Raw genomic sequence first — 461373 nt, 5'->3', positions numbered from 1 at the left:
GATGACGAGCGTTGGTCAGGCATTCGTGGGGTTCGCGCCGTTCTTCGCGGTGATCGGCGGGTTGCTGCTGGTGATCTGGGCGGTGCTGATCGTGTCGGTCTTCCGGAACGCCCACCGGGGTGAGGCCTTTCTGCGGGACCACCCGGATCTGAGCGGACGCTAGCTGCAAGCCGGTCCCACTCATCGCGAGATTTCGATCCCGGGTACCCGGATCTCAGGCCGGTACGGCAGGCTGTCCGTCGTGCAGCGTGATCAGTTGCTCGCGGGCCGCTACCGGCTCCTGGAGCGCCTCGGCAGTGGCGGCATGTCGGAGGTGTATCGGGCGTACGACGAGGTGCTCGAACGGGACGTGGCGGTGAAGGTGCTGATCGCCTCGGACACCAACGCCCGACAGCGGATCCGAGGCGAGGCCAAGGCTGCGGCCCGGCTGTCGCATCCCCACGTCACGAGCGTCTACGACTACGGCGAGTCGGCGCTGGACGGAGCGCAGGTCCCGTTCGTGGTGATGGAGTTGCTCGGCGGTCACACCCTCGAACACCGGTTGGTGGCCGGGCCGTTGCCGCCGCGCGCCGGTCTGCGGGTGTGCGCCGAGGTGGCCTCGGCCCTCACCGCCGCGCACGAGCAGGGGTTGGTGCACCGCGACATCAAGCCGGGCAACGTGATGCTCACACCGACCGGCGCGAAGGTGCTCGACTTCGGCATCGCGGCTGCCGCCGGCGCGCCGGAGATCGACTTCGAGGGCCGGCTGCTGGGTACGCCGGCGTACCTGGCGCCGGAGCGGTTGCAGGCCGGCGAGGTGCTGCCGGCCAGCGACGTGTACGCCCTCGGCCTGCTGCTGTACCGGGTGCTCACCGGCCGATTGCCCTGGCCCGCCGAGGCGCAGACCGGGATGCTCCGCGCGCACACGCCCGTCGAGCCGGACCCGCTGCCCCCGATCGACTGTGTGCCGCCCGAGGTGCACCGGCTCTTTCGCTGGTGCCTGGCCGGCGACCCCGCCGACCGGCCGTCGGCCGCCGACGCCGCCCGCATATTGCTCGCCGCCGCCAGCGGGGCGGCCCCCGAGGCGGCTGCCGTTGCCGCTGCCTCCGCCGCGAATGTCGCCGAGGCGACCGGCCCCGAGCCGACCGGCACCGGGTCGACCGGCACCGCGCCGACCGGGGCCGGGCCGACCGGCACCGCGCAGACCGGGGCCGCGCAGACCGGGGCCGCGCCGACCGGGGCCGCGCCGACCGGCGATTCGGCGGCGCGGATGAGGCGCGGGCCGTGGCGTCGGGGGCGGGCCATCCTGACTGTCGGCGGAGCCGTGATCGCCGCGGTGGCGCTCGCCGGGTCGCTCGGCGACTTCAGCAATCGTCGACAGGGGCAGAGCGCCGCGCCGGCCGGCAGTGGCCCGGGCACCACCACTGTGGGGATGCCCAGCACGGAGGAGCCGACCGGCGCGGCCGAGGCCAGACCGTCCGTCGTACCGCCGACCAGGAACACCGCGCCGGCTACCCGGATCAGCCCCCCGTCCGGTCCGGGCGGGCCGGTGGTCCCGGGCCCGACGCCCGCCACTTCTGGCCCGAGCCCGACCACTGCCGCGCCGACTCCCACCGCCGCCGCCGGTGTACCCGTCCACGCGCGTGGCGGGACGGTCACCGCTCGCTGCGTGGGGAAGTCGGTCGAGGTGCTCACTGTGGTGCTCGCGCCCGATTTCCGGGTCGAGGACTACGACAGGGGGCCCGCCAAGCAGATCGTTGTCGAGCTGACCTCCGCGGCGCACAGCAGTGAGATCCGGGTGCACTGCCCCAGTGGCCAGCTGAAGTCGAAGGTCAAGGAACGCGCCGCCTGATCGGGGGCCGGCGGGTGCCGCGCCCGGGACGTACCCGGGACGCGGCCCCCCGTTCCCGCCGGCCGGTCCGTCACCGCCCGGCCAGCGCCGCCCAGCCCGGGTTACCCGGCTCCCGGCGCAGCGGCATGCCCGCCTCCGCCGGCGTCCGATCCCCCTTGCGCTGGTTGCAGGCGTAGCAGGCGGCGGTGGTGTTCCGCCAGGTGTTCCGGCCACCGCGCGAGCGCGGCAGGATGTGGTCGATGGTGGAGGCCGGGCCGCCGCAGTACGCGCAGCACCTGTCGTCGCGGCGCAGCACACCGGCGCGCGACCAGGCCGGCCCGGAGTTGAACCTCCACCGGGTGACCACGAAGCGGACCAGCCGCACCACCCGGGGCATCGGGAAGACCCCGATCACCCGGTCCGGCTCGGCCTCGTGGATCTCGGCCACCCGACGGCAGAGCATGCGGACGGCGTGTTGGACGGTGACCCGGTGCAGCGGGCCGAGATCGGCGTTGATGACGAGGACGGCGTCCACCGGGACTCCTTTCCAGAGGTGACGGACAGCAAGAAGCCGCCCGGTCCGGCTGTCGGACGGGGCGGCTCAGCGCGTACGGCTACGCGTCAGTCGGGCCGGCCCGCCCGGGGACCTTCCGCTCGGTAACCGTCGCCGGGCAGCGTCGACGGCACGGTGGTGACGTGCGACATCGTCATGAGCTGCTCCCGCGGTGGTGGTTGACCTTGCGCGCTCACGGTAGGTCGACGGGGGACACAGGAGCAACGTATTTCGATCGGCCGGGCTCGTCGGGACGCCGCTGGCGGCGGGTGCGGGGAGCCGCCTTGGCCGAGACCTGGGCTGTGGTCAGCGGTCGATTCAGCCGCAGCGCCATCCGGGCGGTGAGTTCGCTGTCCAGCAGCGGCCGGTTCACCTCACCGGCGACTGCTAGCGCGGGCCCGGATACCGACCGCCAGATCGCCGCCAGCCCGGCGCCGAGGCCCACCAGGGCCACTGTTGCCCTGGTGGTCGGTGAGCCGGCGGCCGCGGCGGCACTCACGCCGACGACCGCGAAGAGCACCAACAGCAGGGGTACGAGCACCGGCCAGAAGATGCCGCGCGCCGCCTGGGCCACCAGTCGGCGGTCCCGGATGATCAAGTTTCTGGCGACCACCGCGTAGTCCTCCTCGTCGAGCAGGTCGCGCGGGTGCAGGCCGCCGGTGAGCACGTCGCGCCAGAGGTCGCCCTGGCCGCGTAGCGCCCGGCTCAGGGTGGCGGGCGTCGGCTCGGTCGGGTCCCCGTGGCCGGCACGGTCGACAGCGCTCGCCCAGGCGGCCAGCGAGCGGCGCACCACCGCTGCCGAGTACGGCGGCAGCACGCTGGCCAACTCGTCCAGCCACCTGCTGATCTGGACCTGCCGGCCGCCGAACTGCCGCAGCAACTGCGTGACGTCGCCGGCTCGGACGGTGTCGGCCACCGAACGGCCCAGTCGGTAGGCCAGCCCGACCCGGTGGTTGGCGGCCATCGCCCAGCGCAGCACCTCCACGTTGAGGTCGTCGAGGGCGAGCAGCAGCGGCACCGGGTCGGCGGAGTCGGGCTGGCCCAGGTCGGGGAGCAGGGCTCTGGCGGCCGACGTGTCGGGTACCGGCCCGGTGTGCCGGGTGAGGTCGGCGATCTGAGCGAGGGCGACGTCCACCCCGTCGAGGTACATCCGCATCCGACGGTGGACGGACATCTCGGTGAGGTTGGAGAGTTTGGCCGGCGGTACTGCAGGGCGAGCCTCGACGAAGGCGCGGGGCTCCGCGTGCTGCCCGTGGTGGTAGGCGTCCGCCATCCACCAGCCCAGCCGGAGCGCGGTGACGATGCACGCGCGCTCGTCGCGGATCAGCGGGTACGCGTCGTCGTGGCCGATCTCGTCGATCGGCGACTCGTTCTCCGCGCCGGCGCGGTGCAGTGGTGACATCTCCCGCTGCCCTCCCGCCCGGCCGATCGACGGTTGATCATTCGAGCGTACGGCAGCGTACGGTGGCTTATGTTGTGTTTTGTCGATTTGGCCTGCCGGCCAGCAGCCCACGCGGCCGGATCGAGCGCACCGGCTCGGCCGCGCCACCCTCGGCGCGCAGGATGTGGTTCGCGGCGATGATCCCGGTCGCGGCCGAGCGTTCCATCAACGCGCTCGGGAAGTCCGTGGCGATGCCGTCGCCGGCCAGGTAGAGGCCGTTCGCGTCGGTGCGTACCCCCGGTCGCCACGCGTGGCTGCCCGGCGTGAACGCCGGCGCCTGCGCCTCCACCCGGGCCCGCAGCTCGCGGACCCGCAGGTCGCCCGCCTCCGGCCAGAGCGCGACCAGTTCGCGGCGCATCCGCTCGGCCAACTCCTCGGCCGGCACGCCGGGCTCGCAGGCGTACGCGTGCAGCTCGACGACCGACCCACCGGTCTGCTGCGCCCATCGCCGCGGCTCGTTCTCCAGCCGGTGGTAGAGCGTCACCGAGTCCAGAGTGGGCTGGCGGGACACGCCGCTGAACACCGCCCGCTCGGCGGCCACGTCCCCGTCACACCAGTAGCGCGCCACCGCGTACGGCGGGCCGGGGACACCGAAGGCCGGCATAGATGCCGCCAGCTCGGGTGCCTGCTCGACCACGTCCGGGGAGGCCGCCACCAGCGCGGCGAGCGCCGGCGGGTCGACGGCGAGCACGACATGACCCGCCGGATGGCTGCCGCCGTCGGTGGTCGTCACCCGCCAGCCCTCGGCGTCGCGGTGCACCCCGGTGGCGGCGCAGTTGGTGAGGACCCGGCCGCCGTGCTTCTCCACGTGCCGGGTCAGCGGCTCCCAGATCGCCGTGGCGTAGTCCTCGTCGGGGCAGTCGAAGGCCAGACCCTCCGGGTTGCCGAGCAGATAGAAGTGGAACTGGGCGACCATCTCGGCGGCCGACATCTCCGCCTCGTGGTTGAAGAACGAGTGCGAGAAGACCTCGAACAGCATCGCCCGCGCCCGGTCCGGCAGTCGCAGCGACGCCAGCAACTCGTCGGCGGTGCTGTCGTCCAGGTCGGCGTAGGTGCGCACCGGGTCGTAGCTGAGCAGCGGCAGCGCCGCGTCCCGGTCCATCAGCCGCAGGTCGGCCAGGCGCAGGCTGGGGCTGCGCAGCAGCAGCGCCAGCAGGTTCGCCGGCGGCGCGGGCGGCAACTTGCCGAACTCCTCGGTCGGCCACTGCTCGCTGAGAATCGGGTAGCCCGGAATCGGCTTGAGAAAGCCGAGGTCAGGATCGATCCGGCGGAGGATGGACCGCCAGTTGTAGTACTGCCGGAAGAACGCGTGGAAGCCGTGCTCGTTCTGCTGGTGGCCGTCGGCGAGCGCCTCCGGCCAGGCGCCCAGTCGACCGCCGAGGGTCGGTGCCGCCTCCAGCACCGTGACCGCCACACCCCGCTCGGCCAACACCACAGCCGCCGACATCCCGGCGATGCCGCCACCCACCACCAGCGCCGTCGTCGGTCGCGGCACCCGGTCGGCGCCACCGCCGCCCGGGTCCACCTGGTGCTGCCGTACGCCGATCAGCCGACCTACCACTTGCGACAGCGCCATGGGCCCAGTCTGCCCCACCGTGGATCAGTCGGCTGGTAAGCAACGGCGGGGACGGTCGGAGGCCGGCCAGACGTACTCCAGATCCTCCGGCACGTCGTGGCCGAACTGCGGGCGGTAGTGCGTCGGGTCCTTGCGCAGCAGCGACGAGCGGTGACTCAGGTGCAGGTCGTCGCGGCCCAGCCACGGTGGCAGCTCACCGGCTCGGGCCAGCTCGTCCTGGCTCCGAACGACGCCGGCCCCGCAGGCTGCCGCGAGGTCGACGGTCATCGTGGTGGCGCAGGTGTCGGCCCGCCCCGGTTCGGTCCAGACCGCGCACATGTCCAGCCCGTACCGGACGAGCGCCTCCTCGTACCCGGCCCACATCTTCACCGCCGGGTGGTTGCGCCAGCCGTACCCGGGCCGGGTGAGTCCACGCAGCACCTGGATGGCCTCCACCCGCTGCTTGCCGAGCCGCTTCTGATCCAGCGTGCGGGCGCTGGCCAGAAAGCCCGGGTACGGGAGGAACGTCTGCATGTCGCTGCTCTACCCGTCGCCGGGACGGACATACCTGCCCGCGGGATGATCCGGACGGGGTCGCCCACCGTGGCCGTGCTGATTACGATCCGGGCATGGCGGAGCCGTGGCGGGACCGGGCGCGACGGGCGGTCGAGTGGAACTGGCGGCTGCGGTCCGTCGGTGATCCGCGCCCGCACTACGTGATCTGTGGCAAGGACGCGCTCGCCTACTACGTGGCCCGGGCGATGCTCGAATCCGAGCTGCCGGCGGGCGGGGCCCGGGTGACAGTCGTGGTGCCGGAGCGTTACCGCAGCAACGGGCCGGACGTGGCCGGGCTGCGCGGCGTCCGGGTGGTCCGCTCGGACCGGCTGGACGTGGCCACCTTCGAGGCCGCCGGTCTGGCCGGCGCGACCGGGCTGGCCCTCTTGCACCAGGACGACGTGGGCAACCTGCACGCCGCGCTCTGCGCCCAGGCTGTCGACCAGCGGGTCCGCCAGGTGCTGCGGATGTTCAACGGCACCCTCGCCGACGGCGTACGCAAGCTGCTCAAGGCCCCGGTCGAGGTGCTCTCCGACGCCGAGATGGCCGCGCCGGCGTTCGTGGCCGCCGCGCTGAACGAGGTCGACCCGAGTTCCTTCCAACACCGGGACAAGACGCTGCGGGTGGCGCGTCGGGCCGACGTCCGACAGCAGGACGTGGTCTGCGCGTTGGCGCACCTCAGCGAGGCGCAGGGGGTGGAGCTGCTGCCGGCCGAGCAGGCCGGCGCCGACCTGGTGCTCGCCGAGGCGACCGGTCAGCCACCGGCCACCGAGGTCGCCGCCCGCCGGTTGGTCCGGGCGCGTCGGCGGCGTCGTCCGGTAGCTGTGGTGCTGGGGGCGGTACGTGGCTTCGCCACTCGCAAGATCGGCATCGCGGTGATGGCGGTGCTCGCGCTGATCGCGGTGCTGGGGGCGCTGATCTCCCGGGCCGAGGACGTCTCTCCGCTGGAGGCGCTGTACCTGACGCTGGTCACCACGCTCAGCGGCGCCGACCCGGACACCACGAAGGCGGCGGACGCCCAGATCATGCAGGTGGTGCTCAACCTGGCCGGGTTGGCGCTGATCCCACTGATCACCGCCGTCGTGGTGGACGGCATCGTCAACGCCCGGCTGGCCCTGCACACCGGCCGCCTGCAACCCGCGCGGGTCGGGCATGTGGTGGTGATCGGCCTGGGCAACGTCGGCACCCGGGTGATGGCGCAGCTGCGCGAGTACGACGTCGAGGTGGTGGCGATCGACAAGGATCCGGAGCCACGCGGCGCCGCCCTGGCCCGCCAACTGGAGGTGCCGCTGATCGTCGGCGACGCCGCGTTGCCGGAGACACTCGTCGCCGCTTCGGTGGCCGACTGTCAGGCGCTGGTGGTGGCGTCCACCGACGACGTGGCCAACCTGGAGGCGGCGCTCGCTGCCCGCGACCTCCGCGCCGACCTGCGCGTGGTGCTTCGGCTCTTCGACGGTGACTTCGCCGAACGGGTGGAGGAGACCTTCGCGCTCGGCGTGTCCCGTTCGGTCTCCTACCTGGCCGCCCCGGCCTTCATCGGGGCGCTCACCGAACGCGCCGTGATCACCACCATCCCCGTCGACCGGCACGCGTTGCCGGTCGCCGAGGTGCCGGTCGCCGCCGGCTCCGAGCTGGACGGCCGACCGCTGGGTGTGGTCAACCGGGACGGGCAGGTCCGGCTGATCGCCCGCACCCCGGCCGGTGGTGCCAAGACCATCTGGTGGAAGGACCTGGACCCCCGGCAGGTGATCTTCGCCGGCGACCGGCTGACAGTCGTCGCCCGGCGACGCGGGTTGGACTGGCTGACGCGCCAATGCGCACCGCCGGCCCACCCCGTCCCGGTCCCCCGACCGGCCGGGGCGGTCCACGGCGGGGTGCACACCCCGGCGGCGGCGTCTCCCGCGGTGCCGGGCCAGACGGACCCCGGGGTCGGCGTGGCGCACCCCGTTGCGCCAGCCGGGGGCGCTTCCTCGACAATCGCTGGCGGCCCGCCGGACGACTTCGAGCCGACCCGCCGTCATGACGAGGCCGGTGAGGTGAGCTGACACCCCCGGCGCAGCCGACCATTCGACGCGGAGGTGTTCCTTGGGCAAGGAGACTGAGCCCACTCGTCGTACTGAAGCTGGAGCAGCGTCTACCGAGAGCTTCGACGGTCAGCGGCTGCGCACGGTCCTTACCGCACTGGAACCGTGGCAGCGTGTTGCGTTCGCGGTTAGTTGCGTCGAGGTTCTGGTGCCGTCCTACACAAAGTTCAGCGAACCGGACCAGGTCGGTGACGCTGACCTCGTCCGGGCCAGCGTCGATGCTGTCTGGTCGGCCTTGGCGGGTAATCAGCCGGCCGTGCACCATTCCGAGTTGCCGGCAGGCCGAGGCTCTCACAATTCTCGGACACCCGGCCGGCGACCGGACAGCAGTCGCTGAGCTTCGCGCCGCTGCTCGACGAACTCCAGTTGGTGGTGTCCTGTAACTGCGGTGGGACGACGATGTGTTAGCGGCGATCCGACTTTGTCGGGGCGTACGTTGTGCGTACACTCGGGTGGTGAGTGCGAAGGCGGAGCGGCTGCACCTGCGGGTGGATGAGCAGCAGAAGGCGTTGCTGGAGGCGGCCAGTCAAGCCGCCGGGGACAGCGTCTCGACGTTCGTGTTGAAGGCGGCGACCGAGGCCGCGGCGGATGTGCTCGCCGACCGGCGGGCGTTCCTGCTCGACGAGGATGCCTGGCGGGTCTTCGACGAGGCGTTGCAGGGGCCGGCCCAGGACGTCGCCGGGCTGCGGGAACTGTTGACCGGCCCGACGGTGCTCGACCCGCCGACTGATGGTGCGCCACTGTGAGTTCCCGCTTCTCGGCGGTCGAGCCGCTGTCGGCCGAGTTCGCGGTGACCGGGTTCGACTGCGGATCCCGCGCGCAATCGGTGTGGCTGGTCGAGCATGCCCTGCAAGCCCATCGGGCGGGCTTGTCCCGGGTGTACGCGGTGCGGGACAACGAGCACCCCGACCAGCGAGTGGCCGGCTACTACGCCCTGGCTGCCGGCAGCGTCGCCCCCGCCGATGCCTCGCCTCGCCTGCAGCAGGGGGCCGGCCGCTACCACCAACCGGTGGTGATCCTGACTCGGCTCGGGGTCGACCGCAGCGCCCAGGGCGTCGGACTGGGCCGAGCCCTGGTGGTCGACGTACTGCGGCGGATAGCCGCCGCCTCCGAGGTCATCGGCGTACGTGCGGTGCTCATTCACTGTGAGACGGAAGCCGCCCGCGACTTCTATCAGGGGCTGGCGAAGTTTGAGGCCAGCCCTACCGACCCCATGCACCTGTTGCTGCTGATGAAGGACCTTCGCCGCGCGGTCAACGGCTGATCGGTCAGCCGGAACCGGCCGGAGCTGAGCGACAATCGACGGCATGCGTTTCCGCATCCTGGGGCCGACCCAGGTCGTGCTGGCCGACGGGCGAGAGGTCCCCGTGGGCGGTCCGCGGCTGCGCGCCCTGCTGGCGCTCCTCCTGCTCGACGCGGGTCGGGTGGTCTCCGCGGAGCGCCTGATCGACGGCCTGTACGGGGAGCATCCGCCCCGGGGTGCTGCCAACGCGCTCCAGTCCCAGGTGTCGCGGCTGCGTCAGGCCCTGCCCGCCGGGCACGACCCGGTCGAGTTCCACCCGGCCGGTTACCGCCTGGCCGTGGACCCCGACGATGTCGACGCGTACCGGTTCGAACGGCTCGCCGGGGCGGGACGCCGCGCGCTCGTCGACGGCGACTGGCCCCGGGCGGCGACGGTGTTGCGCGAGGCGCTGGAGCTGTGGCGTGGTCCCGCCCTGGCCGATGCCATCGGCGCAGCCGGCGTGCCCGCCCAGGCGGCCCGGCTGGACGAACTGCGGTTGGCCGCCATCGAGGATCGGGTCGAGGCGGACCTGGCGTTGGGCGCACAGAGCGCGCTGATCGCGGAGTTGCGGGAGTTGGTCGTCGCGCATCCCCTGCGGGAGCGCTCGCGGAGCCAGCTCATGCGTGCCCTGGCGGCACTGGGTAGGCCGGCGGAGGCGCTGGCAGAGTTCGAGGACGCTCGGCACACGCTGGCCGATCAGCTCGGCGTCGACCCATCGGCGGAACTGGCTGCCGTTCACCTGGCGGTGCTGCGTGGGCAGGAACGCCTGTCGGCCGAATCGGTGCTGCCGAGTCAACTCACCACCTTCGTCGGACGCGAGGAGGAGCTCAAGCGCATCGGCGACCTGCTCGGCGAGCGACGGCTCGTCACCCTCACCGGCCCCGGGGGCGCGGGCAAGACGCGCCTGGCGATCGAGGCCGCGGGCCGGGTCGACGGGGAGGTCCGCTTCGTCGAGCTGGCCGGCCTGGCCGACGGGTCGGACGTTCCGCAGGCGGTGCTGAGCGCGCTCGGCCTGCGCGACGCCGGCCTGCGCGGTCCGGCCGAGCCGGGCTGGCAGACCGTCGACCGGTTGGTCGAGGCGCTCGTCGAGCGGCGACTGCTGCTGGTGCTCGACAACTGTGAGCACGTCCTCGTTGACGCGGCCCGGCTGGCGGCCCGGTTGCTGAGCGCGTGCCCGGCGTTGCGCGTCCTGGCCACCAGTCGGGAGCCGCTCGGGCTGGCCGGTGAGGCGCTGTGCCCGCTGTCCGGGCTCACAGTGCCACCGCTCGGCGCGTCCGCGTTGGACGCCGACGACTACGCGGCGGTCGGTCTCTTCGCCCAACGGGCCGCCGACGTCGCCCCCGACTTCACCGTCACGCCGGCCAACGTCGAGATGGTGCTGCGGATCTGTCGCGGCCTGGACGGCCTGCCGTTGGCGATCGAATTGGCCGCCGCGCGGCTGCGCGCGTTGTCCGTCGCCGAGGTGGCCGCCCGTCTCGACGATCGGTTCCGGCTGTTGTCGACGGGCAACCGGGCCGTGTCGCCGCGACACCGCACCCTGCGGGCGGTGGTCGAGTGGAGTTGGGATCTGCTCGACGACGCCGAACGGGAAGTGGCCCGACGACTGACCGTCTTCGCCGGTGGGGCCACGCTGGAGGCGGCCGAGCGGGTCTGCGGCCTGTCCACCGCCGAGTTCGTCGACGCGCTCACCGGTCTGGTCGACAAGTCCTTCGTGGAGATGACCGGCGGCCGGTACCGGATGCTCGAAACGGTGCGGGCCTTCTGCGCCGAGCGTCTCGCCGAGGCCGGCGAGGCCGACCAACTCCGTCGCGCACACACCGCGTACTTCCTGGAGTTCGCCTGGACCGCCAGCGACCACCTCCGGTGTGTCGAACAGCTGCACTGGCTGCGACTGCTGGACGCGGAGCGGGACAACCTGCACGCGGCGTTGCGCCGGGCCACCGCGGCCGGTGACGCGTCCGACGCGGCCGGGATGGTCGCGGCCCTGTCGTTCTACTGGTGGCTGCGCGGCATGCGCGGGGAAGGGGCGCGGCTCGCCGGCGACGTTCTCGAACTGCTCGGCACCGAGGCGCCGCCGGGGCTGGGTGAGGAATTCGCCCTCTGCGTCTACAACGCCTCGCTGACCGGCTCCGGCCCTCTGCCGTCCCTCGGGACGCAGCGGTCCGTGATCCGCAGCCTCGACCGGCCGCCCCGCCAGCCCTTCCTGCTGTACCTGTCGGGAATCTCGACCGGACCGCCGTCCGGCGGTGCCGAGGATGTCGACGAGCTGATGGGGGAGCTGCGCCGGCTGGTCGGCCCGGACCCGTGGATCAACGCGCTCGGCGCGATGGGCAGCGGCTCGGCGCTGATGTGGAGCGACCAACGGGACCGGGCCAGGGCCGCGCTGGCCACCGCGCTCGACGGCTTCCGCGGCACCGGGGACCGGTGGGGCACCATGATCACGCTCGGTGCGCTCGGCGAACTGGCCGCTTGGCAGGGCGATGCGGAGACCGCGGGCGCCCACATGGACGAGGCCATGGGATTGGTCGAGGCGCTCGGGTCGGCCGTCGACCAGGCCGACATGCTGCGTACCCGGGGCGAGACAAGGCTGCGCGCCGGTGACCTCGCGGCGGCGCACGACGACTTCGCCGGTGCCCTGCTCCTCGCGCAGCGCAGCGGCGCGCCCGAGTTCGTGGCCAGCGCCCGGCTCGGTCTCGCCCAGGTGGCCCGGGTGCGCGGGGACCTGGCCGCGGCGAGGCTGTACTGCGAGGAGGCGTTGGCCGGTGGCCTCACCGGCTGGTACGTCGGCGAGGCCGCCCGTGCGGAGATCATTCTCGTCCTGAAGGAGATCACCGAGGCGGAGAAGGCCGGTGCGCCGCCGTCAGCGGACGGTGCGTGATCCGTCAGCGCCCGGCGGCATCGTGGGGGCATGACGACATTCGAGGTGGTCGCCGAGGGTCTGGGCAAGCGGTACGGCCCGACCCGCGCGCTCGACACGTTCGACCTGACGGTGCCGCCCGGCACGGTCCACGGACTGCTGGGACCGAACGGCGCTGGCAAGACGACTGCCGTACGGATCCTCACCACGCTGCTGCGCTTCGACACGGGACGGGCCACAGTGGCCGGGTACGACGTGGCGCGCCGGCCGGACGAGGTGCGCGCCCGGATCGGGCTGACCGGGCAGTACGCAGCGGTCGACGAGATCCTCAGCGGCCGGCAGAACCTGGAGCTGTTCGGCCGGTTGTTCCGGCTCGGCCGACGGGAGGCCCGCCGACGCGCCGGTGATCTGCTGGAACGGTTCGGGCTCGACGAGGCGGCGAGTCGCTCCGCCGGTGAGTACTCGGGTGGGATGCGTCGCCGACTGGACCTTGCCGCGAGCCTGATCCGTACGCCGCGGGTGCTGTTCCTGGACGAGCCGACGACCGGCCTGGACCCGCGCAGCCGCAACCAGGTGTGGGACCTGGTCCGCGGTCTCGTGGCGGACGGGACGACGGTGCTGCTCACCACGCAGTACCTGGAGGAGGCCGATCAGCTCGCCGACCGGATCTCGGTGATCGACGCCGGCCGGGTGGTGGCCGAGGGTTCGCCCGACCAGCTGAAGGCGATGACCGGTGGCGACCGGATCGAGGTGGTGGTCCGCGACGCGGCCGAGCTGAGCCAGGCGGCCCGCCTCGTCGCGCCGATCTGCGGTGCGGAGCCCGAACTCGACACGGAGGTCCGACGGCTCAGCGTGCCGGTGCTCGATCGCGTCGCCGGCCTGGTCGACGTGGTTCGGGCGCTGGACGACGCCGGGATCGCTGTCGAGGACATCGGTCTGCGGCGCGCGACGTTGGACGAGGCGTTCCTGCACCTGACCGGGCACCGGCCGGACGACACCCGCGAGCCCGTGGCGGCCGGACGAACTGGGGAGAGGGCATGACCACCGCGATCGCTGACGGCTGGACGATGACCAGGCGGAACATGACTCACGTGGTCCGCGCTCCGGAGGAGTTGATCCTCTACTTCTCGCTGCCGATCATGTTCGTGCTGGTCTTCGGGTACGTGTTCGGCAGCGGCATGCAGGTGGCGGGTGGCGGCGACTACCGCGAGTTCCTGTTGCCCGGGGTCTTCGTGATGACGATGCTCTACGGGCTGGGGGCCACCGCGACCGGCGTGGCGCTCGACCTCAGCCGGGGCGTGGTCGACCGGTTCCGGTCGATGCCGATGGCACGGTCCGCCCTGATGACCGGTCGCAGCGCCGCCGACCTGCTGCGCGCCCTGCTGGAGATGTCCACCCTCCTGGTGTGTGGCCTGCTCGTCGGGTGGCAGTGGCGGCAGGGTGTCGGCAAGGCGATGCTCGCCGTCGGCCTCCTCCTGCTGCTGCGAATCGCGATCACCTGGGTCGGGATCTACCTGGCGTTGCTGGTCCGCAACCCGGACACGGTCGGTGTGATCGTCTTCCCGGCGGCGTTCCCGTTGAGCGCGATCTCCAACGTCTTCGTGTCGCCCGAGCTGATGCCCCCGGTCATCGGGACGATCTCGGAGTGGAATCCGTTGTCGGCCACCGTCGCGGCGATCCGTGAACTGTTCGGCAACCCGGGCCTGGGTGGCGACTCCTGGCCGGCGGAGCACGCGATGCTGTTGGCGGTGCTGTGGCCGGTGCTGCTGATCGCGACGTTCGCCCCGCTGGCCGTGCGCCGCTACCAGCGGTTGAGCCGTTGACTCCGGCCGTCGGCCTCGGTCAGCGGCGGGCCCGCAGCGCGTAGAAGGCGGCACCGACGGCGAGCACACCGAAGCCGGCGAGAACGCTGCCCAGCGGCAGGTTGACCGCCAGCAGCAGACAACCGAAGAGCCCCAGACCGGCCAGCACCCGGACCGGCAACCGTCGGTCCGGGTCGCGGCCCAGTGTGAGCGCAGCGGCGTTGGTGATCGCGTAGTAGACCAGCACCGTGCAGCTGGAGAAGCCGATCGCGTCGCGTACGTCGCCGAGCAGCACCACCACGATCACCACGGCGGCGACCGCCAGTTCGGCGCGGTGCGGCACCTGGTGCACCGGGTGCACGGCGGCCAGCGCGCCGGGCAGGTCACGGCGGCGGGCCATGGCGAGGGTGGTCCGACCGACCCCGGCGACCAGGGACAGCAGCACCCCGACGACCGCGACGGTGGCACCGGCGCGGACCACCCACGCCAGGTCGGGCAGCCCGGCGGCGGTCACCACGTCGACCAGGGGCGCTGCGGAGTCGGCCAGCCGGTCGGCGCCGAGCACGCCGAGGGCGACCACGGCCAGCACCAGGTAGATCACGAGCACCACCCCGAGCGCCAGCGGCACCGCGCGCGGGATGGTCCGCTGCGGGTCGCGGACCTCCTCGCCCAGCGTGGCGATCCGGGCGTACCCGGCGAAGGCGAAGAACAGCAACCCGGCAGCGGTGAGCACGCCCCGGGGGGAGCCTCCGGGCTCGCCGAGCCGGTCCAGATGCACAGGCCCACCGACCAGGCCGACGACGGCGACCAACGCCAGCACCGCCAGCACCAGCGCGACCAACGCCCTGGTCACTGTGGCGGTCTTGCCAATGCCGCGCAGGTTCACGGCGGTCACCGCGAGCACCGCGCCGGCGGCGACCAGCCGGGCCTGGCCCGGCCAGAGGTACGCCCCGACGGTCAACGCCATCGCGGCGCAACTCGCCGTCTTGCCGACCACGAAGCTCCAGCCGGCCACGAATCCGGCGAACGGCCCGAGGCGCTCCCGGCCGTAGACGTAGGTGCCGCCGGACTCCGGGTAACGGGCCGCGAGCCGCGCCGAACTTGTCGCGTTGCAGAAGGCGACGAAGCCGGCCAGCACCAGCGCGGGCAGCAGACCGGCACCGCCGGCCGCCGCAGCGGCCGGCCCGAAGACCACGAAGACGCCCGCACCCAGCATCGAGCCCAGCCCGATGACAACCGCATCGGGTACGCCCAGCCGTCGCGCCAGTTGATCCACGAACCAGAACCTAGGGATACGAGGTGAACGGGCGATCCCACTCGCGTAACCGGCCGGGGAGCGGCACGCCGTCCCAGGGTGCCCGGTGCAGCAGCCGGTCCAGGAGCAGGCCCAGCAGCAGCCCGGCCACCGAGTCGGTCAGCCAGTGCCAGCCGAGGTAGGTGGTGGTGGTGAGGACGACCAGCGGCGGCACGACGCGGATCACTGTGACGAGACGGGTCGGCAGGTGGCGGCCGAAGCTGCGGGCCAGCGGGGCGAGCAGCAGCGCGATGACCCCGTACCAGACGATCGCGTTGGCGACGTGCCCCGACGGGTAGGACTGGGCGAACCGCACCGGCAGGTCGTCGTGGAACAGCGGCAGGGTCTGCTCGGGTGTCAGGAACGGCTCCTTGACGCTGGCGCTCGGTGCCGCCCGCGCGGTCCAGATCTTGAGTGGGCCGATCGTCAGGTTGGTCAGCACGAACGCGACCACCGGAGGCAGGATCGGTCGCACCGACCGCAGCCGGACGGCCAGCAGCACGCCCAGCCCGGCGGCGATCAACGTCAGTGGGGTGCCCTGGCCGAGGAAGTTCAGCACCCGGGCGACCCAGTACGCGGCGGCCGGCCGGTGCCCGTCGGCCCAGTCGGCGACCGCCCGGTCCAATCCCAAGAGCTGGTCTGCGGCGAGCGCCACCGTCAACCCGACCAGACCGACAAGCAGGAGCGCGTCGAACCACCAGCCGGCCGGGCGGACGGGCCGTAGCCGCAGGTCACGTCGTACCGCTGTGGGTTTGAGCACGCGACCACGCTACCGGCCCGGCGCGAGGCCGGGGTGTGCGGCGCTGTGGGCCCAACCACGATCAGGGGCGGATGCGGGGGGCGACCAGTCATGCTTGTGCCCGTGCGGATCACGTCTGCCCTCGTGGACCCGGCGCTGCTCGACCTGCCCTGGTCGACACCGCTGGAGGAGTGGCCTGCCCAACACCTGGTGGCGCTGCCGCAGGGCATCTCCCGGCACATCGTCCGTTTTGTCCGCTTGGGCGACTACGTGTACGCGTTCAAGGAGACCCGCGAGCGGATCGCCGAGCGGGAGTACGACCTGCTCCGGGCCCTGGAGCGGATCGACTTTCCCTCGGTCGAGGCGGTGGCTGTCGTCGCCGACCGGCAGACCGAGGACGGGGAGCCGCTCGAATCGGTGCTGATCACCCGGCATCTGCAGTTCTCACTGCCGTACCGGGCGCTCTTCTCACACACCCTTCGACCGGAGACGATGAGCCGGCTGCTCGACGCGCTCGCCGCCCTGATCGTGCGGATGCACCTGACCGGCTTCTTCTGGGGCGACTGCTCGCTGTCGAACACGCTGTTCCGGCGGGACGCTGGCGCCTTCGCCGCCTACCTGGTGGACGCGGAGACGGGTGCCCTGCACAACAAGCTCTCCAACGGTCAGCGCGGCGAGGACCTGGAGATCGCCCGGGTGAACATCTTCGGTGAGGCGCTGGACCTGCAGGCCGCCGGTCTGCTGCACGAGTCCATCGACCCGGAGGTGGTCTGCGAGGAGGTCGTGCAGCGCTACGAGCGGCTCTGGCACGAGATCACCTACGAGCAGGCGATCGAGCGGGAGGCCCGGCACGACATCGAGGGCCGGATCCGCCGCCTCAACGAGTTGGGTTTCGACGTCGCCGAGGTGGCCATGTCGTCAATCGACGACGGGCGGTTCCTGGTTCGGCCGAAGGTCGTCGACGCCGGCTACCACACCCGACGGCTGCTGCGGCTGACCGGCCTGGACGCCGAGGAGAACCAGGCCCGCAAGCTGCTCAACGACCTGGACGCCTACCGCGCGGAGAGCGACCTGATGGACGAGCAGCAGGCCGCCCACCGCTGGCTCACCGAGGTCTTCGAGCCGGTGGTCCGTGCCGTCCCCGCGCACCTGCGCCGCAAGCTGGAGCCGCAGGAGCTGTTCGCCCAGATCATCGAGCACAAGTGGCTGCTCTCCGAGAAGGCGGGCCGGGACGTCGGCATGCGCCACGCGGTCCAGTCGTACCTGTCCGACGTGCTGGTGCACCGCCCCGACGAGCAGGCCATCCTCGGCGTCGAGGTCCCCTCCGTCGGTTGAGCTGGGCCTCCGCCTGCTCCCCGTGGCGTTGGGAGTATGTGCTGGGGGCCTTTGGAGCTGATGTCGCAAACGAATCGGCGCGGGGCCGCCTCACGTCCGGTCGTCGAACCTGTCGGTACGAGGCTGATGGTCGGTACGAGGCTGATGGCCGGCACGAGGCTGATGGCCGGCACGAGGCTGATGGTCGGCACGAGGCCGATGTCGTAAGCGATTCAGCTCCAAAGGCTCCGCGTCGCACCTCGGCTCGGCCGAGACGACACGGCGGATGCGAGCGGCGACGGGTGCCCCCGTCACTCCACCCAGGAGCCGCCGCGCAGCACCCGCACCACGTTGAGGTCGTCGTCGAGCACCACCAGGTCGGCGCGGAGGCCCACCTGGAGGGACCCGACCCGGTCACCCAGGCCGATGGCCCGCGCCGGGGTGGTCGCCACCATCCGTGCGGCGTCGGCGATCGGGATTCCGGCGTTCACGGCGTGCCGCAGCGCGGCGTCCATTGTCAGCGTGCTGCCGGCGATAGCGCCGTCGCGGGCGAGCCGGGCCACCCCGTCGGCGACGGTGACGGCCTGGCCGCCCAGCTCGTACTCGCCGTCGGGCATGCCGGCGGCGGCCATCGCGTCGGTGATCAGCGCGGCGCGGTCCGGGCCGGCGGTCGCCGTGGCGAAGGTCAGCATGCCGTCGTGCAGGTGAATCCCGTCGGCGACCAGCTCGCAGATCACAGTGGGCGCGTCGAGCAGGGCCACCACCGGCCCCGGCTCACGGTGGTGCACCGGCCGCATGCCGTTGAACAGGTGGGTGCCGACGCTGGCGCCGGCGGCGACCGCGGCGCGGGTCTGCTCGTACGTGGCGTCGGTGTGGCCCACCGCCGCCACCACCCGCTGCGCGGTGAGCAGCTTGATCGCCTCCAGCGCGCCGTCGCGCTCCGGGGCGAGGGTGACCATGCGGATCGCGCCCCGGCCCAGCTTGATGAGCTCGGTCAGCTCGTCGGTCGACGGGTCGCGCAGGTACTCCGGGTTCTGCGCGCCGCAGCGGGCGGCCGACAGGTACGGCCCTTCGAAGTGGACCCCCGCCAACACGCCCTCCTCGACCAACGGGGCGAACGCCTCGGTGGCCGTACGCATTAGTGGAAAGGGCGCGCTGACCAGGCTGGCCAGCAGCGTGGTGGTGCCGTGGGCGAGGTGGAAGTCGGCCGCCGCGCGGGCCTCGTCGGCGTCCCCGGTGGTGAAGGTGTGCCCGCCACCGCCGTGCGTGTGCATGTCCACGAAGCCGGGCACGATCCAGTGCCCGTCGCGCACCGACGGATATTCGGCCACCGCTGTGATCCGATCACCGTCCCACTCGACGCAGCCCTGCCGGACGACTCCGGTCGGGGTCACCACTCGGCCGTTCACCCGTACGGTCATCGTTTCTCCCGATTGTCACGGACACCCACGGCGTCCAGGGCGAGCAGGGCGGCACCGAGGCAACCGGCCTCGTCGCCGAGGGCTGCCGCGACCAGTCGCGGCTCCCGGTGGAAGGTCATCCGTTCGTGCAGCGCCGCCCGCAGCGGGGTCAGCAGCCGGTCCCCGGCCTGGGCCAGGCCGCCGCCGAGCACGATCGTCGCCACGTCGAACAGCGCCTGCCCGCTGGCGAGGCCGTCGGCGAGCGCCTCGACCGCCTCCTGCCAGACCTGGCCGGCGAGCTGTTCGCCGGCTGCGGCCCGCTCGGCCACCTCGGCCGCGGTCACCGGGGCGTCTGCGGTGTCGCCGGCCAGTTCGGCGTAGCGGCGGCCGATGGCGGCGGCCGACGCGACCGCCTCCAGGCAGCCGGGGCGGCCGCAGCCGCAGCGCGGACCGTCGGGCCGAACCAAAATGTGGCCGATCTCCCCGGCGGCGCCGTGGGCCCCCACCGCGGCCGTGCCGTCCACGACGTGCGCGGCGGCGATGCCGGTGCCGATGGCCACGAACAGCACGTGCCCGGTGCCGCGTCCGGCGCCGAGCCGGGCCTCGGCGAGACCACCGACACGCACGTCGTGGCCGAGCGCCGCCGGCAGGCCGAGCCGTCGCACCGTCAGGTCCCGCAGGGGTACGTCCCGGAAGCCCACGTTCGCCGACCACACCGCGACGCCGCGTGCCTCGTCCACGACCCCGGGCACGGCGATGCCGACAGCGATCGGGGTGAGCCCGTCGGCGCGGGCCTTGTCGGCCAGCCCGCCGGCCACGTCCAGGATGGTGCCGACCACGGCGGCCGGGCCGCGCGCGGCCTCGGTGGGGTGTCGTTCGGTGCGCACCACGACGCCGTCCGGTCGGACCAGGGCGCACTTCATGCCGGTGCCGCCGACGTCCAGCGCAACGACCACGCGGTCGCTCACGGCGCCAGCTCGGTTCGCGACCGCGGGGCTCGCAACCCCGGCTCACTCCTCGCGCTCACGCCAACACCACGGACCGGGTCAGGTGGCGGGGCGCGTCCGGGTCGAGGCCCCGGCTGGTGGCCAGCGCGACAGCGAAGCGCTGCGCCAGGATCAGGTCGGCCATCGGGTCGACCGGGGTACGGCCGGCGGACCAGCTGCCCAGCACCGTGCGCCAGCCGTGCGTGCGGCTGTGCACGAAGGCCGCGCCGGTGGCCGCCACGTCCTCGGGCAGCCCGTCGGGCAGCTCACCGAACGCCCAGACCAGCCGGCCCGGCGCGGCGACCGAGATGGGCCCGTGCCGGTAGTCCATCGCCGGGTACGCCTCGGCCCAGAAGGTGGCCGCCTCGCGGCACTTCAGCGCCGCCTCCTGGGCCAGTCCGATCGTCCACCCCCGACCGAGGAAGGTGACCTGCTCGATGGTGGCCGGGTCGATCGGCAGGGGAGATCGCACCGCCACCTCGGCGTCGGCGGCGAGCGCTGTCACCGGGTCGCCGAGCTGGGCCCGGAGCAGTGCCAGCGCGGTGGTCGCGAAGCGGGTCTGCACCACCGACCGTTCGTCGGCGAAGGGCAGGGCCACGGTGGCGGCGGCCAGCTCGACCGCCGGGGACGTGGGGTCACCGACGATGACTGTGGTGGGTGTCCGTCCACGCAGCGCGGCGAGCAGTTCCAGCACCTCTGTGGTGGTGCCGGAACGGGTGATCGCGATCAGCCGGTCGTAGCGGCGGTCGGCGGGAAACTCGGACGCCTGGAACGCGTCGGTCTCACCCTGGCCGGCCTGCTCGCGGCGGGCCGCGTACGCCATCGCCATGAACCACGACGTGCCGCAACCGACGACGGCGACCCGTTCCCCGGGGCGCGGCAGGTCACCGCGTACGACCTCGGCCAGCCCGGCCGCCTCCCGCCAGCAGTCGGGTTGGCTCGCGATCTCCGCGTCCACGTACGCCATGGGAAACTCCTCGCAGGGCCGACCGGTGCGCAATACGGCTCGTTAGACCCGCATTTCGCGCGTTATTCTGCGCGAACGCGGGTGACCATGGCAACCGGCCGGCCGATCGCGCAGGTCAGTCTTTTGCGCCAGCCTAGTTTCGCGCACTAGTGTGCACGCAATCAATCACCGTCCGTGCAGTTGCTGGGAGGGCCCCCGCAGTGGACCGGTACGCCAGATGGAACGCCCTGCTCGAAATGCTGACCGACAACGGCCGGGTCAGCGTCGAGGCGGCAGCCGAGCGGCTGGACGTCTCCCAGGCCACCATCCGGCGTGACTTCGACCAGCTCGCGCAGCAGCAAATGATCACGAGGACCCGGGGTGGCGCGGTCGCCAACGGCGTGTCGTACGACCTGCCGCTGCGCTACAAGACGGCCAAGCACTCGGCCGAGAAGCAGCGGATCGGGGCGGCCGCCGCCGCGCTCGTCACGCCGGGCACCGTGGTCGGCCTGAACGGCGGCACCACCAGCACCGAGGTGGCGAGGGCTCTCGCCGTCCGACCGGATCTGAACACCAGCGCCGAGGGTGCCCAGCTCACAGTGGTGACAAATGCGCTGAACATCGCCAACGAGCTGCTGGTCCGATCCCGGATGAAGGTGGTCGTGGCCGGCGGCGTGGTGCGCCCGAAGTCGTTCGAGCTGGTCGGCCCGCTGGGTGGGGCGCTGCTGCGCGAGGTCACCCTGGACGTCGCTCTGCTCGGCGTGGACGCGATCGACCCGCAGCTCGGCGCCGCCGCCCACCACGAGGGGGAGGCGGCGATGAACAACCTGATGGTGGCCCGCGCCAAGCGCGTCGTGATCATCGCGGACTCGTCCAAGCTGGGCGGTCACGCCTTCGCCCGGATCTGCCCGGTCGAGCGGGTGGAGACGCTGGTGACCGACTCCGGCGCCGCGCCGGAGGTGGTTGACGCGTTCCGCGCCGCCGGCGTACAGGTCATCTGCGCCTGAGAGGTCACGCTGCGTCGATGAATCAGCCTGATCGGCGCGTCGATGCATACCGCGTATTGCGCGCTTCTGCATACCGCGTATGGTGTCGGCTGTCACGCCCACCCATCGGGGGAGGTGCAGCTTGCCAGCTGTCCTGGAGATCGAAGGTCTACGTAAGACGTACAAGAGTCGTCGACGCGGCACCCGCAATGCGCTCGACGGCTTCGACATGCGGGTCGACGCGGGGCAGGTGCACGGCTTCCTGGGTCCCAACGGGTCCGGCAAGACCACCACGCTGCGTACGCTGCTCGGCCTGATCCGGCCCGACGGTGGCCGGATGGCGCTGCTCGGGCACGAGGTTCCCGACGCGCTGCCCACTGTCGCCGGCCAGGTCGGCGCGATCGTGGAGAGCCCGCAGTTCTTCCCGCACTTCACGGCCCGGGACACGCTGTCCCTGCTCGCGGGGGCAGGCGAGGTGCCGGCCGTGCGGGTCGACGAGGTGCTGGAACTCGTCGGACTGCGCGACCGGTCCGGCGAGCGGGTCAAGACGTACTCGTTGGGCATGAAACAGCGGCTCGCCGTGGCCTCGGCCCTGCTGAAGAACCCGAAGTTGCTCATCCTCGACGAGCCGGCCAACGGCCTCGACCCGGGCGGCATCCGGGAGATGCGCACGCTGATGCGCACCCTCGCCGAGTCCGGAATGACAGTGGTGCTGTCCAGTCACATCCTCGGTGAGATCCAGCTGATCTGCGACTCGGTCACCATCATCTCGCTGGGCAGGCGGGTCGCGTTCGGCCCGGTCGACGAGGTGCTCGCGCAGCACTCGTCAGGTGCGGTCCGGATCCGGTTGGAAGCGGTCAGCGACCTGCCGGTGGCCACCGAGGCGCTCACCCAGGCCGGGATCAGGGTCACCGGTCACCCGGACCACCTGATGCTGGCCGGCGTCGACAAGCCGGCGTCGGTGACCCGGCTGCTCGCCGAGAAGAACCTCTACGTCAGTGAGTTGGCGCCGATCGCCGTCGACCTGGAGAGCGTCTTCCTCGAATTGACCGCCACCGCGCCGGTACCCGGCCAGCACCGGCAGGTCGACGAGTCCATGAAGGTCGGTGGGACGGGTCAGCCCGGTCCCGCCGGGGGAGGGTGGGGCGCGTGAGCCTCTTTCGTACCGAGCTGCGCCGGCTCAGCAAGCGGCGTTTCACCCGCTACATGACACTGCTCGGCCTGCTGGTGCTGGCCGCGGTGGTGGTCGGGGTGTTCTTCACCAACCAGAAGATCGACGCCGGCCAGCTCGCCCGGGCCGAGCGTCAGGCCGACCAGCAGTACCAGGAGCAGGTGCGCTGGAGCGAGCAGGAGCGCGTCGCGTGTGCGCAGGCCAAGACCTCCGGCACGGCGACCGAAGGCCGCTACCCGGACGACTGCTCGGTGATCACTCCGCCGCCCCGGGAGGAGATCAAGGCTGAGTGGTTCCTGCCGTCGACGTTCGACTTCAAGGAGACGTTCGACGAGACACTGATCCCGTTCGCGGCGATCCTCGCCCTGGTCGGGTTCGTCATCGGCGCGTCCTTCGTCGGTGCCGAGTGGAGCACCGGCGGCATGATGAACCTGTTGCTCTGGCGGCCGAAGCGGCTCACCGTACTGCTCACCAAGCTGGCCGCCCTGCTCACCGGCATCCTGGCGGTGACGCTGCCTGCCGCGGTGCTGTGGTTTGCCGGGTTCTGGGCGATCGCCAACCTCCGGGGCAGCACCGAGAAGATGACCTCGGGGGTCTGGCAGTCGTTCATGCTGACCGGCGTACGCGGTGTGGTGCTGGTGTTGGTGCTCACCACCATCGGCTTCGCCCTCGCCTCGCTCGGTCGGCACACAGCGATGGCCCTCGGTGGCGTGGTGGCGGTGATGGTGGTCGGCCAGTTCGGCCTGGGCATCCTGCTCTCCATGGCCGGCGTGCGGTTCGCCGAGGCGTGGCTGCTGCCCACCTACGCGGTGGCCTGGATGACGAAGACGGTCAAGCTGGAGGACTGGAACGCCTGCAACGCGACCTACTACGGGGAGTGCAAGCCGGCCACGATGGAGATCACCTGGCAGCAGTCCTCCGTCCTGCTCTCGGTCGGGGTGGTGGTGATCCTCGGGGCGGCGCTCTGGGCGATGCGTCGCCGCGACATCTCCTGACCTGGCCGCAGTGACGCGGCGCGGCCGGCCCGGCCGTCGGGGTTCCCGGCGGTGAGGACCGGCCGCGCCGCCTGCTGCGTCCCTGGTCGCCGCTGACTAGGCTGAACGACATGTCCGCCGACACCACCCCGGCCGCCCCCGAGCCGTCCATCGACGCTCGTCCGGGTGAGGTCGCGGGTGCTGCCGGGCCGACAGTCCCGAACCCCCGACCGGCGCCGCCCATCGAGACCACCGACGAGCTGGCACCACCCGCCGACGACTCGGCGCAGCCCACTGATCCGGCTGATCCGGCGGCGGGGCTGACCGAGCGGGAGCGGGCCATCCTCGCCTTCGAGCAGCAGTGGTGGCGGCACGCCGGCGCCAAGGAGCAGGCCGTCCGGGACACCTTCGGGATCTCGTCGACCCGGTACTACCAGCTGCTCAACGGCCTGCTGGACAATCCGGCAGCCCTGGCCGCCGACCCCGTGCTGATCAGCCGACTCCGACGGTTGCGCTCGTCGCGCGCCCGTAACCGCCGCCGTTAACCGCGCGCTCCGCGCTCCGCGCGCTCCCGCGCGCTCCCGCGCGCTCCCGCGCAATCCCGCGATCTTGCACTTACTGTCGTCGATTCGCGTCTTTTGTGCGTCTTTGTCGGGACACAAAGTGCAAGATCGCAGCGTTTGTCGCCTGCAGGAATGTCGCCAGGCCCAAGGGGTACGCGGGGAGCGCTCCGGGGCGCCGGCAGGTGGCCGGAGGCGACGGAGGGAGCGACAAATGACCGCCACCAACCGCAGGTGGGAGCACCGGTGATGCAGGTACGCTCCGCGTCCGCGCCGTCCCCGGGTCGGCCGGTCAACGAGGATCTGGTCTTCCGGTTCGGCCCGCTGGTCGGTGTCCTGGACGGCGCGACGGTGCCGGACGGCTTCGACACCGGTTGCGTGCACGGGCCCGAGTGGTACGTCCGGCACCTGGCGGCCCGGATCGGCGTCGCCGAGGCGGTACGCCCGGCCGCCCGGCTGACCAGCAATCTGGCCGCGGCGATCCTCGCGGTGCGCGCCGACCACGGCGGGCAGTGCGACCTCGACCACCCGGGCACCCCGTCCAGCACTGTCTGCCTCCTGCGGGACTGCGGCGACCAGGTGGACTACCTGGTGCTCTGCGACAGCCCGCTCGTCCTCGACGCCGGCGGGCAGGTCAGCGTGGTCACCGACAACCGGCTGGACGCGGCGATGGCGGAGCTGCGGGAGACAGTGGCCGTCGTGCCGGGCGGCGCGGCGGACCCGGTCACCCGGTTCCGGCACGCCGTGAGCGTCCAGCGGGAGCGGATGAACCGCACCCACGGCTACTGGGTGGCGGCCTCCGACCCGGACGCGGCCTTCCACGCGGTCACCGGGACCGCGCCCCGACACGGTCCGGGGGCACTACGGCGGGCGGCGCTGCTCAGTGACGGCGCGTCCAGCGCGGTGGAGCAGTTCGCGTTGACCGACTGGACCGGTCTGCTGGACCTGCTGAGCGCCGACGGTCCGGGCGCGTTGATCGACAGGGTGCGGGACGCCGAGCGCGACCATCCCGATCGGCTTCGCCGGCACAAGCCCACCGACGACGCGTCGGTGGTGTTCTGCGAGTTCGGGTAGGCGTTTCGGGCCGGTGACACCCGGTCGGGTGACAACAGAGCGTGATGTGGAACACCCGGGCCGCCCGACCGGCCGGTACCGCTGTCCGGACCGCCAGTGGATGGCCAATGGGGTGGACTTCGGCCGATGAGGGCGGCAGACTGCGGCACGTGGCGGGTGCGGTCCGGCTGGAGCCGGTGGACGAACGGAACCTGGAGCCGTTGCTCTCCGTAGCGGCTGCGGAGGCGGAGCCGGGTGATGTGATGCCCCCGGTCGAGGCACCCGCCGGCTGGTCGCTCGCCCGTCGCGAGGCGTTCCGCGAATTCCATCGGGCAAGCTTCGGCGGGCTGGACGGCCCAACCGGCTCGCAGATGTACGCCATCCTCGTCGGCGGCGAGGTGATGGGCATGGTCCGGATGACGCGCTGTGATGAGCCGCGCACCGTGGATACCGGGATGTGGCTCGGCCGGTCGGCACGGGGGCAGGGGATCGGCGCGGCCGCCCTGCGAGAGTTGCTGAACGCCGCCGCTCGGGCGGGTATGCGGGCGGTGGTCGCCGAGACGACCGCGGACAACATCGGCGCGGTCGCCGTCTTGGAGAAGTGTGGCGCGAAACTGCGCGAGGACGACGGCACGGTACGCGCCGAGATCTGCCTCGATTCGACGCCGCCCGCCTTCTGAGCTGCCCGTCGGGGCCGGCGAAAGGTTGCGCTGGTCTGATCACTCCCGGTTGGCGGCGTACGCGGCCAGGCCGGCGACCTGCGCCGGGTCCAGCGACGGTCGTACCCGGGCCCGCGCTGTCGACACGTGCTCGGCGGTGACAGTGGCGGCGGCGAGCGACTCCCGCATCGCGGCCAGCGCCGCCTCGCGAATCAGCGCCGCGCAGTCCGCGGCGGAGAAGCCGGTCAGCTCGTCACCGAGAGCCGGCAGGTCGACGTCCGGTGCCAGCGGCACCTGCCGGGACGCGGCCCGCAGGATCTCCGCGCGGGCGGGCCCGTCCGGCGGCGGCACGTAGACCAGCCGCTCCAACCGGCCCGGCCGCAGCAACGCCGGGTCGACCAGGTCCGGCCGGTTCGTCGCACCGACCACCACCACGTTGCGCAGCGTCTCCACCCCGTCCAACTCGGTGAGCAGGGCGGCGACCACCCGGTCCGTGGTGCCCCCGTCGGTGGCCTGGCCGCGTACCGGCGCCAGCGCGTCCACCTCGTCCAGGAAGATCAGCGTGGGGGCCGCTTCCCGGGCCCGACGGAACAGCTCGCGAACCGCGCGTTCGCTCTCACCGACCCACTTGGAGAGCAGTTCCGCCCCCTTGACCGACAGCACGTTGGCCCGCCCCGACCCGGCCAGCGCGGTGACCAGGTAGGTCTTGCCGCAGCCCGGCGGCCCGTAGAGCAGCACGCCGCGCGGCGGCTGCACGCCGAGCCGGGCAAAGGTGTCCGGGTAGGTCAACGGCCACAGCACCGACTCGGTCAGCGTCTGTTTGACCTCGTCCAGGCCACCCACGTCGTCCAGTGTCACCGAGGCCAGATCCAGCGTGGACGCCGCCATCGTGGTGGGCCGGACCACCTCCCGGGCGGCGGTGAAGTCGGCCATCGACACCGTCGGCGTCTCGGCGGACTTCTGCCGCAGCGCCGCGCGTACCCCGGCCTCCCGGACCAGTGCGGCCAGATCCGCAGCGACGAACCCGGGGGTACGCGCGGCCACCTCGTCGAGCCGGACGTCGTCGGCCAACGGCACCTGCCGGGTCAGCACTGTGAGCTGTTCGCGGCGTAGCGCCTGATCCGGGAGCGGGACGCTGATCCGCAGCGACAGCAGGTCGGGCGCGCGAAGCGCGGAGTCGACCGCCTCCGGTCGGCCGGTCGTGCAGACCACTGCGACGCCGGCCCGAATGCTCTCCGCGAGCACCTGACGGAACACCGTCGCCACCGGACCGGGGTCGTCAGCGGGTGCGAGCGCCTCGACGTCGGTGACCAGCAGTACCGCCGGGCCTTCGGCCCGTGCCGCCGATGCCGCGACGCGCAACCGCTCGGCGGCGGCCTGACTGGTCAACGCGGCCACCTCCGGCGCCCAGAGCGGGTGAACGCGCGCACCGACCCGGGCGGCCACGGCCCGGACCAGCGCCGACTTCCCGGAGCCCGCCGGGCCGACGAGCAACACCCCCAACGAGATGGTGGTGCCCAGTCGACCCAGCACCTCCCGGTGGTGGAAGCCGAGGTCCAGCAGTTCGGTCAGTTCCTCGGCCTGGGCCCGCAGCCCGGGCAACTCGTCCACGTCGGGCGCGTCCTCCGCCGCAACGGTGTCGGCGCTCGTACCCGGCCGGGTCGACGTGGCGCCGGCCGGGGCGGGCCCGCCGTGGGTCGTCGCACCGTGCTCCCAGGCAACCGACGTGTCCATGGTGACCAGGGCGCCGGTCGCCGGCTCGACAGTGACCACGCTGAGCAGCGTGCTGGTCCAGGCGAAACCGACGGTGTTGGCGAGGCTGCGTCGTGCCGCCTCGACCAGGCTGCGGACCGAGGCGTCCGGCAGCACGTCCTGCGGCAGCAGCGACACGTCGTCCCCGGCGGTGAGCACCTTGCCCAGCAGGGCCAGCCGGAGCATCTCCGGGCTGACCGCCGCGACGACCCCCACCGGCCCGGCCAGGACGACCCGGCTCGCCGAGACCAACGGCACCGGGCTCACCCGCACCTGACCGCCGTCGCGCAGACCCAGGTTGCCCAACGTCAGGTCGTCGGCGTACAGCAGGGCGCTGCTCGCGCCCGGCCCGGCCGCCGCGGCGATCCCGGCCGTCTCGCGGCGGCCGACAAGGCGGACCGGGTCGCCGGGGCGCAGCCCCAGCGCTGTCAGCGCCTCCGGGTGCAGGCGCACGATGCCCCGTCGGGCGTCGAGCGCCGCCGGCCGCAGGCTCGCCGTCAGGGTCAGGTCGGGTTGCGCCACTGCCCGACCGTAGCCGCCGTCAGCCAGCCCCGCCGGTCAGCGCCGCGGATCCAGCTCGTCCAACAGCGTCGGGTCGCTTCGGATCAGCTCGGCCAACCGGGCCGCCGGGTCCGGCGTCAACCCGTCCGGACCGGGTGCCCAGGCGGGCACCGTCCGGCCGGACAGCGGCCAGGCCGGCGGGGGTTCCACGGGTGTCGGCGGGGCAACGGGTCCGACAGTGACGGCAGGCCCGTCCCAGGAGACCCGCATCGGGTACGTCCGCCCGGCGTGCTCCACCTGCACTGTCACCGCCAGCCCGGGGTACGCCCCGACGACCTGGCGGACCGCCTCGGCCACCTCCTCGACCGGCCCCCAGCCGGCCACCTCGCTCGGAGTCTCCACCCCCGCGTGCCGGCCCGACCGGGCGTTGCGGGTGTCACCGCCGAGGCCGGGCGGGCTCGACGGTGCTGTGGTGTCGTCACGGTCGGCGGCCCGACGGCGTGACGCCTCCACACGTCGGGCCAGCCGGGCCAGCGTCTCGTCCAGGTCGCCCCTCACCAGATCACCTCTTCCCGCCACGGCCGGAGCTGGTCGGCTCAGGCCCTCCTGTCCCGGGTAGCGCGGTCCAGCGCGCGGTCCAGGACGACAAGTAGTGCGTCCCGCACCGAGAGCCGGTCGCGGGCATCGAACTGCACCAGGGGCACATGGTCACCGATGGCCAGCGCCCAACGGATCTCGCCGAGTTCCAGGGCCAGCCGCCCGTCGAAGGCGTTGACCCCGACGACGAACGGCAGCCCGGCCCGCTCGAAGAAGTCGATGGCCGGGAAGCAGTCGTCCAGTCGGGCGCTGTCCACCACCACCAGCGCGCCGAGCGCTCCCCGGGCCAGGTCGTCCCACATGAAGCCGAACCGGGTCTGCCCCGGCGTGCCGAACAGGTAGAGCTTCAGGCTGCGGTCGATGGTCACGCAGCCGAAATCCATCGCCACAGTGGTGGTGGTCTTGGTGGACCGGGCACCCGGGTCGTCGACGCCGATCCCGGCGGTGGTCATCTCGGCCTCAGTGGTCAGTGGCGCGATCTCGGAGATCGCACCCACTGTGGTGGTCTTGCCCACCCCGAACCCACCGGCCACCAGGATCTTGACCGGGATCGGCGGTGCGGCCGGCTTACCGGACGGAGGCGACGTCGACCCCGCGCCGGCCGGGGGCCGGTACGGAGGCGGCGCGGTCGGCGGGGGGCCGGCCCGTCCGACTATCGGCCCGGTGCCCGGGGACATGCCGTAACGGGCGGCGGCGCTGTTCGCGGCGACCCCGCCGAGCGGGGCGACCGGCCATTCAGGAGATCGCACGGAGTCCATCAATCACTCGCAGGATGAGATCGGGGTCGACAGCGTCGTCGGTGTCGGTCACGTGCACGTCCAGGTGCCCGGCGGCGCGTAGATCGCCGACCAGGACCCGCGTCACGCCGAAGTGCAGTCGGGCGCGGGCCGAGATCTCGGCCACCGAGATCGGCTCGAGGCAGAGCGCGATGATGGTCTGAAGTTCCGGTGCCAGCAGCGCGCCGGGTGGGCCGGCCCACCAGCCGCTGTCCATGCGGGCGGTCACCTGGGTCTCCAGCCCGATCGCCGGGTCGGCGCCCGCGACCCGCCCGGAGGTGAGCACGAACGGGCGGGGACCGGTGGGTTGGTCCCCGTCCGGCTCCGGCTCGGGCAGCGCCGGTGTCGCCGCCGCGCCCACCCCGGTCGGGGGTGACGTGCGCAGGTACGGTCGGATCCGAACCCTCGGGTCCGGATCCGGATCCTCGCCGGCGACGTCGGGGGTCACTGCTGAACGGCGTTCTTCAACTCGACGATCAGTCGCGGGGTCAGGGCGCCACCGGCCCGCCCGGCGAAGAGCGTCATCTCGTACGCGACGGTGCCCAGGTTCGCCGAACGGTCGGCGACCACCCCGAGCACGGAACCACTGCTGATCGCGCTGATCAGCAGGTAGCCGTCGGCCATGTCGACGATCACCCGGTTCAGGCCGCCGAGGGCGTACCAACTGGCGGCCCCACCGGCGAGGCTGGTCATTCCGGACACGACGGCGGCCAACCGCTCCGCGTTGGACCGATCCTTGATCGCCGACATGGCCATCAGCAGACCGTCCGAGGAGACCGCGATCGCCTCCAGGACCCCGGCGGTGCTGGAGGTGAAGGAGTCCAGCAGCCAGTTGAACGTACGGGCCTCCGGGCTGAGGTCCCCATTGGCGCTGGGCTGAGTCTGGTCGACATTGTCGTGCAGGAAGGGGCTGGTCACCGTGATGATCCTTCTTCGTTCCGGTGGTCGGGGCTGACTTCGCGGAGAGCGCGGGCGACGCCCGCCTCGAACTCGCTGATGAGGTCGCGGACCTCGTTCGGGTCACCGAGGTTGGTGCTGGGCGGTTGGCAGACCGGGATGGCGGTGAGGTTCGCTCCCGGCACCCGTCGGCTCAACCGGGGCCGCTCCGGTGCGGCATCGGTCGAGCCACCACCACGCGGCACCGTGGGGCCGGCGCCTCCCGGGGTGCTGGGTAGGTCGACGGTCGTGCCCAAGTCCACCACGGCCGCCCCGGCCCCGGCCGACGGGTCGCTGGCCGTCCGCGCCGACGCGCCGTCGAGGCCCGGCGCCACGTGCAGTTCGGCGCGGCGTACACCGGCTTGGAAGGCCTCGACCAGCGCGCGGGCCGCGGCGGGGTCCGCGCTGGTGGCGTCCACCGGCCGGGTCGTCGGGGCGGTGGCGTGCAGTGTGGCCCCGGGCACCCGCTGCCGCACCCGTGGCCCGCCCGGCTTGCCCACCGGTTCCGGGTTCTGGGGTTCGGGAACGGCCTGCTCCGGCTGGCCCCTACCGAACGCGTTCCAGGACGGGCCGGCGTCCAGGCTGAGGGTGGCCCGGCTCAGCAGATCCGAGTCGAAGCGGGCCGGCGCGGCGACGGCCACCGCGCTGGGCCGCGCTTCGTGCTCGGGGTGGGGCGTCGCCGTCGTACGCCGGTCCCGATCCGGCACCGCCGCGCGGGCCACTGTGGCCCCGGCACGGTCGGCGCGGCGTAGCACCAGCGACGTCGAAGGGATCTCCAGCTGCGCGGTCACCCCTCCGCCGCCGGTGGCGGCCAGGGCGACCTGCCAGCCGTGCCGGCGGGCCAACCGGCCCACCACGAAGAGACCGAGGACCTCGGTCGGGGCCAGGTCGAGCCGTTCCCGGCGGGTGAGCCGGGCGTTCTCCTCGGCCATGCGTTGCTCGCTCATGCCGATGCCGTGGTCCACCACCGTGAGCCGTGCGCCGAGGCCGGACGTCTCGGCGGCCACCAGTACCCGGGTGTGCGGCGGAGAGAAGACCGTGGCGTTCTCCATCAGCTCGGCCAGCGCCAGGACGAGGTCACCGACCACCGCCGGAGCGGCCGAGACGCCCGCCGGCACCTGCACCTCCACCCGGGTGTAATCCTCGATCTCACCGAGCGCCAACCGGACCACGTCGGCCAGCGGCACCGGCGCGGTGTGCGCGTCGGCCCCGGCCGAGCCGGAGAGCACCACGAGGCTGCCGGCGTTGCGCCGCAACCGGCTGGAGATGTGGTCGAGTCGGTACAGGTGCTCCAGGCGGCCCGGGTCGGCCTCCTGCTGCTCCAGCCGGTCGATCAGCGCGATCTGCCGACCCACCAGGTTCTGGGTACGCCGTCCGACGTGGCCGAACATCTGCGCCACGTTGCGTCGGCCGGCGACCTGCCGTTCGACCAGTTGCGCCGCGGTGTTCTGCACCCTGTCGAAGGCCCGCGCCAGGTCGCCGATCTCGTCGTTGGCGCGGATGTCCACCGGCTCCAGCCGGACCGCATGGTGTCTTTCCGCCTCGTCGTCGGTGACCCGGACCAGCTCCGCCTCGGCGACCCGGGCGACCCGGTCGGCCGAGCGGGTGAGTCGGGTCAGCGGTCGGGCCACCGTCCGCGCCACCGCCACGCTGAGCAGCACGACCAGCGTCAGGATCAACGCCGCCGCGGCGCCGACCAGGTACGCGGCGGTCAGCGCGCGCCGCTGCTCGGCCGTCACCTCGGCGAGCACGTCGGCGATCAGCTTCTTCTCGACGAACTGGCCGAGCCGGATCATCGTGCGGACGGCCGGGAACAGGGCCTCGATCGTCACATCGCTGACCGCGGCCGCCGGATCGCGGGCGCTCCTGATCAGGAAGTCGGGTTGGGTACGCGCGGCCACGGCGGCGTCGTTGAGCTGGGCCACCTTGAGCTGCTCGGGCGTGATCAGGCTGCGGAAGCGCGAGTTGTCGACCATGAGCGCGGCGATGCACGCCACGTACCCGGCGGTGGTTTCCGGTGTGCCGATCGCCTTGACTAACAGGCTCAGGGTGGCGCAGGTCCCCAGGCCCTCGTCGGCGCGGAGCAGCCCGTCGAGGGCGAGCACCTGACGGCCCGGCAACGTGTCGGTGTCCACCCCGACCACCAGCCGCAGCGACTCGATGATCCCCTTGTTGACCGGGCCGAACGCGTCCATCACCTGACCCGGTTTGGCGGCTCGGGCCAGGACTGCCGTGCGCAGCTCGACGAGGCTGGACACGCCGTCGAGGGCGCTGTCGACCTCGTCGGTCAGCGCGTCGCTCCGCGCCGCCCGCAGGTCGGCAACCCGGTCGTCCACGTCGGCGGACTTACGGACCAGCTCACCGCGTTCGACCCGGCCGAGCAGGAAGCCGACGGAGAGGATGCGTTCCTGCTGGAGGTCCTGGACCAGGCTGCCGACCCGGCTGGCGAGCCGGACGCGTTCGGCGGTGTCGCCGGCCCGCTGTGCCGCGGTGATCCGGTCGAGCATCACCGGCACGGCCAGGCCGACCATGCTGAGCAGCGGAATCACCACGAGCAGCGCGAGCTTGCCGCGGATCCGGAGCCTACCGAGCAGCATCGAACGCCCCCCACTGTGCGGTCTCCGGGTCACGGGCCACGCCGACCGGTTGCAGCGCACGCGGTTCGTCGGTCGGCGGTTGCCACGGGTCGCGCTGCGGCGGGGTGTCGGGACTCTCCGCGTGGGTAGCGGCCAGGGCGGCCCGCCGTTGTGCCCGGCGACCGGCGGCGACCAGCATCGCCGCGAGCCAGCCCAGCAGCAGGACGGCGATGACACCCGCCCCGGCGGTCAGCCAGCGGTCCCGGTCGAGCCGGTCGATGCGCTCGGCCAGCAGGGAGTCCAGCTCGGTGAGGATGACCGGCTGAAGTTGGCGGGCGGAGCGGTGCGAGCTGACCGCTGCGGCACTCAACTGGCCCGGGTCGACCACGCCGGTCTCCTTGGCTGGCAGGGAGTACCCGGCGAGCGCCTCCACCGAACGCTGGTAGGTGTCCAGCGGGGTCAGCACGTTGGCGCCGAGGTCGGTGCTCTCCGAACCGTCCACGGCCGAGCGCAGGTTGTCGACGAGGTCCGCGGCAGGGGTCAGGGCGGACACCCGCAGGCCGGTCAGCTCCAGCAGGCCGCGCGGTCGCTCGGCGGCCGGCCGACGGCTGACGAGCGTGGCCAGGTCGGCCAGCCGACCGGCGCCGACCACCGCCTCGGGCAGCTCCTGGCCGGCGCTGTCCTGGAGGAAGAACGAGTCGGCTTCGGGGTCACGGACCAGCCCGGAGCTCTCCCGGACCTTCCGGTGCAGGGCCAGCAGCAGGTCGGAGACCTCGCCGTACGCGGTGTAGGCGGCCTCGGGATCGGTGGCGCTGCGGCCGCGCAGTGCCTCCAGCTTGGCCCGTACGCCGGCCCAGCGTTCCTGGCTGAGCAGTTCCCCGCCGATGCGGGCGTCCACAGCGGCGGCCTTCTCGACAGCCCCGTTCAACGCCTCCCGGGCCACAGGGCGGCCGTTCACCGCGTTGGACTGGGCCTCCACGAGGGCGTCGGTGACCGCCGCCAGCGCGGTGAGGTACTGCACGCCGAGCCGTTCCCGGGCGGCGAGGTCCCGGTCGTCGGTGACCTGCCGCCAGTTCGACGTGACGAGCAGGCCCAACGGCGCCAGCAGTGCTCCGATGAGCAGCAGGGGCAGCAGCCGGCCCAGCGTGGACGGCCGTCGACGGGCCCGCGGCGCGGGGACTGTCATGTGTGTCTCCTCCGGCGTGGGGCGCTGATCGGCGCGGCGTCGGGCTGGCCGACAAGTCCCGTGCACCGGACCGGAAAACTAATCGAACCCCCGCCTGGTCAGACCTCACTCGGCGAGTCAGGTTCGCGTCACTTCGAGCCATGTCACCATTTGTCCGCGTTACCGCCACGCTCTGTGTCCGCTGTGGGTGTGACATGGAGGGATCGAGGTGGATATCCGTGGAAGATCGGAATTCACGGGATCCGAACTCAACTCGCTGTGCCGCGTCGGACGTTGCGCGCTCGCACCCCACCGCGCACCGATCGGGGCAACCGGACGGACGTACGGCGGATCTCAGCCAACGCTCAGGCTGCGGGCCGTACCGTGTGCCGCATGACATCGCCGTCGCCGGCCGCGTGGTTCCGGCGTGCCCTGCCCACCCGCCGCCGGGCGATCGCCGCCGCGGTGGTCGTCGTGCTGTTGGCCGCCGCCGTGACCTGGGCGGTGTGGCCACAGGGACCGGGCGTACGCACCGAGAGCGCGATGCTCACCGTCCGGTCCGGACCGTCCGGTGACCAACCGGTGAACCTGGACACCACCCTCTACCTGCCGGACGACGCCTCGTCCGGTCGGAAGGTGCCGGCGGTGCTGCTGGCGCACGGCTTCGGCGGCACGAAGGAGTCGGTGCGCTCCGACGCGGAGGAGTTCGCCGGGCGCGGCTACGCGGTGCTGACCTGGACCGCGCGGGGTTTTGGCCGCAGCGGCGGTGAGATCCACCTGGACAACCCGGACTACGAGGTACGCGACGCCGAGCGGCTGCTGGACTGGTTGGCCGCGCGGCCGGAGGTGCGCACCGACGCCGCCGGCGACCCGAAGGTCGGTGTGGTCGGTGGCTCGTACGGCGGTGGGTTGGCGTTGCTGTTGGCCGCCCAGGACCGTCGGGTCGACGCCATCGTGCCCATGATCACTTGGAACGATCTTTCCCGTGCGTTCCTGCCGGAGAGCACCGGCGCAGCGCCGACCGAGGGTGTGTTCAAGAAGGGCTGGGCCGGCCTCTTCTTCGGCGGGGGCGGCAACGTCGGCTCCGGCCCGGCCGGGCTCTCCGGCGCGACCGCCGCCCAGCCGCAGGGCGCACCGGCGTCGGCCGGCCCGCCCAGCCCCGGGCCGGGCGCCGGCCCCGGAACCGGTCCCGGTGGCGCCCCGGCCGGTGCCGCCGACCCGTCCTGCGGTCGGTTCGCCGCCGACGTCTGCGCCGCGTACCTGCGGATCGCCACCACCGGCCGTGCCGACCAGGCCGCCGTGGACCTGCTGCGCCGCTCCAGCCCGGCCGGTGTGCTGGACCGGATCAAGGCACCCACCCTGCTGGTGCAGGGCGAGGCGGACACCCTCTTCCCGCTCGGTGAGGCGGACGCCAACGCGCGCGGCATCGCCGCCACCGGCACCCCGGTGCGGGTCGCCTGGTTCACCGGCGGGCACGACGGTGGCAGTGGACCCCGCTCGGACGAGGACCGGGTGAAGTTCCTGACCGTCCAGTGGCTCGACCACTACGTCAAGGGCGAGGGCGACGCGCCCGGCGACGACTTCACCTGGTCGCGGATCGCCGGCTTCGACGCGCTCGACAGAGGCCTCGTCGCCACCGGCTTCCGCCGCCCCGACTACCCGGGTCTCACCGGTAACGCCCGCCGGGAGGTGACTGTCGCCGGCCCGGCACAGCCGATCGCGAACCCGCCGAACGGAAACCCGGCCGCCATCTCCTCGATCCCGTTCGCCGGCGGACTCGCCTCGCTGCTGGACGGCGTGGCCGGTGACGTGCCGGGCCAACACGCCCAGTTCGAGTCCACCCCGCTGACCGAGGCCGTGGACGTGGCCGGTGCGCCCACCGTCACAGTGCGGGCCGCGTCGCCGACCGGCGAGGCGGTGCTCTTCGTCAAGCTCTACGACGTCGACCCGGACGGCGCGGCCACCCTGCCGAACGGCCTGGTCGCCCCGATCCGGCTCACCGGCCTTCCGCAGCAGGTGCAGGACGCCCGCCCGGTCACAGTGACGCTGCCGGGGATCGTGCACCGGGTGGAGGCCGGACACCGGTTGCGGCTGGTGGTGGCCACCTCCGACCAGGCGTACACCACGCCCGCCGCGCCGACCGTCTACACGGTGGCCGCGGACGGCGCGGTCATCCTGCCCACTGTCAGCGGTGAGCCGATCCCCACCGCGGCGACGATCTGGCGCTGGGTGCTCGCCGGCCTGCTCGCCGCCATCGTGATCGGGCTCGTCGTGGTCGTCGCACTGGTCCGCCGCCGACACCGCCGCCAGGACCGGTCGGTGCACCCGGAGTACGCGGACACCCCGCTGGCAGTGCGCGCGCTGCGCAAGGAGTACGCGGACGGCTTCGTCGCCGTGTCGAACGTGGACTTCGAGGTCCACCCCGGTCAGGTAGTGGGTCTGCTCGGGCCGAACGGCGCCGGCAAGACCACCACCCTGCGGGTGCTGATGGGGCTGACCCAGCCGACCGCCGGGGAGATCTACGTCTTCGGTCGTCGGCTGGTGCCCGGCTCGCCGGTGCTGTCCCGGATCGGGGCGCTGGTGGAGGGGCCGGGTTTCCTGCCGCACCTGTCGGGTCTGGACAATCTGAAGGCGTACTGGCGGGCCACCGGGCGGCCGTGGGAGGACGCGCAGTTCGACGCGGCGCTGGAGATCGCCGGGTTGGGCGACTCGGTGCACCGGAGGATCAAGAACTACAGCCACGGGATGCGCCAGCGGCTCGCCATCGCCCAGGCCATGCTCGGTCTTCCCGAACTGCTGGTGTTGGACGAGCCGACCGACGGGCTGGACCCGCCGCAGATCGCCGAGATGCGCCGGGTGCTCCAGCGGTACGCCACTGACGGTCGGGCGGTGCTGGTCTCCAGTCACCTGCTGGCCGAGGTGGAGCAGACGTGCACGCACGCGGTGGTGGTGAACAAGGGCCGGATCGTGGCGTCCGGGCCGGTGGAGGAGATCGTGGGCGAGTCGCCGAGCGTGCTCTTCGACGTCACCGACCCGGTGGCGGCGCGAGCGGTGCTGGACCGGCTGCACGGGGTCCGCGTGTTGCCGGAGAGCGACGGCCAACTGGTGGTCGACACCAACGGCACGGCCCGCAGCGAGGTGGTGGCGGAGCTGGTGCGCGCCGGCATCGGGGTGGACCGGGTGGTGCCTAGGCGGCGCCTGGAGGACGCGTTCCTCGCCCTGGTGGGCGAGAACTCTCGGGGAAGCGGTGACCGGTGATGGTTGTTACTGACGCGGGTGAGGCCCGTGGTTACCGGCCGTCGGCCACCATGCCGTTCGTGGCGGAGTTCCGTCGGCAGGCGTCCCGGCGGCGGACCCAGTTGGCGCTCGGGTTCATGGTGTTGCTGCCGCTGATCATCCTGATCGCGTTCCAGTTCGACTCGGGCGGCGACGACGACAACGGTCGCAACGAGTTCGCCAGCCTGGTCGAGCTGGCCACGTCGGGCGGGCTCAACTTCACCCTGTTCTCGATCTTCGTGTCGGCGTCGTTCCTGCTGGTGGTGGTCGTCGCGCTGTTCTGCGGCGACACGGTGGCCAGCGAGGCGAGCTGGGGCAGCCTGCGATACCTGTTGGCGATCCCGGTGCCCCGGGCCCGGTTGTTGACCGTGAAGCTGGTGGTCGCGCTCGCGTACTCGGGACTGGCCCTGGTGCTGTTGGCCGGCACCGCGTTGCTGGCCGGCACCCTGCGCTACGGCTGGTCGCCGCTGCGCAGCACTGTCGCCGCCGAGCTGGAACCCACCGAGGGGTTGCTCCGGTTGCTGGCCGTTTTGGGTTACCTGGCTGTCGTACTGCTGGTGGTGGCCGGCCTGGCGTTCCTGCTGTCGGTGATCACGGACGCCGCGCTGGGCGCTGTGGGTGGTGCGGTTCTGCTCTGGATCCTGTCCAGCATCCTGGACCAGATCACCGCCCTGGGCGCGCTGCGCGACTTCCTGCCCACCCACTTCAGCACCGCCTGGCTGGGTCTGCTGTCGACTCCGGTGCAGACCGACGACGTGGTGCGCGGCTGCATCTCGGCGATCAGCTACGCGACGCTGTTCTGGGGGTTGGCGTTCTGGCGCTTCACCCGCAAGGACATCACCTCGTAGGTGGGCTGCTCGGGTCGGCCTTCTTCCAGGCGCTGACGCCGATCCGGCCGGTGTTGCCGAGGTCGATCGGCCCGTCCGGGTCGACCTCCTCGGCCGGCTGCCCGGCGGCGGGCGCCACGGTCAGGAACTCGCCGTTTGTGGCGACCACTGTCGAGTCGGTGACCAGGTTGCGCCAGAGCACCACTGCGGTGGCCCGCTCCCCGGCGGCGAGGGTGACCTGCCGGGGTGGTTGGTCGAAGCCCAAGGTGATCTCCTTGGCGCCGTTGACCACCCGCAGCATGATCGGCTCGCGCGCTTCGTCGAACACGTGCAGCACCGGGTACCCGTTGAGCTGGTAGGGGTGCTCGCCGCAGTTGACCAGCTCGATGCCGAGGGCGCGCAGGCCCATCGCGGCGTCCCCGCCGGTCGACCGGATCCGGACGCCGGTGGCCGGGCACTCGGCCGACGGCTCGGTGCTGGAGGACGGGCCCGCCTCCGCCCTCGCTGCGGGGGGCGGCCCGCTCGGGTCCCCGCCCTGGCCCCGATGGTCGCCGGGAGTGCAGCCGCCGAGCGCGAGAGCCATCGCGACCGTAGCGGTGACGCGTCGCCGTGCTGCCGTGTCGGGGGAGATCATCTGTTGATCCTCGCCCACATGCGGGGCACACCGCCGCCCGGCCCCGGCCTCGCCGGCTCTCCCGCGCCGCCGGGCCGGCTCCGCGATCTTGCACTTTCTGTGCCGACATAAGGCGCTTAACCACCCATACCGACTACACAAAGCGCAAGATCGGCGCGGGTTGCGCCGTACTTGACACAGGCGCGGCTCGTCTACGCCGGCGGGCGCTGGGTGAGGACCGCGTCCAGCAGGCCGGGGTAGAGCTCGTCCACCTCGTCCCGGCGGAGCCGGACCAGTCGGCTGGTGCCGGCGGCCCGGGTCCGGGTCAGCCCCGCCTCGCGCAGCACCTTGAGGTGGTGGCTGCGGGTCGCCTTGGAGACGCCGAAGTCGAAACTGCCGCAGGCGGCCTCGCCGCCCTCGGCGAGCGCCCGGACGATCTGTAGCCGCACGTCGTCGGCGAGTGCGGCCAACACGCTGGTGACCGGTACGGCGGTCAGGTCGGGCTCGTGCGGCTCCATGTGACCAGTGTAACCCTTGTTCGACAACGATCGAACGACGCCCTAGGGTCGGTGTCGTTGGTTCGACGATACTCGAACATTGGAGTTGCCGATGCGATCCCGCGCCACCGCGTACCCACTGGTCGCCGTGCTCGGCTGGGGCGTGATGTTCCCGATTCTGGCCAGCGCGCTCGACCGGGTCGACCCACTCAACCTGACCACCGCGCGCTACCTGCTGGCCGCCGTCGTCCTGGTCGCCATCCTGCTGCTCCGCGAGGGTGCCGGCGCGCTCCGGCACGGTGGCCGGGCGCTGGAGGTGGTGGTGCTCGGAGTGGTCGGCTTCGCGGGCTTCAACCTGCTCACCAACCTGGCGCTCGAACACGCCGCCCCGCAGCAGATCTCCCTCTTCGTGGCCACCACGCCGGTGATCACCCAGCTCGTCCGCTGGGCCCGCGACGGCGTACGCCCGAAGCCACTCCTGCTGGCCCTCTCCCTGGTGGCGCTCCTCGGCGTCGGTCTGGTGATCACGCGCGGCAGCCTGGCCGGGCTCGGCCAGTTCGGCCTCGGCGGGCTCATGATGATCGGCGCGGTACTGGGCTGGGGCATCTACACCCACGGCGCGAGCCGGTTCGGCGAGTGGTCACCGCTGCGCTTCACCACACTGACCGCGCTCGCCGGCACGGCCGCCATGCTCGTCCTGAGCGTCGGCGCCGACGCCGTCGGCTGGCAGCACGCGCCGGCCGCCGCCGACCTCGTGGCGGTCGCCCCGCAACTGGCGTACGCCGTGCTGGTGGGCGCCGTGATCGCGGTCCTGGCCTGGAACACCGGTGTGCAGCGGCTCGGCGCCGCCAACGCCGCGCTGTTCATGAACCTGGTTCCGGTGACCACCTTCGCGGTGCAGATCGCCCGCGGCTACCGCCCGGAGCCCGTCGAACTGGTCGGGGCCGCCATCACGATCGCCGCTCTGGTCGCCGTGAACCTCGCCGCCCGGCCCCGGACCACGTCGCTGCCGAGGCCGAGCGCGGTGACGGATCCGATCGCGGTGACCGACCCGGTGGCGGTGAGCGCCCGCTGACCCACTACCTGGGATCAGCGGTAGCAGCGACCGACAGCGTTGTCCTAGACTCGACGGCACAACTGAATACCTCATCCAGAGGGGCTGAGGGATACGGCCCGACGACGCCCCGGCAACCACCCCGCGCGCTCACCGCTGAGCGACCCGCGGGGCAGGTGCCAATTCCGTCCCCGCCGCACCGTGCGATGCGGGGAAAGATGAGAGGACCCTCGACATGACGTCGACGCTCGTCGCCTCCGGCATCGACACCTCCGCAAGCCCCGCCCGCGCCCTGGTCTGCCGTGCCTGTTCGGCCCGCTACCCGCTCGCCGCCCAGCACGCCTGTTACGAGTGTTTCGGCCCGCTGGAAGTCGACTACGACACCGCAGCACTGGCCGCCGTCACCCGCGAGCAGATCGAGGCCGGCCCGAACAACATCTGGCGGTACGCCGCGCTGCTCCCCGCCGGTCAGGACCCGGCCAGCCGGGTCACCCTCGACCCGGGCCTGACCCCACTGGTGGCGGCCCCGCATCTCGCCGCCGAACTGGGCATCACCGCGCCGCTCTGGGTCAAGGACGACAGCGCCAACCCCACCCACTCGTTCAAGGACCGGGTCGTCTCGGTGGCGCTCACCGCCGCCAAGGCGCTCGGCTTCAGCCGGTTCGCCTGCGCGTCGACAGGCAACCTGGCGAACTCGGTGGCCGCCCACGCGGCCCGCGCCGGTGCGCCCTCGGTGGTCTTCATCCCCAGCGACCTGGAGCAGGGCAAGGTCATCACCACCGCCGTATACGGCGGCGAACTGGTCGCCATCGACGGCTCGTACGACGATGTCAACAGGCTCTGCGGTGAGCTGGTGGAGACCGACGAATTCGAGGACACCGCGTTCGTCAACGTGAACGTCCGGCCGTACTACGCGGAGGGCTCCAAGACCCTCGGCTACGAGGTGGCCGAGCAGCTCGGCTGGCGGATCCCGGCGCAGGTGGTCATCCCGATGGCCAGCGGCGAGCTGCTCACCAAGATTGACAAGGCGTTCTCCGAGCTGGTGGAGATCGGCCTGGTCGAGGCGCCCGCCGACGGCTGGAAGGTCTTCGGCGCGCAGTCCGCCGGCTGCAACCCGATCGCCGTCGCCCTGCACGCCGAGACCGACACGATCGTCCCGGTCAAGCCCACCGGCATCGCCAAGTCGCTCAACATCGGCGACCCGGCGGCCGGCCTCTACGCCCTGGAGGCGGTCCGCCGCACCGGCGGCTGGATGGAGTACGCCGACGACGACGAGATCCGCGCGGGCATCCGCGATCTGGCCCGTACCACAGGGGTCTTCGCCGAGACCGCTGGTGGGGTCACGGTGGCCGTGCTGCGCAAGCTGGTCGAGTCCGGTCGGCTCGACCCGACGGCCGAGACCGTCGTGTTCAACACCGGCGAGGGTCTGAAGACCATCGACGCGGTGGCCGGCCAGGTCGGGCCGACCCACCACATAAAGCCCTCGCTGCGCGCCGCCCGCGACGCCGGCCTCCTGGGCTGACGGGCTCGCTCGGACCCGGGCGGAGTCGATCAGTCGGTAACTGGGTTTTCGCTGTGAGTGTGGAAAACCCGCCGCTACGGACTTGACGGCAGGAACCGGACGGCGCAAGATGCTCCGTGCGGGAGGGCATTTCGCCGAAGACTTTTGAAGTTCTTGCGACCCAACGCCGGAGGCGTTGTGCGAGTGTCCCTCCCGACCAACGTTCGATCGGGCCAGCGAGTAATTCGCTGGCCCGATCGCTTTTGTACGGTGCACGCTCACCGGCATGAGCATCACGATCGCGTCGTTCGACGGCGCCGACCGGACATCGGTCGACGAGGCGTACCGGATCGGGTCGGCGGCCAACGACGCTGATCTCCCGGACTTCCCGCCCTTCTGCCGGCGTCGCTTCGACGCGATGTTCCACTCGCCGATGCCCGGCACCCGGTCGCTCTGGGCGCTGGCCCGCCTGGACGGCGTGCCGGCCGGCTACCTCCAACTGGACCTGCCGCAGCTCGACAACCCCGACAACGCCACCGCCGAGCTGCTGGTGCATCCGCGGCTGCGGCGCCGGGGCGTCGGCCGGGCCCTGCACGAGTACGGGCTGCGCCTGCTCCGCGAGCACTGCCGCAAGCGGGTGGTGGCGATGGCCGTCTCCGCGCTGCCCGGCGGCGCTGCCCGAAGCGTGGCCGGTGACGCGTTCGCCGCCGCGACCGGCGCCCAACCCGCCCTCGCCGAGGTGCGTCGTCGGCTCGACGTCGGCGAGATCGACCGGGTCGCTCTGCGGGCGGCGCTCGCCGAGGCCCGACCGCGAGCCGAGGGCTATCACTCCGTCTGCTGGCAGGGCTCCACCCCACAGGAGTACGTGGCTGACATCGCCTACCTCGACGGCCGGCTGCTGATGGACGCGCCCATGGGCGACGTGCAGTGGGAGCCGGAGCAGGTGGACGCCGAGCGGATCCGTGGCAACGAGCGGGCACTGGACGCCCGGGGCCGGCGGCGCTACCACCTCGGGATGCGGCACGAGGCGTCCGGTCGGCTGGTCGCCTGGACGCTGCTGGACGTGGGCGCCTCCGCCGACTGGCACGCGTTCCAGCAGATCACCATCGTCGACCCGGCCCACCGTGGGCACCGGCTCGGCCTCATCGCCAAGGCGGAAAACCTGCACCACCTGCTCACCCACGAGCCGGCGGTACGGGTGATCGACACCTTCAACGCGGCCAGCAACAGCTACATGGTGTCGATCAACGAACAGCTCGGCTTCCGCCCGGTGGACCGCTGGACCGACTGGCAGCTCACCCTCTGAGTCGACAGGTCACCCGCCCGTCCGTTCCAGGCGCTCGACCAGTTCGCCGACCGCGGCGTGGAAGTCGTCGTCGGGAGTGAACCGGTGGCCCTGCACCGGCGGAGGCACGGTGTCGGTCGGTGGGATGAGCAGCCCTTTCGGATCCCGTACCCGACGGTCGACCCGGGCGGCGGGGTCGTCGGGTCCGTCGACGAACGGGACGAACACCGCCCCGCCCACCGCGTCGGTGTACCGCCACAGGTTGATCCACCGCCAGGCCAACCGGCTGCCGACCTCGCGCAACATCTCGTCGCTGACGTACGCCGGGAAGATCCGCCGGTACCGGTTGCCGAGCGGGGAGCCGTAGGTGAGCAGGGCCACCCGCCGGCGGCAGTGGTCGGGCAGTTGAAGGATCGTCACCGCCGCGAGCACGCTGCCGTGACTCTGCCCGGACAGCAGCACCGCGTTCCCGTCGGCGGTGAGCTGCCCGATCCGGCGGGTCAGCTCGGGGACCGCCCGCTCGACGTAGCACGGCGGGGCGAGCGGATGCGCGGCACGCGGCCAGAAGGTGGCCAGCTCCCAGAGCACCCCGACCAGCCGGATCGCGCCGGAACGGTAGGCGACAAGTCCCATTATCGCGAGGACCGTGGCGAACAACCCGATCAGCAGGGCGCCCAGGTCGGTCACGAAGATCACCGGACGGGCCAGCGACTCGCCGCCGAGTCGCAGCGCGAGCGCACCCGGGCCGGGACCGATCACCGAGAGCCCGGCCGCAGCCAGGGTGAGCAGCGCCAACACCACGTACGCGGTGGCCAACAGCCCTCCGAGCCGATCCGTCAGTCGGGCGCGCACGACCGCGTCGCGGACGGCCCGGACCCGTTCCGGGGCCGCCCGGGAGGCTTCCGGATAGTCCCGCCGGATCAGCTCCTCGGCCTCCCGACGGCGACGAGCACGGCGAAGCCGGGGCACGAGCACTGCCGTCACGACCACCAGGAGCACTGCGAGGGTGAAGCCGAGGGTGACCCAGCGGTAGGCGATCGGCGGCGACAACGGTGGCGCGCCGGGCGGCAGCGGCCGTGCGGGCGTCGGGCTGGACCCACGGTCCAGATACTCGGCGAGCCCGTAGGTCAGGCCCGAGGAGTAGGCGACGCCCAGCCCGATCGCGACGGTTATCAGCACCGGCGCCCCCAACCCGGCCAGCAGGAAGAAGGGGCGGGGGAGGGAACGGCGCTGGACCGCCACCACCAGGCCGAGCATCGCGAGCAGCACCACCTGCCCGGCGAACAGCCCGGCCACCAGCAGCCCGTACCCCGGCAACATCCCCTCGGCCTTCCACGGCGACCGTGGCACCACCGCGTAGCCCACTGTCAGCGCGGTGAGCGCCACGGCCACCCAGCGGATCGTCCGCGAACTCCGCTGGTCCTGCTCTCCGCGCCGTTCTATCGCCGGCCGGCAGAGCAGCACCACCGCGCCGGCGAGCAGCGCCACGTCCGCGGCCAGCAGCAGCCAGCCGGGCACCGTCGCGTCGTGCGGTGCCAGGACCAACAGCAGAGTGATGTCGAGCGTGCCCAACGCCACCGCGACGTGCACCGAGCGCAGGCGGCGCAGCAGCGAGCGGGTGTCCCAGAAAGCGGGCGCGTCGAGCCGGTCCGCACCCACCCCGGGCGCGTGGTCGCTGTCCTCGGGGAGCTGCCAGCTCCGGGCACCGAGTCGCCAGATCAGGAAGATCGCGATGATCGGCGGTACGGCAAGCAGCGCCAGCCGCTGCCCGGGCGGCACGTCGCCCAGCCACGACAACTCCCGCCGCCCCTCCAGGCACCTCGGGTAGGCCGCGCACTGCCACGCGATCAGGTCGACTGACACCCCGACGGTGGAGAGCACGTACATCGCGGTCATCGTCGCTGCCAACAGTCGGCACAGCGCCCGCGCGGCGTGGCCGCCGCGTCCGGTGACCGGCAGCATCCAGGCCGCGATGTTGCTGAGCATGAACGGCAAGAGCAGGACCAGGGAGAACGTCCGGGTGGCGGTCCCGCCGGTCAGCCTGCTCCAGCGGTACGCCTCAAGCGTCACCCCGTTGCGGTCCGCGGCGGCACCGTAGCCGGGCCGCGGCCGGTAGAAGCCGGCGTTGTCGTCTCCCGCGACCCGCGCGACGATCGGTCGGTCGAGGATCGTCTCGGGCCCCTTGTCGGCGACCCCGTGCACCCGGATCTCGGTGATCCTCACCCGCCGCCCTCCCCTGGCCGGCTTTCCTGGCCGGAGGCCCGCGGTTACCCGCTGCCGCCGCGAGCAACCTCGTGCCGTCGGCCATTGGCGCTTCTGCTCGCGGACCGGACTGCGGCATGATGGCGGGCATGACGGAGACCCCGCATCCCCTGTACGACAGGCACGCCGACACCCTCAACCGTGCGCTGACCGCGATCACGGAGCGGGGCTACTGGTCCGCCTATCCCGAATCCCCCAGCCCCCGGGTGTACGGCGAGACTGCCGCCGCCGACGGCAAGGCCGCCTTCGAGGCGTACCTCGGTGGTGACTTCCCGCTCGACCAGCCCGGCGCGGGCGTTCGGGTCGCCACCGAGACGAGCCCGTTCGGGGTGGAGTTGGCGGTGCGTTACCCGCACGCCGGCCCCGGTGAGCTGATCAGCGCCGCCTCCGCCGCGCTGCCGGCGTGGCGCGACGCCGGCCCGCAGGCCCGGGTCGGCGTCTGCCTGGAGATCCTCGACCGGCTGCACAAGCACATCTTCGAGCTGGCCAACGCTGTGCAGTTCACCAGCGGGCAGGCGTTCGTGATGGCCTTCCAGGCCGGTGGCGCGCACGCGCTGGACCGGGCGTTGGAAGCGCTGGCGTACGCGTACGCCGAGATGACCCGGCACCCGGGCACGGCCGGCTGGGAGAAGGCCGCCGGCAAGGGCGACCCGCTGCGGATGACCAAGACGTTCCACGTGGTGCCGCGTGGGGTGGCGCTGGTGATCGGCTGCAACACCTTCCCGACCTGGAACTCGTACCCTGGGCTGTTCGCCTCGCTGGTCACCGGCAACCCGGTGATCGTCAAGCCGCACCCGCGCGCGGTGCTGCCGCTGGCCATCACAGTGAAGTACGCCCGGGAGGTGCTCGCCGAGGCCGGGTTCGACCCGAACCTGATCATGCTGGCGGCCGAGGCGCCCGGTGAGAAGCTCGCCAGCGACCTGGCCCTGCACCAGGCGATCCGGATCGTCGACTTCACCGGCTCCACCGAGTACGGCGACTGGCTGGAGACGCACGCGCGGCAGGCATCGGTCTACACCGAGAAGGCCGGCCTCAACACCGTCGTCATCGACTCCACCGACGACTTCGCCGGCATGTGCCGCAACCTCGGGTTCACGCTGACCCTCTACAGCGGGCAGATGTGCACCACCTCCCAGAACATCCTCATCCCGGCCGGGGGCATCGAGACCGACCAGGGGCACAAGAGCTTCGACGAGGTGGCCGGCGGGATCGCCGCAGCGGTCGGCAAGCTCACCGCCGACCCGGCCCGAGGTGTGGAGCTGACCGGCGCCATCGTCAACGACGGGGTGCTGGAGCGGCTGGCCGAGGTGACCAAGGTCGGCGAGCCGGTGCTGGAGTCGCGGGCCGTGGCCCACCCGTCGTACGCCGACGCGGTGGTGCGTACCCCGACGATCGTGAAGCTGGCCGCTGACGACGCGGAGACGTACGGCCGGGAGTGGTTCGGACCGATCTCGTTCGCCATCGCTACCGACTCCACCACGCACAGCCTGGAGCTGCTGCGCCGGACGGTCGGCGAGAAGGGCGCGCTCACCGCCGGGGTCTACTCGACCGACGAGGCAGTGCTTGACGCAACCGAGGCGGTGGCGGTCGAGGTCGGGGTTCACCTGTCCTGCAACCTCACCGGGGGCGTCTTCGTCAACCAGTCGGCGGCGTTCTCCGACTTCCACGGCAGTGGGGCCAACGCGGCGGCCAACTCGGCGCTGACCGACGGGGCTTATGTGGCGAACCGGTTCCGGATCGTGCAGTCACGGCGTCATGTCTGATCTCTAGTCGCGGTGGGGGTTTCCGGGTCGGGCTGCCCCGGAAACCCGCCGTGGGCGCGGTGGTCGTCGGCGTGTCCGGCCCGGAGCCTCTGCTTTTCCCATGATCGTGCTCGACCCAGGAAGTAGTGGCCTCTGGTCGGATGATGACCACTACATCCTGGATCGAGCGTGATCATCACGGCTGGGCGGCGCGCGCCGGCCGTCCGCGTGGCGGTGGTGATCGTTGGAGGTGGTTTGTGGGTCAGGCTGTTCGGCGCATCTGTAGCTCGGTGAGGGCTGGGATGTTCGGGTGGGGGACCCGTACCCCGGTGTCCTCGAAGCCCAGGCGCTGGTAGGCACGGTAGGCGCGGTCGTTGCCGACCACCACCTCCAGCAGCAGCTCAGGTCGGCCACAGGCTCGCGACCAGGCGGCCACCCCGTCGATCAGCTCGCCGAGCAGGCCGCTGCCGCGCCAGGTCGGCGTGACGTACACGGCGTAGATCACGGTCAGCCCCGGTTCGTTCGGGTGGGTCGTACCACCGGCGTGCCCGACCAGCCGGCCGCCCGGGTCGGCGACGAACTGCGCGTTACCGGCACCGGCCGAGGTGTACGCGACCCGGGCGGCGAACTCGTTGTGCGGTCGGGCCGCCGCGTCCGCCAGGGTCTCCAGGAAGGCCAACGGCGCGTCGGCGAGCATCTCCAGGCGCAGCGCCCGCATCCGGGCGGCGTCCTCCGGCCGGACCCGGCGGATCTCCGCGAGCCGTAGGGCCGGCGAGCCCATGTCGGTGGTCATGTCCGCATGCCTACCACAGGGCGGGGATTGGCGTTTCGCGAGCTGGGCCCGATCGCGATCATCTCGAGGGCTGCCCTGCGACCCTGCCCCTCTCCGAATGACGCGGGCGAATCCGATGGCCGGGGAACCCGGCCGATCAGCGCGCTCGGGACGCCCCGAAGTGTGTCTGATTTGTGGCAGTGCGCGGCCGTCACTCCTCGTGTAGCGTGCGATTTCGGCCACCTCATTCAATGGCGGTCATCGATCGCTGAGTCGGTGGTCCGGGGCGCCCGGCCGTGCCGTGCGCCGAATCAGGCAACGCCGGGCAGAGTGAGGGAAGTGCACCGTGGCACAGGGCTCCGTGAAGTGGTTCAACGCCGAGAAGGGCTACGGCTTCATCGCCGTCGACGGCGGTCAGGACGTGTTCGTTCACTTCTCCGCGATCGAGATGGACGGTTACAAGGCGCTGGACGACGGTCAGCGGGTCGAGTTCGAGATCACCCAGGGCCAGAAGGGCCCACAGGCGGAGCACGTACGCGTCATCGGCTGAGCTTCCTGGCCGATCGGCCCGTGAGTCGGGGCTGCGGCAGGGGCACTCAGCCGGGAAGATCGTGAACCGTTCCAGCCAAAGCTGAGGAGCGTTCATGACCGACCAGCCACCCCCGCACACTCCTTCCTCCGGGTCGGGGGAGCCGGACCCGTCCGATCCGTCCTCGCAAGCCGGCGGCCCCGGCCACGCCGGTCCGCCCCCCGGCTGGGGGCCGGGCATGCCCCCGGCCGGCCCGTCCTCCGGCCCCGCCGCCCCGCCGCCCGGCTGGGATCCCGCGCAGGGTGCCTGGGGTGCGGCCCCGCCACCGCAGGGCTGGGTGTTCCCGCCCACCGGGGGTTACCCGCCCGGGTCGGGTCCCTACGGCGGGCAGCCGTGGTATCCGGGGCCGCCCGTCGGCTGGTACCCGCCGGGTCACGGGTTCGACCCGAACGACGCCCTGGTCACGCCGCCCGGTGCCGGCATCGGCGGCTGGTTCAACCGGTGCGGGGGAGCGCTGCGCCGGGGCTGGCGGCAGTTGGTGCCGATCATGCTGCTCACCCAGGTGCTGCCTGCGGCGGTGCTCTCGGTGGTCTCCCTCGGGCTGGACCCATCGGCGAAGTGGGCCGCCCAGGCCGAATCGACGTCGACCCCCGCGCTGCCGGACAATTTCGCCGCCGAGCTGCTGAGCCTCCTCGTCCTGCTGGTCGGCGGCAGTGTGGTGGTCGGGTTGGTGCAGGCCGTCGGGTGGGCCGCCGGCACCTGGGTGATCACCCAGCAGGCGGCCGGTCAGCCGGCCAGCCTGGAGGCCGCGCTGCGCTACGGCCTGCGTCGGGCACTCGGGCTGTGGGGCTGGACCCTGTTGATCAGTCTGCTCATCGGCGTCGGTTTCTGTTTCTGCGTGCTGCCGGGCATCTACCTGGCCTTCGCGCTGAGCATGGCCGGCCCGGTCTACCTCTTCGAACGGCACAACCCGATCGGTCGATCGTTCCGGATGTTCCACGACCGGCTCGGCCTGCTTCTCGGACGGGTGGCCCTGGTGGCCGCCGCGGTGATCGTCGGCACCCTGATCCCCGGTGCCCTGGAAGGAATCGGCACCTCCCCGCTCGGAACGGATCCGTTCTCCTCGGCGGGTACCGCCGTCGGAGCGGTGGTGGTGATCGGGATCACCGCCGTGCTAGCCCTGCCGGCCCACCTCGCGCAGATGATCGGTCTGCTGGTGACGTACGCCGAGCAGCGTGCCCATGAGGCACCGGTGAACAGCGCTGGACTGGCCGCGGAACTCGGCTGAGCGGCGGCATCGTGCTTGCACTCGGCAGGTGAGAGTGCTAAACAAGTCATTGGCACTCGCATACCGTGAGTGCCAATGGTCGGGACGGTGGGGCCAGGTTGCACCGGTGTGGAGACACCGGGGCGGCACATGGCCGGTCGTCGCGGGCTATCCGGCCCGGCCGAAGGACGTCGTCGTCGCCAGGTGGCGACGTCCCAAGGTGCGTACACCAGGCGGCCCATCCGGGGCACACATCTCGGGTGGCCCGTGAGTGTCCAGGAGGACAACGCCGTATGGCCAAGATGATCGCGTTCGACGAAGAGGCGCGCCGCGGCCTCGAGCGGGGCATGAACCAGCTCGCCGACGCCGTAAAGGTGACCCTCGGCCCCAAGGGCCGCAACGTCGTGCTCGAGAAGAAGTGGGGTGCCCCCACCATCACCAACGATGGTGTGAGCATCGCCAAGGAGATCGAGCTCGAGGACCCGTACGAGAAGATCGGCGCTGAGCTGGTCAAGGAGGTCGCCAAGAAGACCGACGACGTTGCCGGTGACGGCACGACGACGGCGACCGTCCTGGCCCAGGCCCTGGTTCGCGAGGGCCTGCGCAACGTGGCCGCTGGCGCCAACCCGATGGCCCTGAAGCGGGGCATCGAGGCCGCTGTCGCGAGCGTCTCGGAGGAGCTGTCCAAGCTCGCCAAGGACGTCGAGACCAAGGAGCAGATCGCCTCCACCGCCTCCATCTCCGCTGGCGACAGCACCGTCGGCGAGATCATCGCCGAGGCGATGGACAAGGTCGGCAAGGAAGGCGTCATCACCGTCGAGGAGAGCAACACCTTCGGGCTGGAGCTTGAGCTCACCGAGGGTATGCGCTTCGACAAGGGCTACATCTCGGCCTACTTCATGACCGACCCGGAGCGTATGGAGGCCGTCTTCGACGACCCGTACATCCTGATCGCCAACAGCAAGATCTCGTCGGTGAAGGACCTGCTCCCGATCCTGGAGAAGGTCATGCAGTCGGGCAAGCCGCTGCTGATCATCGCCGAGGACCTGGAGGGCGAGGCCCTCGCCACCCTGGTGGTCAACAAGGTCCGTGGCACCTTCAAGTCGGTCGCCGTCAAGGCGCCGGGCTTCGGTGACCGCCGCAAGGCCATGCTGACCGACATCGCCATCCTCGCCGGTGGCCAGGTCATCAGCGAGGAGGTCGGCCTCAAGCTCGACGCCGCCAGCCTCGACATGCTGGGCCGCGCCCGCAAGGTCGTGGTGACCAAGGACGAGACCACCATCGTCGACGGTGCCGGTGACGCCGAGCAGATCCAGGGCCGGGTCAACCAGATCCGGGCCGAGATCGACAAGAGCGACTCCGACTACGACCGGGAGAAGCTGCAGGAGCGGCTGGCCAAGCTGGCCGGCGGCGTTGCGGTGATCAAGGTCGGCGCGGCCACCGAGGTCGAGCTCAAGGAGCGCAAGCACCGCATCGAGGACGCCGTTCGCAACGCGAAGGCCGCCGTCGAGGAGGGCATCGTCCCGGGTGGTGGCGTCGCGCTGGTTCAGGCCGGCAAGACCGCCTTCGACAAGCTCGACCTGGTCGGCGACGAGGCGACCGGTGCGAACATCGTCAAGGTCGCGCTCGACGCCCCGCTGCGGCAGATCGCCGTCAACGCCGGCCTTGAGGGCGGCGTCGTGGTGGAGAAGGTCCGTAACCTCGAAGCGGGTCACGGTCTGAACGCCGCCAACGGCGAGTACGTCGACCTGCTGGCCGCGGGCATCATCGACCCGGCCAAGGTGACGCGTTCGGCGCTGCAGAACGCCGCTTCCATCGCGGCGCTCTTCCTCACCACCGAGGCCGTTGTCGCGGACAAGCCGGAGAAGAACCCGGCTGCCCCGGCTGGCCCGGGTGGCGGGGACATGGACTTCTGAGTCCAGTTCCGACACCGAACGGGGCGGGCCGCTGACGCGGTCCGCCCCGTTCGTCGTCAGGTCGGTAGTGGGCGCTGGTTGCGCCGCTTCTGTGCCCGGCTGTACGGCGGAGGCAGTTTGATCGGCGCGTCCACCATCTCCTGCGGTTCCTCGGCCACCGACGGCTCGCCCTCGGTGGTCATCTCGGCCAGTTGCTCGGCGTCGCCGTAGTCGAGCCTGTCGAACGGCAGTTGGCCGGGGAGTTCACCCACCGGTTTCCAGGTGATCGGCGGGCCGTCCTCGGTCTGGTTGTCATCCGTGGTCATGGCTGCCTCCTCTACCGAAACGGTAGGGGGCGTCGATGGCCGATGCGGGCGAATGGATCTTTGTCCTGTTTGCCCCGGTTATGCCGTCGGTAGGGTTCGCCGGTACAGGAAGAAGACCCGCTCGATCCACGCACCCGCGCTACCCGAATAGAACGGCACCGGTCCCACCCAGCCGATCTGTGCCCGGTCCAGCCCCACCGCCCGCTGGTCGCGCAGGCAGCGCCGCAACAGCACCCCACCGATGCCCGAGCCCTCCGCGGCCGGCGCGGTGCCCATCGGCCCGAACCAACTCGGCCGCGACGACCCGTACGCGGCGAAGCCGAGCACCTCGCCGTTGCGCTCCGCCAGGTGGCAACCGGCGTCGGCACGCCCCACCGACCCGGCCAGCTCGCCGTCCCACGTTCCGCCGAAGGTGGACCGGGCGAACGCGGTCAGCGCCGGCAGGTCCGCCGGCTCCGCCCGGCGTACCGTGACGCCCTGGTCGGCCAGCCGTTGCTCCGTCGCCTCGGTGGACCGCAGTGCCGGCGACCCGTCGTACGACAGGTCCGCGGTCATGTTCCAGGCGGTCCGGTCCTGCTGGTAGCCGAGCGCGAGTGCGGCGCAGACCGCCGGCGTGTAGCGGACGTCGATTCCCGGCCACGCGTAGTACGGCGGGTTTCCGGCCAGCAGCACCTCGGTCGCCCCGCGGTCGGCGAGCACCCGCTCGGCCCGCTGGAGCAGCGTCCGGCCGACGCCCCGACGCCGCTGATCCGCGAGGACCGCGACCAGGTCCACGTGCCCGATCCCCGGCTCGGTCGACGACACCGAACAGATCAGCACCCCCACCAGGTCCGCGCCCCGGTACGCGCCCAGCCCGACCGCCGGCCGCTCGGTGGCGGCCCGGGTCCAGAGCACGTCCACGATGGAAGCCGCCTCGGCGGCGTCCTCGGGCAGGTCGAGAGCCTGCTGGCAGAGCTGTACGACGCTGGTGACCAGGTCGGCGGTCAGCTCGGTGACGGTGATCTCGGCGTCCATGGTCGCCGACCCTAGATCACCGACTGTCGAGCCGCACGCCCGGCTCAGCGCTTCAGGAAGGAAACCTGCCTATTGCTGGGCGGCGCGAACGGCCGCGTAGGCGTCGACCTGGCCGGCACCGGTGACGTTCGACGGAGTACCGCAGGCGTCGGAAGGGCTGTCGGAGCGATAGGTGGGTGTCGCCACCGTGGCGGTGTCCCGAAGGATCTGCCTGGTCCGGGTCACGTCACCGACCAGCGCCGGGTTCGCCGACCACATCAGCGCGACCACCCCGGCCACCTGCGGGGTCGCCATCGACGTACCGTCCAACGCGGCGTACGTGCCGCCCGGCATGGCCGACACCACCCTCACCCCCGGCGCCAGCACGTCCGGTTTACCCGAGCCGCCCGGCACCGGCCCGCGCGAGGAGAACTCGGCGACCCGCCGCTGGGCGTCCACCGCGCCCACTGTCAGCACGTCCGGGTACGGGGCGGGCGGATCGTCGATCGACGCGCACCACGGGCCGGTGTTACCGGCCGCGGCGACCACGAAGATCCCGGCGGCGTCGAGGGCGGCGGTGGCCGGCCGCAGAACGCGCTGGTCGCAACCCTCGATGGGCGGGCAGCCCCACGAGTTGGTCAGCACCTGCGGGGCGCGCTCCGGACGGCCGTCGGTGAACGGGTCGCCGCCGGCTGGGAAGGGCGCCAACATGAACTGGAGGCAGTCCAGGTAGTGCGCGGGGCTGCCCAGGTTGCGGTCCAGGTTGACGCAGCCCACCCACTGCGCGTCCGGCGCCACCCCGATGCCGTCCCGCCCGACCGCGCTGCCCACCGTGTGGGTGCCGTGCCCGCCCTGGTCGGTCGGGCTCCGGGTGTCGTCCCACGGGTCGTACCAGGAGTCGTCCCCACCACGGAACCCGGCTCGTAGCGCCGGATGGGTGCCGTCCACCCCCGAGTCGGAGCTGCCGACCACGATGCCCGTGCCGGTGACCCGGAGTTGGGACCACACCCGGTCGGCACCGATCTGGCTGATGTTCCACTGCGGGCCGGTGGGCTTGGGCAACGTGCCCCGGTTCTGCCCGGCCGGGGCCGGCAGCGGTCGCAGGCGCTGGCTGACCAGCACCCGCGCCACCTCCGGCCGGCGGGCGAGCCAGGCACGGACCGCTGGGCCGCCGTCCACCTCGACCGCGTTGACCAGGTAGTACGACACCGGGTCGAGGCGCAGCCGGTTCAACCCCCGCAGCAGGTCACCCTGGCTCTGCTCGGCGGTCGTCACCAGTCGCCGGTAGACCTCCGCCGCGCGGGCGTCCCGCCCGGCCCGACCCGGCGCCGCGGCCGGAAGGTCGCTCAGGTCGGCCTGCGTACGCAGCACCACGAACAGCCGCTCGCCGTACAGGCCCGGCTGGCCGGGGCCGAGGTCGACCACCGCGAACGCCACCAGCAGCACCACGGCCGCCACCGCGGCGACCCGCCTGTTCGGGGTGCGTGCCGTGCGTCGGGCGAGCAGCACCGCGTACCCGATGGCGACCACTACCGCGACGGCGAGCCCGACGCCGCTGGCGGCCGCCACCCAGAACGGGATGTCCCGGGTGCCGACCAGCAGCAGGCTGATCTCTTCCGGGTCGGTGAAGGCCAACGGGCCGAGCGCGGCCAGGCCCACGAGCCAGCCGGTCGCCGTGCGGCCGGCGCGGGTGGCCTCAACCGGGTCGGCGGTGGCTGGGCTGGTGGTGGCTGGGCTGGTGGTGGCTGGGCTGGTGGTGGCTGGGCTGGTGGTGGCTGGGCTGGTGGTGGCTGGGCTGGTGGTGGCTGGGCTGGTGGTGGCTGGGCTGGTGGTGGCCGGGTCGGGGGTGGCCGGGTCTGTGGTGGCTGGGTCGGGGGTGGCCGGGTCGGCGGTGGGCCGCCAGGTCGCGGCCCAGAGCGCGGCCAGCGCGAAACCCACCGGCGGCACTGTCAGCAGCGCGGGCAACTGCGCGCCGGACTGGCCGGTCCCGGCCGCGAGCAGCAGCAGCGCCACCCCGGCGACCAGGCCGCCGACCAGCACCAGCCGAGCCGGCCGGGGCGGTCGCCCAACCGCGAACAGCGACCAGAACGGGGCATCCAGCAGAGTAGCGGCGAGCACCCCGAGCGCGGCGGCCGCCAGCAGCGCGAGCGCGGTCTCCAGGAGGCCGCCGAGCGCGCCCAGCCAGGCCCACGGCAGCAGCAGCGCCAACCCGGCGGCGACAGCGAGCAGCGGCACCGGGCCGGGCTGGCGCACGCGCCGTCCGACCGACTCCGCGTTCCCAGCGGCCTCGGACCGCGTGGCGTCGCCGTTCCCGGTGGCCTCGGGTCGCGTGGTGTCGCTGTTCCCGGTGGGCGCGGGCCGCGTGGTGTCGCCGTCTCCGCTGGCCTCGGACCGTGTGGTGTCGCTGTTCCCGGTGGCTGCGGGCCGTGTGGTGTCGCCGTTCCCGGTGGCTGCGGGCCGTGTCGCGTCGCTGTTCCCGGTGGGTGCCGGGCTGCGGACCGAGCCAATCAGCCCGGGGTACGCCCAGCGGCGCGCCGACCAACGCACGGCGAGCGCGCTGAGCAACGCGGCGCCGGCCAGCGCGGCGAGGTATGCCTCGTGGTGCACCAGCGGCACGACCCGCAGGACTGTGAGCACGCCGAGCGCGAGTGCCCCGATCAACCAGGCCCGCCCGGTGGCCCGGACCGCGCCCGACCGGGGCAGGAGGGCCAGCAGCAGGGCGGGTGTGCCGGCCAGCACGACGGTGGCCAGGCCGAGCACCGGCCAGAGCCAGCCGAACCGGTCCCGTCCGAAGCCCAGCAGCACCTGATCGGTGAGCCAGCCACCGGTCTGGGTTCCCATTGTGACCGCCACCGTCCAGCAGCCGACCAGCACGGCCGCGACCACCGGCCACGGGGAACTGCGGTCGCTGTAGCCGGGGTGCGCAGGTTGACCTTGCATCCGAGAACCTTACGACTACGAGGAAGGGTTTCGACCCGACCGTCGGGTTCCGGGGCTCCGAGGAACGTGCAGATCTTGGACAGTTTCCGTCAGGAGATGACGGAAACTGTCCAAGATCTGCGATCGGTCGGTGTGGGCCGGGTGGCGAGACGTGTCGTGCGCTTCGGAGCAGGTAGGCGCGGTGCGGAGCGGGCGGCGAATGTCGACACGGTGGCTCGACGGTTACGGTGGACGGGTGCGCGACCCCAATATCTCCCGATCCGTCGCCGGTCAGCTCTCACCGGTCCGCCGTGCGTCCGACCTGCGTCGACTGCGTGCCGAGCGCTTCGACGTGCTGGTCATCGGGGGCGGGGTGACCGGAGCCGGCACCGCCCTGGACGCGGCGTCCCGTGGCCTGAAGGTGGCGCTGGTCGAAGCGCGTGACCTTGCCGCCGGGACCTCCAGCCGGTCCAGCAAACTCATCCACGGTGGCCTGCGCTACCTGGAGCAGTTGGAGTTCCACCTCGTCCACGAGGCACTCACCGAGCGTGGTCTGCTGGCCACCCGGCTCGCGCCGCACCTGGTACGCCCGGTGCCGATCATGGTGCCGCTGCCGGCCGGGCGGGGCCTGCGGGACCTGCCGGCCCGGGTCTTCCGCCGTTCCTACTACGGCGCCGGCGTGGCCGCGTACGACGCCTTCGCCGGGATCTTCGGCGGTGGCAGGGGCATGCCCCTGCACCGGCACCTGACCCGGGAGGGCGCCCGGCGGATCTTCCCGAGTCTGCGGGCCGACGCGCTGGCCGGGGCGATCCGCTACTACGACGGGCAGGTCGACGACGCCCGGCTGGTGGTCACCCTGGCCCGCACCGCGGCCAGCCTCGGTGCCACTGTGGTGAGCAGTGCCCGCGCCGTCGGGTTGATCCGGCAGGCGCGCGAGGTGACCGGCGTCCGCGTCCGGGACCTGGAGGCGCCGTCGGGCTCGCCGGACGCGGAGTTCGAGGTGCAGGCGCGCACCGTCATCGCCGCCACCGGTGTGTGGAGCGACGACATGTCCCGGATGCTCAACGACGTCGGCCTGCGGCCCGGCGTCCGAGTGCGCGCCTCCAAGGGGGTGCACCTGGTGGTGCCCCGCTCGGCGATCACCGGCGAGACGGGGCTCATCCTGCGTACGGCGAGTTCGGTGCTCTTCGTCATCCCGTGGGGCGGGCACTGGATCATCGGCACCACTGACACCGACTGGCGGCTGGACCGTTCCCACCCGGCCGCGTCGGCCCGCGACATCGATTACCTCCTCCAGCAGGTCAACACCGTGCTGGACCGGCCGCTGACCACCGCCGACATCGAGGGGGTGTACGCCGGGCTGCGGCCACTGCTGGCCGGCGAGGCCGACTCGACCTCGAAGCTCTCCCGGGAGCACGCGGTCTTCGAGCCGATGCTCGGGCTGCTGCTGGTGGCCGGCGGCAAGTACACGACGTACCGGGTGATGGCGTCCGACGTGGTCGACCGGGCCGCTCGCCGGCTCGGTGGCGCCCGCGCGTCGCGTACCGCCGATCTGCCGTTGCTCGGCGCCGACGGCTACCCGGCCATGTGGCGGGACCGGGCCGACCTGGCGCGCCGGCACGGTGTGCCGGTGGGTGTGGTGGAGCACCTGCTGGAGCGGTACGGCACCCTCACCCTGGACCTGCTGGCGCTTGTCGACGCCGATCCTCTGCTGGCGTCCCCGTTGGCGGGTGCCCCGGAGTATCTGGCGGCCGAGGTCGCCTACGCGGCGCGGGCCGAGGGCGCGCTGCACCTGGAGGACGTGCTGACCCGGCGAACCCGGATCTCGTTCGAGACCAGCCACCGGGGGCTGGAGTCGGCGGAGCACACCGCCGAGTTGATGGGCGCGGTGCTCGGTTGGGACGCGGCCACCCGGGCGCGCGAGGTCGAGCACTACCGGGCGCGGGTGGAGGCGGAGCGGCAGTCCCAGTTGATGCCGGACGACGCGGCGGCGGATGCGGCCCGCCTCGGCGCTCCGGACGTGCGGGGTTACGCGGCTGACCGGGGCGACGACGATCAGGCGGAGCTGCGCCCGTCCGCTCGATGACGAATTGCGACGTTACCGATGGGTAACCATCGATACCGGCCCGGATGGTGGTTTCGAACGCTACCTACGGTGGGGTAGGTTTCCGCGCGTGCTACCCCGCGCGCGCCCTCGTCTGCTCGTACCCCTGCTCGTCGTCGCGCTCGTCGGCGCCCTGACCGGGTGCTCCCTTTTCGACGGAGACAAGCCGAGCACCCCGGTGGCGCAACCGACCGCCGGCCCCGCAGGTGGCGGATCGCAGCTGGAGATCCCCACCACTGTCGCCGCCGGTCAGGTCAGCCTGCTCCAGCGGCTCGGCGAAGACGGGCCGATGCGCACCCTGAGCGTCGAGCGGAACGGCGCGTGGCAGTGCGTCGACTGCGCCGGCGACGGCGTGACCTCCCGGGGCACCCTCGCACCGGAGCTGACCGAACGGCTGCAGGTGCTGCTCGCCAACCCGGCGCTGGCCGACGAGACCGATCAGGCCCGGCGATACAGGACCACCTGCATCGACGCGCTGACGTCCAGCCTCATCACCTCGGCCGGGCTGATCACCTCGCAGGACTGCCCGGGTGAGGAGCTCACGCCGGTCGCCGGGGAGATCCTGCTGCTGCTCACCCAGGCGACCCCGGCCGAGGTCAAGGGCTGACCGTAGCCGGTCAGAGCACCTTGCCCGGGTTGAGCAGGCCGGCCGGGTCGAGCGCCGACTTGATCGCCTGATGCACACGGACACCGACCGGCCCGATCTCCCGGGCCAGCCAGTCCCGCTTGAGCAGCCCCACCCCGTGCTCGCCGGTGCACGTGCCGCCCAGGTCCAGGCCGAGCCGCATGATCTCGTCGAAGGCCCGCCGGCCCCGCTCCACGCTCGCCGGGTCGGCCCGGTCGACAACGATGTTCGGGTGCATGTTGCCGTCCCCGGCGTGCCCCACCACGCCGATCGGCACCGCACACTCGACAGCGATCCGGGCGACCCCGTCCAGGAGCGCGGCGAGCGCGCCGCGCGGCACCGCCACGTCGTCGATCACCAGACCGCCGTTGCCGCCCGGGTAGGCGTCCGCCGCGAACTTCTCCATCGCCGGGTGGGCCAGCCGACGAGCCTGGAGCAGCGCCGCCGCCTCCACCGCGTCGGTGGCCGCGTAGACCTCGTCGGCGCCAACGGCCTCGCACACCTCGGCCAGCACCGCCAGGTCGTCCGCCGCCCGGGAACCGGTGTCGGCGGCGGCCAGCAACAGGGCCTGCGCGTCGGTCCGCAGACCCATCGGCTGGTACGCCTCGATCGCCCGCAGGTGGGTCTGGTCCAGCAACTCCAGCAGGCTGGGAGTGAGCCCGCGAGCCGCGATCTCGGCCACCGCCGCGCCGGCCGTGGCGGTGGAGGGGAAGACCGCCACCAGGGTCAGTGAGTCGGCCGGGGCGGGCCGCAGCGCCACTGTCACCTCGGTGATCACGCCGAGGGTGCCCTCCGAACCGACGAACAACCGGGTCAGGTCGTAGCCGGCCACCCCCTTGGCCGTACGCCGGCCGGTGCGCAGCACCTCACCGGAGGCGAGCACCACCTCCAGGCCGAGCACGTACTCGGTGGTCACCCCGTACTTCACACAGCACATGCCGCCGGCGTTCGTGGCCACGTTGCCGCCGATCGTGGACGACTGCCAGGAGCCGGGGTCCGGCGGGTACCAGAGGCCCTGTTTCGCCACCGCCCCGGCCAGCGCCGCGTTGACCACCCCGGGCTGGACCACGGCGATCCGGCTCACCGGGTCGATCTCCCGGATCTCGTTCATCGCGACGGTGCTGAGCACCACGGCGCCGTCCACAGCGTTCGCCGCGCCGGCCAGCCCGGTCCGCGCGCCCTGCGGCACCACCGGTACGCCGTGCCGCGCCGCCGCCTGGATCACGGCGACCACCTGCTCGGTGTCGCGCGGACGGGTCACCACCAGCGGGACGCCGGCGGCGCACAGGTCGGCCTCGTCCCGCTGGTGCATGCGCAGCAGGTCCGGGTCGGTGAGCACGGCGTCGTCACCGAGCGCGGCGCGCAGGTCGTCGAGGAGCGCGGTGGGGGCCATGCAGCCGAGGCTAGGTCGCCGACCGGCGATCATCAACATGATCGACTGGGCGGGATAACTTGGGCACCATGCTCTACCTGGACCGGCCGGCCTGGCCGTGGCGCGGTCGGCTCTGGTCGCACCTGATCAGTGATGTCTCGTACGCCGAGCTGCACGCCTTCGCCGAGGCGCTCGGCGCGCCCCGGCGCGGCTTCGACCGGGACCACTACGACATCCCGGCGGATCGGTTCGCGGCGGCGGTGTGGCTCGGCGCCCAGGTGGTGCCGAGCCGGGAGCTGGTCCGGTTGCTCCGCGCCGCCGACCTGCGTCGGCCGAAGCACCTGGTCAACCCGCGTTCTCCGGCGCCCCGTTGAGGGTGGCCAGCTCGCGGCGCACATTGTCCCGGGCGGGCTCTTCCCACCGGCTCACCAGCGGTGGCGACCGGAACAGCGCGGGCAGCGACAGCAGGCCGGTCAACACGGCGGCCCGCCCAGCCCGGAAGGCCGGCTCCGGCACGTGGGCGTACTCGTGGCGGATCGCCGCCGCGTAACGGTCGTAGCGGGCCGGCGGCGCGGCCAGAACGGCCAGGTCCGCGTCGCAGAGCAGCGCGCCATCCCGGTCGTTCGGCGTCACCGTGTGCCCGGCGGTGAGCAGCACGAGCCGGCGCACCTCGGCCACCGTGGGCGCCGGCACTCCGAGCCCGGTGAGCACGCTCTCGGCCAGTTCGGCGCTGTCACGTTCGTTGGCGTCGCCGGCGGCCCGGGGGTCGTAGACAGCGTCGTGGAACCAGGCCGCCAGCCGGACCGCGTCGGCCCGAATGGCCAGGTCGGTGTGCTGGTCCACCACATCGAGCACAGCCGTCAGGTGGGCCAGGGTGTGGTAGTGCCGGTGCGGCTCCCGCCACCGGACGGTCAACTGCTCCCCGGCCCTTGTCGTATCCGGGTCGGGCCTCGCGCCGGCACCCCGGGCCGCCGCCCGCCACCGGTCCAACAGATCAACCACCGCCCGAGTCTCCCGCATCGGCCCCCGCCGCGCGGGAAGGGAGGGTTCAGCGGGCCCACCACGGGTAGTCGCGCCCATGGCCGTGGCCCGGGACAAGCGACAGCCGATGGTGCGACGTACCGCGCTGCGCGACGGTTTGGTGGACATCGACGGCGCGCGAATCGCCGAGGCCACCGAACAACTGCGCCACCGCGGTCGGGCCACCCTGCACGACCGGTTGCACCGGGTACGGATGGCCGGCGGACTCGCCGTACAGGCCGGGCTGGCCGCCGGGCTGGCCTACCTGATCTCGCACAAGGTGCTCGGCAACCCGCAACCGGTCTTCGCGCCGATCTCCGCGGTCGGCACCCTGGCCGCGTCGGTCGGTCAGCGGTTCCGCCGTACGGTGGAGCTGATCGTCGGTGTGGGGGTCGGGGTGGCCGTCGGCGACCTCCTGATCTACCTGCTCGGCACCGGGGCGTGGCAGCTCGGCCTGGTGGTCACAGTGGCGATCCTGCTCACCATCTTCGCCGGAGCGAGCGTGGCCATCGTCATCCAGGCGGCGGCCACGGCCGTGCTGATCGTGACGCTGAGCCCGTCGACCCAGAACCTGGAGATCCCCCGCTTCGTCGACGCGTTCCTCGGCGGTGGGATCGCGCTGCTGGTCACGGCGGTGCTGCTGCCACTGAACCCACTCCGCGTGATCAACCGGGCGGCCCGCCCCGCCCTGGACCTGCTAGCCGCCCAACTCGACGCCACCGCCGACGGGCTGCGCAACCGGAATCGCGCCACCATCCAGGGCGCACTGGAGAGGCTGCGCAACAACAAGGAGGAGCTGGCCACGTTGGGCGAGGCGATCGAGGGGGCGAAGGAGACGGCCACCCTCTCTCCGGCCCGCTGGCACCGCCGCGACGAACTGACCCACTACGCCGAGGCGGCCGACCCGATCGACAGGGCGATGCGCAACAGCGGCACGCTGATCCGCCGGTCCGTCACGCTGGTCGAGGACGAGGAACCGGTGCCCGATCCGATGCCGGACGCGATCGGCCACCTCGCCGAGTCGGTCCGGCTGCTCAAGCACGAGTTCGCCGCCGGTGAGGAGCCGGAGAAGGCCCGGGAGCGGTCGCTGCGGGCGGTCAGCGAGGCCGGCCGGGCGTACGGCGCCGGGGTGGGCTTCTCCGGCAGCGTGGTGATCGCCCAGATCCGCACCACCGCGAGCGACCTGCTGGTCGCCTCCGGGATCGAGCAGGAGGAGGCGAACCGGTGGATCCGCACCGCCTTCGGGGAGCAGGAGCGCCCGGTCGGTGAACCCGCCGAGCCCGGCGAGGCGCCGAAGCCACCCACCGCCCCGCCGGTCGGCTGAGCGCTGGCAACCGCCGGTCGGGCGTCAGCCCAGCTCGGCCAGCGCCGCGAGCAGCCGGTCCACCTCGGCGGCCGTGCTGCCCAGCCCGATGCTGGCCCGCAGCGCGGTGGGCGGCAGGTCCCGCCGGCCGGTACGCCCCGCCGCCTCGCCGAGCAGACGCCGGGCCAGCGGGTGGGCACAGAACAACCCGTCCCGTACGCCGATGTGGTGTTCGGCGGCGAGCCGGGCGGCCACCTCGGTGGAGTCCCAGCCGGCGACCACGAACGAGACGATGCCGACCCGGGGCGCGTCCGGGCCGAAGGTGCGCAGCTCGACGACGTGCGGCAGGGCGGCGAGGCCGGTCCGTAGCCGGGTCAGCAGGCCCTGCTCCTGGGCGGCCAGCGCGCCCTGGTCCGCCTCGTCGAGCGCCTTGCACACCGCCGCCAGCGCGACCGCTCCGAGCAGGTTCGGGGTGCCGCCCTCGTGTCGGGCCGGGCCGGTCGCCCAGGTCACGTCGTGGGTGGCCGGCCCGACGTGGCTGGTGGCGCCACCGCCGGCCAGGTAGGGCGGCGCGGCGTCCAGCCAGTCGGCCCGACCGATCAGCACGCCCGCGCCGAACGGCGCGTACAGCTTGTGGCCGGACACGGCAAGGTAGTCGACGTCGAGCGCGAGCAGGTCGACCGGGGCGTGCGGGGCGAGCTGCGCGGCGTCGAGGGCGATCCGGGCGCCGTGCCGGTGGGCCACCCGCGCCAGTTCGGCGACCGGCCACCGCTCACCTGTCACGTTGCTCGCACCGGTCACCGCGACCAGCACCGGCAACGCCGGGCTGCTGCCCCGGCGCAGCTCGGTGAGGGCGGCGGCGAGATCGCGTACCGCCCCGTCGGGGTCGCTGGGCACCGGCAGCCGCACCGACCCGCGCGGCCAGGGCAGCAGGTTGGCATGGTGTTCGGAGGCGTTCGTGACCACGGTGGTGCCGGCCGGCACGGCCCGCGCCAGCAGGTTGAGCGCGTCGGTGGTGTTGCGGGTGAAGATCACATGATCGTCGGCGCGAGCGCCGAAGAAGTCGCCGATCGTCTGCCTCGCCTGCTCGTACGCGAGGGTGCAGCGCCGCGACAGCGCTCCCGCTCCGCGATGCACGCTGGCGTACCAGGGAAGCAGCTCGGCCACCGCGTCGGCGGCGGCCCGCGCGCACGGCGCACTGGCCGCGTAGTCCAGGTTGATCTCGCCGGGCACGCCGAGGACGTCGAGCGGCGCGGACGGCACCGTGGGCAGGCTGGGCAGCGACGGGACGAGAGTGACGGACACGCCGGAACCTCCGGGGTCAGGGACCCCGGGTGCGACATCGGGACGGGGTCCGCGCTTGCCCAGCACACCGATCGGGCTGGGCCCGGTCATCACCCGGGGCACCCCACCGCGAACTCGACGAGGGTTGCCGGCCAGCAAGCCGGGGCTGAACGCTGGCACTCGTGACCTGCCGGCAGCATAGCGGCTACCGATGCGACCGAACCAGCCGGCGGCGGATGGCTACGCTGACCGCATGGCCGACACCCCGCCCGGTTCACCGCTGCCGCCGTCGCCCGCCGCCGCGCCTGCGCCCGCCGTCCCGCCCATGGGTGAGACGCCCCGGATGCCGCTGCGCCGACTGGGCTGGCGGCGGTTCCTGGTGCTGGCCGGGGTGGTGCTGTTGATCGCGGCGTGCGCGGTCTTCATGGTCTTCACGCTCGGCCAGTCACTCGGTGTGCAGGCCCTGCTGATCGGGGTGGTCGCCGCCATCCTGCCGGTGCCGGTGCTGGTGGGCTGCTTCCTCTGGCTGGACCGGTACGAACCGGAGCCGCTCAAGTATCTGATCTTCTGCTTCGCCTGGGGGGCGTTCGTCTCCACCGCCGCCTCGCTCACTGTGAACGACTTCGCGGCCAACCGCTTCGCCGACTGGGGCCTGCCGTCCGCGCTCACCGGAGTGCTGGTGGCGCCGTTCATCGAAGAGCTGACCAAGGCGCTGGGCCCGATCCTGTTGCTGGTGTTCCGCCGCCGCGAGTGGTCGGGGATCACCGACGGCCTGGTCTACTGCGGGCTCGCCGCGGTCGGCTTCGCGATGGTGGAGAACATCCTCTACCTGGGCGGTCTGGGGTACGCGTCCGGCGCCGACCGGTACGGCCCGGCCACCGGCATCCAGCAGGTCATCGCGATCTTCATCCTGCGGATCCTGCTGTTCGGGTTCGCCCATCCCCTTTTCACAGCGATGACCGGTGTGGGGTTGGGTATCGCCTCCCGGACGGCCGACCGGCGCATCCGGGTGCTCGCCCCGATCGCCGGCCTGCTGCTGGCGATGATGCTGCACGGCACGTGGAATCTGCTGCCCACGCTGACCCAGGCGACCGGCGAGACCATGATCATGCTGTACGGCTTCCTGGGCCTCATGGTGCCGGTCTTCTTCGGCACCGTGGGACTGGCGCTGTGGCTGCGCGCCTGGGAGGGGCGGCTCACCGAGCGGGTCCTACCCGACTACGTACGCGCCGGCTGGCTCAGCCCGCCCGAGGTGGCCGCCCTGAGTGGTCTCGGCCGGCGGCACGCCGCCCGCAGTTGGGCGCGGCGGGTGGCCGGCGACGCCGGGGTGCGGGCGATGCGGGGTTACCAGTCCGCGGCGACCCGGCTGGCCCTGCTGCGCGACGGGGCGCTGCGCGGCCTGGACCGCAAACCCGCCGACCAGGAGCGGACCGCCCGGGAGGAGCGGGAGCTGCTGGACGCGATCACCGAATACCGGTCGTTCTTCGTGGGTCGGGACCCGCAGGCCCCGGCGGGGGTCTGGGACGGCAGCCGCTACCACCTGCGCTTCCCGGACGGCACCCAGCGCGCTGTGGACGCGCCGGACGAGCCGGTGGTGCCGATCCCCGTGGTGCTGGCTCCGGCCCCGGCTCCGGTGGGGTACGCCCCGCCCGGTTGGCCCGGCCTGCGCCCGGCGTCGCCCTGGCCGCCGACGCACCCCTGACAGCTGCGGCCCCGGGCCTGGCGGCTGACCGCTGACGGCAGGCCAGCAGCGCGGCTCAGGCCAGCAGCGCGGCTCAGGCCAGCAGCGCGGCTCAGGCCAGCAGCGAGGTGAGGAAGTCACCGAGGCCCTGGAACATCGCGATCAGCGCGGCCCCGATCGCCCGGAACATCTGCGCGGCACCGTCCGGCCGAAAGGCCATGAAGTAGATCAGGAACGCGACACTGCCCCAGGTCAACAGCTTCTTCACGAATACCGGCATCGTCCCTCCCCAGGGCCACGGTCGCCGGATGGCTTCCCGTCGTGCGGCCGGGCAAACGGTGCGCGACAGGGCCTGAGGGCCGGGGGAGGTGCGTCAGAGGTAGAGGCCGGTCGAGTCGTTCTCGATCCGCTCGGCGGCCACGGCGTGCACGTCCCGCTCCCGCAGCAGCACGTAACCGCGGCCGTGCAGCTCGACCTCGGAGCGCTCGTCCGGGTCGAAGAGCACCCGGTCGCCGGAGACGATGGCGCGGACGTTCGGCCCCACCCCGACCGCTGTGGCCCAGGCGAGGCGCTTGCCGACCGCCGCGGTCGCCGGAATGACGATGCCAGCGGTGGAGCGGCGTTCGCCCTCGCTGCCCTCCATCCGCACCAGCACACGGTCGTGCAGCAGGCGGATCGGCAGGCCGGCGTCGAGATCGTTGTCGGCGGTCACGTCGCAGACGCTACCGTGTGGCCAACGGTGGCCGGCCGGTGGTTACGCCGGAGGTGGTCGGGGCATTGTGTGGCGGAACCGCCCTACGGTGTCGGGAACGGACGTATGCTGTCCGACCTGTCGCCGTCGGCGGGCCGGGTTTTCTGCCAGGAGGTGCGCTTGAGCCGCTTCGAGCGGGTACGCGGGCGGCTTCGCCGCGCCTACCAGTCACGACAGGAGTCGGCGCGCGCCGATGAGGGCGTCTCCAGTGACGCGTTGAGCGACGCGTCGGAGGCGGCCCGGGTGGCGTCGCCGACGGTGCCGGGGCCGACCGCGCCGTCGAGCGCCACCGTCTACGGCGCGGAGCCCCCGGTGGACCTGCACAGCTCCACCTCCAGCCGGGACGACGCCGACGTTCCGCACGGGCTGCGGATCGCCGCCGCGTGGTGTTGGCGACTGATCGTGATCGGCGTGGTGGCCTGGGCGCTGCTGCGGATCGTCGGCACGGTCAAGATCGTGATCATTCCGCTGGCCATCGCGCTGCTGCTCTCCGCGCTGCTCGCCCCGGCGGTGGGCTGGCTGCTGCGGGCCCGGTTCCCCCGGTCGCTGGCGACGGCGGTGGTGCTGGTCGGCGGCCTGGCCGCGGTGATCGGCACGCTGACGCTGGTGGTCAACGAGTTCATTCGTGGCGTACCGGAGCTGAGCGAGAAGTCCTCGGAGGGCGTCCGGCAGATCCAGAACTGGCTGAAGACAGGCCCGCTGCACCTCTCCGACGGGCAACTCGACCGCTACATCGACGAGGCGCAGGGCTGGATCAACAACAACACCTCAAGGTTCACCAGCGGCGCGTTGAGCACCGCCGCGACGCTGGCCGAGGTGTTGACCGGCACGCTGCTGGTGCTCTTCGCGACGTTCTTCTTCCTGCGCGACGGCAACCGGATCTGGCGTTTCCTGGTCCGGTTGCTGCCGGTGGCCGCCCGCTGGAAGGTCGACGACGCCGGCCGCGCCTCCTGGCAGACGCTCGTCGCCTACGTTCGCGCGACAGTGCTGGTCGCCTTCATCGACGCGGTCGGCATCGGCATCTTCCTGGTCATCTTCGACATCCCGTTCGCCTTCCCGCTGGCCGCGCTGGTCTTCCTTGGCGCGTTCATCCCGATCGTCGGTGCGGCGCTCTCCGGTGGCGTGGCGGTGCTGGTGGCACTCGTCGACAGCGGCCCGGTCACCGCGTTGATCATTCTCGGTGTGGTGATCGGCGTCCAGCAGGTCGAGGGGCACGTGCTCCAACCGCTGATCATGGGCCGGGCGGTGGCACTGCACCCGCTCGCGGTGATCATCGGTATCGCCGCCGGTGTCGTCCTCGCCGGAATCACCGGCGCGCTGGTCTCCGTGCCGCTCATCGCGGTGCTGAACACGGCGGTCCGCCGGCTTGCCGCCCGCAGGGTGCCGGACACCCCGCCCGACGCCGTGGTCGTCGCCTCCCAGGCTCCCTAGACCCGCGCGTCCCGCCAGATCACGCAGGATCATGGAAAGAGTGGTCTCCCGCCAGCGGGAGACCACTCTTTCCTCGTCGTAGCGCGATCGTGGCCTGCCCAAGCGGCGCGCGGGTCAGGACTTGGCCAGGCGTTCCAAGGCGCCGCGGGCCACCTCGGGACGGGTCGTGTACCAGAAAGGCGGCAGCGAGCGGCGCAGGAACGGCCCGTAGCCTCGGGCCGTCTCCAGCCGGGAGTCGAGCACCGCCACCACACCCCGGTCACCGGTCGCCCGGATCAGCCGGCCCACACCCTGGGCCAGCCGCACCGCGGCGATCGGCACGCTGACCGCCGCGAAGCCGGAGCCGCCGCCCGCGTCCACCGCCGCCGCGCGGGCCGCCGCCAACGGCTCGTCCGGGCGGGGGAAGGGCAGCCGGTCGATGACGACGAGCTGGCAGGCGTCGCCCGGCACATCCACCCCCTGCCAGAGCGACATCACCCCGAACAGACAGCTGGCGCGCTCCTCGCGGAAGCGACGCACCAACAGCGGCAGCGACTCCTCCCCCTGGAGCAACACCGGCAGGTCGGTCCGCGCGCGCAACAGCTCCGCCGCCTGCTGCGCGGCCCGCCGGGAGGAGAACAGCCCGAGAGTACGACCACCGAGCGCCTCGACCAGCCCGAGCAACTCCTCCCCGGCAGCCTCGGGCAGCCCGGAGACACTGGGGCGGGGGAGGTGCGCGGCGACGTACAGGATGCCCTGCCGGGCGTAGTCGAACGGCGAACCGACGTCGAGTGACCGCCACCCGGGGCCCTCGGTGGCCGGGACGACGGCGTTCGGTGTGACGTCGCCGGCGAGGCGACGGCCCGGCGCCTCGGCAGCCGGCCGGCCGGGACCGGTGCGGGCGGCCAGTGCGGCCGCGGCGGGGGTCGGCGGGGCGGGCGGCGGCGCGTCCAGCCCGAGGGCGCGGGCGACAGTGTCGAACCGGCCGCCCAGCGCCAGGGTCGCCGACGTGGCCACTACTGTGCGTTCGTCGTACAGGTGGGTGGCGAGGGTGCCGGCCACCGACAGCGGGGCGACCACCAGTGCCCGGCGGTTGCCGCTGTCGTTCTTCTCCACCCAGGCCACGTCGTGGTCGCCCTCCTCCAGTAGCCGCTGCGCGGTGGTGGAGAGTTCGTCCAGGGCGGCCTTGGCCTGCTGCTTGCGGACCGGGTCAGGGTCGTCGGACTTGATGTCGCCGATCGCGTCCAGGGCTGAGCGGGTCGCCGCGTCGAGTAGCGTGCACGCCTCCCGCAGTGGCGTCGGCAGCCCCGCGGTGATCCGCCCGGCCGGCGCCTCGGCCAGCCCGACCGCCAGGGCGTCGCCGGCGGCGGTGAGCGCCTCGGCGGTCTCCGGGCGCAGCAGCGTACGGGCCCGCCGGGTGGTCCGGTCGATCAGCTCCGGCACCAGCTCCGCCTGGGCGGCGGAGGAAACGCGGTCGGCCAGCTCGTGCGCCTCGTCGACGATGAGCAGCTTGTGCGGCGGCACGATGTGCCGGTCGGCGAGCATGTCGACAGCGAGCAGGCTGTGGTTGGTCACCACGATGTCGGCCTCCCGGGCGCGGGCCCGCGACGCCTCGGCGAAGCACTCCTGCCCGAACGGGCAACGGGCCGCGCCGACGCACTCGCGGGCCGGCATCGACACCAGCCGCCAGGCCTGGTCTTCGACGCCCGGGTCCAGTTCGTCCCGGTCGCCGGTGGCGGTCTTCTCGGCCCAGTCGCGCAGCCGCTCGACCTGCTTGCCCAGCCGGCCCGCCTCACCGAGCCACTTCGTCCCGCCGCCGGGGCGCGACGCGGGGGCGTCGAAGAGGGTGTCCTCCGGCTCCTCCTCGGTGGAGTTGTCCAGTCGGGCGAGGCAGAGGTAGTGGTGGCGGCCCTTGAGCACGGCGAAGGTGGGCCGACGGCCGAGCACCGGCTCGACCGCGTCGGCGAGCCGGGGCAGGTCGTGGTCGACCAGCTGGGACTGCAACGCCAGGGTGGCAGTGGAGACCACCACCGGGCCGTCCACGGTGAGCGCCGGCGCGAGGTAGGCCAGCGACTTGCCGGTGCCGGTGCCCGCCTGCACGAGCAGATGCTCGCCGCCGGCCACGCACTCCTCGATCGCCGTGGTCATCTGCAGCTGGCCGGGGCGCTCCGCGCCGCCGGGCACCGCGCCGACCGCCGCCGCCAGCAGCTCGGTGCCACTGGGCCGGGCACCCCGCCGCCGGCCCTTGGCACGGGCCGACGGGGTGGCGGAACCGGTGGCGGTGCGGGGCGGAGTCACCGTGCGACGGTACCCGGCGCCGCCGACACCGACAGCGCCCATCCGCCGCGTGGCGCGATGCCGACCGGAGCGGGCGTTGCGGCCGACCCCGTCCGGTTACGGCCGCGCTACGACGCGTTGGGCTGTATCGGTTAGGGTGCGAATCATGCCGAGCGACATGGTCCGTGTGATCTACCGCAAGTACGACGGCAGCGCCCACCGCGACTACCCGGCCCGCCGGCTCACCGAGGACGATCTCGGCGTCTGGCTCGGCGTGCCCGAGGGCACCGAGTCGGTCTACCACGGTCGGCCCTCGGTGGAGAAGATCCCGTTCGTGCTGTTGGTGCCACACCGCGCCTGGTGGACGGCCATGTTCAACCCCCCGCCCCGCACCAGCGAGGTCTACTGCGACATCACGACCCCGGCCCGCTGGGAGTCCGACGACACGGTCCACCTGATCGACCTGGACCTGGACGTCGTCCGGCGTCGGGCCACGGGCCTGGTGGAGCTGCTCGACGAGGACGAGTTCGCCGAGCACCGGGCCCGGTTCGGCTACCCGGACGACGTGGTGGCCGAGGCCGAGGCCGCGGCGCAGCGGCTGTTGGGGGCCCTGGGCGACGGCACCGAGCCGTTCGCCACCGCGTACCGCAAGTGGTTGGCTCTGGTGGTCTGAGGCCGCACGCCCGGTCGGGCCGGCTCACCAGCGTGGAGGCCAACCGTCGTCGGCGTTCAGCGGCGGCAGGTCGGTCAGCTTCTCGGGGTTGAGCTGGTTGTAGATGGCGGTGATCCGGCCCTGGTCGACAGCGAACGCGGTGACCAGGCGGATCGGTCGCCCGTCGCTGTGCGTCGTCTCCAGATGTAGGCCGAGAATGCCGTCGACGAGCACGGGCCGAGCCAGCACCCGGTCGGTGTAGCGGCCAGTTCGGCCGAACAGGCCGAGCGTGAGGCGAGCCACGGAGTCCGCGCCGAGCACCGGCCAGCGGGCGGCCGGGAAGTGCCCGCCCGAGTCGCCGACGAAGACCACGTCCGGCGCGAGCACCTGGAGCAGTTGGTCCAACTCGCCGGACTCGGTGGCGGCGACGAACGCCTTGAGCACCCGGCGTTGCTCGGCCGGGTCGGCGGTGTGCCGGGGTACGTCCGGCGAGGTGACCGCCCGTCGGGCCCGGGAGGCGAGCTGCCGGGCCGCCACCTCGGTGGTGCCGAGCACCCCAGCGACCCGGGCGAACGGCAGCGCGAACACGTCGTGCAGCACGAGGGCGACCCGTTGCTCCGGCGCGAGCCGCTCCAGCACCACCAGCAGCGCCGTGCCGACCTCGTCGGTGCGGACCGCCCGCTCCGCCGGGTCGGGCGCGTAGCCGTCGGCCGGCGACCGGCCGCCCGACGGGCTCACCACCGGCTCCGGCAGCCACTGCCCCGGGTACGCCTCTCGGCGGACCCGGGCCGAGCGGAGCACGTCCAGGCAGATTCGAGCGCAGGCGGTGGTCAGCCACGCGGACAGGTCCCGGATCTCGGCGCGGGCCGCCGGATCGGCCAGCGCCCCGGCGTAGCGCAGCCAGGTTTCCTGCACCGCGTCCTCCGCCTCACTGCGGCTGCCCAGCATCCGGTGGGCCACCGCGAGCAGCCGGCCCCGCTCGGCCTCGAACTCCGTCGCCAACTCCCGCACGACCTCCACCCCTTCCGGTCGGCGTTCCGGCCTACATCCTCTCGCCGAGTGGGCCCGCCGGCAGCCCCGAAACGGCTCGGTGGACCGGTGCCTGCCATCGGCGCAGGTCGGTCGGGGCCGATCAGCGGGCCAGGTTCGGAGGTGGGCCTCGGCGGGCGAAACGGCTGAGGGTGGGCGATGATCCGTGCATGAGCGCACCCCAGCAAGGGCAGATCGTGGCACCGGACGGCGGTTCCGTGCGGGACCTGCTGCGGGTCACCGCGCCGGTGGATCTCGGCGCGATCGATCCGCGGTCCATGCCCGGCCTGCCGGAGCCCGCGGGCCGTGGCGAGCACCGTAAGACCTGGGCGCGGGAGCAGGTGGAGCTGGTCGGCGAGGAGTTGGGCCGGCGACAGGAGATGCTCTTCGCGATGGCCAAGACCGGGTCAGAGCGGCCGGCGCACCGGGTGCTGCTGGTGCTCCAGGCCATGGACTGCGGCGGCAAGGACGGCACGATCAAGCGGGTGGCCGGCGCGATGAACCCGCTGGGCCTGCACATCCGCTCGTTCGGGCCGCCGACCCGCCAGGAGCTGCGGCACGACTTCCTCTGGCGGATTCGCCGGGAGCTGCCACCGCCGGGGTACGTGGGGATGTTCAACCGTTCGCACTACGAGGACGTGTTGATCGCCCGGGTCGGCTCGCTGGTGCCGGAGACGACCTGGCGAGCCCGCTATGACGAGATCAACTCGTTCGAGCGGGAGCTGACCGAGGGTGGCGTCACCCTGATCAAGGTGATGCTGCACATCTCGTACGCCGAGCAGGGCAAGCGCCTGATGGACCGGCTCAACGACCCGCGTAAGCACTGGAAGTACAACCCCTCCGACATCGACTCGCGAGGGCACTGGGACGACTATCAGGCCGCGTACGCCGAGGCCCTGAGCCGGTGCGGCACGGACGCCGCGCCCTGGTTCGTGGTGCCGGCGGACCGCAAGTGGTACCGGGACTGGGCGGTGGCCCACCTGCTGCGTGAGACGTTCGACACGCTCGGTCTCGGGTATCCGGCTGCCGATTTCGACGTTGCAGGGGAGCGGAAGCGCCTGCTGGCTGGGGGAGTGGGTGCGGGTGGGGCGGCCGAGATGAACGGCAGGTGAACGAGCGGTGAATGGTGCCTGGCCAGGGGTGGGCCGGCGAATTCGCGGTTCTGGCGTTTCCTAGCATTCACCGAGCGGGCGCTCTCGGGTGCCGCCACCCTTCCACCGACGCGACGAGGTCTGTGCTGTGAAGTTTTCCTTCCGCCCCACCGAGGGCGCCTTCTACGAGCTCTTCACCAGGGCCGCGCAGAACCTGGTCCGGGGCACCGCGCTGCTCAACGAGCTGGCCCTGCCCGGCGTGGACGTGCAGTCCGTCAGCGAGCGGCTCACCGAGGTCGAGCACGACAGCGACCAGATCACCCACGAGCTGTACAAGAAGATCAACTCGACCTTCATCACCCCGTTCGACCGGGAGGACATCTACCGGCTCGGCTCGCTGCTGGACGACGTGATGGACCACCTCGAAGCGGTCGGCGACCTGCTCTACCTGTACGGGCTGACCGAGCTTCCGGCGCTGCCCCGCGAGCTGCACGAGATGGTCAACGTGCTCGACCAGCAGGCCAAACTGACCGCCGACGCGATGCCCCGGCTCAAGTCGATGAAGGATCTCGAGGACTACTGGATCGAGTGCAACCGGTTGGAGAACGAGGGCGACCGGATCAACCGGCAGCTGCTCGTCCGCCTCTTCTCCGGTGAGTACGACGCGTTGACGGTGCTGAAGATGAAGGAGGTCGCCGACGAGCTGGAGGCCGCCTGCGACGCCTTCGAGCACGTGGCCAACACCGTCGAGACCATCGCGGTCAAGGAGTCCTGAACCTGTGACTGTGACACCCGAACTCATCGCCGTGCTGGCGGTGATCGGGGTAGCCCTGGCGTTCGACTACACCAACGGCTTCCACGACGCCGCCAACGCGATCGCGACAAGCGTCTCCACCCGGGCGCTGACCCCTCGGATCGCCCTCGGCCTCGCCGCGGTCGGCAACTTCGTCGGCGCCCACTTCGGCGCTGGCGTGGCCAAGACCGTCGGCGACAACCTGGTCACGCTTCCCACCGGGGTGAGCAGCCTCGGGGTGGTCTTCGCCGGCGTGCTCGGCGCGATCGCCTGGAACCTCATCACCTGGTACTTCGGCCTGCCGTCGTCGTCCTCGCACGCGCTCTTCGGCGGCCTGGTCGGCGCGACCCTGCTGTCCGCCGGCGGGATCGTGCAGTGGGTCAACATCGGCGAGAAGGTGCTGCTGCCGATGGTGTTGTCGCCGATCGTCGGCCTCACCCTCGGTTACCTGCTGATGCTGGCCATCCTGTGGCTGTTCCGGAAGGGGCAGCCGGGCAAGCTCAACCGGGGCTTCCGCTGGGCGCAGACCGCCTCGGCGGCCGCCATGTCGGTCGGTCACGGCATGCAGGACGCCGCCAAGACCATGGGCATCGTGGTGCTGGCGCTCTACACCGGTGGTTTCCAGGAGAGCAAGACGCACATCCCGGGGTGGGTGTTCTGGACCTCGGCGACGATGCTGGCCCTCGGCACGTACGCCGGCGGTTGGCGGATCATTCGCACCCTCGGGCGCAAGATCATCGACCTGGGGCCGCCGGAGGGCTTCGCCGCCGAGACCGTCGCCAGCGCCGTGCTCTACTTCAACGCACTGGTTCTGAAGGCGCCGATCTCCACCACCCACACCATCACCTCCGCGATCATGGGTGTGGGCGCGACCAAGCGGCTCTCCGCCGTTCGCTGGAACGTGGCCGGCAACATCGTGCTCGCCTGGATCATCACGTTCCCGGCCTCCGCGCTGATCGCGTGCGTCACGTACCTGCTGGTCCGGCCGCTCTTCGGCTGAGTTTTCGGTAGGGCCCCGGTCACGGTTGGACCGTGACCGGGGCCCTACCGCTGTTCAGACGTACCGGACGCCGATCTGCTCGCGGACCGTGTCCAGCAGGGTCATCACCTCGAGGGTCGTGGCGTGCGGCACCACCGGGCTCTCGGTCAGCCCGGCGGCGAGGCAGCGCTGCACCTCGATCGCCTCGTACTGGTAGCCGTTGCCGGCACCGTCGGCGACGATCGTCTCCGGCTCCGCGCCGGCCCGGTGCACCGTCACCGAACCCGGCCGGAAGAACGGCTCCGGCAGGTCGATCCGCCCCGTGGTGCCCGTTACCGAGGCGGTCTGCCCGCTCAACCCGACCATGCCGCAGCTCAGGGTCGCCAGCGCACCGCTGTCGTAGCCGAGCAGCATGCCGGTGTTCTCGTCCGTCCCCTCCGGGCCGAGCTGCGCCCAGGACCGGATGTGCTGCGGCACCCCGAGCAGCAGGTGAGCCAGGCTGATCGGGTAGATCCCCAGGTCGAGCAGGGCGCCCCCGCCCAGCGCCGCGTTGCGCATCCGGTGCTCCGGCGGGAACGGCCCGGCCACCCCGAAGTCGGCCCGGACCCCGGTCACCGTGCCGATCGCCCCGTCCGCGATCAGCTCGACCACCCGCAGGATCATCGGGTTCAGCCGCATCCACATGGCCTCCATCAGGAAGACCCCGGCGGCGCGGGCAGTGTCGATCAACTCGGTGCTGGTGGCCAGGTCGAGGGTGAACGGCTTCTCCAACAGCACCGCCCGCCCGGCGGTGAGGCAGGTCATCGCCGCCTCGTAGTGCGCGGAATGCGGGGTCGCCACGTAGATCGCGTCCACCTCCGGGTCGGCGGCCAACTCCACCCAGGAGCCGTAGGCGCGCTTCGCGCCGTACGTGTCGGCGAAGCGCCGGGCGCTCTCCGCGGCGCGGGAACCGACCGCTACCAACTCGGCGTCCGGCACCAGCCGGAGGTCTTCGGCGAAACGGCTGGCGATGTGGCCGGTGGCCAGGATGCCCCAACGAGTCATGCCGGAACGCTAGCCGAGCCAGGTGAACCCCTGCCTCCCCCTCCCACCCCCCGACCACCCTCGTCGATCATGAAGTTGTTGCCCGGCGGCACGGCGTGTCATGGCAACAACTTCATGATCCCTCATCGCCTGGCGCCCGGCGGTGGTCGCGCTGCCGGGAACTAGGCTCGCGGCATGACGATCGACAGCGACGGCTTCGCCGCCCCGGCCGCCCTGGTCGAGCACGCCCGCCGGTTCCAGGCCGAGGGTGGCACCCCGGCGACGCCGCGGGTCGCGGCCACCGTGTTGCTGCTGCGTCCGACCGACGCCGACTTCGAGGTGTACGTCATCCGCCGGGTCGCCGCGATGACCTTCGGCGGGATGTACGCCTTCCCCGGAGGCGGGGTGGACCGCTCCGACTCGGAGGCGCACCTGGACTGGGCTGGCCCGACGCCGGGCGAGTGGGCGGACCGGCTCGGGGTGGCCCCGCAGGCCGCGCAGGCGGTGGTCTGCGCCGCCGCTCGGGAGGTCTTCGAGGAGGCTGGCGTACTGCTCGCCGGCCCGAACCGGGAGACAGTGGTGGGCGACGTCAGCGGCGACGACTGGGAGGCTGCCCGGCAGGACCTGGAGGGGCGCCGGCTGGGCTTCGCGGCGCTGCTCGCCGACCGTCAGCTCACAGTTCGGTCGGACCTGCTGCTGCCCTGGAGCCGGTGGATCACTCCCGAGTTCGAGCCGCGCCGCTTCGACACGTACTTCTTCGTCGCCCTGCTGCCGGCGGGCCAGCGGACCCGCGACGTCTCCGGCGAGGCCGACCACACCCTGTGGATCCGCCCGGCGGACGCGCTGGCCCGCGCTCGGGCCGGCGAACTGACCATGCTGCCGCCGACGCTGGTCACGCTGGCCCAGGTGGCCGCGGCCGGCGACCTGGCCGGGGTGGCGCGGGCGGCGGCCGATCGGGACGCCGCCAGCCCGATCACCCCGCGCCTCGACCTGCCCCCGGACGGCGAACCCCGCTTCGTCCTGAGCTGAGCCCCCCGCCGCCCCCCGCTCCCGCTCCCGCTCCCGCCCCCGCCCCCGCCCCCGCCCCCGCCCCGCGATCTTGCGCTTTCTGTCGCGACACAAGGGGCATCCCACCCATCTCGACAACCGAAACTGCAAGATCGGCGCGATCTTGGTCCACGGGCGGTGTCGGCGGCGGATATGGCACCGGCGCCCACGCCGGGAGGCGGGGCGCCGGTGACCGGACGTGGTCGGCTCAGCCGAAGCGGCCGGTGATGTAGTCCTCGGTCTTCTTCACGCTCGGGTTGCTGAAGATCTTCTGGGTGTTGTCGTACTCGATCAGCCGGCCCGGGTCGCCGGTCTTCTCGATCGAGAAGAAGGCGGTCCGGTCCGACACCCGGGCGGCCTGCTGCATGTTGTGCGTCACGATGATGATCGTGAACTTGTCCTTGAGCTGGAACATCAGGTCCTCGATCGCCAACGTGGAGATCGGGTCCAGGGCGGAGCACGGCTCGTCCATAAGAACGACCTGCGGCTCGACAGCGATGGTCCGGGCGATGCAGAGCCGCTGCTGCTGACCGCCGGAGAGGCCCGCGCCGGGCTTGCCCAGCCGGTCCTTGACCTCGCCCCACAGGTTCGCGGCGCGCAGGGCCTTCTCGGCCGCGTCCTCCAGGATCGACTTCTTGCGGACCCCGTTGAGCTTCAGCCCGGCCACCACGTTCTCGAAGATGCTCATGGTGGGGAACGGGTTCGGCCGCTGGAAGACCATGCCGATGGTGCGCCGGACCGCTGTGACGTCCACGTCCCGGTCGTAGATGTCCTGGTCGTCGATGGTCAGGCTGCCCTCGACCCGGGCCCCCGGCAGCACCTCGTGCATCCGGTTGATCGACCGCAGGAACGTCGACTTGCCGCAGCCGGACGGCCCGATGAGAGCGGTGACCGTCTTCGGCTCGACAGTCAGGTTGATGTTCTCGATTGCCTTGAAGCCGCCGTAGTACGCGGTGACGTTCGAGGCGGAGACGCGCTTGGCCATGGTGGTACCTCCGGGGTTCATCGGCTGAGCCTGTTGCGACGGGCCAGCAGCTTCGCCGCGATCGTCAGGATGAGCACGAGGGCGACCAGGGTCAGTGCCGCGGTCCACGCCCGTGCCGGGGCGTACTTCGACGCGTCGCCGGCCTGCTGGTAGACGAAGAGGGACAGCGACGACTGGTTGTTCTCGAAGGGGTTGGTGTTGATCGCGGCGCCACCGCCGGCGACTAGCAGCACCGGCGCGGTCTCACCGGCCGCGCGGGCGATGGCGAGCATGACGCCGGTGACGATGCCGGGCAGCGCCGTCGGCAGCACCACCCGCAGGATGGTCTTCCACTTGGGTACGCCGAGCGCGTACGCGCCCTCGCGCAGTGGCGCCGGTACGAGGCGGAGCATCTCCTCGGTGGACCGGACGATGGTGGGCAGCATGAGCACGCTCAACGCGAGCGCGGCGGCGAAGCCGGAGAAGCTGGGCCGACCGTCGTTGAACCACGGCGACACGATCAGCACCCAGAACGCCAGCACGAAGAGGCCGGAGACGATCGACGGGATGCCGGTCATCACGTCCACGAAGAACCGGATCGCGAAGGCGAACTTGCCCCGCCCGTACTCGACGATGTAGATCGCGCAGAGAACGCCGAGCGGGACGGTGATCAGGGTGGCGATGCCGACCTGCTCCAGCGTGCCGACGATCGCGTGGTACGCGCCGCCGTTGGCGTCCCGGGCCCCGATGTTGTTCATCGAGGTCTGGAAGAAGTTGACGTCCAGTCGGTCGGCGCCCTTGCTGACCAGCGTCCAGACCACCGACACGAGCGGCAGCACCGCCAGCACGAAGGCGGAGTGGATCAGTGCGCTCCAGGTGCGGTTGCGGGCCGATCGGCGCCCTTCGACCGCGTTGGAGGCGGCGAAGAGCCCGACCAGGTAGAGGATCGCGCCGAGGACGACCACGAGGACCGGCCCGCCGATGCTGGTGCCGTAGACGATCACGGCGGAGAGCGCCAGGGCCGCTACGGCGATGGCCGGGGCGGCGTACCAGGGCAGCCGTTTGGTCCGCAGCGAGTTGGGCTGGGCCGGCGGCCGGGTGCGGTGGGAGGTGGCGGTTGTGGTCATGCGGCCGACTCCGTGAACTCCCGGCGGCGGTAGATGATCGCCCGCGCCGTGATGTTGACGATCAGCGTGATGGTGAACAGCACCAGACCGGAGGCGATGAGCGCGCCCCGGCCGGTCTCGTTCGCCTCGCCGAACGCATTGGCGATGTTGGCGGCGATGGTGTTGCCGCCGTTCTGGATCAGGTTGAACGAGATGCCGAAGGTGATGCCGAGGGTCAGCGCCAGGGCGATGGTCTCGCCGAGCGCCCGGCCGAGGCCGAGCATCATCGCGGCGATGATGCCGGGACGGCCGTAGGGCAGCACCGCGGTGCGGAGCATCTCCCAGCGGGTGGCGCCCAGGGCGAGGGCGGCCTCCTCGTTCGCGGTGGGGGTCTGGAGGAACACCTCGCGGGAGAGCGAGGTGATGATCGGCAGCACCATGATCGCGAGCACCAGGGCGCCGAGCATGACGGACGCCCCGAAGGGGCCGTCGCCGCCGAAGAGCGGGATCCAGCCGAAGTGCTGGTTCAGCCAGACCGAGAAGTCCCGGACGGGGCTGCTGAAGACGTCCCGCCCCCAGAGGCCGAAGACCACGCTCGGTACGGCGGCCAGCAGGTCGACCAGGAAGCCGAGCGCGGTGCCCAACCGGCGCGGCGCGTAGTGCGAGAGGTAGAGCGCGATGCCGAGCGCCACCGGCACAGCGATGAGCAGTGCGAGAGCCGAGCTGAGCACTGTGCCGAAGGCGAGCGCACCGATGCCGAACTTCGGCTCTGTCTCGTTGGGGGACCAGCCCTCGTAGGACCAGAAGTTCTCGGTGTTGGCGCGTAGGGCCGGCACCGCCTTGGCGACCAGGAAGATCGCGATGGCGGCGATGATGACCAGAACGGCGGTGCCGGCGGCCAGGGTGAGACCGCGGAAGGCCCGCTCGGCGCCGAACCTACGGCTGCGCGGCAGCGCGCCGCCGCCGCCCAGCCCGGTGCCGCCCGGGGATCGGGTGCTGACTGGTGCCTCGGCCACACGCGCCGAGGCACCGGCGGGCCACTCGTGACTCTGGGTCACGCGCGTCCCGCCGGTGCCGGCGTCGGCCGAGCGGTGAGGGGTTTCACCCATCTGCTCGCTCGATTCCGTTGCTGAGGTGGTGGGGTCGGGTCAGGAGAGGTTCTTGACCGCGGTCTCGACCTTGGTGCGGACCGTCTCGGGCAGCGGGGCGTAGCCCAGCTCGGTGAGAGAGGCCTGGCCCTCGGCGCTGGCGGCGTGGCCCAGCAGGCCCTTGACCAGCTTCAGCTTGTCGGCCGCGAGGCCCTTGCTGCAGACGATCTCGTACGTCGCCAGGACGATCGGGTAGGCCCCGGCCTCCTTGGTGTTGTAGTCGATCTTCAGCTTGAGGTCGTCGCCCTGGCCCTCGACGGCAGCGCCGGCGATGGTCTTGCCGGCCGCCTCGGCGGTCAGCGCGGCGAACTCGCCGTTGCCGTTGCCGATCTTCGACATCTTCAGACCGGCGTTCTCGGCGAACGACCACTCCATGTAGCCGATGGAGCCGTCCGCGCCCTTGACCCGGCTGGCCACGCCGTCCGAGCCCTTGGCGCCGGTGCCGCCCGGGGCCTTCCACGCCTTGGCGTTGCCCAGGGTCCAGTCGCTCTCAGCGGTCTTCGAGAGGTACTTGGTGAAGTTGTCGGTGGTGCCCGACTCGTCCGAGCGGTGGACGGTCTGGATCGTGGTCGCCGGGAGAGTGGCGCCCGGGTTGTCGGCCTTGATCGTGGCGTCGTCCCACTTGGTGACCTTGCCGGCGAAGATCTTCGCCAGGGTGGCCGGCTTGAGCTGGAGGTTGTCCACGCCGCTGACGTTGTAGGCGACGGCCACCGGGCCGATCACCATCGGCAGGTGGATGGCCTTGCCACCGACGCACTTGGCGTCGGCCTGCGGCTGCTCCTCCGGCTTGAGCGCGGAGTCGGAACCGGCGAAGTCGGCGGTCCCGGCGATGAACGCCTGGATGCCGGCGCCCGAGCCGGAAGCCTCGTAGTTGATCGTGGTGCCCTGGCACTTCTGCTGGTACGCCTTGATCCACTCGGCCATGGCGTTCTTCTGCGCCGACGAGCCCTGGGCGTTCAGCGTGCCGGTAGCGCAGTCGACCGCGGCGGCCGAGCCCGAAGCACTCGCGCCGGAGGCGGGCTCGTTGTTGTCCGAGCCGCATGCACTGAGGCCGAGCGTCGCGGCAAGAGCGAGGCAGGCAATAGTGCCGTACCGCTGGAGCTTCACCTGAGGGGTTTCCCTTCGCGTCTGACTTGGCGCCCCGATCCCGGGGCCCGAGGACCGGCACTGACCGGCTGACACGAAAGTTAGAAGTGCCAGGTAGCCGGTTCGCCGGTCGCAAGTGAACGCAAGGTGAACACGTACGGCCCCTGAGGTGACCGCTTGCCGAGGGTGAGTTGTCCGTTAAATGAACCCGGGTACACCTGTCGGATGTATGGGCATATTTCCGGTTCGGCGTTATCCCGCCGACGCTCGGCCGTTACCCACCGGTGACGCGGGTCGGGGCGACGGCCGACGGTCAGCCCAGGTGGTAGTTGATGTGCGCGGACCAGCGGGCGAAGCCCAGCCGCTCGTAGAGCGCGACGGCCCCGGTGTTCGAGTCGTCCACGAAGAGCATCACCCGATCGAGGCCGCGCCTGTCCCGCAGGTGCGCCAACCCGGCTGTGGTCAGGGCCCGGCCGAGCCCGCCGCCGTGCGCTGTCGGTTCCACCCCCAGGACGTACACCTCGCCGATCCGGGCCGACCCCGGCCGCTCGTGCACCTTGGTCCAGTGGAAGCCGAGCAGTCGGCCGGTCGCGGTCTCCTCGGCGAGCAGGAAGCCGGCCGGATCGAACCACGGCTCGGCGAGGCGGACCCGCAGGTCGTCCGACGTCCACCGGCCCTGTTCGGGGTGCTCGGCGAAGGCCCGTGCGTTGAGCGCCAACCAGGCCGCGTCGTCGGCCCCGGGCCGGAACGCGCGGAGCGCCACCCCGTCGGGTAGGCGCGGCTCACCCAGCGGGGCGGCCAGGGGCCGGCGCAACTGCCAGAGCACCCGGGCGCGGGCGAAGCCGAGGTCGACGGCGAGCGCGGCGGCCGAGGGGTGGTCGCCGTGCGCCCAGGCGCGCAGCGGCCCGGTGGCCGAGGCGAGTACGCCCCGGGCGAGCGCCCGCCCGGTGCCCCGCCGCCGGTACGCGGGGTGCACCACCAGCTCGACCCCGATCCCAGCGACCGGGTCGGTGGTGTCCAGGTGCGCGTACCCGGTGAGGGTGCCGTCATCGGCGCGGGCGATCAGATGAACGGCCGGGGCGTCGGCGTCGCGCAGCCGCAGCAGGACGTGTTCGTCGAGCGGGTCCGCTCCGTCCGTGTCACCTGCGGCGCTGGCGAGGGCGAGTACGTCGGCGATCTCCGTCGGCGCCAGTTTGTCGCTCCGGGTCACCTGGTCGCTGGTCGGCTCCGCGCTGCTCATCCCGCCACCGTATCCGTTGCGTGTCGTGACGCCCGGAGCGTCGCCGTAAAGCCGCGGCTCACACCGGGTCGGTGGGAAGTGCCTCCAGCTCGAACCGGGCGGTCAGGTCGGGCAGGATCCGGCGTAGCGCCTCCAGCGTGCCCTGTCGGTCCCCACCGGCGTCGTGCAGCAGCACCACCGATCCCGGTTCGGCCTGGCTCAACACCGTGGCGGTGATCTTGCTGGCGCCGGGTAGTTCCCAGTCCGACGGATCCACCGACCAGTGCAGCGGGGTCATGCCGAGCTGCTGCGCCACCGACACCACCGGGTACGTCCAGGCTCCGCCGGGTTGGCGGTACCAGACGATCGGGGCGTTCGGCACCGCCGCCCGGATCGCCGCGTTGGTGCGCAGGAGGTCGGAGCGGATCGCGTCGGCCGACCGGGCGCCCAGGCCGATGTCGTGGTGCCAGGAGTGGTTGCACAGGGTGTGCCCGCCGTCCACGATCGACTGGACCAGGTCGGGGTGGTTCTGCGCGTTCTCGCCGACCACGCAGAACGTGGCGCGTACGTCGTATTCGCGCAGGAGGGCGAGGACCTGCGGCGTGTAGCGCGGATCCGGCCCGTCGTCGAAGGTCAGCGCGAGCCGCGGGGTGCCGGTGGTGGCGTGCGCGCCGAACAGGTTGTCGTCTCCGGCGTCCCGTCCGGACCCGTCCTGGCCGGTCTCGGCCGGGCCGGTCTCGGCCGGGCCGGTCTCAGCCGCGCTTGCGCTGGCGCTCGGGGCTCCGCCCGGCTCGCCAATGCTGGGTTGGTCGGCGTACTGCGGTCCGTCGGCGCTGGTGGTGACACCGGTGGACTGCCGTGGCGTCTGGTCGGGGACGAGACTGCGGCCCAGCACGTACGCGGAGCCGAGCAGCCCCGCCACCACCAGCGTCACGATCCCCGCGGCGCGCGCGGTGGAGCTTCCCCGCGTCACGACGTCCGCCTGGCTTGCCGGTCACGCCGGCCCGTCGCCCCCGTGGTCAGTGCGCGCACCATTGCCCCTTTCGCCGACAAACCCGGCAGTCAGAATAGAGCTGCCAAGCTGCGCAAAAAGGGCATATGGGAAATCGCCCGGAGTGCTCTCCCGATCAGACCGGCAGGGGCGCGTGCTCCGCCTCGGGAAGCGACCGCGACGGCGGAACGACGAACTTGTAGCCGACCTGGCGGACGGTGCCGATCATCGACTCGTACTCCGAGCCGAGCTTGGCGCGCAGCCGCCGGACGTGCACGTCCACAGTGCGGGTGCCGCCGAAGTAGTCGTAACCCCAGACCTCGCGCAGGAGCTGGTCCCTGGTGAACACCCGGCCCGGGTGCTGGGCCAGGAACTTCAGCAGCTCGAACTCCTTGTAGGTGAGGTCGAGCGGACGGCCCTTGAGCTTGGCCGCGTAGGTGTCCGGGTCGATGGTCAACTCGCCGGCCCGGATCGAGCCACCCGCGCCGGCGGTGGCGTTGCTGAGCCGGCCCACCGCCAGCCGCAGTCGCGCCTCGACCTCGGCGGGGCCGGCCGAGGCGAGGATGACGTCGTCGACGCCCCAGTCGGCGTTGAGTGCGATCAGGCCGGCCTCGGTCACCACCGCTACCAACGGCACGCCGAGACCTGTGGCGTGCAACATCCGGCACGTCGCGCGGGCCTCGCTCAACTCCGATCGGGCATCCACCATCACCGCGTCCGGGCTGGGGCCCGCGACCAGGGTGCGAACATCACGCGGCGCGGTGCGGACCGAGTGCGGCAACAGGTCGAGCGCCGGCAACACAGCCGACGGCTCTCCTGCACGCGCGGTCACCAGCAGCAGGATCTCCACGATCACCTCCGTCCCGGCGGCGCGAGGCCGCACGCGACCAGTCGCACCCATCAAGGAGTGCGCTGAGAAATTGCGTGGTCCCGGCGTCGCTGACGGGCGGGTAACGCGTTGAGCCTAACCGATCGCCTCGGCCGCGCCGTCAGGCCATTTCCCGTTTGTCTACCTTGCCCCTGATCGTGGCCCGGATTTTAACGTCGCTGAAACCCGTGACCACCGCGTCGGGCCGTCGGTCTGGCACGATCGGGTCGTGTTTCCCTCCACCTCGCCCGAGGCCAGCCGCGAATCGTGGCCCGCTGGGCCCCAACCGGGTCCGGCCGCCGCAGCGACGCGCGGCCAACCGCCCGCGCCGCATACCGGCCCGGCCACCACCGATGGCGACCGCCGCGAACGGGGTGGGCCGCGCCGTGCCCGCCGCGCCGGCGAACCGGCCCGCCGATCCGAAGAGGAGATCGACGAGCCGGAGGAGGAGGTCATCCCCCCGGTCGCTGTGCACCGCCAACTGGCGCTGACCATCGCCGGCTTCGCCGCGTTGCTCGGTGTCGGCCTGGTGCTCGGCGCGCAGACGTCGGGCCCCGGTCACCGGCTGCCGTTCGCCTTCATCATCTTCGGCGTCCAACTGCTGTTCGTGCTCGCCTGGACGATGGCCATGCGTCCGCCCGCGCTGCTGGTGGTCGCCGGGATCAGCGCCGTTGTCGCGGCGTTGGTCGACATCGCTGCGGTGCAGACCGACGTCGCCGGCCTGGCGCCGCTGGGTTACCTGGCCGCCGGTGGGTTCCTCGCCGCGGTGCTCGGCCAACTGGTTCGTCGGGTCGACCGGGTGCGGGTCACCGACTCCCTCGGCTCCACGCTGCTCATCGTGGTCGGGGTGGTGGCCTTCGGCACCCTGATCGTGCTCAGCCGGATCCCGGCCGGCACCCAGGCGATCACCGTCTGCCTGACCGCGAGCGGTGTCGCGCTCACCGTCGCCCGGCTCACCGACGCCGTACTGCCCTGGCCCCGGCTCGCACCGCAGGTGCCCAGGGGCGCCGCCGGCGTGGTGGCCGGCGCGATGGTCGGCACGCTGACCAGCGCACTCCTCGGCAGCTACCTGGTGGCGCCCTTCACGCCGACCCGGGCCGCCGTGATCGGCCTGGTCGCGGCGGTCACCGCCGTCCTCTCCGACCTCGCCGTGGGGTACGCGGAGGCGGGCCGGTTGATGGCCGGCGAACCGCCGACGATGTGGGTGGCCCGGCACATGCAGGGCCCGCTCGGCGGCTTCGCCCTGGCGGCGCCCGCCGCGTACGCCATGTGCATGCTCTTCCTCTGAGCCACGGTTGAGCGCTGAGCCGGTCGGGTACCTACGGGTGCGCCGCCCTGCGGCGTCGGTACGAACGACCCGTCGCGGCGCGGCGGGCGGAGACAGGAGGCGGCGTGGCGCAGGACTATCCGGTGGACCAGGCGCGACCCCGACGGCGTGGCCGCAAGCTGCTCATCGGGCTGTTCGTGCTGCTCCTGGTGCTGGCGGGGTTGCTGGTGGTCGCCGACCGGGTCGCGGTCGGGGTCGCCGAGCGGATGATCGGTGACCGCGTACGTCAGGAGATCGCCAAGCAGGGCGCGCAGTCCGCCGCACCTGAGGTGGAGGTGGGCGGAACTCCGTTCCTCACCCAGGTGGTGGATGGCCGCTACCAGCGGATCACCATCAACCTGCGGGACGTGCAGGCCTCGGTCGAGGGCGACGCCGTTCGGCTGCCGGTGCTCGACGTGACAGCCCGCAACGTTCGGGCCTCGCTGGACACCCTGCGCACCGGCCAGGGTGACGTCGTGGCGGACACCGTCAACGGTGCCGGCACGATCAGCTACGAGAGTCTGGCCGCGCTGCTGAACCGCCCGGGTCTCACCCTCGGCGAGCAGAACGGCAAGCTCACCGTGAAGGCCCCGGCCGACATCCTCGGTCAGAAGCTCACCATCAGCGGCACCGCCGACGTCACTGTCGCCGACAACGGCGCGGTCGCCCTGCGGTTCAACGACCTGGACGCCGCGGGTCTGCCGAACCTGCCGCTGGCTCGGGCCTTCCTGAGCAACTACGCCAAGAGCATCTCCATCGACGTGCCCCTGCCGGAGTTGCCGTTCCAGCTCGCGGTCCGGGAGGTCCGTCCACTGCCGGAAGGGCTGGCGGTCACCGCCGACGCCAAGAACGTGCCGATCAACTCCGCTGGTTGACGCCGGAGGCGCTGTGGGCCGCCGAATGTCTCGGCGGCCCGAACGATCCCGGATGGTGGTCGGCCCAGTGGCAGCACGGTCACTGGCTGGTACGCTCCCTGACCATGGGGACCCACCTCACCAAACGGCGCGCGGTCGACCTGTGCCGCGTGGCCACCTGCCTGTGTCGCCCCGTCATCTGACGGCGGGGCTGTCTCCGGCCGCCTGACGGCGGCCACCGGCACAGGGTTCTCACACCCTCCGGTTATCCCACCGAACGCCCGGCAGCGGCGCCGTCGCACGAACCCGTGATCCCGTCCTTCCGCTGGGTCCCGCGCGTGGTGCGACAGTTACACCCATCGATTCGCGCGCGTTGGCTCACCATCCATCCTCACCAGGGAGTGATTCGATGAGTCGCGACACCGCACTCGTTTCGGCCGAATGGGCCGAGAAGAACCTCGACGCCCCGGGCGTCGTCTTCGTCGAGGTCGACGAGGACACCTCGGCCTACGAGACCGGCCACATCGCCGGCGCCATCAAGATTGACTGGAGGACCGACCTCCAGGACCAGGTCCGCCGGGACTTCGTCAACAAGACGCAGTTCGAGGCGCTGCTCTCCGAGCGGGGCATCAGCAACGACGACACCGTCATCCTGTACGGCGGCAACAACAACTGGTTCGCCGCGTACGCCTACTGGTACTTCAAGCTCTACGGCCACCGTGACGTGAAGCTGCTCGACGGCGGTCGCAAGAAGTGGGAGCTTGACGCCCGCCCGCTCGTCACCGACGCGGTGTCCCGCCCGGCGACGCAGTACGTCGCGCAGGAGCCGGACACCTCCATCCGGGCCTTCCGCGACGAGGTCGTCGCCGCGATCGGCACCAAGAACCTGGTCGACGTGCGCAGCCCCGACGAGTTCGCCGGTCGCCTGCTCGCCCCCGCCCACCTGCCGCAGGAGCAGGCGCAGCGGGCCGGCCACATCCCCACCGCGATCAGCGTTCCGTGGTCCAAGGCGGCCAACGAGGACGGCACCTTCCGGTCCGACGACGAGCTGCGCAAGATCTACGGCGACGCGGGGCTCGACGACGGCAAGGAGACCATCGCGTACTGCCGGATCGGTGAGCGCTCCTCGCACACCTGGTTCGTGCTGCAGGAGCTGCTGGGTCACCGCAACGTCAAGAACTACGACGGTTCCTGGACCGAGTACGGCTCGCTGGTCGGTGTGCCGGTCGCTCTCGGCGACGAACCCGGGGAGGCCTGATCATGACTCTTCCCACCGCCGCGGGTTGCGCCGCACCGGACCAGGCCGCGCCGCTGCCGGCCAGCCTGGACCTGGAGAAGGAAACCGTCATCACCGGCGTCGTCCGCTCAACCGAGGCGGAACCGGTGCCCGGCGCGTACGTCCGGCTGCTCGACTCGACAGGTGAGTTCACCGCCGAGGTGGTCACCTCGGCCGCCGGGCAGTTCCGGTTCTTCGCCGCGCCGGGGTCCTGGACGCTGCGGGCGTTGTCCCGGCACGGCAACGGCGACACCGCTGTGACTGCCGGCCGAGGCGTCAACGAGGTTGCCGTCACCGTCGCCTGACCCACTGCTCTGATCGACCGGGGCCGGTCACCCTCACGGGGGTGGCCGGCCCCGGTCGTCTCTTCGCAGCGTCAGTAAGCTCGCATTCTGCTCTGGTTGTCGGCAGGGGCTGAGTCTGGCGGAACGACCTTGTAGTGCAGCTCCTCCAGCGCCCGAGCGGCGATGCCCGGAGCGTCGCGTACAGCAGCCAGTAGTTGGAGCTTGCGCCACTCTTCCCGACCTTCGTCGACTGCGTTTCGCCATCCCTCGACCGTGTCGACGGAGAACTCTTCCACCATGGCCTGCAGGACGTCCTCGACGCAGGGCCGAAAACGGTGCCCGCCGAGCGGGAAGTGGAACTTGGCAAGCCGCGGTACCTCGTGTCTGCGCTTACGGGCTCTCGGACGTCCGCTTGGCCCGTCCTGCATGACAAAGGCGAATTCGTCGCGGTGACCATGCACGTGAAGGTGAGCACAGGGCACGCCGGGCTGGAACTCCCGGACGTACTCGTAGCGGAACAAGGGCGCCTTTTCACCCTTGGGTGTGACATGGAGCCAGGAGCTGTCCGTGGCCAGGTGTCTGCCGCTCGAGTCCATGCAGCAGTTGAACTTGATTAGCAGGTCAAGGCGGTGCTTGTTGTCGATGTACAGCGGGAAGGTGCCGAAGTCGTCTCCCTCGACGATGCCCACCATGACGCGACCGCCGTTCCTGCCAGGCATCAGCAGCGCGGACAGGTGCTTCTCTGTCCTCACCACTCGTTGCACTCGGCTGGTTATGTCGTCGGCGAAAGCGCTGGCTCGGGCGATCAGGTCCAGAGGGACGGGGGTCCCGTCAGTCGTCATCGCCGAGCAGGTAGTCAATGGAGCGGACCATCTCGTAGACGCTGCGCTCGTCGGCGCGGAGTTCGAAGTTGCGCCCCAGGTCATACAGCGTCTCTTTGTTCATGTGGACACGCTCCAGGAGCCGCGCTCGCCACTCGCGCAGCTCCTGCGGGGTCTTGACGATGGCGGTGCCCATTGCTGGTCCTCTCGCCGTCGACGACGTCGCTGTTGGCGTCACCCTAGTGCCTCCCTCCGACGACGCGGACCGTGTTACGGATCCTCGCGTCACTAGTCCACTACCCACTGTCAATCGATGGCACCCGCTCTTTGGTTGTGCTGGTGTCGGTTCTACGACAGTTGGCGCGAGTGATGCGGCGACGCGGGCGCGAGCGGGTGGCCTTGCGGGGTGCTGGGAGAAAGTTGGGTGTTGTCGACGACGCGGACGGTCCAATCAAATCCATCGGTATGCGTCACTATCTAAGAGTGGAGACCACGGTTGGTGCGGACAGCGACGTGTCCGGTCAAAGGGTTCCGATCATCGTCTGCGTCAGCGCGGATGCCTTGATGCTTGAGCGGGTGCGGCGACAGCTCGACGGGGTTGGTCAGGTGGTGAGCTGCGAAGACCTGGTCCAGTTGCGGGCACTGCTGCTCTCGTCGCCGAGTGCCCCGACCCCGGCCGTCAGGCCGGTCCCCCCAGGGGTGGAACCGTGCGGCCTGGTGACGTGGGGTGAACTGGTCGTCGACCGGGTCGGACAGCGGGTCACCTGGCGTGGCGAGGTGCTCCCGCTGACCCCCACCGAACGGGAGTTGCTCACCCTGCTCGTCGGCCCACCGCTTGCGGTGTGGAGCTACGAACGGCTCTGCGTCTCCGCGCTGGGTGGCGCGGACACCGCAGCGCTGCAATCCACCATCAGACGGCTTCGTCGCAGGCTGCGGGGCCTGCCGGGCGGCCCGCAGGTGCACACCGTGCGGGGGATCGGCTACCGACTCGACCCGCCGCCCCGGCGAAACCACCACTGACCCGCTGTCGCTCAACCAGGGCGACCGCCTCCGCTGCCGGCCCGGCGGCGGGCGCGTGACACCATGGCCGGGTGAGCGGTGCTGTGCAGACGGGTTGGGCCTCTTCGACCGGCCCCGCCGCGCCGACACCGGCCCGGTCGCGGCGACGTTGGCTGCTGGCCGTGACAGTGGCCTGGGCCGTGCTGCTGGCCGGGCTCACCTGGATATCGGTGCGGAACGACCCGCCGACCGTGCGCGAACAGCGTTCCCTCGATCAGGCCGGGCCGGTGGTCGACCGGGCGGTCGGCGAGTTGGCTGGTGCGGCCGGTGCCGCCGGGCTGCTGGAACTGGGGCCGGCGCGGATCGCGTCCGGCTGCCGGGTCACCCCGTTCGCCGATGGGGCGAGGCTGCGGCGCGAGGTCGGGGTGCTCGCTGCCACCGGTGACGAGCGGGCCGTCCTGGTCGGCATCGCCGAGCGGCTGCCGGCGAGCTGGCGGGCCGGGGTCCGGCCCGGGGTGGACGGCCCCGAGCTGCGCGCCGACGCCGGAGACTTCGTGGCCGTCGAGGGCCGGCCGACGGTCGACGGCCGGGTGCGACTGGTCGTCGACACCGGTTGCCGACCGGTCGGCGCCGGCTACACGCCGTCCCCGGCCACCGCTGCCGGCCCGGAGGCCGCCGCCCTGACCGCCGCGCTGACGGCCCTCGACCGCACGGGTGACGCCACGTCGGAGCAGGTCACCGCGCCCTGCCCGGGCGGTGGGCTCGCCCGTACCGCGTGGTCCGTGAACGGTTCCGGCCCGGCGGCCTCGACGGCCGCGCTCGCCCCGCTGGCCGGCAACGCCCCACTGCTGGACCAACCCCCGGTGTACGCGTACCGCAGCGGTGCCGTCACGGTGCTGGCCGAGATCAGCCCGGACGCCACCCGACTGGCCGCCACCGTCGGCTGCCCGAGCTGAACCGGGCAGCCCGCTCGGGTCAACCGTCGCCCGGCTGGTCGTCCGGGTCGCGGCTGCGGCCCAACGCGTCGACCATGCCCCACCGGCCGGGGATGTCCAGCAGCTCGACCCGGCCCATCCCGGGTGGCACGGCCGGGTCGATGATCAGGTGCTCACCCTGTGGCTCCAACCCCAGCATCACCCGCAGCAGCAGCAGCGGGGTGCCGGTCGACCAGGCCTGCGGGCTGCACGCGGTCGGGTACTCCACCGGGTAGTCGGTGAGGTCCCGGGCGTAGCCGGCGAACGCTTCCGGCAGCCGACCCTCGAAGTACCGGGACGCGGCAAGCATCGTGTCGCAGAGCAACCCCGCCTCCTCCCGGAAGCCGTACCGCCACAACCCCCAGGCGATGATCGAGTTGTCGAACGGCCAGACGGTGCCCACGTGGTAACCGATCGGGTTGTACCGTCCCTCGTCCGCGGCGAGCGTCCGCACTCCCCAGCCGGAGAACAGTCGTGGCCCGAGCAGGTGCTCGACCACCTTGCCGGCGCGCGACTCGTCCACGATGCCGCTCCACAGCAGGTGCCCGATGTTCGAGGTCAGCGCGTCCACCTGCCGGCCGTCGGCGTCCAACGCGAGCGCGTAGTACTCGCGGTCGGCGATCCAGAAGTCGCTGTCGAACCGCCGTTTGAGGTCGGCGGCCTGCCGCTCCAGCTCGTCGGCGAACTCCGGGTCGTTCCAGAAGGTCCGGGCCAGCCGGGCGGCCCGGATCTTCGCGTCGTAGGCGTAACCCTGCAGCTCGCAGGTGGCCCGGGGGAAGCCGGGCAGTTGACCGTCGGCGTACGAGATGGCGTCCCAGGAGTCCTTCCAGCACTGGTTCTGCAGGCCGGTCTCCGGGTTGCGGGTCTGGTACCAGAGGTAGCCGGTGCCGAGCAGGTCACCGTAGGTGTCGATCCACTTCAGCGCCGCGCGGACCTGCGACTCCAGTTTGCGGACGAGTGCGGCGTCCCCGGTCCACCGCTCGTACTCGTCGAGCAGGATGATGAACAGGGGCGTCGAGTCGGCCGACCCGTAGTACGGCGAGTGTGGCTGCTCCTCGAAGCCGGCGGTCTCCCCGTACCGCAGCTCGTGCAGGATCTTGCCGGGTTCCTCGTCTCGGAAGTCGTCCACCCGCTGCCCCTGAAGTCCGGCCAGCATCAGGATGGTCGGCGGGACCAGCTCCGGCAGGAACGGCAGCACCTGCAACGAGGTGATGATGCTGTCCCGGCCGAACAGGGTCATGAACCAGGGAAGTCCTGCGGCGATCAGCCGTACGCCCAGGGCGATCGACTCGTAGCGCAGCGCGGCCAGGTCGTTGAGGCTGCGCCGGTACGCCCCGGCCAGCGGCTCGCAGTCGCAGCCGAGCTTCGGCGCCCGGTCGATCAGCTCCTGCTGCTCGGCCCGGATGGCGGTCGCGCTGCGGCTGCCGCCGTACGGGAGGGTGGCCCGGATGTCCTCGCCCCGGGCACCGAAGACGACACTGGACACGTGCAGCCGGGTGGTCCAGCTGTCGTTGCGGGCTACCCGGATCCGGAAGGTCAATCCGGTGTCGTCGACCTGCGCCGGCGCGGTGCTGCTGACCACCATCTCCCGGTGGAACGCCTCCCGCCGGTAGGTCAGCCGCAGCTCGTTCTCGGCGACGGTGACTGTGGTGCGGCCCCGCTTCTGCCGAGAGTTCTTGATCTCGAACAGGTCGGCGAAGTCGGCCCCGACCTCGATCCGGAGGGTGTACTCGACCTCCGCGCCGAGGTGGTTCAGCACTGTCAGCTCCTCCTCGAAGCTGCCCACGATCGCCCGGCTGCGGATCACCGACGCCTTGGCGTCCAGATAGTGCGTGGGTTCGCCCGGGGCGAGGAAGAACCTGGTGCGGTACGACTCGGCGTCGTCGACGGAGAGGGCGTGCAGCCGTTCGCCGTCCAGTGTGAGCACCCACGTGGACAGGAAGCGGGTGTCGAAGGAGAACAACCCGGTGGGGAAGTCGTAGGACGGTTCGATGTCCCCGCGCCGGTCGCTGACCAGGAAGGTGTTGCCGTCCAGAATGCTGACGAGGTCCTTCACCGAAGTCGCCCGGCTGCTCGACGGGCCGTTTCGCGGGGGTCGCGGGTGCCGGGCGGGTTCGGAAAGAACCGACGGAAGGCGAGGAAGAGCACCACGTTCCCGCTGAACGTGCTTTCGTTGCGCAGCACCGCCGCGACCCCCTGGGCCTCACCGGTGATCAGCCTCTCGAAGAGGGCCGCGCTGCTGTACCAGATCGCGTCGGCCGGGCCGCGTCCCCGGCTGACCTGCACCGACCCGGGCCGCATCCGGACCCGCCAGTGTTCGGTGCGGTGGTCCTCGCCGAGGTCGATCTGGAGGGTGCCGTCGGCCAGGCCGCCCAGGACGTCGGCGGCGCGCGACGGCAGTGCCTCGAAGAACCTCTCCGCCGCCTCGGTCACATCCGAATCGTAGGCAGCCGTCCGAGATGTCGGGTCGGTATCGGCACTCCGCTCGGATGGACCCACCGCCGCCGTGGGTCAGTAGACGAGTGCCTGCGCGCCCTCGGCCAACGCCTCCTCGACGAAGACCGCGGCACCGGCGATCCGGACCCCGGGCAGCACGTCGTCCGGGCCGATCTCCCGTCGGGCCGCGCACTGCGTGCACGCGGTCACCCGACCGCTGGTCAGGATGACGTGCAACAGCTCGGCCAGGGGCGCGGAGTGCGGCAGGTCGAACTGTTGGGCGCGACCGGGCAGTGCGAACCAGGTGGACTCACCGGTCAGCCAGAGCGAGACGTCCACCCCGGCCGCTACCGCCGTCGCGGCGACGGTGAATGCCTGCGCGCACCGCTCCGGGGCGTCAGCCCCTGCGGTGGCCTTGACGACGAGATTGCGGGCCATGTGGCCCAGCATAGGATGGCCGGGATGGTTACCGAGATCGGGTTTGTCAGCCTGCTGGTCGCTGGCCTGGGCGGGCTCGCCGGTGGCCTGGTCTACCTTGCCGTACGCATTTCGAGAGGACGTTGGTGACGCTGGTGAGCGAGAACCCGCTGCAGCCGCCGTGGCTGAACGCGCCGCCGGTCGAGGAGTACCCGTTCGAGGAGAGCCACGACCTGCGGGTCGGGCCGAAGCTGCACCCCGCGCTGGATGCCCTGCTGCCGTACGTCGGTCTGTGGCGCGGCCGGGGCAAGGGCGGTTTCCCCACCATCGACGATTTCGACTACGCGCAGGAGATCCGGATCAGCCACGACGGCCGACCGTTCCTGCACTACGAGTCGCGTGCGTGGATCCTCGACGAGGAGAGCAAGCCGGTCCGTCCGGCCGGCCGCGAGGTGGGCTGGTGGCGGCCGGTGCTGGTGGATGGGCGGGCGACCGACGAGCTGGAGGCGCTGCTGACCACCCCGACCGGGGTGATGGAGCTGCACCTGGGCAAGCGCACCGGCACGCAGCTCGAGTTCGCCACCGACGCGGTGATCCGGACTCCGACCGCCAAGGAGGTCACCGGTGGGCACCGGCTCTTCGGCATCGTCGAGGGTGCGCTGCTCTACGCCCAGGAAATGGCTGCCATGGGGCACGGGCTCAGCCCGCACCTCTCCGCCCGACTCGTCCGGGTCGGTGGCTGACCTCGACGGTCGGCGCCGGCTAGATGGGGAAACCCAGCACTGCCTGTAGGGCTGGGGTACGCGGGCAGTGAGCCCGCCGTACCCCGTCCAGCGTGTGGACCTTGGCGGCTCCGCGCAGCGACGAGGTGAACCACACGCCGTCCGCCGCCTGCAGTTCGGCGGTGCTGACCATCCGTTCGGCGGCGCTCAGGCCCAGCTCGCTCGCGTGGGCGAGCAGCCAGGCCGCTGTGGTGCCGGCGAGGATGCCGGTGCTGGCGGCCGGCACCGTGCAGAGCGTGCCGTCGGTGAGCCACACCACATTGGCGGTGGGGCCCTCCAGCGCGTACCCGTCGGAGGAGATCCAGAGCACGTCGTCCACGCCCGCCCGGCGGGCCCAGCGGCGGGCGGCGCTGTTGACCGCGTACGACGTGGACTTGATGCCGGCCGGCAGCCAGCTCAGCCCGCTGCGGGCGGCGGCGGGCAGCCCCAGCGGCAGGGTGGCCACAGTGATTCCGTCCCGCCGGGCGGCCCGGGTAGCCGCCGGCACCGGGGCCAGCGTGGCGTAGATGGTGGGCGGACCGCCGGCCTCCGGGCCTCTGGTGCAGACCAGCCGAAGTGCCCCTTCCACAGCCTCTGGCCAGCCTGTCCGCACCTGGTCCAGCAGGTCGATCAGCACGCTGGCGGGGGGCACTGACAGCTCGACGGCGGCCGCCGCCGTGGCCAGGCGGGCCAGGTGTTCGTCGCGCAGCCACGGCCGGCCGTCGCGCAGGTGCATGGTCTCGAAGAGGCCGTCGCCGTGCAGCACCCCGAGGTCGTCACCGCGGAGCACCGGGTCGCCGGGCGGCACCGGGCCACGCCCCAGGACGGCGATCCGCGCGGTCGGGTCGGCCGCGACCTTCCCGACGGACGACCTCACCATGACCGTCGAGCGTAGCGGTGATCGATCGCGGTGCGGGGAACAGCCTGGTGGCCGAACTATGATCGGACGGTGTCCGAATCCTCCCTCGCGGAAATGCTGCGGGCCCGTGGGCTGCGGCTGACGGCCCAGCGGCAGCTCGTCCTCCAGGCGGTGCTCGATCTGGGCCACGCCACCCCGGAGCAGGTGCACACCGCGGTCCGGGAGGTCGCCGCCGGCGTCAACATCACCACCATCTACCGCACGCTTGAGCTGCTGGAACGGCTCGGTCTGGTCACCCACACGCACCTGTCGCACGGCTCACCGACCTATCACGCCGCCGGTGAACACCAACACGTCCACCTGGTCTGCCGGGAGTGTGGCGCGATCGACGAGATCGATCCGGAGCTGCTGCGCCCCCTCGCCGACCAGTTGGCCGCGCAGCGCGGGTTCCGGGTGGACATCGGGCACGTGTCACTCTTCGGCGTCTGCGCACGCTGCGAGAACGGGGACCAAAAATGATCGACATCGCGGGTGCGGTGGCCGTCGAGGGCATCGACGAGGCCAGCCGTGACCAACCGGATCCGGCGCACGTAGCGGCCGGGGTGCGGGGGGTGGCCGCGCACTACGGCGACCCGCTGCGCGAGCAGCGCACGCTCGACACCGCTGTCGGTCTGGTCGACCGGTCGCATCGAGGGGTCATCGCGGTGGCCGGAGAAGAACGGGCCAGTTGGCTGCACACCGTCACCTCGCAGCACCTGAGCGCCCTCGCCGCGGGTGAGGGCACCGAGTTGCTGGTGCTGTCCCCGCACGGCCACATCGAGCAGCACGCCATGGTCGCTGAGGACGGCGAGACCACCTGGCTGGACACCGAGCCCGGCGCGACCCAGGGCCTGCTGACCTACCTGGAGAAGATGCGGTTCTTCAGCAAGGTCGAACCACGCGACGCGACGGCCGAGCGCGCGCTGTTGTCGCTGGTCGGGCCGGCGGCCATGGAGGCGCTCGGCACGCTCGGCGTGACCGGGCTCGCCGCACCGGACGTGGTAGCGGTGCCGGGTCCGAAGTTCCCGCACGGTGCCGTGCCACTTCGGGCGAGCGCTCGGTACGACGTACGACCGCTGCCGATCGGCGGCTGGGCCCGCCGTGGTCCGCTCGGGGTGGATCTGCTGGTGCCCCGGTCGGCGATGGATCAGGTGGTGGCGGAGCTGCGCGGCGCCGGCGTGCCGGTCGCGGGGCTGTGGGCGTACGAGGCGATCCGGGTGGCTGCCCGGCAGCCCCGCGTCGGGGTGGACACCGACCACCGGACCATTCCGGCCGAGGTCGACCTGATCGCCCCGGCGGTGCACCTGGACAAGGGTTGCTACCGAGGGCAGGAGACTGTGGCGCGGGTGCACAACATGGGTCGGCCGCCGCGTCGCCTCGTACTGCTGCATCTGGACGGGGTGACCACCGACCAGCCGCCGGCGGCCGGTACGCCGGTGACCCTCGACGGCCGGACGGTCGGCTTCGTCGGCACCGCAGTGCTGCACCACGAGCTGGGCCAGGTCGCGCTCGCGGTGTTGAAGCGGAACGTCTCCGATGACGCCGCGTTGCTGATCGGCGAGACCGCGGCGGCGATCGACCCGTCCTGAGCGGGCCGTCTAGGATCGCCGGCATGACGACAGGGACGTTGATCACGGTGGCCCCGACCGGCGCTGAGTCGGCCAAGGCGGAGGTGCCGGCGCTGCCGGTGACCCTCGACGAGTTGCTGCTCACCGCCAAGGAGTGCGAGGCGCTCGGCGCCGCCGTGATCCACGTCCACATCCGCGACGACGAGGCCCGGCCGACGCTCGACCCGGTGCGGCTGGCCGACACCGTGGCGGCGCTGCGGGAGAGCACCGACCTGATCGTGCAGCTCTCCTCCGGTGGTGCGGTGACCGACCCGGAGGCCGCCCGGCTCGCCGTGCTCGACGCGCGTCCGGACATGGCCTCCTGCACCATGGGCACTGTCAACTTCGGCGACGACGTCTTCCTCAACCGCTGGGAGTTCATCGTCGACCTGCACACCCGGATGCAGGAACGCGGGATCGTGCCGGAGTACGAGATCTTCGACCTCGGCCACCTGTCCGCGTTGCAGCGGTTGCTCGGCAAGTACGGGCTGCCGGCCGGCGGGCACGTGCACGTCGACTTCGTGATGGGCGTGCCGGGCGGTATGCCGGGCACCACCGAGACCCTTGTCGCGGCCCACCGGATGCTGCGGGACCTGCCCGAGGGCACCACCTTCTCGGCCACCGGCGTCGGCCGGAGCACCATCGCGGTGCTGCTGGCCTCGCTGTCGACCGGCGGGCACCTGCGGGTTGGCATGGAGGACACCGTGACGTACGCGAAGGGCCGCCCGGTGGAGTCCAACATGCAGTTGGTCGCCCGCGCTGTGGGTTTCGCCCAGCTCGCCCAGCGCCCGCCGCTGACCACCACCGAGGCCCGCGAGCTGCTCGGGCTGTAAGGCCGGGTCTGTCCCGCGCCCCTGTCACCCGGGCGGTGGACCTCCTGGTCACCCCGCCGCCGGGCACCCCCGGACCGTCGGTACCGTCCAGCGCGTGACGAAGACGTACGAGGGCGGCGCGCCGCTCGCCGAGGTGGTCCGGTCCGGGTTCGTGGAGGGTGCGCACCGTGGCTCGGTGGTGGTGCTGGACGCCGCCGGTATCGCTGTGGCGTCCGCCGGGGACGTGTCCTCGCCGATCTTCCCCCGGTCGGCGAGCAAGCCGATGCAGGCGATCGGGATGCTCCGGGCCGGCCTGGCCCTGACCGACCCGGCCGACGTGGCGCTGGTCTCGGCGAGTCACGCGGGCGAGGAATTCCATCTGACCCGGGTCGATGCCCTGCTGGAGCGCGCCGGGTTGGACGCGTCGGCGCTGCACTGCCCGCCCGACCTGCCGGTGGGCGCCGCGGCCCGGGAGGCGGTGCTTCGCGCCGGTGGCGGCCCGAGCCGGGTGCAGATGAACTGCTCCGGCAAGCACAGCGGGATGCTGCTGACCTGCCAGGCCGCCGGTTGGTCGCGGGAGGGCTACTGGCGGCCGGAGCACCCCCTTCAGCAGCGGTTGCGGGCCGCCATCGAGGAGTTCACCGGCGAGCAGGCGGCGGCCGTGGGGGTCGACGGTTGCGGCGCCCCGGTCCTCGCGGTGTCGCTGACCGGCCTGGCCGGGGCGTACCTGCGGCTGGTCGACGCGGAGCCCGGCTCGGTGCCGCGCACCGTGGCCGACGCGATGCGGGCCCACCCGGAGATCGTGGGCGGCACCCAGGCCGACGACACCCGGCTGATGCGTGGCGTCCCGGGGCTGCTGGCCAAGGTCGGTGCCGAGGGTGTGATCGCCGTGGCGCTGCCGGGCGTCGGCGCCGTCGCACTGAAGATCGACGACGGCGCCGACCGGGCCCGGATGCCGGTGCTGGTCTCCGCGCTGCGCCGGCTTGGCGTGGACGCTCCGGTGCTGACCGAGTACGCCGAGGTGCCGCTCTTCGGTGGCGGGGTTCCGGTCGGGGCGGTCCGCCCGCTCTGGTGACACCGCCGGCGGCGTCGGTGGCGGCTAGCCCAGGAAGTCGAGCAGTGCGGCGTTGACCGGCTCCGGACGCTCCAGCGGCAGCAGGTGCGCGGCGTCCGGCACGTCGGGCAGTCGTACCGCGCCGGGGACCTCGGCGGCGATCCGGTCGGCGAGCCGACTGATGTCCGGCACGTCCGCGGCACCGGCGGTGACCAGGACGGGGATCTTCAGCTCGCCGAGACGACCGATCGCCGGTGGCGACAGCTCTCCCACCTCGACCGCGCCGAGCGCCAGCTCGGCGGCGAGGGCACGCTGGTCCATCTCCTGCGCGAACGCGACCAGCTCGGTGTCGACGTCCTCCGGCTGGCGGTGCGGGCCGACCACCCAGAACCGCACCTCACCGGCCGCGCCGGCGACGAGGTCGTCCGGGTCGACCTCGCCGACCAGGCCGTCCCAGAGGTCGTTCGCCTCGTCGGACCACTCGTTGCCGGAGACCGCCGTGTCGAACAGCGCGAGCGCGCTCACCCGGTCGGGGTGGGCCAGCGCGGTGTCGATGGCGACCGCCCCACCGAAGGAGCAGCCGACCAGGGCGGCCCGGGGCAGGTCGAGCGCGTCCAACAGCCCGGCCACGTCGTCGTGGTGCGCGAACGGGGTCGGCGGGAGCTCCGAGTCTCCGTAGCCGCGCAGGTCCGGGACGATCACCCGGTGCCGGGCGGCGAGCGCGGACACCTGCCCCCGCCACATCCGCCGGTCGGCGATTCCGGCGTGCAGCAGGACGACGGGCGAACCGGTGCCGGCCTCGTCGTACGCGATGCTTGCTCCATTGACTGTGATCTTGTGCACGGACGGACCGTACGGATCGGTCGGTCGGCGCGCAAACGGGGCGCTGAGACCTTGCTAACTATGGCTAGCGTTTTGCTAGCAAAAGCTAGCGCGGGCGGTTAGCGTCGCTGTCATGGCCACACCCAAGGACCTTCCCGACGTCGGCGGGTTCATCCGCGATCTTCGGCGCAACGCCAAGATCTCGCTACGGCAGCTCGCCGAGCAGGCGGGGGTCAGCAACCCGTACCTCAGCCAGATCGAGCGCGGTCTGCGCAAGCCCAGCGCCGAGGTGCTCCAGCAACTGGCGAGCGCACTGCGGGTCTCCACGCCGGCGATGTACCTGCGCGCCGGTCTGCTCGACGACAAGGAAGGCCACGGGGTGCTCGCCGCCATCGCCGTGGACGGTGACCTGACGATGGCCCAGAAGCAGTCGCTCAGTCAGATCTACGAGACGTTCCGCCGGGAGAACACCCGGCTGGCCGAGGCCGAGGCCGAAGCCGAGACGACGCAGGCCGACCAGCCCGCCGACCTGGCCAATGTGGCCGCCACCGGCCCCACCACAGTGGGCGGCACCCCGACCGAGGCCGTGCTCGAGTCGGTAGCCGTCACCGAGGCGGGCACCGCCCCCGCCCCGGGCAGCACCAGCATCCCCCAGAAGAAGAAGGCCGCCGACGCGGCCGAAGAGGAGACGTCATGAGCGAGCCGAAGACCAACCGCATCCCCGCCCCGATCTACGCCGCAGCCGGCGCCGGTGAGCTGGCCATCGAGCAGCTGCGCAAGCTGCCGGCCGTGGTCGGCGTCCTCAGCACCCGGGTCGTCGCCGACCTGGGTGGCCGGGCTGTGCTGACCGGCTTCGAGCTGAAGCAGAAGGCCACCGAGACGCTGCGCACCGCCAACGAGACCGCCGACCTGGCGAAGCTGCGCGAGGTGGCCGACATCGACAAGCTGCGCGCCGCCGCGACCCGCAACGCCGCCCTGGTGGTCGCGGGCGCCCAGGTCGCCCAGGAGCGCGCGTTCGCCGCGTACGGCGCGCTGGTCGCCCGGGGCGAGCGGGTCGTCGGTGCCGGCGTGCTGGAGGCCGCCGAGACCGTCAACGCCGACATCGAGGCCACCGAGGCCGTGACGCCGGCCACCACCGCGGCTGTCACCACCCCCACCGCTGCGGCTCCCGCCGACGCGCCGACCCCGGCCGACGTGGCGGAGATCGCCGAGGCCAAGCCGGCCGCGGTCAAGAAGGTCGCCCGCGCGCCGAAGGCCCCCAAGCCGGCCGAGACCCCGTCGGCGAAGCTTCCCCGGGCCACCAAGCGGACCCGCCCGGCCGCCGAGTAGCCCGTCGGGTCCACGACCCCGGCGGCGTCCTTGTCGGACGTAGCCGGGGTCGTGGACATAAACTGGCCGACATGGCCAACGCCGCGCCGATCTTCGCCTTTGCCGTCCGTGACGTGATCGAGCTGATCCTGCTCGTCTTCGCGCTGATCGTTCAGGGCGTCGCCCTGGTGCACGCCGTCACGCAGCGCTCCGACGCCTTCCCCGCCATCGGGACGCTGCCCAAGGGCGGTTGGATCGCCATCCTGGCGGTCTGCCTCGTGCTCACCCTGCTCGGCTTCGGTCCGATCAGCCTCTTCGGACTGGTCGGCATCGCCGCCGGTCTGATCTACCTGCTCGATGTCCGGGTCGGTCTGCGCGACCTGAGCGACGGCAAAGGGTTCTGGTGAGAGGTTTTCGCTGGCCGCCCCCACCCGACAGCGGGCCCCGCACCTGGGGGCCCGGGCCGGGTGGGCCGCGTACCGGCCGGCCGGCACTGCCGGAGCCGGAGACCGAGCTGGTCGACACCCCGCACGGCGTACGGCTGGAGCGGCTGGTCACCGGCACCGGTGATCCGGTCACCGTGTTCGCGCACGGGCTGGGCCACGGCATCGCCACCACCCGACCGTTCGGCAGTGGAGTGAACGGCCGCAAGGTGTTCTTCCAGTTCCGTGGGCACGGCCGCTCCGAAGCCCCGGACGGGCCGTGGGACTACCTGGACCTGGCCCGGGATCTGCGGGCGATCGCCGACCTCGGTGGCGCCAGCCGGGCGTTCGGCGCGAGCCTCGGCGCGGGTGCCCTCTGCCGGCTCCTCGTGGAGAGCCCGGAGCGTTTCGACAAGCTTGTCTTCTTCCTGCCGGCGGTCCTCGACGAGCCACGCGGGCCGATCGCCCGCGAACGCGTCACCGACCTGCTGGAGGCGGTGGAGAGCGGGGACGCCTCGGCGGTCGCCGACATCGTCACGCTGGAGTTGCCCCCGGCGGTGCGCAACACCCCGGCCGGCTGGGCCTACCTGCGACAACGGCTCGACCAACTGCTCCGCGACGGTCTCGCCGACGGTCTGGCCACGCTCACCGACCAGACACCGCTGCGCCAGATCGGTGACCTGACGGGCGTCACCGCGCCGGCGCTGGTGATCGGTTGCGCGGGCGACGACCTGCACCCGGTCGAGGTCGCCGAGCGGCTCGCCGTCGCGCTGCCCCAGGCCACCCTGCACGTGTACGACAGGCCCGGCGTGCTCTGGACGGAACGCGCCGATCTGCGGGACCGCATCTCCGGCTTCCTGAACGAGTAACCTGCCCTGTCATGGGCGTCACACAGCACGGCCGCACGCACCGGCTGGACCTTGCCGACCCGACACTGCGCGAATGGACGTGCACGGTCCTGCACTCCGACGCGGAGCAGGGCATCGTGCTGGACCGTTCGGCGTTCTACCCGGGCGGCGGTGGTCAACCACCCGACCACGGCGTGCTGCTCTGGCAGGGCGTACAGACCCGCATCGTCGGCACCCGCAAGGGCGACGACCCCTACCTGATCCCCGCCGAGGGTGACCCGCTACCGCCGGTCGGCACCGAGGTCGCCGGCGCGGTGGAGGACGAGCGCCGCACCCGGCTGATGCGTACCCACTCGGGCCTGCACGTGCTCTGCGGTGTGGTGTTCCGCGACTTCGGCGCGCTCGTCACGGGGAACTCCATGGAACCGGGTGAGGCCCGGATGGACTTCAACCTTCCCGAGGTGCCCCCGGATTTCAAGAGCCGCATCGAGGAGCTGGTCAACGCCGAGGTGGCCGCCGACCGCTCGGTCGCCACCCGGGTGCTGCCGCGCACCGAGGCGCTGGCCCTGCCGGACATCATCCGCACCCAGTCCAACCTCATCCCGCCGGACGAGCAGGAGGTCCGGATCGTCGACATCGTCGGGCTGGACGTGCAGGCCGACGGCGGCACCCACGTCGCCTCCACCGCCCAGATCGGCAAGGTCCAGGTGGTCAAGGTGGAGAGCAAGGGCCGGGCCAACCGTCGGGTCCGGGTCCGACTGGTCGACTAGATCGAGTACCGAATTCGGACGTCGGTTGTCAGGTATTCCTGACAACGTCGCAGGCATGACACAACCGCTCACAGGAAAGATCGCGCTCGTCGCCGGTGCCACCCGTGGTGCCGGGCGGCAGATCGCCGTTCAGCTCGGCGCGGCCGGAGCCACTGTCTACGCCACCGGTCGCAGCTCCCGGGCCGGCCGCTCCGAGATGGACCGGCCGGAGACCATCGAGGAGACCGCCGAGCTGGTCAGCGCGGCCGGTGGCACCGGCATCGCCGTTCAGGTCGACCACCTGGTGCCCGAGCAGGTCCGCGACCTGGTTGCCCGGATCGACGCCGAGCAGGGCCACCTCGACGTGCTGGTGAACGACATCTGGGGCGGCGACCCGCTGGTCACCTGGGACAAGCCGGTCTGGGAGCAGCCACTCGACGCCGGCTTCCGTACCCTGCGACTGGCAGTCGACACGCACATCATCACCAGCCACTTCGCCCTGCCGCTGCTGATCCGCAAGCCCGGCGGGCTGGTGGTGGAGATGGGCGACGGCACCAAGGCGTACAACGACGAGAACTACCGACTGTCGGTCTTCTACGACCTCGCCAAGGTCTCGGTCAACCGGCTCGCCTTCAGCCAGGCGCACGAGCTGAAGCCACACGGCTGCACGGCCGTGGCGCTCACCCCCGGCTGGATCCGTTCCGAGGCGATGCTGGAGCACTTCGGCGTGACCGAGGAGAACTGGCGCGACGGGGCCGCCACCGACCCGAACTTCCTCATCTCGGAGACCCCGGCCTTCGTCGGCCGGGCGGTGGCCGCGCTCGCCGCCGACGAGGAAAAGGCCCGCTGGAGCGGCACGTCCGTCGACGCCGGCACGCTGTCCAAGGTGTACGGCTTCACCGACCTCGACGGCAGCCAACCCGAGGGTTTCCGCTACATCACCGAGGTGGTCGACGCGGGCAAGCCGTCGGACGTGACCGGCTACCGGTAGAGCGCGGCGAGCCGTTCGGCGCTCTCCGCGAACAACCGCCGCAGCTCGGGCGGGTCGATGACCTCGACCTCGGGGCCGAGCCCCAGCAGTTGGCGGTACGCCACCGGGACCGACTCGACGGGCAGCCGGGCCACCACCCAGCCCTGCCCGTCGGGTGGGCCGGCGGCGGCGACCAGTTCGTCGTACACGAAGGGGGCATCGACCAGGTGCCGGAGCTGGCGCAGGCCGGCGGGGCTCAGCCGGACGGCGACCTCGGCCCGCAGCATGGTCCGCAGAAACGACCCGGCCTGCTCGCGCCAGTGCCCGGCCAGGTCGAAGCCCTCGTCGCGGTCGAAGTGCTCGTCGCCCACCTCGACACCGGTGACCCGGTCCACCCGGTAGGTGCGCACATCGTCGCCGACCCGGCCGACCAGATACCAGACCGCGCTCTTGAGCACCAAGCCGTACGGCTGGACCTGGCGGGTCACCTCCCGGTCGCCGCGTCGGTAGCGAAGCGCCACCACCCGGTCGCCCCAGACCGCCCGGGCCAGCTCGGGCAGCCAGAGCGGTGGCGTGGTCTCCCGGAACCAGCCCGGCACGTCCAGGTGGAACCGCTGCCCGGCACGGGCCGGCGCGTCGCGCAGGGCAGGTGGCAGCGCGGCGAGCACCTTCAACTCGGCGGACGCGACAGCGTCGGCGAGCCCCATCTCGCCGGCCGGTCCGGGCAGCCCGGCGAGGAAGAGCGCCTCCGCCTCGTCCCGGGTCAGCCCGGTCAGTCGGGTGCGGTACCCGCCGAGCAGGCGGTAACCGCCGGCACGCCCCCGGTCGGCGTAGACCGGCACGCCCGCCGCCGAGAGCGCCAGAACGTCCCGATAGACGGTCCGCTCGGAGATCTCCAACTCCCGCGCCAGCTCGCTCGCGGTCATCGACCCGCGCGACTGCAACAGCAACAGCAAAGAGATCAGTCGGGACGCGCGCATCTGCCCATCCTGCCCGGTGCCGCTCACCGCCCGCCGGGCGTCAGCAACCCCCGGTCGTACGCGGTGGCCACCGCAGCAGCCCGGTCGTTGACCCCGAGCTTGGCGTACAAGTGCAGCAGGTGCGTCTTGACTGTGGCCTCGCTGATGAACAGGCGGGTCGCCGCCTCCCGGTTGGAGGCACCGCGGGCCACCAGGGTGAGCACCTCCAACTCCCGTTGACTGAGCGGCTCCTCCGCGGGAGCGCGCAGCCGGCCCATCAGCCGGCCGGCGACGCTGGGCGCGAGCACCGACTCACCCCGGGCAGCAGCCCGGACCGCCCGAACCAGGTCCTCCCGAGGTGTGTCCTTGAGCAGGTAGCCGGTCGCGCCGGCCTCGATCGCCGGCAGCACGTCAGCGTCCGTGTCGTAGGTGGTGAGCACCAGCACCCGGGCGGTGCTGCCGGCACGAGCCAGCCTGCCGATGGCGGTCACCCCATCCATGCCGGGCATCCGCAGATCCATCAGCACCACGTCCGGCAGCAGCGTCGCGACCAGGGCCAACGCCTCCGAACCGTCCGCCGCCTCGCCCACCACCTCGAAATCGGGGTCACCGGTGAACATCCCCCGCAGGCCGTCCCGCACCACCGGATGGTCGTCGACGATCAGCAGCCGAACCGGGGCGGTCAACCGGCACCTCCGGGTAGCGCGGGGACGGACGCCGAGATGGCGGTGCCGCCGCCCGGCTCGGATTCGACTGCCAACTCGCCACCGACCCTCGTCACCCGTTGCCGCATGGCGGTCAGCCCGTACCCGCCGCCCGGCTCACGGGGCAGCGGCTGGTCGGTGAGGTCGAAACCCGCCCCGTCGTCGCGGACGTCGAGCGTGACCACGTCCGCCATGTACGACAGGGTCAGCCCGACCCGCGACGCGGCGGCGTGCCGGGCCACATTGGACAGCGCCTCCTGGGCGGCCCGTAGCAGTGTCACCTCGACCTCAGGGTGCAGTGGGCGGGGGGTGCCGGTGGTGGCCACGTCGGCCCGCACCCCGTTCAGGGCCGACCAGCGCCCGCCCAGATCGACGAGGGCGTCCGGTAGTCGGGCCGTCTCCAACGGTTCCGGACGGACCGCCTGTACCGAACGGCGGGCCTCGGTGAGGCTCTCCCGGGCCAGGGCGAGCGCGTTGTCGACGTGCCGACGCCAGTCGGCGGACCGGTCGCGGGTCTGCTCGGCCGCCTCCAACTGGGTGATGATGCCGGTCAACCCCTGCGCCAGGGTGTCGTGGATCTCGCGCGCCATCCGTTGCCGTTCGTCCAGCACGCCGGCCTCCCGGGCCTGGGTGAGCAGTTGGGCGTGCAGCCCGGCGTTCTCACTGGCCGTCTCGGTGAGTTGGCGATTGGTCTCGCCGAGTTCCGCCACCAACCGTTTGCGTTTGGCGTCCTCCTGTTCGGCGATCATCGCGAACCAGGTCACCGAGCCGGCCACCACCAGGTTGAACAGCACCAGCACCAGCCAGAGTGGCAGGTGCGACGTCACCACCGACAGACCGCCGCCCTGCGACGTGGCGACGAGGGCGGCAGTGGTGACCACGCCGGCGACCCGCCAGCGCCCGGGCAGCACCGGAAAGGCGTGGATGTAGCCGATCCAGGCGAAGAAGCCGTACCACGGGCTGGCGGCCACCAGTGCGGCGGCGAACGTGAGCAGGCCGGCGTAGTAGACCGCCATCAGCGTGCGCCGACTCTGCCAGCCGGGGTGCAGTGTGACGAACCAGGCGACCCAGCATCCGGCCGCCACGGCGATGGCGAGGGTGGGCAGTGCCCCAAGATGAGCGGGCGCCGGTGCGACGAGGGCCAGCAGGGTGCCCAGGGTCAGCCCGCCGAAGGGGAACACCCGATAGAGGCTCGCCTCGCGTTCCCGCCAACTGGCCAGACGGTCGTGCCCACCGTTGCAGGTCATCGCATCTCCGCTCACTCCCAGCGGAACAGTTTCGCCGCGCTGGCGCCGGCCGCCACGGCGATCACCGCCATTATCCCCAGGTGCAGCGGCTGCGGCGGGGTGCCGGTCCAGGCGTCGAGGAGTGCCTGCACCCCGGGCGGCGTGTAGTCGCCGATCCGCGCCACGACGTCCGGGAGCAGGAACCGAGGCAGGTAGACCCCGCCGAAGAACATGGTCACCAGGAACAGCGGCACGGCCAGGGCCTGGGCCGCCTTCGTCGTGCGGGCCACGGCGGCGACCAGCAGGCCGAGCGACAACAGCGCGGCCGTGCCGAGGATGAACGCCAGCGTGAAGCCGAGCGGGTGCCGGGGGAACGGCACCCCGAACGCGAGCCGGGCGACGACGATGAGCAGCAGCGCGCTGGCCAGGATCCCGGCCAGGGCCAGCACCAGTTGGGCCGCGAGCAGAGCCGCCGGGTGCGCCGGGGTGGTCGCCAGCCGACGCAGGACGCCGCGTTCCCGGTAGGTGGCCAGCACCGAAGGCAGGATGTTCACCCCGACCATGGCGAGGGTGACCACCAGCAGCGACGGAGCGAAGTAGCTGACGAAGGTCTGCCCGTCGAAGGTCGGGTCCGGCTTGCGCAGCGAGGGGATCAGCCCGAGCACCACCAGGATCAGGGTCGGCAGTCCGATCGTGGTGAGGAGCGTCGGCAGGTCCCGGAGGTAGAGCCGCGCCTCGGTCTTCAGGATGTTGCGAAAGGCGTGCATGCCGGCTCCCTCTCAGTTGGCGGGCCGGTGCCCGGTCAGCTCGACGAAGGCGTCGTCGAGGGTGGACTGCTCCAGCCGCAGGTCCGCGGCGACGATCTGGTGGCGGGCGAGCACCGAGGTGACGGCGTGCAGCAACTCACCGGTGCCGGTCACCACCACCTGACTGCCGGTGCGCTGCACGGCGGACACCTCGGGCAGGTCGGTGAGGAGTCGGTCGTCGACCGGAGCCGAGGGCCGGAACCGGATCCGCTGCTCCGGAGCCACAGACGACACCAGGCCCGCCGGGCTGTCCAGGGCGACCACCCGACCCCGGTCGATCACCGCGACCCGGTCGCAGAGCCGCTCGGCCTCCTCCATGAAGTGGGTGACCAGCACGATCGTCACCCCGCTGTCGCGGACCTGCTCGATGAGGCCCCAGGTGTCCCGGCGGGCCTGCGGGTCCAGCCCGGTGGTCAGCTCGTCGAGGATGGCGATCTCCGGGTTGCCCACCAGGGCCAGCGCGATGGAGAGCCGCTGCTTCTGACCGCCGGAGAGCTTCTTGTACGCGGTGTTCCGCTTGTCGCCGAGGCCCAGCCTGTCGATCAGCTCGGCCGGGTCGGCGGGGTTGCTGTAGAACGAGGCGTACAGCTCCAGCGCCTCGGCCACCCGCAACCGGTCCGGCAGTTGACTCTCCTGGAGTTGCACCCCGACCCGCTGGCGTAGCTGGGCCGCGTCCCCGCGAGGGTCGAGCCCGAGGACCGACACCCCGCCCCCGTCGGGGACACGCAGCCCGGCGACACACTCCACCGTGGTGGTCTTGCCGGCGCCGTTCGGACCGAGGACGCCGAAGATCTCCCCGGCCTCCACGGCGAGCGACACGTCGTCCACCGCCACCAGGTCGCCGTACCGCTTCTTCAGGTGGGTCACCTCGATGACCGGCATCGTGCCGCCTTCCGCCGCCGCTGACTTCGTACCCCTCAAGGGTTGTCGGGGTGGCCCGCCGGCGAATCGACCGGTCAGCGACGAACCTCGGCGTCCCCGGTGGATCACCGCCGTCCGTCAACCGGTTGATGTGTACGGGGTGAGTCGCTGCTAGCGCTCCGCCCGGCGGATCCGATCACGGCTGGTTAGGCTGCTCGATCGTGGATGCCAGCAGAATCGCCAGCCCGGTGACCGGGGTCGTCGGACGCTTCCTCGCCGGGGCGGGGCTGCTCCTGCGCGGGCTGGGCCTCTACGTCCGCAGCCCGGGGCTGGTGCTGCTCGGCATCGTGCCGGCGCTGATCTCCGGCGTGCTCTTCCTGGCCGCGCTCGCCACCCTGGTGTACTTCGTGGACGACCTCGCCGCGCTGGTCACCCCGTTCGCCGACGACTGGTCGAGCACCGGCCGCAGCCTGGTCCGGGTGATCGCCGGGTTGGCCTTCCTGGGGCTCGGCGGCCTGCTTGGCGTGCTCACCTTCACCGCTGTCACCCTGGTCATCGGCGACCCGTTCTACGAGAAGATCTCCGAGCAGGTCGAGCAGCGGTACGGCGGCACGCCGGGGGCGGTGGAGGTGCCCTTCTGGTCGTCGCTGCGCCGCAGCCTCGCCGACTCGGTACGCCTGGTGGCGCTCACGGCGTTGGTCGGCATCCCGCTCTTCGTCGCCGGCTTCATCCCGATCGTCGGCCAGACGGTCGTCCCGGTCATCGGGGCGGCAGTGGGCGGGTGGTTCCTCGCCGTGGAGTTGGTGGGTGCACCGTTCTACCGACGGGGGATGCGGCTGCCGCAGCGCCGGACGATCCTGAAGGCCGACCGGCCCACAGCGCTCGGCTTCGGAGTGGCCGTCTTCCTCTGCTTCCTGATCCCGCTCGGCGCCGTGTTGATCATGCCGGCCGCGGTCGCCGGTGCCACGTTGCTGGCCCGCCGCTCGATGGGCCAGCCGATCGAGGAGAGCTGACAGGTAGATCACCCTGGTCGAGCCGCACCTTTCCGCGATCTTGCACATTCTGTCGCGGCATAGGGGGCATTCCGTGCATATCGGTGACCGAAAGTGCAAGATCGACGCGGGCGGGGGTCGCTGACGCGCGGGTGGCTGCCGGTCAGGTCACGTCGGCCAGGCAGGTCCACTGGGATGCCACCTGGCGGTAGCCCAGCCGGGTGTTGATCGCGAGCATCGGCCCGTTCGCCTCGTCGTTCGAGGTGTAGGCGACGCGCACGCCGTCCGCGGCGGCCCGGTGCAGCGCTGCGGTCTTGGTGAGCCGGGCGAGTCCCCGCCCCCGGTATTCCGGGATGGTGCCGGTGAAGTCCGACCACATCCGGTCCCCGTCCCGCTTGACCAGGCTGAAGGCGGCGACCACACCATCGACCTCGGCGGCGGTGCTGGCCGCCTTGTCCAGGCCGAGGTTGTTCCAGACGTCGTACTGCCAGCTCTCGTAGCTGATCGAGTCGACCGGCACGTCGCCCGGCTCGTCGGCGGCCGAGGCCACGTCGGCCTCGTACAGCAGGTGCGGGTCCAGGTCGGAGATCGGCAACAGTCGTACGCCCGGGGGCGGCTCGGGTAGCGCGGGTGCCGGGTTGAGGTCGAGCGCCGAGTAGCGCACCTCCCGGCTGGGCTCGTAACCGTGCCGGCGAGCGAACGGCAGCCCGTCCGTCTGCGCCATCGCGCGTATCCGACGGATTCCCAGCTGGCGGAGGTGGTCGGTGGCGGTGGTCAGCAGCGCCGTGCCGAGGCCCTGTTGCCGGTGCTCCGGGTGCACGTGCAGCATCGAGATCTCGCCGAAGTCCGGGGTGGAGGTCCAGCCGGAGCGTTGCGCGGACGTCCACCCGACCACCTGGTCGTCGACCTCGGCCACGAAGGCGGTCCAGCCCTCCTCGGGTGGGGGCTCGGCGAGCATCTTCCGGGTCGACTCGACCCCGCGCACCAGATAGGGGTAGACGATCGTCCGCAGCGCCACCACACCTGGGGCGTCGTCCGGCTGTGCCACACGGATACGCATGTCAGGCCCCTATCCGTACGGCGGCGACCGCCTCGACCTCTACGGGTGGGTGGATAAAGCTGAGCACGTACGGCAGCGCGACAGGATCCGGCATGTCGGCGAGGCTAACCAAGGTCGTCCGCCTGAGCGACGCATTAACCATTGTGCGTCCGCAGCCTGCGACCGACCTGCAGGCAGCAACTTCATGGAAATAGTGGCCTCCGAGCGCCGGGAGGCCACTATTTCCCTGAAGTTGTGTGGATCTTGCAGGGCGGGCCCGGCGCGTGCCGCGCGGCGGGCGCGGAGGCGCGGAGGCGCGAAGGCGCGGAGGCGCGGTCAGGCGGAGGCGCGGCGGATCAGCTCGGTGGGGAGCATGATCGCCTCCTCGATGCTCTCCCCGGCGGCCAGCCGGAGCAGTTGGCGGGTCATCCGCCGGCCGAGTTCCACGATCGGCTGCCGGACGGTGGTCAGCGGCGGCTCGGTGTAGGCGGCGGTCTCGATGTCGTCGAAGCCGACCACCGCCACGTCGTCGGGCACCCGCCGACCAGCCTCGCGCAGCGTCCGCAGAGCGGCGTGCGCCATCAGGTCGGAGGCGGCGAAGACGCCGTCGAGGTCGGGATGCTCGGCGAGCAGGCGGCGCATCGCCGCCGACCCGGATTCCCGGGTGAAGTCGCCGATGGCGATAAGCTCGGGCAGCCCCGCGTCGGCGACAGTGCTGCGGTAACCGCTGAGCCGTTCGATCCCGGCGACCATGTCCTGTGGCCCGGCGATTGTCGCGATCCGTCGGCGACCGCTGTCGATCATGTGCCGGACGGCTGCGGTCACCCCTGCCACGTGGTCGACGTCGACGTACGGGACGGGCACGTCGCCGAGCGGGCGGCCGCTGACCACCACCGGGATGCCGAGTCGGGCCAGCGTGCCGGGCAGCGGGTCGGCACCGTGCAGCGACGCGAAGAGCACGCCGTCGACGTGCCGGCCGGTGGTGTACCGCTCGACCCGATGGTGCCCGGCCGGCGAGCCGGCGAGCATCAGCACCAGTTGCTTGTCGGCCGCCTCCAACTCCTGGCTGACGCCCCGGATGATGCCGGGGAAGACCTGGTCGTCGGAGAAGACCCGGGTGGCCGCCTCCGGCATGACCAGGGCGATCGAGTCGGTGCGCTGGGTGACCAGGCTGCGGGCCGCCAGGTTGGGGACGTACCCCAACTCGGCGACCGCCCGGGTGACCGCCTCGCGGATCGGTTCGGCGACGGTGGTGGAGCCGTTGACCACCCGGGAAACGGTGGCGCGGGACACCCCGGCCCGCGCTGCCACCGCTTCGAGCGTCGGCCGCTGCGCCGTCGTCATCGCGCTTTCCCCCGCTCGTCACAGCCCGTTCCGGGAGATCACCTCCTGGTACCACCGGGCGCTGGCCTTCGGTGTGCGCCGCTGGGTCAGGTAGTCGACGTGCACGATCCCGAACCGCTTGCGGTAACCCTCCGCCCACTCGAAGTTGTCCAGGAATGACCATACGAGATAACCGCGCAGGTCCACGCCCCGGGAGATCGCCTCGTGCGCCGCACGGAGGTGCCCGTCGAGGTAGGCGATGCGATCGGCGTCGATCACCTGCGTCGGGCCGTCGGGCGAGTCGGCGACCGGCTTGTCGGGGAACGCCCCGCCGTTCTCGGTGATCAGCAGCGGCACACCGGGGTAGTCGGCGGCGATCCGCTCCAGCAGACGGGTGAGCCCGGCCGGTTCGATCATCCAACCCATGTCGGTGAGCGGCCCGGCCGGCGGCAGGAAGTGCACAGCACCCTCGGTGCCCGGGTACGCGCCGTTGCCGGCGCCGTCGGGCCGACCGGCCACGTAACTCGGGGCGTAGTAGTTGATCCCGAGCAGGTCGATCGGGGCGGCGATCACCTTCTCGTCGCCGTCGCGGATGAACGTCGGCTCGACGATCCGGGCCACGTGCTCGCGGACGTCGTCCGGGTAGCCGCCGGCCAGCAGCGGGTCCAGGAAGATCCGGTTGTGCAGGCCGTCGACAAGGCGAACCGCGGCGGCGTCGGCGGCGCTCTGCGGGTCAGCCGGGCGTACGTCGGCCGGGTTGACGGTGACGCCCACGCTGCGCGCGCCGGCTGCCCGCAACGCCCGCGCCGCCAGGCCGTGCCCCAACAGCAGATGGTGTACGGCGGTGAAGGCCGCCGCCGGATCCTGCTCACCCGGGGCGTGCAGGCCGTTGGCGTAACCGAGGTAGGCCGAGCACCACGGCTCGTTGAGCGTTGTCCACACGTCGATCCGGTCGCCGAGGCGCGCGTACACAGCCGTGGCGTAGGTGGCGAAGTGTTCGGCGGTGTCCCGGTTGGTCCAGCCGCCCCGGTCGCCGAGGGCCTGCGGCAGGTCCCAGTGGTAGAGGGTGACGATCGGATCGATTCCCCGCGCGAGCAGCGTGTCGGTGAGTCGGTCGTAGAAGTCCAGCCCACGGGGGTTGGCGGGGCCCGTGCCGTCGGGCTGGATCCGCGGCCAGGCGACCGAGAACCGGTACGCCCGAAGGCCCAGCTCGGCCATCAACGCCACGTCGTCGGCGTACCGGTGGTAGTGGTCGCAGGCGACGTCGCCGGTGTGGCCCTGGTACACCTTGCCCGGCGTACGGCTGAAGGTGTCCCAGATGGACGGACCGCGACCGTCGTCGCGGGCCGCACCCTCGATCTGGTACGCGGCGGTGGCCGCCCCCCAGAGGAAGTTCTCGGGAAACCGGATCTCGTTACTGGGCTGGTTGGTTGGCTCGCTCCGCTCGTTCACGCCTTGACCGCACCTTCCATGATTCCGCCGATGATCTGCCGGCCGAACAACACGAAGACCAGTAGCAGGGGCAACGTCGCGATGGCCGTTCCGGTGAACACCTGCGACATGTCCTGGTAGTACCCGTCCGACAGCGCTCGTAGGGACAGCTGCACTGTCGGATTCGCCGGATCGTTCAATACAGCGTACGGCCAGAGGAAGTCGTTCCAGGTGGTCATGAAGGTGAGCAGACCGAGGACGGCGGCGGCGGGACGCAGGGCGGGCAGCACGACGTGCCACCAGATCCGTGCGGTGCCACAGCCGTCCATCCGGGCGGCCTCGATCAGTTCGTCACTGATGGCCTGGCCGGCGTACTGCCGCATCATGAACACCCCGAACCCGGTGACCAGCACCGGGACGATGACCGCCGGCAGCCGGTCGTTCCACTGCAGCTTGGTCATGAGCAGGTACAGCGGAATCACGCCGAGCTGCGTCGGCACCATCATGGTCGCGATGATCACCAGCAGCAGGGCGTTGCGGCCACGGAACCTGAGCTTGGCGAAGGCGAACCCGGCCAGGCTGGAGAAGAACACCACGGAGACGGTCACAGTGGTGGCCACGATCGCCGAGTTGATCAGGCCGGTCAGGAAGTACGCGTCGGTGTTGTCGAACAGGCGGGCGATGTTGGCGCCCAGGTTGCCGCCGGGGGTGACCGGGGGTGGGAGTTGGCCCATCGCGTCGTTGCTGCGGCTGGCGACGACGAACATCCACCAGATCGGGAAGACCGACAGGCCGACGGCGACGACAAGGGCGAGGTAGGTGAGCGGGCTGGCCCGCCAGAGCCGGCTCATCGGGTGGTTCCCTTCCGGGCGCTGGGGCGCGCTCCGCCGCCGAGGCGGCGCAGGAGCAGCACGTTGACCGCCGCGACGATCGCGATGAGCGCGAAGAGCAGCCAGGCCACTGCCGAGCCGTACCCGAAGTTGTAGTGCGGGGCGAAGGCGTTCTCGAACATGTACATGGTCAGCGTCTGCGACTCGCGCAGCGGCCCACCGCGGATCGGGTTGGTGCCGGAGTGGAACATCCGGGGCTCGGTGAAGAGTTGCAGACCGCCGATGGTGGCGATGATGGCGCAGAAGATGATCGTCGGTTTGAGCAGCGGCACTGTGACCGACCAGAACTGCCGGGCCCGGTTGGCGCCGTCGATCGCCGCCGCCTCGTACAGGTCGCGGGGGATGGCCTGCATCGCGGCCAGCAGGATCAGCGCGTTGTAGCCGGTCCACCGCCAGTCGACCATGGCCGAGATGGCCACCCAGGAGGCCAGCCGGTTGGACTTCCACTCGATCGCGTCCATCCCGACCAGGTCGAGCAGCCAATTGATCATCCCGAACTCGCGGCCGAAGAGCACCCCGAACACGATCGCCACCGCGGCGGTGGACGTGACATTGGGGACGAGCACCGCCATCCGCCACCCGGTGCGCCCCCGCAGGCCCCGGTTGAGCAGGTTGGCCAGCCAGAGCGCCGCCAGCAACTGCGGAACTGTGGAGATGACGAAGATCCCCAGCGTGTTGACCAGCGCGTGCCAGAAGTCGACGTCGGCCAGCAGTCGGGTGTAGTTCTCCGCCCCGACGAAGGGATGGTCGGCTCCGAGCAGGTCCCAGTCGTGCAGCGAGACCCAGAAGGTATACGCCAGCGGGTACGCCCCGAAGATGCCGAAGATCAGAAAGAATGGGGCGATGTAGAGGTACGGGGAGAAGCGGGTGTCGAATCGACTGAGCCGACCCGAGGATTGGTGGCGGTTAGCGGTTGCCGGTGGGGCCGGCGGGCGGGCGTCGAGCTGGACGGTCATGCCCGAGAACTCCTTTCCGTCGTGCGGGCGGGACCTCTGCTCCGAGGCCCGCCCGCACGCTCGCTCGGGCTACTTGGCGGCGGCCTTCTTCGCGTTGGTCACCGCGTCGGTCCAGCCCTGCGCGGGGCTGCGCTGACCCAGCTCCACGGTCCGCACGGCGTTCTCCACCTCGGTCCGTACGGCCTGGTTCTTCGGGCCCATGTAGACCGGCTTCAGGCTCTTCGCGCCGGTGCCGAAGATGGCACCTACCGGCGCACCGGAGAAGTACGCGTTTGTGGCGCCGGTGATCGCCGGGTCGTCGAGCGCCTGCGGCGAGGAGGGCAGCGGACCCTTGGCCTTGAACGCCCCGATCTGCCCCTTGGCGCTGGTGAGGAACTTGGCCAGCTTGATCGCCTCGGCTTGCTGCTTGCTCTGCTTGGGCACGGCGAGGTGTGATCCACCCCAGTTGCCGCCGTTGCCGGGCACCTGGGCGATGTCCCACTTGCCCTGGGCGTCAGTGCCGGCGTTGGCCTCGATGACGCCGGTCATCCAGGCGGGGCAGGCGATGGTGGCGAACTTCGACTGCTTGAAGGCCGAAACCCACTCCTCCGACCAGGATCCGTACTTGCCGGAGAGGCCCGAGTCGATGATGTCCATTGTGGTGTCGTAGGCCTGTCGTACGGCCGGGTTGCTGTCGACCACCAGCTTCTCACTGGTGTCGTAGTAGCTGTAGCCGCTGCTGTTGCCGGCGGTCTGCAGCAGGATCGTGTTGAACGTGTTGGTGGCCGCGTCGAGGAAGGACGCGCCGGTCTTGGCCGCGACGAACTTCTCACCGGTGGCGATGTAGTCCGGCCAGGTGGGCCAGAGCTTGGAGACCTCGTCGCGCTCGGTGGGCAGGCCGGCCTTCTCGAAGAGGTCCTTGCGGTAGCACATGGCGATGCCGCCGACGTCGGTGCCGAGGCCGATGAGCTGCTTGCCGTCGGCGGTCAGACCGGCGTTCCACTTCCACTCCAGGAAGTTGCCCTTGAGGTCGGCGGCGCCGTGGTCCAGCAGGTTGACGAAGTTCGCGGGATTGGCCTTGTACTCGACAAGCAGGCCCTCCTCGATGGCCACCACGTCGCCGGCGCCCCGGCCCGCGGCGAGCCACTGGGTGAGCTTCGGCGAGTACTCGTCGAGGTTGGTGCCGGTGCCGCGCTCGACGATCTTCACGCCGGGGTTCGCGGTCATGTACTCCTGGTAGAGCTGCTCGTAGCCGAACTGGCCGAAGACGTCGACGGTCAGGGTGACCGGTCCGTCGCCCGGCTCGTCGCCGCCGCCGCAGCCAGCGGTGACGAGCAGGGCGGTGGCGGCGGCGAGGGCCACCGCGGCGAGGCGGCGGCGCGGGAAGACAGCCATGGGTTATCGACCTCTCTCAAGGCGGGCGGGTGATGGCAGATGGCTAAGAGAGCGCTCTCACGACAGGGTGGTGGGTCGTCAACCCACTGTCAAGAGAGCGCTCTCTCAGCGTTGCGGTCCCGTGATGAACGCTCGCCGCCGGTGCGGCGTCCGGCAGCCGGCGGAACCCCCGACATCGACGGAGGGCGCCACCCCGAATGGGGTGACGCCCTCGTTCGTGATGGGTCGGTCAGCCGGTGCGCAGACCGTCCAACAGGGTGTGGTCACCGGCGACGTCCAGCGTCTCGAAGCTCACCCGACCCCAGAGCGCCAGCAGCAGGTCGCTCGCAGTGCCGCTGACCTGGGCGCGAGCGTGATGATCGTCGTGGTCGAAGATGGTAGCGGTGTCGAGCAGCGCCACCCCCTCGCCGCGCAACCGCAGATACCACTCCTGGGCCGCATCGGTCGCGCAGAGCTGTACCACCCCGTGCCAGTCACCGGGCACCTGCCGCCGGCCCGCCGGCAGCCACGTGTCCAGCACCTCACTCACCCCGTCGGCCGCGAGCTTCGCCTCCACCGGGTCACCAGCCCCGATGGCGAGCTGGGCGTCCCAACGGTGCACAGCCGTCTCGTGCGCCATCCGACGCGGCCAGAAGCCGGCCTTCTTCGGCTGCGGGGCCCAGTTCCACGCCGACGCCTCGGGGTCGAGCCCGTCGAAGAGGGTCATCACCCTGTCGTAACCCTGCTGCCACAACTGGAGCGCGTTCACGGCCGGGTCAGCCTCGATCTTCTCCCGCCGAGGCGGCTGGCTGGTCTGGCCGGAACCGGCGAACGACGAAACCCAGTGGTAGATGCCGGCCATGTGCAGTGTGAGGTCGTTGACCGTCCAGCCCGGACAGGACAGCACCGGTGTCTCCGGCGGTGCCTCGGCCACCGCTGCCGCGAAAGCCGGACCCTCCGTCCGGAGCGCCCCGATCCAGAAATCCTTGCTGCCCTGCAGTCTGCTCATCGCCATCCTCCCGGGGGTGCCGGGCGACCAGTGGGTGCCACGGCTACTTGTCAGCCTAAGGTGAAGGGCGTGCCAGACGCCTCCGCCCAGCCGACAACCGACGCCGATCGTGCCATCCCCGGTCCACTCGCCGGCTACACCACCCTCCGAACGGGTGGGCCGGCCGAGCGGATCGTGGCCGCCGGCAGTGCCGACGAACTCGTCCAGGCGGTACGCGCCGCGGCGGAGCCGGTCCTGATCCTGGCCGGGGGCAGCAACGTGGTGATCGGCGACGCCGGCTTTCCCGGCACCGTCGTGCTGGTGCGCTCCCGCGGCATGCGGGTCATCGCCGATGACGCCACCTCGGTCACCGTACGGGTCGACGCCGGCGAGCCGTGGGACGACCTGGTCGCCGCCACGATCGCCAACGGCTGGGCCGGGCTGGAATGCCTGTCCGGCATCCCCGGCTCGACCGGTGCCACCCCCATCCAGAACGTCGGCGCGTACGGCCAGGAGGTCGCCGAGACGATCACCGGCGTCGAGGTGTACGACCGGGTCGAGGGCACCCGTCAGGTCATCCCCGCCGCCGAGTGCGGCTTCGCCTACCGGGGCAGCATCTTCAAGTACATGGACCGCTGGGTGGTGCTCTCAGTCGACTTCCGACTCACCAGGTCTCCGCTCTCCGGGCCGGTGCGCTACGCGGAGCTCGCCCGAGCCCTCGGTGTCGAGGTGGGCGACCAGGTGCCGCTGGCCGACGCCCGAGCGGTGGTGCTGCGCCTGCGGGCGGGCAAGGGGATGGTGCTCGACGCCAACGACCCGGACACTCGCTCGGTCGGCTCCTTCTTCACCAACCCGGTGCTCGACCGCGCGACGTACGAACAGCTCCTGGAACGCTCCGCCGAGCTGGGCGACCCGCCCGCCTGGCCAGGGGCGGACGGCCTGGTCAAGGTGAGCGCCGCCTGGCTGATCGACAAGGCCGGTTTCGCCAAGGGCCACCCCGGCGAGGGTGGGGTGGCCATCTCCAGCAAGCACACACTGGCCCTGACCAACCGCAGCGGCACCGCCCACACCAGCGACCTGCTCACCCTGGCCGCCACCATCCGCGACCAGGTGCACGCCCGCTTCGGCGTAACCCTGCACCCCGAGCCAGTCCTCATCAACTGCACCCTCTAACCCCCGCCGCCCTCCCCGCCCCCGCCCCTGCCTTCCCACCCGCTCCCCGCGATCTTGCACTTTCTGCGGTGACATAAGGGCTGCAAAAGGGCCAAATCGCCAACCGAAAGTGCAAGATCGGCGTGCCAGGTGTGGGTTAGGGGAGGGGCCAGGGGAGGGTTAGTTCGCCCTGGCGCCAGCGGGTGGGGTTGTCGAGGATGGGCCAGCCTGTTTCGCGAAGGCGGGTCACCGCGTGCAGCCAGCGTTGGCGGGGGCCGAAGGTGGCGTACGGGGCGGCGGCCTGCCAGGCGTCGTCCAGGGCGCGGATCAGCGCGTGCACCGGCTCACCGGGAACGTTGCGGTGGATCAGCGCCTTGGGTAGCCGCTCGGCCAGCTCGGCAGGGCTGCCCAGCGTGGTGAGCTTCGCGGCCAGGGTCAGCGTCCGGGGGCCGTCGGCGTCGATCAGCAGCCAACTGGCGAGTCGCCCCAACTCGTCACACGTGCCCTCGACGAGCACTCCGCCCGGGGCGAGCGCGGCGGTCATCGTCTGCCAGGCTTCGGCCACCTCGCTCTCGTCGTACTGTCGCAGCACGTTGAACGCGCGGACCAGCACCGGCCGGAGCCCGGCCAACTCGAACCCACCCCGGGCGAACGTCAGCCCGGGTGGGTCCGCGGCCGGGGTGGCGGCCGCCACCCGGGCCGCGTCGATCTCCAATCCGACCAGGCGTACGTCCGGACGGACCCCGGCCGCCAGCCGAGCGCGTAACTCCACAGCGGTCACCGGGGTGGCGCCGTAGCCAAGGTCGACCACCAGGGGGTCGTCCGCCGCCAACAGCCGGTCGGCGCAGGTGGCGACGACCCAGTTGTCCACCCGACGAAGCCGGTTCGGGTTCGTCGTGCCGCGCGTGACCACGCCGACCGGCCGGCGCCGCGCCGCGCCGCTCATCCCGACGTCACTGCCCGGGCTTCACTGGCCGACCCGGTGCACCTTGTGCTGGGCGGCCTGTGCCCGGGGCCGGACGACCAGCCGGTCGATGTTGACGTGCTCGGGACGGGTGGCGCACCAGGCGATGCAGTCGGCGACGTCCTCGGCGACCAGCGGCCCCGGCACCCCGGCGTAGACGGCGGCGGCCCGTTCCGCGTCGCCCTCGAAGCGGACCAGCCCGAACTCGTCGGTCTTCACCATGCCCGGGTCGATCTCGATGACCCGCAGCGGTCGGCCGCACAGCTCCAGGCGGAGCGTGCCGGCGATGGCGGTCTGCGCGTGCTTCGCGGCGGTGTAGCCACCGCCACCCTCGTACACCGTCAGGCCGGCGGTGGAGGAGACCACCACGATGGTTCCGGAACCGGAGGCTTCCAGCGCCGGCAGCAGCGCCTGGGTGACCCGCAGGGTGCCGAGCACGTTCACGTCGTACATCCACTGCCAGTCGGCGACCGAGCCGGACTCCACCGGGTCCAGCCCGCGCGCTCCGCCAGCGTTGTTGACCAGCAGGGTGACCGGGCCGGGTGCCTGGGCGGCGGCCTCGGCCAGCCGGGCCACCGACTCGTCCGAGGTGACGTCGCAGGTCACGGCCGTGGCCTGCCCGCCCGCGGCGGTGATCTCGGTGACCAGGTCGGTGAGCCGTTCGGCGCGGCGGGCGGCGGCGAGCACGTGGAAGCCGTCGGCGGCGAGCCGGCGGGCGGTGGCCGCGCCGATCCCGCTGGACGCTCCGGTGACGATGGCGACTGAGGTCATCCCGACATTGTCACAGCGGGCGTACGACCCGCCCCGACCGGGCGTAGGCAGCCGTTGGCGGGCGTTCGGTGATGAGGTCCGTCACGCCGAGGGGCCGCGCCGGGGAATTTCCGAAGCCCGATGGGGAAGATGACATCCGGCGTACAGGTTGACCGAGAAGCGCCGGTCGTGCGAGACGGCATCAACCGTGAAGAAGGAGCGGATGTGGCGGAAATGCACACCGGTGTCGGGCGTCAGCGAGGTGCCCGGCCGTGGCCCCGGCCACGCCGCATCGCGACCCTGTCGGTACACACCTCCCCCCTGCACCAGCCCGGCACGGGTGATGCCGGCGGAATGAACGTCTACATCCTCGAAGTCGCCCGGCGTCTCGCCGAGGCCAACGTGGAGGTGGAGATCTTTACCCGGGCCACCTCCGGTGACCTCCCCCCGGTGGTCGAGATGGCGCCCGGAGTGCAGGTCCGACACATCACCTCCGGCCCCCTGGAGGGCCTCACCAAGGAGGAACTGCCCGGTCAGCTCTGCGCCTTCACCGCCGGGGTTCTCCGCGCCGAGGCGTCCCGTCCGCCCGGCCACTACGACCTGATCCACTCCCACTACTGGCTCTCCGGCCAGGTCGGTTGGCTGGCCAAGGAGCGCTGGGGGGTGCCGCTGGTACACACCGCGCACACCCTGGCGAAGGTCAAGAACGCCCAGCTCGCGGCCGGGGATCGGCCGGAACCCAAGGCCCGCGTCATCGGCGAGGAGCAGGTCGTCGCCGAGGCGGACCGGCTGGTCGCCAACACCCGGGTCGAGGCCAGAGACCTGCTCGACCGCTACGACGCCGACCCGAACCGGGTGTCCGTCGTGCAGCCGGGTGTCGACCTGGCCCGGTTCCGGCCCGCGCCGGGTGACAGGTCCGCGGCCGCCCGCCAGGCCCGCCGCCGGCTGGGGCTTCCCGTCGACGGGTACGTGGTTGCCTTCGTCGGTCGGATCCAGCCACTCAAGGCCCCCGACGTGCTGATCCGCGCGATCGCCGCGCTGCGGGAGCGCGATCCGGCGCTGGCCGACCAGGTGACAGTGGTGATCTGCGGCGGGCCCAGCGGCAGTGGGCTGGACCGGCCGACCGCCCTGATCGAGCTGGCCGCCAAGCTCGGGGTCAGCGACGGGGTGCGGTTCCTGCCGCCGCTCACCGGGGACGACCTTCCGGCCCTGTACCGGGCGGCGGACCTGGTCGCGGTGCCGTCGCACAACGAATCGTTCGGGCTGGTCGCCCTGGAGGCGCAGGCCTGCGGTACGCCGGTGCTGGCCGCCGCCGTCGGAGGGCTGGTCACCGCCGTCCGGGACCAGGTCAGTGGCGTACTCATCGACGGTCACGACCCGGTCGACTGGGCCCGTGCGATGGGCAGTCTGCTGCCGAACCGGGCGCTGCGGTCGGTGCTGGCCCGAGGCGCCGAGCAGCACGCCCGGCACTTCTCCTGGGACCGTACCGTCGACGGTCTGCTCGGTGTCTACGGCGAGGCGATCGCCGGGCACCGCGCCCGGCTCGCGGCCGACCTGGCGGGTGACCCGGCGCTCTCCTGTTCCTGGTGACCCGGGCGCAGTCGTCACCCGGTGCGCGGGCCGAGTCGGTCGTAGAGTGGGTCCGGTGAGCCCGAAGAGCGATCTCGCGACCCTGATCGAGTCGGTCTGCGCCGAGCGGGACCTGGCCTGGGAGTCGACCGGCCCCGGCTCGTACGCGGTGACGCTGCCGGGCACCCACAAGCTCAAGACGATCTGCAACCTGATCGTCGGCGAGCACGCGCTGCGGATCGAGGCGTTCGTGATGCGCCAGCCGGACGAGCGCCGCGAGGAGCTGTGGGCCTGGCTGTTGCAGCGCAACGCCCGGATGTACGGCGTCTCCTTCTCCACCGACGCGGTCGGCGACGTGTACCTGACCGGTCGGGTCAACCCGGCCGGCGTGGACGCCGACGAGTTGGACCGACTGTTCGGCGCGGTGCTCACGTACGCCGACGAGTCGTTCGACACGATGCTGGAGATCGGCTTCGGCAGTTCGATCCGGCGCGAGTACGAGTGGCGGGTGAAGCGGGGCGAGTCGACAGCCAACCTGGCCGCCTTCGCCCACCTCTTCGAGCCCTCCGGCGCCGGCCCCGACCCAACCTGACCCACCCCCGGCGCCCGGCGCCCGGCGCCCGCGCCCCGCGCCCCGCGCGTCGCGCCCCGCGCCCCGCGCGTCGCGCCCCGCGCCCCGCGCGTCGCGCCCCGCGCCCCGCGCGTCGCGCCCCGCGCCCCGCGCGTCGCGCCCCGCGCCCCGCGCGTCGCGCCCCGCGCCCCGCGCGTCGCGCCCCGCGCCCCGCGCGTCGCGCCCCGCGCCCCGCGCGTCAAGCGCCCCACGCCACGCGCCCCGCCCCCGGGTCGCATCCCATGGTCGTGCTCGAATCAGGAAGTAGTGGTGTCGCCGTCGCGGCGATGCCACTCGATCCTGGATGCGGCACGATCATGGCGAGTTGACTGTGGTTCGGAGTGCTCCTGACGGGTATGCCGCACCGCGCGGTGCGGCAAGGGACCCCCGCGCGCCGATGACGGAGTGCCAAGGAGCGGAGCGTCCCATGGCTCAGCGGAACAGCTCAGGTCGCGGCGCGACTGCGACCAGGACGAAGCGACAGGCCGGCAACCAGACGCCGGGTACGCCCGGAGTCTCCGAGTCGGAGATTTCCCGGATGCGGGTGGACGACATCCGCGGGCAGTTGCGCAAACGCGGGGTCTCCGGGATCTCCGCGTTGCGCAAGCCCGAGCTGGTGAAACAGCTGGTGCGCTCGATGCGGGCCGGCGCGGGTCGGAGCAGCACCGGCCCGTCGGGCCGGGCCGCCGGCACCAGGGCGTCGGCTGGTCGTGCCGCCGCCACCAAGAAGTCGGCGGCCAGGCCGGCGTCGAGCCGCGCGAAGGCCGCGCCGGCGAACAAGAGCGCGCCCGCGAAGCGGGCCGCCGCGACGAAGGCGACCGCCGGACGTAAGTCGACGGCGGCGGCGAAGAAGGCGACCGCCGCGAAGAGGACCACGGCGGCCCGCAAGACAGCGACGGCGCGTACGGCGCCCGCGCGGAAGGCACCGGCGAAGAAGGCACCGGCGCGGCCGGCGGCGAAGCGCACGACGCCGGCCAAGAGCGCGGCGGCCAAGCGCACCACGGCGGCCAAGAGCGCGGCGGCCAAGCGCACCACGGCGGCCAAGAGCGCGGCGGCCAAGCGCACCACGGCGGCGAAGAGCGCGGCAGCGAAGCGCACGACGGCGAAGCGCACCGCACCGGCCAAGAGCGCACCGGCCAAGCGCACGTTGACGCCGTCGACCGGAGGCGGAACGGCGGCCGGCGGGATCCGGACCGGACGGGGTACGGGGCGGTCGGTCCGCAGTTCGCAGGTGATTTCGTCGATCATGGACCGGCCGGAGCGGCCGGGACGGAGTTTGATCACGGCGAACCACGAGGTGATCCAGCGGTGGGCCCGGGAACGCGGGGCCAGGCCGGCGACCATCGCCGGCACCGAGCGGGATGGCCGGGCGGGTGTGTTGACCTTCAACATTCCCGGATACCGGGAAAGCAGCCGGATTCGCGAGATCACCTGGGATGAGTGGTTCTACACGTTTGACCTGCGGCGGTTGAACCTGATTTATCAGGAACAGTTGCGGGACGGCCGCCAGAGCAGCTTCTTCCGGACCGAGTCACCCGATCGGGAAGACGGTTGAGGTGTTTGCGGGAATGGCCGACGGGTACCCGGCTGTTGCCAACGGACGAGGCCGGAGCAGCGGATACTCGCCAGTTGTGACCGGCGAGACAGCCGTTCTGGGTTGAATCCAGAATCCGGGCGAACTAGCTTTATTGCACCGCGCCACGTTTGGAAACGTTCGGGGGAGCGGCGGATCGATCAGATCCGCGCACCAGACGAGGCGCGAGGGGACGGGTGGAATAACCGTTGGGGGACGGTTCCCACCTGTTTGGACCGGCGGCGTGAGCGGGCGATGCTTACGGGGGTGAGTGTTGCCCGCCGCCGCCGGCCCCGCCGGCGAGCGCCCACCACGACCTCAGGGTCGTGGTGGGCGCTTTGCGTCGGTTATCCGGTCGGTACGCGGTCCACGGGGGTCGTCGGCTTCGCTTCGACAACCCGGCGCAGCGCGGCGACGTGCCGCTCCCGGGGTGGTCCGGCGAGCAGGTGCCCGAGGGCGGCCAGCAGACCGAGCCCGCCCACGATCAGCCAGTGCCGGTCGCCGAGGTGCTGGAGGCTCACCCCGCCGAGGGTGGGCGCGACGAAAGCCGCGGCTGGAAACGTCAGGTAGAAGACCGACTGGTAGCGCGCTCGGAGCTGCGGTGGCGCCAGGTCCGCGTTGATCTGGGCGTTGGGCGGGGCGGCGAGCATCGAGCCGACCGTCCAGATCACCGCGGCACCCAGGTAGATGGCCAGTTCGTCGGCCATGGCCAGCGCCCCGAAACCGAGCGCGAGCAGCGCCGTGGAGGCGGCCAGCACGACGTCCTTGCGGTGCCTGTCGATCAGCCGGGGCACGAACAACTGCCCGACCACGATCAGCGCGCCGCCGAGCGCGACCACCAGCCCGTACGCCGATGGGCCCAGACCGTCCGCGCGCATGGCCAGCGGCATGATGGTCGACGTCTGCATGGTGAGTACGGCCAGCACGAAGGTGAGCCCGACGAAGACCAGGAAGGTGCGGTCGGTGAGCGCGGTGTGCAGTCCCGGCCGACGGGGCCGGACGGACTTCGGCGCCGCGCCGGGAGTGGGCGGGAGGCCGGCCGCTGGCCGGGCCAACCGCAGGGTTTCCGGCACCTTCCAGGCGATCACGGCGGCGGCGGTCAGTGTGGCGCCCGCGTCGACCAGGAACAGTGCGGTGAAGCTGGCCTCGGCCAGGACCCCGGCGAGCAGGGAGGCGACCGCCATGCCCAGGTTGAACGCCCAGAACTGAAGGTTGAACGCCCGGGAGCGGCGCTCGGCGGGCACCACGTCGACGATCGCCGCCACGAATGCCGGGCTGGGCATCGAGTGGACCACGCCGATCAGCGCGGAGAGCGCGGCGATCAGCAGCAGGGGGCGGGTGAAGGCGAGGGCCACCATCAGGCCGACAGTGGCCAGGTGCGCGGCGAGCAACGTCGCCCGGCGTCCCCACCGGTCGGCGAGCACCCCGCCGAGCAGCACTCCGGCCGCCCCACCGGCTCCGTACGCGCCGACCACTGTGCCGGCCAGACCTTCGCTCGCGCCACGTACGTCGGTGAGGTAGAGCGAGAGGAACAGCATCGCGAACGCGCCGGCCCGGTTGATCAGCAGGCCGGCCCAGAGGTACCAGAAGGTGGCGGGTAGTCCGCCTGCGGTGTCGTGCCACCAGCGCCGCAGGGCGTGCACCCGACCTCCCGACAGTTCAGGTTGTTAACTGTTTCCACCTGCACAGTAGGAACTCCGGCACCGCCGCGCCACTCATTACGCCTCGGCGGGCTGTGGCGCACGGGAGGCGGCAGTCGGTGCCAGTGCCTCACCGGAGCGGCGCAGCGCTGCCGCACGCCGTTCCCGGGCCGGCCCCGACACCAGGTGGGCCACCGCGGTCAGGAGGCCGAGCGCGGCGCAGCCGTACCAGAGGGTGTCGTTGCCGGCGTGCTCGCGCACGAGGCCACCGAGGATCGGCGCGCTGGCCCCGGCGATCTGCCACGAGAGGGAGAACACACCCTGGTACCGACCGCGCAGTTCGGCCGGGGACAACTCGGCGATCAGCGTGGAGTTGGAGGGCGAGTTCAGCATCTCGCCGACCGTCCAGATCAGCACTGTCAGCCCGTAGAACCAGGGGGTGCCGGCGAACGCGGTCAGCCCGAACCCCACGCCCATCACGACGGATGCCAGCGCGAGCACGTGTGAGCGGCTCCGACCCCGGATCAGCCGGGGCACGAAGAGCTGGCCGACCACGATGAGGATGCCGTTGAGCGCGATCACCGAGCCGTAGGTGGCGGGGCTCAGACCGTCGTCGCCCATCGCGATCGGCAGCATCGAGATGTGCTGGAGGAACACCAGCGCGGCGAAGAGGTTGAGTGCCACGAAGCCGAGGTAGACCCGGTCGGTGAGGATCGTCCGCAGGGCGCCGCGCGGAGCCGCCGCTGCCGTGACGGCGGTGGCGGGGCCGGCCTGTCGGGTCTCCGGCACCTTGCTGAAGATGATCAGCGCGGTGACCAGCATGGTGGCCGCGTCGACCACGAACAGCAGCAGGTAGTCGGCCTGGGCGGCGAGGCCGGCGAGGACGGCGGCGCAGGCGAAACCGAGGTTGATCGCCCAGTAGTTGAGCGAGAAGGCGCGCAGCCGGTCCTTCGCCGGCACCACGTCGATCATCATCGCCCCGAACGCGGGCCGGGCCGCCTCGGCGAACATGCCGAGCAGCAGCGCGCCCAGCGCCACCGCCCAGAGATCCCGGGCCAGTCCGAGCCCGAGCATCATGGCCGCCGCGCCCACGTGGGCGGTGAGCAGCGTCGGCCGGCGGCCCCACCGGTCGGCGAGGGTGCCGCCGGCGGTGGTGCCGAACGCCCCGCCGACACCCCAGAGACCGATCACCAGGCCGGCCTGCGAGGCCGAGAAGCCACGCTCCTGGGTCAGGTAGATGGCGAGGAAGACCAGGACGAACGAGCCGAGTCGGTTGATCAGGGTGCCCGACCACAGGTACCAGAAGGTGGTCGGTAAGCCGCCGGTGGTGTCCCGGAACCAACTCCGCATCGTCCGCATATGGCACCCCGCTTGCAAGTAATGACCGATGTGACTGACGTGCCTTACGACCCTAGTGGTGGCCGGATCCGCTGGTCATCAGCTTTTTCACGTGGTGGTCGTCACGACGGCTGCCCGCGTGTCCGCCGGGCGGTTGAGGCAGGATGATCCGCATGACTGCGAGCGAAGGGCCCACCGTCGGGACGCTGGTCCTGCTGCGACACGGTGAGAGCGACTGGAATGCCAAGAACCTCTTCACCGGCTGGGTGGACGTCGACCTGACCGAGAAGGGCGAGGGCGAGGCGCGGCGCGGCGGCGAGTTGATGCGCGAGCACAGCCTGCTGCCGGACGTCGTGCACACCAGCGTGATGCGCCGTGCGATCCGCACCGCCGAGCTGGCGCTCAACGCCGCCGACCGGCACTGGATCGCCGTGCGCCGGTCGTGGCGGCTCAACGAGCGCCACTACGGCGCCCTGCAGGGCAAGAACAAGAAGCAGACCCTCGACGAGTACGGCGAGGAGCAGTTCATGCTCTGGCGCCGGTCGTACGACACGCCACCGCCGCCCATCGACGACAACGACGAGTGGTCGCAGGTGGGTGACCCGCGCTACGCGCTGCTGCCGACCGAGCTGATGCCGCGCACCGAGTGCCTCAAGGACGTCGTCGACCGGATGCTGCCCTACTGGTACGACTCGATCGTGCCGGACATCCTGGCCGGCCGGACGGTGCTGGTGGCCGCGCACGGCAACTCGCTGCGCGCCCTCGTCAAGCACCTCGACCAGATCTCCGACGAGGCGATCGCCAAGCTGAACATCCCGACGGGCATCCCGCTGCGCTACGACCTCGACCCGCAGCTGCGTCCGCTCACTCTGGGCGGCACGTACCTCGACCCGACCGCCGCGAAGGCCGCCGCCGCGGCGGTGGCCAACCAGGGGCGCTGAGCCACCAGAAAGGGGCCCCTCGTCATCGCGGAGAGCGATGGCGAGGGGCCCCTTTTCGTGCCGGTCAGTTACTGCTGGGCGCGCTCTCCCCGGTGATCAGGTAGATCACGTGCTCACCGGCGTTGACCGCGTGGTCGGCGAAGCGCTCGTAGAAGCGGCCCAACAGGGTGGCGTCGATCGCCGTCTCCACCCCGTACGGCCAGTCGTCGCCGAGCAGCACGGCGAACAGGTTCTTGTGCAGCTCGTCCATGGCGTCGTCGTCGCGGTCCAGCTCGCCGGCGAGGTCGGCGTCGGGCTTCGCCAGCACCGAACCGATCTTCACGGCCATCCGGTCGGCGATCTCGGACATCTCGGTGAAGACCGTCCGCAGCTCGGCCGGGACGGCGGGGGAGGGGTGACGGCGTAGCGCGGTCTTCGCCACGTGCTCGGCGAGGTCGCCCATCCGCTCCAGATCAGCGGCCACGTGCAGCGCGGTGATCATCGCCCGGAGGTCGGAGGCGACCGGCGCCTGTCGGGCGAGCAGGTCACAGACCCGCTCCTCGACGTGCCGGTAGAGGTCGTCGATCTCGGCGTCCCGCTCGATGACCGTCTCGGCGGCCTGCCGGTCGGCGGTCAGCAGGGCCCGGGTGGCCTGGCGCATGGCGGCGCGGACGCCCTCCGCCATGTCCACCAGCAGTTGGCTGACGATCTGGAGGTCGGCCCGGAACTCGTCGCGCATCATCACGTCCTGTGGTCGGTCGCCGCCGACGGGTGCCGGCGCAGGGGGTTGAGCAGGTGCGACGCCAACGGTAGGGCGCGCGGACGGATCCCGGATGAACCACGGTGAACGACGCCAGACGTGGGGGTGAACACTTCCGTAAGTGAGGGTAGTTCGTCCCGTTCTGTGTGGTAGCCAGGTTAACAATGACCCTACGATCGCCGGGTGGAGTGGGCGGTGGCGGTCGTGGTGGCCCTGGCTTTGGTGGCCGGGATGGCCGCCGGTCTGCTGCTGCCCCGGTTCCTGCCGAGGCGGGACGGTCACTCCACGTCGACGGGGAGCGTCAGCTTCCGCTGGAGCAGGGGGAGGCCCGCGATAGCCGACGAGCAGCAGGCCGGGCTCGGCCGCCGGACGATCGACTCACTCCGGGCCGGTGTCGTGGTACTGGACAACGACGACGTCCCCGTGCTGATCAACCCGGCCGCCCGCGCGATGGGGCTGCTGCGTACCGGCAGCACTCCCGGCTCAATCGCCGCGCACCCGCTGATCCGTACCCTTGCCGGCCAGGTGCGACGCACCGGCGTACGGCGCGAGATCGAGCTGGACCTGCCCCGAGGTCGCGACAGTGCGGGGGAGAACCCGCTCGGCGTGCACCTGCGGGCGATGGGTCTCGGCAACGGCTTCATCGCGGTCGAGGCGGTCGACGTGACCGAGTCGCACCGGCTGACCCGGGTACGACGGGACTTCGTGGCCAACGTGAGCCACGAGCTGAAGACCCCGATCGGGGCCCTGCAGCTGCTCGCCGAGGCGTTGCTGGACGCGACTGAGCCGGCCGACGCGGCGGCGCCCGACCTCTCCGAGGACCTGGTGGCCGCCCGCCGGTTCGCCGAGCGGATCCAGCACGAGTCGACCCGGTTGGGTCGGCTGGTGCAGGAGTTGCTGGAGTTGACCCGGCTGCAGGGGGCTGAGCCTCAGCCGCCACCGGAGCCGGTCGCGCTGGACTGGGTGATCGCCGAGGTGGTCGACCGCACCCGAACCACGGCCTCCGCCCGGGGTGTCGCGGTGACAGTGGACGGGGCGCGGGGTCTCACCGCGTACGGCAGCGACTCCCAACTCGCCACGGCGGTGGCGAACCTGGTGGAGAACGCCATCAACTACTCGGGCGAGGACACCACGGTGCGGGTGACCCTCCGCGGCGACGACGAGCACGTCGAGATCGCCGTCGCCGACCAGGGCATCGGTATCGCCCCCACCGACGTCGCCCGGATCTTCGAGCGGTTCTACCGGGCCGACCAGGCCCGCTCCCGTGCCACCGGCGGCACCGGGCTCGGCCTGGCGATCGTGAAACACATTGCGAGCAACCATGGCGGACGGGTCGAGGTGTCGAGCACTCTTGGTGGTGGATCGACGTTCACCCTCCGGCTGCCCGCCAGTCCACCGGACGACCTCCTGGCGACACTGCCGCCGGTTGGGATCGAATCCGGTCCGACTGGGCTACGGCAGGTCTGACAGCAAATGGAAAGGAAATCCCCGTTGAGCCGCGTTCTCGTGGTCGAGGACGAGGAGTCGTTCTCCGACGCCTTGTCGTACATGCTCCGTAAGGAGGGCTTTGAGGTTTCGGTCGCCGCGACCGGCACCGACGCCCTCACCGAGTTCGACCGGACCGGCGCCGACATCGTGCTGCTCGACCTGATGTTGCCCGAGATGTCGGGGACCGAGGTCTGCCGGCAGTTGCGGCAGCGCTCCGCCGTGCCGATCATCATGGTCACCGCCCGGGACAGCGAGATCGACAAGGTGGTCGGGCTGGAGATCGGCGCCGACGACTACGTCACGAAGCCGTACTCGCCGCGGGAGCTGGTCGCGCGGATCCGGGCGGTGCTGCGCCGGCAGAGCCCGGAGGTGGCCGAGGCGGGTGCGCCGACGCTGGCCGCCGGGCCGGTGCGGATGGACATCGAGCGGCACGTGGTGACAGTTGACGGCGGGGCCGTGCAGCTGCCGCTGAAGGAATTCGAGCTGCTGGAGCTGCTGCTGCGCAACGCGGGCCGGGTGCTCACCCGCGGTCAGCTCATCGACCGGGTCTGGGGCGCCGACTACGTCGGTGACACCAAGACGCTGGACGTGCACGTCAAGCGGCTGCGCTCCAAGATCGAGCCGGAGCCGTCCGCGCCGCGCTTCATCGTGACCGTGCGGGGTCTGGGCTACAAGTTCGAGCCGTGATCGGCGTACGCCAAGGGGGTCTGCGTGCGATGCAGGCCCCCTTTTGGGCTGTGCTGCGGTGCCTTTGGAGCTGATGTCGCAAACGAGTCAGACGCTGATGTCGTCAGCGGTTCAGCTCCAAAGGCGTTCCGACTCATGCCTGCGATGCGCGGCTGTTCAGGCGGCCGTCGGGGCGAGAAGTGCGGTGATCGGCACCCAGAGCTAGACCTCGTCGGCCGGGTGCGGGGCGATCATGCCCTGCTTCGTTCTGGTCGCGCACAGCTCGGCCAGCCGCTCGTACGCGGCAGCGCCGATCAGGGCGGTCAGCTCCGGTGAGTACGACAGGTACATCGGCTCGGTGCCGACGTGCGCGTCCGTCGAGGAGGTGCACCACCAGTCCAGGTCGTGACCGCCGGCTCCCCAACCCCGCCGGTCGAACTCGGACAGGGTGGAGACCAGCACCTTGCTGTTGTCCGGCCGGTTCACCCAGTCCTGATCGCGGCGGATCGGCAGCTGCCAACAGACGTCCGGCTTGTATTCCAACGGGTGCACCCCGTCGCGCAGCGCCTGGGCGTGCAGGGCGCAACCGCCGCCGCCGGCGAAGTCGGCGTCGTTGAGGAACACGCACGGACCGTCGGGGCCCTGCGTGGCGGTGCGGCGGGCCGGCGTCTTGCCGTCGATGGTGTCCTCGTCGGTCCAGTTCTTGAACCCGCGCCGGAAATGCTGCCAGGTCGACGGGGCGAGTCGCCGGACGGCGTTGCGCACCCGCTTCTCGTCGTCCGAGTCGGTGAAGAACGCCCCGTGCGAGCAGCAACCGTCGGCGGCCCGACCGGCGATGATGCCGTGGCAGCCCTTGCCGAAGATGCAGGTCCAGCGGGAGAGCAGCCAGGTCAGGTCGGCCCGGATCAGGTGCGTCTCGTCGGCCGGGTCGGTGAACTCGATCCACTCCCGAGGGAAGTCCAGGGGCACCTCACGACTGCGCGGGTCACCCGGGTCGTCCACCAGCACACGGAGCTCCATCGTCACTCGGCCCAGCGTACGCGCGGTGACGTCCGCAGGCCGGTGAGCCGCGCAAACGTGTTGCGCCTACTGTCTTCACCATGCGACTGGGTGTCCTCGACGTCGGATCCAACACGGTGCATCTCCTCGTGGTGGACGCGCACCACGGCGCGCACCCGTGGCCGGCGCACTCCGAGAAGGTGGTGCTCCGGCTGGCCGAGCAGATCGGCCCCGACGGCGCGCTGACCGAGGCGGGCGCGGACGGCCTGGTCAAGGCGGTGGGCATGGCCAAGGCGGCGGCCACCGGGTTGTCGGCCGACGACCTGATCGCCTTCGCCACGTCCGCGGTGCGCGACGCCACCAACGCGGCCGAGGTGCTGGCCCGGGTCCGGGACGAGACCGGCGTACGCCTGGCGGTGCTCTCCGGGGCGGACGAGGCGCGGATGACGTTCCTGGCCGTACGGCGGTGGTTCGGCTGGTCGGCGGGCCGGCTGCTGGTGCTGGACATCGGTGGCGGCTCGCTGGAGATCGCCGCCGGCATCGACGAGGACCCGGACGTCGCGGTCTCCCTGCCACTCGGGGCCGGTCGGCTGACCCGTGAGCGGCTACGGGTCGATCCGACCAGTGCGGCCCCGCCGTCGGCGGAGGCCGTCGACAAGCTCCGGGAGTACGTGGACGGCCGGCTGGACAAGGTCGTCGACCAGATGACCGAGGTGGGTTGGGGTCGGGCGGTGGCCACCTCGAAGACGTTTCGCACCCTGGCCCGACTGGCCGGGGCGGCCCCGTCCGGTTCCGGGCTGTGGGTGCGACGCAGCCTGACGCGGGCCGGCCTGCGGCAGGTCATCGGCTTCATCAGACACATCCCACCGGCGCAGTTGATGGAGCTGGAGGGGGTCAGCGCGGGCCGGGCCCACCAGTTGCTGGCCGGTGCCGTGGTCGCCGAGGCGGTGATGCGCCGCCTGGATCTGGACTCGCTGGACATCTGCCCGTGGGCGCTGCGGGAGGGTGTCATCCTCCGCCGGCTCGATCAACTGGAGCCGATCTGATCCGGTGGCCGTTTTCGGTCGATTTGCCGGCGCTCGTCACGATGGCCCCGGCGCTGCCGGGCTACGCTGGCTGATGTGACTTCCCGCGTTCCCGTGCTCCTGTCCAGCTCGTCGGTCTTTCCCGAGCCGACCGCGGCGGCGTTCCAGCTGGCTGCGGCGCTCGGCTACGACGGCGTCGAGGTGATGGTCTGGACCGACGTGGTCAGCCAGGACGCGGGCGCGCTGCGTGGCCTGTCCACGCACTACGACGTGCCGGTGCTCTCGGTGCACGCGCCCTGCCTGCTGGTCACCCAGCGGGTGTGGAGCCCCGACCCGTGGGAGCGCCTGCGCAAGGCCGCCGAGCTGGCCGAGACGCTGGGCGCGCCGACAGTCGTGGTGCACCCACCGTTCACCTGGCAGCGTGACTACGCGCGCAACTTCGCCGAGGGTCTGGCCACCGTCGCGGACCGGTTCACCGGGCTGCGCTTCGCCGTGGAGAACATGTACCCGGTGCGGATGGCGGGCCGGCAGTTCGTCCCGTACGTGCCCGGTTGGGACCCGACCGACGCCGGCTACCCGTCGTACACCCTGGATCTGTCGCACTGCGCGGCCTCGCACAGCGACCCCCTGGAGATGGCCGACCGGATGGGCGCCGGGCTGGCGCACGTGCACCTCGGTGACGGCACCGGCGAGGGCCGCGACGAGCACCTGGTGCCCGGGCGCGGCACCCAGCCCTGCGGGGAACTGCTCTCCTCGCTGGCCGGCAGGGGTTTCACCGGGGCGGTGGCGGTGGAGGTCGCCACCCGGGGCGCGAAGAGCCGCGCGGTGCGCGAGGCGGACCTGCGCGCCGCGCTGGAGTTCGCCCGCCAGCACCTGACCGCGTCGTCACCGGTCGACGCCTGACCCGTCCGCCCGAGATCGGGCGGACGCGGCGTCAGCTGACCGGTGAGAGGGAATCGGCGGCGGAGGTCGGCTGCGGGGCGACAGCCACCTGCTCGCCGACCGCCGCCCGCTTACGGGCCCGGTGCGCGGCGACGTGCGAGCGGGTGGCGCAGCGCTCCGAGCAGAACCGCCGGCAGCAGTTGGACGACGTGTCCAGGTAGACGTTGCCGCACCGCTCGTCGGCGCAGACCCCGAACCGGGCGCTGCCGTACTCGCAGAGCCACACCGACAGCCCCCAGACCGCGCCGGCCAGATATTCGGCACTGACCGAGGCACCCCGACTGGTCACGTGCATGTGCCAGTCGCTGGAGTCGTGCCCGGAGATGCGCGGCTGCACCGGGAACGCCTCGAGCAGCGCGTTCAGCTCGGTGACCGCCTGGCCGTCCCGCCCCGAGGTGCCGTACTCGAAGACGTCGCGCAACCGTTTCTGTGCCCGGCGGAAAATCGCCACGTCCCGGTCCGCGACCTCGTCGCGCATCCAGGCGTTCTCGTCGGGGAAGAGGGCCCGCAGGTCGTCGAGGTCGTCCAGGCGGGCGTTGACCAGGTCAACGCCGGTCCGGGCGTACGCGTCGAAGTTCACGCCCCAACGGTAGACGACTCAGCGGGTGCGCGGCGCGTCGATGTAGTGCGGTAGGAACCGGGCGTAGCCGTCGGTGATCAGACTCGCGCTCTCCCGCACACCCACGCCGGCCGATTCGCCGTCGACGATCCAGCTGCCCAGCACCATCCGGTTGCCGGCGAACTGCGGCAACGCCCGGAACTCCTGGTAACACCAGCCCTCGTCGCCGTAGATCCCCGGATTGGTGATCTCCTCGTCGGCGGTGACGATGCGTACCGATCCGCCCTCTCGGCCGAGCAGTGGCTTGGCGACGTACTCCGTCATTCCGCGCGGCGAGTCGAGGTACGCCGGGAGCAGGTACTCGTGGCCCGGGTACAACTCCCAGAGGACCGCGAGCAGTGCCTTGTTGGAGAGCAGTAGCTTCCAGGCCGGCTCGATCCAGGTGGTCGGGGTGCCCGGGGCCAGGGCCGCCGGCCCGTACGGCTCGGCCAGCATCCACTCCCACGGGTAGAGCTTGAAGCAGGTGGTCACCGGGTTGTCGTCGGCGTCGACGAAGCGTCGGCCGTCCCAGCCGATCTCCTGGATGGGTTGGAGCTCGACGCCCAGGCCGGCCTGCCGGGCGGTCTCGGCGAGGTAGCCGGCGGTCATGTGGTCCTCGCCGGATTCCTCCTCGTTCGACCAGAGCACGTGCACCCGGGGGTCGTGCAGCCCCGCCCCGATCTTGGCCCAGGCGCCGACCAGCCGCTCGTGCAGGCTGTTCCACTGGTCCAGCTCCGGCCGGGTCTGCTCCAGCCAGTACCACTGGATGATGCTCGCCTCGACAAGCGCGGTGGGGGTGTCAGCGTTGTACTCCAACATCTTCGGAGGCCAGGTGCCGTCGTACGCCAGGTCGAAGCGCCCGTACAGGGTCGGTGGCGCCTCCCGCAGCGACCGGGCCACCGCCTCGGCCGCCCACTCCGGGATGCCGAACTCGGCGTACCGGCGCTGCGCCACCACGTGCTCGGCGGCGGCCACCGACATCCGGTGCAGTTCCTCGGTGGCCTCCTCCAGCCGCAGCACCTCGTCCAGGTCGAACGCGTACGCGGCGGTCTCGTCCCAGTACGACATGATCCCGCCGCCGGGCAGCTCGGTGTCGACGTAGACCAGCCCCTGCGACCGGATGGTGGCGTCCCAGCCGGGGCGAGGCGTGACCGTCTCGCGGCGCACGTCAGCCGCCGCAGGCGGCGAGGTGGGTACCGAATCCGCCGCGTTCGGGCAGGGCGGCGGTGGTCGGCTCCGGGGCGGTGCGACCGGCGGCCGGGTCGGTGACCCGCATCGCCAGCGCGACGGTGTCGCCGCCGCCGACCGGCCCGAGGGCGCAGTCGTCGTCATCGTCGTCGTCCGAGGTCATGTTGCAGCCGGAGAGGGCGAGCGCGAGAGCGGTGAGCGCGCCGAGCTGCACGGAGGCCGAGCGGAGTCGGCGGCGGGGGCGTTGGTCCACGGCATCGTTGTAGCCGATCGACGCCACCGCCGCCGCCCCGCCCCCCATGTCGAGGTGGCCCGGCCGCCCCTCGGCGGGGCCCCTGGCAGGGGCGTTACGCTCGGCTCATGCTCCGTTCCGTCATCCTCGCCGCCTCCCGGTCATCCCAGGTCGAGCGGCTCGTCGCGACTGCCCCGTACACCCGGGACGTCGTCCGCCGGTTCGTCGCCGGCGCCGCCACCGACGACGCGTTGCGCGCGACCCGCGGGCTCGTCGACGACGGCCTCGCTGTCACCCTCGACCACCTCGGTGAGGACACCGTCCGCCCCGAGCAGGCCACCGCCACCCGGGACGAATACCTGAAACTGCTGAAGATGCTCGGCGACGCGGGCCTCACCCCGGCCGCCGAGGTGAGCGTGAAGCTCTCCGCCCTCGGCCAGATGTTCGACGAGCAGTTGGCGTACGACAACGCGCGGGCGATCTGCGCCGCGGCCGACGCGGCGGGCACCACCGTCACCCTGGACATGGAGGACCACACCACCACCGACTCGACGTTGGAGGTGCTGAGCCGGCTGCGCAAGGACTTCCCGTCGACCGGCGCGGTGCTCCAGGCGTACCTGCGGCGGACCGAGTCGGACTGCCGGGAGCTGTCGTCGGCCGGGTCGCGGGTGCGGCTGTGCAAGGGCGCCTACAAGGAGCCGGAGTCGGTGGCGTACCAGTCGGCCCGTGAGGTGGACAAGTCGTACGTGCGCTGCATGAACATCCTGATGTCCGGCGACGGTTACCCGATGCTGGCCACCCACGACCCGCGGATGATCGCCATCGGTGAGGACCGGGCCCGGTGGTTCGACAGGGGTCCCGAGCGCTTCGAGTTCCAGATGCTCTACGGCATCCGCCCCGAGGAGCAGGCCCGGTTGGCCGGCGAGGGCTACACGGTGCGCACCTACGTCCCGTACGGCGACGAGTGGTACGGCTACCTGATGCGCCGGCTCGCCGAGCGCCCCGCCAACCTGGTCTTCTTCGGCCGTGCCCTGATCTCCAAGAAGTAGTTCCTCCGGTTCGGCCGACGGGCCGGCGGCGATCCCTCGGGTCACCGCCGGCCCGTTTCGCCATCCGGCTCGTCGGTCAGCCGAAGCTGGTGAGCGAGCGGCCGGGCCGATCGGCCCGGGGCGGCCTCGCCGCATCCAGGTAGTGGTCGTACCCTTCGGCGGGTGACTGACGAGGTGCAGCAGCCAGCACCACGGCGGCTCTGGCCGCTGTGGACGGTGCTCGTGGTGGTCGTCCTGCTGCTGGGCTGCGGCCTGCCGGCGGCGCTCGTCGTCGGAGTGATCCGGGAGACAGGCTCGCGCCCCACTGTCAGCCGGGTCGGCGCCTCGGCGGCCGACGACCCGGCCACCGCAGTGGCCCGTGGGTTGTCCGACCGGATCACCGCCCAGCTCCACCGGCAGTCCGCGGCGCTCCTGGGCGGCGACCGCGCCGGGTTCCTCGCCGTCGCCGATCCCGCCGCCCACAACGATCTGCGCCGACGCTTCGCCGCGCTGCGCGAACTCAAGGTGACCGGCTGGCGCGCCGAGCCCAGTGGCCTGCCCGTGCCCATCATCGGCAAGCCCGGCGAGTGGCGGCTGCTGGTGCGCTTCCAGTACTGCTTCGTCACGCCGAACTGCCGGCCCAGCCCGGTGCTGATCGGAACCCGGTGGCGGGAGAACGGCGACCAGCCCCGGATGGTCGCCATGGAGGAATCCAAGTCGGTGGAGACCGGCACCCGACCCTGGGAGATCAGCGACCTGGCGGTCGCCATCGGCGCGCGAACCATCGTCGCGACCACACCGGCGCTGCGCGGCAAGCTGCCCGGCCTGCTCGCGCAGGCTGAGGCGGCGGCCAAGGTTGCCGACGGGTACGCGGTGACCGGCTCACCGCCGGACCGCTACCGGATCTTCTACGCCGGGCGCACCGAGTGGCAGCGCTGGTACGGCGGGGAGCGCCCAGAATGGACCGGCGGTTACGCGGTCACAGTGGGCGGCGGCCACCACGAGGTGGTGCTCAACGCCGAAGGGCTCTCCAACAGCGGCACCGACGACCTGCTGCGGCACGAGCTGACCCACGCGGCGTCGTTGCCGGAACGCGGCTACCCGGGCAAGCTCACCTGGTGGTTGGTCGAGGGCCTGGCCGAGTTCGCCGGTGCCGGCGGCCAGGCGGTCGACCGGTACGAGGGGATCGCCGACGTGCGCAAGATGGTCCGGGGCGGCTGGGACGGCAAGTTGGAGGGCGTCAACCCCGCCGACGACGCTTCCGCCGAACGGGTGGCCGCCAGCTACGGCATCGGCTACCTGGCCGTCCGGCACCTCGTCGACCGGTACGGGCCGTTGCGGCTGCTGACCTTCTTCAAGACAGTGGTGCACGACGGCCGGACCATTGAGGCGGCCTCCGAGAAGGCGTTCGGTGAGCAGTGGTCGACGCTGCACGACGAGTGCGTGGCGTACGTCCGCGCGACCGCCGGCTGAGCCGCTCGTTCGCCTGCTGGCGGCGGTGGGCCGGGCGGACGCCCGACCCACCGCCGTCGTTCACCAGCCGGTGCCGATCGACGATCGGGTACCGAGGCTGCCGTTGGCGGCTCCCGGATACATCCAGAGAATGCCTGTCACGTTCTCCCGGGCGAGGATGTCGGGCTTGCCATCCCCGTTGAAGTCGGTCATCCCGAAGGACGTGTAGTTCGCCCACTGGATGCCGACCTGGGTGATGGTCCGCGCCTGCAGGTCGTACACCCGCAGCAGGGCGGTGTCGATCTCCCGGCCGTAGAGCTCCGGCGTGGCGTCACCAACCACGTTGGCCACCCCGAACCCGGTGTACTGGTCGCTCCAGCCGTCACCGACGTCGATCCTGGGCAACCTGCCACCCGCCAGGTCACCCGGGTAGACCCACAGGTCGTGTGTCGTGCCCGCGGTGTAGACGTCCTGGTAGCCGTCCTTGTTGAAGTCGCCAATCCCGAACGGTCGGTAGCTGCACCACTGAGAGCCGGAGAACGTGGGAGTGGGGCTCAGATCGTCGGCGGTGCCCAGGAACACCTGCAGGTCACAGGTGACGTTGTCTCGGACGACCACGTCCTGGTAGCCGTCGTGGTCCATGTCCGCGATGCCGAACGAGGTGAACTGGCCCCACCCCGAGGAGATCAGCCGTGGTGCGGTGAGCTGGTTGTTGACCTTGCGGTAGCGCCACAGGCTGCCGATGGTGTCCGTCGCGTAGACGTCGGTCTGCTTCGTGCCGGTGCCCGGCGGGGTCCAGGTGGTGGCACCGACCGAGGTGAGCGAACCGCTCTTCGTGACGTTCGTCGCCCCGACCTGGGTGGGGGTGAGCGCCCGCTTCCACACCTGCAGGTTGCTGAGCATTCCGGAGTAGTGCGCCGTCGGTGCGCCTAGGTACTTGTAGCGGCCCGCCACGAACTTGCCGGTGCTCGGCCACGTCGGCGTGGCGGTGTACTGCGCGCTCCCCTTGATCACCCCATTGACGTAGAGCACGATCGTCCGGGTCTCGGCGTTGTAGGTGCCGACCAGGTGCGTCCAGACCCCCAGCGCCGTACCGGCAGGTGCCACCACCTGGGTGTACGACCAACCGCTGTCGGCGTTGCCGAGACCGAATCGCCAGGTGTTGTCACTCTGGTTGTTCCAGAGCAGGAAGCGCGACGCGTTCGCCCCGTCCTCACTGGCGATGACACCGCCGGCGGCCGTGGGCTTGGCCCAGACCGAGATGCTGAACGACTTGCTCGTGTCGACCAGTCGCTCGTTGACCGACAGCGCGCCCTGCTTGGACGCGTCGACGATGGTCCCGGTCTTGTCGACGTTGAGGAACAGCGCCGGGCTGAAGAGTTCGCCGCCTCGCCAGTAGGCGTTGCCGCCCTCCACGGTGAGGGATTTGCCGCCGGAGACATCCTTCGCGCTGGTGACCGCGGCGTCCGGCAGGTCGTCGAACTGCCAGGTGTGGTCCGAGGTGACAAGCGTCTGCTTCGGCTGGGCGGTGATGGTGGCGCTGCTGGTTTGGATGTTGGTGACCAGCCAGGCGGTCGTGACCGCACCGGCGCCGACGGTCCACAGGTCGGGGTTGCCGTCGGCGTTGATGTCACCGGCGCGCAGGTTGAGCGCAGCATTCGTGTTCCAGCCGCTGGCGGCCAGGGTGCGGGCGGTGTAGGTGAGCTGTCCGGTGTCCTGGTTGTAGGCCAGGTTGGACCAGAGGTGCAGCGCGCCGGTGGTCCGGTTCCAGAGGAACATCGCCGCGCCCGTGCTGGTCTGCGTTGTGGTGATCGTCCAGTTGTTCCAGTCGGCGCCACCGGTCGGGGTCAGTGCCCCGGTCGAGGTCGCCCCGAAGAACAGGCTGGTCCCCGGAAAGCTGGGGTAGTAGGTGAGCTGGTAGCCGTTCGTGGCGTCGCCGCTGGTGCCGATCAGGTCCGGGAAGCCGGAGCCGGGCCCCCGCGCCTCACCGGCGTTCGCCAGCTGGATCGGCGATCGGCCGTACTCGTCGAGGAGGTAGTCGGCCAGGAGGCTGGTCTGGACCCCACCGCGCTCCGGCATCAAGGTCGAGCCATCGCCGTTGCCGGCGAGGATCCCGCCACCGCCGGCGTTGTTACCCGTCGGGTAGTAGATCAGCACGTCCTGAAGGTTGCCGCCGGTGAATCGTCCCGTGATGACCTGAGCGCCGTTGAAGTCGGCCGGAGAGTTCTCACCGGTGACCCCGTTCCCTCGCGCGCCCATGTTGCTGATGCTCGGGTTTACCCCGGCCGCGCCATTGTTCTTTGCCAGCCACAGGCCAGCCTTGAGGTTGTTCACCGAGCCACCGGTGAGAAGGTCGGCTCGGCCGTCGCCGGTCAGGTCGCCGTCCGGTGCCACGACGGACGAGGGGTCGGCATTGAACGACAGGATCGCGGTATCGCCGAAGTTCTTGCCCGCGGCAGTGACGCTGGTGACGGAGATCGTGTTGGTGAAACGGTTCGGGGTGATCTGCAAGTTCGCGTTGCCGTTCGCGTCGGGGGTGACGCTCTGCGGCGGTGCCGCGTTCAACTGGTAGACGTAGTTGGTGGGCACGGCGCCGCTGGACGGCGGCTTGACCGAGACCGTGACTGGCTGCCCGATCGTCGGCTGTACGGCGAGTTCGGAGATGTTGGGCGGTCCGGCCCTTGTGGCGTCGAAGGTGAACCGACAGGTGGTCGACCAGTTGCTGGAGGTACGGAAGTCGGTCGTCTGCACCTTCCAGGCGAAGGTGGTCGGGGTTCCCGCACTGCCGCTTGTCACGCCCGCGGCGGCTGCCAACGCGGCTCGCGGTACGACAAATACCGCAGTGGTGCCGGAGGAGTACGTCAGCAGGTTGGGATTGGTGCTGGCGATGGCCGTCTGGGAGGCATCGCTGTTCTTCCACAGCTTGAAGGTGACCCCGAGCGCTCCTCGGTCCGCGTCGGAGACCGGCGCGTACAGGGAGACGGCGGTGTCGCCGACCACTGTCGGGCTGGCCGCGATGCAGTCTGTCGCGGGGGAGGTGGTCAATCCGGTCGGCGCGGCGGGTGCGTGGTTGTAGCGGATGGTCAGCGTGGGGCTGGTCTCCAGGAACTCCTTCCAGCTCTGGGCGTCGCTGGCCTCGTTGGCGGCGACCATCCAGAGGGTGCGGGTCGACTTCTTGGCCGTGACGTCGGCCTTGATCTGCCCGGTGATGTCGAAGGACACGCCGTCGGCGTCGCAACCGCTGTAGCCGTACGCGAAGCTCTTGCTGGCGATGGCGCTGCCCTTACTCACCCCCTCCCAGTAGTTCCAGGTGGCGTTGCTGGAACTCAATGTGGTGCCCGGGCCGTAGATGTTCACCGTCTTGTCGGTGCAGCTCCAGGATCTGGTGTTTGTGATCTTGAAGAGGGCGTCCGCGATCTCGGCGCCGGCCAGGGTGGAGTACGGGACTGGGAAGTTGATCAGAGTGTTCGACCGCTGGCTTCCCGAGTTACCGACCTGCATCCGGCCGATCGGGTCCGGAGTGTTCTTCCAGTAGTTGGTCGACTGGTGCTGGTAGGAGATCGAGGCCCAACCGCTCATCTTGGGGCCGACCGGCGTCCAGTTGAAGGTGGGGTCGATGTAGAGGGGGAACACCGCTGCCGGGTCGTTCAGCAGCTTCGGGTCGGGGGTGAGCCGCAGCTTCCCGGCACCGATCTGGACAGCGATCGGGGCCGTTCGCGCCCCGCGACCGGGCCCGCCCGGAGTGGAAGCGGCTCCTCGTTCGTTCGTGCCAGCCTGTGCGCCCGCGCCGCTGGCGGAATCCCACATCGCGGGGGCGGGCGCGGTGATTACCGTCCGGCCGCCACGATCGCGCCCGGTGATGTTGCCGGCCGGGTCGGCTGTCAGCTCGACGCCCTTCGTGGCGGTGGCGAGGTCGAGGGCCGCGAGCCGCGGGTTGGCGGCAGCCTGTCGGTTCTTGACCACGAAGACGTGCGAGAAGGAACCCTCGGTGTCGACCCGGACGGTCAGGTCGACCCCGGGCAGCACCTCGGCGTAGGTGGCGGTTGGCCCCGACAGGGTCGGCGTCGGCAGGGTCAACGGAGCGGTGACCGACAGTGCGCGGTCCCCGCTGGTCATCTGGGCGAGCGGTCCGCCGCCACCGGCGGAGACCCGGATCGGGTTGGTGGTGACGGCCGCCGTGATGCTGCCGTCGGCGTTTCGGACCAGTGTCGGGTCCAGGTCCTTCCACGTGCCGTTCACCCTGGTGCGAGTGGGTACGGCCGACTCGGTCAGCTCCATCATTCCGTCTGGGCGGGCGGTGAAGGTCGTGGTCGACGTCCGGGCGCCGGTTGCCTCGACCGGCTTGCCAGTCCGCTTCGCCTCGACCATCGCCCGGTCGACGCTGAGTGATCCATCCGCCGGCTTCGGTGCGGGCTTGCTGGGCGCGGCGGCGGCCGGTACGGCGGGTAGGAACGTGGCTGAGGTGGCCAGGACGAGGCTTGCGACGACACCCGTGGTGAGCGTTCGTCTGGATGTCGACGTCCTCGGTTGAGGACCGATTTTGGGCATGAAGAGGTATCTCCCCCGTGAGTGAAGCCGTCGGACGCGGAGCACGTCCGTTGGGCGGCCACAGTGAACCAGCACCTACGGCACCGGTGGAACGGAGGACGTCACACGGAGTCGTCCCTTTCGGACTCACTGCAGCGTATTTGCCGCTGTGATCGTGGTCATTTGTTATCGCACCGTTACCTTCGGGGGAAGCCGACATGAAACATTGTTCGCGCCACGGGGGTGTGCGACGAGACACCCTGCGTGGATTTCTGACGATCTCGCAGAGGTGAGGGTGAAATGGCCGGGCACGGGGGATTGCGCCTACTTACACGGCGCAAACGGCTGGGGGCACTGACCGCGGCTACGTCGCTGGTGGCGAGCTTGTTGGTGGGTGCACCGGCGGCTGCGAAGCCGGAAGACAGTGGACTGTCCACACTGCCGCCCATGTCGCCAGGGCGTTCGGTGACCGGTGTCAAGCCGCTGCCCACGAACTTCGTGACTCCACCCGACCAGGCCAAGTCGACCTATCGACCGTCGCGGACGGCGTGGCCGAAAGCTGCCTCGACGACTGTGGCGTTGACCGGATCGGCGTCCGCGGCCCGGGCAACGGCACCGGCGAAGGCCCGCGCGGCAGGCACCCCGGTCTGGGTGGAACCGGTCGTCAAGCGCGGACGGTACGCCGGCCCGCAGCAGATGCGGGTGTCGGTCGCCGACCGCAAGGCGACCGAGGCGGCAGGCGTCGGCGGCGTGCTGCTCTCGGTGACCCCGTCGTCGACCGAGCCAGTCAACGGATCGGTGCGCGTCGGCGTCGACTACGCCGACTTCGCCGAGGCGTACGGCGGCAACTACGGCTCCCGACTGCGACTCGTGCGGATGCCCGCGTGCGCCCTCACCACACCGGCGCTCGCCGAGTGCCGAACGCCGACACCGTTGGTCTCTACCAACGACCCGGCGAGCAACTCGGTCTCGGCCGAGGTGCCGATCACGACCGCCACCGCCGACAGCCGGTCGGCCGACTCGGCGATGGTCTTCGCCGCCATGGCGGGTGCTGGCGACGAGGGCGGTAGGGGCGGCACCTATGCGGCGACCGACCTGAAGCCGTCCGGTTCGTGGACGGCAGGTGGCAGCACGGGCTCGTTCAGCTACTCGTACCCGGTGACCGTGCCACCGACCCGGTCGAAGCTCCTGCCGCAACTGGCCCTCTCCTACAACTCCGGTGGTGTCGACGGTCAGACCGCCGCGACCAACGCGCAGGCCTCCTGGGTGGGCGACGGCTGGACCACCCCGAAGTCGTACGTCGAGCAGACCTTCGTCTCCTGCTCGGACGACCCGGGTGGCAGCCCGTCCCCGGTCAAGACGAACGACCGTTGCTACGCCGGCCCGGTCCTCACCATCGCCCTCAACGGATCCTCCAGCTCACTGATCTGGGACTCCGCCAAGAGCGTCTGGAAGATGCAGAACGACACCGGCGCGGTGGTCACCCGGGTCATGAACTCGGGCAACGGCAGCGGAACCAAGGACACCGACTACTGGCGGGTCACCGAGCGGGACGGCACCGTCTACGAGTTCGGCCGTAACCGCCTGCCGGGTTGGACGACCAACAAACCGGAGACCAAGTCGGTCGACCACATCCCGGTCTACTCGGCGCACTCGGGAGACCCCTGCTACAACGCGGCCGGCTTCAGCTCGTCGGTCTGCACCATGGCGTACCGGTGGAACCTCGACTACGCCAAGGACGTCCACGGCAACGCGATGGCCTACTACTACAACCAGGCCACCAACTACTACGGACGCAACGAGGGCGCCACCGACGTGTCCTACATCCGGGACAGCAACCTCGCCCGGATCGACTACGGCTTCCGCGACAACGGCGCGTACGGCATCATCCCCAACCAGGTGGTCTTCAACACCGACGACCGCTGCCTCTCCGGCACCTGCAAGCCGCTGAACGAGGCGAACAAGGCCAACTGGCCGGACGTGCCGTTCGACCTGGTCTGCAACTCGGGCACGGACTGCAAGCCGTGGAGTCCATCGTTCTTCTCCACGGTGCGGCTGACGTCCATCGAGACCCAGCAGTACGACGCGAGCCTCACCCCGCCGTACCGGAAGGTCGACACCTACGCGTTCACCCATACGCTGCCGAACCCAGAAGACGAGACATCGCCGGCGCTGTGGCTGTCGTCGATCACCCGCACCGGGCACGACACCACCTCCGGTGGCTCCACCAGCGCCATCTCGCTGCCCTCGGTGTCGTTCACCGGCATCAAGCTGCCCAACCGGGTGGACACCGCAGGTGGCTACCCGTCGTTCTACCGGCAGCGCATCGCGACGATCACCACCGAGACCGGTTCGGTCATCTCGCCCAGCTACGAGCTGCCGAAGCGCTGCACCGCGCCGGTGACGATCAGTCCCACGTCCAACACCCAGTCCTGCTACCCCGTCTACTGGACGCCGGACGGGCTGCCGAACCCGATCCGGGACTGGTTCCACAAGTACGCGGTCACCCGGGTCACCACGACCGACCCCACCGGGGGCGCCCCGGCCACCTCCACCAACTATGAGTACGTCGACGGCGCGGCGTGGCACTTCGACGACAACGAGGTGGTCAAGGCCAAGTACCGCACCTACGGCCAGTTCCGCGGTTACGGCAAGGTTCGGGTCCGCAACGGTGACGGCGCGAACGACCCCCGCACCCTGGGCGAGACCACCTACTACCGTGGCATGAGCAAGAACAACAACACCACTGTCGTCAACGTCACCGACAGCGCCGGCGGCGTCCACGAGGATGTCGATCAGCTCGCCGGGCGTGCCCTGGAGGCCACCTCGTACCTTGGTGACGGCGGTCCGATCGACAGCTCGACTGTCACCTCGTACTGGGTGTCGGACGCGACAGCTACCCGGAGCCGCACGGGGCTCCCGGCGCTGACCGCGACGTTCAGCGCGCCGGTGCAGACCTGGCGGCGGCAGGCGGTCACCTCGGGTTCCAGCACCACCTGGCGATACAGCCAGACCGACATGTCGTACGACGCGTCGACCAGCTCCGCGACCTTCGGCCTGCTGCAGCACTCGTACGACCACACAGTGCCGGCGAACCCCGCCTACGACCGGTGCACGAGCACGACGTACGCCCCGGCCAACACCGGTCTCAATCTGGTCGGCCTGACCAGCCAGGTCGAGACCGTGTCGGTGGCCTGCGCCGGCTTCCGCGCCGGCTCGCCGACGTCGGTGCCGGGCAGCACCAACACGCTGGCCGCCCCGACCACTGTCAACCGGCCGGCGCAGGTCGTCTCGCATGCCCGGACCTACTACGACGACCCGCAGTTCGCGACCACGTTCCCGCAGGCGGCCCCGAGCCGGGGCAACGTCACGATGGTCCGCAAGGCGTCCGACTGGGTCTCCGGCGGATATGCCTACCAGACCACCGACCGGGTCGAGTTCGACGCCTACGGTCGCGCCACCGGCACCTGGGACGGCAACGGCAACAAGTCCACCACCAGCTACACCGACAACGCCGCCGGCCTGACCACCGGCATGACCCTGCAGAACGCGGAGGGCCACGGCACCTCCACTACCATGACCACGCTGCGTAATCTCCCCACGAGCAGCACCGATGCCAACGGGGTGGTCACCCGTACCCAGTACGACGCGCTGGGTCGGCTGAAGACGGTCTGGTTGGCGTCCAGGCCCACCAGCGCTCTGCCGAACGTGAAGCACAGCTACGCGGTTTCCAAGAGCGGGCCAACCGCGACGACGACCGAGACGCTGAACCTCAATAACAGCTACGCGACCACCACCACCATCTACGACGCCCAGTACCGGGTGCGGCAGACCCAGGCGGACACGAACGTGGGCGGTCGGATGATTTCCGACTCGTTCTACGACAGCCGGGGTTGGGTGCGGGCGACCTACAACGGCTGGTGGGACGCCGCCAGCGGACCGAACACGGTTCCGGTCTACGCCGACTCGCTGGAGAAGAAGGCCCTCAACCAGACCTTCAACACCTACGACGGGCTTGGCCGGGTCATCCTGGCCGAGAGCGCCCGCGACGGCGTGGTCAAGTCGTCGACCAGGACGGTGTACAACGGCGACCGTACGACGGTCATCCCGCCGACCGGTGGCACCGTCACCGCGACGGTCACCGACCCGATGGGCCGGTTGGAGAAGCAACTCCAGTACACCGCAGCGCCGACGCTGGTTTCCCCGTCGAACTCGTTCACCGGCGTCTACCGCCTCACCGGCGGCACCTCGGTGGACAGCACCTACGGCTACGACGGGCAGGACAACCAGTCGACCGTTACCGACGCTGCCGGTAACCCCTGGATCAGCACGTTCAACCTGCTGGGGCAGGTGGTCAGCAAGGACGACCCGGATGCCGGCACCAGCACCATGCGCTACGACGGCGCGGGCAACGTCATCGAGTCGACCGACGGTCGCGGCAAGACCGTCTCGTCCACCTTCGACAAGATCAACCGTCGTACGGCCAGCTTCGCCGCGACGGCCGCGACGCAGTCGGCCAGCAACAAGCTGGCGGCATGGGTGTACGACAACGACAACAGCGCCGCGTCGATCACGAATGCGATTGGCAAGTTGACCACGGCGACCGCCTTCCGCAATGGCGCCGAATACAGCACTCAGTGGATCAACTTCGACTCCTTCGGCAACTCGAAGGGCGAGACGATCACCATCCCCGCTGTCGAAGGGGCGCTCGGCAACACGTACGCGTTCGGGCACACCTATTCAGCGACGACCGGGCTTCCGGTTACCGACACCTACCCGGCCAGGGGAAACCTGCCCAGCGAGACAGTGATTCGCGCCTACGGCGGAATACTGGACCTGCCGACGGTCGTCGGTGGGCTTGCCGGCTACAGCGCGTCCGTCGACTACGACGCGTGGGGACGGGTCACCCGTAACCTTGTGGGTCTTTCGACGAGCGGGGCCTCGGTCGTCAACATCTACGACGACCACAACGGGCGACGTAAGCAACAACTGGTGACCAAGACGACGACCACCACCAAGGACGTCGGCAAGCGAGACTACGAGTACGACCTGTACGGCAACATCACCAAGACCGTCGACACCCGCTCCGACCCGACCACCGCGTCGGAGACGCAGTGTTACCGGTACGACTCGCTGCGGCGGCTCACCAAGGCATGGACGGCGACCGACGCGTGCGCGGTCACGCCCACCCTCGGTAACCGCGCCATGGTCGGCAGTGGCATCGGTGCCACCAGCGCCTACTGGACCGAGTGGAACGTCGACTCGCTCGGCAACCGGAAGAGTCAGACCCAGTACTCGACGTCCGGCGGGACCGACACCACCACCAACTACGTGTACGACGGCAACGCCAAGGGCCAGCCGCACACGTTGACGAGCACCGCCACCTCCGGTGGACTCACCGGCAGCACCTCGTACAGCTACGACGACGCGGGCAACATGACCACCCGCAAGGCCGGGCAGGGCACCCAAACTCTGAACTGGGACGACGCTGGTGAGTTGGCGTCGGTGACCGGCAGCACTGGCGGAAACAGCTCGTTCCTGCACGACGCCGACGGCAACCTGCTGATCCAGAAGGACCCGGGGGTCACCACTCTCTACCTGCCAGGTCAGCAGATCACCCTCAACACCAACACCCAGGCGTTGAGCGGCACCCGCTACTACCCGCTGCCCAGCGGTGCGATGGCCTATCGCACGGGCAGTGGCACCGCGTACGGGTTCACCATCCCGGACCACCAGGGCACGCCGAACCTCTACCTGAACAACACGGCCCAGGTGCCGACCTGGCGGCAGTACACCCCGTACGGCGCGCCCCGCGGCTCTACCGTCACGGCGCCGGACAACCGCGGCTTCCTGAACCAGCCGCTGAACACGAGCACCGGCCTGACCCAGGTCAGCGCCCGAAACTACGACCCGACAATCGGTCGGTTCGTCTCGGTCGACCCGTTGCAGGACCTGGCCGATCCGCAGCAGTGGAACGGCTACTCCTACGCCAACAACTCCCCGGTCACCATGAGTGACCCGGACGGTCTGATCCCGGCTGACTGCCTAGAGTTCGATTGCCGTGGTTACGACCCCCGTCCCCTGAAAGAGGGCGACGGTCGTGGCGCGGGTGGCTGCCCGGGTGGCTGCGGCACCGACGCGAACATCGATTGGGGCAACAAGAACGGCAAGACGAGCACCAGGGACCGGAAGCGGACGCACCCTCGGATCCTCGGGCACGTGATCTTCGTGCCCGAGACGGTGCCGCTTGAGGAGTTCACCCGCCGCTGGAACGAGCAGCGTGGCGAATGGTTTACCCGGAACTTCACCTCGAACGACGAGTTGATGGCCCAGGATGAACGGGCGCTCGCCATGAACATCTGTCACGAGATGGGACGTCCGGGCGGCTGCCAGCAGTGGATTGAGGACCTTTACAACCCGTACATCGACTTCTTGGCGGCGAACCTGCCGGCGGACGAGATGTTCCAGAGCGGTGCGCTCGGGGCACTCGGCAGCGCCGGACGTGTGGGTGCACCCGGCAAACGCCCTGCGGGCGGCGGTGGCTGTAAGAGCTTCAGTGGTGACACTGAAGTTCTGATGGCGGACGGTTCCACCAAGCGCCTCATGGATGTCGAGGTCGGGGACGAGGTTATGGCCTCGGATCCGGAGGTGGGTGAGCAGGGGCCGAGATTTGTTACGCACGTCTGGGTGCACGACGATGATTTCGTCGATCTTCAACTCTTCGGCTCGGCGGTTACGACTACTGAGGATCATCCGTTCTGGAACCAGACTGATCGGCAGTGGCAGCGGGCTGATGAGTTTGATTCGGGCGACCTCGTGTTGTTGGCCAACGGCCGCACCCGATCCGTGCTAGGTATCCGTCCGAACACCGCTCACTCAGGCGAGGCATACAACCTCACCGTCGACGGCCTCCACACGTACTATGTCTTCGCTGGTAAAGCTCCGGTCCTGGTTCACAACTCTAACGGCTCCAATCCGTGGGGTAATTCCCATGAATGGACGCAAGGTCGTGTGCCGACGAGTGGCGGTCCATCGGACGGAGTTCTCTATAGGCGTGGTGCGGGCGGTGCCATCGTCGACTGGGGTGTATACGATGGAAAGGGTAATCTCAAGTATCGAACAGATCTCTTCGGTGCGACACACAAGGGTGTCGAGACGCCCCACTGGCAGACCTATCGAGAGAATGTCAACCCGAGCGGCAAGGCCTTCGTTCAGGAAACGGGTGATGCCTTCTCTGGTGTGGGCCCCGTAGGCGAGCCGCCGTGCGGTTTCTGATCACACTAATCGGGGTGCCCGCCCCTATTCCCTGACTCGAATTTGGCTACCGTGTCCATGAGGTGGAAGTGGCGTCCGTGTCTGATCTAGAGGAACTTCTGCTGCTGGCTGAGTCGGAGAGCTGGCAGGACCGTAGCAGGGCTGGCCAAGGTCTTGTCGCCTACCTGGGCGAGCCGGTCACGGATGGTGTGATTCTTCGATTGCTCATGGATGCGAAGGACACCGCTGTCACCGTTGCCACCGCTGATGCTCTATTGGCTCGGGCTGATCTCGTTTCATGGCGGATGTTTGCGCGGGGGTGGGCCGCGGCCGTTGAAGGGACCAGCATGACGAACTATATCGACCACCTTTATAGCTGCTTGAACGGTGCGATGTACGTCGCGAGCTTGGACGCCGAGAAGGCTGCGGCTCTTAAGGGCGTGGTGGGCCAGCTTCTTGGCGACGATGACGAGACGGTAAGGTCCGCTGCAGCAGAGCTTCGCAATCTGGTATTCGAAGGTCTCTGACGGCAAGCACATATCCTGCAAATTTTCGGTAGTAAGCAACAGGCGTAGTTGTCAGGGGTCGATTGTTGGGCTCAATGGCGGGCGGCGGATACGATTTCGCCGCCCGCCATCAGGCCAGTCGAGAACAAGCATCGACGAACGATCATGGATCCCGAATTCACGGCGGGGGTCGTTACGATCCTTTGCATGGCGGTGCTCGTCATGCTGTCACCACCCGTACGATCGATGCGTGCGCCGCCTCCACCCGCCGCGGCCCGCGAGCGCCACGCGGCCCCGCCTGCTCATTGCCCTGACCGCCGTCGTCGTTCTCACCGCCACCACCGCCGCGTCCTGCGGCGACGAAGGCCCCGACCTCGCGCTCGCCTCGGCCACTCGCAACCCGGTCACCGAGGTGATCGACGCTCCGGCCACGGTGACCGCTCGCGCCGCCGCCACCCTCACCGCTCCCGCCGACGGCACCCTGGCCAGCCTGCGCGTCCAGCCTGGACAGCGGGTGAAGCGCGGTCAGGTGCTGGCAGTGGTCGACTCACCGAACGCGCAACAGCGTCTCCGTCAGGCCAAGGAGGCGCTGACCGCCGCTAAGCGCGCCGGCCGGGGCGTCGGAGCCGGCAACCTGACCAGCAGCCGGCGCGGCACCGACAAGGCCGCCGACGAGGCGTTCGACGCGGCCCGGAAGGCCGCCGAGAAGATCGCCGACCCGCAACTGCGCGACGCGCTGCTCACCCAGGTGACGTCGGCGCAACGTCAGTACGCGTCCGCGGCGCGCAGCGCCGACCAGGCGGTCCGCGCGGTGCAGCGGGGGATCAACGGGTTGAGTTCCGCCGTCGGCGCGCTCTCGGCGGCGCAGCGGCTCCAGGCCCAGCAGGCGTACGACCTGGCGAAGGCGACAGTCGACGCGCTGACCCTGCGCGCCCCGATCGCCGGGGTGGTGCAGCCCGGTGGCACCCGAGCCAGCGGTGGAGCGAACGCTGGTCTGGCCGGGCTGTTGGAGCAGGCCGGTGGCGCCGGCCTCGACCCGTCCGTGCTGGCCCCCAGCCAGGGTGGGCCGCCCGCCGGGGTGGACGACGCCGTCGCGGTCGGCGGGCTGGTCACCGCCGGCGCGCCGGTGCTGACAGTGGTGGACACCGGACAGCTCGGACTGCTCGCCGAGGTCGACGAGACCGACGTACTCCTCGTCAAGGCGGGCGTGACCGCCACTGTCGAGCTGGACGCCGTCACCGGCGCCAGCTACGACGCCACAGTCCGCTCGGTCGACGTGCTTCCCACCAACTCCGCGCAGGGCGGGGTCACCTATCGGGTCCGCCTCGCGCTGGGCGCCGGAACGTTGGCCGAGGACGAGCTGGCCCCGACTCCCCGCCCCGGCATGAACGCGATCGTGCACCTGCGGGTACGCGAGGCCGTCGACGCGGTGACCGTCCCCGCGTCGGCGGTGTTCTCCGCCGACGGCCGGGACGCGGTCTGGGTGGTCCGTGACGGCAAGGCGGGCCGGGCTTCGGTGACGGTGGGCGTCCAGGGGTCCGACCTGGTGCAGATCCTCAACGGCGTGCAGCCGGGGGACCGGATCGTGGTGCGCGGCGCCGACCAGGTCCGCGACGGCCAGGAAGTCCAGTGAGCGAACCCGCCGTCGCGGATCCGCCGGAAGGGCAGCGCGTGCCGGCCATCGAGGCGGTGGACGTGTCCCGGACGTACCAGCTCGACGGGGTGTCGGTGGAGGCGCTGCGCGGGGTTTCGCTCACCGTGCAGGCGGGGGACTACGTGGCCCTGGTCGGCCCGTCCGGCTCGGGCAAGTCCACCCTCATGCACCTCCTCGGTGGGCTGGACCGGCCGACCGGTGGCCGCCTGGTCATCGGCGGGCGGGACGTCAATGCCCTCGCCCCACCGGAGATGGCGACCCTGCGCAACGAGACCATCGGCTTCGTCTTCCAGGCGTTCCACCTGCTGCCGCGTACCTCGGCTGTGGAGAACGTGGCGTTGCCCCTGGTCTACCGGGGGGTGTCGGCCCGGCAGCGGCGGGAGCGGGCGGCGGCGATGCTGGGCCGGGTCGGCCTCGGGCACCGGCTGGATCACCGGCCCAACCAGATGTCCGGCGGCGAGCAGCAGCGGGTGGCGATCGCCCGCGCGCTGGTCACCGAGCCGACGGTGCTGCTTGCCGACGAACCCACCGGCAACCTGGACAGCGTCACCGGCGCCGCAGTGCTGGAGCTGTTGGAACAACTGAACGCGGAGTCGGGGGTGGCGCTGGTGATGGTCACCCACGACCAGGAGGTGGCGGCCCGTGCTCACCGCCGAATCACCATGCGCGACGGGGTGGTCGTGGCGGACAGCGCAGTGAGCGCACACCCGCCGAACGCGGACAGCGCCGACCCGCGCTCCGTTCATGATCGACCGCCGTCCGTTGATCACGGTCGACCTGCGACACTGGTCCCCGCTCCCAGCGCGGAGCCCCGGTCCGCGTCCGGAAGCGGTCCGGGGCACCCGTCCGGTGGCTCCGGTGGCGCCGCCGGAGCCACCGGGCGCCTTCCGCGCGAGGTCGAGCGGCCCGAAAACGATCCGCGCGACGCCGCCCAGGGCGAGGCGCGCGACGCGGCTGCGGGTGAGCGCGAAGCCGACCGACCCGGGGGTACGGCGTGAGAGTCGCCGAGGCGTGGCGGGTGGCGCTGGACGCCCTACGGGCCAACCGGCTGCGCAGTGCGCTGACCATGCTCGGAGTGATCATCCGGGTGGCCTCGGTGGTGCTGCTGGTGGCCATCGGCACCGGCACCAAACAGAAGGTCGAGCAACAGGTCGAGGGCCTCGGCTCCAACCTGCTGCTGGTCGTCCCCGGCCGGATCGAGGTGGGCAACGCGCCTGTCGTCTCGCCGCTGACCCTCAAGGACGTGGACGCCGTCACCCGGGTGGTCGGCGACCCCGACCGGGTGGCCGTCACCGTCGCGTCCGGGGCGACAGCGCGGGCCGGCGCCCGCTCCGACTTCACCACCGTGCAGGGCGTCCTGGAGACGACCCCGGCGGTGTTCACCCGCTCGCTGGCGCGGGGACGCTATCTCACCGGCACCGACGTGGACACCAGCCGACGGGTGGCAGTGCTCGGTGACTCGGTCGCCCGTGCGCTCTTCCCCGACCGGGACCCGCTCGGCCAGCAGGTGGCATTGGCCGGGGTGCGGTTCCGGGTGATCGGGGTCTTCACGCCCCTCGGGCAGAGCCTCGGCGTCGACCGGGACGACGAGGTGCACGTGCCGGTGACCGCCGCGCAGCGACTCTGGGGCACCCAGCGGGTCGACGGCATCGCGGTGAAGGCGCCGGACCGGGAGCGGATCGACGAGCTGGGCGAACGGATCGTCGCCGAGCTGAACCGCCGCCACCCGGACACCGAGTTCAGCGCGGTCACCCAGCAGCAGATCCTCGGCGTCCTCGGTGACATCCTCGGTGTCCTCACCGGTGTGCTGGCGGCCATCGCCGGCATCTCCCTGCTCGTCGGCGGCGTCGGCGTCTCCAACATCATGCTGGTCAGCGTTCGGGAGCGGACCCGGGAGATCGGGCTGCGCAAGGCCGTCGGCGCACGTCCCCGCGACATCGGCGTGCAGTTCCTGCTGGAGGCGGTGCTGCTCACCACGATCGGCGGGCTCACCGGTATGGCGCTGGGAGTGGGGACCGCCCTGCTGGTCGACGCGCTGTCGCCAATCCCGGCGGCGATCACCTGGTGGTCGTTGGCGCTGGCCTTCGGGGTGTCGGCGGTGGTGGGCATCGTCTTCGGGGTGGTTCCCGCGCAGCGCGCCGGCCGTCTCGACCCGGTGGTCGCGTTGCGCACCGAATGACCAGCGCCGCAACAACCGGACGACAGGCGCGGACGGGTGGATACCGGGAGCACGGATCGGGTGAACCGGCCACCGAAGCATGATCAGTTGCAGGAAGGGATCGCGCCGGTCACAACCGCCCCGCTACCGTACTGGTAACACGCGCGTCGCCGGCCCGGCCCGGAGCATCCGTCGGGTTGGCACGCGCCGGGCATGGGATGGGTCGGTGAGCCATGGCCGGGTCACAGTCCGACGGACGGCTGTCGGAGGTCAAGTTCCTGACCGTCGCGGAAGTGGCGACGGTCATGCGGGTGTCAAAGATGACTGTCTATCGCCTGGTGCACAGCGGTGAACTCACCGCCGTCCGGGTCGGCCGGTCGTTCCGGGTGCCCGAGCATGCGGTGCACGAATATCTCCGGGGTGCCTTTCAGGAGACCGCCTGAGCCACCGCCCCGCCCTCCGATAGCCGGCTGACCGGCATCGGTGGGCGTAAGGAGTGAGCTCGCGGGCCTCGCGTCGCGAACCAGAGGTGGCCGTGACGGGGGCGCGTTGGTCCGGCTGACGCCCTCCGGCTACCCTGGAGCCCGACCGAGACCCCACCGGTGCGCCCCGCCGCCCAGACTGGTCCGGTCCGTTGTCCGCAAGCGGTCGCCGTCGCCACCTGCGTGGTGTCATCCGGTCCGCCCCGCACGTTGTATCGAAAGGCTGTCGTATGGGCTCGGTGGTCAAGAAGCGCCGTAAGCGCATGGCTAAGAAGAAGCACCGCAAGCTGCTGCGCAAGACCCGCGTCCAGCGTCGCCGTCTCGGCAAGTGATCGCCGCCGGGCTGTCGGCCCGGCGTTCGGCGTCACTTGCCAAACTGTCGACCTCCGGAGGCTCAGGTGATCAGGCCGTGGTCGTCCCGGCTCGGTCCATCCTGCCGGCGTAGGTGCGTCAGATGACCCCCGGTGGCACCTCAGGTGCTCCGGGGGTCGTCGTCGTCACCGGAGTGGGCCGTTACCTGGGCGCCCACGTGGCGGCCCGACTGGCCGCCGACCCGCGCATCGAACGGGTCATCGGGGTCGACGCACCGGACTCCGGCACCGAGTTCACCGACCTGCTGGACCGCGTCGAACGCATCCGCGTCGACAGCGGTTCCCTCGGTGGCCTCCTCGCCGACCTGGACGTCGACGCGGTGGTGCACCTCGCGCTGGTCACCTCACCCGACCCGCAGCACGGCGGCCGGTCCGCGATGAAGGACCAGAACGTCATCGGCAGCATGCAGATGCTCGCCGCCTGCCAGCGGGCACCCCGACTGCGCAAGCTCGTGGTCCGCTCGTCGACAGCCGCGTACGGGGTGTCGTTCCGGGATCCCGCGGTCTTCACCGAGGAGACCGAACCCCGCGAGGTGCCGCGCGGCGGTTTCGGCCGCGACATCCTCGACCTTGAGGGGTACGTGCGCGGCTTCCGCCGCCGCCGATCCGACGTCACCGCCACGGTGCTGCGCTTCGCCCCGTTCATCGGCTCGACCGCCGACACCACGTTGACCCGCTACTTCTCGCAGCCGTTCGTGCCGACCGTCTTCGGTCGTGACCCCCGCCTGCAGTTCCTGCACTTCGACGACGCGTTGGAGGTGCTGCACCGGTCGATCGTGGAGGACCATCCCGGCACGTACAACGTCGCCGGCCCCGGAGTGCTGTCGCTGTCCCAGGCGATCCGACGCGCCGGACGGGTAGCCGTTCCGGTGCTGGAGCCGGGTCTCTCCGGGGCCGCCGCGCTGGCCCGCACCATGGGCTTCGGCCGCTACGGCCTGGACCAGGTAGACCTTTTCGTGCACGGCCGGGTGGTCGACACCAGCCGGCTCGAGCAGGAGTACGGCTTCACGCCCCGGTCGACCGCCGAGGCGTTCGAGGACTTCATCCGCGCCCATCACGGTGGGGTGGTGGTCACCCGGGGTCAGTTGGCCGCGGCCGAGCAACTCGTCCTGGACGGCATCCGGCAGGTCCGCTCAGCGGTCCGGGAGCGGTCGTCATGAGCGCGAGGAGTGGGCCGGTCTTGCGAGCCCCGCAGTCGCGAACCGAGGCGGCGTCATGAGTGGGCCGGAGGAGGGGCGCGACCCGCAGTCGGTCGGGCGTTTCGACGTACCGCAGCAGGTGCCCGCGCCGGACGCGGAGCCGGCACGGCGCAACGGACATCGACCGGCCCCGCAGGCCGCGCAGACCCCGACCCCGACCGCACCGCAGGCCGCAAGCGCACCGTCGGCCTCGACCGCACCGCCGACCTCGGCCTCGACGCCGATGCCGGCCGACGAGGTCGACGCCGGGTTGCCAGGCGGCACCGAGCCGGCGGTGTCGGACCGGCCCGGGGACCACTGGGACCGCAAGGTCGCGAACGGGTTGGCGTTCCTGCGCCGACGGCTCTCCGGTGACTACGAGGTCGACGAGTTCGGCTTCGACTCGGAGTTGACCGACGCGGTCTTCCACCCGCTGCTGCGGCTGCTCTACCGGGACTGGTTCCGCACCGAGGTCAGTGGGGTGGAGCACGTCCCAGTGGACGGGCCCGCCCTGGTGGTCGGCAACCACTCCGGGACTGTGGCACTCGACGCCCTGATCCTCTCGGCGGCGCTGCACGACAAGCATCCCGCCCACCGCTACCTGCGGCTGCTCGGCGCCGACCTGGTCTTCCGGATGCCTGTGGTATCCGAGCTGGCCCGCAAGACCGGCGGCACCGTGGCCTGCAACCCGGACGCCGAGCGGCTGCTCGGCGGCGGCGATCTGGTGGGTGTGTTCCCCGAGGGCTTCAAGGGCATCGGCAAGCTCTACGCCGACCGGTACAAGCTGCAACGCTTCGGGCGGGGCGGTTTCGTCTCGGCGGCGCTGCGCACCGGCACCCCGATCGTGCCCGTCGCCATCGTCGGCGGCGAGGAGATCTACCCGATGCTCGCCGACATCAAGCCGCTGGCGCGGCTGCTGAAGCTGCCCTACTTCCCGGTCACGCCGACGTTCCCGCTGCTCGGCCCGCTGGGCATGGTGCCGCTACCCAGCAAGTGGCTGATCGAGTTCTGCCCGCCGATCCCCACCGCCCACCTGACCGACTCGGCGGACGACCCGCTGGTGGTCTTCAACCTCGCCGACCAGGTGCGGGAGACCATCCAGCAAACCCTGCACACGCTGCTGGAGCGGCGGCCCGACCCGTTCGGCCCCTAGGACGTCTCAGCGGACACGGCGTCTCAGCGGACACGGCGTCTCAGCGGACACGGCGTCTCAGCCGGCGCGGCGGCGGCGCTGCAGGGCCAGGCCGGCGGTCACCGCGCCAGCGACCAGCCCGGCTGCCGCTGTCGACGGTACGGCGATCTTGGCCGCTCGGCGGCCGGTGCGGAAGTCCCGCACCTCCCAGCCATGCTGGCGGGCCTGCCGCAGCAGGGCGCCGTCCGGGTTGACGGCCACCGCCCGGCCCACCGCGCAGAGCAGCGGCAGGTCGTTCGCCGAATCGCTGTAGGCCGCGCAGCGGGACAGGTCGAGCCCTTCCACGGCGGCGAGCTGGGTGACCGCCTCAGCCTTGGCCGGCCCGTGCATCAGGTCACCCACCAACCGCCCGGTGTACGCCCCGTCGAGCACCTCGGCCACAGTGCCGATGGCACCGGTGAGGCCGAGCCGGGCGGCGATCACCCGGCCGATCTCGACGGGGGCGGCGCTGACCAGCCAGACCCGCTGACCGGCGTCCAGGTGACGCTGGGCGAGCTGGTGGGTGCCGGCCCAGATCCGGGGGGCCATCATCTCGTCGAAGATCTCCTCGGCGAGGTGCTCGACCTCGTTGACCCGCCAGCCCTGGACGAAGGCCAGCGCCGCCTCCTTGGCCAGTGACATGTCACCGGCGTGCTCCCGGGCCAGCAGCCGGAAGCGGAGCTGTTGCCAGGCGAATCGGGCCAGGTCGGCGGTGGTCACGTAGTTGCGGGAGGCGAGACCACGCGCGAACCAGTAGATCGACGCGCCCTGCATCATCGTGTTGTCCACGTCGAAGAACGCCGCGGCGGTCGGGTCGGGTGCGCTGACCGGGGCCAGGTCGGTCTCCGCCCAGGCTGCGGTGTGCCCCTCGGCGTCGGTGCTGACCGTCACCTTACGGCTACGCGCCACGCGAATCCCTTCCTCACCGGTACGACGGATGCTCCCCAGCGAGGGTATCCGCCGTAGACGGGCGACCGGCCGGGCACACAGCGAACTGTGGCGCGGCCGGTCGGACGTGCGGTATGGGGACGCGGGTCAGCGGGCCCCGGGGCAGGTGTTCGGGTTCGGCCCGAGGGCGTCGCTGGCGGTCGGTGCCGGCAGGCCGCAGGCGATCGCCGCGCGCAGCTCGTCCGAGCGTTCCCGGATGCTCTCCAGCAACACCAGCGACCGCTGGGTCCGTTCCCGGTCGACCCGGGTGCTCCCGTCGAGCAGACCGCGTACGGCCCGGCGCTGGCTCGACACGAAGGTGTTGAGAGTGTCCAGACTGCCCGGCTCGGCCCGCTGCACAGCGGCCGAGGTCAGCAGGCGAACTCCCTGCCGGCTGTCGGCGTCCATGTCGTCGAGGACCGCGCTGTAGCCGATCCTGTCGCCGCGTAGCTTGGCGGCTTCGCCGACTCTGGTCCGGGCGAAGTCCAGGAAGAGTTGGCCCCGGCTGATGTCGGAGCTGGCCAGGGCGAGCTGTGCCCGTTCGGTGGAGCGCTTCATGCCGTACAGCGCGTCACCGGGCACCGCGTTCTCGCTGGCGGCGGAGATCCCGGAGACGGCGATGGCCCCGGCGGCGATGCCGACCAGGATCGCGCCCCGGGCTCGGGCCCGCCGTGCGGTGACCGCCGGCAGTAGCCGCCCGCGGGTGGTAGTGGCGGCCGGTTCGCTGACCGCCGCTGGTGTGCTGCCCAGCCCTTCCCGCTCGGCGGTTGCGAGCAGCATCGCCCGCAGGCCGGTACGGAAGTCCTGGTCCACCTCGACAGCCGGGGGGTCGACGCTGAGCCGCTGACCCACTGCGACGAGCGGCGCCAGTTGGCCGTCCACCCGGGATCGCACGTGGTGTCGTCGAGCGCCGTTGGCCTCGTCGAGAAGCTGCGCGAAGCGCTCCGCGCGCCGGCGGGAGAAGAGGGTGTTGTCCACCGCAGGCACCTCCTCTCGCTGGTCACGGCCGGTCGGCCGCCGTCGTTGCCAGCGACCGGGCGGCAGTGTGACACCACGGAGGTGAGGTGCCGCCGGCATGCCGGTCGGACCTCGGTGACCCGGGCCTGCCGGGACATCCACCGGTCGCACCCGGAGAAACGCGGCGGACCGTGCACGGGTTACGGGCCTGGCGGAGCCGAAATTACAGAAAGTGATGGTCATCACCGGGCGGGACCGACTCTGAGCTGCGCGGACGCTGATCGGCGTCCGTCGGTCCCGCCGTAACAAACTACGGCTGGAAGCCGTCGGGCAGCAGTCGGGCCAGGGCGCGGACGGCGCGGTACTGGAGGGCCTTGATGGCTCCCTCGTTCTTGCCCATCGCGCGGGCCGTCTCGGCGACCGAGAAGCCCTGGAGGAAGCGGAGCACTATGCACTCCTGCTGCTCCGGGTTGAGCTGCTTCACAGCGGTGAGGAGCGCGACGTTGGTGATGTGCTCCACCACCGCAGCCTCCGGGCTGCCCTCCGGGCCCCGGTCCTCCCGGTCGGCGTCGAGCACGTCGCCGGTGGTGACCTCCAGCCGGTACCGACCCGACTTGAAGTGGTCCGCGACCAGGTTGCGGGCGATCGTCACCAGCCAGGCGCCGAGGTCGCGGCCCTGCCAGGTGAAGCTGCCGATCCGCTTGAGCGCGCGCAGGAAGGTGTCCGAGGTGAGGTCCTCGGCGAGTTGCCGGTTGCCGACCCGGAAGTAGACGAACCGGAAGACGGTGTCCACGTAGCGGTCGTAGATCAGACCGAACGCCTCGGACTCGCCGGCCTGGGCCCGCTCGATCAGCGTCCAGACCTCGGTTGCCGGGTCGGACGGGTCCGGGCGGCTGGGGAAACCGGTCGGGGTGGTGGCGGTGGTGGCCGGCACCGCCGGGATCACCGCTGTCTCACCCGCCGCCGGATCGGTGGTGACCGCCGGTGTGTCGGCTACCCGACGACCCTGCACGGGCATTGTGGGTCGCGACGGTACGGCGACCCGGCCGCCGGCCGGCTTCGCGTTTGCACCGGGCACCGCGGGTCGTGGCGGTGGCTCGTTGTGGTGTGGCCGGCTGCGGATCCGCTGCGCCGCGCCGTCACCCCGCACGACGCCGCCGTGCTGTTCGTCCGATGGGGCACGGGCCGCTGGCCGCTCGTTCACATGGGAGCGGGCGGGTTGACCGGTCAGGCCGAGCGGGCGTTCCGCGTAACCGAAGGTGGTCACCGTGTTGCCCCCGTCCCGTCGGTCGCCGGGCGGGCCGGTCTAGGTCTCGTCGGGGCGGACCGACCGGTTGACCGGTCGGGCAGGACGGTCACGGGAGTTGCCGACGGGCGGCAATTCCCCTGGAGGTGCTGGTCCAATGCGCTCACAGGCACGGGGGCCTCCTCGGGCTGAGGGGTGTCGACTCACGGCAAATGGGGTGAGCCGACCCGAGTGATAATAGGGCCAACGTCACCCGCGCGTGGCAAGTCCGTTACACAAGGCGGAAGTATTTCCCGCTCCGTCGCACCGGTGCCGGACCGGTTGTCCGTCGTGTGCGATTGACTTTCCGCCGGTCGGGTGTTCCACCATGGATCCCCAGGTCGGAGCCTTACCGCCCGTTCGGCTGGCCCGCCGCGTCGCCCGGCCGGACGGGGCGGCCGAACTGCCCGTGGTCAGCGCCGCACGTCCCATCGACAGGACCTGATCGGATCGCCGGTGGCACACCGGACAGTCCCGTACATGGGACTGTCGCGGTGTCGTCTCCCGGCCGTGGCCCCGCCCATCGGGCGTGGCCCGTCGCCGTCCGCTGTGCCAGACTCGATCACCGTGCAGGACGCCTCGGAAAGCCCCGCGCCGAACCTCGCCGACCGGGTCCGCCGGGCGGCTCTCGACAGCGCCGACCGGCCCGCGCTGCACTGGCGTGAGCACACACTGAGCTGGTCCGAACTGGACGCCGCGGTGGACGCCGCCGCCCACGGCCTGTCCGCCGCCGCGCCTCCCACCGACCCCGCCGGTACGCCGCCACGCGTCGCCATCGCGCTGCCCAACACACCGGACTTCGTGATCGCCTGGCTCGGCGCCCTCCGCGCCGGGCTGGTCACAGTGCCCGTCAACCCCGGCCTCACCGCCCCGGAGCTACGGCACGTGCTGGCCGACTCCGGCGCGTCGGTGCTCATCGCCACCGACCACGTTCGAGGGCTGGTCGCCGACGTGGCCGCCGAGCTGCCCGCGCTCGCCTCGGTGTACGGCACGCCACCGACCGCCGAGGCGCCCGGACCGGCACCCCGCCCGCGACGCGGCGGCTTCGACCTGGCTGTACTGCTCTACACCTCCGGCACCGAGGGGCGACCCAAGGGGGCGATGCTGTCGCACCAGGCGCTGCTCGCCAACCACGAACAGGTCGCGGAGATCAAGCCGCCGGTGGTCGGGCCGACCGACACTGTTCTTCTGGCGTTGCCGCTGTTCCACGCGTACGGGCTCAACTCAGGGCTCGGTGCTTTCGTGCACCACGGCGCGACCGGCGTGCTAATTGACGAGCCGGGCCCGACGGCAGGGCTGGACGAGGTCGCGCGGCACCCGGTCAGCGTGCTGGTCGGCGTACCGTCGATGTTCCTGACCTGGGCCGGAGCGGCCACGGCCCGCGCGGCGACCGCGTCGGTGCGGGTGGCGGTGTGCGGCGCGGCACCGCTCGAACCCGCTGTCGCGGCGCGCTTCACGGAGGTCACCGGGCATCAGGTGCACATCGGGTACGGCCTCACCGAGACCGCGCCGGTGCTCACCTCCACCCTGGTCGGCGGCGTGGCCAAGCCGGGTTCGATCGGCCGGCCGCTGCCCGGGGTGCGGCTACGCCTGGTCGGCGCCGACGGGGCGGACCTGTGGCGCGACGGGCTGGCCGTCCCCGACGACGACCCGGACGAGCTGGACATCTCCGACGTGGCGCCGGGCACCGACCCGGGGCAGATCGTGGTGTCCGGCCCCAACCTCTTCACCGGTTACTGGCCCGACGGTCGGGGCGGCCCGGACGCCGACGGCTGGTGGGGCACCGGAGACATCGCCTACGCCGACGAGGACGGGGACCTCTTCCTGGTCGACCGGCTCGGCGAGTTGATCCTGGTCAACGGGTTCAACGTCTATCCGCACGAGGTCGAGCTGGTGCTCGCCGGGCACCCCGGGGTGGTCGAGTCGGCGGTACTGGGTGTGCCGCACCCGCGGACCGGCGAGACTGTGCGGGCGTACGTGGTGCCGGCGCAGGGCCGACCGGTGACCAGCGAGGAGTTGCTCGCCCACTGCGCACGGAACCTGGCCCGGTTCAAGTGCCCGACCGCTGTCGAGTTCGTCGACGCCCTGCCGCACTCGGCGATCGGCAAGGTACGCAAGACCCAACTCCGGTCGGCGACGCCGACCGACCGCACGGAGGTAACCGATGGCCAGTGACGCCCGACTCGCCCTGATCACCCGACCCGGCTGCCACCTGTGCGACGACGCCAAGGCGGCGCTCGACCGGGTGGTAGCGGTCACCGGCGACAAGTGGGTCGAGTGGGACGTCACCGGCGACGAGGGTCTGGAGCGGGAGTACGGGGACCGGCTGCCGGTGGTGATGCTCGACGGCAAGGAGCACGGCTACTGGCGGGTCGAGGAGGACCGGCTGCTGCGGGACCTGACCACGCCGCAGCTCTGACAGGTGCCTATGGTGCTCTGATGACCTCTGCGCACCCGCACCTCGTCTGGGACTGGAACGGCACCCTGCTCAACGACCTCAGCCTGGTGGTGTCCGCCACCAACGTCGTGTTCGCGAGCCTGGGTGGGCCGACGGTCACCTCGGACGAGCACCGGGTGCGGTTCCGCAGGCCGATCGCCGAGTATTACGCCGAGGTGCTCGGGCAGGCAGTGGACGACGACGAGTTCGGCCGACTGGACAAGATCTTCCACGACGCGTACCGCACCGGGCTGACCACCTGCGAGCTGGCCGCCGACGCGCGCGACGCGATGGCTGCCTGGCAGGGCAGCCAGAGCCTGCTGTCCATGTGGTTCCACGAGGAACTGGTCCCGACAGTGCACACGTACGGGTTGACCGGCCACTTCACCCGCGTCGACGGGCTGCGGGCCACTGTCGGCGGCGGCTACAAGGCCGAGTCGCTCCAGGTGCACCTGGCCGAACTGGGCGTGGACGGCGCCTCGGTGGTGCTGATCGGTGACTCCATCGACGACGCGGACGCGGCGCTCGCTGTGGGTGGCCGTGCCGTCCTCTACACCGGCGGGTTCACCGACCCGGCCCGGCTGCGCGCCTCCGGTCACCCGGTGGCCGACACCCTCACCGACGCGGTGGCACTGGCCCGGGAGGTCAGTTCCGCAAATAGGTGAGGACGGCCAGCACCCGCCGGTGCTGTTCGGTGTCCGGTGGCAGGGTGAGCTTGGTGAAGATGTTGCGCACGTGCTTCTCCACGGCGCCGTCACTGACCACCAGGGCGCGCGCGATGGCGGTGTTCGAACGTCCCTCGGCCATCAGGGCGAGCACCTCACGCTCGCGGGGGGTCAGCTCGCGCAGCGGGTCGTCGCGGCGACGTCGGGCGAAGAGCTGACCCACCACCTCCGGGTCGAGCACAGTGCCGCCGCCCGCCACCCGCCGCAGCGCGTCCAGGAACTCGTCGATCGCTGCCACCCGGTCCTTGAGCAGGTAGCCGATCCCACCGCCGGCGCCGCCGGTGGTGGCGAGCAGATCATCGGCGTACGACACCTCGACGTACTGGGAGAGCACCAGGATCGGGGTACGCGGCACCAGCCGGCGGGCCTCCACCGCAGCCCGCAGCCCCTCGTCGGTGTGCGACGGCGGCATCCGGACGTCGACGATCGACACGTCGGGCCGGTGCTCGACCACTGCCTCGACCAAGGCGTCACCGTCCCCGACGGCGGCCACCACCTGGTGCCCGCTCTCGGTCAGCAGTCGGACCAGCCCCTCCCGGAGCAGGACGGCGTCGTCCGCGATCACGATGCGCATTGCTGTGTTGTCTACCACGTCCTGCCCGTGGTGGGGGTGCGGCGCGGGACTGATCACAGCATCTCCGTTGGTCGCGGCTGCGGGGCTCGCAAACCCGGCTCACTCCTCGCGCTCACAGGGGAAGCTCGGCGCGGATCTCGGTGGGACCGCCGGTCGGGCTGACCACCACCAGTTCGCCACCGGCGGCCCGGACCCGGTCGGCGATGCCGGCCAGCCCGTGCCCCTTGGCCAGGTGCGCGCCGCCCTGTCCGTCGTCGCCCACCCGCACCTTCAGATGGGCGCCCTTACGGGCCACGGCCACCGTGGCCTCGGTGGCCCGGCTGTGCTTGGCGACGTTTGTCAGCGCCTCGGACACCACGAAGTACGCGGTGTTCTCCACCGCCGGGTCGAGCCGCCCGGCCGGGGTGCCGAGCTGCGGGTCCACCTGAAGCTCGATCGGAATCAGCCCGCGGCCGGCGATCGCGGCCAGAGCGCTGGGCAGGCCCCTGTCGACCAGGATCGGCGGCGCGATGCCCCGGGACAGCGCCCGCAGCTCGGCCAGCGTGTCCCGGGTCTGGGTGACCGCCTCGTCGATGGTGCGACCGGCCGCCTCCGGGTCCGAGGCGAGCTGCATCCGGGCCCGGCTGAGATCCATCGCCAGCCGGACCAGGCGCTGCTGGGGGCCGTCGTGGATGTCACGTTCCAGCCGGCGTAGCGCGGAGGCCTCGGCGGAAACGGCCGCCCGCTTCTGCTCCTCCAGCACTGTGATCCGGTCGCGCATCTCGGCCACCCCGGTCAGCATCGCCTTGGCGAAGCTGGCCTGGAGCAGCGCGCAACCCCGCACCACGATCGGCAGGGTGATCAGGAAGAACACCCCGAGCGCGGTGTAGAGGCCGATCCGGGCGGTGGTCGAGTCGCCGAGGCCGAGCAGCTGCGCCAGATCCTGATCCCCCTCGCCGTCGGCCCGGGGCAGGGCCCAGTCGTACGCCCAGTAGAGCGAGCCGGCGATCGCCGCGGCCCACCAGGACAGCGTCACCACGAAGGTGCCCGCCGCCGCGATCAGCCGCAGGATGCCGTGCGCCAGGTCGAGCCAGGACTGGGCGTCCCGCATCGGCACGAAGATCCGCCGCCAGGCGTTCGCGCCCGCCTCGGGCAGCCGGTAGTGCGGCCGGATCCGGGGCTGGTGGAGCACGGCGGGCAGCCGCAGCCGCTCGACGTCGGCCAGCCCACGGGCGGTGTAGAGGGTGCCGCTGAGGATCGGCAGGCCGATCACGGTGACCACCAGGCCGATGCCGACCGCGAGGCCGACGACGAGGACGACGAAGCTGGCCAGCGCCAGGGGCAGGCCGAGCAGCACGTACCCGGAGTCGACGAAGAGCTGGCGGGGGATGCTCGGTGCCAGCGTCGGTCGGTCGCTGGTGGCGGCAACGGCGGTCATGCTCAAAGGCTAGGCATCTGGGCTCGGTGTCCCCATCCCGAAACCCCGCCTCTCCTCCGTAGTGCTGCCCCTACCCCACCCCCCACCCCCGCACCCCGCCCCCCGCCGCCGCCCCGATCCCGTCGATCTTGCAGTTGCTGTTGGGGATTTGCCCGGGTACGGGGGAAAGGCGGGGACAGCAAGTGCAAGATCGCGGGACCTGGCGGTGGCGCACGCAGGGCCGGCGCGGGATTGGTCAGAGAAGTCGGGATTGAGCAATAATCGCCCGGGCGGCGAGCGGACCAGGCCGTTCAATCGATCTTGTGGAATGGAGGGGCTGGTGAGGTCGCGCCACGCAGCGACAAGATCGCGATTTGTGCACGTCTTCACAAGCGCCTACGCTGTGACTCCGACGCGCCCTGCTAGCACAGCCGGCAACCTCGGTCGCCAGCGGGAGTCCACAAACGGCCGACCAGCGGAGTTGGCCGAGGATCGCACCGCACGGAGTCTCATGAGTCAGCACCGTCACCCAGGCGCGCCCGGCCGCGCCGGTGCCGTACCGGCGCTCCCGGATCTGCCCGAGGCGACCGTCGCTCGGCTCCCGGAGTACCTGCGCGCGCTGCACAACCTCGCCGACGCCGGGCACGAGACGGTCTCCAGCGAGGGTCTCTCCGCAGCCGCCGGGGTCAACTCCGCCAAGCTCCGCAAGGACCTCTCCCACCTCGGCTCGTACGGCACCCGGGGCGTCGGTTACGACGTCGCTCTGCTGATCGAGCAGATCGAGTATGTGCTCGGGCTCACCCAACGTCGGGCGGTCGCGCTGGTCGGCGTGGGTAATCTCGGTCACGCTCTGGCCGGCTACGACGGCTTCGCCAGCCGAGGCTTCCGGATCGCCGCACTGCTCGACGCCGATCCCTCCCGGGTCGGTGAGGAGATCAACGGCCTGGTAGTCCGGCATGTTGACGACCTGCCGACGGTCGCCGCGGAGGAATCCCTCGCGATCGGCGTGATCGCCACCCCGGCCGCCGCCGCCCAGCAGGTCGCCGACCAACTGGTCGCCGTCGGCGTGACGAGCATCCTCAACTTCGCGCCGTGCGTACTCTCGGTTCCGGAGGGGGTCGACGTGCGCAAGGTCGACCTCGCCATCGAGCTGCAGATTCTGTCCTTCCACGAGCACCGCAAGGCGTCGCTGACCGCGCTGCCCGCCACCGGCGGGACCGCTCTCACCGCCCTGCCGGGCGGGTTCGCGGCCACCGACACCCAGGAGGCGATAGGCACGTGAAACTGCTCGTCGTCGGCGCGTCCTACCGGACCGCCCCGGTCGCCACGCTGGAGCAGCTGGCAGTGCCCCCCGCCGACCTGACCCGCACACTGGACCGCCTGGTCGCCCAGCCGTACGTGGCCGAGGCGGTGATCGTCTCCACCTGCAACCGGGTGGAGGTCTACGCCGCCGTGTCCGGTTTCCACGGTGGGCTCGGCGACGTCTGCGCCGTCCTGGCCGAGCAGGCCGGCAGCTCGCCGACCGCGCTCGCCAGCCACCTGTACGTGCACTACGACACCGCGGCCGTCGACCACGTCTTCCGGGTCGCCACCGGTCTGGACTCGATGGTGGTGGGCGAGGCGCAGATCCTCGGCCAACTGCGTGACGCGTACCACTGGGCCACCGGCGCCGACTCGGCCGGCCGGCTGCTGCACGAGCTGATGCAGCAGGCGTTGCGGGTCGGCAAGCGGGCCCACGCCGAGACCGGCATCGACCGGGCCGGCCAGAGCGTCGTCACCGCCGCCCTGGAACTGGCCGCCGGGCACCTCGACGGCGACCTCGTCGGCCACCCGGCCCTGGTGGTCGGCGCCGGTGCGATGGGTTCGCTCGGGGTGGCCACGCTGTCCCGGCTGGGCGCCGGGCCGCTCACCGTCAGCAACCGGGGCGCCGACCGGGCCGTCCGGCTCGCCGAGTCGTACGGGGCGAGCGCCGCGCCGATGACCGAGCTGGCCGACACCCTCTCCACAGTGGACATCGTAGTGGCCGCCACCGCGTCCACCGAACCGGTCCTCACCCGGTCGGTGGTCACCGCAGCGCTGGCCGAACGCGACCCGTCCCGGGGCCCGCTGGTCCTGCTCGACCTGGCCGTTCCGCGCGACGTCGAGGAGGGCGTCGCCGAGCTGCCCGGCGTCGAGGTGATCGACATCGACCGGATGGCGACGCTGCTCGCCGACGGTCCGGCGGCTGCCGACGCCGCTGCCGTCGAACGCATCGTCCTCAGCGAGGTGGAGGGCTTCCTCACCTGGCTGCGCGGTGCCGACGTGGCACCCACAGTGGCAGCGCTGCGCGGCCGGGCCGACGACGTGGTCACCGCCGAGCTGCGCCGACTGGCCCAGCGCCGTCCCGACCTCGGCGACGACCTGCGGGCCGAGGTGGCCCGCACTGTGCACCGGGTCGTGCAGCGGCTGCTGCACCAGCCCACCGTCAAGGTCCGCCAGTTGGCCGCGGAGCCCGGCGGCGACCAGTACGCGGCACTGCTGCGCGAGCTGTTCGACCTCGAGGTGCCGCAGACCTCGCCGGTGGACACCGTCCCGGACGTGCTGACCCCCGACCTCGGCATGGCGCTCCCCGGCACCGACCCGGTGTCCGGAGCCGACGCCGCCGAGCCCACCCCACCCACCGGAGGTGCGCGATGACCGCCCCCCTGCGCCTCGGCACCCGGGGCAGCGCCCTGGCGATGGCCCAGTCCGGCCAGGTCGCCGAGGCGGTGACCGCCGCCACCGGGCGCCCCGTCGAGCTGGTCGAGGTCGTCACCGCAGGCGACCGCTCCAACGCGCCGGTGCACCGGCTGGGCGTCGGGGTCTTCGTCTCCGCCCTGCGCGACGCGCTGACCGCCGGCACGATCGACTTCGCGGTGCACTCGTACAAGGATCTGCCCACGGCCGCCGCCGGTGGGCTGCACATCGCGGCGGTGCCGGCCCGGCAGGACCCGCGCGACGCGTTGGTGGCCCGCGACGGCCGAACGCTCGCCGAGTTGCCGCCCGGGGCCACAGTGGGCACCGGCGCGCTGCGCCGGATCGCCCAGTTGCACGCCCTCGGCCTGCAACTGGAGGTCACCCCGATCCGCGGCAACGTCGACACCCGCCTGGCGCGGGTGCTCGGCCCCGAGGCCGACCTCGACGCCGTCGTCCTGGCCCGGGCCGGTCTGGCCCGACTCGGCCGGCTGGACGTGATCACCGAGTCGCTGGACCCGATGCTCATGCTGCCCGCTCCCGCTCAGGGCGCGTTGGCCGTGGAGTGCCGGGTCGACGAACAGGACCTGGTCGAGCTGCTCGCCGTGCTCGACCACGCACCGTCGCGTGCCGCGGTCACCGCGGAACGTGCGTTTCTGGCAACCCTGGAGGCCGGGTGCAGCGCACCCGTCGCCGCCTATGCCGAGCTCGCCGAAGGCGAGACCGGCGATGAGATCTACCTGCGCGGGGCGGTGATCAGCCCGGACGGTACTCGTGACCTCCGGCTGTCCCGCACCGGAACGCCCGCCGACGCGGCGGAGATCGGTAAGGCACTCGCCGCCGAACTCCTCGAGCTCGGCGCCGACTCGATCCTCGGCCACGAAGGACACACCGGCCCGGGGACCCAGCAATTTGGGAGCACAGAATGACCCGCACCCGTAAGCCCGTCGGCCGTATCGCGTTCGTCGGGGCTGGCCCCGGTGACCCGGGCCTGCTGACCCGTCGGGCCCACGACGCCCTGGTCGACGCCGACCAGGTGATCTACGACCGGGGAGTCCCGGAGTCGTTGCTCACCGTCGTTCGCGCCGAGGCCAGGGACGATGCCGAGTTCACCCCGGCCGAGGGCGCGCCGGGGGACGTGGCGAAGGTGCTGATCTCCGCGGCCCGCTCCGGGCTGAACGCGGTGCACCTGGTCGCCGGCGACCCGTTCGGGCACGACTCGGTGGTCAAGGAGGTGCAGGCGGTGGCCCGCACCGCCGCCCACTTCGAGGTGGTGCCCGGCGTCGGCCAGGCCGAGGGCGTGGCCACCTACGCCGGGGTCCCGCTGCCGGGTGTGCGTACGGCAGCCGACGTCGAGGACGTCAGCGCGCTGGACTTCGAGGCGCTGGCCACGGCCGTCGGCCGGGGTTCGCTCGCGCTCGCCGTGGACGCCGGTGACCTCGCCGCCGTCCGGGACGGGCTGCTCGCCGCCGGGGTCGACGGCACCACCGGCGTCGGGGTGACCGGCGACGGCACCGGCGAGACCCAGTACACGACCACGTCGACAGTGGACAGCTTCGTGGCCGCCGCGCTCGGTTTCACCGGCCGGGTGGTGCTCACCGTCGGTGTCGGCGTGGGGCAGCGCGACAAGCTGAGCTGGTGGGAGAACCGCCCGCTGTACGGCTGGAAGGTGCTCGTACCCCGGACCAAGGAGCAGGCCGGCGCGATGAGCGCCCGGCTGCGCGCGTACGGGGCGATCCCGTGCGAGGTGCCGACCATCGCGGTCGAGCCGCCGCGCACCCCGGCGCAGATGGAGCGGGCTGTCAAGGGTCTGGTCGACGGCCGGTACGCCTGGGTGATCTTCACCTCGGTGAACGCGGTCCGCGCGGTCTGGGAGAAGTTCGCCGAGCACGGTCTCGACGCCCGGCACTTCGGCGGCGTCAAGATCGCCTGCATCGGCGAGGCGACCGCGGACGCAGTCCGCGCGTTCGGCATCCAGCCGGAGCTGATCCCCACCGGGGAGCAGTCCTCGGAGGGCCTGCTGGCCGAGTTCTCGCCGCACGACGAGATCCTCGACCCAGTGGGCCGGGTGCTGCTGCCGCGCGCCGACATCGCCACCGAGACCCTCGCCGCCGGGCTCACCGAGCGCGGCTGGGAGGTCGACGACGTGACCGCGTACCGGACGGTGCGGGCCGCTCCGCCGCCCGCCGAGATCCGCGACGCGATCAAGTCGGGCGGGTTCGACGCGGTGCTCTTCACCTCATCTTCGACCGTGCGCAACCTGGTCGGCATCGCCGGGAAGCCGCACGCCCGGACCGTTGTTGCGGTAATTGGGCCCAAGACGGCGGAGACCGCGACGGAGTTCGGCCTGCGCGTCGACGTCCAGCCGCCGCACGCCTCGGTGCCCGACCTGGTGGAGGCGCTCGCCGCCTACGCCGTCGAGCTGCGGGAGAAGCTGGCCGCCATGCCGGCCAAGCAGCGCCGTGGCTCGAAGGTGCAGGGCCCGACCGCTCTGCGCTTCCGGTAGTCGTTCGAGGAGGCCTGCCATGTCGTACCCCGAGATCCGGCCCCGCCGGCTGCGCCGCAACCCGGCGGTCCGCCGGCTGGTGTCCGAGACCCGGGTCGACCCGGCCGAGCTGGTCGTGCCGATGTTCGTCAAGGAGGGGCTGACCGAGCCCCGGGCCATCGGGTCGCTCCCGGGGGTGCTCCAGCACTCCCGGGACTCGCTGCGCAAGGCGGCGGCCGAGGCGGTCCAGGCCGGTGTCGGTGGGATCATGCTCTTCGGCGTGCCGGAAAAGCGGGACCCGACCGGCTCCGGCGGCATCGATCCGAACGGCATCCTCAACGTCGCCATCCGTGACGTGGTGGCCGAGGTGGGCGACGCCACTGTGGTGATGAGCGACCTGTGCCTCGACGAGTTCACCTCGCACGGGCACTGCGGGCTGCTCACCCCCGACGGTGAGGTCGACAACGACTCGACCCTGGGCGCGTACGCCGAGATGGCGGTGGCCCAGGCCGCCGCCGGGGTCGGCATGGTCGGGCCGTCCGGGATGATGGACGGCCAGGTCGGCGTGGTACGCCGGGCCCTCGACGCCGCCGGCTACCAGGACGTCTCCGTGTTGGCGTACGCGGTGAAGTACGCCTCCGCCTTCTACGGCCCGTTCCGGGAGGCGGTGGAGTCGGCGCTGGAGGGCGACCGGCGCACCTATCAGCAGGACCCGGCGAATCTGCGTGAGTCGCTGCGCGAGGTCGCGTTGGACGTGGCCGAGGGCGCGGACCTGGTGATGGTCAAGCCGGCGCTGCCCTACCTCGACGTGGTGTCGGCGGTGCGGGCCGCGGTGGACGTTCCGGTCGCCGCCTACCAGGTCTCCGGGGAGTACGCGATGGTCGAGGCGGCCGCCGCGAACGGCTGGATCGACCGCGAACGGGTGATGCTGGAGACGCTCACCTCGATCAAGCGGGCCGGCGCGCAGGTCATCCTCACCTACTGGGCCGTCGAGGCCGCCGGCCTGCTCCGCCAGCGCTACTGAGCGGCCCCGCCTACGAGCGCGTCGGCTGAGCGCGCACCCCTCGTCACGTGCGCCCGGCGAAGCGGGCACCGCACGTGGCCGTGACGGCTGGGCTCCCTGCCGCGTCTGGGGGACTCCTGCCCTAGATGCCGTCTCGGCTGGTTGATCCGTGGCCTAGACGCCGTCTCGGCTCGCCGATCCCCGGGCCCGACGCCTCCATGCCAGCCTTTGCTCTGCACCCGCGGATGCGACAGCTACGGAGCGCGACCGGTGCATATCGGGGTGCAGAGCAAAGGCAATGGGTTGGAGATTGGGTTCCTGCTCCCTCGCGCCGAGGGCGTGCTGCTCGATGCCCACGGTCTCGCCGGCCGTGTGGGAGTCACCCTCCCTACGGTGATGGGCGCTCCGGTTGTCCACAGGTCCTTCCGTTGTCCACAGGCCCGCCAATCGGGACTGCGAGGAACGGAGCTAGCCGGGACGGTGACGGCATGAACGACTCACAAACGCCCCCGGATGCAGGAGCATTCAGCGCCGACAGCAGGATCCTCGACGGTCCGAGCCCCAGCATCGCGCTGCGGAAAGTCATACTCAGCGAGCCTCCCGACACCTCATGGCCGGTCGTTGGCATCGTCCGGGCGGTCCGTCGTCACGCCGACCTGAGCCAACGTGAGCTGGCCCGGTGGGCGGGAGTGCACCACGCGACCATCGGCCGCGTCGAGGCCGGTCGGACTGTGCCGAGCATTGAGCTGCTCCGCCGGATAGTCGGGGTCGTCGGCTGCCGGCTGGCCGTCGTCGACGAGTTCGGCCGGGTGCTCAGGCCGATGCGGGACTGGGAAGACACGCGCGACGGTGCCGGGCGCCGCTACCCGTCGCACCTGGACACCATCCTCGACCCCGAGCCGGGGGAGTGGTGGGCGGACATCTACGGGCTGGCCCGCCCGCCCGAGACGTTCTACCGCAATCGGGAAGTCCGGGACGCGATGCGGCGGCGCAGCCAATGGGAGGTGCGGGTAGCCAGGCACCGCGGCGATCCGCCGCCACCACAGCTCTGGCGTTACCGCTGACGCGGGACGGACGACGGCCCGCCGCCCCGAGTGGGTTCGGCGGGCCGTCGACGACCACGTCCGTGATCAGTCGTCGTTGGTGATCGTTCCGGTAGCGAGTGGATCAGCCAGCCGCAGGCCGGGCACACCGGCCACCAGCAGCGTCAACTTCTCGTCCGCCTCCCGCTTGCGGTCGCCGCGCACCGACACCGGGAACGCCACCGACGTCTGCCCGGCGGCCAACACCTTGCAGCCGGCGTACGGGTCGAAGTCCGAGCCCGCCTGTGCCGTGAGGCCGACGGTGGCGGCGCAGAGCAGCACCGACTGGGACAGCGGTCGAGACACGGTGGCGGTGAAGGTGAGCTGCCGGGTGCCCTGGTTGCCCTCGACCACCGTCGTGTCGGCGACGGTCAACGACGCCCGGGACCGGAACCGCGCCACCTGCGGGTCGTGGTCACTGGAACCCCGCGACCCGTCACCGGCGAACTCCGCCGGCCAGTCGGCGTTGACGTGCGCCGCCCGCACCTGCACCAGGTCGCCGTAGAACGCGTCGTTGACGAACAGGTGGTCGAGAGTCTGCGCCTGCCCCTCGAAACTGTACGAGTAGGCCGAGGCCGGCGCGTCCGCGACCAGGTTGTCCCACAGGTTGTGCAGGCCCGCCTCGTAGAGCGGGGCGAGCTGATCCGAGGGAGTGGGCTGGCTACCGGTCGCGATGGGATCGTCCGGGCGGGGGAAGACGTTCAGGTCCCCTCCGTAGACAACTCGGGCGGTCTGGTCGGCCGCCTCGATCGCGGTGACGATCGCTGCCCCGTAACGCGCCTGCTCCCGCCGCTGCCCGACCCTGCTGTCCGGGCCGGAGGAGTAGTGGTTGCTGAGGGCGTACAGGGTGAACCGCTCCGTCGAGCCGGGCGCTGCGGCCACGCTGAACTTGCCCAACTGCGGGGCACGGGTGAAGACGTTGCTCCCGTCCCGACCGGTCGAGGTGTCCACATCCGCCGGCAACACCGCGTTGAGGGCCTTCGGGTTCTGCACGTCCGCGTTGGCCGGCAAGCCCGCAGTGCGGTACTGAACGGTCGGCGCCGAGCCCAGCAGCGGGTCGTCCGCCGTCGCGGCCGCCAACGACAACCGGTCCGTGCGGTACAGGAAGGCCGCGGTGATACCGCGGGCGTCCGCGCCGGTCCGGTCATAGGCGGCGGCGTACGCGGGCCCACCGGCCGCCGCGACAGTGAGCGCCAACTCCTGGATGCTGTCCGGAGCGCCATCGGCGTTATTGGTGTCGCCGCAGCTCAGCGCCGCCCCGGAGATCGTGCAGATGTCCTGGTCCTCGGCCTCCTGCACCAGGATCAGGTCCGGTGCGTGCAGATCCTTGACGATCTGGTCGGCGAGCGCGGCCAGTTGCTCGCGGTACTCCGCCTCACTGCCCGGGACGTAGTCGAACGGCGGGGCGACCCCCACGCAGCCGGCGTTACCGGCGAAGTCGCAGCCATCGAACGGATCGTCGCGGTAGTCGTACAGGTTCTCCACGTTGTAGGTGGCCACTGCCACCTCCTGCGACCGGTCGGCAGGCTTGGGCGGGTTGTTCCTCGACGGGTCGGCCCCGGCGGCGAACTCCGCCCGCTCGACCTGGACGCCGTACTTCTCGAACGAGTAGTAGACCCCGCCCACCGCGTCCGCCCGCAGCGTGTCGAAGGTGTGCGCCGGCGGGAGCAGCGCGGCGCTGTCCCCGGCGGTGGCCTTCACTCCCATGCTGCCGAGCAGCGTCCGCTGGCCGTTGCCGTCGTCGAAGCGGCGAATCGGGTCGTTGTCCAGCGGGTGCGAATCACGGAAGACCCGCCGGGAGTACGGGTCGGCGCGGTCCAGCAGCGGATCGTCGCGGTCGATCACCCACAGCTCCGCGTCGGCAGTGGAGGAGAAGACGTCCCGGCCGCTCACCGCGCCGCTGCCCGCGCGTACCCGCATCCGGGAGCCCTCGTGCCGCTCCCAGAAGCGTTGCGCGTCGGTCAGCACGGCCGGTGGCACCGCGTCGGTCACCGCGACAGCGGTGTCCACGGCCAGCCCACCGCCGATCCGGCGGACCAGCGACGCGCCGGAGAGCTGGGTGAAGTTGTAGTACTCCGACACCCGGGCCCGCAGCACCACCTCGTCGCCGACCGTCGGCACGTAACCGCCGATCAGCGACGTGAACGTGCCCATGAACACGAAGATGCCGTCGGAGCTGGTCGGGTCGCCGTCGGTGTCACCAACGCGGCTCTGCAGGAAGAAGCCGTGCTGCTCCGCCCCGGCCGAGGTGCGGGCCAGGGTCAACTGCGTGATCACGCCGCGTACGTCGTACAGGGTGCTGCTCGTGCCGTTGCCGCTCGCCGGCGCGAGCGGTGACCGGTCGCTCGGACCAGACTCGGTGTCGGTGGTCGGACCCTGCACCTCGCCGACGGTCAACTCCCGGGTCACCTGCACGGCCAGCGCGCAGCTCGCGGTGCCACCGCCCGCGTCGGTAGTGGCGAGGGTGACGGTGTACGCCCCGGCGGCGAGGTCGGCGCTCACGCCGACAGTGGCGCGGGCGGTGCCGCCCACCCCGTCGGCGGGGGTGAACGCGGTACGGGTTATCGAGCCGGATGTCGGGCTCGGGCTGACCGCAGTCACCGCCAGGTCGACGATCGTGTCATCGGGGTCGGTGGCGCTCACCTCGCGGCTCGCAGCCGTGCCGGCGGCGGTGACCAGCGGCCCGCCGCAGGTCAGCGTGGCCGGCACGTCGACCGGGCCACCGCCGTCCACCGTGTGCGCGCCCAGCCCGTCGAACGTGTCGACGGGGAAGCCGGCCCACTGTGCGGCGGGGTCGAACGCGTCCGACGGGTCGGTGTCACCCACGGCCGCGCTCGGCAACCGGCGCACTGTGTTGTCGGCAGTGCTGGTGACGCCCGCGCCCCACTCGGTGCCCGGGTCGACGCCCACCTGGCCGATCGAGTCGAGCACCGTGGTGCCCCGGCGCAGCACTATCGCGTCATCACCGTTGAAGAGGCTCGCCCCGGTGGTCTGGTCGGCCTGGGCGAGGATGGCGGCCCCAGCCGAGGCGCTGGCGAACACGAACGCGTCACCGGCCGCCACGCTGCCGGTCAGGGCGATAGTGGTGGCCGTGGTGGAGCCGTTGAAGTAGAGCTGCAACTGGTAGCCACCGGCCGCCAGGTTGACGGCGGCGCCCGTGCCGTTGAACAGCTCGATCGCCTTGTTGTTCGACGAACCCTCGACGTACTCCGAGATGAACAGGTCGGTGGGCGCGGCGCTGGCCGCGGTGGGTGCGACGCCGAGCGCCGTGACGGTCACGGCGGCGGTGGCGGTCGCGAGCGCGGCGATTGAGCGGCGCGGGCGCATAGGGCCTCCACGATGGGTGGATGGGGTCAACGCACGTTAAGGTGCGCGACTGTCCACCGTCCATCCCCTAATGGACAGTTTCGTGAATTCCTCAGCGTGGCGGATCGAGGCGGTGCACCAGCTCAGCGACGTCCACGCTGTATTCGCACCAGTCCCGGTCGGTGCGGTAGCCCAGCTCCGCATTGACCTTCAACATCGCCTCGTTGGCCTGCGCGTTCCAGGTCTGCACCTCGATCAGCTCCGGCTCGGCGGAGCGCAACTCCAGCAGCATCCGGGCCTTGATCGCCCGATCGATGCCGTAGCCCCGGTGATCCTGCGCGACGATCGTGTCGTACTGGTCGGCGCGGGTCGGGTGCTGCGCCGGCACCACCACCTCGGTCAGGCCGGCCACCTCGCCGCTCTGCTCGTGGCGGGCGAGCACGATGTAGGGCTTCATGCCCCGCCGGTGCAGCGTGTCGAGGCTGTCCCGCAGCCGCTCCGGGTCGTAGGAGCTGGGGCGCAGCTCACCGTCGTCGACGTCGCGCACCTCGGCCTTGGCCCGCGCGTACGCCTCGATCAGGTCGTCCGGGGGCCCGCCGGGGAAGAACTCCAGCTGGTAGCCCGCCCCGATGCCGGTGGCCATCTCGGCCAGCTCGGCCCAGTCCACCGCCGTCAGGTCGAGCACGCTGCGCGTCTCCACGTACTCGCGGTTGAAGCCGAGCGACTCGTAGAAACCGACCGCCGGTGTGTCGCCGACAACCTCGACCCCGATCGACCGGAAGCCCTCCTGATAGACCCGGCGCGCGGCGAGCAGCACCAGGTCACGGCCGAGGCCGGTGCGCCGGGCGGACGGGTGCACCAGCACCTCGAGCACGCCGATGTCACCCAGAAGGAGTACGTGCACCTGGCCGAGCACCGCGCCCGTGTCGCCCGGGGCGGTCGGCTCGCCCTGGGCGATCCAGGAGATCCGCCGCTCGCCGGGCATCACCTCGGCGAGGTATTCCCGCAGTGAAGCCTCCCGCCAGGGCGGATCCTGCGGCAGGTCGGCCGCCAGGACCGCGTTCAGCGTGGCCAACAGCGACGCGATCTCGGCGGACGACGCGGTCCTGGGGTCCCACTCGCGCACCATCACCCGTCTAGCTTGCCGCTAACAGAGGCCCGGGGGAAGTGTCCAGTTCTCCAACGTATCGAGACGATCACTTCACGACCGACTGGCCCGTCCGTACCGGTTCGCGGTGTCGTAGACGTCCTGGGCGTACCGCCGTACGTCGTTGTAGGAGAGGATCGCGTTCCACCAGTCGCCCGCAATGCTCAGGTTTCGACCGCCCTTGCAGAGGTAATTTCCCGCTGCCAGGGCCGCGTCGTCCAGGTCGTGCGGGTCCTTGCGGCCGTCGTTGTCCGCGTCCGCGCCGATCTCCTGCCAGGTGGTCGGGATGAACTGCATCGGCCCGATGGCCCGGTCGAGGACTGGGTCCTCGTCCAGCGCCCCACGGTCGGTGTCGATGATCCGCATCCGACCCTCCTTCCCGTCCAGCGGCAGCCCGATGATGTTGGGCACCGCCTTGCCGTCCTGCCCCAACCGCGCGCCGTTGGCCGAGCCGTGTCCCGATTCGACCTGACCGATCGCGGCCAGCGTGGTCCAGCTCAGCGCACAGCTGCGGTTGGTCTGGGAGAGCACCAGCTCGGCGTAGCCGTACGCCTGCATGGCGACCGCCGGGACACCGACCTTGGCGCCGACCTGCTGCGCCCAGCCGGCCAGGGCGTCCGACGGTCGGCCACCGATCACCGACCCGGTCGGCAGCCCGTTGCCGGGCAACCCGCCGGAGGGCAGCGGGAGGGTCGGCAGCGGCCCGGTGGGCAGCGGGCTGGTCGGCAGGCCGGACGGCATCCCAGGCGCTGCCACCCCGCTCGGCGTGGCCGAGGCGTCGACAGCGACCGGGCGCGGTGAGCGGATCGCGGCCGGTACGAGCAGCGCTCCCGCCGCGGCGGTCGCGGCCACCAGCGCCAGCAGGAAGACGCCGGGCAGTGTCAACCGACCACTCGGCCGGCGCGCCCAGGCGCGGGTCGCCTGGGCCGCGGCGGCCGCTGCCCGGCGCGGCGGCAGACGTATCGCGTGCGCGAACTGCACCCGCCGTCGGCGGGCCGGGTCGGACGCCGGCACGACCGGGATCTCATCCACAGTGGTCTTCGCCGGATCCGCGGCACCGGTCTTCGCGTCGTCAGCGGGCGTGTCGGCGCTCGACGCGCCGGCCGCCTTCGGCGCGGCCGGGCCGCTGGCGCTGCCGCCCGCCTCCGGTTCCTCAGTTTTCGCGTCGTCAGCCTTGGGGGCGTCGGCCTTGACGATGTCGGTTTTCTGATCCTCGGGTTTCGCAGCCTCGGTCTCGAGGTCCTCGGTCTTACCGGTCTCGGCCTTCGCGGAGGGCTTCGCCGCTGGCGGAGCCGGCGTGGTGGCCGGTGGCGTGGTGGCCGGTGGCGTGGTGGCCGGTGGCGTGGTGGCCGGTGGCGTGGTGGCCGGTGGAGTGGTCGGCGCGCCCGCGGAACGCCCGCTCAGCCAGGGGCGGCGGGGGCGTGGCACCTTGCGCACCGGGTCGGGCGCGGCCCCTGAGCCTTCGAGCGGCCCGTCCAGCGGCGCGGCCGGTCGTAACGGTTGCACACGCGTGTCGTCCTCGCCGTCCACCACCTGTCGAGTATCACCCATGCTCCGCGAACCGTCAGATCCACGTACCCTGGGTGGCATGCCCCGGTACGAGTTCCGCTGCCGCGCCTGCGGCGACACCTTCGAGGTCAACCGTTCGATGGCGGCGGCCGGTGAGCCGGCCAGCTGCCCTCAGGGACACGCCGACACGGTCAAGCTTCTTTCCGCGGTCGCGGTCACCGGTCGCAGCGGTGGTGCCCCGGCACCCGCCGCAGGTGGCTGCTGCGGCGGCGCCTGCGGCTGCTGATCGGACCAATTCGCCGCCGCCTGTTGGGCTGGCCTTGCCGGGAGCGGGCCCGAGTGGCACGTTGAGGCGGCACTTGCCCGACCGTTCTCACGATGTGTGATCGTTCGGACTCAGGCAGCATGAACCCGACGTCACGGGCGGAGGTTCCTCGCATGTCGCCACGGATCCAGCTCCCGAGCGGTTGGGTGACCTTCGTATTCACCGATATTGAGGGCTCGACCCGGCTGGCTCAACTACTCGGCCCTGACTACCGCCCGGTGCTCGCCGAGCATCGCCGGCTGCTGCGCCGCACGCTGGCCAGCACCGGCGGCGCGGAGCTGCTGACCGAGGGCGACTCGTTCTTCCTAGCCTTCGAGGAAGCGACAGCGGCGATGACCGCCTGCCTGACCGCCCAGCGGGCACTGTCCAGCCACGACTGGCCCACCCCCGAGGCCGCGCCCCGGGTGCGGATGGGCCTGCACACCGGCTATGCCGAGCCACGCGACGGCGAGTACGCCAGCCCCGAGGTGCACCGGGCCGCCCGGGTGGCGGCCGCCGCGCACGGCGGGCAGGTGCTCTGCACGGCGTCCACCGCCCGTCGGGCCGAGCCGATGCCGCCGGGTGCGACCCTGCTCGACCTGGGCCTGCACCGCCTGCGCGGCTTCGACGACCGGGAACGACTGTTCCAACTGGTCGCGCCGGGTCTGGAGCGGCAGTTCCCTCGGCCCCGCACCGCCGACGCGGTGGCGCACAACCTGCCCACCCAGGTCACATCGTTCGTCGGCCGGCAGACCGAGCGCATCGAGCTGGGCCTGCTGGTGCGTCAGCACCGCCTGGTCACCGTGCTGGGCGCCGGTGGCGCGGGCAAGACCCGGCTTGCGGTGGAGTTGGCCAGCGGAGTTGTCGAGGCGTACCCGGACGGGGTCTGGTTCGTCGACATCGCCTCGGTGACCGACCCCGGGCTGGTGGCGTTCGCCATCGCCGCCGTGCTCGGCCTGCGTCCCGAGCCCGGTCGGCCGATGCTGGACACCCTCGTCGAGTACGCGGCCGGCCGTCGGATGCTTGTCGTACTGGACACGTGCGACACCCAACCGGCCGCCTGTGCCGAGGTGATCGCGCGGCTGCTGTCCGGCGGTGGCGGCGTACGGGTGCTGGCCACCAGTCGTGAGTCGTTCAGCCTGCCCGGCGAGGTGGTGTGGCGGATTCCGCCGCTCTCGGTCGACCCACGCGCGGACGGTGCGGAGAGCGATGCGGTGGCGCTGCTACTGGACCGTACGGCGGCGGCTCGCGGTGGTCGGCAGCCCGACCCGGCCGAGTCCGCCGACCTGCGTCGGGTCGTGCAGCGGTTAGACGGCCTGCCGCTCGCCATCGAGCTGGCCGCCGCCCGGCTGCGGGTGCTCTCCGTCGGTCAGCTCGCCGAGCGGCTGGACGACGTCCTCGGCACCCTGGACGCCGGCCGGGAGGACCCGGATCCGCCGCCGGTGGAGCGCGGCTGGTCCGGCAACCAGCAGGACACCGTGGACCTGGTCGCCGCGGCGGCCGGGGCGTCACCGCCCACCCCGGCGAGTCGGGCGGTGCAGCGCTCGGCCACCGAACGGCATCTGACCATGCAGGCCACAGTCACCTGGTCCTACCGGACGTTGGGGCCCCGGGCCGCCCGCCTGCTGCGGTGGCTGGCGGTCTTCACCGCCCCGGTGGATCTGGAGACGGTGGAGTGGCTGCTGGGTGACGATCCGCTGGACCCGCTCTCAGTCCTGGTGGACAAGTCGATGGTGTTGGCCGAGCCGCGTGCCGCCGGCAGCACCTACCGGATGCTCGACCCCATTCGGGCGTACGCGGCGCGTCGGTTGGCCGAGGCGGGCGAGGAGCAGGCCGCTCGGAACCGGCACGTGGCCTGGTCGGCGCACGCGTTGGACCGCGCCCACCTGGGCCAGGACGGTCGGCCCGTGACGCTGTCGTTGTATGCCCTCGATCCACTGGCGGGTGAGCTGCGCGCCGCGCTGCGGTGGTGCGCCACCGGCGGCAGCGCCCGTGCCGGCCTCGGTCTGGCGGGTGGGCTGGACCAGTGGTGGCTGGAGCGGGGCCTGGCCCGCGAGGGGCGGCTGTGGCTGTTCCGGCTGTACGGACGGATCGCGGAGACGGGGGAGCGGATCCCGGAGGCGGAGCTGGCGGCGGCGTACCACATGCATTCGCTGCATGCCAGCGCCGACGGCGAGTTCGCCGAGGAGCTGCGCTACTCCCAGCGGGCGGAGGCAGCGGCCCGGCAGGCCGGCGACGCCGGGTTGTTGGCCCGGGTACTCGCCGGCAGGGCCGCGCCGCTGGTCGACATGGGGCAGTTCGTCGAGGCCGAGCGGGTGTGCCGGGAGGTCATCGACTGGGCGCACGGGCAGGACGTGGTCGGCGAGGCGCTGTTCGCGGTCTTCAGCCTGGCCGAGCTGCTCTGGCGGCGGGGCGCCCTGGAGGAGGCTGCGGAGTTGCTGGGCGCGGTGCGTCCGGTGGAGGCGGCCCGGCCCGTGGAGCGGGGCCGGCGTTCGGTGGACATGCTGCTCGGCATGGTCGCGCTGGCCCGTGGCGACGTGATCGCCGCACACGAGCATCTGCTGGTGGCGCTGCGCTCCCGGATGGGCCACGGCTACCACGGGCGGGCCTGCGACACCTTGAACGCGATCGCGGTGCGTTGCGCGATCGGTGGGGAGCGGCTGACCGCCGCCCGCCTGTTCGGGGCCGCGCAGGCCACCCGGGCGAGCATGCGTGCCACCCCCGGCATCTTCGGCGGTTACTGGGCCGAGCAGCAGGGGGAGTTGCGCGCCGTGCTGGGCGACGCGGCCTTCGACGACGCGTACGGCGAGGGTGCGGAGCTGGGGCTGGACGAGGCTGCGGCGCTGGCACTCGACGTGGAACACCCGGACCTGGCTGCGGACTCGACCCGCTTCAGCACCGGCCTGTCCCAACCAACCCCCCGCCGTCCCGCCGACCCCGACCGTCACCCAGCCACAAGAACCGAACGCGCCTAACCCACCCACCCCACCCCTGCCCCGCCCCACCCTGCCCCGCCCCCCACCCTTGTTGATCAAGAGATTTGCGTCAGGAAACGCGCTCCCGATGACCGAAACCTCTTGATCAACGCGGGTGGGTGGGGGCGGGGGCGGGGGGTGGGGTGGGGTTCGGGCGGGGGTGGGGGTGGGGGGTTAGCGGGGGGCGGCGTTGGCTTCGGCTTGGGCCTTCATTCGGGCGGCGCGGTCGATGTCGGCCTGCTGGACGGCCGCTACCGAGCCGAAGATGCTGACCGCCTGGTAGTAGGTCCAGGCCAGGCTGTAGCAGGCCGGCCGGACGACCGAGTTGTACGTGGTGCAGACGCGCTTCAGGTCTTCGTAGAAGGCGCTGTCGAGGCGGGACTTGTTGGCGGAGAACTGGCCGACCGCCTTGTAGTTGCGGTAGCCGAAGTCGTGCCGGTAGCAGCCCAGGTTGAAGGTGAAGCCGAGCGGGTTGTCCGGGCTGGACGAGCAGTAGTCGGTGGACCAGTTGAAGTTGTACTCGGCCCAGGGTGCCCGGTTGACCCGGGCGCTGTTCCACGAGTTGTAGCTGGACGCGCTGGTCTGGGTCCAACTGGACAGCACGGAGAGTCGTTGGGCGGGGGTGACGGCGGCGGCGGGGGAGGCGATGGCGAGGGTGGCGAGCAGCGCTAACGCGCCCGAGGCGATCAGGGTGGTGAGACGTCGGGGCACTGGTTACCTCCGCGGGGGTGGGCGGGTTGGGACGGAAGTTACCGGCGGGTTACCGGATGTCGATGAGTGTCGATCAGCTGATCAACTAGGCGGTATGCGCATCGCCAACTATTGGTGACATACGTTGAAACAGACGAATGCCCCGGACGCGCGAGGCGGCCGGGGCATTCGCAGAAGCGGGTCAGCGCAGGGCGAACGCCGGCGGGCTGGCGGGGCTCTCGTTTGCCGACCGGTCCAGTGCGGTCAGCTGGTAGGTGTAGCGCCGGCCGGGCTCGGCCGAGGTGTCCACCCAGGACTGGGTGTTGCCGGGCGTGGCCCGGACGGTGGCGACCAGGTGCGCGGCGTCGGCAGTGGCGCACCGGCCGGGCAGCGTGGTGCCGTCGAACCGGTAGATCGCGTACGAGGTGGCGGTGCCGAGCGGGCCGACGCCGTCGGCGGGTTGCCGCCAGGTGAGCCGGACTCCGTCGGCCTGCCGGGTCGCCGTGCTGACCACCGGGAAGAGCAGCGGCCGGGCCGGCAGGTGGGGCATGGTCGGCACCAGCGCCGGGCGGGAGTAGTGCTCGCCCGCGTAGATGTCGGTGGCGCCGAGGCGGTTGGCCCGCACCTGCACCGCTGAGAAGTGCACGTTGCCCCGCACCTCCGGGTACGACCGGTTGAGCGTCAGGTGGTCGGACAGTTCACGCGGGTTCTGCCAGTACGGCCCGTACGCCGGGTCGCCGCTCTTGTAGTCGGCCTGACCGATGTAGAGCTGCACGCGGGTGCCGCGCACCGTCTCGGCCCACCATGGCACGAGGCGCGCGTAGTCGGCGGCCGGGTACTGGCCGATGTACCAGTAGAGCTGCGGCACCACGTAGTCGATCCACTCCTGCTTGATCCACGTGCGGGTGTCGGCGGAGATGATGTCGTACGACTGGCTGCCGGTGGTGTCCGAACCGAGCGGGTCGGCGGTCTTGTTGCGCCAGATGCCGAACGGGCTGACGCCGAACTTCACCCACGGCTTCGCCGCCTTGATCTTGCCGTTCATCTCCTGGATCAGCAGGTTGATGTTGTCCCGCCGCCAGTCGGCCCGGTCGGTGAAGCCCCGGTTGTGGGCCGCGAACGTCGCGTCGTCAGGCACCTGGTACGTGCCGCTGGGGTAGGGGTAGAAGTAGTCGTCGAAGTGGACGCCGTCGATGTCGTACCGCTTGACGGCGTCCATCATGGCGGTCTGGACGAACTCGCGGACCTCGGGAATCCCGGGGTTGTAGTAGAGCCGGCTGCCGGCCACGCCGGCCGGTGGGTAGGCGAAGGTCCAGTCGGGGTGCTGCTGGGCCGGGTGGCCGGGGGCGAGCTGGGTCAGGTCGGCGCCGGCGCCGCCGGGGGCCGGCATGGAGACGCGGTACGGGTTGAACCAGGCGTGGAACTCGAGGTTCCGCTTGTGCGACTCGTCGACCAGGAAGGCCAGCGGGTCCCAGCCCGGGTCCTGGCCGCGTACCCCGGTCAGGTATTCCGACCAGGGCTCGTACGGCGAGGGCCAGAGCGCGTCGGCGGTGGGCCGGACCTGCACCACGACGGCGTTGTGGTGCAGGCGCCCGGCCAGGTCGAGCAGCTCGCGGTACTCGGCCTGCTGGGCCGCGACCCGGTCCGGGCGGGTCTGGGACGCCTTGCTGGGCCAGTCGATGTTGACCACCGACGAGATCCACATGGCCCGGAACTGCCGTTTCGGGGTGGCCGGGTCGGTGGCGCAGGTGGTGGTGCTGTCGGCCGCGCTGGGTGCGGCGCTCGCGGGGGTGGCGGTGACGAACGTGCCGAGCAGTGCTGCGACCAGCCCGGCGACTCCGAATCGGGTTAATTTCATGCGGTCTGTCCCTTCGTTGGGGCTCCCGGATGTTTCGCGCGGTGCGCGGCAAGATTCGCCGTCGATGTCCGCGTTGCTGGTAGGAAATTTTCACAATCTGGCCACCGCCGCAAGAGTTCGTGGTTGACCAATCGCGCCGGTGGGTAGCAACGGCGGTCACCGGCCGCCACGGAGGTGGTCGCACGGTGGGAGGGGTGACCGGGTGTCCGTGCTGCGCACAAAACCAATCAAGGACGTGATAGCCCAAGGTGAGGCGGACGGCAGCGACGGCCAGTTGGGGCTGAAGCGACGGCTCGGCGCGGTCGACCTCACCGGCTTCGGCATCGGCATCGTGATCGGCACCGGCATCTTCACCCTCACCGGGATCGAGGCCCGGGACAGCGCCGGACCGGGCGTGGTGATCTCCTTCGCCATCGCCGGCGTGGTGGCCCTGCTGGCCGCCCTCTGCTACGCCGAGCTGGCGTCCAGCGTGCCGACCGCCGGCAGCGCCTACACCTACGCGTACGCCACGATGGGCGAGATCGTCGCCTGGATCATCGGCTGGGACCTGCTGCTGGAGTTCGCGCTCGGCGCCGCAGTGGTGGCCCGAGGCTGGTCCGGCTACCTCGCCGAACTGCTCGACCTGCCGACCCGCTGGTTCGGCGAGGAGGGCAGCACCGTCAACGTGGGCGCCATCGCCATCGTGCTGATCCTCGGCATCGTGGCGATCGTCGGCATCCGCGAATCCGCCCGGATCACCAACCTGCTGGTGCTGGTCAAGGTGGCCATCTGCGTCTTCGTGGTGGTAGCCGGGCTGTTCTTCGTCAAGGCCGCCAACCTCACCCCGTTCATCCCGCCGGCCGAGCCCGCCGGGAGCGGCGACGACGGCATCAAGCAGCCGGTCACGCAGGCGCTCTTCGGGCTGGAGCCGTCGGTCTTCGGCTTCGTCGGGGTGCTCAGCGCCGCCGCGGTGGTCTTCTTCGCGTACACCGGCTTCGAGGCCGTGGCCAACCTGGGCGAGGAGACGCGCAAGCCCAAGCGGGACCTCACCCTGGGTCTGCTCGGCACGCTGCTGATCTCCACGGTTCTCTACATCGGCGTCTCGCTGGTGGTGGTCGGGATGGTGCCGTACACCGAGATCGACAGGGGCGCCCCGATCGCGTCGGCCTTCGAGTCGGTCGGCGCGGGCTGGGCGGCCGTGCTGGTCTCCATCGCCGCGGTCGCGGGCCTGACCAGCGTCATCCTGGTCGACCTGGTGGCGATGGGCCGGATCGGCTTCGCCATCGCCCGGGACGGGTTGATCCCGCCCTCGATCGCGAAGGTGCACCCGCACTGGGGCACCCCGTACCGGATCTCGGCGATCATGACGGTGGCGGTCGCGCTGCTGGCCGGCTTCCTGCCGCTGTCCGCGCTGGCCGACCTGGTCAGCATCGGCGCGCTCTGCGCGTTCGTCCTCGTGTCGGTGGCGGTGCCGATCCTGCGCCGCAAGCGGCCCGACCTGGAGCGGCCGTTCCGGGTGCCGTTCTCACCGGTGCTGCCGATCGTCTCGGCGTTGGCCTGTTTCTACCTGATGCTCAACCTGTCGGTGGAGACGTGGCTGCGGTTCCTGGCGTGGATGCTGCTCGGCGCGTTGATCTACTTCGGCTACGGCCACCGCCGCAACCGGCTGGCCCAGCACGAGCCCGCCGTCGCCCCGGCGCCTCGGGGGCCGAGCGCCGACAGCTGATTCGACGGGACAGGGAAGGGCCCCTCGCGACGGCAAGGGGCCCTTCCCCCATCGTTTGTGCACCGTCGCGGAGAAGCCGCTGACGGTATGGTGCGCCCGTCACCTCGGGGAGGTTGCGGCGTGCGACACAGACTCAAGGACGTGGCCGAACGGGCCGGCGTCTCCGTCAAGACCGTCTCCAACGTCGTGAACGGCCACGTGCACGTGCGACCGGACACCCGTGCCCGGGTCGAGGAAGCGATCGTCGAACTCAACTACCGGCCCAACCTCTCCGCCCGCCACCTCCGCAAGGGACGCACCGGCGTCATCGCGCTGGCGGTTCCGGAACTGGACATCCCGTACTTCGCCGAACTGGCCCGTCACGTGGTCACCGCTGCCGCCGAGCACGGCTGGACGGTGCTCATCGACCAGACCGGCGGCCGGCGTGGCAAGGAACGGGTGCTTGCCTCCGGTATCACCGACCACCTGATCGACGGGCTCATCCTCAGTCCGTTGGCGCTCACCGCGGCGGACCTGGCCGGTCTGGACGGCACCCCGATGGTGCTGCTCGGCGAGCGGATCGAACACTGCCCGGCGGACCGCGTGGTGATCGACAACGTGGCAGCGGCCCGGGAGATCACCAGTCACCTGATCCAGTTGGGTCGCCGCCGGATCGCTGCCGTCGGCGCGCAGCGCACCGACGAGGGAGCCAGCGGCCGGCTGCGCCTGACCGGCTACCGCGACGCGCTGCGCGTCGCCGGCCTCGACCACGACCAGGACCTGGTGGCGTCCGCGCCGGCCTGGCACCGCGCCGACGGCGCGGCCGCGATGCGCGGCCTGCTCACCTCCGGGGTACGCCCCGACGCCGTCTTCTGCCTCAACGACACGCTGGCCCTCGGTGCCCTGCGGGCACTGCACGAGGCCGGCCTGCGGGTGCCCGAGGACGTGGCGGTGGCCGGCTTCGACGACATCGAGGACGGCAGGTTCGCCACCCCGACGTTGAGCACCGTCGCCCCGGACAAGGAGCAGGTCGCCCGCCTGGCCGTCCAACTCCTCGCCGACCGCCTGGACGGTGACCCCACAGTCCCCGCCCGGGAACTCCGCGCCCCCTACCGCCTGGAACTGCGCGAATCCACAGGGACCCGCTAGTCGAAGAAGCGGGCCAGGTGGGACTGCGGCGCCGGGTCGGCGTCCGGGGGAAGGGGCGTCAGGTCGGCGAAGATCGAGGCGCCGTCGCAGCCCGCGTGCAGTGGGTACCAGCGCGGTGTGCCCGGTGGCCGCAGTTGGCAGATCCCCTTGAACGTCTGCACGTCCATCAGCCGGACGTGGGTCGGGTCGGCCACCGCGTTCACGTGCCCCCACCAGGGGCTCATCACGTGCAGCACCCCACCGGGGCGGAGCACTCGATGACACTCGTCGACCAGCGGCAGAAAGTCGATCAGGTGCTCCAGGATGTGCACCGCGAAGAGGACGTCCACCGAGTTGTCGGCGAGCGGCAACGAGCCGGACAGGTCCGCCACGGCATCCACGCCGGGTGCCGGGTAGATGTCCAGCCCCAGGTTGCTCGACCACTGTTTGGTGGGCCCACAACCGAGGTCCACCACCACCGGCGCCCGCCCGCCGATGCCGACCCGGCACCAGACGCCGTAGACACCGGCCATTTGCCCCACCAGGTCCCGCACCAGCCGTAGCTGGGCGGGATCGGCCACGTCGCCGCTCAGATGGGCCACCCCCCGGTCGAACCGCACCTCGACCGCCAGGTCCCGCAACCGATCATCATGGCGGACCTGGTCCGTCCACGCCTGGGCGAGGAAATTGTCTATCGCCCGCAGCCGGTCGGCCGAGGGCGGAGTCTGTGCCAAAGCGACCATTCGGGCCACCTCCCGCCGCGCGATACCCGCAATCGCGCCCGTTATGCCCCGCTCGTCCGCCTGGTCGGCGTGGCCCACGCAACCATTCGGCGGCGTGTCGCAGCCTGGCGGACACCGGTCCCAGGCTCGGCCCGCATCGCTGGCCACCGAACGCCCAAGCGGCCACGCGCCCACCGCGCCCACCGCGGCCGGTCGGCTGGGCGTCGAGCGGTCGGGTCAGCCGGAGAGGGTGCGGCGGCCTCCGCGCATCCGCTGGCGAGGCGGCGGGTCGGCGGGCTTCGGCCGCTTGAGGTGGTAGCGGTGCAGTTCGTGGTTGCCGGGCAGGGACGGGTCCTCGCTCATCGCGACCAACTCCCAACCCTGGTCACCGGCCCGGTTCAGGTGAGCCAGCGAGGTGTCGCCGTACGGCGTCACGTCGACCATCGAGCCGTCCGGCCCGTACCAGACGAAGACGACCTCCCAGCCGAGGTCGTTGGTCGCCGCCTGACGGCGGCGGACCAGCAGGGCGTACTCCCACTTGAGCATGGCGTCATTCTCACCCCGCGCCGGCCCGCGGGCACGGATCAATCCTCGGCGATCCGCCCGGCGTCGACCCGCAGTCGCCGGTTGGTCTCGATGGCGGCCAGCATCCGCCGGTCGTGGGTGACCAGCAACAGCGTTCCGGGGTAGCTGGCCAGCGCCGATTCGAGCTGCTCGATGGCGGGCAGGTCCAGGTGGTTGGTGGGCTCGTCCAGCACCAGCAGGTTGACCCCACGGCCCTGCAGCAGGGCCAGCGCGGCCCGGGTCCGCTCACCGGGGGAGAGGGTGGCCGCCGGTCGGGGCACGTGCGCCGCCCGCAGGCCGAACTTGGCCAGCAGGGTCCGCGCGTCCGCCGGCGACAGATGGGGTACGGCCGCCTCGAACGCGTCGATCAGCGGCACGTCGCCGAGGAACAGCCCGCGGGCCTGGTCCACCTCGCCGACCACCACGCCGGGCCCGAGTGAGGCGGTGCCGGCGTCCAGCGGCAGCCGGCCCAGCAGCGCGGCCAACAGGGTGGACTTGCCCGAGCCGTTCGCCCCGGTCACCGCGACCCGGTCCGCCCAGTCGATCTGGAGGTCGACCGGGCCGAGGGTGAAGCCACCACGGCGTACCACTGCTCCGCGCAGCGTGGCCACGACGGCGCCGGCGCGGGGTGCGGCGGCGATCTCCATCCGCAGCTCCCACTCCTTGCGGGGCTCTTCGACCACGTCGAGCCGTTCGATCAGCCGTTCGGTCTGCTTGGCCTTGGCGGCCTGCTTCTCGCTCGACTCGCTGCGGAACTTGCGGCCGATCTTGTCGTTGTCGGTGGCCTTGCGGCGGGCGTTCCGCACGCCCTTCTCCATCCACCCACGCTGGGTGCGGGCCCGAGCCTCCAGCCCGGCCTTCGTGTCGGCGTACTCCTCGAAGTCCGCGCGCGCGTGCCGGCGGGCCACCTCGCGCTCCTCCAGGTAGGCCGCGTAGCCGCCGCCGTAGTGGTTCACCTGCTGCTGCGCCAGGTCCAGCTCCAGCACCCGGGTCACCGTGCGGGTGAGGAACTCCCGGTCGTGGCTGACCAGCACCGTGCCGGCCCGCAGCCCGGTGACGAACTCCTCCAGCCGCTCCAACCCGGCCAGGTCCAGGTCGTTCGTCGGCTCGTCGAGCAGGAACACGTCGTACCGGCTGAGCAGCAGCGACGCGAGCCCGGCCCGGGCCGCCTGGCCCCCGGAGAGCCCTGTCGTCGGGTGGTCCAGGTCGACGGCGAGCCCCAGGTCGGCGCTCACCTGCTCGGCGCGTTCGTCCAGATCCGCGCCGCCGAGGGCTAGCCAGCGCTCCAGCGCGTCGCCGTACGCGTCGTCGGCGCCCGCCGCCCCGGCGGTCAGCGCCTCGGTCGCCGCGTCCAACGCGGCCTGCGCGGCGGTCACCCCGGTCCGGCGGGCCAGGAAGTCCCGTACCGTCTCGCCCGGCCGCCGTTCCGGCTCCTGCGGCAGGTGGCCGACGCTCGCGGTGGGCGGGCTGAGTCGCACGCTGCCGGCCTCGACCGGCAACAACCCGGCGAGGGTACGCAGCAGCGTCGACTTGCCGGCCCCGTTCGGCCCGACCAGCCCGACCACGTCGCCGGGGGCGACCACCAGGTCCAATCCGGCGAAGAGCGGGCGGTCGCCGTGCCCGGCGGCCAGGTCCTTGACGATCATCGTGGCGCTCATCAGGACGGCAGCCTATCCGGCCGCCCGCATACGACCGGCCGCCAGCGGGCAGACTCAACGACGTGGTGACCACACTGGCGATCGACTGTGGCGGCGGGGGCATCAAGGCGTCCGTGCTCGACGAGGCGGGAACGATGCGGGCCCGGCCGTTGCGGGTGCCCACCCCGTACCCGTTGCCGCCCGCCCTGTTTGTCCGGACCCTGCTGGATCTCGGCGGGCGCCTGCCAACGGCGGACCGCATCACTGTCGGCGTACCCGGGATGATCCGACACGGAGTGGTAGTGAGCACCCCGCACTACGTGACCCGCAACGGCCCCCGGAGCCGAGTCGACCCGGACCTGCTCGCCGAGTGGTCCGGCTGGGACGCGCGCGGCGCGCTGGCCGACGCGTTCGGAGCGCCGGCGCTGGTGCTCAACGACGCCGAGGTGCACGGCGCCGGAGTGGTCGCCGGCACCGGCTGCGAGCTGGTGCTGACCCTCGGGACGGGGCTGGGCAGCGCGCTCTTCGACGGCGGGGTGCTCGCACCGCACCTGGAGTTGTCGCATGCGCCGGTGCGCTGGGGCACCACCTACGACACGTACGTCGGCGAGCCGGAACGGCGGCGGCTCGGTGACGCCTTCTGGTCCCGCCGGATCCGCCAGGTGGTGGACGGGCTCCGCCCGGTGTTCCGCTGGGACCGGCTCTACCTGGGCGGGGGCAACTCCCGACTGATCCGGCCCGAGCAACTGGCCCGGATGGGCGACGACGTGGTGGTGGTGCCCAACACCGCCGGAATCGTCGGCGGTGTCCGCGCCTGGGAACTTTCCGCCGGACGCCGGGACGCCCGCACCTGACCCTTCGGCGGCCGTCGGTGGCCTTCGGCGGCCCGAACTGACCCGATCTCGACCCCGGGAACAGTCGCCAAACGTCCGGTGTTGTGCCAGCGTCGGAACAGGTGACGGTGCGACCCGAGGAGGTGGCAGATGGATCTTCTGGCGGACTACCGGCGGGCGACCATGTTCTTCGAAACCGGTGACCCCAGCGGGGCAGCTCGACTGCTGGAGCCGATCATCGACGCCGAACCCGGCAATGCGGCGGTCCGGCAACTGCTGGCCCGGGCGTACTTCCAGTCGGCCCAGCTCAACCGGGCCGAGGAGCACCTGCGCGAGCTGGTCGAACGGGACCCGAGCGACCACTACGCGCACCACGTGCTCGGTCGGACGCTGGAGCGGCTGAACCGACACACCGACGCGCTGCGGCACCTGCGGATCGCCGCCGCGATGTACGCGGCCAACGACGACTACCGGACGGCGCTGGAGCGGGTGGAGACCCGCCTCGGCGGCAGGCGTTGACGGTGCGCAGTTCCATGACGGGGGCGGTCCTTCGGGGCCGCCCCTTCCGTCGCCGGATTGGCGGGCCGGCGGCCGCGCCTAGGATGGCGGACATGGGACCTGACCGGCCGGGGGCTGCGGCATGAAGCTCAAGCTGGACCTGCACGAGATCTTCAACAAGGGCCAGGACATCGACCGGGCGTTGCGCGGGATCATGGACGAGGCGGTGGCGAAGAAGGCCACCCTCGTCGAGATCATTCCCGGCAAGGGGTCCGGCCAGCTCAAGAAGCGGGTGCTGCGGTTCCTCGACCAGAAGGACGTCAAGCAGCTCTACCACCGCGTGGAGAAGGACTCGAAGAACTTCGGCCGCCTCTTCGTCCACTTCCGCTGGAAGTAGCGACGGCACAGCCTCTGACCTCAGGTCCCGATCTCAGCGACCATCAGCCGAGGTGGCCGCGCGGATGACGAGATCAGTCACCGTCGAAGCCTCGCACACGTCAGCACGGCCGAACAGGCACGTCAGGGCGCAGCGTCGAGCTGGGTGTCAACGGTGATCGTCGACCCGTAGGGTGTCCTGATGTCGACGGTGAACCTGCGGCGATCGGCGCGTGCGGTCGTCGTCGATGAGGACGACCGGGTTCTGCTGCTACGACTCGCCATTCCCGATCCGGCTGGCACGATCGCCGTTTGGATCACTCCCGGGGGTGGCGTCGAAGACGGCGAGACGCCACTGGCCGCGCTGCGGCGAGAGTTGCGCGAAGAGGTCGGTCTTGCTCTCGATGTCGACCCGCCTCAGGTCTGGCGCCAGGAGATAGTCGCCGCCGGGTTCGCACCCGGCCACGATGGCGTCGTGAACGACTACTTCCTCGTTCGGGCCGCGTCGTTCGCGCCGCGCGGTGCGATGAGCGACGAGGAACTCGCCGCCGAGCACGTCATCGGCTGGCGTTGGTGGTCGCTGTCAGAGATCAGGCAACACCACGGTCCGGAACTGTTCTCGCCACGGGATCTCGCCACGCCGTTGACCGCACTGATCGCTGACGGAGCACCAACCAAACCCGTGGCGCTCGGCCTGTAGGTAGAGCGAAGCGGACCGGACGTGGAGGCAGACTGGCATGCGGTACGAGGACCGGTGCGCAGCCGACGCCCCCATGCCGCGATCTTGCACTTACTGTCCCGGCGAAAAGGGCATCACACGCTTTTCGGCGACAGAAACTGCAAGATCGGCGAGGGCTGGACGCGACGGACTACTCAGATCAACGGGGGCGCGGTCAGAGGATCGTGACGAGGAGGCCGCAGGCGAGCAGCGGAAGCACCGCGGCGAGGGTGCCCACCAGGGCCGACGAGCGGATTCCGGTCCGGGAGACGAGCATCGCGAGCGTCGACAGGCTGACCAGCAGCGCGAGGAACAGCGCCGGCAGGGCCACGTAGAGCCCGAAGAGCAGCGTCCTCGACCGTTCGGAGTCGCACACCTCGCCGCAGTCTGCCGGGACCGACCCGGAGAGCGTGCCGAGGAAGAGGCCGAATGCCGCGACGACGGCCACGTACCAGCCGGCCAGCACCAGCAACGAGGAGCGCCGGTCGGCGAGGTCGGTGCGGGGCGGCGCAAGGGTCATCGGCGGAGTATCTGCTGTTGCGCTGAGAAGCGTCAGCCCGCGAGGGCGTCGGCGCGGGCGGGGCGTCGGGACCAGCACTGTGGGCGCTGCCGGACGGCGAGCTCCAGAGCCTGATGGTCGGACTCGATCATTTCCCGGGCTATTCGACGCGCCATTTCCAGGCGGTCGGCGTGCATGTCAAGATCCGTCGGGCCGGCGCCTGCCATCTCGAACTCCTTGTCAGCGTTCGAACTAGTCGCATCATGCGTCACGCCGAGAACCGTCACCATTCCCCGATCGGTGGAAAGCTTCCGCCGTACGGCTCGGTGTCGATTTCCCCGGTTGCGCCGATGGTAGCGGTGGCCGCGCCACGCGGCCCGGAACTGCGGTTACCGCGTCTTGCCTGCGGTTTGTACATTGCACGGTGCGCGGGTCGGGGGGCGCGACACGTCCGGTGAGGGATCTTCGTTACGGGAGGACCGCCGTGCAGCATTCGAGCAGTACCGATCCCTTGTTCGTCGCCGTCGAATCAGAATCGATCACCCGGGCGGATGTCGCCGGGCTCATCGCGGGGCGGCTGGCCGCCGTTCGGGTGCCGGGGTTGCTCTCCGTGGCCCGCTGCCAGGCGATCACCGCCGCCCTCGCCAACGCGCCGATGGACCGCTACGACGAGAGCCGGGTCTTTCCCGTCGTCGCCAAGTTCGGTCCGGCCATCAACGACCACCGGTCCGCCGGGGCACTCCGCGAGGACTACTGGGACGCGGCCCGCGCGGCCGAGAAGGGCTGGTCCACGCTGGGTCTGTCGGACTCACCCCGGGACCTGTGCCTGGCCGCGTTCCGCGGTGCCTGGCCGGACGTGGCGCCCGGGCGGCGGCAGGGTCGGGAGATGCACGTCGGCATCGTCCGCGAGATCAACGCGGGGCTCCAGGTGCACTTCGACGACGCGGTACGGGAGTACGCGGGCCGGCTGCTCGATAGCGAGGTGGTGGCCCAGTTGGCGTTCAACATCTACATCCGGGTGCCACCGGCCGGTGGTGAGACGGTGCTGTGGCGGCGGCGCTGGCAGCCGGACGACGAGCCGTTGCGGGTCCCCGGCGGGTACGGCTTCCAGGAGGCGGTGGCCGCCGACAGGCAGTCGTTGACGTTGCGCCCCACCCTCGGGGAGGGCTTTCTGTTTGATCCGCGGCACTATCACACGGTGCGTCCCGCGTCGGATGGCCGACGGATCTCCATAGGATGTTTCGTCGGGCTCACCGACGATGGTCGACTGGCCCTCTGGTCGTAGTGAAGGGCGTTTCCCCATGGTGGACAGAAGCGACGTCGAGGCAGCCGCGGCCCTTGTCGAGGGGCGGGTCCGGGAAACCCCTGTCATCGCCGTCGACGGCGCCGATCTGGGTGTGCCCGGGCAGCTCAGCCTCAAGTTGGAGCTGCACCAGCACACCGGCTCGTTCAAGCCGCGCGGCGCGTTCAACCGAATGCTCCAGGGTTCGTTGCCCTCGGCCGGGGTGATCGCCGCATCGGGTGGCAACCACGGTCTCGCCGTCGCGTACGCGGCCCGGTCGTTGGGGGTGCCGGCGGAGGTCTTCGTGCCGGTCACCGCCTCGCCGGTGAAGGTGCAGCGGTTGGCCGGGTTGGGCGCGCAGGTGCGCCAGGTGGGCCAGCACTACGCCGAGGCGTTGGCGGCGAGCACCCAGCGGGCCGGGGAGACCGGCGCGTTGGTAGTGCACGCGTACGACCAGCCGGAGGTGGTGGCCGGTCAGGGCACCGTCGGCCGGGAGCTGGAGCGGCAGGTGGGCGGGATCGACACAGTGCTGGTGGCGGTCGGTGGCGGCGGGCTGGTGTCCGGTATCGCCAGTTGGTTCGGTGGTTCGGTACGTGTCGTGGCGGTCGAGCCGGAGCAGATTCCTACCCTGCACTCCGCCCTCAAGGCCGGTCGGCCGGTCGACATCGAGGTGGGCGGCATCGCCACCGATTCGCTGGGTGCCCGGCGGATCGGCGAGATCGCCTTCGACACCGCCCGCCGGACCGAGGTGGTGTCAGTGCTGGTCCGCGACGAGGACCTGGTGCGGGCACGCCGGTTGCTCTGGTCGGAGCTGCGGGTCGCCGCCGAGTTGGGCGGTGCCGCCGCACTGGCCGCGCTTGTCGGTGGCGCGTACGTGCCGCAGCCGGGGGAGCGGGTGGCAGTGATCATCTGTGGTGGCAACACCGACCCGAGCGACCTCGGCCCGGCGGCCCCGCACTGACCGGTCAGTCGCCGTCGCGCAGCCGGCGCAGCGCGTGTTCCACCTGGAGGGTGTCCAGGTGGGTGTCGCCGAGGAGTCGCCGGCGGTCGGCCAGCAACTGCTCGTACACCTCGATCGCCGCGTCGACCTGCTCCCCGAGCAGCAGCACCAGGGCCAGGGTGGATCGGATGGCGAGCACCTCGCTGCGGTCGGCGTGCCGAGGTTCGACTGTGGCCAGGGTGGCCCGCAGTTCGGCCTCCGCCTCGTCGAGCCGGTCCTGCGCCTGCATGCAGCGAGCCAGCGTGTGTCGGGCCTGCCAGGTCTCCGGTTGGTTGAGCGGCCACAACCGGTAGCGGACCTCCAGGATGGCGTGCAGCATCTCCTCGGCCTCGGGCGCCCGTTGCTGGGCCAGCACCGCCAGCGCCAGGCTGTGCCGCACGATCATGGTGTCCCAGTGTTCCGGGCCGCGTACCTGGTCCTCCGCAGCGACGATCTGCCGCAGTTCCAGCTCGGCCTCCGGCCACTGGCGCTGCGCCATGATCGCCTTGGTGAGCTTGTGCCGGCTGGCGAGGGTGTCGGCGTCGTCGCTGCCCAGCACCCTGGTGCGGTCCGCGATCACCTCGCGGAGCACCCGGTCGGCCATCTCCGGCTGGTTGCGCTCCAGCCAGGTGCGGCCCAGCTCGTGGCGCAGCGCCAGCACCTGCGGCCGGTCCAGGTCGTGGTCGTACGCGGCACAACCGCGCACGATCGGGTCGAGGATGTCGAAGGCCGAGCCGGGTAGGCCGACCGCGATGAGGTAGCGGGCGGTGAGCCGGGTCAGCTCCAGCGCGCGGCGTACCGTCTCGGGGTCGTGCTTGTGTTTCTGCGGCACGAGGTACTCCCGCACGGCCTCGACCAGGTGCGGCACCAGCACGTCCCAGTTGGTCCAGGCCGCCGAGTCGTCCGGGTTCTGCCCCTCGGTGGCGGCGAGCAGCAGCTTCATGACCAGCCCGTGGTACTCGGCGATCTGCTCGCGCACCTCGTCGCGGTCGCGGAACATCGCGTGCACCAGTGGGTGCAGCGAGAGCACGTGCGCGAACGCCGGGTCGGTGACCTCCTCCTGCACGTCGAAGTCGACAAGGGCCAGGTTGCCGATGCCCTCCAGCACCTTCACCCGCTGCCGGCCGGTGAGCCCCTTGAACAGCGGCGACTCGGCCAGGATGGCCGGCTTGAGCACCACCTCGTAGGGCACCGGGGAGATGCTCAGGCAGGCCAGCACGTTGAGCAGTGGCCGGCTCTGTTGGAGCTGGCGGCGGGCCAGCAGGTCCAGTGAGATGTCGTCGACCTCGCGGACGATCTCCAGGCCGAGGGACTCGTCGAGGTCGACGTCGGCGGCGTCGCGCGGTGAGCGGAACCGACGCTGCACGGCCGTCCGGTAGTCGGCGAAGGTGGTGATGGTGGATGAGCCGCGCCAGACCGGGCTGGCGTTGACCGACCGCAGGTAGTTACCGGCGGCGCGTAGGGCGAGGGGCAGCCCGCCCAGCTCCCGGGCGAGTTCCCGGGCGTCGGCCAGGCCGCCGGCCTGGGCGCCGGCCCGGTCGATCAGCACCTTCGCGCCGGCGTCGGCGTCGAGTGGGCGCACCTGGTGCAGCACCGACCAGGTGCCCCAGGTGGCCCGGTTGCCGTCCCGGCTGGTAACGATGACCATGCCGTCTTCGGCCTCCGGGCTGCGCAGCCAGCCGGTGCCGTCGGCGAGCACTCCGTCGGTGGGGCCCAGGCTGGCGGGCTCGTCCGCACTGTCGAAAATCAACAACCAGGGCTGCGCGGCCTGGTTGAGGTAGCGCCACACCAGGTCGGTGGCGCTGATCATCCCGGCCCACGCCTGGTCGACCTGGGTCTCCGACGCGCCGAGTTGGCTGACCACCTCCCGCATCCCGGAGTTGAGCCGCCCGGCCTGCACCCACCAGACCGTACGGCCGTCGGCCCGGGCCCGGCGGGCGATCTCCAGCGCGACGTGGCTCTTGCCGGACCCGCCCATGCCGCACAGGATGTGCACCGAGGGCGGGCCCCCGGCATTCTGGCCCGGCCGGACGATCTCGCCGATCAGGTCGTCGCGCCCGTGCAGCGGGCTGTCCAGTCGTCCGAGCGGTGGGTCGACGGAGACCCGACTCGGCCGGTCGTACGCAGGCCGAGGCACGCCGGCATCCTCGGGTGGAACGTCCGCAGTCAATGCGGTCCCCCTTCGGTGGCGAATTCACAATGGGGCTGCGGCGTTTGATCCTGTCCAAATGGTGGACAGTCGGAGGGATTGCCGCCCGCACCATGTCGACCGCAAGCGTATCCACCCCCGTACTGGGTTGCACACTCTCCGTTCAGGCCCCCCGGCTGACCAAAATCAGTGCCGTAATTCCCAATTCGCTGCTGATTCCGGCCGATCCGCCGTGCGCGGCACTCGACACGGGCATCCACGATGGACTTATGAACTGGTCGCCAATCCAGGACGTCGTCGACTGGGGTTCCGTGCCGGACTGGTTCGGCGCGGTCGGCTCCATCGCCAGTGTGCTCTTCGTCTACCTCGGATTGCGGCGGGAGATCCGTGCCCGCCGCAACGACGATCTGCGGGTCCGGGCCACCCAGGCTCGGCTGGTCTCGGCGGTGGCCGAGATTCGCGGCACCTCGGTGCTGCGGGTCGCCGTGGCCAACGAGAGTGACGCCCCGGTGCTGGACGTGGTGGTGCTGGCTCGACTCGTCCCGCCCGACGATCCGGACGCCCCGCCGGTCGGGCTGGCCGCGGCGAAACAGGTCCGTCGGATCCCCGGCCGCGACGTGCACGACCTCTTCGTCACAGTCGCGGCGGAGCACCGGCTCCGCTCGGCCGACACCGTTCTGGTGGACCTCACCTTCACCGACCACGACGGTAATCGCTGGCACCGGATCGGTGCCGGCCAACCCGAACCGGTGGGCTGATCGAAAAGGGTGGTCCGGCGGAAGAAAGCTCCCGCCGGACCACCCTTTCATCTCAGAGGGGATAGGTGCGGGCGACCGCCAACATCTCCGAACTGTGCGACCCGACGACGCCGACAGCCGGCGGCCGGGGGCGGAAGCCGGGCAGCGCGTCCAGCCCGTCACTGGCGTCCATGGCCCGCAGCGCGACCTGCCCGGCGATCGGACGCAGCGTCAACGCGACCTCGACGCCCTCCGCTGGCGGGGCGTGGAACACCAGCCCGAAGCCCCACTTTCCCGCTCGTGGCTCCACCGGCACCGACCGCCCCGCCACGTCGGCGCGCAGCACGGTGGCGGTCGACGTGTCGACGTGCAGGGTGGCGAGCCGGGCCGCCCGCTGCGGAGTGAGCCGCAGCCGCAGCGTGCGCTCGCCACCCGCAGTGGCGTCGGCCACCACCTCCAGCTTCGGTGCCGGCAGGTTCGCCGACTGCGCCGGGCCGGCCCGCAGCTCGCCGTCGCCGAGCCCGGGGAAGTCATCGCCGACGTCGGTGACCCCGTCCACGTAGCCGTCCGTCCACGGCTGCGGGTCGCTCTCGTGGCTGAGCCAACGGGCCTGGCCGGTGCCGGCGTCCATCGCGTACATCAGGTGGGTGGGAGCGGGGTGGGCGGCGTCGAACCGGTCCACGCCCAGGCCGACCCCGGCGAGCACCACCGCCGCCACCGCGGCGGCGCCGGCCGGCAGCGCCGCGAGCCGCCGGGCCCGCAGCGCGAGCAGACCGCGCTGGCCGCCGGCCTGCGGGTGCAGCAGGTCGACCACCGGCAGGGCGACCAGGCCGAGCAGCACCGCGACCAGCGCGGCCACCCCGCCCATGGCCATCCCCAGCGCGGGGAAGAGCAGCACCACTGTGGGCAGCAGGATGACCACACCCACTGCCGCGGCGGCCGTCACCGCCACCACCGGCCACGGTCCGGTCTGCCGGGTACGCAGCGCGACCAGCCCGCCGAGGGCGCCGCCCAGCGCCGGCACCGTGGTGAGGTACGCCCCACCCGGCACCGCCACGGCGAGCAGCACCCCGAGCACTGCCAGCCAGGCCAGCCCGCCGACGGCGAGCGCGGCCGGGCCGATCCGGCGGCGGGTCAGCGCGTACCAGGTGAACAGGATGGCGGTGGCGAGTGCCAGGACGGCCAGCCGGTACCAGATCGGCCGGTACGGGTCGAGTAGCTCCGCGTACCCCGGTCGGATCGTGGTGATCGCCAGCCAGAGCAGTTGGGCGGCGACCGGCGCGGCGACGATCGGCACCAGGGCCAGCGCGAAGCCGGCGGCCAGCCGGCCGGTGCTGGCCCGGCCGCTCCGGCGGGTCAGCCAGCCCAGGGCGGCAACCAGTGCCACCGCGAGCAGGGCCAGCGGCAGTGTGAGCCAGCCCGGGTAGCGGACCAGCCCGCCGGGGACGGGGAAGTAGGTGGCGTCGTGCCCGGAGCGCAGGTCGGTCAGGTCGGTGCCACCGAACTCCCGGGCCAGGCCCAACGCGTTGTCCCCGTGCTGCTGGAGGCTGCCGCGGTCCATGGAGGCCGGGGTGTCCAACGGCGTGTGGTAGATCGCGCCCCCGTCGATGTACGCCGAGTTCAGCCCGACGAACTCCTGATCGAGGAAGGCGGTGAAGTCGGTGTCGTTGGGCAACGCGCGGTAGATCTCCACAGCGAACGAGGTGCCGACCGGGTGTGGGGCGGCCCGGCCGAAGATGTCCACCAGCTTCGCGTTGTTCCGGGACGTCTCGAACATGATCACCGGCCCGGTGGAGCCCCGCGCCTCCAGGTTGAGCACCACACCGCCGTCGGCGGCCAGCGGGTGGCTGGCGGCGAACGCGGCCGCGCCACAGAGGCACGCCTCCTCGGCGTCGGTCAGCACGAAGACGATGTCGTTGCGCGGCCGGGGGCCGGTGGTCAGCGCGCGGGCCACCTCCAGGATCGTCGACGTGCCGGCCGCGTCGTCGTTGCCGCCCGGCCCGGTCTGCACCGAGTCGTAGTGGGAGACCAGGAAGACCCGACCCGTCGAGTCGGTGCCGGGCAGCCGGGCCACCACGTTGCGGACCCGGGCCAGTGTCGCCCCGCCCGCCGCCCCGCTGAGCTGGCCGGCCTCCGGTGCCACAGTGTCCTGCACCTCGGTCTCCAGGCCCAGCCCCCGCAACTGCTGCTCCAGGTGCGCGCGGACCTGTTCGTTGGCCGGGCTGCCGGCGACGTGCGGTCGGGCGGCGATCACCTGGACGTCCTCGTACGCGCGGCCGGCGCTGAACGCGCCAGCCGGCGCGTCGGCCGACTTCGGGGCCGGGGTGCGCAGGTCGAGCAGACTGCCGGCGCCGACCGCGGCCAGCGCGACCAGCGCTGCCGCGGCGGCCACGAGCCGCCGACGCGGCCGGGTCAGCGCGCGGCCGGCAGGGGGTACGCCCGGAATCGGACGGGACGGCGTGCCCGTCGTGGCCGGGGTGGTGGGTGCGCCCACGGGAGCTCCTCGGGGGGTGGTGGGGCCTGGGGTGGGATCATCCTGCCCGTCGGGGGCTGCGGATGGGACGGCCGGTAGGTCCCGCGTCCGTCAGCCGCCCGGTTTGTCCACGGCCGAGCAGTGATGCGCCCCATCCCCGCCCGCGCCGCAGGCATCGTGTTGTGTGCGACCGTTGTCTAATACAGGATCAGCAGGGCACTCGGAAGGAGCCCGACATCACCAGCGAACTCCCGCGTCTCGCGGCGGTGACCCGGCCGCACCGGGGGGCCGGCTTGGCCGGTTCCCCAGTTGTGCCGTACCCGCACGGTGGCCTGGCGCGGCACGCCAACCTGCCGCCGGGCGAGCGGTTGCGGGTGCTGCTGGTGGAGGACGACGAGGGCGACGCCTTCCTGGTCGGTGAGCTGCTCGCCGAGACGAACTCGATGATCGACCTGCTGGTCGCCACCAGCCTCCGGGAGGCGCGGCAGCGGATCAACGACGTCGACTGCGTCCTTCTCGACCTGGGCCTGCCCGACGCGCAGGGGCTGGACGGGCTGCGCCAGGTGTTGGAGATGTCCAGCGGCGCCGCGGTGTGCGTGCTGACCGGCCGCACCGACGAGCACCTGGGCGTCGTGGCGGTCGCCGAGGGCGCCCAGGACTACCTGGTCAAGGGCCAGGTCGACGGGGTGCTGCTGACCCGGGCGCTGCGCTACGCCGTGGAGCGTAAGCGCGCCGACGAGAACGCCCGCCGGTTGCGCGAGGTCGAGCTGCGCCAGGCCGAGTCGGCCCGACTCGAACGCGGCCTGCTGCCCCAACCGCTGATGACGACCGACCAGGTCGCTGTGCACACCTTCTACCGGCCGGGCCGGCACGCCGCATTGATCGGCGGAGACTTCTTCGACGTGGTGCAGACCCACCCGGACCGCCTCGACCTGATCGTCGGCGACGTCTGCGGGCACGGCGTGGACGAGGCCGCGCTCGGGGTCGAACTGCGGGTGGCCTGGCGCGCCCTGGTGCTCGCCCGGGTGCCGGACGACGAGGTGTTGCCCGCCCTGGAACAGGTGCTCATGAGTGAGCGCCGCCTCCAAGAGATCTTCGCGACGGTGGCCACCGTCAGACTGGACCTGGACGCCAATCGGGCCACCGTCCGACTGGCCGGGCACCCGCCCCCGTTGCTGCTCTCCGGCGGCCGGGTCGCCCCGGTGCCCGCGCCCGGCGGCCTGCTGCTGGGCGTACGACCTCGCCGGCCGATCGCCTACGACCTGGAGTTCGACACCGATGACTGGTCCCTGTTGATGTACACCGACGGCCTGATCGAGGGGCGGGTGGGCGCCGGCAACGAACGGCTCGACGTACCGGGCCTCAGTGGCTTGCTGGACGAGCCGGCCAGCCGTTCGGTGTCGCTGCCCGAGCTGCCGGCGTGGCTGGTCGGGCGGGCCGAGCGGCTCAACGGTGGCCCGCTCGCCGACGACGTGGCCATGCTGCTGGTCAGTCGGGGTGATGGCCGGTGAAGCCGGTCGTCGGCGGCTGGAGTCTGCGCCGCCGGGTCATCACCCTGCTCACCGTCGTGGGCTTTCTGTTGATCGGGCTGGCCAGCGCGGAGGCGGCGATGGCCGCCCGCAACCGCACCCAGATCGACGCGGTTCTGAACGAGACCGGCCCGTTGCGGGTGCAGTCCCAGGAACTGCTCAACGCGTTGCTCGACCAGGAGACGGCGATCCGCGGGTACGCGGTCAGCGGCGACCGGGACGACCTGAACCCCTACCGGGAGGGGCTCGCCCAGGAGCAGAGCGTCACCGCCTCGATGCGGACGCTGCTCGACGACTATCCGGAGATCAGCCAGGAGCTGCGGACCGTCGAGGAGCGTGTCGCGCAGTGGCGACGGTCGGTCGCGGAGCCGGTGATCACCACCACCGAGCAGAGCGGCACCACCGCCGGCCAGGCATTGGTCACCGAGTCGGCCCGGCAACAGTTCGACGAGGTGCGCTCGGCGGTGAACGACCTCCAGGACGAGGTCCTGGCCGCCCGGGAGCAGACCGCCACCGACGTGCGTACCAGCAGCAACGTGCTGGTCGTCCTGCTGATCGTGGCCGCCCTGGTGGTGGTCGTGGCCGGTGCGGTGCTGCTGCTCTCGCTGGACCGGATGGTGGTCCGGCCGCTGACCGGCCTCGCCACCCAGGTCCGCGAGGTCGCCGAGGGCGACTACCAGCACCGCATCGCCACCGTCGGCCCGCCGGAGTTCATCCGACTCGGCGAGGACGTGGACGCGATGCGGCAGAAGATCGCCGCCGACCTGGCCGAGGTCCGGGCCGCCCGCGAGCGCATCGAGTGGGTAAACAGTCAACTCCAGAAGCAGGCCGAGGAGCTGACCCGGTCCAACCGTGACCTGGAGCAGTTCGCGTACGTGGCCTCGCACGACCTGCAGGAGCCGCTGCGTAAGGTCGCCAGCTTCTGCCAGCTGCTCCAGCGCCGTTACGCCGGGCAGCTCGACGAGCGGGCCGACCAGTACATCGCGTTCGCCGTGGACGGCGCGCAACGGATGCAGCGCCTGATCAACGACCTGCTCGCGTTCTCCCGGATCGGGCGGCTCACCACCGGCTTCGTCGAGGTCGACCTCAACAAGGTGATGGGCGACGTGGCCGGCCAGACCGAGGCCGCCCGGCAGTACGCGGACGCCGAGTTGACCTGGACCGAGCTGCCGGTGATCTCGGGTGAGGAACCGCTGCTCACCAACCTGCTTGCCAACCTGGTCAGCAACTCGATCAAGTTCCGCCGCCCGGACGTGCCGTCGAAGGTGCACGTCTCGGCCCGGTTGGTGGGCGCCGAGTGGGAGATCACCTGCCAGGACAACGGCATCGGGATCGAGCCGGAGTTCGCCGACAAGATTTTTGTGATCTTCCAGCGGCTGCACTCGAAGGACGCGTATCCGGGCACCGGCATCGGGTTGGCAATCGTCAAGAAGATCGTCGAGTACCACGGCGGCCGGGTCTGGGTGGATACCGACGTGCCGGAGGGCACCGCGATCCGGTTCACCCTGCCGGCACTTCCCGAGGACGTCGCGGCGGCTACCGCCGCCGATGCCGAGGGGGAGCCGAACGTCCCGACCGTGGGCGACACGACTCCCTCGACCGAGGCCCCGGCAGCGCTGACGGAGCAGGCTGACGGGCCGGACCAGCCGGACCGGGCCGACGAGACGCTGGAAAGCGGTAGAACGGGTGACATGAGGGAGACGGTGGGATGACCGCGCCGGCGGATGGCAAGAGCCCGATCGAGGTCCTGCTCGTCGAGGACGACCCGGGTGACGTGCTGATGACCCAGGAGGCGTTCGAGGAACACAAGCTGCGTAACCGGCTGACCGTCGTCTCCGACGGGGCCGAGGCGCTCGCCTACCTGCGCCGGGAGGGTCAGTACGCCGACGCGGTGGCGCCCGACCTGATCCTGCTCGACCTCAACCTTCCCCGGCGCGACGGCCGGGAGGTGCTGGAGGAGATCAAGAAGGACGAGAGCCTGCGCCGGATCCCGGTGGTGGTGCTCACCACCTCGCAGGCAGACGAGGACATCCTGCGCAGCTACCAGCTGCACGCCAACGCCTACGTGACCAAGCCGGTGGACTTCGAGCGCTTCATCTCGGTGGTCCGTCAGATCGACGAGTTCTTCGTCAGCGTGGTCAAGCTGCCGCCGCGTGGCTGACACCCTGCTGGACGACGTCGGCGGCCTGCTCTGGGAGGCCGCCGACCAGGTCGTGCTGCCACTGTTCCGCAAGCTCGACGACGATGACGTGTCGGAGAAGGCGCCCGGCGAGGTGGTCACCGTCGCCGACCGCAGGGCCGAGGAGTTGCTCTCGGCGGGGCTGCGCCGGCTTCGGCCGGGCTCGATGGTGGTCGGCGAGGAGGGTGTCGCCGACGATCCGGGGTTGCTGCGGCACCTCCGCGACAGCGGGGACGTCTGGCTGGTCGACCCGGTCGACGGGACCGCCAACTTCGCCGCCGGTCGCCGGCCGTTCGCCCTGATGGTGTCGCTGCTGACCGACGGGCGGCCGACCGCCGGCTGGATCCTGGACCCGCTCGCCGGCACTCTCGCCGCCGGCTCGGTGGACGAGGGCACACTGCTCAACGGTCGACCGGTGGACGGCACCGGCACGGTGCCGCCGCTCGGCGAGCTGCGCGGCGCGGCGATGACCAAGTTCCTGCCGCCGGAGACCCGTGACCGGGTCCGCGCCGGCGGGCGGCGGCTCGGTGAGCTGCTGCCCGGCCTGCACTGCGCAGGTCGGGAGTACCTGGACATCCTCACCGGCGAGCAGCAGTTCACCCTCTTCTGGCGCACCCTGCCCTGGGACCACGCCCCGGGCACCGTGCTGGTTCGTGCCGCAGGGGGTGTCGCCCGCCGGTTCGACGGCGTCGACTACCACCCCGCCGACGACGGCCGCGGTCTGCTCGTCGCCGCCAACGAGCAGGTCTGGGCCGAGGTGCGCGACGCGCTCCTCAGCACCTGATCCGCGCGCTGCGCGACCACGTTGGGACGCTCCGTCGACATCGGGACAGCCGGAGGGTCAGTGGGCTGGTCACCGGCCCACGATCCGGTATCGTGACCGGCGGTCTCCGCCAGCAGGCCGCCGACCGGCGCCGCCGTGCAGTGTTCATCGGGGGCCGGCGGTCGACGGAAGGACGCTTTCGTGCCCAGGACCAGGCTCAGCCCGCGGCTCGGTCGCCGCGCCCTGTTCGCCGTGCTCGCCGCCGTCGCGCTGGCGCTCGGCGGTGCCGCAGTGCCCGCGTACGCGGAGCCTGGCGAGGGTGGTAGCAAGAAGTTGCAGGACGCACTGGAGCTGACCGCCAAGGGCCACATCGAGGCCAAGGCCAAGCTGGACAACTCCAAGCGTCGCCAGACGGCGCTGACCGGCGAGCTGACGACGCTGGAGGGTCGGCTGGTCGGGCTCAGCAGCCAGGTGGGCGAGGTGGCCGCCCAGTCGTACCGGGTGGGTCGGCTGAGCGCGGTCTCGATGCTGCTCAACACCGCCACGCCGGAGGCGTTCCTGCAACGCGCGGGCGACCTCGACCTGATGGCCCAGCGGGACAGCAAGCGGCTGCGTGACCTCACCGAAGCCCGGCAGCAGGCGCAGCAGGCCAAGGTCGCCATCGACGCCGAGGTCCGCGAGCAGCAGAAGCAACTCGCCGTGATGGCGAAGAAGAAGAAAGAAGCCGAGGAGGCGCTCGCCGAGGTCAGCTCCGGCGGCAGCAACGGTTTCAGCGGTGGCAGCTCCGCCTCGGCGAAGCCGGCGCCGCGCAACTCCGACGGGTCCTGGCCGTCCGAGTCCTGCTCGGTGAAGGACCCGACCACCTCCGGGTGCATCACCCCACGCACCCTCAACGCGCTGAAGCAGACCCAGGCGGCCGGCTACAAGCGGCACGTCTCCTGCAAGCGCAGCGGTGGCGGCGGCGAGCATCCGAAGGGCCGGGCCTGCGACTTCTCGGCCGCCACGAACGGCTTCGAGGACAAGAACGCGACCGGCGGCGACAAGTCGTACGGGGACAGCCTGGCCGCCTGGCACGTGCGCAACGCCGACCGGCTGGGCGTGCTCTACGTGATCTGGTACCGGCAGATCTGGCATCCCGGCACGGGTTGGCGCTCGTACAGCGGAAGCGGCTCTCCGGCGGCGTCACACACAAACCATGTTCATCTCTCGATGTACTGACCCGTTGCACCAGCTTCGCTGCGTACCATCGCGACGATGAGCTCCCCACCGTCCGACGTAGCGGCCCTGCCGGCACCCCCGGCCCCGCCCGTGCCCGTCACCGGCCGGGCGCTGCCCAACGGCCTGGCCGCCTTCCTGGTCTTCTTCTCCAGCGGCGCCGTGCTGGTGCTGGAGACCGTCGCGCTGCGCCTGGTCGGCCCGTATGTCGGGGTGACCCTCCAGGTGACCAGTTCGGTGATCGGCATCGCGCTGGCCGCTATCGCCTACGGGGCGTGGTCCGGCGGCTGGCTGGCCGACCGACGTAACCCGCGGGGCCTGCTGGCGCCGGCGTTGGTGCTGGCCGGCATCGCCACCGCCGTCACCCTGCCCGTCGTCCGGTACGCCGGTGAGGTGCTGCGCGGCGGTGCGGCGAGCGGCATCCTGCTGCTTGTCGCGTTGGCGGTGTTCGTGCCGGCCGCGCTGCTGGCCGCTGTCACCCCGCTGGTGGTGAAACTTCAGCTCGCCGACCTGCGCCGTACCGGCCAGGTGGTCGGTCGACTCTCCGGGATCGGCACCCTCGGCGGCATCACCGCGACCCTGCTGACCGGGTTCGTGCTGGTCGCCGCGCTGCGCAGCACCGTCATCCTGCTGGCCCTGTCGCTCGCGCTCGGGCTGGTCGGCATCGGCCTCGGCTGGTACCTGCGCCGGCAGGAGCCCACCGAGCTGCCTGGTCCGGCCCGGGCCCGGGCCGCGCTGGCAGTGCTCGGCCTGGCCGGGGCGGGGCTGACCACTGTGGCGCCCAACCCGTGCGACATCGAGACCGCGTACCACTGCGCCCGGGTCACCGAGGACCAGGCCCGGCCCACCGGGCGGACGCTGCTGCTCAACTCCGCCCAGCATTCGTACGTGGACCTCGCCGACCCGAAACACCTGGAGTACGCGTACACGAAGTGGATCGGCGCGGTCAGCGACGTCGCCGCGCCGGCCGGTCAGCGCCTGGACGCGCTGCACCTGGGCGGCGGTGGGTTCACTGTGCCGCGATACCTGACCGCGACCCGACCGGGCACCGACAACCTGGTGTTCGAGATCGACGGCGGGCTGGTCGAGCTGGGTGAGCAGGAGCTGGGCGTACGACCGGGGCCGGACCTGCGGGCGGTGGTGGGTGACGCACGGATGCTGGTTGCCGGCGAGCCGACCGACAGCCGTGACCTGGTGGTCGGCGACGCGTTCGGGCACCTGGTGGTGCCCTGGCACCTGGCCACCCGGGAGATGGCCGCCGACGTCCGGCGGGTGACCCGCCCCGGCGGCGTGTACGTGCAGAACGTCATCGACTACCCGCCGCTGCGGTTCATCCGCGCCGAGTTGGCCACTGTGACCGCCGAGTTCGGGCACGTCGCGTTGATCGCGCCGCCGGAAGCGCTGGCCCAGGAGCAGGGCTCCAACTTCCTCATCGTCGGCTCCGACGCGCCGTTGCCGCTGGAAGCCGTCCGGGCCCGGTTGGCCGAGGTGGACCCGAAGGTCAGCCTGCTGTCCGGTGCGGCGCTGACGGACTTCGTCGGCGAGGCGCTTGTGTTGACCGACGATTACGCCCCGGTGGACCAACTGCTGGCCACCGCCTGATCGGGTGACAATCCTGACCGATTCCGATACTCCAGGTGTAGGCGGGCGGTTCCTGGGCAACATCGCTCACCATGGGTGGTGGGGACCGGAACGGCGCGCAGTTGCTCGATGAGCGGTACCGGCTGATCGAGCAGCTCGGCGCGGGCGGCATGTCGGTGGTCTGGCGTGGCTACGACGAGGTGCTCGGTCGCCAGGTCGCGGTGAAGGTGTTGGCGTCCCGGCTGGCCAGCGACCGGGCCTTCCGCCACCGCATCCGGATCGAGGCGCAGGCCGCCGCGCGGCTCTGCCACCCCAACATCACCAACGTGTACGACTACGGCGAGTCCGTGCAGGTCGGGCTGACCGTGCCGTACGTGGTGATGGAGCTGGTCGACGGCGCTTCGCTGGCCAGCCGATTGGGTCGGGAGAGCCAACTGCCGTGGCGGGAGGCGGTGACCATCGGCGCCGAGGTCAGCTCGGCGCTGGCCACCGCGCACGCTCGCGGGGTGGTGCACCGCGACGTCACCCCGGGCAACGTCATGCTCACCTCGACCGGGGTCAAGGTTGTCGACTTCGGCATCTCCGCGCTCGTCGGCGAGAGCGAGAAGGGCCCGGACGGCACGCTGTTGGGCACTCCCGCGTACCTCGCCCCGGAGCGGCTGGACAACGGCCAGGTCTCCCCGGCCACCGACGTGTACGCCGTCGGGCTGCTGCTCTACCGGATGCTCACCGGCCGACTGCCGTGGCAGGCCAGCACGACCACGCAGATGCTGCGCGCCCACATGTACAACGACCCGGAGCCGATGCCCACCGTCCCGGGGCTGCCCGACGGGGTGGCCGACCTGGTCGGACGATGCCTGGCGAAGCGGCCCGCCGACCGGCCGGCCACCGCCGAGCTGACCCGGACGCTCGCCGAGGCGGCCGGCATGCTCGCGGCGGTGCCGGTCTCCCCGGCCGCCGGGCCGTTGGACGCGGCAATGCTCGGCAGCGCGCGTACCACGATCCTGCCCTGGTCGGCGGCGACCGACGCGTTGCCGCTGTCGCGGACCCGCAACCGGGACCGTCGGACGCGGCAGCGGGTGACCCGGCGTCGGCGGGTGGAGGCCGGAGTGGCCGCCGTCGGGCTGATCGCGGTCACCGGTGCGATGTGGGGGTTCACGTCGCGCAGCCCGGCCAGCGGAGGGGACCGGCCGACGACTGAGGCTCGGATGGGTCTGCCGGCGGCGGCGCCCTGCGAGGTGGCGTACGCGTTGCGCACGGACTCCGGCACCGAGTTCTCCGCTGAGCTGACGTTGACCAACACCGGTGGCCGTGAGTTGCGGGACTGGGCGATGAGCTTCACCTTCCCCGGGCAGCAGAAGGTGACGAAGGCGGAGCCCGCGCCGGTGCACCAGCAGGGGAGCAGTGTGCTGATCCGACCGGCGGCCCAGCGCACCACGCTGGCCCCCGGTGCGGCCGAGAAGGTGACCCTCACGGGTAGGTACAGCGGGGCGAACCCGTTGCCTGTGGAGTTCCGGCTGGGCGAGGCGACCTGCGGGGTTCGGGTGTCCGGCGTCGCCGGCAGCGCGCCGTCCACGGCGCCGCCGAGCAAGGCCGCCACGACGAAGGCCCCGCCCAAGGCGGCGAAGGGGTCCAGCGGCTCCGGTTCGGGCGGCGGCGCGTCGAAGGCCAAGCCGCCGAAGCCCGCGAAGGCCCCGGCGAAGCCCGCGAAGGCCAACGGTGGTGGTCCGGGAAAAGCGGAAAGGTGACCAAGGGGCCGCGTGGTCACCGGAAGAAGTAGGCAGGCCACACCGCGTCGCCATGCTTCGGGGGCCGTCGGATGAGTTGGTTCGACTGCCCCGACCGGTCCGGCAGCAGGGTCAGCGCATCCCCGCGAATCGCTGCACCTGGTCGATCCCACCCTCGACGATGAGCACCCCACCCTGGGGAAGCGTGGTGTCGTCGGAGGTGTACCGGAAGCGTTCGCCCGGCAGCTTGGCGCCGACCACGCGTACCCCGAAGCGCTCCTCCGGTTTCAGGTCGAGCACCGTGCGCCCGACCAGGGACTCCGGCACCCGGACGGTGGCGATGGCGAAGTCGTCGTCGAACTCGATGAAGTCGAGCAACCGGCTGACGATCAGGTGCGCGACCCGGTCCCCGGTCTCCGCCTCCGGGAAGATCACGTGGTGCGCGCCCACCGACGCCAGGATCTTGGCGTGCTTCTGCGAGGTGGCCCGCGCCCAGATCTGGGGCACACCCAGCTCGACCAGCGCCAACACGGTGAGCACACTCGCCTCCACCGAGGCCCCGATGGCCACCACCGCCCGCCCGAAACCGGTGATGCCCAACTGTCGCAGCGCCCCCTCCTCGGTCGCGTCGGCCTGAACCACCCGGTCGAGCTGCGCCGACCATCGCTGCACCGTCGCCGGGCTGCGGTCGATGGCCAACACCTCGCGGTCCATCCGGGTCAGCGACCCGGCCAGGTGGCAACCGAATCGACCCAGCCCGATCACCACGATGCCGCCGCTGTCCGCCCGTCTAGCCGACACCTCGGCCCTCCCCGCTTCCACTGGCGCGTTCCCGACGTGCGGGCCGGCCGACGCTTCCGAAACACGCCCTATCCGACAATGGGTTGCTCCTGGGGGTAGCGGTAGAGCCGGCGTCGGGTGTTCAGGGCGATAGCCGACCCCAGGGTGAGCGTCCCGACCCGGCCGATGAACATCAGCACGGTCAGCACCAGTTGGCCGCCGGCCGGCAGTTCGGCGGCCAGACCGATGGTCAGACCGGTGGTGCTGAACGCCGAGGTGATCTCGAACAGCGCCGCGACGAAGCGGACGCCCTCGGTGAGCAGCAGCAACAGCATCGTTCCGGCCGTCACCAACGCGACGCTGAGCAGCGCCACGGTGAGGGCCTGTCGCTGACTCGCGGTGGCCACCCGCCGGTGCCCGATCGTCACGTCGGGCTCACCCCGCAACTCCGCCCAGATGGTGAACGCCAGCAGGAAGAACGTGGAGACCTTGATGCCACCGGCCGTGCTGGCGCTGCCGCCGCCGATGAACATCAGCACGATCAGCAGGGGATAGCTCTCCTCCTGGAGCGCGGCGATGTCCAGGATGCTGAAGCCGCCGGTGCGGCTCAGCGCGATCTGGGTGAACGACGCGAGGACCTTCCCGGGTACGTCGTACTGGCCGATCGTGCTCGCGTTGGTCCACTCGGCGGCGAGCAGGCCAGCGAAGCCCACCAGCAGGAGCACCGCGCTGCCCCAGATGGTCAACTTCGTCGCCACCGCCCAGCGGATCGGCTGCCGCCACTCGCGGACCGCCTCGAAGAGCGCGGGAAACCCGAGACCGCCGATGATCGCTCCGATCGCCAGGGGCAGCGAGACCCACGGATCACGGCTGAAGGCCAGCAGCCCTTCGCTGTAGAGCGCGAAGCCACCGTTGTTGAACGCCTGCACGGCGTGGAAGACGCCCGACCAGAGGGCCTGCCCGAAGGGGTAGTCGTAGGTCAGCCACAGCCGACCGGCGACCAGCACTGTCATCACCGCCTCGCAGGCGAAGACGGTCAGCGCGATCCGGCGGAGCAACCGGCCCACGTCACCGATGCCGAACTCCGCCGTCTCAGCCTGCACCAGCAACCGGTTGCGCAGCCCGAGCTGACTGGAGACCACCAGGATGACCAACGCCGCGACGGTGAGGATGCCGAGGCCGCCGAGCTGGGTGAGCAGGGTGATCACCAACAGTCCCCAGCCGGACCAGTAGTTCGGCGTGTCGGTGATGGCCATGCCGGTGACCGACACGGCCGAGGTGGCGGTGAAGAGCGCGGTGACCACGGGTGGGCGTACGTGTTCGGCGGTCGCCCAGCGCGCCATGAGCAACAGGGTGCCGAGCAGGATCGGCACCAGGAACGCGAACGGCACCAGCCGCACGGGATTGCGGAAGAACCGGCGCACCAGACAATCTTCCTGTCCGCCCGCGGCCCCGGAGTGGGAACGGGCATTCCGGAGATTCATCTGCCGGCCAGCCATCGACCAACTCCTGGCAAATCACAGGCGGTCTGCTTACCCGGACCATCGATGACAGGAGACGGCGTTGCGACGTACCCTTTCGACCCTCGGCGTGGCCAGCGCTCTGCTCGCCGCCGCCGTGGCCCTGCCGACCGTGGCCGCGGCCGAACCAACTGCCAACGCGGATCGCTCCCGGGCCAACGACCGACCAATCGTGATCGGTCACCGTGGCGCCAGCGGCTACCGGCCGGAGCACACGCTGGAGGCGTACCGGTTGGCGATCCGGATGGGTGCCGACTACATCGAGCCGGACCTGGTCTCCACCTCCGACGGCGTGCTGGTCGCCCGGCACGAGAACGAGATCTCCGGCACCACCGACGTGTCGACCCGCCCGGAGTTCGTGGCCCGCAAGGCGACGAAGACCATCGACGGTGTCGCGGTGACCGGGTGGTTCACCGAGGACTTCACAGTCGCCGAGCTGAAGACGCTGCGGGCCAAGGAGCGGCTGCCGCAGGTACGCGTGGCGAACACCGCCTTCGACGGCCGCTTCGAGGTGCCCACCCTCCAGGAGGTCATCGACCTGGCCCGGACCGAGGGGCGGGCACGGGGCCGCACCATCGGCATCTACCCGGAGACCAAGCACCCGAGCTACTTCGCCTCGATCAAACTGCCGTTGGAGGAACCGCTGCTGCGGGTGCTGCGGCAGAACAGGTTGGACCGGAAGAACTCGCCGGTCTTCATCCAGTCGTTCGAGACGGCCAACCTGCGCCGCCTGAGCCGGCTCACCGACGTGAAGCTCGTTCAACTGCTCGACGCGACCGGCCGCCCGTACGACTTCACCGTCGCCGGTGACGCCCGCACCTACCAGGATCTGGTCACGCCCGCCGGGCTGAAGTGGATCGCCGGATACGCCGACGGCATCGGCGCGAACAAGAACCTGATCGTCCCCCGGAACGCCACCGGCGCCCTGCTCGCCCCCACCAACGTGGTACGCGACGCGCACCGGGAGCACCTGCTCGTGCACTCCTGGACGTTCCGCGCCGAGAACCAGTTCCTCCCGGCGGATTTCCGGATCGGCGCCGACCCGAACGCGCGCGGCGACATCACCGCCGAGTACGAACTCTTCCTTGGCCTGGGCCTCGACGGTGTCTTCAGCGACCACCCGGACACTGCCGTCGCCGCACTCGCCGGCCGCTGACCCACATCTCGGCCCGGAGCTGATCCGCTCCGAGCCGACCACCGGGCCGACCACGCCCGGCCCACACGCTGGCCCGCCTTCCGCAACCCGGACGGCGGGCCAGCGGCATGTCTGGGCGGCCCGCGCCGCAAGATCGCACTCGATCCAGGAAGTAGTGGTGTGGCAGCCCTCCGAGGCCACTACAACCAGGATCGAGCACGATCTTGAAGGGGTACCCCTGGCCGAACCGGGCGAATGGCGCAGGGCGACACATGGCTCGGGTGGTCCGTGGGGGTTCGGGCCATCGAGAGCCTGGGTTCCCGGCTCGTGGTGCGGCCCGTTGTAACCCCCGGCCACCTCATTCCTGTTACTTGTGTGTTTCCGCCACATAGCTCGTGGGTGACGTCACTTCTAGCGTGAGCCGTCACGAAGAAGTTCTCTCCCTCTGAGTCCTCATGTGGAGTCGCAATGACGGTCCGGACGACGCGGCGGGCGTTCCTCTCCGCCGCCACGATGATGGCCGCGGCGCTGGCCGCCACGGCCTGTGGCAGCCCGCAGGACACCGCCACCGGCGGCGGCGACAGTGCCGCGCCGGTCAAGGTCGGCCTGGTGTACTCCCAGTCGGGAGCCCTGGCCAGCTATGGAAAGCAGTACATCGAGGGGTTCAAGGCGGGGCTGGACTTCGCCACCAAGGGCACCGGCAAGGTCGGTGACCGGAAGATCGAGCTGACCGAGGTCGACGACGCCGGCGACCCGGCCAAGGCGGTCTCCGCGGCGAAGGACCTGATCGGCAAGGGCACGAAGATCATCGCCGGCTCCACCGCCTCCGGTGTGGCGCTCCAGGTCGCGCCGATCGCGGCGCAGAACAAGGTCCTGTTCATCTCCGGCCCGGCCGCCACGGACGCGGTGACCGGCGCGAACAAGTACACCTTCCGCTCCGGACGGCAGTCCTACCAGGACGTGGTGACCGCCAAGTCGTTCATCGGCGATCCCACCGGCAAGAAGGTAGTGGTCTTCGCCCAGGACGGCGCGTTCGGTGACGCCAACGAGGCAGCCGTCAAGGCCGTCATCGGCAGTGCCGGCGCGACAGTGACCAGCGTCCGCGCTCCGGCCAGTGCCACCGAGTTCACCCCGTTCGCCAGCCAGATCAAGGCCGCCAAGCCGGACCTGCTCTTCGTGGCGTGGGCGGGCACCACCGCCCCGGCCATGTGGCAGACCCTCGACCAGCAGGGCGTCCTGTCGTCGACCACTGTCGTCACCGGCCTGGACATCCGGGCCTCGTGGCCGACCTTCGGTGCTGCCGGCGCGAAGATCTCCTTCCTGTCGCACTACTTCGACGGTGCCAGCGACACCGAGGCCAGCAAGGCGCTGAAGGCCACTGTCAACACCATCGACCTGTTCCACCCGGACGGCTTCGCCGCCGCGCAGATGGTGGTCCGTGCCGCGCAGGAGGGTGGGGACGACGTCGACAAGATGGTCACCGCCCTGGAGGGCTGGAGCTTCGACGGGGTCAAGGGCAAGATGACCATCCGCGCCGCCGACCACGCGCTGCTCCAGCCGATGTTCCAGGCCAAGCTGACCGGCAGCGGCACCGCGTTCACCGCTACCGCGCAGAAGAGCCTCACCGGTGACGAGACCGCGCCGCCGGCCGTGGCCATGAAGGGCTGACCATGCTCGCCACCCGCGGTCTGACCTGGCGGATCGGTGAGGTCGCCATCGTCGACAGCGTCTACCTCGATCTGGCGCCCGGGGAGTTCCTGGGCGTCATCGGGCCCAACGGCGCCGGTAAGACCTCACTGTTCAACCTGATCACCGGCCTGCGCCGGGCCACCGAGGGCCGGGTCGTCCTGGACGGGCAGGACATCGGTGCGCTTCCGCCGCACCGGCGGGCCCGCCTCGGTCTGGGCCGCACCTTCCAGGCGTCCTCGGTCTTCGGCTCGCTGAGCGTGCGAGAGAACGTCCGGCTCGCCGTGCAGGCGCACCGCGGGGGCTCGATGGCGCTGTGGCGGAGGGCGGCGGCCGACCGGGAGGTCGCCGCCGCCGCCGACGCGGCGCTCGACCGGGTCGGCCTCGCCCACCGGGGTACGGCCCTCGCCGGCACCCTGGCCCACGGCGAGAAGCGCAAGCTGGAGATCGCCCTGCTGCTCGCCGGGGAACCGCGGGTGATGCTGCTGGACGAGCCGATGGCCGGGGTCAGCGCCGAGGACGTGCCGGAGCTGGTCGCCGTCATCAAGTCGTTGACCGGCGACAGCGGCCGCGCGGTGCTGATGGTCGAACACCACATGGACGTCATCCTGGAACTGGCCGACCGCATCGCCGTCATGCACCACGGCGCGCTGCTGGCCTGCGACACCCCGGAGACGGTGATGGCCAACCCCACAGTGCAAGAGGCCTACCTGGGGGAGTCGCTGTGAGCGCGAGGAGTGAGCCGGGTTTGCGAGCCCCGCAGTCGCGAACGGAGGCAGCCCTGATGGAACCGATCCTCAGTGTGGAGGAGCTGTCGGTCCGGATCTCCGGGCTGCACATCCTCCAGGGGGTGGCGTTCACTGTCGCCCCGACCGGCGTGACAGTTCTGCTCGGTCGTAACGGCGTCGGCAAGACCACCACGCTGCGCGCGATCGTCGGCCTCACCCCGCCCGCCGGGGAGGTGCGCGGCACCATCCGGATGGGCGCGCAGAGTCTGCTGGCCCGGCCGACGCACCGGCTGGTCCGCGGCGGGCTCGGCTACGTGCCCGAGGACCGCTGCGTGTTCGCCGGCCTCACCGTCGCGGAGAACCTGCGGCTCGCCGAGCGGCGTGGCACCACCCCGGCGTACGACAAGGTCTTCGCGCTCTTTCCGGAGCTGGACCGACGCGGACGGCAACGGGCCGGTTCGCTCTCCGGCGGGCAGCAACAGATGCTCGCCATTGGTCGGGTACTGCTCAACGACAACCGGCTGCTGCTCGTCGACGAGCCGACCAAGGGGTTGGCGCCGAAGGTGGTGACCGAGGTGGCCGAGGTGTTGGAACGGGTCGCGGAGTCGGTGCCGGTGCTGCTGGTCGAGCAGAACCTGGCAGTCGTACGCCGACTGGCCCGCGACGCGGTCGTGCTGGCCGCCGGCAAGGTGGCCTGGACCGGCGACGCCCACGAGTTGCTGTTGGAGACCGCGTTGACGAAGTCGTTGCTCGGGGTCGGCTCGGCGGAGGTGCAGCACTGATGGGCACCGTGATCCTGTTGGCGTTGACCGGGCTCGGCCTGGCGGCGCTGTACTTCCTGGTCGCCTCCGGCCTGTCCCTGGTCTTCGGCCTTGCCGACGTGCTCAACTTCGCGCACGGGCTGTTCCTCGGCGTCGGCGCGTACGGCACCTGGTGGGCGGCGGGCAACCTGCCCGGCGCCGGCCCGGACGGGTTCGGCTTCGTGTTGGCTGTCGCCTTCGGGGTGGCCGCCGGAACGCTTGTCGCGATCCTGGTCGAGCTGGTGCTGATCCGCCCGCTGTACTCCCGCACCATCGAGCAGGTGCTGGTCACCGTCGGGCTGTCGCTGGCCGGGGTGGCGTTGCTCCAGGCCACCTGGGGTGCGGACGCCCGGCCGTTCCCGCGTCCGGACTGGACCCGGCAGGTGACCGGGATCTTCGGCGCGCAGGTGCCCAACGGTGGCCTGCTGCTGATCATCGCGGCGGTGCTGGTGCTCGGTGCGATCCTGGCGTTCCTGCGCTGGACCCGGTACGGCCTGGTGATCCGGGCCGGTGTGGAGAACCGGGAGATGGTGACGGCGCTGGGCATCGACGTCCGCAAGGCGTTCACGTTGGTCTTCGCGATCGGTGGGGCGGCCGCCGCGCTCGCCGGAGCGCTCGGCGGGGTCTACTTCGGCACCGTCTCGCCCGGGCAGGGCGGCTCGCTGCTGATCTTCGCGTTCATCGTGGTGGTGATCGGCGGGATGGGCTCGGTGGTCGGCTCCGCGTACGCGGCGGTCGTGGTCGGGCTGGTGCAGCAGTTCGTCAACTACTACGGCACGTCCGGGCTGGGCGACATCTGCGTGGTCGGGCTGCTGGCCGTGGTGCTGCTGCTGCGCCCGCAGGGCATCGCCGGAAAGGTGGCAACGGCATGACGGTGATCGACGCGCCTCGCGCGCAGGTGCCCGACGAACTGAGTCCGCAGCGGGGGCGGTGGCACCGGGTCCGCCCGTTCCTGCCGCTCGTCGCACTGGTCGTGCTGGCGATCCTGCCCTACTCGACGATCTCCCTGCCGGGGATCTTCGAGGGGCCGGTCAACTCACCCGGCACCCTGCAACTGCTCGCCATCTGCCTGATCTTCGGCGGGCTGGCGGCCGGGTACGACCTGCTCTTCGGCCGGACCGGGATGCTCTCCTTCGGGCACGCCCTGTACTTCGCCGCCGGTGTCTACGGCACCGACATCCTCATCACCCGGGCCGGTCTGCCGCTGTGGCAGGCGGCGCTGCTGACCGTCACCGGCGGCACCATCCTCGCCGCGCTGCTCGGCGCGGTGGCGCTGCGGACGGTGGGTATCGCGTTCGCCATGGTCACGTTGGCCTTCGCCCAGGTCGGCGCGATCCTGGTGGCCCGGGACTTCGGCGGGCTCACCGGCGGTGAGGAGGGCCTGCCGCTGGACGTGTCCGGGTTGCCCGCCGGCCTGGTGGGGGTGACGAACACCGTCAACCTGTACTGGTTGGCGCTGGCGTACCTGACCCTGGTGGTCTTCGTGGTGCACCGGGTGAGCGGGTCACCGACCGGTCGGGTGCTCGCCGGGCTGCGCGACGACGAGCGGCGGATCGGCGTGCTCGGGTTGGACCCGTACCGCTACAAGCTGGTGGCCTTCACACTGGCCGGCGGGTTGGCGTCGGCGGGCGGGGTGGTCTACGTCCTGATCGTCGGCGGCGCGTCGCCGCACATCACGTCGTCCGAGCTGACCCTGTCGCTGCTGGTCATGGTGGTGCTCGGCGGGCCGGGCACCCGGTGGGGTCCGGTGCTCGGTGGTGTCCTCTACATGTACCTGGATCACCGGCTCACCGCCTTCGGCACGAGCGACGCGGTGGACAACCTGCCGGCCGTCCTCAGCCGTCCGCTGAGCCAGCCGCTGTTCGTCCTGGGGACCGTCTTCATCCTGGCTGTCTACTTCTTCCCAGGTGGTCTGACCAGTTTGGCTCCCCGCCTGTCCCACCTGACCCGATCCCTCCGCCCCCCACGCCGCCGCTGACCGCTCGCACCCGCTTCCACCCCGTCGATCATGAAGTTACTGCCATGACACGCCGCGTCGAATGGCGATAGCTTCATGATCGACGGGGTTCTTCGTACGGGAGGTCGGGAGATGGACTCGCGGGTTGCGGTAGTCAGTGGGGGCGGGACGGGGATCGGGGCGGCAGTGGCGGGAGTGCTCGCCCGCGACGGTTACGACGTCCTGATCGTCGGGCGGCGGGCGGACGTGTTGACGGCCGCCGCCGAGCAGATCGCCGCGGACTGCGGGCGGCCGGACGCGGTCACCACGGTGGTCGCGGATCTGACCGATCCGGAGCAGCTCGACACGGTCCTCGCGGCGGTTGGTGACCGGCCGGTCGACGTGGTGGTCAACAACGCTGGCGGCTACCTGGCCGGGGACACCGGCACGTTCGCCGGAACCGCCGCGCACTGGCGGGCCAACCTGGACGCCAACGTGCTCACCGCCGTGCTGCTGACCGAGGCTCTGCGGCCGGCTCTGCGGCGACCCGGCGGGCGAGTGATCCTGGTCAGCTCGATCGCCGCCCAGCGCGGCGGCGGTGGGCCGTACTCGGCGGCGAAGGCGGCTCTGCACGGTTGGGCGTACGACCTGGCCGCGCAGCTTGGTCCGGAGCAGATCACCGTCAACGTGGTGAGCCCCGGCTACGTCGCCGAGACCGAGTTCTTCGGTGACCGGATGACCGCCGAGGGGCACGCGAAGCGGGTGGCGGCGACCCTGGTCGGACGCGCCGGGCTGCCGGACGACATCGCCGAAGCGGTCCGCTATCTGGCCAGCCCGGCGGCCGGCTACGTCACAGGCCAGATCCTGGGCGTCAACGGCGGCTCAGTCCTAGGCCGCTGAAGCCCCGCGACCGCGTTGATCAAGAGGTTTGCGTCGGAATCCGGCCGAATGATGACGCAAACCTCTTGATCAACAGGGGGATGACGGACAGCGCTGGTAGAAATGCCGGGTGGAGACAGCAGAGCGGGCAGCGGTACGCGAGCGGGCCGAGGCGGTGCTGCGCCGGCTGGCCGGTGACCACGCCCGGCTGCGCGAGGATCAGTGGCGCGCCATCGAGGCGCTGGTCGTCGACCGGCGGCGGGTGCTCTGCGTCCAGCGCACCGGTTGGGGCAAGTCGGCCGTCTACTTCGTGGCCACCGCCCTGCTCCGGGACCGCGAGCAGGGCCACCAGGCCGGGCCGACAGTCATCGTCTCGCCGCTGCTGGCGTTGATGCGCAACCAGGTCGAGGCCGCCGCTCGGGCCGGCATCCGGGCCCGCACGATCAACTCGGCGAACCTCGACGAGTGGGACGAGATCACCGCCGAGATCCAGAGCGGCGCGGTCGACGTGCTGCTGATCAGCCCGGAACGCCTCAACAACCCGGACTTCCGCGACGGCGTCCTGCCGAAGTTGGCGGCGACCACCGGCCTGCTGGTTGTCGACGAGGCGCACTGCGTCTCCGACTGGGGGCACGACTTCCGGCCGGACTACCGGCGGCTGCGGACGTTCCTCGCCGAGCTGCCCGAGCGCACCCCCGTGCTGGCGACCACCGCCACCGCCAACGCCCGGGTCACCCAGGACGTCGCCGAGCAGCTGGGCGACGCCCTCATCCTGCGCGGCACCCTGGACCGCGAGTCGCTGCGCCTCGGGGTGCTCGACCTGCCCAGCCCGGCGCACCGGTTGGCCTGGCTCGCCGACCACCTGGACCAGCTGCCCGGCTCGGGCATCGTCTACACGCTGACAGTGGCGGCAGCGGGGGAGACTGCCGAGTTCCTGCGCTCCCGGGGTTATCCGGTCGCCTCGTACAGCGGGCAGTCCGACGACGCCGATCGGCGCGCCGCCGAACAGGACCTGCTCGACAACAAGATCAAGGCGTTGGTCGCCACCAGCGCCCTCGGAATGGGCTTCGACAAGCCCGACCTGGGCTTCGTCGTCCACCTCGGCGCGCCACCCTCGCCGATCGCGTACTACCAGCAGGTCGGCCGCGCGGGCCGCGCCGTCGAGCACGCCGAGGTGCTGCTGCTGCCCGGCGTCGAGGACGCCGCGATCTGGCGTTACTTCGCCTCGCTGGCGTTCCCACCGGAGCAGCAGGTCCGGGCCGTGCTGGCCGCCCTGCACGCCGACCGCCCGCTCTCCACCCAGGCGCTTGAACCCCTCGTCGACCTGCGCCGGACCCGGTTGGAGCTGATGCTCAAGGTGCTCGACGTGGACGGCGCGGTCCGCCGGGTGCGCGGCGGTTGGCTCGCCACCGGCGAGCCGTGGGTCTACGACGAGGCACGGTTGCGCCGCGTCGCCGAGGCGCGCACCGTCGAGCAACAGGCCATGCGGGAGTACGCGACCACGTCCGACTGCCGAATGCGGTATCTACGGGAACGCCTGGACGACACCGAGGCGGCCGACTGCGGCCGGTGCGACAGGTGCGCCGACCCGCTCTTCGTCGCGGACGTGTCGACTGCCGCGCTCGCCGCCGCGCAGACCTTCCTGGGGCGACCCGGCGTGGAGATCGCGCCGAAGAAGCTCTGGCCGACCGGGCTCGACGCGGTGGGCGTACCCCTCAAGGGCCGGATCGCCCCCGCGGACCAGGCGCTGCCGGGCCGGGCCGTCGGGCGCCTCTCCGACCTGGGCTGGGGCGGCCGGCTGCGTGCTCTCGTCGGCCCGGAAGCGCCGGACGCGCCGCTGCCCGACGACGTCGCCGGCGCGGTCGTGGAGGTGCTGAAGGCGTGGGCGCACGGCGACGACCCGTGGCCCCGCCGGCCGGTGGCGGTGGTCGCTGTCGGTTCCCGGCGGCGGCCCCGGCTGCTCGGCTCGCTCGCCGAGCGGATCGCCACGGTGGGCCGGCTGCCGCTGCTCGGCGAGGTCACCGCGACCGGCCCCGACGGCCCGGCCGGGCCGCGCGGCAACAGCGCCCAACGGGTACGCGCCCTGCACGACACCTTCACCGTGCCGACCGACCTGGCCGAGGCCCTGGCTGGGCTGGACGGCCCGGTGCTGCTCGTCGACGACCTGATCGACTCGGGCTGGACGATGACGCTGGTGGCCCGGGCCCTACGCCGGGCCGGCGCGACCGGCGTGCTCCCGCTCGCCCTCGCGGTGGCCGGCTGACCCGCTGCGTTCGGGTCGGTGGTGGGACCGGCCCTCGGCGATGCTCGGGTCCGCGCCGCCGGCCGCGCCCGGTCGGGGCGATGCTCGGGTCCGCGCTGCCGGCCGCGCCCGGTCGGGGCGATGCTCGGGTCTGCGCCGCCGGTCGTGCCTGGTCGGGGCGTCGCCCGGTGCTGCGGCGCGGTCTGCGCCGGTCGGGTGGAAAAGTTCCCGGGCGGTGTCGAGTGCGACGGTCGCCACGCCGTCCGGGCGTCGGCCTGACCCGGCCGGGCACGGCGGTACCGTGGGCGGCATGACCGACCAGCAGCCCGTCACCCGTGCGCGCACCGATGCGGGCAGGATCGCTGGCGGCGAGGCCGGCCGGGCGCGGGGCGTCGGTCGTGGCTGACCAGGGCCCGGCCGAGCCGGACCGGAGCACGCTCCGGCTGGCGCTGGTGGTCGGCGGGCTGGTGCTGGCGGTGCTGCTCGGCTTCGGTCTCGGCCGGCTGAACGCCAACGGTGCCGCCACCGGCAGCCCGTCGTTGGCCGCCGAGCACACCGACCCGCCGGGTGTCGCGCCGCACAACCACGGCTCCGCCACGACCACCGATCAGGGCGCGGCCACCGAGCCGGGCGGTCTCGCGGTCAGCTCGGCCGGGTTCACACTGGCGCCCCTGGCCACCGAGTTCGCGGCGGGTCGCCCCGGTCAGCTCCGCTTCCAGGTGCGCGACGCGCAGCGCCGGCCGGTGACCCGGTTCGCCATCGTGCACGACAAGCCGATGCACCTCATCGTCGTCCGGCGGGACCTGACCGGTTACCAGCATCTGCACCCGACAATGGCGGCGGACGGCACCTGGTCGGTGCCGTTGACCCTCGCGCAGCCGGGCCTCTGGCGCGCGTACGCCGACTTCACTGTGGTCGCCGACAACGGCGCGCAGACCGCTGTGACCCTCGGCACGGACCTGGTGGCGCCCGGCGACTACCGACCCCGTCCACTGCCGGGGCCGGCCACCTCGACGACAGTGAACGGCTTCACCGTCGGCTACCAGGGCACTGCGCAGGCCGGGGCGACAGTGCCGCTGACCTTCCGGGTCGACGGCGCTGCCGGCGCAGCCCCGCTGGAGCGGTACCTCGGGGCGTACGGGCATCTGGTGGCGTTGCGCGAGGGCGACCTCGGCTATCTGCACGTGCACCCGGAAACCGAGTTGGTGGACGGTCAGATCAAGTTCTGGTTGACCACCCCTGGCCCGGGCCGCTATCGCCTCTACCTCGACTTCCAGGTGAACGCCGAAGTCCGAACCGCCGAGTTCACCCTGACCGTCCCCTAGCCCGCCCGGGCCCCTCGCCCACTCTCGTTGACCATGAAGTTATTGCCTCTGGGCGCGGCGTGTCGGGGCAACAACTTCATGATCAACCCCGACGGGGTGGGGGTGGGGGTGGGGGTGGGGGTGGGGGTTAGCCGGCTCGGCGGATGGGGCGGCGGGCCAGGTAGCGGAGCAGATCGCGGATGTGGTGCTTCTCCTCGGCGGGGACCGTGGGGTCGGCCAGCCGGTCCAGGATGGCCCGGACGTCGGCCTCGACCGGGCCCTCGTCATGGCGTCGGCGGGGCGCGGGGCCGGCGTCGGGCAGCCCGAGCGCGCGGAACGCGGCGGCGACCGGCAGATCCAGCGCGGCGCAGAAGCCGCGCACCTTGGCCAACTCGGGATAGTCCTGCCAGTCGCCGGCCAGCCAGCGGAACACGGTGGAGCGACCCACGCCCGTGTGCGAGGCAAGATCAGTCACGGTCCAGCCACGTTCGTCGCGAGCGTCATCGATGGCGCGCCGGACGAAGCGGGCGAAGGCCATCTGCGGTGATACGTCGGCTGATCCCATCCCTGTGTGTCTTCCCCTCCTGACGGAGCACCGGGACGATGCGCCTTCCGAGGGTAGTACGCCGGGACACGGAAACAATTGACTGACCGCACAAACTGTCCCGTGGACGAGACTTTTCTCTGGAAGTGTGTGTGCAGAACGAAAATTGCATCGAGCGATCTTCATCGTTCTTCCATTAAGCTCGGTGCCCGTCCCGACACCGCGTCTGTCGCCTGCCGCCTTCGACCGGACCACCGCCGAGGAGCACCATGGCCGAATCGAGCCGCCCCCAGCCGTGCCAGCCCGGTGCGGTGAGCCTCTTCTTCGTCGCCAAGGCCGGCACCTTCGCCGCCGCGTTCTGGATCTGGTTGCTGGTACTGGTGCTCCGCACCGACTCCGCGACCGGCCTCCAGGTGCTGGCCGCCACCGGCGCCATCACCACCACGCTCGTCGCGGTGGTGCTCGGTGCCCGGTTGGCGTTGCAACACAACGCCGCCATCCGGCACGCCGAGGTGAAGAAGCTGCTGGTCGACATCTCCTGGAACGCCTTCGCGGCGGCCGGCAACGCCGAGACCGGGGGCAAGGTCGTGCCATTCCCGACCGCCCCCGGCGACGGTGAGTGGGCCGCCCAGCGACCCGCCGCCGACCGGGTGTCGGTCCTCGATCGTCGTACCAGCGAGCGCAACGGCAGTCGGGACCGCCGACGCTAGCCGCCCAGGAGCTAAGCGGGTGTCTCTCCGGTGGCCAGCAGCGTTTCCAGCCGGGGAGTGACCTGCCACTGGTCCACCAGCTCGCGGTACTCCGCGCGCTGCGGCTCGGTCGCCTCGGCACCGGTACGACGGGCGCGGATCAGCAGGTTACGCGGGGTGTGCTGCGAATCCACGAACTCCACCACCTCGGTCCGGTACCCGTGCGCCCGCAGCAGCCCGGCGCGCAGCGCGTCGGTGAGCACGTCGGCGAAGCGCTCGCGCAGGATGCCCTGCCGGGTCAGCAGCTCGTACGGGGCCGGAGCGGGGTGGGCGCGGAGCTGCTTCGCCAGATCGTGGTGGCAGCACGGCGCAGCCAGCACCCAGCGGGCCTCCCAGCGCACCGCGCGGGCCAGTGCCTCGTCGGTGGCGGTGTCGCAGGCGTGCAGCGCCAGCACCAGGTCGGGGGCGGGGTCGACGACGGCCTCGGCGATCGTCCCGGACACGAAGCTGACCTGGTCGGCCCAGCCCAGCCGCTGCGCCAGCTCGGTGTTGCGCCGCCGCTGGTCCTCCCGGACGTCCACACCGACCAACTGGACGTCGAGCCCCCGACTCGTCAGGTAGCGGTACGCGGCGAACGTCAGGTAGGCGTTGCCGCAGCCCAGGTCGACCACCCGTAGCGGACCGGTCAGGTCGTCGGGCAGGGTCGCGGCCAGGGCCCGAAGGAACGCGTCCACCTGGCGGCGCTTGGCCGCCGAACCGCCGATCTCCGCGAAGATCGGGTCACCGGGGTCGAGCAGGTATTCCTTCGTCCGGTCGTTCCCGGTGGGCGTCGCCGCCGGGCGGGACGTCGCGGCGCGGTGCACCTGCGCCTCGCCTGACTTGGTCACCCGCAGTTGGAGGGTCGCGTCGGCAGTCTCGACGTGCCAGTTGCCGAACGGCTCGGCGAGCAGTTCGTCGATGGCCGCGGCGGCCTCCGGACCGGAGGCGAGGTTGCGGGTGTAGGGGCGAGCACCGTCGGACGTGGTGATCTGCATTCGGGGCCCGGCCTTGAGCCGCACCGGCCGCAGCTCGGCCCGCTCAACGGTGGGGCGGCGACCGCGTCGACGTCCGGCGGCGACCGCCCGAGTCAACGCGGGGTCGAGCAGCAGCGCCCGAACCTCGGTCAGGGCGGCGTCCAGTGGTTGCGGCATCGTTCCATTTTCGGCAGGTGGGGTGGGAGAAGGGAACATCCCCCGTACCGCGCGAGGCGGTGCGGGGGATGTCAGGTGTGGCTGGTGATCAGTCCGCTGTCGCCTCGGCCGGCGCATCCGCACCGGAACCGCCACCACGGCGTCGGCGTCGGCGGCGCGGCTTGGACGCCTCGCCGTCGGACGCGGCGGCCGGCTCGGAGGGGCCGGCGTCGGCGGAGATCACCGCGGTCGCCTCGGCCGCGACCACCTCGCCGGCCCGGCGACGACGCCGGCGGCGGGGGGTACGGGTGCCTTCGTCGGCGGCGTCGGCCGCAGGTGCCTCGGCGACGGCCGGTGTGCCGGCGTCGGAACGGTCGCGGCGGCCATCGCCCCGACCACGGCGCTCGCTGCGACCCTCACCACGGCTCTCGCCGCGTCGGGGGCCCCGACCGCCGCTGTCGCCCCGACGGGAGCGGGTCGTCCCACCCAGATCCTCTTCGATCTCGGCGGACAGCCCGGCCCGGGTGCGCTCGGCAGTGGGCAGCGTGCCGCTGACCTCGGTGGGGATGTGCAGGTCGGTGTAGAGGTGCGGGGACGTGTGGTACGTCTCCGGCGGCTCCGGCATCTCCAGACCGAGGGTCTTGTCGATGATCCGCCAGCGCGGCATGTCGTCCCAGTCGACGAAGGTCACCGCGACACCAGTCGCGCCGGCCCGGCCGGTACGACCGATCCGGTGGGTGTAGGTGTCCTGGTCTTCCGGGCAGTCGTAGTTGATGACGTGGGTGACGCCGGTGACGTCCAGCCCACGGGCTGCCACGTCGGTGGCGACCAGGATGTCGATCTTGCCGGCCCGGAAGGCCCGCAGAGCCCGCTCGCGAGCGCCCTGGCCGAGGTCACCATGCACCGCGGCGACCGCGAACCCGCGGAAGTCGAGATCCTCGGCGACCCGGTCGGCGGCCCGCTTGGTACGCGTGAAGATCATCGTCAGCCCACGCCCCTCCGCCTGGAGGATGCGCGCCACCACCTCGACCTTGTTCATCGAGTGGGTGCGGTAGACCAACTGCTGGGTCTGCGGCGACGGGCCCGTCTCAGCGGTGTGCCCGGCGTGGATCGTCATCGGCTGGCGCAGGAAGCGCCGCGACAGGGTGACGATCGGGTCCGGCATGGTGGCCGAGAAGAGCATCGTCTGTCGGTCTTCCGGAAGCATCGCCAGGATCTTCTCGACGTCGTCGAGGAAGCCCAGGTCGAGCATCCGGTCGGCCTCGTCGAGGACGAGTGCGTGCACCCGGTCGAGCCGGAGGTGCTTCTGCTTCTGCAGGTCCATCAGACGGCCGGGCGTGCCGACCAGGATCTCGACGCCCTTGCGCAGCGCGTCGATCTGCGGCTCGTAGGCCACGCCACCGTAGATCGGCAGCACCCGGACGCCACGCGTCCGGCCGGCGGCGGCCAGATCCTTGGCGACCTGGATGCCCAGCTCACGGGTGGGGACGACGACCAGCGCCTGGGGGACACCGTCGCTGCCCTCGCCCGGGGCGAAGACCCGGTCGAGCAGCGGTACGCCGAAGCCGAGGGTCTTGCCGGTGCCGGTGGGCGCCTGACCGATCAGGTCGACGCCGCGCAGCGCGATCGGGATCGCGTACTCCTGGATGGCGAAGGCGCGGGTGATGCCGGCCGAGGCCAGGGCCTCGACCGTCTCGGCGCGCGCGCCGAGTGCGGCGAACGTGGGGGCCTCCGGTCGAACCGGGGCGGTGGGGGCCAGTTCCTGGCCGTCCAGCAAATCTTGAGTCAGGTCGCTCATGTGGATGTGGGGGTGCCCTCTCGTGGGTGCGCCCGTCATGTCCTCAGGGCGCGTTCGGTATGACGCGGGCCACACGGTCGGCGGCAGATTGCCGAGCCGGACCGGGCCGCACGCGCGCCGCGGGCTGAGCTTCGATCAGATCGGCGCCCACGGCAACTGCTCCATGTTACCTGAACAGGCATGCCCCCGTCCCGATTCCCCGTCGGCCACTCGCCACGCGGGGCAAGCAAATGTGACATACGCCACACGAATTGTCCCGTCGGCCTCGGCCGTGACGTGGGGCTGCAGTGCGAGGTGCGTGGGGCGCGCGCGAGGGCCGGTACGCGATAGCCTGCCGCTCGTGTCCGCCTCCGGTTCCGCGTACGCCGACCTGCTGGGTCTGGTCGCCTTCGGTGAGCTGCTCGCCTTCGAGCGGATGGCGGGCGATGCCCGGCTCGCTCCTGACCTGGGCCGCCGGGCCGCGCTGAACGAGATGGCCGCGGCCGAGATCGCCAACTACCGGCGCCTCGCCGACCGACTCACCGCGTTGGGTGTCGCGCCCGCGGACGCGATGGCGCCCTATGTCGAGCCGTTGCAGGCGTACCACGACTCGACCGAGCCACGGGACTGGGCGGAAGTGGTCACCAAGGCGTACGTGGGCGACGCGATCACCGACGACTTCGTTCGCGAGATCGCCGACGCGCTGGAGGAACCCGACCGGGCGCTGGTGCTGGACGTCCTGCACGACTCCCGGTACGCGGACTTCGCCGCGGCGGAGATCCGGGTGGCCGTCGCCGACGACCCCCGGGTGGCCGGTCGGCTCTCGATGTGGGCCCGCCGACTGGTCGGTGAGGCGTTGTCCCAGGCCGGCCGCGTCGCCGCCGAGCGGGCCACCCTCACCGCGCTGATCGCACGAGACGGCCGGGTCGACGTGCCGGGGCTGTTCGGCAGGCTCACGACCGCGCACACCGCGCGGATGGCCGCCGCCGGGCTGAACAACTGACCACCCGGCCGGCGCCGGCCTGCGGCAGGTGGGCCGAGTGCCGACCTGCCGCGATGGCCGGACCGGTCAGCGGACGGTGAACCCGACCGCCCGCGACGACGCCTCGGCGATCTCGACGTAGGCGACCTTCTCGACCGGAACGATGACCCGCCGGCCCTTCTCGTCGGTCAGGGAGAGCGTGCCGCCGTTGCCGGCGAAGGCGTCGGTCACGATCTGCTCGATCTCGGCCGGCGACTGCGCGCTGTCCACTACCAGCTCGCGTGGCGCGTACTGCACGCCGATCTTGACCTCCACTGTGCCTCCTCAACTGGGGCGAAAGAACCGCCCTGCGAAGGCTATCCGATCACGGGGCCGACGGTCAGGCTGACTCACCTTGCAGCGGGAAGCTCGCGATGCCCCGCCACGACAGCGCGGCCACCAACGCCTCGGCCTCGGCCTTGGGCACCTGCCGCCCGCCGGCCAACCAGAACTGCGCTGCCGTCTCCGCCGCGCCGACCAGCCCGGAGGCGAGCAGCTCGGCATGGGCCCGGCTCACCCCGGTGTCGGAGATGATGGTGTCGGTGATCGCCGCGATGCAGCCCTGCTCGACCCGTTCCACCCGCTGCCGCACGGCCGGGTCGTTGCGCAGATCCGATTCGAAGACGAGCCGGAACGCCTCGCTCTCGTGGTCGACGAAGTCGAAGTACGCCCGTACCGACGCGCTGACCCGCTCCTTGTTGTCGCTGGTGCCGCGCATCGCGTCCTGCACCTGAGCGACGATGGCGTCACAGTGCGTGTCGAGCAGCGCCAGGTAGAGATCCATCTTTCCGGGAAAGTGTTGGTAGAGCACCGGCTTCGAGACCCCGGCCCGCTCGGCGATGTCGTCCATCGCGGCGGCGTGGTAGCCCTGCGCGACGAACACCTCCTGCGCCGCAGCGAGAAGCTGCTTACGACGCGCGGAGCGGGGCAGGCGGGTGGGCCGGCCAGCGGTCTGTGCACCGTTCCCCGCAGCGGTCATGGGATCCTCCGAGTTCTCCGTACGAGCCGGCATTTTCCCCCCAGACCGGGCGAGGCCCGTGACCTCGGTCGGGGAAATGGCCCGCCGCTGTAACTTATCGCCACTCTCGGCACACGGTAGCCTCAGCGGGGGCGACCAAGGAGCGCGCGGTGACTGAAACAGGGCAACCCGGAGCCGCCACCCCGGGAGAGCACGGTGACGGAGCGGGTCAGCACGACGACCCGAGCCGTTCCGTCAGTGGGTGGGCGCCTCCGGCGGGTGGGTGGCCCCGAGCCGCCGACCGCGAGGACGCCCGGGATGAGGCGCCGCGTTGGCAGCCCGACCCCGCGTCGGGCTGGCGGACCTCCTCGACACGGCACGGCGACCTGCCATCGCCGCTGGTCGGGCGGTCGGGCGACCCGGAGTCGCCGGCACGCACCAACGGCCACCAGGTCAACGGCGCGCACCACCCGGACGACGTCAACGGCGTCCACCACCCCGGTCTCGAACCGCCCGCGGGACGCCCGACGCCGGTGAGCGCCCCGCCCGGGCTGCCCGTCGAGGGCCGCCCCGGGGCGGCCGGCGACCGGCTCGTGGTGCCCGCCCAACGTCCCGCACCACCGACTGAGCAGGGTGCCGTCGAGCCCGACCCGGGCCCCGCCCCACACTCCACCGTCGATCCGGCTGCCGCGCACCGTGCCCGCTGGGCCGAGCCCGGGCTGCCCACCTCGGCCCCGCCGGCGGTCCAGGTGCCGCCCGTCGGCACCGCGGCGTCGGGTTTCGAGGTGCCGCCCGGTTTCCACGCACCGACCGGCGACCGGCTGGCCGCCGACGACAGTCCGACCGCGCCCCGCGACTGGCGGGACCCGCTCGCACCCGAGCCCGTGGCGACCCCGGGCCCGACCGCGTCCGCCGACGACGGCGAGCCCGGTCGCGCTGCCGAGGGTTCCCGGCCGGCGGAGACGCATCGCACCGGGGACGCGCACCGTCCCGGCGAAACGCACCGGGCCGGGGAGTCGTCGGCCATCGAGCCCGACTGGTCGGGGCCGAGCTGGAACCGTCCGAGCTGGGGTGGCGGGTGGGCCCCGCCCTGGTCGCGCCACGACGACGAGCCGGCTGTCCCGGCAGCACGGGACGAGCCGGCGCCGGACTGGGTCGGCGAACCCCACCAGCCCTACGAGCCGGTGCGCGCCGAGGTGCCCCGTCCGTACGAACCGGTGCGCGCTGATCCGCCCCGGGCGTACGAGCCCGTCCGGGTCGAATCCGAGTCCACCCCGGAACGCCCCGGCAAACCGACCAGCGCGCCGCCCGCCGACCCTCCGTCCTGGGCTGGTGGTGCGTCACCGACCAGTGGTCCGCCGGCTGAGCGGCCGTCCTGGGCCGGTGGTGCGTCGCCGACCAGTGGTCCGCCCGCCGACCGTCCGTCCTGGGCGGGGTCCGGGGCGACCGGCGGTCCCCGCGCCGACCGTCCGTCGTGGGCTCGCGGGGCCGATCCCGACCCCACCAGCGCGTCGCCCGCGCGGCCTTCCTGGGCTGGAGGGTCCGAGCCGACGCCGACCAGCGTGCCGACGGTGCGACCGTCCTGGGCCGGCGGGTCCGAGGCGGCGACCAGCGCGCCACCGGTACGACCGTCCTGGGCCGGCGGGTCCGAACCGCCAGCGACCGGCGCGGCGTCGACGCGGCCGTCCTGGGCCGGCGGTGCCGATCCGGAACCGGCCAGTTCCCCGCCAGCGCGACCGTCCTGGGCCTCCAGCCCGGCATCGGCGGACCCGCCCGCACCGGCCGAGGCGATACCTCCGGCACCCGCCGGACCGCCCCCGGCTCCGGCCGGGCCACCTCCCACGCTGACCGACGCGCCACCGGCTCCGGCCGGCCCGTCGCTGGTCGCCGAGCGCTCGTCCTGGACCGGCGGTTCGCCGACGGCGAGCAGTTCCCGGGCCGACCGGCCGGACTGGTCAGAGGGCCGGCTCCCGGCCACCCCTGTCGAGCGCCCGTCCTGGCCGGCCAGCCGGTCGGCCAGCGCCGGTGGGGGCGACGGAGGCGAGACGCCCGGCCGGTCCCGGCCCGACGTCAGACCGACCGCACCGTTCCGGCTCCGGCCGGCGACACCCGAGCCCGGTCCGTCACCCGCCGAGCCGCCCGCACCGGCCGCGCCGGTCAACGGCTCGCCGTCGACCGACGCCACTCCGTCCTCCACCGCAGCGGTCCCGCCCACCGCCACCAAGGGTTCCGGCCGCCGCGATCAGCCCGCACCGGCCTCCGCCTCCGCCTACGCGGCGCGCCGATCCGCTCCCGACCCGACGTCGCCGGCCGACGATGGCCGGCAGTCGGCAGCGAGCGCGGTGGTGCTGCCGCAGCGCGTCCCCGCGGAACCGGACGTGCCCGTCGTGCCGGAGCCGCCAGCCGTGGAGCCACCCGCCGAAACCCCGGAACTCGCCCGCATCGCCACTCACCTGCGCCGGGACGACGAGCCGGCCCCCCTGCGCGAGCGCCCGGAGGGGTTCGACGTCAACGCCATCCTGGACGCCGTCCGGGAGGTGGCCGGTGTCCGCGACGCGGCCCTGCGCCGCACGCCGGCGGGGGCGCACAGTCTGCGACTGGACCTGGCCGACGGTGCCGACCCGGCCGAGGTGAGCCGGCAGGTGGCCCGGCTGCTCCAGGAGCGGATGGGGTTGGCCGCGGCCCCGCAGAACGTGCCCGGCCTGCCCAGCACGCCACCACCACCGGTTCGCCGTCGCGCGGCCGAGCCCGCCGAGCGGCGTACCCCGGAGACGCGAAACGCGGCTTCGCGCGACCCCGGCGAGGTCTGGTCGGCCGAGCCCCCGACTGTTGCCCGCCCGTCCGGTGCTCGGGTCGAATCCCCGCCGTCCGGCCCGGAGCAGCGGACCGGCACCGACCCGACGCGCCGCCGCCGGTCGAACGCCCCGCACCGGGGGCGCGCCACGGTGGAGGAACCCGGGTCCGTCTCGTCCGCGCCGACCGGCGCCGCGACCGGTAGCCCGGCGACGCTGGGCACGTCGTACTCCGGTGGTCAGGTGACCACGACGGAGTCGGCGCCGTCCCGGCCGCTGGAGACCGGCGGTACGCCGGGGCCCCGAGTGGTGATCGACCACGTGCAGGTCAGCACCTTCGGCCTGGACGCGAACGTGGAGGTCCGGCTGCTGGCCGGGGGCGACAGCGCCTCCGGGTACGCCACCGGGCCGGCGGTGGACGGCTACGTGTTGCGGCTCTGCGCGGTGGCGGCGGCGGCCGCGGTGGACGAGTTGCTGCGCGGTGCCGATAACGCCGAGCGGGGGCGCTGTTTCGTCGAGCACGCTGCCGTGGTGCCGTTCGGCAATTGCGAGGTGGCCACAGTGGTGGCGCTGCTGGTCTGCGAGGGCTGGGTCGAGCAGCTCGCCGGGTCCGCCCTGGTCGCTGGTGATCCGCGTCAGGCGGTGGTCCGGGCGACGCTGGCGGCGGTCAACCGCCGGCTGGAGGCGCTGCTGTCCTGAGTGGTTCGAGGCAGACTGGAGCAATGAGACGCGCCACCCTCTGGCCGGACCACCTGCTCCCCGACGACAGCGTTCCGCCGCCCTGGCCGGGCCGGGAAGTCCGCCTCGACGGCCGGATCACGTACGTGCGGGATACCCCGGCCACCGCCGTTGGCGCGGAGCCGGCGCTGTACGTGCACGGGTTGGGCGGGTCGTCGCAGAACTGGACCGACCTGGCCGGGCTGCTCGCCGACCGGCTGGACGGTCAGGCCATCGACCTGCCCGGCTTCGGCCGTAGCGAGCCGGGTCCGAGCTACACGATTCCGGCCTTCGCGGATCTGGTCGTCCGCTGGATCGAGCATTCCGGTCGAGGGCCGGTGCACCTGTTCGGCAACTCGCTGGGTGGCGCGGTCGCGGTCCAGGTCGCCGGGCTCCGGCCGGATCTGGTCCGCACCCTCACCCTGATCTCCCCGGCGCTGCCGTTCCTGGATTTCCGGCGCTCGTTGCAGGGGCGGATGCTGCCGGTGCTCGCCATTCCCCGAGGTGAGCGGCTGGTCGCCCGGCACCTCACCCAGCTCGCGCCCGAGGTGATGGCCCAGCAGGTGCTGGAGGCGTGCGTCGCCGACCTCAGCCGGATCTGCGATCAGCGTCGGGCCGAGGCGCTGGAGGAGATCCGGGTGCGGTACGAGGCCGAGCACTACGCCGCCGCGTACGTCCGGACGTTCCGTGGGCTGGTCTCCAGCTTCCTGCGGTCGTACCTGCCGGGGCAGGGGTCGCTGTGGCGCCTCGCCGAGGCGGTACGCGCACCGACCCTGGTGGTTGGCGGTCTCCAGGATCGTCTGGTCGACGTGCGAGTCGGGCCGCAGACCGCCCGGGTCATTCCGGACAGCCGACTGATGATGCTCGAGGGCGTCGGCCATGTGGCGCAGTTGGAGGTTCCTCGGCTGGTTGCCCGCGCGGTGGTCGGCCTGCTCGCCGAAACGGAGGACACCGCGGGGCGCGCTGATCTGGCAGGCTGACCAGGATGCCCAGCTCAGCCCGCTATCCTGCTCGCCGTCGGCGACGTTTCGCACTGTTCGCCCAACTGGTGGCGGTGGTGGTGGCCGTCGGCGCGGTGGTGACCGTGATCGCCGAGGGGCCGGGTGGGCGTCCCAGCGCTGACCGGTTGGCAGCCGAGGAGATCGGCGCGCCGCCGCTGGTGGCCGGGCCGCTGCCGCCGGCCCCGTCGCCCTCTGCCGTGGTCCCGTCCAGTCCGCCGCCGCCGGTGTTGCGGGTGCCCGGCGTGGTCCCGAGCGCCGGCACCGGCGGGTTCGGCTACGACGCCCGCTCCGGCCCGGTGCTGGGCCGGGCGGGTGAGCTACGGCGTTACCGGGTCGCTGTGGAGTCGGGCAGTGCCGAGGACGTCACCGAGTTCGCCCAGGCGGTCGAGGCGGCGCTCGCCGGGCCGGGCAGTTGGGTCGACAGCGGCAGGCTGCGGCTACAGCAGGTGCCGGGGGCTGCGCCTCGGGACTTCACCGTCTACCTCGCCACCGCCCGCACCGCGGGTCGGATGTGCGCGAGAGGTGGGGTGGACATCCGGATCGGCGGTCGCCCGTACACGTCCTGTCGGGCGCCCGGCCAGGTGATCATCAACCTGGATCGGTGGCGGTTGTCAGTGCCGCACTTCGTCTCGGCCGGCGTGCCGTTGACTGTCTACCGAACGTACGTGGTCAACCACGAGGTGGGTCACCAGCTCGGGCATCGGCACGAGCGCTGCCCCGCCGCGGGCCGGCCGGCGCCGGTCATGATGCAGCAGACGCTGTTCCTCAATGGCTGCCGGGTCAACCCGTGGCCGTACCTGAACGGGCGTCGATACACCGGTCCCGCCCTGTGAGTTGGTTAGACCGACACGTCGACCAATCACCCCTCCATCAGGCGTCTTGCGGCAATAGCGATAAAAACGGAGAAATGCCCGAATAATCTGGCAGGCTTGATCGTATGACGCCGTCGTCCCCTTACGGCCCGCCTCGGCCACCCGAGCCCCGGCCGACGTTGCGGGGCGTGCGTCCCGCCTTCGTCCGGATGCACCGGCGTCGTCGTCGCAGCATGCTGCTCGGCCTGCTCGTTCTCGCGGCCGCCATCGGGGTGACGGTGAGCCGGGGCGGCGAGCCGTCGGTCGAGCCTCCCGCCCCCACGCAGGGCGGAATGGGCCACGGAGGTGGGGTGGCAGCGCACCCGGCGCCCACCGGCTATCCGTCGGCCGGAGCGGGACGCTTCACGACAGCCGACGGCGAGACACCAGTGCACGGCACGGACGGGCCGCTGCACCGATACCGGGTCGTCGTCGAACGAGGCGCCGGCCAGGACGCCGACGTGTTCGCCGCCGCCGTGGACGAAGTACTGGCCGACCCGCGCAGTTGGATCGCGTCCGATGAGCTGCGGGTGCAACGGGTGGCCGACGCCGGGGCCGCCGACTTCACCATCTACCTGGCCACCCCTGTCACGTCCGAGCGGATGTGCGCCGAGGGCGGGTTGACCACCGAGCGCTACACCTCCTGTCGCCTGCCCGGTCAGGTCATCATCAACCTGGCCCGCTGGATGGAGGCGGTCCCCGACTACGGCGCTTCGCTGGACACCTACCGGACCTACGTCATCAACCACGAGGTGGGCCACGAGTTCGGCGAGGAGCACGAGGCGTGCCCCGGCCCCGGGGAGCCCGCCCCGGTGATGCAGCAGCAGACGTACGGGCTGCAAGGTTGCGTCGCCAACGCCTGGCCGTACCTCGACGGTCGTCGTCACGCGGGGGACATCGTCCCCTGATCTGCCGGGTCGTCGGTTATTCCCGCTCCCGCATACCGGACCACGTGTCATCCCTCATGGCCGAGGGGGGCTCCCGCGAGCAACAATGGCGCGGTTCACACCGCCGATCCCGGGGAGTCCACCGTGTCGTTGCCCCCGCTCGTCGAGCCCGCCGCCGAGCTGACCGTAGACGAGATCCGCCGCTACTCACGTCACTTGATCATTCCGGACGTCGGCGTGACCGGCCAGAAGCGGCTGAAGAACGCCCGGGTGCTCTGTGTCGGTGCCGGTGGCCTCGGGTCGCCCGCCCTGATGTACCTCGCCGCGGCCGGGGTCGGCACGCTCGGCATCATCGACTTCGACACCGTCGACGAGTCCAACCTCCAGCGTCAGATCATCCACGGCGTCTCCGACATCGGCCGGTCCAAGGCCGAATCCGCCGCCGCGTCGATCCGCGAGATCAACCCCCTGGTCAACGTGGAGATCCACAACACCGCGCTGGACCGGGAGAACGTCCGCGAGATCTTCGCCCAGTACGACCTGATCGTCGACGGCACCGACAACTTCGCCACCCGCTACATGGTGAACGACGCGGCGGTGCTGCTGGGTAAGCCGTACGTCTGGGGCTCGATCTACCGCTTCGACGGCCAGGCGTCGGTGTTCTGGGCCGAGCACGGCCCGTGCTACCGCTGCCTCTACCCGGAGCCGCCGCCGCCCGGCATGGTCCCGTCCTGCGCCGAGGGCGGCGTGCTCGGGGTGCTCTGCGCGTCGATCGGTTCGATCCAGGTGAACGAGGCGATCAAGCTGCTCACCGGCATCGGCGAGCCGCTGGTCGGCCGCCTGATGGTCTACGACGCCCTGGAGATGGAATACCGCAAGATCAAGGTCCGCAAGGACCCGAACTGCGCGCTCTGCGGCGACAACCCGACGGTCACCGACCTGCTCGAAGACTACGAGGACTTCTGCGGCGCGGTCTCCGAGGAGGCCCAGGAGGCGACGCTCGACTCGACCATCACCGCCCTGGAGCTCAAGGAGTGGCAGGACGCCGGCAAGGACATCTTCCTCGTCGACGTACGCGAGCCGGCCGAGTACGAGATCGTCCAGATCCCCGGCGCCACCCTGATCCCCAAGGGCGACATCATCTCCGGCGAGGCCCTCGCGAAGCTGCCGCAGGACCGGCAGATCGTGCTGCACTGCAAGTCCGGCGTCCGCTCGGCTGAGGCGCTCGCCGCGCTCAAGGCGGCCGGATTCAAGGATGCCGTGCACGTGCAGGGTGGCGTGCTCTCCTGGATCAAGCAGATCGACCCGTCGCTGCCCGCGTACTGACCGATCGAGCCGGGACTGCCCTGGCGCGGCCACGTCGCCGCGCCGGGGTGGCCCAGGCGGCCGTCCCGGCAAATCGACGCAGATGACGCCGAGCGGCCGTCCGGCCGGAGCGACGCAGCCATTCCGGGCTGGCCGATTCTCCGAGGCGGCATCGGGTCTGCGCAGGTAGCGTCTCCGCCGTGGTCGACTTGGAAGCCGCGATCGGGTTCGTCGTGGCGCATGGGGATGCGGTGGAACGCGCCCGCCTCTCCTGGCTCCGCAACGGCACCGCCGTGCCCGCCGAGTTGCTGGAGACGGCCGAGGTCGGCCAGTCACCGGACGGCGGTTGGCCGGCCACCTGGGGCGGCGAGGTCGCCTCGATCGACGCCACCTGCTTCCGGCTCGTCGAGCTGGACGACCTGGGCGGGCTCGGCCGTCCCGCCGCCCGCCGCGCCCTCGACTGGCTGGCTTCCCGGCAGCAGGCCGACGGCGGTTGGGAAGAGGACTCGTCGCTGGCCGACTCGGCACCGGAGTGGGCCCGTCCCGGCGACCCGGAGGCCGGGTTCCTCGTGTCGGCCAACGCCGGCTTCTGGCTCACCGTCGCTGGCCTGGACGCCCGGGCCTCGGGCCCGCTCGACCATCGGGTCGGTGGGGCGTACGCCGGGGTGGTGCAGGCTGCGGCCCACTCGCTCGCCGCGCGGCTGCGCCCGGACGGTAGCTGGCCGTCGTACCTCGCCGCCGGCTGGCTGAGCGCGGCCGTGCTGCACCGGCAGGAGATGTTCCAGGAGTCCGCCCGGATTCAGGTGGTGCTCGCCGAGCGGATGCCGAAGATGTCCCCCGGGGACGTGGCGTGGCTGGCGGCCACGTTGCGCCGCGCCGGCGTCGACCCACAGGACTGGATCATGGTGCGCGCGCTGCGCCGGCTGACCGAAACCCAGCGCAGCGACGGCGGCTGGGAGAGCGACGACGGCCACCAGTTCGACGTGCACGCCACGCTGGCCGCGATCCGGGCGGCCCGCCCCACCCCGCGAGGCTGACCCCGCGCCCCCGCGCCCCGGAACCCCGCGCCCCCGACCCCTCGCGGCGATCTTGCAGTTTCTGTCGCCGATCTGCGCGGGATGCACCTTATGTCGGTGCAGTAAGTGCAAGATCGCCGCGGGGGGTAGGGGGGCGCGGGAGGGCGGGGGGGTTTAGCGCACGTGTCCGTCGCCGGTCACTACGTACTTGGTGCTGGTCAGCTCGGGCAGGCCCATCGGACCGCGAGCGTGCAGCTTCTGGGTGGAGATGCCGATCTCCGCACCGAAGCCGAACTCGCCCCCGTCGGTGAACCGGGTCGACGCGTTCACCATCACCGCCGCCGCGTCGACCCTCGCGACGAAGTCGCGGGCCGCGCTCGCCGAGTCGGTGACGATCGCCTCGGTGTGCCCGGTGCCGAAGCGACGGATGTGCGCGACCGCCGCGTCCAGCGAGTCGACAACCGCCACCGAGATGTCGGCGGACAGGTACTCGGTGGCGTAGTCCTCCTCGGTCGCCTCGACCACGGCGGCAGAGTAGGCGGCCACCTCGGGTGAGCCGTGCACCGTCACCCCCGCCTCGGCGAACGCGGCCAGCACCGGCGGCAGGAACGCATCGGCGATGCCCGCGTGCACCAGCAGCGACTCGGCGGTGTTGCAGGTGGACAGGCGTTGCGTCTTGGCGTTCAGCGTCACCGCGACGGCCTTCGCCAGGTCGGCGGCGGCGTCGACGTAGACGTGGCAGTTGCCCACCCCAGTCTCGATCACCGGCACTGTCGACTCCTCGACCACGGTGCGGATCAGCGACGCGCCACCGCGCGGAATGAGTACGTCGACGAGCCCCCGGGCGCGCATCAGCTCCTTCACCGAGTCACGGGAGCTGGCGTCGAGCAACTGCACCGCGTCGGCGGGCAGACCGGCCCCGGCGACCGCGTCGCGCAGCACCGCGACCAGTGCGGCGTTCGAGTGCGCGGCCGACGACGACCCGCGCAGCAGCGCCGCGTTGCCGGACTTGAGGCAGATCCCGGCGGCGTCCACCGTCACGTTGGGCCGCGCCTCGTAGATGATGCCGACCACCCCGAACGGCACCCGGATCTGGCGCAGCTCCAGGCCGTTGGGCAGTGTGGACCCGCGGACCACCTCGCCGACCGGGTCGGGCAACGCGGCCATCTCACGCAGCGCGTCGGCGATGCCGGCCACGCGACCCGCGTCGAGCGCGAGCCGGTCCAGCACGGCCGCGCTCAGCCCGGCCTCACGGCCGGCCGCCAGGTCCGTCTCGTTCGCGGTCAGGATCTCCGGGGTACGCGCCACCAGCGCGTCGGCCATCGCCCCCAGCGCGGCGTCCTTGACCGTACGCGTGGCGACTGCCAACTCCGCGGCGGCGTCCCGCGCCCGTCGCGCCTGCTCAACCACGCTCATGCCGACACTCCGCTGCGCTCCGCGCCGGCCTGAGGCACCAGCGCACTGAATCGATGATTCGCTCGCCGAAGCTCGCTCATGCCGACACTCCTCGGTGATGGTGGGAAGGTCCTCGGGTCACAGCAGCACCAGGTCGTCACGGTGGACGACCTCTCGTTCGTACGCCGGGCCGAGCGCCGCGGCGAGTTCGGACGTGGAGCGGCCGAGCAGTCCGGGTAGCTCCACCGCGTCGTAGTTGACCAGCCCCCGGGCGACCGATGCGCCAGCGGTGTCCACCAGGTCCACCGGGTCGCCGGCCGTGAACGTGCCGTCCACGGCGGTGATGCCGGCCGGGAGCAGCGACTTGCGCCGCCCGACGACGGCGGCGACCGCGCCCGGGTCGAGGTGCAGCCGCCCGCGCGGTGAGGTGGCGTGGGCCAGCCAGAACAGCCGGGCCGTCGGGCGTCGCCGCTGCGGGTGGAAGAGCGTGCCGACCGGTTCGCCGGCCAGAGCCGGCGTGGCCAGGTCGGCGGCGGTGAGCACCACCGGGATGCCGAAGCCGGTGGCGATCCGGGCGGCCTCGACCTTGGTCACCATGCCACCGGTGCCGACGCCGGACCGGCCGGCCCCGCCGATGGTGATGCCGGCGAGGTCCGCGTCGTCGCGCACCTCGGCGATCCGGGTCGAGCGCGGGTTGGTGGGGTCACCGGTCCAGAGCGCGTCCACGTCGGAGAGGAGCACCAGCAGGTCGGCGTGCACCAGCGCGGCCACCAGGGCGGCCAGCCGATCGTTGTCGCCGAACCGGATCTCCTGGGTGGCCACCGTGTCGTTCTCGTTGACGATCGGCACGGCCCGCAGGTCGAGCAGCTTGCGCAGCGTCCGGTACGCGTTGCGGTAGTGCGCTCGCCGGGTCACGTCGTCGACGGTGAGCAGCACCTGCCCGACGGTGCGGCCGTGCCGGGCGAAGCTGGCCGCGTACCGGCCGATCAGTAGCCCCTGCCCGACGCTGGCGGCGGCCTGCTGGGTGGCCAGGTCGCGCGGGCGTCGGGACAGCCCGAGCGGGGCGAGCCCAGCGGCGATGGCGCCGGAGGAGACCAGCACCACCTCGCGCCCTTCGGCGGTGAGCCGACCGAGGGTGTCGACCAGCGTGTCGACGCGCTCGTCGGCCAACCCGCCGGTGGCGGTGGTCAACGAGGAGGATCCGATCTTGACGACGACCCGCCGGGCCGTCGTGACTGCGTCGCGCACCCGCCCATTCTGCGTGGTCACGGCCGCACCGCCCGGCGGCCTTCCCATATGGTGGCGGATTGTGACTCCAGACGAGTACGTCGAGGCGGTTCTCGACCTGGTCGAGCGGATCCCGGAGGGCCGGGTCATGTCGTACGGCGGGGTGGCCGACGCGCTGTCCGAGCGCTCGGGCCGTGCCTCGGCCCGGTTGGTCGGCACCATCATGGCCCGGCACGGAGGCTCGGTGCCCTGGCATCGGGTGGTGACCGCGAGTGGTCGCCTGCCGCCGGGGCACGAACGGGAGGCGCGGGCCCGACTGCGGGCCGAGGGTGTGCCGCTGCGCGGCGAGGGTGTGGACATCGCGGCGGCAGGCTGGTCGCCTGATGAGGGGATGTGACCGCCGCCCTAACGTGAGTAACATTCGGGCTCATGAAAACGCCGCCGGGCGCCGGCTCGTCAGCCACCGGCTCGCTGCCCCGCTCGGTGCACGCCGGCTACGCGCTCGGTTCACTGGCGACCGGAGCGTTCGGCACCGTGCCCGGTCTGCTGCTGCTGCCGTACCTGACCGACACCCTGGGCGTGGCCGCCGGGCTGGCCGCCCTGCTGGTGTTGCTGCCCAAGGCCTGGGACGTGCTGGTCAACCCGGTCGCCGGGCGGATCTCCGACCGCACCCGGTCGCGGTGGGGGGCTCGCCGGCCGTACCTGCTCGTGGCCGGCCTCGCGCTCGCCGTCCTGTTCGCGTCGATCTTCGCCGCGCCCTTCGGTAACGGGCCGGCCGCCGTGGCGTACGTGGCGTTCGCGTTCCTCGCCACCGCCACCGCGTTCGCCTTCTTCCAGGTGCCGTACGTGGCGATGCCGGCGGAGCTGACCGGCGACTACACCGAGCGCACCCGGTTGATGACCTGGCGGATCGCGGTGCTGGCGCTGGCCATCCTGGTCTCCGGCGCGGTCGCGCCGCTGGTGGTGAGCGCCGGTGGCGACGGCGTGGCCGGGCACCGCTGGATGGGCCTGTTCGTGGCGGCGCTGATCGCCCTCGGCGCCCTCGGCGCGTTCCTGGGCACCCGGTCCGCGCCGACCGGCACGGTGGGGGAGAGCGAGCCGACGCTGCGCGCCCAGCTCGCCGTGGCCGCTGCCAACCGTCCGTTCCGGGCATTGCTGATCTGTTTCGTGGTGCAGTCCGCGGGGGTGGCGACGATCCTGGCCGGGGTCAACTACTTCGCGGGGCAGATCCTGCGTGACGCGGAGAGCGGGCCGACGCTGCTCTTCGTCTGCTTCGTCGGGCCGGCGCTGCTGGTGATGCCGATCTGGAGCCGGGTCGGTGCCCGGTTGGGCAAGCGCACAGCGCTGGTGGTCGCCTCGCTGATCCTCGCCGTCGGCGCGTTCGCCCTGGTCGCCGCCCCGGCGTTGCCGGCGGTGGCCGTCTATCTTCTGGTCGCGTTGATCGGCGTGGGGTACGCCGGGCAGCAGGTCTTCGCGCTGGCCATGTTGCCGGACTGCATCGCGCACGAGACGGCGCGCACCGGCCGACGGCAGGCGGGCGTCTTCACCGGGTTGTGGACCGCCGGGGAGACCTTCGGCCTGGCGCTCGGCCCGGGTATCTACGGACTGGTGCTCCAGCTCTCCGGTTACGTGTCCTCCGACACCGGCTCGGCGGCGGCCCAGTCGGACACGGCGAGGTTGGGCGTGCTCCTCGGCTTCACGCTGATTCCGGCCCTGCTGATCGCCCCTCCGATCCTCCTGCTCCGCCAGTACACCCTCACCGCCCACAGCGACCTGGGCGATCATGGAGTTGTGGTGGGGGACGAAAGCGTTGACCGTCACGAGAAGGGCACCGTAACTCCATGATCGACGAGAACAGGGTTGAGGCTGGGGCGCTTTCCGCCACCGGGGTTCCGGCGGAACGGGTTCTGGAAGAGGTGCGGGAGCTGCGGTCCAGTGACGCGCCCACCCACGGGGGACGGCTGTTCGCGTACGTCTACGACCCGGCGGTGCCCGGGCTGGACGAGCTGGCCGCCGCCGCCCACCGCGAGAGCGCGCACGTCAACGGGTTGGACCCGACCGCGTTCCCGTCCCTGCTGGCCATGGAGAACGCGCTGGTCGGCGCCGCCGGCCGGGTGCTGGGCGCCGGCCCCGGGACCACCGCCCCGGACGTCGTCGGCAGCGTCACCAGCGGCGGCACCGAGTCACTGATCCTCGCCGTCAAGACCGCCCGGGACGCCCACCCGGAGATCACCGCACCCCGGATCGTGGTGCCGTCGAGCGCGCACGCGGCATTCGCCAAGGCGGCGCACTACCTGCGGGTGGCGCTGGACGTCGTGCCCGTCTCCCCGGAGACGCTGCGTCCCGACCCGGCCGCGATGGCCGCCGCGATCCGCCCGGAGACGGTGCTGGTCGCCTGCTCCGCGCCGTCCTACGCGCACGGGGTGGTGGACCCGGTCACGCAGATCGCGGCCGCCGCGGCCGAGGCCGGGGTGCGCTGCCACGTCGACGCCTGCTTCGGCGGCTGGACCCTGCCGTACCTGCGTCGGCTCGGGGAGCCGGTGCCGCCGTTCGACTTCGCGGTGCCCGGGGTCACCTCCATCTCGGTCGACCTGCACAAGTACGCGTACGCCCCGAAGGGGGTGTCCGTGCTGCTGCACCGCGACGCCACGCTGCGCGCCCCGCAGTACTTCGCGTACGCCGACTGGCCCGGCTACACCATGATCAACCCGGTGATCGCGTCCACCCGCTCGGGCGGCCCGATCGCCGCCGCGTACGCCACAGTGCGGCACCTCGGCGACGACGGCTACCTGCGGCTGGCCGCCATCACCCGGGACGCGGTCGCCGGCCTGGCCGACGCGGTCCGCGCCGTCGACGGGCTGCGGCTGATGGCCGAGCCGGAGTCGACGGTCGTCTGCTTCACCGCCACCGAGGGCGGCCCCGACCTGTTCGTCCTGGTCGACGAGCTGACCGCGAGGGGCTGGCACACCCAACCCCAGCTCTCGTACGACGGTCTGCCCGCCAGCGTGCACCTCACGGTGACCGCCGCGGTCGCGCCCCGGGTCGCCGAGTTCGGGCCGGACCTGACCGACGCGGTGGCCGCGGCCAGGGCCGCCGGCCCGGTGCGGCTGCCCGCCGAGCTGGCGGCCCTGGTCGGTGCGCTGACCCCCGAGGCGCTGACCCCGGACCTGATCGTCGGCCTGGCTGCCGGGCTGGGCCTGGGCGGCGAGGCAGGGTCGGGCGCGGGACCGCTGCCGGAACGGATGGCGCTGGTGAACACCCTGCTCGACGCCGCGCCATCGGCGCTGCGCGAGCGGTTGCTGGTGGAATTCGTCAGCCTGCTGCAACGCCCCAGCTGGGCCCCGAACTGACCGCGCCGCATCGGGCCCGGCCGTCGGTGCCGGCCGGACCCGATGGGCCGGATCAGGGAGCCGCCCGCACCTCCACGAAGGTGTTCTTGAAGGTCAGGTCCTGCCAGTGCCGGTCCTGGTTGTCGAAGTGCACCCGGACGCTGCCCATCCCCTCGGTGCTCTCGTCGAGCAGTCCCGCCAGCGCTGTCCGGCCGCGGTGCAGCCAGGACTTGACGGTGCCCTCGGCCACGACTCCGGGCGAGGTTCCAGGCGACCCGCCGGCTCCCGTCATCACTGTCACTGCCCCTCCCCGTTCGCCGTCGGGCCCGTACCCGAGGCGGTCGTACCACTCGCTCATCGGGGTCGTTCCCGTGCTCCCCGTTGTCGGCGCTCCTGCTCGGCGTGCCGTACCCCGTTAGAAGCCCAAAACGGGCCCGGAGGTTGCAGCCCACGCTGTGGTTCGACTGTCGTGTGGGGGACTGAGTGGCGAGGCGGGGTCGGACGCGGGGCCAGCGCCCGCGTGGTGAGCGGAGCGCCGGCCGCGTCGTACGCCCCCGTGGCCTCCGACGCGGCCGGCAACCGTCAGCCGTAGGTCATCGTCATCCGAACCAGGTTGTCGGTTCTGTTGACGTCCGGCAGGACGTCACGTTCGCTGTCCATCGGCTGGACGTCCACGTCCGCCTTGTCAGTGCTCAGCGTGATCCCTTCGAGCACCCGGAAGTCCAGGTCCAGCCGCATCTCCGCCCCGGCGGCCAGCTGACCCAGCCGGCAGGTGATCGGTTCGACGCCCTCGTGGACGCCCGCGCACGGGCCCCACCCGTCGACGTCCGCGCGCACCACCGCGGGCACGCCCAACCGCAGCACCAGGTGGGCGACCGGGCCCGTGCCCCGGTTACGAATCCGCACCGTGGCCGTACCCGTCCGGGAGCCGTCGTCGGCAGTTCTCAGCACGAGGTCGCCAGTGGTGACCGAGACGTCTGCCAGGTTCGGGTTCGGACCGAAGCTCGTCGGCCCGGAGACCTGGCTGAAGGTGTCGCCCTTCCAGCGGTAGCCCCGCCACTGCTGTTGTGACCACTTGGCGTTCCAGCCACCCCCGGGAGCGATGTCACCGACCTGGACGCGAACCGTGCCGTCACCCACGACATCCAGCGCGAACAGCCACTCCGGCTTGTCGATGGTGGTCGCAACCACCCGACCGACAGTCGTCGCCTTTCCTTCCTTGTCGCGGTCGAAGGCGACCACCTGCATCGGCCCGCGGGTGCCGAGCACGCACTGCACGAGAGCCACCGTCTCCACCCCGCCGTCCCCGTCGATGTCGCCGTGGTCGAGCGCCAGGAGCGAGTTCGCGCCCTCCCGGGCGTCGGCCGTGAGCCGCGTCTGCGACGTCGGGCAGCCTCGCCCGGCCCGCCAGGCCGGCAGGGTCACCGGCACCCCCAACAGTTGGGCCCGGCTGAACCGGCCGTCCGGTGCGGGGGTGGTCGGGCTGGCACTGGTCCCGGCAGGGCTGGGCGTCGGACTCGTCGGCATCGGCGTCGGCGTCGCTGACGCCGAGATGCTCGGCGTCGGGTCGACCGGACCGGGCCGGTGGTCCGGGCCGCTCAACGCCGCGTATCCGACGGCCGACCCGCCGACCAGGGCGAGCGCCGTCGTGGCGCTGGCAGCCAGCCGGCGTCGGCCGCGGCCTCGTACCGTCCGCCGAACGGCGGCGGGTCCCGGCGCCTCCACCTCCGCCAGCGCGGTACGGCGGTAACGGGCGAACTCATCGGCGAGGTCAAGAATCTCCTGCTCAGACATCCCGCACCTCCTCATTGGTGTCGCGCAGGTGGGTGGCGAGTGCGGTCCGGCCCCGGTGCAGCCAGGACTTGACCGTCCCCTCGGCGACCTGTTCCTGGTCGGCGATCTCGGCGACCGTCAGGTCGGCGAGGTAGTGCAGCACGACGGCCCGCCGCTGCTTCGGCGGCAACTTCGCCAACGCGGTGTCGAGGGCGACCCGGTCCGGGTTCGGCTCCGCGACGTGTGTCTCCCGTTGCCGCAGCAGCCACTGCTGGGCGGTCCGCAGCCGCCGCCACCGGTTGTGCCCCAGGTTCCAGGCGACCCGACGGACCCAGGCCAGGGGGTCCTGGTAACCGACGAGTTGGTCCCAGCGGGCGTACGCCCGACAGAACGCCTCCTGAACCAGTTCCTGCGCCTGCCCACGGTCGCCCGTGTACGCGGTCAACTGCACCACCAGCCCGCGGAAGTGGGCGTGGTAGAAGTCGTCGAAGACCAGCTCTGCCGACGTGGAGGTTGCGGTTCCCGGTGGGTCCGGCGGGCGTTCGCCCACCCGCACATCTCGTGTCACAAGCACTCGTCCTCCCCGTGGCGGCTGCCGGCGGTGTGTTCGCCAGCACCGGTCACACAAGCGAGCGCGCCAGTAGGTTGCGCGTCGATCGCCGCCGATCCTTGTCGGCTCGGAGACATTTGGTGGACCGCTCCGCCGATCACCGCCGGGCCGCGCGGACGCCGTCTGTGATTCACTGTCGGTGAGGAGAGGGGGCGGTCGTGCAGCTACCGGCAGTGCTCGGCGAGCCGATCCGGTTCGTGCTGAATTGGGGCCGTCGCTACTCGCTCTGGGTGTTCAACTTCGGTCTGGCCTGCTGTGCCATCGAGTTCATCGCCACCAGCATGGGTCGGCACGACTTCATCCGACTCGGCGTGATCCCGTTCGCCCACGGCCCCCGCCAGGCAGACCTGATGGTGGTCTCCGGCACGGTGACCGACAAGATGGCCCCGGCGATCAAGCGGCTCTACGACCAGATGCCCGAGCCGAAGTACGTCATCTCGTTCGGTGCCTGCTCCAACTGCGGCGGCCCCTACTGGGATTCGTACTCGGTGACCAAGGGCATCGACCAGCTCATCCCGGTCGACGTGTACGTGCCCGGCTGCCCACCCCGGCCGGAGGCGCTGCTGCACGGCATCCTGCGCCTGCAAGAGAAGATCGCCGCCGAGCAGTCCGGCATCGGCGGTGTCCCGCAACGGGACGTGCTGGCCGCGCCGCTGGACGCCCCGCCCCGCGAGGCCGCCGCGCCACGCTCGGTCGACTCGCTCACCGCCCCGCCGGTACGCCCACCCACCGCCAGCTGAGGGCGGTGGGCCGCCACCCGGAACTGGTCCGGGCAGCGGCCCGCCGCTGGTTGGTCAGCTGGTCGGCAGGGCCAGGTTGAACGTGACCCTGTTGTCGCTCGGGTCGACGTCGGGGGTCGTTCCCATCCAGTAGTGGGTGGCCAGCTCCACGGTGATCGTGGCCGACTCGTCCGCCGGGTCGGTCGGCCGGCTGATGAACAGCGCCACGTCGCGCTCCTCACCCTGCATCAGCAGCCCGCCCGGGACGAAAGCCTGCGGGCCGTACACCGGCCCGTCATGGGGATCGGTAAAGAGGATCATCGACCCGGCCGGAAGCTGCGTGGCGGTGAGCGAGTGGCCGAGTTGCGGCGCGTCGCCGCCGTACCGGACCCGAAGCGGCACCCGGCGGGTGTTCTCGGGGCCGTCGGTCACCGGGCCGGCCACCTCGACCGACGCGTCCGCCAGGGTGTCCTGCACGTACGTCTGCGGGCGGGCCAGCGTGCCGTCGAGGGAGCGGAACTGTGCGCTGAACGGAACGGTGCCCAGCGATCCGGTCTCGTACGAGTAGGCGGTGACCAGGCCGCCCGCTGCGATCATCGGGTAGCTGCGGGGAGTGGTCAGCACCTGGAATTCGACAGTTGCCCTGCGGGACTCACCCGGGGCCAGGTCATTGCCACGCGGCAGGGCGCAGGTGCGGACCAACCGTCCCTCTTCCACGCCGTCCGATTCGCAGCGTGACTCCACGCCCCCGGAGAAGGAGCCGGCCACCGCCTCACGGACCCGGAAGTAGAAGCCCTGCGTGGTGTCGCTGTTGTTCGTGATGGTCACCCGAAGGCTGCCCCGGTAGCCGCGTTCGGTCGGCTCGAGCACCAGCCGGCTCAGCGAGAAGGTGGGAGCGTCGGCGGAGGCGGACGGTGCGGCCGCGGCCGGTCCGGCCCCGCCGATCGTCGCAGTCAGGCCGAGCAGCGCGGCGGTGAGTAGGGTCCCCGTTTTGCGGAGCATCTGTATCTGGTCCTCCATGGTCGACGCCCGGCGAGGGAGCTGTCGCCCGCGCTTGGCAGCGACGCGATCGACCGACGTGACCGTGGTGTCCGGGCCCCCGCGCCGTGACCCAGACAGCATGATCGATGGATGGGCCGTTCGCCACCCCGTTGTGGACCCGCCGCACTAGCCTGCGGACTATGACCAGCTCAGCGGACCAGCGGTCCACCCACATCGTCGACGTGCTCACCGAGGAGTTCGGCGCGTCGATGGCGATCGACCCGGCCGCCTTCCGCCGCAAGTTCCGCAAGATGGCGGCGTCGCCGTTCGCCTTCTACCGGGGCAGCGCCGCGCTGTTCTACGCCGACCAGCTCGGCGACTTCGCCGACGACCGGTTCTCCGACGAGCAGACCAGCCGGGTGTGGATCCACGGTGACCTGCACGCGGAGAACTTCGGCACCTACATGAACGCCTCCGGGCAGCTGGTGTTCAACGTGAACGACTTCGACGAGGCGTACGTCGGGCCGTTCACCTGGGACCTGCGCCGGCTCGCGGCCAGCGTGGCGCTGCTCGGCTACGGCAAGGCGCTCTCCGACACGGCCATCGGGGAGCTGGTGGCCGGGTTCGCCCGGTCGTACCTGACCGAACTGCGGGCCATCGCCGCCGGCGGTGACGACGCGATCGGTTCGATCACCCTGGACAACGCCGACGGGGTGCTGCGCCGGGTGCTCCAACGGGCCCGACTCAACACCCGCGTGGACCTGCTCGCCGCGCAGACCACCATCGACAACTACGAGCGACGTTTCTCCATCGGCGACGGGGTCTTCGAGATCGACGACGCCACCCGGGACCTGGTCAGCGCAGCCTTCCAGGACTACCTCGGCACCCTGCCAACCGCCTCGACGCAGCTGCGCCCGGTGGCGGCGCGGATCAAGGACGTGGTGCTGCGCAAGGGGGTGGGCATCGGCTCGGCCGGGCTGCCGTCGTACAACCTGCTGCTGGAGGGGCACACCCAGGCACTGGAGAACGACGTCGTCATCTACATGAAGCAGGCGCAGGTGCCGGCCGTGGCGCGGTACGTCACCGACGAGTCGGTCCGCGGCTACTTCCAGCACCAGGGGCACCGGACCGCCGAGTCGCAGCGGGCGTTGCAGGCGCACGCCGACCCGTGGCTGGGCTTCACCCAGCTGAACGGGACCGGTCAGCTGGTCGCCGAGGTCTCCCCGTACGCCGCCGATCTGGACTGGTCGGACGTGAACGAGCCGGAGGAGCTGACCGGGGTTCTCGTCGACCTCGGCCGGGCGGTGGCCCGGATGCACTCGGTCGCCGACGACGAATCCAGTCACGACCTGGTGGACTACTCCACCGAGGAGGCGATCGTCGCGGCGGTGGACGCCGACGAGCCGGGATTCGTCGCCCACCTGGTGGATTTCGCACACGCGTACGGGGTGCGCGCCCGCCAGGACCATCAGCTCTTCGTCGACCTGTTCCGCAACGGTCGACTGCCGGGCATCTGATCGGGCGCGGCGTCGCTCAGGACGCGAACTCCAGCACCACCTTGATGTCGTCCGGTCCGGGGGTGTACGCGTCGGCGTACCGGTTCACCGGCACCCGCCGGGTGATCAGCGACTCGAGCCAGACCTGGTCGGCGCGGGCGAGCGCCTGCGCGGCCATGGTCCAGTGTCGCCGGTTGGCGTTCACCGAGCCGAACACCACGTTGTTCTCCAGCACCAGCGCCCGGTTCAGCGCCCCGGCGTCGAAGTCGATTTTCCGGCCGCCGCTGGACACCCCGGCCAGGCACACGATCCCGGTGGGGGCCGCCTTGCACATGACGTCGAGGACCACTGTGGGAGCGCCGGTGCACTCGATCACCACGTCCGGCTCGAAGGGCAGGTCGTTGACCGGCACCGTGTGGTAGGTGGCGCCGAGCCCGGCGACCAGCTCCGGCTTCGGCCCCTCGGTGTTCCGGTCCAGCACGTGCACGGTGAGCCCACGCTGGGTGCCGAGCAACGCGGCCAGCAGACCGATCGGCCCGGCCCCGGTCACCAGGACGGTCTGCGGCTGCCACTCGGCCCGGTGCCCGATCCGCTCGATGTGGTCCCAGGCCTTCGCCACCACACTGGTCGGCTCCAGCAGCACGCCCACCTGGGCCAGCGTCGGGTCGAGCGCGACAGCGAACCGCGGTTCGACCCGCCAGCGGTCCCGGGCGAACCCGGCCAAGCCCTTGATGCCGTGTTCGGTGTACTGACCGTTACGGCACATGTCCCACTCGCCGACCGCGCAGTTCGAGCAGGGCACCGGGTCGGGATACCGGACGATCCCAGCCACCAGATCACCGGGTTGCAGGGTGCCGCTGGAGTCCTCGATCACCCGGCCCAGTGACTCGTGCCCGATGACCAGGCGGTCGGCGCCCGGCGGCGCCTCGCCGTACTCCCCGGCGATGATCTCGTGGTCGGTGCCGCAGATCCCCACCGCCAGCGCCTCGACCAGGACAGAGCCCTCCTCGGCAGCCGGCTCGGGCTGATCCTCGACGAGGCTCAGCGAGTTGGCGACTCCGGGTCTCACTGTCACAGCGCGCACGCCCTCATCTTTCCCCGCCGCGGGGTGCGACGCGCCCAAAGCCGGCAGATCGCTGGGCATCGGCGGCGGCCAGGCGCGGGCCCGGCCGGCACTAGGATCAGCGGCATGACTCCCGAAGAGGTCGGCGCTCGGCTGGTCGCGCTGCTCGCGCCGGTTGAGGCGACCCCGTCGGTCTCCGGCGGGCAAAGGTTCGCCCGGGCCACAGTCGATGTGCCGCCCGCGAGTTGGCTGACAGCGGTTTCCGCCGCCCGTGACGACGCCGAGCTGGCCTGCGACTTCTTCGACTGGCTCTCCGCGGTCGACGAGTTGGCTGAGGGCTTCGACGTGGTGGCGCACCTCTGGTCGACGCGACTGCGGCACGGTCTGCTGCTGCGTACCCGGCTGCCGCGCGGCGAGCCCACTGTCGCCTCGGTCGTCGACGTCTACCCCGGTGCCGCCTGGCACGAGCGGGAGACGCACGAAATGTTCGGGATCGACTTCGCCGGCCACGGGGAGCTGCTGCCGCTGCTTCTGCCGCCGGAGTTCGAGGGTCACCCGCTGCGTAAGGAGTTCGTGCTGGCCTCCCGGGTGGCGAAGCCCTGGCCGGGCGCGAAGGAGCCGGGCGAGTCCGAGGCTGGCGGCGGGCGTCGACCGATCCGCCCGCCGGGCGTTCCCGCCCCGGGCGAGTGGGGGCCCACGCCCACCCCGGCCGGCGCCGGTGGGGTGGGGGAGGGTCCGCGTGGCGGCACCCCGGCCAGACCGGCCCGTGAGCGTCCGGCGCGGCCTGCCCCGGGGGTCCGTCCGGCGCGTACTCCCCGACCGGCCGGCGCCACCGACGGCCCGGCCCCTGCCGACCAGCCCGCGCCCGACGCCGGCCCGGCTGCCAAGCCCGCGCCCGACGCAGGCCCGGCCGACCAGCCGGCGCCCGACGCCGGCCCGGCTGCCAAGCCCGCGCCCGACGCCGGCCCGGCTGCCGAAACCGTGCCCGGCGTTGACGGGGCCGACCGGGCCGCGCCCGGCGCGGCCGCACCTGACCAGCCCGACGCCGGCCCGGCCGCGTCGGGTGGCGAGCCGATCGCGGACCCGCCGGGCCGCGAGGGCCGGAGCGACCACGACGGGGGTACGGCCTGATGCCGCTCTGGGTGGAGTTGGTGATCCGGATCGGCGGCGTGGTGGTCGCATTCCTCACCCTGCCGTTGCTTGTCGGTCAGGCCGAGCACAAGGTGATGGCGCACATGCAGGGCCGGCTCGGCCCGATGTACGCGGGCGGCTTCCACGGCTGGGCGCAGCTCGTGGCCGACGGGGTCAAGTTCGTGCAGAAGGAGGACATCACCCCGCGCGAGGCGGACCGGGCGGTGTTCCGGTTGGCGCCGGCGGTGGCCCTGGTGCCCTACCTGCTGGTGTTGCTCGTCATTCCGCTCGGTCCGAACGACCTGGTCGGGCAACCGTTGGACATCGGCCTCTTCTTCGTGCTGGCAGTGGTCGGCGTCGGGGTGGTGGCGGTGCTGATGTCGGCGTGGGCGTCGGCCAACAAGTACAGCCTGCTGGGCGGGTTGCGCGGGGCGGCCCAGTTGCTCGGTTACGAACTGCCGCTGGTGCTGGCCGCCGCGTCGGTGGCGATGGCGGCCGGCACGCTCAGCCTGTCGGGCATCGTCGAGGCGTGGCAGCCGTGGTGGCTGCTCTGGCAGGCACCCGCGATGATCATCTTCTTCGTCGCCGGGTTGGCCGAGATCCGTCGGCCACCGTTCGACATGCCGGTGGCCGACTCGGAGCTGGTCTTCGGCTACATGACCGAGTACACCGGTCTGCGGTTCGCGTTCTTCCTGCTCGCCGAGTACGTCGGCATCGTGGTGATCGCCGCGCTGACCACTGTGCTGTTCCTGGGGGGTTGGCAGGGCCCGTTCGCCGACGACCAGCTGGGCTGGCTCTGGACACTGCTCAAGATCTTCGCGGTGTCCTTCGTGATCATCTGGCTCCGGGTTTCCTACCCCCGGCTACGCGAGGATCAACTCCAACGCCTCTGCTGGCTGGTCCTCGTGCCCGCGTCCCTGGCCCAACTGGTCCTCACCGCGGCAGTCCGCATAGCCCTGTAGACCCCCACCCGTCCGCGTCGATCTTGCACTTCCCGTCCCGGCAAACGTGACCAAATGGTGCATTTGGGCGTCAGAAAGTGCAAGATCGACGCGTGCGAGGGGGCTTAGCGCAGTGGGGTGTGGGCGGGGTCGACGGGCTCGGCGGGGGGTGGGGGCGGGGTGCCTTCGCCGAAGGGGCGGCCGCCGAGCGCTTCCCTGCCGTGTGGGGTGAGCCAGTTGGACAGGTCGGGGCCGAGTGGAACGATCCCGGTCGGGTTGATGTCGCGGTGCACCTCGTAGTAGTGCCGCTTGATGTGGTCGAAGTCGATGGTGTCGCCGAAGCCGGGAGTCTGGAACAGGTCCCGGGCGTACGCCCACAGCACCGGCATCTCGCTCAGCTTCTGCCTGTTGCACTTGAAGTGGCCGTGGTAGACCGGATCGAAGCGGACCAGCGTGGTGAACAGCCGCACGTCGGCCTCGGTGATGGTGTCGCCTACCAGGTAGCGCTGGTCGGTCAACCGCTCGGTGAGCCAGTCCAGCCGGTCGAAGAGCTGGTGGTACGCCTTGTCGTACGCCTCCTGGTTGCCCGCGAACCCGCACCGGTAGACGCCGTTGTTCACGTCCCGGAACACCACTGCGTTCACCTCGTCGATCTGCTCCCGCAGGTGCTCGGGGTAGAGCTGCGGGGCGCCCTCGCGGTGGTACGCCCTCCACTGCGTCGACAGGTCCAGGCTCATCTGCGCGTAGTCGTTGGTCACCACCTGCCCGGTCGGCACGTCCACGATCGCCGGAACGGTGATGCCGCGCTCGTAGCCGGGGAAGCGCTTGAAGTACGCCTCCTGGATGCGCTCGATGCCGAGCACCGGGTCCCGGCCGTCCGGGTCGAGATCGAAGGTCCAGCTCCGGGCGTCGTGGGTCGGGCCGGCCACCGCCATCGAGATGGCGTCCTCCAGACCGAGCAACCGCCGCACGATGATCAGCCGGTTGGCCCACGGGCAGGCCCGGCTGACCGCCAGCCGGTACCGGCCCGGCTCCACCGGATAGCCGTCGCGCCCGTCCTCGGTGATCCGGGTGGCGATGTACCGCTGGTCGCGGGTGAACTCGCCGCCCGGCTCGACGTACTTGCCGCCTTTTTCCTCGCCCACGTCGCCCTCCCGGTCTGGTCAGTGTCTCTACCCAATCCTCGCGGATCTACGGCGCACAGTGGTCCCGGATACCCTGCCGGCATGACGGATGTGGAGGTGGCGGCCCGGCGTTTCATCGCCGATGTGTGGAATGCCCGCCAGGAGGAGTCGGCGTACGAGCTGGTCGCCGAGGAGTGCCCGGGGCTGGGCGGCACCGGGCCGGAGGCGACGTTGGCCTGGCATCGCGAGCGCCGGGCGGCCTTTCCGGACCTCCGCTACAAGATCGTCGACGTGGTCGCGGCGGGCGAGCGGGTGGCAGTGCACTGGCGGGCCGCCGGCACCCACGCCGGGCAGTTCGGGCCGGTGCCGCCGACCGGGCAGGTGGTCAGCTACTCGGGGGCGACGTTCCTGCGTTTCGACGCGGCGGGCCGAATCGTCGAGGTGTGGAGCTGCAACGAGCTGTTCCAGTTGCTGCAACAACTCGGCGTCGAGATGCTCCCACCGGCCGTCGTCAGCGGACCCGGGGCGTGATCCGGCTGATCGGCAGGTGACCGTGCTTCTCGGGTAAGCCCCTGGGGTCGTCGACCTGTGGGTGGTGGTCGCGCGCGCCGTGGCCACAGGGCAGGATGGTCGACATGAGCGACCCCAGCGAGCGCGATGACACCGGCGGACGCGGCCTTCCCGGCGCGGGCCTGGTGAAGGGGCTGGCGGTCACCCTCAAGACGATGACCAGCCGTTCGACCACCCAGCAGTACCCGGACACGGCTCCTGACCTGCCGCCGCGCTCGCGCGGCGTGATCGCCCTGTCCGAGGAGAACTGCACGGTCTGCATGCTCTGCGCCCGGGAGTGTCCGGACTGGTGCATCTACATCGACTCGCACAAGGAGGAGGTGGTGGTGCCCGGCGCCGCCCGCCCCCGCCAGCGCAACGTGCTCGACAAGTTCGACATCGACTTCTCGCTCTGCATGTACTGCGGCATCTGCATCGAGGTCTGCCCGTTCGACGCGCTCTACTGGTCGCCGGAGTTCGAGTACGCCGAGTACGACATCAAGGACCTGCTGCACGACAAGGACCACCTCGGTCAGTGGATGGCCACCGTTCCGCCGCCGCCCGCGCACGACCCGAACGGCGAGCCGGCCAAGGAGGAGACTTCCGCCGCGCGCAAGGCGGCCGCCGCACGTCCGGCTCCGCCAGCGGTACGCCCCGACGCCGACCAGGACCCGGCGTCGTGAGCGCCCGAGCCGGAAGGGTGCACCGGTGACCGGGGCGGATGTGCTGCTGCTCGCCCTCGGCGCGGTGGCGGTCGGCGCCGGCGTGCTGGTGGTGACCACCAAACACCTGGTCCGGGCCGGGCTCTACCTGGTGGTGTGCCTGGGCGCGCTGGCCGGTGACTTCCTGGTGCTCAGCGCCGAGCTGGTGGCCTGGGTGCAGGTGCTGATCTACGTGGGCGCGGTGGTGGTCCTGCTGCTGTTCGCGGTGATGCTGACCCGGGCCCCGATCGGCGCCTCCGACGACCTGGACCGGCCCGGGTGGCCGGCCGCGCTGATCGGTGGCGGCGCCGGGCTGGGGCTGGCCGCCCTGCTTGTCGATGCGTACCGCTGGAGCACCGTCAGGCTGCCCGCCGCCGGCACGGCCGAGCGGCTGGGTGAGCAGATCTTCCAATCCTGGGTGCTGCCGTTCGAGGTGCTCTCGGTGCTGCTGCTCTCCGCGCTGGTGGGCGCGATCGTGCTGTCCCGGCCGGACATCGGCAGAGCCGCCCCGCACCGCGACGGCACGGCAGACGACCTGGCCGGCAGCGAGCCCGGGGGGCGCCGGTGAGGCCGGTCATCCCGTACGTCACCGCCGCGCTGCTGTTCGGCCTCGGCGTGTACGGCGTACTGCGCCGCCGCAACGCGGTGCTGGTGCTGATGTCGGTCGAGTTGATGCTCAACGCGGTCAACCTGATCCTCGTCACCGCCGACACGACCGCCCGCGCCGTGCTCCCGCACTCGGGGCAGGTCTTCGCGCTGTTCGTCATCGTCCTCGCCGCCGCCGAGATCGGGGTGGGGCTGGCGATCGTCCTCCAGCTCTACCGGCTGCGGGCGACAGTCGCGGTGGACGACGTTCCGCTGACCGAGTCGCCGGATCCCGTCGGTGGGCGCGAGCCGGCCATCGCAGACTCGGAGGCGGGCCGGTGACCGGGCTGCTCGGGGCGCTGATGCCCGCCGTACCGCTGGTCGCCGGGTTGCTCGGTCTGCTGCTGCCACCGGCCCCTCGGCGCGACAGCGCGACCGGCGGCGACCGGGCCCGGACGGTCGCCGTGACGCTCGGCGTCACCGGTGCGGCCGGGGCGCTGGCGCTGGCCGTCGCGCTGCTGCTCACTGTCGACGGGCCGACCGAGACGTCGGCCACCTGGGTGGACTTCGGCGGGCTGGCGGTGACCCTCGGCGTACGCCTGGACGGCGCCGCCGCACTGGTCGCGGTGGCGGTCACCACTGTCGCCCTGGCCGTGCAGGTCTACTCGATCGGCTACCTGCGGCGCGGTCCGCACGACGACGTCGACGTGGACCACCGTTACCCGCCCTACGCCGCCCAGATCAGCCTCTTCACCGGTGCCATGCTGCTGGTGGTGGTCGCCGGTGACCTGATCATGCTGTTGGTCGGCTGGGAGGTGATGGGCCTCTGCTCGTACCTCCTGATCGCCCACGACCGCCGACTGGCCGGCGCCCCCGCCGCCGCCATGAAGGCGTTCCTGGTGACCCGGGTCGGTGACGTCGGGTTCCTGCTCGGCATCGCGCTGCTGGGCGTGTCGACGGGCAGCTTCCGGATCGCCGACGTGCTCGCCCACGACCACTCCGGCGCCACGTTGACCGCTGCGGGCCTGCTGCTGCTCGCCGGAGTGGCCGGCAAGAGCGCGCAGTTCCCTCTGCACACCTGGCTGCCGGACGCGATGGCCGGTCCGACCCCGATCTCCGCGCTGATCCACGCCGCGACGATGGTCGCCGCCGGGGTGTACGCGGTGGCCCGCCTCTACCCGCTGTTCACTGCCGCGCCGGTGACGCTGACGGTGCTGGGGGTGCTCGGCGCGATCACGCTGCTGCTCGGCGCGCTCGCCGCCACCGCCCAGGACGACATCAAACGCGTGCTGGCCTGGTCGACAGTGTCCCAGCTGGGTTACATGACAGGCGCGCTGGCTGTCGGTTCACCGTCGGCCGCACTGTTCCACCTGCTCACCCACGCCGCCTTCAAGGCGCTGCTGTTCCTCGCCGCCGGTGCGGTGATCCACGCCGTCGGCACCACCCTGATGTCGGAGATGGGCGGGCTGCGGCGCAGCATGCCTGTGACGTTCTGGTGCACTGTGGTGGGCCTGGGCGCGCTGGCCGGGGTGCCGCCGTTGGCCGGTTTCTGGAGCAAGGACGGCGTCCTTACGGTCGCCGAGTCGGCAGCGCTTGAGGGCACCGGCCCCGCGCCGTCCTGGGTGGGCTGGATCGTCTGGATCGCCGGGCTGGTCGGCGTGGCTGTCACCGCCTGGTACGCGGGTCGGCTGCTGCTGCGCGCCTTCTTCGGCACCCCGCGGCTGCCCCTGGTCCAGCCGCACGATCCGCCGGCCGTGCTGCGCTGGCCGGTGCTGCTGCTGGCCGTGCCGGCCGCGCTGCTCGGTCTGACCGGGTTCGTCGGGGCGTTCGCCGACCGCCTGCGGTTCCCCACCGTCCCGGTGGCGGGCTCCGAGGACGGCCTGGTCCACCTGGGGCCGGGGGTGCTGCTACCGCTCGCCTTCCTGCTGGTCGGCGCCGCGCTGGTGACGTGGGGCTGGCGGCGCGACCCAGCCGACGACCCGGCCGCCGCGCTGGGTCCGTTGCGGCCGGTCTTCGCCAGCGCGTTCCGGCTCGACGACGTCCAGCGCACCCTCGTGGTACGCCCGGTCCGCGCGCTGGCCCGCGCCGCGCGCACGAGTGACGAGGTGGTGGTGGACGGCGCTGTCGAGGGCAGTGGGAGAGCCGCGTCCGGTCTGGGCGCGGGGCTGGCCGCGCTGCACCGCGCGGCGCTGCCCCGGGCCGCCGCCGGCGTACTGGCCGGCGCGTTGCTGATCGGCCTGGCCGCCGCCCTGTTGGGAGTTGTCCAGTGAGCGCGAGGAGTGAGCTGGGTTTGCGAGCCCCGCAGTCGCGAACAGAGGCGGTCCAGTGAGCGCGAGGAGTGAGCTGGGTTTGCGAGCCCCGCAGTCGCGAACAGAGGCGGTCCAGTGAGCGCGAGGAGTGAGCTGGGTTTGCGAGCCCCGCAGTCGCGAACAGAGGCGGTCCAGTGACGCTTGGGCAGGGGTTGCTGGTCGCCGTGCTGGCGGTGCCGGCGCTGGGTGCGGTAGCGGTGGCGGCGACGCCCCGGGACCGGGCGGCCCGGGTGGTCGGCACTGTCGCGGCGGCGTTGACCCTGTTGGCAGCGGTGCCGCTGGTGTTCGGCGGTCGAGGTTGGGTCGCCTGGTCGGCGGACGCGCCGGCGGTGCGCCCGTGGCACCAACTGGACCTGCCCTGGGTGCCCGGTCTGGAGTTGCGCTTCCACCTCGGCGTCGACGGCATCTCCTGGCCGCTTGTGGTGTTGACCGCGCTGCTCACGTTGCTCTGCTGCGCGTACACGATGTGGCGGGTGCCGGACGGCGGCAGCGGCCGGGCGCTCGTCGCGCTGCTGTTGGTGGTCGAGGTGGGCATCCTGGGCACCTTCCTCGCCCTGGACCTGGTGTTGTTCTTCCTCTTCTTCGAGGTCGTCCTGCTGCCGATGTACGCGATCATCGCCGGCTGGGGCGGCACGGACCGGCGTCGGGCGGCCCGGAAGTTCGCGCTCTACACGCTGTTCGGCTCGGTGTTGCTGCTGGTCGGCGTATACGTCGTGGTCGCCGCCGCCGGCACCGCCGACCTGGTGACGCTGACCGGTGGCGCGGGGATGTCCCGGGGCACCCAGTTGGCCGCGTTCACACTGCTCGCGTTGGCGTTCGCGGTGAAGAGCCCGCTGTGGCCGTTGCACTCCTGGCTGCCCGACGCGCACACCCAGGCACCCACAGTGGGCAGTGTCGTGTTGGCCGGTGTGCTGCTCAAGATGGGCACCTACGGCCTGATCAGGGTGGCGGTGGGGGTGGCGCCGGAGGGTGCCCGTTGGGCGGCGCCGGTGCTCGGCGTGCTCGCCGTCGCCGCGATCCTGATCGGTTCGCTGGTCTGCCTGGCCCAGTCGGACGTGAAGCGGCTCATCGCGTACTCCAGCGTGGGGCACATGGGCTTCGTGCTGCTGGGCGTCGCCACGCTGACCGCCACCGGCATCCAGGCGGCGTTGATCGGCAACGTCGCGCACGGGGTGATCACCGGCCTGCTGTTCTTCCTGGCCGGGGCGGTGAAAGACCGTACCGGCACGGGCACCCTCGCCGAGCTGTCCGGGCTGCGGGAGACCTCGCCCCGGTTGGCGGGTCTGCTCGCGTTCGCGGCGATCGCGTCACTGGGCCTGCCCGGGCTGGCCGGTTTCTGGGGCGAGGCGTTCGCGGTGATCGCCGCCGTGCAGGTGGGCGGCCCGCTCTGGACCACCCTCGGGGTGCTGGCGGCGATCGGTGGGGCGCTCACCGCCGCGTACTTCCTGCGGTTGCTGCGCCAGGTCACCCACAACCGGCCGAGCCCCGCCGTCGGTCAGGTCGGTCCCGGCCTGGCCGGTGCGGAATTGATCGCCTGGGTGCCGCTGGTGCTGCTCGCGTTGGCCATCGGGCTGGCGCCGACGCTGGTCCTCGGCGTCGCCGAGGCCCCCGTCGACGCCCTGATCGGTGTGGTTTCCCGGTGAGCGCGAGGAGTGCAGCGAAGCGGAGCCCCGCAGTCGCGAACGAAGGCGGGTTCTGGTGAGCGCGAGGAGTGCAGCGAAGCGGAGCCCCGCAGTCGCGAACGAAGGCAGGTCCAGATGAACGTCGTGCAGAGCGTGGACAGCGTCGCGCTGCTGCCGGCCTACCTGGCCGCCGGCACGGCCGTGCTCGTGCTCATCACCGATCTGCTCGTGGCCCGGCCACGGGCCACCATCGCGGTGGCCGCGCTCGGCGCGCTCGGGACCGCCGTCGGCTCCGCGCTGGTCGGGGCGGGTGCCGAGCGGCGGACGTTCTGCGTGGGCGCCGACTGCTCCTGGATCTTCGGTGGTCGGGCGGCACTGGTCGCCGTGGTGGTCGCGCTGCTTACCCTCGGCGTGCTCGGGCTGTCGGTGCCCGCCCTGCGGGCCGGGCGGTCACCGGTCGGGGAGTACGCGTTCCTGTTGGCCTGCTCGATGACCGGTGGCGTGGTGCTTGGCGCGGCCGGCGACCTGATCACGCTGATCGTCGCCCTGGAGACGCTGACCCTGCCGCTGTACGTGCTGGTCGGCCTGCGCCGGGGGAGCCTCGCGAGCGCCGAGGCGGCGGTGACCTTCTTCGTGGTCAGCGTGGTGGCGACCACGTTGACCCTGCTCGGCGCGGCGCTGCTGTACGCGGTGACCGGTGGGCTGCACCTGGACCGGCTCGGCGCGTTGCTCGCCGAGCAGCCAGAGTTGCGGGACCTGCCGTTGACCACCGCCGCCGTTGCGGTGCTGCTGGTCGGCCTGGCCTTCAAGGTGGCGGCGGTGCCGTTCCACGCCTGGGCGCCGGCCACCTACGACGGCGCGCCGCTGCCGGTGGCCGCGTACCTGTCCACAGCGTCGAAGCTGGGCGGCCTGGTCGCCCTGCTGGCCGTGGTGCAACGGGCGCTGCCGGCGGACCAGACCGGTCCGGTGCTCGCCCTGCTCGCCGTGCTCACCATGACCGTCGGCAATCTGGTCGCCCTGCGTCAGCGGCGGACCGTCCGACTGCTCGCCTGGTCGTCAGTCGCGCAGGCCGGGTACATCCTCGCCCCGTTGGGAGCGTTGGCGCTGGCCGCCGGGCGCACTGACGAGGCACGGTCCGCCGCGTACGCGGCCGCCGTGGCGTACGCCGTCTTCTTCGTGGTGTTGGAGCTGGCCGCGTTCGCCGGAGTGACAGCGCTGCGGCCGGCGGGTGCGGACGGCGGCACGCTGGACGACCTGCGCGGCGCAGCCCGGCGGCACCCGTGGCGAGCTGGGGCGTTCGGTCTCGCGCTGGTGGGTCTGGCTGGCCTGCCGCCGGGGCTGGCCGGCCTGTTCGCGAAGGTGACTGTGGTCCGGGCACTGCTGGACGGCGGCGCGGCCTGGCTGGCGCTGGTGGTGGCGCTGAACGCCGTGATCGGGCTCGCCTACTACCTGCGGGTTACCGCCGCGCTCTGGGCGCCGACCACGACGCCCGGCCCGGCAGCGGCGCTCGCCGGTGGCGGAGCGTCGGGCGTACCCATGGTGGGTGTGGTGGCTGTGGTGCTGGCGGTGGCGACGGTGGCCGCCGTGGTGCTCGGCGTCGCCCCGCAGCTGGTGCTCGACCTGGCCGGCCGCTGACCCACCCGAGGCCCCGGTCTCAGTCAACTCTCAGCGTTGAGACGGATGGTTGGCGGGTACCGGGTTGTTACACCGGTCAGCGGATCCCGGCGATCCGTGCACCGAAGGAGACATCGTGCACCACAACCGTCTGAAGACCGCAGCGCTGCTCGGCCTGCTCAGTGCCCTGATCCTGGCGGTGGGCTACTGGTTCGGCGGCAGCGGCGGCCTGGTCATCGCCGTCCTCGTGTCTCTGGTCATGAACGGCGTCACCTACTTCTACTCCGACAAGCTCGCACTGCGCTCGATGGGGGCGCAACCGGTCACCGAGGCGCAGTTCCCCGAGCTGTACCGGATGGTCCGGGAGTTGGCCACCGACGCCCGGCAGCCGATGCCGCGGCTCTACGTCAGCCCCACCGCGCAGCCCAACGCTTTCGCCACCGGTCGCAACCCGCAGCACGCGGCCGTCTGCGTGACCCAGGGCATCACCGAGATCCTCGACTACCGTGAGCTGCGCGGCGTGATCGGGCACGAGCTGTCCCACGTCTACAACCGGGACATCCTGATCTCCAGCGTGGCGGCCGGCCTGGCCAGCATCATCACCCTGCTGGCGAACCTCGCCTTCTTCATCCCGCTGGGCGGCGGGGACGACGAGGACCGACCCAACCCGGCTGTGCTGCTGCTCACCCTGATCCTGGGCCCGATCGCGGCCACGGTGATCCAGTTGGCGATCAGCCGGAGCCGCGAGTTCCAGGCGGACGCCTCCGGCGCCGAGCTGAGCCGCGACCCGCTGGCCCTGGCCAGCGCGCTACGCAAGATCGACGCGGTGGCCCGACGCCGGCCGTTGCCGGCCCAGGGCCAGCTCACCAGCACCGCCCACCTCATGATCGCCAACCCGTTCCGGGGCGGCGGCATGGCGGCGCTCTTCTCCACCCACCCGAAGATGGAGGACCGCGTCGCCCGGCTGGAGCAGATGGCCCGCAACTCGGGGCCGGTGCAGTTCCAGCGCTGACCCGCTGATCCACCGCCTCCGCCCGTACCCGGCCACGCCGGGTACGGGCGGATCGCTGTGTCGGAGACAATTCCGCTGTCCCCCGGTCAGGCAGCGGCGTTAGGGTCGTAACGGCTCACGCTCATTACATCCTCGGGAGGTTCACGGTGACCGCGCTGCGTCAGTACCTGGGTGTCTGGCGGATCCCCGGCGCGCCCATGCTGCTGATCACCGGCATCATCGGGCGGCTCGGAATCGGCATGACCCCGCTGGCGCTGCTCCTGGTCGTCGAACAGGTGACCGGGCGCTACTCGCTGGCCGCCATCGCCGGCGGCATCTACGCCCTCGCCGGTGCCGCGCTCAGCCCGGTGGCCGGACGGATCGCCGACCGGGTCGGCCCCAGCCCCGTCCTGCTACTCACCGCCGTGGCCCACCCGCTGGCGCTCATCGGGCTGCTGCTGGCCAGCCGCTCCGGCGACGACGCGCTCCCCGTCATCTACCTCGCCGCAGGCGTGGCCGGCGCCACCTACCCGCCGCTCACCGCCGCCATCCGAGGCGCCTGGAACGACCTGACCGGCCCCAACTCCGGCCGATACCACCTCCGCAACACCGCGCTGGCCGCCGAGACCACGCTGTTCGAAATCGTCTTCGTCCTCGGCCCGCTGCTCGTCGCCGGCTTCGTCCTCGTCGCCGACGCGGCAGCCGCGCTGATCGGCGCGGCAGTGGTCACCCTGGTCGGCACCACCGCCGTGGCCCTCGGCCGGGTCATGCGCGGCTGGCGTCCGCACCCGCGGGAACACCACGCCCGCGGGCTCGGCCCGCTACGGGTCCCCGGCTTCCCGGCCCTGCTGATCTGCGTCGCCGGCCTGGGCATCGCATTCGGGGCCGCCGGTGTGACCGTGCCGGCCTTCGCGAGCGACCACTCCACCGGCGACCCGGAGAGCCTCGCCGGCGTCCTGCTCGCGGTCTGGGGCGTCGGCAGTGCCATCGGTGGGCTCTGGTTCGGCGTCCGCAAGCCAGCACCGAACATGACCAGGCAGTTCGCCCTGCTGCTCGCCGCGCTGGCCGCCACCTTCGCCGTATTCGCGGTGATGCCCACCCCGCTCGCGCTGGGTGTCGCGCTGGTCGCCGGCGGGGCCACCATCGCGCCCGCGCTGACCCTGGAGAACACACTGGTCGGCCGGATCGCCCCCACCGGCATGTTGAACGAGGCGTACACCTGGGTGGTCACCGTCGCGGTGGCGGCGAGCGCCGCCGGCGGCTCGGTTGCCGGCGTGATCGTGGACCACGCCGGCGGCGTCCGCTGGGCGTTCCTGTTCGCCGGGGCGGCGGTCGCCGTCGGGGCCGCTGTCGCCGCGCTACCCGCCGGGCCCATCGCCCGCGCGGAAACCACTGCGGTACGCGCCGAACAGCCCGTCTCCGTCTGACCTGCTGTCTTCTGGCTGTTTCGCTGCGGGCTTGGTCCGCGCGGCGTGGTGTCGGCTTGGTCCGCGCGGCGTCGCGTCGGCTTGGTCCGCTCGGGTTCCTGGAAGTCGGGGTTTCCCTGCGCGCCGGACACCGCGACTTCCAGGAACCCAGGTTCCGTCCGCCTACCCTGGGTTCATGGCTAAGGTTCTATATTCGGCGACGGCGTCACTCGACGGCTACATCGCCGGCCCCGGCGGCGACATGTCGTGGCTGACCGATCACCTGGGCGGCGAAAACCCGACGGCGGAGCGCCTACTCAACAGCGTCGGCGCGATCCTGGCCGGCAACGGCACATTCGGCGGCGACGACCCCAACCGTGGCACCGACAGCGAAGGCGCGTTCGGCGGCCAGTACCACGGGCCGGTGTTCGTCCTCACCCACCGGCCACCGGCCGAGCCACCCGCGGACGTCACGTTCGTCGGTGACCTGCACACCGCCGTCGCCCAGGCCAAGGACGCCGCCGGGGACAGGTACGTCAACATCCTCGGTGCCAACGTCGCCAAGCAGTGCGTCGAGGCCGGGCTGCTCGACGAGGTCCTCATGTTCTTCGCCCCGGTACTGCTCGGCGACGGGGTGCGGATGTTCGACCACCCCGGCGGCACCAAAGTGCGGTTGGAGTCGCTGCCCGGCGAGACCGAGCACTGGTACCGCGTCGTCTACTGAGCCCGCGTACCGATGGGGTGAGCCACATGGAACACGTCGACGACCCGGAGCGAGCCTTCAGCCTGCGCATGACCACCTGGCAGTGGCGCCACCTGGATGGCGCGCTCGACAGCGCGGTCAGCATTGCGGCAGAGAGCGACGATCCTCACCAGGTCGTGCAGACAGGGTCAGGCATCCGCGAAGCAGGATGGGACCAGATCGCGCACTGGACCCCCGGCGTCGCCGGCTCCGGTAACTGGCCGACCGACGACGAGGCACAGACAATGGGGGTTGGCTGCCCAGTGCGCCGCGCACTGGGCCGCTGTCGCCAGCGGCGTGGGCCACGAACAGGAGGCGGCCGTGCTGCGCTCTGTCCACGCACTCGTGGTCGAGGGACTCCGTGCGGAATCAGCCCGACCGGCGCGGTGAGTCGACGCCGACCTGGGTGGGTCGACGCCGACTCGGGCGGGTGACTTCCTCAGCTTCAGTGGGCCTGACGCCGGCTCGGCGGGTGGCGTCCCCGGTTCGCGTGGGCTTGACGCCGGCTCGGCGGGTGGCGTCCCCGGTTGGGTGGATCGAGGCCGGCTCGGGTGGGTCGGAGAGGGCTGCCGAAGTCCGCCGAGAGTGACGAACGACGGCTGCTCAGCTGGCCGAAGGTCGTCGGCCCGATCGCCCAGCCGGTCGGCTCTGCCCTACCTGTAGTTGTTGAACTGGAGGGCGACGCCGAAGTCCTCGCCCTTGAGCAGCGAGATGACCGCCTGGAGATCGTCCCTCTTCTTGCCGGTGACCCGCAGCTGGTCGCCCTGGATCTGCGCCTGCACGCCCTTCGGGCCCTCGTCGCGGATCTTCTTGCTGATCGCCTTGGCCTTGTCCGTCTCGATGCCCTGGATCACCTTGCAGTCGATCTTGAAGATCTTGCCCGACGGGCGCGGATCCCCAGCATCCAGCGACTTCAGCGAGATGTTCCGCTTGACGAGCTTCTCCTTGAACACGTCCAGTGCGGCGCGGACGCGCTCCTCGGTCTCCGCCTGAAGGCCGATCGCCTCCTCGCCAGACCAGGAGATCTCAGCGCCGGTGCCGCGGAAGTCGAACCGCGTCGCAAGCTCCTTCTCCGCCTGCCGAAGGGCGTTGTCGACCTCCTGACGGTCAACCTTGCTCACGATGTCGAACGACGGGTTCGCTGCCATGTTTCTGCTCCTGCTGTCCGGCGGTCTGGGCCTGCCGTCGGCCGCCGACCAGCGGCACGACCCCCTGACCGTACCCGGTTGCGTAGGTGCCGGGGGGAGCCGCTATCCTTGCTTCCGCCGCCGCGTTACGACGCGGTGGGGTGCCCTGGCGGGTTGCCCGAGCGGCCAATGGGAGCGGACTGTAAATCCGTCGCGAAAGCTTCAGAGGTTCGAATCCTCTACCCGCCACCAGGTGCAGACAACGGCCCCTGACCAGCAGAGATGCTGATCGGGGGCCGTTGTCGTCTGTCCGGCCTAGTCCGGCTGAGTCCACTATCCAGCCGCGCGTTGACCTGAGTGCGCAGGCGAGGTGAACGTGCTTTCGACCGAGGGCCTGGTCGGGTCGAGCGTGATCCGCCTGGTCGGCGAGCGACCAGAGCGGCGGGGAGAACCGTGAGTCCGCCCAGCAGACGTTCGACCATCTCATTGTGGCCGGTCTTCTCCGCCGCCGACGCCGGTCGCCACGACCTGCGGCCGCCAGTTCCCGGATCACCGCATCGAGCAAATCCTCTGCGTGTCACTCCCCTCGGCGGGAGAGTCCAGCTACTCTGACCCCTCGGTGGCACGTGGAGGGTGAACGGCCGCACACACGCGGTGGACGCCACAGCCCCAGCCTCGACCTCGCAACTCCCAACGGACCCAGGCCCTAGGTCCGAAGGGCCAGGCATCAAGGGATTTGTCGCCTCTGGGCCACCAAGGGCAAAGTTCCGAATCGCCGCCTTAGCTGGAAGCCGCACCATGTGCCAACGGGGAGTCGCCCATCGCGTTCTGTAGACGCTCTGTCTGCCCCTTATTACGCGGTGGTTACATGGCGGCCTGGCTTTGCCCAGTCGGCCATGCCGATCCGCCGTACGTGGGCTTTGCGGGTGGTTTCGACTGTGGCACGATCAGGGGCACCGATTCTTGTTCTGACCCCCCGACAGGAGCACGCTGATGTATGGTCGGACGCCTCGCCGCCTTCGCGCCGCCCTCGCGTTCGCGGCCGTGGTCGCGTTCGCGGGTTCCTTCCTCGGCGCGACTACCACTTTTCAGCAGTTTGACTTCTCGTGGGGTGCTCCGGCCGTTGACAAGGGCGTTGCCGTAGCCCGATAGGGGCCGCTCCGCACCACCCAGCGAGGGAGCGGAATGAAGCCTGGCTCGCCCCCAGCCCGTAGATCCAACGAGCAGGCCTGGCTGATCACGGGACCATTGGCCGTCTTGGCCATCATCTGCTCGCTCGTCCTCGCGCTGGCCGGGCCACCACCCCCGGGTAATCTCCTCGGGGCGGTGGTCCTTTTCGCCGTCATGGTGGCAGCCAGCACCCAGGTGCTCCAGATTGTGGTGCGTCGGCAGGCGCTCGAAGTCATCGTCATCGAGATTCCGCTGCTACTGGCCTTCTTCTACCTGCCGCCCCTGACGGTCGTACTGATCGCTGTCCTGGCCGCTCTGATCGGCCAGCTTCGCCGACGCCTCAGCGCTCCGAAGGTCTGGTTCAACCTCGCCCGTGCCGCGGTGGCTGCCTCACTGGCGGGAGTCGTCCTGCTGGCACTGCCTCCCGTCGGCGACGAGGTGGGCCCGAAGACATGGGCCGTCCTCTTCGCGGTGGTGAGCGTCAACAGCCTCACGTCGTTGGCGGCCATCAGTGCTGTCGTCTCGTTGCTGCACGGCTGGCAGGCAGGGTGGGAGCTGATTCGCAACGGTACGGCCCCGCAGCTGATCTGTGCGATAAACAGCGTCGTCGGGCTGGTGATCCTGATGGCGATCGAGTCCAACCTGTGGTCCGTGTTGCTGATCGCGGTGTTGGCTGTCGCGGTCGTGCTGGTCTATCGCTCGTATGCCCAGTTCCTTCGGCAGCACCGCACCCTCGGCAACATGTACGAACTGACCCGGGCGATCAGCGAGAGCGGTCAGGACGGCGGTCTGGTAGACGCGTTGTTGGAGCGGGTCCGGGCCCTCATGCAAGCCGAGTACGCCACGCTCTGGCTGCCGGCTCAGGGACGCCACCTCGAGGTGCTGCTGAGTGCCAGGCTTGATGACCGCGGCCTCCTCGACGTCGCGGTCACGCCTCCGATCGTGCGCGAGCGTGCCCGGGAGTCCGGTCGTACGGTGGCCGCCGGCCGGGCCTTCGACGATGACGAGGATGTCCGGCTGGCGCTCGACAGTCATAAGGTCAAGGACGTCATCGCGGTGCCACTGCGGTCGGGCCAAGCGGTCATCGGCACGCTCGAGGTGGTCAACCGACTCAGCGACGTCGGCCACTTCACGGCCGCTGACATCCCGGTCTTCCAGACCGTGGCCGCCCACGCCGCTGTGGCGCTCGAGAATTCGCGACTGGTCGACCGACTTCGGCACGATGCGCACCACGACACGTTGACCGGGCTGCCCAACCGGCGCCGGATCACCGGAGCGCTGGACGAGTCGGTCAAGATCCGCGCGCCGGGCGAGGTGGTGGCGCTGCTGCTCTTCGACGTCGACGGGCTGCGCCAGGTGAACGAGTCCCTGGGGCACGCGGCCGGGGACAAGGTCCTCATCGAGGTCGCCACGCGGTTGCGGGCCAGCGCGCCGTCGTCGGCTCTGGTCGGCCGTGCCGGCGGGGACGAGTTCCTGGTGACGCTGCGGTTGGAGAGCGCTGAGGCCGCGCTCGAGTTGGCCGCCCAACTGCGCGACCAGATCCGCGACGAGATGGTCTTCGACGCGCTCACCCTCGACGTGGACACTGCCGTCGGGGTGGCCGTACACCCGGATCACGGCAGCGACGCGGCGACCCTGCTGCTCCGGGTCGACCTCGCCGCGACCGCGGCCAAGTCGGTGCCGGGCAGCGTGCAGCTGTTCAATCCCGCGCTGGAGTCCCGTTCGCTGCGCCGGTTGGGTCTGGCCGGCGACCTGCGTCAGGCACTGGACAAGGACGAGCTGGAGGTCTACTTCCAGCCCAAGGTGACCCTGCGGGACCGGCGCCTGGTGGGTGTGGAGTGTCTGGCCCGCTGGGAACACCCGGCGCACGGCACTGTCGCGCCCGAGGACTTCGTGGCGGTGGCCGAGCACACCGGCCAGTTGAGCCGGCTCACCGAGGTGGTGCTCCGGGAGGGCCTTCGACGCAGCCGGGACTGGGCGCTGGCCGACCAGCCGCTGCCCATCGCGGTCAACCTCTCGGCTCGTACGCTCATCGACCAGCACTTCCCGGACCGGGTCCAGGAGCTGTTGACCGAGTACAAGGTGCCGGCGCAGCGCCTCACCCTGGAGATCACCGAGTCGGGGGTGCTGGACGGCACGGACCGGCCGATCCCCACCCTGCAACGGCTGCGGGATCTCGGCGTACGGCTGTCGGTGGACGACTTCGGCACCGGTGACTCGTCCCTGGCGCACCTGCGCCGGCTGCCGGTGCACGAGGTGAAGGTGGACCGCTCCTTCGTGCAGGGTATGGCGACCGACCCGGGGGACCTGGCGATCGTCAACGCGGTGGTCACCCTCTCCCAGCAGTTCGGCCTGGCGGTGGTGGCCGAGGGGGTGGAGAGCGAGCTGACCCTGGAGCTTCTCCAGGACATCGGCTGCGAGATCGGGCAGGGCTTCCTGTTCAGCCGGCCGCTGCCGTACGAGCGATTGGCCGCCTGGTTCGGCGCCCAGGTCGAGCCGGAGACAGCCTCGAACGGAGAGCTGCCGCGCCTGCGTGTCGTGCCCTGAACAGGGCGCGGACGATCACCGGGGATCCGATTTCACCTGTCGAGCCGGGCCGTGTACTCTTACTCCTGCGCGCCCCACGGGGAAGATCGCGCAGGCCCCCTTAGCTCAGTCGGCAGAGCGTCTCCATGGTAAGGAGAAGGTCTACGGTTCGATTCCGTAAGGGGGCTCGAGGGTTCAGCTGGACCCATCGCAGCGGTGTAGCTCAGATGGTAGAGCAAGCGGCTCATAATCGCTGTGTCGCCGGTTCAAGTCCGGCCACCGCTACTCTCGTCTTCCGGGCTCGTTGCCGGTGGTCGTAAGAATGGGCGCTTCTGGCGCCCACTTTGCATGTCCGCGCTGTCAGCGTCTAGGCTGGCGCGTCGTAGTTGTTTCCGTTAGCGAGGAAGGCACTCCGCCGTGGCGAAGGCTACCGATGTCCGGCCGAAGATCACTTTGGCGTGTGTGGAGTGCAAGGAGCGCAACTACATCACGCGCAAGAACCGGCGCAACGACCCCGACCGCATCGAGCTGAAGAAGTTCTGCCCGCGTGACGGTCGGCACACGGTCCACCGCGAGACCCGCTGACTGCTGGCCGGCCTCAGGGCCGGCCGTTGTCGAAGCTTTCCGATCGCCGATCTGACCGGTTTGGTGCGGCTCCGCCGCTGCCTACCGATCAGGTCGGCGATTGGGCTTTCCGTGTAGGTTCGCGGCATGCCTCTGGACCCTTCCTTCGTCGGCCGGACGTATCCGCCGACCGCCCCCTACCAGGTGGGCCGAGAAAAGATCCGCGAGTTCGCCAGCGCCATCGGCGCCACCGACCCGGCGCACCACGACCCGGAGGCCGCGCGGGCGCTGGGCCACCCGGACGTGGTCGCCCCGCCGACCTTTCCGGTGATCGTGACGATGGCCGCGAGCAGCCAGATCATCGAGGACCCGGCCCTGGGCGTCGACTACAGCCGCCTGGTGCACGGCGACCAGCGGTTCGCGTACACCCGGCCGGTGGTCGCCGGCGACGAGCTGGTCTGCACCAACACCATCGAGGACGTCAGCACCAGGGGTGGGCACGGCTTCCTGACCACGCGCACCGACGTGAGCACCGTCGGCGGGGAACCCGTCGTCGCGGTCTGGGCCAGGTATGTCATTCGCGGGGAGGCCTGAGATGGAGTTGCCAGCACAGACGTTTCAGGTGACCCGGGCGGACCTGGTCCGCTACGCCGGTGCCTCGGGCGACTTCAACCCGATCCACTGGAGCGACCGGGTCGCCACCAAAGTGGGTCTGCCGGGGGTGATCGCCCACGGCATGTTCACGATGGCGCTGGTCGGGCGTGCGGTCACGGAGTGGGCCGGGTCGCCGGACGCGGTGGTCGAGTACGGCGTGCGTTTCACCCGGCCGGTGGTGGTTCCCGACGATGACCAGGGGACTGAGATCGAGGTGACCGCGCGGGTCCGCGAGGTGACCGAGGACGGCCTGACCCGACTCGAGGTGACCGCCACCTGCCTGGGTGAGAAGGTGCTGTCGCAGGCGCGGGCAACCATCCGGACGGCGCGCTGAACGGTGCCCGCCACGCGTGGCGGAGAGACCGGTTGGGAAAGTCGGGCGGCTACCCGTACACTGGTCCGCCGTGGGGCAAGTGACCCCTGCACGGTCGTCTGTGGCCGCGTGGGGCGAGTGTTGCCACATAGGGGTGTAGCTCAATTGGCAGAGCAGCGGTCTCCAAAACCGCAGGCTGCAGGTTCAAGTCCTGTCACCCCTGCGCCTCAGGCCTGACCGTTCCCGTGGGTCGCGCCGCCACTTGGCGGCGTCCGGCCCGTGGTGGTGGCATCGGCGGGGTGGCTCCGAGGCAATCGGGGCCCTCCGGGTGATCCACCGGCCGCGGCCCGTCGCGGGACGGTTGGGTCCGGCCGGCGTGACCAGCGCCGCGTACGCCACTCGGCGTGCGACCCCAGATTCCGCGACGGAGGGCGAAGTGGCCGACAACAAGCGGCGCGACGACGACGGCGACGATCGTCTGGACGACGAGGTCGTCGACGACGTGGCCGACGACGACGCCTCCGGCGCGGACGAGCCGGTTTCCCGGGGGGGCACCGCCACGCGGTCCCGTGCCCGGGCGGAGTCGGCAGACAGCCGGCCGACCACGCGGTCGGAAACGGGTCGGGTGGGCGTCTTCGGCCGCATCGCCCGGTTCTTCCGCGAGGTCGTAGCTGAACTGCGTAAGGTCATCTGGCCGACCCGCAAGGAGTTGCTGACCTACACCGCCGTGGTGGTGGCGTTCGTCGCGGTGATGCTGACGATCGTGGGTGTGCTGGACTTCGGCTTCGCCAAGGTCGTGTTGTTTGTCTTTGGCAACTCGGACTGACCGGCTGCCTCCAGCCATAGTGACGGAAGTGAGCGAGCGTGCCTGAGTACGACGAGACCGCCGGACCGGTGGACGAGCAGTCCACGGTCGCGACGGCGGCTGGTGACGAGTCGGTTGAGGCCGCCAGCGAGCCGGAGTTCCCTACGACCGAGCCCGCACCGGACGAGGACTACGACCCCGTCGCGGAGCTGAGGCAGAAGCTGCGCTACGCGCCGGGTGACTGGTACGTGGTGCACTCGTACGCCGGCTACGAGAACAAGGTCAAGACCAACCTCGAGACCCGGATCACGAGCCTCGACATGGAGGACTTCATCTACCAGGTCGAGGTGCCGACCCGGGAAGAGGTCGAGGTCAAGAACGGTAAGCGTTCGCAGATCCAGGCCAAGGTCTTCCCGGGTTACATCCTGGTTCGGATGGAGCTGACCGCCGAGTCGTACTCCTGTGTCCGGAACACCCCGGGTGTGACCGGCTTCGTCGGTGCGACCGACCGGGCCGACCGGCCTGCTCCGCTCTCGCTCGACGAGGTGCTGAAGTGGCTGGCGCCGGCTGTCGAGACCGAGCAGAAGAAGTCGAAGCCGGAGATCAAGGTCCTCGACTTCGAGGTGGGCGACTCCGTCACCGTCACCGACGGCGCGTTCGCGTCGCTGCCGGCCACGATCAGCGAGATCAACGCCGACCAGCAGAAGCTCAAGGTGCTGGTGTCGATCTTCGGTCGTGAGACTCCGGTGGAGCTCAACTTCAACCAGGTCGCCAAGATCTGATTGGTCGTCGGCGGCGGGCCCGGCCCGCCGCCGACGTCGGCGTACGCGCTCTCGCTCGACCTCGGCGGACGAGTGGGCTGCGGCCTGCGCTACTCTTGAATGTCGCCGCTGTCGCACCGCGCTGACCGTGCGCGCCCGAGGGCGGCGACAGCCGCATTTTCCCAGCTCCAAGCCCCAGGAAGTGACATGCCTCCGAAGAAGAAGCTCGTCAAGACGTTCACGCTTCAGCTGCCGGCGGGCCAGGCCACGCCGGCGCCGCCGGTCGGCCCCGCGCTCGGCCAGCACGGCGTGAACATCATGGAGTTCTGCAAGTCCTACAACGCGCAGACCGAGTCTCAGCGGGGCGACATCGTCCCCGCCGAGATCAGCGTGTTCGAGGACCGGTCCTTCACGTTCGTGCTGAAGACCCCGCCCGCTGCCCGGCTGCTGATCAAGGCCGCCGGTGTGCAGAAGGGTTCGGGTGTTCCGCAGTCCGAGAAGGTCGGCTCGGTCAGCCGCGCCCAGCTGCGTGAGATCGCCGAGAAGAAGATGGCCGACCTCAACGCCAACGACATCGCCCAGGCCGAGAAGATCATCGCCGGCACCGCCCGGTCGATGGGCATCACCGTCAACGACTGACGTCGGCCCCGGCCTTCGACCCGAACCGTGGGAGGGCTCGCGCCGAGCGGCCCGCCAGAGACCACAGGAGTAATCAGCAATGCAGCGCAGCAAGAGCTACCGCAAGGCCGCCGATGTCATCGACCGGTCGAAGCTCTACACCCCCACCGAGGCCGTGAAGCTGGCCAAGGAGACCACCAACGTCAAGTTCGACGCCACGGTCGAGGTCGCCATGCGCCTCGGCGTCGACCCCCGCAAGGCGGACCAGATGGTCCGCGGCGTGGTCAACCTGCCGCACGGCACCGGTAAGACCGCCCGTGTGATCGTGTTCGCCAGCGGCGCGAAGGCCGAAGAGGCCGCCGCCGCCGGTGCGGACGAGGTGGGCACCGATGAGCTGGTCGCCCGCATCCAGGGTGGTTGGCTGGACTTCGACGCGGCGATCGCCACGCCGGACCAGATGGCCAAGATCGGCCGGATCGCGCGGATCCTGGGCCCGCGCGGTCTCATGCCGAACCCGAAGACCGGCACGGTGACCATGGACGTCACCAAGGCGGTGTCGGACATCAAGGGCGGCAAGATCACCTTCCGGGTGGACAAGCACTCCAACCTGCACCTGATCATCGGCAAGGCCTCCTTCACGGAGACCCAGCTGGTGGACAACTACGCTGCGGTGCTCGACGAGGTGCTGCGTGCCAAGCCGTCCGCGGCCAAGGGCAAGTACCTTCGCAAGGTCATCCTGACCACCACGATGGGCCCGGGCGTCCCGGTCGACCCGAACCTGGTGAAGAACCTTCGGGAGGACCAGGCCGACGCCTGAGTCGACAGATCGCTCCGCCGGGGCGCCGCCACGACAGTGGCGGCGCCCCGGCGCGTTCCCGGTGTGGCAGGCTCGACGCCATGCGACTGGAGAACGTCTGGTTGCGGTACCACCGGCGGGGGCCGTGGGTGCTGCACGGCATCGACGTGCGGATCGGTCCCGGCGAGGTGGCGATCGTGCTAGGCCCTAACGGGGTGGGCAAGTCGACACTGCTCCAGGTGGCCGCAGGGGTCCTCCACCCGAGCCGGGGCCGGGTCACCGACCGGCCGGCACGGGTGGGCTGGGTGCCGGAGCGTTTTCCCGCAGACCAACCGTTCACTGTGACCCGCTATCTGACCGGGATGGCCCGGGTGGCAGGGCTGGGCAGCGCCGCGGCCGACGAGGCCGTGACCTCCTGGACGGACCGGCTCGGGCTGTCCGCCTTCCGCTCGGTCCGGTTGCCGGAGCTGTCCAAGGGCACCGCGCAGAAGGTCGGCCTCGCCCAGGCGCTGCTGCGCCCACCGGGCCTGCTGGTGCTCGACGAGCCCTGGGAGGGGCTGGACGCCACCACCCGTGAGTTGGTGCCCGAGCTGATCGCCGAGGTGCTCGCCGCCGACGGGTCAGTCCTGGTCAGTGACCATCGCGGCGAGACGGTCCGGCTCCCGGCCGCGCGCCGCTGGATGGTGGCCGACGGGTCTCTCACCGAGGAGACGTCGTCGACGGACGAGACGATCGCTGTGGTCGAGGTGGCGGTGCCGGCCGCGCGGGTCGCCGGCACCGTCGCCCGGTTGCGCGCCGAGGGCCATCAGGTGCTGCGGGTACGCTCCGACGCCTCCACCGCCGCACCCCAGGCCCTGCCCGTCGAGCCGCTCCGGTCGGCCGGTGCCGCCCGACCCGCCGAGCCGCCGCTCGCGATGGCCGGGGAGCTGACAGCGGAGCAGCCGGAGGCCGCTGACGTCACTGTCGAATCGGCAGCGGGGGAGACCCGGTGAGCGCCCTGGTCCGCATGCGGTTGGCCGGTTTCCTGCGCACCGGCCGGGCCTTGGCGCCGTTGCTCGCCGGCCTGATCACGCTCGGCACCCTCTACGGCGGTGGCCGGGCCCAGCCGGCGGAGGCGTACGGGGTCTCCGCGGTGGTGCTCTTTCCGGTGCTCGCCTGGCAAACCAAGATCCTGTTGGACGTCGAGCCGGACGTGCAGCGTCGGCTGGCGCAGGTGACGGTCGGGGTGGCCCGGGAGCGGTTGGCCGGGCTGCTCGCCGCCGCGGTGGCGGCGCTGGTGACGGTGGCCGTCGCGCTGCTCTTTCCGTGGCTGGTCGGCGGGGTGTCCGGCCCGGTCGACCCGGGGGATCGGTCGATTCCGGTCGGGCTCGCGCTGGGATTGTGGGCGCACGTGCTGGTCGTACCCGCTGCGGTTGCCCTTGGGGCGCTGGCCAGCCGGGCGTCGGTGGGCGGCGCCGGGTACGGCGTAGCGGTGTTGGCCCTGGGCGGGGTCGGCGCTGTGGTGTTCGGCCTGACCGGCTCGGTGGCCCCCTGGCTGGCACCGCCGATCATGGCGGCCGCTCGGACCACCGCCGGCGACGCCGCCGCGCTGACACTGCTGGGGTTGAGTGGGTGGGCGTTGGCCTGGAGCGCCGCTGTCGTCGGGGGCTACCTGTGGCGTCGGCGGGCGCAGGGCTGACCGGCGCTGGCACGGGTGACGTGGCTCACCGGGCGCGATTTGGCGCTGCTGGTCGGGGCGCGTACTCTTCAACCGTCATCCGTGTTCTCATGGATGAGGAACCACCCAAAGACCGCTGGTCACCGTGCTTCGGCACGGTCGAAGGTCCCGCGACGACGGGCGACCCGCGTAGGGCGGCAAGCGTAACTCGGCAGTGAGCATGGTCCGCCGACCATGACGATCCGCCGGCCCTCGCCCCGTGCGCCCTGCGCCGGGGCTTTTTCGTTGTCGCGTCGCCTCCGCCCCCGTTCCGGCTTCGGCCGAGACAGGGACCAGCCTCGAGTAACGAGAGAGGAGGGACATGGCGGACAAGCCGATCCGGGCCGACAAGGCCACGGCCGTCGCTGAGCTGACCGAGAGCTTCCGCAGTTCGGGCGCCACCGTGCTGACCGAGTACCGCGGTCTGACGGTTTCCCAGCTCACCCAGCTTCGGCGCTCGCTCGGCGCCGATACCAGCTACACGGTCGCGAAGAACACGCTGGCCAAGCGTGCTGCGACGGACGCGGGCATCACCGGCCTCGACGAGCTGTTCACCGGTCCTACCGCGCTGACTTTCGTTTCGGGCGACGTCGTCGAGGCGGCGAAGGGGCTTCGCGACTTCGCGAAGGCCAACCCGAAGCTCGTCATCAAGGGCGGTGTCTTCGAGGGCAAGGCCATCACCGCGGCCGAGGTCACGAAGCTCGCCGACCTTGAGTCCCGCGAGGTGCTGCTGGCCAAGCTGGCCGGCGCGATGAAGGGCAACCTGAGCAAGGCCGCGGCCCTGTTCCAGGCCCCGCTGTCGAAGACCGCCCGTCTGGCGGCTGCACTGCAGGACAAGCGCGAGAAGGAGGGCGCCGAGGCGGCCTGAGGCCCCCACGGCGCACCAGTTCTTACTTAACAGAATCAGGAAAGGACGCCAGATATGGCGAAGCTCAGCACCGACGAGCTGCTCGACGCGTTCAAGGAGATGACGCTGATCGAGCTCTCTGAGTTCGTGAAGCAGTTCGAGACGACCTTCGAGGTCACCGCTGCCGCTCCGGTCGCGATCGCCCAGGGTGGCGGCGGCGGCGCCGCCGCGGCCGAGGCCGAGCCGGAGCAGGACGAGTTCGACGTCATCCTCGAGGCTGACGGTGGCAAGAAGATCCAGGTCATCAAGGTCGTGCGTGAGCTGACCGGCCTGGGCCTCAAGGAGGCCAAGGACGCGGTCGAGTCCGCGCCGAAGGCCATCCTGGAGAAGGTCAACAAGGAGACCGCCGACAAGGCGAAGGCCAAGCTCGAGGGTGAAGGCGCCAAGGTCACCCTCAAGTGACCTGACGTTCCACAAACGCGTACCCGGCTCGTGAGCTGGGACACCATCGCGTCACGGCGGGCGGTGATCCGACACGGATCACCGCCCGCCGTGTTTGTGGATCTGGCCGCGACCGGTCCTGAGCTGCGCTCCAACAATGGGTACCCTTGACCCGAACGAGCGTGGCGGGTCGCCCTCCAGTGGGAAACAAGGGACAACCCGGATACCGGCCCTTGACGCGGCCCGGGGCTGCCAGGCACGCTGACACCAGCAAGACACCGCGCTTGCGACGGCCACGACGTGGGTATGACAGCGGCGGCACCATCAGCCGCTGTAACCCGAGCGGCCCAGTGGGGAGTTGCGTTCTGAGCGGCCCGGCAGACCCCGGTTGACGGGGGCCGAGGCGCGCTCCGCAAACAACCTGCGGGGTGGGCTGGACAGCGGTTAGCCTCTCGGCTACACTGCTAGTTTGCGCTGCCTTCCGACTTGACCCCTGCTCGGAAATGTCCGTTTACGGATATTTCTGGTGGGGTCATTGGAGTGCACGCGTACCAGCCGTTCTGCAGCACCGGTCCTCGGAAGGACGCATCTTGGCAGCTTCCCGCCCTGCGAAGACCAGTCGTACGTCGAGCGCATTCGCTCCCCGCCGAGTTTCATTCGGCAGGATCACCGAACACCTCGAGGTCCCCAACCTCCTTGCCATCCAAAACGAGTCCTTCGACTGGCTCGTCGGCAACGAGGCTTGGCAGGGCCGGTCGGCGGACGACCCGCACGCACGATCGGGTCTCGCGGAGATCCTTGAAGAGATCAGTCCCATTGAGGACTTCTCCGGCACCATGTCACTCTCCTTCTCGGCGCCGCGCTTCGACGAGGTCAAGGCCTCGATCGAGGAGTGCAAGGAGAAGGACCTGACCTACTGCGCTCCGCTCTTCGTGACCGCGGAGTTCACCAACAACACCACTGGCGAGATCAAGAGCCAGACGGTGTTCATGGGTGACTTCCCGATGATGACGCCCAAGGGCACCTTCGTCATCAACGGCACCGAGCGCGTCGTGGTCAGCCAGCTCGTCCGTTCTCCGGGCGTGTACTTCGACAAGCAGCCGGACAAGACCTCCGACCGCGACCTCTCCAGCGTCAAGGTCATCCCGAGTCGGGGTGCCTGGCTGGAGTTCGACATCGATAAGCGCGACACGGTCGGCGTACGCATCGACCGCAAGCGTCGGCAGGCCGTCACCGTCCTGCTCAAGGCCATCGGATGGTCGGCCGAGCGGATCCGTGAGAAGTTCGGCTGGTCCGAGCTGATGATGACCACGCTCGAGAAGGACCACATCGCCGGCGCCGACGAGGCTCTGCTCGACATCTACCGCAAGCTGCGCCCTGGCGAGCCGCCGACGCGCGAGAACGCCCAGACCCTGCTCGACAACCTCTTCTTCAACCCGAAGAGGTACGACGTCGCCAAGGTCGGGCGCTACAAGTTCAACAAGAAGCTGGAAGTTGGCGTGCCGATCACCACCGGCACGCTGACCGAGGACGACATCGTCGCCACCGTGGAGTACCTGTGCCGGCTGCACGCCGGTGAGGACGGCTACGAGGCCGACGACATCGACCACTTCGGCAACCGGCGCCTCCGTACCGTGGGCGAGCTGATCCAGAACCAGGTTCGGGTCGGCCTTTCCCGGATGGAGCGGGTCGTTCGCGAGCGGATGACCACGCAGGACGTCGAGGCGATCACCCCGCAGACCCTGATCAACATCCGCCCGGTGGTGGCGGCGATCAAGGAGTTCTTCGGGACGTCCCAGCTGTCCCAGTTCATGGACCAGACCAACCCGCTGGCGGGCCTGACCCACCGGCGTCGGCTGAGCGCGCTCGGCCCGGGTGGTCTGTCCCGGGAGCGGGCCGGCTTCGAGGTCCGCGACGTGCACCCGTCCCACTACGGCCGGATGTGCCCGATCGAGACGCCGGAAGGCCCGAACATCGGCCTGATCGGCGCGCTGTCCACCTTCGCCCGGGTCAACCCGTTCGGCTTCATCGAGACGCCGTACCGGAAGGTCGTCGAGGGTCGGGTCACCGACCAGATCGACTACCTGACCGCGGACGAGGAGGACCGGTTCGTCAAGGCCCAGGCCAACGCGCGCCTGAAGGCTGACGGCACGTTCGCCGAGGAGCGGGTGCTCTGCCGTCGTAAGGGCGGCGAGACCGAGGACGTCCTCCCCGGTGCCGTCGACTACATGGACGTCTCGCCCCGGCAGATGACCTCGGTCGCGACCGCCATGATCCCGTTCCTCGAGCACGACGACGCCAACCGGGCACTGATGGGCGCGAACATGCAGCGCCAGGCGGTGCCGCTGGTCAAGGCCGAGGCGCCGCTCGTGGGTACGGGCATGGAGTACCGGGCCGCTGTCGACGCTGGCGACGTGGTGGTCGCCGAGGTCGGCGGTGTGATCGAGGATCTCTGCGCCGACTACGTCACCATCCACCAGGATGACGGCCACCGCCGGACGTACCTGCTGCACAAGTTCCGCCGCTCCAACGCCGGCTCCTGCGTCAACCAGAAGCCGGTCGTCTTCGAGGGCGACCGCGTCGAGGCCGGTCAGGTCATCGCCGACGGTCCGTGCACCGACGAGGGCGAGATGGCACTCGGACGCAACCTGCTGGTGGCGTTCATGTGCTGGGAGGGCCACAACTACGAGGACGCGATCATCCTGTCGCAGCGCCTCGTGCAGCAGGACGTGCTCACCTCGATCCACATCGAGGAGCACGAGGTCGACGCCCGGGACACCAAGCTCGGTCCGGAGGAGATCACCCGCGACATCCCGAACGTCAGCGAGGAAATGCTCGCTGACCTCGACGAGCGCGGCATCATCCGGATCGGCGCCGAGGTCGTCCCCGGTGACATCCTGGTCGGCAAGGTCACGCCCAAGGGTGAGACCGAGCTGACCCCGGAGGAGCGCCTGCTCCGCGCGATCTTCGGTGAGAAGGCGCGTGAGGTTCGGGACACCTCGCTGAAGGTGCCGCACGGCGAGACCGGCACGGTCATCGGTGTGCGCACGTTCTCCCGCGAGGACGGCGACGAGTTGCCGCCGGGTGTCAACGAGCTGGTCCGGGTCTACGTCGCCCAGAAGCGCAAGATCCAGGACGGCGACAAGCTCGCCGGCCGGCACGGCAACAAGGGTGTCATCTCGAAGATCCTGCCGATCGAGGACATGCCGTTCCTCGAGGACGGCACCCCCGTCGACATCGTGCTCAACCCGCTCGGTGTGCCGAGCCGGATGAACATCGGCCAGGTGCTGGAGACCCACCTCGGTTGGGTCGCCAAGACCGGTTGGAAGGTCGAGGGTGACGACGCCGACTGGAAGCGTCAGCTGCGCTCGATCGACGCGCACGAGTCCGAGGGCGACACCAACGTGGCCACCCCGGTCTTCGATGGTGCTCGCGAGGAGGAGATCTCCGGTCTGCTCGAGTCGACCCTGCCCAACCGGGACGGCAAGCAGCTCATCGGTCGTACCGGCAAGGCGCAGCTGTTCGACGGTCGTTCCGGTGAGCCGCTGCCGGACCCGATCGCTGTCGGCTACGTCTACATCCTGAAGCTCAACCACCTGGTCGACGACAAGATCCACGCTCGTTCGACCGGCCCGTACTCGATGATCACGCAGCAGCCGCTGGGTGGTAAGGCGCAGTTCGGTGGTCAGCGTTTCGGTGAGATGGAGTGCTGGGCGATGCAGGCGTACGGCGCTGCCTACGCCCTGCAGGAGCTGCTCACGATCAAGTCCGACGACGTGCTCGGCCGAGTGAAGGTCTACGAGGCCATCGTCAAGGGCGAGAACATCCCGGAGCCGGGCATCCCGGAGTCGTTCAAGGTGCTGCTCAAGGAGCTGCAGTCGCTGTGCCTCAACGTTGAGGTTCTCTCCAGCGACGGTGTGGCCCTGGAAATGCGCGAGACCGACGACGAGGTGTTCCGGGCCGCTGAGGAGCTGGGCATCGACCTGTCCCGGCGCGAGCCGAGCTCGGTCGAAGAGGTCTGAGGTGAGCGGTCGGGGGCCGGCTCGCCGGCCCCCGACCCCACCCGAGAATTAGCAGTACAGACGACGACATAGGGGACATAGTGCTCGACGTCAACTTCTTCGACGAGCTGCGCATTGGTCTCGCCACCGCCGACGACATCCGTCAGTGGTCGCACGGCGAGGTCAAGAAGCCTGAGACGATCAACTACCGCACCCTGAAGCCGGAAAAGGACGGGCTCTTCTGCGAGAAGATCTTCGGTCCGCAGCGGGACTGGGAGTGCTACTGCGGTAAGTACAAGCGCGTCCGGTTCAAGGGCATCATCTGTGAGCGCTGCGGCGTCGAGGTGACTCGCTCCAAGGTCCGCCGTGAGCGGATGGGGCACATCGAGCTCGCCGCTCCGGTGACCCACATCTGGTACTTCAAGGGCGTTCCGAGCCGGCTGGGTTACCTGCTGGACCTCGCTCCCAAGGACCTCGAGAAGATCATCTACTTCGCCTCGTACGTCGTGACGAGCGTGGACGCGGAGTCGCGTCACCGCGACCTCTCGACGATCGAGAACGAGATCCTGGCCGAAAAGCGGCAGTCCGAGAACAGCCGCGACTCGGAGATCGAGAAGCGCGCCGCCAAGCTCGAGGCCGACCTGGCCGAGCTGGAGGCCGAGGGTGCCAAGGCGGACGTCCGGCGCAAGGTCAAGGAGGGCGGAGAGCGCGAGATGCGCCAGATCCGCGACCGGGCCCAGCGCGAGATCGACCGCCTGGACGAGGTGCTGGACACCTTCCGCAAGCTGGAGCCGAAGCAGCTGGTCACCGACGAGCTGCTCTACCGCGAGCTGCGCGACCGGTTCGGTGAGTACTTCACCGGTTCCATGGGCGCCGAGGCGATCAAGGCGCTGGTCCAGAACATGGACCTCGACGCCGAGGCCGAGAGCCTGCGGGAGACCATCCGGTCCGGCAAGGGCCAGCGGAAGATCCGGGCGCTCAAGCGGCTCAAGGTCGTCGCGGCGTTCCTGAACACCCGCAACTCGCCGCTCGGCATGGTGCTGGACTGCGTCCCGGTCATCCCGCCGGACCTGCGCCCGATGGTGCAGCTCGACGGTGGCCGCTTCGCGACCTCCGACCTGAACGACCTGTACCGCCGCGTGATCAACCGGAACAACCGCCTCAAGCGACTGATCGACCTCGGCGCGCCCGAGATCATCGTCAACAACGAGAAGCGGATGCTCCAGGAGGCCGTCGACGCGCTGTTCGACAACGGCCGTCGCGGCCGGCCGGTCACCGGCCCGGGTAACCGCCCGCTCAAGTCGCTGTCCGACATGCTCAAGGGCAAGCAGGGCCGGTTCCGCCAGAACCTGCTGGGCAAGCGCGTCGACTACTCCGGCCGTTCGGTCATCGTGGTCGGCCCGAAGCTCAAGCTGCACCAGTGCGGTCTGCCCAAGCAGATGGCGCTGGAGCTGTTCAAGCCCTTCGTGATGAAGCGGCTGGTGGATCTGAACCACGCACAGAACATCAAGTCCGCCAAGCGGATGGTCGAGCGTCAGCGCCCGGTCGTGTGGGACGTGCTGGAAGAGGTCATCGGCGAGCACCCGGTGCTGCTCAACCGGGCGCCGACCCTGCACCGCCTGGGCATCCAGGCCTTCGAGCCGCAGCTGGTCGAGGGCAAGGCCATCCAGATCCACCCGCTGGTCTGCACCGCGTTCAACGCCGACTTCGACGGTGACCAGATGGCGGTGCACGTGCCGCTGTCCGCCGAGGCTCAGGCCGAGGCGCGGATCCTGATGCTGTCGTCGAACAACATCCTCAAGCCGGCCGACGGTAAGCCGGTCACCATGCCTACCCAGGACATGGTCATCGGTCTGTACCACCTCACCCACCTCACCGCCGGTGAGAAGGGCGAGGGCCGGGCGTTCAGCTCGGACGCCGAGGCGCGGATGGCCTTCGACAACGGCGAGCTGCACCTGCAGGCGCCGGTGAAGATCCGCCTGCGTGGCGTGGTCGGTGTCGACAACGGCAACGGCTCCGAGGCGTGGAGCGCCCCGGAGGGCTGGGTCGAGGGTGACCCGCTGACCGTGGAGACCACCCTGGGTCGGGTGCTGTTCAACGAGACGCTGCCGCAGGGCTACCGCTTCGTGAACTACGAGATCCGCAAGGGTCAGCTCTCCGCGATCGTCAACGACCTCGCCGAGCGCTTCCCCAAGGTGGCGCTGGCCGCCACCCTGGACGGGCTCAAGGAGGCCGGTTTCCACTGGGCCACCTGGTCCGGCGTGACGATCGGCATGGAGGACGTCATCGCTCCGCCGCGCAAGGCGGAGATCCTGGCGAAGTACGAGAAGGACGCCGACCAGATCGACAAGCAGTACCAGCGTGGTCTGATGACCGCCGAGGAGCGTCGCGGCGAGCTCATCGAGATCTGGACCAAGGCGACCAACGAGGTCGCCAAGGAGATGGACACCGCGCTGCCGCAGGAGAACCCGCTGTGGAAGATGATCAACTCGGGTGCTCGCGGTAACCTGCTCCAGCTCCGGCAGATCGCGGCGATCCGTGGTCTGGTGGCCAACCCCAAGGGTGAGATCATCCCGCGGCCGATCAAGGCCAGCTACCGGGAGGGTCTGTCCGTGCTGGAGTACTTCATCTCCACGCACGGTGCCCGTAAGGGTCTCGCCGACACCGCGCTGCGGACCGCCGACTCGGGTTACCTGACCCGTCGTCTGGTGGACGTCTCGCAGGACGTCATCATCCGCGAAGAGGACTGCGGCACCGACCGGGCGATCCCGATGCAGATCGGCGAGAAGCTGGACGGCAAGCTCGTCGTCCACACCCACGCCGAGACCAGCGTGCACGCCCGGACCCTCGCCGACGACATCAAGGGGCCGGACGGCACCGTGGTGGCCGAGCGCGGTCAGGACATCAACTCCATCGGGGTCGACAAGATCGTCGCCGCTGGTGTGGAGACGGTCCGGGTGCGCAGCGTGCTCACCTGCGAGTCGAAGCTGGGCGTCTGCGCGGCCTGCTACGGCCGGTCGCTGCCGACCGGTAAGTCGGTCGACATCGGCGAGGCGGTCGGCATCATCGCCGCCCAGTCCATCGGTGAGCCCGGTACGCAGCTGACGATGCGTACCTTCCACACCGGTGGTGTCGCGGGTGAGGACATCACCCAGGGTCTGCCGCGTGTTCAGGAAATCTTCGAGGCTCGGGTCCCGAAGGGTAAGGCGCCCATCGCCGACACCCCCGGTCGGATCCGGATCGAGGATGGCGAGCGCTCGCGCAAGATCATCGTGGTGCCGGACGACGGCAGCGAAGAGATCGTCTACGACAAGATCTCCAAGCGCGTCAAGCTCCGTACCCACGACGGCGGTCACGTCGCGGTCGGCGAGAAGCTGACCGAGGGCACCATCGACCCGCACGAGTTGCTGCGGATCATGGGTCCGCGGGCGGTCCAGGTCCACCTGACCAGTGAGGTCCAGGAGGTCTACCGCTCGCAGGGTGTGCTCATCCACGACAAGCACATCGAGATCATCATCCGCCAGATGCTCAAGCGGGTGACGGTCATCGACTCCGGCTCGACCGAGTTCCTGCCGGGTGTGCTCGTCGACCGGGCGCTGTTCGAGTCGGAGAACCGCCGGCTCGTCTCGGAGGGCGGCGAGCCCGCCGCCGGTCGTCCGGTGCTGATGGGTATCACCAAGGCCTCGCTGGCCACCGACTCCTGGCTCTCGGCGGCCTCCTTCCAGGAGACCACCCGGGTGCTGACCGACGCTGCGATCAACTCGCGCAGCGACTCGCTGGTCGGCCTCAAGGAGAACGTGATCATCGGAAAGCTCATCCCGGCCGGTACCGGCATCAGCAAGTACCGCAACGTCCGGGTCGAGCCGACCGAGGAGGCCAAGGCCAAGGTCTACTCGATGACCGGTTACCCGGAGACCGACTACGGGTTCGGGCCGGCCAGTGGGCAGGCCGTGCCGCTGGACGACTTCGACTTCGGGTCGTACCGCTAAGCACCAGTCACACGACGAGGCCCCCGGTGAAAGCCGGGGGCCTCGTCGTGTCCGTGCCCACCCACCCCTGGGCCTGGTTCGGCATGATGGGGGGATGACGACCGCACCCGGGCAGGTGTCCGTCGCCCAGCAGGGCGTGCGCCACCCGCTGGACCCGGACCCGGCCCGCGCCACGAAGGCGCGGGCGGTCTTCGCGCTGGGCCTGCTCGGCATGTTGACCGGGCTGTTCATCGGTGGCGTGGTGCCGGCCACCGTGGCGCTGCAACTGGCCCGGCAGGCGCGTCGGGAGGCGTACGCCTCGGGGGGTTTCCTGACCGGCGCCGTCTGGCTGCGACGCGGGGAGTGGATGGCCTGGACCGGCCTGGTGCTGGTCGCGGTCAGTGTGGTGGCCGCGGTGGTCATCGGGGTGGTCCGGTTGGCCGGTGCCCCGTTCGGCCACGACTACCCGGCGAACATGGACTGAGCCACCGGTGACCGCGCCCGGCGCGGGCGGCGGCGCTCGCGGCGGTAGCCTGGCCGATGTCCGCCGTGTGGCGGTGGCGGCCTTTCGACAGGAGGACCTCGTGACGGAACCGGCGCGGCCCCCTGCGGACGAACCGGCCGGCCCGCCGGACCCGCCGGCTCCGCCATCCGAGCCGAGCGGCTGGGCGCGACCCGGTCCGAGCGGCGAGACGCACCCACCGGTGTCCATCCCGGGCTCGCCGCCCCCTGCTGCGCCGCCCCCCGGTTGGGGTCCGAACGGCTGGGGCACGACCGCGACGCCCGGCTCCGACCAGCCGTACCCGGTCTCCAGCGCACCGACCTCGACGCCGCAGGGCTGGGGCCCGCCCACCTCCGGGCCGGGTGTGCCGCCCGGCTGGGGCCCGCCGACGGCTGGATCGGGAGCGCCGTACGGCTGGGGTCCGTCCTCGTCCGCGCCGAGTGTGCCGCCTGGGTGGGGTCCGTCGTCGTCTGCGCCGCCTGGGTGGGGTCCGTCCTCGTCTGGGGCGGCTGCGCCGTACGGCTGGGGCCCGCCGTCGTCCGGGCCCGGGGCGGCGCCCGGCTGGGGTCCGCCGCCGCCGGGGCACGGCCCCGGGTGGGGTGGCACGCCGGGTCGTCCGGTACCGCCGCCCACCGACGACCAGCGCCGGCCGCCGAAGCGGGTGGAGGCCGTTTCGGGTACGCCGTTCGGCGTCGTGCACCTGGACGTGCCACCGGTCACGTCCGGGCTGGCCATCGGGGCGCTGGTGGCGGGGATCGCCTCACTCCTGGTCTCACTGCTGGTGATCTGCTTCGGAGTGGCCTTCAAGAACGACGGCGGGGCCTGGGCCTCCGGGGCGTTCGCCGCGCTGGGTGTGCTGGCCGGCGGGGCGGCGGTCGTCATCGGGCTGCTCGGCCGGCGGCAGATCCGGCGGCCGACGGTGCCATCCGCGGTCCAGTTCACCGGCCGCGGGCTGGCGATGGCCGGGATCAGCTGCGGCGCGGCGGGGGCGCTGCTCAGCCTGCTGGGCCTGGGTCTTGCCCTGCTTCTCACGCTGACGTGAGGGTCGTCACCGAGAGATCCGGCACCTGACGGGGGTTTTCCGCGGAAGGCTTCCGGTCACCCCGGGGGCGATGGGTGCTTCTACGGGGAAGCCGGTACACTTGTATTCGTAGGTGCCCATCGCGGGCGACGGGGCAGGACGAGATCCGGCCGGCGGGTGTGAGACAGTCGCCGGGCCATTCCGTTTTGACCTGGGCGGTTGTGGTAGGTACTCTTTCCCCTTGTGCCCGGGCATGCCCGGGCAACTCGTGCGTGCGCTGTTTCCGGCTTACGGACGGCGGCACGACAAGCCAAAGATCCGGGGCGGGGCGACCCGCGCGCCGGTGACAAAACCCGGTACGAACGCGAGAGCGTCGCAACGGGGCCGTGACGAGGGCGACACGCCCGACCGCGGGTGCCGGGGTCTCCGCAAGGCGACCCTGGTCGGAATGTAGGAGAGCCGGTCATCAGGCCGGCTAACGAGCAGACGGCGCGGCCGCGGATGCGGCCGAAGGGAGCGGAGAAACCCGGTGCCCACGATCCAGCAGCTGGTCCGAAAGGGCCGCCAGGCGAAGACGACCAAGACCAAGACCCCGGCGCTGAAGGGTTCCCCTCAGCGGCGCGGCGTGTGCACCCGCGTGTACACCACCACCCCGAAGAAGCCGAACTCGGCGCTGCGCAAGGTCGCTCGCGTGAAGCTCAGCAGCCAGATCGAGGTGACCGCCTACATCCCCGGCGTCGGTCACAACCTGCAGGAGCACTCGATCGTGCTCGTTCGCGGCGGTCGGGTGAAGGACCTCCCCGGCGTGCGTTACAAGATCGTTCGCGGCTCGCTGGACACCCAGGGTGTCCGCAACCGCAAGCAGGCGCGCAGCCGTTACGGCGCGAAGAAGGAGAAGAGCTGACATGCCGCGTAAGGGACCCGCTCCGCGGCGGCCACTGGTCGCTGACCCGGTGTACAACTCGCCGCTGGTCACCCAGCTGGTGAACAAGATCCTGCTCCGCGGCAAGCGTCAGCTCGCCGAGTCCATCGTGTACGCGGCCCTCGAGGGCTGCCGCGAGAAGTCCGGCACCGACCCGGTCGTCACCCTCAAGCGGGCGATGGACAACGTCAAGCCGACCCTCGAGGTGCGCAGCCGTCGTGTCGGTGGCGCCACCTACCAGGTTCCGGTCGAGGTCCGCCCGACCCGGGCGACCACCCTGGGCCTGCGCTGGCTGGTCACGTACTCCCGCGCCCGGCGCGAGAAGACCATGGTCGAGCGGCTGATGAACGAGCTGCTGGACGCGAGCAACGGCCTCGGTGCCGCCGTCAAGCGGCGCGAGGACACGCACAAGATGGCCGAGTCGAACAAGGCCTTCGCGCACTACCGCTGGTAACACCCTGGTTCCGGCGCCTCCGGGCGCCGGAACCGCCACCAGTTGAGTCGAGACGACGATAAGTAGGGATTGAAGTGGCCGCCGCAGACGCGCTCGCCAAGGTACGCAACATCGGCATCATGGCGCACATCGATGCCGGTAAGACCACGACCACCGAGCGAATCCTGTTCTACACCGGCATCACGTACAAGATCGGTGAGGTCCACGAGGGCGCTGCCGTCATGGACTGGATGGAGCAGGAGCAGGAGCGTGGTATCACCATCACCTCCGCTGCTACCAAGTGTGAGTGGAAAGACCACACGATCCAGATCATCGACACGCCTGGCCACGTCGACTTCACGGTCGAGGTCGAGCGGTCGCTGCGGGTCCTGGATGGTGCGGTAGCGGTTTACGACGGTGTCGCCGGCGTGGAACCGCAGACGGAGAACGTCTGGCGGCAGGCCGACAAGTACAACGTCCCGCGTATGTGCTTCGTCAACAAGCTCGACCGGACCGGCGCCGACTTCTTCCGCTGCGTGCAGATGATGATCGACCGGTTGAACGCCACCCCGCTGGTGCTCCAGATCCCGATCGGGCTCGAGGGTGACCACATCGGTGTCGTCGACCTGATCGGCATGCGCGCGCTCACCTGGCGCGGGGAGACCCAGAAGGGTGAGGACTACGCGGTTGAGGAGATCCCGGCCGAGCTGGCCGACTCCGCGGCCGAGTGGCGCGAGAAGCTGATGGAGACCCTCGCCGACGTCGACGACGCGGTGATGGAGAAGTACCTGGAGGGCGAGGAGATCCCCGACGCGGAGATCAAGGCCGCCATCCGGCGTGCCACCATCGCCGGCAAGGCCAACCCGGTGCTCTGCGGCTCGGCGTTCAAGAACAAGGGCGTTCAGCCCATGCTCGACGCCGTGGTCGACTTCCTGCCGTCGCCGCTGGACGTTCCGGCGATCGAGGGTACGGCCACCGACGGCGAGACCCCGCTGCTGCGTAAGCCGTCCAACACGGAGCCCTTCTCCGGCCTGGCTTTCAAGATCCAGACGGACAAGCACCTGGGCAAGCTCACCTACGTGCGGGTCTACTCCGGCACGCTCGATTCCGGTTCCCAGGTGGTCAACTCCACCAAGGACCGCAAGGAGCGGATCGGCAAGATCTACCAGATGCACGCCAACAAGCGGGAAGAGCGTCCGTCGGCGCAGGCCGGCGACATCATCGCCGTGCAGGGTCTCAAGCAGACCACCACCGGCGACACTCTCTCCGACCCGGCGAACCCGGTCATCCTGGAGTCCATGACCTTCCCGGAGCCGGTCATCTCGGTGGCGATCGAGCCGAAGACCAAGTCCGACCAGGAGAAGCTGGGCACTGCCATCCAGCGCCTGGCCGAGGAGGACCCGACCTTCCGCGTCCAGCTGGACGAGGAGACCGGTCAGACGGTCATCTCCGGCATGGGTGAGCTGCACCTGGATATCCTGGTCGACCGGATGCGCCGCGAGTTCAACGTCGAGGCGAACGTCGGCAAGCCGCAGGTGGCGTACCGCGAGACCATCCGCCGCAAGGTGGACAAGGTCGAGTACACCCACAAGAAGCAGACCGGTGGTTCCGGCCAGTACGCCCGCGTGATCGTGAGCGTCGAGCCGCTTCCGCTGGACAACGACTCGCCGACCTACGAGTTCGCGAACGCCGTCAGCGGCGGCCGCATCCCCCGGGAGTTCATCCCCTCGGTGGACGCCGGTGCGCAGGACGCGCTGCAGTACGGCATCCTGGCGGGCTTCCCGCTGGTCGGCGTGAAGCTGACCCTGCTGGACGGCCAGTACCACGAGGTCGACTCGTCGGAAATGGCATTCAAGATCGCCGGCTCGATGGTGATGAAGGACGCGGCCCGCAAGGCCGATCCGGCACTGCTCGAGCCGATGATGGCCGTTGAAGTCACCACTCCTGAGGAGAACATGGGTGACGTCATCGGTGACCTCAACTCCCGCCGTGGCATCATCCAGGCGATGGAGGAGCGCAGCGGCGCCCGCATCGTCCGGGCCCTGGTGCCGTTGTCGGAGATGTTCGGCTACGTCGGCGACCTGCGGTCGAAGACCCAGGGCCGGGCTAGCTACAGCATGCAGTTCGACTCCTACGCCGAGGTTCCGCAGAGCGTCGCGAAGGAGATCATCGCCAAGGCAACGGGCGAGTAGCGCTCTGAGCTGGTGATTCGTGGTTGGTCGCGGGAGGGTTCACCCGCCCGCGGCCACCACGATCGGATCGCGTGAGACCGGGCCTGTAGGCTTCATCGCCGCAGAACCCACAAAGGCTCTCCGGCCGTCAGGCCGGAAAGGCTGTCGACAGAGTCCTAAGCGCCGACCGGCGCGCCGGGCGTACGAACCAAGAAGTCCACAGGAGGACACCAGTGGCGAAGGCTAAGTTCGAGCGGACTAAGCCGCACGTCAACATCGGCACCATTGGTCACATCGACCACGGTAAGACGACGCTGACGGCGGCCATCACCAAGGTCCTGCACGACCAGTACCCGGACCTGAACCCCTACACGCCGTTCGACGAGATCGACAAGGCGCCGGAGGAGAAGGCCCGCGGCATCACGATCTCGATCGCGCACGTCGAGTACCAGACCGAGTCGCGGCACTACGCGCACGTCGACTGCCCTGGGCACGCCGACTACATCAAGAACATGATCACCGGTGCCGCGCAGATGGACGGCGCGATCCTGGTGGTCGCGGCGACCGACGGCCCGATGCCGCAGACCCGCGAGCACGTGCTGCTGGCCCGTCAGGTCGGTGTGCCGTACATCGTCGTGGCGCTCAACAAGAGCGACATGGTCGATGACGAGGAGCTCCTGGAGCTCGTCGAGCTCGAGGTCCGTGAGCTGCTCTCCTCGCAGGAGTACCCGGGTGACGACCTGCCGGTCGTTCGGGTTTCGGCGCTGAAGGCCCTCGAGGGTGACCCCGAGTGGACCGGCAAGCTGCTGGACCTGATGACCGCTGTCGACACCTCGATCCCGCAGCCGGAGCGCGAGGTTGACAAGCCGTTCCTGATGCCGGTTGAGGACGTCTTCACGATCACCGGTCGTGGCACCGTCGTCACCGGTCGCGTGGAGCGCGGCGTTCTCCTGCCGAACGAGGATGTCGAGCTCGTCGGTATCAAGGAGAAGAGCTTCAAGACCAAGGTCACCGCGATCGAGATGTTCCGGAAGACCCTGGACGACGCCCGCGCAGGCGAGAACGTCGGTCTGCTGCTGCGTGGTACCAAGCGCGACGAGGTCGAGCGCGGCATGGTCGTCGTGAAGCCGGGCTCGAACACCCCGCACACGGAGTTCGAGGCGACGGTCTACATCCTCTCCAAGGAGGAGGGTGGCCGTCACACCCCGTTCTTCCAGAACTACCGCCCGCAGTTCTACTTCCGGACCACTGACGTCACCGGTGTCGTCACCCTCCCCGAGGGCACCGAGATGGTCATGCCGGGTGACAACACGTCCATGTCGGTGAAGCTGATCCAGCCCATCGCCATGGAGGAGAACCTCAAGTTCGCGATCCGCGAGGGTGGCCGCACCGTCGGCGCCGGGTTCGTCACCAAGATTAACAAGTGAACTAGGTAACCCCGATTAGACCCGCCGCCGGTCGTGCGGCATACTAGTCAGGTTGCGTAACGACAGTTCGTCGCCTGTGTTCGGCTTTCGCTGAACCTCCGGGTGGCGAGGCAGTCGAGCGTAGGGTGGTTGGCGGCCCAGTCGCCAACCACCCTCGCACGGCGTTCAGGTCGCGGTAATGCGATCGGCGCCTTGACCCCCCGTGCGGTCGGCACCACTCCGGTACCTAGGGGCGGAGCTCGGCCCGAGGGCGCGACACGCCCGACCGCGGGGGTCGGCGAAGTGGGCCTGTGCCAGCCGGTACAGGCGCCCGCAACACAGCGGCATCGAGAGAAGGAACAGAAGCCACCATGGCGGGACAGAAGATCCGCATCCGGCTCAAGGCCTATGACCACGAGGTCGTCGACTCCTCGGCTCGGAAGATCGTCGAGACGGTGACGCGCACCGGGGCGCAGGTCGCGGGCCCGGTGCCGCTGCCCACGGAGATCAACCGTTTCTGCGTTATCCGCTCGCCGCACAAGTACAAGGACTCGCGCGAGCACTTCGAGATGCGCACGCACAAGCGGCTGATCGACATCATCGACCCGACCCCGAAGACGGTCGACTCGCTCATGCGCCTCGACCTGCCGGCTGGCGTCGACATCGAGATCAAGCTGTAGGGACCGGACAAATGGACAGGCAAGTCAAGGGGATCCTGGGCGCCAAGCTCGGCATGACCCAGGTCTGGGAGAACAACCGTGTTGTTCCCGTGACCGTGGTCGAGGCCGGCCCGTGCGTCATCAGCCAGGTTCGTAGCGCCGAGAAGGACGGTTACTCCGCGGTCCAGCTCGCGTACGGCACCATCGACCCGCGCAAGGTCAAGAAGCCGATCAGCGGGCACTACGCCAAGGCGGACGTGGCGCCGCGCCGGCACATCGTCGAGCTGCGCACCACTGACGCTGGGGAATACTCGCTCGGCCAGGAAGTCACTGTCGAGGAGTTCCCGGCCGGCGTCACCATCGACGTCACCGGCAAGACCAAGGGCAAGGGCTACGCCGGCCCGATGAAGCGGCACGGCTTCCACGGCCTGGGCGCCGGCCACGGCGTCGAGCGCAAGCACCGCTCGCCCGGCTCCATCGGCGCCTGCGCCACTCCGGGTCGTGTCTTCAAGGGCACCCGGATGGCCGGCCGTATGGGTGGCGTTCGGTACACCGTGCAGAACCTCACCGTCCAGGCGGTCGACACCGAGAACAACCTGCTGCTCGTCCGGGGTGCCATTCCTGGTCCCAAGGGCGCGCTCGTTCTGGTCCGTACCGCGGCCAAGAGCAAGGTGAAGAAGGGCGGTGCGGCCAAGTGACCACCGTTGACGTGCGCACCGTCGAAGGCACCACCAGCGGCTCCGTGGAGCTGCCGGAGGACATCTTCGACGTGCAGGCCAACGTCGCGCTGATGCACCAGGTCGTGGTGGCCCAGCTCGCGGCGGCCCGACAGGGCACGCACAAGGCCAAGACCCGCGGCGAGGTCGCCGGTGGCGGCAAGAAGCCGTACAAGCAGAAGGGCACCGGTCGCGCCCGGCAGGGCTCGATCCGCGCGCCGCAGTTCGCCGGCGGTGGCGTCGTGCACGGTCCCGTGCCGCGCGACTACAGCCAGCGGACCCCGAAGAAGATGAAGGCCGCCGCTCTGCGGGGTGCCCTCTCCGACCGGGCCCGCGCCGGGCAGGTGCACGTCGTCGAGGCGTTCGTCTCGGGCGAGAAGCCGTCTACCAAGGCGGCCCTGGCCACGCTGACCAAGCTCACCGAGGCCCGTCGGGTCCTGGTCGTGCTGAGCAGCACCGACGAGCTGAACTGGGTGTCGCTGCGCAACGAGCCGCGCGTGCACCTGATCGAGTCCGGCCAGCTGAACACGTACGACGTGCTCGTGGCCGACGACGTGGTCTTCACCAAGGACGCCCTGGACGAGTTCCTGGGCGTGCCCGCCGAGACCACCGAGGAGGGTGGCAAGTGAGCACGATCGCCGACCCGCGCGACATCATCGTGGCGCCGGTCGTCTCGGAGAAGAGCTACAGCGAGCTGAACCGGAACTGGTACACCTTCCTGGTGCACCCGGACGCGAACAAGACCGAGATCAAGATCGCTATCCAGCAGATCTTCAACGTCCGCGTCCTGACGGTCAACACGCTCAACCGCCAGGGTAAGCGCAAGCGCACCAAGACCGGTTTCGGTCAGCGCAAGGCGACCAAGCGGGCGATCGTGAAGCTGGCTGACGGTGACCGCATCGAGGCCTTCGGCGGCCCGGTCAGCTGAGGGGTGTAGACAATGGCTATCCGTAAGTACAAGCCGACGACGCCGGGCCGACGTGGCTCGAGTGTCGCTGACTTCGCCGAGATCACCCGGTCCACGCCGGAAAAGTCGCTGCTGGCTCCGTTGCCGAAGAAGGGCGGGCGTAACGCCCACGGCCGGATCACCACGCGGCACCACGGTGGCGGTCACAAGCGTCAGTACCGTCTGATCGACTTCAAGCGGGTCGACAAGGACGGCGTGCCGGCGAAGGTCGCTCACATCGAGTACGACCCGAACCGCACGGCGCGCATCGCGCTGCTGCACTACGCCGACGGCGAGAAGCGGTACATCCTCGCGCCGAAGGACATGAAGCAGGGCGACCGCGTCGAGTCCGGCCCGGGCGCCGACATCAAGCCGGGTAACAACCTGCCGCTGCGCAACATCCCGGTCGGTACCACGATCCACAACGTGGAGCTGCGTCCGGGTGGCGGGGCCAAGCTGGCCCGTTCCGCCGGCGTCGGCATCCAGCTGCTCGGCCGCGAGGGCGCGTACGCGACCCTGCGTATGCCGTCCGGCGAGATCCGGCGGGTGGACGTTCGCTGCCGCGCCAGCGTCGGCGAGATCGGCAACGCCGATCAGTCGAACATCAACTGGGGCAAGGCCGGCCGGATGCGGTGGAAGGGCAAGCGCCCGACCGTCCGTGGTGTCGCCATGAATCCGGTCGACCACCCGCACGGTGGTGGTGAGGGTAAGACCTCCGGTGGTCGCCACCCGGTCAACCCGCAGGGTAAGCCCGAGGGCCGCACCCGCCGTAAGGGCCAGCCGAGTGACCGGCTGATCGTCCGCCGCCGCTACGCCACGCGTAAGCGCGGCTGAGGGAGATAAGACATGCCTCGCAGCCTGAAGAAGGGCCCGTTCGTAGACGACCACCTGCTCAAGAAGGTGGAAGTTCAGAACGACAAAGGCTCCAAGAACGTGATCAAGACCTGGTCGCGGCGCTCGACGATCATCCCCGAGATGCTGGGGCACACGATCGCCGTGCATGACGGACGCAAGCACGTCCCGGTGTTCGTGACCGAGGCGATGGTCGGGCACAAGCTCGGCGAGTTCGCGCTGACCCGCACTTTCAAGGGTCACGAGAAGGACGACCGGAAGAGCCGTCGGCGCTGACGCCGCGGGCATACGGATAGAGGGAACAAGGGGTTACAGCGATGCCAGGAAAGGGCGACGCTCCGGTGCTTCCGGGCGCGCGGGCGGTTGCGCGGCACGTGCGCATCTCGCCGATGAAGGCGCGCCGGGTGGTCAACCTCGTCCGCGGCCTGCCCGCGAAGGAGGCGCTCACGGTGCTGCAGTTCGCGCCGCAGGCTGCGAGCGAGCAGGTGTACAAGGTGCTCGCTAGCGCGATCGCCAACGCGGAGAACAACGAGCGGCTGGACCCCGACGCGCTGCTCGTCAGCGAGGCCTTCGTGGACGAGGGCCCGACGATGAAGCGGTTCCAGCCGCGGGCGCAGGGTCGGGCGTACCGAATCCGCAAGCGCACCTGCCACATCACTGTGGCGGTCGAAGCGGTCGCGCCGGCAGCGCCGAGGAAGGCCGCGGCGAAGAAGGCCGCCCCGGCCACGGAGGCCGCACCGGCCGAAGCGCAGAGCAAGACGGAGGACGCCGAGTAATGGGTCAGAAGGTTCACCCCACTGGGTTCCGGCTCGGCATCTCGACCGACTGGAAGTCCCGCTGGTTCGCGGACAAGCTCTACAAGGACTACATCGGCGAGGATGTCAAGATCCGCCGCATGATGTCCAAGGGCCTCGAGCGTGCCGGGATTTCCAAGGTCGACATCGAGCGCACCCGCGACCGGGTCCGGGTCGACATCCACACCGCCCGGCCGGGCATCGTCATCGGCCGTAAGGGTGCGGAGGCCGACCGGATCCGCGGCGAGCTTGAGAAGCTCACCGGCAAGCAGGTTCAGCTGAACATCATCGAGGTGAAGAACCCCGAGTCGGACGCTCAGCTGGTCGCGCAGGGCGTGGCCGAGCAGCTGTCCAGCCGGGTCAGCTTCCGTCGGGCGATGCGCAAGGCCATGCAGTCGGCGATGAAGAACCCGGTCTGCAAGGGCATCCGGGTTCAGGTCTCGGGTCGCCTCGGCGGCGCCGAGATGAGCCGGACCGAGTTCTACCGTGAGGGCCGGGTTCCGCTGCACACGCTGCGGGCCAACATCGAGTACGGCTTCTTCGAGGCCCGTACCACGTTCGGTCGGATCGGTGTGAAGGTCTGGATCTACAAGGGCGACGCCGTCCCGGGCCGGGAAGCTCCGGCCGAGGCCGGTCCGTCCCGCCCGCGTCGTGGTGAGCGCGGCGACCGTCCCGAGCGTCCGCGCCGTGGCCGGTCGGGTTCGTCCGGCACCACGGCTGGTGGCACCGAGGCCGGTCGGGCTGCTGCGACCACCATCGCGCAGCAGGCCGAGACGCCGAGCGGCGAGCCGGTCGACAGCGCAGCTGTCGCCGCCACTGCTGCTCCGGCAGAAACGCAGCAGGAGGGCTGACAGATGCTGATGCCGCGCAAGCCCCCGAAGGGCTTCCGCAAGCCGCACCACCCGGACCGCAGTGGCGCGTCCAAGGGTGGTAACCGGGTGGTGTTCGGCGAGTTCGGGATCCAGGCTCTCGAGCCGGCGTACGTGACGAACCGGCAGATCGAGTCGGCACGTATCGCGATGACTCGCCACATCAAGCGTGGTGGCAAGGTCTGGATCACGATCTTCCCGGACCAGGCCCTCACCAAGAAGCCTGCCGAGACCCGGATGGGTTCCGGTAAGGGTTCGCCCGAGTGGTGGGTCGCCAACGTCAAGCCGGGGCGGGTTCTCTTCGAGATGTCCTTCCCCAACGAGCAGACCGCGCGAGAGGCCATGCGTCGCGCGATCCACAAGCTCCCGATGAAGTGCCGCATTGTTACGCGCGAAGTGGGTGAATCCTGATGGCAGCGGGCGTTAAGGCGACCGAGCTGCGTGAGCTCTCCGAAGAGGAGCTGGTCACGAAGCTGCGGGAGGCCAAGGCGGAGCTGTTCAACCTCCGCGTGCAGGCCGCAACCGGGCAGCTCGACAACAACCGGCGGCTGCAGGTCATCCGTCGGGAGATCGCCCGGATCTACACGATCATGCGTGAGCGCGAGCTGGGGCTCTCGGCCGCGCCGACTGAGGTGACTGCATCATGACCGAAGAGACCGCCACCGCCGCCGCGCGGTCGCGCCGCAAGGTCCGCGAGGGCCTGGTGATCAGCGACAAGATGGACAAGACCGTCGTTGTCGAGGTCGAGGACCGGGTTCGGCACGCGTTGTACGGCAAGATCATGCGCCGTACGGCCAAGCTGAAGGTGCACGACGAGCAGAACGCCGCTGGCACCGGTGACCGGGTTCTCATCATGGAGACCCGGCCGCTGAGCGCCACCAAGCGTTGGCGGATCGTGGAGATCCTGGAAAAGGCCAAGTAGCGAAGGCTCGAGCTCGCCCGGCGTTGCGTCGGGCGTAGGTTCCGCCAGGCTCCGGCCGCTACGGCGGCCGGAGAACCGGCAGACATAGGAGATAGACGTGATTCAGCAGGAGTCGCGACTGCGCGTCGCCGACAACACGGGTGCTCGGGAGATCCTGTGCATCCGGGTTCTCGGCGGCTCGGGTCGGCGCTACGCGAGTATCGGCGACGTCATCGTGGCCACGGTCAAGGACGCGATCCCGGGTGCCGGTGTGAAGAAGGGCGACGTCGTCAAGGCTGTCGTCGTTCGCACGGCCAAGGAGAGGCGGCGTCCGGACGGCTCGTACATCCGCTTCGACGAGAACGCCGCCGTCATCATCAAGGACGGCGGGGACCCGCGTGGAACCCGTATCTTCGGCCCGGTGGGCCGGGAGCTGCGGGACAAGCGGTTCATGAAGATTATTTCCCTCGCGCCGGAGGTGTTGTGACCGTGAAGGTCAAGAAGGGCGACACGGTCGTCGTCATCGCCGGCAAGGACAAGGGTGCCAAGGGCAAGGTCATTCAGGCCTACCCGCGGCAGGACAAGGTCCTGGTCGAGGGCGTGAACCGGGTCAAGAAGCACACCCGCATCAGCACGACCCAGCGTGGCGCCAAGACCGGCGGCATCGTCACTCAGGAGGCCCCGATCCACGTCTCGAACGTGCAGGTCCTGGACTCCGACGGCAAGCCGACCCGCGTCGGTTACCGGATCGACGACAACGGCCAGAAGGTCCGCATCGCGCGTAGCACCGGTAAGGACCTGTGATGACCACGGCTACCGAAAAGACCCTGCCGCGCCTCAAGGAGCGGTACCGCAACGAGATCGTGGCGCAGCTGCGTGAGCAGCGCAGCTACGGCAACCCCATGCAGGTGCCGCGGCTGGTCAAGATCGTCGTCAACATGGGTGTCGGCGAGGCTGCTCGCGACGCCAAGCTGATCGACGGCGCGGTCCGCGACCTCGCCACGATCACCGGCCAGAAGCCGCAGGTGCGGCGGGCGACCAAGTCCATCGCGCAGTTCAAGCTCCGCGAGGGCATGCCGATCGGCGCGAAGGTCACCCTTCGCGGCGACCGGATGTGGGAGTTCATGGACCGGCTGCTCTCCATCGCGCTGCCGCGTATCCGCGACTTCCGCGGCCTGGACGGGCGCAAGCTGGACGGGCACGGCAACTACACGTTCGGTCTGACCGAGCAGTCGGTGTTCCACGAGATCGACCAGGACCGGATCGATCGCCAGCGGGGCATGGACATCACGGTGGTCACGACCGCCACGACCGACGACGAGGGCCGGGCGCTGCTCAAGCTCCTGGGCTTCCCGTTCAAGGAGAACTGAGATGGCCAAGAAGGCGCTGATCATCAAGGCGGCCGCGAAGCCGAAGTTCTCGGTTCGCGCGTACACCCGCTGCCAGCGGTGCGGGCGTCCGAAGGCGGTCTACCGCAAGTTCGGGCTCTGCCGGGTCTGCATCCGGGAGATGGCTCACCGCGGTGAGCTGCCGGGCGTGTCCAAGGCTTCCTGGTAAGGGCGACCGCGTCCCGGCCGTCGGCCGGGAACTCCTGCACCGATTAGGTATTGCTCTTCGCCGTAGGCCCGGGGCTGATGCCCCGGGAACCCCGGCGAGAAAGGCTGACGAAATCCATGACGATGACCGACCCGATCGCAGACATGCTCACGCGTCTGCGTAACGCCAACCAGGCGTACCACGATCAGGTGAAGATGCCCTACTCCAAGATCAAGGCGAACATCGCCGAGGTCCTGAAGGCCGAGGGTTACATCGCCACCTGGTCGGTCGAGGAGCCCGAGGAGGGCGCCGTCGGCAAGCGACTGGTCGTCGAGCTGAAGTACGGCCAGAACCGCGAGCGGAGCCTGGCCGGCATCAAGCGCGTGTCCAAGCCCGGTCTCCGGGTGTACGCCAAGTCGGACGGGCTCCCGCGGGTGCTCGGTGGGCTGGGCGTGGCGATCATTTCGACGTCCCAGGGGCTGCTGACCGACCGGCAGGCCCGCAAGCGGAGTGTTGGCGGGGAAGTCCTCGCCTTCGTCTGGTAACGGGAGACAGGTAGAAATGTCGCGAATTGGACGTAAGTCGATCCCGGTGCCAGCCGGCGTCGACATCACGATCGACGGGCAGACCGTCAAGGTCAAGGGCCCCAAGGGCCAGCTCCAGCACACCCTCGCCGAGCCGATCACGGTCGAGCGGGCCGAGGATGGGCAGCTGAGCGTCAACCGGCCGAACGACGAGCGCAAGGCCAAGGAACTCCACGGCCTGAGCCGTACGCTGGTTGCCAACATGATCGTCGGGGTCACCGAGGGCTACCGCAAGAGCCTGGAGATCGCCGGCACCGGTTACCGGGTCACCGCCAAGGGTTCGGATCTCGAGTTCGCGCTCGGGTTCTCGCACCCCGTGGTCGTCCCCGCCCCGGCGGGCATCACCTTCACGGTGGAGCGGCCGACCCTGTTCCACGTGGCTGGCATCGACAAGCAGCAGGTCGGTGAGGTCGCCGCCAACATCCGGAAGATCCGCCCGCCGGAGCCCTACAAGGGCAAGGGCGTCAAGTACCAGGGCGAGGTCATCCGCCGCAAGGCTGGAAAGGCAGGTAAGAAGTGAGCGCCACGCTGCTCAAGCGCCGCCGCGGTGTCGCCGCCAAGCGCGCCGTTGGGCGTGCGCGTCGACACTTCCGCGTCCGCAAGAACGTCAGCGGTACGGCCGAGCGTCCGCGCCTGGTCGTCACCCGCTCGCTGCGGCACATGGTCGCCCAGGTCGTCGACGACACCAAGGGTCACACCCTGGCGTCGGCGTCGACCCTGGACGCCTCGCTGCGCGGTGCGGAGGGCGACAAGAGCGCCCTGGCTGGCAAGGTGGGCGCGCTGCTCGCCGAGCGGGCCAAGGCCGCCGGCGTCTCCAAGGTCGTCTTCGACCGCGGCGGCAACCGGTACGCGGGGCGAGTCGCCGCGCTTGCCGACGCCGCCCGCGAAGCCGGGCTCGAGTTCTAACAACCCCGTCACGAGAGAGAAGGAAGGCTGCTGATGCCAGGTCAACAGCGCCGTGGCGGCGGGTCCGGTGGCAACGAGGGTGGTCGCCGCGACAACCGCCGTGAGGGCGGCCGCGGAAACGCGCCCGTCGAGAAGACCCCGCACCTTGAGCGGGTCGTCGCGATCAACCGCGTCGCCAAGGTCGTGAAGGGTGGTCGTCGCTTCAGCTTCACCGCCCTGGTGATCGTGGGCGACGGCGACGGCACGGTCGGCGTGGGCTACGGAAAGGCCAAGGAGGTGCCCGCGGCCATCGCCAAGGGTGTCGAGGAGGCCAAGAAGCACTTCTTCAAGGTCCCGCGGATCGGTCAGTCGATCCCGCACCCGGTGACGGGTGAGGACGCCGCTGGTGTGGTGCTGCTCAAGCCGGCCTCGGCCGGTACGGGTGTCATCGCCGGTGGACCGGTGCGTGCCGTGCTGGAGTGCGCTGGGATCCACGACGTGCTCTCCAAGAGCCTCGGTTCGTCGAACCCGATCAACATCGTGCACGCCACAGTGGCGGCCCTGAAGGGGCTTGAGTCCCCCGAGCAGGTCGCGGCGCGTCGTGGTCTGCCGGTGGAGGACGTCGCGCCGGCCGCCATGCTGGCGTCGCGTGCGGGGGTGGCGCACTGATGGCACGCCTGAAGGTCACCCAGCTCCGGTCCGGTATCGGGACCAAGCACAACCAGCGTGAGTCGCTGCGTTCGCTCGGTCTCAAGCGGATCAACGACGTGGTGGTCAAGGAGGACCGGCCCGAGATCCGCGGCATGATCTTCACTGTGAGCCACCTCGTGAAGGTCGAGGAGGTCGAGTAATGACGATCAAGGTGCATCACCTGCGCCCGGCGCCCGGTTCCAAGACCGCGAAGACCCGTGTGGGTCGCGGTGAGGGTTCCAAGGGCAAGACCGCTGGTCGCGGTACCAAGGGTTCCAAGGCCCGCAAGAACATCTCGGCGGCGTTCGAGGGTGGGCAGATGCCCATCCACATGCGCCTGCCGAAGATGAAGGGCTTCAAGAACAAGTTCAAGGTGGTCTTCCAGGTTGTCAACCTGGACCGACTCGCTGAGCTGTTCCCGAATGGTGGTCAGGTCGGCCCGCTGGAGCTCGTTGAGTCCGGCGCCGTCCGCAAGGGTCACCCGGTCAAGGTCCTCGGCACCGGGGACCTCGGCGGTGTGGCGCTCCAGGTGTCTGCGCACGCGTTCAGTGCGTCGGCCAAGGAGAAGATCGCTGCCGCCGGTGGCTCCGTCACCGAGCTGTAAGGCGTACGACCATGGCGCCCGTCCAGTTGAGAGCAACTGGCGGGCGCCGTGGTCTACCTGGGGCCTGAGCGCCCGGTAACATCGGTTTCGATTTATGTAGTCGGGCGCATCTGCCCGGACCGGGGTGAGGCTGTTAGAGTCCCATCCCAGCCATGGATTGCGGGCACTCGCCCGTGATCCACCCCGACCCGCCAGGGATCACCGGCGGCCCGCCTCGCGCAGGAGGAAGAAGTTGCTGTCCGCCTTTCTCAGTGCGTTCCGTACGCCTGACCTGCGCAAGAAGCTGCTGTTCACAGTAGGCATCATCGCGGTCTACCGGCTGGGTGCAACGCTCCCCAGCCCGGGCGTCTCGTACGGCAACGTGCAGAAGTGCCTCGACACCATCCAGGGTGACACCACCGGGGTGGTGAACCTTCTCAACCTCTTCTCCGGCGGAGCGCTGCTACAGCTCTCGGTCTTCGCGCTGGGTATCATGCCCTACATCACCGCGTCGATCATCTTGCAGCTGCTGACCGTCGTGATCCCCCGCCTGGAGCAGCTCCGCAAGGAGGGCCAGGCCGGTCAGGCGAAGATCACCCAGTACACCCGCTACCTGACCCTCGGTCTCGGTGTGCTGCAGGCCTCGGCGTTCGTGGCCCTGGCCCGCTCGGGCCAGCTGTTCCAGAACCGCTGCGACCAGTTCCCGATCATCCCCACCGGCACCGGCATCCCGGACTGGCTGACCCTGACCATCCTGGTGATGACGATGACCGCCGGCACCGGCATGGTCATGTGGCTCGGTGAGCTGATCACCGACCGCGGCGTCGGCAACGGCATGTCCGTCCTGATCTTCACCTCGATCGCGGCGCGGCTGCCCAGCGAGGGCTGGCAGATCAAGACCAGCAAGGGCTGGGACATGTTCGCCCTGGTCATCGCGCTGGTCCTGGTGGTCATCACCGCTGTCACCTTCATCGAGCAGGCGCAGCGCCGGATCCCGGTGCAGTACGCCAAGCGGATGATCGGTCGGCGGATGTACGGCGGCACCTCGACCTACATCCCGCTCAAGGTCAACCAGGCGGGTGTGATCCCGGTCATCTTCGGCTCGTCGCTGCTCTACCTGCCGCAGTTGGCGCTGCAGTTCTTCGACCAGACCGACCCGGGCAAGACCCAGTCGTGGATCCAGAACAACCTGGTCAACCCGAGTAGCCCGATCTACATCGCGGTCTACTTCCTGATGATCATCTTCTTCACGTACTTCTACGTCTCGATCACGTTCAACCCGACCGAGGTCGCTGACAACATGAAGAAGTACGGCGGGTTCGTGCCGGGCATCCGCCCGGGCAAGCCGACCGCCGACTACCTGGACTTCATCCTCAGCCGGATCACCCTGCCGGGCGCGCTCTACCTCGGCGTCATCTCGATCCTGCCGAACTTCTTCTTCATCTGGCTGGACAACCAGCAGTACCAGAACTTCCCGTTCGGCGGCACCGCTGTGCTCATCATGGTCGGCGTCGGTCTGGAGACCGTGAAGCAGATCGAGAGCCAACTCATGCAGCGGAACTACGAAGGGTTCCTGCGGTAGATGAGACTCGTTCTGGTTGGCCCGCCGGGCGCGGGCAAGGGCACGCAGGCCGAGTTCATCGCCGCGCACCTCTCGGTGCCGAAGATCTCGACCGGAGACATCTTCCGGTCGAACGTCACCCAGGGCACGCCGCTCGGTGTCGAGGCGAAGCGGTACATGGATGCGGGCGAGCTGGTTCCGGACGAGGTCACCATCAACATGGTCCGGGACCGGCTGGCCGAGCCCGACGCCAGCGAGGGTTTCCTGCTCGACGGCTTCCCGCGAACGACTCCGCAGGCGGCCGCTCTGGACAAGCTCCTGGCCGATCTGGGCACCGCCCTGGATCTGGTCCTGGAGCTGGTCGTCGACGACGACGAGGTGATCCGGCGGCTCTCCGGCAGGCGTACCTGCCGGGGCTGCGGCAAGATCTGGCACGTCGAGTTCGACGCCACCACCCGGCCCGGCATCTGTGACCGGTGCGGCGCCGAGCTGTTCCAGCGCGACGACGACAAGCCGGAGACGATCGCCACGCGGCTCCGCGAATACAGCGAGAAGACCGCACCCCTGGTCGACTACTACGGCGCTCAGGGCAAGCTGGTCGGGATCGACGCCACCGGGCCGGTGGAGGACGTCACCACCCGGGCCATCGACGCGTTGCGGTCGTACGGCGGCTGAGGTCCGGCCGGGCCACGGCGGATAGAGTGCGAACAGCGGGGTACGCGTTATGTGCCCCGCTGTTCGGCAACGAAAGGTAACCGCTCCATGCGTCGTCCCCAGCTGGACATCCAGCTGAAGACCCCTGACCAGATCGAGAAGATGCGGGCCGCCGGGCTGGTGGTGGCCGAGGCGTTGCGTCGGATGCGGGAGGCTGTCGCCCCCGGTGTGAGCACCGCCGATCTGGACGCCATCGCCGAGGCGACCATCCGCGAGGCGGGCGGCGTTCCGTCGTTCAAGGGCTACCACGGTTTTCCGGCGTCGATCTGTTCGTCGGTCAATGAGCAGATCGTGCACGCCATCCCGTCGCCGAAGCAGGTGCTCCAGGCCGGTGACCTGATCTCCATCGACTGCGGGGCGGTGCTGGACGGGTGGCACGGCGATTCCGCGATCACGGTCGGGGTCGGTGACGTCGATCCGGCGCTGCTGAAGATGGCCGAGGTCGCCGAGGACGCGATGTGGGCCGGCATCGCCGCCGCAGCGCGTGGTGCGGCCAGCGGTAAGGGCCGCCTCACCGACATCTCGCACGCGGTGGAGACCGCTGTCCGCAAGGGCGGCCGGTACGGCATCGTCGACGGCTACGGCGGGCACGGCATCGGCACCGAGATGCATCAGGACCCGCACGTGCTCAACCACGGTCGGCCGGGCAAGGGTCCGCGGCTGGTCCCCGGGATGGCCCTGGCCATCGAGCCGATGATCACCATGGCGTCCCCACGTACCGCCGAGTTGGCGGACGGGTGGACTGTCGTCACCCGGGACGGCTCGGTGGCCGCGCACGTCGAGCACTCGATGGCGCTGCTGCCGGACGGCGTCTGGGTGCTCACCGCGTTCGACGGTGGTCGGGCCCGCCTGGGCGACCTGGTAACGGCACGCCAACCCGCGGCCACCAAGACCCCCTAGCCCCGCCCCGGCACCACCTCGACCCGGTGATCATGAAGTTGTTGCCCTGACACGCCCGTGAGGCTGGCAACAACTTCATGATCGACCGACGTCCGGGGTCGGACGGGAGTGGCGCGACGGTGGCATGCTTGCCGGCATGGACGGGCGCGACGGGATGCGAGCCGCGGACTCGGACCGTGCGGCGGTCGCCGACAGGTTGCGGGTCGCACTCGACGAGGGCCGACTGGATCTGCACGAGTACGACGAGCGGTTGCAGCGGGCCTACGCGGCACGCACGTACGCCGACCTTGAGGCTCTGCTGACCGATCTGCCGCCGGTGACGCCGGCGCAGCGGTCGAGCCTGGCGCCGGCTGCCGGGCCGACGGTGAGCCTGCTGGGCGACGAGCTCGATCCGGCCTTCAGCAGGGGCGTCACCGCCCGCTGGTTGGCCGAGGTGTGGTCCCCGTACCTGTGGGTGATCCCCATCGTGGTGACCATCTGGGCGGTGACGTCGGTGCTCAGCCAGGACCTGCTCTACTTCTGGCCGGCCTGGGTGGCGGGGCCGTGGGGCGCGGTGCTGCTGGTCCGCACGGTGGGAGGGCTGGCCGCGAAGGAGCCTCAACGCCAGGCCGTCAAGCGCCAACGCCGCCGAGAGCGCAAGCAGGCAAAGCGCGCCCGCAAATCGGACGACCCCCCAGAAATCTCCTGACCCCGGACCGCACGGGCCCTCCTGGCCCTGTTGATCATGAAGTCATTGCCGCCGATCCCGGCGTGTCGTGACAATAACTTCATGATCAACGGCGGTGGAGATGGGGCCGTTCGGGGCGCCGCGCGGGTTGGTGGGTGGTCGGTTTGGCGGGGGACTGCAGGCCGGCGTACACTTTCAGATCGGCGCACAGCGTCCACTCCGGCATGCCCACCCTGCGCTTCGGTGGGAGCTGGAGCCGCGGCTGGCGCGGGCTTCTGATTCTGATCAGATTTCCGTGTAAGACGTTGTGGGCCGCCCGGAGCAATCGACGTCAGGACAGCGGAGGACATGCCGAAAAAAGACGGAGCCATTGAGATCGAGGGTCGGGTCATCGAGCCCCTGCCGAACGCCATGTTCCGGGTGGAGCTCGCGAACGGCCACAAGGTGTTGGCTCACATCAGCGGCAAGATGCGGCAGCACTACATCCGCATCCTTCCGGAGGACCGGGTCGTCGTCGAACTTTCGCCGTACGACCTGACCCGCGGGCGCATCGTCTACCGCTACAAGTAGTCCTGACGACGGCCGGGAAGTCCCGTGTCCGTCTTCGACGTCCGGTGTCGCGTAGCGCGTCCCCGGGCCAGATGGGAAGTAAGGCAACCGTGAAGGTCAAGCCGAGCGTCAAGAGGATCTGCCAGAAGTGCCGGGTTATCCGCCGGCACGGCCGGGTCATGGTCATCTGCAGCGACCCGCGCCACAAGCAGCGCCAGGGCTGACTCAGCCCGTCCGGCCGGAGCACGGCCGGGTGGCGTTGGTCCAGGTGGATCCCCAGCGACACACACATCACACATGCTCGTCCCAGCCGCGAGCGGTACGCCAGACGTACCTCTGCGTGGCTGACCCCCGGTCGGAGGCCGGGGCCCGCTCGGGCAGCGACCGATCCCGGTCGCCGGCGCTCACCGCGTCGGAAAGACGGGACGGCCGGTAGCGGGGTGGGACGGGTCCACACCTCCGCCACACATCACAAGGAGTACGCCCGCACATGGCACGTCTAGTCGGCGTGGATCTCCCCCGCGAAAAGCGGTTGGAGATCGCGCTCACCTACATCTTCGGGGTCGGTCGCACCCGCGCCCTGGAGACACTCGCCGCTACCGGCATCTCGCCGGACAAGCGCGCTCGGGACCTCACGGACGAGGAGCTCGTGCAGCTCCGCGACCACATCGAGGGCAACTACAAGGTTGAAGGCGACCTGCGCCGCGAGGTCGCCGCTGACATCCGCCGCAAGGTTGAGATCGGCTGCTACGCCGGCATCCGGCACCGCCGGGGCCTGCCCGTGCGTGGCCAGCGGACCAAGACCAACGCCCGGACCCGCAAGGGCCCGAAGCGGACCGTCGCCGGCAAGAAGAAGCCCGGCAAGAAGTAGTTCTTGACCGGATGACGGGGTCGGCCGCCGCCGAGGTGGGTCAGGCCGCAACCCAATCCGGAAAGTCAACTAGGAGCGCACAGACTTATGCCACCGAAGGCTCGTGCCGGAGCCGCTGTAAAGAAGGTCCGGCGCAAGGAACGCAAGAACGTCGCCCACGGGCAGGCGCACATCAAGAGCACGTTCAACAACACCATCGTGTCCATCACGGACCCGACCGGTGCGGTCATCTCCTGGGCCTCCGCTGGCCAGGTCGGCTTCAAGGGCTCCCGCAAGTCGACTCCGTTCGCTGCGCAGCTGGCCGCCGAGGCTGCCGCGCGTCGCGCCATGGAGCACGGCATGCGCAAGGTCGACGTGTTCGTCAAGGGCCCCGGCTCCGGCCGGGAAACCGCCATCCGTTCGCTGCAGGCCGTGGGCCTCGAGGTCGGCCAGATCGCCGACGTCACCCCGCAGCCGCACAACGGATGCCGTCCGCCGAAGCGTCGCCGGGTCTGAGAGGTAGAGAGAGATGGCTCGTTACACCGGTGCAGACTGCCGCCGTTGCCGGCGGGAGAAGATGAAGCTGTTCCTCAAGGGCAGCAAGTGCGATGGTCCGAAGTGCCCGTTCGAGTCCCGGCCGTTCCCGCCCGGGCAGCACGGCCGCGGCCGCACGAAGGAGACGGAGTACCTGCTCCAGCTCCGCGAGAAGCAGAAGGCCCGTCGGGTTTACGGCGTGCTGGAGAAGCAGTTCCGCGGTTACTACGAGGAAGCCGTTGGCAAGCAGGCCAAGACCGGTGAGGTCCTCCTGCAGATCCTCGAGTCGCGGCTGGACAACGTCGTTTACCGGGCCGGCTACGCCCACTCGCGGGACATGGCCCGCCAGTTGGTCAAGCACGGTCACTTCACGGTGAACGGCAAGAAGGTCGACATCCCGTCGTACCGCGTCAAGGAGCACGACATCATCGAGGTTCGGGGCAAGAGCAAGGAGCTCACCCCGTTCATCGTCGCGCAGGCTCAGGCCGGCTCGAAGACGGTTCCGGCGTGGCTTGAGGCCATCCCGAGCCAGATGAAGGTGCTCGTGCACTCCCTCCCGGCCCGGCAGGTCATCGACACGCAGGTCCAGGAGCAGTTGATCGTCGAGCTCTACTCCAAGTAGTCCGAGCTCGTTCGGTGGCCCGCCCTTCGGGGCGGGCCACCGGAACAGTTTGTGTCGTGGGCGTCAAATAGCGGGCGCCCCGGAAGAGAAGAGAAAAGATGCTCATCAGCCAGCGACCCTCCCTCTCCGAGGAGTCGATCAACGAGACCCGGTCCCGGTTCGCCATCGAGCCGCTGGAGCCGGGCTTCGGCTACACCCTGGGTAACTCGCTGCGGCGTACGCTGCTGTCGTCGATCCCGGGCGCGGCCGTCACCTCGATCAAGATCGACGGTGTGCTGCACGAGTTCACCACGATCCCCGGTGTCAAGGAGGACGTGGTCGAGCTCGTCATGAACATCAAGGAGCTGTGCGTCAGCTCCGAGCACGACGAGCCGGTCAGCATGTACCTGCGTAAGCAGGGCCCGGGCGACGTGACCGCGGGCGACATCCAGCCGCCGGCCGGCGTCTCGGTGCACAACCCGGATCTCAAGCTCGCCACCCTGAACGGCAAGGGCCGGCTCGACATGGAGCTGACCGTCGAGCGGGGCCGGGGCTACGTGACGGCGGCGCAGAACAAGCAGTCCGGTGCCGAGATCGGCCGCATCCCGGTCGACTCGATCTACTCGCCGGTGCTGAAGGTGACCTACCGCGTCGAGGCGACCCGTGTCGAGCAGCGCACCGACTTCGACCGGCTGATCATCGACGTCGAGACCAAGCCGTCGATGGGTCCGCGTACCGCGCTGGCCTCCGCCGGTTCGACGCTCGTGGAGCTGTTCGGGCTCGCCCGGGAGCTGGACGAGACCGCCGAGGGCATCGACATCGGGCCGTCCCCGCAGGACGCCCAGCTGGCGGCGGACCTCGCTCTGCCGATCGAGGAGCTGGACCTCACCGTCCGCTCCTACAACTGCCTCAAGCGCGAGGGCATCAACTCCGTTGGTGAGCTCATCGGGCGTACCGAGGCCGACCTCCTCGACATTCGCAACTTCGGTCAGAAGTCGATCGACGAGGTCAAGATGAAGCTCGCCGGGATGGGTCTCGGGCTGAAGGACTCGGCTCCGAACTTCGACCCGGCGCACGTCGTGGACACCTTCGGCGAGGCCGACTACGACACCGACGACTACCGCGAGACCGAGCAGCTCTAGTCCGCGCTGCCGCCACAACTGAGGAGCACCAAAAATGCCCACGCCCACCAAGGGCCCCCGCCTCGGCGGCAGCCCCTCGCACGAGCGGCTGATGCTGGCCAACCTGGCGACCGCGCTGTTCCAGCACGGGAAGATCCAGACCACCGAGACGAAGGCCCGGCGGCTGCGCCCGCTGGCCGAGCAGCTCATCACGAAGGCCAAGCGCGGTGACCTCGCCTCGCGGCGTCGGGTGCTGGGTGTCGTCAAGGACAAGGACGTGGTCTACGCCCTGTTCGACCAGATCGCGCCCCGGTACTCCAACCGCCCCGGCGGTTACACCCGGATCGTGAAGACCGGTCCGCGCAAGGGTGACAACGCGCCGATGGCCATCATCGAGCTGGTGGAGGAGCTTCAGGTCGCCGAGCCGAAGGTGAACAAGAAGACCGCCGCCCGCAAGGCCGCGCAGCAGGACAAGGTCGAGGCGCTCGCCCCGGCCGACGAGTCCCCGAAGTCGGCTCCGGCCGACCAGGACTCCGAGGCGCCGGTGTCGGCGTCCGGTGACACCGACGCCGCCCGCGAGGACAGCGACGAGGCCACCGAGAACAAGGCCTGATCAAGGGCATTGTCGGGCCCGGCACCCCATCGGGGTGTCGGGCCCGACCCGTAACAGGAGGTACGAGGTGGACGAGCGGATCCGGCTGCGGCTGGATGTCTCGTACGACGGCACCGACTTCTCCGGCTGGGCAGCCCAGCCGACCAGGCGCACCGTCGCGGGGGTGCTCGTCGAAACCCTGGACCTGGTCCTGGGCGCCGGTACGGCCACCGGCCTGACGGTGGCCGGGCGCACCGACGCGGGTGTGCACGCCACGGGGCAGGTGTGCCACGTGGACCTGCCCGTGGACGTGTGGCGGCAGCACGAGGGACGGCTGCTGCGTCGCCTGGCCCGGCTGCTCCCCACCGACGTGCGGGTACGGGCGATGACCGAGGTGCCGGCCGACTTCGACGCCCGGTTCTCGGCCACCTTCCGGCGCTACGAGTACCGGGTCACCGATGCGCCCTTCGGTGCCGAGCCGTTGCGCCGCCACGAGGTGCTGGCCTGGCCGAAGCCGTTGGACCTGGCCGCGCTGAACGCCGCCGCGACCGGGCTGGTGGGGGAGCACGACTTCGCCGCGTACTGCCGGCGCAAGGAGCACGCGACCACGCTTCGGGAGGTGACCCGGCTGGACTGGCGTCGCGACCCGGACGACATCCTGGTCGCCACAGTGCAGGCCGACGCGTTCTGCCAGGCGATGGTGCGCAGCCTGGTGGGGGCCATGCTGGTGGCCGGGGACGGCCGCCGCCCGGTCGAGTGGCCGGGAACTCTGCTCACCCAGCGGGAGCGGTCCAGCGAGGTGACAGTGGCCCCCGCGCGCGGGCTGACCCTGGTCGCCGTCGGCTACCCGCCAGATCCGGCCGAGTATGCCCACCGCGCCACCCTCACCCGCCGGTTGCGGGTGCCGATCGAGGGTTGACCGTCGGCACTGTCAGTTGCCCGGCAGATCGCCCTGGTTGGCGTTGCTGCCGGTAGGTGCCGCCGTCGGTTGCGCGGCGGTGCCACCGTCGGCCCGGCTCTGCAGCACGCCCCGGCTGAGGTGCAGCTCGATCATGTCGAACAGGATCTCGCGGACCTTGGCGTCACCCGCCTTGACCGCAGCCCCGTCCTTGCGGACCACCAGCGCGTACGCCAGGTAGTGGCCTCGGACCTGCCAGCCGACGCGTGCCGGAGCGTTGGCCAGGACGTCGGTGCCGTCGCCGTCGTCGGCGGTGAGGCCACGGAAACGGCCCTGCCGATCGTCGAGCAGTTGCCGGAGCCGGTCTCGGGCTCGTTCGGCGCTGACCTTGTCGGTGAGGTTGAACAGGCCGGCGGTGACCAGGTGGCTGTCGTCGGGCGTACTCAGCGTGGCCCGGACGACCTGGTTGCAGCCGAGCCGGACCAGCAGGTCGGCTACCTCGTCGGTGGCGGCGACGGCGCAACTGCCGCTGGACTGTGTCTTGAGCACCTGGTAGCTCGGCTGGTCGGCGGTGAGCTTCAACTCCCTGCCGGGGAAGAGTTCCTTTGCGGTGAGCGGGGCCTGGTCGGTGTCCCGGGAGTCGAGGGCCAGCCGTTCCGCCGGTGCCGACGTCGGGGCGGCGTTCGGCTGGTACGTCGGGTTGCCCTGCGGCTGCTCGTTGCGATTGCTGAGCAGCGCGGCGGCGCCGAGGCCGCAGAGGGCGAGCAGCACCAGGACGGCTGCGCCGCCGATCAGTACCTGCCACAGTCGGCCGCCGCCGCGCCGGGTGGGCGGCTCCGCCGACGTCGCCGAGGTGTAGATCTGGCTGCGCGGTGGGGCGGGTGGGATGTCGGCGCGTGTCGGCAGCGGCTGGGGCGCATCGGCGCGGGCGGCCGGCCCGTGCTGCGGCACATCGGCGCGAGCCGGCGCCGGCTGTGACGAGGGCAGCGAGAGCTGGTTCGGCCGGGGCAGCGACGGCGTGGGGAAGCGCGACGGAGAGGGCCCGGCCGCCGGGGGCGGACCGGCGCCGAGCACCGACAGGTCGGACCCGGGCTCCGGGTACTCCTCGAAAGCGTCCTCATCGGACTGGTACCGATACACCATGTCGCCTAGAGTAGGAGCCATTGTCCCTTTAGGGGGTAATATTGGGGAAATGTGCCTGTGGGCCGCGTCAGGTCCGCCCCGGACCGGTGCGAGAATTGCCGGGTGACCGGCGACCACTACTTCACCGCTCAGCCCACCAGCGACGCCCCGGCGCGCGAGGTCGAGTTCTCCGTCGCCGACCGCGACTACCGGCTCGCCTCCGCCGGCGGGGTCTTCTCCGCCAGCCGACTCGACCCGGGCACCGCAGTGCTGCTGCGCAAGGCCGAGCTGCCCGCCGCCGACACCACCGGCGACCTGCTCGACCTCGGCTGCGGGTTCGGGCCGATCAGCTGCGTGCTGGCCGACCTCGCGCCCGCCAGCACCATCTGGGCGGTCGACGTCAACGCCCGGGCCCGCGAGCTGACCGCCGCCAACGCGGCTCGGGTCGGCGCCGCCGACCGGGTCCGGGTCAGCACGCCCGACGATGTTCCAGACGGCCTCCGCTTCGCCCAGATCTGGTCGAACCCGCCCATCCGAATCGGCAAGGACGGGCTGCACGACCTGTTGCTGCGGTGGCTGCCCCGACTCGCCCCGGACGGCGTCGGCTGGCTGGTAGTCGCCCGGCACCTCGGCGGCGACTCGCTCCAACGCTGGCTCACCGAGCAGAACTGGCAGGTCGAGCGGTACGCCAGCCAAAAGGGCTTCCGGGTGCTGCGCGTCACCCGGTAATTGGATATACCCCCCGACCCTCGTTGGGGCAGGATCCCGGCGTGGGATACGTGGACGTGGCAGCGGTCGGGCACATCCTGCCCGACGGTCGGGAACTCTTCGCCGACGTGTCGTTCCGGGTCGGGGAGGGCAGCAAGGTCGCCCTCGTCGGGCCGAACGGCGCGGGAAAGACGACGCTGCTGAGGATGGTCGCCGGCGACCTGCCGGTACGCAGCGGCGTCGTCGCACGGGCCGGCGGGCTGGGAGTGATGCGCCAGTTCATCGGCATGATCGGCGACGAGTCGACCCTCGCCGACCTGGCGCTGTCGCTGGCCCCGCCGGCGCTTCGCGACGCCGGCCGGCGGCTCGCCGAGACCGAGGCGGCCATGCGGGCGGCCGAGGCCCACGGCAAGTTCAGCAACGCCGCGGGCAAGGCCCAGCTGGCGTACGCCGATGCGCTCGGTGCCTGGGGCGAGGCCGGCGGGTACGACGCCGAGGTGCTCTTCGACACCGTCGCGACAATAGTGCTCGGCCAGCCGTGGGACGCCGTACGGGAGCGTCCGGTGCGTACCCTCTCCGGCGGTCAGCAGAAGCGCTTCGCCCTGGAGCTGCTGCTGCGCGGCCCGGACGAGGTGCTGCTGCTCGACGAACCGGACAACTTCCTCGACGTGCCCGGCAAACGCTGGCTGGAGGCGCGACTGCGCGAGTCGACGAAGTCGGTGCTCTACGTCTCGCACGACCGTGAGCTGCTGGCCCAGAGCGCCGACCGGGTGGTCGCCGTCGAGGGCGGCAGCGCCTGGGTGCACCCGGGCGGCTTCGCCAGCTGGTACGAGGCGCGGGTGGCCCGGCACGCCCGCCTCGACGAGCTGCGCCGACGCTGGGACGAGGAGCACCAGAAGCTGCGTGACCTGGTGCTGATGTACAAGCAGAAGGCCGCGTACAACGACGGGTTGGCCTCGCGCTACCAGGCCGCGCAGACCCGGCTGCGCAAGTTCGAGGAGGCCGGGCCGCCGCCCGTACCCCCCAAGGACCAGGACATCCGGATGCGCCTGTCCGGCGGGCGGACCGGCAAGCGCGCGGTCGTCTGCGAGCAACTGGAGCTCGACGGCCTGACATTCCCCTTCGACCTGGAGATCTGGTACGGCGACCGGGTGGCGGTGCTCGGTGCCAACGGCACCGGCAAGTCGCACTTCCTGCGGTTGCTGGCCCGTGGCGGCACCGACCCCGACCCGGCGAACGGACCGGTCGACGGGGCGGGCGCGCTCACGCCGGTGACGCACGAGGGCATGGCCCGCCTTGGCGCCCGGGTCCGCCCCGGGCACTTCTCCCAGACCCACGACCGGCCGGAGCTGATGTCGAAGACGCTCGTCGAGATCCTCTGGCGCGGCGACGAGCACCGCACCGGAATGGACCGGCACGCGGCGATGGGGGTGCTCAGTCGCTACGAGCTGGCCGCGCAGGGCGACCAGCGCTTCGGCACGCTCTCCGGCGGGCAGCAGGCCCGATTCCTGGTGCTGCTGCTGGAGCTGTCCGGGGCGACACTGCTGCTGCTCGACGAGCCCACCGACAACCTCGACCTGGCCAGCGCGGAAGCGCTCGAAACGGGCCTGAACGCCTTCGAGGGGACGGTCATCGCGGTGACCCACGACCGTTGGTTCACCCGCTCGTTCGACAGGTTCGTGCTGTTCCGGGGCGACAGCGAGGTGGTGGAGACCCCGGAACCGGTCTGGGACGTCGGGTGATCCCCACCGACCTGCCCGACCGCCTGTGCGGCGTCGAGGGGGTGGTCGCCGTGGCGCTCGGTGGCAGCCGGGCCCGCGGCGAGCACCGCCCCGACTCCGACTGGGACCTGGGCCTGTACTACTACAAGGACGGGCTGGACGTGCCGGCGTTGCGGGCGGTGGCCGCGACCGTCGCGGATGACCCCGAAGTAGTTCTCACCGCCCCGGGTGGTTGGGGGCCCTGGGTCGACGGTGGTGGTTGGCTGCGAATCGGCGGGGTCGCCGTGGACTGGATCTACCGGGATCTCGACCGGGTGCACCGCGCCTGGACGGAATGCCAGGTCGGCCGGTACGAGGTCGGCGTGCAGGCCGGGCACCCACTCGGTTTCTACTCGTCCGCCTACGTCGGCGAAGTGGCGCTGTGCCAGGTGCTGGCGGATCCGGCCGGCCAGCTGACCCGGCTGAAGGAGCAGACCCGGGACTATCCACCCGCGCTGGCCGACGCGCTGGTGGCCGGCGGCTGGGAGGCCGGGTTTCTGCTCAGCGGCGCGGCCAAGGCCGCCGTCGGCGGGGACAGCGGGTACGTCGCCGGCTGCCTGTTCCGGACGATCGGGGTGCTCGCCCAGGTGCTGCACGCCCGGGCGGGCCGGTGGTTGGTCAACGAGAAGGGGATGATCGCCGCCGCAGGGCGGCTGCCCGGGGCCCCGCCACACTTCGAGCAGCGGGCGCAGGCTCTGCTCGGCGCCGTCGGCCGCCGCCCCGCCGAGCTGGCCGCCACCGTCGGAGCCGCCCGTGAGCTGGTCACCGAGGTGGTCGGCTGAGCCGCCGCCGAGGTGGCCTGCGCTCGGTGGACATAGGGTGGATCTCGTGACTGAGTTAACGCTTACCCACGGATGAATCCAGGGGATTTCCGGCTCGGACCGCATTCGACCCCGCATCCCGAAGGGAGGTGGTCACATGCCTTACGTCGTCAGCACCGGCACGGTCGCGCTCTACCGTGGCGAGGATCGTCCTCGCGGCGTTGAGGTCGCGGCAGGCGGTGAAACCGCAGGCAGCGCACTCGAAAATTCTGACATTCAAACCGATGCGCTGCTTGGCTCTCGCCGCGCACGAGGAACACGTCATGGTTGTGTAGGCGGGCGGAACCAGCACCACCTTTCGGCCCGCCCGCGTGCCCTGCTGGATCAGTTCCCGCTTCGCCGTGCCGATCGCGGCGTCAGCGGCTTTACGTGCCATCGTGGACCTGGTCAGGAACGTCGGTTTGAAGTCTTCCACGGCGATCACCTGGTGGTGGTCGACGACTCGTTTCGCCCACTGGCGGGAGTCGTGGATGTTCTGTCGGGCAGCTTTCTTGTGCAACTTCGCCGCCGCGCGCTTGGCCCTTCGGTAGCCGTTGGACTGCGCATGGCCCTGCGGGCGGCGTCGGCGGGCCATCTTCCGCTGCGCCCTGGCCAACTCAGCGGCGCACCGCTTGCGATGCCCGAGGTGCGGCAAATCGAATCGGGCATCGGTGGTCGTGGCGGTGGTCTTCACGCCCCAGTCAACGCCGATCGACTTGGACGCCTCGGGTGTGGCGGCGGCCTCGCGGCGGACGACGAACGACGCGTACCAGTGGCCAAGGCTGTCTTGGTAGACGCGCACGCTGGTCGGCGGAGACGGCAGGTCCCGGGACCAGACGACGGGCATGCTGATGCCACCGGCAAGGCGCAGCCGCGTTTCGGCGATGGTGAAGCCACGCAGGGTGTACTCCATGCTGGGCAGCGACCGTTTTCGGGTCTTCACCTTCGGCCGTCCCCGGCCTTTGACGGTGAACGAGTGGCGCAGCGCGGCCGCGTACGTGCGCAGGGTCTGTTGCTGAGCGACCTGCGAGCCGGCGCGCAGCCAAGCGTTTCTGGCGCGGGCTTCAGTGAGCATCTTGGACAGCCCGCCGAAGGTGGGCTTCGCGCCAACCTCCTGCTGGTGCACGGCTTCGTTCCATAGGAATCGGCAGCGGCCCCATTCGGCGAGCAGTGCGGCCGTCGCGGTCGCGGCGGGGCGCAGCCGGTAGGTGTAGCGCACTACCTCCATCACAACAATCACTATAAATCTCGACGGCAGATAGTGCCGGGACGTTCGAGGTGGAAATCCAGACTGCCAATCTTTTGGAGCAATGGCCATTTCGTCGCCACAACCGGCGGCACGATCTCAGAGGTGGTCAACGTTATGTCGATAACCAGCGCAACGTGTGCATTGATTCCGCACCTCAACCTGATTAAAGACGAGGGTGTCTCATGAACGACCAAATGACCTATCGCCGGCTGGGCGACTCCGGGCTCGTGGTGTCCGTGGTCGGCATCGGCTGCAACAACTTCGGCCGCAAACTCGACCTCGACGGCACCCGGGCGGTGGTGGACGCCGCGCTGGACGCCGGGATCACCCTGTTCGACACCGCCGACATCTACGGCGAGCCGCAGGGCAGCTCCGAGGAACTGCTCGGCCAGGCGCTCAAGGGCCGCCGGGACGACGTGGTGGTGGCCACCAAGTTCGGCATGGACATGAACGGCCTCAACGGGCCGGACTACGGCGCGCGTGGTGCGCGGCGCTACATCGCCCGCGCTGTGGAGGCGTCGCTGCGCCGCCTCGGCACCGACCACATCGACCTGTACCAGATGCACGAGCCCGACCCGGGCACCCCGATCGACGAGACCCTCGCCGCACTGGACGACCTGGTCCGGGACGGCAAGGTCCGCTACCTGGGCAACTCGAACTTCGCCGGCTGGCAGATCGCCGACGCGGACTGGGTCGCCTCGTCCAACGGTCGGTCCCGCTTCATCAGCGCGCAGAACCACTACAGCCTGGTGGAGCGCTCGGTGGAGGCCGAGGTGATCCCTGCCTGTGAGCGGTTCGGCCTCGGCATGCTGCCGTTCTTCCCGCTCGCCAACGGTCTGCTCACCGGCAAGTACAAGCGCGAGGCTCAGCCGCCGGCCGGCAGCCGGCTCTCCGGCGGTGGCCGGTACGCGGAGCGGCTCGCCGCAGCCGACTGGGACACCATCGAGGCGATCGAGGCGTACGCGGCCGAGCGGGGTCTGACGATGCTCCAGGTGGCGATCGGCGGGCTGGCCGCCCAGCCGGCGGTGACCTCGGTGATCGCCGGTGCCACCACGCCCGAGCAGGTGCGTGCCAACGCCGCCGCTGGCGTCTGGGAGCCCAGCGACGACGATCTGGCGGCGCTGCGCGCCGTCCTCTGAGCGCTGCGGGGCGTGCGCTGCGTCGCGCGCGGGCGTGCGCTGCGTCGCGCGCGCGTGCGCTGCGCATGATCCACTCGCGTTCCTTGAAGTCGGGGTGACCTGCAGTCCGGGAAGCCCCGACTTCAAGGAGGCCGAGTCGATCACCAGCCGATCGAACGACACCGGGCCGGGCCGCTCGTCGCGGCCCGGCCCGGTCCTGTGCGTGGGCGCCGGAGCGCCGGTCTACCAGCTGGTGCGCCGGTCGGTCTAGCTGGTGCGGCGGCGGCCGAACAGCATGGCCACGCCCATGGCGGCGGCGATGAGCACGAGACCGGCCGCCGCGAACGGCCACCAGTCCGCTCCGCCGCCGTCCGCCGGCTCGGTCACCGCGACCGGCTTGGGCGCCGGCGGTGACTGCGCCGCCTTCGCCTGCACCGTGGCGGTGGCCTTGCTCTGAAGTGGAGCGGGGGAGTTCACCGACACCTTCCACGTGCCGGTGGAGAGCACCGGGCCGCTGCTGTAGAAACCGTGCCCCTCGGGCTGCGGTTCGAGCTGCACCGGCCCGACCCGCTGCCCGTCCGGGCCGGTGGCGGTGAGGACCAACCGCACCACCTGCTCCAGCCGGCGGCCATCGGCGTAGGTGGCCTGGATGGTGACGCCCTGAGCCCCGTCGCCGGCCACAGTGAGTTTGAGCTTGTCGGCCTGCGCCGCCGGGGCGGCCTTGTCAGCCTGTGCAGCCGGGGCGGCCTGAGCGGCCTGCGCTGCCGCCGGGGCGGCGGCGGACAGGGTCACTGCCAGTCCGACGAACACGGCGGCCAGGATCTTGCGGATACCCGTCACGGACATCTCCTCCCTACCGATGAGGGAGGCCCCTCCCCGACGCCGTAGCGCCGGGGAGGGGCCTCGTCGGATCAGAGCTGACGACCGGGTGCCAGCCGGGTGGCATCGCCACCGAGCCGCCCGGTGCCCTTTACCGAGTCGCCGCCGTTCGCCTTGACCCCGGCCTTGCTGGCCGCGCCGCCGAGCCGAACGATCATGGCGTCGGCGTCCCGGATCAGGACGTCCCGGACCTCCGCCTCGGGCACCAGCGTGGCGTCGCTGGCGAGCGTCCGGAACGCGGTCAGCTGCCGGACGGCAGCCTTGTCGTCGCCGGCCGCCTCGGACGCGCGAACAGCGTCGAGCTTGTTCGACAGCTGCTTGTGCGCCTTGGTCGAGAGCCGCCCCGTCGCCTTGAACCGGTCCAGCAGACTCTGCATGTCCCGGAAGCAGGTGGTGACGAAGAACCGGACCGTCGAGGTGGTCTTGTTGCCCGCCTTGTCGGTAGCGGTAACGGTCAGCTCGTGCAGGCCGAGCGACAGGTCGTACATGGCCTGCAGAGTGCCGCTGGTGTACGCCTGGCCGTCGAGCTGACCGACCACGCTCGCGATGCCCGAGGTCGGGTCGACGGCCTGCCAGGCCACCCGGACGTCCTGGCTGTCGCCGTAGAGCTGGCCGTCGGCCAGCCCGGACACCAGCAGCGTCGGCTTGGTGCCGTCGATGCGCAGCACCGCCGACTTCAGCGTCTCGACGTTGCCAGCCTTGTCCGCCGAGCGGAACAGCAGCTCGTGCTGCCCGTCGCCGGTCACCTCGATCGGCGTCGAGTACGGCGCCCACGCGCCACCGTCCAGCGACCACTCCACCGTCTTGACGCCGGAACCGGCGTCGGTGGCGGCCAGCACGACCGGGATGGTCCCGTTGTGCCAACCGGCGTCGTTCGCCGGAGCGAACGTCGCCGAGGTCACCGGCGCTGTGGCGTCGATCTTGACCGAGACGGTCTTGGTCGCCTCCACGTTGCCGGCCTTGTCCGTCGAGCGGAACCGGAGCTCGTGCTCGCCGTCCCCGCTGACCGCCACCGGAGCGGTGTACGCCGTCCAGGTGGTGGCCCCGTCCAGCTGGTACTCCGTACCGGCGAGGCCACTACCGCCGGCCTCGTCGGCACCGGTGAGCGTGATCGTCACCGGCCCGGTGTGCCACCCGTCGGTCGGGGTGCCGGAAACCGCCGAGGTGGTCACCGGCGCCGTCTCGTCGGCCACCTTCGTGCTGAGCCGGAAGTAGTCGAACGAGGCGGTCTTCGACGCCGTCTGGTTGGCGCCGAGGGTGAACAGCCCCACCTTCGGGGTGGCCCCGACCGCGCTGGTGGTCAGCGTCGGCAACGCGGTCCACGTCGTCCCGTCGGCCGAGTACGACGCGGTGAACGTGTCGCCCGTGCGGGCCAGCCGCAGGTGCCACACCGCCGAGGTCAGGTTGCCCGCCTCGGGCTGCGGGTTCTGGACCACCCCGGCGATCTCGCTGCGGAACTCGATCCGCCGCGTCACCGCCTGGCCGGCCTGGTTGTCCGCGATGAAGTCGAACTTCACGTAGTTGTCGTCGTCGGCCTGCACGAGCAGACCGGCCTGCTGGTACTGCTCGTTCAGCAGGCTGCCGTCGACCTTCGTCTCCAGGGTCCAGTCGCCGGACGGCGCGGTCTGGAGGATGAAGTTCTTCGGCCCGGTGTTGTCGGTGCCGTAGATGTCACCGTTGGGCACGTCGATCCGCAGCGCGCCATCGGTGACCCGGTAACCGCTCGGGTCCTCCCGCGTCACGGCGTCCCACCGGCACTTGTCGAGCGTGCTGCCGGTGAACTCGTCCGACGGGTCGACCGGGCCGGCCGGAGCGTCCGGCGTGACCTGGAACGAGTCGAACGCGGCGTCGACAACCGGCGCCTCGGTGCCTCCGTTGAGCGCGAAGACCCCGATCCGCGGGTTGGTGATGCCCTCAAGCGCGGCCGAACGGCCGACCGGGGTGAAGGTCTGCCCGTCGCCCGAGGCGGACGCGGTCAGGTTCGTGCCGTCGCTGGTGATCCGCAGGTACACGGTGTCACCCGCCGGTGCGTTGGTGGCGTCGGCGGCCTCGTTGCGAGGAGTGGCCGCCGTCTCCCGGATGAACTCCACCCGCCGGCTGCCGTTGTACAGCAGGTCCACCTTGGCGTAGTTGTCGTCGTCGCCGTACACCAGCAGGCCGGCCTGCTGGTAGTTGGCAGTCACCGGCAGCGTGACCTTGGTGGTCATCTCCCATGCGCCGGTCGGGGCCGCCTGGAGCACCAGGTTGGTGGCGTCGTTGCGAGCGCCGTAGAGGTCACCCACGCCAGTGGGCAGCCGCAGGGCGCCGCCACTGAGCGAGTAGAGCTGGTTCTCCCGAACGACGCTGGTCCAGCGCTCCTTGTCGAGGCTGTTGCCGTTGAAGTCGTCCGAACGCGCCCCGAAGCAGGACGTGTCCGGCGCGTCGACCCGCACCGGCACCGTGGCGTACGACTTGGCGCCCTTGCTGTCGGTCACCGTGAGGGTGGCCGTGAAGGTGCCCGCGCTGGTGTAGGTGTGGCTGGCGTCCAGTGTGGTCGCCGAGCCTCCGTCACCGAAGTCCCAGGCGTACGTCAACGGGGTGTCGCCCTCGGCGTCGGTGGCCGTGCCGTCGAAGGCGACGGTGACCGGTGCGGTGCCGGTGGCCGGGGTGGCAGTGGCGCTGACCACCGGCGGCCCGTTCTCGGTGACACCGCGGCCGACGAAGTCCATCCAGTTGACGTTGAACAGCGAACCCGTTCCGCCGTTCGGATCGCGGGCCAGGAAGTACAGCGAGCCGCTCGCCGCGCCGGTGACCGGTGCGCTCACGTCCGTGTACGTCTGCCACGCGCCGGTCGACGGTACGACGGCCGTGGCGACCACCGGTCCGTCGACGGCACCCGCGCGCACCTCGATCCGACCGCCAGCGGCGGCGGAGGCGGCCCGGAACCGAATCTCGGTGATGTTGGTCAGGTCCGCCGGAGCGACCGACCACCAGTCGCCGTCCTCGATGAACGCGATGCTCTGGCCGCCACCGGCGGTGTCGGCGCCGGCCTCCCGCTGCACGCCGGGGTCTCCACCGCCGGTGCTCACCGGGGCACGCCCGGTGGCGGTGAAGTACTCGGCCTGCTTCTGCTTCGGCTGGAGGACCTCGATCTGCCGACCGGTCAGGGCACCGGCGCCGCCGGCACCACCCTCGTCGGTGTAGGTCGCCTCGAAGACCGCGAAGACGTTCGCCTCGGCGCCGTGCCCGGAGGCGAGCGACGTCTGGACGGTGCCGGTGCAGCCGGTGTGCTGCTCCAGCGGGTGGGCGTGCTCGTCGTGACCGAGCAGCACCTGAAGCCCCACCCGGTCACAGTCGATCTGCCCGTCCTCGGGGTCGGTCACCTTGATCGAGTAGCGGACCTGGTCGCCCCAGTTGAAGAAGCCGCCGTCCGGTGGGAACTCGATGGAGACCGTCGGGGCGGTGTTGCCCACGGTGACCGGCACATTGGCCACCGCGGTCCGGCCCTTGGGGTTGGTGACGGTGAGCTGGGCGGTGTAGTTGCCCGCCGTGGCGTACGTGTGGGTCGGGTTGGCCTCGGTCGAGGTCTGCCCGTCGCCGAACGTCCAGGCGTAGGTGAGCGTGCCACCGTCCGGGTCTCGGGAACCGGCGCTGGAGAAGGTGACAGTCAGCGGCGCCGGACCCGAGGTCGGGTTGGCGGACGCCGCGGCGATCGGGGCGCGGTCACCGGCGGTGTAGTCGATCCGGTAGACGCCCGAGTTGTCGTTGTTGCCGCCGAAGCCGCTGCCCCACTCGATCAGGTACAGCGCCCCGTCCGGGCCGAACTCGAAGTCCATCGGCCGGACCATGCTCATGCCGGTGAGCAGCTGGTTGATGTCCACCAACGACTTGCCGTCGGGGGTCAGCTGCATGGTGTACATCTTGTTCTGGTTCCACTCGCCGAGCAGAGCCTTGCCGTCGTAGTACGCCGGCCACTTGCGGTTCGAGTTCAGGTCGGCGTCGTAGCGGTAGACCGGGCCGCCCATCGGGGCGCCGCCGCCACCGATCTCCGGGTAACGCGCGTCACCGGCGTACCCGTAGTCGACCGTCGCCGGGACCACCGGCGGGAGGTTGGTCAGGCCCGTGTTGTTGGGCGAGTTGTTCACCGGGGCGGCGCAGTCGAACTTCGGACCGCTCGGGCCGGACGGGAACGTGTAGTCGTTGTACGCCTCGTTCGTGCCCGTGCAGTACGGCCAGCCGTAGTTGCCCGGGGTGACGACGTTCCACTCGACCAGACCGCGGGGGCCCCGGTTCGGGTTGTCCGTGTTGGCGTCCGGTCCGTAGTCCGCGACGTACAGCGTGTTGGTCTTCGGGTCGGTGCCGATCCGGAACGGGTTGCGGAAGCCCATCGCGTAGATCTCGGGACGGGTCTTCTCGGTGCCCGCCGCGAAGAGGTTGCCCGCCGGAACGGTGTACGTCCCGTCGTCCTCCGGGTGGATCCGGATCACCTTGCCGCGCAGGTCGTTGGTGTTGCCGGAGGTGCGCTGCGCGTCGTAGTCCTGGCGACCCGCCCGCTCGTCGATCGGCGAGTACGAGTTCGACTCGAACGGGTTGGTGTTGTCACCGGTGGCCAGGTAGAGGTTGCCGTCGCCGTCGAAGGCCATGCTGCCGCCGGCGTGGCAGCAGGTGTTGCGTTGGGTGTCGACCCGTAGCACCTGCTTCTCGCTGGCCAGGCTGATGGTGTCGCCGGTGACGGTGAAACGGGACAGCAGGTTGCGGGTGACCCCGTCGTTCGGGGCGTAGTACAGGTACACCCAGTTGTTTGTGGCGAAGTCCGGGTCGAGCCGGATGCCGATGAGGCCGTCCTCGTTACCGGTGAAGACGTCCAGGTCGACGGCGGTGACGGTGTTGCCGGTGTCCGGCTTCACGATCTGCACGCGACCGTCGCGCTCGATGTAGAAGACACGCCCGTCGGGGGCGACGTCCAGCTCCATCGGGTTGCTGGTGTTGCTGTCCAGCGTGACCTTCTCGAAGTTCGAGGTCTTCGAGGCGCCGCAGTCGGCGTTCTCGACGCCGGCCGCGGTGCGGATGCCGCCGAGCAGGTGGGAGAGGAACTCGGGCTCGGCGTACGACTCCCGGGTGTGCCCGCCGCCCGTGTACCAGGAGCGGCCACCGTCGTAGTCCTGACACCAGGCGATCGGGTGGTCCGCACCCATCGCGCCGGCGCCGGCGGTGTAGCTCTTCTCGTCCAGGCTGGCCAGCACGTGCACGTCCGGCCGGGGGTTGGTCTGGTAGTTGTACCACTCGTCGAACCGGGACCACCGGTCCGGCAGACCGGCGGTGGACGGGTGGGCGTGGTCCTCCACCTTGACAGTGGCCTGCTGGTTCTGCGGGTGGTTGGCGAAGTACGCGCCGACCAGGTCGCCGTACCAGGCCCAGCTGTACTCGGTGTCCGACGCGGCGTGGATGCCGACGTAACCGCCGCCGGCCTTCACGTAGCGCTCGAACGCCGCCTGCTGGTCGGCGTTGAGCACGTCACCGGTGGTGGAGAGCCAGATCACGGCCTTGTACTTCGCCAGGTTGGCGTCGTTGAATGCGGCGCCGTCCTCGGAGTTGTCAACCGTGAATCCGTTGTCGACGCCGAGCTGCTGGAGGGCGGCGACGCCGGTGGGGATGGAGTCGTGCCGGAAGCCGGCGGTCTTGGAGAAGACGAGGACGGAGAAGGGATCGGCTGCGGCCTTTGGCGCCTTCGGCGCCACCTGGCTGACCGGGGCTGCGGCTTTCGCATCCCGTGGGGGAACCTGGGCGGCCGCTTGCGCGGGCGCGCCGAACAGGGTGGTCGAGGCCATGGCCAGGGAGATCAGGGTTGCGGTGATGGGTAAGCGGGCACGACGAGAACGGGACACGCCGCCTCCTGTGTCGTAGTGACAGAGCTCGCGGGAGTCGGCTCGCCGAAGGCCGTCCCTGATGGAGCCGGTGGTCACACCCTGCCAGGGTGCCCCCACCGACATTTTGTCGAATCGCTGAACAAATTAATTCGGCTGGCTCGATGTCGGGCAAGATGCGGACGGGTAACGGTTCTGCAACGGGGGGCGACATTCCGAACAGGACCGTATGAAGTGCCCCATTGGATCTCGCTCGTTTTGACGCGGCCCGCCGGCTGGCCACCGCCGACCCCGCGCCTTGGCAGGCCGGCGGATCTGTCGTACGGTGACACGCAAGTAACCCACGGGAGCCCGGTGTACCGGGCTGAGAGGGGGGCTGACAGCCCCCGACCGTTGAACCTGATCCGGGTAATGCCGGCGCAGGGAGGAGCGTTGCCGTGCCGTCCCTGGGGCGATTGCATCTCATCACCGACACCCGACCGGGTCGCGACCCACTCGCAGTGGTTCGCGCCGCCCTCACCGTGGCCCACGCCGATCTGGTCGTGCAGGTCCGGGTCGAGGATTCCGCCACCGACCGCGAGGCGTACGACCTGACCCGGCGGGTGTTGGCGCTCTGCGCGTCGTACGGGGCGACCTGCCTGGTCAACGACCGGTTGCACGTGGCGCTGGCGGTGGGCGCCGCCGGTGGGCACGTCGGCGCCGACGACCTGCCGGTCGCCGCCGCCCGCCGGGTGCTCGGCCCCACCGGTGTGCTGGGCGCCACCGCTCGCGCGCCGGGCCCGGCGAGCGAGGCCGTCGCGGCGGGCGCCAGCTACCTGGGCGTCGGGCCCTGTCACACCACCAGCACCAAGACCGGCCTGCCGGACCCCATCGGGCCCGCCGGGGTACGCGCCGTCGTCGACGCCGTCGGCGTCCCGGTCATCGCGATCGGCGGAGTGACCGCAGCCCGGGTGCCGGCGCTGCGGGCCGCCGGAGCGTACGGGGTGGCGGTGGTCGGTGCCGTCTCCGCCGCCGCCGACCCGGCACGGGCGACCGCCGAGCTGATCGAGGCCCTGACGTGCTGACCGGCCGGTCCCCGTCACCGCCGTCGAGCGACCGGGTCCGGCCGGACGTGGCAGTGGTGGGTGCGGGGCCGATCGGGCTGGCGATCGCCTGGCGATGCGCCGCGCGCGGGCTGCGGGTGGTGGTGCACGATCCGGCGCCCGGCTCGGGGGCGTCGGCGGTGGCCGCCGGCATGCTCTCCCCGGTCGCCGAGGCGTACTTCGGTGAGCGGCAGCTGACCGGGTTGTTGCTGGCGTCCGCCGCCCGCTGGCCGGCGTTCGCCGCCGAGTTGACCGAGACGACCGGAGTCGAGATCGGCTACCGGACCGAGGGCACCCTGATGGTCGGGCTGACCGGCGACGACCTGGCCGAGGCGCGCAGGCTGTGGGCGTACCAGCAGGGGTTGGGTCTGCCCGTGACGCCGCTGCGCCCCAGTGAGCTGCGCGACCGCGAACCGGCGCTCGCCCCACGGGTGCGCGGCGGCGCGCTCGCGCCCACCGACCACCAGGTCGACCCGCGGCTGCTGGTGCCGGCGCTGCGCACGGCCGCGCAGCGGGCCGGCGCGGTGCTCGTGCGGCAGCCGGTCCGGTCGGTGTCCGACGTGGACGCGTCGGTCACAGTGGTCGCCGCCGGCTGTGGAGCCGCAGCGCTCACCGGCCTGCCAGTGCGGCCGGTGAAGGGCCAGATCCTCCGGCTGCGCGCGCCCGACGGCGTCGCGCCGGGCTTCCGGCACGTGATCCGGGGGTACGCCGACGGCGAGCACGTGTACCTGGTGCCGCGCGCCGACGGTGAGGTGGTGCTCGGCGCGACGGTCGAGGAGCGCTCGGACACCACTGTCACCGCTGGTGCCGTGCAACGGCTGCTGCGCGCCGGCGTCGATCTGCTGCCCGAGTTGGCCGAGTACGACCTGGTCGAGGCGGTCGCCGGGCTGCGTCCGGGCACTCCTGACAACGCACCGATCCTCGGGCCGCTGCCCGACCGACCGGACGTCCTGGCCGCTACCGGGCACCACCGGCACGGCATCGTGCTCACCCCGATCACCGCCGACCTGATCGCCGACCTGGTGCTCGGCGGCGTACCCGACCCGCTGCTCGCGCCCTTCCGGGCCGATCGCTTCGGCGGTGCCGCCGCGGTGGCCGCGTCGGGCGGACCTGAACCGACGATGGAGGGGGACCTGTGGAGTTGACTGTGAACGGGGCCGGGCGCAGCGTCGCCACCGGCGCGTCAGTGGCGGACCTGGTCCGCGACATCGTGCCGCATTCACGTGGGGTGGCGGTCGCTGTCAACGGCGAGGTGGTGCCTCGGACCGGCTGGCCGGCCCGAGCGCTGTGCGACGGTGACCGGGTCGAGGTCCTCACCGCGGCGCAGGGCGGGTGAGCGGCGTGACCTTCGAACTGGGTGGGGAGACCTTCACCTCACGGCTGATCCTCGGCACCGGCGGCGCCGCGAACCTGCACGTCCTGGAACAGGCGATCCGGGCGTCCGGCACCGAACTCGTCACACTGGCGCTGCGCCGGGTGGGCACGGCGCCGGGCTCCACCGGTGGGCTGCTGGAGTTGCTGGACCGGTGCGGCGTACGCCTGCTGCCGAACACCGCCGGCTGCCACACCGCCACCGAGGCGGTGAAGGTGGCCCGGTTGGCCCGGGACGCGTTCGACACCGACTGGGTCAAGTTGGAGGTGATCGGCGACGAGCGGACGCTGCTGCCCGACGGGGTGGAGCTGCTCCGCGCCGCCGAGGAGTTGGTCGCCGACGGCTTCACTGTGCTGCCGTACACCAGCGACGACCCGGTGCTCGCCCGCCGCCTCGCCGACGTGGGCTGCGCCGCGGTGATGCCGGCCGGCTCCCCGATCGGTTCGGGGCTCGGCATCGGCAACCCGCACCACATTCGACTCATCCGGCAGGGTGTGGACGTGCCGGTGATCCTCGACGCCGGCATCGGCACCGCGTCCGACGCGGCGCTGGCCATGGAGCTGGGCTGCGACGGGGTGCTGCTGGCAAGCGCTGTCACCCGGGCCGCCGATCCGGTGGCGATGGCCACCGCGATGCGGTACGCGGTCGAGGCGGGCCGACTGGCCGCCCAGGCCGGCCGGATCGAGCGGCGCTTCCACGCGCTCGCCTCCACCCCCGACGAGGGAAGACCAGAGCTGTGACCCCCCCGTCCGGGGTTGTCGTGTTGACCGACCGGCTCGTGGCGCGGGGTGGGCTCGACCGGGTGGTGGCGGGGGCCGTGGCCGGGGGAGTGCGCTGCGTGGTGCTGCGGGAGAAGGACCTGCCGCGCGCCGAACGCGCCGCCCTCGCCGCCGACCTGCGCGCGATCCTCGCCGACGTCGGCGGAACCCTCGTCGTGGCCGGCCCCGACCCGCTCGGCGGCGACGCCGTGCACCTGCCCGCCGCCGGGCCGTACCCACCGCCAGCTCACGCCTTGGTCGGCCGCTCCTGTCACGACCAACCAGAGCTGGACCGCCTGACCACCGAGCACTACGCCACCATCTCCCCAGTCTGGCCCACGAAGACAAAACCGGGCTACGGCCCACCCCTGGGACCGGACGGCCTGCGAAAGCTTGTCGAGACCAGCCCGGTACCCCTGCTGGCCCTCGGCGGAGTGGAAACCCCGGAACAGGTAACCGCCTGCGTCAAGGCGGGGGCCGTCGGGGTTGCGGTGCTCGGCGCGATCATGCGAGCCAAAGACCCCACCGAAACAGCCGCGAGTTTGACCAGCGCTTATGTCGAGGCGGTCACCCCTGTGCTGACCCAAACCCGGCGCGGGGTCACCCAGGTCTCCACGTCAGGGCTGCGGCCGACCGTGCCCACGCAGGGATCAAGCCTGACCGCCCGGAGTGGGCACGGTCGGCCGCAGCCCCCAACCGCAACCAGTAACGGCCGGCCGCAGCCCCGAACCGCAACCAAAGGCCAGGGAAAATGACCCCGAGCACCATCCTCACAATCGCCGGCTCGGACTCCGGCGGCGGCGCAGGCATCCAGGCCGACCTCAAGGTCTTCGCCGCGCTGGGCACGTACGGCACAAGCGTCCTCACGGCGGTCACCGCGCAGAACACCCGGGGCGTCGACGCGGTGTTGCCGCTGCCCCCGCGCACCGTCACCGAGCAACTGGACAGCGTGCTCACCGATTTCACCGTCTGCGCGGTGAAGACGGGGATGCTCGGCACCCCGGCGATCGCGGACGTGGTGGCCGAGGCGGCCCGGGACGGCCGGCTGCCTCAGCTCGTCGTCGACCCGGTGCTCGTCGCCACGAGTGGTCACCGGCTCGGCGTGGTGGGCGCTGTGGAGCGGCTGCTGCCGTACGCCATTGTCGCGACCCCGAACTGCGCGGAGGCCGCGGCGATCACCGGACGCCCGGTGGACGACGTGGCCGCGATGGTCGTGGCCGCCGAGGCACTGGTGGCCGGCGGCCCGGAGTACGTGGTGGTCACTGGCGGTGACCTGGACGGGGGCGAGGCGGTCGACGTGCTGCACGGCGGCGGCGTCACCACACTGCTGCGCGCGCCGCGAGTGACCACCCGGCACACCCACGGCACCGGGTGCTCGTTCTCGGCGGCGATCGCGGTGCGGCTCGGTCTGGGCGATCCGGTGCCGGCCGCTGTGGGGGCCGCCAAGGAGTACGTGCTCCGTGCGCTGACCGGCGCGCGGGGCTGGGAGCTGGGCGCGGGACGTGGGCCGCTGAACCACTTCGGCTGGTCCGCTTGATCACCAGGGAGGCTGTCATGCACGCACGAGGCAAGGTGTACGTCGAGGGTTCGCGGCCGGATGTCCGGGTGCCGTTCGCGGAGGTGGGGCTGACCGGGGATCTGCCGCCGGTGCGGCTGTACGACACGTCCGGCCCTGGTTCGGACCCGGAGGTGGGGCTTCCGCCGCTGCGCGGGCCGTGGATCGCCGAGCGGGGTGACGTGGCCCCGGTGCGGGGTGCGGGCACGCCACTCGCCGGGGTCGACGGTCGTCGGCCAACCCAGCTCGCGTACGCGAGGGCCGGTGTGGTGACGCCGGAGATGGAGTTCGTGGCGATCCGGGAGAACGTCGAACCGGAACTCGTGCGGGCCGAGATCGCCGCGGGTCGGGCGGTGCTTCCACTCAACGTCAACCACCCGGAGTGCGAGCCGGCGATCATCGGTAAGGCGTTCCTGGTCAAGGTGAACGCCAACATCGGCACCTCGGCCGTCAGCTCGTCGGTGGCCGAGGAGGTGGAGAAGCTGACGTGGGCCACCCGCTGGGGCGCGGACACCGTGATGGACCTGTCCACCGGTAAGCGGATCCACGAGACCCGTGAGGCGATCGTGCGGAACTCGCCGGTGCCGATCGGCACGGTGCCGATCTACCAGGCGTTGGAGAAGGTCGGTGGCGACCCGGTGAAGTTGAGCTGGGAGGTGTTCCGGGAGACAGTGATCGAGCAGGCCGAGCAGGGCGTGGACTACATGACCGTGCACGCCGGGGTGCTCCTGCCGTACGTGCCGCTGGCGGTGGACCGGGTGACCGGGATCGTGTCCCGGGGCGGTTCGATCATGGCGGCGTGGTGCCTGGCGCACCACGAGGAGAACTTCCTCTACACCAACTTCGAGGAGCTGTGCGCGCTGCTCGCGCGCTACGACGTGACGTTCTCCCTCGGTGACGGGCTGCGCCCGGGATCGATCGCCGACGCCAACGACGAGGCGCAGTTCGCCGAGCTGCGCACCCTCGGTGAGCTGACGAAGATTGCCTGGGCGTACGACGTCCAGGTGATGATCGAGGGCCCTGGTCACGTGCCGATGCACAAGATCAAGGAGAACGTGGACCTTCAACAGGAGTGGTGCCACGAGGCGCCCTTCTACACGCTCGGTCCGCTGACCACCGACATCGCGCCCGCGTACGACCACATCACCTCGGCGATCGGCGCCGCGATGATCGGCATGTTCGGCACCGCGATGCTCTGCTACGTCACGCCGAAGGAGCACCTCGGCCTGCCGGACCGGGACGACGTGAAGGCGGGCGTCATCGCGTACAAGATCGCGGCACACGCGGCGGACCTGGCCAAGGGGCACCCCGGCGCGCAGGACTGGGACGACGCCCTGTCGAAGGCGCGGTTCGAGTTCCGCTGGGAGGATCAGTTCAACCTCTCGCTGGACCCGGAGACGGCGCGCTCGTACCACGACGCGACACTGCCCGCGGAGCCGGCGAAGACCGCGCACTTCTGCTCGATGTGTGGCCCGAAGTTCTGCTCCATGAAGATCACCCAAGAGCTCAAGGAGTACGCCGCACGCGGGATGAAGGACAAGTCGGAGGAGTTCGTCTCCGGCGGAAGCCGGGTCTACCTACCGCTCGCCTGACCCCACCCGGCATGATCGACTCGGGTTCATTGATGTCGCGGTGGTCGACCGCCTTGGGATCGGCCGATATCAGTGAACCCGAGTCGATCAAACGACCGGTCGGTACGTCTGCGCGCCGCGCAGTGGAGTCAGGGGCGCTGGGTCAGTGGCGCTGGGTCAGTCGCGGTGGTGTCGGCCGGTGGAGCGCAACGACCGACGGCTGTTCTCCTGCTCGGGCTCGTTGTCCGACACCGGCTTGCTCAGACCGGCGACCCAGTCGACGAATTCCTCATCCTGAGATGCCAGGGGCTCCGCCTCATCCGACGTCTTCGGGCTCTCCTCGTCGGCGCGGGACCGGTTGCGGCGGAACAGCCCACCGAGCCGCCCTTTCCGGGAGGGCTGCTCTGCCACCTTCGGGTGCGTCGGTTTCGCCGACGTGGTGTCGGTGTCGGTGGTGGCGCTGGAGGGCGTGCCCACAGTGCTCGGGAACTCCGGCCGGCCCGGGTGTCCGGCGGCAGCGGTCGTCTCGCCGGCTTCGGTCGGCGTTGTCCGCGCCGTCGAGCTGTCCTGCGATTCCGCCGACCCGCGTCGCCGAGAGGTGTCGAACGCGTTCCAGGTGCCGGCCCGGCTCAGATCCGGCAACGGTGCCCGATGCCGGGGCTTGGGCATCGGCCCGGTTGGCGCGTCGGGCCTGCTCGGCCCCTCCGATGCCGTTGCGTCCGGCTCGGCGGTCTGCGGTGGCACCGTCCACGTCTGAGTGACCGGCCAGGCCGACGGTGCGGGGGTCCACCGGTCCGCGTCCGGGTCACCGGCGGCGGTGGCCCCGAACAACCCGGCGGCGGGAACGTCCTCGGCGGCGGGCCGCGTGCTGTCGGTGTCACGAGCCTCGGCTACCGCATGATCGCTGGTCGTGTCGGCCGGGGCTGCCTTGCTGCCCGTACCGGCCTTCGGGACGCGCGGGAGGGCTTCCGCGCCAACCGGGCCGGCCTTCGGGACGCGCGGGAGGTCTTCCGCGCCAACCGGGCCGGCAGCGGTGGTCGGCGCCGCCGCTGCTCGCGTCGCGTCGGTCGCGTCGGTCGCGTCGGCCGGTGCTGGTGTCGCCCCACTGGGTGCTGGTGTCGTACCGATCCCGGTGGTCGGGGTCCCTGCGGCGTCGGTTGCCGTGGTGGGGGACTCCGGGCTGGCCGGCACCTGTGTCGCGCCGGCATCGGCGGTCGTCGAGGCAGCCGGTGCTCGCGTCGAGCTGGTGACGGGCGTGGCCGGTGCTCGCTTCGCGCCGGTTGCGGTGGTCCCGTCTGCCGCCGCGCCGGAGGCAACAGCCGAGGCGACCTCGGAGGCCGAATTCGACCGCCCACCCGGGCTTCCACGGCCGGGCCCCGGAGTGTCGGTGGCCACGTCGGAGGCGGTGGTGTCCGGGTTGGCTTTCGACTTACGGCCGCGTCGCGGCTTGATCGTCAGCGGTGCCTCGGGCGTGCCGGGGTCGGCCGGGCCCGCGCTGCTCGCCTTCGTGCTCGTGCCTGACCCCGTGCGCGTGCCCGTCGAGGCCGGGGCGGCGGGACTGGGAGCGCCCGTGCCAGTCGGTGCTGTGCTGGTCGCCTCGGCGCCGCTGCCCGTACTCGTCGGGGCCGTGCTGGTCGGGGCTGCGCTGCTCCGGGCCGTGCTGCCGGTCGCGGGGGTGGGCGCGTCCGGGGTGGTCGGCGCGCTGGCAGCGGCCGCGCTGGTAGTGCCGGAACCGGGTGCGCCCGTGCCGGCCGGGGTGGCGGCGGTCTTGCGGGTGGTGCGCCCACCGGTCGGCCTGCCGCTGGTCGCCGTGCTGCCGCTGGTGCCCGTCGCGGTGCTGCCGGTCGGCTCGTCGACCGCTCGGCCGCCCGTCGGGGTCGCGGCGTCGGTGCGTCCGGCCGTGGTGCCGGTCGCGGTGGCGTCGGTGACGTTGCTGAGGTCGGTGCCGGCCGAGGGCTCGGTCGTCGCCAGGGCATCATCCGGGCGCGGGGGCGTCTGCCCTGCGGCGGTGAACTCGCCGGTCGGCGCGGTCAGCCAGGCCGCGGACTGAGGGGGAGCGGCGGGAGTCGGAGCGGCGGGCGCCGGACCGTGCTGTCCGCTCGCGGTGGTCTCCGGCCAGTCCCAGTGGGCCGGGACGGTGCGTACGGCATCGGGGTCGCCCGTCGCCCACGGACCCGCAACGACGCCGGCGCGCTTCGTGCTGGTGGCCAGCTCGGCGTTTGTCGTCTCCGTGTCGGTGCGCTCGGTGCTGTCCCGGTCGTCCGCAGTGCTGTCCCGGTCGTCCGCCGCGCCGGGCAGCGCCGGGCCGGCGGGCAGCGGGCGCAGGATGGCGGTGGGCTCGATCGCCTGCGGATCGGTGGTACGGGTGCTCGTCGGCCAGCGCAGCAGCGCGGCGGCGGCCGCGCCGAGCGCTCCGGCCAGGATCGCGATCAACGAGCCGTAGTAGGGGGCGGTCTGGTAGCGGTCCACGGCGTCGCCCGGACCGGCGGTCAGGTAGGCGAACGCCACCAGCACCGGACCGGCCACCCCGGTGGCCCCGCTGACCAGTGGAGCCTGACCGCGCCAGCGAGCCAGCCCGGCGGTCGCCGCGCCGGCCAGCAGCGCCACGATGGGCAGCAGGAGCAGCGCCAGCCGCTGAGCGGCGGCGTCGTCGAGCCAGCTCGGCTCCAGTACGCCGAGCCGGACGGTCGGCAGTGGGCCGGCAGTGCCGAGTGACGGTAGTACGGAGATCAGCGCCAGCAGCCAGACGACGCCGGCCACGGCCGCCATGTTCCATCCCAGCTCGGGCCGGAACAGGACGGCTATCGCGGCGCCCGCCCCGATCACCGCACCGACCATGGCGCAGATGCCCACCGCCCAGACCGGGTCAACGGAGATCAGCTCCGCGGCGCGGGCGGGCTGCATGCAGAGCGGGGCGATGACTGTGGCGCCGAGGGCTGCCGCGCCGCCGACCGCCAACTGCCGGCCGGTGCTGGCCGCCGGGGCGTCGCGGCGAGCGAGGCGTCCGGTCAGGACGGCGCCGGCGACGGCCGCGTTCGCGGCGAACCAGCCCACCCAGACGAGCTGGGCCGGCCACTGGTTGACTGTCGTACCGGTGAATGCGCCGGTCAGGCGGACGATGCCGAAACCGTACGCGACGCCGAGCTGGCCGGCTCCGGCCAGCACGCTCACCCCGAGCGCCGTGAGCAGCAGTCTGCCCCAGGTCCGAATGGCCATGTCCGGCACGTTACGCACCTGGTACACCCGATGGCCACCGGCGCGCCGCGCGGCACGCCGGTGGCCATCGGCGGGTCTACTTGAGTTCGACCAGCCGGGCCAGGTAAGTCGTATCCCCGACATTGGTCAGCATGTGCACAGCGCCCGGGTCTCGGTAGACCACTCCGCCGGTGGGCTCGTCGGCGTCGATCCGGGTGCCGTCGATGGTCTGTACGACGTTCTTGGCGCCCTCGATCGCCACCACCAGGTAGGGGTGGTCGTGCCGGTGCAGCGGCTGCCGCTCGCCCGGCTCGAGGCGGATGTGCCAGACCCGGACCCGGTCGTTCTCGTACACGATCTCCTGACCCACCGGTCCGAGTTCGGTTCCGTCGATCACGTCGGTCATCGTGCTCCGTCCAGTTGGGGCAGCACCTCGGCGGCGATCAGCTCGAGGTGGTCGAGATCATCGAAGTCGATCAGGCGCAGGTGGACCCGGGTGGTGCCGATCGCGGCGAACTCGCCGAGCCGCTGCGCGAGCTGCGCGGGGGAGCCGACCACCGGGTCCTCCGGTGGCAGCGCGCTCTTCTCGTGCAGGGGCGCGGCCCGACGCTGGGCCTCCGCGTCGGTCCGGCCGATGGCGACGACGATCCCGGCGGACAGCACCAGCGGGGCGCGCCCGGACTCCGTCCGTCCGGTGCGCTCACACGTCTCGCGCACCCGGTCGTACGCCTCGGCGGTGGCGGCCACGGACTTGAACGGCATGTTGAACTCGTCGGCGTACCGGGCGGCCAGTTCGGGTGTGCGCTTGGGGCCACGCCCGCCCACGATGATCGGTGGGCCGGGCACCTGCACCGGCTTGGGCAGGGCGGGAGCGTCCACCAGCCGGTAGTGGTCGCCAGTGAAGCTGTAGGTCTCGCCGGGCGGGGTCGCCCACAACCCGGTGATCACCTCGAGCTGCTCGGCCAGCCGGTCGAAGCGCTCGCCGACCGCCGGGAACGGGATGCCGTACGAGGTGTGCTCGCGCTCGTACCAGCCGGCGCCGATGCCGAGGTCGACCCGGCCGCCGCTCATCTGGTCGACCTGCGCGACCATCACCGCGAGGGGGCCGGGCAGGCGGAACGTGGCCGACGTCACCAGGGTGCCGAGTCGGATCCGATCGGTTTCCCGGGCCAGCGCGGCGAGGGTCAGCCAGGCGTCCGTGGGGCCGGGCAGGCCCGGGTCGGCGCCCATCGACTGGTAGTGGTCGGCGCGGAGGAAACCCTCGTAGCCGCAGGCCTCGACCAGCCGCGCGAACCGGAGCTGGGTGTCGTAGCTGGCGCCACGGTTCGGCTCGGTGAAGACCGACACCCGCATGGTCAGTGTCCTTCCGCGCCGGCGGTGGCCGGCTGTTCGCGTTCCATGAGCAGTTCGTGCAGGTCGGCGCTGACCTGGGCGACGTCGGCCAGGTGGGCGTTGCGGCCCAGGGTGCGGGGCCGTGGGATGGTCACGTCGACGACCTTGCGGATCCGGCCGGGGCGAGGGCTCAGCACGACCACCCGGTCGGCGAGCAGCACCGCCTCGTCGATCGAGTGGGTGACGAAGACGATGGTCGGCTTGTTCTCCATGTGCACCCGCTGGAGTTCGCCGGAGAGTTCCTCGCGGGTGAGCGCGTCCAGCGCGGAGAACGGCTCGTCCATCAGCATCACCCGGGGCTCACCGATCAACGACCGGCACAGCGACACCCGCTGCTGCATACCGCCGGAGAGTTCGTGCGGCAGCCGCTTCTCGAAGCCGGCCAACCCGGCGACGTCGAGCAGTTGCCGGGCCCGCTCCCGGTGCTTGGCGCGGCTCCAGCCGAAGATCTCCACCGGCAGCAGGACGTTGTCCAGCACTGTGCGCCAGGGCAGCAGCGCCGGCTTCTGGAACAGCATGGCGATGTCCTGGCGGGGGCGCGCGATCGGCGTACCGGCGACGGTGATCTCACCGGCGCTCAGCGGGAGCAGCCCGGCGATCAGCCGCAGCAGTGTGGACTTGCCGCAGCCGGAGCGGCCGAGCACGGCGACGAACTCGCCCTCGGCGACGTCGAGGTTGATGCCGCGCAGCGCCTCCACCCGGCCGGATCGGCCCTCGAAGGTACGGGACACCCCGGACAGTCGGATCATCTCCGGCGCACCTCCGCTGAGTGGACGGTCAGGAATCCGACAAAGGCTAGCCGCCCTGTCGAGGTATGGCACCGGCTGGGGTCGTCGTCAGGTTGTATCCGTTCCGCAACCCGATACGCCTGGCGTCGCAACTGTGGGTTTCTCGTACGCTGTGCCCGCGAAGAGTCCCCCCACGACGGCGGCGCCCGGCTTCCACCCCTCCCGCCGGCCCGTCACGACAACCCCCTCCGGTGGCCTGCCGGCCCCGGTCGGAAAGGACATGGTGCACTGATGAGAAGGCTGACCCGTACGGTCGCTACGGCCGCGCTGGCCACCGCCCTCGCCCTTGTCTCCGCCTGCAGCAGCGGGTCGGATTCGGCCGACGATGCCAAGGGCGGCGACGGCAAGACGCTGCAGAAGGTGACCTACCTCACCTCGTTCGGTAACTTCGGCCGTGACTCCTACGCCTGGGTGGCGAAGGACAAGGGCTTCTTCAAGGAAGCCGGCTTCGACGTCGAGATCAAGGCGGGTCAGGGCACCGGTGGCGTGATCCAGACCGTCGTCGGCGGCCAGGCCGACTTCGGCCCGATCGACCTCACCGGCGGTCTGCTCCAGCTCGGCAACGGCCAGGCGAAGGACTTCACCGCGGTGGCCGCGATCCAGCAGCGCACCATGGCGGGCATCGCCACTGTCGAGGGCAAGAACATCAGCTCGCCGAAGGACCTGGAGGGCAAGAAGCTCGCCGACACTCCCGGGTCCGTGGTCCGCAACCTCTTCCCGACGTACGCCCGGCTCGCCGGTGTGGACGCGACCAAGGTGACCTGGGTCAACGGTGAGGCGCAGAACCTGATCGGCACGTTGGCCTCCGGCTCGGTGGACGGCATCGGTCAGTTCGTCGTCGGTCAGCCGACCATCGAGGCGGTGGCCAAGAAGAAGGCCGTCATGCTGCCGTACAGCAACGTGATGCAGGACCTCTACGGCAACGTGCTGATCACCTCCTCGAAGACCGCCAAGGAGAAGCCCGAGATGGTGAAGAAGTTCACCGCGGCGCTGCTCAAGGGCCTGGAGTACAGCCTGGCGAACTCCAAGGAGGCCGCCGACATCCTGAAGAAGAACGTCGACGCCACCAACCCGGTCTCCGCAGCCGCCGAGCTGGAGCTGATGGCCGCGTACGTCCGTTCCGGCAACACCGGCACCGCGATCGGCACCCTGGACAGCGGTCGGGTCGCCAAGAGCATCGCCATCCTGCAGGGCGCCGGCGCGCTGAAGCAGAACATCACCCCCGAGCAGATCATCGACTTCAGCCTCGCGCCGAAGGCCTGATCGTCCGGTCGTCATCAGGGGGTACGTCCCGCCGATCCCGGTGGGGCGTACCCCCGTCGCTCGTCGGCCCCCGGCGGGCCGTGGGATTTCGAGGAGGACAGAGATGACCGACGTCCGGTCAGCGGACCCGGCGGTGGCGGAACCCCCGCCCCCGGGTGCCGGCCCCGAGGTAGGGCGCGCGGGTCGAGGTGCCGGTCTCCGGGCCGGGGCCGACGCCGTGCTGCCCGCGGTCGGCATCCTGGTCGCGCTGGCGGCGTGGTGGTTGATCGCCCGGCTGGAGCTGGTCCACCCTTTCGCCCTGCCGCCGCCCGGCGACGTGTTCAGCGCGTTCGTCGAGAAGCCCGCCCAGATGCTGGAGCACACCTGGGACACCACGCTGGAGATCCTGATCGGGTTCGCCCTCTCGGTGGCCGCCGGTGTGCTGATCGGGCTCTCGCTGGCCAGTTCCCGCACCGTGGAGCGGATGTTCACGCCGCTGCTGGTCGCTGTGAACGCGGTGCCGAAGATCACGTTGGGCCCGCTGCTGGTGGTGGCGCTCGGCTGGGGCCAGAAGCCGATCCTGACCATGGTGTTCCTGCTCTGCTTCTTTCCGATCGTGCTCTCCACCGCGACCGGGCTGACCACCACGCCGGCCGACCTGGCCGAACTGGTGCGTTCCTGGAACGCCTCCCGCTGGCAGGCGTTCCGCAAGGTGCGCTTCCCGGCGGCGCTGCCGCAGATCTTCGTCGGGCTCAAGGTGGCAATGCCACTGGCCGCGATCGGCGCGGTGATCGGTGAGTTCCAGGCCGGCGAGAGCGGCCTCGGCTACGTCATCACGCAGTACGCCGGCATCGGCGACGCCGCCACCGCCTGGGCGGCGATCATGCTGGTGGCGCTGGTGAGCATTCTGCTCTACGCGGCGCTCCTGCTGATCGAGCGGTTCGCCCTCCCCTGGGTGCGAGAAACCACAAGCAGCCGCTAACCGACCACCCCAAAGATCAACACCCAGAAACGCGAAGGGCCGGCCTCCCTCTCAGGAGGCCGGCCCTTTCCATCGACGCTGCTGGCGCAAAGGGTGTGGCCTACCGTGCCCGGCGCAGGGATCAAGCCTGACCGCCCGAAGCCGGGCACGGTAGGCCACACCCCCAGCCGGCACACGACGAAGAGCGCCGGCACGAAAGGCCAGAGGCGTTTACCCCGCCAACCGCCAACGACCATTGCGGGCGACCAGCGTGGTGAGTGCCTGTGGCATCAGGCCGCTGTGGTTGTCCGGCGTCATGCGGATCGGGCCGGAGAGGCCGTCCATCTGGGACGTCTCCAGCACGTCCCGGATGCCGTTACGGTCCACCTTCCCGATCTCGCCGCCGGCGCGCAGTTCGGCGTCGGCGATCAGCTGGACGGCGTCCGCCGCGAACGACGAGGACCCGTTGTAGCCACCGAAGCGGGCCGTGTAGTCCTGGAACCACTGCCGCCGCGCCGCCTTGGCCGGCGTGGTGGCGATCACGTCATCGATCACCATGGTCTGCGTGAAGATCAGCGTGGCCTTCTCCGTCGCCTTGGCCGCCGCGCCGAGGAAGAGGTCCCCGGCCGCTGCCGCGTCGAAGTAGATCGACCCACGGAAGATGGTCTGCTGCACGCTGGTGGCGGCCAGTGTCGCCTGCTCCGGCGGGGTCCAGAAGACCATCGCGTCGGGCTTGCCCGACGCGAGCTGCTGAACCTGCTGGCTGACGTCGGTGTCGGTGGTCTTGATCCGCTGCTGTCGGAGCGTGATCTTGGCCTTGTCCAGCTCGCTCTTGAGCGCGGTCGCGCCCTCCTGGCCGTAGTCGTCGTCGCTGACCAGCATCCCCACCTTACGGATGTTGTTGCGGCGCAGTTCGGTGGTCAGTGCGGCGGCGCTGTCCGCGGCGTTAGGGCCCAGCTTGAACACGTAGCGCCGTTCAGCGGCCGGCGCGGCGATCGCGCCGGAAGCGGCTAGCGCAATGGTGGGAATCCGCTTCTCGTTGATGGTCCCGACCGCTCCGACCGCGCATTCGTTGCAGCCGCCCATGATGATGGCGCTGACCTTCGAATCGCTGCTGAAGTCGACGATGTTGCGAAGTGACTCGGCCGAGTCGGAACGGTTGTCCTTCACCTTCAGGTCGATCTTCCGGCCGTTCAGTGCTCCGGAGGCGTTCAACTGATCGACCTTGAGTTCGAGGGCGCGCTGGTATGTCCGGCCAACCGTGGCTGCGGCGCCGGAGAGTTCGAGATCGGCGGCGATCACGATCGGACTCGTGTCCTTCTCGGCCTCGCCAAACTGGCAGCCGGTGAGCGTGGTGGCCACTACGGCCGATGCGAGCGCCGCGATGGTCGCGGAGCGGATGGGGCTCAACTCAGTCCTCCAGGTGCGGGCGCGGGCGCTGCCCGGTCACCGCCGCTAATCCGTCCTCAGTGGAGGACGGGATCTCCTCTGCCGTACGGTGTGCGCGAAGCCTGCAAAACCTTGCCAATGGCCGGCGCTGTGGTCAAGCGCGGACCCCGGCAGCATTTTCGGGACGGCCATCCCACATGCTGGGGTAACGCAATGTTTGCAAAAGCTCACTTTGCATACACGCGTGACCACTCTGGAGTTACATGCCCTGTTCAGGGGCTTGCGGAAATGAAGGTATCAGTTGCCCGGATCACGGGATGCGCTCCGTCCGACCGTTTCCTACCTCACTGCGGCTTCCCAAACACGATCATCTCTGATGAAATCGCGGCCGTGCCGCGCGTGGTCCCCTCCGCTTACGGCATGGCTCGGCGGCTCAGGCGGGGAAGAAACGACGGAGGCGATGTCGTGAGCACCGGACCGACGACCCTGCCCGCGCTCGGCGATAGCGGTCGGCCTGCGCGCCGACGGATGCCGAGACTGCGTGATGCCCGGATCCGGTCCAAGTTGGCGTTGATTCTGGTCGTCCCGGTGGCGGCGGTGATCGCGCTGGCCACGGTCCGTCTGATCTCCGTCGGCGAGGGCGCGTTCGATGCCACGCGGGCCCGGTCACTGACGGCCCTCTCCGTCGACGTCAGCGCCCTCACCCAGGATCTCCAGTCCGAACGGATGGCCGCGGCCGCCTACCTCGCCGCTCCGCAGCAGCCGGCCGACGCGTACAACCTGCGGGTCCGCCAGACGCAGCAGCGGGTGGACGAGTACCGCGCCGAGCGGGGCCGGATCGGCGACGTGCCAGCCGCCCTGCGGGACCGGCTGGCCGCCATCGACGACCACCTGGCCACCCTGGACGGCACCCGTCAGGAGGTGCTGGACCGCCGGCAGATGGCTGTCGCCGAGGCGGTGCTCCGCTACGGAGTCATCCTCACCGACCTGGTCTCCTACGGTGACGGCCTGGCCCAGCTGCCCGGCGACGAGAGCCTGGCGGACAGCCGCCGCGCCGTCGCCGCCTTCGCCCGCGCCAAGGCTTCCGTCGCCGAGGAAGAGGCAGTCGCCTTCACCGCGTTGACGGCCGGTCAGCTCGACTCGGAGCAGTTCTCCTCCTTCGTGGCAACGTTGACCGGTCAGCAGGAGGCCCTGGTCGCGTTCTCCCTGGCCGCCGACCCGGTGCAGCGCGCCCTGGTCGACAGCACCGTCTCCGGCGACGCGGTCGGCCTCGCCGACCGGGTGGCCACCGACATCACCCGCTCGGTCGGGCAGCGCCCGCTGGTCACCGCGCAGGACGCCACCGCGGCGATCGGCGCCGTGAACGACCTGATGCGCTGGGCCGAGATCCAACTGCAGGACCGACTGCTTCAGCAGGCCGACCAGGCCCGTTCGGACGTCATCCGGCAGGCAGTGGTCGAGTCGATCCTGGTGTTGCTGACCCTGATCATCGCCGTGTCGCTGGCAGTGGTGCTGGCCCGCTCGCTCAACCACTCGCTGCGCCGACTGCGTGAGGGCGCCCTCTCGGTGGCCAACCACGACCTGCCCGACGCCGTGCAGCGGCTGCAGAACATGGGCAGCGTGGGTGACGGCGGGGTAGACGAGATCGTCCGCCAGGTCCGGGACCCCATCCAGCTCAACACCCGCGACGAGGTCGGCCAGGTGGCGCTGGCCTTCAACGTCGTACACCGGGAGGCGGTGCGGGTCGCCGCCGAGCAGGCGGCACTGCGTACCAGCGTCTCGGCGATGTTCCTCAACCTGGCCCGCCGTAGTCAGACCCTGGTCGACCGGATGATCGGCGAGCTGGACGCGATCGAGCGCGGCGAGGAAGACCCGAAGCGGCTCGCGCAGCTCTTCGAACTGGACCACCTGGCCACCCGAATGCGCCGCAACGACGAGAACCTGCTCGTCCTGGCCGGCGCCGACTCCGCCGCACCGCGTCACGACAACGCGCTGGTGGTGGACGTGCTGCGTGCCGCCCAGTCCGAGGTGGAGCTCTACAACCGCATCGAGTTCGGCACCGTCGACACGGATATCTCGGTGGCCGCACACGCGGTGAACGACGTGGTACGCCTCGTCGCCGAGCTGCTCGACAACGCCACCCGGTTCTCGCCGCCGAACACCACAGTTGTCGCCGACGGTCGCCGGATCCGCGACTACGTGCTGATCCAGATCGAAGACCGCGGTCTCGGCCTCACCGACGACCAGCTCGACTCGCTCAACCGGCGGCTGGCCGCCCCGCCGAGCGTGGACGTCGCCGCGTTCCGACTGATGGGTCTGGCCGTGGTGAGCCGACTCGCCTCCCGCTACGGCATCCGGGTGGAGTTGCGCCGCAACGTCGAGGGCGGCACCGTCGCCCAGGTGACGTTGCCCGCCGCCACTGTGGTGCTGCCCAGCAACCGGGGCCGCGAGCAGGTGCTCACCCGACCACGTCAGCCGATGGCCGTGGAGCAGGCGCCGCTCACCTCGGGCGGCCACGCCGAGCAGTTCGCCGGTGCCGGGACGACGGCGGCGACCTTGCCCGACCAGTGGCGGACCAGCCCGCCGGCACCCGCCCAGTGGCAGTCGCCGCTGGACTCGCGGGACACCACCCCGGCCGTACAGGCGGGTGGCTACACCGGCCCGCGTTCGACGATGCCGCCGGCACCCGCCGCCCCGGCACCCGTCGCCGCCCCCGCCGCCCCGCTCCCGCCGGCCCGGCCGGCCTACAGCAACGGCGCGGGCGCCTCGCTGGGCAGCCCGACAGTGGCCTACCCGACGGTCGACCCGCTGCCCCGACGCGGGTCCACCCCGGATGCCCCGGAGACCGCGGATGGGCGTGGCACGCAGAGCCTCCCGGTCGGGCCGGTCGCCGGGCCGGGCGCTGTGGCACCGCCGGCCGTTCCGTCGGTGCCCGCCGCACCGGTCAGCACCCGGCCCGACTTCCCCGCCGAGGCTCCGATCTTCCGGGAGATGGAGGCGGTCTGGTTCCGGTCGCACGGCGACGACGCCACCGCGATCTTCACCCGGCCCAACTTCGACGAGCCGCCCGCACCCGCCACCACCGCAGCGGCCGACGCCGGCCTGCGCACCGGCAACGGCGGCCAGCCGAGCGCCGGATCCGTGCCGGCCGCGTCGCCGGCCCGACCGAAGCTGCCGACCCGTACCCCGGGCAGCTCCGGCACCGACGGAGCGGCCACCCCGGGCGCCGACGGACTCGGCGCCACAATGGACGGTTTCGCGGCGCGGCCGTCGGCGCCGCCGACGTACGCCCCGCCCCCGGCCGCCCGGCCGGCTCCGGCCGCACCCGCCCCCGACCCGGGGGCATGGCGCACGGCGGCGGACGAAGGCTGGTCCCGGGCCAGCCGGGCTGCCGAGCCGGCTCCCGCCGGGACCACCCGCTCCGGGTTGCCCAAGCGGGTGCCGCAGCAACAGCTCGTGCCGGGTGGCATCGAACCGAAGAGCGGCCGGGACCGCAGCCGGCGGACCCCGGATGAAGTACGTGGTCTGCTGTCGGCCTACCACCGCGGTGTGCAGCGCGGTCGGACGGCCGGAACGGACCTGAACAGCACCTCGACCAAGGAGAGCCGATGAACAGGCCAGCTGCCATGCAGGACATGGGTTGGCTGCTCACCAACTTCGCCGACAGCGTGGCGGGCATCGCCCACGTGGTGGCGGTGTCCGCAGACGGGCTGCTGCTCGCCTCCTCCCGGGATCTGCCGGGGGACCGGGCGGACCAGCTCGCCGCGATCACCTCCGGGGTGGTGAGCCTGACCGAGGGCGCGGCCCGGATGTTCAGCGCGGGCGGGGTGTTGCAGACAGTCATCGAGATGGACAGCGGGTATCTCTTCCTGATGTCGATCAGCGACGGCTCCTCGATGGCCGTGCTGGCCGCGCGCAGCTGCGACGTGGGCCAGGTGGGCTACGAGATGGCGCTGCTGGTCGAGCGGGTGGGCGCCGCGCTGGTGCCGCTGCCGCGCGACGCGGTGCGCTCTTAGCACCGGAAGGCGGCGCTCTTTCCGAGCGCCGGACCAGGGACGAGAGGCGGCACAGTCCGGCTCAGCAGGGGACGAGGAGGTGATCGGGAATGGACCAACGACGCGCTGACCCGCGTGGCGCGCTGGTGCGTCCGTACGCGGTCACCCGTGGTCGTACCGAGCCCCGGCAGGACATCGCCCTCGAGGCCGTCCTGACCGCCTCTCCCACCCAGGTCGCCGAGTCCCGCTTCGCCGGGCACGACAAGCACCGCATCGCCACGGTCTGTGAGGGCCGAGCACAGTCGCTGGCGGAGATCGCCGCGTATACCCGGATGCCGCTTGGCGTCGCCCGGGTGTTGGTCGCCGACATGGTGGCCGAGAGCCTGCTGACGTTACACACTGCTGCTCCCGCCGAGGGGTTCGAGGAGCGGATGGAACTGCTTGGAAGGGTGCTAAGTGGACTTCGCAGGCTATGACCCCGCAGGGGGGCGGCCGGGCCGGGGAATCGTATCCGCGAAGATCGTCGTCGCGGGCGGCTTCGGCGTCGGTAAGACGACACTGGTCGGGGCGATCTCCGAGATCACACCGCTGACCACCGAGGCGTTGATGACCGCGGCGGGTGTCGGCATCGACGATCCGTCCAAGGTGCCGGGCAAGGAGACCACCACGGTCGCCATGGACTTCGGCCGGATCACCATGGCCCAGGACCTGATCCTGTACCTCTTCGGTACACCGGGTCAGACTCGGTTCTGGTTCATGTGGGACGAGATCATCCGGGGGGCGGTGGGTGCCGCCGTGCTGGTGGACACCCGCCGGATCACCGACGCCTTCGCCCCGCTGGACTACTTCGAGAACCGCAACCTGCCGTACGTGGTGGCGCTGAACAAGTTCGACGGCGCACCGCAGTACGAGGCCGAGGAGGTCCGCGAAGCGCTGGCCATCTCGCCGCAGGTGCCGCTGGTGATGACCGACGCCCGGCAGCGGGACTCGGTCAAGCAGGTGCTGGTGACTGTCGTCGAGCACGCCATGCTCCGACTCCAGTCCGAGCACGGGCGGGGCTTCCCGACGCCGGTCGGCTGAAACGTCGCGTCACGGCCGGCTCACGACGGCCGGCCGTGACGCGTACAGGCGTGTCGACGCCCTCGGCTCGACCGAGGACGTCCCCGCACGCCCTAGTCGACCCGAAGCCGGTAGCCGCGCTTCACCACTGTCTGCACCACGCGGGGCGCGCGCAGGCCGGCCCGTAGCCGGGCGACGGCCATCTCCACCGCGTGCTCGTCCGCGCCCCGGGGCAGCGTCCTCAGCAACGCCGTGCGGGACAACACCCGACCGGGGGACTGGGCCAACGCCCGCAGCACCGCCATCGGCGCGGGCGCTAGTGGCCGCAGCTCGCCGTCGATCACCGCGGCGTGCCCGCGCAACGTGAGCAGATGCCCGCCGGCCTTGAACGTCACGGTCCGGCGGGGCAGCTCGTCGACGATCGTCCGCACCAGTGCGCCCAACCGGGCCCGACCGGGCGCGCTCACCGGCACCCCGTGCCGCAGCAGCGGCTCGGCGGTCACGGCCCCGACGCAGCTGGCCAGCACGTCGCTGCGCAACGCGGACAGCACCGCGTCGGTGCGGTCGCCGGCGGCCCGCAGCAACGCCTCGGCCGCCGGCGCCGAGGTGAACGTCACCGCGTCCACCAGCCGACCGGCGATCAGGTCGATCAGCCGGTGCAGCGGCGCCGGATCGGTCGGCGGTGCCCAACGGTAGACCGGCACCTCGATGACGGTGGCGCCCGCCGCCTCCAGCGCGAGCGTGCACTCGGGTTGACGCTCGCCGTGCAGCTGCATGGCGATGACCTGCCCGGCCACGCCGCGCCGGCGCAGATGGTCGACCACCTCGTCGCAGCTTTCCGAGGCGGGCGACCACTGGTCGTGCAGCCCGGCCGCCCGGATCGCGCCGCGTGCCTTCGGGCCGCGCGCCACCACGTACGAGCTGGACAGCACGGAGCGCAGCGGCTCGGCCAGCCCCCAGCCCTCGGCCGCTTCCAACCAGCCGCGCATGCCGATGCCGGTGTTGGCCATCAGGATGTCCGGCGGCTGGTCGAGGCAGGCGCGGGTCGCCTCGCGCAGCTCGGTGTCGTCGGACAGCGGCACGATCCGCAGCGCCGGGGCGAGCACCACCCGGGCGCCCCGTCGTTCGAGCAGCGCGGCCAACTCGTCGCGCCGCCGGTCGGCGGTCACCCCGATGGTGAAGCCCGACAGTTCTTCCCGCATCAACCCTCCTGTCGCAGCCGCACCTCGACCAGCCCGTTGCGGCAACGTGCGTCGTGTCGGGCCACGGCCACCCCGGGCAGGTCGAGGCAGTGCCCGCTGCGCAGGTCGTACACCTGCTTGTGCAGCGGTGACGCGACAGTCGGCACCCCGCCGCGGCTGCCGACGATGCCCCGGGACAGCACGTACGCCCCGGAGACCGGGTCGCGGTTGTCGATCGCGAACAGCTCGTCGGCGACCCGGAAGAGCGCGATCTGCACCCCGTCGACCAGGGCGGCGACGCCCCGGTCCGGCTCCAACCGGTCGAGCGGGCAGACGGTGGTCCAGGTAAGGGTGAGGGTCTGGGTCATCGCCGTACCTCCGGTAGGCCGAGGGTGACCGGTTGCCGACGGCGACCATTGGTCGGCTCGGATCCGGTCGGGGACTGGTCGCGTACGGGGACCGGCTGGCCGCGTTCCCTGGTGAAGGTGATCGACGGGTCCGGTACGTCGGGGGCGTTGACGAAGGACGTGTAGCGGCGCAGCCGATCCGGGTCGTCCAGGACGTCGCGCCACTCGTCGGAGTACGACGACACGTGCTGAGCCATCGCCGCGTCGAGGTCCTCGCAGAGCCCGAGCGAGTCGTCCACGATGACCGAGCGCAGGTGGTCCAGGCCGCCGTCCATGGCCTCGATCCAACCGGCGGTGCGTTGCAGCCGGTCGGCGGTGCGGATGTAGTAGATCAGGAACCTGTCGATCAGCCTGATCAGCGCGTCCGTGGACAGGTCGGTGGCGAACAGGTCGGCGTGCCGGGGCCGGAAACCACCGTTGCCGCCGACGTAGAGATTCCAACCGGTCTCGGTGGCGATGATGCCGAAGTCCTTGCTGCGCGCCTCCGCGCACTCCCGGGCGCAACCGGAGACCGCCGACTTGAGCTTGTGCGGAGCACGCAGCCCGCGATAGCGCAGCTCCAGCGCCACGGCCAGCCCCACCGAGTCCTGCACCCCGTACCGGCACCACGTTTCGCCCACGCACGACTTCACAGTGCGCAGCGCCTTGCCGTACGCGTGCCCGGACTCGAAGCCGGCGTCGACCAGCCGCCGCCAGATCTGCGGCAACTGCTCCACCCGCGCCCCGAACAGGTCGATCCGCTGCCCACCGGTGATCTTCGTGTAGAGCTGGAAGTCCCTGGCGACCTCGCCGATCACGATCAGCTTCTCCGGGGTGATCTCGCCGCCCGGGATCCGGGGCACCACCGAATAGCTGCCGTCGCGCTGCAGGTTGGCCAGGAAGTGGTCGTTGGTGTCCTGCAACGACGCCTGTTCGCCGTCGAGCACGTGCCCGCTGCCCAGCGAGGCGAGGATGGACGCCACCACCGGCTTGCAGATGTCACAGCCGCGGCCCCGACCGTGCTCGGCGACGAGCCGGGAGAAGGTGCGGATGCCGCGGACGCGGACGATCTCGAACAGCTCCCGCCGGCTGACGTCGAAGTGCTCGCAGAGCGCGCTGGACTGCGCCACCCCGGCCGCGTCCAGGAGCTGCTTCAGCATCGGCACGCAGGAACCGCAGCTGGTGCCGGCCCTGGTGCACGCCTTCAACGCCGGCACGTCCGCGCAACCGTCGGCGATGGCGGCGTCCACGTCGCCTCGGGTCACCGCGTTGCAGGAGCACACCTGCGCCGCGGCGGGCAGCGCCCCGGCGTCCGCGCCGCCGCCGTCGGGGGCGAGCAGCGCCAGCGGCGCGGCCGGCAGCGGGCCGCCCACACTGGCCCGCAGCGTCGGGTACGCGCTGGCGTCACCGACCAGAACCCCGCCGAGCAGGGTGTGCGCGTCGTCGGAGAGAACCAGCTTCGCGTAGACCCGGGTGGCCGGGTCGGTGAACGTGACGTCCAGGCAGCCCTCGGTCGTGCCGTGGGCGTCGCCGAACGAGGCCACGTCGACGCCGAGTAGCTTGAGTTTGGTGGCGGTGTCCGCGCCCGGGAAGGTCGCCGCGCCGCCGACCAGCCGATCGGCCACCACCTCGGCCGTCGCGTAACCAGGCGCGACCAGACCGTGGCAGGTGCCGTCGACAGCCGCGCACTCCCCGACGGCCCAGATCCGCTCGTCGGCGGTACGACAGGTCGCGTCGACGAGCACCCCGCCGCGCGGGCCCAGCGGCAGGCCGGCGTCCCGGGCCAACTGGTCCCGGGGCCGGATGCCGGCGGCCACCACCACCAGTTCGGCGTCGAGGGCGGTGCCGTCGGACAGTTCCAGGGCCGCGACGCCGCCGTCCGGGCCCTGACGGATCGCTGTGGTCGCCACCCCGAGATGGGTCCGTACGCCCAACTCGTCGACGTAGCGGCGGAGCATCGCGCCGCCGGCCTGGTCCACCTGCACCGGCATCAGCCGGGGCGCGAACTCGACCACGTCGGTGCTTAGGCCGAGCAGTCGCAGGGCATTGGCGGCCTCCAGACCGAGCAGCCCGCCACCGATCACCGCGCCGACCCGCCGGCCCCGCGCGTACGCCCGGATCGCCGCCAGGTCGTCAAGGGTCCGGTAGACGAAGACCCCGGGCAGCTCAGTGCCGGCCACCGGCGGCACGAACGCGTACGACCCGGTGGCGAGCACCAGCGCGTCGTAGCGGTATTCGCCGACGGCCGTGGTGACCACCTGTCGGTCCCGGTCGACGGCGGTTGCCGGCTCGCCGAGTCGCAGCCGCACCCCGTCGTGCGGGGTGTGCAGGTTGAGTTCGCTCTCACCGACCCCGTCGAAGTACGCCGAGAGCCGCACCCTGTCGTACGCCGGGCGCACCTCCTCGGCCAGCACCGTCACCCGCCAGGTGCCCTGTGGGTCACGGGCGCGCAGCGCGTCCACGAAACGCTGCCCGACCATGCCGTTGCCGATGACGACCAGTTCGCCGCCGCTCATCGCGTCACCTCCACCGATTCCGCCTGGCTCAGCCAGTCGACGATGCCGCTCACCGCGTCCCGGCATCCGCCGCACCCGGTGCCGGCCCGCGTCGCGGCCACCACCGCATCGACAGTCCGGGCGCCGGAGCGCCAGCTTCTGACCAGTGCGCCCTTGCTCACCGTGTTGCACTGACAGACCGTGGCCGCGTCCGGCATCAGCGCCGGTGAGGCGGCCGGGGTAGCGCCGGCCGCGCCGAGTGCCCTGCCGAGCAGCAGCGCCCGGCGGTCACTCGGCACCGGCTGACCACGGTCGAAGAGTTGAATCACAGTGCCGACGGCCGGGTTGTCGCCGAGCAGGATCGCGCCGATCAGCCGCTCGTCCCGGATCCGCAGCCGGGCGTAGGTGCCCCGGGTCGGGTCGGCGAAGGTCAACTCCTCGTCCGGCCCGCCACTGGCCGCGTCACCCATCGAGGCCAGGTCGATCCCGGCGGCCTTCAGCCGGGTCACCACCGGGCGGGGCCGGTAGCGGGCCAGGGGGTCCGTCCCGGTCAGCACGTCAGCGAGCACCTGGGCCTGGGCCCAGGCGGGCGCGACCAGCCCGGTGAGCACGCCGTCGTGCTCGGCGCAGTCGCCGATCGCCGAGATGGACCGGTCGCTGGTGCGCAGCCGGTCGTCCACCACCACGCCGCGCCGCACGGTCAGGCCGGCGGCCTGCGCGAGGGCGGTGTCCGGGCGTACGCCGCAGGAGAGCACCAGCAGATCGGCGCGGAGCGACCGGCCGTCGGCCAGGTCGAGGCGGACACCGCTGGCGTCCGCTGCCACGCCGGTCGCCGACACCCCCAGTTGGACGCTGACGCCGAAACCGGCGAGCGTGCCCGCGAGCACCGCGCCGGCGGTCGGGTCCAGTTGACGTTCCATCAGGTGCTCTCTCGGGTGCACCACAGTGGTGGTCAGCCCTCGGGTGGCCAGCCCTCGGGCGGCTTCCAGGCCGAGCAACCCGCCGCCGAGCACCAGCGCGCTGCGGGCGCCGTCCGCCGCGGCGAGGATCCGCCGGCAGTCGTCCAGGGTCCGGAAGGGGACCACCCGCTCCGGCAGGTTCGCCGGGTCGAGGCCGGGCAGTGGCGGCACCACCGCACGGGCGCCGGTGGCGAGCACCAGATGGTCGTACCCGATCCGCTCGCCGTCGTCGGTTCGGACCTCCCGGGCGGACCTGTCGACGGCCGTCACCGGTACGCCGCTGCGCAGGTCGACGCCGTGCCCGGCGGCTTCGGTCAGCTCCACGTCCGGCTCGTCGATCCGGCCGGCAAGCAGGGTGGAGAGCAGGATCCGGTTGTACGCGCGATGCGGCTCGGCCCCGAGCACAGTGACCTTCCGGTCTCCCTCCCGGGCGTGCAGCTCAGCGGCGAGGCGCGCGCCCGCCATCCCGTTGCCGACGATGACCACCCGGGCGGTCATGCCTTCTCCACCCGGACCGCGCAGATCTTGAACTCGGGCATCCCGGAGATCGGGTCCACCGCGTCGTTTGTCACCGAGTTGGCGCGTCCCGCCCCCGCGTAGTGGAACGGGGCGAACACGGTGTCGGGTCGGATCCCGGCGCTGAGTCGGGCCGGAGCGCGGAACTCACCTCGGCGTGAGGTGACCCGCACCGGGTCGCCGTCGTCGATGCCCAGCCGGGTGGCCAGGTCGGGGTGCAGTTCGACGAACGCCTCCGGGGCGGCGCGCCGCAGCGCTGCCACCCGTCGGGTCTGGGTGCCCGACTGGTACTGCGCCAGCACCCGCCCGGTGGTGAAGTGCAGCGGGTACGTGTCGCAGACCTCCTCGGCGGCGGGCCGATGGTCGACGCTGTGGAAGCGCGCCCGGCCGTCCGGTGTGGCGAACCGGTCGGCGAAGAGTCGGGGCGTGTCCGGCCCGTCCTCGGTCGGGCAGGGCCAGTAGACCCCGTCGTCGGCGTCGATCCGGTCCCAGCTGATGCCGGCGTAGTCGGCGGCCCCACCGGCGGAGGCGCGGCGCAACTCGGCGAAGACGGCGGCCGGGTCGGCCGGGAACCGAGCCGCCGCGACGGCGGCCGGTCGCACACTGGCCGGGTCGGCGTCGGCCGGGTTGGCGTCCGTCGACTCGGTCTCGGCCAGCCGCACCGCCAGGTCGGAGATGATGGCGAGGTCGGTCCGGACACCCGGCGGGGGCGGCCGTAGCGCGCGCCGACGCAGCACCCGACCTTCCAGGTTGGTCATGGTGCCGTCCTCCTCGGCCCACTGCGCGGTCGGCAGCACCACGTCCGCCAGCGCGGCCGTCTCGGAGAGCAGGAGGTCCGCGACGACCAGCAGGTCGAGGTCGCGCAGTCGGCCCTCGATCCGGGCCGCCCGGGGAGCCGAGACCACCGGGTTCGACCCGAACACCAGCAACGCGCGTGGGCCACCCGGGGTGCCGAGCGAGTCGAGCAGTTTGTAGGCGGGCACTCCCGGGCCGGGCAGTTCGTCGGCCGGCACGCCCCAGACCCCGGCCACGTGCTCGCGGGCCGCCGGGTCGTCGATCCGCCGGTAGCCGGGCAGTTGGTCGGCCTTCTGCCCGTGCTCCCGGCCGCCCTGGCCGTTGCCCTGACCGGTGAGGCAGCCGTACCCCGATCCGTCGCGGCCGGGCAGACCGAGGGCGAGGGCGAGATTGACGTACGCGGTGACGGTGTCCACCCCCTTGGCGTGCTGCTCGGCGCCGCGCGCGGTCAGGATGATCACGCGACCGCCGGTGCCCAGCGCTCGGGCGGTCGCCTCCAGGTCGGCCACCGGCACCCCGGAGAGCTGTTCCGCGCGGGCCGGCCACCAGGCGGCGACGCCCCGGCGGACCGCGTCGAAACCGGAGGTGCGGTCGGCCACGTAGGCCCGGTCGACCCAACCCTCGGTGAGGGCGATGTGCAGCAGCGCGTTGGCAACCGCCAGGTCGGTGCCGGGCAGCGGTTGCAGGTGCAGGTCGGCCTGGCGGGCGGTGGCGGTGACCCGGGGGTCGATGACGATCAGCTTTCCGCCGCCCCGGCGCTGCTCGGTGAGCCAGCGCACCAGCGGCGGCATGGTCTCCGCCGGGTTCGCTCCGACCAGCAGCAAGGTGTCGGCCCGGCCCAGGTCGGCGAGGGGGAACGGCAGCCCACGGTCGATGCCGAAGGCCCGCATCCCGGCGGCTGCCGCCGAGGACATGCAGAACCGTCCGTTGTAGTCGATGTGCCTGGTACGAAGCCCGATCCGGGCGAACTTCCCCAACGCGTACGCCTTCTCGTTGGTCAGACCACCACCGCCGAAGACGGCGACCGCGTCCCGGCCGGCGTCGTCCTGGACGGCGCGGATGCCGGCGACCACCCGGTCGAGCGCGGTGTCCCAGCTCGCCGGGCGCAGCTCGCCGGTGGCCGCGTCTCGCACCAGCGGAGTGGTCAGCCGGTCCGGGTGGTCGAGCAGTTCGGCGGCGGTCCAACCCTTCTGGCACAGCCCGCCCCTGTTGGTGGGGAACTCACGTGGGTGGACCGTCACACCAGCGTCGTCAGCGCGCAGCGTCATCCCGCACTGCAGTGCGCAGTACGGGCAGTGCGTCGCCACTTCCCGGGGCGTCAGCCCCGGTGGAGTCGCCGACCGTGCACCGTCTGTCATGTCGGGAAAGCGTGCCGCCGGGCGGTTTCCGGTCCGGGTCCCTTCTGTTTCGGTCCTGTCAAGTGGGGCTCACACCGCACAGGAGCAGCGGGTGTGACGGGTGGGTGACGGCGGCCGCCTCGGACGGACGCTCGACCAGCGCGGCCATAGCGGACCTCATCCCGCAGGCAGCGGTCAGCGCAGGTCAGCGCAGGTCGGCGTGGTGTGAGGGCGGCGGGTCACCCGACTCTCACCGGACTGCGCCTGACGGGAACGCGGGTGGTTGAGCGACGGGCCGCCGGGGCGAGCGTGTCCGGCCAGATCAGGCCCTGCGGGCATCACGAACAGGGACCGGCGGGCGACCGCATCGCCATTCGTGGCCAGCTCGTAACCGTCAATCCACAGCCACCCGCCGTCCATCGGCCAGTCGAGAACGCGAATCACGTGGACGAAGATCGGGCGCAGGAACTGCACACTCGCGGGGCGGGTCAGGTGCAAGACGTCGCCCGTGTGCGGCTCCCGCGGTGTGGGCTTCGGCTCGGGTCGCCGATCGGACGGCTGGTCCGGCGCGGTGCCCTCCCTGGTAGTCACTGTGGGCAGGAGCTGCCCCGTCAGGGCTCGACCTGCTCAGATCTTGGACAGTTTCCGTTCTGACGTAACGGAAACTGTCCAAGATCTGAGCAGGTCGAAGGCGGCCCCGCCACGAACGCGTTAGCCGCGTTCCGTGAGATCTACCGGCCGCGCCGTCTGATCCCCCAGGAAGCACCCCCCCCCGAAGCCTCCCCCCGCGCTTCCCGCGTACCGCCCTCTCCTGCGGCGATCTTGCATTTTCTGTGGCGGCATAAAGGATGAATGCGACGAAACGACGACCGGAAGTGCAAGATCGGCGGCGGTCTCGATGACCACTAGCCCTTGAGTCGCACCGGGGGGTGGGGCTGAATCTTTGACGACGTCAGCCCCGTTCGCTGGCTTATAATGTGGGAAAGTTGTCTCAATAGGTGGGAGTCCGCGATGAGTGTGACTGACGTTTTCGACGCGGTTGCCGGCACCTACGACGAGGCGCGCAGGCGGCTGATCCCGTGCTTCGACGCCTTCTACGGCGCCGCCGTCCAGGTGGCAGCGCCGCCGTTGCGTGCCGCGCTCGCCGCCGGTCGTACCCCGGAGGTGTTGGATCTGGGCGCGGGCACTGGCCTGCTCTCCCTGCTGCTGTCCACCGCGGTGCCCGGAGTCCGGCTGACCCTGGTGGACGGAGCGCCGGCGATGCTCGCCCGCGCCACCGACCAGTTGGATGCGCGGTCCGTGCCACACCGAACGGTCCACGCCGACCTGGCTGACGAACTGCCGCCGGGCCGGTACGACGCGGTGGTCAGCGCGCTGGCGATCCACCACCTGGACGACGCCGGCAAGCGCTCGCTCTACCGGCGGGCCGCCGCCGCGCTGGCGCCGGGTGGGGTGTTCGTCAACGCCGAGCAGGTCGCCGGCCCGACGCCGGAACTGGACCGGCGCTACGACGAGGTGTGGCTGGAGCGGATCACCGAGCTGGGCGCGTCCCCCGACGAGATCGCGGCTTCCCGGGAGCGGATGCGCCACGACCGCCCGGCCACGGTGGCCGACCAGTGCCGGTGGCTCGCCGAGGCGGGCCTAATCGACGTCGACTGCTACTTCAAGGAGTGGCGCTTCGCGGTGTTCGGCGGCCGGGCCGGGTAAGCCCGACGGAATGTGCGTTTCGCCGCCCGGGGGCGAGCCGGTGAACGCAGGGATGACTGTTGGTCACACCGATGGGTAATCTGCTCGGCATGACTGCCAAGGTGACTCTCTCGTTCACGGACGAGACGATCGAGGAGGCGCGGCGGTTCGCCAAGCGCGAAGGGCTGTCGCTCTCCGCGTGGATGGACCAGGCCGCCCGGGAGAAGGCGCTGCGCGAGGTCTTCACCGCGCACGCTGCCGCCGTCGGCCGCGCCAGCCTGGATCTGGAGTCCGCCGCGCTCGCCGACGCCCGCGAGGTGGGCATGGTCAACGACCTGTTCTCCGGCGGACGGCCGCGTGCTGCGTAGGGGTGAGATCTGGCGCATCGAGGGCGCCCGAGAACGCCTCGGCCTCGTGATCAGCTCGGACGTCTACAACTCCACCGACGTGCCCATCGTGATCGTGGTCGAGGTGGTCGAGGAGTCGCTCCTGCGGGACTCGCCGCTCGCCGTGTCGATGGGCCGGTACGTGGTGATGCCCGACCGGATCTCCTCGCCCATGAAGAAGTGGTTCACCGCGTGCGTGGACGTCGCCGACACCGACACCATGCTCCGGGTCGGCCGCGCGCTGCGCATCCTCCAGCAGCTCTGAGCGCGCGCGAAGGCAGCTCCGATCGTGCCGCCCCGGTGGCGTGCTCACCATCGCCGCCGGCCCGTGGTGCGATAGCCGTTTCCGGCCCGACCCGCGACGGGCACTGCCAGGTAACCGGGTGTTCCTAGCGTTTCCCCTCGTCACATCGACGAGGAGGAGCCGCCGTGAGCACGCTCACCAGCACCGTAGTCACCGCCGAGCCGCCTGCCGTCACCGGTCGCCGGCAACCGCTGCAGGACTGGCGCCCCGAGGACCCGGACTTCTGGCAGGCCACCGGCGCGCCGATCGCCCGACGCAACCTCTGGGTCTCGATCTTCGCGGAGCACGTCGGCTTCTCGGTGTGGAGTCTCTGGTCGGTCACAGTGCTGTTCCTCGGCCCCGCGTACGGCATCGATCCGGCCGGGAAGTTCCTGCTCACCGCCGTGCCGGCCGCCCTGGGCGCGGTGCTGCGGCTGCCGTACACGCTGGCGGTGGCCCGCTTCGGCGGACGACGCTGGACGATCATCAGCGCACTGCTGTTGCTGGTGCCCGCGGTCCCGATGACGGTGCTGCTGGAACCCGGGGTGTCCTACACCACCCTGATGGTGCTCGCCTGCCTCACCGGGGTCGGCGGCGGCAACTTCGCCTCCTCGATGGCGAACATCAACCTGTTCTACCCGCAGCGGCTCAAGGGGCGGGCGCTCGGGCTCAACGCCGGTGGCGGCAACCTGGGCGTACCCGCCGTGCAGTTGGTCGGCCTGGCGGTCCTCGCCACCGCGGGTGCCGCGTACCCCCGGTTGGTGCCGGCGGTCTACCTGCCGCTGATCGTGCTGGCCGCGCTGGCCGCGGCCCGCTGGCTGGACACCGTGCCCGGGGCACGCAACGAGCCGGGCGCGTTGCGGGAGGCGGCCCGCGACCCGCACACCTGGGTGATGTCGCTGCTCTACATCGGCACCTTCGGCTCGTTCATCGGCTTCGGCTTCGCGTTCGGCCAGGTGCTCCAGCTCCAGTTCGCCGAGCGGTTCCCCACCCCGGTCGACGCCGCCTGGCTGACCTTCCTGGGCCCGCTGGTCGGCTCGCTGATCCGGCCGCTGGGCGGGCACCTCGCCGACCGTCTGGGCGGGGCACGGGTGACCTTCTGGAACTTCGTGGCGATGGCGGCTGGCGCGAGCACAGTGCTGTACGCGGCCCGGGAGCGCTCGTTCGGGCTCTACCTCGCCGGGTTCCTCGCCCTCTTCGTCTTCTCCGGCGTCGGCAACGGCTCCACGTACAAGATGATTCCGGCGATCTTCCGGGCCCGCTCGGCGGACGCGGTGGCCGCCGGTCAGCGTGATCCGGAGGCCGCCGCGCGGTGGGCGCGACGGATGACCGGCGCGTTGATCGGCATAGCGGGTGCGATCGGCGCCTTCGGCGGGGTGCTGGTCAACATCGCGTTCCGCCAGTCGTTCCTCAGCTCGGGCAACGCCGACGCCGCCTACCTGGCCTTCATCGGCTGGTACGCGTTGTGCTTCGCGGTCACCTGGGTGGTCTACCGCCGTCCGAGGGCCGGTCGACTCGCCAACGTGTGAGCTGAGACACCCTCGGCGCGTCGCCGCGCGGGACCGCACCCCCGTTTTGACCTGCGGACGGGGCGCCGGGTATCGTTGCCTGCTGTTGTACGACATCCAGAGGCGTGCCCCTTCAGGTACGCTTGGTCGTTCGTGCGCGCTGGTCCGGCCTGCTAGATCTGGTCACCTCGGCGCGCGACCCCAGACCGACGACGAGACAAGGTAGACCTGTGCGTACGTACAGCCCGAAGCCGGGTGAGATCGAGCGTCAGTGGCACGTCATCGACGCCTCTGATGTCGTGCTGGGCCGCCTGGCCACCCACGCCGCCACGTTGCTGCGTGGTAAGCACAAGCCGACTTTCGCGCCGCACGTCGACACGGGCGACTTTGTCGTCATCGTGAACGCGGGCAAGGTTGCGTTGACCGGCAACAAGCGCCACACCAAGGTCGCTTACCGCCACTCGGGTTACCCGGGTGGTCTGAAGCAGATCGGCTACGACGAGCTGCTGACCAAGCGTCCCGAGCGGGCCATCGAGCTGGCCGTGAAGGGGATGCTCCCGCACAACAAGCTCGGCCGTCAGCTCATCAAGAAGCTGAAGGTCTACGCCGGTGCCGAGCACCCGCACCTCGCGCAGCAGCCGGTGCCGTTCGAGATCAAGCAGATCGCGCAGTGAGCGCGGGCGAAGGAAGCAGCATGACCGACATCATCGAGACCGAGGTCGCCCCGGAAGCCACGGAGGCCCCCGAGGCCACCGAGGCGCCGGCCCCCGTTGCCCGCGCGCCTCGTGGTGACCGGCCGATCCAGACCGTGGGCCGCCGCAAGGAGGCCATCGTCCGGGTTCGCCTCGTTCCGGGCACCGGCAAGATCACCTGCAACGGCCAGGACCTCGAGGCGTACTTCCCGAGCAAGGTGCACCAGCAGCTCATCAAGGACCCGCTGGTCACCGCCGAGAAGCCCGAGCAGTTCGACGTCATCGCCAACCTGCGTGGCGGCGGCACCACCGGCCAGGCCGGTGCGCTCCGGCTGGGCATCGCCCGCGCGCTGATCATCAACGAGCCGGACGACCGCCCGGCCCTGAAGAAGGCCGGCTTCCTCACCCGTGACGCCCGGGTCAAGGAGAGCAAGAAGTACGGCCTCAAGAAGGCCCGTAAGGCTCCTCAGTACTCGAAGCGCTGATCTTTTCCAGCGCGTTGTACTTCTGACGGACGGCCGGTCCGCCTCCCCTCGGGGGAGGCGGGTCGGCCGTTCCGCTTTCTCCTCACTAGCAGTGCTCTTTCGGAGGTTGGCGGGTATGGGTCGGTTGTTCGGCACGGACGGCGTACGCGGGCGGGCAAACGCGGATCTCACCCCGGAATTGGCGCTGGCGCTCGCGGTGGCCGCCGCGCACACACTCGCCGAGACGGACCGCAGTCATCCGCCGCTCGCCGTCGTCGGTCGCGACACCCGCGCCAGCGGCGAGATGCTGGAGGCTGCCGTGGTCGCGGGGCTGACCAGTGCCGGCGCCAACGTGGTGCGGGTCGGCGTGCTGCCCACGCCGGCGGTGGCGTTCCTCACCGCGGAGGCCAAGGCCGACCTGGGTGTGATGCTCTCCGCGTCGCACAACCCGATGCCGGACAACGGCATCAAGCTCTTCGCCGCCGGTGGGCACAAGTTGCCCGACGAGATCGAGATGCAGATCGAGGCGGCCGTCGAGACGAACGCCACCACCGCCTGGGACCGGCCGATCGGTGCCGGCGTCGGCCGGGTGCACGACCTGCTCGACGGTGCCGACCACTACGTCCAGCACCTGGTGGGCACCGTTCCGCACCGGCTCGACGGGATCAAGGTAGTGGTCGACTGCGCCAACGGCGCCGCCGCCGAGGTCGCCCCCGTCGCCTACCGGGAGGCCGGCGCGGAGGTCATCGCCATCCACGCGGAGCCCGACGGGCTGAACATCAACGACGACTGTGGCTCCAACCACATCGAGGCGCTGCGCGCCGCAGTGGTCGAGCACGGCGCCCACCTGGGCATCGCCCACGACGGCGACGCCGACCGCTGCCTGGCGGTCACCGCCGACGGCGACGAGGTGGACGGCGACCAGGTCATGGCGATCCTCGCGCTGGCCATGCGGGACGCCGGCACGCTCACCCAGGACACCCTGGTGGCCACCGTGATGAGCAATCTCGGGCTGCGGCTCGCGATGTCCGCGCAGGGCATCCGCCTGATCGAGACCAAGGTCGGCGACCGGTACGTGCTGGAGGAGCTGCGTGCCTCGGGGCTGGCGCTCGGCGGTGAGCAGAGCGGCCACATCGTGATGCCCGCGCACGCCACCACCGGCGACGGGGTGCTCACCGGCCTGCACCTGATGGCTCGGATGGCGGCCACCGGCCAGTCCCTCGCCGAGTTGGCCTCGGTGGTCACCAAGCTGCCCCAGGTGCTGATCAACGTGCCGGTCGGCGACCGGACCGTCGGCGCCGCCGCACCCGCGGTACGCGCCGAGGTCGAGCGGGCCGAGGCGGAGCTGGGGGAGACCGGCCGGGTGCTGCTGCGCCCGTCGGGCACCGAACCGCTGGTCCGGGTGATGGTCGAGGCGGCCACCGAGGCGACCGCCCGTGAGGTCGCCGAGCGGATCGCCGAGCTGGTGCGCACCGCGAGCCCGGTCGCCTGAGGCCACCTCGGGGCGGCGTCACAGCCGCAGTCGGGCCGCCCGCTCGTACGTGTCGGAGGGGTCCTCGCCGTCGGTGAGGTCGAGGTCCTCGGTGACTCGTCCGTCGGTCAGTCGGACCAGTCGATCGCAGCGGGCGGCGATGGCCTGTTCGTGTGTGGCGAGCAGGATGGTCATGCCGTGCCGTTCACGGAGGTCGAGCAGCAGGTCGAGGATCTGCCCGCCGGTGGTGGAGTCGAGGTTGCCGGTGGGCTCGTCGGCCAGCAGCAGGCCCGGCGCCCCCATCAGGGCGCGGGCGATGGCGACCCGTTGCTGCTGGCCACCGGAGAGCTGCGCGGGCAGGGCGCGTTCCCGCCCGGACAGGCCGACCGCGTCGAGCAACTCGCGGGCTCGGGTCGCGTGATCGGCCCGGCCCCGGCGGGGGAGGACCGGCGCGATCACGTTGTCCAGCACGGTGAGTGCGGGCAGCAGGTGGTAGCGCTGGAATACGAAGCCGACCCGTTGCCGGTAGCGAGCCAGTGCGGCCCGACGCAGGCCGCTGACCACCACGTCGTCGACTGTCACGCTGCCCTCGTCGGCCTGCTCGATCGCGCCGATGAGATGCAGCAGCGTGGACTTGCCCGACCCGCTCGGCCCGGTCAACGCCACCACCGAGCCGGCCGCGATGGTCAGGGAGACGTCGTCGACTGCGGTCAGCTGGTCCGCCCCGGTGCCGAATCGTCGTGTCAGGTGGTCGACCGAGATCGCGCTGCCGATCTGCTCGCTCATGACTGCTACTCCTCTGCCAGAAGTCGGGCGGGTCGTAGGCGCGGCAACAGGGCGGCGGGCACCAGCGCGGCGACGGCGCTGAGCAACGCGCCCGCCAGCGCGACCAGCACGGCCACCAGGAGCAGCGCGCCGGGAAGGGCGCCGATCAGCCAACCCGCGCTGGCCAGGCCGACCGCGGCGCCGGTCGTCGAACCGACGAGCCCCAGCGTCAGTCCCTCGTAGCTGACCAGCCGGCCGAGTTCGGCGTCGGTCCAGCCGATCGCCCGCAGGGTGGCCAACTCGGCGGCCCGGTCGCGGATGTTCAGGTAGAGCACGTCCGCCACCGCGGCGGCACCGAGCAGCACCGTGGCCGCGGCGGCCACGGTGTCCGCGCCGCGGACGCTCAGCGAGACCACGTCGCCGAGCAGGCTGCCGACGATCGCGCCCCGGAACGCCCACGCGGCGGCGGTGACCAGCGTCAGCGCGGCCACCCCGATGGCCAGCGCGCCGGCGCCGAGGACCGTGCGCCCGGGGGTGCGGGCCAGGTTCACCAGCGCCAACCCGAGGAGGGTGCGTGGCCGGCGCACCCAGCCGGCGGGAGCGACGATCGGGCGGAGGGCGGCGGCCGGGTGGGTGCGCGCGGCCCGCAGCGCCGGCACCAGGCCGGCGGCCACCGCGAGCAGCAGGGCGATGGGTACGGCAAGGGCCGACCGCCGCCAGTCGACGTCGATGCCGAGCGCGATTCCGAGCGGGATCGCGAGGGTCAGCGAGAGCAGACCGGCGATGAGCCCCAGCAGGGCCACCTCGCCCAGGATCAGCGCCGCGATGCGGCGGACCGGCCAACCGAGACAGGAGAGCACCGCCAGCTCGGAGCGCCGGTCCCGGACGGCGGCGCTGACCGCGTTGCCGAGGAAGAGCACGCACACCACCAGGACCAGCACGAAGAGCACGATGCTCTTGCGGTCCACCGCTTGGGTGATGATCGAGGCCACGCCGAGTGCCGACCAGTTCTCGGTCAGCCGCAGCATCGGCCGGCCGAACGAGCCGGCGGGAAGCTCCACCGTCTGCGGCGCGCCCGACGAGCCGAGTGTGATGTCGACGTCCAGCCCGGTGCGTGCCGCGATCTGCTCGGCGACCAGTCGGACCCGCTCGGCCGATCGCTCGCTGTAGCCGCCCACGTCGGCCACCCGTACCCGGATCGCGCTGATCGGGGCCTTGGCCTGTGGCCCACCGCCACCCTCCAGGATCTTCGGCACGCTGGCGAGGTTGGTGAGGAGCAGCGGCGGCGCGGACAGGTAGCCGGCAGGGTTGCCGCTGGGCGCCAGCGGTTGACCACCCAGCGCCGCCCGGCTGCGGTCGTCGGCACCCTGTGCCGTCGGCGCCTGGTAGGTCTCCAGCGGCAGTTGGCCGAGGTCACTGAACCCGGTCAGCCGGCCCGGGTCGAAGACACCGACGGCCCGCCAGAAACGATTGGCGCTGTTCGCGCCCACGGGTAGCGGCAGCGCCCGTATCGATCGGGAACCGGTGTCGTCGGCAAGCCAGGGTCGGGGCAGCGGGTTGAACGCCTCCTTCTTGCCGTACACCTCGGGGTCGCCGGGCGGTTGCTGGCGGGCCCGCAGGCTGCCGTCGGGTAGCGGGTCGTACTGCACCTCGGCCGACTGCACGACCGTCTGAAGTTGACCGTGGCAGCACCCGGCCAGGGAAAGCTCCTCGGTGAGCATCGCCTGGTGCCCGGCGCTGAGGTCGTACCGACCGGACCCGGCGGGAGTCCCTCCAGGGCGGCTCAACGTCTCTTCCAGGTCGATCGCCTCCACCCCGGCGGGGCTGATCGAGAGCCGGGTGAACCTGGCCGCCAGCGACTCGTCGATGAAGGGTCGGTTGGTGACGAGGACCGGGACCTCCTGGTTGTCCGCTGTGCCCCGGCGGTTGACGGCGACAGTGTCGTCGGTGCGGACGGCTCGACCGGTGACGACTGCGTCGTCGAGTCCGACGAGTTGGTCCTCGGCCGCCGGGTCCACCGCTGCCAGGAGGAACGGCACGGTCAGGTCGTACGCCATCACCAGGCGGTCATTGGGTGTAGCGGAGCCGTCCCGGTCGGTCGCGAGGATGTAGGAGTCGGCTTGGAACCGACCGTCGGGCAGCAGTTGGACGGCGTGCAGGGACCAATCCTCGCGCTCGGAGTAGGTGCCCGGGTTGCCGAGCAACGCGTATCCCGGATCGCAGATGGGAAGGCTGCGCCCGTCCGGCTGCACCTCGCGGGGCGTCGGCCCGCAGGTGTCCGACCAGGAGTAGGACCGCCCATCGGAGTACGGCACGGCGTCACCGTCGATTCCCCTGTCGATACGGGGGTAGATCAACGGCTTCGTGGTCACGTACACGTACCGGGGTTTGCCCGGTGCGCTGGAGAGACCGCGTTCGGCGTGGAAGGTCGGGTCGACCCGGATGACCTGCTGGTCCAGCGAGCGGTCGACGGCCTCGGTGAGGTCGATCGGAGTCGGCAGCAGCGTGGTGGAATAGCCGAGCATCGCGATCGGGGCCGCCACCTCGATGCCGGGGACGGCGGTCACCTGCTCGTACTGCTGTGTGGTGATGCCGCCGAACAGCCCGGAGAGATAGTTGGGGCGGACCAGCCGGCGCTCGTCCTCCAGCGGGGTGCGGGTCCCCTTCGGACGGACCAGGATCTCGTAGGCGACCTGGGTGTTGCGCTCGACAGTGCCGGTGACGTCCAGGTGGGAGGTGGTGGTGGCGCCGGTCAGGACCACGAAGCCGGTGGTAGCCACCAGCACGCCGACCAGCAGCGCCACCGACCGTCCCGCACGGCCGCGCAGCTGTCTCCAGATGAAGCCGAGCATCGCGCCTCCCCGTGTGCTGGCTCTCACTCTGCGCGATACATTGTGACAATGCAAGACCCGTACCGGAGGTGACATGGCGATCCAGCACGCTGTCCTCGCCCTGCTCGCTGGTGGCCCCAGCCACGGCTACCAGCTCAAGGGCGCGTTCGAGGCCGCCGTCGGCCCGCAGTGGGGGCCGCTGAACATCGGCCACCTCTACCAGATCCTGGACCGGCTCTCCCGGGACGAGCTGGTCGTCGCCGAACGGCAGCCGCAGCCGATCAAGCCGGACCGGGTGGTCTACGAGATCACCCCGGCCGGCCGCGCGGAGTTGGCGCGGTGGCTGGCCGAGCCGAGCCCGCGCAGCGGCGGATTCCGGGACGACTTCTTCCTCAAGGTCACCGCCGCCGCCCGGTCCGGCTCCGCGACCACGGTTCGCGCCGTCCTGAGCAACCAGCGGGGGCACCTGCTGCGCGAGCTGCGCAATCTGGACGGCCTACGGAGGGCCGCCGAGGATCCGGTGGTCGGGTTGCTGCTCACCGCGGCCAGCCGGCACGTGACAGCGGACCTGTCGTTCGTCGACGACGCCGAGGCGGTGCTGCTCGGTGACGAGGGCCAACTGCTCACCCGACTCGCGGCGTCGACAGCGGATCAGTCGGCGACCGACCCGGGATCGGCCGGCTCCGGGCGGGTCAGCGGCTCGAGCCCAGAGCGTGCAGCCGGCTGACCGCCTCGGTCAGCACCTCCGGGCGCTTGCAGAAGGCGAACCTGACCAGCCGCCGGCCCGCGTCGACGTCGTCGTAGAAGACCTGGGTGGGCACCGCCACCACACCGCAGCGCTCCGGCAACGAGCGGCAGAACTCCACCCCGTCCCGGCCGCCGAGGGCGGTGATGTCGGCGGTGACGAAGTACGTCCCCTCCGAGTCGAGCACCTCGAACCCGGCGTCGGTCAGACCACCGACGAGCTGGTCACGCCGCTGCTGGAGACCGTCCCGAAAGCCGGTGTAGTAGTCGTCCGGCAGGGCCAGCGCCACGGCCACCGCCGGTTGCAGCGGCGCGGCGTTGACATAGGTGAGGAACTGCTTCACCCGGAGCACCGCCGACACCAGCGCCGCCGGGCCGCTCGCCCAGCCGACCTTCCACCCCGTGCAGGAGAACGTCTTGCCGGCCGACGAGATGCGCAGCGTCCGCTCCCACATCCCGGGCAGGCTGGCCAGCGGCACGTGCGCGCTCGCCGCGTCGGTGAAGACCAGGTGCTCGTACACCTCGTCGGTGACCGCGTACGCGCCGAACTCCTGGCACAACTCGGCGACCTGCGCCAACTCGGCAGGGGTGAAGACCTTGCCGGTCGGATTGTGCGGCGAGTTCAGCAGCACCAGCCGGGTGCGCGGGCCGAAGGCCGCACGCAGCGCCGCCGGGTCGAAGGCGTACCGGCCGTCGGCCGAGGGGCGAAGCGTCACCGGCCGGCGGACCGCGCCGGCCAGCGCGATCGAGGCGGCGTACGAGTCGTAGTACGGCTCGAAGCAGACCACCTCGTCGCCCGGTTCGCAGAGCGCGAGGATGCTCGCCGCGACCGCCTCGGTAGCGCCCGCCGTGATCACGATCTCGCTGTCCGGGTCGTACCCCAGGTCGTAGAACCGCTGCTGATGCGCCGCGACGGCCGCGCGCAGGGCGGGGATTCCCGGGCCCGGCGGGTACTGGTTCTGTCCGTTGCGCAGCGCCTCGGCGGCGGCGGCCAGCATCTCCGGTGGGCCGTCGGTGTCGGGGAAGCCCTGGCCGAGGTTGACCGCGCCGGTGCGTACGGCGAGGGCGGACATCTCGGCGAAGATCGTCGTGCCGAATGGCCGCATCCGGGCCACCAGCGGGTCGACATCGGTGCTCGTCGTCACCTGCGCCAGCCTACGGCCATACCCGGCTCGGACCCCAGCCTCACTCGGGCGCGCAACTGGTCGACCAGTACCCCCGGGTCTTGTCGACGACCGGCTTGCCGGCGCCGGTGACAGTGACCGTGCAGTCGAGTGGTCGCTGACCCTCGTCGTCGGCCCATCTGGCCTCCACCAGCACCCGGGTCTTGCCGTTGGTGCGAATCGTGGTGCGCCAGGGCAGCTTCTGGCCGTCGACGTGCATGAGATCGCTCTCGGCGTCGTAGTACGCCAGGTCGACGACACCCGTTCCGCTGAGCTCGTAGACCACGGTCACCGGTGCCGGCCCTGAGGTCGGTCGGGTGATCGGCTTCTTGCTGGGGGTGGGCGCTGCGGTGGATGGCCTGGTGGTGGGTTGCTCCGGGATGATCGGCCCAGTGGTGGGCTCCGTCCAGCCGTCGTCGTCGGGGACGACCCACGGCTCCTCGGCGGTCGGGTCCGGGTTGGTCGAGCCGAGCCACAGGCCACCCACGCAGAGGCAGCCGCACACGAGTAGGACGAGTGCCACGACGGCCGCGACGACGATCCCGACGATCCGCCCGCTGCTCGTGGCCGGCTTGCCGGGAACCTGCGGATACCCGGGGTAGGCGTACGGCGGCGGATAGCCGGGCGGCGGCCAGCCGGTCCCGGGCGGCGGCCAGCCAGCGGCCGACGGCTGCCCGTCCGGCATCGGCCACCCCGCTGGCGGTGGCGATCCGGCCGACGGCGGGCCTGAGGCGTCGGGCGACCACTGGGGCGTCTGTGGGGCGGGCATCCACGGCGTCGCGGACGGTTGTGGCGTCCACTGGGTGGCGGGCGGAGAGGGCGTCCACGGCGCGGCCGGCGGGGCGGGTGCCCAGGGGGCCTGCGGCGCCCACGGCTGACCCGCCGCCAGCGGGTCGGGGGCCGCATACGGGGCCGAGGACGGCGGTGCCGTCGGATCCGGCGGGGGTGCGGGGGAGGCCGGGTCCGGAGTGGATGAGGGGGTCGGGTCGGGCGACGGCGCGTCGGACATGGCTGCTCCGGGCGGGAGTGGGTATGGAACGAACGGGCCGTGGACGGGAGCGCCAAACCCGCCGAGAGACTGTCGCACCCGAAGGCGTGTCGCAACCCCGCCCGGCGGATCGGGCGCGGGCGGGCGGGCTGTGACGCTCGTCCCGTTGTGGCCGCGTAGGCGCTGATCGCTCAGATTCCGTGATTGATAACCCGACTTTCGAGCAACCAACATGAGTGAAACTGGGTTAGGCTGCGGGCCATGTGTGGAATCGTGGGATACGCGGGCGCGCGCCCCGCACTCGGCATCGTCCTCGACGGGCTGCGGCGGCTGGAATACCGTGGCTACGACTCGGCAGGCGTCGCGATCGTCTGTGACGATCAGCTGCTGACCGAGAAGAAGGCCGGCAAGCTGGCCAACCTGGAGAAGGTGCTGTCCGAGCGGGCCGCCGACGACCCGACCTCCTGCGCGGCCAGCCCGATCGGCATCGGTGACGGCACCACCGGCATCGGGCACACCCGGTGGGCCACCCACGGCGGCCCGACCGACCGCAACGCCCACCCGCACGTCGCCCCCGACGGGCGGGTCGCGGTGATCCACAACGGCATCATCGAGAACTTCGCCAAGCTCCGCGCCGAGCTGGAGGCCGACGGCGTCCAGTTCACCAGCGACACCGACACCGAGTGCGCCGCGCACCTGCTCGCCGCCGCGCTGGCCGACCTGCGCGCCGCCGGCCAGCCGGACAGCCCGCAACTGCTCGCCGCCGGCATGCGCGTGGTCTGCCAGCGACTGGAGGGCGCGTTCACCCTGCTCGCTGTGGACGCCGCCGTGCCCGGCGCGGTCGTCGGCGCCCGGCGCAACTCGCCGCTGGTGGTCGGCCGGGGCGACGGGGAAAACTACCTGGCCAGCGACGTGGCCGCGTTCATCGAGCACACCAGGGAAGCGGTCGAGCTGGGCCAGGACCAGATCGTGCTGATCACCGGCGACAGCATCGAGATCACCGACTTCGAGGGCCAGCCCGCCTCCGGCAAGGACTTCCACATCGACTGGGACTCCTCGGCCGCGGAGAAGGGCGGCTACGACTGGTTCATGCTCAAGGAGATCGAGGAGCAGCCGCAGGCCATCGCCGACACGCTGCTGGGCCGGCTCACCGAGAGCGGTGAGATCGCCCTCGACGAGGTCCGCCTCAGCGACCAGGATCTGCGCGACGTCGACAAGATCTTCATCGTGGCCTGCGGCACGGCGTACCACGCCGGCATGGTCGCCAAGTACGCCATCGAGCACTGGACCCGGATCCCGTGCGAGGTGGAGCTGGCCAGCGAGTTCCGCTACCGCGACCCGGTGCTCGACCGGTCCACGCTGATCGTGGTCATCTCGCAGTCCGGCGAGACGATGGACACCCTGATGGCGCTGCGCCACGCCAAGGAGCAGAAGGCCCGGGTGCTGGCGATCTGCAACACCAACGGCTCGACCATCCCCCGCGAGTCCGACGCCGTGCTCTACACCCACGGTGGGCCGGAGATCGCCGTCGCCTCCACCAAGGCGTTCCTCACCCAGGTCGTCGCCTGCTACCTGATCGGACTGCACCTGGCCCAGGTGCGCGGCATCAAGTTCGCCGACGAGGTGGGCGCTGTGGTCGCGCAGTTGCAGGAGATTCCCGGCAAGCTGCGTGAGCTGCTCGACCGGATCGAGCCCGTCCGCGAGTTGGCCCGGGAGCTGAAGTCCGAGCCGACGGTGCTGTTCATCGGCCGGCACGTCGGCTACCCGGTGGCCCTGGAGGGCGCGCTGAAGCTCAAGGAGTTGGCGTACATGCACGCCGAGGGCTTCGCCGCCGGTGAGCTGAAGCACGGCCCGATCGCATTGATCGACAAGGGCACCCCGGTGATCTGCGTGGTGCCCTCGCCGGTGGGCCGGGGCATGCTGCACGACAAGGTCGTCTCCAACATCCAGGAGGTCCGGGCGCGGGGCGCGCGGACCATCGTGATCGCGGAGGAGGGCGACGAGGCTGTCGTCCGGTACGCCGACCACCTGATCTACGTGCCGCGTACGCCCACCCTGCTGGCCCCGCTCGTCACCACGGTCCCGTTGCAGGTGCTCGCCGCCGAGATCGCCGCCGCCCGGGGGCACGACGTGGACCAGCCCCGCAACCTGGCCAAGTCGGTCACCGTCGAGTAAGCCTCAGCGGCCCAACACGACCCGGGCCATCCCGTCCAGCGCGGGATTGCCCGGGTCCCAGTAACCGGTGTGCCCGCCTCGCCCACTGCCGAAGACCCGACCGCCGAACCCGGGATCCGACGGGTCCTGCCCGAACCACAGTTCGTGCCCGGTCCGGCCCGGCCAGCCCAGCACGGCGGCCAGCGGAGCCGTACGCAGCAGGGCCCCTCGGCCCAGCTCCTCCGGTGACCGGGCCGCCCGGATCACGTCGTCGGGGGCGCTGCTCGCCCAGACCTCCCCGGGTGGCACGCCCAGCTCGCTGGCGTGCGACGCGCCGACACCGGGGGAGCCGACGAAGACCAGCGCGTCGGCGGCCAGGCCGTGCTCCCGGGCGGCCACCCCCACCACCAGCGACCCGTAGCTGTGCCCGAGCACCGTCTGCCGGGCCGGCGGCCCGTCGTGGCTGATACGCAGCCCCTCCTGGAAGCGGTGCAACGCCGGGCCGGCGTCCCGGGCCTGACCCGCCGAGGCGGCCTCGGTCAGCAGATCCGGAGCGTCGTAGTCCAACCAGAGCACCGCCGCGCTGCGCTCACCCGGGGCGAGCGCGGCGCACCGCTCCAGCACCCGGGCCGCCCTGCCCAGCTCGCCGGAGGCGTCGTCCAGGCCGGCGGTCATCCCCGGCACGTAGGTCAGCACCCGGTCGGCGCGGTCCGGGTCACCGAGCGCCACCACCGCCCGGCCCTCACCCGCCGGATCCAACCCGAGCAGGTACGCCCGCGGCACCTCGTCGGCCGTCAACCGCCCGACCAGCGCGTCCAGACCGGCCAGCCGTCCGGCTACCCCGCGCAACCGGATCACCGCGAGCGGCCCCGGCGGCACTCGCGACAGCAGCCGTCGCCGCTCGGCCAGCAACTCCGCACGCCAGGCGTCGAGCCGTAACCGGTTGGCCTGGTCGCGGGCGGCCACCGGCAGCCCGTCCAACCGGCCGACCAGTGCCGGCTCGCGAACGATCAGCCACCGTCGCTGCGCCGGGGTCAACCCGGACCACCAGGCGCTGACCAGCGCGGGCGCGGCACCGAGGGCCGGCCGGCCCGACGGGGGCGGAGACGTCCAGCCGGTGCCGGCGGCCCTCGCCAGATCATCCAACCGGTCGGCGGCGACGCGGTCCGCGGCGGCTGCCCCGTCGAGCGCGGCCCGCAGCGCCGCGGCCACCCCAGCCGCGGCGACCCCGGCCCGCTCGGTAGGCCGGAACCGGGCGGGATCGACCCGCACCCCACCCGAGCGGTCCACCAGCAGGCCGGCCGCCTCGGCCTGGGTGACCGCCTGGGCCAGCCGTGCCTTCGCCACCGCCAGCCCACCGGCCAACTCGGCCAGCACCTGGTCGACCTCGATCAGCGCGGGTGCGATCGAGGCCAGCTCGTCACGCAGACGGCTGAGTCGAGTGTCCGCCGCCGTGGCTGCCGCACCCGACCAGCCGTCCCGCAACCGCCCGCCGGCCGTGCGCAGCCCGCCGAGGCCCCGATCGAGTGGCCCGGCCAACCCCGCCCACGCCGCCCCGGCAGCCCGCCACCCACCGGGATCGACAGCCCACAGCTGCCGGTAACCGACACTGCTCACCGGGGTAGGGAGGCGAACCGGCCGGCGGCCCTGTCGTCCACCGTCTCGTACGCCTCGGCCGCCGCCCGGACCCCGCCGGAGGTCACCGCGACGCGAGCACCCAGCCGGCAGAACCAGGCGTGCCCGGCCGCCTCCAACCCGGCCAGCGCCGCGCCGGCCCGCCACTCGGGCGCCGCCACCACCAGCCCGGGCACCCCCGCGAGGCCCAACGCCAACCGGCGCGCCTCGTCGTCGAGCAGGACGGCGACCGCCCGCAACTCCTCCGGCTGGACGGCGAACGGCTCGTCGGTCATGACCACACCCCCGTGGACGATCGGCATCGACGCGCTGACGCTAGGCACGTACCGGAGGCCGCGCCGTGCCCTGTGGACAGCCGACGTCGAGGCGTACCCCGGGGTGTCCACAGGCGTTGCCCAGCGCGAGCCCGACGGCTAATCTGCGGCCTCGACCGCCGGTAGGGTGGTGTGGTGATCGTCGCTGTCGGCATCGACGTCGTCCTGGTCGACCGGTTCGCCCGGGCCCTGGCACGGACGCCACTGCTCGCCGACCGGCTCTTCACCGAGGCCGAGCGGCACACCCGCTCCGGCAGCCCGCGCTCGCCCGAGTCGCTCGCCGCCCGGTTCGCCGCCAAGGAGGCGGTGGCCAAGGCGCTCGGCGCCCCGGCCGGGCTCAACTGGCACGACTGCGAGATCGTGCCCGACCCGGATGGCCGCCCCTGGCTGGCCGTCTCCGGCACTGTCGCGACGGTGGCCGACGCACGTGGGGTCAACCACTGGCATCTCTCGTTGTCGCACGACGGCGGGATCGCGTCGGCGATGGTGGTCGCGGAACGATGACGTCGGCCGGGAGGGCCGGTCAGGTCCGCCCGCGAACGGAATGGGACACGGTGGCATGAGAGCGGTGTGGCGGGTTGCCGACGTACGGGCGGCCGAGGCGGGGTTGATGGGCACGCTGCCGGAGGGGACGCTGATGCAGCGGGCCGCCGCCGGCCTGGCCCGCCGGGCCGCGCTCCTGCTCGCCGAGCGGGGCGGGGTCTACGGAGGCCGGGTGCTGCTGCTGGTCGGCTCCGGTGACAACGGCGGTGACGCGCTGTACGCGGGGGAGCGGTTGGCCCGCCGAGGTGTCCAGGTGTCCGCCCTGCTGCTCACCCCCGGGCGGGCGCACACCGCCGGTCTGGCCGCACTGCGAGCCGCTGGAGGCCGGCTGGTCCAGGATCCGGCCGGCCCGGTCGACCTGGTCCTCGACGGCATCGTCGGCATCGGTGGCACCGGCGGGCTACGGGCGAACGCGGACGAGGTGGTCCAGCGCCTCGGCGAGCTGCGCGGACGCGACGGGGAACGGGCCACGGTGCTGGCGGTCGACGTGCCCAGCGGGGTCGCTGTCGACACCGGCCACGTGCCGCTGTCCGCGTCCGGCCGGCCCACGGCGGTCCGCGCCGACGTGACCGTGGCCTTCGGCGCGCTGAAGCCCGCCCTGGTGGTCGGGCCGGCGGCCGCGCTGGCCGGGCACGTCGAGCTTGTCGACATCGGGCTGCGGCAGTGGCTGCGCGGCACCCCTGCGCTGCGGGTCACCGAGTGGTCCGACCTGGTCGACTGGTGGCCCCAACTGGGCCCGGCGTCGGAGAAGTACACCCGGGGCGTGGTGGGGGTGGCGACCGGCTCGGCGACCTACCCCGGTGCGGCGGTGCTCTCCGTGGGCGGCGCCCTGGCGGGGCCGACCGGCCTGGTCCGCTACGCCGGCAGCGCCCGCGCCGAGGTGCTGCACCAGCACCCCTCGGTGATCGCCAGCGGGCGGGTCGCCGACGCGGGCCGGGTGCAGGCCTGGGTCTGCGGCTCCGGGCTGGGCACCGGTGCCGACGCGGCGGCCGAGCTGCGCGCCGTCCTGGCCGCCCCGGTGCCGGTGGTGCTCGACGCCGACGCCCTGACCCTGCTGGTGGACGGCTCGCTCGCCGACCGGCTGCGGGGTCGCGACGCGCCCATCGTGGTCACCCCGCACGACCGGGAGTTCACCCGTCTCTGCGGTGAGGAGCCGGGCGCCGACCGGGTTGGCGCCGCGCTGCGGCTGGCCGCCTGGATGAACGCTGTGGTGCTGCTCAAGGGCGACCGCACTGTGATCGGCACGCCGGACGGTCGGGCGTACGTCAACCCGACCGGCACCCCGGCGCTGGCCACCGGCGGCACCGGCGACGTGTTGGCCGGGCTGCTCGGTTCGCTGCTGGCGGCCGGTGTGCCCGCCGATCGGGCCGCCGCCTCGGCCGCGTACCTGCATGGGCTCGCCGGGCGGGAGGCGGCCCGGGGTGGGCCGGTGACCGCGCCCGACGTGGCGACCGCGCTGCGTCCGGTGCTGGCCCGGCTGGGCTGAACGGGGCGGTTGCGGGCGCGGTGACCGGATCGCCGCGTCGGGACGTGCGTCGCCGCCCGCCGTGATCACGGCGGAAAGTAGGCTGGGTACATGTGGCAGGCCGAGGTACGCGTCGATCTTGACGCCATCCGCGAGAACGTGAGCAGGCTCCGCTCCGGCACCACCGCCGAGTTGATGGCAGTGGTGAAGGCCGACGGGTACGGCCACGGGATGCTTCCGGCCGCCCGCGCGGCGCTCGACGCCGGCGCTGACTGGCTCGGTGTCTGCACCCTCGACGAGGCGCTCACCCTGCGGCGGGCCGGGGTGACAGTGCCGGTGCTGGCCTGGCTGCTCGCCCCCGGGTTGCCGCTGCACGAGGGGGTCGCCGCCGGGGTGGACCTGGGCGCGGCCAGCCTGGCGCAACTGGACGAGATGATCGAGGCGAGTCGTCTCGCCGGGCGTCCCGCCCGTCTGCACCTCAAGATCGATACGGGGCTGTCCCGGGGCGGCGCGACAGTCGCCGACTGGCCCGCGCTGCTGGACGCCGCCGCGAAGGCGCAGGCCGATGGCCTGGTCGAGGTGGTCGGCGTGTGGAGCCACTTCGTGTACGCGGACTCGCCCGGCCACCCCACCACCGACCGCCAACTGGCCGTCTTCCACGAGGGGCTGGCCATGGTCGAGCGGGCCGGGCTACGGCCGCGCTGGCGGCACCTCGCCAACTCGGCAGCCACCCTCACCCGCCCGGACACCCACTTCGACCTGGTCCGCCCCGGCCTGGCCATCTACGGGCTGTCCCCGGTGGCCGGCGAGACGTACGGGTTGCGGCCGGCGATGACCGCCCGCGCCCGCGTGATGCTCACCAAGCGGGTGCCCGCCGGCACCGGTATCTCCTACGGGCACGCCTACACGACGGAAGCCGACGCGAACCTGGCCGTGGTGCCGCTCGGGTACGCCGACGGGGTCCCCCGGCACGCGTCCAACACCGGCCCGGTACAGCTCGGCGGCGTACGCCGGACGATCTCGGGGCGGGTCTGCATGGACCAGTTCGTGCTCGACTGCGGCGACGACCCGGTGGCCGACGGCGACGTGGCGACGCTCTTCGGCAGCGGCGTCGACGGCGAACCGACAGCTGACGACTGGGCCGAGGCGGTCGGCACGATCAACTACGAGATCGTCACCCGGTTCGGCGGCACGCGGGTGCCCCGGGTCTACGACGGCGAGAAACAATGAGTTACCGCATTCCGCGTCCGCGCACGGCCGTGGGCCGGGTCGCCGGGATCGTCGGCGCGGCGGTGGGGGTGGCCGCGGCAGGTCTGGCGGCTGGTGTCGCGACCGAGCGGACCCTGGTCCGCCGGCTCAAGGCCGATCCGGCCGACCGCTACGCGCACGAGACGTTCGACAAGCAGCGGTACGACGAGGCGTTCCGCCTGGAGCTGCCGGACGGCACGGACATCCACGTCGAGGTGGTCGAGCCGACCCGGCCGGTGCCGGGGCGACCGACTGTGGTGCTGGTGCACGGCTTCTGCCTGGACATGGGGACGTTCCACTTCCAGCGCCAGATGCTCGCCGCCCGCGGTGACTACCGGATCGTGGCGTACGACCAGCCCGGTCACGGCCGGTCCGGCCGGCTGGAGACCGGGGAGTACGACCTCGCCGTGCTCGGCCGGACGCTGCGCCAGGTGATCGACCGAACCGCCCCGGACGGGCCGCTGGTGCTGGTCGGCCACTCGATGGGCGGCATGACCATCATGGCGTTCGCCGAGTTGTTCCCGGAGCTGTTCGGTGACCGGGTGGTGGGCACCGTTCTGATGGCCACGTCGGGCGGGCTCATCGCGGAGACCAAGCTGGTCGCGCCCGCGCTGCTCGGCCGGGTCGGTGGGCCGGTGCTCTACATGGTCAGCAACGCCACCCGGTACGGCGGGCCGGTGATCGACAAGGCCCGCAAGTCGACGTCGAACGTGGCCTGGCTACTGACCCGCAAGTACGGCTTCGGTACCCGCAAGCCCAGCCCGTCGCTGGTGTCCTACGTGGAGACGATGAACTCCCGGACGTCGGCCGACACGGTGACCCGCTACCTGCGGACCCTGGCCACCCACTCGCGCTTTCCGGCGCTGGCGGCGCTGGCGGCGACTCCGGTGCTGGTGGTGGTCGGCGACAAGGACATGATCACGCCGGTGACCCACTCCGAGGAGATCGTCCGCCGGCTGCCGCACGCCGAGTTCGTGAAGATCAAGGACAGCGGTCACGTGGTCATGTTGGAGCACGCGGACGAGGTCAACGCCGCCCTGGCGCGGTTCCTGGAGTCATTGCAGAGCGTGGAGGAACGGTGAGTCACGTCGTCAAGCTGCCGACCGTCGAGGACACTCGGGACTTCGGCCGGCGGCTGGCCGGGTTGCTGCGCGCCGGCGACCTGGTGCTGTTGACCGGCCCGTTGGGCGCCGGCAAGACCGCACTCACCCAGGGCGTCGGCGCCGGGCTCGGTGTCCTCGGGGACATCACCTCGCCGACCTTCGTGATCGCTCGGGTGCACCGCCCCGATCCGGCCCGGGGTGGCCGGGTGGCGCTGGTGCACGCCGACGCGTACCGCCTGGGTGACGCCACTGACCCGCGCGCGGAGATCGACGATCTGGACCTCGACGCGTCGGTGGACGACTCGGTGACAGTGGTGGAGTGGGGCGAGGGCCTGGTGGAGCAGTTGGTGGACGCGCACCTGCGGGTTCGCATCGACCGCCGCGACGACGACACCCGCATCGTCGAGCTGGACCCGATCGGCGGCGACTGGGCCCGGCGGCTCGCCGACCTGGGCTAGGTCGGCGGCTGTCGTACCCGATGCCTAGAGTGCGGGGGTCCGACCCGCGCTGTGAGAGGTTCCCGATGCCCGACGACGCTCCCGCCCTGGATCTGCTGGCTCTGCTGCCGGAGCAGTGGCGCACAGTGCTCACCCCGCACCTCGACCCGGCACGCACCGCCGCGCTGGGCGAGTTCGTCGCCCGGGAATACGCGACGCAGACGGTCTTCCCGCCGTTGGAAGATCTGTTCTCGGCATATCGGCTCTGCCCGCCGCAGGGCACGCGGGTGCTCATCCTCGGGCAGGATCCCTACCACCGGGCCGGGCAGGCACACGGGTTGAGCTTCAGCGTCCGCGACGGTGTGACGGTGCCGCCGTCGTTGCGCAACGTCTTCAAGGAGCTGGGCGAGGACGTGGGCGTGCCCAAGCCGCGCAGCGGCAACCTCGACGGGTGGGCCGCCCAGGGGGTGCTGCTGCTCAACGCGGTGCTGACCGTCCGGCAGGCAACCCCGGGCTCGCACGCCAACGCCGGCTGGGAAGAGTTCACCGACGCGACCATCCGGGCACTGGACGCGGCACCGGACCGGGTGGTCTTCCTGCTCTGGGGTGGTTACGCCCGTAAGAAGGCCGCGCTGGTCACCAATCCGCAGCACGTGGTGCTGGAGGCGGGTCACCCCAGCCCGATGAACCCGCGCGGCTTCCTCGGTAGCCGCCCGTTCAGCGCGGCCAACAAGGCACTCGCCGACGCCGGCCTGCCCACGATCGATTGGGAGCGCACCGCCGGCTGAGCCGCTCGTCGACGTCCCGCTGCTGGTGTGGACCGGCACTGGCTCAGCCGTCGCTGGCCAGCTGCCGGTCCCGGTAGCGGCGCAGCAACTCGGCGGCGCGTGGCTCGCTCAGTTCCAGCTCGACAAGCGGCACCACCTGGTAACTCCGCCCACCGTGGCGCACCTCGATCGTCTCGGGCAGCTCGTCGCACATGGTGGCCCTGATCTCCCCGTACCGGGTCGACCACAGGTGTTCGCCCGGCTCTTCGGGCTCCAACCACACCCCGCCGAACTCACCCCAGCGGGCGTTCCACCGCTGGCCGTAGTTCGTCTCCAGCCAGCGGGTGAACAGCTTGGCGTCCTGCCAGCGCAGGGCGATCTGCAGCGTGTCGGCCGGCACCGGTGCACCCTGTAGCACCGCCGCGGCGCATCCGGTGATCACCTGCGGAAAGTCGGTGAGCCGATCCAGCAGTCGATCCAACCCCAGCCCGTCGATTCGCTCGGCGATCGGCCGTGCGGCCAAGCCGTCGATCCGGGCGTCGAGGTGCGCGTCCAACGGCTCGACGCCGACGACCAACTGCACATCCATCGCTGCAAGCAACCGCTCCAGCACGGCGATGCTGGGCGCTCGCTCACCGCGTTCGATCCGGGCGACCGTCGCCTGGCTGACGCCGGCCAACTCGGCCAGCTCAGATTGGCTCAGCTCGCGCGACTGTCGTTGCTCACGGATGGCGGTGCCGAGCAGGCCGGCGAGACGAGTGGGTGGCATCCCGGGATGGTGGACCACGCCGGTCGTGGCCGAAACCGCTGAGGCGTATTCATGACTGGACGGCCGCCGCCCTGCTCCCCGGGACCTGCGACTGACGCGTGACCGGTGACCAGGGCCGTTCCCTGATGAGCGGTATACCTGTGAGTCATAAATATGACTCACAGGTATACCGCTCACTGGGGGATGGGGCCCGTCGCCCCCCGCGCCGGTTCGTCGCCCCCCCGCCGCGAAAGAGCGACAGTGGTGCGGGCGGCCGTGGGTGGGCGTGACAGCGGCTGCTGGCGGGGCGGGGCGTGACTGAAGGCTGCGGCGGGGCGGCTAGGCTGGCTTACCGTGCTCGTACTCGTGGTGGACAGCTCGACCCCCGCGGTCACTGCGGCGCTGGTGGACGTCTCGGCAGACGGCGTGGCGTCGCGGGCGCACCGGTGCACTGTCGACGCCCGCGCGCACGGTGAGCTGCTCGCGCCCCAGGTGGATGCGGTCCTCGCCGACGCTGACGCGCGCCCGCGTGACCTGGCCGCCATCGTCGCCGGGCTCGGCCCGGGGCCGTTCACCGGGCTACGGGTCGGCCTGGTCACCGCCGCGACGATGGGTCAGGTGCTCGGCATCCCCACGTACGGCGTCTGTTCCCTGGACGCCATCGGTTACCCGGCGGCGTCCGGCGCGCCGGTCCTGGCCGCCAGCGACGCCCGGCGCAAGGAGCTCTACTGGGCCGTCTACGACGGCGCTGGCCAGCGGATCGTCGGGCCGGAGGTATCCGCGCCGGCGGTCGCCGCCGCGCGCGCCCGCGAACTGGGCGCGACGATCGCGGTCGGTGACGGGGCGCACCGGTACGCCGAGGTCCTGGACCTGCCCGTTCGGGTCGAGCCGCGCTACCCGGACGCGACGGTGCTGGCGTTGCTCGCCGCCGAGCGGATCCGGGCGGGGGCGTCCAGTGAGCGGCTCACCCCGCTCTACCTGCGCCGCCCCGACGCGGTGGCGGCGACCGGTCGCAAACCGGTCCTGCCATGACGGCGGTACGGCTCGAACCGTTCCGCTGGTGGCACATCGACGACGTGCTGCCGATCGAGGCGGACCTCTTCGGCGCTGAGAAGTGGTCGCCCGCCATGTTCTGGAGTGAGCTCGCCAACGGGCACCACTACCGGGTCGCCGTCGACGCGGACGGGTCGGTACTCGGCTACGCCGGGCTCGCCGGCGTTCCGCCGGACGAGGTGTGGGTACAGAACATCGCCGTGCGCCGGGACGCCCAGCGGCGCGGCGTGGGCCGTGCCCTGCTGGAGGAGTTGCTCGCCGAGGCGGTCCGGCGCGACGCCCGCAGCACCCTGCTGGAGGTCGCCGTGGACAACGCCGCAGCTCAGCGGCTCTACGCGACGTACGGTTTCGAGCCGATCGGGGTGCGGCGCGGCTACTACCAACCGAGCAACACCGACGCGCTGGTCATGCGGCGCGACGCCGAGCCGACCGGGGACGGACCACACGACCATGGCTGACGAACCACTGATCCTGGGTATCGAGACCTCCTGCGACGAGACCGGTGTCGGCATCGTGCGGGGGCACACCCTGCTGGCCGACGCGCTCGCCTCCAGCGTCGAGGAACACGCCCGGTTCGGGGGTGTGGTGCCGGAGGTGGCCAGCCGGGCACACCTGGAGGCCATCGTGCCGACCATGGACCGGGCACTGACCGAGGCCGGCGTCACGCTGGCCGACATCGACGCGATCGCTGTCACCTCCGGGCCGGGGCTGGCCGGTGCGTTGCTGGTCGGCGTCGCCGCCGCCAAGGGGTACGCGGTCGCCGCCGAGAAACCCATCTACGGCGTCAACCACCTCGCCGCCCACGTCGCGGTGGACACCCTTGAGCACGGCCCACTGCCCGAACCCGCCATCGCGCTCCTGGTGTCCGGCGGCCACTCGTCCCTCCTGCTCGTGGACGACCTGGCGCGGGGTGTCACCCCGCTGGGCGCCACCATCGACGACGCGGCCGGGGAAGCGTTCGACAAGGTCGCCCGGCTGCTCGGGTTGCCGTTCCCGGGCGGTCCGCCCATCGACCGGGAGGCCCGGGCCGGCGATGCCGCCTCGATCGCCTTCCCCCGCGGTCTGACCGCCGCGAAGGATCTCGCCGCCCACCGCTACGACTTCTCGTTCTCGGGCCTGAAGACGGCGGTGGCCCGGTGGGTCGAGGCCCGTCAGCGTGCCGGTGAGCCGGTGCCGGTGGCCGACGTGGGCGCGTCCTTCCAGGAGGCGGTCTGTGACGTCCTGACCAGCAAGGCGCTCGCCGCCTGCCGGGCGCAGGGCATCGAGACCCTGGTCATCGGCGGGGGAGTGGCGGCGAACTCGCGGCTGCGGGCGATGGCCGAACAGCGAGCCGAGAAGTACGGCATCCGGGTCCGGGTACCCCGGCCGAAGTTGTGCACCGACAACGGCGCGATGGTGGCCGCGCTCGGTTCGCACCTGGTCGCCGCCGGGGTCGCTCCGAGCCGACTGGACCTGCCGGCCGATTCGGCACTGCCGTTGACAACGGTCAGCGTGTGACGGGAGCGGCGGACATGATCGTGCGGATGTGGGAGGCGCGCGCCGAGGCGTACGGAGTCGCCGACCTGATCACCTGGGTGTGCGACACCGCCCTGCCCGAGTTGGAGCACGACCCGCTCCACGTCTCCAGCGAGGTCTTCTCCTCCACCGACCACCGCGTGGTGGTGATCTCCAAGTGGCGCAGCAACCCCCGGCCGCTGCCGGACCCACCAGCCCTGCTGGTGGCCCGCGCCCCGCACTCCTGGGACTTCACCCAGGTGGACCGGTAACGCGAGCCACCATTCAGGCCGCTGCCTGACTGGTCAGCTGCGGCGCAACATCCGGTAGGTGGCGATTCCGCCTGTGCCCAGCGCGGCGAGGAAGACCAGCCACACGACTGTGCTGCTGACTCCGACCTGCGGGCCGGAGTTGGCGGAGGCGGCGGCCAGGAGCCCGTCCTCACCCGGGGCGGGCAGCGCCGCCGGCGGCAACTCGGGCCAGCGGACCAGGCCGGTGCTCTCCAGCATCTGCATGTGGTGCTGGACGAACGCGTTGGCGTCCTCGCAGAGCTTGCGGACTGTGGCGTCCCGGGTGCTGGCCCGGACCGCGCCGATCACCGGGAAGATCTTGCCGTGGGCGACCCGGAGCCGGGTGACGAAGATCTGGTCGAACCGGGCGCCGGATGCCTTCTGCATCTCGGCCAGCCAGCCCTTCTGCTCGGCGGTCGGATCGCTGGGGATCGTCGCGCCCAACTTGTTGGCCGCGTCGACCACGAGCTGGTCGAGCTTCTGGTGCTCGCTGGCGATGCCGGCGCCGATCTCCCGGACCTTCGCCGACTGTCCCTTCTCGGCGGCCATCTGGCCGGCTGGCATCTCCCACAGCCCGGCCAGCCGCACCCCGTTGAGCAGTGTCATGTCGGCGGCGTTGAGCTGCTGGCCACCGGCGGGCGCGGCGACGGCCACGCCGGGCAGGACACCGACCCCCGCGATGACCGCGATGAGCAGCATCGCCGCTCGGTGGGTCCGGGTGCCCAGTCGGCGATGGGCGGATCTGAGCGGTGCCATGTCTGTGGTGCCTCCTCGGTCCGGACCGGAACGCGTCTGGACCGGGCAGCCGTATCCTGCCGGTTGCCCGTCCGCCCACTGGTACGGACTGATCGCGCGATCAGTTCATCGCGGAGCGACAGGGATCAGCGGGTGACGGCGAGCAGGCCGCCGAGCAGCAGCAGGGTGATCGCCGCGGCGGCGAAGACCATCAGCAACTCCTGACGCCCGCGCCCGACCGGGCCGGTGTCGACGCCCGAGGTGGGCAGGGCCGGTAGATCGCGGGTCAGCGCGGCCAGGTCACCGAGGGTGCGCGCCGTCCACACCGCACCGGCGCGATCGGAGAACTCGTCGAGCGTCAGCCGGCCCGCCGCCGTGTGCTGGTGCAGCGCGGCGACCACCCGGTTGCGGTCGTCGTCGGAGGCGCGCAGCTCGACATCCACGCCGGACAGCGTACGCGGATCAGCCCACGTCGAGGGGGTCGGCGAGGAGCCGTTCGAAGGCCAGCTCTGCGGCACCGATCAGGGGCGCGTCAGTACCCAGTTTCGGCGTACGCAGCCGGACGTGCTCCAGACAGGCGCCGAGCGCGTTGGAGTTGAGCCGGCTGCGGATCTGGGCCGCCGCCGCGAGGTAGAGGTCACGCATCGTCCCACCGAAGATGACCATCTCGGGGTTGAAGACGTTCACCAGGTTGGCCACTCCGAAGCCGAGCCAGTCGCCGGCCTGGCGGACCGCCGTCTGGGCCCGAGCGTCTCCGCGATCGGCCGCGTCGAAGACGGCCAGCAGCGCGTCACGGCCCCGGGCGTCGGAGCGTCCGGCGGCGCGCAGGAGGCCACGCTCGCCGATCTCGGTCTCCCAACAGCCCCGGGAGCCGCACTCACAGGGTCTGCCGTCGCGCACCACCTTCATGTGGCCGACCTCGCCGCCGTACCCACCGTGCCCGGTCAGCCTGCGCCCACCGGCGATGATGCCGGCACCCACGCCCACGTCGCCGTACAGGTAGAGGACGTTGTCGCAGCCTGCCGCCACACCGCGTGCGTGCTCGGCGAACGCGGCGACGTCGGCCACGTTGCCCACTGTGATCGGTACGTCGATGCCCAACTCGTCGGCGAGGGCCGCGCCGATCGGCTCGTCCACCCAACCGGTGGTGGGGCCGAGTCGAACCAGGCCGTCGTCCCGGCGGACCATGCCGCAGACGGCGACGCCGGCACCGACGCAGATCGCGTCCGCCGGCACCAGTTGCTGCATCTCCTTGACCGCGCCGGCCAGCAGTGGTGCGGCCTCCGCGGCCAGCAGCCCGCGCGGCCGGTCCAGATCCCGGCGGTCCAGGACCGCGCCACCCAGCCCGATCCGGGCGGCGCGCAGCCGGTCCACCTCCACCGAGTACGCGTACGCGTAGACCCGCGCCGACTCGGGCCGGACGACCAGTGACGGTCGTCCGGCCCGGCCGGTTTCCTTCGGTGCCCCTTCGCTGACCAGCCCCACCGCGGACAGGTCGGCGGTGAGCGCGCCGATGGTGCTGCGGTTGAGGCCCAGCGTGGTGGTCAGTTCGGCACGCGTGGTCGCCCCGTGGACGTGCACGTGCCTCAGCAGAGCCCCGAGGTTCTGCCGTCGGACGTCATCCTGGGTCGGTCCTGGGCGCATGCTGGTGCTACCTCCCGCGCGGTCAGCGGGTGCCGGTGGCTGCCGCGCGACGGCGGGAGAGCGCGTCGACGCTGGCCGCGAGCAGGAGCACGACGCCGGTGACCACGTACTTGACTCCCGAGGTGTACCCCATCAGGCCCATTCCGTTTTCGATGACCGCGACCACCGCGCCGCCGAGGACGGCGTCGAGGACGCGGCCCTTGCCACCGAAGAGGCTGGTGCCGCCGATCACCGCCGCGCCGACCGCGTAGAGCAGTACGTTACTGCCCCCGGTGTTCGGGTCGACCGAGTTGGCCCGGCTGGCCGCCACGATGCCACCGATGGCGGCCATGGAGGAGCAGATCACGAAGACGGAGATCCGGATCCGGTCGACGCCGATGCCGGCCCGGCGGGCCGCTTCCCGGTTGCCGCCCACGGCGTAGATGTGCCGGCCGTAGCTGGTGCGTTGGAGCACGAAGGTCCAGATGATCAGCAGCACCGCGATGATCGGCACCACGATCGGCACACCCTTGAGTGAGCTGATCAGGACGTTGCGGCTGCGCTCCAGGTTGAGCACGTACACAGCGGTGCCGAGGATGACGGCGAGCCCGCCGATCCGCAGCGCCACCACCGCGAGCGGATCGGTGATCAGGCCGCGGGCCACCCGGGTGCGGTGCCGCAGCAGTTGCACAGCCGCGTAGCCGATGACCGCGACGGCGGTCAGCGCCCAACCCAAGGTGGGGCCGAGGTTGCGGTTGGCGATGGCGACCAGCACGTCGTCGCGGACAGCGATGTTGGTGCCATCCTTGACGAGCAGCAGCACGACGCCCTGGAAGGCGAGGAAGCCGGCGAGGGTGACCACGAAGGACGGAATGCCGATCTTCGCGACGAGCATGCCCAGCGTGCTGCCGATGACCACGCCGGTGGCGACAGCGGCGAGCACGGCGACCCACCAGGGGTAGCCGAGCACCGTGACCACATTGGCCAGCACCGCCGCGCAGACGCCGCTGGCGAAGCCGGCGGACAGGTCGATCTCGCCGAGCAGCAGCACGAAGACCAGGCCCATCGCGATCAGCGTGACCGCCGCGCCCTGGGTGAAGAGGTTGGCGAAGTTGCCGGCCGACAGGAACGACGACGGCCGCATGATCGCGAAGACGGTGCAGAGCACGATCAGGCCGAGTACGGCTGGTAGTGCGCCGACGTCGCCACCGCGTACCCGACTGAGGTAGTTGCGGAAGTGGCCTCCGATGGTCGGCGTCGGTGTGACGGCGGCGGGTCCGTCCTTCCGCACGGCGGTGGTGGTCATCGGACGCCTCCTGAGATCGAGTCGGCCGCCTGCGGGCCGTCGCCGTTGCTGCCCGGGTCGGTGGCGAGGCCGAGCCCGCCCGAGCGCCCGGCGGTGATCAGCTCGACCACCTGGGCGTGGGTGATGTCGGTGGTCTTCACCTGGGCGACCATCTGGCCGAGGTACAGCGCGGCGATCCGGTCGGAGACGGCGAAGACGTCGTTCATGTTGTGCGAGATGAGCACCACGGCCAGGCCGTTGTCGGCGAGGCGGCGGACCAGTTCGAGCACTTGGGCGGTCTGTGCCACGCCGAGCGCCGCGGTCGGCTCGTCCAGGATGACGAGCTTGCTGTTCCACAGCACCGCCTTGGCGATGGCCACGGTCTGGCGTTGACCGCCGGAGAGGCTGGACACGTGCTGGCGAAGTGAGGTGACGGTGCGGATGGAGAGCCCCGCCAGGGTTTCGGCGGCGAGCTGTTCCATTGTCGGCTCGTCGAGGACGATGCCGCTGCGCTTCTCCCGGCCGAGGAACATGTTCTGCACGATGTCCAGGTTGTCGCAGAGCGCGAGGTCCTGGTAGACGACCTCGATGCCGAGCGTGGCGGCGTCGCGTGGGCTGCCGATGTGCACCGGTTCACCGTTGAACAGGAACTCCCCGGCGTCGGTGGGGTGGATGCCGCTGATGCACTTCACCAGGGTCGACTTGCCGGCGCCGTTGTCGCCGACCAGTGCGGTCACTTCTCCCGGGTGGACGGTCAGGGCGACGTCGCGGAGCACCTGGACGGGACCGAAGCTCTTGTCGATCCCGCGGAGTTCCAGCAGGGGGGTCGCGGACACGGGGGTCTCCTTCTTAAGGGAGGGTCGGGGCCCGTCCGGCGTGCGCCGCCCGACACGGGAGGGTGCTCCCGTGCCGGGCGGCGATGGTCGTTCCGGCGGGTACTGCGGCGTCGGTCAGCTGATGCCGGCTTCGGCGCAGAACTTGGTGTACGCCGCGGTGCAGACCTCTTCCTTGGTCACGTAGCCGTCGGCGATGACGTCCTTGACGCTGTCCTTGTAGATGGCCTTCGGGGTGAGCAGCACCGACGGGACGTCCCGGTCGCCGTCCTTGACCGTCTGGCCGGTGTCCTTCTTCTCACCCTTGGCGAGGGCGATGGCCAGGTCGGAGGCGGCCTTGGCCTCTTCCCGGACCGCCTTGTAGACGGTCATGCACTGGTCACCGGCGAGGATGTTCTGCAGGCCCTCGGTGCTGGCGTCCTGTCCGGTCACCGGCACCTTGCCGTTGAGCTTGTTCTTCTTCAGGATCGAGATGGCCGCGTTGCCGAGACCGTCGTTGGCGGCGAGCACGCCGTCGATCTTGCCGTTGGCCTTGGTGAGCTGCTGCTCGAAGATCGTCGCGGCCTGCGCGTTGTCCCACGCCGGCACCGCGTCCTCAGGGCCCTTGACGTACTCCTTGGCGTCGAACTTCGGCTTGAGCACCGAGTCGTAGCCGGCCTTGAAGAGGGTGGCGTTGTTGTCGGTGGGGGAGCCGTTCAGGTACGCCACGACGGGGTTCTTGGCGCCCTTCTCGGTCAGGCACTTCGTCAGACCCTCGCCCTGGAGCTTGCCGACGGTCTCGTTGTCGAAGCTGACGTAGTACTGGGCGGAGCCGCCGAGGGTGAGCCGGTCGTAGTCGATGGTGGCCACACCCTGCGACTTGGCCTTGTCGAGCACGGCCTTGCCGGTGCCGGAGTCCAGGTTGACGATCATCAGGGCGGTCACGCCACCGGTGATCATCTGGTCGGCGATGGTCTGGAAGGCCGTCTTGTCGTTCTGGGCGTTCTGGATGTCGTACTGGACGCCGGCGGCCTTGAACGCCTCCTCCAGGAACCGACGGTCCGCCGTTTCCCAGCGGGCCGAGGACTTGCTGTCCGGGAGGATCACGCCGATCTTGGGGGTCTTGGCGGAGGCGGCCTTGTCGCCGGAGTCGTCGCCACAGGCGGTCAAGCCGCCGGTCGTGAGCAGGCCCACGGCGGCGATGGTGAGGATCCCCTTACGCATGTGCAGGGTCCTTTCGGAGGTGGGGGAGGTGTTGTTTTGTTGTGTCCGGCAACGTATTTCGCGTCACACCGGCTCCACAAGACCGCGCAGGTGCATAGTTTGTTGGGAGCGATAACAATTCAGCAACGCGACTGTTACTCCCTGGGTATCCCACGGGGGAGTCGACGTAACGACTGTCGTCAGTGGGTCTGCAACGGCGCGGTGCGGGCGTCGGTCAGCGCCACCAGATCCGCTGCGGCCAGTTCGAGTTGCAGACCACGCCGACCAGCCGAGACGTAGATCGTCGGGAGATCCAGCGCGGATTCGTCCAACACCGTGGGCAACCGTCGACGCTGCCCGAGCGGGCTGATCCCACCGCGCACGTAACCGGTGGCCCGCTCGGCGACCGCCCGGTCGGCCAACGCTGCCCGCTTGCCGCCGACCGCCGCCGCGAGCGCCTTGAGATCCAGCTCGCCGGTGACCGGGACGACCGCCACAGTGAGCGCGCCGTCGACAGCGGTCACCAGCGACTTGAACACGCGCTCCGGTGCCACGTCGAGCGCCACCGCCACCAACGCGCCGTAGTTCGGGGCGTCCGGTGACACCCGGTACGGATGGGTGCGATGCGCGACTCCGTGCTTGACCAACAGTGCCGTTGCCGGCGTGCCCTGTCCCGCCACAGCGACGAGGCTAGTCGAGACGGGGCTAGCCGACAGGTTGGCCGACCAGCACCGTCGGTGCGCCGTCGACCCGGGTGAGCACCAGGCTCGCCGCCGCGTTCCCGGCCAGCCGCAGGTCCCGCCGGAGCTGCTCCGGTGTGAGCGCCGAACCCCGCTTGAGGATCTCCACCCGGCCCACCCCGCGGTCGCGCAGCAGCGCCCGCAGGCGCTTGAGCGAGAACGGCAGCACGTCGGTGATCTCCAGGCAGCGCGCGTACGGGGTGCGGATCGGCCGGTCGGCGTAGAGGTAGGCGATGCTCGGATCGCCCAGGGTGGCGTCCAGTTCGGTGGCCAGCTCGGCCACGAGATGCGCGCGCACCACCGCCGGGTCCGGGTCGTACAGGTAGCGCCTCGGCGGCCCGACCGGCGCCTCGGCGGCACCCGAGCCGGTGAGCTGGTGACGGTGGGTCTCGGCGCCCCGCTGGCGGTAGACGGTGGCGCGGCGGGGCACCTCCGCCAGCTCGCCGCACCAGAGCGCGGCCTCGACCAGGTCGCCGTCCACGCTGACCCACTCGGCCTCCGCGCCGGCCGGAATGAGCGCGTGGTCCAGGCCCGGCGCGACCTTCACGACTGTGCGCGGCACCCGCTCGGCCAGCCCGGTGACGAAGTCCCACGGTGGCGAGTAGGCGCGCGGGTCGAAGATCCGCCGCCCGGTGCCGGTGGTGCGGCGGGCCGGATCGCAGAAGACCCCGTCGACCCCTGACACGTCGAACCCGGTCGCGTCGCCGCACTCGACAGTGAACAGCTCGGCCAGGCCGGCCGCCTCGGCGTTGGCGGCGGCCATCGCCGCGGTCACCGGGTCGGCTTCCACCCCGTACACCCGGATGCCGGCGCGGGCGGCGGCCAGCGCGTCGGCCCCGAGCCCGCACCCGAGGTCGGCCAGGGAGCGCACGCCGGCCGCGGACAACCGGGCGGCCCGACGGTCGGCGACCACCCGGCGGGTGGCCTGCTCCAGGCCGGGACGGGTGAGGAACATCCCAGCGGCGGCCGGGCCGAACTTGCCCACCGCCCGGTGCCGCAATTCGGCCTGGGTGAGGGCCGCCGCAGCCAACGTCGGCGGCACCCCGGTCGCGCGCAGCGCCGACGCCGCGACCAGTGGATCACCGCCGGCCAGGTCGGCCGCCGCAGTGAGCGCGGCCGACCCCTCAGGGGTACGCAGCGCCGCCAGCTGATCGAGATCCACCCCGCCATTGTCCCGGCCGACCCGGAAATCCTGGCTGGCGGGGCGCGACTCGCTGGCACTCTCCTTGACGGAGTGCTAGCCACGGAATAACCTGCGATTAGCACTCTCACCCTGAGGGTGCCAGCTTCCGGGTCTCGCGACCCGGGTGCGCACGCCAGGCGGACCGGCACCCGCGACGACGGCACCGCCCGGTGGCATGAGGCAGATTGACGCTGGTCAGCCCCGCTGGCCAGCAACGAAACCAGTACCCCAGGAGGGTATGCCCGTGACTACCGCGACCAAGGTTGCGATCAAGCCGCTCGAGGACCGCATCGTGGTCCAGGCGAACGAGGCTGAGACCACCACGGCGTCGGGCATCGTGATCCCCGACACCGCCAAGGAGAAGCCGCAGGAGGGCACCGTCCTCGCTGTGGGCCCGGGGCGCGTCGACGACAACGGCAACCGGGTTCCGGTTGACGTGCAGGTCGGCGACACCGTCCTCTACTCGAAGTACGGCGGCACCGAGGTCAAGTACGCCGGCGAGGAGTACCTGGTGCTCTCCGCCCGCGACGTCCTCGCGGTCATCGAGAAGTAAGCAACCGATCAGTGCCACTGCCCCGGTCCGGCTCGCCGGGCCGGGGCAATGGCGCTTCGAAGGGACATTAATGGCGAAGATCCTGAGCTTCTCGGACGACGCCCGGCACCTGCTGGAGCACGGTGTCAACGCCCTCGCGGACGCGGTCAAGGTCACCCTCGGCCCGCGCGGGCGCAACGTCGTCCTGGACAAGAAATTCGGTGCGCCGACGATCACCAACGATGGTGTGACCATCGCCAAGGAGATCGAGCTCACCAACCCGTACGAGAACCTTGGCGCGCAGCTGGTCAAGGAGGTGGCGACCAAGACCAACGACGTCGCCGGCGACGGGACCACCACCGCGACAGTGCTGGCCCAGGCGATGGTTCGCGAGGGTCTGCGCAACGTGACCGCCGGGACCAACCCGGCCGGCCTCAAGCGGGGCATCGACGCGGCGGCCATGAAGGTCTCCGAGGCGCTGCTCGGCCGTGCCGCCGAGGTCACCAGCAAGGAGTCGATCGCCAACGTGGCGACGATCTCCGCGCAGGACTCCACGATCGGCGACCTGATCGCCGAGGCGATGGAGCGCGTCGGCCGCGACGGTGTCATCACCGTCGAGGAAGGCTCGATGCTCACCACCGAACTGGACGTGACCGAGGGTCTCCAGTTCGACAAGGGCTTCATCTCGCCGAACTTCGTCACCGACCTGGAGGGTCAGGAGTCCGTCCTTGAGGACGCGTACATCCTGGTCACCACCCAGAAGATCTCGGCGATCGAGGAGCTGCTGCCGCTGCTGGAGAAGGTCCTGCAGAACAGCAAGCCCCTGCTGATCATCGCCGAGGACGTGGACGGCCAGGCGCTCTCCACCCTGGTGGTCAACTCGCTGCGCAAGACCCTCAAGGTCTGCGCGGTCAAGGCCCCGGGCTTCGGTGACCGGCGCAAGGCAATGCTGCAGGACATCGCGATCTCCACGGGTGCCGAGCTGGTCGCCCCGGAGCTGGGCTACAAGATCGACCAGGTCGGCCTGGAGGTGCTCGGCACCGCCCGGCGCGTCGTGGTCGACAAGGAGAACACCACGATCGTCGACGGCGGTGGCCAGAAGGCCGACGTCGCCGACCGGGTGTCTCAGATCCGCAAGGAGATCGAGGCCTCCGACTCCGACTGGGACCGGGAGAAGCTGGCCGAGCGGCTGGCGAAGCTCTCCGGTGGCATCGCCGTCATCAAGGCCGGCGCGGCGACCGAGGTCGAGATGAAGGAGCGCAAGCACCGCATCGAGGACGCCATCGCGGCGACCAAGGCTGCGGTCGAGGAGGGCACCGTGCCCGGCGGCGGCGCCGCCCTGGTGCAGATCCTCTCGGTGCTCGACGACGACCTGGGCTTCACCGGTGACGAGAAGGTCGGCGTCTCGGTCGTGCGCAAGGCGCTCGTCGAGCCGCTGCGCTGGATCGCCCAGAACGCCGGTCACGACGGCTACGTCGTGACGCAGAAGGTCGCCGACCTCAAGTGGGGCAACGGCCTCGACGCCGCCAAGGGCGAGTACGTCGACCTGGTCAAGGCCGGCATCATCGACCCGGTGAAGGTGACCCGCAACGCGGTCACCAACGCCGCCTCGATCGCCGGTCTGCTGCTCACCACGGAGAGCCTCGTGGTGGAGAAGCCGGAGCAGGCCGAGCCGGCCGCCGGCGGCGGGCACGGCCACGGTCACGGCCACCAGCACGGCCCGGGCTTCTGATCCGGTAGCGACACCCGTTTCGGGGCGCACCGCTGTAAGGCGGTGCGCCCCGGCTCGTTCTCGCGGGCTGGTAGGTCATTACCGAACGCTGACGTTGTTGGCGACCCGGCGAGCTGATCGCGCACACTGGGCCGATGAGCACCACGTCACGGCGGTACGCCGCGCTGGCCGGAATCACCGCCGCCGCCGTCGCGATCGGGATCGCCGAACCGGTCGCGGTGTTGACCGGTCCCCGGTCGGCGCCCCTGGTCGCGGTCGGCGGGGTCGTCGTCGACGCCGTCCCCGAGTCGCTGAAGCAACTCGCCATCGACCTCTTCGGCACCGCCGACAAGATCGCGCTGCTGGTCGGCACTGCCGTGTTGCTGGGAGGCTTCGCCGCGCTCTTCGGCGTACTGGCGGTCCGCCGGTTGGCACTCGGCCTGGCCGGCATTGCCGCGTTCGGCGTCATCGGCGTGGCCTCCGCGCTGACCCGCGCCGGCGCTGACCTCGCCGACGCGCTGCCGTCCCTGGTCGGCGCCGGTCTCGGCGCCCTGGTGCTCTGGCTGTTCATCGGCGGGCCGTTCGAGCTGGACCCCTGGTCCTGGTCACCACCCACGCCGCCCGCTGGCCCGGTGCCATCGGCAGGTCCAGTGTCGCAGGCTGGTCCGGTGTCGACCGCTGGCCTGGGATCGCAGGCTGGTCCCGGGTCGGCCGGTCCGGGGTCGCCGGTTGGTCCGGGGTCACCCGGAGAATCGGTGCCGCCGGGTGAATCGGTGCCGGTGTCGCCGGCAGGGCCGGTGCCGGTGACACCGGCCGGACCGACGGCGGCTGTCGAACCGGTCGGGCCTGCCGAAGTGGACCCCGAGTCGCGGCGGCGATTCCTCACCGGCAGCGGAGTGCTGCTCGGGACGGCCGTGGTGGCCGGCCTCGGTGGGCGCTGGCTGGCGGGGCGGCGCGGCGTGTCCGCAGCCCGCGACGCGATCCGCCTGCCCGCGCCGGTTACCCCCGCACCTGCCGTACCGGCGGGCGCGGACCTCTCACTGACGCAGCTCGCGCCGTACGTCACCCCGAACTTCGGGTTCTACCGAATCGACACGGCGCTGGTGGTGCCCCAGGTCGACCCGGACACCTGGCGGCTGCGGATCCACGGACGGGTCGGTAGGGAACGCACCTACAGCTACGCGGATCTGCTGGCCCGACCGCTGGTCGAGCGGTATGTCACGCTGGCCTGCGTCTCCAACGAGGTGGGCGGTGACCTGATCGGCAACGCCCTGTGGCTCGGCGTACCCCTGCGGGAACTGCTGGACGAGGTCGAGCCGGACGACGACGCCGACCAGGTCGTCGGCCGGTCGGTCGACGGCTGGACCTGCGGCACCCCCACCGCCGCGCTGCGCGACGGCCGGGACGCCCTGCTGGCCGTCGGGATGAACGGCGAGCCGCTGCCGGTCGAGCACGGCTTCCCGGCCCGAGTGGTGGTGCCAGGACTCTACGGCTACGTGTCGGCCTGCAAATGGGTGACCGAACTGGAGCTGACCCGGTTCGCCGACTTCGACGCGTACTGGGTGCCGCGCGGCTGGTCCCCCCAGGGGCCGATCAAGACCCAATCCCGGATCGACACGCCCAGGGGACGTAACAGGCTGACCGCCGGCCCGGTGACCGTCGCCGGGGTGGCCTGGGCGCAGCACCGGGGCATCCGCCGAGTCGAGGTACGCGTCGACGACGGCCCGTGGCAGGAAGCCGCGCTGGCCCCGACAGTGTCGGTGGACACCTGGGTGCAGTGGTCCTGGCGGTGGGAGGCCACGCTGGGCGAGCACCGGCTTCAGGTCCGCGCGACCGACGCAACCGGTGAAACCCAGACCGAACGTACGCAGGACGTCGTCCCGGATGGCGCCACCGGCTGGCACACGATCACAGTGACCGTCCGCTGATCCACGCCATGGCGTCGTCGCCCGGGCTGCGTCCGCGACGTGTGTCCGCGACGTGTGTCCGCGACGTGTGTCCGCGACGTGCTCTGCGCGTTCGTGACCTGCCCTGTGCGTTCGTGACCTGCTCTGCGGGTGCGCGTTCGTGACCTGCTCTGCGGGTCGGTGGGCTGGTTCGCGACCTGCGTTGCGGGGTTCCCGCGATTCTCCGGCGGTACGGCGGTACGGCGGTACGGCGGGACGGCGGGTGGACCGGTGGTGCCCCGGACCACGCACGCAGATCTTGGACACTTTCCGTTCGCGCTGGACGGAAAGTGTCCAAGATCTGCGGATTCAGGTCTGTGGACTCGGAGCAGAGAAACACCGCTGGCCGGCACCCGGGGTTGCGGGTGCCGGCCAGAGGTCGGTGTCCTGCTGTGGTGTTGTCGCGGTGGTGCGGTGGTGCCGTGCCCTGGTGCTGGGTGCTTGTGGTGTGGTGCGGTGGTGTGGGTCAGCTGTTCCAGTGCTGGGCAACGAGGTCGGTGGCCTGCTGCTCCCACTGGGCGTAGGCGTCCGGGTAGGCCGAGACCTGTACGGTCTGCGCGGCGTCGGTCAAGGCCATGTCCTGCCACCCGTCGACCTGCTTCAAACCCTTGAGGAACGCGGTCGTGGAGTACTCAGGGTCGGTGATCTGCTCCGGCGTACCCCAACCCGAGCTCGGGCGCTGCTGGAACAGGCCCAGCGAGTCGTGGTCGTTCATGTCGCCCAGGTGACCCAGGTTCTCCAGCTTCGACTCCTGCAGGCTCGTCGCGATCGAGATGACCGCGGCCCGCTCCGGCAGACCAGCCTTCTTCGTAGCGGCGATGATCGCCTTCACGTTCGCGGTCTGCTCGTCATTCAGGCTGATACGCGACTGGTCGCCCTGCGGCTTCGGCGCCGCCGACTGCACAGCCACCGCGACCGGCTTGGCATCCACCGGGTTGGCGTGGGCGGCGATCGGGCCGGCGAACACACCACCAGCGAACGCGAGACCAGCAACAGACAACATGCTCTTACGGAAGATCGTGTTCATGGGGGTAGCTCCTTCGGGGGTAGAACACCCACACCGCCAAAAAGGGGGAACGGCAGTGACGGGTGTGAGCACCTCGTCCGGCGCTGCAACAAACAACGGGGAAAAAGTCTTGGGGGGTGACGCCGTGTGGGGCGTCGGGTCGGCGACCTGCCGAGCGCGGGGGGCTCGTGGCGCCGGGACCCTGTGTAACGACCCGGGGGCCGGGGTCATTCCGGGGTCGGCCCACCTGCCGGCACCCTCGTCGAGGCGGTGCCCGACGGTCGTTCGTGGGGGTTGTAACGACCGGGGGGCCGGGGTCATTCCGGGGTTGGCCCACCTGCCGGCACCCTTATCGAGGCGGTGCCCGACGGCCGTTCGTGGGGACTGTAACGACCGGGTGGAGGCTGGCATTCCAACCTGCGCGACCAGCCCTCAGGGGTCGGGCGGCGGGCCGGTGGTACTGCGATCGTCAGGGTATGTAACGACCCCCGCCCGGCCATGATTCCGGCCCACGAGTGCATCCGGTCACCGGACAAAGGTCGCATACCTCGCAGCAGCCTAAGCCTTGCACCCGGCCCGAATACCCCAGACCGGACAAAGCTACTCAGGGCACCTCTTCTGCCTGCCGCTCGGGCCGAACGCTCGCTTGATCCAGTCCGGGTCATTGCCATCGGGTGTTCGGGCGGGATGCCCCGACATCAAGGAACCGGTGTTGCTCAAGGCTTGTCGGCGGCGGCGCGGGCCTTGGCCGTGGGGGAACCGCATGAACGACACGAAACCGCGCCCAACGGGTGAGGGCGCGGTTTCGTGGATGTTCGGGACGCGTCGGGTCAGGCGACGTTGCGTTGCGCCGGGACGGTCGACTTGTGCGGGCGGCCCAGTCGGGCCTCCAGCCGTGCGACGTCGACCCGGGCGTGCCGGCGGTCTGCCAGGTCCTCCCAGCCGACGGCGAGCAGTCGCAGACGCTCCGACTCGCTGAAGCCGCCCCACACGCCGTAAGGCTCCCGTACCGACAGGGCGTGGGCGGCGCACTCGGCGCGAACCGGGCAGGCGCGGCAGACCGACTTGGCGGCGGACTCGCGACGCAGCCGGGAGGAACCACGCTCACCGTCGGGGTGGAAGAACTGAGCGCTGTCGCGCCCTCGGCAGGCACCGAGTCGCTGCCAGTCCCAGAGATCGACGATGGGTCCGGGCAGTCTACGTACGTTCGACATCAGCACCCCTCCTCCCGCGCGGCTCCGCGAGAATCCTTATGGCCGGCATCCGGGCGGCGGGCCGCGCAGGCGCACCGTTCCCGGCCTGGATCTCCCGGTACCCGGGCCGTCGTCAACTCACACGTCTGTGATCGAAAACGTCCGGGAAATTGCGGCTTTTGCCCCATCTGTCGGAAAAGTTCGAAGGATTGCCGGGAACCCCCTCCCCAGCCGACCGCGTCATGGTCTGCTCGTTGGCGGAGAGGAGACCACAGTGCGTACCGTTCTTGTGTGCGTTCGGACACCACTCGCGGCCCAGCACCTTACTTCTGCTGCCGCGCGGCTGGGGTTGTCCGCGATCGTTCGTACCGCCGTCTCTGATCCCGAGGTGATGCTGCGGCTGGCCGAGCGACCGGCCGACGTGGTCCTGGCCGACACGGCCCTCACCCGGCCGGACAGCGCCGGCTTCGTCCGTCGGGTGTTGGCACGTGCGCCGCAGGCGGCCGTGCTGCTGCTCGGTACCGAGGAGTCCGAGGCCGCGGCGGCCACCATCAGCGCCGGCGCCCGGGGGCTCATCCAGAATGTCGACCATGACCTGACCAGCGCGGTGGCGAAGGCGCTACTGCTGCTCACAGCCCCCGGCCGAGCCTCCCGGCAGCGGATCACCGATCCGGCCCGCGACGCGGCGGCGGTGGGTGGTTCCGGCCGCTCCGGGCCGTCGCCGCGTGGTTCCGGTGAGCCCGGCTGGGCGGCCACGGCCGCCGACGGGCCGGCCGGGCTGGCTTCGGTGCCGGTGCAGCGGGGCGACGACGAGGCGGAGGCGGGAACCGGCGAGTCGCCGGCGCAGACCGACCCGGGCCGTCCCGCCCCGAACGCCCGACCCAGTCGGGCGTCGATCGGCCTCACCGAGCGTGAGCTTCAGGTGCTGCTCGGCATGGCCGAGGGCAAGAGCAACGCGGAGATCGGCCGGGAGTTGTTCGTCTCGGAGGACACCGTGAAGACGCACGCCCGCCGATTGTTCCGCAAGCTTGGCGCCCGGGACCGGGCCCACGCGGTGGCTGCGGGCTTCCGCGCCGGTCTGGTCGCCTGACATACGCACGTCGCGCGGCCGCAGGGCACCCCGCGTGACGACAGCCGGGGCACACCACGCGACAGCAGGGGTACGCCGCGCGACAGCAGGGGTACGCCGCGCGACAGCAGGGGTACGCCGCGCGACAGCAGGGGTACGCCGCGCGACAGCAGAGCATCGCGGCAGCCCGGGTCCGCCAGGCGCCTGCAGGGCACGCCGCGTGACGGCGGAGCATCGGGGCGCGCGGCAGCCCGGGTCCGCCAGGCGACTGCGGGGCATCCGTGACGGGCGGCAGCCGGGTGCCCGCCGCGCGGCGGTGTCACTTGGTGGCGGTCGGGCCGCCCGGCTCGTCCTCGGTGCCCTCGGACAGGGTGTCGTGCACCCCGTCCGCGTACCCCCGGGCGTAGTCCCAGGTCACGTAGTGGTCCGGGTCCGGGTCGTAGGCGGGTTCGTGCACCCGGGGCCGGCCCGAGTTGAGCAGGTGCCGCAGGTTGCCGCGGAGCAGGTCCCAGTCGAAGTAGTGCGGCTCGCGACAGTCCTCGCATTCGATCACCAGCCCGCGGACCCCGATCGGGGCCAGCAGAGCCTGGTAGATCTCCAGGTCAGCGAGGTCTTCCAGCACATCCTGCCGCTCGACGTCGGTCAGCGGATCCGGCGTCGCGTCATCGCCCGGGTCATCCAGACCCGCTGTCGGATCGGCCGGGTCGCCATTGAACGGGTCGATGGGCTCGTCGTGCACCCCCTCACCGTAGACCCAACGCGGCGCGAACGTCCGCCCCCCGGCCTCCGCGCGGCCCGGCCTGCCACGGACGGGGCGCCCAGCTCACTGGGTACGATGAGGCGACGTGCCGGCATCGTGGCGCGCTCCGGTGCCCGCCCGCGCCACCTCGCTGAAGCCCATCCGAGCAGCTCAGGGGAGCAATCGTGGAAAATTCGCCCAGCACCGATCTTCCGGCCGGCGTCGAGCACGCCGACCTGGGCGGCCACCTGCCCGAGCTGCCGGCCGGCTCCGCCCGGGTGGTTCCGCTCGGCCTCACCTTCGACGACGTGCTGCTTCAGCCGGGCGAGTCGGACGTGGTGCCCAGCCGGGTCAACACCCGGACGAAGCTCACCCGCAACATCGAGTTGTCCATTCCGCTGCTGTCCAGCGCGATGGACACGGTGACCGAGGCCCGGATGGCGATCGCCATGGCCCGCCAGGGCGGCATCGGTGTGTTGCACCGCAACCTCTCCCTGGAGGACCAGGCCCTCCAGGTCGACCTGGTGAAGCGCTCCGAGTCCGGCATGATCACCAACCCGGTGACCGCCAGCCCGGACGACACGCTGCGCGAGGTCGACGAGCTGTGCGGGCGTTACCGCATCTCCGGCGTTCCGGTGGTGGACCGCGACGGCCAGCTGGTCGGCATCGTCACCAACCGGGACATGCGTTTCGTCTCCGAGCCGAACACTCCGGTTCGGGAGATCATGACCCACACCCCGCTGGTCACCGCGCGGGTCGGGGTGAGCAAGGACGACGCCCTGGCGCTGCTGCGTCAGCACAAGGTCGAGAAGCTGCCGATCGTCGACGACTCGGGCCGCCTGCGTGGCCTGATCACCGTCAAGGACTTCACCAAGAGCGAGCAGTACCCGGACGCCAGCAAGGACGACGCCGGCCGGCTGCGGGTCGCCGCCGCCATCGGTGTGGGCGAGGACGCGTACAAGCGGGCCCGTGCCCTGGTCGACGCGGGCGTCGACGTGCTGATCGTGGACACCGCACACGGCCACCAGCGGGCCGTGCTGGACATGGTCCGCCGGCTCAAGGCCGACGTGGCGGTCGACATCATGGGCGGCAACGTGGCCACGTACGCCGGCGCGAAGGCGCTCGTCGACGCTGGCGCCGACGGTGTCAAGGTGGGCGTGGGGCCGGGCGCGATCTGCACCACGCGGATCGTCGCCGGGGTCGGCGTGCCGCAGGTGACCGCGATCATGGAGGCGGCCCGGGCCGCCCGCCCGGCCGGCGTGCCGGTGATCGGCGACGGTGGCATCCAATACTCCGGCGACATCGCCAAGGCCCTGGTGGCCGGCGCCGACACGGTGATGCTCGGCAGCCTGCTGGCCGGCTGCGAGGAGAGCCCCGGCGAGCTGATCTTCGTCAACGGCAAGCAGTTCAAGACGTACCGCGGGATGGGGTCGCTCGGCGCGATGCAGTCCCGGGGTCAGGCCAAGTCGTACAGCAAGGACCGTTACTTCCAGCAGGACGTGCTCAGCGACGACAAGCTGGTCCCCGAGGGCGTGGAGGGTCAGGTGCCCTACCGGGGGCCGCTGTCCCGGGTCGCCCACCAGCTGGTCGGCGGGCTGCGGCTGGCCATGGGGTACGCCGGTGCGGAGAACATCCCCGATCTGCACCGCCGGGGCCAGCTCATCCGGATCACCGCGGCTGGTTTGAAGGAGAGCCACCCGCACGACATCCAGATGACCGTCGAGGCGCCCAACTACCACACCCGCTGACCCAACACCCCCAACCACCTGGAGTCCCCCATGCGTGACGTGGTCGAGATCGGGCTGGGCAAGACCGCGCAGCGCGGCTACCACCTGGACGACATCGCCATCGTGCCGAGCCGCCGTACCCGGGACGTCGACGACGTCTCGACGTCGTGGCAGCTCGACGCGTACCCGTTCGGCATTCCGTGCGTCGGCCACCCCTCCGACGCCACCATGAGCCCGGCCTCGGCGGTACGGCTCGGTCAGCTCGGCGGCCTCGGCGTGCTCAACGTCGAGGGGCTCTGGACCCGCTACGAGAACCCGACCAAGGTGCTGGACGAGCTGGCCGGCCTCGACGAGGAGGCCCGCGCCACCAAGCGGCTCCAGGAGGTGTACGCGGAGCCGATCCGTCCGGACCTGATCGCGGAGCGGGTCCGCGAGCTGCGCGCCGGCGGCGGCACTGTGGCGGTGCGGGTCTCTCCGCAGCACACCCTCGCGCTGGCGCCGGTGATCCTGGACGCCGGGGTGGACATCCTGGTCATCCAGGGCACCATCGTCTCGGCCGAGCACGTGTCGACCACCGACGAGCCGCTGAACCTCAAGGAGTTCATCGCCGACCTCGACCTGCCGGTGATCGTCGGTGGCTGCACCGACTACAAGACGGCGCTGCACCTGATGCGTACCGGCGCGGCTGGCGTGATCGTGGGCATCGGGGGCGACGAGTGGTCGACCACCGAGTCGGTGCTGGGCATCCGGGTGCCGATGGCCACCGCGATCGCCGATGCCGCGGCGGCCCGCCGTGACTACCTGGACGAGACCGGCGGCCGGTACGTGCACCTGATCGCCGACGGTGACATCCAGACCTCGGGCGACATCGCCAAGGCGCTCGGCTGCGGCGCGGACGCGGTGATGCTCGGTGAGCCGCTGTCGCTCTGCGACGAGGCTCCCGCCGGTGGCGCCTGGTGGCACTCGGCGGCGAGTCACCCGTCGCTGCCCCGGGGTGCCTTCGAGGTTTCCGGTGAGCCGCTCGGGTCGATGGAGCAGCTGCTCTTCGGGCCGGCGGACGAGGCCGACGGCCAGCTCAACCTGTTCGGTGGGCTGCGTCGGGCGATGGCCAAGTGCGGTTACCGCGACCTGAAGGAGTTCCAGAAGGTCGGTCTGGTCCTCGACCGCTGACCGAGCCGTCAGACGCCGGAAGGCCGGCCCCGCCTGGTGCGGGGCCGGCCTTCGTCGCGTTCAGCGCGGAGTCACTTCTCCACGTAGATGCTCAGGTCGGACATGTTCTGGTAGCTGGTCGCCGCGAAGTCGAGCGACTGGCCCTTGTTGTCCGCACCGCCGGGGGCGGTGTCCATCTCCCAGTTGGCGTGGTGGAAGTTGCGCTCGCCGATGGTCTGGAAGAACTGCTGGAAGTTGAGGTCGCCGTCGCCCAGCGGGGTCATCTGGTACCCGTTGGGCACGCTGGTGTCCCGGTCGCCGTCCTTGGCGTGGAAGAGCGGGAACCGGGTGGTCCGGTCGGCCACGGTGAGGATCGGGTCGAACAGGTCGGTCACCTCCTGGCCGGCCGGGTTGACGTACTTCTGGTGCTTGTAACGGGCCACGTAGGCCCAGTAGATGTCCAGCTCGAAGAAGACGTACCGCGGGTCGGTGATCTCGAAGAAGTACTCCAACCGGCGGATGCCGGAGGACCGGGTCTGCCGGCCCTGCGCGTCGCGCGGGCCCCGGTCGATGAGGAAGTTGTACGCGGCGTCGTGGTTGTGGGTGTAGAGCCGCATGCCCCGGGCCTTGGCCTGCCGGCCCAGCTCGTTCCAGATGTCGGCGGCGGCGTCCCACTCGGCCTTGTACGCGCTGCTGGTCGGGTCGCTGCCGGTGCCGATGTTCTTCATGCCGAGTTCCTCGGCGATGTCCAGCTGTTGCTGGAAGGTGGCCGGCTGGATGGAGGCGTGGGTGCCGTTGGCCACCAGTCCGTTGTCGTCGAGGATCTTGCGGATCTCGGCGGGGGTGATCTGCCGGCCCAGGATCTCGGTGCTCTGGGTGTAGCCGGCGAACTCGATCTCCTTGTAACCGATCTCGGCGAGTCGGGCGAGGACGCGCTCGAAGCCGTACGGCACCCCGCTGTCGTCGGGCGCGGCGGTGATCCGGTCGCGGACGCTGTAGAGGATGATGCCGCGGTTCCTGGCCGGGATCAGCGGCTCCACCCGCAGCTTGCTCGCGTTGCCGGGGTTGGCGAGCGCGGGGGTGCCGGTGGCGAGGACGGGTAGGCCGGCCGCGCCGATGGCGGCGGCGGCGCCGGCGGAGGCGGCGAGCAGGGATCGGCGGCTGAGCCGGCCGGTGGGGGTGGCGTCGGGGGCGGTGTGGTCTGACATGGTTCCACCTTTCGCGACGGTGGTCGGAGATCGACACTAACGTCGGTCTAAGTCGAAAGAAAGGTTCGATCGACGGCAGCTTTTGTTCGATTCGACGAAAGTCACTGATGATCGTCGATACCGGCCGCGCGGCCCGCGATGCTGACTACGCTCGTCCTGACCGCAACGCCGCAGGAGGCCGGGTGCCGCAGGAGGGGTGGGCATGGTCCTGACCGGACGGAGACGGCGACTCGCCGCGCTGACCTGCGCGATCGGGCTGGCCGCCACCGGTTGCACCGGTGACGACAGCGACGGCTTCCGGCCCGGTGCCGCCGACGTCGGCGACCCGTACGTGCCGGGGCACGGCAACGGCGGTTACGACGTCGGGCACTACGGCCTCGACGTCCGCTACGACCCGTCGACCGACCGGCTGACCGGTCGAGCCGTCATCACGGCCACCACCACCCAGGACCTGTCCCGGTTCAACCTGGACCTGGTCGGCCTGGAGGTCCGCGCGGTCAGCGTGGATGACGCGGCGGCCGAGCACCGACGCGGCGACGGCGAGTTGGTGGTGACGCCCCGCGACGGACTGCCGCGCGGCCGGCAGTTCACTGTGACCGTCGAGTACGCGGGCGTCCCCACTGCCGTCGACGACGGGACGTTGGGCAGCGGCGGTTTCCTGCACACCGCCGACGGCGCGGTGGCGCTCGGCCAACCCGACTCGGCAGCCACCTGGTTCCCGGTCAACGACCACCCGTCGGACAAGGCCACCTACGACCTGGCGGTGACCGTCCCGGACGGCCTGGCCGCGCTGAGCAACGGCGTGCCCGGGCCGAAGAGCACCGCCGACGGCTGGACCACCTGGCGCTGGTCGGAGCGCGCCCCGATGGCCAGTTACCTGAGCACGCTCGTGATCGGTGACTACCGGGTGGTGACCGGCACGCACGCCGGCCGGCCGATGGTCACTGCGGTGGCCGCGAGCCTGCCGGCGACCGGCGGCGCGGCCACCTCGCTGGCCCGCACCGGCGCGATCGTCGACTTCCTGGCCAGCCGCTTCGGCCCGTACCCGTTCGACTCGTACGGGGGGATCGTGATCGCCGACGACCGGATCGGGTACGCGCTGGAGACCCAGTCCCGGCCGGTCTACGGGCCTGGCTTCTTCGCTGACGACCGGCCGAACCCGAGCGTCGTCGCGCACGAACTGGCTCACCAGTGGTTCGGCGACAGCGTGTCGCTGACCAGGTGGAGCGACATGTGGCTCAACGAGGGGTTCGCCAGCTACGCCGAGTGGCTGTGGGAGGAGCACGACGGCGGCCGGACCGCCCAGCGCACCTTCGAGATCCAGTACGCGGCAACCGACTGGACGCAGCCGTCGGTCGAGCCGGGCCGGGAGCAGATGTTCGGCTCGGCCGTCTACAAGCGCGGGGCGCTGGCCGTGCACGCGTTGCGCCGGACCGTCGGTGACGACCTCTTCTTCCGCATCCTGCGTACCTGGACCAGCGAGCGGGCGGCGGGCAACGCGACCACAGCGGACCTCGTCGCGCTGGCCGAGCGGGTCGCCGGGCGGCAACTGCGTCCGCTCTTCGACGCCTGGTTGGTGGGTGGGTCGGCCCCCACACTGCCGTGACCCGGCGCCGCTGACCGGTCGATATGCTGCCGCCTGCGAACGGCGGGTAGGCGCCCGTTCGCGCGGGATGGCGGAGGCCGGGACCGGCCACCGTGCGGAGAGGGTGTGGGATGCGCGGGACGCGGCACAGACTGCGAGTGGCTGCCGGCCTGCTGGTGACCGGTGCGCTCACACTGTCCGGATGCGACTCGGCGGGCCCGGAGGCGGCGCCACCACCGAGCGCGTCCCCCACGCCGACGCGGACGTTCACAGCGGGTGCCGACGGGGTCGGCGACACCTACTTCCCGACCTACGGCAACGGCGGCTACGACGTCGGGCGCTACACGGTGAAGGTGCGCTACGACCCGGCCAAGGACCAGTTGACGGGTACGACAACAGTGCGGGCCACCGCGACCGCCGACCTGTCGACGTTCAACCTCGACCTGGCCGGCCTGACCGTCAGCGCGGTCACTGTGGACGGCGTACCGGCGACCCACAGCCGCAAGCGGAACGAGTTGGTGATCAAGCCGGCTTCCGGCCTCATCAACGGCAACGGGTTCGTCACCGAGATCACCTACGCGGGCAAGCCGAAGCCGCTGAAGAACGAGACGCTCGGTGACGGTGGCTTCCTGCACACCGCCGACGGTGCCATCGCCCTGGGTCAACCCGAGTCGGCCAGCACCTGGTTCCCGGTCAACGACCACCCGTCGGACAAGGCGGCCTACGACTTCGAGGTCACCGTTCCGGACGGCCTGACCGCGATCAGCAACGGCGTTCCCGGCGGGAAGACCAGCACTGGCGGCTGGACCACCTGGAAGTGGTCGGAGAAGTCGCCGATGGCCAGCTATCTGAGCACGCTGGTGATCGGCAAGTTCCGGATCACCACAGGCGAGCACAAGGGCCGCCCGGTCTACAACGCGGTCACCACCACCGAGGCCAAGGGCAACGCGGACGCGTCGATCGCGCAGACCGTAGCCGTGGCCGACTACCTGGAGAGTGTGTTCGGGCCGTACCCGTTCGACGCGTACGGCGGGGTGGTGATCTCCGACAGCCGGATCTCCTACGCCCTGGAGACGCAGAGCCGACCGGTGTACGCGGCGAGCTTCTTCCGGCAGGGCGAGAACACCGAGGTCGTCGCGCACGAGTTGGCCCACCAGTGGTTCGGCGACAGCGTCGCGTTGGCCAAGTGGGAGGACATCTGGCTCAACGAGGGCTTCGCGACGTACGCGGAGTGGCTCTGGGCCGAGCACACCAGGGCGTACACCGCCAAGGAGGCGTTCGGCAGCCGGTACGCCAGCATGTCCGCGCAGGTGTGGCAGACACCGCCGGGCAAGCCGGGCGTGGAGAAGCTGTTCAGCGAGTCGGTCTACCAGCGCGGCGGGATGACCCTGCACGCCCTGCGGGTGGCCGTCGGCGACAAGGTGTTCTTCGAGATCGTCAAGACCTGGGCGGCGGAGAAGCGCGACGGCGTCGCCACCACTGCCGAGTTCGTGGCGGTGGCCGAGCGGATCTCCGGTAAGCAGCTCGACTCGATCTTCGACGCCTGGCTCTACGGCACCAAGAAGCCGGCCCTGCCCAAGCGGCTCTGACCCCTCCCGGTTCCCCGCGATCTTGCAGTTGCTGTCGTCGCGAAACGGGGCAAAGTCGCGTGAAACGGGGACCGAAAGTGCAAGATCGCGGGGGTGGGGAGGGCTAGTTCAGTTCTTGACGACCAGTTTGGGGTGGGCGGCCAGGTAGGCGTCGGCGCGGCCGGCGCGGAGTTCGGTGAGGAACTTCCGGCCCTCGGTGGTCAGCTGTTCACCCCGGTAGGCACTGCCCTTGCCGACGCCGGAACCGGGCAGCCCGACCAGCGTGAAACGGTTCTCCGGCAGGCCACTGAGGGCGTACGCGATGTCCACGATCCGACGCCCGCCCACGTAGACCAGCGTGTCGCCCAGCGCGGAGACCACCTGGTCGACGCGCTCGGGTTGCCGGGCCAGACCCTCGTCCAGGATCTTGCGGGTCATCGCCCGGATCAGCTGCTGCTGGTGGCGCTGCCGGGCGTAGTCACCGCCGGTGATGTAGCGCTGCCGCGAGTAGTCCAGCGCCTGCCAGCCGTTGAGGTGCTGCTCGCCCTTCTCGTAGACCTGCTGCGGCCCCTTGTAGCCGCCCGGCGCGCTCTCCCGATACTTGCCGTCCGGTCGGCGGTGCAGCGACTCGACCCGCTGGTCGACGTAGATGTCCACCCCACCCAGGGCGTCGACCAGCCGATCGAACCCGTTGAAGGTGAGCACCGCGCCCGCGTCGATGCGCAGCCCGGTGTAACCGCTGACAGTGCTGCGCAGCAGCTCGTACCCCTGGGCGGTGCTGGGTTGTTTGGGTTTGCCCGGAACCCGACTGCCGAAGCTCATCGCGTGCGTGAGTTTGGTCTTGCCGCCCTTGTAGCCGGCTTTCGGGAACGCCGGGATGTCCACCACCAGGTCGCGGGGGAGCGAGAAGAGGTACGCCCGATCCAACCCCTTGGGTACGTGCAGCACCAGCACGGCGTCCGAGTGCGGCTCCCACCCGGGCACGCTGACCCGGGTGTCCACACCGACCAGCAGCAGGTTGAGCGGGCCGGTGATGTCAGCGCCCGGCGGTGGGCCGCTGGGGCTCGGAGTCGGCGTGCCGACCGGCGACGGGGTCGGTGAGCCGGCCACCGGACCGCCGCCCGGCTTGTTGTCGCTGGTCAGCCGGGTGATCACCACAGTGCCGGCCGCGATCAGCGCGACGACGGCGAGGGCCGCCAACCCCAGCAGCAGCCACCGTCGGCGCGGCGCCATCGACCCGAGAACCATGTTGGATTCCTTCCACCCGTCTGGTGAACAACGCTCCGACGGGTGCTCCGGGTTGCGGCCGGAAGACGCCGGGTCGGTCGGCCGGAGCATGATCGCGCGAAAAGTGCCGCTGGCGCGAGCGCTACTCGCGAGTAATGATGCGTCCATGCGGTACGACGTGGTCGTCATCGGGTCCGGCTTCGGTGGCAGCGTCACCGCGCTCCGACTGGCCGAGAAGGGCTACTCGGTAGCGGTGCTGGAAGCCGGCCGCCGCTTCGCCGACGACGAGTTCCCGCAGACGTCCTGGCGGGTCCGCCGGTTCCTCTGGGCACCGAAGCTGGGCTGCTACGGCATCCAACGGCTCACCCTGCTCCGCCCGGCCGACAGACGATCCGGCGGCGGGGTGCTGGTGCTCTCCGGCGCGGGGGTGGGCGGCGGTTCGCTGGTCTACGCGAACACCCTCTACGAGCCCCTGCCGGCCTTCTACAGCGACCCGCAGTGGCGGGACATCACCGACTGGCGCGACGAGTTGGCCCACCACTACGACCAGGCGAAACGGATGCTCGGCGTCACCACGTACCCGGTGCACACCGGCGCGGACCGCGCCATGCGCGCGGTGGCCGAGCGGATGGGGGTGGGGCACACCTTCCACGCCACCCCGGTGGGCGTGCACATCGGCCGGCCCGGCCAGCGGGTCGCCGACCCGTACTTCGGCGGTGCCGGCCCGGAACGCACCGGCTGCCTGCACTGCGGCTCGTGCATGACCGGTTGCCGACATGGTGCGAAGAACACACTGGTGAAGAACTACCTGTGGCTCGCCGAACGGCTCGGGGTCACGGTCCGTCAGTTGACCACTGTGACCGCCGTCCGGCCCGCCGACGGCGGTGGGTACGAGGTGCACACCGAACGCACCGGCGCCTGGCTGCGCAAGAGGCGGCAGGTCATCCACGCCGACCAGGTGGTCTTCGCCGCCGGGGCGCTCGGCACCCAGCGACTGCTGCACGGGATGCGGGCCGACGGTGCGCTACCCGGGCTCTCGCCCCGCCTCGGCGAGCTGACCCGGACCAACTCGGAGGCCATCCTCGGCGCCTCGGTGCCACGCCAACGGGCCCGGTCCGAGCGGTTGGACTACACCGAGGGGGTGGCCATCACCAGCTCGTTCCACCCCGACCCGCAGACGCACATCGAGCCGGTCCGCTACGGGCGGGGCTCCAACGCGATGGGGTTGCTCCAGTCGCTGCTTGTCGACGGCGGCCCGCACCGGGTACGCCGCTGGCTGGGCAGCATCGTGCGGCAGCCCCGGTTGGCCGCACGGATGCTGTCGGTACGCGGCTGGTCGGAACGGACGGTGATCGCCCTGGTCATGCAGTCCGTTGACAACTCGCTGACCACCCGGTGGCGGCGTGGCCCGCTCGGTCGCAGGTTGGTCACCGGCCCGGGCCACGGCACGCCCAGCCCCACCTGGATCCCGGCCGGCAACACCGCCGCCCGAATGCTCGCCGACGAGATCGGTGGCACCCCCGGCGGCTCCCTCACCGAACCCTTCGACATCCCGATGACCGCGCACATCCTGGGTGGTGCGGTCATCGGCGCCACCCCGGCCGACGGGGTGATCGACCCCTGGCATCGGGTGTACGGGCACGTCGGGCTGCACGTGGTCGACGGCGCGGCGGTCTCGGCCAACCTGGGCGTGAACCCGTCGCTGACGATCACCGCACAGGCGGAACGAGCGATGTCCTTCTGGCCCAACAAGGGCGAGCCGGACCCCCGCCCGGCGCTCGGCGCCCCGTACCGCCGCCTGCCCGCCGTACCCCCAAGAAACCCGGCCGTCCCGCCGGACGCCCCGGGCGCGCTGCGACCCTGACCCCCGGCGATCTTGCAGTTTCGGTCGTCGTCTTGTGGCTTCTGCGTCTTTTGCCGGGACGGAAAGTGCAAGATCGCGGGGAGAGTGGGTTGTCGGCGAGCCGGTGCCGGGAAGGGTCGTGACTGTCGGTAGGCTTCGTGCACATGAGCCTGCCTCGCCCCGTCCTCGTGGTGGACTTCGGAGCCCAGTACGCCCAGCTCATCGCCCGCCGGGTCCGTGAGGCGAAGGTCTACTCCGAGATCGTGCCGCACTCGATGCCGATCGCCGAGATGCTGGCGAAGAACCCCGCCGCGATCATCCTCTCCGGTGGTCCGGCCAGCGTCTACGCGCCGGACGCGCCGCAGATCGACGCGGGCGTCTTCAGCGCCGACGTGCCGGTCTTCGGCATCTGCTACGGCTTCCAGGCGATGGCCCAGGCGCTCGGGGGCACTGTCACCAGGACCGGCAACCGTGAGTACGGCGGCACCCCGCTGCGTCCGCGGCTCCTCGACCCCGGTGTGCTGCTGCGTGACCTGCCGGCGGACCTGCCGGTCTGGATGAGCCACGGCGACTGCGTCACCGAGGCGCCCGAGGGCTTCACGGTGACCGCCGAGTCGGCGGGCGCGCCGGTCGCCGCCTTCGAGGACCTGGCCGGTCGCCGGGCCGGCGTGCAGTTCCACCCCGAGGTCGGGCACACCGCGCACGGCCAGGAGATGCTGACCCGCTTCCTCTACGACATCGCCGGCATCGAGCCGACCTGGACTCCCGAGAACATCATCGACGAGCAGGTCGCCCGGATCCGCGCCCAGATCGGCGACAAGGAGGTCATCTGCGGCCTCTCCGGCGGGGTGGACTCGGCGGTCGCCGCGGCGCTCGTGCACAAGGCGGTCGGTGACCAGCTCACCTGCGTCTTCGTCGATCACGGCCTGCTGCGCGCCGGCGAGGCCGAGCAGGTGGAGAAGGACTACGTCAGCGCCACCGGCATCAAGCTGAAGGTGGTCGACGCCACCGACCGGTTCCTCGGCGCGCTCGACGGCGTGATCGACCCGGAGCAGAAGCGCAAGATCATTGGTCGGGAGTTCATCCGGGTCTTCGAGGCCGCTGCCCGCGAGATCGCCGCACACGGCGACGTCGAGTTCCTCGTCCAGGGCACCCTCTACCCCGACGTGGTGGAGTCCGGCGGCGGCACCGGCACCGCCAACATCAAGAGCCACCACAACGTCGGCGGCCTTCCGGAGGACCTGAAGTTCGCGCTGGTCGAGCCGCTGCGCACCCTGTTCAAGGACGAGGTTCGGACGCTCGGCCTCCAACTGGGCCTGCCCGAGGCGATGGTCTGGCGGCACCCGTTCCCGGGCCCCGGCCTGGCCATCCGGATCATCGGCGCTGTCGACCAGGAACGCCTCGACCTGCTCCGCCAGGCCGACCTGATCGCCCGCGAGGAGCTGACCGCCGCCGGCCTCGACCGGGGTGTCTGGCAGTTCCCGGTGGTGCTGCTCGCCGACGTGCGCAGCGTCGGTGTGCAGGGAGACGGGCGCAGCTACGGGCACCCCGTGGTGCTGCGCCCGGTCTCCAGCGAGGACGCGATGACCGCCGACTGGTCCCGGCTGCCCTACGACGTGGTGGCCCGGATCTCCACCCGGATCACCAACGAGGTCGCCGAGGTCAACCGGGTGGTCCTGGACGTCACCAGCAAGCCGCCGGGCACCATCGAGTGGGAGTGAGCGCCGCTCAGGCCGCCGGCGGCGGGCTGGACGGGGTCGTCGGCGGGTAGGACGGCGTCGGGCCGTACCCCTGCGGTGGCCCGCCGGGCGCGGGCCCGGCGGTGGGCGGCGGGCCGTTCTGCGGCGCGACGCCCGAGGCGTGCGGCCAGGCCGGCGCGCCGGTGGGCTCCTCCGGCATCAGGAACCACATGATCGGGTACGCGAACAGCGCGAGCCCGCCGGTGAGCAGGCCGGTGACCGCGAAGATCACGCGGACCAGTGTGGGATCGACGGCGAAGTAGCGGCCGACGCCGCTGGCGACCCCGGCGACCATGCGGTCGGTGGTGGGTCGCCGAAGCTGCTTGTACGGGGCACGGGGAGCGGTGGTCGATGTCATACCCCCACGGTCCGCGCTGGTGCCCCGCCCGCCCTCGGTGACCGCCCGGATCCTTACCCTGACCAATCCCTGACCGGTGCCAGATAGTCAGGAATCCGACTCTTTTCCGTTCCGGTAACCCGGCGCGGGGAGAATTTGCTTCCGTGACCACCTTGCTCAAGCCGCTCCGCAGGATCGCGGCATACGCAGTTTGTGCTGATTCAAGCGGCCGAGTCTTGCTGGTCCGCGCATCCGAGCGCTCCGGCACCCCCGGCGCGTGGTCACTGCCCGGCGGGGCTGTCGACCACGGCGAGGACCCGAACCACACTGTCGTCCGCGAGACCGCCGCCGAAACCGGCCTCTCCGTCGCCGTCTCCGGCCTGGCCGACGTGCTCGCCGACATGCGGGCGCTCCCCGACCGCGGTATCACCATCCACACCGACCGGCTGATCTACCGGGTGGGCGTGCGCGGTGGCACCCTCGCCGACCGGGTGGGCGAGCGCCCCACCGACCTGGCCCGGTGGTACACCCTCGACGAGGCGCGCGAGCTGCCGCTGCGCTCGTTCACCGCACGCGCCCTCGGGCTGCCCGCCTCCTCGGCCGACGTGGTGCCCGACGAGGCACCCGAGTTCCCCTCCTTCTACGCCGTGCCCGGCCCCGACGGTCTGCACCGGGCCCAGCGCTTCGCCGCGTACGCGGTCTGCACCGACCCCGCCGGCCGAGTGCTGCTCACCCGCATCTCCGACGGCTATCCCGGCGCCGGCTGCTGGCACCTACCCGGCGGCGGCACCGACTACGGCGAACAGCCCGGCGCGGCACTCATCCGAGAGCTGATCGAGGAAACCGGCCAGGCCGGCCGCCTCGTCGAGTTGCTCGGCGTCGCCAGCCACCGTGACGCCGCCTCACTCGGCCCCGAGGGCTACCCGATCGACTGGCACGGCGTACGCGCCTTCTACCGGGTCGTCGTCGACCAGCCCAACCCATTGACCGTGACTGACGTGGGCGGTTCCACATGTGAGGCCCGCTGGTTCGGCCGCGATGAGTTGGGCGCCCTCCCCACCGACCGCCTCACCGAGGTGACCGCCGAAGCAGTCCAAGCCGCCCAACTCACCTGAGCGAGTTCCGGGGCGTCGCGCGTGGCATCACGCCCCACGCCCACGCCCCACGCGCGACGCCTCACGCACCACGCCCCACCCCGCCAAGATCGTGCTCGAACCAGGATGTAGTGGCGTCACCGACGCGCCGATGCCACTACACCCTGGATGTTGCGCGATCTTGAGCTCGGGGACACCCGCTGAGGGATCTCCTCGGACGTCCCGGGCAGTGGGTCCTCGGCGCCGCCCAGGGGTCGTCCGGCTTGGGTGTGTCGGTGGCTCCAGCCTGTGATCAACTCGGGTTTCCGTGAAGGCGCGCGGTATCTCGGGCGCGCTGGAATACCGCGCCTTCCTTGAACCCGAGTTGATCAGCGTTGGTCTCGACCTGCCGTGACGCGAATGGCCGCCACAATGAGGGTAAATGGGGTGGAGCGGGTCGGTCGCGAAGCAGGCTGAAGGGGTCGGTAAGAGGCTGATCGGTCGTCGTGAAGAGTCGGCTACCTCGGCCTGAACGCCCCGGCTCACCAGCTCCGCGGGTTTCCCGCGCGCTGTCTCGCATTGATCATGAAGTTATTGTCGGAACGCGAGATGGACGGCGACAACCTCATGATCAACAGACTGTGGGTGCGAAGCGGGGGGCGGGCAAAGGTGCAATTCACGCGTCGAGTCGGGGCTTATGGGCTTGTGCGGGACTCGGGTCGGGTCTTGGTGGTTCGGGACGGGGCCGAGGGCGAGTTTCCCGGGGCCTGGCGGTTGCCGGGCGGTGCCCTCGGACATGCCGAGGACCCGGAGCGCGCTGTGGTCCGCGAGGTCGCCGAGCAGGCCGGGCTGACGGTCGCGGTGACGCGACTACTCGCGGTGGTCGCCGATGTTGCCACCTTTCCGGAGAGCAAGGGCGCGCTGCACACCGACCGGCTGTTGTTCGAGCTCAGCACTCCCCACGGCGCATCGTCCGACGGTTCGGGGCCTGAGAGTGCCCGGCCCGGGGACGGGGTGCGGGGCGTCGGGGCTGAGCTGGTTGATCAAGCTTGCTGGCTTCCACTGGCGGAGGTGGCGCAGTTGCCGGTGACCCCGTTCACCGCCGAGGCGCTCGGCCTGCCGGTCACCCCACTGCCGCCGACGGCGCACCGGTCGCGGGACCCGTTCCCGCCGCAGCACCCCGACCGCCGGCTGCGCTTCGGGGCGTACGGGCTGGTCACCGACCCCGCTGGGCGAATCCTGCTCACTCAGATCGCGGAGGGCTACCCGGGGGCCGGTCTGTGGCATCTGCCCGGCGGTGGCACCGATCACGGCGAGCAGCCGGCCACCGGGTTGCTGCGGGAGCTGGTCGAGGAGGGCGGGCAGGTCGGCCGGGTCGTGGAGCTTCTCGGCGTCAACAACCTGCACAACCCCGCCGCGCTGGGCCCGGAGGGCCGTCCTCTGGACTGGCACGGCGTACGGGTGATCTATCGGGTGCTGGTGGACGTACCCACCGACGCGGTGGTCACCGAGTCCGCCGGAGGCTCGACGGCGCGGGCGGGGTGGTTCACCCGCGACGAGGCGACTGACCTGCCGTTGAGCGACATCGCCGTCGTGGCAATCGGACAGAGTGGCCGATAGCACCCCGCTCGGTGAGCCGACTTGGTGACCCTCCGGTACAGTCAAAGGCGGGAATGATGGAGGAAACGGGCGATGAAGCCCGGGATGGGAACAAGCGAGCGGTTCGAGCGGTTTGACCAGATATAAGTACCGCCGGCAGCTATCGCCAAGCCATGTTCCCCTATGCGATGGTGTACTCCGCAAAACGGCTGCCGGGCCATGCAAGGTCCGGCACGAGACAGCCGGACACCCGCCACGTGGCGGTCAGCAGATCCGGTGATGGAGGAAACGTGCCGAGAGCCCCATGGCGCCGGCGTCGTACTACTGACAGTCCGCGCCCCGCAGGGCGTCGCTGGGCGGGCCGGTTGCGCCGCAGCAGCACGTTCGCCCGCCAGGTGCTGTTGGTCCGAGTCGGTCGCCGTGACGGCGACCTGCACCCGGCCGACCTGGCCCCGACCGAGCACCGGTACGCCGATCGGCAGCGCCGTCGCTACGGCCTGGACCGGCTCAGCCGGCCGACACTGGGCGTGGACCCGACACTGGGCCTGGACCGAGCCCACGTCGACGCGGTCATGCCGGTCAGCCCGGCGATGCCGCCGATGACGCAGACCGACGAGGCCCACTCGATCCCACTGCTCCCCGGCGAGCGCACCATGGCGCGCCGGATGAAATTCGCCCTGGTCAACGCCTGCACGCTGGCCAGCCTGATGCTCGGCATGCTGGCCATCTTCCTGGCCATGCAGGGCGAGGTGCGCATGGCGGCGCTCTGCCTGATCGCGTGCGTCGGCTTCGACGGTCTGGATGGCGCGCTGGCCCGACGGCTCGGGGTGGCCAGCCCGTTCGGCGCACAGATGGACTCACTGGCCGACATGTGCTCGTTCGGTCTCGCCGCGCCGGTAGTGGTCTACGCCTCGCTCGCCGGCTCCGTCTCCACGGCGGCGGCGGCAGTGGCGTGTGCCCTGGTCGCGGCGTGTGCCGCGATCCGACTGGCCCGCTTCAACGTCTCGCCGAAGGACGGCAGGTTCTTCTGCGGGGTGCCCACCACCATGGCGGCCGCTGTGCTCGCCGTGACAGTGGCGATCGGCCTGCCGGTGCCCGGTGCCGTGCTGGTCGCCGGGGTGGCGCTGCTGGCCTTCGCGATGGTGTCGAGCTTCCCGTACGCCAAGCTCGCCCGCCTGGTGAAGCTGCCGCCGTGGCTCTGGCTGGCCCCGGTGATCGGCGCGCTGGTCGACATCCGACTCACGTTCGCCCTGATCGTGGTGGGCTACCTGGTCAGCGGGCCGGTTCTCTGGCTGCGGCAACGTCGTACCGCCTGATCTGAGCAGACAGAACGGGGCGCCGCGGACAGCGGCGCCCCGTTCCTCGTTCGGGGGTCAGCGCCAGCGGGCGATGACCGTTGACCCACCGACCACCTTGTCGCCCGGCCCGACCAGTGGGTCCGCGGCCTCAGCGGGCAGGTAGACGTCGGTCCGGGAACCGAACCGGATCAGCCCGAAGCGCTCGCCCTTGGCCAGCAGCGCGCCGATCGGCGCGCGCTGCACGATCCGGCGGGCGATCAGCCCGGTCCGCTGCGCGACCACAACAGTGCCGCGAGCGGTGTCCAGCACCGTGTACGCGGCGACGTTGTGCTCGGCGTCAGGCTTCATCGCGTTGACGAAGCCGCCATCGGCGACGAAGTAGTCCACCACCTTGCCGGCGACCGGGGCGCGGTTGACGTGCACGTCCAGCACCGACAGGAACACGGCGATCCGTAGCCACTCGCCGTCGCCGAAGCGCTCGTCGTGCAGCCGCTGCACCGACAGGACCTTCCCGTCCGCGCTGGCGACCACGGCGCTCGGGTCCTCCGGCACGTCCCGTTCGGGATCCCGGAAGAACGCGGCGACCGGCCCGGCGGCCAGGGCCGGCAGCAGCCACAGCTTGGACGACGGGCGCGCCACCCGGGCCAGCGCCGCGAGGCCCAGCGCGATGCCCGCGGCCGCCACGCCGTTGGAGTCGATGTGCATGCCCCTGGTCACCGGCACGCTCGACGGCCGGTACGCGGGGGCCAGGCTGTCGGCCGCGGCCGGGCTGGCCGGGGTGAACCGCAGTCGGTAGACCCGCACCGGTGGCGAGTTGCGCAGCACCAGATCGGCGCCGACGCCGTAGAGGGCGTCCTGTCGGGCCAGCTCGGCGGCGGCACCCTCGGTCCGGCCGGGGGTGGCGACGGTCGCCACGCTCAGCACCGCCCCGTCGGTCAGGTACTTGGCCAACCCCTCGACGCCGCCGCGGGTTGCCTCGGCGGTGCCGGTGAACGCCTCACCGGCGATGACGACGACGGCGGCCTCGGCTTCGGCCAGCGAGTCGACGACGCTCACCCGGTCGGCGACCCAGCGGCCCTGGGCTGTGACGTGCTCGCGGAGCGCCGCAGCGCCGAACGGCTCGGCGGGCACCACTGTGAGCCGGTCACCGGGGAGCAGCGCATCGACCGCCGCGGCCAGCACCGCGGAGTCCGGGGTCACCCCGACCAGCAGGGCAGCCTTGGGGTCGTTGATCCGGGCCAGCTCGGCGACGAGGGTACGGGCGGCTCGCTCGCCGATGCGGACCGGACCGGACCGGCCGGTGGTACGCACGGCGGGGGACTGGGTCATGTCGGGCGGGCTCCTGACGGGGGTAGAGACGGGAATCGCGGCGGGACCGGCATGGGCGGGACGGGCCGGCCGGCGGAGGCGAGATCTCCACCAGTCAGCATATGCGTCCGTCCGCGCCGGCCGCACCGCCGTGGGGATGCGGTGGATCGACGCGGACGGCCGCCCGAGGTCAGGCTTCCCTGCGCGGACCCTCCCGCTCGTCACCCGGCCGGTCGCCGACGGCCTCGACTGGTTGGTCGGATCTGGTCGGCTCGTCCCCCTCCGACGAGGCCGGGCGGGCGAGGTTCCCGGTGGTCGGCTCGTCGTCTCCGTTGCCGGGGAAGGGCTCGGTCGGCGGCTCCGCCGGCGGATGAGCCAGCCAGGCCGGGTGGATCACGTCGGTGGCCGGCACGTCGGGCGCCCGCACCTCGGTGGTCGGCGTCTCCAACGTCCGGTCCGCGAAGAGCGTCGGGTCCGAGGAGGGCGTCGGGCCGGAGACGAGCGTCGGGTCGGAGGAGGGAGTGTCCCAGGTGGACCGTTCGGCTTCCCAGTCCGGCAGGGCCGCGCCGGACGTCGACATTGCGGCACCGGAGACGGGCGCGCCGGAGACGGACGTGCCGGAGACGGGCGCTACCGCCTCGGCGGCACCGGCCTCGGCAATCGGCTCCGGCTGGTTCGGTCGACCCGAGCGCAGCGCGCCGACCAGCCCGAAGACCCCGATCAGGATGAGTGCGCCGGCCAGGAACCAGCCGACCGGCGGCAGCGCGAGCCCGAGCAGTTGGGCGAGCAGCCACCAGGCGGACAGCGCCAGGAACACGAGCCCGAAGGCGAACGACACCAGATCCGTGCGGTGAGCCTTCACCGGGTCACCTCCAGGTTGCCGGCATTGACATGGATGTAGAGGCGCAGGGTCCCGCCGCCGGGCCCGTCCGCGCCGACGTCGGTGGATTCCCGCAGGCGGCCGTCCAGCCCGCCCGAGCGGTTGCCGAAGACCGTGGCGTCACCCGCGTTGACGTCGGCCACTGTGGTGACGTCCACGTTCGGCGGCACGACCACTGTCGCCTGGCCAAAGTTGACGGCCACTGTCACCTGGCTGTCCCGTTTCGCGAAGTCGATCCCGCGCAGGTCGAGCACGGCGTCACCGAAGCTGTTCTCGTACCGGTCCGCCAGGTCGCGGTAGTCGGTGGGCGCCCAGGTCACCGCGCCGTCGACCCCCCGGATCCGGTCGTAGGACTCGGCCACGGTCGCTGTGCCCAGCGCCGCCGCGGTCACCAGACCGAGCGCGATGAGCCAGCGCGCCCGCCCGAACCACGTGCCGACCAGCAGGCCGAGGGCGATCGTGGCCAGCGCGGCCGCGAAGTACGCCGAGGCGCTGATGGCGAAGACGTCCAGCAGGTCGAGTAGGGCGACCAGACCGAGCACCAGGAAGATCAGCGAGAAGGTCACCGCGCCGAGCGGCGAGCGCTCCTTGGGCCGCTTCGGCGGCTTCGGCGGCTTGGGCGGAGGAGGCGGAGCCGGGGTCGGCGAAGCGTACGGGCCGTGCGGCGCGAACGGAGGGCGGTAACCGGAGGGCGGCGGGGCTGTCGGATAGCCGGCCGGGGCAGCGGGTGTGCTGCTCACGGGTGCCGACGGCCAACCGGCGCTGGGCATCGCGGTGCTCGGCCAGCCAGGCTGGGCAGCCGTCGTGCCGGCCGGATACCCGGACACCGGGCCGACCCCGGGCAACGGCTGCGTCGCGCTGGTCGGCGGCGCGTCGTACGCCGGGATGGTGACTGTGGGCGCCGCCCCCGTCGTCGCGGTGGCGTACCCCGGACCGGTGCCGAACATCGGCGGCGTCGCCGCTGGGCCGGTCGACGGCGCCGCGCCGTACGACGGCCAGGTCACCGGTGGGACGACCGCGCCGGACGGTGCGGCAGGCGCCGGACCACCCGGGGTGCCGGGCCGTGGATTGCGGCCGTCCCGGTTGAGCAGGAGCGCGCCGGCGACCAGGATGGCCGCGCCGAGCAGCACCGCGCGGAAGGCGTCGGTGACGATGTACGCGAAGCTGGCCGCGACCAGGATGCCCAGGACGATCACCGTCACCGGGGACATGCTGGAGCGACCGCGACCGAGCATGGACTCGACGGGGGACGCGGTGTCGCCCTCGTTCGGGATGATCAGCCAGGCGGCGACGTACACCAGGATGCCGATGCCCCCGAAGAACCCGAGGACCGCGAGCAACACCCGCCAGAGCACCGGATCGGTGTTGGTGGCGCGCCCGATCGCCGCGCAGACACCGGACAGGTACCGCCCCTCGCGCGGCCGGACCAGCCCGTACCGCGAGGTGAAGCCGGTGCCGCCCAGCGGCGGTGGCGGCGCGGACGGACCGGGACCACCCGGCCCGGGTGGTGTGCCGCCCGGGCCGTAGCCGGTGCCCGCCGCGAACCCCGGGCCTGGGCCGTAGCCCGCCGCGGGGGGCGCGTAGCCGTCGGCCGGCTCGCCGGGCGCGGTGCCGGCGGTCGCGTCGGTGCCGGCGTGCGGACCGAACGTGCTGGGCTCGGTCCATTCGGTGGGCGTGGTGGTGGGCGGGGGCGGTGCTGAACCGCCCGACTGTGCCGACCCCGGTCGGGGCGGCGGGGCAGCTTCCTCGGTCATGCTTCGATCCTGCTGCCCGGTCCACCCGAACGGCCTCAGGACCCGACCCTGACCCCACCCTGAGATCCGGCGGCCGGAATGTCGGGGGCGTCCCCGTGGTCGCGGACGCCGCAGCGTGTGACGATCGAGTCACCGACCTCCACCTGTCCGCCACAGTGACCAGGGAGCCTCCGATCAGCACCGTGACCTCGCCCCCGCGCCTGTACCGCGCCCCGGAGCACCGGATGGCCGCCGGCGTCGCCGCCGGTATCGCCGACCATCTCGGCATCTCGGTGCTGCGGGTGCGCGTCGCGTTCATGGTCCTGCTCGGTCTGAGCGGGCTCGGCCTGCTGCTCTACGCGGCGTTCTGGGCGGTGGTGCCGCTGCGTCCCGGTGACACGGCGGTGCCGCCCCGGCGGGACGTCGCCCAACTTCTGCCGTTCGTGGGGATCGGGCTCGGTGTCCTGCTGATCCAGGTGATGGTCTTCGACTCGGTCGGCGCGGCGGGCACCGCCGGTTGGTTGGTGGCCATCATCGCGGTCGGCGCCGGGGTCATCTGGCACCAGTCCGCGCCCGAACGGCGGCGACAGTGGGGCGAGGCCATGCCGGTGCCCTGGCTCGGCGCGGTCGTCGAGGAGAGCGACCGGCGGGCCTTCGTGCTGCGGTTCATCGGCGGGGGAGTGCTGGTCGCGGTCGGCATCATCGGCGTCGCGGCCGTCTACTCACCGGCACAGAACTTCGACGCGGTGATCAATGGCGTGATCTTCGCGTTGGTCGGGCTGGCGGGCGTCGGCGTGGTCGCCGCGCCGGTGCTCTGGCGGACGTACAGCCAGCTCCGCTCGGAGCGCGAGGGGCGCATCCGTGAGCAGGAGCGGGCCGAGTTGGCAGCGATGGTGCACGACCAGGTGCTGCACACGTTGGCCCTGATCCAGCGCAACGCCGGCGACGTCAAGACGGTGCAGCGGCTGGCCCGAGGGCAGGAGCGTTCCCTGCGCAACTGGCTCTACAAGCCGACCGCTTCGCCGAGCGAGCGTTTCGCCGCCGCTCTGGAACAGGCCGCCGCCGAGGTCGAGGACACCTTCGCGATCAGCGTGGAGACGGTGGTGGTGGGGGACCGGGAGACCGACGAGAAGGTCGGGGCGCTGGTCGCGGCCGCGCGGGAGGCGTTGGTGAACGCGGCCCGGCACGCCGGCGTGCAGACCGTGTCGCTCTACGCCGAGGTGGAGCCGGATCAGGTCAGTGTCTTCGTCCGTGACCGGGGGAAGGGCTTCGATCCGGATACCGTGGAGGACCACCGGCACGGCGTACGCGGCTCGATCATCGGGCGGATGAAGCGGCACGGCGGACGGGCCGAAATACGGTCCGGCCCGGGGGAGGGGACCGAGGTCCGGTTGATCCTGCCGATCTCCCGGGACTCGTCCGCAGCGGAGAGGAACAGATGACCATGGCTGAGCAGTCGACCGAGCACCTCGACCCGGCGGAGGCCCGCCCCGAGCGGCTGCGGGTGTTCCTGGTGGACGACCACGCCATGTTCCGAGCCGGGGTGCGCGCGGAGCTGGGCGCCCACGTCGAGGTGGTGGGCGAGGCGAGCACCGTGGCCGAGGCGGTCACCCGGATCGCCGCCGTCGGCCCGGACGTGGTGCTGCTCGACGTGCACATGCCCGACGGTGGCGGTCGTGCGGTGCTGGAGGCGATGCGGCGTACGCACCCGCAGGTCAAGTTCCTCGCGTTGAGCGTCTCCGACGCGGCGGAGGACGTGATCGGGTTGATCCGTGCCGGCGCCCGTGGGTACGTCACAAAGACCATCTCCCCGGACGAGTTGGCTGCCGCGATCCGTCGCGTGGCCGACGGGGACGCGGTGTTCAGCCCACGGCTGGCCGGGTTCGTGCTGGACGCCTTCGCGGCCCGGCCGGACGCGCCGGTGGCCGACCCGGAGCTGGACCAGCTCACCAACCGTGAGCGTGAGGTGCTGCGGCTGCTGGCCCGGGGGTACGCGTACAAGGAGATCGCCAAGGAGCTGTTCATCTCCATCAAGACTGTGGAGACGCACGTGTCGAACGTGCTGCGCAAGCTTCAGATGTCCAACCGCTACGAGCTCTCCCGTTGGGCGGCGGATCGCCGCCTCGTGTGACGGCGCGTCGTTACCGGTGAGGAGACGGCGCGTCGTTACCGGTGAGGAGACGGCGCGTCGTTACCGGTGAGGAGACGGCGCGTCGTCACCGGCGAGGATCAGAGAAACGTCCGGCGCGCCCTCGTACACCCAGCCGATGATCGTGTCCGGGTAGCCGTGGGGGCCCTCATCCGGATGGCTCGAAACGTGAGTGGTGACGGACGTCCCACCGGGCTCGTGTGACCTCGGGGCTCGCGCAGGGGCCGAGGCCGACTGTTCGGGTGGCGCAACGTATTTCCTGCTCAGTGCCGCCCGCGTCGGGCGTTTTATGATCATTTTTCAAGTATCGGCAACGTGGCGGGCAACTAACGGCTTGATAACGGCACCTTCACGGAAGAGGCCAGTGGGTGTCACAGTGGCAGCACCTCACCATCGGTGTGTGGCACTCCGTACGCCCCACGACCACGATTCCGCCGATCTCGGCGGCCCGTGGCTGTGTCGATTGCGTCGTGCCAAGCCTCGTTGGTGGGGGAGCCCGGCGGATCGGAACATCAGGGGTGTCCCCAACTTCCCTGTGGTCCCGGCGACCCGCGCCCCCGGGGTGGTCGGGCGGTGTCACCCCCAAACGTGCGTGAAACCCACGACGGAACCTGGTTAGAAAGAGGAGGCCCCTCGGAATGAGAGTCTCGAAGCGGGCGACGAGCGCCATCGCGCTCAGCGCGGCTGCCGCGCTTGTCGCGAGCGGTTGCTCGAGCGGCGGCGGCGACGAAACTGCCGCCAGCGCGGATGGCTCGATCGTTGTTCACGGCGTCCAGCCGGAGAACCCGCTGGTCCCGTCGAACACCACGGAGACCGGTGGCGGCAAGATCATCGACTGGCTCTTCACTGGCCTGGTCGAGTACCCGAACGACGGTGGGGCCCCGCGTAACGCGCTTGCGGAGTCCATCAACACCACGGACTCCAAGGTCTTCACGATCAAGATCAAGGCCGGTACCAAGTTCCACGACGGTACCGAGGTCAAGGCGAAGAACTTCGTCGACGCCTGGAACTGGGCCGCCTACTCGCCGAACGGTGCGCAGAACGGCACCTTCTTCGCGGACATCGCGGGCTTCGACCAGACCTACACCACGGACCCGGATGGCGCGGACGGCCCGAAGAAGGCCCCGACGCCGACGACCGACAAGATGTCCGGCCTGAAGGTCATCGACGACCAGACCTTCGAGGTCACCCTGGCGGCGCCGACCGCGGTCTTCCCGACCAAGCTCGGCTACAGCGCCTTCATGCCGCTGCCGGACGTGTTCTTCACCATGAAGCCGGAAGAGTTCGGCCGCAAGCCGATCGCCAACGGCCCGGTGAAGTTCGTGTCGTGGGAGGACAACTCCCTCATCAAGCTGACGCGCTTCGACGACTACAACCTTCGCGACAAGATGAAGGTCAAGGACGTCGACGTCAAGCTGTACCAGGACGACAACGCGGCCTACGCCGATCTGCTGGCCAACAACCTCGACTTCATGGAGGTTGTCCCCACCTCGGCGCTCGCCGGCGACAAGTGGAAGACCGACCTCGGTGAACGGGGCCGCTCGACCGTCACGCCGTCGACCGCGTTCATCGCGTTCCCGATCTACGACAAGCGCTTCCAGAACCCGAAGCTGCGTCGTGCGGTGTCGCTGGCGGTCAACCGGCAGGAGATCTCCGACAAGATCTTCTTCGGCACCCGCAAGCCGGCCGACAGCTGGGCGAACCCGCTGACCCCGGGCGCCAAGCCGGGCAACTGCACCGCCTGCAAGTTCGACCCGGCCACGGCCAAGACGCTGCTCGCCGAGGCCGGTGGCTTCAGCGGTGAGATGGTCTTCTACTACAACGCGGACTCCGCCCACAAGGACTGGATGGACGCCGTCGCGCAGCAGATCAAGACCAACCTCAACATCAACGCCCGGGCCGAGGGTGTGCCGACCTTCGCGGTGTTCCGCCAGAACATCAACGCCCACAAGATGAACGGCCCGTACCGCGCTGCCTGGCAGCAGGACTACCCGGACGTCGAGAACTGGGTCAACCCGCTGTTCATCACCAACGGCTCCTCGAACGACGGCCTCTACAGCAACCCCGAGGTCGACGCCCTTGCCAAGCAGGCCAGCGGCGCTCCGAGCCTGGAGGCCTCGCACGAGGCGTTCGCCAAGGCGGTCGAGAAGGTCGACCAGGACGTCCCGAGCATCCCGGTCTACTTCTACGGTCAGCAGTCCGGCCACTCGGAGAAGATCAAGAAGCTCGAGCTGAACAACGTCGGCGAGATCGACATCACCTCGGTCGAGCTCTGATCCGAACGGTCTGACCCCGGGTCGGGCTCGCCACATCCGGTGAGCCCGACCCGGGGCCGTTCCGCGATTGGGTGTTACAACACTCCACTCGCACGTTGTCACCACCGTGTCGGCCGTCCGACGCGCCCCCTGTCTGGAGGACCACCCCATGGGCCGTTATCTGTTGAGACGGCTGCTCCAACTCGTGCCGGTCTTCATCGGTACGACGTTCCTGATCTACTGGCTCGTCTGGGCCGTTCCGGGCGATCCGTTCGCCGGCAAGTGCGGTGAGCGTCGCTGCCCGGACCAGTACATCGCCTTCATGACCGAGAAGTACCACCTCGACCAGAACGTCTTCGTGCAGTACGCCAACTACATGAAGAACCTGCTCCAGGGCGACTTCGGTCAGACGTTCTCGCAGCGCGAGATCAGCGACATCATCCTGACTTCGTACCCGAACACCCTGAAGCTGGCCGTCGTGGCGCTCGCCATCGAGGCCGTGATCGGCCTCGGCGCCGGCGTGCTGAGCGGTCTGCGGCGTAACGGCTTCCTGGACAACCTGGTCCTGGTCTCCACCCTCTTCCTGATCGCACTGCCGGTCTTCGTGGTCGGCTTCGTGCTCCAGTGGCTGCTGGGTGTGCAGTGGGGCATCATCAAGCCGACCGTCTCCTCCGAGATGCGGTGGTCCGAGCTGATCGTGCCCGGCTTCGTGCTCGGCAGCGCGTCAGTGGCGTACATCGCACGGGTGGCAAGAACGAGCATCGCGGAGAACCGCCGCGCGGACTACGTGCGCACCGCCATCGCCAAGGGCCTGCCGATGCGCCGAGTCGTTGGTGTGCACCTGCTGCGCAACTCGCTCATCCCGGTGGTGACCCTGCTCGGCACCGACCTCGGCGCCCTGATGGGCGGCGCGATCGTCACCGAGGGAATCTTCGGCATCAACGGGATCGGCCGCCAGGTCTTCCGAGCGATCATCACCAAGGAAAGCGCCACTGTAGTAGGCATCGTGGTCGTCCTGGTGCTGGTCTATCTCGTGATGAATCTGCTGGTTGACCTGCTCTACGCCGCCCTGGACCCGAGGATCCGTTATGAGTGACCCGAGTACCGCATCGATCGTCAGCACCCCTGGCGCACACCCCACCGACTCCGCCGCCCCCGCCACCGCGGGCCAGCCGCAGAGCAACGACAAGCCGCGCGGCCTGCTCGGCGACGCCTGGCGGGACCTGCGACGCAAGCCGCTGTTCTGGATCTCGGCCACGCTGATCGTGATCTTCCTGCTGATGGCGGCCTTCCCGGCGCTGTTCGCCCCGGGCGACGCGGTCAACGGCTCGCTGTCCCGCAGCCTCGACAAGCCGTCGGCCAATGGCTGGTTCGGCTACGACGTGCAGGGCCGTGACGTCTACGCTCGCGTCATCTACGGTGCGCGTGCGTCCATCCAGGTCGCCGTGCTCTCCGTGCTGGGCACCCTGCTCATCGGCGGAACCATGGGCATCATCTCCGGTTACCGCGGTGGCTGGGTGGACGCGCTGCTCAGCCGGATCGCCGACGTCTTCTTCGGTCTGCCCTTCGTGCTCGGCGCGATCGTCATCCTGACCACCTTCAACGGCTCGGGCGCCGGCAACAGCAAGAACAAGATCATGGGCCTGGTGACCGCGTCCCTGATCGTGCTGAGCTGGCCGGTCGTGATGCGACTGATGCGCTCCTCGGTGCTCGCCACCAAGGAGGCCGACTACATCGTGGCGGCCCGCGCACTGGGTGCCGGCACCGGCCGGATCATCCTCAAGCACCTGCTGCCGAACTGCCTGGCCCCGTTGCTGGTGTACGGCACGATCATGGTCGGCTCGTTCATCGGCGCCGAGGCCACCCTGTCGTTCCTGGGCGTCGGTCTGAAGTCGCCGGTGGTGTCCTGGGGCATCATGATCAGCGACGGGCAGCAGTTCATCCGGGTCGCGCCGGGGCTGGTGTTCTTCCCCGCCGCGTTCCTCGTCACCGCAGTGCTGAGCTTCGTGATGCTCGGTGAGTCGGTCCGCGAGGCCCTCGATCCGAAACTCCGCTAGGGGAGATCCAGTTGTCCGACATTCTCGTGTCCGAGCAGTCAGCGCCGGGACCCGGCGGGTCCCGGCGTCCCTCCGGCCGCCTGCTCGAGGTCGACGACCTGCGGGTGGAGTTCCGCACCCGGGACGGCGTCGCAAAGGTCATCAACGGGGTCACGTACCACGTCGACGCGGGGGAGACCCTCGCCGTGCTCGGCGAGTCCGGCTCCGGTAAGAGCGTCACCGCGCAGACCATCATGGGCATCCTCGACACGCCGCCCGGCTTCGTCACCGGTGGGCAGGTCCGCTTCCACGGCAAGGACATGCTCCGCATGTCCGACGAGGAGCGCCGCCGCATCCGCGGCGAGGGCATCGCGATGATCTTCCAGGACGCGCTCTCCGCGCTGAACCCCGTCTTCACCGTCGGGTTCCAGATCGCTGAGCAGTTCCGGGTCCGGCGGGGCATGAGCCGCGCGGAGGCCAAGAAGCGCGCGATCGACATGCTCGACCAGGTCAAGATCCCGAACGCCAAGGGCCGGTTCAACAACTACCCGCACCAGTTCTCTGGCGGTATGCGGCAGCGCGCGATGATCGCGATGTCGCTGGCGCTCGACCCCGAGGTGCTGATCGCGGACGAGCCGACCACCGCCCTCGACGTGACGGTGCAGGCCCAGATCATGGACCTGCTGGCCGAGCTTCAGCGCGAGCGGCAGATGGGCATGATCCTGATCACCCACGACCTCGGCGTGGTCGCCGACGTCGCGGACCGGATCGCTGTCATGTACGCGGGCCGGATCGTCGAGGAAGCCGACGTGTACGAGCTGTACGCCAAGCCGGCGCACCCGTACACGCTGGGTCTGATCGACTCGATCCCGCGCCTCGACGAGAAGGGGCAGCAGCTCCGGACGATCAAGGGCCTCCCGCCGAACCTGATGAACATCCCGCCGGGCTGCCCGTTCAACCCGCGGTGCCCGATGGCTCAGCCGGTGTGCCGGGAGAAGGTCCCGCCGCTGCTGCAGGTCGGCCCCGCTCGGGCCAGCGCCTGCCACTTCGCCGAGGAGCTGGTGAACCGTGTCTGAGAACATCCTCGAGGTCAATGACCTGGTCAAGCACTACCCCGTCACGCAGGGTGTGGTGTTCAAGAAGACCGTCGGTCAGGTCAAGGCGGTCGACGGGGTCTCGTTCGGACTGCGCGCCGGTGAGACGCTCGGTGTGGTCGGCGAGTCCGGCTGCGGTAAGTCGACGCTTGCCCGGGTGCTGATGAACCTGGAGAAGCCGACCGCCGGCAACGTGGTCTACAAGGGCCAGGACATCTCGAAGCTGTCCGGTGGGGCGCTGCGGCGTCTCCGCCGGCAGATCCAGCTGGTCATGCAGGACCCGTACACCTCGCTGAACCCGCGGATGACCGTCGGTGACCTGCTCGGCGAGCCGTTCGAGATCCACCCGGAGGTGGCGCCGAAGGGCAGCCGCCGGGCCAAGGTTCGCGAGCTTCTCGACCTGGTCGGGCTCAACCCGGAGCACATCAACAGGTACCCGCACCAGTTCTCCGGCGGTCAGCGTCAGCGCATCGGCATCGCCCGCGCGCTCGCGCTGCGGCCCGAGATCATCGTCTGCGACGAGCCGGTGTCGGCGCTGGACGTCTCCATCCAGGCCCAGGTCATGAACCTGCTGGAGCAGTTGCAGGGCGAGTTCGGCCTCTCGTACGTCTTCATCGCGCACGACCTGTCGGTGGTCCGCCACCTGTCGGACCGGGTCGCGGTGATGTACCTCGGCAAGATCGTCGAGATCGGCACCGAGGACGAGATCTACGAGCGACCGACCCACCCGTACACCCAGGCGCTGCTCTCCGCGGTGCCGGTGCCGGACCCGACGCAGCGGCACAACAAGACGATCATCCGGCTCACGGGTGACGTGCCGTCGCCGATCAGCCCGCCGTCGGGCTGCCGGTTCCGGACCCGCTGCTGGAAGGCGCAGGACGTCTGCGCCGAGCAGGTCCCGCTGCTGGAGATCCGACGGGACTCGGACCACCCGAGCGCCTGCCACTTCGCCGAGAAGCGCGAGATCGTCGCCAGCCACGAGGTGTGAGTCACCGAGACCGCCTGCCGCCGTCACCACGACGACGGCAGGCGGTCTCGTCTGTCAGTGACCCGGATCGGCAGCGCGGCGCCTGGCCGCCCACGCGGCGTCAGTGAGCAGACGGGCGGTGTGGCTCACCAGGGGGCCGTGGCCCGGTTCGACGCGGGCTGGGACGGCTCACAGCGGGCCGCGGCCCGCGCGGAGCAGCAGCAGGGCCAGTTGGGTGCCGTCGGCGCCGAGCGCGACCCGGAAACGCTCCAGGATCTCCCGTTCCCGGGAGAGCACCAGGCGGGTCCCTCCGGACGCCATCCGGGTCACCCCGACCTCCTGGGACAACGCGGCCCGCTCCTGCCAGAGCGTGATCAACTCGTGGTCGATCGCGTCGATCCGTTCCCTGATCTGCACGATCCGCGCCGAGGCGGACGGCTCCTGGGTGCCGGTCTGCTGCTCGGCCGGCTCGGCGTCCGCCCCCGCCGGTGGTGTGGCCACCGCCGGCTCAGTGCCCTGCACGGCGGGCTGCCCCGGTCGGATCGGGCTGCCGCTCTGCTCCATCACGTCTGTCATCATCGGGTACCTCTCGCACTGTGGTGCCCGGTGCCCGGAACCTGGGACGGAAAAAGCCCCGGACTCCAGGAGCCCGGGGCTTTAGCAGGTCTGAATCGATCAGGCGCGACCTACGGCAGCCGGACTCCCGGTGCCATAGTAAAAGTAGAAGCGCGCAGCGATCACGCCGTCGAGTATGCCCACGTCGTTGCCGGGTGCGCAAGCATTCCGCGTCGCGGAGGGCGCCTTTCGCCGGTGGGCGTGTCGGGTGGTGGTGCGTGCCGTCGGGCACGAGCCGCTGAGCGCCAGAGGCGCAGTGTCCGGCCGGCGGCATAGACTTGTCGGGCGATGCATCCTCTCTTCGACATCCCCGCGTCCCCGCCTGCGCCGGAGTCCGCGCCGGCCCGCCCGCACCGACCCGGGGCTGCCGTCGTGCGCCTCGATCCGCAGCAGCTGCTCGCCGGGCTGAACGGGCCGCAGCGCGACGCCGTCAGCCATGCCGGCTCGCCGCTGCTGATCGTGGCCGGCGCCGGGTCCGGCAAGACCCGGGTGCTCACGCACCGGATCGCCTATCTCCTCGCCGCTCGGGACGTGCACCCCGGTGAGATCATCGCCATCACCTTCACCAACAAGGCCGCCGGCGAGATGAAGGAACGCGTCGCCGCGCTGGTGGGCCCCCGGGCCCGCCTGATGTGGGTGTCGACGTTCCACTCGGCCTGCGTGCGGATCCTGCGTGCGGAGCACGAGCACGCCGGCCTCAAATCGACATTCTCGATCTACGACGCCGACGACTCCCGCCGGTTGATGCAGTTGGTCACCCGCGAGCTGGATCTCGACCCGAAGCGCTACCCGGCGCGGGGGTTGGCCGCCCAGGTCTCCAACCTCAAGAACGAGCTGGTCGACCCGGAGCAGTTCGCGGCACGGGCCACCGGGCCCAACGAGCGGGCGCTGGCCGAGGCGTACACGCTCTACCAGCGTCGGCTGCGTGAGGCGCACGCCCTGGACTTCGACGACCTGATCATGACGACGGTGCACCTGCTCCAGTCCCACCCGCACGTCGCGGAGAGCTACCGTCGGCGGTTCCGGCACGTGCTGGTGGACGAGTACCAGGACACCAACCACGCCCAGTACATCCTGATCAAGGAGCTGGTGTCCGGCACCGAGGGGGTGGAGCCGGCCGAGCTGTGCGTGGTCGGCGACGCGGACCAGTCGATCTACGCGTTCCGGGGTGCGACGATCCGCAACATCCTGGAGTTCGAACGGGACTACACCGACGCGCGGACGATCCTGCTGGAGCAGAACTACCGCTCCACCCAGACCATCCTCAACGCGGCCAACGCGGTGATCGACCGCAACACCTCCCGCAAACCGAAGCGGCTGTGGAGCGAGGCCGGCGCCGGCGAGCAGATCGTCGGCTACGTGGCCGACACCGAGCACGCCGAGGCCGACTGGGTGGCCCGTGAGATCGACCGGCTGGTCGACGCCGACGAGACCCGCCCCGGCGACGTCGCCGTCTTCTATCGCACCAACGCGCAGTCCCGCGTCTTCGAGGAGGTGTTCATCCGGGTCGGCCTGCCCTACAAGGTGGTCGGCGGGGTGCGCTTCTACGAGCGCAAGGAGGTCCGCGACGCACTGGCGTACCTGCGTTCGGTGGTCAACGACGACGACACGGTGAGCCTGCGGCGGGTGCTCAACACTCCGCGCCGGGGGATCGGCGACCGCGCCGAGGCGTGTGTCGAGGCGCTCTCCAGTCGCGACCGGATCTCGTTCGGCGCGGCGCTGCGGCGGGCCCGGGAGGCGCCGGGCATCTCCAGCCGGGCTGCCAATGGCATCGCCGACTTCGTGGCGCTGCTCGACGGGGCCCGCGAGCTGTCCGAGACCGGCACCCCGGAAGAGGTGCTGGAGGCGCTGCTGACCCGCTCGGGCTACCTCACCGAGCTGGAGGAGAGCCTGGACCCGCAGGACGCCGGTCGGGTGGACAACCTCCAGGAGTTGGTCAGCGTCGCCCGCGAGTACACCGAGCGGATCGAGGCGTTGGGCGAGGAGGGCGAGCGGGCCACCTTGGCCGGTTTCCTGGAGCAGGTGGCGCTGGTCGCCGACGCCGACCAGATCCCGTCCGACGACCCCGACCACCAGGGCGTTGTCACCCTGATGACGCTGCACACCGCCAAGGGGCTGGAATTCCCGGTGGTCTTCCTGACCGGGCTGGAGGACGGCGTCTTCCCGCACCTGCGCTCGCTGGGCGACACCCGGGAGTTGGAGGAGGAGCGCCGCCTGGCGTACGTCGGCATCACCCGTGCCCGACAGCGGCTCTACATGTCCCGGGCGGTGACCCGCTCGGCCTGGGGGCAGCCGTCCTACAACCCGCCGTCGCGCTTCCTGGAGGAACTGCCGACCGAGTTGGTGCACTGGGAGCGCACCGAGGGGTCGTACACCTCGTGGGCTGGCGGGGGCGGCGGCGTCGGTGGCCGTGCGGACCGCGCGCCCGGCGTGCGTGGCAACTTCACGGGGGGTACGCCGAAGGCGGCGCAGTTGGCGCAGCGGCTCGGCGTGGACGCCAGCCGGCTGACCACCGCCAGCGAGCTGCCGCAGGGGCCGAAGGTGTCAGCGGGCGACCGGGTCAACCATCAGCGGTACGGGTTGGGGCGGGTGCTCGCCGTCGAGGGGCACGGCCCGGGTGCCCGCGCGCAGATCGACTTCGGCGACCAGACCATGTGGCTGGTGCTCCGGCACGCCCCGGTCGACAAGCTCTGACCCGGCGCGCCCGCACGATTGCACTGCGGCAGGAGGGAGGGGCCTCGGGCCCCTCCCTCCTGCTGTTGCGCCCGGACCGCGCCGGGATGTCGCCTCAGCAGCCCAGGTCGACGCCGTGGGCCCGCATGAACGGGGCCGGGTCGATCTGGTTCCACATGCCCTGGTGCACCTCGAAGTGCAGGTGCGGGCCTGTGGCGTCGCCGGTGGCGCCCTCGTAGCCGATGAGCTGGCCGGCCTTCACCTTCTGGCCGACGGTGACAGCGATGCGGCTCTGGTGGGCGTAGTGCGTCAGGTAGCCGTTGCCGTGGTCGACGAAGACGGAGTTGCCGTACCCGTCGGAGGCGTCGCCGGCCTGGGTCACGGTGCCGGCGGCCGCCGCGTGGATCGGCGTGCCGGAGGGCATCGCCAGGTCGATACCGGCGTGCAGGGTTCCCCAGCGCTGCCCGTAGCAGGACGTGACGGCCGCGCCCGGCATCGGGTCGACCCAGGCGGGCGTGGGCTTGGTGGTCTTCTTCGGCTTCGGCTTGGCCTTCGCGGCGGCCGTCTTCGCAGGGGCCGGGCTGGCGCTGATCGCGGACGGGCTGGGCGTCGGGCTGAGCGAGGGGGCGGCCGGGGTGCTCGACTCACGAACCGAGCGGTCGGCCCGGCTCGCGGCGTCGGCCCGGGCCTGGGCGTCGAGGGAGACGGCGGCGGGTGCCGGCTGGTCGGTGCCGCTGGTGGCGACGGCGACACCGCCGAGGCCGAGGGCTACCAGGGCGGCGGCCCCGAGCACGATGAGGCGGTTCCGTCGGCCGGTGCGCCGCGGCGGCGGGGTCTCGCTGGTGTCGGGGGTGTTCTCGTTCTGGACGGGGCTGTCTTCCTGCACGGCGGACCTTCACAGTCGAGGGGCACTTGACCTCGAAATACTGGTGTCCGGCCGAGGTAGGGCAGGCGCGGGGACCGAACCCTCGGACAGAGAGCGGACGGTCGGGTGCCCGGATATGACCCGCTGTGAGGCGCTACATCCAGAAAAGTGATCATGTTGGCGCGTGTCGTCGGTCACATTCGGTGCTGTGACCCGGGATACATCCGCCGGGACCGCACAAAGCAAACCGCCCGGATCAACAGATCCGGGCGGTCAACGGTCGTCACGCACCGTCAGCCGGCGGCTACGTCGCTGTAAATTGCCTCGACTTGCAGCTTGATGTCCACTCCGCGCTCCTGGAGGAACGGCACCGGGTCGATCGGCTGCCCCTTGACATGGATCTCCAGGTGCAGGTGGGTGCCGTACGCGTGGCCGGTCTGACCCACGAGGCCGAGTTGGTCGCCCGCCTTGATCTGCTGGCCTTCCTTGACGCTCACCGCGGAGGAGTGGCCGTAGATGGCCTCGCTGCCGTCGGCGTGCTGGACGATCACCGCGTTGCCGTACCCGCCGAACCAGCCGGCCTTGGTGACCAACCCGTCGTGGATCGCCACGTAGGGCGTGCCCTCGCCGGCGACCAGGTCCACGCCGGTGTGCATCTTGCCCCAGCGGACGCCGTACGGGGAGTTGAAGTCGTAGCCCTGCAGCGGCAGCAGCCAGACCTCGGGCTCGGCGTTGTCGGTGCTGCGGCTGTCCCGGGAGGCGCGGTCGGCGTTGTCCGCACGGGCCGCGGCGTCCTGGCTGGTGACCGACGCCTGCTTGAGCTCGTCGAGGACCGTCGGGCTGACGTCCTTGGCGTCCGGCAGGGCGCTCGCGCCGAGGGCCACGATGCCGGCACCGACGAACGCGGTGGTGACGACAGCGGCGTAACGGCTGCGGGGTGGGGTGGGTACGCGGCGGCGACCGCGATATCGATCGGGCTCAGACGACAGGCGCTGGCGCACGCACACCCTCCGTTGTCGGGGTTCCGAAGCGGCCGGTGGGCGTCCCCTGAAGCTCCAGTGAGACGTCCGCTGACCGCGTCGTCACCCGTCCATGGACCTGATGACAACCGTGGACACGTTAGCCAACCGCCAGGCGAGTCACAAGCTAGACCGAAAAATTGGCGTGTCGATCTGTCCGTTTGCGTCCATGATTGTCATGCATCGCGACGCCGAACGGTGCCCCCGTCGCTGCCCGTTCGTCGCCGAGCGTGACCGTTCCGGCGGAGTCGTCCGACTTGACTCCGGGCGGCGCCGGGATGGCGTCCCCGGCCCTGCCAGCGGCGCGGTGGCGACGAGGCCGGGACGGCGCCAGGCCGGACCTCTCCGGGTTGCGCGGTCGACACGCCGGGTAACGGCCGGTAGCCGAGCCCGGATTTCCCGGGTCGGGCCCGCCGGGTTACCGTTCGTTAAGGTGAAGGCGGTCAAGCCGGTGAAAGGTGTGCGCTGATGAGCTCTCGGATTCGGGTCGTCGTCGCGAAGCCTGGCCTGGACGGCCACGACCGGGGCGCGAAGGTCGTCGCGCGCGCCCTGCGAGATGCCGGCATGGAGGTCGTCTACACCGGCCTGCACCAGACTCCCGAGCAGATCGTGGAGACCGCCATCCAGGAGGACGCCGACGCGGTCGGCCTGTCAGTGCTCTCCGGGGCGCACATGACGCTCTTTCGGCGGGTGCTGGAACTGCTCGGTGAGCGGGACGCCCGCGACATCGTCGTGTTCGGTGGCGGCATCATTCCGAACGGCGACATTCCCGAGTTGGAGAAGCTGGGCGTCGCGAAGATCTTCACGCCGGGCGCCACCACCCAGGCGATTGTCGAGTGGGTTCGACAGAACGTGGCTCAGCCGGTTTCCTGAGGCACGCCGATCCGCTGCGCCACCGATTTTGGGCACGGGGGAGGGGCCGGACGCACCCCTCACACGTCCGGCCCCTCTATGCACGATGCCCCGCCGCCACCCCTCGACCGACAGGGCATCGGCCGTATCCCGTCTTTGCGCTGTTCAGCGCTCCGACATCTGACTCAACGACGCCCCCACGACAGGGTTACGCAAGCCGGACAACATCGCCCGGACGGTGGATGCCGCCCGAGTCATGGCCGGAAACCGGCCACACCTGATGTCCGGTTGTGCATTACCGCACACCGTGCACCCGCTCGGTTGCCGGTGGTGCCGACCTCGCTAGGCTGCGGCCAATGGCCTGTTTCAACTGATGACAGGCGTCAAACTGTTTTCTGAACGCTGGTGGCGGCGCGACGGCGCGCCGCGGAGACGGGACGGGACGCGCAATCGTGGACCTGTACGAGTACCAGGGGCGGGACCTGTTCGAGCGGCACGGCTTGCCCGTGCTGGCCGGCGGCGTCGCCACTACCCCGGAAGAGGCCCGCGCGATCGCCGAACGTCTTGGCGGCCGTGTGGTCGTCAAGGCGCAGGTAAAGGTCGGCGGCCGAGGTAAGGCCGGCGGCGTCAAGCTGGCCGAGGGCCCGGATGAGGCGGTGGCCCGGGCCACCGACATCCTCGGCATGGACATCAAGGGTCACACCGTCCACAAGGTCATGATCACGGTGACCGCGGACGTGGCCGAGGAGTACTACTTCTCGTACCTGCTCGACCGGGCGAACCGCACCTTCCTCTGCATCGCCAGCGTCGCCGGTGGCATGGACATCGAGCAGGTCGCCGCCGATACCCCCGACAAGGTCGTGAAGGCCCCGATCGACGCCGTGAAGGGCGTGGACGAGGCCAAGGCCCGCGAGATCGTGACCGCTGCCGGCTTCCCGGCCGAGGTCGCCGACCAGGTGGTCGAGATCGCCGTCGGCCTGTGGCAGGCGTTCGTCGCCGAGGACGCCACTCTGGTCGAGGTCAACCCGCTCGCCAAGAACGGCGACGGCCGGATGCTGCTCCTCGACGCCAAGATCAGCCTGGACGAGAACGCCGGGTTCCGGCACCCGGACCACGAGGCGCTCGTCGACCAGGCCGCCGTGGACCCGCTGGAGCAGGCCGCCAAGGCCAAGGACCTCAACTACGTCAAGCTCGACGGCGAGGTCGGCATCATCGGCAACGGCGCGGGTCTGGTCATGTCGACCCTCGACGTGGTCGCGTACGCCGGTGAGCGGCACGGCAACGTCAAGCCGGCCAACTTCCTCGACATCGGCGGCGGCGCGAGCGCCGCGGTGATGGCGAACGGGCTGGAGATCGTGCTCTCCGACCCGGCCGTGAAGAGCGTCTTCGTCAACGTCTTCGGCGGCATCACCGCCTGCGACGAGGTCGCCAACGGCATCATCCAGGCGCTGGCCCTGCTCGAGCAGCGCGGCGAGCAGGTCACCAAGCCGCTCGTCGTCCGTCTCGACGGCAACAACGCCGAAGCTGGCCGGGCGATCCTGGACAGCGCGAACAACCCGCTCGTGCAGCGGGTGGACACCATGGACGGTGCGGCCGAGCGGGCCGCCGAGCTGGCAGCTGCGGGGGTCTGATCATGGCTATCTGGCTGACCAAGGACTCGAAGGTCATCGTCCAGGGGATGACCGGTTCCGAGGGTTCCAAGCACACCCGGCGGATGCTGGCCGCCGGCACCAACGTCGTCGGTGGCGTCAACCCGCGCAAGGCGGGCCAGACTGTCGACTTCGACGGCACCGAGCTGCCGGTCTTCGCGTCCGTCGCGGACGCGATGGCCGAGACCGGGGCCGACGTCACTGTCATCTTCGTGCCGCCGCAGTTCACCAAGGCCGCCGTGGTCGAGGCGATCGACGCCGCGATCCCGCTGGCCGTGGTGATCACCGAGGGCGTCCCGGTGCACGACACCGCGTCGTTCTGGGCGTACAACGTCTCGCAGGGCGAGCGGACCCGGATCATCGGGCCGAACTGCCCGGGCATCGCCTCGCCGGGCGCGTCCAACGCCGGCATCATCCCGGCCGACATCACCGGCTCCGGCCGGATCGGCCTGGTCAGCAAGAGCGGCACGCTGACCTACCAGATGATGTACGAGCTGCGCGACATCGGTTTCTCCACCTGCGTCGGCATCGGCGGTGACCCGATCATCGGGACCACCCACATCGACGCCCTCGCGGCGTTCGAGGCCGACCCGGAGACCGACGCCATCGTCATGATCGGTGAGATCGGTGGCGACGCCGAGGAGCGGGCCGCCGAGTTCATCAAGGCCAACGTCACCAAGCCGGTGGTCGGCTACATCGCCGGCTTCACCGCTCCGCCCGGCAAGACCATGGGTCACGCCGGGGCGATCATCTCCGGCTCCGCCGGCACCGCCGAGGCGAAGCAGGCGGCGCTGGAGGCCGTCGGCGTCAAGGTCGGCAAGACGCCGACCGAGACCGCGAAGCTGATGCGGGAGATCATGTCCGGCAGCTGAGCCGGTCAGGGCAACACGAAGGGGGTCGACCGCTTACGGTCGACCCCCTTCGGCGTACGCGTCAGTCGTTGTTCCAGAACGGGTAGTTGCCGGTCGAGCGCAGGATCGCCCCGCCGATGATGTTGATCACGCCGAACGCGATGGCGAGGTAACCGAGCAGCGGCGACTGCCCGTACCGCCGGGCGTCGCGGATGGACAGGTAGCCGAAGACGATGCCGAAAACGCCGCAGCAGATCAGCCCCAGCACGATGCCCAGCACGCCCCAGAGGGTGGTGCGGTCGCGTCCTCGGGCCGGTGGTGGTGGGGGAGGCGGGTATGGCGTCGTCACAGCTTCCTCCGAGCGGTAGTGGGCGACGTGCCGGCTTGGACCGCGACCGGCGGGCCCGTCCCGGGTGGCGGCGACTCGCGCCCCCTCAGGGCCGAGGCTAGACCGGCCCGGGTGAGCAGGACGTCGGTTCGGTCAACTCGCCGACCTTAGGAGGGGTTAACGGACTGCCACGGCCCGCGCGACGTGCCAGAGTAGAGCGGATGTCCCCCGTCACCCCTGACCGTCCCAGCCGTCCCGGCGGTGTGAGCGCCGACGACCGGCCGGTCGACCGCGCCGCACCGGCCCGGCGGGTGCCCGCGCCTCGCGCGGGCGGGTCGCCGCGCGGGCGGGCACCGTTGCCCGTCGCCGCCGGGGTGGCCGCCTGCTGGGCCGCCCTCACCTCCTACCTGCCGGTCGCCATAGTGCTCGGCCTGGTGCAGCTCGGCGCGGACTCCACCACACTGACCGGCACCCTGCGCACCGCGCTGGCCGGCTGGCTGCTCGGGCACGGCGTGCCCCTGCACACCGAGACCGGGCCGCTCGGGCTCGCGCCGCTGGCGTTGACAGTGCTCGCACTTTGGCGGCTGACCCGCGCCGGCGTGCACGTCAGCCGGGCGATCGGTGCTCGCGACACCCGCTCACCGCGCCGGGCACTGCTCGCCGCGATAGCGGTCGGCATCGCGTACGCGCTGCTCGGCGCGCTCGCGGCGGTGCTGGTCGGCACGGGTGGGCCGACTGTGTCGCTGATCCGGGCGGGCGCCACGTTCGCGGCGGTCGGCACACTCGCCGCGCTGGTCGGCGCGGTCCGGATCACCGCAGTGACCCGGCTGCTCGTCACCCGGCTTCCGGGGCCGGTGCGCGACGGCGTTCGCACCGGCCTGGTGGCCGGGCTGCTGCTGCTCGGCGCGGGCGCGGGCGCGGCCGGCCTTGCGGTGGCCACCGGCGGCGGCGACGCGGCCGACATGATCGGGGCGTACCGGACCGGGGTCGCCGGGCAGGCCGGCATCACCCTGGTCAGCGCCGCGTACGCACCCAACGCGGCGGTCTGGTCGACCAGTTACCTGCTCGGGCCGGGGTTCGCGGTCGGGACCGACACCGCGGTCCGTACCAGCGAGGTGTCGGTCGGCGCGCTGCCGGCCGTGCCGCTGCTCGCTGGCCTGCCGCGTGGCCCGGTGGACGGCTTGGGCGCCCTGCTGCTCGCGGTGCCGGTGCTGGCCGGGATGGTCGCCGGTTGGCTGCTCGCCCGGCGGGTGGCTCGACTCGCCGTCCCGGAGCGGGCCGCGCAGCGCTGGGCCGAGTTGCTGGCGCCGGCGGTGCTGGCCGGGCCGGTGGCCGGCGTGGTGCTCGGCGCGGCCGCGGCGATTTCCGGCGGGCCGCTCGGCGCCGGTCGGCTGTCCCAGGTCGGGCCTGTGGGTTGGCAGGTCGGGGCGGTGGCGGCCGGTGTCATAGCGGTCGGCGCGCTGCTCGGTGCCGCCGCCACCCGGGCGCTGACCCGCGGGCCCACGCAGTAGCGCCGCCACCTGGGCGCTGACCTGCCGACCCGCGCCGTAGACGAGCGCGGGGCGCCCCGGGCGAACCCGGAGCGCCCCGCCGAATCCGCGCCCGTCAGGGCTGGGTGGGCAGGTTGACCTGCGCCACGACGCTCAGGATGAGCAGCAGGATGCCCAGCCCGACGCCAACCGCGCCGCAGATCAGACCGGCCTTGGCCTGGCCGGCGTTGTTGGCCTGGCCCTGGGCCACCTTCTGCTTGGCGAGGTAGCCGGTCACGATGCCCGCGATGCCGACCGGGATGCCCAGGTACAGGCAGCAGATCAGCGGGATCGACGCGATACCGAGGATCATCGACACCAGGCCGAGGGTGTTGTTCTGCCCCTGTGCCTGCGGGTACCCGGCGTTCGGGTAGGTCGGGCCGGCACCGTACGGGGGCTGCTGCTGCGCGTACGGGTCCTGGTACGGCGGCTGCTGACCGTACGGCTGCCCCGAGGTGGGCTGCTGGCCGTACGGGGCCTGCGGCGCGGCGTACGGGTCCTGCGGCTGCTGGCCGTACGGCTGGCCGGAGGTGGGCTGCTGGCCGTACGGGGCGGCCGGCGGCTGCGGAGCGGTCGGGTCCTGGTTGGGCTGCTGGCCGTACGGGTCCTGACCGGGGTTACCGGGCTGCATTCGAGAAGCTCCTTGGACTGGTTCCGTCAGTTGGTGCTCTTTATTTCCATCCATGATCGCGGTCAGTCCTCCCAAAGCCCAGTACAGCAACAGGACGACATGTCTCCCAAAGCAGGCAAACTTGCCCTTGTCGACCGCTTCGTGTGCCGGATCAGGGGCGGTGTGTGGGCCGGCGCGGCGTTCGGCCCGAGCGAGCGGCAGCGTACCGGGTCGACGCACGTCGGCACCGTCGAAGATCGGCGCACCGCCCAGTCGAAGGGCGTCCCTGACCTGCCCGATAGGGTGGCCCGGTGACCGAGCCCGCGCCTGTCGCCCGCATCGTCGTCCTCATCTCCGGCTCCGGGAGCAACCTTCAGTCGCTGCTGGATGCCGCCGCCGACCCCGCGTACGGCGCACAGGTCGTCGCGGTCGGCGCGGACCGCGACGGCATCGCGGGCCTGGACCGGGCCGACGCGGCGGGGGTGCCGACCTTCGTCGAACGGGTCCGCGACCACGACACCCGGGAGGACTGGGACCGCGCGCTCACCGCGCACGTCGCGAAGCACCAACCCGACCTGGTCATCTCCGCCGGTTTCCTCAAGCTGGTCGGCCCGCACTTCCTCGCCGCCTTCGGCGACCGCTACCTGAACACCCACAACACGCTGCTGCCGGCGTTTCCCGGCATCCACGGCCCGCGTGACGCCCTCGCCTACGGCGTGAAGCTCACCGGAGCCACCCTCTTCTTCGTCGACGCCGGCATGGACACCGGGCCGATCGTCGCGCAGGTAGCGGTGCCGGTGCTTGACGACGACGACGTCGACACGCTCACCGAGCGCATCAAGGAAGCCGAGCGACGCCAGCTCGTCGAGCAGGTCGGTCGGCTGGTCCGCGAAGGCTGGACCATCACCGGAAGGAAGGTCACGGTTCCGTGAGTCCCACTCAGGACGGGCGCCGCCCGATCAGGCGGGCGCTGGTCAGCGTCTACGACAAGACCGGGCTGGTCGAGCTGGCTCAGGCCCTGCACGCGGCCGGTGTGGAGATCGTGTCCACCGGCAGCACGGCGGGCACCATCGCCGCCGCCGGGGTGCCGGTGACGCCGGTGGAGACGGTGACCGGGTTCCCCGAGGTGCTCGACGGCCGGGTCAAGACCCTGCACCCGAAGGTGCACGCGGGTCTCCTCGCGGACCTGCGCAAGGACACGCACGTGGCACAGCTCGACGAGCTGGGCGTGGCGGCGTTCGACCTGCTGGTCTCCAACCTCTACCCGTTCCAGGCGACCGTCGCCTCCGGCGCCGGCGTCGAGGAGTGCGTGGAGCAGATCGACATCGGTGGCCCGGCCATGGTGCGGGCCGCCGCCAAGAACCACGCCTCGGTTGCCGTGCTCACCGACCCGGCCGGCTACCCGGCGCTGATCGGTGCGCTCAGCGAGGGTGGCTTCACGATGGCCCAGCGTCGCGCGCTGGCCGCCCGGGCGTTCGCCGACATCGCCGAGTACGACGTCGCGGTTGCCCAGTGGTGCGCCCAGGAGCTGGCACCCGCCGACGACTCGTGGCCGCAGTTCGCGGGGTTGGCGCTGCGCAAGTCGACAGCGCTGCGCTACGGCGAGAACCCGCACCAGCCCGCCGCGCTCTACACCGACCCCGACGCCCCGGCCGGGCTGGCGCAGGCCGAGCAGCTGCACGGCAAGGAGATGTCGTACAACAACTACGTCGACGCCGACGCCGCCTGGCGGGCCGCCAACGACTTCGCCGACCAGCCGGCGGTGGCGATCATCAAGCACGCCAACCCGTGCGGCATCGCGGTCGGCGCGGACGTCGCCGAGGCCCACCGCAGGGCGCACGCCTGCGACCCGGTGTCGGCGTACGGCGGTGTCATCGCTGTCAACCGGTCGGTCTCGGTCGAGCTGGCCCGGCAGGTCGCCGAGATCTTCACCGAGGTGGTGGTCGCCCCCGGCTTCGACGAGGGCGCGGTCGAGGTGTTGCAGGGCAAGAAGAACATCCGGCTGCTGCGGGCACCGGCCTGGAAGCCGGCGCTGGTGGAGTTGCGGCAGGTGACCGGTGGCGTGTTGGCCCAGGTCGCCGACCGGGTCAACGCCCCCGGCGACGACCCGGCCAACTGGCAGTTGGCGACCGGCGAGGCCGCCGACGAGGAGCTGCTGCGGGACCTCGCGTTCGCCTGGCGGGCGGTCCGCGCCGTGAAGAGCAACGCGATCCTGCTCGCCAAGGACGGCGCCACCGTGGGCGTGGGCATGGGTCAGGTCAACCGGGTCGACTCGGCGCAGCTCGCGGTCAGCCGCGCCGGCGCCGACCGGGTCCGCGGCTCGGTCGCCGCCTCGGACGCGTTCTTCCCGTTCGCCGACGGCCCGCAGATCCTCATCGACGCCGGCGTCCGCGCCATCGTGCAGCCCGGCGGCTCCATCCGCGACGAAGAGGTCATCGAAGCGGCCAAGAAGGCCAACGTAACGATGTACCTAACCGGCACCCGCCACTTCTTCCACTAACCCCCCCCCCGGGGGCCAGACCCCGTCGATCATGAAGTTATTGCCCTGCACGTCGGCGTGTCAGGGCAATAACTTCATGATCAACCGCAGGGGGGTGGGTCGGTTAGGCCGGGGTGGTGGGGCGGAGTTCGGCGAAGTGGCAGGCGGACGGGTGGGGGTCCGCTGCCCGGGGAACGGTCGCCGGGTCCTCGGTGGCGCAGATGTCCTGGGCCTTCCAGCAGCGGGTCCGGAAATGGCACCCGCTCGGCGGGTCGGCCGGGCTCGGCACGTCGCCGACCAGCCGGATCATGTTGCGCTGGTCGCGGGCCTCGGGGTCCGGCACCGGCACGGCAGAGAGCAGAGCCTGGGTGTACGGGTGGGTGGCCCGCTCGTAGATCTCGTCCTCGGTGCCGATCTCGACGATCCGGCCGAGGTACATCACCGCGACGCGGTCGGCGATGTGCCGTACCACCGACAGGTCGTGCGCGATGAAGATGTACGACAGCCCCAGCTCGCCCTGTAGCTGCTTGAGCAGGTTGATCACCTGGGCCTGGATGGAGACGTCGAGCGCCGACACCGGCTCGTCGCAGACGATCACCTCGGGCTTCAGCGCGAGGGCGCGGGCGATGCCGATGCGCTGACGCTGACCGCCGGAGAACTGGTGCGGGTACCTGTTGATGTGCTCCGGGTTGAGCCCGACCAGGTCCAACAGCTCCTGGACCCGCTTGGCCTTGCTGCCCTTCGGCGCGGCGTCCGGGTGGATCTCGAACGGCTCGCCGATGATGTCACCGACGGTCATCCGCGGGTTCAGCGACGTGTACGGGTCCTGCATCACCATCTGCATGTTGCGGCGCAGCCGGCGCAGCTCACCCCCGGAAGCCTTGAACAGGTCCTTGCCCTCCAGCGTCGCGCGTCCGGAGGTGGGCGTCTCCAACCGCATTAGCAACCGGGCGAGGGTGGACTTGCCGCAGCCGGACTCGCCGACCACGCCGAGCGTCTCGCCCCGGCGCAGCTCGAAGCTCACCCCGTCGACGGCCTTGACCGCCCCGATCTGCCGCTGGAAGAGCACGCCCTGAGTGATCGGGAAGTGCTTCACCAGGTTGTCGACGGAGAGGATGGTCTCGCCGCGGACCTTTGTGGGGTTAGCGGGCGACGCTGTCATCACGGACCTCCTGCGCGAAGTGGCAAGCGCTGGTCCGGCCATCGCCGAGGACCAGGTCGTGCGGCACCTCGTCCACGCAGACCTGCTGGACGTACGGGCACCGTGGGTGGAACGGGCAGCCGGACGGGATGCGCATCAGGTTCGGCGGCAACCCCTTGATCGTCGACAGTTCCTGGCCGCGAACGTCCAGGCGCGGGATCGACTCCAACAACCCCTTGGTGTACGGGTGGGCGGGCGCCTTGTAGAGCGAGCGGACGTCGGCGTGCTCGACGATCCGGCCGGCGTACATGACAGCGATCCGGTCCGCGACACCGGCGACCACACCCAGGTCGTGGGTGATCAGGATCATCGCCATGTTGAGTTCCCGGCGCAGGTCGGCCAGCAGGTCCATGATCTGGGCCTGCACTGTCACGTCGAGGGCCGTGGTGGGCTCGTCGGCGATCAGGACCTTCGGGTCCAGTGCCAACGCCATGGCGATCATGACGCGCTGTCGCATGCCGCCGGAGAACTGGTGTGGGTAGTCGCCGATCCGCTTGGCGGCACCCGGGATCTTGACCAGATCCATCAGTTCGACGGCACGACGTCGAGCGTCGGCCCGGGACATGCCGGCGCGCTGGCGAAGCGTCTCACCGATCTGCCAGCCGACCGGGAAGACCGGGTTGAGGGCGGAGAGCGCGTCCTGGAAGATCATCGCGATCTCCTTGCCGCGTACCTGCCGGCGCTGCTCCTCGGAGCGGGTCAGCAGGTCCTCACCCTGGTAGAGGATCTGGCCGGAGCGGACGAACGCGGGCGGGGTGTCCAGGATGCCCATGATCGCCTGGGCGGTGACCGACTTACCTGAGCCGGATTCGCCGAGCACGGCAAGGGTCTCGCCGGCGTCCAGGTGGTACGACACACCGTTGATCACCCGGGCGACGCCCTCGTTGGTGCGGAACTCGACGTGCAGGTCCCGCAACTCCAGCAGGTGACCGCCCTCGGGTGTGGCAGAGGCGGGAGTTGGATTGACAGTCATAACTGTGCTTGCCTTTCGCTCGCGACTGCGGGGCTCGCTCCGCTCACTCCTCGCGCTCGCACGGATGTTCTCACCGCAGCTTCGGGTCGAAGGCGTCACGGATCGCGTCGCCGAGCATGATGAACGCCAGCACGGTCAGCGCCAGGAAGGCCGACGGGACGATCAACGGGGTGGCCGCCTCCCGCATGTGGATCCGGCCGGTGTCGATGTCCTGCCCCCACGAGATGGTGGGCGCCTTCAGGCCGATGCCGAGGAAGGAGAGCGTCGCCTCGGCCGCGATGAACGAGCCGAGCGCGATGGTCAGTACGACGATGGCCGGGGCCAGCGAGTTCGGCAGGATGTGCCGCCACATGATCCGGCTGTTGCCGGCGCCGAGCATCCGGGCCGCCGCGACGTAGTCCTGCTCCTTCGCGGTGATCACCGAGGACCGGACCACGCGGGCGGCGGTGGTCCAGCCGAGGAGAGCCAGAACGAAGACGACAGCGCCGATCCGGGCCCACTGGCTGTCACTGGACACGCGCTTGAGCAGCACGATCGCGGCCAGCAGCAGCGGGATGCCGAGCACCACGTCGATCACCCGGGAGAGCACAGCGTCGACCCAGCGGCCGAAGTAACCGGCCAACATGCCGATCACCAGCGCGATGATTCCCGTGCCCAACGCGGCGAGCGCACCGACCAGCAGCGAGGCCCGGGTGCCGTAGACCGCCCGGGAGTACGTGTCGCAGCCCTGGAAGTCGTACCCGAAGATGGCCCCGCCCGACGGCCCGGCGTGCTGCCGGGAGAGCAGGCAGTCGTTCGGGTTGTTGGCAGTGAAGACCCCGGGGAGCAGCGCCATCAGGGTGAAGATGACGACCAGCGCCAGCGAGATCCAGAAGATCGGGTTGCGGCGCAGGTCCCGCCAGGCGTCACCGGCCAGGCTGCGGGGCTTGTTCGCGGCGCCGACCTGGTTGGGCGTGCCCGGCTCCCCCGAGGGGCCACGTCGCGCGGCCTGGTTCTCGGTGGCCGCCACAGTTTCAAAGTCACTCATGCCGCCACCTCGCTGCGCTCGGCGCCGGCATGAGAGCCCAGGCACGCTGCGCTGATGATTCGTTCGCTGCGCTCACTCATAGCGGATCCTCGGGTCGAGTACGGCGTACAGGACGTCCACCACCAGGTTCGAGACCAGGTAGACCACGACGAGCACGCTGACGATGCCCACCACCAGGGGGCCGTCCTCGGTGCGGATGCCGCGGAAGAGGTTGAAGCCCACGCCGGGGATGTTGAAGACGCCCTCGGTGATGATCGCGCCGCTCATCAGGTTGCCCAGTTCCACACCGAGGAAGGTGACCACCGGGATCAGCGAGTTGCGCAGCACGTGGACGACGACGATGCGCCGCTTGACCAGGCCCTTGGACCGGGCGGTCCGGACGTAGTCCGCGCGCAGGTTCTCCGCCACCGAGGCCCGGGTGAGCCGTAGGGCGGTCGCCAGCGACAGCGAGCCGAGCACGATGCCCGGCAGCAGGAGCGCGTAGAAACTCGGGTCGGAGCCGGCGGTGGGCGGGAAGAGCTGCCACTTGACGCCCAGGAAGTACTGCGCCAGCGGCGCCAGCACGATGGTCGGGATGCCCAGCACCAGCAGGGTCAGCACCAGCGTCGAGTTGTCGAAGATGCTGGCCCGGCGGATGCCGGCGAGCACCCCGGCGGTGACGCCGAAGATGATCGCCACGGCGAGCGCGATGAGCGCGAGGCGCACGGTGACCGGCCAGGCCTGCTGGAGGATGTCACCGATGCTCCGACCGGTGAGCGACTCGCCCAGGTTGCCCTGGAGCAGGTCCTTCACGTAGTCGAAGTAGCGGTAGAAGAAGCCGCCGACGCCCGTCTGATCCAGGTTGTACTTCTCGGTCAGGTAGGCCCGTTGGGCTGGCGTCACCGGCCGCTCGCCGGCGAGCGCCTGGATCGGGTCGCCCTGTCCGGCGAATGTCAGCGCGTAGACGATCAGGGTGGTCCCGAAGAACGCCAGGACCATCTGCAGTAGGCGCCGCAGGATGTAGCGGAACATGCTTAGCAGTCTCTCCGGAAATGTGCGAAAGGGTCGCAGGACGGCATCTCTGGTCGTACCCGAAATATCCGAGACGTGCCGTCCGGCCCGGGGGAGCCGGCACCACCGACGCCGGGTCCGCTGCTGCGGCCCGGCCCCGGTGGTGCGGTCCGGGCCACCCGGGCTTCGTCGCCCGGGTGGCCCGCACCATGGTCAGCTCAGCTGGCTGCTTCGATCTTGACGAGGTTGACCCGCTGGAACAGGTCCATCTCCACGTTCTTGACCTTGGACGAGTGGCCGAACACGTTCTCGCCGAAGCGGAGCGGGATCACCGGCATGTCCTTGGCCAGGATGTCCTCCGCTTGCTGGTACTTGGCGATCGCCTCGTCCTGCGTCTTGGCGGCGGAACCCTCCTTGACCAGCTTGTCGAACTCCGGGTTGCTGTAGCCGTAGTAGTTCGACGAGCCGTTCGTGCTGTACAGCGGGCCGAGGTAGTCCTCCATGGTCGGGTAGTCCATGACCCAACCCATCCGGAACGCACCCACCGGCGTCTTCTTCTCGACCTTGGTCAGCAGGTCGGCGAACTTCGGCTCGACCGAGCCGACCGCGTCCACGCCCAGGTTGGTCTTGAGCTGGTTGACAGTGGCGTCGACCCAGTCCTTGTGCCCGCCATCGCCGTTGTACGAGATGACGATCTTCGACGGACCGCCGGCGGCCTGGTAGAGCTTCTTGGCCTCGGTCGGGTTGAACTCGGCGGCCTTGCCCGCGGTGTCCTCCCGGTAGCCCGGCAGGACCGGCGCGACGAAGGAGCGCGCCGACGTCTGCGAACCCTTGAAGACCGACTTGGTGATCTCGTCACGGTCGATCGCCATCGAGATGGCCTTGCGCACGTCCGGGCTGCTGTAGTCCTTGTCGAACGTCGGGAACGCGAGGAACTGGAACGACGACATCGGGCTGGTCTTGTACCGGTCACCCAGGTCGCTCGGCGCGGTGCTCAGGCTCTCGGTCGGGATCGTGGGCAGCACGTCCAGGTTGTCCGCCAGGACGTCCGCGTAGGCAGCGGTGAGCTGCTGGTAGATCCGGAACTCGATGTTCTTGACCTTGGGCTTCTCGCCCGGGTACGCGTCGTAGCGCTCGACGTCGATCTTGCTGTCGTGCTGCCAGGTGCCCTTCATCTTGAAGGGGCCCTGCCCGATCGGCGCCTGCTCGTAGGAGTCCTTGAGCACGCCCGGAGCCGAGAACGCGGCATCCGGCATCGGGAAGAACGCGTTGTAGCCCAGCGTCGTCTTGAAGTCGATGTACGGCTCGGAGAGCGTCGCGGTGAAGGTGAGGTCGTCGACCTTCTTCAGACCGGACATCTCCTTGGCCTTCGGCGCCTTGCCCTGCAGGTCGGCGTAACCAGCGACCTTCTCGAAGAAGGGGTTGGTGTCCTGACCGTTCGGGGCGTACGCGCCGTAGTTCCAGGCGTTGATGTAGTTCTGGGACGTGACCTTCTCACCGTTGTGGAAGGTGAAGCCGTCCTTGATCTTGATCGTCCAGACCTTGTTGTCGGACGAGGTGATCGACTGAGCGGCGACCTCGTACGGCTTGTTCTGGGCATCGTAGTCGACGAGCGGGCTGAACAGGCCGGCGATCACCTGCGACCCGGACGTCTCGGTGGTGTTTGTGGGAACCAGGTGCTTCGGCTCGGCGATCTGAATGCTGACCACCGAACTGTCGCTGCCACCGGATCCACCGTCTCCGCCGCTGCCGCAGGCCGCGAGGCCCAGCGTCACCGCGAGCGGGAGGGCGGTCCAGGCGGCGAGTCTACGAACTCGCATTGAGCCTCCTCATCTCCTCACGCTGCGCAGTCAGGCCCGACGCTGGGTTACGCTGCGCAACAAGCGGTAACGGTAGGTCGGCGACGGGTCTTCGACAACGACGCGGTTGCGGGTGGGTAACGGTCCGGGGGCGCCTCCCTTGTCGGGGGCGAAGGAATCTGCTAATCCAAACCGGGTCTATCGACGTTGACCTGCGGAAATCGCGCTGGTTCACGACGCGTATGGCGCCGCCTGGCCGCTGCGGCACCGCCTGAGGCTGGCGTCCCGTCTCGGTGGTGACGGCGAGGTCTGTCTGGTTCGACCGTGATCGAATCCACAGATTGTCACCGAAAGTGACTAGCGACACCTCACACACGGTTACTCCCGGGGCGGTCACCCCATCGTGGCCGGGTCGGCCCGATGGCCCCTCACACGCAGTGGGCGGCGGACGGCCCGAGCTGGGTCGTCTGATCCGCAGGCGGTGGTCGTGAGACGATCTGGTCGTGACGGCGACGCTTCTGGACGGCAAGGCAACCGCAGCGGAGATCAAGGACGAGCTGCGCATCCGGGTGAAGGCACTCGCGGAACGCGGGATCATCCCCGGGCTCGGCACGGTCCTCGTCGGGGCGGACCCGGGCAGCCAGGCGTACGTCAACGGCAAGCACCGCGACTGCGCCGAGGTGGGCATCGCCTCGATCCGCCGCGAACTGCCGGCCGACGCCACCCAACAGCAGGTCGACGACGTCCTGGCCGAGCTGAACGCCGACCCGGCGTGCCACGGCTACATCGTTCAACTGCCGCTGCCGGCCCACCTCGACACCCAGCGGGTGCTGGAGTTGATCGACCCGGACAAGGACGCCGACGGCCTGCACCCGGTCAACCTGGGTCGGCTCGTGCTCGGCTACGACGGGCCGCTGCCGTGCACGCCGCGCGGCATCGTCGAGCTGCTCCGCCGGCACGACGTGGCGCTGCGCGGGGCCACCGTCGCGGTCGTCGGTCGCGGCAACACGGTTGGCCGACCGCTCGGCCTGCTGCTCACCAGGCGCAGCGAGAACGCCACTGTCACCCTCTGCCACACCGGCACCCTCGACCTCGCCTCGCACACCCGGGCCGCCGACATCGTCATCGTCGCGGCCGGCGTACCGGGTCTGCTGACCGCCGACATGATCAACCCTGGCGCTGTGGTGGTGGACGTCGGCATCACCCGCGTGATCGGCGCGGACGGCAAGGGCCGCTACACCGGCGACGTGGACCCGGAGGTAGCCGAGACGGCCGGCGCGCTGGTCCCCATGCCCGGCGGCGTGGGCCCGATGACCCGGGCCATGCTGCTCACCAACGTCGTCGAGCGCGCCGAGCGCGGCTGACCCACGCCTCGGCCGCGCCGAACCAGGACGGCGGTGACGTTCGCCCCATCCCGGCGATGGCCGCCGCCCCTGGCCTGATCGGTGCCAGGATGACTGATACGGTCCGGAAAACCGACTGGTATCAGGGAGTGGGACGACCATGGGTAAGAAGGTCACTGTCGTCGGGGCTGGCTTCTACGGCTCCACCACCGCACAGCGCCTGGCCGAGTACGACGTCTTCGACACCGTAGTGATCACCGACATCGTGGAGGGCAAGCCCGCGGGCCTCGCGCTCGACCTCAACCAGTCCCGGGCCATCGAGGGCTTCGAGACCAAGGTGGTCGGCGTGACCACCGGCCCCAACGGTGAGGGCTACGAGAGCATCGAGGGCTCCGACGTCGTCGTGATCACCGCTGGTCTGCCGCGCAAGCCCGGCATGAGCCGGATGGACCTTCTGGAGACCAACGCCAAGATCGTCCGCCAGGTCGCCGAGAACGTCGCCAAGTACGCCCCGAACGCCGTCGTCATCGTGGTCTCCAACCCGCTGGACGAGATGACCGCGCTGGCCCAGCTCGCCACCCAGTTCCCGAAGAACCGGGTGCTCGGCCAGGCCGGCATGCTCGACACCGCCCGGTTCAGCAACTTCGTCGCCGAGGCGCTGAACGTGCCGGTGGCCTCGGTACGCACGCTGACCCTGGGCTCGCACGGCGACACCATGGTGCCGGTGCCGTCGAAGAGCACCGTCAACGGCAAGCCGCTGCGCGACGCCATGCCGGCCGAGCAGATCGAGGAGCTGGTCGTCAAGACCCGCAACGGTGGCGCCGAGGTGGTCGCGCTGCTCAAGACCGGGTCGGCCTACTACGCCCCGTCCGCCGCCGCGGCCCGGATGGCGAAGGCCGTCGCGGAGGACTCCGGCGAGGTCATGCCGGTCTGCGCCTGGGTCGACGGCGAGTACGGCATCTCCGGTGTCTACCTGGGGGTCGAGGCCGAGATCGGCGCCGAGGGCGTCAAGCGGGTCGTCGAGACCGACCTGGACGCCGACGAGCGGGCCAGCCTCCTGGAGGCCGCCGAAGCCGTCCGCGCCAAGCAGGGCGACATCTCCAGCATGTAGTTCCCCCGAACCACAGCACCACCGAAGGGCGCGCCGGCTTCGCCGGGGCGCCCTTCGCCGTCCAGCCCCACCCGGCCCCACCCGGCCCCCGCCCCCGCCCTGGTTGATCAAGAGGTTTACGTCAGGAATCGCGGTTGTGGTGACGCAAACCTCTTGATCAACCAGGTGAGGGCTCCGGAGGCAGCGCTTTTGCAGATGTGGCGCGGATCTTCGGTCGAGATCGCGCTCGATCCTGGTTGTAGTGGTCTTCTGGGCTGGGGTTGCCCCTACATCCAGGATCGAGCGGGATCTTGACTGGCCGACTGGTGATCAACCGGGCTGGGGTGGGGCGTGAAGGGGGTGCCGAGGTGGGGGGTGGCCAGGACGGTGGGGGAGTGGGCGCGCGCAGGGCGTTCAGCCGGGAGGCGCGGGCGAGGTCCGGGTCTTCCTCGTGGGCGTACGCCAGGTCGGGGTCGACGAGTTGCACCATGTGCACCAGCAGGTCCCCGGTGAGCAGCATCCGCTCTTCGGCCGACGTCAGGAGCACCGACTGGTGACCGGGGGTGTGGCCCGGGGTGGGCAGCAGACGTACCGCTGGGGTGAGGGCGGTCTCGCCGTCGACCACCCGGAGCTGGCCGGCGGCGCGCAGGGGTGCGACGAGCCCGGCCGGCAGCCCGGGGTTGAGCGTCTCCGCCGCGTCGATTTCGGCGCGTTGCACCAGGTAGCTCGCGTTCGGGAAGTACGGCCGCCCCGGCGTGCCGGTGACCGCCCAGCCGATGTGGTCGCTGTGCAGGTGGGTCAGGACGACGGTGTCGACATCGGCGGGGTCGATGCCCGCGGCGGTCAACTCGGCGGGCATCCGCCCTGGCACGGGCGCCCAGCTCGCGGCGGGTGCGTCGACTGGGCCGATTCCGGCGTCGACCAGCGTGACCGGCCCGTCGCCGGCGCGGATCGCGAAGCTGCGGAACGGCAGCCACCACTGCCCGTCGGCGGTCACGGAGCCGGGGTCGCGCCGGTCGGCCTCCGCCCAGTGCGCCGCTGTGGCCTGCGCAAACGCGTCCGCCCGGGGCTGGAAGAAGGCACCCTCACCGTCGGTGAGTGCGGTGACCGTGATAGACCCGAGGGTGCGGTTCAGTGGCATCGGACGATGATTCCAGGGCATTCCTGTTCCGCGCAGCCCGGTTCCGCCGGCCGGTCGAGGCCGGCTGGGGGCTGCCGGCCCAATTGCAGTACGCTCGTACTGCTTGAGCACGTGTCCCCCGAGAGGAGCGCCGGCCGATGGCGAAGATCAAGGTAAACAACCCGGTCGTAGAACTCGACGGCGACGAGATGACCCGGATCATCTGGAAGCAGATCCGGGAGCAGCTGATCCTGCCCTACCTCGACGTCGACCTGCACTACTACGACCTGTCGATCCAGCACCGTGACGAGACCGACGACCAGGTCACGATCGACGCCGCCAACGCCATCAAGGAGCACGGCGTCGGCGTCAAGTGCGCGACCATCACCCCGGACGAGGCCCGGGTCGAGGAGTTCGGCCTGAAGAAGATGTGGCGGTCGCCAAACGGCACCATCCGCAACATCCTCGGCGGTGTCGTCTTCCGCGAGCCGATCATCATGTCCAACGTGCCGCGGCTGGTCCCCGGCTGGACCAAGCCGATCATCATCGGCCGGCACGCCCACGGTGACCAGTACAAGGCCACCGACTTCGTCGTCCCCGGCCCGGGCACGGTGACCATCACCTACACCCCGGCCGACGGCGGCGCGCCGATGGAGATGGAGGTCGCCAACTTCCCCGGCGGCGGCATCGCCATGGGTATGTACAACTACGACGAGTCGATCCGGGACTTCGCCCGGGCGTCGTTCCGGTACGGACTGGACCGCAACTACCCGGTCTACCTGTCCACCAAGAACACCATCCTCAAGGCGTACGACGGCCGGTTCAAGGACATCTTCGCCGAGGTGTTCGAGACCGAGTTCAAGGCCGAGTTCGCCGCTGCCGGCATCACCTACGAGCACCGGCTCATCGACGACATGGTCGCCGCCGCGCTCAAGTGGGAGGGCGGCTACGTCTGGGCCTGCAAGAACTACGACGGTGACGTGCAGTCCGACACCGTCGCGCAGGGCTTCGGCTCGCTGGGTCTGATGACCTCCGTCCTGCTCTCCCCGGACGGCCGGACCGTCGAGGCCGAGGCCGCGCACGGCACCGTCACCCGGCACTACCGGCAGTACCAGAAGGGCGAGAAGACCTCGACCAACCCGATCGCGTCGATCTACGCCTGGACCCGGGGCCTGGCCCACCGGGGCAAGCTGGACGGCACCCCGGCGGTCACCGAGTTCGCCAACACCCTGGAGCAGGTCATCGTCGACACCGTCGAGGGTGGCCAGATGACCAAGGACCTCGCGCTGCTCATCTCGCGCGACGCCCCGTGGCTGACCACCGACGAGTTCATGAACGCGCTCGACGAGAACCTGGCCCGCAAGATCGCCGCCTGATTCAGGCGTACCGCGTCATCGGAGCCCGCCGGCATTCCTGCCGGCGGGCTTCGGCGTGTCCGGCGCCGCCGCGCCGATCGGCGTCACTGCTACCGGCGCGCCTCGTTGACCAGGATGGACGAGATGCCAGTCGCGTCCAGGAAGGTTGACCACGGTCGACCCGCGGCACCCGTGCGCCGATCAGCCAGCCTTCCCGGCTGTGCCGTGCACAGCCAGCCGTCCCTTCCCTGCGGGGGGCCCTGTCCCGGGCCCCCCGCGCCCTGTTTCCCACCAAGCTCAGGCCGCGCCAAGCTCTGGCCACGTCCGAGCCGTGCCACGCCAAGCTCAGGCCGGGCCGAGCTCAGGCCGGGCCAAGCTCAGGCCACGCGCGAGCCGTGCCACGCCAAGCTCAGGGCACGCGCACAGCAGGGCTGATGCCGTCTTAGCCCTGCGCGACGCCGCCATGGCCCGTGTCCCCCGCGGCGGCCGAGCGAGGATTGGACTCGACCGCCGAGACCGTTCCCGAGGCCAGGTTTGGTCCCGAGGCCAGGTTTGGTGGCAGAGCACGACGGTGCCGGCCGGCGGACACTCCAGAGAGCGTGATGTCTGTGAGTCATCACGATGACTCTCAGACATCACGCTTCCTGCCGTGTGGGGTGGGAGGTCGGGCCGCGCTCACGGCCGTGCGGAACGCCCGCAAGCCCGAACGCCCGCGAGCCCGAACGCCCGCGAGCCCGAACGCCCGCGAGCCCGAACGCCCGCGAGCCCGAACGCCCGCGAGCCCGAACGCCCGCAAGCCCGAACGCCCGCAAGCCCGGAGCCGGAGCCCGGAGCGGGCCGAGGTTGGCGGCCGGGGGCGTTCAGGCGGCGCGCAGCAGGTCGGCGGCGCGTTCCGGGGCGATGTCGTTGATGAAGACGCCCATCCCGGACTCGGAGCCCGCCAGGTACTTCAGCTTGTCAGCGGCCCGCCGGATGCTGAACAGCTGTAGGTGCAGGTGGCCCAGCTCGCGGTCGATCCGCACGGGAGCCTGGTGCCAGGCCGAGATGTACGGCATCGGCATGTCGAACAGGCCGTCGAAGCGGCGCAGGAGATCCAGGTAGAGCGGCCCGAAGGCGTCCCGCTCGCTGTCGCTGAGCGCCGGGATGTCCGGCACCACGCGGTGCGGCGCGACGTGCACCTCGAACGGCCAGCGGGCGGCCGCCGGGACGAACGCCGTCCAGTGCTCGTTCTCCGTGACCACCCGGTCGCCGGTGGCGCGCTCGGCGGCCAGCACGTCCGCGTACAGGTTGCCCCCGCCGGTCCGCTCGGCGTGCCGGCGTGCCGCGGCCAGCAGCGCGCGGGTGCGCGGCGTCACGAAGGGGTACGCGTAGATCTGGCCGTGCGGATGGTGCAGCGTGACACCGATTTCCACGCCCCGGTTCTCGAAGCAGAAGATCTGCTCGACGCCGGGCAGTGCGCCGAGCACCTCGGTGCGGTCGGCGAGGGCATCCAGCACGGTGCGGACCCGGCGCCGGGACAGGCTGGCGAAGGAGGCGTTGTGGTCCGACGTGAAGCAGACCACCTCGCAGCGGCCGAGGCCCGGCCGGACCGGTGTGAACGGGGTGATTTCCCCGGGCTCCTCGGCCACCCGACCGCTCAGCGACGGGAACCGATTCTCGAAGACCACCACGTCGTAGTCGGGTGCGGGAATCTCGGTCAGCCGGTCGCCCACCGACGGGTCGAGAGGGCACTCGTTCGCTGGCGGGAGGAAGGTGCGGGTCTGCCGGTGTACGGCGACCGCCACCCACTCGTCGGTCAACGGGTCGTAGCGCAGCTGCGACGCGGGAGGAGGGGGCGGCAGGTCCCGGCGGTCCGGCTGGTCGCGAACCGCGTCGTCGCGCTCGTCGAAGTAGATCAGCTCCCGGCCGTCGGCCAGGTCGATCGCGGTGCGCTTCACGGCGCCGTCCCCTCGGTTGTCGGCGTGCGCGTCGCGCGGCCCGCCCCTGTCGCCTTGACCATGATCAGTTCGCCCACGTGTTCGCCGAGTACCCGTCGTGCGGGTGGAGGCAACCGGTCGTCGCTGACCAGTACGTGGGCCGCCGTCAACCCGACGATCGAGGAGATGCCGACAGTGCCCCACTTGGTGTGGTCGGCGAGGACCACCAGCTGGTCCGCCGCCGCCACGAGGGCCCGATCGGTCTCCGCCTCCATCAGGTTCGGGGTGGTGAAGCCGGCCCGTTCGGTGATGCCGTGTACGCCCAGGAAGAGCAGATCCAGGTGCAGTGACCGGACGGCCCCGACCGCGAGCGGGCCGACCAGCGCGTCCGACGGTGTACGTACGCCGCCGGTGAGCACCACCGTCTGGTCCGGGCGGCCGCCGGCGTGCATGATCTCGGCCACCGGCAGCGAGTTGGTGACGACTGTCAGCTCGGGCACGTCCACCAGCCGGCGGGCCAGCTCGGCGGTGGTGGTGCCGGCGGAGAGAGCGACCGCCGCTCCCGGCCGGACCAGCTGGGCCGCCCGGTCGGCGATGGCGGCCTTCTCCGGCAGTTGGCGGACCGACTTGGCGCGGAAGCCCGGCTCGTCGGTCGAGCTTGGCCCGGTCGTGGTCGCGCCGCCGTGCACCTTGGCCAGCAGGCCGCGTTCGTGCAGCGCATCGAGGTCACGCCGGATGGTCATGTCGGAAACGCCGAACTCGCCTGCCAACTCGCTGACCCGGACGCCGCCGGTCGAGCGGACCCGCTCCAGGATGGCCGCCTGCCGCTGCTGAGCGAGCATCCGCCGTGCCTCCCCGGACGTCCACGTACCCTCACGCGGTCAAACGTGTTCCAACAAAGATGAACACTAGCGCGTGCCGCTCAGCGGTGGAAGGAACGGGTACGGCGACGTCTCAGGCGGTGGCGATCTTCAGCTCCACCCAGCCGGTCTCGGTCAGATGGTGCAGCACTGCCTGCACCGCGTCCGCCACACTCAGGTCGGTGGTGTCGAGCACCAGATCGGCGTCGGTCGGCTCCTCGTACGGGTCGTCGATGCCGGTCATTCCGGTGAGCAGGCCGGCGCGCGCCCGCGCGTACAGGCCCTTGCGATCCCGCTGCTCGCACACCTCCAGCGGGGTGGCCACGTGCACCAGCACGAAACCCGATCCGGCGGCGAGGGCCATCTCCCGGGCGGTGGCCCGGGCCGCCGCGTACGGGGCGATCGGACAGCAGATGCCCATCCCACGGTGCCGGGCGATCTCGGCGGCCACCCAGCCGATCCGCCGGACGTTGAGGTCCCTGTCGGTCTTGCTGAAGCCCAGCCCGGCGGAGAGTTCCCGACGCACCACGTCCCCGTCGAGCAGGGTCACCGTGCGGTCGCCACTCTCCCGCAACGCGTCCGCCAGCCCTCGGGCGATCGTCGACTTGCCGGAGCCGGAGAGGCCGGTCAGGAAGACCACCAGCCCTCGCTGCCGACGCGGCGGCCGGGCCCGGGCCAACTCCCGCGCCACAGCGGGCGGGGTGTGCCATTCCGGCAGCGGGAAGCCCCGGTCGAGCAGATCGTCGATCTCCGGCTGGGTCAGCGCGAGCCGGCGGTTGCGCGGCGGGATGTCCTCCCGCCAACGCCACTGCCCGTCCCGGTTGTCGTAGGCGAGTTCGCGCGGCACCAGCACACGCAGCCCGGCGCCGGAGAGCATCTCCCCGGTGGAGAGCAGGTGGGTGACCCCGTACGCGGCCGAGACCCGGGCGCGCAGCAACGCGTCGCTGATCTCCTCGCGTCGGTGCGACAGCGGCACCGCGACCAGGGTGGCGGGTGGCATCCGGTCCCTCGCGGCGAAGATCGTACGGACCAGCGCCTCCGGCGGGAGCCCGTCTGCGCCGCCCTCGCCGACCGGGATCATCACGAGTAGATGGGCGGCGAGGGTGCGGGCGGCGTGAGCGATCTGGGCGAGCTGTGGACGATGCAGCGGCCGATCGGCGATCACCCCGAGCACCCGGCCCGGAGGCAGCAGCGCACGGACCTCCTCCGGGTTACGCCGCAGTCGCTGGAACGGACCGTGCCCACCGTCGCCCAGCCGCCGAACCTGGCCGCCCACTCCCGCCACACCCTCGCGGACCGGCCAGACGTCGGCCACGTCCAGGGCGGCCGCCGGAGCGCCCTCCCCGTCGGTCAGCACGAGCGCCCGGCGGGCCGGGTCGCGCGGATCGAAGCTCTGCGCCAGGGCGGCCGGCACCTGGAGAACGACAGCGACCTGCCACGGTGTGCCGTCGGCCAGCCGAGCGCGTCGGCTGACCGACACCAGGTCGGCGCGGGTCATGAAACCGGTCAGAGGGGCGTACGCGCCGGTCAGCAGCAGCTCCAGATCCGCGAGCTCACCGGGACGTGGCGTGTACGCCGGTGCGTCCCGTAGCACCTCGTCGGGCAGCACCCAGCCGTTGCTCATCCACACCCCCCACTCGCTGACCGGCACACAGTTTCGCAGCCGACCGCCGATCGGTCGAGGGCGCCACTCCAAGACCCCAGCGGGCGGATCAGCGCTTGATCCGTCGGCCTACCGCCGACCGCACCCGGTTCCACACCTTCCGCTCGTCGCGGATCCGGGGTCGCGAGCCGTCGGCCCGGCAGATGAACACCAGCGGCAGTCGTGCGTCCTCGGTCCAGCCCACGTTGCTGATCCGGGCCTTGAGCTGCCAGCTGCCCCTGGTCCGGCCGCCGTTGAGGGCGGCGAAGTCGATAGTGGCGGTGGCCCGGTGCACCAGGTGGACGGTGTCCGCTCCGGTCCCACCGGTGATCCGCTCGGTCTGGAAGGTGTTCGGAAGAAAGATCTCGGCGCCGGTCTCCCTGTGGCGGGCCACCAGGTCCAGGCGGGCCTTGCGCACCTGCGCGGTGGCGTCAAGCACCTCGGCGGCGATCTCGTCCATCGGGAGCACCAGCACGTCGCGACCATCGTCGGCGCGGAAGCCGACCGGCTGGTTCTCCGAGCGCAGCTCGGCGGCGAGGGTCACCGTGACGGCGTGGTCCGCGTGCTGGAGTTCGTCGATCGTGCCGTGCGCGGCGATGCCCGCCTCCCAGTGGGCCAGCTTGCGCAGGTCCGCGACGCGGCCCCGCTCCGCCAGGTAAGCCACGGCCCGCAGCAGGGGCGGCAACCCGGCGGCGACGCCAGGGGCGAAGCGGTCCTGAATGATCTTCTGGATCTCCAGCGCGACCTCCTCCAGCCACGCCTCGGGGGCCTCCAGCAGCCGCTTGCCGCGCAGTCGGCTGAGCATCTCGTTGCGCAGCCAGCGTCGGTGCAACCGGTCCCGCAGCGGACCGGGCTCGGTGTGCGCGTCGACGATGTCCAACGCGTCCCGCACGGCGCGGTAGTAGCTCGACGGCTCCAGCGGGCTCGCGGTGACGTTGCGCGCGTCGGTCCTCTGGACGTGGTGGTAGCAGATGTAGTCGGACAGCACCGATGTGTGTCGGGACAGGAAGTAGGCCCGCGCGACCATCGCGTGGTCCTCCAGCCGACGCTTGCCGCCCTCCGGAAACCGCAGACCGTGTTCGTTGAGGAACGCGCGCCGGAACAGCTTGTGACAGGTCAGGCTGTCGATCAGTGGCGCGTTCGCCAGGGTGGCGTTGAAGCGGTTCTTGCGGAACAGTTCCCGCGGCACGGGGCGTCCGTACCCGGCCATCTTCCCCACCACGATGTCGGCGTCGTTCGCCGTCGCGCAGGCGTAGAGCCGCTCCAGTGCCTCGTCGGCGAACCAGTCGTCGTCGTCGGCGAAGAAGACGTACTCGCCGCGGGCGTGGTCGATGCCGAGGTTGCGCGGACGCGACGGCCAGCCGGAGTTCTCGATGTGCAGCACCCTGATGTGTGGGTGCTCGGCGGCCAGCCGGTCCAGGCGCTTCGCGGTGTCGTCGGTCGAGCCGTCGTCGACGAAGATGGCTTCGAACTCGTCGGCGGGCAGTGACTGGCGCAGCAGCGAGGCAGCGAGCTTCTCGATGTGTCGGCCGGAGTTGTACGCCGGCACCACGACGCTCACCTTGGGGACGCCCACCTCGGCCATCAGGATCCCTCCCGCGTCGTCGGTCGATCACCGGGCCTGTCGCTGCCTGGTGAACGGGAGGTGAATGGTGTCACCTTGGACGGGTCTTTTCCAAGGCGGGGTCGGGCCGAACGCGGGACCGGCGCAAACGTCGCGGGAGCCTCAGCCGGGGACCTTAGGGGTCCGGCCGGGAAAGGATCAGGGGAGTGCCGGGGGCGTGCCGGTGTCCCTGCTGGGCATCGACTCCCTACGCTGGGCCCGTGACACTGATCGCGACCCAGTCGCTCACCAAGACGTACGGAGGTCGGGTCACCGCGTTGGCCGACCTCACCGTCGCCGTCGAGCCCGGGATCATCGGCCTGGTGGGCGCGAACGGCGCCGGCAAATCCACGTTGATCAAGATTCTGCTCGGCCTGATCGCACCAACCAGCGGTCAGGTCTCGGTGCTCGGCATCGACCCGACCGCAGACCCGGCGGCTGTCCGCAACCGTGTCGGCTACATGCCGGAACACGACTGTCTCCCACCGGACCTGTCCGCCGCCGAACTGGTCACCCACCTTGGTCGCATGAGCGGCCTTCCCCGCACCGCGGCTCGTGAGCGGGCCTCGGAGGCGCTGCGGCACGTGGGGCTCTACGAGGAGCGCTATCGCCCGGTCGGTGGCTACTCGACCGGCATGAAGCAGCGCGTCAAGCTGGCCCAGGCGCTGGTGCACGACCCCGACCTGCTGTTGCTGGACGAGCCGACCAACGGCCTGGACCCGGCCGGACGCGACGCCATGCTGGCCCTGGTACACCGGATCGGCACCGAGTTCGGCATCTCCGTGCTGGTCTGTTCGCACCTGCTCGGCGAGGTGGAGCGGATCTGCGACACGCTGATCGCCATCGACGGCGGCCGGTTGCTGCGCGCCGACAACATCTCCGCGATGACCTCGGCCACTGACGTGCTCGCCGTGGAGGTCAGCGAGGGCACGGAGGAACTCGCCGCCCGACTCGCCGAACTGAAACTGCCTGTCGCCCGGGACGGGCGGCTACTCCTCGTGCCGCTCGCCGACGACGGCACCTACGACCTGATCCTCGGTGCGGTCGCCGAACTGGACCTGCCACTGCACCGACTGGACCAGCGCCGGCACCGGGTGGCCGAACTCTTCGCCACGAGGGAGCTCACTCATGCCTGAGCCGTCCACCGCCGCAGTGCGCCCCACGCCGACGGGCGTCATCCACGACATCGGCTACCAACGCTACGAGGGCCCGAGGCTCGGCCGCCGACAGGTCTTCGGCGCGCTCTACCTGCACGGTCTGCGCACCGCGTTCGGTTTCGGGCGCAGCGCCAAGGCCAAGATCTTCCCGTGGCTGGTGGTCGGCATCGTCACCCTGGTCGCGGTGGCCCTGGCCGCGGTACGCAGCCAGATCGGCGAGCCGGTCGCCACGTACGCCCAGTTCGCCGACGCGATGAGCTGGCTGGTCATCTTCTTCGTCGCGGTCGTCGCCCCGGAGCTGGTCTCCCGGGATCTGCGCAGCGGTGTGCTGCCGCTGTACTTCTCCCGGCCGCTGCCGCGCACCGACTACGCGTTGGCCAAGCTGCTGGCGCTGGTCACCGCGCTCTGGCTGCTGCTCGGCGGGCCGCAGCTGCTGATGTTCCTGGGTGCCGCGTTCACCACCAAGCAGGGCATGCGCGGGGTCTGGAACGAGCTGCTCGACCTGCTGCCCGGGCTGCTCTACGCCGGGCTGTGGGCTGTGGTCTTCGCCTCGATCGGCCTGCTGGTCGCGTCGCTGACCGGTAAGCGCGCCTTCGCCGCCGGCGGCGTGGTCGCTGTCTTCCTGATGACCACCCCGATCGTGGGCGTGCTGAGCATCCTGCCGTCGCGCGCCGCCAACGAGCTGGCCGGGCTCGCCTCACCATCCACGCTTGTGCAGGGGGTGGGCATCTGGTCGCTGGGCGACCTGTTGGTCGAGGGCGATCCGGGCGAGATGATGATCGGCGGGTTCGGCCCGGTCTACGCCCTGGCCGCGGTGCTGCTGGTCGCCGGCGCGACCGCCCTCCTGCTGGCCCGCTACCGGAAGGTCGCCTCCTGATGAGCACGCTGAGCCTGACCGGGGTGTCCCGGTGGTACGGCAACGTGGTCGCTGTCAACGACATCAGCATGGCCCTCGGCCCGGGTGTGACCGGGCTGCTCGGCCCGAACGGCGCCGGCAAGACCACGCTGCTGCACATGATGGCCGGGTTCCTCGCTCCGTCGCGCGGCACCGTCACCCTCGACGAGGAGCCGACCTGGCGCAACCCCGACGTCTACCGGCGGCTGGGGCTGGTCAGCGAGCGGGAGGCGGTGCAGGGTTTCCTCACCGCGTACGAGTTCGTGCTGGCCAGCGCGAAGCTGCACCGGCTGCCCGATCCGGCGGCGGCGGCCCGGCGGGCGATCGATCTGGTGGAGTTGGAGTCGGCGCAGGACCGCCGGATCGGCACGTACTCCAAGGGCATGCGCCAGCGCGCCCGGGTGGCCGCCGCGCTGGTGCACGACCCGCAGGTGTTGCTGCTCGACGAGCCGTTCAACGGCATGGATCCGCGTCAGCGGCTGCACATGATGCAGCTGTTGCACACTCTGGGTGATGCCGGCCGGACGATCCTGTTCAGCTCGCACATCCTGGAGGAGGTCGAACAGGTCTCCGGGACGGTGCAGGTGATGGTGGCCGGCCGCTTGGCAGCCTCTGGCGACTTCCGGACCATCCGCCGGTTGATGACCAACCGCCCGCACGTGTTCGCGGTGCGCTCCACCGACGACCGGGCGCTGGCCGTCGCGCTGATCGCCGAGGCGTCGGTCAGTGGGGTCGAACTGGACCCGACCGGCCTGACCGTGCGGGCCGGTGACTACGGCGCGTTCACCCGGGCGCTACCCCGGATCGCGCTGAACAAAGGCATTCGGGTACGCCAGCTGGTGCCGTCCGACGAGTCCCTGGAGAGCGTCTTCTCCTACCTGGTGGAGGCCTGACATGTCGACAGTTACCTGGATCACCGCGCGCGGGTTGTTCGGCCGACGTCGGTTCCTGCTGCTGCTACCGCTGCCGTTGGTGCTGCTCGGGCTGGCCGTGCTCTGCCGGTCGCTCGGGGTGGACCCGGGCCAGTGGGGCCCGCCGGTGCTTGTCGGCCTCGGGCTGGCCGTGGTGCTGCCGGTGGTCGCGCTGATCATTGGCACCGGCGTGTTGGGCGCCGAGATCGACGACGGCACCGTGGTGCACATCCTGACCAAGCCGCTGCCGCGCTGGCAGATCGTGCTGCCGAAGCTCGCGGTGGCCGCCGGGGTCACCGCGGTCACCGTGGCGGTGCCGCTCTACGTCGCGGGCGTGCTCGCCGATTCGGTACGCCTCGGACTGGCGCTGGCGGTCGCGGCGGCGCTCGGCGCGCTGGCGTACTCGGCGTTGTTCCTCGCGCTCAGCCTGGTCACCAGGCGGCCGGTGCTGCTCGGGCTGGTCTACGTGCTGATCTGGGAGGGGCTGTTGGGCAACTTCGTCAGCGGCACCAAGGTGCTCTCCATCCAGCAGTACGTGATCGCCCTCGCCGACCGGATCGCCCCCACGGGGCTGCTGGAGACCAGCGTGTCGGTGCCGGTGGCGTCGGTGATGACCGCGCTGGTCAGCGTCGGCTTCACAGTGCTCGCCATCGACCGCCTGCGTTCGTTCAGCGTGGCTGGCGAGACGAGCTGACAGCCGTGCGGGACGCTGTTCCGGCCAGCCCCCGCGCGGCGGTAGGGCTGGCCGGATGGACCGGTCGGGCCACCTCGGGCCAGGCTGGTGGGCGTGAGCGTCGAAGCGGAGCGGACGTCGTTGGCTGAGCCATACTCCCGGAGCAGCCGGCCGTGGCTGACCAGTCTGGCCGTCGCCGGGCTGGCCTGTGCCACCGTCGCCACGGCGGCTCAGGGTAGCGGTCAGTTCCACTGGTGGGCGGTGTTCATCCTGATCCCGGCCGCGTTGATCGCGGCCAGCGGTGGGCCGTTGCTCGCTCGCGGCGGCGGCCGGGCCTTCGCCGGGTACATGCTGGCCTGTGTCGGCACGATGGTCTTCGCTGTGGGCGCACTGCTGATGTTCGGCGTGATGGGGCGGGGTTGGCCGCTCATGGTGGTGCTGCCCTGCCTGGCGGTGTTCGGCACGTACGGCTGGCGCGCCGCCCACCCGCTGGCCCGGGGCCTGCACCGGGCGGTGGCGCTGCTCGCGTTGACCGGGGCGCTGCTCGGCCTGACCCTGCAACTGATCCGGGTGGAGCTGATCCACCTGGAGACGGGTTGGTGGGGCGCGTTCCTGATGCTGGCGGGGGCCATCGTGCTCGGTAACGCGGGCGAGCTGACCCGGCACCGGATGCCGTACCGGCTCCAGGCGATCACCCTGTTGGTGGGGCCCGCCGTGATCGCGTTCCTGCTCGGGCTGCGTTTCCTGCGCGGCTGGTGACCGGCCGGTCCGCCGCCGCCCGAGCGGGCGGCGGCGGACCCCGGTCAGAAGGCGCAGGCGATGACCAACTCCGGGGTACGGTCCGGGAGCAGGTCGAGTTTGCCGATCCGGCCCGCCGCCCGTAGGTCGTCGGCGACCAGCGTGAGCTGCTCCAGCAGCGCCGCCGGGCCGAGTGCCTCCGCCAACGGCACCTCCGCCTTCATCGACAACTTCCGCTCCGACTTGGCCCGTCGCACCTGGCTCAACGCGTCACCGGCGAGCCGCAGCAGCGCCGGCTCACCCGAGCCATCGATGGTCCGGGCCACCTCGTGGGTGGTGGGCCACGGCGCCTGGTGCACCGAGCCGTACCGCCACCACGACCAGATCTCCTCGGTCACGTACGGCAGCACCGGGGCGAACAACCGCAGCTGCACCGACAGCGCCGAGGCCAGCGCCGCCCGTGCGGAGTCCGCCGCCGCGCCGGTGCCGTAGGCCCGCTCCTTGACCAGCTCGATGTAGTCGTCGCAGAACCGCCAGAAGAACGCCTCGGTGACCTGCAGGGCCGCCGTGTGGTCGTACGAGTCGAAGGCGGTGCCCGCGGCGGTGACCACGGTGGCCAGCTCGGCGAGCATGGCCCGGTCCAGTGGGGTGGTGGCCGACAGCTCCAGGTCGCGGCGCGGCGTCAGACGCGCCGAACTGGAGTTGTCGTACGGGGCGCGCAACGCGTCCGCCGCGCCCAGCCCGAGCGCGAACTTGGACGCGTTGAGCAGTTTGGTGGCCAGCCGCCGGCCGACCTTGATCTGCGCCGGGTCGAAGGCCAGGTCCATGCCGGGCTTGCCGCTGGCCGCCCAGTAGCGCACCGCGTCCGAGCCGTGCTGCTCCAACAGGGCCAGTGGGGTGACCACGTTCCCCTTGGACTTGGCCATCTTCTTGTGGTCCGGGTCGAGGATCCAGCCCGAGAGCACTGTGTCCCGCCAGGGCAGCACCCCGTGCTCGAAGTGCGACCGGACGACGCTGTCGAAGAGCCAGGTCCGGATGATCTCCTGCCCCTGCGGGCGGAGGTCCATCGGGAAGACCCGGGCGAACAGGTCCGGGTCGGTCTCCCAGCCACCGACGATCTGCGGGGTCACCGAGGACGTGGCCCAGGTGTCCAGCACGTCCGGATCGCCGATGAAACCGCCCGGTCGGCCGCGTTGCGACTCGTCGTAACCGGGCGCCGGATCGCTGGATGGGTCGACCGGCAGCGCGGACTCGTCCGGCGTGAGAGGGTGGGACCAGTCCGGCTCGCCAGTGTCGTCGAGCCGGTACCACACCGGCACCGGCACGCCGAAGAAGCGTTGACGGCTGACCAGCCAGTCCCCGTTGAGGCCGCCCACCCAGTTGTCGTAGCGGTGTTTCATGTGCGCCGGCACCCAGTGCAACTGCTCGCCCCTGCCCAGCAGCGTGGCTCGCAGCGCCTCGTCCCGGCCGCCGTTGCGCAGATACCACTGTCGCGTCGAGACGATCTCCAGTGGCCGGTCGCCGCGTTCGTAGAACTTGACCGGGTGGGTGATCGGGCGCGGCTCGCCGATCAGGTCACCGGCGTCGGCCAACATCCCGACGATCTCCCGGCGGGCGCCGTTGACGCTCTGCCCGGCCAGCGCCGCGTACGGCTGCGCCGGCACCCCGTGCGGTGGCTCGGGGAGCAACCGACCGTCCCGGCCGATCACCACCCGGGTGTCCAGCCCCAGCTCACGCCACCAGGTCACGTCGGTCAGGTCACCGAAGGTGCAGACCATCGCGACACCGGTGCCCTTGCCGGGTTCGGCGAGGGGATGGGCGTACACGGGCACCTCGACGTCGAACAGCGGGCTGCGCACGGTGCCGCCCACCAGGTCGGCGTACCGCTCGTCGTCGGGGTGACAGACCAGCGCCACACAGGCCGGTAGCAGCTCGGGCCGGGTGGTGTCGATGAGCACCTCCCGACCGTCGGCCGCTGTGAACCGCAGCCGATGGTAGGCGCCGGGGCGCTCCCGGTCCTCCAACTCCGCCTGGGCGACGGCGGTGGCGAAGCCGACGTCCCAGAGGGTCGGGGCCTCCGACTGGTACGCCTCGCCGCGGCGCAGGTTGCGGACGAACGCCCGTTGGCTGGTGGTCCGGGCGATCCGGCCGATGGTCGTGTACGTCAGGGACCAGTCCACCGACAGTCCGAGCCGTCGCCACAGCGCCTCGAAGGCCTGCTCGTCGGTGACAGTCAACCGTTCGCACAGCTCGATGAAGTTGCGCCGGGAGATCGGGGTGGGGTCGCGGCGGGCGGCGTCGTCGACCGGAGCCGCCGGTGGCCGCCACACCGGGTCGTACGGCAGCGCCGGATCGCAGCGCACCCCGTACACGTTCTGCGCCCGACGCTCGGTGGGCAGGCCGTTGTCGTCCCAGCCCATCGGGTAGAAGACGGCCTTGCCGCGCATCCGCTGGTACCGCGCAGTGGTGTCGGTGTGCGTGTACGAGAAGACGTGCCCCATGTGCAACTCGCCCGATACGGTCGGCGGCGGGGTGTCGATCGAGAACACGTCGCTCCGCTGCTTCGAGCGGTCGAACGTGTACGTGCCGTCCTCCTGCCAGCGGCGTGCCCAGCTCTCCTCGAGCCCGTCCAGGGTCGGACGCTCGGGAACGCTGGCGCGGGCCGTCCTCGCCGTATCGGTCATCATGCGATCGTAGGCACCTACCGGGTGCGGGGCGACGTAGTTGCTGCCGAACACACCGGCCGGCGGTCGTGGCCGCGACGGGGTGGCCCGACTAGATCAGCGAGTCACGCCACTGACGGTGCAGGGCGGCGTACCGGCCATCTGCCTCGGCGAGCACGGCGGGTGGGCCGTCCTCGACGACTTTTCCGCCGTCGAGGACGAGCACCCGGTCAGCGGTTTCCACAGTGGAAAGCCGATGGGCGATCACCAGCGCGGTGCGGTCGCGCAGGATGGTGCCGAGTGCCCGCTGCACCAGACGTTCCGTCGGCACGTCCAGCGACGACGTCGCCTCGTCCAGGATGAGCACTGTCGGGTCGGCCAGGAACGCGCGGGCGAACGCGACCAACTGCCGTTGCCCGGCGGAGAGCCGGCCGCCGCGCCGGTGCACCTGGGTGGCGTACCCCTCGGGTAATGCGGCGATGAAGTCGTGCGCGCCGATCGCCCGCGCGGCGGCCTGGACGGCGGCGTCGTCGGCCCCCGGGCAACCGAACCTGATGTTCTCCGCGACGGTCCCAGTGAACAGGTGGTTCTCCTGCGTCACCAGCACCACCGCGCGGCGCAGGTCGGCGTCGCGCACGTCGCGCAGGTCGACCCCGTCCAGCCGGACCGTGCCGGTGTCGGGGTCGTGGAACCGGGCGACCAGCTTCGCGATCGTCGACTTGCCCGCCCCGGTGGGGCCGATCAGCGCCACCGTCTGCCCGGCCGGCACTGTCAACTCCAGCCGGCAGAGAATCGGGGTGTCGGCCCGGTAGCCGAAGCCGACCGCGCGGAAGATCAACTCACCACGGCCGGGACCGGTCGGCAGCGGTGTGGGCCGGGCCGGTTCGGCGACGCCCGGTCGTTCGTCGAGCACCCCGGCCAGCTTCTCCAGTGCGGCGGTGGCCGACTGCAACGAGTTGTAGAACTGGCTCAGCTCCTGCATCGGCTCGAAGAATCGGCGCAGGTAGAGCAGGAACGCGGCGAGCACACCGATCTCGGTCTGCCCGCCGAGCACCCGCCAACCGCCGTAGCAGAGCACCACCGCCACTGTGACGTTGCCGATCAGCTTGATCGCGGGCGAGTACGTGGCGATCAGCCGGAACGCGTGCAGGCTGCTCCGCCGGTAGTCGTCGCCGAGCGCCACGAAGATCCGTTGGTTGCGAGGCTCCCGGCGGAACGCCTGCACCGCACGGATGCCCCGCATCGACTCGACGAAGTGCACGATGACCAGCGCGACGGCGTCCCGGGTCCGTCGGTACGCGCTGGCCGACGACCGGGCGAACCAGCGGGAGAGCCAGAACAGGAAGGGGAAGGCGAACAGCGTCACTGCCGCCAGCGGCAGGTCCAGCCAGAGCAGGATGGCGGCCACCGACAGGATGGAGAGACCGGCCAGCACCAGGCTGTCGATCCCACCGTCGACCAGCTCGGCGATCGAGTCCAGGTCACTGGTGAGCCGGGAGACCATCCGGCCGGACGTGTACCGCTCGTGGAAGCCCACCGACAGCCGCAGGAAGTGCCCGAACACCCGCTGCCGCAGGTCGAGCAGGACGGCCTGGCCGATCCGGGCGGAGAGGGTGAGGAAGCCGCGGCGGGCCGCGTACTCGGTCACGGCGGCCACCGCGAACGCCCCGGCGACGGTGACCAGCGGGCCGGCGTCGCCGGCACGCAACGGCGGGATGGCCCGGTCGATACCGATCATGACCAGGTACGGGCCGGCCATCGCGGCGGCGTTCTGGGCCAGCAGCAGGGCGACCGCCGCGGTGAGACGCCTCCGATGCGGGCGGAGCAGGTCGCCCAGCAGGGTGCGGCTGAGCCGGCGTAGCCGGGCCACCGCCTCCGGGCTGGTGTCCTCGGCTCGACTGCGGTCGGCCTCCGGGTCGGTGGCGGTCCCGCGCCAGCGGGTGAGCTCGGGCTCCTCCTCGGGGGGAGGTGGGTCGG

The 461373-nt window shown here is 71.1% G+C and carries 415 protein-coding genes, 4 tRNA genes, 5 pseudogenes and 3 riboswitches (2 of these 427 running past the window's edge); of the genes and pseudogenes, 267 read left to right on the top strand and 157 right to left on the bottom strand.

Features of this window, described 5'->3' with window-relative positions; translation table 11 throughout:
* The 3 genes from OHB44_RS31965 to OHB44_RS31955 form a co-directional block, all read left to right on the top strand.
* Positions 1-5 carry the 3' end of a hypothetical protein gene (locus OHB44_RS31965; protein WP_330439150.1) on the top strand. It extends 337 nt beyond the left edge of the window, so the window shows 5 of its 342 coding nt (coding positions 338-342); its start codon lies off the left edge, out of view; it ends in the stop codon at positions 3-5.
* On the top strand, positions 2-163 hold the full coding sequence (locus tag OHB44_RS31960) for a hypothetical protein (RefSeq protein ID WP_330439149.1): 162 nt from the start codon (positions 2-4) through the stop codon (positions 161-163). Before OHB44_RS31965 ends, OHB44_RS31960 begins: the two co-directional genes overlap by 4 nt.
* Before the next feature lie 78 nt (positions 164-241).
* Positions 242-1831 carry a serine/threonine-protein kinase gene (locus OHB44_RS31955; RefSeq protein ID WP_330439148.1) on the top strand — a complete coding sequence of 530 codons (1590 nt, stop codon included), beginning with the start codon at positions 242-244 and terminating at the stop codon, positions 1829-1831.
* Between the two features lie 70 nt (positions 1832-1901).
* Here the strand turns inward: OHB44_RS31955 and OHB44_RS31950 are convergent, their stop codons facing one another.
* The 4 genes from OHB44_RS31950 to OHB44_RS31935 form a co-directional block, all read right to left on the bottom strand.
* Complete coding sequence (locus OHB44_RS31950) at positions 1902-2345, bottom strand: HNH endonuclease (protein ID WP_238683052.1); 444 nt, start codon at positions 2343-2345, stop codon at positions 1902-1904.
* Positions 2346-2556: 211 nt separating this feature from the next.
* Positions 2557-3765: a hypothetical protein gene (locus tag OHB44_RS31945; protein ID WP_266304295.1), complete on the bottom strand. Its 1209-nt coding sequence runs from the start codon at positions 3763-3765 to the stop codon at positions 2557-2559.
* 67 nt (positions 3766-3832) lie between these two features.
* Entirely contained in the window at positions 3833-5380 is a 1548-nt protein-coding gene (locus tag OHB44_RS31940; RefSeq protein ID WP_330439146.1) for an FAD-dependent oxidoreductase, read from the bottom strand.
* A 24-nt stretch (positions 5381-5404) separates the two neighbouring features.
* Positions 5405-5893, bottom strand: a complete 489-nt coding sequence (locus OHB44_RS31935; RefSeq protein ID WP_330439144.1) for an MSMEG_6728 family protein — start codon at positions 5891-5893, stop codon at positions 5405-5407.
* A 95-nt stretch (positions 5894-5988) separates the two neighbouring features.
* Between OHB44_RS31935 and OHB44_RS31930 the strand changes: the two genes are divergently transcribed.
* From OHB44_RS31930 to OHB44_RS31905, 7 genes are all read left to right on the top strand, one after another.
* Positions 5989-7959: a potassium channel family protein gene (locus tag OHB44_RS31930; protein ID WP_238683056.1), complete on the top strand. Its 1971-nt coding sequence runs from the start codon at positions 5989-5991 to the stop codon at positions 7957-7959.
* A 40-nt stretch (positions 7960-7999) separates the two neighbouring features.
* Positions 8000-8335, top strand: a complete 336-nt coding sequence (locus OHB44_RS33570; protein ID WP_442932638.1) for a DUF416 family protein — start codon at positions 8000-8002, stop codon at positions 8333-8335.
* Positions 8336-8453: 118 nt separating this feature from the next.
* Positions 8454-8744 (top strand): type II toxin-antitoxin system TacA family antitoxin, encoded by a 291-nt coding sequence (locus tag OHB44_RS31925; protein ID WP_238683057.1) that lies wholly within the window; start codon positions 8454-8456, stop codon positions 8742-8744.
* Entirely contained in the window at positions 8741-9262 is a 522-nt protein-coding gene (locus tag OHB44_RS31920) for a GNAT family N-acetyltransferase (protein ID WP_330439141.1), read from the top strand. Before OHB44_RS31925 ends, OHB44_RS31920 begins: the two co-directional genes overlap by 4 nt.
* Before the next feature lie 43 nt (positions 9263-9305).
* Positions 9306-12158: a BTAD domain-containing putative transcriptional regulator gene (locus OHB44_RS31915; protein ID WP_330439140.1), complete on the top strand. Its 2853-nt coding sequence runs from the start codon at positions 9306-9308 to the stop codon at positions 12156-12158.
* Between the two features lie 30 nt (positions 12159-12188).
* Positions 12189-13178: an ATP-binding cassette domain-containing protein gene (locus OHB44_RS31910; protein WP_330439139.1), complete on the top strand. Its 990-nt coding sequence runs from the start codon at positions 12189-12191 to the stop codon at positions 13176-13178.
* Positions 13175-13960: an ABC transporter permease gene (locus tag OHB44_RS31905; protein WP_238683061.1), complete on the top strand. Its 786-nt coding sequence runs from the start codon at positions 13175-13177 to the stop codon at positions 13958-13960. The genes OHB44_RS31910 and OHB44_RS31905 overlap by 4 nt, the downstream gene beginning before the upstream one ends.
* A 19-nt stretch (positions 13961-13979) precedes the next feature.
* Here the strand turns inward: OHB44_RS31905 and OHB44_RS31900 are convergent, their stop codons facing one another.
* Positions 13980-15215, bottom strand: coding sequence for an APC family permease (locus OHB44_RS31900; protein WP_330439136.1), 1236 nt, complete (start codon positions 15213-15215; stop codon positions 13980-13982).
* 10 nt (positions 15216-15225) lie between these two features.
* The gene (locus tag OHB44_RS31895) at positions 15226-15963 is read right to left on the bottom strand and encodes a phosphatase PAP2 family protein (protein WP_330441303.1); all 738 of its coding nucleotides are present in this window, start codon (positions 15961-15963) and stop codon (positions 15226-15228) included.
* A 120-nt stretch (positions 15964-16083) separates the two neighbouring features.
* Between OHB44_RS31895 and OHB44_RS31890 the strand changes: the two genes are divergently transcribed.
* A complete protein-coding gene (locus tag OHB44_RS31890) occupies positions 16084-17307 on the top strand; it encodes a DUF4032 domain-containing protein (RefSeq protein ID WP_330439135.1) in 1224 nt (407 codons plus the stop codon).
* 290 nt (positions 17308-17597) lie between these two features.
* Here OHB44_RS31890 and nagA read toward each other — a convergent pair whose 3' ends face one another.
* The 3 genes from nagA to OHB44_RS31875 are packed head-to-tail and all read right to left on the bottom strand — an operon-like array spanning position 17598 to position 20639.
* Positions 17598-18707, bottom strand: coding sequence for an N-acetylglucosamine-6-phosphate deacetylase (nagA, locus tag OHB44_RS31885; RefSeq protein WP_330439134.1), 1110 nt, complete (start codon positions 18705-18707; stop codon positions 17598-17600).
* Positions 18704-19654: an ROK family protein gene (locus OHB44_RS31880; RefSeq protein WP_330439133.1), complete on the bottom strand. Its 951-nt coding sequence runs from the start codon at positions 19652-19654 to the stop codon at positions 18704-18706. Before OHB44_RS31880 ends, nagA begins: the two co-directional genes overlap by 4 nt.
* A gap of 55 nt (positions 19655-19709) precedes the next feature.
* Positions 19710-20639, bottom strand: a complete 930-nt coding sequence (locus tag OHB44_RS31875) for an SIS domain-containing protein (RefSeq protein ID WP_238683065.1) — start codon at positions 20637-20639, stop codon at positions 19710-19712.
* A 200-nt stretch (positions 20640-20839) separates the two neighbouring features.
* Here OHB44_RS31875 and OHB44_RS31870 point away from each other — a divergent pair, with 200 nt between their 5' ends.
* The 6 genes from OHB44_RS31870 (at position 20840) to OHB44_RS31845 (ending at position 26042) form a co-directional block, all read left to right on the top strand.
* Positions 20840-21625 (top strand): DeoR/GlpR family DNA-binding transcription regulator, encoded by a 786-nt coding sequence (locus tag OHB44_RS31870; RefSeq protein WP_091403015.1) that lies wholly within the window; start codon positions 20840-20842, stop codon positions 21623-21625.
* 121 nt (positions 21626-21746) lie between these two features.
* Positions 21747-22757 (top strand): ABC transporter ATP-binding protein, encoded by a 1011-nt coding sequence (locus OHB44_RS31865; protein WP_091403013.1) that lies wholly within the window; start codon positions 21747-21749, stop codon positions 22755-22757.
* A complete protein-coding gene (locus OHB44_RS31860) occupies positions 22754-23770 on the top strand; it encodes an ABC transporter permease subunit (RefSeq protein WP_330439130.1) in 1017 nt (338 codons plus the stop codon). Before OHB44_RS31865 ends, OHB44_RS31860 begins: the two co-directional genes overlap by 4 nt.
* 110 nt (positions 23771-23880) lie before the next feature.
* Positions 23881-24294, top strand: coding sequence for a DUF3263 domain-containing protein (locus OHB44_RS31855; protein ID WP_330439129.1), 414 nt, complete (start codon positions 23881-23883; stop codon positions 24292-24294).
* Positions 24295-24558: 264 nt separating this feature from the next.
* The gene (locus OHB44_RS31850; protein WP_238683068.1) at positions 24559-25383 is read left to right on the top strand and encodes a hypothetical protein; all 825 of its coding nucleotides are present in this window, start codon (positions 24559-24561) and stop codon (positions 25381-25383) included.
* A 149-nt stretch (positions 25384-25532) separates the two neighbouring features.
* Complete coding sequence (locus OHB44_RS31845; protein WP_330439128.1) at positions 25533-26042, top strand: GNAT family N-acetyltransferase; 510 nt, start codon at positions 25533-25535, stop codon at positions 26040-26042.
* A gap of 39 nt (positions 26043-26081) precedes the next feature.
* On the opposite strand, the gene OHB44_RS31840 is transcribed toward OHB44_RS31845, so the two are convergent.
* The 7 genes from OHB44_RS31840 to OHB44_RS31810 are packed head-to-tail and all read right to left on the bottom strand — an operon-like array spanning position 26082 to position 34345.
* Complete coding sequence (locus tag OHB44_RS31840) at positions 26082-28295, bottom strand: AAA family ATPase (protein WP_266304307.1); 2214 nt, start codon at positions 28293-28295, stop codon at positions 26082-26084.
* Positions 28296-28331: 36 nt separating this feature from the next.
* Positions 28332-28832: a hypothetical protein gene (locus OHB44_RS31835; RefSeq protein WP_266304308.1), complete on the bottom strand. Its 501-nt coding sequence runs from the start codon at positions 28830-28832 to the stop codon at positions 28332-28334.
* A 38-nt stretch (positions 28833-28870) separates the two neighbouring features.
* Positions 28871-29629, bottom strand: a complete 759-nt coding sequence (locus OHB44_RS31830) for a GTP-binding protein (RefSeq protein ID WP_238683072.1) — start codon at positions 29627-29629, stop codon at positions 28871-28873.
* Entirely contained in the window at positions 29607-30095 is a 489-nt protein-coding gene (locus tag OHB44_RS31825; RefSeq protein WP_238683073.1) for a DUF742 domain-containing protein, read from the bottom strand. Before OHB44_RS31825 ends, OHB44_RS31830 begins: the two co-directional genes overlap by 23 nt.
* Positions 30092-30565, bottom strand: coding sequence for a roadblock/LC7 domain-containing protein (locus tag OHB44_RS31820; RefSeq protein WP_030490063.1), 474 nt, complete (start codon positions 30563-30565; stop codon positions 30092-30094). The genes OHB44_RS31825 and OHB44_RS31820 overlap by 4 nt, the downstream gene beginning before the upstream one ends.
* Positions 30562-33180, bottom strand: a complete 2619-nt coding sequence (locus OHB44_RS31815; protein WP_238683074.1) for a sensor histidine kinase — start codon at positions 33178-33180, stop codon at positions 30562-30564. The genes OHB44_RS31820 and OHB44_RS31815 overlap by 4 nt, the downstream gene beginning before the upstream one ends.
* Complete coding sequence (locus OHB44_RS31810; protein ID WP_238683075.1) at positions 33167-34345, bottom strand: hypothetical protein; 1179 nt, start codon at positions 34343-34345, stop codon at positions 33167-33169. Before OHB44_RS31810 ends, OHB44_RS31815 begins: the two co-directional genes overlap by 14 nt.
* Positions 34346-34717: 372 nt before the next feature.
* On the opposite strand from OHB44_RS31810, the gene OHB44_RS31805 reads away from it, so the two are divergent.
* Complete coding sequence (locus tag OHB44_RS31805; RefSeq protein ID WP_330439120.1) at positions 34718-37582, top strand: alpha/beta fold hydrolase; 2865 nt, start codon at positions 34718-34720, stop codon at positions 37580-37582.
* On the top strand, positions 37582-38448 hold the full coding sequence (locus tag OHB44_RS31800) for an ABC transporter permease (RefSeq protein ID WP_238683077.1): 867 nt from the start codon (positions 37582-37584) through the stop codon (positions 38446-38448). The genes OHB44_RS31805 and OHB44_RS31800 overlap by 1 nt, the downstream gene beginning before the upstream one ends.
* Here OHB44_RS31800 and OHB44_RS31795 read toward each other — a convergent pair.
* The gene (locus tag OHB44_RS31795; protein WP_330439119.1) at positions 38438-39061 is read right to left on the bottom strand and encodes a DUF4232 domain-containing protein; all 624 of its coding nucleotides are present in this window, start codon (positions 39059-39061) and stop codon (positions 38438-38440) included. The two genes, OHB44_RS31800 and OHB44_RS31795, sit on opposite strands and share 11 nt — an antisense overlap.
* Before the next feature lie 191 nt (positions 39062-39252).
* On the bottom strand, positions 39253-39558 hold the full coding sequence (locus tag OHB44_RS31790) for an ArsR/SmtB family transcription factor (protein ID WP_238683079.1): 306 nt from the start codon (positions 39556-39558) through the stop codon (positions 39253-39255).
* A gap of 91 nt (positions 39559-39649) precedes the next feature.
* On the opposite strand from OHB44_RS31790, the gene OHB44_RS31785 reads away from it, so the two are divergent.
* The 3 genes from OHB44_RS31785 to OHB44_RS31775 all read left to right on the top strand — a co-directional run bounded on the left by OHB44_RS31785 (position 39650) and on the right by OHB44_RS31775 (position 43398).
* Positions 39650-40612, top strand: coding sequence for a DMT family transporter (locus OHB44_RS31785; protein ID WP_330439118.1), 963 nt, complete (start codon positions 39650-39652; stop codon positions 40610-40612).
* A gap of 68 nt (positions 40613-40680) precedes the next feature.
* Positions 40681-40816: riboswitch (SAM riboswitch) on the top strand.
* A 10-nt stretch (positions 40817-40826) separates the two neighbouring features.
* Positions 40827-42113: a threonine synthase gene (thrC, locus tag OHB44_RS31780; RefSeq protein ID WP_210780906.1), complete on the top strand. Its 1287-nt coding sequence runs from the start codon at positions 40827-40829 to the stop codon at positions 42111-42113.
* Positions 42114-42378: 265 nt separating this feature from the next.
* Entirely contained in the window at positions 42379-43398 is a 1020-nt protein-coding gene (locus OHB44_RS31775; RefSeq protein WP_330439117.1) for a GNAT family N-acetyltransferase, read from the top strand.
* 9 nt (positions 43399-43407) lie between these two features.
* Here the strand turns inward: OHB44_RS31775 and OHB44_RS31770 are convergent, their stop codons facing one another.
* Positions 43408-45600: a hypothetical protein gene (locus OHB44_RS31770; protein ID WP_330439116.1), complete on the bottom strand. Its 2193-nt coding sequence runs from the start codon at positions 45598-45600 to the stop codon at positions 43408-43410.
* A gap of 128 nt (positions 45601-45728) precedes the next feature.
* Here OHB44_RS31770 and paaN point away from each other — a divergent pair, with 128 nt between their 5' ends.
* Positions 45729-47402 carry a phenylacetic acid degradation protein PaaN gene (gene paaN / locus OHB44_RS31765; protein WP_238683083.1) on the top strand — a complete coding sequence of 558 codons (1674 nt, stop codon included), beginning with the start codon at positions 45729-45731 and terminating at the stop codon, positions 47400-47402.
* 241 nt (positions 47403-47643) lie between these two features.
* Here paaN and OHB44_RS31760 read toward each other — a convergent pair whose 3' ends face one another.
* Positions 47644-48174, bottom strand: coding sequence for a GNAT family N-acetyltransferase (locus OHB44_RS31760; protein ID WP_266304314.1), 531 nt, complete (start codon positions 48172-48174; stop codon positions 47644-47646).
* A 325-nt stretch (positions 48175-48499) separates the two neighbouring features.
* Between OHB44_RS31760 and OHB44_RS31755 the strand changes: the two genes are divergently transcribed.
* The 3 genes from OHB44_RS31755 to groL (OHB44_RS31745) all read left to right on the top strand — a co-directional run bounded on the left by OHB44_RS31755 (position 48500) and on the right by groL (OHB44_RS31745) (position 51865).
* Positions 48500-48703 (top strand): cold-shock protein, encoded by a 204-nt coding sequence (locus OHB44_RS31755; protein WP_091402914.1) that lies wholly within the window; start codon positions 48500-48502, stop codon positions 48701-48703.
* Positions 48704-48797: 94 nt separating this feature from the next.
* Complete coding sequence (locus tag OHB44_RS31750) at positions 48798-49970, top strand: hypothetical protein (RefSeq protein ID WP_330439115.1); 1173 nt, start codon at positions 48798-48800, stop codon at positions 49968-49970.
* Between the two features lie 272 nt (positions 49971-50242).
* Positions 50243-51865, top strand: coding sequence for a chaperonin GroEL (gene groL / locus OHB44_RS31745; RefSeq protein ID WP_088950420.1), 1623 nt, complete (start codon positions 50243-50245; stop codon positions 51863-51865).
* A 56-nt stretch (positions 51866-51921) separates the two neighbouring features.
* Here the strand turns inward: groL (OHB44_RS31745) and OHB44_RS31740 are convergent, their stop codons facing one another.
* The 3 genes from OHB44_RS31740 to OHB44_RS31730 form a co-directional block, all read right to left on the bottom strand.
* The gene (locus OHB44_RS31740) at positions 51922-52170 is read right to left on the bottom strand and encodes a hypothetical protein (RefSeq protein WP_330439114.1); all 249 of its coding nucleotides are present in this window, start codon (positions 52168-52170) and stop codon (positions 51922-51924) included.
* Between the two features lie 78 nt (positions 52171-52248).
* Complete coding sequence (locus OHB44_RS31735; protein WP_330439112.1) at positions 52249-53184, bottom strand: GNAT family N-acetyltransferase; 936 nt, start codon at positions 53182-53184, stop codon at positions 52249-52251.
* Positions 53185-53253: 69 nt separating this feature from the next.
* Positions 53254-56103: a S8 family serine peptidase gene (locus OHB44_RS31730; RefSeq protein ID WP_330439110.1), complete on the bottom strand. Its 2850-nt coding sequence runs from the start codon at positions 56101-56103 to the stop codon at positions 53254-53256.
* A 250-nt stretch (positions 56104-56353) separates the two neighbouring features.
* Between OHB44_RS31730 and OHB44_RS31725 the strand changes: the two genes are divergently transcribed.
* The gene (locus tag OHB44_RS31725) at positions 56354-58168 is read left to right on the top strand and encodes a glycerol-3-phosphate dehydrogenase/oxidase (RefSeq protein WP_238683143.1); all 1815 of its coding nucleotides are present in this window, start codon (positions 56354-56356) and stop codon (positions 58166-58168) included.
* An 88-nt stretch (positions 58169-58256) separates the two neighbouring features.
* Complete coding sequence (locus OHB44_RS31720; RefSeq protein ID WP_238683089.1) at positions 58257-58793, top strand: hypothetical protein; 537 nt, start codon at positions 58257-58259, stop codon at positions 58791-58793.
* Positions 58794-58803: 10 nt separating this feature from the next.
* On the opposite strand, the gene OHB44_RS31715 is transcribed toward OHB44_RS31720, so the two are convergent.
* Positions 58804-60204 carry an FAD-binding oxidoreductase gene (locus OHB44_RS31715; protein ID WP_238683090.1) on the bottom strand — a complete coding sequence of 467 codons (1401 nt, stop codon included), beginning with the start codon at positions 60202-60204 and terminating at the stop codon, positions 58804-58806.
* Positions 60205-60272: 68 nt separating this feature from the next.
* On the opposite strand from OHB44_RS31715, the gene OHB44_RS31710 reads away from it, so the two are divergent.
* Positions 60273-60557 carry a DUF4031 domain-containing protein gene (locus tag OHB44_RS31710; protein WP_112674123.1) on the top strand — a complete coding sequence of 95 codons (285 nt, stop codon included), beginning with the start codon at positions 60273-60275 and terminating at the stop codon, positions 60555-60557.
* Here OHB44_RS31710 and OHB44_RS31705 read toward each other — a convergent pair.
* Positions 60529-61185, bottom strand: coding sequence for an HD domain-containing protein (locus OHB44_RS31705; protein WP_330439107.1), 657 nt, complete (start codon positions 61183-61185; stop codon positions 60529-60531). The two genes, OHB44_RS31710 and OHB44_RS31705, sit on opposite strands and share 29 nt — an antisense overlap.
* Before the next feature lie 106 nt (positions 61186-61291).
* Here OHB44_RS31705 and OHB44_RS31700 point away from each other — a divergent pair, with 106 nt between their 5' ends.
* On the top strand, positions 61292-62527 hold the full coding sequence (locus OHB44_RS31700) for an FUSC family protein (protein WP_238683092.1): 1236 nt from the start codon (positions 61292-61294) through the stop codon (positions 62525-62527).
* 24 nt (positions 62528-62551) lie between these two features.
* On the opposite strand, the gene OHB44_RS31695 is transcribed toward OHB44_RS31700, so the two are convergent.
* Complete coding sequence (locus OHB44_RS31695) at positions 62552-63811, bottom strand: aminotransferase class V-fold PLP-dependent enzyme (protein WP_330439105.1); 1260 nt, start codon at positions 63809-63811, stop codon at positions 62552-62554.
* A 46-nt stretch (positions 63812-63857) separates the two neighbouring features.
* Positions 63858-63978: riboswitch (SAM riboswitch) on the bottom strand.
* A gap of 23 nt (positions 63979-64001) precedes the next feature.
* Between OHB44_RS31695 and OHB44_RS31690 the strand changes: the two genes are divergently transcribed.
* A complete protein-coding gene (locus OHB44_RS31690; protein WP_238683093.1) occupies positions 64002-65492 on the top strand; it encodes a PrsW family intramembrane metalloprotease in 1491 nt (496 codons plus the stop codon).
* A 91-nt stretch (positions 65493-65583) separates the two neighbouring features.
* On the opposite strand, the gene OHB44_RS31685 is transcribed toward OHB44_RS31690, so the two are convergent.
* Together OHB44_RS31685 and OHB44_RS31680 are read right to left on the bottom strand one after the other, a co-directional pair.
* A complete protein-coding gene (locus OHB44_RS31685; RefSeq protein ID WP_167457715.1) occupies positions 65584-65751 on the bottom strand; it encodes a hypothetical protein in 168 nt (55 codons plus the stop codon).
* Between the two features lie 93 nt (positions 65752-65844).
* Complete coding sequence (locus OHB44_RS31680) at positions 65845-66183, bottom strand: GroES family chaperonin (protein WP_091402887.1); 339 nt, start codon at positions 66181-66183, stop codon at positions 65845-65847.
* A 105-nt stretch (positions 66184-66288) separates the two neighbouring features.
* Here OHB44_RS31680 and OHB44_RS31675 point away from each other — a divergent pair, with 105 nt between their 5' ends.
* On the top strand, positions 66289-67653 hold the full coding sequence (locus OHB44_RS31675) for an AI-2E family transporter (protein WP_238683094.1): 1365 nt from the start codon (positions 66289-66291) through the stop codon (positions 67651-67653).
* A 114-nt stretch (positions 67654-67767) separates the two neighbouring features.
* Here the strand turns inward: OHB44_RS31675 and OHB44_RS31670 are convergent, their stop codons facing one another.
* The gene (locus OHB44_RS31670) at positions 67768-69972 is read right to left on the bottom strand and encodes an ATP-dependent DNA helicase (RefSeq protein ID WP_238683095.1); all 2205 of its coding nucleotides are present in this window, start codon (positions 69970-69972) and stop codon (positions 67768-67770) included.
* Between the two features lie 103 nt (positions 69973-70075).
* On the opposite strand from OHB44_RS31670, the gene OHB44_RS31665 reads away from it, so the two are divergent.
* On the top strand, positions 70076-70582 hold the full coding sequence (locus OHB44_RS31665; protein ID WP_266304320.1) for a DUF402 domain-containing protein: 507 nt from the start codon (positions 70076-70078) through the stop codon (positions 70580-70582).
* 24 nt (positions 70583-70606) lie between these two features.
* Here OHB44_RS31665 and sigJ read toward each other — a convergent pair whose 3' ends face one another.
* Positions 70607-71572 (bottom strand): RNA polymerase sigma factor SigJ, encoded by a 966-nt coding sequence (gene sigJ / locus OHB44_RS31660; RefSeq protein ID WP_330439104.1) that lies wholly within the window; start codon positions 71570-71572, stop codon positions 70607-70609.
* A gap of 188 nt (positions 71573-71760) precedes the next feature.
* Here sigJ and OHB44_RS31655 point away from each other — a divergent pair, with 188 nt between their 5' ends.
* The 3 genes from OHB44_RS31655 to OHB44_RS31645 all read left to right on the top strand — a co-directional run bounded on the left by OHB44_RS31655 (position 71761) and on the right by OHB44_RS31645 (position 74474).
* Positions 71761-72702 carry a PPK2 family polyphosphate kinase gene (locus OHB44_RS31655; protein WP_330439103.1) on the top strand — a complete coding sequence of 314 codons (942 nt, stop codon included), beginning with the start codon at positions 71761-71763 and terminating at the stop codon, positions 72700-72702.
* Between the two features lie 127 nt (positions 72703-72829).
* The gene (locus OHB44_RS31650; RefSeq protein WP_030327784.1) at positions 72830-73456 is read left to right on the top strand and encodes a DUF47 domain-containing protein; all 627 of its coding nucleotides are present in this window, start codon (positions 72830-72832) and stop codon (positions 73454-73456) included.
* A gap of 10 nt (positions 73457-73466) precedes the next feature.
* Positions 73467-74474 carry an inorganic phosphate transporter gene (locus OHB44_RS31645; RefSeq protein WP_238683145.1) on the top strand — a complete coding sequence of 336 codons (1008 nt, stop codon included), beginning with the start codon at positions 73467-73469 and terminating at the stop codon, positions 74472-74474.
* A 54-nt stretch (positions 74475-74528) separates the two neighbouring features.
* Here OHB44_RS31645 and OHB44_RS31640 read toward each other — a convergent pair whose 3' ends face one another.
* A complete protein-coding gene (locus OHB44_RS31640) occupies positions 74529-75497 on the bottom strand; it encodes a Gfo/Idh/MocA family protein (RefSeq protein WP_330439101.1) in 969 nt (322 codons plus the stop codon).
* Between the two features lie 174 nt (positions 75498-75671).
* On the opposite strand from OHB44_RS31640, the gene OHB44_RS31635 reads away from it, so the two are divergent.
* Complete coding sequence (locus tag OHB44_RS31635; RefSeq protein ID WP_330439099.1) at positions 75672-76505, top strand: NUDIX hydrolase; 834 nt, start codon at positions 75672-75674, stop codon at positions 76503-76505.
* Between the two features lie 226 nt (positions 76506-76731).
* Here OHB44_RS31635 and pstB read toward each other — a convergent pair whose 3' ends face one another.
* The 7 genes from pstB to OHB44_RS31600 form a co-directional block, all read right to left on the bottom strand.
* Complete coding sequence (gene pstB, locus OHB44_RS31630) at positions 76732-77508, bottom strand: phosphate ABC transporter ATP-binding protein PstB (RefSeq protein ID WP_112584183.1); 777 nt, start codon at positions 77506-77508, stop codon at positions 76732-76734.
* Positions 77509-77525: 17 nt separating this feature from the next.
* Positions 77526-78614 (bottom strand): phosphate ABC transporter permease PstA, encoded by a 1089-nt coding sequence (pstA, locus tag OHB44_RS31625; protein ID WP_266304325.1) that lies wholly within the window; start codon positions 78612-78614, stop codon positions 77526-77528.
* Positions 78611-79702, bottom strand: a complete 1092-nt coding sequence (gene pstC / locus OHB44_RS31620) for a phosphate ABC transporter permease subunit PstC (protein ID WP_238683102.1) — start codon at positions 79700-79702, stop codon at positions 78611-78613. Before pstC ends, pstA begins: the two co-directional genes overlap by 4 nt.
* 39 nt (positions 79703-79741) lie before the next feature.
* A complete protein-coding gene (pstS, locus tag OHB44_RS31615; protein WP_238683103.1) occupies positions 79742-80848 on the bottom strand; it encodes a phosphate ABC transporter substrate-binding protein PstS in 1107 nt (368 codons plus the stop codon).
* A 292-nt stretch (positions 80849-81140) separates the two neighbouring features.
* Entirely contained in the window at positions 81141-82067 is a 927-nt protein-coding gene (gene mshD / locus OHB44_RS31610) for a mycothiol synthase (RefSeq protein ID WP_266304326.1), read from the bottom strand.
* A gap of 58 nt (positions 82068-82125) precedes the next feature.
* Positions 82126-83019: a polysaccharide deacetylase family protein gene (locus OHB44_RS31605; protein ID WP_330439098.1), complete on the bottom strand. Its 894-nt coding sequence runs from the start codon at positions 83017-83019 to the stop codon at positions 82126-82128.
* Positions 83020-83173: 154 nt separating this feature from the next.
* A complete protein-coding gene (locus tag OHB44_RS31600) occupies positions 83174-83893 on the bottom strand; it encodes a winged helix-turn-helix transcriptional regulator (RefSeq protein ID WP_181518701.1) in 720 nt (239 codons plus the stop codon).
* Between the two features lie 241 nt (positions 83894-84134).
* Between OHB44_RS31600 and OHB44_RS31595 the strand changes: the two genes are divergently transcribed.
* The 5 genes from OHB44_RS31595 (at position 84135) to OHB44_RS31580 (ending at position 87646) form a co-directional block, all read left to right on the top strand.
* The gene (locus tag OHB44_RS31595) at positions 84135-85193 is read left to right on the top strand and encodes a hypothetical protein (RefSeq protein ID WP_238683106.1); all 1059 of its coding nucleotides are present in this window, start codon (positions 84135-84137) and stop codon (positions 85191-85193) included.
* A gap of 104 nt (positions 85194-85297) precedes the next feature.
* On the top strand, positions 85298-86086 hold the full coding sequence (locus OHB44_RS31590; RefSeq protein ID WP_266304328.1) for an LmeA family phospholipid-binding protein: 789 nt from the start codon (positions 85298-85300) through the stop codon (positions 86084-86086).
* 104 nt (positions 86087-86190) lie between these two features.
* Positions 86191-86268 carry an Ms5788A family Cys-rich leader peptide gene (locus OHB44_RS33565; RefSeq protein ID WP_310503780.1) on the top strand — a complete coding sequence of 26 codons (78 nt, stop codon included), beginning with the start codon at positions 86191-86193 and terminating at the stop codon, positions 86266-86268.
* A 206-nt stretch (positions 86269-86474) separates the two neighbouring features.
* Positions 86475-87323, top strand: coding sequence for a sulfurtransferase (locus OHB44_RS31585; protein WP_112584191.1), 849 nt, complete (start codon positions 86475-86477; stop codon positions 87321-87323).
* Positions 87324-87325: 2 nt separating this feature from the next.
* Positions 87326-87646, top strand: coding sequence for a DUF1416 domain-containing protein (locus tag OHB44_RS31580; RefSeq protein WP_238683109.1), 321 nt, complete (start codon positions 87326-87328; stop codon positions 87644-87646).
* A 71-nt stretch (positions 87647-87717) separates the two neighbouring features.
* Here the strand turns inward: OHB44_RS31580 and OHB44_RS31575 are convergent, their stop codons facing one another.
* Both OHB44_RS31575 and OHB44_RS31570 read right to left on the bottom strand, forming a co-directional pair.
* Positions 87718-88467: a hypothetical protein gene (locus tag OHB44_RS31575; protein WP_330439097.1), complete on the bottom strand. Its 750-nt coding sequence runs from the start codon at positions 88465-88467 to the stop codon at positions 87718-87720.
* The gene (locus OHB44_RS31570) at positions 88457-88642 is read right to left on the bottom strand and encodes a hypothetical protein (protein ID WP_266304331.1); all 186 of its coding nucleotides are present in this window, start codon (positions 88640-88642) and stop codon (positions 88457-88459) included. The genes OHB44_RS31575 and OHB44_RS31570 overlap by 11 nt, the downstream gene beginning before the upstream one ends.
* Positions 88643-89010: 368 nt before the next feature.
* Between OHB44_RS31570 and OHB44_RS31565 the strand changes: the two genes are divergently transcribed.
* Entirely contained in the window at positions 89011-89466 is a 456-nt protein-coding gene (locus OHB44_RS31565; RefSeq protein WP_330439094.1) for a winged helix-turn-helix domain-containing protein, read from the top strand.
* A gap of 71 nt (positions 89467-89537) precedes the next feature.
* The gene (locus OHB44_RS31560; protein ID WP_330439092.1) at positions 89538-90401 is read left to right on the top strand and encodes a hypothetical protein; all 864 of its coding nucleotides are present in this window, start codon (positions 89538-89540) and stop codon (positions 90399-90401) included.
* 19 nt (positions 90402-90420) lie between these two features.
* On the opposite strand, the gene OHB44_RS31555 is transcribed toward OHB44_RS31560, so the two are convergent.
* The 3 genes from OHB44_RS31555 to OHB44_RS31545 all read right to left on the bottom strand — a co-directional run bounded on the left by OHB44_RS31555 (position 90421) and on the right by OHB44_RS31545 (position 93305).
* A complete protein-coding gene (locus tag OHB44_RS31555; RefSeq protein WP_330439090.1) occupies positions 90421-92475 on the bottom strand; it encodes an amylo-alpha-1,6-glucosidase in 2055 nt (684 codons plus the stop codon).
* On the bottom strand, positions 92472-92852 hold the full coding sequence (locus tag OHB44_RS31550; RefSeq protein WP_330439089.1) for an SCP2 sterol-binding domain-containing protein: 381 nt from the start codon (positions 92850-92852) through the stop codon (positions 92472-92474). Before OHB44_RS31550 ends, OHB44_RS31555 begins: the two co-directional genes overlap by 4 nt.
* Positions 92853-92930: 78 nt before the next feature.
* On the bottom strand, positions 92931-93305 hold the full coding sequence (locus tag OHB44_RS31545; RefSeq protein ID WP_124820325.1) for a DsrE family protein: 375 nt from the start codon (positions 93303-93305) through the stop codon (positions 92931-92933).
* Positions 93306-93317: 12 nt separating this feature from the next.
* Here OHB44_RS31545 and mtfM point away from each other — a divergent pair, with 12 nt between their 5' ends.
* Both mtfM and OHB44_RS31535 read left to right on the top strand, forming a co-directional pair.
* Positions 93318-93422, top strand: a complete 105-nt coding sequence (mtfM, locus tag OHB44_RS31540) for a small membrane protein MtfM (protein WP_030327764.1) — start codon at positions 93318-93320, stop codon at positions 93420-93422.
* Between the two features lie 2 nt (positions 93423-93424).
* On the top strand, positions 93425-94015 hold the full coding sequence (locus OHB44_RS31535) for an FABP family protein (protein ID WP_238683146.1): 591 nt from the start codon (positions 93425-93427) through the stop codon (positions 94013-94015).
* 19 nt (positions 94016-94034) lie between these two features.
* Here the strand turns inward: OHB44_RS31535 and OHB44_RS31530 are convergent, their stop codons facing one another.
* Positions 94035-94913: an aminotransferase class IV gene (locus OHB44_RS31530; protein WP_330439084.1), complete on the bottom strand. Its 879-nt coding sequence runs from the start codon at positions 94911-94913 to the stop codon at positions 94035-94037.
* 69 nt (positions 94914-94982) lie between these two features.
* Between OHB44_RS31530 and OHB44_RS31525 the strand changes: the two genes are divergently transcribed.
* The 4 genes from OHB44_RS31525 (at position 94983) to OHB44_RS31510 (ending at position 98425) form a co-directional block, all read left to right on the top strand.
* A complete protein-coding gene (locus OHB44_RS31525; RefSeq protein WP_238683115.1) occupies positions 94983-95411 on the top strand; it encodes a Fur family transcriptional regulator in 429 nt (142 codons plus the stop codon).
* Positions 95408-96520, top strand: a complete 1113-nt coding sequence (gene ygfZ, locus OHB44_RS31520) for a CAF17-like 4Fe-4S cluster assembly/insertion protein YgfZ (protein WP_238683116.1) — start codon at positions 95408-95410, stop codon at positions 96518-96520. The genes OHB44_RS31525 and ygfZ overlap by 4 nt, the downstream gene beginning before the upstream one ends.
* 23 nt (positions 96521-96543) lie before the next feature.
* Positions 96544-97371 (top strand): 3-keto-5-aminohexanoate cleavage protein, encoded by an 828-nt coding sequence (locus OHB44_RS31515; protein WP_210782456.1) that lies wholly within the window; start codon positions 96544-96546, stop codon positions 97369-97371.
* Positions 97372-97465: 94 nt separating this feature from the next.
* Positions 97466-98425 (top strand): asparaginase, encoded by a 960-nt coding sequence (locus OHB44_RS31510; protein WP_330439080.1) that lies wholly within the window; start codon positions 97466-97468, stop codon positions 98423-98425.
* A 24-nt stretch (positions 98426-98449) separates the two neighbouring features.
* Here the strand turns inward: OHB44_RS31510 and OHB44_RS31505 are convergent, their stop codons facing one another.
* Entirely contained in the window at positions 98450-99247 is a 798-nt protein-coding gene (locus OHB44_RS31505) for an alpha/beta fold hydrolase (protein ID WP_330439079.1), read from the bottom strand.
* Positions 99248-99359: 112 nt separating this feature from the next.
* On the opposite strand from OHB44_RS31505, the gene OHB44_RS31500 reads away from it, so the two are divergent.
* The 6 genes from OHB44_RS31500 to OHB44_RS31475 all read left to right on the top strand — a co-directional run bounded on the left by OHB44_RS31500 (position 99360) and on the right by OHB44_RS31475 (position 103544).
* The gene (locus OHB44_RS31500; protein ID WP_330439078.1) at positions 99360-99923 is read left to right on the top strand and encodes a helix-turn-helix domain-containing protein; all 564 of its coding nucleotides are present in this window, start codon (positions 99360-99362) and stop codon (positions 99921-99923) included.
* The gene (locus OHB44_RS31495; RefSeq protein ID WP_238683120.1) at positions 99920-100555 is read left to right on the top strand and encodes a hypothetical protein; all 636 of its coding nucleotides are present in this window, start codon (positions 99920-99922) and stop codon (positions 100553-100555) included. Before OHB44_RS31500 ends, OHB44_RS31495 begins: the two co-directional genes overlap by 4 nt.
* Positions 100556-100626: 71 nt before the next feature.
* Entirely contained in the window at positions 100627-100941 is a 315-nt protein-coding gene (locus tag OHB44_RS31490; RefSeq protein ID WP_121653557.1) for a DUF2516 family protein, read from the top strand.
* Entirely contained in the window at positions 100938-101825 is an 888-nt protein-coding gene (locus tag OHB44_RS31485) for an alpha/beta fold hydrolase (RefSeq protein ID WP_238683121.1), read from the top strand. The genes OHB44_RS31490 and OHB44_RS31485 overlap by 4 nt, the downstream gene beginning before the upstream one ends.
* A gap of 11 nt (positions 101826-101836) precedes the next feature.
* Complete coding sequence (locus OHB44_RS31480; RefSeq protein WP_330439077.1) at positions 101837-102574, top strand: alanyl-tRNA editing protein; 738 nt, start codon at positions 101837-101839, stop codon at positions 102572-102574.
* Positions 102575-102629: 55 nt separating this feature from the next.
* Positions 102630-103544, top strand: a complete 915-nt coding sequence (locus OHB44_RS31475; protein ID WP_238683123.1) for an SDR family oxidoreductase — start codon at positions 102630-102632, stop codon at positions 103542-103544.
* On the opposite strand, the gene OHB44_RS31470 is transcribed toward OHB44_RS31475, so the two are convergent.
* From OHB44_RS31470 to OHB44_RS31450, 5 genes are read right to left on the bottom strand one after another with little or no spacing between them, the layout of a single operon-like run.
* On the bottom strand, positions 103535-104503 hold the full coding sequence (locus tag OHB44_RS31470; RefSeq protein ID WP_330439075.1) for a helix-turn-helix transcriptional regulator: 969 nt from the start codon (positions 104501-104503) through the stop codon (positions 103535-103537). The two genes, OHB44_RS31475 and OHB44_RS31470, sit on opposite strands and share 10 nt — an antisense overlap.
* Before the next feature lie 23 nt (positions 104504-104526).
* Complete coding sequence (locus tag OHB44_RS31465) at positions 104527-105168, bottom strand: response regulator (RefSeq protein ID WP_266304340.1); 642 nt, start codon at positions 105166-105168, stop codon at positions 104527-104529.
* Positions 105165-106433, bottom strand: coding sequence for a sensor histidine kinase (locus OHB44_RS31460; RefSeq protein WP_238683125.1), 1269 nt, complete (start codon positions 106431-106433; stop codon positions 105165-105167). The genes OHB44_RS31465 and OHB44_RS31460 overlap by 4 nt, the downstream gene beginning before the upstream one ends.
* 11 nt (positions 106434-106444) lie before the next feature.
* Positions 106445-107179: an ABC transporter permease gene (locus OHB44_RS31455; RefSeq protein WP_238683126.1), complete on the bottom strand. Its 735-nt coding sequence runs from the start codon at positions 107177-107179 to the stop codon at positions 106445-106447.
* 12 nt (positions 107180-107191) lie between these two features.
* Positions 107192-108100 carry an ABC transporter ATP-binding protein gene (locus tag OHB44_RS31450; RefSeq protein ID WP_238683127.1) on the bottom strand — a complete coding sequence of 303 codons (909 nt, stop codon included), beginning with the start codon at positions 108098-108100 and terminating at the stop codon, positions 107192-107194.
* 200 nt (positions 108101-108300) lie between these two features.
* On the opposite strand from OHB44_RS31450, the gene OHB44_RS31445 reads away from it, so the two are divergent.
* Positions 108301-109092, top strand: a complete 792-nt coding sequence (locus tag OHB44_RS31445; protein ID WP_330439072.1) for an EI24 domain-containing protein — start codon at positions 108301-108303, stop codon at positions 109090-109092.
* 142 nt (positions 109093-109234) lie between these two features.
* On the opposite strand, the gene OHB44_RS31440 is transcribed toward OHB44_RS31445, so the two are convergent.
* The 7 genes from OHB44_RS31440 to OHB44_RS31410 all read right to left on the bottom strand — a co-directional run bounded on the left by OHB44_RS31440 (position 109235) and on the right by OHB44_RS31410 (position 117072).
* Positions 109235-110131, bottom strand: coding sequence for a GNAT family N-acetyltransferase (locus tag OHB44_RS31440; RefSeq protein WP_330439071.1), 897 nt, complete (start codon positions 110129-110131; stop codon positions 109235-109237).
* A gap of 315 nt (positions 110132-110446) precedes the next feature.
* Positions 110447-111454, bottom strand: a complete 1008-nt coding sequence (locus OHB44_RS31435) for a LacI family DNA-binding transcriptional regulator (RefSeq protein WP_238683130.1) — start codon at positions 111452-111454, stop codon at positions 110447-110449.
* An 18-nt stretch (positions 111455-111472) separates the two neighbouring features.
* On the bottom strand, positions 111473-112885 hold the full coding sequence (locus OHB44_RS31430) for a GH1 family beta-glucosidase (RefSeq protein ID WP_330439069.1): 1413 nt from the start codon (positions 112883-112885) through the stop codon (positions 111473-111475).
* Positions 112882-113715 carry a carbohydrate ABC transporter permease gene (locus OHB44_RS31425; RefSeq protein ID WP_238683132.1) on the bottom strand — a complete coding sequence of 278 codons (834 nt, stop codon included), beginning with the start codon at positions 113713-113715 and terminating at the stop codon, positions 112882-112884. The genes OHB44_RS31430 and OHB44_RS31425 overlap by 4 nt, the downstream gene beginning before the upstream one ends.
* Complete coding sequence (locus OHB44_RS31420) at positions 113712-114710, bottom strand: carbohydrate ABC transporter permease (protein ID WP_238683133.1); 999 nt, start codon at positions 114708-114710, stop codon at positions 113712-113714. Before OHB44_RS31420 ends, OHB44_RS31425 begins: the two co-directional genes overlap by 4 nt.
* A gap of 69 nt (positions 114711-114779) precedes the next feature.
* Positions 114780-116084, bottom strand: a complete 1305-nt coding sequence (locus OHB44_RS31415) for an ABC transporter substrate-binding protein (RefSeq protein ID WP_238683134.1) — start codon at positions 116082-116084, stop codon at positions 114780-114782.
* A gap of 229 nt (positions 116085-116313) precedes the next feature.
* Entirely contained in the window at positions 116314-117072 is a 759-nt protein-coding gene (locus OHB44_RS31410; RefSeq protein WP_266304344.1) for a maleylpyruvate isomerase family mycothiol-dependent enzyme, read from the bottom strand.
* Positions 117073-117186: 114 nt separating this feature from the next.
* On the opposite strand from OHB44_RS31410, the gene OHB44_RS31405 reads away from it, so the two are divergent.
* Positions 117187-118224 carry a UDP-N-acetylmuramate dehydrogenase gene (locus tag OHB44_RS31405; RefSeq protein WP_266305264.1) on the top strand — a complete coding sequence of 346 codons (1038 nt, stop codon included), beginning with the start codon at positions 117187-117189 and terminating at the stop codon, positions 118222-118224.
* A 136-nt stretch (positions 118225-118360) separates the two neighbouring features.
* Here the strand turns inward: OHB44_RS31405 and OHB44_RS31400 are convergent, their stop codons facing one another.
* Positions 118361-119149 carry a class I SAM-dependent methyltransferase gene (locus OHB44_RS31400; RefSeq protein WP_330439068.1) on the bottom strand — a complete coding sequence of 263 codons (789 nt, stop codon included), beginning with the start codon at positions 119147-119149 and terminating at the stop codon, positions 118361-118363.
* Between the two features lie 21 nt (positions 119150-119170).
* Positions 119171-119938 (bottom strand): SDR family oxidoreductase, encoded by a 768-nt coding sequence (locus tag OHB44_RS31395; RefSeq protein ID WP_266304346.1) that lies wholly within the window; start codon positions 119936-119938, stop codon positions 119171-119173.
* Between the two features lie 204 nt (positions 119939-120142).
* Between OHB44_RS31395 and mshA the strand changes: the two genes are divergently transcribed.
* Complete coding sequence (mshA, locus tag OHB44_RS31390; RefSeq protein WP_238683138.1) at positions 120143-121507, top strand: D-inositol-3-phosphate glycosyltransferase; 1365 nt, start codon at positions 120143-120145, stop codon at positions 121505-121507.
* 55 nt (positions 121508-121562) lie between these two features.
* Positions 121563-122078: a YbjN domain-containing protein gene (locus tag OHB44_RS31385; RefSeq protein WP_112605262.1), complete on the top strand. Its 516-nt coding sequence runs from the start codon at positions 121563-121565 to the stop codon at positions 122076-122078.
* A gap of 450 nt (positions 122079-122528) precedes the next feature.
* Here OHB44_RS31385 and OHB44_RS31380 read toward each other — a convergent pair whose 3' ends face one another.
* A complete protein-coding gene (locus tag OHB44_RS31380) occupies positions 122529-123344 on the bottom strand; it encodes a hypothetical protein (RefSeq protein ID WP_330439067.1) in 816 nt (271 codons plus the stop codon).
* Between OHB44_RS31380 and OHB44_RS31375 the strand changes: the two are divergent.
* Positions 123256-123651 (top strand): annotated as a pseudogene (locus tag OHB44_RS31375) (hypothetical protein); the annotation flags it as partial. The gene OHB44_RS31380 and the pseudogene OHB44_RS31375 sit on opposite strands and share 89 nt — an antisense overlap.
* Before the next feature lie 365 nt (positions 123652-124016).
* On the opposite strand, the gene OHB44_RS31370 reads toward OHB44_RS31375, so the two are convergent.
* Both OHB44_RS31370 and OHB44_RS31365 read right to left on the bottom strand, forming a co-directional pair.
* A complete protein-coding gene (locus tag OHB44_RS31370) occupies positions 124017-125312 on the bottom strand; it encodes an MFS transporter (RefSeq protein ID WP_330439064.1) in 1296 nt (431 codons plus the stop codon).
* Positions 125313-125387: 75 nt separating this feature from the next.
* Complete coding sequence (locus OHB44_RS31365; RefSeq protein ID WP_238684519.1) at positions 125388-126668, bottom strand: MDR family MFS transporter; 1281 nt, start codon at positions 126666-126668, stop codon at positions 125388-125390.
* Positions 126669-126820: 152 nt separating this feature from the next.
* On the opposite strand from OHB44_RS31365, the gene OHB44_RS31360 reads away from it, so the two are divergent.
* Positions 126821-127588, top strand: a complete 768-nt coding sequence (locus tag OHB44_RS31360; protein WP_091403562.1) for a phosphoglyceromutase — start codon at positions 126821-126823, stop codon at positions 127586-127588.
* Positions 127589-127652: 64 nt separating this feature from the next.
* Here the strand turns inward: OHB44_RS31360 and phoU are convergent, their stop codons facing one another.
* Positions 127653-128306, bottom strand: a complete 654-nt coding sequence (gene phoU, locus OHB44_RS31355) for a phosphate signaling complex protein PhoU (RefSeq protein ID WP_091403559.1) — start codon at positions 128304-128306, stop codon at positions 127653-127655.
* Positions 128307-128510: 204 nt separating this feature from the next.
* Between phoU and OHB44_RS31350 the strand changes: the two genes are divergently transcribed.
* Positions 128511-129794: a sensor histidine kinase gene (locus OHB44_RS31350; RefSeq protein WP_266304352.1), complete on the top strand. Its 1284-nt coding sequence runs from the start codon at positions 128511-128513 to the stop codon at positions 129792-129794.
* A 24-nt stretch (positions 129795-129818) separates the two neighbouring features.
* Positions 129819-130502, top strand: coding sequence for a response regulator transcription factor (locus OHB44_RS31345; protein ID WP_030329696.1), 684 nt, complete (start codon positions 129819-129821; stop codon positions 130500-130502).
* Positions 130503-130703: 201 nt separating this feature from the next.
* Here the strand turns inward: OHB44_RS31345 and OHB44_RS31340 are convergent, their stop codons facing one another.
* Positions 130704-131501, bottom strand: coding sequence for a hypothetical protein (locus OHB44_RS31340; protein ID WP_238684593.1), 798 nt, complete (start codon positions 131499-131501; stop codon positions 130704-130706).
* Positions 131502-131581: 80 nt separating this feature from the next.
* On the opposite strand from OHB44_RS31340, the gene OHB44_RS31335 reads away from it, so the two are divergent.
* Together OHB44_RS31335 and OHB44_RS31330 are read left to right on the top strand one after the other, a co-directional pair.
* The gene (locus OHB44_RS31335) at positions 131582-132526 is read left to right on the top strand and encodes a Ppx/GppA phosphatase family protein (RefSeq protein WP_330439061.1); all 945 of its coding nucleotides are present in this window, start codon (positions 131582-131584) and stop codon (positions 132524-132526) included.
* 75 nt (positions 132527-132601) lie between these two features.
* Positions 132602-133408: a sugar phosphate isomerase/epimerase family protein gene (locus OHB44_RS31330; protein WP_091402756.1), complete on the top strand. Its 807-nt coding sequence runs from the start codon at positions 132602-132604 to the stop codon at positions 133406-133408.
* Between the two features lie 31 nt (positions 133409-133439).
* Here the strand turns inward: OHB44_RS31330 and OHB44_RS31325 are convergent, their stop codons facing one another.
* Genes OHB44_RS31325 through OHB44_RS31315 form a run of 3 tightly spaced genes read right to left on the bottom strand, consistent with a single transcriptional unit; the run spans position 133440 to position 135486 of the window.
* Positions 133440-134027 carry a CGNR zinc finger domain-containing protein gene (locus tag OHB44_RS31325; protein ID WP_238684522.1) on the bottom strand — a complete coding sequence of 196 codons (588 nt, stop codon included), beginning with the start codon at positions 134025-134027 and terminating at the stop codon, positions 133440-133442.
* Between the two features lie 18 nt (positions 134028-134045).
* A complete protein-coding gene (locus OHB44_RS31320; RefSeq protein WP_238684523.1) occupies positions 134046-135212 on the bottom strand; it encodes a glutathionylspermidine synthase family protein in 1167 nt (388 codons plus the stop codon).
* Position 135213: 1 nt separating this feature from the next.
* Positions 135214-135486: a hypothetical protein gene (locus OHB44_RS31315; protein WP_225855034.1), complete on the bottom strand. Its 273-nt coding sequence runs from the start codon at positions 135484-135486 to the stop codon at positions 135214-135216.
* Between the two features lie 107 nt (positions 135487-135593).
* On the opposite strand from OHB44_RS31315, the gene OHB44_RS31310 reads away from it, so the two are divergent.
* Both OHB44_RS31310 and OHB44_RS31305 read left to right on the top strand, forming a co-directional pair.
* On the top strand, positions 135594-136514 hold the full coding sequence (locus OHB44_RS31310; protein ID WP_238684524.1) for a proline dehydrogenase family protein: 921 nt from the start codon (positions 135594-135596) through the stop codon (positions 136512-136514).
* A gap of 162 nt (positions 136515-136676) precedes the next feature.
* Positions 136677-137966: a hypothetical protein gene (locus tag OHB44_RS31305; protein WP_238684525.1), complete on the top strand. Its 1290-nt coding sequence runs from the start codon at positions 136677-136679 to the stop codon at positions 137964-137966.
* Between the two features lie 60 nt (positions 137967-138026).
* Here OHB44_RS31305 and OHB44_RS31300 read toward each other — a convergent pair whose 3' ends face one another.
* Positions 138027-142493 carry a LamG-like jellyroll fold domain-containing protein gene (locus OHB44_RS31300; RefSeq protein WP_330439057.1) on the bottom strand — a complete coding sequence of 1489 codons (4467 nt, stop codon included), beginning with the start codon at positions 142491-142493 and terminating at the stop codon, positions 138027-138029.
* A gap of 426 nt (positions 142494-142919) precedes the next feature.
* Between OHB44_RS31300 and OHB44_RS31295 the strand changes: the two genes are divergently transcribed.
* The 9 genes from OHB44_RS31295 to OHB44_RS31255 all read left to right on the top strand — a co-directional run bounded on the left by OHB44_RS31295 (position 142920) and on the right by OHB44_RS31255 (position 157228).
* Entirely contained in the window at positions 142920-149747 is a 6828-nt protein-coding gene (locus OHB44_RS31295) for a polymorphic toxin type 24 domain-containing protein (protein WP_330439056.1), read from the top strand.
* Positions 149748-149824: 77 nt separating this feature from the next.
* Entirely contained in the window at positions 149825-150253 is a 429-nt protein-coding gene (locus OHB44_RS31290; RefSeq protein WP_238684528.1) for a hypothetical protein, read from the top strand.
* 229 nt (positions 150254-150482) lie between these two features.
* A complete protein-coding gene (locus OHB44_RS31285; protein WP_238684529.1) occupies positions 150483-151865 on the top strand; it encodes an efflux RND transporter periplasmic adaptor subunit in 1383 nt (460 codons plus the stop codon).
* 38 nt (positions 151866-151903) lie between these two features.
* Positions 151904-152884 carry an ATP-binding cassette domain-containing protein gene (locus tag OHB44_RS31280; protein WP_442932716.1) on the top strand — a complete coding sequence of 327 codons (981 nt, stop codon included), beginning with the start codon at positions 151904-151906 and terminating at the stop codon, positions 152882-152884.
* Positions 152881-154065 (top strand): ABC transporter permease, encoded by a 1185-nt coding sequence (locus OHB44_RS31275; RefSeq protein ID WP_330439052.1) that lies wholly within the window; start codon positions 152881-152883, stop codon positions 154063-154065. Before OHB44_RS31280 ends, OHB44_RS31275 begins: the two co-directional genes overlap by 4 nt.
* A gap of 212 nt (positions 154066-154277) precedes the next feature.
* Positions 154278-154487 (top strand): helix-turn-helix domain-containing protein, encoded by a 210-nt coding sequence (locus OHB44_RS31270; protein ID WP_007465625.1) that lies wholly within the window; start codon positions 154278-154280, stop codon positions 154485-154487.
* 269 nt (positions 154488-154756) lie between these two features.
* On the top strand, positions 154757-154858 hold the full coding sequence (locus OHB44_RS31265) for a 30S ribosomal protein bS22 (protein ID WP_007465623.1): 102 nt from the start codon (positions 154757-154759) through the stop codon (positions 154856-154858).
* Between the two features lie 122 nt (positions 154859-154980).
* Entirely contained in the window at positions 154981-156057 is a 1077-nt protein-coding gene (locus OHB44_RS31260) for an NAD-dependent epimerase/dehydratase family protein (RefSeq protein ID WP_091402730.1), read from the top strand.
* 262 nt (positions 156058-156319) lie between these two features.
* A complete protein-coding gene (locus OHB44_RS31255) occupies positions 156320-157228 on the top strand; it encodes a lysophospholipid acyltransferase family protein (RefSeq protein WP_238684595.1) in 909 nt (302 codons plus the stop codon).
* A gap of 57 nt (positions 157229-157285) precedes the next feature.
* Here the strand turns inward: OHB44_RS31255 and OHB44_RS31250 are convergent, their stop codons facing one another.
* The 3 genes from OHB44_RS31250 to OHB44_RS31240 form a co-directional block, all read right to left on the bottom strand.
* Positions 157286-158155 (bottom strand): HAD family hydrolase, encoded by an 870-nt coding sequence (locus OHB44_RS31250; protein ID WP_238684531.1) that lies wholly within the window; start codon positions 158153-158155, stop codon positions 157286-157288.
* 126 nt (positions 158156-158281) lie between these two features.
* Positions 158282-159151, bottom strand: a complete 870-nt coding sequence (locus OHB44_RS31245; protein WP_238684532.1) for a DUF5667 domain-containing protein — start codon at positions 159149-159151, stop codon at positions 158282-158284.
* 289 nt (positions 159152-159440) lie between these two features.
* Positions 159441-160397, bottom strand: a complete 957-nt coding sequence (locus OHB44_RS31240; RefSeq protein WP_330439020.1) for an ECF subfamily RNA polymerase sigma factor, BldN family — start codon at positions 160395-160397, stop codon at positions 159441-159443.
* Between the two features lie 585 nt (positions 160398-160982).
* Here OHB44_RS31240 and OHB44_RS31235 point away from each other — a divergent pair.
* The 3 genes from OHB44_RS31235 to OHB44_RS31225 are packed head-to-tail and all read left to right on the top strand — an operon-like array spanning position 160983 to position 163517.
* On the top strand, positions 160983-162590 hold the full coding sequence (locus tag OHB44_RS31235) for an AMP-binding protein (protein WP_330439019.1): 1608 nt from the start codon (positions 160983-160985) through the stop codon (positions 162588-162590).
* Complete coding sequence (locus OHB44_RS31230) at positions 162580-162834, top strand: glutaredoxin family protein (RefSeq protein ID WP_030490173.1); 255 nt, start codon at positions 162580-162582, stop codon at positions 162832-162834. The genes OHB44_RS31235 and OHB44_RS31230 overlap by 11 nt, the downstream gene beginning before the upstream one ends.
* 20 nt (positions 162835-162854) lie before the next feature.
* A complete protein-coding gene (locus OHB44_RS31225) occupies positions 162855-163517 on the top strand; it encodes an HAD family hydrolase (protein ID WP_330439018.1) in 663 nt (220 codons plus the stop codon).
* Here the strand turns inward: OHB44_RS31225 and OHB44_RS31220 are convergent.
* A complete protein-coding gene (locus OHB44_RS31220) occupies positions 163498-164151 on the bottom strand; it encodes a response regulator transcription factor (protein ID WP_030329744.1) in 654 nt (217 codons plus the stop codon). The genes OHB44_RS31225 and OHB44_RS31220 overlap by 20 nt on opposite strands.
* Before the next feature lie 112 nt (positions 164152-164263).
* Positions 164264-165568, bottom strand: a complete 1305-nt coding sequence (locus tag OHB44_RS31215; protein ID WP_238684536.1) for a sensor histidine kinase — start codon at positions 165566-165568, stop codon at positions 164264-164266.
* A 490-nt stretch (positions 165569-166058) separates the two neighbouring features.
* On the opposite strand from OHB44_RS31215, the gene OHB44_RS31210 reads away from it, so the two are divergent.
* From OHB44_RS31210 to OHB44_RS31185, 6 genes are all read left to right on the top strand, one after another.
* Positions 166059-166829: a redox-sensing transcriptional repressor Rex gene (locus tag OHB44_RS31210; RefSeq protein WP_091402715.1), complete on the top strand. Its 771-nt coding sequence runs from the start codon at positions 166059-166061 to the stop codon at positions 166827-166829.
* Positions 166826-168223 carry a glutamyl-tRNA reductase gene (locus OHB44_RS31205; RefSeq protein ID WP_330439017.1) on the top strand — a complete coding sequence of 466 codons (1398 nt, stop codon included), beginning with the start codon at positions 166826-166828 and terminating at the stop codon, positions 168221-168223. Before OHB44_RS31210 ends, OHB44_RS31205 begins: the two co-directional genes overlap by 4 nt.
* Entirely contained in the window at positions 168220-169188 is a 969-nt protein-coding gene (hemC, locus tag OHB44_RS31200) for a hydroxymethylbilane synthase (protein WP_238684538.1), read from the top strand. Before OHB44_RS31205 ends, hemC begins: the two co-directional genes overlap by 4 nt.
* Positions 169185-170765, top strand: a complete 1581-nt coding sequence (locus OHB44_RS31195; RefSeq protein WP_238684539.1) for a uroporphyrinogen-III synthase — start codon at positions 169185-169187, stop codon at positions 170763-170765. The genes hemC and OHB44_RS31195 overlap by 4 nt, the downstream gene beginning before the upstream one ends.
* 19 nt (positions 170766-170784) lie before the next feature.
* Positions 170785-171768 (top strand): porphobilinogen synthase, encoded by a 984-nt coding sequence (hemB, locus tag OHB44_RS31190; RefSeq protein WP_238684540.1) that lies wholly within the window; start codon positions 170785-170787, stop codon positions 171766-171768.
* Positions 171769-172235: 467 nt separating this feature from the next.
* The gene (locus OHB44_RS31185) at positions 172236-172811 is read left to right on the top strand and encodes a helix-turn-helix transcriptional regulator (protein WP_330439016.1); all 576 of its coding nucleotides are present in this window, start codon (positions 172236-172238) and stop codon (positions 172809-172811) included.
* Positions 172812-172877: 66 nt separating this feature from the next.
* On the opposite strand, the gene OHB44_RS31180 is transcribed toward OHB44_RS31185, so the two are convergent.
* From OHB44_RS31180 to OHB44_RS31170, 3 genes are all read right to left on the bottom strand, one after another.
* Positions 172878-176156 (bottom strand): lamin tail domain-containing protein, encoded by a 3279-nt coding sequence (locus OHB44_RS31180; protein WP_330439015.1) that lies wholly within the window; start codon positions 176154-176156, stop codon positions 172878-172880.
* A gap of 91 nt (positions 176157-176247) precedes the next feature.
* A complete protein-coding gene (locus tag OHB44_RS31175) occupies positions 176248-177264 on the bottom strand; it encodes a GNAT family N-acetyltransferase (protein ID WP_266305266.1) in 1017 nt (338 codons plus the stop codon).
* Positions 177265-177336: 72 nt separating this feature from the next.
* Complete coding sequence (locus tag OHB44_RS31170; RefSeq protein WP_330439014.1) at positions 177337-178833, bottom strand: lytic transglycosylase domain-containing protein; 1497 nt, start codon at positions 178831-178833, stop codon at positions 177337-177339.
* A 37-nt stretch (positions 178834-178870) separates the two neighbouring features.
* Here OHB44_RS31170 and OHB44_RS31165 point away from each other — a divergent pair, with 37 nt between their 5' ends.
* Both OHB44_RS31165 and OHB44_RS31160 read left to right on the top strand, forming a co-directional pair.
* Positions 178871-179077: an FmdB family zinc ribbon protein gene (locus tag OHB44_RS31165; protein WP_266304366.1), complete on the top strand. Its 207-nt coding sequence runs from the start codon at positions 178871-178873 to the stop codon at positions 179075-179077.
* A 152-nt stretch (positions 179078-179229) separates the two neighbouring features.
* A complete protein-coding gene (locus OHB44_RS31160) occupies positions 179230-182070 on the top strand; it encodes an ATP-binding protein (protein WP_238684543.1) in 2841 nt (946 codons plus the stop codon).
* Between the two features lie 174 nt (positions 182071-182244).
* Here OHB44_RS31160 and OHB44_RS31155 read toward each other — a convergent pair whose 3' ends face one another.
* Positions 182245-182781, bottom strand: coding sequence for a phospholipase (locus OHB44_RS31155; protein ID WP_238684544.1), 537 nt, complete (start codon positions 182779-182781; stop codon positions 182245-182247).
* A gap of 181 nt (positions 182782-182962) precedes the next feature.
* Positions 182963-184618, bottom strand: coding sequence for a glycoside hydrolase family 10 protein (locus OHB44_RS31150; RefSeq protein ID WP_330439013.1), 1656 nt, complete (start codon positions 184616-184618; stop codon positions 182963-182965).
* 202 nt (positions 184619-184820) lie between these two features.
* On the opposite strand from OHB44_RS31150, the gene OHB44_RS31145 reads away from it, so the two are divergent.
* Positions 184821-186323 carry an amino acid permease gene (locus OHB44_RS31145; RefSeq protein ID WP_330439012.1) on the top strand — a complete coding sequence of 501 codons (1503 nt, stop codon included), beginning with the start codon at positions 184821-184823 and terminating at the stop codon, positions 186321-186323.
* Positions 186324-186443: 120 nt separating this feature from the next.
* Positions 186444-187451, top strand: coding sequence for a LacI family DNA-binding transcriptional regulator (locus OHB44_RS31140; RefSeq protein WP_330439011.1), 1008 nt, complete (start codon positions 186444-186446; stop codon positions 187449-187451).
* Here OHB44_RS31140 and OHB44_RS31135 read toward each other — a convergent pair.
* From OHB44_RS31135 to OHB44_RS31125, 3 genes are all read right to left on the bottom strand, one after another.
* Positions 187448-188173, bottom strand: a complete 726-nt coding sequence (locus tag OHB44_RS31135; RefSeq protein WP_330439010.1) for a methyltransferase domain-containing protein — start codon at positions 188171-188173, stop codon at positions 187448-187450. The two genes, OHB44_RS31140 and OHB44_RS31135, sit on opposite strands and share 4 nt — an antisense overlap.
* A gap of 216 nt (positions 188174-188389) precedes the next feature.
* Positions 188390-188698, bottom strand: coding sequence for a hypothetical protein (locus tag OHB44_RS31130; RefSeq protein ID WP_124822832.1), 309 nt, complete (start codon positions 188696-188698; stop codon positions 188390-188392).
* Between the two features lie 38 nt (positions 188699-188736).
* Positions 188737-190374, bottom strand: coding sequence for an ABC-F family ATP-binding cassette domain-containing protein (locus OHB44_RS31125; protein ID WP_238684549.1), 1638 nt, complete (start codon positions 190372-190374; stop codon positions 188737-188739).
* Positions 190375-190436: 62 nt separating this feature from the next.
* Here OHB44_RS31125 and OHB44_RS31120 point away from each other — a divergent pair, with 62 nt between their 5' ends.
* From OHB44_RS31120 to OHB44_RS31105, 4 genes are all read left to right on the top strand, one after another.
* A complete protein-coding gene (locus OHB44_RS31120; protein WP_238684550.1) occupies positions 190437-191207 on the top strand; it encodes an ROK family protein in 771 nt (256 codons plus the stop codon).
* A gap of 129 nt (positions 191208-191336) precedes the next feature.
* The gene (locus OHB44_RS31115; protein ID WP_112584722.1) at positions 191337-191705 is read left to right on the top strand and encodes a tetratricopeptide repeat protein; all 369 of its coding nucleotides are present in this window, start codon (positions 191337-191339) and stop codon (positions 191703-191705) included.
* Positions 191706-191826: 121 nt separating this feature from the next.
* Entirely contained in the window at positions 191827-192081 is a 255-nt protein-coding gene (locus tag OHB44_RS31110; protein WP_007465523.1) for a Smr/MutS family protein, read from the top strand.
* Between the two features lie 180 nt (positions 192082-192261).
* A complete protein-coding gene (locus OHB44_RS31105; protein ID WP_238684552.1) occupies positions 192262-192759 on the top strand; it encodes an NUDIX hydrolase in 498 nt (165 codons plus the stop codon).
* Positions 192760-192952: 193 nt separating this feature from the next.
* Here OHB44_RS31105 and OHB44_RS31100 read toward each other — a convergent pair whose 3' ends face one another.
* Together OHB44_RS31100 and OHB44_RS31095 are read right to left on the bottom strand one after the other, a co-directional pair.
* The gene (locus tag OHB44_RS31100; protein WP_330439009.1) at positions 192953-193297 is read right to left on the bottom strand and encodes a hypothetical protein; all 345 of its coding nucleotides are present in this window, start codon (positions 193295-193297) and stop codon (positions 192953-192955) included.
* Positions 193298-193329: 32 nt separating this feature from the next.
* Positions 193330-193566 (bottom strand): hypothetical protein, encoded by a 237-nt coding sequence (locus OHB44_RS31095; RefSeq protein ID WP_238684554.1) that lies wholly within the window; start codon positions 193564-193566, stop codon positions 193330-193332.
* A 194-nt stretch (positions 193567-193760) separates the two neighbouring features.
* Here OHB44_RS31095 and OHB44_RS31090 point away from each other — a divergent pair, with 194 nt between their 5' ends.
* Positions 193761-194561, top strand: a complete 801-nt coding sequence (locus OHB44_RS31090) for a 2OG-Fe(II)-dependent halogenase WelO5 family protein (protein ID WP_330439008.1) — start codon at positions 193761-193763, stop codon at positions 194559-194561.
* 16 nt (positions 194562-194577) lie between these two features.
* Complete coding sequence (locus tag OHB44_RS31085; protein ID WP_266304376.1) at positions 194578-195519, top strand: threonine/serine dehydratase; 942 nt, start codon at positions 194578-194580, stop codon at positions 195517-195519.
* Positions 195520-195523: 4 nt separating this feature from the next.
* On the opposite strand, the gene OHB44_RS31080 is transcribed toward OHB44_RS31085, so the two are convergent.
* Positions 195524-197674 (bottom strand): tetratricopeptide repeat protein, encoded by a 2151-nt coding sequence (locus tag OHB44_RS31080; protein ID WP_238684557.1) that lies wholly within the window; start codon positions 197672-197674, stop codon positions 195524-195526.
* A 281-nt stretch (positions 197675-197955) separates the two neighbouring features.
* Between OHB44_RS31080 and OHB44_RS31075 the strand changes: the two genes are divergently transcribed.
* Complete coding sequence (locus OHB44_RS31075) at positions 197956-198444, top strand: hypothetical protein (protein WP_238684558.1); 489 nt, start codon at positions 197956-197958, stop codon at positions 198442-198444.
* Between the two features lie 52 nt (positions 198445-198496).
* Here the strand turns inward: OHB44_RS31075 and OHB44_RS31070 are convergent, their stop codons facing one another.
* The gene (locus tag OHB44_RS31070) at positions 198497-200917 is read right to left on the bottom strand and encodes a M28 family peptidase (RefSeq protein WP_442932637.1); all 2421 of its coding nucleotides are present in this window, start codon (positions 200915-200917) and stop codon (positions 198497-198499) included.
* 290 nt (positions 200918-201207) lie between these two features.
* On the opposite strand from OHB44_RS31070, the gene OHB44_RS31065 reads away from it, so the two are divergent.
* The 7 genes from OHB44_RS31065 (at position 201208) to OHB44_RS31035 (ending at position 209911) form a co-directional block, all read left to right on the top strand.
* Positions 201208-202407, top strand: a complete 1200-nt coding sequence (locus OHB44_RS31065; protein WP_238684599.1) for a PP2C family protein-serine/threonine phosphatase — start codon at positions 201208-201210, stop codon at positions 202405-202407.
* Complete coding sequence (locus tag OHB44_RS31060; protein WP_238684559.1) at positions 202404-204137, top strand: sensor histidine kinase; 1734 nt, start codon at positions 202404-202406, stop codon at positions 204135-204137. The genes OHB44_RS31065 and OHB44_RS31060 overlap by 4 nt, the downstream gene beginning before the upstream one ends.
* Positions 204134-204586: a response regulator gene (locus OHB44_RS31055; protein WP_238684560.1), complete on the top strand. Its 453-nt coding sequence runs from the start codon at positions 204134-204136 to the stop codon at positions 204584-204586. The genes OHB44_RS31060 and OHB44_RS31055 overlap by 4 nt, the downstream gene beginning before the upstream one ends.
* Positions 204579-205388 carry an inositol monophosphatase family protein gene (locus OHB44_RS31050; protein WP_238684561.1) on the top strand — a complete coding sequence of 270 codons (810 nt, stop codon included), beginning with the start codon at positions 204579-204581 and terminating at the stop codon, positions 205386-205388. Before OHB44_RS31055 ends, OHB44_RS31050 begins: the two co-directional genes overlap by 8 nt.
* Before the next feature lie 180 nt (positions 205389-205568).
* On the top strand, positions 205569-206585 hold the full coding sequence (locus tag OHB44_RS31045) for a coiled-coil domain-containing protein (protein WP_238684562.1): 1017 nt from the start codon (positions 205569-205571) through the stop codon (positions 206583-206585).
* A 36-nt stretch (positions 206586-206621) separates the two neighbouring features.
* Complete coding sequence (locus OHB44_RS31040) at positions 206622-208184, top strand: fused MFS/spermidine synthase (protein WP_330439007.1); 1563 nt, start codon at positions 206622-206624, stop codon at positions 208182-208184.
* Between the two features lie 71 nt (positions 208185-208255).
* Positions 208256-209911, top strand: a complete 1656-nt coding sequence (locus OHB44_RS31035) for a serine/threonine-protein kinase (RefSeq protein ID WP_330439006.1) — start codon at positions 208256-208258, stop codon at positions 209909-209911.
* 111 nt (positions 209912-210022) lie between these two features.
* Here OHB44_RS31035 and OHB44_RS31030 read toward each other — a convergent pair whose 3' ends face one another.
* Positions 210023-210691, bottom strand: coding sequence for a potassium channel family protein (locus tag OHB44_RS31030; RefSeq protein WP_238684565.1), 669 nt, complete (start codon positions 210689-210691; stop codon positions 210023-210025).
* Between the two features lie 68 nt (positions 210692-210759).
* Positions 210760-212094 (bottom strand): TrkH family potassium uptake protein, encoded by a 1335-nt coding sequence (locus tag OHB44_RS31025; protein WP_238684566.1) that lies wholly within the window; start codon positions 212092-212094, stop codon positions 210760-210762.
* 139 nt (positions 212095-212233) lie between these two features.
* Between OHB44_RS31025 and OHB44_RS31020 the strand changes: the two genes are divergently transcribed.
* The 9 genes from OHB44_RS31020 to OHB44_RS30980 all read left to right on the top strand — a co-directional run bounded on the left by OHB44_RS31020 (position 212234) and on the right by OHB44_RS30980 (position 222921).
* On the top strand, positions 212234-213346 hold the full coding sequence (locus tag OHB44_RS31020) for a glycerophosphodiester phosphodiesterase (protein WP_330439005.1): 1113 nt from the start codon (positions 212234-212236) through the stop codon (positions 213344-213346).
* A 447-nt stretch (positions 213347-213793) separates the two neighbouring features.
* Complete coding sequence (locus OHB44_RS31015; protein ID WP_238684568.1) at positions 213794-214993, top strand: substrate-binding domain-containing protein; 1200 nt, start codon at positions 213794-213796, stop codon at positions 214991-214993.
* A 2-nt stretch (positions 214994-214995) separates the two neighbouring features.
* On the top strand, positions 214996-215739 hold the full coding sequence (locus OHB44_RS31010; protein ID WP_238678101.1) for an ABC transporter ATP-binding protein: 744 nt from the start codon (positions 214996-214998) through the stop codon (positions 215737-215739).
* A gap of 56 nt (positions 215740-215795) precedes the next feature.
* A complete protein-coding gene (locus tag OHB44_RS31005; protein WP_330439004.1) occupies positions 215796-216521 on the top strand; it encodes an ABC transporter ATP-binding protein in 726 nt (241 codons plus the stop codon).
* On the top strand, positions 216521-217411 hold the full coding sequence (locus OHB44_RS31000) for a branched-chain amino acid ABC transporter permease (RefSeq protein WP_112584735.1): 891 nt from the start codon (positions 216521-216523) through the stop codon (positions 217409-217411). The genes OHB44_RS31005 and OHB44_RS31000 overlap by 1 nt, the downstream gene beginning before the upstream one ends.
* Positions 217408-218517, top strand: a complete 1110-nt coding sequence (locus OHB44_RS30995; RefSeq protein ID WP_330439003.1) for a branched-chain amino acid ABC transporter permease — start codon at positions 217408-217410, stop codon at positions 218515-218517. The genes OHB44_RS31000 and OHB44_RS30995 overlap by 4 nt, the downstream gene beginning before the upstream one ends.
* Positions 218518-218628: 111 nt before the next feature.
* Positions 218629-219375: an SDR family NAD(P)-dependent oxidoreductase gene (locus tag OHB44_RS30990; protein ID WP_238684571.1), complete on the top strand. Its 747-nt coding sequence runs from the start codon at positions 218629-218631 to the stop codon at positions 219373-219375.
* 109 nt (positions 219376-219484) lie between these two features.
* A complete protein-coding gene (locus OHB44_RS30985; RefSeq protein WP_238684572.1) occupies positions 219485-221617 on the top strand; it encodes a RecQ family ATP-dependent DNA helicase in 2133 nt (710 codons plus the stop codon).
* Between the two features lie 377 nt (positions 221618-221994).
* Positions 221995-222921 (top strand): hypothetical protein, encoded by a 927-nt coding sequence (locus tag OHB44_RS30980; RefSeq protein WP_238684573.1) that lies wholly within the window; start codon positions 221995-221997, stop codon positions 222919-222921.
* Positions 222922-223048: 127 nt separating this feature from the next.
* Here OHB44_RS30980 and OHB44_RS30975 read toward each other — a convergent pair whose 3' ends face one another.
* Positions 223049-223465, bottom strand: coding sequence for a helix-turn-helix domain-containing protein (locus OHB44_RS30975; protein ID WP_030491673.1), 417 nt, complete (start codon positions 223463-223465; stop codon positions 223049-223051).
* A gap of 248 nt (positions 223466-223713) precedes the next feature.
* Between OHB44_RS30975 and OHB44_RS30970 the strand changes: the two genes are divergently transcribed.
* Complete coding sequence (locus tag OHB44_RS30970; RefSeq protein ID WP_330439002.1) at positions 223714-224154, top strand: hypothetical protein; 441 nt, start codon at positions 223714-223716, stop codon at positions 224152-224154.
* An 11-nt stretch (positions 224155-224165) separates the two neighbouring features.
* On the opposite strand, the gene OHB44_RS30965 is transcribed toward OHB44_RS30970, so the two are convergent.
* The gene (locus OHB44_RS30965) at positions 224166-225323 is read right to left on the bottom strand and encodes a class I SAM-dependent methyltransferase (RefSeq protein ID WP_330439001.1); all 1158 of its coding nucleotides are present in this window, start codon (positions 225321-225323) and stop codon (positions 224166-224168) included.
* Between the two features lie 88 nt (positions 225324-225411).
* The gene (locus tag OHB44_RS30960) at positions 225412-227100 is read right to left on the bottom strand and encodes a DEAD/DEAH box helicase (RefSeq protein WP_330439000.1); all 1689 of its coding nucleotides are present in this window, start codon (positions 227098-227100) and stop codon (positions 225412-225414) included.
* A 340-nt stretch (positions 227101-227440) separates the two neighbouring features.
* On the opposite strand from OHB44_RS30960, the gene OHB44_RS30955 reads away from it, so the two are divergent.
* Complete coding sequence (locus OHB44_RS30955; RefSeq protein WP_330438999.1) at positions 227441-228082, top strand: ferritin-like fold-containing protein; 642 nt, start codon at positions 227441-227443, stop codon at positions 228080-228082.
* Positions 228083-228148: 66 nt separating this feature from the next.
* Here OHB44_RS30955 and OHB44_RS30950 read toward each other — a convergent pair whose 3' ends face one another.
* Entirely contained in the window at positions 228149-228376 is a 228-nt protein-coding gene (locus OHB44_RS30950; protein ID WP_088950288.1) for a DUF3107 domain-containing protein, read from the bottom strand.
* Between the two features lie 64 nt (positions 228377-228440).
* On the bottom strand, positions 228441-229079 hold the full coding sequence (locus OHB44_RS30945; protein ID WP_030489514.1) for a TetR/AcrR family transcriptional regulator: 639 nt from the start codon (positions 229077-229079) through the stop codon (positions 228441-228443).
* A 1757-nt stretch (positions 229080-230836) separates the two neighbouring features.
* Between OHB44_RS30945 and OHB44_RS30940 the strand changes: the two are divergent.
* From OHB44_RS30940 to OHB44_RS30915, 6 genes and pseudogenes are all read left to right on the top strand, one after another.
* A pseudogene (locus OHB44_RS30940) lies at positions 230837-232549 on the top strand (hypothetical protein); the annotation flags it as partial.
* Between the two features lie 23 nt (positions 232550-232572).
* The gene (locus OHB44_RS30935) at positions 232573-233547 is read left to right on the top strand and encodes an alpha/beta fold hydrolase (RefSeq protein ID WP_238684578.1); all 975 of its coding nucleotides are present in this window, start codon (positions 232573-232575) and stop codon (positions 233545-233547) included.
* Between the two features lie 5 nt (positions 233548-233552).
* Positions 233553-234401 (top strand): DUF3152 domain-containing protein, encoded by an 849-nt coding sequence (locus OHB44_RS30930; RefSeq protein WP_330438998.1) that lies wholly within the window; start codon positions 233553-233555, stop codon positions 234399-234401.
* Positions 234402-234568: 167 nt separating this feature from the next.
* Positions 234569-235327, top strand: a complete 759-nt coding sequence (locus tag OHB44_RS30925; protein ID WP_442932636.1) for a DUF3152 domain-containing protein — start codon at positions 234569-234571, stop codon at positions 235325-235327.
* Positions 235328-235450: 123 nt separating this feature from the next.
* Complete coding sequence (moeZ, locus tag OHB44_RS30920) at positions 235451-236632, top strand: adenylyltransferase/sulfurtransferase MoeZ (protein WP_196919866.1); 1182 nt, start codon at positions 235451-235453, stop codon at positions 236630-236632.
* A 128-nt stretch (positions 236633-236760) separates the two neighbouring features.
* Entirely contained in the window at positions 236761-237648 is an 888-nt protein-coding gene (locus OHB44_RS30915; protein ID WP_238684601.1) for a prenyltransferase/squalene oxidase repeat-containing protein, read from the top strand.
* A 153-nt stretch (positions 237649-237801) separates the two neighbouring features.
* Here OHB44_RS30915 and OHB44_RS30910 read toward each other — a convergent pair whose 3' ends face one another.
* Together OHB44_RS30910 and proB are read right to left on the bottom strand one after the other, a co-directional pair.
* Positions 237802-239043, bottom strand: a complete 1242-nt coding sequence (locus OHB44_RS30910; protein ID WP_330438996.1) for a glutamate-5-semialdehyde dehydrogenase — start codon at positions 239041-239043, stop codon at positions 237802-237804.
* A 117-nt stretch (positions 239044-239160) separates the two neighbouring features.
* Positions 239161-240270 (bottom strand): glutamate 5-kinase, encoded by a 1110-nt coding sequence (gene proB, locus OHB44_RS30905; protein WP_238684582.1) that lies wholly within the window; start codon positions 240268-240270, stop codon positions 239161-239163.
* Positions 240271-240331: 61 nt separating this feature from the next.
* On the opposite strand from proB, the gene OHB44_RS30900 reads away from it, so the two are divergent.
* From OHB44_RS30900 to OHB44_RS30890, 3 genes are read left to right on the top strand one after another with little or no spacing between them, the layout of a single operon-like run.
* Positions 240332-240646, top strand: coding sequence for an MGMT family protein (locus tag OHB44_RS30900; RefSeq protein WP_238684583.1), 315 nt, complete (start codon positions 240332-240334; stop codon positions 240644-240646).
* A gap of 32 nt (positions 240647-240678) precedes the next feature.
* Entirely contained in the window at positions 240679-242094 is a 1416-nt protein-coding gene (locus OHB44_RS30895; RefSeq protein WP_238684584.1) for an MFS transporter, read from the top strand.
* Positions 242091-243599 carry a pyridoxal phosphate-dependent decarboxylase family protein gene (locus OHB44_RS30890; RefSeq protein ID WP_330438995.1) on the top strand — a complete coding sequence of 503 codons (1509 nt, stop codon included), beginning with the start codon at positions 242091-242093 and terminating at the stop codon, positions 243597-243599. The genes OHB44_RS30895 and OHB44_RS30890 overlap by 4 nt, the downstream gene beginning before the upstream one ends.
* A 52-nt stretch (positions 243600-243651) precedes the next feature.
* On the opposite strand, the gene OHB44_RS30885 is transcribed toward OHB44_RS30890, so the two are convergent.
* From OHB44_RS30885 to OHB44_RS30875, 3 genes are all read right to left on the bottom strand, one after another.
* The gene (locus tag OHB44_RS30885) at positions 243652-243879 is read right to left on the bottom strand and encodes a hypothetical protein (protein WP_330438994.1); all 228 of its coding nucleotides are present in this window, start codon (positions 243877-243879) and stop codon (positions 243652-243654) included.
* A gap of 281 nt (positions 243880-244160) precedes the next feature.
* Positions 244161-245372, bottom strand: a complete 1212-nt coding sequence (locus tag OHB44_RS30880; protein ID WP_330438993.1) for a hypothetical protein — start codon at positions 245370-245372, stop codon at positions 244161-244163.
* Complete coding sequence (locus tag OHB44_RS30875) at positions 245365-245901, bottom strand: RNA polymerase sigma factor (RefSeq protein ID WP_330438992.1); 537 nt, start codon at positions 245899-245901, stop codon at positions 245365-245367. Before OHB44_RS30875 ends, OHB44_RS30880 begins: the two co-directional genes overlap by 8 nt.
* 218 nt (positions 245902-246119) lie before the next feature.
* Between OHB44_RS30875 and OHB44_RS30870 the strand changes: the two genes are divergently transcribed.
* Entirely contained in the window at positions 246120-246701 is a 582-nt protein-coding gene (locus OHB44_RS30870; protein WP_330438991.1) for an NADH-quinone oxidoreductase subunit B, read from the top strand.
* Positions 246702-246755: 54 nt separating this feature from the next.
* Here the strand turns inward: OHB44_RS30870 and OHB44_RS30865 are convergent, their stop codons facing one another.
* Complete coding sequence (locus OHB44_RS30865) at positions 246756-247682, bottom strand: hypothetical protein (protein WP_330438990.1); 927 nt, start codon at positions 247680-247682, stop codon at positions 246756-246758.
* Between the two features lie 179 nt (positions 247683-247861).
* On the opposite strand from OHB44_RS30865, the gene OHB44_RS30860 reads away from it, so the two are divergent.
* A complete protein-coding gene (locus tag OHB44_RS30860) occupies positions 247862-249178 on the top strand; it encodes a DUF2252 domain-containing protein (RefSeq protein WP_330438989.1) in 1317 nt (438 codons plus the stop codon).
* A gap of 16 nt (positions 249179-249194) precedes the next feature.
* Here OHB44_RS30860 and OHB44_RS30855 read toward each other — a convergent pair whose 3' ends face one another.
* On the bottom strand, positions 249195-250241 hold the full coding sequence (locus OHB44_RS30855; RefSeq protein ID WP_330438988.1) for a glucose 1-dehydrogenase: 1047 nt from the start codon (positions 250239-250241) through the stop codon (positions 249195-249197).
* 105 nt (positions 250242-250346) lie between these two features.
* On the opposite strand from OHB44_RS30855, the pseudogene OHB44_RS30850 reads away from it, so the two are divergent.
* Together OHB44_RS30850 and OHB44_RS30845 are read left to right on the top strand one after the other, a co-directional pair.
* Positions 250347-250943 (top strand): annotated as a pseudogene (locus tag OHB44_RS30850) (NADH-quinone oxidoreductase subunit C); the annotation flags it as partial.
* Positions 250944-251350: 407 nt separating this feature from the next.
* Positions 251351-252313: a complex I subunit 1/NuoH family protein gene (locus OHB44_RS30845; protein ID WP_091402514.1), complete on the top strand. Its 963-nt coding sequence runs from the start codon at positions 251351-251353 to the stop codon at positions 252311-252313.
* Positions 252314-252417: 104 nt separating this feature from the next.
* Here OHB44_RS30845 and OHB44_RS30840 read toward each other — a convergent pair whose 3' ends face one another.
* Positions 252418-253437, bottom strand: coding sequence for a glutathione S-transferase family protein (locus OHB44_RS30840; RefSeq protein WP_330438987.1), 1020 nt, complete (start codon positions 253435-253437; stop codon positions 252418-252420).
* A gap of 81 nt (positions 253438-253518) precedes the next feature.
* Here OHB44_RS30840 and OHB44_RS30835 point away from each other — a divergent pair, with 81 nt between their 5' ends.
* The 10 genes from OHB44_RS30835 (at position 253519) to OHB44_RS30790 (ending at position 263917) form a co-directional block, all read left to right on the top strand.
* On the top strand, positions 253519-253947 hold the full coding sequence (locus OHB44_RS30835) for an ester cyclase (protein ID WP_238687856.1): 429 nt from the start codon (positions 253519-253521) through the stop codon (positions 253945-253947).
* A 95-nt stretch (positions 253948-254042) separates the two neighbouring features.
* Positions 254043-254648 carry a NuoI/complex I 23 kDa subunit family protein gene (locus tag OHB44_RS30830; RefSeq protein WP_238687855.1) on the top strand — a complete coding sequence of 202 codons (606 nt, stop codon included), beginning with the start codon at positions 254043-254045 and terminating at the stop codon, positions 254646-254648.
* A gap of 25 nt (positions 254649-254673) precedes the next feature.
* The gene (locus tag OHB44_RS30825; RefSeq protein ID WP_238687854.1) at positions 254674-255234 is read left to right on the top strand and encodes an NADH-quinone oxidoreductase subunit J family protein; all 561 of its coding nucleotides are present in this window, start codon (positions 254674-254676) and stop codon (positions 255232-255234) included.
* Positions 255231-255593, top strand: a complete 363-nt coding sequence (nuoK, locus tag OHB44_RS30820; RefSeq protein ID WP_238687853.1) for an NADH-quinone oxidoreductase subunit NuoK — start codon at positions 255231-255233, stop codon at positions 255591-255593. The genes OHB44_RS30825 and nuoK overlap by 4 nt, the downstream gene beginning before the upstream one ends.
* 20 nt (positions 255594-255613) lie before the next feature.
* A complete protein-coding gene (locus tag OHB44_RS30815) occupies positions 255614-257521 on the top strand; it encodes an NADH-quinone oxidoreductase subunit 5 family protein (RefSeq protein WP_330441301.1) in 1908 nt (635 codons plus the stop codon).
* 173 nt (positions 257522-257694) lie between these two features.
* Positions 257695-259203 (top strand): complex I subunit 4 family protein, encoded by a 1509-nt coding sequence (locus tag OHB44_RS30810; RefSeq protein WP_330438986.1) that lies wholly within the window; start codon positions 257695-257697, stop codon positions 259201-259203.
* A gap of 114 nt (positions 259204-259317) precedes the next feature.
* Positions 259318-260817, top strand: coding sequence for an NADH-quinone oxidoreductase subunit N (locus OHB44_RS30805; protein WP_330438985.1), 1500 nt, complete (start codon positions 259318-259320; stop codon positions 260815-260817).
* 115 nt (positions 260818-260932) lie between these two features.
* Entirely contained in the window at positions 260933-261808 is an 876-nt protein-coding gene (htpX, locus tag OHB44_RS30800; RefSeq protein ID WP_238687850.1) for a zinc metalloprotease HtpX, read from the top strand.
* Between the two features lie 146 nt (positions 261809-261954).
* Positions 261955-263214 carry an MFS transporter gene (locus OHB44_RS30795; RefSeq protein ID WP_238687849.1) on the top strand — a complete coding sequence of 420 codons (1260 nt, stop codon included), beginning with the start codon at positions 261955-261957 and terminating at the stop codon, positions 263212-263214.
* A 175-nt stretch (positions 263215-263389) separates the two neighbouring features.
* Positions 263390-263917, top strand: coding sequence for a dihydrofolate reductase family protein (locus OHB44_RS30790; RefSeq protein WP_266304400.1), 528 nt, complete (start codon positions 263390-263392; stop codon positions 263915-263917).
* Positions 263918-264588: 671 nt separating this feature from the next.
* Here the strand turns inward: OHB44_RS30790 and OHB44_RS30785 are convergent.
* The gene (locus OHB44_RS30785) at positions 264589-265083 is read right to left on the bottom strand and encodes a YajQ family cyclic di-GMP-binding protein (RefSeq protein ID WP_328420594.1); all 495 of its coding nucleotides are present in this window, start codon (positions 265081-265083) and stop codon (positions 264589-264591) included.
* A gap of 147 nt (positions 265084-265230) precedes the next feature.
* Between OHB44_RS30785 and OHB44_RS30780 the strand changes: the two genes are divergently transcribed.
* The 57 genes from OHB44_RS30780 to truA all read left to right on the top strand — a co-directional run bounded on the left by OHB44_RS30780 (position 265231) and on the right by truA (position 309700).
* Positions 265231-265314 (top strand) — tRNA-Tyr (locus OHB44_RS30780).
* A 933-nt stretch (positions 265315-266247) separates the two neighbouring features.
* Positions 266248-268779: a putative bifunctional diguanylate cyclase/phosphodiesterase gene (locus OHB44_RS30775; RefSeq protein ID WP_238687841.1), complete on the top strand. Its 2532-nt coding sequence runs from the start codon at positions 266248-266250 to the stop codon at positions 268777-268779.
* A 94-nt stretch (positions 268780-268873) separates the two neighbouring features.
* Positions 268874-268946, top strand: a tRNA-Thr gene (locus tag OHB44_RS30770).
* 24 nt (positions 268947-268970) lie between these two features.
* Positions 268971-269043 (top strand) — tRNA-Met (locus OHB44_RS30765).
* Positions 269044-269175: 132 nt separating this feature from the next.
* Positions 269176-269343, top strand: coding sequence for a 50S ribosomal protein L33 (rpmG, locus tag OHB44_RS30760; protein ID WP_007073056.1), 168 nt, complete (start codon positions 269176-269178; stop codon positions 269341-269343).
* Positions 269344-269469: 126 nt separating this feature from the next.
* The gene (locus tag OHB44_RS30755; RefSeq protein ID WP_091402433.1) at positions 269470-269916 is read left to right on the top strand and encodes a MaoC family dehydratase N-terminal domain-containing protein; all 447 of its coding nucleotides are present in this window, start codon (positions 269470-269472) and stop codon (positions 269914-269916) included.
* 1 nt (position 269917) lies between these two features.
* Complete coding sequence (locus tag OHB44_RS30750) at positions 269918-270310, top strand: MaoC family dehydratase (RefSeq protein WP_091402431.1); 393 nt, start codon at positions 269918-269920, stop codon at positions 270308-270310.
* A 129-nt stretch (positions 270311-270439) separates the two neighbouring features.
* Positions 270440-270512: transfer RNA gene (locus OHB44_RS30745), tRNA-Trp, on the top strand.
* Between the two features lie 213 nt (positions 270513-270725).
* Complete coding sequence (gene secE, locus OHB44_RS30740) at positions 270726-271115, top strand: preprotein translocase subunit SecE (protein WP_091403530.1); 390 nt, start codon at positions 270726-270728, stop codon at positions 271113-271115.
* Positions 271116-271153: 38 nt separating this feature from the next.
* A complete protein-coding gene (gene nusG, locus OHB44_RS30735) occupies positions 271154-271876 on the top strand; it encodes a transcription termination/antitermination protein NusG (protein WP_238667527.1) in 723 nt (240 codons plus the stop codon).
* A 186-nt stretch (positions 271877-272062) separates the two neighbouring features.
* Positions 272063-272494, top strand: a complete 432-nt coding sequence (rplK, locus tag OHB44_RS30730; RefSeq protein WP_091402426.1) for a 50S ribosomal protein L11 — start codon at positions 272063-272065, stop codon at positions 272492-272494.
* Positions 272495-272573: 79 nt separating this feature from the next.
* Positions 272574-273290 carry a 50S ribosomal protein L1 gene (gene rplA / locus OHB44_RS30725; protein ID WP_238667528.1) on the top strand — a complete coding sequence of 239 codons (717 nt, stop codon included), beginning with the start codon at positions 272574-272576 and terminating at the stop codon, positions 273288-273290.
* 80 nt (positions 273291-273370) lie between these two features.
* Entirely contained in the window at positions 273371-274261 is an 891-nt protein-coding gene (locus OHB44_RS30720; RefSeq protein WP_330438984.1) for an ATP-binding cassette domain-containing protein, read from the top strand.
* Positions 274258-274947, top strand: a complete 690-nt coding sequence (locus tag OHB44_RS30715; protein WP_328652104.1) for a hypothetical protein — start codon at positions 274258-274260, stop codon at positions 274945-274947. The genes OHB44_RS30720 and OHB44_RS30715 overlap by 4 nt, the downstream gene beginning before the upstream one ends.
* A 340-nt stretch (positions 274948-275287) precedes the next feature.
* Complete coding sequence (rplJ, locus tag OHB44_RS30710; protein WP_112584808.1) at positions 275288-275833, top strand: 50S ribosomal protein L10; 546 nt, start codon at positions 275288-275290, stop codon at positions 275831-275833.
* Positions 275834-275887: 54 nt separating this feature from the next.
* The gene (rplL, locus tag OHB44_RS30705) at positions 275888-276274 is read left to right on the top strand and encodes a 50S ribosomal protein L7/L12 (protein WP_030489578.1); all 387 of its coding nucleotides are present in this window, start codon (positions 275888-275890) and stop codon (positions 276272-276274) included.
* A 569-nt stretch (positions 276275-276843) separates the two neighbouring features.
* Entirely contained in the window at positions 276844-280275 is a 3432-nt protein-coding gene (rpoB, locus tag OHB44_RS30700) for a DNA-directed RNA polymerase subunit beta (RefSeq protein ID WP_238660443.1), read from the top strand.
* An 80-nt stretch (positions 280276-280355) separates the two neighbouring features.
* The gene (locus OHB44_RS30695; RefSeq protein WP_091402411.1) at positions 280356-284243 is read left to right on the top strand and encodes a DNA-directed RNA polymerase subunit beta'; all 3888 of its coding nucleotides are present in this window, start codon (positions 280356-280358) and stop codon (positions 284241-284243) included.
* Positions 284244-284337: 94 nt separating this feature from the next.
* Positions 284338-284706, top strand: coding sequence for a hypothetical protein (locus OHB44_RS30690; protein WP_238687836.1), 369 nt, complete (start codon positions 284338-284340; stop codon positions 284704-284706).
* A gap of 679 nt (positions 284707-285385) precedes the next feature.
* Complete coding sequence (locus OHB44_RS30685; RefSeq protein ID WP_238687835.1) at positions 285386-285766, top strand: hypothetical protein; 381 nt, start codon at positions 285386-285388, stop codon at positions 285764-285766.
* A gap of 508 nt (positions 285767-286274) precedes the next feature.
* Complete coding sequence (rpsL, locus tag OHB44_RS30680) at positions 286275-286649, top strand: 30S ribosomal protein S12 (RefSeq protein WP_007465318.1); 375 nt, start codon at positions 286275-286277, stop codon at positions 286647-286649.
* A 1-nt stretch (position 286650) separates the two neighbouring features.
* Positions 286651-287121, top strand: a complete 471-nt coding sequence (rpsG, locus tag OHB44_RS30675) for a 30S ribosomal protein S7 (protein ID WP_007465317.1) — start codon at positions 286651-286653, stop codon at positions 287119-287121.
* 74 nt (positions 287122-287195) lie between these two features.
* Positions 287196-289292 carry an elongation factor G gene (gene fusA / locus OHB44_RS30670; RefSeq protein ID WP_266304404.1) on the top strand — a complete coding sequence of 699 codons (2097 nt, stop codon included), beginning with the start codon at positions 287196-287198 and terminating at the stop codon, positions 289290-289292.
* A 212-nt stretch (positions 289293-289504) separates the two neighbouring features.
* A complete protein-coding gene (gene tuf, locus OHB44_RS30665; protein ID WP_030489585.1) occupies positions 289505-290698 on the top strand; it encodes an elongation factor Tu in 1194 nt (397 codons plus the stop codon).
* A gap of 350 nt (positions 290699-291048) precedes the next feature.
* Positions 291049-291357, top strand: coding sequence for a 30S ribosomal protein S10 (rpsJ, locus tag OHB44_RS30660; RefSeq protein ID WP_007073037.1), 309 nt, complete (start codon positions 291049-291051; stop codon positions 291355-291357).
* Positions 291358-291368: 11 nt separating this feature from the next.
* Positions 291369-292034: a 50S ribosomal protein L3 gene (gene rplC, locus OHB44_RS30655; RefSeq protein ID WP_091402403.1), complete on the top strand. Its 666-nt coding sequence runs from the start codon at positions 291369-291371 to the stop codon at positions 292032-292034.
* Complete coding sequence (gene rplD, locus OHB44_RS30650) at positions 292031-292681, top strand: 50S ribosomal protein L4 (RefSeq protein WP_030489587.1); 651 nt, start codon at positions 292031-292033, stop codon at positions 292679-292681. The genes rplC and rplD overlap by 4 nt, the downstream gene beginning before the upstream one ends.
* Positions 292678-292980 (top strand): 50S ribosomal protein L23, encoded by a 303-nt coding sequence (gene rplW / locus OHB44_RS30645; protein WP_007465304.1) that lies wholly within the window; start codon positions 292678-292680, stop codon positions 292978-292980. Before rplD ends, rplW begins: the two co-directional genes overlap by 4 nt.
* A 12-nt stretch (positions 292981-292992) precedes the next feature.
* On the top strand, positions 292993-293832 hold the full coding sequence (rplB, locus tag OHB44_RS30640) for a 50S ribosomal protein L2 (RefSeq protein WP_053653944.1): 840 nt from the start codon (positions 292993-292995) through the stop codon (positions 293830-293832).
* A 12-nt stretch (positions 293833-293844) separates the two neighbouring features.
* Positions 293845-294126 carry a 30S ribosomal protein S19 gene (rpsS, locus tag OHB44_RS30635; protein ID WP_007465299.1) on the top strand — a complete coding sequence of 94 codons (282 nt, stop codon included), beginning with the start codon at positions 293845-293847 and terminating at the stop codon, positions 294124-294126.
* A 41-nt stretch (positions 294127-294167) separates the two neighbouring features.
* Positions 294168-294626, top strand: coding sequence for a 50S ribosomal protein L22 (gene rplV / locus OHB44_RS30630; protein WP_007465297.1), 459 nt, complete (start codon positions 294168-294170; stop codon positions 294624-294626).
* Positions 294626-295495, top strand: coding sequence for a 30S ribosomal protein S3 (gene rpsC / locus OHB44_RS30625; RefSeq protein WP_091402401.1), 870 nt, complete (start codon positions 294626-294628; stop codon positions 295493-295495). The genes rplV and rpsC overlap by 1 nt, the downstream gene beginning before the upstream one ends.
* A gap of 3 nt (positions 295496-295498) precedes the next feature.
* Positions 295499-295924 (top strand): 50S ribosomal protein L16, encoded by a 426-nt coding sequence (rplP, locus tag OHB44_RS30620; protein ID WP_053653940.1) that lies wholly within the window; start codon positions 295499-295501, stop codon positions 295922-295924.
* On the top strand, positions 295924-296160 hold the full coding sequence (gene rpmC / locus OHB44_RS30615) for a 50S ribosomal protein L29 (RefSeq protein WP_007465283.1): 237 nt from the start codon (positions 295924-295926) through the stop codon (positions 296158-296160). Before rplP ends, rpmC begins: the two co-directional genes overlap by 1 nt.
* A complete protein-coding gene (gene rpsQ, locus OHB44_RS30610) occupies positions 296157-296435 on the top strand; it encodes a 30S ribosomal protein S17 (protein WP_030489590.1) in 279 nt (92 codons plus the stop codon). The genes rpmC and rpsQ overlap by 4 nt, the downstream gene beginning before the upstream one ends.
* 97 nt (positions 296436-296532) lie before the next feature.
* Positions 296533-296901 carry a 50S ribosomal protein L14 gene (rplN, locus tag OHB44_RS30605; protein WP_007465279.1) on the top strand — a complete coding sequence of 123 codons (369 nt, stop codon included), beginning with the start codon at positions 296533-296535 and terminating at the stop codon, positions 296899-296901.
* Positions 296898-297218: a 50S ribosomal protein L24 gene (rplX, locus tag OHB44_RS30600; RefSeq protein ID WP_172899047.1), complete on the top strand. Its 321-nt coding sequence runs from the start codon at positions 296898-296900 to the stop codon at positions 297216-297218. Before rplN ends, rplX begins: the two co-directional genes overlap by 4 nt.
* On the top strand, positions 297218-297784 hold the full coding sequence (gene rplE, locus OHB44_RS30595; RefSeq protein ID WP_091402385.1) for a 50S ribosomal protein L5: 567 nt from the start codon (positions 297218-297220) through the stop codon (positions 297782-297784). The genes rplX and rplE overlap by 1 nt, the downstream gene beginning before the upstream one ends.
* 1 nt (position 297785) lies before the next feature.
* Positions 297786-297971, top strand: coding sequence for a type Z 30S ribosomal protein S14 (locus OHB44_RS30590; protein ID WP_007465272.1), 186 nt, complete (start codon positions 297786-297788; stop codon positions 297969-297971).
* Positions 297972-298087: 116 nt separating this feature from the next.
* The gene (gene rpsH, locus OHB44_RS30585) at positions 298088-298495 is read left to right on the top strand and encodes a 30S ribosomal protein S8 (protein ID WP_007465270.1); all 408 of its coding nucleotides are present in this window, start codon (positions 298088-298090) and stop codon (positions 298493-298495) included.
* Positions 298496-298511: 16 nt separating this feature from the next.
* The gene (gene rplF / locus OHB44_RS30580) at positions 298512-299054 is read left to right on the top strand and encodes a 50S ribosomal protein L6 (protein ID WP_091402383.1); all 543 of its coding nucleotides are present in this window, start codon (positions 298512-298514) and stop codon (positions 299052-299054) included.
* Positions 299051-299440 carry a 50S ribosomal protein L18 gene (gene rplR, locus OHB44_RS30575; protein ID WP_091402381.1) on the top strand — a complete coding sequence of 130 codons (390 nt, stop codon included), beginning with the start codon at positions 299051-299053 and terminating at the stop codon, positions 299438-299440. Before rplF ends, rplR begins: the two co-directional genes overlap by 4 nt.
* Positions 299441-299473: 33 nt before the next feature.
* Entirely contained in the window at positions 299474-300088 is a 615-nt protein-coding gene (rpsE, locus tag OHB44_RS30570; RefSeq protein ID WP_074314587.1) for a 30S ribosomal protein S5, read from the top strand.
* On the top strand, positions 300088-300270 hold the full coding sequence (gene rpmD, locus OHB44_RS30565) for a 50S ribosomal protein L30 (RefSeq protein ID WP_007465262.1): 183 nt from the start codon (positions 300088-300090) through the stop codon (positions 300268-300270). Before rpsE ends, rpmD begins: the two co-directional genes overlap by 1 nt.
* Positions 300270-300713 carry a 50S ribosomal protein L15 gene (rplO, locus tag OHB44_RS30560; protein ID WP_030329906.1) on the top strand — a complete coding sequence of 148 codons (444 nt, stop codon included), beginning with the start codon at positions 300270-300272 and terminating at the stop codon, positions 300711-300713. Before rpmD ends, rplO begins: the two co-directional genes overlap by 1 nt.
* Before the next feature lie 232 nt (positions 300714-300945).
* On the top strand, positions 300946-302274 hold the full coding sequence (gene secY, locus OHB44_RS30555) for a preprotein translocase subunit SecY (RefSeq protein ID WP_238687834.1): 1329 nt from the start codon (positions 300946-300948) through the stop codon (positions 302272-302274).
* Entirely contained in the window at positions 302275-302928 is a 654-nt protein-coding gene (locus OHB44_RS30550) for an adenylate kinase (protein ID WP_088950228.1), read from the top strand. It begins immediately after the preceding gene.
* A gap of 87 nt (positions 302929-303015) precedes the next feature.
* Positions 303016-303867: a type I methionyl aminopeptidase gene (gene map, locus OHB44_RS30545; RefSeq protein WP_091402377.1), complete on the top strand. Its 852-nt coding sequence runs from the start codon at positions 303016-303018 to the stop codon at positions 303865-303867.
* Between the two features lie 136 nt (positions 303868-304003).
* The gene (locus OHB44_RS30540) at positions 304004-304555 is read left to right on the top strand and encodes a DUF1707 SHOCT-like domain-containing protein (protein WP_266304405.1); all 552 of its coding nucleotides are present in this window, start codon (positions 304004-304006) and stop codon (positions 304553-304555) included.
* A gap of 327 nt (positions 304556-304882) precedes the next feature.
* Positions 304883-305104 (top strand): translation initiation factor IF-1, encoded by a 222-nt coding sequence (gene infA, locus OHB44_RS30535; RefSeq protein ID WP_007073013.1) that lies wholly within the window; start codon positions 304883-304885, stop codon positions 305102-305104.
* A gap of 89 nt (positions 305105-305193) precedes the next feature.
* Complete coding sequence (rpmJ, locus tag OHB44_RS30530) at positions 305194-305307, top strand: 50S ribosomal protein L36 (RefSeq protein ID WP_088952025.1); 114 nt, start codon at positions 305194-305196, stop codon at positions 305305-305307.
* Between the two features lie 266 nt (positions 305308-305573).
* Complete coding sequence (gene rpsM, locus OHB44_RS30525) at positions 305574-305954, top strand: 30S ribosomal protein S13 (RefSeq protein ID WP_030329917.1); 381 nt, start codon at positions 305574-305576, stop codon at positions 305952-305954.
* An 87-nt stretch (positions 305955-306041) separates the two neighbouring features.
* Positions 306042-306449 carry a 30S ribosomal protein S11 gene (gene rpsK / locus OHB44_RS30520; RefSeq protein ID WP_030329919.1) on the top strand — a complete coding sequence of 136 codons (408 nt, stop codon included), beginning with the start codon at positions 306042-306044 and terminating at the stop codon, positions 306447-306449.
* Positions 306450-306462: 13 nt separating this feature from the next.
* On the top strand, positions 306463-307089 hold the full coding sequence (gene rpsD / locus OHB44_RS30515; protein ID WP_030489600.1) for a 30S ribosomal protein S4: 627 nt from the start codon (positions 306463-306465) through the stop codon (positions 307087-307089).
* A 98-nt stretch (positions 307090-307187) separates the two neighbouring features.
* On the top strand, positions 307188-308210 hold the full coding sequence (locus OHB44_RS30510) for a DNA-directed RNA polymerase subunit alpha (protein WP_007465227.1): 1023 nt from the start codon (positions 307188-307190) through the stop codon (positions 308208-308210).
* Positions 308211-308244: 34 nt separating this feature from the next.
* Positions 308245-308802, top strand: a complete 558-nt coding sequence (gene rplQ / locus OHB44_RS30505) for a 50S ribosomal protein L17 (protein WP_238687832.1) — start codon at positions 308245-308247, stop codon at positions 308800-308802.
* Between the two features lie 67 nt (positions 308803-308869).
* Positions 308870-309700: a tRNA pseudouridine(38-40) synthase TruA gene (gene truA / locus OHB44_RS30500; protein WP_330438983.1), complete on the top strand. Its 831-nt coding sequence runs from the start codon at positions 308870-308872 to the stop codon at positions 309698-309700.
* A 12-nt stretch (positions 309701-309712) separates the two neighbouring features.
* Here the strand turns inward: truA and OHB44_RS30495 are convergent, their stop codons facing one another.
* Entirely contained in the window at positions 309713-310822 is a 1110-nt protein-coding gene (locus OHB44_RS30495; RefSeq protein ID WP_330438982.1) for a hypothetical protein, read from the bottom strand.
* A 102-nt stretch (positions 310823-310924) separates the two neighbouring features.
* Here OHB44_RS30495 and OHB44_RS30490 point away from each other — a divergent pair, with 102 nt between their 5' ends.
* The 3 genes from OHB44_RS30490 to OHB44_RS30480 are packed head-to-tail and all read left to right on the top strand — an operon-like array spanning position 310925 to position 314051.
* Positions 310925-311530, top strand: a complete 606-nt coding sequence (locus tag OHB44_RS30490; RefSeq protein WP_330438981.1) for a class I SAM-dependent methyltransferase — start codon at positions 310925-310927, stop codon at positions 311528-311530.
* Positions 311531-311571: 41 nt separating this feature from the next.
* The gene (locus OHB44_RS30485; RefSeq protein WP_238687828.1) at positions 311572-313251 is read left to right on the top strand and encodes an ABC-F family ATP-binding cassette domain-containing protein; all 1680 of its coding nucleotides are present in this window, start codon (positions 311572-311574) and stop codon (positions 313249-313251) included.
* Entirely contained in the window at positions 313248-314051 is an 804-nt protein-coding gene (locus OHB44_RS30480) for a nucleotidyltransferase domain-containing protein (protein WP_330438980.1), read from the top strand. Before OHB44_RS30485 ends, OHB44_RS30480 begins: the two co-directional genes overlap by 4 nt.
* Before the next feature lie 55 nt (positions 314052-314106).
* Here the strand turns inward: OHB44_RS30480 and OHB44_RS30475 are convergent, their stop codons facing one another.
* The gene (locus OHB44_RS30475; RefSeq protein WP_330441300.1) at positions 314107-315297 is read right to left on the bottom strand and encodes an RNA-guided endonuclease InsQ/TnpB family protein; all 1191 of its coding nucleotides are present in this window, start codon (positions 315295-315297) and stop codon (positions 314107-314109) included.
* Between the two features lie 215 nt (positions 315298-315512).
* Here OHB44_RS30475 and OHB44_RS30470 point away from each other — a divergent pair, with 215 nt between their 5' ends.
* Positions 315513-316457 carry an aldo/keto reductase gene (locus OHB44_RS30470; RefSeq protein ID WP_330441299.1) on the top strand — a complete coding sequence of 315 codons (945 nt, stop codon included), beginning with the start codon at positions 315513-315515 and terminating at the stop codon, positions 316455-316457.
* Positions 316458-316703: 246 nt separating this feature from the next.
* Here OHB44_RS30470 and OHB44_RS30465 read toward each other — a convergent pair whose 3' ends face one another.
* Together OHB44_RS30465 and OHB44_RS30460 are read right to left on the bottom strand one after the other, a co-directional pair.
* The gene (locus tag OHB44_RS30465) at positions 316704-317276 is read right to left on the bottom strand and encodes a hypothetical protein (protein WP_330438979.1); all 573 of its coding nucleotides are present in this window, start codon (positions 317274-317276) and stop codon (positions 316704-316706) included.
* Between the two features lie 71 nt (positions 317277-317347).
* On the bottom strand, positions 317348-323179 hold the full coding sequence (locus OHB44_RS30460; protein WP_330438978.1) for a ThuA domain-containing protein: 5832 nt from the start codon (positions 323177-323179) through the stop codon (positions 317348-317350).
* A 312-nt stretch (positions 323180-323491) separates the two neighbouring features.
* A riboswitch (TPP riboswitch) is annotated at positions 323492-323601 on the top strand.
* Here OHB44_RS30460 and thiE point away from each other — a divergent pair.
* The 7 genes and pseudogenes from thiE to thiC all read left to right on the top strand — a co-directional run bounded on the left by thiE (position 323596) and on the right by thiC (position 329517).
* Positions 323596-324222: a thiamine phosphate synthase gene (gene thiE / locus OHB44_RS30455; protein WP_330438977.1), complete on the top strand. Its 627-nt coding sequence runs from the start codon at positions 323596-323598 to the stop codon at positions 324220-324222. (Overlaps the previous riboswitch by 6 nt.)
* Entirely contained in the window at positions 324216-325385 is a 1170-nt protein-coding gene (gene thiO / locus OHB44_RS30450; RefSeq protein WP_372488445.1) for a glycine oxidase ThiO, read from the top strand. Before thiE ends, thiO begins: the two co-directional genes overlap by 7 nt.
* The gene (gene thiS, locus OHB44_RS30445) at positions 325376-325576 is read left to right on the top strand and encodes a sulfur carrier protein ThiS (protein WP_238687822.1); all 201 of its coding nucleotides are present in this window, start codon (positions 325376-325378) and stop codon (positions 325574-325576) included. The genes thiO and thiS overlap by 10 nt, the downstream gene beginning before the upstream one ends.
* Positions 325573-326352, top strand: coding sequence for a thiazole synthase (locus tag OHB44_RS30440; RefSeq protein WP_330438976.1), 780 nt, complete (start codon positions 325573-325575; stop codon positions 326350-326352). The genes thiS and OHB44_RS30440 overlap by 4 nt, the downstream gene beginning before the upstream one ends.
* A pseudogene (locus OHB44_RS30435) lies at positions 326349-326927 on the top strand (thiamine phosphate synthase); the annotation flags it as partial. The gene OHB44_RS30440 and the pseudogene OHB44_RS30435, both read left to right, overlap by 4 nt.
* A gap of 194 nt (positions 326928-327121) precedes the next feature.
* Positions 327122-327907 carry a bifunctional hydroxymethylpyrimidine kinase/phosphomethylpyrimidine kinase gene (gene thiD, locus OHB44_RS30430; RefSeq protein WP_238687819.1) on the top strand — a complete coding sequence of 262 codons (786 nt, stop codon included), beginning with the start codon at positions 327122-327124 and terminating at the stop codon, positions 327905-327907.
* Between the two features lie 17 nt (positions 327908-327924).
* Positions 327925-329517, top strand: a complete 1593-nt coding sequence (gene thiC / locus OHB44_RS30425) for a phosphomethylpyrimidine synthase ThiC (protein ID WP_330438974.1) — start codon at positions 327925-327927, stop codon at positions 329515-329517.
* Between the two features lie 156 nt (positions 329518-329673).
* On the opposite strand, the gene OHB44_RS30420 is transcribed toward thiC, so the two are convergent.
* The 4 genes from OHB44_RS30420 to OHB44_RS30405 all read right to left on the bottom strand — a co-directional run bounded on the left by OHB44_RS30420 (position 329674) and on the right by OHB44_RS30405 (position 334832).
* Positions 329674-332712, bottom strand: coding sequence for a hypothetical protein (locus tag OHB44_RS30420; RefSeq protein ID WP_330438973.1), 3039 nt, complete (start codon positions 332710-332712; stop codon positions 329674-329676).
* Positions 332713-332788: 76 nt separating this feature from the next.
* Positions 332789-333097, bottom strand: a complete 309-nt coding sequence (locus tag OHB44_RS30415) for a cupin (RefSeq protein ID WP_007465195.1) — start codon at positions 333095-333097, stop codon at positions 332789-332791.
* Positions 333094-334044, bottom strand: coding sequence for an LLM class F420-dependent oxidoreductase (locus OHB44_RS30410; RefSeq protein WP_266304412.1), 951 nt, complete (start codon positions 334042-334044; stop codon positions 333094-333096). The genes OHB44_RS30415 and OHB44_RS30410 overlap by 4 nt, the downstream gene beginning before the upstream one ends.
* A 2-nt stretch (positions 334045-334046) precedes the next feature.
* The gene (locus OHB44_RS30405) at positions 334047-334832 is read right to left on the bottom strand and encodes an ABC transporter ATP-binding protein (protein WP_238687817.1); all 786 of its coding nucleotides are present in this window, start codon (positions 334830-334832) and stop codon (positions 334047-334049) included.
* Between the two features lie 270 nt (positions 334833-335102).
* Between OHB44_RS30405 and OHB44_RS30400 the strand changes: the two genes are divergently transcribed.
* Positions 335103-336134 (top strand): ABC transporter substrate-binding protein, encoded by a 1032-nt coding sequence (locus OHB44_RS30400; RefSeq protein WP_266304413.1) that lies wholly within the window; start codon positions 335103-335105, stop codon positions 336132-336134.
* Between the two features lie 103 nt (positions 336135-336237).
* On the top strand, positions 336238-337095 hold the full coding sequence (locus OHB44_RS30395) for an ABC transporter permease (RefSeq protein WP_330438972.1): 858 nt from the start codon (positions 336238-336240) through the stop codon (positions 337093-337095).
* Positions 337096-337305: 210 nt separating this feature from the next.
* Here OHB44_RS30395 and OHB44_RS30390 read toward each other — a convergent pair whose 3' ends face one another.
* The gene (locus OHB44_RS30390) at positions 337306-338484 is read right to left on the bottom strand and encodes an ABC transporter substrate-binding protein (RefSeq protein WP_238687814.1); all 1179 of its coding nucleotides are present in this window, start codon (positions 338482-338484) and stop codon (positions 337306-337308) included.
* A 444-nt stretch (positions 338485-338928) separates the two neighbouring features.
* Here OHB44_RS30390 and OHB44_RS30385 point away from each other — a divergent pair, with 444 nt between their 5' ends.
* The 4 genes from OHB44_RS30385 (at position 338929) to OHB44_RS30370 (ending at position 343538) form a co-directional block, all read left to right on the top strand.
* Positions 338929-342075 carry a sensor histidine kinase gene (locus OHB44_RS30385; protein WP_330438971.1) on the top strand — a complete coding sequence of 1049 codons (3147 nt, stop codon included), beginning with the start codon at positions 338929-338931 and terminating at the stop codon, positions 342073-342075.
* Entirely contained in the window at positions 342072-342479 is a 408-nt protein-coding gene (locus OHB44_RS30380; protein ID WP_007465177.1) for a roadblock/LC7 domain-containing protein, read from the top strand. Before OHB44_RS30385 ends, OHB44_RS30380 begins: the two co-directional genes overlap by 4 nt.
* Positions 342480-342568: 89 nt before the next feature.
* Complete coding sequence (locus OHB44_RS30375) at positions 342569-342934, top strand: DUF742 domain-containing protein (protein WP_007465174.1); 366 nt, start codon at positions 342569-342571, stop codon at positions 342932-342934.
* Positions 342915-343538: a GTP-binding protein gene (locus tag OHB44_RS30370; RefSeq protein ID WP_030329978.1), complete on the top strand. Its 624-nt coding sequence runs from the start codon at positions 342915-342917 to the stop codon at positions 343536-343538. The genes OHB44_RS30375 and OHB44_RS30370 overlap by 20 nt, the downstream gene beginning before the upstream one ends.
* 92 nt (positions 343539-343630) lie before the next feature.
* On the opposite strand, the gene OHB44_RS30365 is transcribed toward OHB44_RS30370, so the two are convergent.
* The 6 genes from OHB44_RS30365 to OHB44_RS30340 form a co-directional block, all read right to left on the bottom strand.
* A complete protein-coding gene (locus tag OHB44_RS30365; RefSeq protein ID WP_238687812.1) occupies positions 343631-344719 on the bottom strand; it encodes a uroporphyrinogen-III synthase in 1089 nt (362 codons plus the stop codon).
* Positions 344719-345066, bottom strand: coding sequence for a nitrite reductase small subunit NirD (nirD, locus tag OHB44_RS30360; RefSeq protein ID WP_238687811.1), 348 nt, complete (start codon positions 345064-345066; stop codon positions 344719-344721). Before nirD ends, OHB44_RS30365 begins: the two co-directional genes overlap by 1 nt.
* Positions 345063-347600 carry a nitrite reductase large subunit NirB gene (nirB, locus tag OHB44_RS30355; RefSeq protein WP_238687810.1) on the bottom strand — a complete coding sequence of 846 codons (2538 nt, stop codon included), beginning with the start codon at positions 347598-347600 and terminating at the stop codon, positions 345063-345065. Before nirB ends, nirD begins: the two co-directional genes overlap by 4 nt.
* A complete protein-coding gene (locus OHB44_RS30350; protein ID WP_266304416.1) occupies positions 347597-349036 on the bottom strand; it encodes an FAD-dependent oxidoreductase in 1440 nt (479 codons plus the stop codon). The genes nirB and OHB44_RS30350 overlap by 4 nt, the downstream gene beginning before the upstream one ends.
* On the bottom strand, positions 349033-351207 hold the full coding sequence (locus tag OHB44_RS30345; protein WP_330438970.1) for a molybdopterin oxidoreductase family protein: 2175 nt from the start codon (positions 351205-351207) through the stop codon (positions 349033-349035). The genes OHB44_RS30350 and OHB44_RS30345 overlap by 4 nt, the downstream gene beginning before the upstream one ends.
* A gap of 174 nt (positions 351208-351381) precedes the next feature.
* Positions 351382-351684 (bottom strand): hypothetical protein, encoded by a 303-nt coding sequence (locus tag OHB44_RS30340; protein ID WP_330441298.1) that lies wholly within the window; start codon positions 351682-351684, stop codon positions 351382-351384.
* A gap of 513 nt (positions 351685-352197) precedes the next feature.
* Here OHB44_RS30340 and OHB44_RS30335 point away from each other — a divergent pair.
* The 7 genes from OHB44_RS30335 (at position 352198) to glmM (ending at position 357697) form a co-directional block, all read left to right on the top strand.
* Positions 352198-352893: a class I SAM-dependent methyltransferase gene (locus tag OHB44_RS30335; protein WP_238687806.1), complete on the top strand. Its 696-nt coding sequence runs from the start codon at positions 352198-352200 to the stop codon at positions 352891-352893.
* An 89-nt stretch (positions 352894-352982) separates the two neighbouring features.
* Complete coding sequence (locus OHB44_RS30330; RefSeq protein ID WP_091403518.1) at positions 352983-353240, top strand: DUF6364 family protein; 258 nt, start codon at positions 352983-352985, stop codon at positions 353238-353240.
* A complete protein-coding gene (locus OHB44_RS30325) occupies positions 353230-353523 on the top strand; it encodes a hypothetical protein (protein WP_091402325.1) in 294 nt (97 codons plus the stop codon). Before OHB44_RS30330 ends, OHB44_RS30325 begins: the two co-directional genes overlap by 11 nt.
* Positions 353524-353687: 164 nt before the next feature.
* The gene (locus OHB44_RS30320; RefSeq protein WP_330438969.1) at positions 353688-355070 is read left to right on the top strand and encodes a nitrate/nitrite transporter; all 1383 of its coding nucleotides are present in this window, start codon (positions 353688-353690) and stop codon (positions 355068-355070) included.
* 209 nt (positions 355071-355279) lie between these two features.
* Positions 355280-355723, top strand: a complete 444-nt coding sequence (gene rplM / locus OHB44_RS30315) for a 50S ribosomal protein L13 (RefSeq protein WP_238679468.1) — start codon at positions 355280-355282, stop codon at positions 355721-355723.
* A 20-nt stretch (positions 355724-355743) separates the two neighbouring features.
* The gene (rpsI, locus tag OHB44_RS30310) at positions 355744-356226 is read left to right on the top strand and encodes a 30S ribosomal protein S9 (RefSeq protein WP_238687804.1); all 483 of its coding nucleotides are present in this window, start codon (positions 355744-355746) and stop codon (positions 356224-356226) included.
* Positions 356227-356341: 115 nt separating this feature from the next.
* On the top strand, positions 356342-357697 hold the full coding sequence (gene glmM, locus OHB44_RS30305; RefSeq protein WP_091402319.1) for a phosphoglucosamine mutase: 1356 nt from the start codon (positions 356342-356344) through the stop codon (positions 357695-357697).
* A gap of 18 nt (positions 357698-357715) precedes the next feature.
* Here the strand turns inward: glmM and OHB44_RS30300 are convergent, their stop codons facing one another.
* Positions 357716-358462: an ABC transporter ATP-binding protein gene (locus OHB44_RS30300; protein WP_330438968.1), complete on the bottom strand. Its 747-nt coding sequence runs from the start codon at positions 358460-358462 to the stop codon at positions 357716-357718.
* 5 nt (positions 358463-358467) lie between these two features.
* The gene (locus OHB44_RS30295; RefSeq protein ID WP_330438967.1) at positions 358468-361293 is read right to left on the bottom strand and encodes an ABC transporter permease; all 2826 of its coding nucleotides are present in this window, start codon (positions 361291-361293) and stop codon (positions 358468-358470) included.
* Positions 361294-361366: 73 nt separating this feature from the next.
* Between OHB44_RS30295 and OHB44_RS30290 the strand changes: the two genes are divergently transcribed.
* On the top strand, positions 361367-361999 hold the full coding sequence (locus OHB44_RS30290) for a PadR family transcriptional regulator (RefSeq protein WP_238687801.1): 633 nt from the start codon (positions 361367-361369) through the stop codon (positions 361997-361999).
* Here OHB44_RS30290 and OHB44_RS30285 read toward each other — a convergent pair.
* Positions 361965-363122 carry a pyridoxal phosphate-dependent aminotransferase gene (locus tag OHB44_RS30285; protein ID WP_330441297.1) on the bottom strand — a complete coding sequence of 386 codons (1158 nt, stop codon included), beginning with the start codon at positions 363120-363122 and terminating at the stop codon, positions 361965-361967. The two genes, OHB44_RS30290 and OHB44_RS30285, sit on opposite strands and share 35 nt — an antisense overlap.
* Positions 363123-363201: 79 nt before the next feature.
* Entirely contained in the window at positions 363202-363864 is a 663-nt protein-coding gene (locus tag OHB44_RS30280; protein ID WP_238687800.1) for an MmpS family transport accessory protein, read from the bottom strand.
* A gap of 564 nt (positions 363865-364428) precedes the next feature.
* Here OHB44_RS30280 and glmS point away from each other — a divergent pair.
* A complete protein-coding gene (gene glmS / locus OHB44_RS30275) occupies positions 364429-366342 on the top strand; it encodes a glutamine--fructose-6-phosphate transaminase (isomerizing) (RefSeq protein ID WP_238687799.1) in 1914 nt (637 codons plus the stop codon).
* A gap of 3 nt (positions 366343-366345) precedes the next feature.
* On the opposite strand, the gene OHB44_RS30270 is transcribed toward glmS, so the two are convergent.
* Complete coding sequence (locus tag OHB44_RS30270; protein WP_330438966.1) at positions 366346-367938, bottom strand: alpha/beta hydrolase; 1593 nt, start codon at positions 367936-367938, stop codon at positions 366346-366348.
* A complete protein-coding gene (locus OHB44_RS30265) occupies positions 367935-368231 on the bottom strand; it encodes a hypothetical protein (protein WP_330438965.1) in 297 nt (98 codons plus the stop codon). The genes OHB44_RS30270 and OHB44_RS30265 overlap by 4 nt, the downstream gene beginning before the upstream one ends.
* A gap of 174 nt (positions 368232-368405) precedes the next feature.
* Between OHB44_RS30265 and OHB44_RS30260 the strand changes: the two genes are divergently transcribed.
* The 6 genes from OHB44_RS30260 to ung all read left to right on the top strand — a co-directional run bounded on the left by OHB44_RS30260 (position 368406) and on the right by ung (position 373854).
* Positions 368406-368774: a holo-ACP synthase gene (locus tag OHB44_RS30260; protein ID WP_330438964.1), complete on the top strand. Its 369-nt coding sequence runs from the start codon at positions 368406-368408 to the stop codon at positions 368772-368774.
* A gap of 55 nt (positions 368775-368829) precedes the next feature.
* Positions 368830-370299 (top strand): NAD(P)H-hydrate dehydratase, encoded by a 1470-nt coding sequence (locus tag OHB44_RS30255; RefSeq protein WP_330438963.1) that lies wholly within the window; start codon positions 368830-368832, stop codon positions 370297-370299.
* A gap of 90 nt (positions 370300-370389) precedes the next feature.
* On the top strand, positions 370390-371508 hold the full coding sequence (alr, locus tag OHB44_RS30250) for an alanine racemase (protein WP_238687795.1): 1119 nt from the start codon (positions 370390-370392) through the stop codon (positions 371506-371508).
* Complete coding sequence (locus tag OHB44_RS30245) at positions 371505-372608, top strand: alpha/beta fold hydrolase (protein ID WP_238687794.1); 1104 nt, start codon at positions 371505-371507, stop codon at positions 372606-372608. Before alr ends, OHB44_RS30245 begins: the two co-directional genes overlap by 4 nt.
* Entirely contained in the window at positions 372605-373087 is a 483-nt protein-coding gene (gene tsaE, locus OHB44_RS30240; RefSeq protein ID WP_238687793.1) for a tRNA (adenosine(37)-N6)-threonylcarbamoyltransferase complex ATPase subunit type 1 TsaE, read from the top strand. The genes OHB44_RS30245 and tsaE overlap by 4 nt, the downstream gene beginning before the upstream one ends.
* 65 nt (positions 373088-373152) lie before the next feature.
* Complete coding sequence (gene ung, locus OHB44_RS30235; RefSeq protein WP_238687792.1) at positions 373153-373854, top strand: uracil-DNA glycosylase; 702 nt, start codon at positions 373153-373155, stop codon at positions 373852-373854.
* 43 nt (positions 373855-373897) lie between these two features.
* Here ung and OHB44_RS30230 read toward each other — a convergent pair whose 3' ends face one another.
* The gene (locus OHB44_RS30230) at positions 373898-374602 is read right to left on the bottom strand and encodes a helix-turn-helix domain-containing protein (RefSeq protein ID WP_266304426.1); all 705 of its coding nucleotides are present in this window, start codon (positions 374600-374602) and stop codon (positions 373898-373900) included.
* A 333-nt stretch (positions 374603-374935) separates the two neighbouring features.
* Here OHB44_RS30230 and tsaB point away from each other — a divergent pair, with 333 nt between their 5' ends.
* From tsaB to OHB44_RS30210, 4 genes are read left to right on the top strand one after another with little or no spacing between them, the layout of a single operon-like run.
* Entirely contained in the window at positions 374936-375613 is a 678-nt protein-coding gene (tsaB, locus tag OHB44_RS30225) for a tRNA (adenosine(37)-N6)-threonylcarbamoyltransferase complex dimerization subunit type 1 TsaB (RefSeq protein WP_238687790.1), read from the top strand.
* Positions 375610-376092, top strand: a complete 483-nt coding sequence (gene rimI / locus OHB44_RS30220) for a ribosomal protein S18-alanine N-acetyltransferase (protein WP_112621757.1) — start codon at positions 375610-375612, stop codon at positions 376090-376092. Before tsaB ends, rimI begins: the two co-directional genes overlap by 4 nt.
* Positions 376085-377131: a tRNA (adenosine(37)-N6)-threonylcarbamoyltransferase complex transferase subunit TsaD gene (gene tsaD, locus OHB44_RS30215; protein ID WP_330438962.1), complete on the top strand. Its 1047-nt coding sequence runs from the start codon at positions 376085-376087 to the stop codon at positions 377129-377131. The genes rimI and tsaD overlap by 8 nt, the downstream gene beginning before the upstream one ends.
* Positions 377132-377145: 14 nt before the next feature.
* Positions 377146-377400 carry a hypothetical protein gene (locus OHB44_RS30210; protein ID WP_053660576.1) on the top strand — a complete coding sequence of 85 codons (255 nt, stop codon included), beginning with the start codon at positions 377146-377148 and terminating at the stop codon, positions 377398-377400.
* 33 nt (positions 377401-377433) lie between these two features.
* On the opposite strand, the gene OHB44_RS30205 is transcribed toward OHB44_RS30210, so the two are convergent.
* The 8 genes from OHB44_RS30205 to OHB44_RS30170 all read right to left on the bottom strand — a co-directional run bounded on the left by OHB44_RS30205 (position 377434) and on the right by OHB44_RS30170 (position 384978).
* On the bottom strand, positions 377434-378174 hold the full coding sequence (locus OHB44_RS30205) for a DUF4142 domain-containing protein (protein ID WP_238687787.1): 741 nt from the start codon (positions 378172-378174) through the stop codon (positions 377434-377436).
* A 125-nt stretch (positions 378175-378299) separates the two neighbouring features.
* Positions 378300-378596: a DUF1707 SHOCT-like domain-containing protein gene (locus OHB44_RS30200; protein WP_238687786.1), complete on the bottom strand. Its 297-nt coding sequence runs from the start codon at positions 378594-378596 to the stop codon at positions 378300-378302.
* Between the two features lie 19 nt (positions 378597-378615).
* Positions 378616-379797: an ROK family protein gene (locus OHB44_RS30195; RefSeq protein ID WP_238687785.1), complete on the bottom strand. Its 1182-nt coding sequence runs from the start codon at positions 379795-379797 to the stop codon at positions 378616-378618.
* A 22-nt stretch (positions 379798-379819) separates the two neighbouring features.
* Complete coding sequence (locus tag OHB44_RS30190; RefSeq protein WP_266304429.1) at positions 379820-381082, bottom strand: sugar ABC transporter permease; 1263 nt, start codon at positions 381080-381082, stop codon at positions 379820-379822.
* The gene (locus tag OHB44_RS30185; RefSeq protein WP_238679445.1) at positions 381079-381897 is read right to left on the bottom strand and encodes an ATP-binding cassette domain-containing protein; all 819 of its coding nucleotides are present in this window, start codon (positions 381895-381897) and stop codon (positions 381079-381081) included. Before OHB44_RS30185 ends, OHB44_RS30190 begins: the two co-directional genes overlap by 4 nt.
* A 114-nt stretch (positions 381898-382011) precedes the next feature.
* The gene (locus OHB44_RS30180) at positions 382012-383097 is read right to left on the bottom strand and encodes a sugar ABC transporter substrate-binding protein (protein ID WP_266304430.1); all 1086 of its coding nucleotides are present in this window, start codon (positions 383095-383097) and stop codon (positions 382012-382014) included.
* Between the two features lie 179 nt (positions 383098-383276).
* Positions 383277-383756: a Cys-tRNA(Pro) deacylase gene (gene ybaK / locus OHB44_RS30175; protein WP_330438961.1), complete on the bottom strand. Its 480-nt coding sequence runs from the start codon at positions 383754-383756 to the stop codon at positions 383277-383279.
* Between the two features lie 25 nt (positions 383757-383781).
* Positions 383782-384978 (bottom strand): THUMP-like domain-containing protein, encoded by a 1197-nt coding sequence (locus tag OHB44_RS30170; RefSeq protein WP_330438960.1) that lies wholly within the window; start codon positions 384976-384978, stop codon positions 383782-383784.
* 259 nt (positions 384979-385237) lie between these two features.
* Here OHB44_RS30170 and groES point away from each other — a divergent pair, with 259 nt between their 5' ends.
* From groES to OHB44_RS30155, 3 genes are all read left to right on the top strand, one after another.
* A complete protein-coding gene (gene groES / locus OHB44_RS30165; RefSeq protein WP_030330046.1) occupies positions 385238-385552 on the top strand; it encodes a co-chaperone GroES in 315 nt (104 codons plus the stop codon).
* A gap of 70 nt (positions 385553-385622) precedes the next feature.
* The gene (gene groL, locus OHB44_RS30160; protein ID WP_238687780.1) at positions 385623-387263 is read left to right on the top strand and encodes a chaperonin GroEL; all 1641 of its coding nucleotides are present in this window, start codon (positions 385623-385625) and stop codon (positions 387261-387263) included.
* A 134-nt stretch (positions 387264-387397) separates the two neighbouring features.
* On the top strand, positions 387398-389170 hold the full coding sequence (locus tag OHB44_RS30155) for a molybdopterin-dependent oxidoreductase (protein WP_330438959.1): 1773 nt from the start codon (positions 387398-387400) through the stop codon (positions 389168-389170).
* 484 nt (positions 389171-389654) lie between these two features.
* Here OHB44_RS30155 and OHB44_RS30150 read toward each other — a convergent pair whose 3' ends face one another.
* Positions 389655-390215 (bottom strand): hypothetical protein, encoded by a 561-nt coding sequence (locus OHB44_RS30150; RefSeq protein ID WP_330438958.1) that lies wholly within the window; start codon positions 390213-390215, stop codon positions 389655-389657.
* 809 nt (positions 390216-391024) lie between these two features.
* Positions 391025-391408, bottom strand: a complete 384-nt coding sequence (locus tag OHB44_RS30145; RefSeq protein ID WP_091406539.1) for a WhiB family transcriptional regulator — start codon at positions 391406-391408, stop codon at positions 391025-391027.
* Between the two features lie 253 nt (positions 391409-391661).
* Here OHB44_RS30145 and OHB44_RS30140 point away from each other — a divergent pair, with 253 nt between their 5' ends.
* Complete coding sequence (locus tag OHB44_RS30140) at positions 391662-392477, top strand: helix-turn-helix transcriptional regulator (protein ID WP_238687777.1); 816 nt, start codon at positions 391662-391664, stop codon at positions 392475-392477.
* 298 nt (positions 392478-392775) lie between these two features.
* Here the strand turns inward: OHB44_RS30140 and OHB44_RS30135 are convergent, their stop codons facing one another.
* The gene (locus tag OHB44_RS30135; RefSeq protein WP_238687776.1) at positions 392776-393195 is read right to left on the bottom strand and encodes a DUF5319 domain-containing protein; all 420 of its coding nucleotides are present in this window, start codon (positions 393193-393195) and stop codon (positions 392776-392778) included.
* A gap of 185 nt (positions 393196-393380) precedes the next feature.
* Between OHB44_RS30135 and guaB the strand changes: the two genes are divergently transcribed.
* Entirely contained in the window at positions 393381-394943 is a 1563-nt protein-coding gene (gene guaB, locus OHB44_RS30130) for an IMP dehydrogenase (protein ID WP_238687775.1), read from the top strand.
* A gap of 30 nt (positions 394944-394973) precedes the next feature.
* Positions 394974-396092 carry a GuaB3 family IMP dehydrogenase-related protein gene (locus tag OHB44_RS30125; RefSeq protein WP_091406427.1) on the top strand — a complete coding sequence of 373 codons (1119 nt, stop codon included), beginning with the start codon at positions 394974-394976 and terminating at the stop codon, positions 396090-396092.
* Positions 396093-396163: 71 nt separating this feature from the next.
* Here OHB44_RS30125 and OHB44_RS30120 read toward each other — a convergent pair whose 3' ends face one another.
* Positions 396164-397279 (bottom strand): sugar phosphate isomerase/epimerase family protein, encoded by a 1116-nt coding sequence (locus OHB44_RS30120; protein ID WP_238687774.1) that lies wholly within the window; start codon positions 397277-397279, stop codon positions 396164-396166.
* 202 nt (positions 397280-397481) lie between these two features.
* Here OHB44_RS30120 and OHB44_RS30115 point away from each other — a divergent pair, with 202 nt between their 5' ends.
* Positions 397482-398885 (top strand): M1 family metallopeptidase, encoded by a 1404-nt coding sequence (locus tag OHB44_RS30115; RefSeq protein ID WP_238687773.1) that lies wholly within the window; start codon positions 397482-397484, stop codon positions 398883-398885.
* A 110-nt stretch (positions 398886-398995) separates the two neighbouring features.
* Positions 398996-400453 carry a M1 family metallopeptidase gene (locus OHB44_RS30110; protein WP_330438957.1) on the top strand — a complete coding sequence of 486 codons (1458 nt, stop codon included), beginning with the start codon at positions 398996-398998 and terminating at the stop codon, positions 400451-400453.
* A 108-nt stretch (positions 400454-400561) separates the two neighbouring features.
* Here OHB44_RS30110 and OHB44_RS30105 read toward each other — a convergent pair whose 3' ends face one another.
* Positions 400562-401680, bottom strand: a complete 1119-nt coding sequence (locus OHB44_RS30105) for an LCP family protein (protein WP_238687771.1) — start codon at positions 401678-401680, stop codon at positions 400562-400564.
* A gap of 145 nt (positions 401681-401825) precedes the next feature.
* Here OHB44_RS30105 and OHB44_RS30100 point away from each other — a divergent pair, with 145 nt between their 5' ends.
* Both OHB44_RS30100 and guaA read left to right on the top strand, forming a co-directional pair.
* Positions 401826-403523, top strand: coding sequence for a GMC family oxidoreductase (locus OHB44_RS30100; RefSeq protein WP_330438956.1), 1698 nt, complete (start codon positions 401826-401828; stop codon positions 403521-403523).
* Positions 403524-403666: 143 nt separating this feature from the next.
* On the top strand, positions 403667-405223 hold the full coding sequence (guaA, locus tag OHB44_RS30095; RefSeq protein ID WP_330438955.1) for a glutamine-hydrolyzing GMP synthase: 1557 nt from the start codon (positions 403667-403669) through the stop codon (positions 405221-405223).
* A 7-nt stretch (positions 405224-405230) separates the two neighbouring features.
* On the opposite strand, the gene OHB44_RS30090 is transcribed toward guaA, so the two are convergent.
* Positions 405231-405599 (bottom strand): PspC domain-containing protein, encoded by a 369-nt coding sequence (locus OHB44_RS30090; RefSeq protein ID WP_238687768.1) that lies wholly within the window; start codon positions 405597-405599, stop codon positions 405231-405233.
* A 143-nt stretch (positions 405600-405742) separates the two neighbouring features.
* Between OHB44_RS30090 and OHB44_RS30085 the strand changes: the two genes are divergently transcribed.
* The 3 genes from OHB44_RS30085 (at position 405743) to OHB44_RS30075 (ending at position 409566) form a co-directional block, all read left to right on the top strand.
* Positions 405743-406693, top strand: coding sequence for an NUDIX hydrolase (locus tag OHB44_RS30085; protein ID WP_330438954.1), 951 nt, complete (start codon positions 405743-405745; stop codon positions 406691-406693).
* Positions 406694-407278: 585 nt separating this feature from the next.
* Positions 407279-408271, top strand: a complete 993-nt coding sequence (locus OHB44_RS30080; RefSeq protein WP_330441296.1) for an NUDIX hydrolase — start codon at positions 407279-407281, stop codon at positions 408269-408271.
* A gap of 344 nt (positions 408272-408615) precedes the next feature.
* On the top strand, positions 408616-409566 hold the full coding sequence (locus OHB44_RS30075) for a CDP-alcohol phosphatidyltransferase family protein (protein ID WP_238687766.1): 951 nt from the start codon (positions 408616-408618) through the stop codon (positions 409564-409566).
* Between the two features lie 57 nt (positions 409567-409623).
* Here OHB44_RS30075 and OHB44_RS30070 read toward each other — a convergent pair whose 3' ends face one another.
* From OHB44_RS30070 to OHB44_RS30060, 3 genes and pseudogenes are all read right to left on the bottom strand, one after another.
* Positions 409624-410877 (bottom strand): phosphatidylserine decarboxylase, encoded by a 1254-nt coding sequence (locus tag OHB44_RS30070; protein WP_238687765.1) that lies wholly within the window; start codon positions 410875-410877, stop codon positions 409624-409626.
* Positions 410878-411469: 592 nt separating this feature from the next.
* Positions 411470-411718 (bottom strand): annotated as a pseudogene (locus OHB44_RS30065) (hypothetical protein); the annotation flags it as partial.
* Positions 411715-413490 (bottom strand): PspC domain-containing protein, encoded by a 1776-nt coding sequence (locus OHB44_RS30060; protein ID WP_330438953.1) that lies wholly within the window; start codon positions 413488-413490, stop codon positions 411715-411717. The pseudogene OHB44_RS30065 and the gene OHB44_RS30060, both read right to left, overlap by 4 nt.
* A gap of 155 nt (positions 413491-413645) precedes the next feature.
* Here OHB44_RS30060 and OHB44_RS30055 point away from each other — a divergent pair, with 155 nt between their 5' ends.
* The 7 genes from OHB44_RS30055 to OHB44_RS30025 all read left to right on the top strand — a co-directional run bounded on the left by OHB44_RS30055 (position 413646) and on the right by OHB44_RS30025 (position 421991).
* Positions 413646-414911, top strand: coding sequence for an ATP-binding protein (locus OHB44_RS30055; protein ID WP_238687763.1), 1266 nt, complete (start codon positions 413646-413648; stop codon positions 414909-414911).
* Between the two features lie 2 nt (positions 414912-414913).
* A complete protein-coding gene (locus tag OHB44_RS30050) occupies positions 414914-415600 on the top strand; it encodes a response regulator (protein WP_088950154.1) in 687 nt (228 codons plus the stop codon).
* 656 nt (positions 415601-416256) lie between these two features.
* Positions 416257-417894 carry a peptide ABC transporter substrate-binding protein gene (locus tag OHB44_RS30045; protein ID WP_330438952.1) on the top strand — a complete coding sequence of 546 codons (1638 nt, stop codon included), beginning with the start codon at positions 416257-416259 and terminating at the stop codon, positions 417892-417894.
* 148 nt (positions 417895-418042) lie between these two features.
* Positions 418043-418969 (top strand): ABC transporter permease, encoded by a 927-nt coding sequence (locus tag OHB44_RS30040; RefSeq protein WP_238677478.1) that lies wholly within the window; start codon positions 418043-418045, stop codon positions 418967-418969.
* A complete protein-coding gene (locus tag OHB44_RS30035; protein WP_238687761.1) occupies positions 418962-419930 on the top strand; it encodes an ABC transporter permease in 969 nt (322 codons plus the stop codon). Before OHB44_RS30040 ends, OHB44_RS30035 begins: the two co-directional genes overlap by 8 nt.
* Before the next feature lie 26 nt (positions 419931-419956).
* A complete protein-coding gene (locus tag OHB44_RS30030; RefSeq protein ID WP_330441295.1) occupies positions 419957-420985 on the top strand; it encodes an ABC transporter ATP-binding protein in 1029 nt (342 codons plus the stop codon).
* A complete protein-coding gene (locus OHB44_RS30025; protein ID WP_210783364.1) occupies positions 420978-421991 on the top strand; it encodes an ABC transporter ATP-binding protein in 1014 nt (337 codons plus the stop codon). The genes OHB44_RS30030 and OHB44_RS30025 overlap by 8 nt, the downstream gene beginning before the upstream one ends.
* Positions 421992-422159: 168 nt before the next feature.
* Here the strand turns inward: OHB44_RS30025 and OHB44_RS30020 are convergent, their stop codons facing one another.
* Positions 422160-422549 (bottom strand): chorismate mutase, encoded by a 390-nt coding sequence (locus tag OHB44_RS30020; protein ID WP_266304442.1) that lies wholly within the window; start codon positions 422547-422549, stop codon positions 422160-422162.
* A gap of 324 nt (positions 422550-422873) precedes the next feature.
* Here OHB44_RS30020 and pcrA point away from each other — a divergent pair, with 324 nt between their 5' ends.
* Positions 422874-425279 (top strand): DNA helicase PcrA, encoded by a 2406-nt coding sequence (gene pcrA / locus OHB44_RS30015; protein ID WP_330438951.1) that lies wholly within the window; start codon positions 422874-422876, stop codon positions 425277-425279.
* A gap of 94 nt (positions 425280-425373) precedes the next feature.
* Here the strand turns inward: pcrA and OHB44_RS30010 are convergent, their stop codons facing one another.
* Positions 425374-426144, bottom strand: a complete 771-nt coding sequence (locus OHB44_RS30010; protein WP_238687758.1) for a M23 family metallopeptidase — start codon at positions 426142-426144, stop codon at positions 425374-425376.
* A 272-nt stretch (positions 426145-426416) separates the two neighbouring features.
* Complete coding sequence (locus OHB44_RS30005) at positions 426417-427124, bottom strand: M23 family metallopeptidase (protein ID WP_238687757.1); 708 nt, start codon at positions 427122-427124, stop codon at positions 426417-426419.
* A gap of 486 nt (positions 427125-427610) precedes the next feature.
* Between OHB44_RS30005 and OHB44_RS30000 the strand changes: the two genes are divergently transcribed.
* The 3 genes from OHB44_RS30000 (at position 427611) to sucD (ending at position 430515) form a co-directional block, all read left to right on the top strand.
* The gene (locus OHB44_RS30000; protein WP_030491849.1) at positions 427611-428015 is read left to right on the top strand and encodes a cobalamin B12-binding domain-containing protein; all 405 of its coding nucleotides are present in this window, start codon (positions 427611-427613) and stop codon (positions 428013-428015) included.
* A gap of 431 nt (positions 428016-428446) precedes the next feature.
* Positions 428447-429625 (top strand): ADP-forming succinate--CoA ligase subunit beta, encoded by a 1179-nt coding sequence (gene sucC / locus OHB44_RS29995; RefSeq protein WP_238687756.1) that lies wholly within the window; start codon positions 428447-428449, stop codon positions 429623-429625.
* Positions 429626-429627: 2 nt separating this feature from the next.
* The gene (gene sucD / locus OHB44_RS29990) at positions 429628-430515 is read left to right on the top strand and encodes a succinate--CoA ligase subunit alpha (protein WP_238687755.1); all 888 of its coding nucleotides are present in this window, start codon (positions 429628-429630) and stop codon (positions 430513-430515) included.
* Positions 430516-430576: 61 nt separating this feature from the next.
* On the opposite strand, the gene OHB44_RS29985 is transcribed toward sucD, so the two are convergent.
* Entirely contained in the window at positions 430577-430843 is a 267-nt protein-coding gene (locus OHB44_RS29985; RefSeq protein WP_266304444.1) for a DUF4190 domain-containing protein, read from the bottom strand.
* Between the two features lie 200 nt (positions 430844-431043).
* Between OHB44_RS29985 and OHB44_RS29980 the strand changes: the two genes are divergently transcribed.
* Positions 431044-432333, top strand: a complete 1290-nt coding sequence (locus OHB44_RS29980) for a cell division protein PerM (protein ID WP_330438950.1) — start codon at positions 431044-431046, stop codon at positions 432331-432333.
* 94 nt (positions 432334-432427) lie between these two features.
* On the opposite strand, the gene OHB44_RS29975 is transcribed toward OHB44_RS29980, so the two are convergent.
* Complete coding sequence (locus OHB44_RS29975; RefSeq protein ID WP_210783383.1) at positions 432428-432982, bottom strand: DUF4190 domain-containing protein; 555 nt, start codon at positions 432980-432982, stop codon at positions 432428-432430.
* Positions 432983-432994: 12 nt separating this feature from the next.
* On the opposite strand from OHB44_RS29975, the gene OHB44_RS29970 reads away from it, so the two are divergent.
* From OHB44_RS29970 to purH, 3 genes are read left to right on the top strand one after another with little or no spacing between them, the layout of a single operon-like run.
* Entirely contained in the window at positions 432995-433276 is a 282-nt protein-coding gene (locus tag OHB44_RS29970) for a hypothetical protein (RefSeq protein WP_238687751.1), read from the top strand.
* Positions 433273-433893, top strand: a complete 621-nt coding sequence (purN, locus tag OHB44_RS29965) for a phosphoribosylglycinamide formyltransferase (protein WP_091406347.1) — start codon at positions 433273-433275, stop codon at positions 433891-433893. Before OHB44_RS29970 ends, purN begins: the two co-directional genes overlap by 4 nt.
* Complete coding sequence (gene purH / locus OHB44_RS29960) at positions 433890-435461, top strand: bifunctional phosphoribosylaminoimidazolecarboxamide formyltransferase/IMP cyclohydrolase (protein WP_238687750.1); 1572 nt, start codon at positions 433890-433892, stop codon at positions 435459-435461. The genes purN and purH overlap by 4 nt, the downstream gene beginning before the upstream one ends.
* 103 nt (positions 435462-435564) lie before the next feature.
* On the opposite strand, the gene OHB44_RS29955 is transcribed toward purH, so the two are convergent.
* The 5 genes from OHB44_RS29955 to OHB44_RS29935 form a co-directional block, all read right to left on the bottom strand.
* Positions 435565-436602, bottom strand: coding sequence for an ABC transporter ATP-binding protein (locus OHB44_RS29955; RefSeq protein ID WP_238687749.1), 1038 nt, complete (start codon positions 436600-436602; stop codon positions 435565-435567).
* A complete protein-coding gene (locus tag OHB44_RS29950) occupies positions 436583-437614 on the bottom strand; it encodes an ABC transporter ATP-binding protein (RefSeq protein ID WP_112583768.1) in 1032 nt (343 codons plus the stop codon). Before OHB44_RS29950 ends, OHB44_RS29955 begins: the two co-directional genes overlap by 20 nt.
* Positions 437615-437684: 70 nt before the next feature.
* On the bottom strand, positions 437685-438641 hold the full coding sequence (locus OHB44_RS29945) for an ABC transporter permease (protein WP_124778295.1): 957 nt from the start codon (positions 438639-438641) through the stop codon (positions 437685-437687).
* A gap of 72 nt (positions 438642-438713) precedes the next feature.
* Positions 438714-439652 carry an ABC transporter permease gene (locus OHB44_RS29940; protein WP_238687748.1) on the bottom strand — a complete coding sequence of 313 codons (939 nt, stop codon included), beginning with the start codon at positions 439650-439652 and terminating at the stop codon, positions 438714-438716.
* A gap of 197 nt (positions 439653-439849) precedes the next feature.
* Positions 439850-441451, bottom strand: coding sequence for a peptide ABC transporter substrate-binding protein (locus tag OHB44_RS29935; protein WP_238687747.1), 1602 nt, complete (start codon positions 441449-441451; stop codon positions 439850-439852).
* 482 nt (positions 441452-441933) lie between these two features.
* Here OHB44_RS29935 and OHB44_RS29930 point away from each other — a divergent pair, with 482 nt between their 5' ends.
* Positions 441934-442794 carry a bifunctional methylenetetrahydrofolate dehydrogenase/methenyltetrahydrofolate cyclohydrolase gene (locus OHB44_RS29930; protein ID WP_238644677.1) on the top strand — a complete coding sequence of 287 codons (861 nt, stop codon included), beginning with the start codon at positions 441934-441936 and terminating at the stop codon, positions 442792-442794.
* A 139-nt stretch (positions 442795-442933) separates the two neighbouring features.
* Positions 442934-443884 (top strand): malate dehydrogenase, encoded by a 951-nt coding sequence (locus OHB44_RS29925; protein WP_112583765.1) that lies wholly within the window; start codon positions 442934-442936, stop codon positions 443882-443884.
* Between the two features lie 157 nt (positions 443885-444041).
* Here the strand turns inward: OHB44_RS29925 and OHB44_RS29920 are convergent, their stop codons facing one another.
* On the bottom strand, positions 444042-445004 hold the full coding sequence (locus tag OHB44_RS29920; protein ID WP_330438949.1) for an MBL fold metallo-hydrolase: 963 nt from the start codon (positions 445002-445004) through the stop codon (positions 444042-444044).
* Positions 445005-445141: 137 nt separating this feature from the next.
* Here OHB44_RS29920 and OHB44_RS29915 point away from each other — a divergent pair, with 137 nt between their 5' ends.
* The gene (locus OHB44_RS29915) at positions 445142-446359 is read left to right on the top strand and encodes an NADP-dependent isocitrate dehydrogenase (RefSeq protein WP_124773753.1); all 1218 of its coding nucleotides are present in this window, start codon (positions 445142-445144) and stop codon (positions 446357-446359) included.
* A gap of 839 nt (positions 446360-447198) precedes the next feature.
* On the opposite strand, the gene galT is transcribed toward OHB44_RS29915, so the two are convergent.
* The 4 genes from galT to OHB44_RS29895 form a co-directional block, all read right to left on the bottom strand.
* The gene (galT, locus tag OHB44_RS29910) at positions 447199-448275 is read right to left on the bottom strand and encodes a galactose-1-phosphate uridylyltransferase (RefSeq protein WP_330438948.1); all 1077 of its coding nucleotides are present in this window, start codon (positions 448273-448275) and stop codon (positions 447199-447201) included.
* Positions 448272-449096 carry a DeoR/GlpR family DNA-binding transcription regulator gene (locus OHB44_RS29905; RefSeq protein ID WP_266304447.1) on the bottom strand — a complete coding sequence of 275 codons (825 nt, stop codon included), beginning with the start codon at positions 449094-449096 and terminating at the stop codon, positions 448272-448274. The genes galT and OHB44_RS29905 overlap by 4 nt, the downstream gene beginning before the upstream one ends.
* A gap of 112 nt (positions 449097-449208) precedes the next feature.
* Positions 449209-450738: an adenylyl-sulfate kinase gene (cysC, locus tag OHB44_RS29900; protein ID WP_238687742.1), complete on the bottom strand. Its 1530-nt coding sequence runs from the start codon at positions 450736-450738 to the stop codon at positions 449209-449211.
* 88 nt (positions 450739-450826) lie between these two features.
* Positions 450827-452341: a glycosyltransferase family 2 protein gene (locus OHB44_RS29895; protein ID WP_238687741.1), complete on the bottom strand. Its 1515-nt coding sequence runs from the start codon at positions 452339-452341 to the stop codon at positions 450827-450829.
* Positions 452342-452580: 239 nt separating this feature from the next.
* On the opposite strand from OHB44_RS29895, the gene OHB44_RS29890 reads away from it, so the two are divergent.
* The 5 genes from OHB44_RS29890 to OHB44_RS29870 all read left to right on the top strand — a co-directional run bounded on the left by OHB44_RS29890 (position 452581) and on the right by OHB44_RS29870 (position 456754).
* Positions 452581-453495 (top strand): ABC transporter ATP-binding protein, encoded by a 915-nt coding sequence (locus OHB44_RS29890; protein ID WP_091406315.1) that lies wholly within the window; start codon positions 452581-452583, stop codon positions 453493-453495.
* Positions 453488-454393 (top strand): ABC transporter permease, encoded by a 906-nt coding sequence (locus tag OHB44_RS29885; RefSeq protein ID WP_238687740.1) that lies wholly within the window; start codon positions 453488-453490, stop codon positions 454391-454393. Before OHB44_RS29890 ends, OHB44_RS29885 begins: the two co-directional genes overlap by 8 nt.
* Positions 454393-455304 carry an ABC transporter ATP-binding protein gene (locus OHB44_RS29880; protein WP_238687739.1) on the top strand — a complete coding sequence of 304 codons (912 nt, stop codon included), beginning with the start codon at positions 454393-454395 and terminating at the stop codon, positions 455302-455304. Before OHB44_RS29885 ends, OHB44_RS29880 begins: the two co-directional genes overlap by 1 nt.
* Position 455305: 1 nt before the next feature.
* On the top strand, positions 455306-456016 hold the full coding sequence (locus tag OHB44_RS29875) for an ABC transporter permease subunit (RefSeq protein WP_112583758.1): 711 nt from the start codon (positions 455306-455308) through the stop codon (positions 456014-456016).
* Positions 456017-456109: 93 nt separating this feature from the next.
* The gene (locus OHB44_RS29870) at positions 456110-456754 is read left to right on the top strand and encodes a hypothetical protein (protein WP_238687738.1); all 645 of its coding nucleotides are present in this window, start codon (positions 456110-456112) and stop codon (positions 456752-456754) included.
* 44 nt (positions 456755-456798) lie between these two features.
* Here OHB44_RS29870 and valS read toward each other — a convergent pair whose 3' ends face one another.
* Both valS and OHB44_RS29860 read right to left on the bottom strand, forming a co-directional pair.
* On the bottom strand, positions 456799-459417 hold the full coding sequence (gene valS, locus OHB44_RS29865) for a valine--tRNA ligase (RefSeq protein ID WP_266304449.1): 2619 nt from the start codon (positions 459415-459417) through the stop codon (positions 456799-456801).
* A 91-nt stretch (positions 459418-459508) separates the two neighbouring features.
* A protein-coding gene (locus OHB44_RS29860) for an ABC transporter ATP-binding protein (protein ID WP_238687736.1) crosses the window boundary here: on the bottom strand, positions 459509-461373 show its 3' portion. It continues 19 nt past the right edge of the window; only the last 1865 of its 1884 coding nucleotides appear in the window; the start codon falls outside the window, past its right edge — the gene reads right to left on this strand; the stop codon is at positions 459509-459511.

It is taken from the genome of Micromonospora sp. NBC_00821 (genome assembly GCF_036347035.1).
In the GTDB taxonomy this organism is placed as follows: Bacteria; Actinomycetota; Actinomycetes; order Mycobacteriales; family Micromonosporaceae; genus Micromonospora; species Micromonospora hortensis.
Note: the sequence above shows the minus strand (reverse complement) of the source record. Positions and strands in the feature narration are given on the sequence as shown.

Bases quoted from the DNA above. Each gene is read 5' to 3' on its own strand.
- OHB44_RS30790 (WP_266304400.1), top strand. From the start codon at position 263,390: ATGGCTAAGGTTCTATATTCGGCGACGGCGTCACTCGACGGCTACATC.
- OHB44_RS33565 (WP_310503780.1), top strand. From the start codon at position 86,191: ATGGGGACCCACCTCACCAAACGGCGCGCGGTCGACCTGTGCCGCGTG.
- OHB44_RS31830 (WP_238683072.1), bottom strand. From the start codon at position 29,629: ATGGACTCCGTGCGATCTCCTGAATGGCCGGTCGCCCCGCTCGGCGGG.
- OHB44_RS30145 (WP_091406539.1), bottom strand. From the start codon at position 391,408: ATGTCGAACGTACGTAGACTGCCCGGACCCATCGTCGATCTCTGGGAC.
- OHB44_RS31075 (WP_238684558.1), top strand. From the start codon at position 197,956: ATGAACTGGTCGCCAATCCAGGACGTCGTCGACTGGGGTTCCGTGCCG.
- OHB44_RS29915 (WP_124773753.1), top strand. From the start codon at position 445,142: ATGGCGAAGATCAAGGTAAACAACCCGGTCGTAGAACTCGACGGCGAC.
- OHB44_RS31335 (WP_330439061.1), top strand. From the start codon at position 131,582: ATGCGACTGGGTGTCCTCGACGTCGGATCCAACACGGTGCATCTCCTC.
- OHB44_RS31110 (WP_007465523.1), top strand. From the start codon at position 191,827: ATGAAGCTCAAGCTGGACCTGCACGAGATCTTCAACAAGGGCCAGGAC.
- OHB44_RS31800 (WP_238683077.1), top strand. From the start codon at position 37,582: ATGGTTGTTACTGACGCGGGTGAGGCCCGTGGTTACCGGCCGTCGGCC.
- OHB44_RS29980 (WP_330438950.1), top strand. From the start codon at position 431,044: ATGTCCCCCGTCACCCCTGACCGTCCCAGCCGTCCCGGCGGTGTGAGC.
- nirB (WP_238687810.1), bottom strand. From the start codon at position 347,600: ATGAGCGGCGGCGAACTGGTCGTCATCGGCAACGGCATGGTCGGGCAG.
- pstA (WP_266304325.1), bottom strand. From the start codon at position 78,614: ATGACCACAACCGCCACCTCCCACCGCACCCGGCCGCCGGCCCAGCCC.
- glmM (WP_091402319.1), top strand. From the start codon at position 356,342: ATGGGTCGGTTGTTCGGCACGGACGGCGTACGCGGGCGGGCAAACGCG.
- OHB44_RS31580 (WP_238683109.1), top strand. From the start codon at position 87,326: ATGACTCTTCCCACCGCCGCGGGTTGCGCCGCACCGGACCAGGCCGCG.
- OHB44_RS31490 (WP_121653557.1), top strand. From the start codon at position 100,627: ATGGCCAACGCCGCGCCGATCTTCGCCTTTGCCGTCCGTGACGTGATC.
- thiC (WP_330438974.1), top strand. From the start codon at position 327,925: ATGCACGCACGAGGCAAGGTGTACGTCGAGGGTTCGCGGCCGGATGTC.
- OHB44_RS31440 (WP_330439071.1), bottom strand. From the start codon at position 110,131: ATGCGTATCCGTGTGGCACAGCCGGACGACGCCCCAGGTGTGGTGGCG.
- OHB44_RS31175 (WP_266305266.1), bottom strand. From the start codon at position 177,264: ATGGTGCGCGAGTGGGACCCCAGGACCGCGTCGTCCGCCGAGATCGCG.
- rpsE (WP_074314587.1), top strand. From the start codon at position 299,474: ATGCCAGGTCAACAGCGCCGTGGCGGCGGGTCCGGTGGCAACGAGGGT.
- rplP (WP_053653940.1), top strand. From the start codon at position 295,499: ATGCTGATGCCGCGCAAGCCCCCGAAGGGCTTCCGCAAGCCGCACCAC.
- OHB44_RS30365 (WP_238687812.1), bottom strand. From the start codon at position 344,719: ATGCGGGAAGAACTGTCGGGCTTCACCATCGGGGTGACCGCCGACCGG.
- OHB44_RS31270 (WP_007465625.1), top strand. From the start codon at position 154,278: ATGGCCGGGTCACAGTCCGACGGACGGCTGTCGGAGGTCAAGTTCCTG.
- alr (WP_238687795.1), top strand. From the start codon at position 370,390: ATGTGGCAGGCCGAGGTACGCGTCGATCTTGACGCCATCCGCGAGAAC.
- OHB44_RS31475 (WP_238683123.1), top strand. From the start codon at position 102,630: ATGACACAACCGCTCACAGGAAAGATCGCGCTCGTCGCCGGTGCCACC.
- rpsQ (WP_030489590.1), top strand. From the start codon at position 296,157: ATGACCGAAGAGACCGCCACCGCCGCCGCGCGGTCGCGCCGCAAGGTC.
- OHB44_RS30475 (WP_330441300.1), bottom strand. From the start codon at position 315,297: ATGGAGGTAGTGCGCTACACCTACCGGCTGCGCCCCGCCGCGACCGCG.
- OHB44_RS31635 (WP_330439099.1), top strand. From the start codon at position 75,672: ATGACGATCGACAGCGACGGCTTCGCCGCCCCGGCCGCCCTGGTCGAG.
- OHB44_RS30945 (WP_030489514.1), bottom strand. From the start codon at position 229,079: ATGACCGCTGCGGGGAACGGTGCACAGACCGCTGGCCGGCCCACCCGC.
- mshD (WP_266304326.1), bottom strand. From the start codon at position 82,067: ATGAGCAGCGCGGAGCCGACCAGCGACCAGGTGACCCGGAGCGACAAA.
- OHB44_RS31855 (WP_330439129.1), top strand. From the start codon at position 23,881: ATGTCCGCCGACACCACCCCGGCCGCCCCCGAGCCGTCCATCGACGCT.
- thrC (WP_210780906.1), top strand. From the start codon at position 40,827: ATGACGTCGACGCTCGTCGCCTCCGGCATCGACACCTCCGCAAGCCCC.
- OHB44_RS31400 (WP_330439068.1), bottom strand. From the start codon at position 119,149: ATGAGCGGCGCGGCGCGGCGCCGGCCGGTCGGCGTGGTCACGCGCGGC.
- OHB44_RS30510 (WP_007465227.1), top strand. From the start codon at position 307,188: ATGCTCATCAGCCAGCGACCCTCCCTCTCCGAGGAGTCGATCAACGAG.
- OHB44_RS30965 (WP_330439001.1), bottom strand. From the start codon at position 225,323: ATGCCGCAACCACTGGACGCCGCCCTGACCGAGGTTCGGGCGCTGCTG.
- OHB44_RS30420 (WP_330438973.1), bottom strand. From the start codon at position 332,712: ATGGCCATTCGGACCTGGGGCAGACTGCTGCTCACGGCGCTCGGGGTG.
- OHB44_RS30845 (WP_091402514.1), top strand. From the start codon at position 251,351: ATGCCGCTCTGGGTGGAGTTGGTGATCCGGATCGGCGGCGTGGTGGTC.
- OHB44_RS30020 (WP_266304442.1), bottom strand. From the start codon at position 422,549: ATGATGACAGACGTGATGGAGCAGAGCGGCAGCCCGATCCGACCGGGG.
- OHB44_RS31170 (WP_330439014.1), bottom strand. From the start codon at position 178,833: ATGGGTGATACTCGACAGGTGGTGGACGGCGAGGACGACACGCGTGTG.
- rpsJ (WP_007073037.1), top strand. From the start codon at position 291,049: ATGGCGGGACAGAAGATCCGCATCCGGCTCAAGGCCTATGACCACGAG.
- OHB44_RS31435 (WP_238683130.1), bottom strand. From the start codon at position 111,454: ATGACGACGGCGCAGCGGCCGACGCTCGAAGCGGTGGCAGCGCGGGCC.
- OHB44_RS30835 (WP_238687856.1), top strand. From the start codon at position 253,519: ATGACGGATGTGGAGGTGGCGGCCCGGCGTTTCATCGCCGATGTGTGG.
- OHB44_RS31480 (WP_330439077.1), top strand. From the start codon at position 101,837: ATGGGCGTCACACAGCACGGCCGCACGCACCGGCTGGACCTTGCCGAC.
- ygfZ (WP_238683116.1), top strand. From the start codon at position 95,408: ATGATCGACATCGCGGGTGCGGTGGCCGTCGAGGGCATCGACGAGGCC.
- OHB44_RS31180 (WP_330439015.1), bottom strand. From the start codon at position 176,156: ATGCGCCCGCGCCGCTCAATCGCCGCGCTCGCGACCGCCACCGCCGCC.
- rpsG (WP_007465317.1), top strand. From the start codon at position 286,651: ATGCCGCGTAAGGGACCCGCTCCGCGGCGGCCACTGGTCGCTGACCCG.
- OHB44_RS30335 (WP_238687806.1), top strand. From the start codon at position 352,198: ATGAGTGTGACTGACGTTTTCGACGCGGTTGCCGGCACCTACGACGAG.
- OHB44_RS29920 (WP_330438949.1), bottom strand. From the start codon at position 445,004: ATGCCACTGAACCGCACCCTCGGGTCTATCACGGTCACCGCACTCACC.
- OHB44_RS31785 (WP_330439118.1), top strand. From the start codon at position 39,650: ATGCGATCCCGCGCCACCGCGTACCCACTGGTCGCCGTGCTCGGCTGG.
- OHB44_RS30245 (WP_238687794.1), top strand. From the start codon at position 371,505: ATGAGTTACCGCATTCCGCGTCCGCGCACGGCCGTGGGCCGGGTCGCC.
- OHB44_RS31945 (WP_266304295.1), bottom strand. From the start codon at position 3,765: ATGTCACCACTGCACCGCGCCGGCGCGGAGAACGAGTCGCCGATCGAC.
- OHB44_RS31215 (WP_238684536.1), bottom strand. From the start codon at position 165,568: ATGACCGCCGTTGCCGCCACCAGCGACCGACCGACGCTGGCACCGAGC.
- rpmD (WP_007465262.1), top strand. From the start codon at position 300,088: ATGGCACGCCTGAAGGTCACCCAGCTCCGGTCCGGTATCGGGACCAAG.
- rplE (WP_091402385.1), top strand. From the start codon at position 297,218: ATGACCACGGCTACCGAAAAGACCCTGCCGCGCCTCAAGGAGCGGTAC.
- OHB44_RS30775 (WP_238687841.1), top strand. From the start codon at position 266,248: ATGAAGCCTGGCTCGCCCCCAGCCCGTAGATCCAACGAGCAGGCCTGG.
- OHB44_RS30805 (WP_330438985.1), top strand. From the start codon at position 259,318: ATGAACGTCGTGCAGAGCGTGGACAGCGTCGCGCTGCTGCCGGCCTAC.
- cysC (WP_238687742.1), bottom strand. From the start codon at position 450,738: ATGAGCAACGGCTGGGTGCTGCCCGACGAGGTGCTACGGGACGCACCG.
- OHB44_RS31195 (WP_238684539.1), top strand. From the start codon at position 169,185: ATGACCCGCACCCGTAAGCCCGTCGGCCGTATCGCGTTCGTCGGGGCT.
- rplC (WP_091402403.1), top strand. From the start codon at position 291,369: ATGGACAGGCAAGTCAAGGGGATCCTGGGCGCCAAGCTCGGCATGACC.
- OHB44_RS30375 (WP_007465174.1), top strand. From the start codon at position 342,569: ATGGACCAACGACGCGCTGACCCGCGTGGCGCGCTGGTGCGTCCGTAC.
- rpsI (WP_238687804.1), top strand. From the start codon at position 355,744: ATGACCGACATCATCGAGACCGAGGTCGCCCCGGAAGCCACGGAGGCC.
- infA (WP_007073013.1), top strand. From the start codon at position 304,883: ATGCCGAAAAAAGACGGAGCCATTGAGATCGAGGGTCGGGTCATCGAG.
- OHB44_RS30230 (WP_266304426.1), bottom strand. From the start codon at position 374,602: ATGCCACCCACTCGTCTCGCCGGCCTGCTCGGCACCGCCATCCGTGAG.
- OHB44_RS30205 (WP_238687787.1), bottom strand. From the start codon at position 378,174: ATGGCACCGCTCAGATCCGCCCATCGCCGACTGGGCACCCGGACCCAC.
- OHB44_RS31905 (WP_238683061.1), top strand. From the start codon at position 13,175: ATGACCACCGCGATCGCTGACGGCTGGACGATGACCAGGCGGAACATG.
- OHB44_RS30895 (WP_238684584.1), top strand. From the start codon at position 240,679: ATGAAAACGCCGCCGGGCGCCGGCTCGTCAGCCACCGGCTCGCTGCCC.
- valS (WP_266304449.1), bottom strand. From the start codon at position 459,417: ATGACCGATACGGCGAGGACGGCCCGCGCCAGCGTTCCCGAGCGTCCG.
- ung (WP_238687792.1), top strand. From the start codon at position 373,153: ATGCCCGACGACGCTCCCGCCCTGGATCTGCTGGCTCTGCTGCCGGAG.
- OHB44_RS30550 (WP_088950228.1), top strand. From the start codon at position 302,275: ATGAGACTCGTTCTGGTTGGCCCGCCGGGCGCGGGCAAGGGCACGCAG.
- pstC (WP_238683102.1), bottom strand. From the start codon at position 79,702: ATGGGTGAAACCCCTCACCGCTCGGCCGACGCCGGCACCGGCGGGACG.
- OHB44_RS30080 (WP_330441296.1), top strand. From the start codon at position 407,279: ATGATCAACAGACTGTGGGTGCGAAGCGGGGGGCGGGCAAAGGTGCAA.
- map (WP_091402377.1), top strand. From the start codon at position 303,016: ATGCGTCGTCCCCAGCTGGACATCCAGCTGAAGACCCCTGACCAGATC.
- OHB44_RS31260 (WP_091402730.1), top strand. From the start codon at position 154,981: ATGACCCCCGGTGGCACCTCAGGTGCTCCGGGGGTCGTCGTCGTCACC.
- OHB44_RS31035 (WP_330439006.1), top strand. From the start codon at position 208,256: ATGGGTGGTGGGGACCGGAACGGCGCGCAGTTGCTCGATGAGCGGTAC.
- OHB44_RS31225 (WP_330439018.1), top strand. From the start codon at position 162,855: ATGACCTCTGCGCACCCGCACCTCGTCTGGGACTGGAACGGCACCCTG.
- OHB44_RS30125 (WP_091406427.1), top strand. From the start codon at position 394,974: ATGCGTGACGTGGTCGAGATCGGGCTGGGCAAGACCGCGCAGCGCGGC.
- OHB44_RS30345 (WP_330438970.1), bottom strand. From the start codon at position 351,207: ATGACAGACGGTGCACGGTCGGCGACTCCACCGGGGCTGACGCCCCGG.
- OHB44_RS31530 (WP_330439084.1), bottom strand. From the start codon at position 94,913: ATGGTGAGGTCGTCCGTCGGGAAGGTCGCGGCCGACCCGACCGCGCGG.
- OHB44_RS30995 (WP_330439003.1), top strand. From the start codon at position 217,408: ATGACGGTGATCGACGCGCCTCGCGCGCAGGTGCCCGACGAACTGAGT.
- rplL (WP_030489578.1), top strand. From the start codon at position 275,888: ATGGCGAAGCTCAGCACCGACGAGCTGCTCGACGCGTTCAAGGAGATG.
- rplF (WP_091402383.1), top strand. From the start codon at position 298,512: ATGTCGCGAATTGGACGTAAGTCGATCCCGGTGCCAGCCGGCGTCGAC.
- OHB44_RS29945 (WP_124778295.1), bottom strand. From the start codon at position 438,641: ATGAGTGACTTTGAAACTGTGGCGGCCACCGAGAACCAGGCCGCGCGA.
- OHB44_RS31450 (WP_238683127.1), bottom strand. From the start codon at position 108,100: ATGCCGGTCATCGAGGTGACCCACCTGAAGAAGCGGTACGGCGACCTG.
- OHB44_RS29940 (WP_238687748.1), bottom strand. From the start codon at position 439,652: ATGTTCCGCTACATCCTGCGGCGCCTACTGCAGATGGTCCTGGCGTTC.
- rpsK (WP_030329919.1), top strand. From the start codon at position 306,042: ATGCCACCGAAGGCTCGTGCCGGAGCCGCTGTAAAGAAGGTCCGGCGC.
- OHB44_RS30060 (WP_330438953.1), bottom strand. From the start codon at position 413,490: ATGACCGAGGAAGCTGCCCCGCCGCCCCGACCGGGGTCGGCACAGTCG.
- OHB44_RS31360 (WP_091403562.1), top strand. From the start codon at position 126,821: ATGACTGCGAGCGAAGGGCCCACCGTCGGGACGCTGGTCCTGCTGCGA.
- OHB44_RS30755 (WP_091402433.1), top strand. From the start codon at position 269,470: ATGCCTCTGGACCCTTCCTTCGTCGGCCGGACGTATCCGCCGACCGCC.
- OHB44_RS31095 (WP_238684554.1), bottom strand. From the start codon at position 193,566: ATGGTGACGGTTCTCGGCGTGACGCATGATGCGACTAGTTCGAACGCT.
- OHB44_RS31940 (WP_330439146.1), bottom strand. From the start codon at position 5,380: ATGGCGCTGTCGCAAGTGGTAGGTCGGCTGATCGGCGTACGGCAGCAC.
- hemB (WP_238684540.1), top strand. From the start codon at position 170,785: ATGTCGTACCCCGAGATCCGGCCCCGCCGGCTGCGCCGCAACCCGGCG.
- OHB44_RS30050 (WP_088950154.1), top strand. From the start codon at position 414,914: ATGGCTGAGCAGTCGACCGAGCACCTCGACCCGGCGGAGGCCCGCCCC.
- OHB44_RS30295 (WP_330438967.1), bottom strand. From the start codon at position 361,293: ATGCTCGGCTTCATCTGGAGACAGCTGCGCGGCCGTGCGGGACGGTCG.
- OHB44_RS31570 (WP_266304331.1), bottom strand. From the start codon at position 88,642: ATGGGCACCGCCATCGTCAAGACCCCGCAGGAGCTGCGCGAGTGGCGA.
- OHB44_RS30350 (WP_266304416.1), bottom strand. From the start codon at position 349,036: ATGACCGCCCGGGTGGTCATCGTCGGCAACGGGATGGCGGGCGCGCGC.
- OHB44_RS31255 (WP_238684595.1), top strand. From the start codon at position 156,320: ATGCCGGCCGACGAGGTCGACGCCGGGTTGCCAGGCGGCACCGAGCCG.
- OHB44_RS31040 (WP_330439007.1), top strand. From the start codon at position 206,622: ATGAGCTCCCCACCGTCCGACGTAGCGGCCCTGCCGGCACCCCCGGCC.
- OHB44_RS31710 (WP_112674123.1), top strand. From the start codon at position 60,273: ATGCTCTACCTGGACCGGCCGGCCTGGCCGTGGCGCGGTCGGCTCTGG.
- OHB44_RS31105 (WP_238684552.1), top strand. From the start codon at position 192,262: ATGTCGACGGTGAACCTGCGGCGATCGGCGCGTGCGGTCGTCGTCGAT.
- OHB44_RS31000 (WP_112584735.1), top strand. From the start codon at position 216,521: ATGGGCACCGTGATCCTGTTGGCGTTGACCGGGCTCGGCCTGGCGGCG.
- groL (WP_088950420.1), top strand. From the start codon at position 50,243: ATGGCCAAGATGATCGCGTTCGACGAAGAGGCGCGCCGCGGCCTCGAG.
- OHB44_RS30395 (WP_330438972.1), top strand. From the start codon at position 336,238: ATGACCGACGTCCGGTCAGCGGACCCGGCGGTGGCGGAACCCCCGCCC.
- OHB44_RS30975 (WP_030491673.1), bottom strand. From the start codon at position 223,465: ATGGGATCAGCCGACGTATCACCGCAGATGGCCTTCGCCCGCTTCGTC.
- OHB44_RS30470 (WP_330441299.1), top strand. From the start codon at position 315,513: ATGACCTATCGCCGGCTGGGCGACTCCGGGCTCGTGGTGTCCGTGGTC.
- OHB44_RS31495 (WP_238683120.1), top strand. From the start codon at position 99,920: ATGAGCGAGCCGAAGACCAACCGCATCCCCGCCCCGATCTACGCCGCA.
- OHB44_RS31655 (WP_330439103.1), top strand. From the start codon at position 71,761: ATGAGCGCACCCCAGCAAGGGCAGATCGTGGCACCGGACGGCGGTTCC.
- rplV (WP_007465297.1), top strand. From the start codon at position 294,168: ATGCCAGGAAAGGGCGACGCTCCGGTGCTTCCGGGCGCGCGGGCGGTT.
- OHB44_RS30410 (WP_266304412.1), bottom strand. From the start codon at position 334,044: ATGCGGGTGTCGGTCTTCACCGAGCCGAACCGTGGCGCCAGCTACGAC.
- OHB44_RS30155 (WP_330438959.1), top strand. From the start codon at position 387,398: ATGAGCACCACGTCACGGCGGTACGCCGCGCTGGCCGGAATCACCGCC.
- OHB44_RS30400 (WP_266304413.1), top strand. From the start codon at position 335,103: ATGAGAAGGCTGACCCGTACGGTCGCTACGGCCGCGCTGGCCACCGCC.
- OHB44_RS30280 (WP_238687800.1), bottom strand. From the start codon at position 363,864: ATGCCGGACGGGCAGCCGTCGGCCGCTGGCTGGCCGCCGCCCGGGACC.
- OHB44_RS30960 (WP_330439000.1), bottom strand. From the start codon at position 227,100: ATGAGCGACCTGACTCAAGATTTGCTGGACGGCCAGGAACTGGCCCCC.
- OHB44_RS30910 (WP_330438996.1), bottom strand. From the start codon at position 239,043: ATGAGCGTGGTTGAGCAGGCGCGACGGGCGCGGGACGCCGCCGCGGAG.
- OHB44_RS31220 (WP_030329744.1), bottom strand. From the start codon at position 164,151: ATGCGCATCGTGATCGCGGACGACGCCGTCCTGCTCCGGGAGGGGCTG.
- OHB44_RS31700 (WP_238683092.1), top strand. From the start codon at position 61,292: ATGGTGCGACGTACCGCGCTGCGCGACGGTTTGGTGGACATCGACGGC.
- rpsC (WP_091402401.1), top strand. From the start codon at position 294,626: ATGGGTCAGAAGGTTCACCCCACTGGGTTCCGGCTCGGCATCTCGACC.
- OHB44_RS31185 (WP_330439016.1), top strand. From the start codon at position 172,236: ATGAACGACTCACAAACGCCCCCGGATGCAGGAGCATTCAGCGCCGAC.
- guaA (WP_330438955.1), top strand. From the start codon at position 403,667: ATGAGCCTGCCTCGCCCCGTCCTCGTGGTGGACTTCGGAGCCCAGTAC.
- nirD (WP_238687811.1), bottom strand. From the start codon at position 345,066: ATGACCCAGACCCTCACCCTTACCTGGACCACCGTCTGCCCGCTCGAC.
- OHB44_RS29950 (WP_112583768.1), bottom strand. From the start codon at position 437,614: ATGACTGTCAATCCAACTCCCGCCTCTGCCACACCCGAGGGCGGTCAC.
- OHB44_RS31850 (WP_238683068.1), top strand. From the start codon at position 24,559: ATGCAGGTACGCTCCGCGTCCGCGCCGTCCCCGGGTCGGCCGGTCAAC.
- tsaD (WP_330438962.1), top strand. From the start codon at position 376,085: ATGGCTGACGAACCACTGATCCTGGGTATCGAGACCTCCTGCGACGAG.
- rpsH (WP_007465270.1), top strand. From the start codon at position 298,088: ATGACGATGACCGACCCGATCGCAGACATGCTCACGCGTCTGCGTAAC.
- OHB44_RS30815 (WP_330441301.1), top strand. From the start codon at position 255,614: ATGCCCGCCGTACCGCTGGTCGCCGGGTTGCTCGGTCTGCTGCTGCCA.
- OHB44_RS30970 (WP_330439002.1), top strand. From the start codon at position 223,714: ATGGCCGAATCGAGCCGCCCCCAGCCGTGCCAGCCCGGTGCGGTGAGC.
- OHB44_RS31460 (WP_238683125.1), bottom strand. From the start codon at position 106,433: ATGACCTGCAACGGTGGGCACGACCGTCTGGCCAGTTGGCGGGAACGC.
- OHB44_RS31230 (WP_030490173.1), top strand. From the start codon at position 162,580: ATGGCCAGTGACGCCCGACTCGCCCTGATCACCCGACCCGGCTGCCAC.
- OHB44_RS30040 (WP_238677478.1), top strand. From the start codon at position 418,043: ATGGGCCGTTATCTGTTGAGACGGCTGCTCCAACTCGTGCCGGTCTTC.
- groES (WP_030330046.1), top strand. From the start codon at position 385,238: ATGCCCGTGACTACCGCGACCAAGGTTGCGATCAAGCCGCTCGAGGAC.
- rimI (WP_112621757.1), top strand. From the start codon at position 375,610: ATGACGGCGGTACGGCTCGAACCGTTCCGCTGGTGGCACATCGACGAC.
- OHB44_RS31295 (WP_330439056.1), top strand. From the start codon at position 142,920: ATGTCGCCAGGGCGTTCGGTGACCGGTGTCAAGCCGCTGCCCACGAAC.
- OHB44_RS29875 (WP_112583758.1), top strand. From the start codon at position 455,306: ATGTCGACAGTTACCTGGATCACCGCGCGCGGGTTGTTCGGCCGACGT.
- OHB44_RS31010 (WP_238678101.1), top strand. From the start codon at position 214,996: ATGCTCGCCACCCGCGGTCTGACCTGGCGGATCGGTGAGGTCGCCATC.
- OHB44_RS30860 (WP_330438989.1), top strand. From the start codon at position 247,862: ATGACCAGCTCAGCGGACCAGCGGTCCACCCACATCGTCGACGTGCTC.
- OHB44_RS31935 (WP_330439144.1), bottom strand. From the start codon at position 5,893: ATGCAGACGTTCCTCCCGTACCCGGGCTTTCTGGCCAGCGCCCGCACG.
- OHB44_RS31310 (WP_238684524.1), top strand. From the start codon at position 135,594: ATGCTCCGTTCCGTCATCCTCGCCGCCTCCCGGTCATCCCAGGTCGAG.
- OHB44_RS30100 (WP_330438956.1), top strand. From the start codon at position 401,826: ATGCGGTACGACGTGGTCGTCATCGGGTCCGGCTTCGGTGGCAGCGTC.
- thiD (WP_238687819.1), top strand. From the start codon at position 327,122: ATGACCCCGAGCACCATCCTCACAATCGCCGGCTCGGACTCCGGCGGC.
- OHB44_RS30690 (WP_238687836.1), top strand. From the start codon at position 284,338: ATGACGACCGCACCCGGGCAGGTGTCCGTCGCCCAGCAGGGCGTGCGC.
- OHB44_RS30890 (WP_330438995.1), top strand. From the start codon at position 242,091: ATGATCGACGAGAACAGGGTTGAGGCTGGGGCGCTTTCCGCCACCGGG.
- OHB44_RS30380 (WP_007465177.1), top strand. From the start codon at position 342,072: ATGAACAGGCCAGCTGCCATGCAGGACATGGGTTGGCTGCTCACCAAC.
- OHB44_RS30935 (WP_238684578.1), top strand. From the start codon at position 232,573: ATGAGACGCGCCACCCTCTGGCCGGACCACCTGCTCCCCGACGACAGC.
- OHB44_RS30285 (WP_330441297.1), bottom strand. From the start codon at position 363,122: ATGCGGCCATTCGGCACGACGATCTTCGCCGAGATGTCCGCCCTCGCC.
- OHB44_RS31675 (WP_238683094.1), top strand. From the start codon at position 66,289: ATGCTGTCCGACCTGTCGCCGTCGGCGGGCCGGGTTTTCTGCCAGGAG.
- mtfM (WP_030327764.1), top strand. From the start codon at position 93,318: ATGGTTACCGAGATCGGGTTTGTCAGCCTGCTGGTCGCTGGCCTGGGC.
- glmS (WP_238687799.1), top strand. From the start codon at position 364,429: ATGTGTGGAATCGTGGGATACGCGGGCGCGCGCCCCGCACTCGGCATC.
- OHB44_RS31890 (WP_330439135.1), top strand. From the start codon at position 16,084: ATGCTTGTGCCCGTGCGGATCACGTCTGCCCTCGTGGACCCGGCGCTG.
- OHB44_RS31815 (WP_238683074.1), bottom strand. From the start codon at position 33,180: ATGCTGCTCGGTAGGCTCCGGATCCGCGGCAAGCTCGCGCTGCTCGTG.
- pcrA (WP_330438951.1), top strand. From the start codon at position 422,874: ATGCATCCTCTCTTCGACATCCCCGCGTCCCCGCCTGCGCCGGAGTCC.
- rpsD (WP_030489600.1), top strand. From the start codon at position 306,463: ATGGCTCGTTACACCGGTGCAGACTGCCGCCGTTGCCGGCGGGAGAAG.
- OHB44_RS31585 (WP_112584191.1), top strand. From the start codon at position 86,475: ATGAGTCGCGACACCGCACTCGTTTCGGCCGAATGGGCCGAGAAGAAC.
- OHB44_RS30540 (WP_266304405.1), top strand. From the start codon at position 304,004: ATGGACGGGCGCGACGGGATGCGAGCCGCGGACTCGGACCGTGCGGCG.
- OHB44_RS31365 (WP_238684519.1), bottom strand. From the start codon at position 126,668: ATGCGGACGATGCGGAGTTGGTTCCGGGACACCACCGGCGGCTTACCG.
- OHB44_RS31500 (WP_330439078.1), top strand. From the start codon at position 99,360: ATGGCCACACCCAAGGACCTTCCCGACGTCGGCGGGTTCATCCGCGAT.
- OHB44_RS29885 (WP_238687740.1), top strand. From the start codon at position 453,488: ATGCCTGAGCCGTCCACCGCCGCAGTGCGCCCCACGCCGACGGGCGTC.
- sucD (WP_238687755.1), top strand. From the start codon at position 429,628: ATGGCTATCTGGCTGACCAAGGACTCGAAGGTCATCGTCCAGGGGATG.
- phoU (WP_091403559.1), bottom strand. From the start codon at position 128,306: ATGCGCGACGAGTTCCGGGCCGACCTCCAGATCGTCAGCCAACTGCTG.
- OHB44_RS31760 (WP_266304314.1), bottom strand. From the start codon at position 48,174: ATGACCACCGACATGGGCTCGCCGGCCCTACGGCTCGCGGAGATCCGC.
- OHB44_RS30405 (WP_238687817.1), bottom strand. From the start codon at position 334,832: ATGATCCGACTGTCCGGGGTGTCCCGTACCTTCGAGGGCCGATCCGGC.
- OHB44_RS30330 (WP_091403518.1), top strand. From the start codon at position 352,983: ATGACTGCCAAGGTGACTCTCTCGTTCACGGACGAGACGATCGAGGAG.
- OHB44_RS31750 (WP_330439115.1), top strand. From the start codon at position 48,798: ATGACCGACCAGCCACCCCCGCACACTCCTTCCTCCGGGTCGGGGGAG.
- OHB44_RS30000 (WP_030491849.1), top strand. From the start codon at position 427,611: ATGAGCTCTCGGATTCGGGTCGTCGTCGCGAAGCCTGGCCTGGACGGC.
- OHB44_RS30105 (WP_238687771.1), bottom strand. From the start codon at position 401,680: ATGGTTCTCGGGTCGATGGCGCCGCGCCGACGGTGGCTGCTGCTGGGG.
- rpsM (WP_030329917.1), top strand. From the start codon at position 305,574: ATGGCACGTCTAGTCGGCGTGGATCTCCCCCGCGAAAAGCGGTTGGAG.
- OHB44_RS31395 (WP_266304346.1), bottom strand. From the start codon at position 119,938: ATGACCTCAGTCGCCATCGTCACCGGAGCGTCCAGCGGGATCGGCGCG.
- OHB44_RS30190 (WP_266304429.1), bottom strand. From the start codon at position 381,082: ATGACCACCACCGCCGTGCGGAAGGACGGACCCGCCGCCGTCACACCG.
- OHB44_RS31810 (WP_238683075.1), bottom strand. From the start codon at position 34,345: ATGACAGTCCCCGCGCCGCGGGCCCGTCGACGGCCGTCCACGCTGGGC.
- OHB44_RS31875 (WP_238683065.1), bottom strand. From the start codon at position 20,639: ATGGCGTACGTGGACGCGGAGATCGCGAGCCAACCCGACTGCTGGCGG.
- OHB44_RS31455 (WP_238683126.1), bottom strand. From the start codon at position 107,179: ATGCACGCCTTTCGCAACATCCTGAAGACCGAGGCGCGGCTCTACCTC.
- OHB44_RS29935 (WP_238687747.1), bottom strand. From the start codon at position 441,451: ATGCGAGTTCGTAGACTCGCCGCCTGGACCGCCCTCCCGCTCGCGGTG.
- OHB44_RS31085 (WP_266304376.1), top strand. From the start codon at position 194,578: ATGGTGGACAGAAGCGACGTCGAGGCAGCCGCGGCCCTTGTCGAGGGG.
- OHB44_RS30070 (WP_238687765.1), bottom strand. From the start codon at position 410,877: ATGACCCAGTCCCCCGCCGTGCGTACCACCGGCCGGTCCGGTCCGGTC.
- OHB44_RS29895 (WP_238687741.1), bottom strand. From the start codon at position 452,341: ATGGCCGAGGTGGGCGTCCCCAAGGTGAGCGTCGTGGTGCCGGCGTAC.
- OHB44_RS30990 (WP_238684571.1), top strand. From the start codon at position 218,629: ATGGACTCGCGGGTTGCGGTAGTCAGTGGGGGCGGGACGGGGATCGGG.
- OHB44_RS31960 (WP_330439149.1), top strand. From the start codon at position 2: ATGACGAGCGTTGGTCAGGCATTCGTGGGGTTCGCGCCGTTCTTCGCG.
- OHB44_RS31150 (WP_330439013.1), bottom strand. From the start codon at position 184,618: ATGAAATTAACCCGATTCGGAGTCGCCGGGCTGGTCGCAGCACTGCTC.
- OHB44_RS31685 (WP_167457715.1), bottom strand. From the start codon at position 65,751: ATGCCGGTATTCGTGAAGAAGCTGTTGACCTGGGGCAGTGTCGCGTTC.
- rplK (WP_091402426.1), top strand. From the start codon at position 272,063: ATGCCTCCGAAGAAGAAGCTCGTCAAGACGTTCACGCTTCAGCTGCCG.
- OHB44_RS31415 (WP_238683134.1), bottom strand. From the start codon at position 116,084: ATGGCTGTCTTCCCGCGCCGCCGCCTCGCCGCGGTGGCCCTCGCCGCC.
- OHB44_RS31420 (WP_238683133.1), bottom strand. From the start codon at position 114,710: ATGACCGTCCAGCTCGACGCCCGCCCGCCGGCCCCACCGGCAACCGCT.
- OHB44_RS31915 (WP_330439140.1), top strand. From the start codon at position 9,306: ATGCGTTTCCGCATCCTGGGGCCGACCCAGGTCGTGCTGGCCGACGGG.
- OHB44_RS31690 (WP_238683093.1), top strand. From the start codon at position 64,002: ATGCGACCGAACCAGCCGGCGGCGGATGGCTACGCTGACCGCATGGCC.
- OHB44_RS31410 (WP_266304344.1), bottom strand. From the start codon at position 117,072: ATGAGCAGACTGCAGGGCAGCAAGGATTTCTGGATCGGGGCGCTCCGG.
- OHB44_RS30115 (WP_238687773.1), top strand. From the start codon at position 397,482: ATGGTCCTGACCGGACGGAGACGGCGACTCGCCGCGCTGACCTGCGCG.
- OHB44_RS31715 (WP_238683090.1), bottom strand. From the start codon at position 60,204: ATGGCCCCCACCGCGCTCCTCGACGACCTGCGCGCCGCGCTCGGTGAC.
- OHB44_RS31340 (WP_238684593.1), bottom strand. From the start codon at position 131,501: ATGGAGCTCCGTGTGCTGGTGGACGACCCGGGTGACCCGCGCAGTCGT.
- rpsS (WP_007465299.1), top strand. From the start codon at position 293,845: ATGCCTCGCAGCCTGAAGAAGGGCCCGTTCGTAGACGACCACCTGCTC.
- OHB44_RS31730 (WP_330439110.1), bottom strand. From the start codon at position 56,103: ATGCAAGGTCAACCTGCGCACCCCGGCTACAGCGACCGCAGTTCCCCG.
- OHB44_RS31775 (WP_330439117.1), top strand. From the start codon at position 42,379: ATGAGCATCACGATCGCGTCGTTCGACGGCGCCGACCGGACATCGGTC.
- OHB44_RS31805 (WP_330439120.1), top strand. From the start codon at position 34,718: ATGACATCGCCGTCGCCGGCCGCGTGGTTCCGGCGTGCCCTGCCCACC.
- OHB44_RS31380 (WP_330439067.1), bottom strand. From the start codon at position 123,344: ATGATCGACGAAATCACCTGCGAACTGCGGACCGACCGCCCCGTACCC.
- OHB44_RS30180 (WP_266304430.1), bottom strand. From the start codon at position 383,097: ATGCGTAAGGGGATCCTCACCATCGCCGCCGTGGGCCTGCTCACGACC.
- OHB44_RS30265 (WP_330438965.1), bottom strand. From the start codon at position 368,231: ATGACCGACGAGCCGTTCGCCGTCCAGCCGGAGGAGTTGCGGGCGGTC.
- OHB44_RS30930 (WP_330438998.1), top strand. From the start codon at position 233,553: ATGCCCAGCTCAGCCCGCTATCCTGCTCGCCGTCGGCGACGTTTCGCA.
- OHB44_RS31665 (WP_266304320.1), top strand. From the start codon at position 70,076: ATGCCGAGCGACATGGTCCGTGTGATCTACCGCAAGTACGACGGCAGC.
- OHB44_RS30415 (WP_007465195.1), bottom strand. From the start codon at position 333,097: ATGACCGACGTGATCGACGGAACCGAACTCGGACCGGTGGGTCAGGAG.
- rplQ (WP_238687832.1), top strand. From the start codon at position 308,245: ATGCCCACGCCCACCAAGGGCCCCCGCCTCGGCGGCAGCCCCTCGCAC.
- OHB44_RS30090 (WP_238687768.1), bottom strand. From the start codon at position 405,599: ATGACATCGACCACCGCTCCCCGTGCCCCGTACAAGCAGCTTCGGCGA.
- OHB44_RS31470 (WP_330439075.1), bottom strand. From the start codon at position 104,503: ATGCGCGCGTCCCGACTGATCTCTTTGCTGTTGCTGTTGCAGTCGCGC.
- OHB44_RS29880 (WP_238687739.1), top strand. From the start codon at position 454,393: ATGAGCACGCTGAGCCTGACCGGGGTGTCCCGGTGGTACGGCAACGTG.
- OHB44_RS31125 (WP_238684549.1), bottom strand. From the start codon at position 190,374: ATGAGCGCCACGATGATCGTCAAGGACCTGGCCGCCGGGCACGGCGAC.
- OHB44_RS31545 (WP_124820325.1), bottom strand. From the start codon at position 93,305: ATGCTGGGCCACATGGCCCGCAATCTCGTCGTCAAGGCCACCGCAGGG.
- pstB (WP_112584183.1), bottom strand. From the start codon at position 77,508: ATGGCCAAGCGCGTCTCCGCCTCGAACGTCACCGCGTACTACGGCGGC.
- OHB44_RS30495 (WP_330438982.1), bottom strand. From the start codon at position 310,822: ATGGTGTATCGGTACCAGTCCGATGAGGACGCTTTCGAGGAGTACCCG.
- OHB44_RS30290 (WP_238687801.1), top strand. From the start codon at position 361,367: ATGGCGATCCAGCACGCTGTCCTCGCCCTGCTCGCTGGTGGCCCCAGC.
- OHB44_RS30210 (WP_053660576.1), top strand. From the start codon at position 377,146: ATGATCGTGCGGATGTGGGAGGCGCGCGCCGAGGCGTACGGAGTCGCC.
- paaN (WP_238683083.1), top strand. From the start codon at position 45,729: ATGACGGAGACCCCGCATCCCCTGTACGACAGGCACGCCGACACCCTC.
- OHB44_RS31100 (WP_330439009.1), bottom strand. From the start codon at position 193,297: ATGACCCTTGCGCCGCCCCGCACCGACCTCGCCGACCGGCGCTCCTCG.
- rplO (WP_030329906.1), top strand. From the start codon at position 300,270: ATGACGATCAAGGTGCATCACCTGCGCCCGGCGCCCGGTTCCAAGACC.
- OHB44_RS31135 (WP_330439010.1), bottom strand. From the start codon at position 188,173: ATGGTCGCTTTGGCACAGACTCCGCCCTCGGCCGACCGGCTGCGGGCG.
- OHB44_RS31160 (WP_238684543.1), top strand. From the start codon at position 179,230: ATGTCGCCACGGATCCAGCTCCCGAGCGGTTGGGTGACCTTCGTATTC.
- OHB44_RS31265 (WP_007465623.1), top strand. From the start codon at position 154,757: ATGGGCTCGGTGGTCAAGAAGCGCCGTAAGCGCATGGCTAAGAAGAAG.
- OHB44_RS31565 (WP_330439094.1), top strand. From the start codon at position 89,011: ATGCTTGAGCGGGTGCGGCGACAGCTCGACGGGGTTGGTCAGGTGGTG.
- OHB44_RS31300 (WP_330439057.1), bottom strand. From the start codon at position 142,493: ATGCCCAAAATCGGTCCTCAACCGAGGACGTCGACATCCAGACGAACG.
- OHB44_RS31910 (WP_330439139.1), top strand. From the start codon at position 12,189: ATGACGACATTCGAGGTGGTCGCCGAGGGTCTGGGCAAGCGGTACGGC.
- OHB44_RS31015 (WP_238684568.1), top strand. From the start codon at position 213,794: ATGACGGTCCGGACGACGCGGCGGGCGTTCCTCTCCGCCGCCACGATG.
- rplB (WP_053653944.1), top strand. From the start codon at position 292,993: ATGGCTATCCGTAAGTACAAGCCGACGACGCCGGGCCGACGTGGCTCG.
- OHB44_RS30750 (WP_091402431.1), top strand. From the start codon at position 269,918: ATGGAGTTGCCAGCACAGACGTTTCAGGTGACCCGGGCGGACCTGGTC.
- OHB44_RS31130 (WP_124822832.1), bottom strand. From the start codon at position 188,698: ATGCTCAAGTGGGAGTACGCCCTGCTGGTCCGCCGCCGTCAGGCGGCG.
- OHB44_RS31735 (WP_330439112.1), bottom strand. From the start codon at position 53,184: ATGGACGCCGAGATCACCGTCACCGAGCTGACCGCCGACCTGGTCACC.
- nagA (WP_330439134.1), bottom strand. From the start codon at position 18,707: ATGACCGTACGGGTGAACGGCCGAGTGGTGACCCCGACCGGAGTCGTC.
- OHB44_RS31740 (WP_330439114.1), bottom strand. From the start codon at position 52,170: ATGACCACGGATGACAACCAGACCGAGGACGGCCCGCCGATCACCTGG.
- groL (WP_238687780.1), top strand. From the start codon at position 385,623: ATGGCGAAGATCCTGAGCTTCTCGGACGACGCCCGGCACCTGCTGGAG.
- OHB44_RS30785 (WP_328420594.1), bottom strand. From the start codon at position 265,083: ATGGCAGCGAACCCGTCGTTCGACATCGTGAGCAAGGTTGACCGTCAG.
- OHB44_RS31790 (WP_238683079.1), bottom strand. From the start codon at position 39,558: ATGGAGCCGCACGAGCCCGACCTGACCGCCGTACCGGTCACCAGCGTG.
- OHB44_RS29955 (WP_238687749.1), bottom strand. From the start codon at position 436,602: ATGACAGCGTCGCCCGCTAACCCCACAAAGGTCCGCGGCGAGACCATC.
- OHB44_RS31115 (WP_112584722.1), top strand. From the start codon at position 191,337: ATGGATCTTCTGGCGGACTACCGGCGGGCGACCATGTTCTTCGAAACC.
- OHB44_RS31795 (WP_330439119.1), bottom strand. From the start codon at position 39,061: ATGATCTCCCCCGACACGGCAGCACGGCGACGCGTCACCGCTACGGTC.
- OHB44_RS30255 (WP_330438963.1), top strand. From the start codon at position 368,830: ATGAGAGCGGTGTGGCGGGTTGCCGACGTACGGGCGGCCGAGGCGGGG.
- OHB44_RS31640 (WP_330439101.1), bottom strand. From the start codon at position 75,497: ATGACTCGTTGGGGCATCCTGGCCACCGGCCACATCGCCAGCCGTTTC.
- OHB44_RS29975 (WP_210783383.1), bottom strand. From the start codon at position 432,982: ATGCAGCCCGGTAACCCCGGTCAGGACCCGTACGGCCAGCAGCCCAAC.
- OHB44_RS30720 (WP_330438984.1), top strand. From the start codon at position 273,371: ATGCGACTGGAGAACGTCTGGTTGCGGTACCACCGGCGGGGGCCGTGG.
- OHB44_RS30880 (WP_330438993.1), bottom strand. From the start codon at position 245,372: ATGTCTGAGCAGGAGATTCTTGACCTCGCCGATGAGTTCGCCCGTTAC.
- OHB44_RS31575 (WP_330439097.1), bottom strand. From the start codon at position 88,467: ATGACGACTGACGGGACCCCCGTCCCTCTGGACCTGATCGCCCGAGCC.
- OHB44_RS31210 (WP_091402715.1), top strand. From the start codon at position 166,059: ATGAGTCAGCACCGTCACCCAGGCGCGCCCGGCCGCGCCGGTGCCGTA.
- OHB44_RS31930 (WP_238683056.1), top strand. From the start codon at position 5,989: ATGGCGGAGCCGTGGCGGGACCGGGCGCGACGGGCGGTCGAGTGGAAC.
- OHB44_RS30590 (WP_007465272.1), top strand. From the start codon at position 297,786: ATGGCCAAGAAGGCGCTGATCATCAAGGCGGCCGCGAAGCCGAAGTTC.
- OHB44_RS31165 (WP_266304366.1), top strand. From the start codon at position 178,871: ATGCCCCGGTACGAGTTCCGCTGCCGCGCCTGCGGCGACACCTTCGAG.
- OHB44_RS30865 (WP_330438990.1), bottom strand. From the start codon at position 247,682: ATGCTCCGCAAAACGGGGACCCTACTCACCGCCGCGCTGCTCGGCCTG.
- OHB44_RS30035 (WP_238687761.1), top strand. From the start codon at position 418,962: ATGAGTGACCCGAGTACCGCATCGATCGTCAGCACCCCTGGCGCACAC.
- rpmC (WP_007465283.1), top strand. From the start codon at position 295,924: ATGGCAGCGGGCGTTAAGGCGACCGAGCTGCGTGAGCTCTCCGAAGAG.
- OHB44_RS30830 (WP_238687855.1), top strand. From the start codon at position 254,043: ATGGTCGACATGAGCGACCCCAGCGAGCGCGATGACACCGGCGGACGC.
- OHB44_RS29905 (WP_266304447.1), bottom strand. From the start codon at position 449,096: ATGCTCGCTCAGCAGCGGCAGGCGGCCATCCTGGAGCGGGTCCGCTCG.
- OHB44_RS31005 (WP_330439004.1), top strand. From the start codon at position 215,796: ATGGAACCGATCCTCAGTGTGGAGGAGCTGTCGGTCCGGATCTCCGGG.
- OHB44_RS31055 (WP_238684560.1), top strand. From the start codon at position 204,134: ATGACCGCGCCGGCGGATGGCAAGAGCCCGATCGAGGTCCTGCTCGTC.
- rplJ (WP_112584808.1), top strand. From the start codon at position 275,288: ATGGCGGACAAGCCGATCCGGGCCGACAAGGCCACGGCCGTCGCTGAG.
- OHB44_RS29925 (WP_112583765.1), top strand. From the start codon at position 442,934: ATGGGTAAGAAGGTCACTGTCGTCGGGGCTGGCTTCTACGGCTCCACC.
- OHB44_RS30150 (WP_330438958.1), bottom strand. From the start codon at position 390,215: ATGAACACGATCTTCCGTAAGAGCATGTTGTCTGTTGCTGGTCTCGCG.
- OHB44_RS30195 (WP_238687785.1), bottom strand. From the start codon at position 379,797: ATGCGCCCAGGACCGACCCAGGATGACGTCCGACGGCAGAACCTCGGG.
- hemC (WP_238684538.1), top strand. From the start codon at position 168,220: ATGACCGCCCCCCTGCGCCTCGGCACCCGGGGCAGCGCCCTGGCGATG.
- OHB44_RS31425 (WP_238683132.1), bottom strand. From the start codon at position 113,715: ATGAGCCGGCTCTGGCGGGCCAGCCCGCTCACCTACCTCGCCCTTGTC.
- OHB44_RS30300 (WP_330438968.1), bottom strand. From the start codon at position 358,462: ATGAGCGAGCAGATCGGCAGCGCGATCTCGGTCGACCACCTGACACGA.
- OHB44_RS30045 (WP_330438952.1), top strand. From the start codon at position 416,257: ATGAGAGTCTCGAAGCGGGCGACGAGCGCCATCGCGCTCAGCGCGGCT.
- OHB44_RS30110 (WP_330438957.1), top strand. From the start codon at position 398,996: ATGCGCGGGACGCGGCACAGACTGCGAGTGGCTGCCGGCCTGCTGGTG.
- rplA (WP_238667528.1), top strand. From the start codon at position 272,574: ATGCAGCGCAGCAAGAGCTACCGCAAGGCCGCCGATGTCATCGACCGG.
- OHB44_RS31670 (WP_238683095.1), bottom strand. From the start codon at position 69,972: ATGGGCGCTGTCGGTGTCGGCGGCGCCGGGTACCGTCGCACGGTGACT.
- OHB44_RS30120 (WP_238687774.1), bottom strand. From the start codon at position 397,279: ATGTCAGACCACACCGCCCCCGACGCCACCCCCACCGGCCGGCTCAGC.
- OHB44_RS31515 (WP_210782456.1), top strand. From the start codon at position 96,544: ATGACGACAGGGACGTTGATCACGGTGGCCCCGACCGGCGCTGAGTCG.